Annotated in this window: 420 protein-coding genes, 3 rRNA genes, 4 pseudogenes and 2 riboswitches (2 of these 429 running past the window's edge); of the genes and pseudogenes, 218 read left to right on the forward strand and 209 right to left on the reverse strand. The window is 71.5% G+C overall.

The window, feature by feature from the left end:
- The 5 genes from gmk to ACSHXC_RS31985 all read left to right on the forward strand — a co-directional run.
- A protein-coding gene (gene gmk / locus ACSHXC_RS31965; RefSeq protein ID WP_438294852.1) for a guanylate kinase crosses the window boundary here: on the forward strand, positions 1 to 303 show its 3' portion. Its footprint begins 291 nt before the window's first position; the window shows 303 of its 594 coding nt (coding positions 292-594); the start codon falls outside the window, past its left edge; its stop codon occupies positions 301 to 303.
- Between the two features lie 97 nt (positions 304 to 400).
- A complete protein-coding gene (rpoZ, locus tag ACSHXC_RS31970; RefSeq protein ID WP_005319902.1) occupies positions 401 to 673 on the forward strand; it encodes a DNA-directed RNA polymerase subunit omega in 273 nt (90 codons plus the stop codon).
- A gap of 104 nt (positions 674 to 777) precedes the next feature.
- Positions 778 to 2,010 carry a bifunctional phosphopantothenoylcysteine decarboxylase/phosphopantothenate--cysteine ligase CoaBC gene (coaBC, locus tag ACSHXC_RS31975; protein WP_438294853.1) on the forward strand — a complete coding sequence of 411 codons (1,233 nt, stop codon included), beginning with the start codon at positions 778 to 780 and terminating at the stop codon, positions 2,008 to 2,010.
- A gap of 208 nt (positions 2,011 to 2,218) precedes the next feature.
- Complete coding sequence (gene metK / locus ACSHXC_RS31980; protein ID WP_189962238.1) at positions 2,219 to 3,427, forward strand: methionine adenosyltransferase; 1,209 nt, start codon at positions 2,219 to 2,221, stop codon at positions 3,425 to 3,427.
- Between the two features lie 115 nt (positions 3,428 to 3,542).
- On the forward strand, positions 3,543 to 5,690 hold the full coding sequence (locus tag ACSHXC_RS31985; RefSeq protein WP_438294854.1) for a primosomal protein N': 2,148 nt from the start codon (positions 3,543 to 3,545) through the stop codon (positions 5,688 to 5,690).
- A gap of 93 nt (positions 5,691 to 5,783) precedes the next feature.
- Here the strand turns inward: ACSHXC_RS31985 and ACSHXC_RS31990 are convergent, their stop codons facing one another.
- Positions 5,784 to 6,323, reverse strand: coding sequence for a hypothetical protein (locus ACSHXC_RS31990; RefSeq protein WP_386035082.1), 540 nt, complete (start codon positions 6,321 to 6,323; stop codon positions 5,784 to 5,786).
- 347 nt (positions 6,324 to 6,670) lie between these two features.
- Here ACSHXC_RS31990 and fmt point away from each other — a divergent pair, with 347 nt between their 5' ends.
- The 4 genes from fmt (at position 6,671) to ACSHXC_RS32010 (ending at position 11,190) form a co-directional block, all read left to right on the forward strand.
- A complete protein-coding gene (fmt, locus tag ACSHXC_RS31995) occupies positions 6,671 to 7,615 on the forward strand; it encodes a methionyl-tRNA formyltransferase (RefSeq protein WP_438294855.1) in 945 nt (314 codons plus the stop codon).
- 38 nt (positions 7,616 to 7,653) lie between these two features.
- Positions 7,654 to 9,141 (forward strand): RsmB/NOP family class I SAM-dependent RNA methyltransferase, encoded by a 1,488-nt coding sequence (locus ACSHXC_RS32000; RefSeq protein WP_438294856.1) that lies wholly within the window; start codon positions 7,654 to 7,656, stop codon positions 9,139 to 9,141.
- A 223-nt stretch (positions 9,142 to 9,364) separates the two neighbouring features.
- Entirely contained in the window at positions 9,365 to 10,048 is a 684-nt protein-coding gene (gene rpe / locus ACSHXC_RS32005) for a ribulose-phosphate 3-epimerase (protein WP_438294857.1), read from the forward strand.
- 92 nt (positions 10,049 to 10,140) lie between these two features.
- The gene (locus tag ACSHXC_RS32010) at positions 10,141 to 11,190 is read left to right on the forward strand and encodes a sugar-binding transcriptional regulator (RefSeq protein ID WP_438294858.1); all 1,050 of its coding nucleotides are present in this window, start codon (positions 10,141 to 10,143) and stop codon (positions 11,188 to 11,190) included.
- A 35-nt stretch (positions 11,191 to 11,225) separates the two neighbouring features.
- On the opposite strand, the gene ACSHXC_RS32015 is transcribed toward ACSHXC_RS32010, so the two are convergent.
- From ACSHXC_RS32015 to ACSHXC_RS32025, 3 genes are read right to left on the reverse strand one after another with little or no spacing between them, the layout of a single operon-like run.
- Positions 11,226 to 12,314, reverse strand: a complete 1,089-nt coding sequence (locus tag ACSHXC_RS32015) for an amidohydrolase family protein (RefSeq protein WP_438294859.1) — start codon at positions 12,312 to 12,314, stop codon at positions 11,226 to 11,228.
- On the reverse strand, positions 12,315 to 13,664 hold the full coding sequence (locus ACSHXC_RS32020) for a glutamine synthetase family protein (protein WP_438294860.1): 1,350 nt from the start codon (positions 13,662 to 13,664) through the stop codon (positions 12,315 to 12,317).
- 4 nt (positions 13,665 to 13,668) lie between these two features.
- The gene (locus tag ACSHXC_RS32025; RefSeq protein WP_438294861.1) at positions 13,669 to 15,213 is read right to left on the reverse strand and encodes an ATP-dependent DNA ligase; all 1,545 of its coding nucleotides are present in this window, start codon (positions 15,211 to 15,213) and stop codon (positions 13,669 to 13,671) included.
- A 70-nt stretch (positions 15,214 to 15,283) separates the two neighbouring features.
- Here ACSHXC_RS32025 and ACSHXC_RS32030 point away from each other — a divergent pair, with 70 nt between their 5' ends.
- From ACSHXC_RS32030 to ACSHXC_RS32040, 3 genes are all read left to right on the forward strand, one after another.
- Entirely contained in the window at positions 15,284 to 15,745 is a 462-nt protein-coding gene (locus ACSHXC_RS32030; RefSeq protein ID WP_438294862.1) for a ribonuclease domain-containing protein, read from the forward strand.
- Positions 15,742 to 16,080 carry a barstar family protein gene (locus tag ACSHXC_RS32035; RefSeq protein WP_438294863.1) on the forward strand — a complete coding sequence of 113 codons (339 nt, stop codon included), beginning with the start codon at positions 15,742 to 15,744 and terminating at the stop codon, positions 16,078 to 16,080. The genes ACSHXC_RS32030 and ACSHXC_RS32035 overlap by 4 nt, the downstream gene beginning before the upstream one ends.
- A gap of 89 nt (positions 16,081 to 16,169) precedes the next feature.
- Positions 16,170 to 17,651 carry a GuaB1 family IMP dehydrogenase-related protein gene (locus tag ACSHXC_RS32040; RefSeq protein WP_438294864.1) on the forward strand — a complete coding sequence of 494 codons (1,482 nt, stop codon included), beginning with the start codon at positions 16,170 to 16,172 and terminating at the stop codon, positions 17,649 to 17,651.
- On the opposite strand, the gene ACSHXC_RS32045 is transcribed toward ACSHXC_RS32040, so the two are convergent.
- The gene (locus ACSHXC_RS32045) at positions 17,648 to 18,718 is read right to left on the reverse strand and encodes a GDSL-type esterase/lipase family protein (RefSeq protein ID WP_438294865.1); all 1,071 of its coding nucleotides are present in this window, start codon (positions 18,716 to 18,718) and stop codon (positions 17,648 to 17,650) included. The genes ACSHXC_RS32040 and ACSHXC_RS32045 overlap by 4 nt on opposite strands.
- A gap of 362 nt (positions 18,719 to 19,080) precedes the next feature.
- Here ACSHXC_RS32045 and ACSHXC_RS32050 point away from each other — a divergent pair, with 362 nt between their 5' ends.
- Together ACSHXC_RS32050 and ACSHXC_RS32055 are read left to right on the forward strand one after the other, a co-directional pair.
- Positions 19,081 to 20,550 carry an amino acid permease gene (locus tag ACSHXC_RS32050; protein ID WP_438294866.1) on the forward strand — a complete coding sequence of 490 codons (1,470 nt, stop codon included), beginning with the start codon at positions 19,081 to 19,083 and terminating at the stop codon, positions 20,548 to 20,550.
- Positions 20,551 to 20,560: 10 nt separating this feature from the next.
- Entirely contained in the window at positions 20,561 to 21,016 is a 456-nt protein-coding gene (locus tag ACSHXC_RS32055) for an Lrp/AsnC family transcriptional regulator (protein ID WP_053724485.1), read from the forward strand.
- A 37-nt stretch (positions 21,017 to 21,053) separates the two neighbouring features.
- Here ACSHXC_RS32055 and ACSHXC_RS32060 read toward each other — a convergent pair whose 3' ends face one another.
- Entirely contained in the window at positions 21,054 to 21,629 is a 576-nt protein-coding gene (locus ACSHXC_RS32060; protein ID WP_438294867.1) for a hypothetical protein, read from the reverse strand.
- 309 nt (positions 21,630 to 21,938) lie between these two features.
- Between ACSHXC_RS32060 and ACSHXC_RS32065 the strand changes: the two genes are divergently transcribed.
- Together ACSHXC_RS32065 and ACSHXC_RS32070 are read left to right on the forward strand one after the other, a co-directional pair.
- Positions 21,939 to 22,736: a carbon-nitrogen hydrolase family protein gene (locus tag ACSHXC_RS32065; protein WP_438294868.1), complete on the forward strand. Its 798-nt coding sequence runs from the start codon at positions 21,939 to 21,941 to the stop codon at positions 22,734 to 22,736.
- Positions 22,737 to 22,827: 91 nt separating this feature from the next.
- Positions 22,828 to 24,519 (forward strand): flavin monoamine oxidase family protein, encoded by a 1,692-nt coding sequence (locus ACSHXC_RS32070; protein ID WP_438294869.1) that lies wholly within the window; start codon positions 22,828 to 22,830, stop codon positions 24,517 to 24,519.
- 277 nt (positions 24,520 to 24,796) lie between these two features.
- On the opposite strand, the gene ACSHXC_RS32075 is transcribed toward ACSHXC_RS32070, so the two are convergent.
- The 3 genes from ACSHXC_RS32075 to ACSHXC_RS32085 form a co-directional block, all read right to left on the reverse strand.
- The gene (locus ACSHXC_RS32075) at positions 24,797 to 25,726 is read right to left on the reverse strand and encodes an LLM class F420-dependent oxidoreductase (protein WP_438294870.1); all 930 of its coding nucleotides are present in this window, start codon (positions 25,724 to 25,726) and stop codon (positions 24,797 to 24,799) included.
- Positions 25,727 to 25,769: 43 nt separating this feature from the next.
- Positions 25,770 to 26,510, reverse strand: coding sequence for a DUF5995 family protein (locus ACSHXC_RS32080; protein WP_438294871.1), 741 nt, complete (start codon positions 26,508 to 26,510; stop codon positions 25,770 to 25,772).
- Between the two features lie 92 nt (positions 26,511 to 26,602).
- Entirely contained in the window at positions 26,603 to 27,979 is a 1,377-nt protein-coding gene (locus tag ACSHXC_RS32085; protein WP_438294872.1) for a uracil-xanthine permease family protein, read from the reverse strand.
- A 266-nt stretch (positions 27,980 to 28,245) separates the two neighbouring features.
- On the opposite strand from ACSHXC_RS32085, the gene ACSHXC_RS32090 reads away from it, so the two are divergent.
- The gene (locus tag ACSHXC_RS32090; RefSeq protein WP_438294873.1) at positions 28,246 to 29,523 is read left to right on the forward strand and encodes an alginate lyase family protein; all 1,278 of its coding nucleotides are present in this window, start codon (positions 28,246 to 28,248) and stop codon (positions 29,521 to 29,523) included.
- A gap of 19 nt (positions 29,524 to 29,542) precedes the next feature.
- On the opposite strand, the gene ACSHXC_RS32095 is transcribed toward ACSHXC_RS32090, so the two are convergent.
- Complete coding sequence (locus ACSHXC_RS32095) at positions 29,543 to 30,745, reverse strand: MFS transporter (RefSeq protein WP_438294874.1); 1,203 nt, start codon at positions 30,743 to 30,745, stop codon at positions 29,543 to 29,545.
- A gap of 120 nt (positions 30,746 to 30,865) precedes the next feature.
- Here ACSHXC_RS32095 and ACSHXC_RS32100 point away from each other — a divergent pair, with 120 nt between their 5' ends.
- Positions 30,866 to 32,005, forward strand: a complete 1,140-nt coding sequence (locus tag ACSHXC_RS32100) for an ROK family transcriptional regulator (protein ID WP_438294875.1) — start codon at positions 30,866 to 30,868, stop codon at positions 32,003 to 32,005.
- Positions 32,006 to 32,083: 78 nt separating this feature from the next.
- On the opposite strand, the gene ACSHXC_RS32105 is transcribed toward ACSHXC_RS32100, so the two are convergent.
- Complete coding sequence (locus ACSHXC_RS32105; RefSeq protein ID WP_438296939.1) at positions 32,084 to 34,435, reverse strand: chitinase C-terminal domain-containing protein; 2,352 nt, start codon at positions 34,433 to 34,435, stop codon at positions 32,084 to 32,086.
- A gap of 287 nt (positions 34,436 to 34,722) precedes the next feature.
- Positions 34,723 to 34,853, forward strand: a riboswitch (FMN riboswitch).
- A 163-nt stretch (positions 34,854 to 35,016) separates the two neighbouring features.
- Here ACSHXC_RS32105 and ribD point away from each other — a divergent pair.
- The 10 genes from ribD to ACSHXC_RS32155 all read left to right on the forward strand — a co-directional run bounded on the left by ribD (position 35,017) and on the right by ACSHXC_RS32155 (position 43,554).
- Positions 35,017 to 36,105: a bifunctional diaminohydroxyphosphoribosylaminopyrimidine deaminase/5-amino-6-(5-phosphoribosylamino)uracil reductase RibD gene (gene ribD, locus ACSHXC_RS32110; protein ID WP_438294876.1), complete on the forward strand. Its 1,089-nt coding sequence runs from the start codon at positions 35,017 to 35,019 to the stop codon at positions 36,103 to 36,105.
- A gap of 2 nt (positions 36,106 to 36,107) precedes the next feature.
- Positions 36,108 to 36,716 (forward strand): riboflavin synthase, encoded by a 609-nt coding sequence (locus ACSHXC_RS32115; protein WP_438294877.1) that lies wholly within the window; start codon positions 36,108 to 36,110, stop codon positions 36,714 to 36,716.
- 5 nt (positions 36,717 to 36,721) lie between these two features.
- Positions 36,722 to 37,366, forward strand: a complete 645-nt coding sequence (gene pnuC, locus ACSHXC_RS32120; protein ID WP_438296941.1) for a nicotinamide riboside transporter PnuC — start codon at positions 36,722 to 36,724, stop codon at positions 37,364 to 37,366.
- Entirely contained in the window at positions 37,363 to 38,661 is a 1,299-nt protein-coding gene (locus ACSHXC_RS32125; protein WP_438294878.1) for a bifunctional 3,4-dihydroxy-2-butanone-4-phosphate synthase/GTP cyclohydrolase II, read from the forward strand. The genes pnuC and ACSHXC_RS32125 overlap by 4 nt, the downstream gene beginning before the upstream one ends.
- Before the next feature lie 36 nt (positions 38,662 to 38,697).
- Entirely contained in the window at positions 38,698 to 39,183 is a 486-nt protein-coding gene (gene ribH, locus ACSHXC_RS32130) for a 6,7-dimethyl-8-ribityllumazine synthase (protein WP_053724473.1), read from the forward strand.
- Positions 39,184 to 39,217: 34 nt separating this feature from the next.
- The gene (locus ACSHXC_RS32135) at positions 39,218 to 39,499 is read left to right on the forward strand and encodes a phosphoribosyl-ATP diphosphatase (protein WP_100577332.1); all 282 of its coding nucleotides are present in this window, start codon (positions 39,218 to 39,220) and stop codon (positions 39,497 to 39,499) included.
- 47 nt (positions 39,500 to 39,546) lie between these two features.
- On the forward strand, positions 39,547 to 40,395 hold the full coding sequence (hisG, locus tag ACSHXC_RS32140; protein WP_438294879.1) for an ATP phosphoribosyltransferase: 849 nt from the start codon (positions 39,547 to 39,549) through the stop codon (positions 40,393 to 40,395).
- A 67-nt stretch (positions 40,396 to 40,462) separates the two neighbouring features.
- On the forward strand, positions 40,463 to 40,942 hold the full coding sequence (locus tag ACSHXC_RS32145) for a PH domain-containing protein (RefSeq protein WP_438294880.1): 480 nt from the start codon (positions 40,463 to 40,465) through the stop codon (positions 40,940 to 40,942).
- A 183-nt stretch (positions 40,943 to 41,125) separates the two neighbouring features.
- Positions 41,126 to 42,463 (forward strand): hemolysin family protein, encoded by a 1,338-nt coding sequence (locus ACSHXC_RS32150; RefSeq protein ID WP_438294881.1) that lies wholly within the window; start codon positions 41,126 to 41,128, stop codon positions 42,461 to 42,463.
- Entirely contained in the window at positions 42,460 to 43,554 is a 1,095-nt protein-coding gene (locus ACSHXC_RS32155) for a hemolysin family protein (RefSeq protein ID WP_438294882.1), read from the forward strand. Before ACSHXC_RS32150 ends, ACSHXC_RS32155 begins: the two co-directional genes overlap by 4 nt.
- Here the strand turns inward: ACSHXC_RS32155 and ACSHXC_RS32160 are convergent, their stop codons facing one another.
- Both ACSHXC_RS32160 and ACSHXC_RS32165 read right to left on the reverse strand, forming a co-directional pair.
- Positions 43,555 to 45,450: an AAA family ATPase gene (locus tag ACSHXC_RS32160; RefSeq protein WP_438296943.1), complete on the reverse strand. Its 1,896-nt coding sequence runs from the start codon at positions 45,448 to 45,450 to the stop codon at positions 43,555 to 43,557.
- Positions 45,451 to 45,782: 332 nt separating this feature from the next.
- Positions 45,783 to 46,433: a uridine kinase family protein gene (locus tag ACSHXC_RS32165; RefSeq protein WP_438294883.1), complete on the reverse strand. Its 651-nt coding sequence runs from the start codon at positions 46,431 to 46,433 to the stop codon at positions 45,783 to 45,785.
- A gap of 270 nt (positions 46,434 to 46,703) precedes the next feature.
- On the opposite strand from ACSHXC_RS32165, the gene ACSHXC_RS32170 reads away from it, so the two are divergent.
- Together ACSHXC_RS32170 and ACSHXC_RS32175 are read left to right on the forward strand one after the other, a co-directional pair.
- Entirely contained in the window at positions 46,704 to 48,068 is a 1,365-nt protein-coding gene (locus tag ACSHXC_RS32170) for a peptidase C39 family protein (protein WP_438294884.1), read from the forward strand.
- 120 nt (positions 48,069 to 48,188) lie between these two features.
- The gene (locus tag ACSHXC_RS32175; RefSeq protein ID WP_438294885.1) at positions 48,189 to 48,353 is read left to right on the forward strand and encodes an SCO1431 family membrane protein; all 165 of its coding nucleotides are present in this window, start codon (positions 48,189 to 48,191) and stop codon (positions 48,351 to 48,353) included.
- Here the strand turns inward: ACSHXC_RS32175 and ACSHXC_RS32180 are convergent, their stop codons facing one another.
- From ACSHXC_RS32180 to ACSHXC_RS32190, 3 genes are all read right to left on the reverse strand, one after another.
- On the reverse strand, positions 48,354 to 49,229 hold the full coding sequence (locus tag ACSHXC_RS32180; RefSeq protein WP_438294886.1) for a hypothetical protein: 876 nt from the start codon (positions 49,227 to 49,229) through the stop codon (positions 48,354 to 48,356). It abuts the gene before it with no gap.
- Positions 49,226 to 50,131: a DUF6114 domain-containing protein gene (locus ACSHXC_RS32185; protein ID WP_438296945.1), complete on the reverse strand. Its 906-nt coding sequence runs from the start codon at positions 50,129 to 50,131 to the stop codon at positions 49,226 to 49,228. The genes ACSHXC_RS32180 and ACSHXC_RS32185 overlap by 4 nt, the downstream gene beginning before the upstream one ends.
- A gap of 233 nt (positions 50,132 to 50,364) precedes the next feature.
- Positions 50,365 to 50,979: a DUF6230 family protein gene (locus ACSHXC_RS32190; RefSeq protein ID WP_438294887.1), complete on the reverse strand. Its 615-nt coding sequence runs from the start codon at positions 50,977 to 50,979 to the stop codon at positions 50,365 to 50,367.
- Between the two features lie 103 nt (positions 50,980 to 51,082).
- Here ACSHXC_RS32190 and ACSHXC_RS32195 point away from each other — a divergent pair, with 103 nt between their 5' ends.
- Positions 51,083 to 51,709: a TetR/AcrR family transcriptional regulator gene (locus ACSHXC_RS32195; RefSeq protein ID WP_438294888.1), complete on the forward strand. Its 627-nt coding sequence runs from the start codon at positions 51,083 to 51,085 to the stop codon at positions 51,707 to 51,709.
- Between the two features lie 59 nt (positions 51,710 to 51,768).
- Here ACSHXC_RS32195 and ACSHXC_RS32200 read toward each other — a convergent pair whose 3' ends face one another.
- Entirely contained in the window at positions 51,769 to 53,016 is a 1,248-nt protein-coding gene (locus ACSHXC_RS32200) for a glycoside hydrolase family 18 protein (RefSeq protein ID WP_438294889.1), read from the reverse strand.
- A gap of 391 nt (positions 53,017 to 53,407) precedes the next feature.
- On the opposite strand from ACSHXC_RS32200, the gene ACSHXC_RS32205 reads away from it, so the two are divergent.
- The 3 genes from ACSHXC_RS32205 (at position 53,408) to ACSHXC_RS32215 (ending at position 57,031) form a co-directional block, all read left to right on the forward strand.
- Entirely contained in the window at positions 53,408 to 54,580 is a 1,173-nt protein-coding gene (locus tag ACSHXC_RS32205; protein ID WP_438294890.1) for an acyl-CoA dehydrogenase family protein, read from the forward strand.
- A gap of 208 nt (positions 54,581 to 54,788) precedes the next feature.
- The gene (locus tag ACSHXC_RS32210) at positions 54,789 to 55,904 is read left to right on the forward strand and encodes a hypothetical protein (protein WP_438294891.1); all 1,116 of its coding nucleotides are present in this window, start codon (positions 54,789 to 54,791) and stop codon (positions 55,902 to 55,904) included.
- Between the two features lie 26 nt (positions 55,905 to 55,930).
- On the forward strand, positions 55,931 to 57,031 hold the full coding sequence (locus ACSHXC_RS32215) for a phosphotransferase family protein (RefSeq protein ID WP_438294892.1): 1,101 nt from the start codon (positions 55,931 to 55,933) through the stop codon (positions 57,029 to 57,031).
- Between the two features lie 63 nt (positions 57,032 to 57,094).
- Here ACSHXC_RS32215 and ACSHXC_RS32220 read toward each other — a convergent pair whose 3' ends face one another.
- A complete protein-coding gene (locus ACSHXC_RS32220) occupies positions 57,095 to 57,517 on the reverse strand; it encodes a hypothetical protein (RefSeq protein ID WP_438294893.1) in 423 nt (140 codons plus the stop codon).
- 203 nt (positions 57,518 to 57,720) lie between these two features.
- Between ACSHXC_RS32220 and ACSHXC_RS32225 the strand changes: the two genes are divergently transcribed.
- From ACSHXC_RS32225 to fxsA, 4 genes are all read left to right on the forward strand, one after another.
- Positions 57,721 to 58,161 carry an Lrp/AsnC family transcriptional regulator gene (locus tag ACSHXC_RS32225; RefSeq protein ID WP_053724457.1) on the forward strand — a complete coding sequence of 147 codons (441 nt, stop codon included), beginning with the start codon at positions 57,721 to 57,723 and terminating at the stop codon, positions 58,159 to 58,161.
- Positions 58,162 to 58,223: 62 nt separating this feature from the next.
- The gene (locus ACSHXC_RS32230) at positions 58,224 to 59,870 is read left to right on the forward strand and encodes an amidohydrolase (RefSeq protein ID WP_438294894.1); all 1,647 of its coding nucleotides are present in this window, start codon (positions 58,224 to 58,226) and stop codon (positions 59,868 to 59,870) included.
- A 612-nt stretch (positions 59,871 to 60,482) separates the two neighbouring features.
- A complete protein-coding gene (locus ACSHXC_RS32235; RefSeq protein WP_438294895.1) occupies positions 60,483 to 61,250 on the forward strand; it encodes a polyprenol monophosphomannose synthase in 768 nt (255 codons plus the stop codon).
- A gap of 81 nt (positions 61,251 to 61,331) precedes the next feature.
- Positions 61,332 to 61,910 carry an FxsA family membrane protein gene (gene fxsA / locus ACSHXC_RS32240; protein WP_438294896.1) on the forward strand — a complete coding sequence of 193 codons (579 nt, stop codon included), beginning with the start codon at positions 61,332 to 61,334 and terminating at the stop codon, positions 61,908 to 61,910.
- A 96-nt stretch (positions 61,911 to 62,006) separates the two neighbouring features.
- Here fxsA and ACSHXC_RS32245 read toward each other — a convergent pair whose 3' ends face one another.
- The 4 genes from ACSHXC_RS32245 to ACSHXC_RS32260 form a co-directional block, all read right to left on the reverse strand.
- Positions 62,007 to 62,381, reverse strand: coding sequence for an RNA polymerase-binding protein RbpA (locus tag ACSHXC_RS32245; RefSeq protein ID WP_053724453.1), 375 nt, complete (start codon positions 62,379 to 62,381; stop codon positions 62,007 to 62,009).
- 254 nt (positions 62,382 to 62,635) lie between these two features.
- Positions 62,636 to 64,006, reverse strand: a complete 1,371-nt coding sequence (locus tag ACSHXC_RS32250) for an MFS transporter (protein ID WP_438294897.1) — start codon at positions 64,004 to 64,006, stop codon at positions 62,636 to 62,638.
- A gap of 49 nt (positions 64,007 to 64,055) precedes the next feature.
- The gene (locus ACSHXC_RS32255) at positions 64,056 to 64,820 is read right to left on the reverse strand and encodes a glycerophosphodiester phosphodiesterase (RefSeq protein ID WP_438294898.1); all 765 of its coding nucleotides are present in this window, start codon (positions 64,818 to 64,820) and stop codon (positions 64,056 to 64,058) included.
- Positions 64,817 to 65,512 (reverse strand): YczE/YyaS/YitT family protein, encoded by a 696-nt coding sequence (locus ACSHXC_RS32260; RefSeq protein WP_438294899.1) that lies wholly within the window; start codon positions 65,510 to 65,512, stop codon positions 64,817 to 64,819. The genes ACSHXC_RS32255 and ACSHXC_RS32260 overlap by 4 nt, the downstream gene beginning before the upstream one ends.
- A 112-nt stretch (positions 65,513 to 65,624) precedes the next feature.
- Between ACSHXC_RS32260 and ACSHXC_RS32265 the strand changes: the two genes are divergently transcribed.
- Positions 65,625 to 67,127: a PLP-dependent aminotransferase family protein gene (locus ACSHXC_RS32265; protein ID WP_438294900.1), complete on the forward strand. Its 1,503-nt coding sequence runs from the start codon at positions 65,625 to 65,627 to the stop codon at positions 67,125 to 67,127.
- Between the two features lie 7 nt (positions 67,128 to 67,134).
- On the opposite strand, the gene ACSHXC_RS32270 is transcribed toward ACSHXC_RS32265, so the two are convergent.
- On the reverse strand, positions 67,135 to 68,667 hold the full coding sequence (locus ACSHXC_RS32270) for a hypothetical protein (protein ID WP_438294901.1): 1,533 nt from the start codon (positions 68,665 to 68,667) through the stop codon (positions 67,135 to 67,137).
- Between the two features lie 73 nt (positions 68,668 to 68,740).
- Positions 68,741 to 68,935, reverse strand: a complete 195-nt coding sequence (locus ACSHXC_RS32275; RefSeq protein ID WP_189962286.1) for a hypothetical protein — start codon at positions 68,933 to 68,935, stop codon at positions 68,741 to 68,743.
- A 296-nt stretch (positions 68,936 to 69,231) separates the two neighbouring features.
- Here ACSHXC_RS32275 and ACSHXC_RS32280 point away from each other — a divergent pair, with 296 nt between their 5' ends.
- From ACSHXC_RS32280 to ACSHXC_RS32300, 5 genes are all read left to right on the forward strand, one after another.
- Positions 69,232 to 69,624 carry an ankyrin repeat domain-containing protein gene (locus ACSHXC_RS32280; protein WP_189962287.1) on the forward strand — a complete coding sequence of 131 codons (393 nt, stop codon included), beginning with the start codon at positions 69,232 to 69,234 and terminating at the stop codon, positions 69,622 to 69,624.
- Between the two features lie 267 nt (positions 69,625 to 69,891).
- Positions 69,892 to 71,310, forward strand: coding sequence for a HEAT repeat domain-containing protein (locus tag ACSHXC_RS32285; protein ID WP_438294902.1), 1,419 nt, complete (start codon positions 69,892 to 69,894; stop codon positions 71,308 to 71,310).
- 131 nt (positions 71,311 to 71,441) lie between these two features.
- The gene (locus tag ACSHXC_RS32290) at positions 71,442 to 72,557 is read left to right on the forward strand and encodes a glycosyltransferase family 4 protein (RefSeq protein WP_438294903.1); all 1,116 of its coding nucleotides are present in this window, start codon (positions 71,442 to 71,444) and stop codon (positions 72,555 to 72,557) included.
- Entirely contained in the window at positions 72,554 to 73,723 is a 1,170-nt protein-coding gene (locus tag ACSHXC_RS32295) for a glycosyltransferase (RefSeq protein WP_438294904.1), read from the forward strand. The genes ACSHXC_RS32290 and ACSHXC_RS32295 overlap by 4 nt, the downstream gene beginning before the upstream one ends.
- A gap of 38 nt (positions 73,724 to 73,761) precedes the next feature.
- Positions 73,762 to 74,619 carry an SGNH/GDSL hydrolase family protein gene (locus ACSHXC_RS32300; RefSeq protein WP_438296946.1) on the forward strand — a complete coding sequence of 286 codons (858 nt, stop codon included), beginning with the start codon at positions 73,762 to 73,764 and terminating at the stop codon, positions 74,617 to 74,619.
- Here ACSHXC_RS32300 and ACSHXC_RS32305 read toward each other — a convergent pair.
- From ACSHXC_RS32305 to ACSHXC_RS32325, 5 genes are all read right to left on the reverse strand, one after another.
- Positions 74,568 to 75,437 carry a biotin-dependent carboxyltransferase family protein gene (locus tag ACSHXC_RS32305; protein WP_438294905.1) on the reverse strand — a complete coding sequence of 290 codons (870 nt, stop codon included), beginning with the start codon at positions 75,435 to 75,437 and terminating at the stop codon, positions 74,568 to 74,570. The genes ACSHXC_RS32300 and ACSHXC_RS32305 overlap by 52 nt on opposite strands.
- Positions 75,434 to 76,063, reverse strand: a complete 630-nt coding sequence (gene pxpB, locus ACSHXC_RS32310; RefSeq protein WP_438294906.1) for a 5-oxoprolinase subunit PxpB — start codon at positions 76,061 to 76,063, stop codon at positions 75,434 to 75,436. Before pxpB ends, ACSHXC_RS32305 begins: the two co-directional genes overlap by 4 nt.
- A complete protein-coding gene (locus tag ACSHXC_RS32315; protein ID WP_438294907.1) occupies positions 76,060 to 76,833 on the reverse strand; it encodes a LamB/YcsF family protein in 774 nt (257 codons plus the stop codon). The genes pxpB and ACSHXC_RS32315 overlap by 4 nt, the downstream gene beginning before the upstream one ends.
- Before the next feature lie 86 nt (positions 76,834 to 76,919).
- Positions 76,920 to 77,699, reverse strand: coding sequence for a putative hydro-lyase (locus ACSHXC_RS32320; protein WP_438296948.1), 780 nt, complete (start codon positions 77,697 to 77,699; stop codon positions 76,920 to 76,922).
- A gap of 5 nt (positions 77,700 to 77,704) precedes the next feature.
- Complete coding sequence (locus ACSHXC_RS32325; protein ID WP_438294908.1) at positions 77,705 to 78,994, reverse strand: MFS transporter; 1,290 nt, start codon at positions 78,992 to 78,994, stop codon at positions 77,705 to 77,707.
- Positions 78,995 to 79,292: 298 nt separating this feature from the next.
- Here ACSHXC_RS32325 and ACSHXC_RS32330 point away from each other — a divergent pair, with 298 nt between their 5' ends.
- From ACSHXC_RS32330 to ACSHXC_RS32345, 4 genes are all read left to right on the forward strand, one after another.
- On the forward strand, positions 79,293 to 80,000 hold the full coding sequence (locus ACSHXC_RS32330; RefSeq protein WP_438294909.1) for a GntR family transcriptional regulator: 708 nt from the start codon (positions 79,293 to 79,295) through the stop codon (positions 79,998 to 80,000).
- Positions 80,001 to 80,090: 90 nt separating this feature from the next.
- Entirely contained in the window at positions 80,091 to 81,617 is a 1,527-nt protein-coding gene (locus ACSHXC_RS32335) for a hypothetical protein (RefSeq protein ID WP_438294910.1), read from the forward strand.
- Positions 81,618 to 81,894: 277 nt separating this feature from the next.
- Complete coding sequence (locus ACSHXC_RS32340) at positions 81,895 to 82,842, forward strand: hypothetical protein (RefSeq protein WP_438294911.1); 948 nt, start codon at positions 81,895 to 81,897, stop codon at positions 82,840 to 82,842.
- 39 nt (positions 82,843 to 82,881) lie between these two features.
- The gene (locus tag ACSHXC_RS32345) at positions 82,882 to 87,489 is read left to right on the forward strand and encodes a hypothetical protein (RefSeq protein WP_438294912.1); all 4,608 of its coding nucleotides are present in this window, start codon (positions 82,882 to 82,884) and stop codon (positions 87,487 to 87,489) included.
- A gap of 72 nt (positions 87,490 to 87,561) precedes the next feature.
- Here ACSHXC_RS32345 and ACSHXC_RS32350 read toward each other — a convergent pair whose 3' ends face one another.
- Positions 87,562 to 88,035 carry a hypothetical protein gene (locus ACSHXC_RS32350; protein WP_438296949.1) on the reverse strand — a complete coding sequence of 158 codons (474 nt, stop codon included), beginning with the start codon at positions 88,033 to 88,035 and terminating at the stop codon, positions 87,562 to 87,564.
- 269 nt (positions 88,036 to 88,304) lie between these two features.
- On the opposite strand from ACSHXC_RS32350, the gene ACSHXC_RS32355 reads away from it, so the two are divergent.
- From ACSHXC_RS32355 to ACSHXC_RS32370, 4 genes are read left to right on the forward strand one after another with little or no spacing between them, the layout of a single operon-like run.
- Complete coding sequence (locus ACSHXC_RS32355) at positions 88,305 to 91,154, forward strand: nitrate- and nitrite sensing domain-containing protein (RefSeq protein ID WP_438294913.1); 2,850 nt, start codon at positions 88,305 to 88,307, stop codon at positions 91,152 to 91,154.
- Positions 91,151 to 91,594 (forward strand): roadblock/LC7 domain-containing protein, encoded by a 444-nt coding sequence (locus ACSHXC_RS32360; RefSeq protein WP_344376228.1) that lies wholly within the window; start codon positions 91,151 to 91,153, stop codon positions 91,592 to 91,594. The genes ACSHXC_RS32355 and ACSHXC_RS32360 overlap by 4 nt, the downstream gene beginning before the upstream one ends.
- 28 nt (positions 91,595 to 91,622) lie before the next feature.
- On the forward strand, positions 91,623 to 92,060 hold the full coding sequence (locus tag ACSHXC_RS32365; protein WP_438294914.1) for a DUF742 domain-containing protein: 438 nt from the start codon (positions 91,623 to 91,625) through the stop codon (positions 92,058 to 92,060).
- Entirely contained in the window at positions 92,041 to 92,646 is a 606-nt protein-coding gene (locus ACSHXC_RS32370; RefSeq protein WP_053724432.1) for a GTP-binding protein, read from the forward strand. Before ACSHXC_RS32365 ends, ACSHXC_RS32370 begins: the two co-directional genes overlap by 20 nt.
- A gap of 77 nt (positions 92,647 to 92,723) precedes the next feature.
- Here the strand turns inward: ACSHXC_RS32370 and glpK are convergent, their stop codons facing one another.
- The 6 genes from glpK to ACSHXC_RS32400 form a co-directional block, all read right to left on the reverse strand.
- The gene (gene glpK, locus ACSHXC_RS32375; protein WP_438294915.1) at positions 92,724 to 94,235 is read right to left on the reverse strand and encodes a glycerol kinase GlpK; all 1,512 of its coding nucleotides are present in this window, start codon (positions 94,233 to 94,235) and stop codon (positions 92,724 to 92,726) included.
- Between the two features lie 28 nt (positions 94,236 to 94,263).
- Entirely contained in the window at positions 94,264 to 94,989 is a 726-nt protein-coding gene (locus tag ACSHXC_RS32380) for an MIP/aquaporin family protein (protein ID WP_438294916.1), read from the reverse strand.
- A gap of 346 nt (positions 94,990 to 95,335) precedes the next feature.
- Positions 95,336 to 96,526 (reverse strand): lipid-transfer protein, encoded by a 1,191-nt coding sequence (locus tag ACSHXC_RS32385; RefSeq protein ID WP_438294917.1) that lies wholly within the window; start codon positions 96,524 to 96,526, stop codon positions 95,336 to 95,338.
- The gene (locus ACSHXC_RS32390; protein ID WP_438296951.1) at positions 96,523 to 96,951 is read right to left on the reverse strand and encodes a Zn-ribbon domain-containing OB-fold protein; all 429 of its coding nucleotides are present in this window, start codon (positions 96,949 to 96,951) and stop codon (positions 96,523 to 96,525) included. The genes ACSHXC_RS32385 and ACSHXC_RS32390 overlap by 4 nt, the downstream gene beginning before the upstream one ends.
- Before the next feature lie 118 nt (positions 96,952 to 97,069).
- Positions 97,070 to 97,447 (reverse strand): Mpo1-like protein, encoded by a 378-nt coding sequence (locus ACSHXC_RS32395; protein ID WP_438294918.1) that lies wholly within the window; start codon positions 97,445 to 97,447, stop codon positions 97,070 to 97,072.
- Between the two features lie 177 nt (positions 97,448 to 97,624).
- Positions 97,625 to 98,413 (reverse strand): M15 family metallopeptidase, encoded by a 789-nt coding sequence (locus ACSHXC_RS32400; RefSeq protein ID WP_438296953.1) that lies wholly within the window; start codon positions 98,411 to 98,413, stop codon positions 97,625 to 97,627.
- Between the two features lie 165 nt (positions 98,414 to 98,578).
- Here ACSHXC_RS32400 and ACSHXC_RS32405 point away from each other — a divergent pair, with 165 nt between their 5' ends.
- The gene (locus tag ACSHXC_RS32405; RefSeq protein WP_438294919.1) at positions 98,579 to 99,121 is read left to right on the forward strand and encodes an NUDIX domain-containing protein; all 543 of its coding nucleotides are present in this window, start codon (positions 98,579 to 98,581) and stop codon (positions 99,119 to 99,121) included.
- Positions 99,122 to 99,206: 85 nt separating this feature from the next.
- On the opposite strand, the gene ACSHXC_RS32410 is transcribed toward ACSHXC_RS32405, so the two are convergent.
- Entirely contained in the window at positions 99,207 to 101,561 is a 2,355-nt protein-coding gene (locus ACSHXC_RS32410) for a glycoside hydrolase family 31 protein (protein ID WP_438294920.1), read from the reverse strand.
- Positions 101,562 to 101,779: 218 nt separating this feature from the next.
- Between ACSHXC_RS32410 and ACSHXC_RS32415 the strand changes: the two genes are divergently transcribed.
- Entirely contained in the window at positions 101,780 to 103,768 is a 1,989-nt protein-coding gene (locus tag ACSHXC_RS32415; RefSeq protein WP_438294921.1) for an acetoacetate--CoA ligase, read from the forward strand.
- On the opposite strand, the gene ACSHXC_RS32420 is transcribed toward ACSHXC_RS32415, so the two are convergent.
- Positions 103,769 to 105,088, reverse strand: a complete 1,320-nt coding sequence (locus ACSHXC_RS32420; protein ID WP_438294922.1) for an aminotransferase class I/II-fold pyridoxal phosphate-dependent enzyme — start codon at positions 105,086 to 105,088, stop codon at positions 103,769 to 103,771. It abuts the gene before it with no gap.
- 45 nt (positions 105,089 to 105,133) lie between these two features.
- Between ACSHXC_RS32420 and ACSHXC_RS32425 the strand changes: the two genes are divergently transcribed.
- A complete protein-coding gene (locus ACSHXC_RS32425) occupies positions 105,134 to 106,408 on the forward strand; it encodes an MFS transporter (protein ID WP_438294923.1) in 1,275 nt (424 codons plus the stop codon).
- Between the two features lie 24 nt (positions 106,409 to 106,432).
- Entirely contained in the window at positions 106,433 to 107,317 is an 885-nt protein-coding gene (locus ACSHXC_RS32430) for a hypothetical protein (RefSeq protein ID WP_438294924.1), read from the forward strand.
- A gap of 114 nt (positions 107,318 to 107,431) precedes the next feature.
- Here ACSHXC_RS32430 and ptsP read toward each other — a convergent pair whose 3' ends face one another.
- On the reverse strand, positions 107,432 to 109,102 hold the full coding sequence (ptsP, locus tag ACSHXC_RS32435; RefSeq protein ID WP_438294925.1) for a phosphoenolpyruvate--protein phosphotransferase: 1,671 nt from the start codon (positions 109,100 to 109,102) through the stop codon (positions 107,432 to 107,434).
- Positions 109,103 to 109,183: 81 nt separating this feature from the next.
- A complete protein-coding gene (locus ACSHXC_RS32440) occupies positions 109,184 to 109,633 on the reverse strand; it encodes a PTS sugar transporter subunit IIA (RefSeq protein WP_438294926.1) in 450 nt (149 codons plus the stop codon).
- 682 nt (positions 109,634 to 110,315) lie between these two features.
- On the opposite strand from ACSHXC_RS32440, the gene ACSHXC_RS32445 reads away from it, so the two are divergent.
- From ACSHXC_RS32445 to ACSHXC_RS32505, 13 genes are all read left to right on the forward strand, one after another.
- Positions 110,316 to 111,841: ribosomal RNA gene (locus tag ACSHXC_RS32445) — 16S ribosomal RNA — on the forward strand.
- Between the two features lie 288 nt (positions 111,842 to 112,129).
- Positions 112,130 to 115,252, forward strand: a 23S ribosomal RNA gene (locus tag ACSHXC_RS32450).
- 92 nt (positions 115,253 to 115,344) lie between these two features.
- Positions 115,345 to 115,461 (forward strand): 5S ribosomal RNA (gene rrf, locus ACSHXC_RS32455).
- Together the 16S, 23S and 5S rRNA genes form the textbook arrangement of a ribosomal RNA operon.
- Positions 115,462 to 115,654: 193 nt before the next feature.
- Entirely contained in the window at positions 115,655 to 116,263 is a 609-nt protein-coding gene (locus tag ACSHXC_RS32460) for a CDP-alcohol phosphatidyltransferase family protein (RefSeq protein WP_189960694.1), read from the forward strand.
- Between the two features lie 115 nt (positions 116,264 to 116,378).
- Complete coding sequence (locus tag ACSHXC_RS32465; protein ID WP_399489928.1) at positions 116,379 to 118,874, forward strand: sugar phosphate nucleotidyltransferase; 2,496 nt, start codon at positions 116,379 to 116,381, stop codon at positions 118,872 to 118,874.
- 88 nt (positions 118,875 to 118,962) lie between these two features.
- Positions 118,963 to 119,895, forward strand: coding sequence for a DUF881 domain-containing protein (locus tag ACSHXC_RS32470; RefSeq protein WP_438294927.1), 933 nt, complete (start codon positions 118,963 to 118,965; stop codon positions 119,893 to 119,895).
- On the forward strand, positions 119,892 to 120,224 hold the full coding sequence (locus tag ACSHXC_RS32475; protein ID WP_031069011.1) for a small basic family protein: 333 nt from the start codon (positions 119,892 to 119,894) through the stop codon (positions 120,222 to 120,224). Before ACSHXC_RS32470 ends, ACSHXC_RS32475 begins: the two co-directional genes overlap by 4 nt.
- Before the next feature lie 5 nt (positions 120,225 to 120,229).
- Entirely contained in the window at positions 120,230 to 121,039 is an 810-nt protein-coding gene (locus ACSHXC_RS32480) for a DUF881 domain-containing protein (protein WP_438294928.1), read from the forward strand.
- Between the two features lie 82 nt (positions 121,040 to 121,121).
- On the forward strand, positions 121,122 to 122,066 hold the full coding sequence (locus ACSHXC_RS32485) for an FHA domain-containing protein (RefSeq protein WP_438296954.1): 945 nt from the start codon (positions 121,122 to 121,124) through the stop codon (positions 122,064 to 122,066).
- Between the two features lie 20 nt (positions 122,067 to 122,086).
- Positions 122,087 to 122,830 carry a transcriptional regulator FtsR gene (gene ftsR / locus ACSHXC_RS32490; protein ID WP_438294929.1) on the forward strand — a complete coding sequence of 248 codons (744 nt, stop codon included), beginning with the start codon at positions 122,087 to 122,089 and terminating at the stop codon, positions 122,828 to 122,830.
- A gap of 53 nt (positions 122,831 to 122,883) precedes the next feature.
- Positions 122,884 to 123,357 carry a bifunctional nuclease family protein gene (locus tag ACSHXC_RS32495; protein WP_006123076.1) on the forward strand — a complete coding sequence of 158 codons (474 nt, stop codon included), beginning with the start codon at positions 122,884 to 122,886 and terminating at the stop codon, positions 123,355 to 123,357.
- A 225-nt stretch (positions 123,358 to 123,582) separates the two neighbouring features.
- Positions 123,583 to 124,170 carry a MerR family transcriptional regulator gene (locus ACSHXC_RS32500; RefSeq protein ID WP_438296956.1) on the forward strand — a complete coding sequence of 196 codons (588 nt, stop codon included), beginning with the start codon at positions 123,583 to 123,585 and terminating at the stop codon, positions 124,168 to 124,170.
- Positions 124,171 to 124,227: 57 nt separating this feature from the next.
- Complete coding sequence (locus ACSHXC_RS32505; RefSeq protein WP_438294930.1) at positions 124,228 to 125,715, forward strand: DNA polymerase IV; 1,488 nt, start codon at positions 124,228 to 124,230, stop codon at positions 125,713 to 125,715.
- On the opposite strand, the gene ACSHXC_RS32510 is transcribed toward ACSHXC_RS32505, so the two are convergent.
- Complete coding sequence (locus tag ACSHXC_RS32510) at positions 125,691 to 126,068, reverse strand: PRC-barrel domain-containing protein (RefSeq protein WP_438294931.1); 378 nt, start codon at positions 126,066 to 126,068, stop codon at positions 125,691 to 125,693. The two genes, ACSHXC_RS32505 and ACSHXC_RS32510, sit on opposite strands and share 25 nt — an antisense overlap.
- A gap of 136 nt (positions 126,069 to 126,204) precedes the next feature.
- Positions 126,205 to 126,311: riboswitch (glycine riboswitch) on the forward strand.
- 194 nt (positions 126,312 to 126,505) lie between these two features.
- On the opposite strand from ACSHXC_RS32510, the gene gcvP reads away from it, so the two are divergent.
- Positions 126,506 to 129,391 (forward strand): aminomethyl-transferring glycine dehydrogenase, encoded by a 2,886-nt coding sequence (gcvP, locus tag ACSHXC_RS32515; protein ID WP_438294932.1) that lies wholly within the window; start codon positions 126,506 to 126,508, stop codon positions 129,389 to 129,391.
- Positions 129,392 to 129,508: 117 nt separating this feature from the next.
- On the opposite strand, the gene ACSHXC_RS32520 is transcribed toward gcvP, so the two are convergent.
- A complete protein-coding gene (locus ACSHXC_RS32520; protein ID WP_053729707.1) occupies positions 129,509 to 129,715 on the reverse strand; it encodes a DUF5999 family protein in 207 nt (68 codons plus the stop codon).
- Positions 129,716 to 130,048: 333 nt separating this feature from the next.
- Positions 130,049 to 130,636, reverse strand: a complete 588-nt coding sequence (locus ACSHXC_RS32525; RefSeq protein WP_386001917.1) for a hypothetical protein — start codon at positions 130,634 to 130,636, stop codon at positions 130,049 to 130,051.
- Between the two features lie 488 nt (positions 130,637 to 131,124).
- On the opposite strand from ACSHXC_RS32525, the gene ACSHXC_RS32530 reads away from it, so the two are divergent.
- On the forward strand, positions 131,125 to 132,639 hold the full coding sequence (locus tag ACSHXC_RS32530) for a glutamate--cysteine ligase (RefSeq protein ID WP_438294933.1): 1,515 nt from the start codon (positions 131,125 to 131,127) through the stop codon (positions 132,637 to 132,639).
- On the opposite strand, the gene ACSHXC_RS32535 is transcribed toward ACSHXC_RS32530, so the two are convergent.
- A complete protein-coding gene (locus ACSHXC_RS32535) occupies positions 132,636 to 134,420 on the reverse strand; it encodes a VWA domain-containing protein (protein WP_438294934.1) in 1,785 nt (594 codons plus the stop codon). The genes ACSHXC_RS32530 and ACSHXC_RS32535 overlap by 4 nt on opposite strands.
- A 186-nt stretch (positions 134,421 to 134,606) precedes the next feature.
- Between ACSHXC_RS32535 and ACSHXC_RS32540 the strand changes: the two genes are divergently transcribed.
- Positions 134,607 to 135,389 (forward strand): CPBP family intramembrane glutamic endopeptidase, encoded by a 783-nt coding sequence (locus ACSHXC_RS32540; protein WP_438294935.1) that lies wholly within the window; start codon positions 134,607 to 134,609, stop codon positions 135,387 to 135,389.
- A 110-nt stretch (positions 135,390 to 135,499) separates the two neighbouring features.
- Here the strand turns inward: ACSHXC_RS32540 and ACSHXC_RS32545 are convergent, their stop codons facing one another.
- On the reverse strand, positions 135,500 to 136,315 hold the full coding sequence (locus tag ACSHXC_RS32545; protein WP_438294936.1) for a PhzF family phenazine biosynthesis protein: 816 nt from the start codon (positions 136,313 to 136,315) through the stop codon (positions 135,500 to 135,502).
- Between the two features lie 161 nt (positions 136,316 to 136,476).
- Here ACSHXC_RS32545 and ACSHXC_RS32550 point away from each other — a divergent pair, with 161 nt between their 5' ends.
- Positions 136,477 to 137,082, forward strand: coding sequence for a PadR family transcriptional regulator (locus ACSHXC_RS32550; protein ID WP_438294937.1), 606 nt, complete (start codon positions 136,477 to 136,479; stop codon positions 137,080 to 137,082).
- A 192-nt stretch (positions 137,083 to 137,274) separates the two neighbouring features.
- Positions 137,275 to 137,562, forward strand: a complete 288-nt coding sequence (locus ACSHXC_RS32555) for a hypothetical protein (RefSeq protein ID WP_438294938.1) — start codon at positions 137,275 to 137,277, stop codon at positions 137,560 to 137,562.
- A 136-nt stretch (positions 137,563 to 137,698) separates the two neighbouring features.
- Here ACSHXC_RS32555 and ACSHXC_RS32560 read toward each other — a convergent pair whose 3' ends face one another.
- Both ACSHXC_RS32560 and ACSHXC_RS32565 read right to left on the reverse strand, forming a co-directional pair.
- A complete protein-coding gene (locus tag ACSHXC_RS32560) occupies positions 137,699 to 138,127 on the reverse strand; it encodes a type II toxin-antitoxin system Rv0910 family toxin (protein WP_438294939.1) in 429 nt (142 codons plus the stop codon).
- Positions 138,128 to 138,273: 146 nt separating this feature from the next.
- Entirely contained in the window at positions 138,274 to 138,465 is a 192-nt protein-coding gene (locus tag ACSHXC_RS32565) for a hypothetical protein (protein WP_438294940.1), read from the reverse strand.
- Between the two features lie 246 nt (positions 138,466 to 138,711).
- Between ACSHXC_RS32565 and ACSHXC_RS32570 the strand changes: the two genes are divergently transcribed.
- The 3 genes from ACSHXC_RS32570 to ACSHXC_RS32580 all read left to right on the forward strand — a co-directional run bounded on the left by ACSHXC_RS32570 (position 138,712) and on the right by ACSHXC_RS32580 (position 141,494).
- Positions 138,712 to 139,257, forward strand: a complete 546-nt coding sequence (locus tag ACSHXC_RS32570) for a Clp protease N-terminal domain-containing protein (RefSeq protein WP_438294941.1) — start codon at positions 138,712 to 138,714, stop codon at positions 139,255 to 139,257.
- Positions 139,258 to 139,369: 112 nt separating this feature from the next.
- A complete protein-coding gene (locus tag ACSHXC_RS32575; RefSeq protein WP_438294942.1) occupies positions 139,370 to 140,353 on the forward strand; it encodes an EamA family transporter in 984 nt (327 codons plus the stop codon).
- 190 nt (positions 140,354 to 140,543) lie between these two features.
- Entirely contained in the window at positions 140,544 to 141,494 is a 951-nt protein-coding gene (locus ACSHXC_RS32580) for a DMT family transporter (protein ID WP_438296958.1), read from the forward strand.
- A gap of 40 nt (positions 141,495 to 141,534) precedes the next feature.
- Here ACSHXC_RS32580 and ACSHXC_RS32585 read toward each other — a convergent pair whose 3' ends face one another.
- Together ACSHXC_RS32585 and ACSHXC_RS32590 are read right to left on the reverse strand one after the other, a co-directional pair.
- Positions 141,535 to 142,173 carry an FMN-binding negative transcriptional regulator gene (locus ACSHXC_RS32585; protein WP_438294943.1) on the reverse strand — a complete coding sequence of 213 codons (639 nt, stop codon included), beginning with the start codon at positions 142,171 to 142,173 and terminating at the stop codon, positions 141,535 to 141,537.
- 10 nt (positions 142,174 to 142,183) lie between these two features.
- A complete protein-coding gene (locus tag ACSHXC_RS32590; RefSeq protein ID WP_438294944.1) occupies positions 142,184 to 142,855 on the reverse strand; it encodes a pyridoxamine 5'-phosphate oxidase family protein in 672 nt (223 codons plus the stop codon).
- Positions 142,856 to 142,890: 35 nt separating this feature from the next.
- On the opposite strand from ACSHXC_RS32590, the gene ACSHXC_RS32595 reads away from it, so the two are divergent.
- On the forward strand, positions 142,891 to 144,231 hold the full coding sequence (locus tag ACSHXC_RS32595; protein WP_438294945.1) for an aminotransferase class I/II-fold pyridoxal phosphate-dependent enzyme: 1,341 nt from the start codon (positions 142,891 to 142,893) through the stop codon (positions 144,229 to 144,231).
- Here ACSHXC_RS32595 and ACSHXC_RS32600 read toward each other — a convergent pair.
- Positions 144,225 to 145,181, reverse strand: a complete 957-nt coding sequence (locus tag ACSHXC_RS32600; RefSeq protein WP_438294946.1) for a DMT family transporter — start codon at positions 145,179 to 145,181, stop codon at positions 144,225 to 144,227. The genes ACSHXC_RS32595 and ACSHXC_RS32600 overlap by 7 nt on opposite strands.
- Before the next feature lie 74 nt (positions 145,182 to 145,255).
- Between ACSHXC_RS32600 and ACSHXC_RS32605 the strand changes: the two genes are divergently transcribed.
- Complete coding sequence (locus ACSHXC_RS32605) at positions 145,256 to 146,158, forward strand: LysR family transcriptional regulator (protein ID WP_438294947.1); 903 nt, start codon at positions 145,256 to 145,258, stop codon at positions 146,156 to 146,158.
- A 3-nt stretch (positions 146,159 to 146,161) separates the two neighbouring features.
- Here ACSHXC_RS32605 and ACSHXC_RS32610 read toward each other — a convergent pair whose 3' ends face one another.
- Entirely contained in the window at positions 146,162 to 146,638 is a 477-nt protein-coding gene (locus tag ACSHXC_RS32610; protein ID WP_438294948.1) for a pyridoxamine 5'-phosphate oxidase family protein, read from the reverse strand.
- 103 nt (positions 146,639 to 146,741) lie between these two features.
- Between ACSHXC_RS32610 and ACSHXC_RS32615 the strand changes: the two genes are divergently transcribed.
- Positions 146,742 to 147,392, forward strand: a complete 651-nt coding sequence (locus ACSHXC_RS32615; RefSeq protein ID WP_438294949.1) for an isochorismatase family protein — start codon at positions 146,742 to 146,744, stop codon at positions 147,390 to 147,392.
- Here ACSHXC_RS32615 and ACSHXC_RS32620 read toward each other — a convergent pair.
- Entirely contained in the window at positions 147,379 to 147,825 is a 447-nt protein-coding gene (locus ACSHXC_RS32620; RefSeq protein WP_438294950.1) for a Rieske (2Fe-2S) protein, read from the reverse strand. The two genes, ACSHXC_RS32615 and ACSHXC_RS32620, sit on opposite strands and share 14 nt — an antisense overlap.
- A 204-nt stretch (positions 147,826 to 148,029) precedes the next feature.
- Between ACSHXC_RS32620 and ACSHXC_RS32625 the strand changes: the two genes are divergently transcribed.
- The 7 genes from ACSHXC_RS32625 (at position 148,030) to ACSHXC_RS32655 (ending at position 154,289) form a co-directional block, all read left to right on the forward strand.
- Entirely contained in the window at positions 148,030 to 148,911 is an 882-nt protein-coding gene (locus tag ACSHXC_RS32625) for a HipA family kinase (RefSeq protein ID WP_438294951.1), read from the forward strand.
- Complete coding sequence (locus ACSHXC_RS32630; protein ID WP_053724272.1) at positions 148,908 to 149,291, forward strand: DUF3037 domain-containing protein; 384 nt, start codon at positions 148,908 to 148,910, stop codon at positions 149,289 to 149,291. Before ACSHXC_RS32625 ends, ACSHXC_RS32630 begins: the two co-directional genes overlap by 4 nt.
- A 148-nt stretch (positions 149,292 to 149,439) precedes the next feature.
- Positions 149,440 to 150,201, forward strand: a complete 762-nt coding sequence (gene fabG / locus ACSHXC_RS32635; protein ID WP_438294952.1) for a 3-oxoacyl-ACP reductase FabG — start codon at positions 149,440 to 149,442, stop codon at positions 150,199 to 150,201.
- A 17-nt stretch (positions 150,202 to 150,218) separates the two neighbouring features.
- Complete coding sequence (locus ACSHXC_RS32640) at positions 150,219 to 150,980, forward strand: SDR family oxidoreductase (protein ID WP_189960665.1); 762 nt, start codon at positions 150,219 to 150,221, stop codon at positions 150,978 to 150,980.
- Positions 150,981 to 151,141: 161 nt separating this feature from the next.
- Entirely contained in the window at positions 151,142 to 152,695 is a 1,554-nt protein-coding gene (locus ACSHXC_RS32645) for an ABC transporter substrate-binding protein (protein WP_438296960.1), read from the forward strand.
- A 94-nt stretch (positions 152,696 to 152,789) separates the two neighbouring features.
- The gene (gene ung / locus ACSHXC_RS32650; protein ID WP_438294953.1) at positions 152,790 to 153,473 is read left to right on the forward strand and encodes a uracil-DNA glycosylase; all 684 of its coding nucleotides are present in this window, start codon (positions 152,790 to 152,792) and stop codon (positions 153,471 to 153,473) included.
- Positions 153,474 to 153,815: 342 nt separating this feature from the next.
- Positions 153,816 to 154,289 carry a hypothetical protein gene (locus tag ACSHXC_RS32655; protein WP_438294954.1) on the forward strand — a complete coding sequence of 158 codons (474 nt, stop codon included), beginning with the start codon at positions 153,816 to 153,818 and terminating at the stop codon, positions 154,287 to 154,289.
- A gap of 33 nt (positions 154,290 to 154,322) precedes the next feature.
- On the opposite strand, the gene ACSHXC_RS32660 is transcribed toward ACSHXC_RS32655, so the two are convergent.
- The 3 genes from ACSHXC_RS32660 to ACSHXC_RS32670 all read right to left on the reverse strand — a co-directional run bounded on the left by ACSHXC_RS32660 (position 154,323) and on the right by ACSHXC_RS32670 (position 156,055).
- The gene (locus ACSHXC_RS32660; protein WP_438294955.1) at positions 154,323 to 154,778 is read right to left on the reverse strand and encodes a hypothetical protein; all 456 of its coding nucleotides are present in this window, start codon (positions 154,776 to 154,778) and stop codon (positions 154,323 to 154,325) included.
- Between the two features lie 96 nt (positions 154,779 to 154,874).
- Complete coding sequence (locus tag ACSHXC_RS32665) at positions 154,875 to 155,411, reverse strand: DinB family protein (protein ID WP_438294956.1); 537 nt, start codon at positions 155,409 to 155,411, stop codon at positions 154,875 to 154,877.
- Between the two features lie 41 nt (positions 155,412 to 155,452).
- Positions 155,453 to 156,055: a TetR/AcrR family transcriptional regulator gene (locus ACSHXC_RS32670; protein ID WP_438294957.1), complete on the reverse strand. Its 603-nt coding sequence runs from the start codon at positions 156,053 to 156,055 to the stop codon at positions 155,453 to 155,455.
- 77 nt (positions 156,056 to 156,132) lie between these two features.
- On the opposite strand from ACSHXC_RS32670, the gene ACSHXC_RS32675 reads away from it, so the two are divergent.
- Complete coding sequence (locus ACSHXC_RS32675) at positions 156,133 to 157,371, forward strand: FAD-dependent monooxygenase (RefSeq protein WP_438294958.1); 1,239 nt, start codon at positions 156,133 to 156,135, stop codon at positions 157,369 to 157,371.
- Positions 157,368 to 158,273, forward strand: a complete 906-nt coding sequence (locus ACSHXC_RS32680; RefSeq protein ID WP_438294959.1) for a Gfo/Idh/MocA family protein — start codon at positions 157,368 to 157,370, stop codon at positions 158,271 to 158,273. Before ACSHXC_RS32675 ends, ACSHXC_RS32680 begins: the two co-directional genes overlap by 4 nt.
- On the opposite strand, the gene lnt (ACSHXC_RS32685) is transcribed toward ACSHXC_RS32680, so the two are convergent.
- Positions 158,197 to 159,768, reverse strand: coding sequence for an apolipoprotein N-acyltransferase (lnt, locus tag ACSHXC_RS32685; protein ID WP_438294960.1), 1,572 nt, complete (start codon positions 159,766 to 159,768; stop codon positions 158,197 to 158,199). The genes ACSHXC_RS32680 and lnt (ACSHXC_RS32685) overlap by 77 nt on opposite strands.
- Positions 159,769 to 159,878: 110 nt before the next feature.
- A complete protein-coding gene (locus tag ACSHXC_RS32690; RefSeq protein ID WP_438294961.1) occupies positions 159,879 to 160,358 on the reverse strand; it encodes a nuclear transport factor 2 family protein in 480 nt (159 codons plus the stop codon).
- Between the two features lie 83 nt (positions 160,359 to 160,441).
- On the opposite strand from ACSHXC_RS32690, the gene ACSHXC_RS32695 reads away from it, so the two are divergent.
- Positions 160,442 to 161,227: a crotonase/enoyl-CoA hydratase family protein gene (locus ACSHXC_RS32695; protein ID WP_438294962.1), complete on the forward strand. Its 786-nt coding sequence runs from the start codon at positions 160,442 to 160,444 to the stop codon at positions 161,225 to 161,227.
- A 6-nt stretch (positions 161,228 to 161,233) separates the two neighbouring features.
- Here ACSHXC_RS32695 and ACSHXC_RS32700 read toward each other — a convergent pair whose 3' ends face one another.
- The 3 genes from ACSHXC_RS32700 to ACSHXC_RS32710 form a co-directional block, all read right to left on the reverse strand.
- Positions 161,234 to 162,028 (reverse strand): GNAT family N-acetyltransferase, encoded by a 795-nt coding sequence (locus ACSHXC_RS32700; protein WP_438294963.1) that lies wholly within the window; start codon positions 162,026 to 162,028, stop codon positions 161,234 to 161,236.
- A 97-nt stretch (positions 162,029 to 162,125) separates the two neighbouring features.
- Positions 162,126 to 162,278: a hypothetical protein gene (locus ACSHXC_RS32705; protein ID WP_438294964.1), complete on the reverse strand. Its 153-nt coding sequence runs from the start codon at positions 162,276 to 162,278 to the stop codon at positions 162,126 to 162,128.
- A gap of 117 nt (positions 162,279 to 162,395) precedes the next feature.
- Positions 162,396 to 162,572: a hypothetical protein gene (locus ACSHXC_RS32710; protein ID WP_189960651.1), complete on the reverse strand. Its 177-nt coding sequence runs from the start codon at positions 162,570 to 162,572 to the stop codon at positions 162,396 to 162,398.
- A gap of 209 nt (positions 162,573 to 162,781) precedes the next feature.
- Between ACSHXC_RS32710 and ACSHXC_RS32715 the strand changes: the two genes are divergently transcribed.
- Complete coding sequence (locus tag ACSHXC_RS32715) at positions 162,782 to 163,159, forward strand: hypothetical protein (protein WP_438294965.1); 378 nt, start codon at positions 162,782 to 162,784, stop codon at positions 163,157 to 163,159.
- A 30-nt stretch (positions 163,160 to 163,189) separates the two neighbouring features.
- Here ACSHXC_RS32715 and ACSHXC_RS32720 read toward each other — a convergent pair whose 3' ends face one another.
- Both ACSHXC_RS32720 and ACSHXC_RS32725 read right to left on the reverse strand, forming a co-directional pair.
- Positions 163,190 to 164,062, reverse strand: a complete 873-nt coding sequence (locus ACSHXC_RS32720; protein ID WP_438294966.1) for an undecaprenyl-diphosphate phosphatase — start codon at positions 164,060 to 164,062, stop codon at positions 163,190 to 163,192.
- 404 nt (positions 164,063 to 164,466) lie between these two features.
- Positions 164,467 to 165,171 carry a TVP38/TMEM64 family protein gene (locus tag ACSHXC_RS32725; RefSeq protein WP_438294967.1) on the reverse strand — a complete coding sequence of 235 codons (705 nt, stop codon included), beginning with the start codon at positions 165,169 to 165,171 and terminating at the stop codon, positions 164,467 to 164,469.
- Between the two features lie 108 nt (positions 165,172 to 165,279).
- Between ACSHXC_RS32725 and ACSHXC_RS32730 the strand changes: the two genes are divergently transcribed.
- The 4 genes from ACSHXC_RS32730 (at position 165,280) to ACSHXC_RS32745 (ending at position 169,312) form a co-directional block, all read left to right on the forward strand.
- Positions 165,280 to 165,975 (forward strand): DNA alkylation repair protein, encoded by a 696-nt coding sequence (locus ACSHXC_RS32730; RefSeq protein WP_438294968.1) that lies wholly within the window; start codon positions 165,280 to 165,282, stop codon positions 165,973 to 165,975.
- A gap of 291 nt (positions 165,976 to 166,266) precedes the next feature.
- On the forward strand, positions 166,267 to 167,436 hold the full coding sequence (gene tuf, locus ACSHXC_RS32735) for an elongation factor Tu (RefSeq protein WP_438294969.1): 1,170 nt from the start codon (positions 166,267 to 166,269) through the stop codon (positions 167,434 to 167,436).
- Between the two features lie 67 nt (positions 167,437 to 167,503).
- The gene (locus tag ACSHXC_RS32740) at positions 167,504 to 168,343 is read left to right on the forward strand and encodes a patatin-like phospholipase family protein (RefSeq protein WP_438294970.1); all 840 of its coding nucleotides are present in this window, start codon (positions 167,504 to 167,506) and stop codon (positions 168,341 to 168,343) included.
- Between the two features lie 93 nt (positions 168,344 to 168,436).
- Positions 168,437 to 169,312 carry a spermidine synthase gene (locus ACSHXC_RS32745; RefSeq protein WP_438294971.1) on the forward strand — a complete coding sequence of 292 codons (876 nt, stop codon included), beginning with the start codon at positions 168,437 to 168,439 and terminating at the stop codon, positions 169,310 to 169,312.
- Here ACSHXC_RS32745 and ACSHXC_RS32750 read toward each other — a convergent pair.
- Entirely contained in the window at positions 169,274 to 170,572 is a 1,299-nt protein-coding gene (locus ACSHXC_RS32750) for an MFS transporter (protein WP_438294972.1), read from the reverse strand. The genes ACSHXC_RS32745 and ACSHXC_RS32750 overlap by 39 nt on opposite strands.
- A 105-nt stretch (positions 170,573 to 170,677) precedes the next feature.
- Positions 170,678 to 171,721, reverse strand: a complete 1,044-nt coding sequence (locus ACSHXC_RS32755) for a hypothetical protein (protein WP_438294973.1) — start codon at positions 171,719 to 171,721, stop codon at positions 170,678 to 170,680.
- Positions 171,722 to 171,829: 108 nt separating this feature from the next.
- On the opposite strand from ACSHXC_RS32755, the gene ACSHXC_RS32760 reads away from it, so the two are divergent.
- The 3 genes from ACSHXC_RS32760 to ACSHXC_RS32770 all read left to right on the forward strand — a co-directional run bounded on the left by ACSHXC_RS32760 (position 171,830) and on the right by ACSHXC_RS32770 (position 175,738).
- A complete protein-coding gene (locus ACSHXC_RS32760; RefSeq protein ID WP_399490222.1) occupies positions 171,830 to 172,267 on the forward strand; it encodes a DUF4442 domain-containing protein in 438 nt (145 codons plus the stop codon).
- Between the two features lie 258 nt (positions 172,268 to 172,525).
- Positions 172,526 to 175,006 carry a beta-glucosidase gene (locus tag ACSHXC_RS32765; RefSeq protein ID WP_438294974.1) on the forward strand — a complete coding sequence of 827 codons (2,481 nt, stop codon included), beginning with the start codon at positions 172,526 to 172,528 and terminating at the stop codon, positions 175,004 to 175,006.
- A gap of 75 nt (positions 175,007 to 175,081) precedes the next feature.
- Positions 175,082 to 175,738: a DedA family protein gene (locus tag ACSHXC_RS32770; RefSeq protein ID WP_438296961.1), complete on the forward strand. Its 657-nt coding sequence runs from the start codon at positions 175,082 to 175,084 to the stop codon at positions 175,736 to 175,738.
- A gap of 90 nt (positions 175,739 to 175,828) precedes the next feature.
- Here the strand turns inward: ACSHXC_RS32770 and ACSHXC_RS32775 are convergent, their stop codons facing one another.
- Positions 175,829 to 176,272, reverse strand: coding sequence for an SRPBCC family protein (locus ACSHXC_RS32775; RefSeq protein ID WP_438294975.1), 444 nt, complete (start codon positions 176,270 to 176,272; stop codon positions 175,829 to 175,831).
- A gap of 105 nt (positions 176,273 to 176,377) precedes the next feature.
- Here ACSHXC_RS32775 and ACSHXC_RS32780 point away from each other — a divergent pair, with 105 nt between their 5' ends.
- Positions 176,378 to 176,908: a gamma carbonic anhydrase family protein gene (locus ACSHXC_RS32780; protein WP_438294976.1), complete on the forward strand. Its 531-nt coding sequence runs from the start codon at positions 176,378 to 176,380 to the stop codon at positions 176,906 to 176,908.
- A gap of 70 nt (positions 176,909 to 176,978) precedes the next feature.
- Entirely contained in the window at positions 176,979 to 177,722 is a 744-nt protein-coding gene (locus ACSHXC_RS32785; protein ID WP_438294977.1) for an acyltransferase, read from the forward strand.
- On the opposite strand, the gene ACSHXC_RS32790 is transcribed toward ACSHXC_RS32785, so the two are convergent.
- Positions 177,723 to 178,589, reverse strand: a complete 867-nt coding sequence (locus tag ACSHXC_RS32790; RefSeq protein WP_438294978.1) for an EamA family transporter — start codon at positions 178,587 to 178,589, stop codon at positions 177,723 to 177,725.
- A 131-nt stretch (positions 178,590 to 178,720) separates the two neighbouring features.
- Between ACSHXC_RS32790 and ACSHXC_RS32795 the strand changes: the two genes are divergently transcribed.
- The gene (locus tag ACSHXC_RS32795; protein WP_438296963.1) at positions 178,721 to 179,293 is read left to right on the forward strand and encodes a helix-turn-helix domain-containing protein; all 573 of its coding nucleotides are present in this window, start codon (positions 178,721 to 178,723) and stop codon (positions 179,291 to 179,293) included.
- 484 nt (positions 179,294 to 179,777) lie between these two features.
- Here ACSHXC_RS32795 and ACSHXC_RS32800 read toward each other — a convergent pair whose 3' ends face one another.
- A complete protein-coding gene (locus tag ACSHXC_RS32800) occupies positions 179,778 to 179,990 on the reverse strand; it encodes a hypothetical protein (protein WP_438294979.1) in 213 nt (70 codons plus the stop codon).
- A gap of 27 nt (positions 179,991 to 180,017) precedes the next feature.
- Between ACSHXC_RS32800 and ACSHXC_RS32805 the strand changes: the two genes are divergently transcribed.
- From ACSHXC_RS32805 to fxsT, 3 genes are all read left to right on the forward strand, one after another.
- On the forward strand, positions 180,018 to 182,414 hold the full coding sequence (locus ACSHXC_RS32805) for an FxsB family cyclophane-forming radical SAM/SPASM peptide maturase (RefSeq protein WP_438294980.1): 2,397 nt from the start codon (positions 180,018 to 180,020) through the stop codon (positions 182,412 to 182,414).
- A gap of 194 nt (positions 182,415 to 182,608) precedes the next feature.
- Complete coding sequence (locus ACSHXC_RS32810) at positions 182,609 to 183,955, forward strand: TIR-like protein FxsC (protein WP_438294981.1); 1,347 nt, start codon at positions 182,609 to 182,611, stop codon at positions 183,953 to 183,955.
- Complete coding sequence (gene fxsT / locus ACSHXC_RS32815; RefSeq protein ID WP_438294982.1) at positions 183,948 to 187,922, forward strand: FxSxx-COOH system tetratricopeptide repeat protein; 3,975 nt, start codon at positions 183,948 to 183,950, stop codon at positions 187,920 to 187,922. The genes ACSHXC_RS32810 and fxsT overlap by 8 nt, the downstream gene beginning before the upstream one ends.
- A 52-nt stretch (positions 187,923 to 187,974) precedes the next feature.
- Here fxsT and ACSHXC_RS32820 read toward each other — a convergent pair whose 3' ends face one another.
- From ACSHXC_RS32820 to ACSHXC_RS32835, 4 genes are all read right to left on the reverse strand, one after another.
- Complete coding sequence (locus ACSHXC_RS32820) at positions 187,975 to 188,838, reverse strand: alpha/beta fold hydrolase (RefSeq protein WP_438294983.1); 864 nt, start codon at positions 188,836 to 188,838, stop codon at positions 187,975 to 187,977.
- A gap of 101 nt (positions 188,839 to 188,939) precedes the next feature.
- Positions 188,940 to 189,347, reverse strand: coding sequence for a CoA-binding protein (locus tag ACSHXC_RS32825; protein ID WP_438294984.1), 408 nt, complete (start codon positions 189,345 to 189,347; stop codon positions 188,940 to 188,942).
- Between the two features lie 58 nt (positions 189,348 to 189,405).
- Positions 189,406 to 190,365 carry a phytoene/squalene synthase family protein gene (locus tag ACSHXC_RS32830; RefSeq protein WP_438294985.1) on the reverse strand — a complete coding sequence of 320 codons (960 nt, stop codon included), beginning with the start codon at positions 190,363 to 190,365 and terminating at the stop codon, positions 189,406 to 189,408.
- Positions 190,366 to 190,430: 65 nt separating this feature from the next.
- On the reverse strand, positions 190,431 to 192,848 hold the full coding sequence (locus ACSHXC_RS32835) for a polysaccharide lyase 8 family protein (RefSeq protein ID WP_438294986.1): 2,418 nt from the start codon (positions 192,846 to 192,848) through the stop codon (positions 190,431 to 190,433).
- Between the two features lie 604 nt (positions 192,849 to 193,452).
- On the opposite strand from ACSHXC_RS32835, the gene fusA reads away from it, so the two are divergent.
- The 4 genes from fusA to ACSHXC_RS32855 all read left to right on the forward strand — a co-directional run bounded on the left by fusA (position 193,453) and on the right by ACSHXC_RS32855 (position 200,485).
- Positions 193,453 to 195,519: an elongation factor G gene (gene fusA / locus ACSHXC_RS32840; protein ID WP_438294987.1), complete on the forward strand. Its 2,067-nt coding sequence runs from the start codon at positions 193,453 to 193,455 to the stop codon at positions 195,517 to 195,519.
- 59 nt (positions 195,520 to 195,578) lie between these two features.
- Positions 195,579 to 196,205, forward strand: a complete 627-nt coding sequence (locus ACSHXC_RS32845) for a YigZ family protein (RefSeq protein ID WP_438294988.1) — start codon at positions 195,579 to 195,581, stop codon at positions 196,203 to 196,205.
- Between the two features lie 99 nt (positions 196,206 to 196,304).
- The gene (locus ACSHXC_RS32850; protein WP_438294989.1) at positions 196,305 to 197,459 is read left to right on the forward strand and encodes an exonuclease SbcCD subunit D; all 1,155 of its coding nucleotides are present in this window, start codon (positions 196,305 to 196,307) and stop codon (positions 197,457 to 197,459) included.
- Complete coding sequence (locus ACSHXC_RS32855) at positions 197,456 to 200,485, forward strand: AAA family ATPase (RefSeq protein WP_438294990.1); 3,030 nt, start codon at positions 197,456 to 197,458, stop codon at positions 200,483 to 200,485. The genes ACSHXC_RS32850 and ACSHXC_RS32855 overlap by 4 nt, the downstream gene beginning before the upstream one ends.
- A gap of 176 nt (positions 200,486 to 200,661) precedes the next feature.
- Here the strand turns inward: ACSHXC_RS32855 and ACSHXC_RS32860 are convergent, their stop codons facing one another.
- Positions 200,662 to 201,108 carry an Lrp/AsnC family transcriptional regulator gene (locus ACSHXC_RS32860; RefSeq protein ID WP_189960599.1) on the reverse strand — a complete coding sequence of 149 codons (447 nt, stop codon included), beginning with the start codon at positions 201,106 to 201,108 and terminating at the stop codon, positions 200,662 to 200,664.
- A gap of 95 nt (positions 201,109 to 201,203) precedes the next feature.
- On the opposite strand from ACSHXC_RS32860, the gene ACSHXC_RS32865 reads away from it, so the two are divergent.
- Positions 201,204 to 201,689, forward strand: coding sequence for a rhodanese-like domain-containing protein (locus tag ACSHXC_RS32865; RefSeq protein WP_438294991.1), 486 nt, complete (start codon positions 201,204 to 201,206; stop codon positions 201,687 to 201,689).
- Positions 201,690 to 201,747: 58 nt separating this feature from the next.
- On the opposite strand, the gene ACSHXC_RS32870 is transcribed toward ACSHXC_RS32865, so the two are convergent.
- From ACSHXC_RS32870 to ACSHXC_RS32880, 3 genes are all read right to left on the reverse strand, one after another.
- Positions 201,748 to 203,424, reverse strand: coding sequence for a DUF885 domain-containing protein (locus ACSHXC_RS32870; RefSeq protein ID WP_438294992.1), 1,677 nt, complete (start codon positions 203,422 to 203,424; stop codon positions 201,748 to 201,750).
- A gap of 82 nt (positions 203,425 to 203,506) precedes the next feature.
- Complete coding sequence (locus ACSHXC_RS32875) at positions 203,507 to 204,919, reverse strand: GNAT family N-acetyltransferase (RefSeq protein ID WP_438294993.1); 1,413 nt, start codon at positions 204,917 to 204,919, stop codon at positions 203,507 to 203,509.
- A gap of 153 nt (positions 204,920 to 205,072) precedes the next feature.
- The gene (locus tag ACSHXC_RS32880) at positions 205,073 to 206,629 is read right to left on the reverse strand and encodes an alkaline phosphatase D family protein (protein WP_438294994.1); all 1,557 of its coding nucleotides are present in this window, start codon (positions 206,627 to 206,629) and stop codon (positions 205,073 to 205,075) included.
- Between the two features lie 200 nt (positions 206,630 to 206,829).
- Here ACSHXC_RS32880 and ACSHXC_RS32885 point away from each other — a divergent pair, with 200 nt between their 5' ends.
- Positions 206,830 to 207,228 (forward strand): VOC family protein, encoded by a 399-nt coding sequence (locus ACSHXC_RS32885; RefSeq protein WP_438294995.1) that lies wholly within the window; start codon positions 206,830 to 206,832, stop codon positions 207,226 to 207,228.
- A gap of 50 nt (positions 207,229 to 207,278) precedes the next feature.
- On the opposite strand, the gene ACSHXC_RS32890 is transcribed toward ACSHXC_RS32885, so the two are convergent.
- Positions 207,279 to 208,151 carry an alpha/beta fold hydrolase gene (locus ACSHXC_RS32890; RefSeq protein WP_438294996.1) on the reverse strand — a complete coding sequence of 291 codons (873 nt, stop codon included), beginning with the start codon at positions 208,149 to 208,151 and terminating at the stop codon, positions 207,279 to 207,281.
- Between the two features lie 343 nt (positions 208,152 to 208,494).
- On the opposite strand from ACSHXC_RS32890, the gene ACSHXC_RS32895 reads away from it, so the two are divergent.
- A complete protein-coding gene (locus ACSHXC_RS32895) occupies positions 208,495 to 209,259 on the forward strand; it encodes a GntR family transcriptional regulator (RefSeq protein WP_438294997.1) in 765 nt (254 codons plus the stop codon).
- A gap of 58 nt (positions 209,260 to 209,317) precedes the next feature.
- On the opposite strand, the gene ACSHXC_RS32900 is transcribed toward ACSHXC_RS32895, so the two are convergent.
- From ACSHXC_RS32900 to ACSHXC_RS32910, 3 genes are all read right to left on the reverse strand, one after another.
- Positions 209,318 to 210,475, reverse strand: coding sequence for an ROK family transcriptional regulator (locus ACSHXC_RS32900; RefSeq protein WP_438294998.1), 1,158 nt, complete (start codon positions 210,473 to 210,475; stop codon positions 209,318 to 209,320).
- Between the two features lie 88 nt (positions 210,476 to 210,563).
- Positions 210,564 to 211,214 carry a response regulator gene (locus ACSHXC_RS32905; protein WP_438294999.1) on the reverse strand — a complete coding sequence of 217 codons (651 nt, stop codon included), beginning with the start codon at positions 211,212 to 211,214 and terminating at the stop codon, positions 210,564 to 210,566.
- 166 nt (positions 211,215 to 211,380) lie between these two features.
- The gene (locus ACSHXC_RS32910) at positions 211,381 to 212,553 is read right to left on the reverse strand and encodes a sensor histidine kinase (protein ID WP_438295000.1); all 1,173 of its coding nucleotides are present in this window, start codon (positions 212,551 to 212,553) and stop codon (positions 211,381 to 211,383) included.
- Positions 212,554 to 212,660: 107 nt separating this feature from the next.
- Between ACSHXC_RS32910 and ACSHXC_RS32915 the strand changes: the two genes are divergently transcribed.
- The 3 genes from ACSHXC_RS32915 (at position 212,661) to ACSHXC_RS32925 (ending at position 214,844) form a co-directional block, all read left to right on the forward strand.
- On the forward strand, positions 212,661 to 213,593 hold the full coding sequence (locus ACSHXC_RS32915; RefSeq protein ID WP_438295001.1) for an ABC transporter ATP-binding protein: 933 nt from the start codon (positions 212,661 to 212,663) through the stop codon (positions 213,591 to 213,593).
- Positions 213,594 to 213,596: 3 nt separating this feature from the next.
- A complete protein-coding gene (locus ACSHXC_RS32920; protein ID WP_438295002.1) occupies positions 213,597 to 214,343 on the forward strand; it encodes an ABC transporter permease in 747 nt (248 codons plus the stop codon).
- A 66-nt stretch (positions 214,344 to 214,409) separates the two neighbouring features.
- Entirely contained in the window at positions 214,410 to 214,844 is a 435-nt protein-coding gene (locus tag ACSHXC_RS32925; protein WP_438295003.1) for a hypothetical protein, read from the forward strand.
- Between the two features lie 112 nt (positions 214,845 to 214,956).
- Here ACSHXC_RS32925 and mug read toward each other — a convergent pair whose 3' ends face one another.
- From mug to def (ACSHXC_RS32940), 3 genes are all read right to left on the reverse strand, one after another.
- Positions 214,957 to 215,502 carry a G/U mismatch-specific DNA glycosylase gene (mug, locus tag ACSHXC_RS32930; protein WP_438296964.1) on the reverse strand — a complete coding sequence of 182 codons (546 nt, stop codon included), beginning with the start codon at positions 215,500 to 215,502 and terminating at the stop codon, positions 214,957 to 214,959.
- Positions 215,503 to 215,515: 13 nt separating this feature from the next.
- Positions 215,516 to 216,958: an adenylosuccinate lyase gene (gene purB / locus ACSHXC_RS32935; protein ID WP_438295004.1), complete on the reverse strand. Its 1,443-nt coding sequence runs from the start codon at positions 216,956 to 216,958 to the stop codon at positions 215,516 to 215,518.
- A gap of 173 nt (positions 216,959 to 217,131) precedes the next feature.
- Positions 217,132 to 217,779, reverse strand: coding sequence for a peptide deformylase (def, locus tag ACSHXC_RS32940; RefSeq protein ID WP_438295005.1), 648 nt, complete (start codon positions 217,777 to 217,779; stop codon positions 217,132 to 217,134).
- A gap of 165 nt (positions 217,780 to 217,944) precedes the next feature.
- Here def (ACSHXC_RS32940) and ACSHXC_RS32945 point away from each other — a divergent pair, with 165 nt between their 5' ends.
- Complete coding sequence (locus ACSHXC_RS32945) at positions 217,945 to 218,667, forward strand: GNAT family N-acetyltransferase (protein WP_438295006.1); 723 nt, start codon at positions 217,945 to 217,947, stop codon at positions 218,665 to 218,667.
- A 90-nt stretch (positions 218,668 to 218,757) separates the two neighbouring features.
- Here the strand turns inward: ACSHXC_RS32945 and ACSHXC_RS32950 are convergent, their stop codons facing one another.
- Positions 218,758 to 219,594, reverse strand: a complete 837-nt coding sequence (locus ACSHXC_RS32950; RefSeq protein WP_438295007.1) for an SGNH/GDSL hydrolase family protein — start codon at positions 219,592 to 219,594, stop codon at positions 218,758 to 218,760.
- Between the two features lie 180 nt (positions 219,595 to 219,774).
- Here ACSHXC_RS32950 and ACSHXC_RS32955 point away from each other — a divergent pair, with 180 nt between their 5' ends.
- Positions 219,775 to 220,029: a holin gene (locus ACSHXC_RS32955; RefSeq protein WP_438295008.1), complete on the forward strand. Its 255-nt coding sequence runs from the start codon at positions 219,775 to 219,777 to the stop codon at positions 220,027 to 220,029.
- 4 nt (positions 220,030 to 220,033) lie between these two features.
- Here ACSHXC_RS32955 and ACSHXC_RS32960 read toward each other — a convergent pair whose 3' ends face one another.
- The 11 genes from ACSHXC_RS32960 to bioB form a co-directional block, all read right to left on the reverse strand.
- The gene (locus ACSHXC_RS32960) at positions 220,034 to 221,059 is read right to left on the reverse strand and encodes a hemolysin family protein (RefSeq protein WP_438295009.1); all 1,026 of its coding nucleotides are present in this window, start codon (positions 221,057 to 221,059) and stop codon (positions 220,034 to 220,036) included.
- The gene (locus ACSHXC_RS32965; protein WP_438295010.1) at positions 221,056 to 222,390 is read right to left on the reverse strand and encodes a hemolysin family protein; all 1,335 of its coding nucleotides are present in this window, start codon (positions 222,388 to 222,390) and stop codon (positions 221,056 to 221,058) included. The genes ACSHXC_RS32960 and ACSHXC_RS32965 overlap by 4 nt, the downstream gene beginning before the upstream one ends.
- A gap of 213 nt (positions 222,391 to 222,603) precedes the next feature.
- Positions 222,604 to 222,981 (reverse strand): GNAT family N-acetyltransferase, encoded by a 378-nt coding sequence (locus tag ACSHXC_RS32970; RefSeq protein ID WP_438295011.1) that lies wholly within the window; start codon positions 222,979 to 222,981, stop codon positions 222,604 to 222,606.
- Positions 222,982 to 223,059: 78 nt separating this feature from the next.
- Positions 223,060 to 223,944, reverse strand: coding sequence for an LLM class F420-dependent oxidoreductase (locus ACSHXC_RS32975; protein ID WP_438295012.1), 885 nt, complete (start codon positions 223,942 to 223,944; stop codon positions 223,060 to 223,062).
- 24 nt (positions 223,945 to 223,968) lie between these two features.
- Positions 223,969 to 226,536: an ABC transporter permease gene (locus ACSHXC_RS32980; RefSeq protein ID WP_438295013.1), complete on the reverse strand. Its 2,568-nt coding sequence runs from the start codon at positions 226,534 to 226,536 to the stop codon at positions 223,969 to 223,971.
- 6 nt (positions 226,537 to 226,542) lie between these two features.
- A complete protein-coding gene (locus ACSHXC_RS32985; protein WP_438295014.1) occupies positions 226,543 to 227,358 on the reverse strand; it encodes an ABC transporter ATP-binding protein in 816 nt (271 codons plus the stop codon).
- Between the two features lie 149 nt (positions 227,359 to 227,507).
- Positions 227,508 to 228,188: a class I SAM-dependent methyltransferase gene (locus ACSHXC_RS32990; RefSeq protein WP_438295015.1), complete on the reverse strand. Its 681-nt coding sequence runs from the start codon at positions 228,186 to 228,188 to the stop codon at positions 227,508 to 227,510.
- A gap of 89 nt (positions 228,189 to 228,277) precedes the next feature.
- The gene (locus tag ACSHXC_RS32995) at positions 228,278 to 228,640 is read right to left on the reverse strand and encodes a VOC family protein (protein ID WP_438295016.1); all 363 of its coding nucleotides are present in this window, start codon (positions 228,638 to 228,640) and stop codon (positions 228,278 to 228,280) included.
- Positions 228,640 to 229,332, reverse strand: a complete 693-nt coding sequence (bioD, locus tag ACSHXC_RS33000) for a dethiobiotin synthase (protein WP_438295017.1) — start codon at positions 229,330 to 229,332, stop codon at positions 228,640 to 228,642. The genes ACSHXC_RS32995 and bioD overlap by 1 nt, the downstream gene beginning before the upstream one ends.
- A gap of 1 nt (position 229,333) precedes the next feature.
- Positions 229,334 to 230,623 carry an adenosylmethionine--8-amino-7-oxononanoate transaminase gene (locus tag ACSHXC_RS33005; RefSeq protein WP_438295018.1) on the reverse strand — a complete coding sequence of 430 codons (1,290 nt, stop codon included), beginning with the start codon at positions 230,621 to 230,623 and terminating at the stop codon, positions 229,334 to 229,336.
- A complete protein-coding gene (bioB, locus tag ACSHXC_RS33010; RefSeq protein WP_438295019.1) occupies positions 230,616 to 231,827 on the reverse strand; it encodes a biotin synthase BioB in 1,212 nt (403 codons plus the stop codon). The genes ACSHXC_RS33005 and bioB overlap by 8 nt, the downstream gene beginning before the upstream one ends.
- Positions 231,828 to 231,972: 145 nt before the next feature.
- Here bioB and ACSHXC_RS33015 point away from each other — a divergent pair, with 145 nt between their 5' ends.
- On the forward strand, positions 231,973 to 233,115 hold the full coding sequence (locus tag ACSHXC_RS33015; protein WP_438295020.1) for an 8-amino-7-oxononanoate synthase: 1,143 nt from the start codon (positions 231,973 to 231,975) through the stop codon (positions 233,113 to 233,115).
- Positions 233,116 to 233,122: 7 nt separating this feature from the next.
- Here the strand turns inward: ACSHXC_RS33015 and ACSHXC_RS33020 are convergent, their stop codons facing one another.
- Both ACSHXC_RS33020 and ACSHXC_RS33025 read right to left on the reverse strand, forming a co-directional pair.
- Positions 233,123 to 233,344 (reverse strand): DUF397 domain-containing protein, encoded by a 222-nt coding sequence (locus ACSHXC_RS33020; protein ID WP_438295021.1) that lies wholly within the window; start codon positions 233,342 to 233,344, stop codon positions 233,123 to 233,125.
- Between the two features lie 23 nt (positions 233,345 to 233,367).
- The gene (locus ACSHXC_RS33025) at positions 233,368 to 234,231 is read right to left on the reverse strand and encodes a helix-turn-helix domain-containing protein (RefSeq protein ID WP_438295022.1); all 864 of its coding nucleotides are present in this window, start codon (positions 234,229 to 234,231) and stop codon (positions 233,368 to 233,370) included.
- A 235-nt stretch (positions 234,232 to 234,466) separates the two neighbouring features.
- Here ACSHXC_RS33025 and ACSHXC_RS33030 point away from each other — a divergent pair, with 235 nt between their 5' ends.
- Positions 234,467 to 234,901, forward strand: coding sequence for an ATP-binding protein (locus ACSHXC_RS33030; RefSeq protein WP_386008069.1), 435 nt, complete (start codon positions 234,467 to 234,469; stop codon positions 234,899 to 234,901).
- Positions 234,902 to 234,973: 72 nt separating this feature from the next.
- On the opposite strand, the gene ACSHXC_RS33035 is transcribed toward ACSHXC_RS33030, so the two are convergent.
- The 3 genes from ACSHXC_RS33035 to ACSHXC_RS33045 form a co-directional block, all read right to left on the reverse strand.
- Positions 234,974 to 235,447, reverse strand: coding sequence for a C40 family peptidase (locus ACSHXC_RS33035; protein WP_438295023.1), 474 nt, complete (start codon positions 235,445 to 235,447; stop codon positions 234,974 to 234,976).
- A 524-nt stretch (positions 235,448 to 235,971) separates the two neighbouring features.
- Entirely contained in the window at positions 235,972 to 236,280 is a 309-nt protein-coding gene (locus tag ACSHXC_RS33040; protein WP_438295024.1) for a hypothetical protein, read from the reverse strand.
- A gap of 6 nt (positions 236,281 to 236,286) precedes the next feature.
- A complete protein-coding gene (locus ACSHXC_RS33045) occupies positions 236,287 to 236,916 on the reverse strand; it encodes an ATP-dependent Clp protease proteolytic subunit (RefSeq protein ID WP_438295025.1) in 630 nt (209 codons plus the stop codon).
- Between the two features lie 251 nt (positions 236,917 to 237,167).
- On the opposite strand from ACSHXC_RS33045, the gene ACSHXC_RS33050 reads away from it, so the two are divergent.
- The 9 genes from ACSHXC_RS33050 to ACSHXC_RS33090 all read left to right on the forward strand — a co-directional run bounded on the left by ACSHXC_RS33050 (position 237,168) and on the right by ACSHXC_RS33090 (position 244,986).
- Complete coding sequence (locus ACSHXC_RS33050) at positions 237,168 to 237,863, forward strand: lysophospholipid acyltransferase family protein (protein ID WP_438295026.1); 696 nt, start codon at positions 237,168 to 237,170, stop codon at positions 237,861 to 237,863.
- A gap of 149 nt (positions 237,864 to 238,012) precedes the next feature.
- The gene (locus ACSHXC_RS33055; protein ID WP_438295027.1) at positions 238,013 to 238,300 is read left to right on the forward strand and encodes a type II toxin-antitoxin system Phd/YefM family antitoxin; all 288 of its coding nucleotides are present in this window, start codon (positions 238,013 to 238,015) and stop codon (positions 238,298 to 238,300) included.
- Positions 238,301 to 238,599: 299 nt separating this feature from the next.
- Positions 238,600 to 238,902 (forward strand): urease subunit gamma, encoded by a 303-nt coding sequence (locus ACSHXC_RS33060; protein WP_438295028.1) that lies wholly within the window; start codon positions 238,600 to 238,602, stop codon positions 238,900 to 238,902.
- A 15-nt stretch (positions 238,903 to 238,917) separates the two neighbouring features.
- Complete coding sequence (locus ACSHXC_RS33065; RefSeq protein ID WP_438295029.1) at positions 238,918 to 239,229, forward strand: urease subunit beta; 312 nt, start codon at positions 238,918 to 238,920, stop codon at positions 239,227 to 239,229.
- Positions 239,222 to 240,943 (forward strand): urease subunit alpha, encoded by a 1,722-nt coding sequence (locus tag ACSHXC_RS33070; protein WP_438295030.1) that lies wholly within the window; start codon positions 239,222 to 239,224, stop codon positions 240,941 to 240,943. The genes ACSHXC_RS33065 and ACSHXC_RS33070 overlap by 8 nt, the downstream gene beginning before the upstream one ends.
- 14 nt (positions 240,944 to 240,957) lie before the next feature.
- Positions 240,958 to 241,632 (forward strand): urease accessory protein UreF, encoded by a 675-nt coding sequence (locus tag ACSHXC_RS33075; RefSeq protein WP_438295031.1) that lies wholly within the window; start codon positions 240,958 to 240,960, stop codon positions 241,630 to 241,632.
- 191 nt (positions 241,633 to 241,823) lie between these two features.
- Positions 241,824 to 242,501 (forward strand): urease accessory protein UreG, encoded by a 678-nt coding sequence (gene ureG, locus ACSHXC_RS33080; RefSeq protein ID WP_438295032.1) that lies wholly within the window; start codon positions 241,824 to 241,826, stop codon positions 242,499 to 242,501.
- Positions 242,489 to 243,256, forward strand: coding sequence for an urease accessory protein UreD (locus tag ACSHXC_RS33085; protein WP_438295033.1), 768 nt, complete (start codon positions 242,489 to 242,491; stop codon positions 243,254 to 243,256). Before ureG ends, ACSHXC_RS33085 begins: the two co-directional genes overlap by 13 nt.
- A gap of 206 nt (positions 243,257 to 243,462) precedes the next feature.
- A complete protein-coding gene (locus tag ACSHXC_RS33090) occupies positions 243,463 to 244,986 on the forward strand; it encodes an alpha/beta hydrolase (protein ID WP_438296966.1) in 1,524 nt (507 codons plus the stop codon).
- 90 nt (positions 244,987 to 245,076) lie between these two features.
- Here the strand turns inward: ACSHXC_RS33090 and ACSHXC_RS33095 are convergent, their stop codons facing one another.
- Both ACSHXC_RS33095 and ACSHXC_RS33100 read right to left on the reverse strand, forming a co-directional pair.
- Positions 245,077 to 246,114, reverse strand: a complete 1,038-nt coding sequence (locus ACSHXC_RS33095; RefSeq protein WP_438295034.1) for an NAD-dependent epimerase/dehydratase family protein — start codon at positions 246,112 to 246,114, stop codon at positions 245,077 to 245,079.
- Positions 246,115 to 246,207: 93 nt separating this feature from the next.
- The gene (locus ACSHXC_RS33100) at positions 246,208 to 246,909 is read right to left on the reverse strand and encodes a lysophospholipid acyltransferase family protein (RefSeq protein WP_438296968.1); all 702 of its coding nucleotides are present in this window, start codon (positions 246,907 to 246,909) and stop codon (positions 246,208 to 246,210) included.
- A gap of 168 nt (positions 246,910 to 247,077) precedes the next feature.
- Between ACSHXC_RS33100 and ACSHXC_RS33105 the strand changes: the two are divergent.
- Positions 247,078 to 247,861, forward strand: a pseudogene (locus ACSHXC_RS33105) (polysaccharide lyase family 8 super-sandwich domain-containing protein); the annotation flags it as partial.
- Between the two features lie 239 nt (positions 247,862 to 248,100).
- Here ACSHXC_RS33105 and ACSHXC_RS33110 read toward each other — a convergent pair.
- From ACSHXC_RS33110 to ACSHXC_RS33130, 5 genes are all read right to left on the reverse strand, one after another.
- Entirely contained in the window at positions 248,101 to 248,262 is a 162-nt protein-coding gene (locus ACSHXC_RS33110; RefSeq protein ID WP_199826864.1) for a hypothetical protein, read from the reverse strand.
- Between the two features lie 63 nt (positions 248,263 to 248,325).
- A complete protein-coding gene (locus tag ACSHXC_RS33115; RefSeq protein WP_438295035.1) occupies positions 248,326 to 249,282 on the reverse strand; it encodes a cytochrome c oxidase assembly protein in 957 nt (318 codons plus the stop codon).
- A 125-nt stretch (positions 249,283 to 249,407) separates the two neighbouring features.
- A complete protein-coding gene (locus ACSHXC_RS33120) occupies positions 249,408 to 250,433 on the reverse strand; it encodes a 6-phosphofructokinase (RefSeq protein ID WP_438295036.1) in 1,026 nt (341 codons plus the stop codon).
- Positions 250,434 to 250,623: 190 nt separating this feature from the next.
- Positions 250,624 to 251,352 carry a type 1 glutamine amidotransferase gene (locus ACSHXC_RS33125; protein WP_189960543.1) on the reverse strand — a complete coding sequence of 243 codons (729 nt, stop codon included), beginning with the start codon at positions 251,350 to 251,352 and terminating at the stop codon, positions 250,624 to 250,626.
- Positions 251,353 to 251,377: 25 nt separating this feature from the next.
- On the reverse strand, positions 251,378 to 252,625 hold the full coding sequence (locus ACSHXC_RS33130) for a MurT ligase domain-containing protein (protein WP_438295037.1): 1,248 nt from the start codon (positions 252,623 to 252,625) through the stop codon (positions 251,378 to 251,380).
- A gap of 117 nt (positions 252,626 to 252,742) precedes the next feature.
- Between ACSHXC_RS33130 and def (ACSHXC_RS33135) the strand changes: the two genes are divergently transcribed.
- Positions 252,743 to 253,330 carry a peptide deformylase gene (gene def / locus ACSHXC_RS33135; RefSeq protein ID WP_438295038.1) on the forward strand — a complete coding sequence of 196 codons (588 nt, stop codon included), beginning with the start codon at positions 252,743 to 252,745 and terminating at the stop codon, positions 253,328 to 253,330.
- Positions 253,331 to 253,535: 205 nt separating this feature from the next.
- Here the strand turns inward: def (ACSHXC_RS33135) and ACSHXC_RS33140 are convergent, their stop codons facing one another.
- Complete coding sequence (locus tag ACSHXC_RS33140) at positions 253,536 to 254,189, reverse strand: TetR family transcriptional regulator (protein WP_438295039.1); 654 nt, start codon at positions 254,187 to 254,189, stop codon at positions 253,536 to 253,538.
- Between the two features lie 176 nt (positions 254,190 to 254,365).
- Here ACSHXC_RS33140 and ACSHXC_RS33145 point away from each other — a divergent pair, with 176 nt between their 5' ends.
- The gene (locus tag ACSHXC_RS33145; protein WP_438295040.1) at positions 254,366 to 255,595 is read left to right on the forward strand and encodes an acyl-CoA dehydrogenase family protein; all 1,230 of its coding nucleotides are present in this window, start codon (positions 254,366 to 254,368) and stop codon (positions 255,593 to 255,595) included.
- Here the strand turns inward: ACSHXC_RS33145 and ACSHXC_RS33150 are convergent.
- Positions 255,592 to 256,344 carry a TetR/AcrR family transcriptional regulator gene (locus ACSHXC_RS33150; RefSeq protein ID WP_438295041.1) on the reverse strand — a complete coding sequence of 251 codons (753 nt, stop codon included), beginning with the start codon at positions 256,342 to 256,344 and terminating at the stop codon, positions 255,592 to 255,594. The two genes, ACSHXC_RS33145 and ACSHXC_RS33150, sit on opposite strands and share 4 nt — an antisense overlap.
- 119 nt (positions 256,345 to 256,463) lie before the next feature.
- Between ACSHXC_RS33150 and ACSHXC_RS33155 the strand changes: the two genes are divergently transcribed.
- Positions 256,464 to 256,691: a hypothetical protein gene (locus ACSHXC_RS33155; protein ID WP_438295042.1), complete on the forward strand. Its 228-nt coding sequence runs from the start codon at positions 256,464 to 256,466 to the stop codon at positions 256,689 to 256,691.
- Positions 256,692 to 256,758: 67 nt separating this feature from the next.
- On the opposite strand, the gene ACSHXC_RS33160 is transcribed toward ACSHXC_RS33155, so the two are convergent.
- Genes ACSHXC_RS33160 through ACSHXC_RS33170 form a run of 3 tightly spaced genes read right to left on the reverse strand, consistent with a single transcriptional unit; the run spans position 256,759 to position 260,766 of the window.
- On the reverse strand, positions 256,759 to 257,247 hold the full coding sequence (locus ACSHXC_RS33160; protein WP_438295043.1) for a glutathione peroxidase: 489 nt from the start codon (positions 257,245 to 257,247) through the stop codon (positions 256,759 to 256,761).
- Between the two features lie 31 nt (positions 257,248 to 257,278).
- A complete protein-coding gene (locus ACSHXC_RS33165) occupies positions 257,279 to 258,160 on the reverse strand; it encodes an acyl-CoA thioesterase (RefSeq protein WP_438295044.1) in 882 nt (293 codons plus the stop codon).
- Between the two features lie 32 nt (positions 258,161 to 258,192).
- Positions 258,193 to 260,766: a DEAD/DEAH box helicase gene (locus ACSHXC_RS33170; RefSeq protein WP_438295045.1), complete on the reverse strand. Its 2,574-nt coding sequence runs from the start codon at positions 260,764 to 260,766 to the stop codon at positions 258,193 to 258,195.
- Between the two features lie 84 nt (positions 260,767 to 260,850).
- Here ACSHXC_RS33170 and ACSHXC_RS33175 point away from each other — a divergent pair, with 84 nt between their 5' ends.
- On the forward strand, positions 260,851 to 261,642 hold the full coding sequence (locus tag ACSHXC_RS33175) for a metal-dependent hydrolase (RefSeq protein WP_438295046.1): 792 nt from the start codon (positions 260,851 to 260,853) through the stop codon (positions 261,640 to 261,642).
- Between the two features lie 560 nt (positions 261,643 to 262,202).
- Here ACSHXC_RS33175 and ACSHXC_RS33180 read toward each other — a convergent pair.
- Both ACSHXC_RS33180 and ACSHXC_RS33185 read right to left on the reverse strand, forming a co-directional pair.
- Positions 262,203 to 263,984, reverse strand: coding sequence for an ABC transporter ATP-binding protein (locus ACSHXC_RS33180; RefSeq protein WP_438295047.1), 1,782 nt, complete (start codon positions 263,982 to 263,984; stop codon positions 262,203 to 262,205).
- Positions 263,981 to 265,807, reverse strand: a complete 1,827-nt coding sequence (locus ACSHXC_RS33185) for an ABC transporter transmembrane domain-containing protein (RefSeq protein ID WP_438295048.1) — start codon at positions 265,805 to 265,807, stop codon at positions 263,981 to 263,983. The genes ACSHXC_RS33180 and ACSHXC_RS33185 overlap by 4 nt, the downstream gene beginning before the upstream one ends.
- Before the next feature lie 161 nt (positions 265,808 to 265,968).
- Here ACSHXC_RS33185 and ACSHXC_RS33190 point away from each other — a divergent pair, with 161 nt between their 5' ends.
- Entirely contained in the window at positions 265,969 to 267,576 is a 1,608-nt protein-coding gene (locus ACSHXC_RS33190; protein ID WP_438295049.1) for a peptide-N4-asparagine amidase, read from the forward strand.
- Between the two features lie 43 nt (positions 267,577 to 267,619).
- On the opposite strand, the gene ACSHXC_RS33195 is transcribed toward ACSHXC_RS33190, so the two are convergent.
- The 3 genes from ACSHXC_RS33195 to ACSHXC_RS33205 all read right to left on the reverse strand — a co-directional run bounded on the left by ACSHXC_RS33195 (position 267,620) and on the right by ACSHXC_RS33205 (position 272,794).
- The gene (locus tag ACSHXC_RS33195; protein ID WP_438295050.1) at positions 267,620 to 269,008 is read right to left on the reverse strand and encodes a Gfo/Idh/MocA family protein; all 1,389 of its coding nucleotides are present in this window, start codon (positions 269,006 to 269,008) and stop codon (positions 267,620 to 267,622) included.
- Positions 269,009 to 269,364: 356 nt separating this feature from the next.
- Complete coding sequence (locus ACSHXC_RS33200) at positions 269,365 to 272,313, reverse strand: FAD-binding and (Fe-S)-binding domain-containing protein (protein ID WP_438295051.1); 2,949 nt, start codon at positions 272,311 to 272,313, stop codon at positions 269,365 to 269,367.
- Between the two features lie 22 nt (positions 272,314 to 272,335).
- Positions 272,336 to 272,794, reverse strand: a complete 459-nt coding sequence (locus ACSHXC_RS33205; RefSeq protein ID WP_438295052.1) for a MarR family winged helix-turn-helix transcriptional regulator — start codon at positions 272,792 to 272,794, stop codon at positions 272,336 to 272,338.
- A gap of 117 nt (positions 272,795 to 272,911) precedes the next feature.
- Here ACSHXC_RS33205 and ACSHXC_RS33210 point away from each other — a divergent pair, with 117 nt between their 5' ends.
- The gene (locus tag ACSHXC_RS33210; RefSeq protein WP_438295053.1) at positions 272,912 to 274,723 is read left to right on the forward strand and encodes an ABC transporter ATP-binding protein; all 1,812 of its coding nucleotides are present in this window, start codon (positions 272,912 to 272,914) and stop codon (positions 274,721 to 274,723) included.
- Between the two features lie 75 nt (positions 274,724 to 274,798).
- Here the strand turns inward: ACSHXC_RS33210 and ACSHXC_RS33215 are convergent, their stop codons facing one another.
- A complete protein-coding gene (locus tag ACSHXC_RS33215; protein WP_438295054.1) occupies positions 274,799 to 274,951 on the reverse strand; it encodes a hypothetical protein in 153 nt (50 codons plus the stop codon).
- Positions 274,952 to 275,113: 162 nt separating this feature from the next.
- On the opposite strand from ACSHXC_RS33215, the gene mltG reads away from it, so the two are divergent.
- On the forward strand, positions 275,114 to 275,944 hold the full coding sequence (gene mltG / locus ACSHXC_RS33220) for an endolytic transglycosylase MltG (RefSeq protein ID WP_438295055.1): 831 nt from the start codon (positions 275,114 to 275,116) through the stop codon (positions 275,942 to 275,944).
- A gap of 27 nt (positions 275,945 to 275,971) precedes the next feature.
- Here mltG and ACSHXC_RS33225 read toward each other — a convergent pair whose 3' ends face one another.
- From ACSHXC_RS33225 to ACSHXC_RS33245, 5 genes are read right to left on the reverse strand one after another with little or no spacing between them, the layout of a single operon-like run.
- Positions 275,972 to 277,057, reverse strand: a complete 1,086-nt coding sequence (locus ACSHXC_RS33225; protein ID WP_438295056.1) for an NAD(P)-binding domain-containing protein — start codon at positions 277,055 to 277,057, stop codon at positions 275,972 to 275,974.
- A gap of 48 nt (positions 277,058 to 277,105) precedes the next feature.
- Positions 277,106 to 278,314, reverse strand: a complete 1,209-nt coding sequence (locus ACSHXC_RS33230) for an LLM class flavin-dependent oxidoreductase (RefSeq protein ID WP_438295057.1) — start codon at positions 278,312 to 278,314, stop codon at positions 277,106 to 277,108.
- The gene (locus tag ACSHXC_RS33235) at positions 278,314 to 279,339 is read right to left on the reverse strand and encodes an ABC transporter substrate-binding protein (protein ID WP_438295058.1); all 1,026 of its coding nucleotides are present in this window, start codon (positions 279,337 to 279,339) and stop codon (positions 278,314 to 278,316) included. The genes ACSHXC_RS33230 and ACSHXC_RS33235 overlap by 1 nt, the downstream gene beginning before the upstream one ends.
- A 37-nt stretch (positions 279,340 to 279,376) precedes the next feature.
- Entirely contained in the window at positions 279,377 to 280,129 is a 753-nt protein-coding gene (locus ACSHXC_RS33240) for an ABC transporter ATP-binding protein (RefSeq protein ID WP_438295059.1), read from the reverse strand.
- A complete protein-coding gene (locus ACSHXC_RS33245; RefSeq protein ID WP_438295060.1) occupies positions 280,102 to 280,986 on the reverse strand; it encodes an ABC transporter permease in 885 nt (294 codons plus the stop codon). The genes ACSHXC_RS33240 and ACSHXC_RS33245 overlap by 28 nt, the downstream gene beginning before the upstream one ends.
- 519 nt (positions 280,987 to 281,505) lie before the next feature.
- Here ACSHXC_RS33245 and ACSHXC_RS33250 point away from each other — a divergent pair.
- The 5 genes from ACSHXC_RS33250 (at position 281,506) to ACSHXC_RS33270 (ending at position 285,348) form a co-directional block, all read left to right on the forward strand.
- Positions 281,506 to 281,928 carry a secondary thiamine-phosphate synthase enzyme YjbQ gene (locus ACSHXC_RS33250; protein WP_438295061.1) on the forward strand — a complete coding sequence of 141 codons (423 nt, stop codon included), beginning with the start codon at positions 281,506 to 281,508 and terminating at the stop codon, positions 281,926 to 281,928.
- A 157-nt stretch (positions 281,929 to 282,085) separates the two neighbouring features.
- Positions 282,086 to 282,661, forward strand: coding sequence for a hypothetical protein (locus ACSHXC_RS33255; RefSeq protein ID WP_438295062.1), 576 nt, complete (start codon positions 282,086 to 282,088; stop codon positions 282,659 to 282,661).
- Positions 282,658 to 283,872 carry an MAB_1171c family putative transporter gene (locus tag ACSHXC_RS33260; RefSeq protein ID WP_438295063.1) on the forward strand — a complete coding sequence of 405 codons (1,215 nt, stop codon included), beginning with the start codon at positions 282,658 to 282,660 and terminating at the stop codon, positions 283,870 to 283,872. The genes ACSHXC_RS33255 and ACSHXC_RS33260 overlap by 4 nt, the downstream gene beginning before the upstream one ends.
- Positions 283,869 to 284,822 carry a DNA-binding protein gene (locus ACSHXC_RS33265; protein ID WP_438295064.1) on the forward strand — a complete coding sequence of 318 codons (954 nt, stop codon included), beginning with the start codon at positions 283,869 to 283,871 and terminating at the stop codon, positions 284,820 to 284,822. The genes ACSHXC_RS33260 and ACSHXC_RS33265 overlap by 4 nt, the downstream gene beginning before the upstream one ends.
- Before the next feature lie 52 nt (positions 284,823 to 284,874).
- Positions 284,875 to 285,348, forward strand: coding sequence for a DUF3574 domain-containing protein (locus ACSHXC_RS33270; RefSeq protein WP_438295065.1), 474 nt, complete (start codon positions 284,875 to 284,877; stop codon positions 285,346 to 285,348).
- A gap of 33 nt (positions 285,349 to 285,381) precedes the next feature.
- Here the strand turns inward: ACSHXC_RS33270 and ACSHXC_RS33275 are convergent, their stop codons facing one another.
- From ACSHXC_RS33275 to ACSHXC_RS33305, 7 genes are all read right to left on the reverse strand, one after another.
- Positions 285,382 to 285,936: a phospholipase domain-containing protein gene (locus ACSHXC_RS33275; protein ID WP_438295066.1), complete on the reverse strand. Its 555-nt coding sequence runs from the start codon at positions 285,934 to 285,936 to the stop codon at positions 285,382 to 285,384.
- A 102-nt stretch (positions 285,937 to 286,038) separates the two neighbouring features.
- On the reverse strand, positions 286,039 to 286,617 hold the full coding sequence (gene pspAB, locus ACSHXC_RS33280) for a PspA-associated protein PspAB (protein WP_438295067.1): 579 nt from the start codon (positions 286,615 to 286,617) through the stop codon (positions 286,039 to 286,041).
- Between the two features lie 37 nt (positions 286,618 to 286,654).
- Positions 286,655 to 287,560, reverse strand: a complete 906-nt coding sequence (gene htpX, locus ACSHXC_RS33285) for a zinc metalloprotease HtpX (RefSeq protein WP_438295068.1) — start codon at positions 287,558 to 287,560, stop codon at positions 286,655 to 286,657.
- A gap of 161 nt (positions 287,561 to 287,721) precedes the next feature.
- The gene (locus ACSHXC_RS33290) at positions 287,722 to 290,562 is read right to left on the reverse strand and encodes an NHLP bacteriocin export ABC transporter permease/ATPase subunit (RefSeq protein WP_438295069.1); all 2,841 of its coding nucleotides are present in this window, start codon (positions 290,560 to 290,562) and stop codon (positions 287,722 to 287,724) included.
- A 1-nt stretch (position 290,563) separates the two neighbouring features.
- Complete coding sequence (locus ACSHXC_RS33295; RefSeq protein ID WP_438295070.1) at positions 290,564 to 292,843, reverse strand: NHLP family bacteriocin export ABC transporter peptidase/permease/ATPase subunit; 2,280 nt, start codon at positions 292,841 to 292,843, stop codon at positions 290,564 to 290,566.
- Entirely contained in the window at positions 292,840 to 293,646 is an 807-nt protein-coding gene (locus tag ACSHXC_RS33300) for an HlyD family efflux transporter periplasmic adaptor subunit (protein WP_438295071.1), read from the reverse strand. Before ACSHXC_RS33300 ends, ACSHXC_RS33295 begins: the two co-directional genes overlap by 4 nt.
- An 84-nt stretch (positions 293,647 to 293,730) precedes the next feature.
- A complete protein-coding gene (locus ACSHXC_RS33305) occupies positions 293,731 to 293,958 on the reverse strand; it encodes a type A2 lantipeptide (RefSeq protein WP_438295072.1) in 228 nt (75 codons plus the stop codon).
- A gap of 807 nt (positions 293,959 to 294,765) precedes the next feature.
- Between ACSHXC_RS33305 and ACSHXC_RS33310 the strand changes: the two genes are divergently transcribed.
- Entirely contained in the window at positions 294,766 to 295,131 is a 366-nt protein-coding gene (locus ACSHXC_RS33310; RefSeq protein ID WP_438295073.1) for a luciferase domain-containing protein, read from the forward strand.
- Positions 295,132 to 295,666: 535 nt separating this feature from the next.
- Here the strand turns inward: ACSHXC_RS33310 and ACSHXC_RS33315 are convergent.
- The 3 genes from ACSHXC_RS33315 to ACSHXC_RS33325 form a co-directional block, all read right to left on the reverse strand.
- On the reverse strand, positions 295,667 to 296,719 hold the full coding sequence (locus ACSHXC_RS33315; RefSeq protein WP_438295074.1) for a chitinase: 1,053 nt from the start codon (positions 296,717 to 296,719) through the stop codon (positions 295,667 to 295,669).
- 219 nt (positions 296,720 to 296,938) lie between these two features.
- Complete coding sequence (locus ACSHXC_RS33320; RefSeq protein WP_438295075.1) at positions 296,939 to 297,625, reverse strand: HAD family hydrolase; 687 nt, start codon at positions 297,623 to 297,625, stop codon at positions 296,939 to 296,941.
- 104 nt (positions 297,626 to 297,729) lie between these two features.
- On the reverse strand, positions 297,730 to 298,206 hold the full coding sequence (locus tag ACSHXC_RS33325) for an Lrp/AsnC family transcriptional regulator (RefSeq protein WP_053728505.1): 477 nt from the start codon (positions 298,204 to 298,206) through the stop codon (positions 297,730 to 297,732).
- A 229-nt stretch (positions 298,207 to 298,435) separates the two neighbouring features.
- On the opposite strand from ACSHXC_RS33325, the gene ACSHXC_RS33330 reads away from it, so the two are divergent.
- Entirely contained in the window at positions 298,436 to 299,941 is a 1,506-nt protein-coding gene (locus ACSHXC_RS33330; RefSeq protein ID WP_438296970.1) for an FUSC family protein, read from the forward strand.
- Between the two features lie 147 nt (positions 299,942 to 300,088).
- Positions 300,089 to 301,132 (forward strand): lactonase family protein, encoded by a 1,044-nt coding sequence (locus ACSHXC_RS33335; RefSeq protein WP_438295076.1) that lies wholly within the window; start codon positions 300,089 to 300,091, stop codon positions 301,130 to 301,132.
- Between the two features lie 68 nt (positions 301,133 to 301,200).
- On the opposite strand, the gene ACSHXC_RS33340 is transcribed toward ACSHXC_RS33335, so the two are convergent.
- The 5 genes from ACSHXC_RS33340 to ACSHXC_RS33360 form a co-directional block, all read right to left on the reverse strand.
- Entirely contained in the window at positions 301,201 to 302,130 is a 930-nt protein-coding gene (locus ACSHXC_RS33340; protein ID WP_344373560.1) for a sirohydrochlorin chelatase, read from the reverse strand.
- Between the two features lie 145 nt (positions 302,131 to 302,275).
- Positions 302,276 to 303,259: an N-acetylglucosamine kinase gene (locus ACSHXC_RS33345; protein ID WP_438295077.1), complete on the reverse strand. Its 984-nt coding sequence runs from the start codon at positions 303,257 to 303,259 to the stop codon at positions 302,276 to 302,278.
- Entirely contained in the window at positions 303,256 to 303,933 is a 678-nt protein-coding gene (locus ACSHXC_RS33350) for a uracil-DNA glycosylase (RefSeq protein ID WP_438295078.1), read from the reverse strand. Before ACSHXC_RS33350 ends, ACSHXC_RS33345 begins: the two co-directional genes overlap by 4 nt.
- A 52-nt stretch (positions 303,934 to 303,985) precedes the next feature.
- Positions 303,986 to 305,074 (reverse strand): WD40/YVTN/BNR-like repeat-containing protein, encoded by a 1,089-nt coding sequence (locus tag ACSHXC_RS33355; protein ID WP_438295079.1) that lies wholly within the window; start codon positions 305,072 to 305,074, stop codon positions 303,986 to 303,988.
- An 89-nt stretch (positions 305,075 to 305,163) separates the two neighbouring features.
- The gene (locus ACSHXC_RS33360) at positions 305,164 to 305,772 is read right to left on the reverse strand and encodes a TetR/AcrR family transcriptional regulator (protein ID WP_438295080.1); all 609 of its coding nucleotides are present in this window, start codon (positions 305,770 to 305,772) and stop codon (positions 305,164 to 305,166) included.
- Positions 305,773 to 305,910: 138 nt separating this feature from the next.
- On the opposite strand from ACSHXC_RS33360, the gene ACSHXC_RS33365 reads away from it, so the two are divergent.
- Complete coding sequence (locus tag ACSHXC_RS33365) at positions 305,911 to 306,735, forward strand: class II aldolase/adducin family protein (protein WP_438295081.1); 825 nt, start codon at positions 305,911 to 305,913, stop codon at positions 306,733 to 306,735.
- A 147-nt stretch (positions 306,736 to 306,882) separates the two neighbouring features.
- Here ACSHXC_RS33365 and ACSHXC_RS33370 read toward each other — a convergent pair whose 3' ends face one another.
- Entirely contained in the window at positions 306,883 to 307,974 is a 1,092-nt protein-coding gene (locus tag ACSHXC_RS33370; protein ID WP_438295082.1) for an NADH:flavin oxidoreductase/NADH oxidase, read from the reverse strand.
- A gap of 116 nt (positions 307,975 to 308,090) precedes the next feature.
- Between ACSHXC_RS33370 and ACSHXC_RS33375 the strand changes: the two genes are divergently transcribed.
- A complete protein-coding gene (locus tag ACSHXC_RS33375; protein WP_438295083.1) occupies positions 308,091 to 308,444 on the forward strand; it encodes an ArsR/SmtB family transcription factor in 354 nt (117 codons plus the stop codon).
- Positions 308,445 to 308,481: 37 nt separating this feature from the next.
- Here the strand turns inward: ACSHXC_RS33375 and ACSHXC_RS33380 are convergent, their stop codons facing one another.
- From ACSHXC_RS33380 to ACSHXC_RS33410, 7 genes are all read right to left on the reverse strand, one after another.
- Positions 308,482 to 309,828: an FAD-dependent oxidoreductase gene (locus ACSHXC_RS33380; RefSeq protein ID WP_438295084.1), complete on the reverse strand. Its 1,347-nt coding sequence runs from the start codon at positions 309,826 to 309,828 to the stop codon at positions 308,482 to 308,484.
- Positions 309,829 to 309,923: 95 nt separating this feature from the next.
- A complete protein-coding gene (locus ACSHXC_RS33385) occupies positions 309,924 to 310,526 on the reverse strand; it encodes a TetR/AcrR family transcriptional regulator (protein WP_438295085.1) in 603 nt (200 codons plus the stop codon).
- A gap of 177 nt (positions 310,527 to 310,703) precedes the next feature.
- Entirely contained in the window at positions 310,704 to 311,408 is a 705-nt protein-coding gene (locus ACSHXC_RS33390) for an HAD family hydrolase (RefSeq protein ID WP_438295086.1), read from the reverse strand.
- A 19-nt stretch (positions 311,409 to 311,427) separates the two neighbouring features.
- Positions 311,428 to 312,099 carry a phosphatase PAP2 family protein gene (locus ACSHXC_RS33395; protein ID WP_438295087.1) on the reverse strand — a complete coding sequence of 224 codons (672 nt, stop codon included), beginning with the start codon at positions 312,097 to 312,099 and terminating at the stop codon, positions 311,428 to 311,430.
- 34 nt (positions 312,100 to 312,133) lie between these two features.
- The gene (locus tag ACSHXC_RS33400; RefSeq protein WP_438295088.1) at positions 312,134 to 313,069 is read right to left on the reverse strand and encodes a M56 family metallopeptidase; all 936 of its coding nucleotides are present in this window, start codon (positions 313,067 to 313,069) and stop codon (positions 312,134 to 312,136) included.
- Between the two features lie 121 nt (positions 313,070 to 313,190).
- A complete protein-coding gene (locus ACSHXC_RS33405; protein WP_438295089.1) occupies positions 313,191 to 313,754 on the reverse strand; it encodes a DUF5134 domain-containing protein in 564 nt (187 codons plus the stop codon).
- 154 nt (positions 313,755 to 313,908) lie between these two features.
- Positions 313,909 to 314,295: a VOC family protein gene (locus tag ACSHXC_RS33410; RefSeq protein ID WP_438295090.1), complete on the reverse strand. Its 387-nt coding sequence runs from the start codon at positions 314,293 to 314,295 to the stop codon at positions 313,909 to 313,911.
- 72 nt (positions 314,296 to 314,367) lie between these two features.
- Between ACSHXC_RS33410 and ACSHXC_RS33415 the strand changes: the two genes are divergently transcribed.
- Positions 314,368 to 314,916: a GNAT family N-acetyltransferase gene (locus ACSHXC_RS33415; RefSeq protein ID WP_438295091.1), complete on the forward strand. Its 549-nt coding sequence runs from the start codon at positions 314,368 to 314,370 to the stop codon at positions 314,914 to 314,916.
- Positions 314,917 to 314,919: 3 nt separating this feature from the next.
- Here ACSHXC_RS33415 and ACSHXC_RS33420 read toward each other — a convergent pair whose 3' ends face one another.
- Both ACSHXC_RS33420 and ACSHXC_RS33425 read right to left on the reverse strand, forming a co-directional pair.
- Positions 314,920 to 315,603 (reverse strand): glycerophosphodiester phosphodiesterase, encoded by a 684-nt coding sequence (locus ACSHXC_RS33420; protein WP_438295092.1) that lies wholly within the window; start codon positions 315,601 to 315,603, stop codon positions 314,920 to 314,922.
- A gap of 71 nt (positions 315,604 to 315,674) precedes the next feature.
- On the reverse strand, positions 315,675 to 315,800 hold the full coding sequence (locus ACSHXC_RS33425; protein WP_438295093.1) for a hypothetical protein: 126 nt from the start codon (positions 315,798 to 315,800) through the stop codon (positions 315,675 to 315,677).
- A 364-nt stretch (positions 315,801 to 316,164) separates the two neighbouring features.
- Here ACSHXC_RS33425 and ACSHXC_RS33430 point away from each other — a divergent pair, with 364 nt between their 5' ends.
- The 5 genes from ACSHXC_RS33430 (at position 316,165) to ACSHXC_RS33450 (ending at position 320,794) form a co-directional block, all read left to right on the forward strand.
- On the forward strand, positions 316,165 to 317,565 hold the full coding sequence (locus tag ACSHXC_RS33430; protein ID WP_438295094.1) for a DUF6421 family protein: 1,401 nt from the start codon (positions 316,165 to 316,167) through the stop codon (positions 317,563 to 317,565).
- Positions 317,566 to 317,591: 26 nt separating this feature from the next.
- Positions 317,592 to 318,338 carry an SDR family NAD(P)-dependent oxidoreductase gene (locus ACSHXC_RS33435; protein WP_438295095.1) on the forward strand — a complete coding sequence of 249 codons (747 nt, stop codon included), beginning with the start codon at positions 317,592 to 317,594 and terminating at the stop codon, positions 318,336 to 318,338.
- Positions 318,335 to 319,396: a threonine aldolase family protein gene (locus ACSHXC_RS33440; protein WP_438295096.1), complete on the forward strand. Its 1,062-nt coding sequence runs from the start codon at positions 318,335 to 318,337 to the stop codon at positions 319,394 to 319,396. The genes ACSHXC_RS33435 and ACSHXC_RS33440 overlap by 4 nt, the downstream gene beginning before the upstream one ends.
- A gap of 80 nt (positions 319,397 to 319,476) precedes the next feature.
- A complete protein-coding gene (locus tag ACSHXC_RS33445) occupies positions 319,477 to 320,076 on the forward strand; it encodes a transglutaminase-like domain-containing protein (protein WP_438295097.1) in 600 nt (199 codons plus the stop codon).
- Positions 320,077 to 320,089: 13 nt separating this feature from the next.
- Positions 320,090 to 320,794, forward strand: a complete 705-nt coding sequence (locus ACSHXC_RS33450) for a B3/B4 domain-containing protein (RefSeq protein ID WP_438295098.1) — start codon at positions 320,090 to 320,092, stop codon at positions 320,792 to 320,794.
- Positions 320,795 to 320,798: 4 nt separating this feature from the next.
- Here the strand turns inward: ACSHXC_RS33450 and ACSHXC_RS33455 are convergent, their stop codons facing one another.
- Positions 320,799 to 321,530: a lysophospholipid acyltransferase family protein gene (locus ACSHXC_RS33455; RefSeq protein WP_399488314.1), complete on the reverse strand. Its 732-nt coding sequence runs from the start codon at positions 321,528 to 321,530 to the stop codon at positions 320,799 to 320,801.
- Between the two features lie 226 nt (positions 321,531 to 321,756).
- Here ACSHXC_RS33455 and ACSHXC_RS33460 point away from each other — a divergent pair, with 226 nt between their 5' ends.
- The 6 genes from ACSHXC_RS33460 (at position 321,757) to ACSHXC_RS33485 (ending at position 328,156) form a co-directional block, all read left to right on the forward strand.
- Entirely contained in the window at positions 321,757 to 322,116 is a 360-nt protein-coding gene (locus ACSHXC_RS33460; RefSeq protein WP_438295099.1) for a TlpA family protein disulfide reductase, read from the forward strand.
- A 222-nt stretch (positions 322,117 to 322,338) separates the two neighbouring features.
- Positions 322,339 to 322,848 carry a flavin reductase family protein gene (locus ACSHXC_RS33465; RefSeq protein ID WP_438295100.1) on the forward strand — a complete coding sequence of 170 codons (510 nt, stop codon included), beginning with the start codon at positions 322,339 to 322,341 and terminating at the stop codon, positions 322,846 to 322,848.
- A gap of 199 nt (positions 322,849 to 323,047) precedes the next feature.
- Positions 323,048 to 323,833, forward strand: a complete 786-nt coding sequence (locus ACSHXC_RS33470) for an electron transfer flavoprotein subunit beta/FixA family protein (RefSeq protein WP_399488320.1) — start codon at positions 323,048 to 323,050, stop codon at positions 323,831 to 323,833.
- A 103-nt stretch (positions 323,834 to 323,936) separates the two neighbouring features.
- Positions 323,937 to 324,899: an electron transfer flavoprotein subunit alpha/FixB family protein gene (locus tag ACSHXC_RS33475; RefSeq protein WP_438295101.1), complete on the forward strand. Its 963-nt coding sequence runs from the start codon at positions 323,937 to 323,939 to the stop codon at positions 324,897 to 324,899.
- A 162-nt stretch (positions 324,900 to 325,061) separates the two neighbouring features.
- Positions 325,062 to 326,360, forward strand: a complete 1,299-nt coding sequence (locus tag ACSHXC_RS33480; protein ID WP_438295102.1) for a DUF6986 family protein — start codon at positions 325,062 to 325,064, stop codon at positions 326,358 to 326,360.
- Between the two features lie 89 nt (positions 326,361 to 326,449).
- Positions 326,450 to 328,156 carry a serine/threonine-protein kinase gene (locus ACSHXC_RS33485; RefSeq protein ID WP_438295103.1) on the forward strand — a complete coding sequence of 569 codons (1,707 nt, stop codon included), beginning with the start codon at positions 326,450 to 326,452 and terminating at the stop codon, positions 328,154 to 328,156.
- A gap of 65 nt (positions 328,157 to 328,221) precedes the next feature.
- Here the strand turns inward: ACSHXC_RS33485 and ACSHXC_RS33490 are convergent, their stop codons facing one another.
- Positions 328,222 to 329,259: a LacI family DNA-binding transcriptional regulator gene (locus tag ACSHXC_RS33490; RefSeq protein WP_438296971.1), complete on the reverse strand. Its 1,038-nt coding sequence runs from the start codon at positions 329,257 to 329,259 to the stop codon at positions 328,222 to 328,224.
- Between the two features lie 159 nt (positions 329,260 to 329,418).
- Between ACSHXC_RS33490 and ACSHXC_RS33495 the strand changes: the two genes are divergently transcribed.
- The 8 genes from ACSHXC_RS33495 to ACSHXC_RS33530 all read left to right on the forward strand — a co-directional run bounded on the left by ACSHXC_RS33495 (position 329,419) and on the right by ACSHXC_RS33530 (position 336,562).
- Complete coding sequence (locus ACSHXC_RS33495) at positions 329,419 to 330,372, forward strand: ROK family protein (RefSeq protein ID WP_438295104.1); 954 nt, start codon at positions 329,419 to 329,421, stop codon at positions 330,370 to 330,372.
- A gap of 293 nt (positions 330,373 to 330,665) precedes the next feature.
- Entirely contained in the window at positions 330,666 to 331,961 is a 1,296-nt protein-coding gene (locus ACSHXC_RS33500) for an ABC transporter substrate-binding protein (protein ID WP_438295105.1), read from the forward strand.
- 69 nt (positions 331,962 to 332,030) lie between these two features.
- Positions 332,031 to 332,945, forward strand: coding sequence for a carbohydrate ABC transporter permease (locus tag ACSHXC_RS33505; RefSeq protein ID WP_438295106.1), 915 nt, complete (start codon positions 332,031 to 332,033; stop codon positions 332,943 to 332,945).
- Positions 332,942 to 333,865 (forward strand): carbohydrate ABC transporter permease, encoded by a 924-nt coding sequence (locus ACSHXC_RS33510; RefSeq protein ID WP_438295107.1) that lies wholly within the window; start codon positions 332,942 to 332,944, stop codon positions 333,863 to 333,865. Before ACSHXC_RS33505 ends, ACSHXC_RS33510 begins: the two co-directional genes overlap by 4 nt.
- 7 nt (positions 333,866 to 333,872) lie before the next feature.
- Positions 333,873 to 334,076: a hypothetical protein gene (locus tag ACSHXC_RS33515; RefSeq protein ID WP_438295108.1), complete on the forward strand. Its 204-nt coding sequence runs from the start codon at positions 333,873 to 333,875 to the stop codon at positions 334,074 to 334,076.
- Positions 334,073 to 334,345 carry a hypothetical protein gene (locus ACSHXC_RS33520; RefSeq protein WP_344373602.1) on the forward strand — a complete coding sequence of 91 codons (273 nt, stop codon included), beginning with the start codon at positions 334,073 to 334,075 and terminating at the stop codon, positions 334,343 to 334,345. Before ACSHXC_RS33515 ends, ACSHXC_RS33520 begins: the two co-directional genes overlap by 4 nt.
- A 79-nt stretch (positions 334,346 to 334,424) precedes the next feature.
- Positions 334,425 to 335,630 (forward strand): T4 RnlA family RNA ligase, encoded by a 1,206-nt coding sequence (locus ACSHXC_RS33525; protein ID WP_438295109.1) that lies wholly within the window; start codon positions 334,425 to 334,427, stop codon positions 335,628 to 335,630.
- Between the two features lie 8 nt (positions 335,631 to 335,638).
- On the forward strand, positions 335,639 to 336,562 hold the full coding sequence (locus tag ACSHXC_RS33530; RefSeq protein WP_438295110.1) for an AAA family ATPase: 924 nt from the start codon (positions 335,639 to 335,641) through the stop codon (positions 336,560 to 336,562).
- Between the two features lie 12 nt (positions 336,563 to 336,574).
- On the opposite strand, the gene ACSHXC_RS33535 is transcribed toward ACSHXC_RS33530, so the two are convergent.
- Positions 336,575 to 337,291, reverse strand: a complete 717-nt coding sequence (locus ACSHXC_RS33535; protein WP_438295111.1) for a 2OG-Fe(II) oxygenase — start codon at positions 337,289 to 337,291, stop codon at positions 336,575 to 336,577.
- Positions 337,292 to 337,416: 125 nt separating this feature from the next.
- Positions 337,417 to 337,593, reverse strand: coding sequence for a hypothetical protein (locus ACSHXC_RS33540; RefSeq protein WP_199827044.1), 177 nt, complete (start codon positions 337,591 to 337,593; stop codon positions 337,417 to 337,419).
- Positions 337,594 to 337,837: 244 nt separating this feature from the next.
- Here ACSHXC_RS33540 and ACSHXC_RS33545 point away from each other — a divergent pair, with 244 nt between their 5' ends.
- Positions 337,838 to 338,878, forward strand: coding sequence for an NUDIX hydrolase (locus ACSHXC_RS33545; RefSeq protein WP_438295112.1), 1,041 nt, complete (start codon positions 337,838 to 337,840; stop codon positions 338,876 to 338,878).
- Here the strand turns inward: ACSHXC_RS33545 and ACSHXC_RS33550 are convergent.
- Positions 338,837 to 339,175, reverse strand: a pseudogene (locus ACSHXC_RS33550) (MBL fold metallo-hydrolase); the annotation flags it as partial. The gene ACSHXC_RS33545 and the pseudogene ACSHXC_RS33550 overlap by 42 nt on opposite strands.
- Before the next feature lie 46 nt (positions 339,176 to 339,221).
- Entirely contained in the window at positions 339,222 to 340,586 is a 1,365-nt protein-coding gene (locus ACSHXC_RS33555) for a dipeptidase (RefSeq protein WP_438295113.1), read from the reverse strand.
- Positions 340,587 to 340,763: 177 nt separating this feature from the next.
- On the opposite strand from ACSHXC_RS33555, the gene ACSHXC_RS33560 reads away from it, so the two are divergent.
- Positions 340,764 to 342,029: a geranylgeranyl reductase family protein gene (locus ACSHXC_RS33560; RefSeq protein WP_438295114.1), complete on the forward strand. Its 1,266-nt coding sequence runs from the start codon at positions 340,764 to 340,766 to the stop codon at positions 342,027 to 342,029.
- A 40-nt stretch (positions 342,030 to 342,069) separates the two neighbouring features.
- Here the strand turns inward: ACSHXC_RS33560 and ACSHXC_RS33565 are convergent, their stop codons facing one another.
- On the reverse strand, positions 342,070 to 342,804 hold the full coding sequence (locus tag ACSHXC_RS33565; protein ID WP_438296973.1) for a TNT domain-containing protein: 735 nt from the start codon (positions 342,802 to 342,804) through the stop codon (positions 342,070 to 342,072).
- A gap of 352 nt (positions 342,805 to 343,156) precedes the next feature.
- Here ACSHXC_RS33565 and ACSHXC_RS33570 point away from each other — a divergent pair, with 352 nt between their 5' ends.
- The 4 genes from ACSHXC_RS33570 to ACSHXC_RS33585 are packed head-to-tail and all read left to right on the forward strand — an operon-like array spanning position 343,157 to position 347,736.
- Positions 343,157 to 344,500, forward strand: coding sequence for an ABC transporter substrate-binding protein (locus tag ACSHXC_RS33570; protein ID WP_438295115.1), 1,344 nt, complete (start codon positions 343,157 to 343,159; stop codon positions 344,498 to 344,500).
- A gap of 31 nt (positions 344,501 to 344,531) precedes the next feature.
- A complete protein-coding gene (locus ACSHXC_RS33575) occupies positions 344,532 to 345,530 on the forward strand; it encodes a carbohydrate ABC transporter permease (RefSeq protein WP_438295116.1) in 999 nt (332 codons plus the stop codon).
- Positions 345,527 to 346,414, forward strand: a complete 888-nt coding sequence (locus tag ACSHXC_RS33580) for a carbohydrate ABC transporter permease (protein ID WP_438295117.1) — start codon at positions 345,527 to 345,529, stop codon at positions 346,412 to 346,414. The genes ACSHXC_RS33575 and ACSHXC_RS33580 overlap by 4 nt, the downstream gene beginning before the upstream one ends.
- An 11-nt stretch (positions 346,415 to 346,425) precedes the next feature.
- Complete coding sequence (locus tag ACSHXC_RS33585; RefSeq protein WP_438295118.1) at positions 346,426 to 347,736, forward strand: alpha-glucosidase/alpha-galactosidase; 1,311 nt, start codon at positions 346,426 to 346,428, stop codon at positions 347,734 to 347,736.
- A 76-nt stretch (positions 347,737 to 347,812) separates the two neighbouring features.
- Here the strand turns inward: ACSHXC_RS33585 and ACSHXC_RS33590 are convergent, their stop codons facing one another.
- On the reverse strand, positions 347,813 to 348,268 hold the full coding sequence (locus tag ACSHXC_RS33590) for a nitroreductase family deazaflavin-dependent oxidoreductase (RefSeq protein ID WP_438295119.1): 456 nt from the start codon (positions 348,266 to 348,268) through the stop codon (positions 347,813 to 347,815).
- Between the two features lie 203 nt (positions 348,269 to 348,471).
- Here ACSHXC_RS33590 and ACSHXC_RS33595 point away from each other — a divergent pair, with 203 nt between their 5' ends.
- The 3 genes from ACSHXC_RS33595 (at position 348,472) to ACSHXC_RS33605 (ending at position 351,215) form a co-directional block, all read left to right on the forward strand.
- A complete protein-coding gene (locus tag ACSHXC_RS33595) occupies positions 348,472 to 349,170 on the forward strand; it encodes a TetR/AcrR family transcriptional regulator (RefSeq protein WP_438295120.1) in 699 nt (232 codons plus the stop codon).
- Positions 349,171 to 349,290: 120 nt separating this feature from the next.
- On the forward strand, positions 349,291 to 350,553 hold the full coding sequence (locus tag ACSHXC_RS33600; RefSeq protein WP_438295121.1) for a sensor histidine kinase: 1,263 nt from the start codon (positions 349,291 to 349,293) through the stop codon (positions 350,551 to 350,553).
- Positions 350,550 to 351,215 carry a response regulator gene (locus ACSHXC_RS33605; protein ID WP_438295122.1) on the forward strand — a complete coding sequence of 222 codons (666 nt, stop codon included), beginning with the start codon at positions 350,550 to 350,552 and terminating at the stop codon, positions 351,213 to 351,215. The genes ACSHXC_RS33600 and ACSHXC_RS33605 overlap by 4 nt, the downstream gene beginning before the upstream one ends.
- Here ACSHXC_RS33605 and ACSHXC_RS33610 read toward each other — a convergent pair.
- A complete protein-coding gene (locus tag ACSHXC_RS33610) occupies positions 351,176 to 351,463 on the reverse strand; it encodes a DUF6332 family protein (RefSeq protein ID WP_438295123.1) in 288 nt (95 codons plus the stop codon). The genes ACSHXC_RS33605 and ACSHXC_RS33610 overlap by 40 nt on opposite strands.
- A 160-nt stretch (positions 351,464 to 351,623) precedes the next feature.
- Here ACSHXC_RS33610 and ACSHXC_RS33615 point away from each other — a divergent pair, with 160 nt between their 5' ends.
- Positions 351,624 to 352,028 (forward strand): MarR family winged helix-turn-helix transcriptional regulator, encoded by a 405-nt coding sequence (locus ACSHXC_RS33615; RefSeq protein WP_438295124.1) that lies wholly within the window; start codon positions 351,624 to 351,626, stop codon positions 352,026 to 352,028.
- A 57-nt stretch (positions 352,029 to 352,085) separates the two neighbouring features.
- Here the strand turns inward: ACSHXC_RS33615 and ACSHXC_RS33620 are convergent, their stop codons facing one another.
- Positions 352,086 to 353,300 (reverse strand): MFS transporter, encoded by a 1,215-nt coding sequence (locus ACSHXC_RS33620; protein ID WP_438295125.1) that lies wholly within the window; start codon positions 353,298 to 353,300, stop codon positions 352,086 to 352,088.
- Positions 353,301 to 353,832: 532 nt separating this feature from the next.
- On the opposite strand from ACSHXC_RS33620, the gene ACSHXC_RS33625 reads away from it, so the two are divergent.
- Positions 353,833 to 355,053 (forward strand): ROK family protein, encoded by a 1,221-nt coding sequence (locus ACSHXC_RS33625; protein WP_438295126.1) that lies wholly within the window; start codon positions 353,833 to 353,835, stop codon positions 355,051 to 355,053.
- On the opposite strand, the gene ACSHXC_RS33630 is transcribed toward ACSHXC_RS33625, so the two are convergent.
- The 4 genes from ACSHXC_RS33630 to ACSHXC_RS33645 are packed head-to-tail and all read right to left on the reverse strand — an operon-like array spanning position 355,041 to position 357,531.
- Positions 355,041 to 355,925, reverse strand: a complete 885-nt coding sequence (locus ACSHXC_RS33630; protein ID WP_438295127.1) for a phosphotriesterase family protein — start codon at positions 355,923 to 355,925, stop codon at positions 355,041 to 355,043. The genes ACSHXC_RS33625 and ACSHXC_RS33630 overlap by 13 nt on opposite strands.
- Positions 355,919 to 356,488 (reverse strand): DUF4865 family protein, encoded by a 570-nt coding sequence (locus ACSHXC_RS33635; RefSeq protein WP_438295128.1) that lies wholly within the window; start codon positions 356,486 to 356,488, stop codon positions 355,919 to 355,921. The genes ACSHXC_RS33630 and ACSHXC_RS33635 overlap by 7 nt, the downstream gene beginning before the upstream one ends.
- Before the next feature lie 10 nt (positions 356,489 to 356,498).
- The gene (locus ACSHXC_RS33640; protein ID WP_438295129.1) at positions 356,499 to 356,912 is read right to left on the reverse strand and encodes a (R)-mandelonitrile lyase; all 414 of its coding nucleotides are present in this window, start codon (positions 356,910 to 356,912) and stop codon (positions 356,499 to 356,501) included.
- Positions 356,913 to 356,946: 34 nt separating this feature from the next.
- The gene (locus ACSHXC_RS33645) at positions 356,947 to 357,531 is read right to left on the reverse strand and encodes a TetR/AcrR family transcriptional regulator (protein WP_438295130.1); all 585 of its coding nucleotides are present in this window, start codon (positions 357,529 to 357,531) and stop codon (positions 356,947 to 356,949) included.
- Positions 357,532 to 357,683: 152 nt separating this feature from the next.
- Here ACSHXC_RS33645 and ACSHXC_RS33650 point away from each other — a divergent pair, with 152 nt between their 5' ends.
- Together ACSHXC_RS33650 and ACSHXC_RS33655 are read left to right on the forward strand one after the other, a co-directional pair.
- A complete protein-coding gene (locus tag ACSHXC_RS33650; protein WP_438296975.1) occupies positions 357,684 to 357,971 on the forward strand; it encodes an SHOCT domain-containing protein in 288 nt (95 codons plus the stop codon).
- Positions 357,968 to 358,234, forward strand: a complete 267-nt coding sequence (locus ACSHXC_RS33655; RefSeq protein WP_438295131.1) for a hypothetical protein — start codon at positions 357,968 to 357,970, stop codon at positions 358,232 to 358,234. Before ACSHXC_RS33650 ends, ACSHXC_RS33655 begins: the two co-directional genes overlap by 4 nt.
- Before the next feature lie 126 nt (positions 358,235 to 358,360).
- Here ACSHXC_RS33655 and ACSHXC_RS33660 read toward each other — a convergent pair whose 3' ends face one another.
- Positions 358,361 to 358,879 carry an ATP-binding protein gene (locus ACSHXC_RS33660; protein WP_438295132.1) on the reverse strand — a complete coding sequence of 173 codons (519 nt, stop codon included), beginning with the start codon at positions 358,877 to 358,879 and terminating at the stop codon, positions 358,361 to 358,363.
- Positions 358,880 to 359,027: 148 nt separating this feature from the next.
- Positions 359,028 to 359,357, reverse strand: a complete 330-nt coding sequence (locus ACSHXC_RS33665; RefSeq protein ID WP_438295133.1) for a hypothetical protein — start codon at positions 359,355 to 359,357, stop codon at positions 359,028 to 359,030.
- Between the two features lie 218 nt (positions 359,358 to 359,575).
- Between ACSHXC_RS33665 and ACSHXC_RS33670 the strand changes: the two genes are divergently transcribed.
- The 3 genes from ACSHXC_RS33670 to ACSHXC_RS33680 all read left to right on the forward strand — a co-directional run bounded on the left by ACSHXC_RS33670 (position 359,576) and on the right by ACSHXC_RS33680 (position 363,408).
- A complete protein-coding gene (locus ACSHXC_RS33670; protein WP_438295134.1) occupies positions 359,576 to 360,676 on the forward strand; it encodes a PLP-dependent cysteine synthase family protein in 1,101 nt (366 codons plus the stop codon).
- 61 nt (positions 360,677 to 360,737) lie between these two features.
- On the forward strand, positions 360,738 to 361,643 hold the full coding sequence (locus ACSHXC_RS33675; RefSeq protein WP_438295135.1) for a universal stress protein: 906 nt from the start codon (positions 360,738 to 360,740) through the stop codon (positions 361,641 to 361,643).
- Positions 361,644 to 361,794: 151 nt separating this feature from the next.
- Entirely contained in the window at positions 361,795 to 363,408 is a 1,614-nt protein-coding gene (locus tag ACSHXC_RS33680; RefSeq protein WP_438295136.1) for an FAD-dependent monooxygenase, read from the forward strand.
- Positions 363,409 to 363,432: 24 nt separating this feature from the next.
- On the opposite strand, the gene ACSHXC_RS33685 is transcribed toward ACSHXC_RS33680, so the two are convergent.
- On the reverse strand, positions 363,433 to 363,915 hold the full coding sequence (locus ACSHXC_RS33685; protein WP_438295137.1) for an SRPBCC family protein: 483 nt from the start codon (positions 363,913 to 363,915) through the stop codon (positions 363,433 to 363,435).
- Between the two features lie 109 nt (positions 363,916 to 364,024).
- Positions 364,025 to 364,885 carry a DeoR/GlpR family DNA-binding transcription regulator gene (locus tag ACSHXC_RS33690; RefSeq protein ID WP_438295138.1) on the reverse strand — a complete coding sequence of 287 codons (861 nt, stop codon included), beginning with the start codon at positions 364,883 to 364,885 and terminating at the stop codon, positions 364,025 to 364,027.
- Positions 364,886 to 365,020: 135 nt separating this feature from the next.
- Between ACSHXC_RS33690 and ACSHXC_RS33695 the strand changes: the two genes are divergently transcribed.
- Complete coding sequence (locus ACSHXC_RS33695; RefSeq protein ID WP_438295139.1) at positions 365,021 to 367,402, forward strand: hypothetical protein; 2,382 nt, start codon at positions 365,021 to 365,023, stop codon at positions 367,400 to 367,402.
- On the opposite strand, the gene ACSHXC_RS33700 is transcribed toward ACSHXC_RS33695, so the two are convergent.
- The 4 genes from ACSHXC_RS33700 to ACSHXC_RS33715 all read right to left on the reverse strand — a co-directional run bounded on the left by ACSHXC_RS33700 (position 367,372) and on the right by ACSHXC_RS33715 (position 371,975).
- Positions 367,372 to 369,774, reverse strand: a complete 2,403-nt coding sequence (locus ACSHXC_RS33700; protein WP_438295140.1) for a right-handed parallel beta-helix repeat-containing protein — start codon at positions 369,772 to 369,774, stop codon at positions 367,372 to 367,374. The genes ACSHXC_RS33695 and ACSHXC_RS33700 overlap by 31 nt on opposite strands.
- Before the next feature lie 113 nt (positions 369,775 to 369,887).
- The gene (locus tag ACSHXC_RS33705) at positions 369,888 to 370,493 is read right to left on the reverse strand and encodes an Rv1733c family protein (protein WP_438295141.1); all 606 of its coding nucleotides are present in this window, start codon (positions 370,491 to 370,493) and stop codon (positions 369,888 to 369,890) included.
- A 138-nt stretch (positions 370,494 to 370,631) separates the two neighbouring features.
- On the reverse strand, positions 370,632 to 371,465 hold the full coding sequence (locus ACSHXC_RS33710) for an MOSC domain-containing protein (protein WP_438295142.1): 834 nt from the start codon (positions 371,463 to 371,465) through the stop codon (positions 370,632 to 370,634).
- A 57-nt stretch (positions 371,466 to 371,522) separates the two neighbouring features.
- Positions 371,523 to 371,975 (reverse strand): DUF6643 family protein, encoded by a 453-nt coding sequence (locus ACSHXC_RS33715; RefSeq protein ID WP_438295143.1) that lies wholly within the window; start codon positions 371,973 to 371,975, stop codon positions 371,523 to 371,525.
- Positions 371,976 to 372,591: 616 nt separating this feature from the next.
- Here ACSHXC_RS33715 and ACSHXC_RS33720 point away from each other — a divergent pair.
- Positions 372,592 to 372,891: a winged helix-turn-helix transcriptional regulator gene (locus ACSHXC_RS33720; RefSeq protein WP_438296976.1), complete on the forward strand. Its 300-nt coding sequence runs from the start codon at positions 372,592 to 372,594 to the stop codon at positions 372,889 to 372,891.
- A 137-nt stretch (positions 372,892 to 373,028) separates the two neighbouring features.
- Here ACSHXC_RS33720 and ACSHXC_RS33725 read toward each other — a convergent pair whose 3' ends face one another.
- Positions 373,029 to 373,616 carry a hypothetical protein gene (locus ACSHXC_RS33725; RefSeq protein ID WP_438295144.1) on the reverse strand — a complete coding sequence of 196 codons (588 nt, stop codon included), beginning with the start codon at positions 373,614 to 373,616 and terminating at the stop codon, positions 373,029 to 373,031.
- Between the two features lie 34 nt (positions 373,617 to 373,650).
- Positions 373,651 to 375,192, reverse strand: a pseudogene (locus tag ACSHXC_RS33730) (MFS transporter); the annotation flags it as partial.
- A gap of 182 nt (positions 375,193 to 375,374) precedes the next feature.
- Between ACSHXC_RS33730 and ACSHXC_RS33735 the strand changes: the two are divergent.
- On the forward strand, positions 375,375 to 376,709 hold the full coding sequence (locus ACSHXC_RS33735) for a TerD family protein (RefSeq protein WP_438295145.1): 1,335 nt from the start codon (positions 375,375 to 375,377) through the stop codon (positions 376,707 to 376,709).
- Positions 376,710 to 376,716: 7 nt separating this feature from the next.
- On the opposite strand, the gene ACSHXC_RS33740 is transcribed toward ACSHXC_RS33735, so the two are convergent.
- Entirely contained in the window at positions 376,717 to 377,892 is a 1,176-nt protein-coding gene (locus ACSHXC_RS33740; RefSeq protein WP_438295146.1) for a glycosyltransferase, read from the reverse strand.
- A gap of 81 nt (positions 377,893 to 377,973) precedes the next feature.
- Between ACSHXC_RS33740 and ACSHXC_RS33745 the strand changes: the two genes are divergently transcribed.
- The 6 genes from ACSHXC_RS33745 (at position 377,974) to ACSHXC_RS33770 (ending at position 384,462) form a co-directional block, all read left to right on the forward strand.
- Positions 377,974 to 378,756 (forward strand): glutamate racemase, encoded by a 783-nt coding sequence (locus ACSHXC_RS33745; RefSeq protein ID WP_438295147.1) that lies wholly within the window; start codon positions 377,974 to 377,976, stop codon positions 378,754 to 378,756.
- A 46-nt stretch (positions 378,757 to 378,802) separates the two neighbouring features.
- Positions 378,803 to 379,390 carry a hypothetical protein gene (locus ACSHXC_RS33750; RefSeq protein WP_438295148.1) on the forward strand — a complete coding sequence of 196 codons (588 nt, stop codon included), beginning with the start codon at positions 378,803 to 378,805 and terminating at the stop codon, positions 379,388 to 379,390.
- A 65-nt stretch (positions 379,391 to 379,455) separates the two neighbouring features.
- A complete protein-coding gene (lnt, locus tag ACSHXC_RS33755) occupies positions 379,456 to 381,072 on the forward strand; it encodes an apolipoprotein N-acyltransferase (RefSeq protein WP_438295149.1) in 1,617 nt (538 codons plus the stop codon).
- A gap of 34 nt (positions 381,073 to 381,106) precedes the next feature.
- A complete protein-coding gene (locus tag ACSHXC_RS33760; RefSeq protein WP_189960432.1) occupies positions 381,107 to 381,589 on the forward strand; it encodes an NUDIX hydrolase in 483 nt (160 codons plus the stop codon).
- Positions 381,590 to 381,644: 55 nt separating this feature from the next.
- Positions 381,645 to 382,448: a 3-hydroxybutyrate dehydrogenase gene (locus ACSHXC_RS33765; RefSeq protein ID WP_438295150.1), complete on the forward strand. Its 804-nt coding sequence runs from the start codon at positions 381,645 to 381,647 to the stop codon at positions 382,446 to 382,448.
- Positions 382,449 to 382,545: 97 nt separating this feature from the next.
- Complete coding sequence (locus ACSHXC_RS33770; RefSeq protein ID WP_438295151.1) at positions 382,546 to 384,462, forward strand: helix-turn-helix domain-containing protein; 1,917 nt, start codon at positions 382,546 to 382,548, stop codon at positions 384,460 to 384,462.
- A gap of 48 nt (positions 384,463 to 384,510) precedes the next feature.
- Here ACSHXC_RS33770 and ACSHXC_RS33775 read toward each other — a convergent pair whose 3' ends face one another.
- Positions 384,511 to 385,893: an MFS transporter gene (locus ACSHXC_RS33775; RefSeq protein WP_438295152.1), complete on the reverse strand. Its 1,383-nt coding sequence runs from the start codon at positions 385,891 to 385,893 to the stop codon at positions 384,511 to 384,513.
- Positions 385,894 to 386,174: 281 nt separating this feature from the next.
- On the opposite strand from ACSHXC_RS33775, the gene ACSHXC_RS33780 reads away from it, so the two are divergent.
- Both ACSHXC_RS33780 and ACSHXC_RS33785 read left to right on the forward strand, forming a co-directional pair.
- Positions 386,175 to 386,270: an alpha/beta hydrolase gene (locus ACSHXC_RS33780; RefSeq protein ID WP_438295153.1), complete on the forward strand. Its 96-nt coding sequence runs from the start codon at positions 386,175 to 386,177 to the stop codon at positions 386,268 to 386,270.
- A gap of 12 nt (positions 386,271 to 386,282) precedes the next feature.
- The gene (locus ACSHXC_RS33785) at positions 386,283 to 386,738 is read left to right on the forward strand and encodes an RBBP9/YdeN family alpha/beta hydrolase (protein WP_438295154.1); all 456 of its coding nucleotides are present in this window, start codon (positions 386,283 to 386,285) and stop codon (positions 386,736 to 386,738) included.
- A gap of 71 nt (positions 386,739 to 386,809) precedes the next feature.
- Here ACSHXC_RS33785 and ACSHXC_RS33790 read toward each other — a convergent pair whose 3' ends face one another.
- On the reverse strand, positions 386,810 to 387,736 hold the full coding sequence (locus ACSHXC_RS33790; protein WP_438295155.1) for an SDR family oxidoreductase: 927 nt from the start codon (positions 387,734 to 387,736) through the stop codon (positions 386,810 to 386,812).
- 123 nt (positions 387,737 to 387,859) lie between these two features.
- Here ACSHXC_RS33790 and ACSHXC_RS33795 point away from each other — a divergent pair, with 123 nt between their 5' ends.
- Together ACSHXC_RS33795 and ACSHXC_RS33800 are read left to right on the forward strand one after the other, a co-directional pair.
- Positions 387,860 to 388,426, forward strand: a complete 567-nt coding sequence (locus ACSHXC_RS33795) for a TetR family transcriptional regulator (protein WP_438295156.1) — start codon at positions 387,860 to 387,862, stop codon at positions 388,424 to 388,426.
- Positions 388,427 to 388,595: 169 nt separating this feature from the next.
- Positions 388,596 to 389,393 (forward strand): hypothetical protein, encoded by a 798-nt coding sequence (locus tag ACSHXC_RS33800; RefSeq protein WP_438295157.1) that lies wholly within the window; start codon positions 388,596 to 388,598, stop codon positions 389,391 to 389,393.
- Positions 389,394 to 389,532: 139 nt separating this feature from the next.
- Here the strand turns inward: ACSHXC_RS33800 and ACSHXC_RS33805 are convergent, their stop codons facing one another.
- The 4 genes from ACSHXC_RS33805 to ACSHXC_RS33820 form a co-directional block, all read right to left on the reverse strand.
- The gene (locus ACSHXC_RS33805) at positions 389,533 to 389,943 is read right to left on the reverse strand and encodes a VOC family protein (RefSeq protein WP_438295158.1); all 411 of its coding nucleotides are present in this window, start codon (positions 389,941 to 389,943) and stop codon (positions 389,533 to 389,535) included.
- 10 nt (positions 389,944 to 389,953) lie between these two features.
- The gene (locus tag ACSHXC_RS33810; protein ID WP_438295159.1) at positions 389,954 to 390,403 is read right to left on the reverse strand and encodes a helix-turn-helix transcriptional regulator; all 450 of its coding nucleotides are present in this window, start codon (positions 390,401 to 390,403) and stop codon (positions 389,954 to 389,956) included.
- 157 nt (positions 390,404 to 390,560) lie between these two features.
- Positions 390,561 to 391,715 carry a mechanosensitive ion channel family protein gene (locus ACSHXC_RS33815; protein ID WP_438295160.1) on the reverse strand — a complete coding sequence of 385 codons (1,155 nt, stop codon included), beginning with the start codon at positions 391,713 to 391,715 and terminating at the stop codon, positions 390,561 to 390,563.
- A 316-nt stretch (positions 391,716 to 392,031) separates the two neighbouring features.
- Positions 392,032 to 392,592 (reverse strand): hypothetical protein, encoded by a 561-nt coding sequence (locus ACSHXC_RS33820; protein WP_438295161.1) that lies wholly within the window; start codon positions 392,590 to 392,592, stop codon positions 392,032 to 392,034.
- A 425-nt stretch (positions 392,593 to 393,017) separates the two neighbouring features.
- Between ACSHXC_RS33820 and ACSHXC_RS33825 the strand changes: the two genes are divergently transcribed.
- Complete coding sequence (locus tag ACSHXC_RS33825; protein WP_438295162.1) at positions 393,018 to 393,224, forward strand: cold shock domain-containing protein; 207 nt, start codon at positions 393,018 to 393,020, stop codon at positions 393,222 to 393,224.
- A gap of 128 nt (positions 393,225 to 393,352) precedes the next feature.
- Complete coding sequence (locus ACSHXC_RS33830; RefSeq protein ID WP_438295163.1) at positions 393,353 to 395,575, forward strand: NADP-dependent isocitrate dehydrogenase; 2,223 nt, start codon at positions 393,353 to 393,355, stop codon at positions 395,573 to 395,575.
- 87 nt (positions 395,576 to 395,662) lie between these two features.
- Here ACSHXC_RS33830 and ACSHXC_RS33835 read toward each other — a convergent pair whose 3' ends face one another.
- Entirely contained in the window at positions 395,663 to 396,289 is a 627-nt protein-coding gene (locus tag ACSHXC_RS33835; RefSeq protein WP_438295164.1) for a TetR/AcrR family transcriptional regulator, read from the reverse strand.
- 77 nt (positions 396,290 to 396,366) lie between these two features.
- Between ACSHXC_RS33835 and ACSHXC_RS33840 the strand changes: the two genes are divergently transcribed.
- Positions 396,367 to 396,594, forward strand: coding sequence for a hypothetical protein (locus ACSHXC_RS33840; protein WP_438295165.1), 228 nt, complete (start codon positions 396,367 to 396,369; stop codon positions 396,592 to 396,594).
- Complete coding sequence (locus tag ACSHXC_RS33845; protein WP_438295166.1) at positions 396,591 to 396,740, forward strand: hypothetical protein; 150 nt, start codon at positions 396,591 to 396,593, stop codon at positions 396,738 to 396,740. The genes ACSHXC_RS33840 and ACSHXC_RS33845 overlap by 4 nt, the downstream gene beginning before the upstream one ends.
- 66 nt (positions 396,741 to 396,806) lie before the next feature.
- Here the strand turns inward: ACSHXC_RS33845 and ACSHXC_RS33850 are convergent, their stop codons facing one another.
- Positions 396,807 to 397,745, reverse strand: a complete 939-nt coding sequence (locus ACSHXC_RS33850) for a DUF4436 family protein (RefSeq protein ID WP_438295167.1) — start codon at positions 397,743 to 397,745, stop codon at positions 396,807 to 396,809.
- Positions 397,746 to 397,824: 79 nt separating this feature from the next.
- Positions 397,825 to 398,895 (reverse strand): esterase-like activity of phytase family protein, encoded by a 1,071-nt coding sequence (locus ACSHXC_RS33855; RefSeq protein ID WP_438295168.1) that lies wholly within the window; start codon positions 398,893 to 398,895, stop codon positions 397,825 to 397,827.
- Between the two features lie 317 nt (positions 398,896 to 399,212).
- On the opposite strand from ACSHXC_RS33855, the gene ACSHXC_RS33860 reads away from it, so the two are divergent.
- Positions 399,213 to 400,463 carry a cytochrome P450 gene (locus ACSHXC_RS33860; RefSeq protein WP_438296978.1) on the forward strand — a complete coding sequence of 417 codons (1,251 nt, stop codon included), beginning with the start codon at positions 399,213 to 399,215 and terminating at the stop codon, positions 400,461 to 400,463.
- A gap of 40 nt (positions 400,464 to 400,503) precedes the next feature.
- On the opposite strand, the gene ACSHXC_RS33865 is transcribed toward ACSHXC_RS33860, so the two are convergent.
- Positions 400,504 to 401,958 carry a hydrolase gene (locus ACSHXC_RS33865; protein WP_438296980.1) on the reverse strand — a complete coding sequence of 485 codons (1,455 nt, stop codon included), beginning with the start codon at positions 401,956 to 401,958 and terminating at the stop codon, positions 400,504 to 400,506.
- Positions 401,959 to 402,211: 253 nt separating this feature from the next.
- Here ACSHXC_RS33865 and ACSHXC_RS33870 point away from each other — a divergent pair, with 253 nt between their 5' ends.
- The gene (locus ACSHXC_RS33870; RefSeq protein ID WP_438295169.1) at positions 402,212 to 403,201 is read left to right on the forward strand and encodes an alpha/beta fold hydrolase; all 990 of its coding nucleotides are present in this window, start codon (positions 402,212 to 402,214) and stop codon (positions 403,199 to 403,201) included.
- 127 nt (positions 403,202 to 403,328) lie between these two features.
- Here the strand turns inward: ACSHXC_RS33870 and ACSHXC_RS33875 are convergent, their stop codons facing one another.
- The gene (locus ACSHXC_RS33875; protein ID WP_438295170.1) at positions 403,329 to 404,807 is read right to left on the reverse strand and encodes a peptidoglycan D,D-transpeptidase FtsI family protein; all 1,479 of its coding nucleotides are present in this window, start codon (positions 404,805 to 404,807) and stop codon (positions 403,329 to 403,331) included.
- Positions 404,808 to 405,133: 326 nt separating this feature from the next.
- On the opposite strand from ACSHXC_RS33875, the gene ACSHXC_RS33880 reads away from it, so the two are divergent.
- From ACSHXC_RS33880 to ACSHXC_RS33890, 3 genes are read left to right on the forward strand one after another with little or no spacing between them, the layout of a single operon-like run.
- Positions 405,134 to 405,928, forward strand: a complete 795-nt coding sequence (locus tag ACSHXC_RS33880) for a GNAT family N-acetyltransferase (protein WP_438295171.1) — start codon at positions 405,134 to 405,136, stop codon at positions 405,926 to 405,928.
- Positions 405,925 to 406,722, forward strand: a complete 798-nt coding sequence (locus ACSHXC_RS33885) for a lysophospholipid acyltransferase family protein (protein ID WP_438295172.1) — start codon at positions 405,925 to 405,927, stop codon at positions 406,720 to 406,722. The genes ACSHXC_RS33880 and ACSHXC_RS33885 overlap by 4 nt, the downstream gene beginning before the upstream one ends.
- Positions 406,723 to 406,753: 31 nt before the next feature.
- Positions 406,754 to 407,461: a class I SAM-dependent DNA methyltransferase gene (locus tag ACSHXC_RS33890; RefSeq protein ID WP_438295173.1), complete on the forward strand. Its 708-nt coding sequence runs from the start codon at positions 406,754 to 406,756 to the stop codon at positions 407,459 to 407,461.
- Positions 407,462 to 407,526: 65 nt separating this feature from the next.
- Here ACSHXC_RS33890 and ACSHXC_RS33895 read toward each other — a convergent pair whose 3' ends face one another.
- The 5 genes from ACSHXC_RS33895 to ACSHXC_RS33915 form a co-directional block, all read right to left on the reverse strand.
- Positions 407,527 to 409,650 carry an NPCBM/NEW2 domain-containing protein gene (locus ACSHXC_RS33895; RefSeq protein WP_438295174.1) on the reverse strand — a complete coding sequence of 708 codons (2,124 nt, stop codon included), beginning with the start codon at positions 409,648 to 409,650 and terminating at the stop codon, positions 407,527 to 407,529.
- A 1,071-nt stretch (positions 409,651 to 410,721) separates the two neighbouring features.
- Positions 410,722 to 411,990 (reverse strand): SufS family cysteine desulfurase, encoded by a 1,269-nt coding sequence (locus tag ACSHXC_RS33900; RefSeq protein WP_438295175.1) that lies wholly within the window; start codon positions 411,988 to 411,990, stop codon positions 410,722 to 410,724.
- On the reverse strand, positions 411,977 to 413,347 hold the full coding sequence (locus tag ACSHXC_RS33905) for a family 2B encapsulin nanocompartment shell protein (protein WP_438296982.1): 1,371 nt from the start codon (positions 413,345 to 413,347) through the stop codon (positions 411,977 to 411,979). Before ACSHXC_RS33905 ends, ACSHXC_RS33900 begins: the two co-directional genes overlap by 14 nt.
- Positions 413,348 to 413,645: 298 nt before the next feature.
- On the reverse strand, positions 413,646 to 414,959 hold the full coding sequence (locus ACSHXC_RS33910) for an ROK family protein (RefSeq protein ID WP_438295176.1): 1,314 nt from the start codon (positions 414,957 to 414,959) through the stop codon (positions 413,646 to 413,648).
- Between the two features lie 110 nt (positions 414,960 to 415,069).
- Positions 415,070 to 415,588, reverse strand: coding sequence for an NUDIX domain-containing protein (locus ACSHXC_RS33915; protein ID WP_438295177.1), 519 nt, complete (start codon positions 415,586 to 415,588; stop codon positions 415,070 to 415,072).
- 45 nt (positions 415,589 to 415,633) lie between these two features.
- Between ACSHXC_RS33915 and ACSHXC_RS33920 the strand changes: the two genes are divergently transcribed.
- Entirely contained in the window at positions 415,634 to 416,395 is a 762-nt protein-coding gene (locus ACSHXC_RS33920) for an MFS transporter (protein ID WP_438295178.1), read from the forward strand.
- Positions 416,396 to 416,430: 35 nt separating this feature from the next.
- Here the strand turns inward: ACSHXC_RS33920 and ACSHXC_RS33925 are convergent, their stop codons facing one another.
- Together ACSHXC_RS33925 and ACSHXC_RS33930 are read right to left on the reverse strand one after the other, a co-directional pair.
- On the reverse strand, positions 416,431 to 417,207 hold the full coding sequence (locus tag ACSHXC_RS33925) for a GNAT family N-acetyltransferase (protein WP_438295179.1): 777 nt from the start codon (positions 417,205 to 417,207) through the stop codon (positions 416,431 to 416,433).
- Between the two features lie 115 nt (positions 417,208 to 417,322).
- Entirely contained in the window at positions 417,323 to 417,850 is a 528-nt protein-coding gene (locus ACSHXC_RS33930; RefSeq protein WP_438295180.1) for a universal stress protein, read from the reverse strand.
- 310 nt (positions 417,851 to 418,160) lie between these two features.
- On the opposite strand from ACSHXC_RS33930, the gene ACSHXC_RS33935 reads away from it, so the two are divergent.
- Positions 418,161 to 418,538: an SAV_915 family protein gene (locus ACSHXC_RS33935; protein ID WP_438295181.1), complete on the forward strand. Its 378-nt coding sequence runs from the start codon at positions 418,161 to 418,163 to the stop codon at positions 418,536 to 418,538.
- Between the two features lie 17 nt (positions 418,539 to 418,555).
- A complete protein-coding gene (lysA, locus tag ACSHXC_RS33940; RefSeq protein ID WP_438295182.1) occupies positions 418,556 to 419,890 on the forward strand; it encodes a diaminopimelate decarboxylase in 1,335 nt (444 codons plus the stop codon).
- Positions 419,891 to 419,897: 7 nt separating this feature from the next.
- On the opposite strand, the gene ACSHXC_RS33945 is transcribed toward lysA, so the two are convergent.
- The 3 genes from ACSHXC_RS33945 to ACSHXC_RS33955 all read right to left on the reverse strand — a co-directional run bounded on the left by ACSHXC_RS33945 (position 419,898) and on the right by ACSHXC_RS33955 (position 424,339).
- Positions 419,898 to 421,799, reverse strand: a complete 1,902-nt coding sequence (locus ACSHXC_RS33945; protein ID WP_438296984.1) for an NAD-binding protein — start codon at positions 421,797 to 421,799, stop codon at positions 419,898 to 419,900.
- 81 nt (positions 421,800 to 421,880) lie between these two features.
- The gene (locus ACSHXC_RS33950) at positions 421,881 to 423,206 is read right to left on the reverse strand and encodes a uracil-xanthine permease family protein (RefSeq protein WP_438295183.1); all 1,326 of its coding nucleotides are present in this window, start codon (positions 423,204 to 423,206) and stop codon (positions 421,881 to 421,883) included.
- Positions 423,203 to 424,339, reverse strand: a complete 1,137-nt coding sequence (locus tag ACSHXC_RS33955) for an aryl-sulfate sulfotransferase (RefSeq protein ID WP_438295184.1) — start codon at positions 424,337 to 424,339, stop codon at positions 423,203 to 423,205. The genes ACSHXC_RS33950 and ACSHXC_RS33955 overlap by 4 nt, the downstream gene beginning before the upstream one ends.
- A 135-nt stretch (positions 424,340 to 424,474) precedes the next feature.
- Here ACSHXC_RS33955 and ACSHXC_RS33960 point away from each other — a divergent pair, with 135 nt between their 5' ends.
- Positions 424,475 to 425,044 (forward strand): helix-turn-helix domain-containing protein, encoded by a 570-nt coding sequence (locus tag ACSHXC_RS33960; RefSeq protein ID WP_438295185.1) that lies wholly within the window; start codon positions 424,475 to 424,477, stop codon positions 425,042 to 425,044.
- 7 nt (positions 425,045 to 425,051) lie between these two features.
- Here ACSHXC_RS33960 and ACSHXC_RS33965 read toward each other — a convergent pair whose 3' ends face one another.
- The 10 genes from ACSHXC_RS33965 to ACSHXC_RS34010 form a co-directional block, all read right to left on the reverse strand.
- Positions 425,052 to 425,486 carry a MarR family winged helix-turn-helix transcriptional regulator gene (locus tag ACSHXC_RS33965; protein WP_438295186.1) on the reverse strand — a complete coding sequence of 145 codons (435 nt, stop codon included), beginning with the start codon at positions 425,484 to 425,486 and terminating at the stop codon, positions 425,052 to 425,054.
- Positions 425,487 to 425,574: 88 nt separating this feature from the next.
- Entirely contained in the window at positions 425,575 to 426,135 is a 561-nt protein-coding gene (locus tag ACSHXC_RS33970; RefSeq protein WP_438295187.1) for a PadR family transcriptional regulator, read from the reverse strand.
- Positions 426,136 to 426,164: 29 nt separating this feature from the next.
- Positions 426,165 to 428,186, reverse strand: coding sequence for an NADPH-dependent 2,4-dienoyl-CoA reductase (locus ACSHXC_RS33975; protein WP_438295188.1), 2,022 nt, complete (start codon positions 428,184 to 428,186; stop codon positions 426,165 to 426,167).
- Positions 428,187 to 428,276: 90 nt separating this feature from the next.
- Complete coding sequence (locus ACSHXC_RS33980) at positions 428,277 to 429,068, reverse strand: PIG-L deacetylase family protein (RefSeq protein ID WP_438295189.1); 792 nt, start codon at positions 429,066 to 429,068, stop codon at positions 428,277 to 428,279.
- Positions 429,069 to 429,188: 120 nt separating this feature from the next.
- Entirely contained in the window at positions 429,189 to 429,602 is a 414-nt protein-coding gene (locus ACSHXC_RS33985) for a PTS-dependent dihydroxyacetone kinase phosphotransferase subunit DhaM (protein WP_438295190.1), read from the reverse strand.
- Positions 429,599 to 430,195, reverse strand: a complete 597-nt coding sequence (dhaL, locus tag ACSHXC_RS33990; RefSeq protein WP_438295191.1) for a dihydroxyacetone kinase subunit DhaL — start codon at positions 430,193 to 430,195, stop codon at positions 429,599 to 429,601. The genes ACSHXC_RS33985 and dhaL overlap by 4 nt, the downstream gene beginning before the upstream one ends.
- A gap of 22 nt (positions 430,196 to 430,217) precedes the next feature.
- Complete coding sequence (dhaK, locus tag ACSHXC_RS33995) at positions 430,218 to 431,210, reverse strand: dihydroxyacetone kinase subunit DhaK (protein WP_438296986.1); 993 nt, start codon at positions 431,208 to 431,210, stop codon at positions 430,218 to 430,220.
- A 95-nt stretch (positions 431,211 to 431,305) separates the two neighbouring features.
- Positions 431,306 to 432,184 (reverse strand): glycerophosphodiester phosphodiesterase, encoded by an 879-nt coding sequence (locus ACSHXC_RS34000; protein ID WP_438295192.1) that lies wholly within the window; start codon positions 432,182 to 432,184, stop codon positions 431,306 to 431,308.
- 324 nt (positions 432,185 to 432,508) lie between these two features.
- Positions 432,509 to 433,831, reverse strand: coding sequence for a threonine--tRNA ligase (gene thrS, locus ACSHXC_RS34005; protein ID WP_438296988.1), 1,323 nt, complete (start codon positions 433,829 to 433,831; stop codon positions 432,509 to 432,511).
- Positions 433,832 to 433,968: 137 nt separating this feature from the next.
- A complete protein-coding gene (locus tag ACSHXC_RS34010; RefSeq protein ID WP_438295193.1) occupies positions 433,969 to 434,349 on the reverse strand; it encodes a hypothetical protein in 381 nt (126 codons plus the stop codon).
- A 176-nt stretch (positions 434,350 to 434,525) separates the two neighbouring features.
- Here ACSHXC_RS34010 and ACSHXC_RS34015 point away from each other — a divergent pair, with 176 nt between their 5' ends.
- The gene (locus ACSHXC_RS34015; RefSeq protein WP_438295194.1) at positions 434,526 to 435,068 is read left to right on the forward strand and encodes a SixA phosphatase family protein; all 543 of its coding nucleotides are present in this window, start codon (positions 434,526 to 434,528) and stop codon (positions 435,066 to 435,068) included.
- 18 nt (positions 435,069 to 435,086) lie between these two features.
- Here the strand turns inward: ACSHXC_RS34015 and ACSHXC_RS34020 are convergent, their stop codons facing one another.
- Positions 435,087 to 435,335: a type B 50S ribosomal protein L31 gene (locus tag ACSHXC_RS34020; protein WP_399488500.1), complete on the reverse strand. Its 249-nt coding sequence runs from the start codon at positions 435,333 to 435,335 to the stop codon at positions 435,087 to 435,089.
- 30 nt (positions 435,336 to 435,365) lie between these two features.
- Complete coding sequence (locus tag ACSHXC_RS34025; protein WP_438295195.1) at positions 435,366 to 435,872, reverse strand: DUF5709 domain-containing protein; 507 nt, start codon at positions 435,870 to 435,872, stop codon at positions 435,366 to 435,368.
- Between the two features lie 183 nt (positions 435,873 to 436,055).
- Here ACSHXC_RS34025 and ACSHXC_RS34030 point away from each other — a divergent pair, with 183 nt between their 5' ends.
- Positions 436,056 to 437,012: a TIGR01777 family oxidoreductase gene (locus tag ACSHXC_RS34030; protein WP_438295196.1), complete on the forward strand. Its 957-nt coding sequence runs from the start codon at positions 436,056 to 436,058 to the stop codon at positions 437,010 to 437,012.
- Here ACSHXC_RS34030 and ACSHXC_RS34035 read toward each other — a convergent pair.
- Entirely contained in the window at positions 437,009 to 437,956 is a 948-nt protein-coding gene (locus tag ACSHXC_RS34035; RefSeq protein ID WP_438295197.1) for a tellurite resistance/C4-dicarboxylate transporter family protein, read from the reverse strand. The two genes, ACSHXC_RS34030 and ACSHXC_RS34035, sit on opposite strands and share 4 nt — an antisense overlap.
- Before the next feature lie 260 nt (positions 437,957 to 438,216).
- Between ACSHXC_RS34035 and ACSHXC_RS34040 the strand changes: the two genes are divergently transcribed.
- The 3 genes from ACSHXC_RS34040 to ACSHXC_RS34050 all read left to right on the forward strand — a co-directional run bounded on the left by ACSHXC_RS34040 (position 438,217) and on the right by ACSHXC_RS34050 (position 441,546).
- A complete protein-coding gene (locus ACSHXC_RS34040) occupies positions 438,217 to 439,236 on the forward strand; it encodes a hypothetical protein (RefSeq protein ID WP_438296989.1) in 1,020 nt (339 codons plus the stop codon).
- 144 nt (positions 439,237 to 439,380) lie between these two features.
- Entirely contained in the window at positions 439,381 to 439,758 is a 378-nt protein-coding gene (locus ACSHXC_RS34045; RefSeq protein WP_438295198.1) for a DUF488 domain-containing protein, read from the forward strand.
- Positions 439,759 to 439,998: 240 nt separating this feature from the next.
- Complete coding sequence (locus ACSHXC_RS34050; RefSeq protein ID WP_438296991.1) at positions 439,999 to 441,546, forward strand: bifunctional phosphatase PAP2/diacylglycerol kinase family protein; 1,548 nt, start codon at positions 439,999 to 440,001, stop codon at positions 441,544 to 441,546.
- On the opposite strand, the pseudogene ACSHXC_RS34055 reads toward ACSHXC_RS34050, so the two are convergent.
- Positions 441,453 to 442,116: pseudogene (locus ACSHXC_RS34055) on the reverse strand (hypothetical protein); the annotation flags it as partial. The gene ACSHXC_RS34050 and the pseudogene ACSHXC_RS34055 overlap by 94 nt on opposite strands.
- 50 nt (positions 442,117 to 442,166) lie before the next feature.
- Between ACSHXC_RS34055 and ACSHXC_RS34060 the strand changes: the two are divergent.
- The 4 genes from ACSHXC_RS34060 (at position 442,167) to rho (ending at position 446,944) form a co-directional block, all read left to right on the forward strand.
- A complete protein-coding gene (locus ACSHXC_RS34060; RefSeq protein WP_438295199.1) occupies positions 442,167 to 442,913 on the forward strand; it encodes an AraC family transcriptional regulator in 747 nt (248 codons plus the stop codon).
- Positions 442,914 to 442,942: 29 nt separating this feature from the next.
- Positions 442,943 to 443,815, forward strand: coding sequence for a carboxymuconolactone decarboxylase family protein (locus tag ACSHXC_RS34065; RefSeq protein WP_438295200.1), 873 nt, complete (start codon positions 442,943 to 442,945; stop codon positions 443,813 to 443,815).
- 220 nt (positions 443,816 to 444,035) lie between these two features.
- Entirely contained in the window at positions 444,036 to 445,412 is a 1,377-nt protein-coding gene (locus tag ACSHXC_RS34070) for a DUF2252 domain-containing protein (protein ID WP_438295201.1), read from the forward strand.
- Between the two features lie 404 nt (positions 445,413 to 445,816).
- Positions 445,817 to 446,944: a transcription termination factor Rho gene (gene rho, locus ACSHXC_RS34075; RefSeq protein WP_438295202.1), complete on the forward strand. Its 1,128-nt coding sequence runs from the start codon at positions 445,817 to 445,819 to the stop codon at positions 446,942 to 446,944.
- Between the two features lie 145 nt (positions 446,945 to 447,089).
- On the opposite strand, the gene ACSHXC_RS34080 is transcribed toward rho, so the two are convergent.
- Positions 447,090 to 447,287 (reverse strand): hypothetical protein, encoded by a 198-nt coding sequence (locus ACSHXC_RS34080; RefSeq protein WP_438295203.1) that lies wholly within the window; start codon positions 447,285 to 447,287, stop codon positions 447,090 to 447,092.
- Between the two features lie 112 nt (positions 447,288 to 447,399).
- Entirely contained in the window at positions 447,400 to 447,819 is a 420-nt protein-coding gene (locus tag ACSHXC_RS34085) for a CBS domain-containing protein (protein WP_438295204.1), read from the reverse strand.
- Positions 447,820 to 448,022: 203 nt separating this feature from the next.
- Here ACSHXC_RS34085 and ACSHXC_RS34090 point away from each other — a divergent pair, with 203 nt between their 5' ends.
- The gene (locus ACSHXC_RS34090) at positions 448,023 to 449,213 is read left to right on the forward strand and encodes an acyl-CoA dehydrogenase family protein (RefSeq protein WP_438295205.1); all 1,191 of its coding nucleotides are present in this window, start codon (positions 448,023 to 448,025) and stop codon (positions 449,211 to 449,213) included.
- Between the two features lie 90 nt (positions 449,214 to 449,303).
- On the forward strand, positions 449,304 to 450,123 hold the 5' portion of the coding sequence (locus ACSHXC_RS34095) for an oxygenase MpaB family protein (protein WP_438295206.1). Its footprint extends 71 nt past the window's final position; the window shows 820 of its 891 coding nt (coding positions 1-820); it begins with the start codon at positions 449,304 to 449,306; the stop codon falls past the right edge of the window.

Below are 450,123 nucleotides of genomic sequence, written 5' to 3' on the forward strand. Positions count from 1 at the left end.
ACGGCCGTGCTCGAACACCTCGAAGCGGGCGAGCCCGTCCTCCTGGAGATCGACCTCCAGGGCGCCCGGCTCGTACGCGAGTCGATGCCCGAGGCGCAGCTCGTCTTCCTCGCGCCGCCGAGCTGGGACGAGCTGGTCCGCCGGCTCACCGGCCGGGGCACCGAGGCGCCCGAGGTCATCGAGCGCCGCCTGGCCGCCGCGAAGGTCGAACTGGCCGCCGAGGCCGAGTTCGACACCACACTGGTCAACACCTCGGTCGAGGACGTGGCCCGTGAGCTGCTAGCCTTGATGCGAGTTGTTTGATCGAGTCGTATGACGTCATTTACCCGGAACTTTCCGGGTGCCGGCGTCGGCTCATTCGATTCAGCTCACATCTTCGATCCCCATCGGAAGGCAGAGAGTGTCCTCTTCCATTACCGCGCCCGAGGGCATCATCAACCCTCCGATTGATGAGCTCCTCGAGGCCACCGACTCGAAGTACAGCCTGGTGATCTACGCGGCCAAGCGTGCCCGCCAGATCAACGCGTACTACTCGCAGCTCGGTGAGGGTCTGCTCGAGTACGTCGGCCCGCTGGTGGACACCCACGTCCACGAGAAGCCGCTCTCGATCGCGCTGCGCGAGATCAACGCTGGTCTGCTGACCTCCGAGGCCATCGAGGGCCCCGCCCAGTAGGCGACAGAACGTTCCACCACAGGCCCGGCAGCGCGACTGCCGGGCCTGTGGTGTGTCATGGGTACGTACACGCATCAGGCGCGCGGGGAGAGGCGAGTTTTCCGATGGCCAAGCCGAAGGTCGTTCTGGGGGTCAGCGGCGGCATCGCCGCCTACAAGGCGTGCGAGCTGCTGCGCCGGCTGACCGAGTCGGGGCACGACGTACGGGTGGTGCCGACCGCGTCGGCGCTGCACTTCGTCGGGGCCGCCACCTGGTCGGCGCTCTCTGGCCACCCCGTCCCGACCGAGGTCTGGTCCGACGTCCACGAGGTGCCCCACGTCCGCATCGGGCAGGGCGCCGACCTCGTGATCGTGGCCCCGGCCACCGCCGACATGCTGGCCAAGGCCGCCCACGGCCTCGCCGACGACCTGCTGACCAACACCCTGCTCACCGCGCGCTGCCCGGTCGTCTTCGCGCCCGCGATGCACACCGAGATGTGGGAGCACCCCGCGACGCAGGAGAACGTGGCGACGCTGCGCCGCCGGGGCGCGGTCGTCGTCGAGCCCGCCGTCGGCCGGCTCACCGGCGTCGACACGGGCAAGGGGCGGCTGCCCGACCCGGACGAGCTGTTCGAGGTGTGCCGCCGAGTGCTCGCGCGGGGGAGTGCCGAGCGGGATCTGGCCGGGCGGCACGTGGTGATCAGCGCCGGTGGCACGCGCGAGCCGCTCGACCCCGTGCGCTATCTGGGCAACCGTTCCTCGGGCAAGCAGGGGTACGCCCTCGCGCGGACCGCCGTCGCGAGGGGGGCCAGGGTCACCCTGATCGAGGCCAACACCGGGCTGGCGGACCCTGCGGGCGCCGACGTGGTCCGCGTCGGCACCGCCGTACAGCTGCGGGAAGCCGTCCTTAAGGCGGCCGGGGACGCCGACGCCGTGGTCATGGCGGCCGCGGTGGCCGACTTCCGGCCCGATTCATACGCCGCCGGGAAGATCAAGAAGAAGGACGGCGAGGAGCCGGCGCCGCTCACGCTGGTCCGCAATCCGGACATCCTGGCCGAGATCTCCGCCGACCGGGCCCGGCCCGGGCAGCTGGTCGTCGGCTTCGCCGCCGAGACGGACGACGTGCTGGCCAACGGCCGCCTCAAGCTCCGGCGCAAGGGGTGCGACCTGCTCGTCGTCAACGAGGTCGGCGAGCGCAAGACGTTCGGCTCCGAGGAGAACGAGGCCGTGGTCCTCGGCGCCGACGGCTCCGAGACGCCGGTCCCGTACGGCCCGAAGGAAGCCCTCGCCGACACCGTGTGGGATCTGGTGGGCCGGCGTTTCGGACAAACAGGCGCCGTGTCCGCCGACCGCCCGTAGCCCTCCCGAGCCCGCGCGTACGGTCGTCGACGGCCCGAAACGGACGTTCGTACGACCAGATCCGGAGATCTCCGAACTCCACAGATCGAGACACGTGGTCCAACGAGCAGAACCGACCGATAAACTGGTCTCGGAACCGCAGCCGGGCGCAGCTCCCGGCGCGACCGACCATGATCAGCCAGCAGCCGCTGCAACCCCAGGGAGCGTTGTGTCCCGTCGTCTCTTCACCTCGGAGTCTGTGACCGAGGGTCACCCCGACAAGATCGCTGACCAGATCAGCGACACGATCCTCGACGCGCTTCTGCGCGAGGACCCGACCTCCCGCGTCGCCGTGGAGACCCTCATCACCACGGGCCTGGTGCACGTGGCCGGAGAGGTCACGACCAAGGCGTACGCACCGATCGCCCAGCTGGTCCGCGACAAGATCCTGGAGATCGGCTACGACTCGTCGAAGAAGGGCTTCGACGGCGCCTCCTGCGGCGTCTCGGTGTCCATCGGCGCGCAGTCCCCGGACATCGCGCAGGGTGTCGACACCGCCTACGAGAAGCGTGTCGAGGGCGACGAGGACGAGCTCGACAAGCAGGGCGCCGGTGACCAGGGCCTGATGTTCGGCTACGCCACCGACGAGACGCCCGAGCTGATGCCGCTGCCGATCCACATCGCGCACCGTCTCTCGCGCCGCCTGACCGAGGTCCGCAAGAACGGGACCATCCCGTACCTGCGCCCCGACGGCAAGACCCAGGTCACCATCGAGTACGACGGCGACAAGGCCGTCCGCCTCGACACGGTCGTCGTCTCCACGCAGCACGCGAGCGACATCGACCTGGAGTCGCTGCTCGCCCCCGACATCCGTGAGTTCGTCGTCGAGCACGTCCTGAAGCAGCTCGTCGAGGACGGCATCAAGCTGGACACCGACGCCTACCGCCTCCTGGTGAACCCGACCGGCCGCTTCGAGATCGGCGGCCCGATGGGCGACGCGGGTCTGACCGGCCGCAAGATCATCATCGACACGTACGGCGGCATGGCCCGCCACGGCGGCGGCGCCTTCTCCGGCAAGGACCCGTCCAAGGTCGACCGCTCGGCCGCCTACGCCATGCGCTGGGTCGCCAAGAACGTCGTGGCCGCCGGCCTTGCCGCGCGCTGCGAGGTCCAGGTCGCGTACGCGATCGGCAAGGCCGAGCCGGTGGGCCTGTTCGTCGAGACGTTCGGCACCAACACCGTCGACAACGAGAAGATCGAGACCGCGATCACCCAGGTCTTCGACCTGCGCCCGGCCGCGATCATCCGCGACCTCGACCTGCTCCGCCCGATCTACGCCCAGACCGCGGCGTACGGCCACTTCGGCCGCGAGCTCCCCGACTTCACGTGGGAGCGCACGGACCGCGTGGACGCCCTGCGCAAGGCCGCGGGCCTGTAGTCGGCACGGCGTTTCCCACGAGGGCCCCGGACCGGGTTCGGTTCGGGGCCCTCGTGTCTGCACGGGGGCTGTCCGGCGGCCGCCGTTGTCAGTCCGGTCTGGTAGGAATTTGGCTGTGAGCAGCGAGAACGAACGGCAGGGTGGGGGCGCCGAGGGTGCGGGGCCGGAGCAGCTTGCGCTCATACGGGAGACGGTGCGCAAGGCCAAGGTGCCCAAGGCCAAGCCGCGGACGTGGCGGGGGGCGGCGCTCGCCAAGGAGCTGCCGGTCGCCCGGGTCGTGGTGAACAAGGGGGTGCTGCATCTTGATCAGTACTTTGACTACGCCGTGCCCGAAGAGCTCGATGCCGATGCGCAGCCCGGGGTGCGGGTGCGGGTGCGGTTCGGGGCCGGGACGCGCAATGTGCGGGACGGGCGCCGGGAGGGCGGCGGTCTGATCGACGGGTTCCTCGTCGAGCGGCGTGCCGAGTCGGACTACTCGGGACCGCTGGCCGCGCTCGCCGGTGTCGTCTCGCCGGAGCGGGTGCTCAGCGCCGACACGCTGGCGCTCGCCCGGGCCGTCGCCGACCGGTACGCGGGCAGCCTCGCCGATGTGCTGCAGCTCGCCGTCCCGCCCCGCAACGGCAGGGCCGAGGCCAAGCCGTCGCCCGAGCCGCCCCCGCCACCGGCCGAGCCGGAGCCCGGGACGTGGGGGCGGTATCCGCAAGGGCCCGCGTTCCTCAGGGCGTTGGCCGGCGGCGGCGCGCCCCGCGCGGTGTGGACGGCGCTGCCCGGGCCGCACTGGGCACAGGAGATCGCCCGGGCCGTCGGGGCGACGCTCGCCTCGGGGCGCGGCGCCCTCGTCGTCGTGCCGGACGGGCGCAGCGCGGGCCGGGTCGACGCGGCGCTGACCGCGCTGCTCGGCGAGGGCCGGCACGCACTGCTCACCGCCGAGTCGGGCCCCGAGCGGCGCTACCGGCAGTGGCTCGCGGTACGACGCGGCGCGGTGCGAGCCGTGGTCGGCACCCGCGCGGCGATGTTCGCGCCCGTCGAGCGCCTGGGCCTTGTCGTGGTGTGGGAGGACGGGGACTCCAGCCACAGCGACGACAACGCCCCGTTCCCGCATGTCCGCGAGGTGCTCGAACTGCGGGCCGCACACGACAAGTGCGGCTTCCTGCTCGGGAGTACGAGCTGCACGGTCGAGGCCGCCCAGCTGGTGCAGAGCGGCTGGGCCGCGCCCCTGGTCGCCGACCGCGCCGTGGTGCGGGCCGCGGCCCCGCTCGTACGCACCGTCGGCGACGGAGAGCTGGCGCGCGACGAGGCCGCGCGGGCGGCCCGGCTGCCGAGCCTGGCCTGGCAGGCCGTGCGGGAGGGGCTGAAGACCGGCCCCGTCCTCGTGCAGGTCCCGAGGAGGGGGTACGCCCCTCGGCTCGCCTGCGCGCGCTGCCGTACGCCCGCCCGGTGCGGACGGTGCGCCGGCCCGCTGGAGGCGCCGGACGAGCGGGAGTTGAGGTGCACGTGGTGCGGCACGGCCGAGTCCGACTGGCGCTGCGCCGAGTGCGGAGCGAACCGGCTGCGGGCCCAGATCGTGGGCGCGAGGCGGACCGCCGAGGAGCTCGGCCGGGCCTTCCCTGCGGTGCCCGTACGCACCTCGGGGCGCGACCACGTCCTGGACAGCGTGCCCGGCCGGCCCTCGCTCGTGGTGTCCACACCGGGCGCCGAGCCCGTCGCCGAGGGCGGCTACGCGGCCGCGCTGCTCCTCGACGGCTGGGCGATGCTCAGCCGGCCCGACCTCCGGGCGGGCGAGGAGGCGCTGCGCCGCTGGATCTCGGCGGCCTCGCTGGTGCGCGGTCAGAGCGAGGGCGGCACCGTGGTCGTGGTGGCCGAGCCCACACTGCGGCCCGTGCAGGCGCTGGTCCGCTGGGACCCGGTCGGGTACGCCGTGCGGGAACTGGCCGAGCGGGCCGAGCTCGGCTTCCCCCCGGTCTCCCGGATGGCCGAGGCCATCGGGCGGCCCGAGGCGGTCGAGGCCTTCCTCATGGCGGCCCAACTGCCGCCCGACGCCCAGGTGTTGGGGCCTGTCCCACTGCCGGTCGCCGATCCCGGGCAGCCGCGCCGGCCCGGTGATCCGCCGGTGGGGGAGCGGTGGGAGCGGGCCCTGGTGCGGGTCCCGCCGGGCAGCGGCGCGGCCCTGGCCGCCGCCCTCAAGACCGCTCAGGCCGCGCGGCTGGCCCGCGGTGGCGGCGACCCGGTGCGCATCAGGATCGACCCGCCGGACATCGGCTGACGCCCGCACCCGGGTACGCCTCCCTGCCCGGGGCCACATGGGTGTGCCCCCGCGAAATGTACGGACGCGAGGGCACGGAGGGGCGGAAGCGGCTCAGCCGTTGCGGGGGCCGGGGAAGGCGCTGGTGCGGACCTCCTCGCGCAGGGACTGGCTGCTCGCCGTCGGCTGCGGCGGCATCGAACGGGCGGCGGGCACCGCGGGCATGGGCGGCAGCGGAGGCAGCGTGCGGGTCGGCGCCGCCTCGACCGGACGCTCGGTGTCGACCTGGCCCGCGGTCTGGGCGGTCGCCCGGCGGGACCCGTAACGGCGGTGCACCGCCTGCTTGGTGACGCCGAGCGCCGAGCCCACCGCGTCCCAGGAGAAACCGAGGGAGCGGTCGAAGTCCACGGCCGCGGTCACCAGCGTCTCGACGCTGTCCCGCAGCTCCTGGGCGAGCCGTACGGTCGGGGCCGGGGCGCGTCCGTACACGACGAAGCCCGTGGAAGGGCCGGAGCGGCGCGGGCGGTAGACGTTGCCCAGCTGCGCGGTGAGGGTGCGCAGTGCGTCCACCTGCCGGCGGACCCGCTCGATGTCCCGCACCAACAGGTGCAGGCTGGCCCGCGCTTGGGCGTCGTGGGTTGCGTGGTCGGCCATGAGCAAGCCTCTCGAACCGGCGATGAAAGGGATGAGGAAAGCGATCGTGAAGACAATGCTGGTCATGCGTTCTGCTGTTGCTGTGTTGACGTGCTGGCAGTGCTGAAAAGGCGCGGGCCGCAGAAGCGGCCCGGTTCGGTCAATCTCTCTTGACCAACGCGCTACCCGCTGTTGTGGTCACGCTGCGGGGGCGTATGGGCATATGCACAGGGCGCACAAGTCCCCGTACGCCCCTGCCGTACCGCCTGGACGGGCGGGGCGCGCAGTGGCGGACACCTGGGCGTACGCCCCCCGCCCGAGGGCCCATAGACTGAGACGCTGCTCTCGACAAAGCGAGGTAACCCCCAGTGAAGCTCGTCTTCGCAGGCACCCCCGAGGTCGCCGTCCCCGCCCTGGACGCCCTGATCGCATCCGGCCGGCACGAGGTCGCCGCGGTCGTCACCCGGCCCGACGCACCCGCCGGGCGCGGCCGCCGTCTGGTGGCGAGCCCGGTCGCCGAGCGCGCCGAGGAGGCCGGCATCGAGGTCCTGAAGCCCGTGAAGCCGCGGGACGAGCAGTTCCTGGCCCGGCTGCGGGAGATCGCGCCGGACTGCTGCCCGGTCGTCGCGTACGGCGCGCTCCTTCCCAAGGTCGCGCTCGACATCCCGGCGCACGGCTGGGTCAACCTGCACTTCTCGCTGCTGCCCGCCTGGCGCGGGGCCGCGCCCGTCCAGCACGCCGTCATGGCGGGCGACGAGATCACCGGCGCCGCCACCTTCCTGATCGAGGAGGGGCTCGACTCGGGCCCGGTGTACGGCACGGTCACCGAGGAGGTCCGGCCCACGGACACCAGCGGCGACCTGCTCACCCGGCTCGCGTTCGCGGGCTCCGGGCTGCTCGCCGCGACCATGGACGGCATCGAGGACGGCTCCCTGAAGGCCGTTCCGCAGCCGCTCGACGGCATCTCGCTCGCCCCGAAGATCACCGTCGAGATGGCGCACGTCGACTGGGCGGCCCCGGCGCTGCGCGTCGACCGCGTGGTACGCGGCTGCACACCCGCGCCCGGCGCCTGGACCGTGTTCCGCGGCGAGCGCCTCAAGCTGATCCAGGCGGCCCTCGTCACCGACCGCACCGACCTCGCGCCCGGCGAGCCCTCCGTCGCCAAGAACAACGTGTACGTCGGCACCGGCTCGCACGCCGTGGAGCTGCTCTGGGTCCAGCCCCAGGGCAAGAAGCCGATGCGCGGCGCGGACTGGGCCCGCGGGGTCCGCATCGCCCCGGGTGAGCGCCTGGGGGCGGCGGACGTACGCTGAGAGGGTTCGCCCCATCTGATCAGCGGAGCACCTTCCACGTGAACGATTCGCCACGTCGCAGCCCGAACTCCAACGCGAGCAAGGGCGGCAGCCCGAACCCCAACGGGGGCAAGGCCGGCAAGCCGTACCGCCGTCCCAAGAAGGACCCGGTCCGCATCCTCGCCTTCGAGGCCCTGCGGGCCGTCGACGAGCGCGACGCCTACGCCAACCTCGTCCTGCCCCCGCTGCTCCGCAAGGCGCGCGAGGGCGGGAACTTCGACGCCCGCGACGCGGCGCTGGCCACCGAGCTCGTCTACGGGACGCTGCGCCGCCAGGGCACGTACGACGCGATCATCGCGGCCTGCATCGACCGGCCGCTGCGCGAGGTCGACCCGCCGGTGCTCGACGTGCTCGCGCTCGGCGCGCACCAGCTGCTCGGCACCCGGATCCCCACCCACGCCGCGGTTTCCGCGAGCGTGGAGCTGGCGCGCGTCGTGCTGGGCGACGGGCGGGCCAAGTTCGTCAACGCCGTCCTGCGGAAGATCTCGGCGGACGACCTCGACGGCTGGCTGGAGAAGGTCGCGCCCTCCTATGAGGACGACGCCGAGGACCACCTCGCGGTCGTCCACTCGCATCCGCGCTGGGTCGTCTCCGCGCTCTGGGACTCCCTCGGCGGTGGCCGGGCCGGCATCGAGGACCTCCTGGAGGCCGACAACGAGCGGCCCGAGGTGACCCTGGTCGCCCGCCCCGGCCGCTCCACCACCGACGAACTCCTCGACGCGCTCGGCGAGGAGGGCGGCCTGCCCGGCCGCTGGTCGCCGTACGCGGTGCGGATGGCCGAGGGCGGCGAGCCCGGCGCCCTCGACGCCGTACGGGAGGGCCGGGCCGGTGTCCAGGACGAGGGCAGCCAGCTCGTGGCCGCCGCTCTCGCCAACGCCCCCTTGGAGGGCCGGGACGAGCGCTGGCTGGACGGCTGCGCGGGCCCCGGCGGCAAGGCCGCCCTGCTCGCCGCCCTGGCCGCCGGGCGCGGCGCCGCGCTGCTCGCCTCCGAGAAGCAGCCGCACCGCGCCCGCCTGGTCGAGCGCGCGCTGGCCGGCAACCCGGGCCCGTACCAGGTCATCGCGGCCGACGGCACACGCCCGCCGTGGCTGCCCGGGTCCTTCGACCGCGTCCTGGTCGACGTGCCCTGCTCCGGGCTCGGTGCCCTGCGCCGCCGTCCGGAGGCCCGCTGGCGCCGCCGCCCCGAGGACCTGGAAGGCTTCGCTCCGCTCCAGCGCGGGCTGCTGCGCGAGGCCCTGTCGGCGGTCCGGGTCGGCGGTGTCGTCGGGTACGCCACCTGCTCACCGCACCTGGCCGAGACCCGGATCGTCGTCGAGGACGTCCTCAAGGGCCGCGGCGGCGCCGAGCCCGTCGAGGCCGAGTGGATCGACGTACGCCCGCTGATGCCCGGCGTCGCGGGCCTGGGCGACGGACCCGACGTACAGCTGTGGCCGCACCTGCACGGCACGGACGCGATGTACCTCGCGCTCCTGAGGCGCACCGCCTGACCGGACGGGCTCGGATGCGTCCGGGCCCGAACTCGACGCCCCCGTACGGGAGTTGAGCGGATCCCGTTTGCGACGAAAGGGCTCCGGCAGCGTGCCCGGGCAGCCAAAGGACCACGTCCCGCGGCCTTCCGGATCCGCAGGATCGCCCGGTCCGTACGGATCCGGACAGGCTTCGACCGGCACCGTGGCAGGCAAGTTGCCCAGGGCATGGCAGGCTTGGGGCATGGCTCAGATCAACCCCAGCATCCTTTCCGCGGACTTCGCCAGGCTGGCCGACGAGGCAGAGGCCGTCCAAGGCGCCGACTGGCTGCATGTCGATGTGATGGACAACCACTTCGTGCCCAACCTCACGCTGGGGGTGCCCGTCGTGGAATCCCTCAGCCGGGCGACCAAGACGCCGCTGGACTGCCATCTGATGATCGAGGACCCGGACCGCTGGGCCCCGCAGTACGTGGAGGCGGGGGCCGGCTCGGTCACCTTCCACGTGGAGGCGGCGGCGGCTCCGGTCCGGCTTGCCCGGGAGATCCGCGCCAAGGGCGCCCGCGCCTCGATGGCGCTGAAGCCCGCGACGCCGATCGAGCCGTACGAGGACCTGCTTCCCGAGCTCGACATGCTGCTGATCATGACGGTGGAGCCGGGCTTCGGCGGCCAGTCCTTCCTCGACATCATGCTGCCGAAGATCCGCCGGACCCGTGAGCTGATCAGCAAACACGGACTTGAACTCTGGCTCCAGATCGACGGCGGCGTCTCGGCCTCCACGATCGAGCGCTGCGCCGAGGCCGGAGCGGACGTCTTCGTCGCCGGTTCGGCCGTCTACGGGGCCCACGACCCGGCCGAAGCGGTGCGCACCCTGCGCTCCCTGGCTGAACAGGCGACGGCGCTTGCCCCCTGGGCATGCGCACACTGAGCCGCCACTGAGTGAACGGAACCCTTCGGGGCTGATCAAGGACCGTTGGATCTGACAGGATGAACAGCGAGTCCGGTGCGTGAACAGCAGTTGTGAACAGCAGTGAGGAGATCGCGGTGTCTGCAATGTCGGCGGGTCGGTCAGCCCTGCGGATGGGACCCGCGGAGCTGGTGCAGGCGGCGGCCATGGCCCGCCGCTTCTACCTGGAGGGCAAGTCCAAGATCCAGATCGCCGAGGAGTTCGGCGTGAGCCGCTTCAAGGTGGCTCGGGTCCTGGAGACCGCCCTGGAGCGGGATCTCGTACGGATCGAGATCCGTGTCCCCGCCGAACTGGACGCGGAGCGCTCCGATGCCCTGCGCGCCCGGTACGGACTGCGGCACGCGGTCGTCGTCGAGTCGCCGGCCGACGGCGAGGAGACCTCGCCCGACCCGGAGAACCTCGGCGAGACGGCCGCCGACCTGCTCGGCGAGCTCGTCAGCGAGGGTGACGTCCTGGGCCTTGCCTGGGGCCGCTCCACCATCCACATGGCCGCCGCCCTCGACCGGCTGCCGCCCTGCACGGTCGTCCAGCTGACCGGCGTGTACGACGCGGGCACCGCCGAGCGCGGCTCCGTCGAGGCCGTCCGCCGGGCCGCCCAGGTCTCCGGCGGCGAGGCCCACCCCATCTACGCCCCGATGCTGCTGCCCGACCCGGCCACCGCCGCCGCGCTGCGCAACCAGACCGGGATCGCCCGCGCCTTCGAGTACTTCGACAAGGTGACGGTCGCCGCGGTGTCCATCGGCTCGTGGGAGCCGGGCATTTCCACGGTCCACGACATGCTGACCGACGAGGAGCGGGCGCACTACGCCTCGCTCGGCGTCGCCGCCGAGATGTCCGCGCACCTCTTCGACGCGGAGGGCCGCCGGGTCGGCCGCGACCTGGGGGAGCGCTGCATCACCGTCGAGGCGGACCGGCTGCGCCGCATCCCGGAGGTCGTCGCGATCGCCGGGGGCCAGCGCAAGGCCGCGGCGATCGACGCGGTGCTCCGCTCGGGCCTGGTGACCAGCCTGGTCACGGACACGGCCGCGGCCGACTTCCTCCTCAACGAGACCGGGCCCAAGCCGCGGCCCGCGCTCGACCGCGCGGACCCGGACGGAATCTGAGGTACCGGGGGCCTGCGCCCCCGGTACCGCACGTCTCACGTGCCGTAGACCCGCTCGGCGTTGCCCGCCGACACCAGCGCCGCCACCCGCTCCGCGTCCGCGGCCGACCACGCCCCGGACCCGGTCCAGCCGTTCAGGAGCCGGTCCAGGGCCTCCCGGTAGAGCCGCGCCCCCACGACGTACAGCTCCGCGAGCCCGTACGCGTCGGTCGAGAACAGCAGCTTGCCGAACGGGGCCAGTTCGAGGAACTCGGCGAGCACCGCCTGGGCCCGCGCCCCGGTGTGCGTGAGCGAGAGGCCCACGTCCGCGTACACATGCGGGTACACCTGCGCCAGATAGGCCGCGTTCCGGTGGTACGGGTAGCCGTGCAGCAGGATCACCCGGCAGCCCGTCGGGCGCACCGCGCGGATGAAGTCGGTGAGCAGCAGCGGATCGCAGCGGTGCAGCCTGAGGTCGGGATCGCCGAACCCGGTGTGCAGCTGGAGCGGAAGTCCCGTCCCGGCCGCCGACCACAGCAGATGGCGCAGCAGTACGGGCGAGGTGATCCGGCCGGCCCCGGCGGCCAGCCAGCCCGCGGTGGCCGCGCGGAGCTCGGCCGGGCCCGGCGGCTCGGGGGAGAGGTCGAGGCCGTAGCGGTATCCGGCCACCGATTTGAAGCCCGCCGCGGTGCGGGCCGCGGCGCCGATCGCATCGGCGAGGGCCGTCAGGAACTTGTCCGGATCTCTCGCCTCCTCGGCGACGCGCTCCGCGAGAAGTTCCAGGCGTACGATCTCGCGCGCCGTGGCCCCGCTCGCCTCGGCCAGCTCGGCCGGGCTCGTCAGGTCGCCGGGCAGCCCCGTGTCGACCAGGAACGTAGTGATGCCGCTGGCGCTCAGGAGCAACCGGTTTGCCTCCTGGGCGCCCAGTTCGCGGCGGCGGGCCAGATAGCGCTCCGGCGGGCAGTGCGCGTCGAGGCCGAGCAGCGGCGGGCACCAGCGGCGCACCGCGAAGCCGAGCTGGGTGTCGAAGAAGCTGGTGCCGCTTGCGGCCGGGGCGTCGGACTCGGTCAGGAACGCCTCGAAGGCGGCGTCGTCGGGGTCGGAGCGCAGCACGCCGTGACAGTGGTGGTCGACGAGCGGCAGCACTCAGTACCTCCCGCGCGTGGCCTCGGCGATCTCCTGCGGGCTGCGGCCGTCGAAGAGCTTCGTCTCGGCCTGGCGCACCGAGACGATCGCCTCGAAGAGCCGGTCGCCGAGCGCCTCGCGCAGCACCGCCGACTCCGTGAAGTGGCTCAGCGCCTCGGGCAGCGAGGCGGGCAGCCGCTGGGAACCTTCGGCGTTGACGGGGTCGCCCGACACCGGCTCGGGCAGGCGCAGGCCCGCGTCGAGCCCGGCGAGCCCGGCCGCGATCAGCGAGCCCGTCACGAGGTACGGGTTGGCGGCCGGGTCGAACGACTTGACCTCGGCGTTCGCCGCCCCCTCGGCGCCGGGCGGCCCCGCGACGAACCGCAGCGCCGCCTCCCGGTTCTCCGGGCCCCAGCACTGGAAGGCCCCGGCCCAGCGGGACGGCGCGAGGCGCAGATAGCTCGCCGGGGTCGGGGCGCCGATGGCGAGCAGCGCGGGCAGCGCGTCGAGGATCCCGGCGAGGAAGGCCTCGCTGGTCGACGTCATCTGGCAGGGGCCGTCGCCGCCCCGGCACAGGTTGCGGCCGTCCTGCCAGAGGCTCAGGTGGACATGACCTCCGTTGCCGACGCCCTCGGGGTCGACGACCGGCCCGAACCACGGGGTCAGGCCGTGCTGGAGCGACACCGCCCGGATCGTCTCGCGGACCAGCACCGCGAGATCCGCGGCCCCCACGGGGTCCGCCGGGGCGACCGACACCTCGAACTGGCCCGGCGTGTACTCCGGGTGGATCTGGAGCACCTCGACGCCCTGCGCCTCCAGCGCGCCGACCACATCACCCACGTACGCCGAACGCTCGACGACCCGCGCCATCCCGTACGCCGGGCCCGCCAGCGGCGGGTCGACGATCCACTCCGTCTCGAAGCCCATCCGCAGCTCGATGCCGCGCTCGGCGGCCCGCTCGGTCATCCGGCGCGCGAACTGCCGCTGACAGGCGTCGTACGGCTGCCCCGACTGCTCGAAGCGGTCGATCGGCGCCCACGCCCAGCCGGGCTGGGCGGCGAGCACGGTGAGCCGGTCGAGATCGGGGATCAGGCGGAGGTCGCCGTCGGGGCCGCCGATGTGGAGGCTGCTGGTGACCGAGTCGTCCACCAGGTACACGTCGAAGACCGGCGACATGCCCACCCCGTGGGCCGCGACCTGGGCGAGCCGCGTGGTCGGCACGACCTTGACGCGGGTGAGGCCCGCGACGTCCACCCAGGTCAGCGCCACCGTCCGCACCCCCTCGGCGGTCAGCCTGGCGGCCGCGAGCCCCGCCTCCTGCGCCCGCCGTTGTGCCTGCTCCCGCTGTGCCGTGCTGTGACCCTGCTCCACCGGTTCAATCCCTCCCGCCGCGCAGTCCGATGACCGTCGCGACCGTGTCCGCATCCGAGGCCCTCTTGTCCTCGCGATAGCGCACTACCCGTGCGAACCGCAGTGTCACCCCTTCCGGGTACCGCGATGATCTCTGTACGCCGTCGAAGGCCACCTCGACGACGAGTTCCGGCCGCACCCGCACACCCCAGGGCTCCTCGGCCACCGTCAACTCCCGCAGGCGCTCGGTCTGCCAGGCGAGCAGCGCGTCGGTGAGCCCCTTGAACGTCTTGCCCAGCATCGCGAACGTGCCGTCCTCGCGGCGCGCCCCGAGGTGCAGGTTGGACAGCGTGCCAGTGCGCCGGCCGTGCCCCCATTCGGCCGCGAGGACCACCAGGTCCAGCGTGTGCACGGGCTTGACCTTCAGCCACGAGGCGCCGCGCCGGCCCGCCGCGTACGCCGAGTCGAGCGCCTTGAGCACCACGCCCTCGTGTCCGCGCTCCAACGTCGCGGCCTCGAACTCCTCGGCGCCGCGCCGCAGTCGGGGATCGGCCGGATCCGACACCACGAACCGCCGTACGCGCCGAGGCTCGGGCGCGATGCGGGCGAGCTCGGCATGCCGCTCGTGCACGGGCAGGTCGAGCAGATCCCGGCCGTCCACCGACAACAGGTCGAAGAAGACGGGGGAGAGCGGCAGCCGGTCCTGGGCGCCCTCGACATCGAGCCGGGAGCCGACGCGTCCGGCGATGTCCTGGAACGAACGGGGCCGCCCGTCGGGACCGAGGGCGATCACCTCGCCGTCGAGTACGGCCTGTCGTGCCGTCAACTCCCTTGCGGCAGCGACCACTTCGGGCAATCGCTCGGTGATCTCGTCAAGGGTGCGGGTGAAGACCCGTACCGCGTCCCCGTCCTTGTGGACCTGGGCGCGGATGCCGTCGAGCTTCTCCTCGACCGCGCACGGGCCGAGCCGGTCGAGCGCCTCGGCGACGTCCTTCGCGCTCTGCGCGAGCATCGGCAGGACGGGGCGGCCCACGTCGAGCCGGAAGGCGGCGAGCGCGGCCGGGCCCTCGGCGAGCAGCGCCCGGGCCACCGTGCCGAGCGAGCCGCCCAGCATGACCGCGCGCCGCACGTCCGCCGCGGGTGCGCCGGCCGCCGCCGCGAGCCCCTCGACGGCCGCCGCGTCCAGCGCGCCCTGCCGCACCTCGCCGGTGATCAGCGCGAACAGGAAGCGCTGCTCCTCCTCGGTGGCCGCCCCCATGAGCTCCCCGGCCAGCCGTTTGCGCTCCCCCTGGGCGCCCTTCCCGGCGACGGCCGAGATCGCGTCCAGCCGCTCGTCGACCTCGCGCACGGTGAGCCGGGCCGAAGCGGCGGGCGGCGGCCGGTCCTTGAGGGTGTTCCACCCGAGTCCGGTACGCCGCTGGGGCAGCCGCCCGGCAAGATACGTGACGACCAACGGCGCCTCGTCCGGCTCGGTGGCCGAGAACAGCCGGGCAAGGAGCGCGGACTTCTCCGAGCGCGAGGAGGTGGCGGCGATCTCGGCCGAGGTTCTGGCCACGTCGGCGAGCAGCATGGATCCATCGTGACCGGGGACTTCTGGGTACGCATTCGCTCGTACCGCCATTGGATGGGAGCATCAGAGCATGATCAACAGGTTTGCCCGGATCGCCCTCGCCTCGGTCCTCGCGTGCCTCGCCGTGCTGCTCGTCGGCTGCGGAGGCAAGGACAGCGCGAAACCGGCGGGAGCGGGGCCGTCCGTCTCGTCCTCCAAGTCCGGCTCCGCCCCCAAGCCCTCCACGGCCGCCTCGACACCCGCCTGGGCCAAGGGCATGGCCACGGTCCCGGCGGACCGGCTGCCGCCCGAGGCGCGCCAGACCCTCAAGCTCATCGACAGCGGCGGCCCGTTCCCGTACAGCAAGGACGGCGTGGTGTTCGGCAACTTCGAGAAGCTGCTGCCGCAGCAGAAACGCGGCTACTACCACGAGTACACGGTGCAGAACCCGAAGTCCCGGGACCGCGGCGCATGGCGCATCGTCACCGGGCAGGGCAAGGAGTTCTACTGGACCGACGACCACTACAAGAGCTTCAAGGCGGTGCTGCGATGACGGCCGACCCGTTCAGCGGCCTGCTCGCCGGCGCCCGCGCCGAGGGCTGGTCCACGGTGCTGCTCGACCTGACCGGCGTCACCGGAAAGCCCGCCCTGATGGACCGCTTCGCCCGCGCCCTGGACCTTCCCGACTGGTTCGGCCGCAACTGGGACGCGCTGGCCGACTCCCTGGGCGACCTCCCCGCGGGCGGGCGGGGCCTGCTCCTGGTCGTCACCGGCTGGCAGGCATACGCCGAGGCACGCCCCGAGGAGTGGGCCGTCGCCCGGGAAATCCTGGACTCGGCCACGGGTCCGGAGCTCTGCGCGGTGCTGGCGCTCGGAGGATCGCACTAGGCCCGACGTCCCAGCCCTGGACGATCGGCCCGGGCGGCGCAATCGTACGAACATGGGACAATGAACTACGTGCTTTTCCCCTGGCTGAAATGCCTGGGGCCACCTCGAACGACTGGGATGTTCAGCACGTGCGTTTCCTCAACGACATCAAGCCGCCGTACGACCTGACGTACGACGATGTTTTCATGGTGCCGAGCCGCTCCGCGGTGGGCTCCCGCCAGGGCGTCGACCTGGCCTCCCCCGACGGCACGGGCACCACCATCCCGCTCGTCGTCGCCAACATGACCGCGATCGCCGGCCGCCGCATGGCCGAGACCGTGGCCCGCCGTGGCGGCATCGTCGTGATTCCCCAGGACATTCCGATCGAGGTCGTCACCGACGTCATCTCGTGGGTCAAGACGCGTCACCACGTGCTCGACACCCCGATCGTCCTGGCCCCGACCCAGACCGTCGCCGACGCGCTGGCCCTGCTGCCCAAGCGGGCCCACAACGCGGGCGTCGTCGTCGACGCCGACCAGAAGCCGGTCGGTGTCGTCACCGACGCCGACCTGACGGGCGTCGACCGCTTCACCCAGCTGTCCGAGGTCATGTCCAAGGACCTGCTGCTCCTCGACGCGGACATCGACCCGCGCGAGGCCTTCAACAAGCTCGACGGTGCCAACCGCCGCTACGCCCCCGCCGTGGACAAGGACGGCCGCCTCGCCGGCATCCTGACCCGCAAGGGCGCCCTGCGCGCGACCCTCTACACCCCGGCCACCGACGCCAACGGCAAGCTGCGCATCGCCGCCGCCGTCGGCATCAACGGCGACGTGGCCGGCAAGGCCAAGCAGCTCCTGGACGCCGGCGCGGACACCATCGTGGTGGACACCGCGCACGGCCACCAGGAGTCGATGATCGCCGCGATCAAGGCCGTGCGCGGCCTCGACCCGCAGGTCCCGATCGTCGCGGGCAACATCGTCGCCGCCGAGGGCGTGCGCGACCTCATCGAGGCCGGCGCCGACATCATCAAGGTCGGTGTGGGCCCCGGCGCCATGTGCACCACCCGCATGATGACGGGCGTCGGCCGGCCGCAGTTCTCCGCGGTCCTGGAGTGCGCCGCCGAGGCCAAGAAGTTCGGCAAGCACGTGTGGGCCGACGGCGGAGTGCGCCACCCGCGCGACGTCGCCATGGCGCTCGCCGCCGGTGCCTCCAACGTCATGATCGGCTCCTGGTTCGCCGGTACGTACGAGTCCCCGGGCGACCTCCACACCTCCGCCGAAGGTCACCTCTACAAGGAGTCCTTCGGCATGGCCTCCGCCCGCGCCGTCAGGAACCGTACGAGCGACGAGTCCGCCTACGACCGGGCCCGCAAGGCCCTGTTCGAGGAGGGCATCTCCACCTCGCGCATGTTCCTCGACCCGGCCCGCCCGGGCGTCGAGGACCTGATCGACTCGATCATCGCGGGCGTCCGCTCCTCCTGCACGTATGCGGGTGCGTCCTCGCTCGCCGAGTTCGAGGAGAAGGCGGTTGTCGGCATCCAGTCCGCGGCCGGCTACGCCGAGGGGAAGCCGCTGCACGCGAGCTGGAGCTAGTCGCTCGACCCCGGTACGTCCCGGAGCCCCCGCGATTCCGTTCGCGGGGGCTCCGGCACGTGCGGGGCCAGTGCCTTCGCCACCGCCGAGCCGAGGAGCGCATGCCCCTCGTCGTTCGGGTGCAGGCCGTCGGCGAGGTGGTCCGGGGTCAACAGGGCCTGTCCGGACAGTAGTTGGAGGGTGCGGTCGCCCTTCGCGATGAGATGGCGCGTCGCGGTCTCCATGGCCTCCCGCAGCTCCGCCAGCGTCGCGCCCAGGGCGTTCGGGGTCTCTTCCGCTTCCGGGCGCAGGAGCGGGGAGACCAGGAGCAGCGGGGTTTTCGGGTGGCCCCGGCGCACCAGGCGCAGGAACGCCAGAGTTGTCTCGTGCATCAGTGTGGCCGAAAAAGGTATGCGCGACCAGCAGTTGGTGCCGAAGGCGAGCGTGATCACGTCGGCCGGGAGCCGCGCCAGCTGCTCGGCGGTGGGGAGTTCGCCGCGCGCCGCGCCCGCGTAGCCGAGGTTCACCGTGTCCAGGCCGAGCGCGCGGCCCACGACGGCCGGCCAGGCGTGCGCGGGCCGGGTCGACCACCAGCCCTCCGTGATGGAATCCCCGTGCACGAGCCAGCGCGGCCCACGCGGCGCGGGCGTGATCGTGCCGCCGATCGCGCGCACGCCCAGCACCACCGGGGAGCAGCTCTCGGGGGGATGGAGCGTGAACAGGCCGTCGGGGCACGGGAGTTGGATCGAGACGACTCCCTCCTCGGCCGGGGCGGCGGCGGTCTCGTGGACCAGGTGATCGCCCTCCCAGAGCGCGAAGGTGTGGGCGAGCCCGGCCAGCGCGTCGTCCGGCTCCGGCACCCGCGCGCGGTAGCGGATCTCCACCACCGAGGCGCCCCGCGCCGTGAACTCGACCCGCATCCCGATGGGCAGCGCGGCCCGCTCGCCGGTGTCCCACGGCAGCCGCATCGCGTCGTCGGGGTCCGCGCGCACCGGCCGCCCATCGGCGTCCAGCCAGGCCACCCCGCGCAGAAAAGGGCCCGGATCAAGCCAGTGCATGGCCCCCTCGCGCGGCACGTCCAGCTCCATGGGGCGCGACCCTGCAACAGGCCTGACGAAGTGTCAAGGCAGGCCCGTGACCAGAACCACTGGACAGGGCCGTGAACAGGGCCCTGAGCAGGGCTTGCGCACGGATCGAACGTTGATGTGCAACAAACACCCATCCGTCGCTCTTGCGCGCAATGATCAACCGCCGATGCGCAAGGTTGCTGCATTACGACCGGGAAGCGGAAACCCATAAGGTTCTCGCCGTACGTGGAGTGGCGGGGATCGCCTGCTCGGCGGAACCGGCCACGGGAAGGCTCCATGCTGCCCGAAATATCCCCCTGTGCGGGAAGGCCGGACCGTCGCGGTCGCCCGCCGCCAATTGGCAGCGATAAGGAGCCACCTCAGTGTTGGATCACGGCGCAGCGCCACCTTCGACCGATGCCCCCGCCGCCGGGGGCCCGCGCCCCGGTCGCGGTCTGATGCGGCGCAAGCCGGTGGAAACGCTGGTCGCGGAGGGGGGTCAGGGTGAGGGTGGCTCGCTGAAGCGGACGCTCGGCATGTGGCAGCTGACCATGATCAGCATCGGTGCGACGCTCGGCACCGGCATTTTCGTGGTACTCGGAGAGGCCGTCCCCAAGGCTGGACCCGCCGTCACCGTCTCCTTCGTGCTCGCCGGTCTCACGGCGCTCTTCTCCGCCCTGTCCTACGCGGAACTCGCGGGCTCCATCCCGGTCGCGGGCTCTTCGTATTCGTACGCTTACGCAACGCTCGGTGAACTCATCGCCTGGATCTGCGGCTGGTGCCTGATCCTGGAGTACGGCGTCTCGGTGGCGGCGGTCGCCGTCGGCTGGGGGCAGTACCTCAATGAATTCCTGGACGGCACGATCGGCGTCACCATCCCCGACGCGCTGTCCGCGCCGCCCGGCGACGGCGGGATATTCAACCTGCCCGCGCTGATCGTCGTGGTCCTCGCGATGGGCCTGCTGCTCGGCGGCGCCCGCGAGTCGGCCCGCATCAACACCATCATGGTCGGCGTGAAGATCGCCGCCCTGGTGCTGTTCTGCGTGATCGGCTTCATGGGCTTCAAGTCGGGCAACTACTCGAACTTCATGCCGATGGGCACGGCCGGTGTGAGCGGGGCCGCCTCGACGCTGTTCTTCTCGTACATCGGCTTCGACGCGGCCTCCACGGCCGGTGAAGAGGCCAAGAACCCCAAGCGTGACCTGCCCCGCGCGATCATGCTCTCGCTGGTCATCGTCACCGCGCTCTATGTGCTCGTCGCCTTCGTCGCCGTCGGCGCCCGCCCCTGGAAGCAGTTCGAGGGCTCGGAAGCGGCGCTCGCCGGGATCATGAAGGACGTCACCGGTCACTCCTTCTGGGCCACGCTGCTCGCGGCCTGCGCCGTGATCGCCATCGCCAGCGTCGTCCTGACCGTGCTCTACGGCCAGACCCGCATCCTCTTCGCGATGTCCCGCGACGGCCTCGTCCCCAAGGTGTTCGCCAAGGTCAGCCCGCGCAGCGGAACCCCGGTCGCCAACACCGTCGCTGTGTCGCTGTTCTGCGGCGTGCTCGCCGCGGCCGTGCCGCTCGGCAACCTCGCCGACGCCACCAGCATCGGCACGCTCTTCGCCTTCGCACTGGTCAACGTGGCCGTCGTCATCCTGCGCCGGACCCGCCCCGACATGCCGCGCACCTTCCGCGTGCCGCTCGGCTGGGTCGTCCCGATCCTCGGCTTCGGCACCTGCGGCTACCTGATGTGGAACCTGCCCGGAGTCACCTGGGAGTACTTCGGATACTGGATGGCCGCCGGTCTCGTGATCTACTTCGGATACGGCTACCGCCGTTCCAGGCTGGCCACCGCCTCACAGAAGTGATCCACCCGCAGTGCGACTGAATGACCTCGATGAACGCATCGTCCACGCGCTCGCCGAAGACGCCCGGCGCTCCTACGCCGACATCGGCTCCCTGATCGGCCTGTCCGCGCCCGCCGTCAAGCGGCGCGTGGACCGGCTGCGGGCCGAGGGCGCCATCACCGGGTTCACCGTCCGCGTGGACCCGGCGGCCCTCGGCTGGGAGACCGAGGGGTTCATCGAGATCTACTGCCGTCGCAACACCTCGCCCGACGCGATCAAGCGCGGGCTTGAGCGGTACCCCGAGGTCGCGTCCGCCTCCACCGTCACCGGTGAGGCGGACGCGATCGTCCAGGTCTTCGCCTCCGACATGCGGCACTTCGAGCGGGTCCTTGAGCGGATCGCGGGCGAGCCGTATGTGGAGCGGACCAAGTCGGTGCTGGTGCTTTCGCCGCTGTTGCGGCGGTACACGTCGGGCTCGCCCGCGTAGCCCTTCGGGAGGGGCCGGCGCAGCGCACCGGAACCGTCTAGCCCTTGGGCTGCTCGTACACCGGCTGCCACGGCAGCACCTTGAAGTCGCCGGTCCCTTCCTTGACCTTCTCGAAGGGCGCCGAGCTCATGCACTTCGGCAGCTGCTGCGTCTCCGCATCCTTGCCTATCCAGCTGTAGCCGAGCCGGTCGTGCTTGCCCAGGTCATTCACGGTGACGCCGACCCGCTTGCCCTTGAACGGGGTGTCCGAGTCGGTCACGACACCGGTGACCACCGCGACCTTCCCGCCCGTCACCAGGCAGTCCACCTTCGCCTTCGCCCAGCCGGACGTCCCGTTGGGGAAGACGTGCTTGAACGTGAACGTGCCGTACGCCGCCTCCGGGTCCATGTTGTCCTTGGCCGCAAGGTGGGCGTCGAAGCTGAACGTGATGTCGTCCCCGGCCGGCCGGTACAGCTTCGCGGTGCCGGTCAGCGCCGCGGCCTCTCTGGGCGTGTGGCCGTCGGCTCCGTTCCCGGCGGCCGTCGCGCCTCCGGTGACCACGGCTGCGATGAGGAGGGCCACGCCCAGGGCGAGGACACGGGTGCGGGTGGGGGCGAACGCGGTGCGGGGCATGGCAGGACCTTCCGTACGGTCGTGAGATGCGGGCGGCCCGGTCGTTCCGGGCAATGACCAGCCTTCCGCGCCCGGCGGCCCGGCACATCGCACCAGGGAGTGGACCGTTTCCCCCGCGCGGGGGAGGCGCACCTGGGACCTGAGGCGTAAGGGCGGCGTCAACGCGGCGCAACGAATCGCCGGGGATTGGCGATCATGCGCAATGAATCATGCGGCTGCACGCAACGGTGGCGCCTTGTCCGGGCCGAACGGCGGAACGTACCGTCTATTGACCCCACCCCGCACTTCCGCCCCTGCCGAGGACTGCCCATGTCGCCGCTGCGCACCGCCCTGCTCCAGAGCTCCGGCCGTCTCTCGGACGTCGCCGCGAATCTGAAGACGCTGGACGAGGCGGCCGGGCGGGCGGCGGAGACCGGCGCCGGGCTGATCGTCTGCCCCGAGCTCTTCCTCACCGGATACGCCATCGGCGACGACGTGGCGGCGCTCGCCGAGGCGGCCGACGGCCCCTCCGCGCAGGCCGTCGCCGACATCGCGGTACGCCACGGCCTGGCCGTCGTCTACGGCTACCCCGAGCGCGACGGCGACACCGTCTACAACGCGGCCCAGCTCATCGGCCCCGACGGCAGCCGCCTCGCGAACTACCGCAAGACCCACCTCTTCGGCTGCTTCGAGCAGGAGGCGTTCACGCCGGGCGACAAGGCGGTCGTCCAGGCCGAGCTGAACGGCCTCCGCATCGGCATGATGATCTGCTACGACGTGGAGTTCCCGGAGAACGTACGGGCGCACGCCCTGGCCGGCACCGACCTGCTCCTGGTGCCCACCGCGCAGATGCACCCCTTCCAGTTCGTCGCCGAGTCCGTCGTCCCGGTCCGCGCCTTCGAGAACCAGATGTACGTCGCGTACGTCAACCGGACCGGTCCGGAGGGCGAGTTCGAGTTCGTCGGGCTGAGCTGTCTGGCCGGGCCCGACGGCACCGCGCGGGCCCGCGCCGGGCGGGGCACCGAACTGGTCGTCGGCGACGTCGACCCCGAGTTCCTGGCCGCCTCGCGCGCGAACAACCCGTATCTGCGCGACCGCCGCCCCGGCCTCTACGCCTCCCTCGTCTGAGCCCCCCACCCCCTGAGCCCAGGGTCCCCGAGCCCCGGGCCGTGGGGCCCTGCCCCCTCAACTTCCGTACTGTGCAAGGAGTCCGTACCCCATGACGTCCACGGTGCCCACCGCCGTCCAGCACATCGACGAGCAGCCGCCCGTCACGATGTTCGGGCCGGACTTCCCCTACGCGTACGACGACTTCCTCGCGCACCCGGCCGGGCTCGGCCAGATACCCGCGACCGAGCACGGCGCCGAGGTCGCGGTCATCGGCGGCGGCCTCTCCGGCATCGTCGCCGCGTACGAGCTGATGAAGATGGGCCTCAAGCCCGTCGTGTACGAGGCCGACCAGATCGGCGGCCGGCTGCGCACCGTCGGCTTCCCGGGCTGCGACCCGGAGCTCACCGCCGAGATGGGCGCCATGCGGTTCCCCCCGTGCTCCACCGCGCTCCAGCACTACATCGACCTGGTGGGCCTGGAGACCAAGCCCTTCCCCAACCCGCTCGCGCCGGACACCCCCTCGACGGTCGTCGACCTCAAGGGCGAGTCCCACTACGCGACGTCCGTCGACGAGCTGCCGCCCGTGTACCGCGAGGTCATGGACGCGTGGAACGCCTGTCTCGAAGAAGGCGCCGACTTCTCCGACATGAACCAGGCGATCCGCGAGCGCGACATCCCGCGCATCCGCGAGATCTGGGCGAAGCTCGTCGACAAGCTCGACAACCAGACCTTCTACGGCTTCCTCTGCGAGTCGGAGGCCTTCAAGTCCTTCCGGCACCGCGAGATCTTCGGCCAGGTCGGCTTCGGCACCGGCGGCTGGGACACCGACTTCCCGAACTCCATCCTGGAGATCCTGCGGGTCGTCTACACCGAGGCCGACGACCACCACCGCGGCATCGTCGGCGGCTCCCAGCAGCTGCCGCTGCGCCTGTGGGAGCGCGAGCCGGAGAAGCTCGTGCACTGGGCGCCGGGCACCTCCCTCTCCTCGCTGCACGACGGCACGCCCAAGCCCGCCGTGACCCGCCTGCACCGCACCGCGGGCAACCGCATCACGGTGACGGACGCGGACGGCGACATCCGCACCTACCGTGCGGCGATCTTCACCGCCCAGTCCTGGATGCTGCTCTCCAAGATCGCCTGCGACGACTCGCTCTTCCCGATCGACCACTGGACGGCGATCGAGCGCACCCACTACATGGAGTCCTCCAAGCTGTTCGTGCCGGTCGACCGGCCGTTCTGGCTCGACAAGGACGAGGAGACCGGCCGGGACGTCATGTCGATGACGCTCACCGACCGCATGACGCGCGGCACCTACCTGCTCGACAACGGGCCGGACAAGCCCGCCGTCATCTGCCTCTCCTACACCTGGTGCGACGACAGCCTGAAGTGGCTGCCGCTGTCGGCGAGCGAGCGCATGGAGGTCATGCTCAAGTCGCTCGGCGAGATCTACCCGAAGGTCGACATCCGGGGCCACATCATCGGCAATCCGGTGACGGTCTCCTGGGAGAACGAGCCGTACTTCATGGGCGCGTTCAAGGCGAACCTGCCCGGGCACTACCGCTACCAGCGCAGGCTGTTCACCCACTTCATGCAGGACGCGCTGCCCGAGGACAAGCGGGGGATCTTCCTCGCGGGGGACGACATCTCCTGGACGGCGGGGTGGGCCGAGGGCGCGGTGCAGACCGCGCTGAACGCGGTGTGGGGTGTCATGCACCACTTCGGTGGTACGACCGATGCGGGTAACCCCGGGCCGGGGGATGTTTACGACTCGATCGCTCCGGTCGAGCTTCCCGAGGACTAGCCCCCTCGGGGCTGGGGCACCCGGTGGCTCTGCCTCCGGGCCCCGTCGCGCCTTAGGGGCGCTCGTCCTCAAACTGCCCCAAGGCCTTGAGGGCCAGGGGCACACCCACGACGGTCGTTCGGGTGCGGGCACGGCCGTGGCTGGTCGCGCAGTTCCCCGCGCCCCTGGCAGGGCTGATGCAAGCACCCCTGGGAACAAGCGAGTTGGGGCTGAACCCCTGCGGGCTGCAATCCCCCGCCGGCGACCGTCGGGTTGTGCGGCAGCCCCCTCCGCAGGTCTACAGACCCGCCGCCCGGGCCACCCCGTACACCTCCGCCGCCACGTCCTTCAGCTCCTCCGCGTCCCGGGCGGAGCCCTGGAGGTCCAGGAGGAACTCGCCTATGCCGTCCACCGCGTGGGCCGCGACGTCCTCGACGATCTGGGCCGCGCTGCCGGTGAACGGAGGCCTGTCCGCGCCCTCGAACGGCTTGGCCGAATAGCGGGTGTTGACCCGCACGCACACCTCGATCGGCCGTTCACGGCCGCGCTCCTCGGCCAGGTTCTTCAGCCTCGTCCACTCCTCGGTGAGCTGGGCGGCGCCCTGGGCCGCGGGCAGCCAGCCGTCCGCGCGGTCCACCAGGCGGCGCGCCGACCTCGGGCTCATCGCCGGGAGGTAGACCGGGATCGGGCGGGCCGGCTTGGGGCCGACGACCGAGGGGGCGATCGTCGTCAGCTCGCCCTGGTACGCGACCGGATCGGGGCCCCACACCGCCGCGCACACGTCCAGCAGCTCGTCGAGGACCTTGCCGCGCTTCTCGAAGGGCGCCACGCCCGCCGCCGCGTACTCGTCGTGCGACCAGCCCGTGCCGAGCCCGGCGACCACCCTGCCACCGCTCGCCGCGTCCAACGAGGCGAGCGAGCGCGCCAGTTGGAACGGGATGTGCAGCGGGGCGATCAGGACGCTGGTGCCGAGCCGGGCGCGCTCGGTCGCGGCCGCCGCCAGCGTGAGGGTGACCAGCGGGTCGGCGACCGAGCGGTAGATGTCGGGCCAGGGCAGGCCCTCGACGCCGTACAGCCCCTGTGTCGCGGGCTCGGGGAACAACACCCGCTCGAAGACCCAGAGGCTCTCGAAACCGATCTCCTCGGCCGCCCGCGCCACCGCGGGCACATCGCGGCCGATGTCGTACTGCCTCATCTGCGGAAGGCCGAGTCCGAGCCGGATTGCCATGGAGCGCTCCTCAGTCGGGAAGGGAAAGGCCGGGAACCGAACGTCAGTCGTGAACCGAAAGCGGTGTCAGCAGACATCGGGTCACCAGACCCACGCCCGCGTCCAACCGATCTGTGAACTCCTGGGCCAGGGCCGGAAGTTCCCGCAACTGCCACAGGACTTTCGCCGCGGACCAGGAGGCGTCCCGCGCCCGCTCCAGACTCCACGACGCAAGGAGGTGGGTCATCGGATCGGCCACCTCGAACAGGTCGGGGCCCGGCATGAGCTCCTCGCGGATCCGCTCCTCAAGGAGCGTCAGCGTGTCGCCGACCCGGTCGAAGTCCCGCTCCAGGAGGGCGGGTTCGCAGTCGAGCGAGCGGCAGCAGTCCACCACGGCGAGCGTCAGGTCGTGCCCGATGTGCGCGTTGATCCCGGCCAGCGCGAACTGCAGCGGCCGCACGCCCGGATGGCGCCGGTACTGGAACAGCGGACGCCAGCAGTCCGGTGGGAGCCGGCCCGCCGAAGCCGCCTCCACGGCCGCGAGATAGCGCCCGGCGAAGAGCACGTCGAGCGTGGCCGCGGCCGCCGGGTCGGCGAAGCCGCCGTGTGCGATGAGCCGGGAGATCTCCTCGGTCACCGTCAGGTAGACGCGGTTGAAGACCGCGATGCCGTCCCGGGCCGGCAGATCGGCCCGCAGGGCGCGCATCCGCCGGACCACGGGATCCAGCGACGCGGCGAACCGGTGGGTGCGCGCGAGGTGTCCGGTCTGCGTCGATCCCGTCTGCGTCCATACGGTCTGCGTCATGGGGGCAGCGTCCCAGCCCGCCCCCGCGCCGAGCACCGCCGTAAGGGGGCTTGACCGGAACGGATGAACCGGGACACTCCCGGGGCTGCGGGCTACGCGTCCTTCTCGTACGACGACGTGCCCGAATCCAGCAGCGGCTCCTGCTCCTTGAGGTGGGCCGGGGCCAGCGCGCGCAGTACGTGGTAGCCGGTGATGACCACGACCGTGCCGAGTGCGATGCCGCTGAGCTGGAAGTTCTCGGTGAACTTCAGGGTGACGTTGCCGATGCCGATGATGATGCCCGCGGCGGCCGGCACCAGGTTCAGCGGGTTGCGCAGATCGACCTTCGCGTTGATCCAGATCTGCGCGCCGAGCAGGCCGATCATGCCGTACAGGATGACGGTGATGCCGCCGAGCACGCCGCCCGGGATCGCCGCGACGACCGCGCCGAACTTGGGGCACACGCCGAAGAGCAGCGCGAATCCGGCGGCGGCCCAGTAGGCGGCGGTCGAATAGACGCGGGTGGCGGCCATGACGCCGATGTTCTCGGAGTACGTGGTGTTCGGCGGGCCGCCCACGGCGGTCGACAGCATGGAGGCGGCGCCGTCGGCGGCGATCGCGGTGCCCAGCTTGTCGTCGAGGTCGGCGCCGGTCATCTCGCCGACGGCCTTGACGTGGCCCGCGTTCTCGGCGATAAGGGCGATGACGACGGGCAGCGCCACGAGGATCGCCGACCATTCGAAGCTCGGCGCGTGGAAGCCCGGCAGCCCGATCCAGTCGGCCTTGCCCACGCCCGAGAGGTCAAGGCGCCAGTGGTCCACGGCCTCCGTGCCGCCGTGCACCGAGTGGATCTTCCCGAAGACGCGGTCGAGCAGCCAGGACACGCCGTACCCGAAGATCAGCCCGAGGAAGATCGCGATCCGGGACCAGAAGCCGCGCAGGCAGACCACGGCCAGACCGGTGAACAGCATCACCATCAGTGCCGTCCACTGGTCCTGGGGCCAGTACGTGGAGGCGGTGACCGGCGCCAGGTTGAAGCCGATCAGCATGACGACGGCGCCCGTGACGACTGGCGGCATCGCGGCGTGGATGATCCGCGCGCCGAACCGCTGCACCGCGAGGCCCGCGAAGAACAGCACCACTCCCACGACGAAGACCGCGCCGGTCACAGTGGCGCTGGTGCCTCCGGTGGCCCGGATCGCGGCGGCGACGCCGACGAAGGAGAGCGAGCAGCCGAGGTAGCTGGGCACCCGGCCCTTGGTCGCGAGCAGGAAGATGACCGTCGCGATGCCGGACATCATGATCGCGAGGTTGGGGTCGAGACCCATGAGTACGGGTGCGACGAACGAGGCGCCGAACATCGCGACCACGTGCTGCGCGCCGAGGCCGATCGTGCGCGGCCAGGAGAGCCGTTCGTCGGGGCGTACGACGGCTCCTGGAGCGGGGGTCCGCCCGTCGCCGTGCAGGGTCCAGCGCACGCCGAGGCGCATGGGTCGCTCCAGTTCGTCCGAAGGGGTCGGTGACTCGAAAAGTCTCGAAAAGATCAGGCCAAATATTAATGCCGGATCAAGGGCCCCATCGCCAGGGCGGCAGGGCCGAAGGTCCCATCCGTGAATCCGGGTCCGGGGCATTGTCAGCCGGAGCACTGGGCTCTACGCTCACACGGTCTTGTTCGTGAATGTGATTCAGATACATGACCATATCTAGTAAGTCTGCCCGCCATTCGCCCTGACATCCGACTCGATGGGAGTGCTCGATGAGCGGAAGACCCCGCCGTGGGCTCGTCGCCGTGCTGTCCCTCGCGGTGACGTTGGCCTCCGCGCTCATACCCGCTGCCTCGTACGCCGCTCCGGCCGCCGTCAAGGCGCCCCGCACCGTGGTCCTGGACGGGAAGCGGCTCCAGGACACCAAGCGGCGGCTCGATCAAGGCGACACCCAACTGCGCGACGCCGTAGGGAAGTTGACGGCCATCGCCGACGGCTGGCTCACCCAAGGACCCTGGACCGTCGTCGACAAGCCGAAGCCGGCCCCGGGCGGCGACCCGCACGACTACCTCAGCCAGGCTCCCTACTGGTGGCCCTCCCAGCCGAAGACCGCCGACAACCCGTGGGGCTGCCCGTACGTCCAAAAGGACGGTCAGCGCAATCCCGAGGTCGACTCCGGCACCGACCGGCCCGACCTCGGCAAGGTCTTCAACTCGGTCACCAGCCTCAGCCTGGCCTGGTACTACACCGGCAAGACGCAGTACGCCGAGCACGCCTCCGGCATCCTGCGCACCTGGTTCCTCGACCCGGCGACACGGATGAACCCGAACCTGAACCACGGGCAGTTCATCCCCTGCAAGTACGACGGCCGGGCGATCGGCATCATCGACTTCTCGCAGCAGTACTCCAGCGTTCTCGACGCGGTCGCCATCCTCGACACCGGGGCACCCGGCTGGAAGGCGAGCGATCACGCCTCAATGCTCGACTGGAACAAGAAGTTCCTGGACTGGGAGGTGAATTCGGCGTTCGGCAAGGAGGAGTCGGCGGCCCAGAACAACCACGGCACCTTCCAGGACCTCCAGATCGCCGCCCTCGCCCTCGCCACCGGAAACAAGGACCTGGCCCGACGGACCGTCCTCGGCGCCGGGAAGCGGCGGATCGACCCGCAGATCGCGGCCGACGGCAGCCAGCCCCAGGAGCTGGCCAGGACCCGGAGCTGGCACTACTCGACCTTCGACCTCGTCGCCCACACCCGGCTTGCCGCCATCGGCAAGCAGGTCGGCGTCGACCTGTGGGCGTATCGAGGACCGCAGGGGCAGAGCCTGTTCAAGGGCGTGCGCTATCTGCTGCCCGCCGCCGCCGGGGCCGCCGCCTGGCCGCATCCGGAGCTGGAGTTCCACCGGTACGCGGCGAGCGACGTCGTCCGTGCGGCCGCCGATGCCGGGGACAAGGACGCGAAGGCGGCCGTGCCGAAGCTTCAGGCGCCGCCCGGCGGCGACCTGTGGGCCCTGCGCCCCGCCCCCGAACAGCTCGACTCCATCGCAGGCTGATCCCACGCGTGGCGCCGCTTCAGGGCTGACGGACCGGCGCCGCACCCGCCACCTCGCCGGGCCGGGCGCCCGTCCGCAGGACCCGCGCCCCCGCCACCAGGCCGAACGCGAGCACGGTCACCAGGCCGAACGACACCACAAGGGAGGTCAGATCGGCGATCCCGCCGATCGCGGACGGAGCGACCAGACCCGAGGTGTAGGTGATGGTCGCGACGCCCGCTATGGCCTGGCTGGGGTTGGGCCCACTGCGGGCCGCCGCCGCGAACGCGAGCGGAACCACGACCGCCACGCCCAGGCCCATCAGGCCGAACCCGGCCATCGCCACCGCCGGGCCCGGCGCGACCACCACGAGCAGGCCGCCCGCAGTGGCGAGGATGCCTCCGCCGCGCACCGTACGCACGGCTCCGAAGCGGTCCACGCCCCTGTCGCCCGCGAGCCGGGCCGCGGCCATGGCCAGGGTGAACGCCGTGGTGCAGGCCGCGGCCGTGCCTGCCGATGCGTCCAGTACGTCCCGCAGATAGACCGCCGACCAGTCGAGGCTCGCGCCCTCGGCGACCACCGCGCAGAACCCCACCACGCCGATGGCCAGCGCCGATCTGGGCGGCAGCGCGAACCGGGGCGGCGGAGCCTCCTCGGGGGTGCTGCGCAGATCGAGCACGCCCTGGCAGGCGGCCAGGCCGAGCAGGGTCAGCGCGGCGGCGGCCACCGTGTGGTGCAGCCGCGCGTCGGCCCCGAGGTGCGCGGCCAGCGTCCCGGCCGCCGAGCCGATCAGCGCGCCCACACTCCACATGCCGTGCAGCGAGGACATGATCGAGCGGCCGAGCCGGTTCTCGGTCTCGACTCCCAGCGCGTTCATCGCCACGTCCGCCATGCCAGCGCTCGCTCCGTACGCGAAGAGGGCCGCGCACAGCGTGTAGACGTTCGGCGCGAGCGCGGGCAGCGCCAGAGCCAGCGTCCACAGCGCGAGCAGCCCGCGCAGCGCGTTGCGGGCCCCGAACCGGTGGGTGATCGCGCCGGACAGCGGCATCAGCAGGGACGATCCGATCGCCGGGAAGGCGAGGGCGAGGCCGAGCCGGCCCGCGGAGAGACCGGCGTGCTCCTGGATCCAAGGGACCCGGGTGGCGAAGTTGCCCGTCACCGCGCCGTGCACACAGAACACCGCGGCGATCGCGATCCGTGCTCGCCTCAACTGCCGTTGATCCAGAGCCAGTTCGGCTTCCATCGAACCGGGTTCCCCTCCCTCATGGGCGGCTTCCCCGCCGCGCGGTAAACTATCAGGAACCCTGCCTGATAAATGGAATGGGCGGCAACCGACTTTCGGTGATCTGGAAGGATTTCCGGCATGCCCGCATCCCCGAGCACCGCCCGGGCCATCAACGACCGGCTCGCCCTGCGCCTCCTGCAGGACGAGGGCCCGTTGACGGCAGGTCAGCTCAAGAACCTCACCGGACTCTCCCGGCCCACCGTCGCCGACCTCGTCGAACGCCTCCAGAGCTCCGGCCTGGTCCACGTCGTGGGGGAGTCGGGCGCCGAGCGGCGCGGCCCCAACGCGCGCCTGTACGCGATCGTCGCCGACCGGGCCCACCTCGCGGCCCTGGACGTCCGCACGCACAGCGTGTCCCTGGTCGTCGCCGATCTGCTGGGGGCGACGCTGGCCGAGGCGACCCTGCCGATCGAGCCCGACGCCGGGACGGGACCAGCCGTCGAACAGGCCGTGGCCCTCCTGGAACGCACCGCCAAGGAGGCCGGTGCCGAGCGGCTGCACAGCGTCGGGATCGGCGCCCCCGGCCTCATCGACCCGGCGAGCGGCGAGCTGCGCGACAGCAGCGGGCTGCCCGCCTGGCACCGCGAACTCGTCCGCGTGCTGGCCGGGCGCCTGCCCGCCGCCGTGCTCGTTGAGAACGAGACCAACCTGGCCGCCGTGGCCGAGCAGCGGCTCGGCGCGGCCCGCGGGCAGGACACCTTCGTGCTGCTGTGGCTCGGGCAGGGCATCGGTGCGGCCGTGGTTCTGGACGGGAAGCTGCGCAGGGGCGCCTCGGGCGGCGCGGGCGAGATCGGGTTCATGCCGGTGCCCGGCACCGGCGGCCTGCCGTCCGCGACCGGCTGCGACGGCGGCTTCCACGAGCTGGTGCACGCGGGCGCGGTGGCCCGCCTCGCCGCCGCGCACGGGCGGCCCGGCAGCGCGGAAGAGGCCGTACGGGATGCCGACGGGCCCTTCCTGGACGCGCTGGCCGAGCGGCTCGCGATCGGGGCGGCGGGCGTGGTCGCGGTCCTCGACCCCGGCCTGATCGTTCTGGGCGGCGAACTGGGTTACGCGGGCGGGCAGTTGCTCGCCGGCCGCGTCCAGCGCGCCCTTGCCGCCCTGACCCCCCTCGCCACCGAGGTGAGACCGAGCGAGCTCGGCGACGGCGCGGTCCTGAGCGGCGCCCTGCTCACCGCGCGGGATGCCGCCCAGGACGACCTCTTCGCACCGAAAGCATGATGGCGCTTCAGGTTTGGGAGCCCGACGGCGGCCAAGGGCCGGGAGACCGCCGCCGGGCGTATGGGGCGGGAAGCCGGATCAGCAGGCGCCGAGGTCCTGCCAGACTCCCCAGTCACCGGTAGTACCCGGTTCCTCGCCCTTCGTCCACCACTTGGACTTCCAGGTGTGCGACTTGTACGAGACGGTCGTGCCGCCGCCGTACTCCGAACCCGCCGACCAGAGCTGCGCGGCGCACGTGCCGCCCGAAGGCGTGGGCGACGGCGAGGGGCTTGCCGAGCCCGAAGGCGTCGGGGAGGGCGAGGAGGTGCCCGGGTCGCTCACCACAGCACCCCGGGTGTGGTCGCCGGCCAGCGCGTAGGTCTTGCCACCGAAGGTCACCGTCCAGTTCGAGGGGGTGGAAACCGGCAGGTAGTAGACGAAGTCGAGGGTGACCGAGGCGCCCGGAGCCAGTGACTGCCAGCCCGGCATCTTCAGCGAGACGCGGTTGTAGTCGCCCTTCAATCCACCGATGTTGTTCGCCGCCGTGTGGTCGCTGCGCACGATCGTCGTGCCGAAGCCGGACTGGTCCTTGGCGTTGGCCGGGGCCGAAGTGCCGTAGTCGAACTGGAACTCCGTGCCGCCGGGCAGCGTCGCCGTGGTGTTGTTGGTGATCGTCACCTTGGGGCTGATCGGGTAGTTGGAGTCGCCGAGCGGGAACTGCCCGAAGTCCACGCCGATGTTCAGGGCCTGGCTCGGCAGGTCGATGGCGGAGCGCTTGTTGCCGTACGGGGCGGCCGACTTGAACTTGTCGTACATCGCGCCGGTCAGGGTCGAGCCCTGCTCGTACTGGCCCTTGGCCGCGTTCCACCGGTAGTCGCCGGCCAGCTCCCAGACCATGGTGCCGCCGATGCCCTTGTCGACGACGTAGTCGGCCTTGGTGTTGACGGACTGTTCGTCCTCGGTGGACAGGAAGACCTTCTTCCGGTCGTTCCAGAGCCAGGGCGCCACCAGCGTCGCGTCGTACTGGCGGACGTAGCTGCCGGTCAGCTTGGTGTCGGCGGGCAGGCCGTACTTGCTGACGTAGTCGCCGACGATGCCCTTCTCCAGGTTCTTGGCGTGCCACATCGGGTTGGAACCGGCGGGCGCCTCCTTGCCGCCCGCGTCCAGGTCGTGCCAGAGGTTGTCGATGCCGACCGCGCCGTCACCGCAGGCGGTGAGCCCCGAACCGGCTGGGCAATTCGTCGAAGGTGCCTTCCCCCAAAGACCGTTGGTGCCGCCCTGCACATTCTGGAATCCGCGGGTGTAGTACGGCAGGCCCATATTGATGCGCCCGGCCGGCATGGAACCGCGGAAATAGTGATAGGCCCAGTCGGCGTTCAGATAGCCGACTCCGCCGTACTGAGAGGTGGAATAGACGCCGGCGGCCGCGAGTTCCGCGTCCTTTCCGTCGTCGAAGAGCGAGGCGTTCGGGCCGACGTACTGGTTCCAGGCGCCGTGCAAGTCGTACGACATGATGTTGACGTAGTCCAGGTACTGCTGGACCTGGAAGGTCTCCATACCGCGCAGCAGATAGCCGGACGAGGGTGCGGCCACCGACAGCAGGTAGTGCTTTCCATCGGCCGCCCCCGCGCGGTCGAGCTTCTCGCGCAGCGACTTCATCAGGGCCGCATAGCCCTTGACGAGACCGGCCCGGCGGGCATTGGAGATCGTCAGGTCGAGCGGGTTGCCCGCGTCCTTCATCGTCGTCGGGTATTCGTAGTCGATGTCGACGCCGTTGAAGCCGTACTTCTTGATGAAGGCCACCGCAGAGTCGGCGAACGTGTCGACGCCCGCCTGGTTGACGGAGCCGTCCGCGTTGGTGGCCATGGAATAGAAGCCGCCTGAGCCGACGCGCTTGCCGTCGTCACCGAAATAGCCGCCGGTCTCGGCCCAGCCGCCCACGGAGACAAGGGTCTTCACATCGGGGTGCTGCTTCTTGAATTTGTTGAGCAGATTGAAATGGCCCTTGTAGGGGAGCGAGGGGTCCATTTCGGCGCCCGTGACGCCGGGCCAGGTCATTCCGGTCGCGGCGTTCTTCTCGCTGTCCGTGCCGACGGAGATCTTGTTGTCGGAACCGACGTGCGCGAAGGCGTAGTTGATGTGGGTGACCTTGTCCCACGGGATGTCGGAGGCGAGGTAGGCGGGCGTCCCGTCCTGGCCGGTGCGCCAGCCCGTGAAGTAGCCGATCACGCGGCGCTGGTGGTCGGAGCCCATCTTCTCGCGGCCGTCGGTGTCGTACACCGAGCAGTACGGGACGTCGACGCCCGGGGTCTTGTAGAGGCCGTCGGGGCGACAGGCCTCGTTGTCTGTGGCGGCCTGCGAGACGCCGGTGGACAGCGAGCCGAACAGCAGCCCGGCGACCGCGGTGGCGGTCGTGAGCAGCGCAGCCCGTCTGCGGGTGGGGGAGAGCATGAGCAGTTCCTCCTGGGAGGTCGGGCGGAACACAACGAACATGGCGGTGGTCGTGCACGGCCCCGGCGTGCGCACACCGGCGGGCCTCTCCTCGGAGGTGACGCAGAGATTAAAAGGACTAGACCAGTGCGTCAATAGGTATGGACCAAAGGGGATGCTGAGCCGCTGGGGTGCCGCCGGGCCCGCGCTGGAGGGCCGCTCGAATCCGGCCATCCTGTGAGCCAGGCCACATCCCCTCGCTCGCATGGCCTTCGATCAGGCGTGGCACACTGGCCCTGTACCAGCAGCAGCGCACTCCGGGGTCGGTGTAATTCCGAACCGGCGGTTATAGTCCGCGACCCGTCCGCATCCAGCGGCCGGTTGACCAGGTGAAATTCCTGGACCGACGGTGAAAGTCCGGATGGGAGGCAGTGCGCGGCGGGCGGACCGTTCCACGGTCGCGCCGGCCGTCTGTTACCGGTCGCCGTCCAGGGCACCGGTCTCTTTCGGCCGTGGCGTGAGCTGTGCGCGATGGTCTTTCCCCGCTTTCTGTCGTCATCGACAGACCCCGGAGTCCGTGCCCGAAGAGGCAGGAGGACCCGGTGGCCACCGCAGCCGACGCAGACGCCATGCGCCGAGCCATTGAGCTCGCCGCGCGCGGACTCGGCTCCACCAGCCCCAACCCGGTCGTCGGGTGCGTCATCACCGACGCCTCCGGCGCGGTCGTCGGCGAGGGCTTCCACCAGCGGGCCGGCGGCCCGCACGCCGAGGTCCACGCCCTCGAAGCCGCAGGTGAGCGTGCCCGTGGCGGCACCGCGTACGTCAGCCTCGAACCGTGCAACCACACCGGCCGCACCGGCCCCTGCGCCCAGGCGCTCATCACGGCCGGCGTCACCCGCGTCTTCTACGCGGTCGGCGATCCAAACCCCCAGGCCACCGGCGGCGCCGACACCCTGCGCGCGGCCGGCGTCCACGCCGAGCAAGGCCTTCTCGCGGACGAGGCCGAGGCGGTCAACACCGCCTGGCTCACCTCCGTACGGCTCGGCCGCCCGCACGTCACCTGGAAGTACGCGGCGACCCTCGACGGGCGGACCGCCGCCGATGACGGCACCAGCCGCTGGATCACCTCCGCCGCGTCCCGCGCCGACGTCCACCGCCTGCGCGCCGAGTCCGACGCCGTGGTCGTGGGCTCCGGCACCGCCCGCACCGACGACCCGCACCTCGCGGTACGAGGCATCGACGGGACAACTCAGCCCCTGCGTGTGGCAGTCGACACCAACGCCACCGCCGTCAAGCCCGGCGCCCGCATCCTCGACGACGCCGCGCCCACCCTGATCGCGGTGGCCGAGGACGCCGACGCGGCCCATCTGCCCGGGGCGGCGGTCCTGCGGCTGCCGCGCACCGCCACCGGTCTGGACATCCCGGCGCTGCTCGCCGCCCTCCACGCGCGCGGCGTGCGCTCCGTACTCCTCGAAGGCGGCCCCACGCTGGCCGGGGCCTTCGTCGCCGCGGGCGCCGTCGACAGGGTCGTCGGCTACCTCGCACCCGCCCTGCTCGGCGCCGGGCCCACCGCGCTCGCCGGTGCAGGAATCTCCACCATCGCCGAGGCGTTGCGGCTCGACATCACCGAGACCGTGCGCATCGGCCCCGATCTGCGCATCACTGCCACCCCTCTCGCCAAGGAGCGCTGAACGTGTTCACCGGAATCGTCGAAGAGCTGGGCGAAGTCACCGCCATCGAGAACCTCGGTGACGCCTCCCGCTTCCGTCTGCGCGGCCCCGTTGTCACCGAGGGCGCCGGACACGGCGACTCGATCGCCGTCAACGGCGTGTGTCTGACGGTCGTGGAGTTCGGCGACGGCGAGTTCACCGCCGACGTGATGGACGAGACGCTGAAGCGGTCCAGCCTCGGCGCCCTGGAAGTCGGCTCCCGGGTCAACCTGGAGCGGCCCATGGCCGTCGGCGGCCGCCTCGGCGGGCACATCGTCCAGGGCCACGTCGACGGCACCGGCACGGTGCTTTCGCGCACCCCCTCCGAGAACTGGGAGATCGTCAAGATCGCCCTTCCCGGTGACCTCTCCAGGTACGTCGTCGAGAAGGGCTCCATCACCGTGGACGGCGTCAGCCTCACGGTCGTCGAGGCCGCCGCCGACTACTTCACCATCAGCCTCATCCCGACCACCCTCGCGCTGACCACGCTCGGCATCAAGCAGCCCGGCGACCCGGTCAACCTGGAGGTCGACGTCATCGCCAAGTACGTCGAGCGGCTGCTCGGCGCGAGCCACGGGGGGAACGACAAGTGAGCGCAGTGAACTGGCTGAACGGCGAGGCCTTCACGGTCCTCGGTCAGCACATCAGGTGGTCCGACATGATCGGCAACACGATCGGTCTGACAGCCCTCGCGCTCGGCTGGCGCCGGTCCATATGGACCTGGCCCGCCCAGTTCGTGTCGGGCCTCATCCTGTTCGTCGCCTTCGCCGCCGGGCACCTCTCCGGCAGCGCCGGCAAGCAGGTCGTGGTGATGGTCGTGGCCGCCGGCGGCTGGCTCGCCTGGAGCCGGGGCCGCCGGCAGGCCCAGGACGGCTCCATCGCCGTACGGTTCGCCACCTGGCGCGAGCGGGCCTACCTGCTCGGCGGCGCCGCCCTCGGCACGGTCGCCGTCGCGGCCCTCTTCACCGCCTACCCGGCCCTGTCGTGGGACCCGTGGCCCGACGCCTATGTATTCGTCGGCACCATCGTCGCGATGTTCGCCCAGGCCCGGGGCATGGTCGAGTTCTGGTTCGCCTGGCTGCTGGTCGACGTCGTCGGCGTCCCCCTCAACTTCGCCAACGGATACGCCTTCTCCGGCTTCGTCTACGTCATTTACGGCGCGCTCGTCCTGTGGGGCATGCGCGACTGGTGGCTGCGCTCCCGCACGAGCGTCGAGCCCGTCCTGGAAGGAGCGACGGCATGACCACGCACGCACCCACCTGGTACACCACCGACAACCGCGAGGACCTCTCCCTCGACCCCGTCGAGCAGGCCATCCGCGACATCGCGGCCGGCAGGCCCGTGGTCGTCGTCGACGACGAGGACCGCGAGAACGAGGGCGACCTCGTCGTCGCCGCCGAGAAGGCCACCCCGGAGATCGTCGCGTTCATGATGAGCGAGTGCCGCGGCCTGATCTGCGCGCCCATGGAGGGCGAGGACCTCGACCGGCTCGACCTGCCGCAAATGGTCGACCACAACACCGAGTCGATGAAGACCGCCTTCACCGTCTCCGTCGACGCGACCGCCGCCCACGGCGTGAGCACCGGCATCTCCGCCGCCGACCGCGCCACCACGCTGCGCCTGCTCGCCGACGGCCGCTCCGCCTCCGGCGACTTCGTCCGCCCCGGCCACATCTTCCCGCTGCGCGCCAAGCCCGGCGGTGTGCTGGTGCGCAACGGTCACACCGAGGCCGCGGTCGACCTCGCCCGGCTCGCCGGGCTCGCCCCGGCCGGCGCCATCGTCGAGATCGCGGGCGAGGACGGCGTCATGCTGCGCCTGCCGGAGCTCATCCCGTTCGCCCGCAAGCACGGCCTGACGATCATCTCCATCGAGGACCTGATCGCCTACCGGCGCTCCGCCGAGCCGACCGTGCGCCGCGAGGCCGAGGTTCAACTGCCCACCGCTGCCGGGGAGTTCACGGCCTACGGCTACCGCTCCACCGTCGACGGCGTCGAGCACGTGGCCCTGGTCCACGGCGACATCGGCGACGGCGAGGACGTCCTGGTCCGGGTCCACTCCGAGTGCCTGACCGGCGACATCTTCTCCTCGCTGCGCTGCGACTGCGGCCCCCAGCTCCAGGCCTCCATGGAACGCATCACCGAGGCCGGCCGCGGCGTGGTGGTCTACCTGCGCGGCCACGAGGGCCGAGGCATCGGCCTGCTCTCCAAGCTGCGCGCGTACGAACTCCAGGAGCGCGGCCGCGACACGCTCGACGCCAACCTTGAGCTCGGCCTGCCCGCCGACGCCCGCGACTACGCGGCCGGCGCCCAGATCCTCGCCGACCTCGGCGTCCACAGCCTGCGGCTCATGACCAACAACCCCGACAAGATCACCGCGCTGGTACGGCACGGTCTGAAGGTGTCGGGGCGCGAGCCCATGCCCGTCCAGGCGGGCGAGCACAACCTGAGCTACCTGCGCACCAAGCGGGACCGCATGGGGCACGACCTTCCCTGGCTGGACGCGGCATCGACGCCGATGTCCGCCTGCGGCAACCAGTAAGCCAGTAAGCACACCGGAAACACCTGAGGAGAGCACGTGAGTGGCAAGGGCGCACCCGAACTGTCCGTACGCAACTGCGGAGACCTCCGTGTCGCCGTGGTCGCGGCACAGTGGCACGAGAAGGTGATGGACGGACTCGTCGACGGCGCCCTGCGCGCCCTGCACGAACTCGGCATCGACGAGCCGACGCTGCTGCGCGTCCCCGGCAGCTTCGAACTGCCCGTCGTGGCGAAGGTCCTCGCGGGCCGCGGCTACGATGCCGTCGTCGCACTCGGCGTCGTCATCAGGGGCGGTACCCCGCACTTCGAGTACGTGTGCCAGGGTGTCACCAACGGCCTCACCCAGGTCAGTGTCGACACCGGCGTACCCATCGGGTTCGGCGTGCTGACCTGCGACACCGAGGAGCAGGCCCTGGACCGGGCCGGCCTCGAAGGGTCGAACGAGGACAAGGGTCATGAAGCGGTCACCGCCGCCGTGGCCACCGCCGCCACGCTGCGCACGGTCAGCGAACCCTGGCGCTGAGCGACGGGGCCCACCCCTTACTCTAAGAAGCATCATGGCGAACAAACCCTCTAAGAGTTTCGAAGAGCTTTTCACCGAGCTCCAGCTCAAGGCAGCCAATGGCGACCCCTCCACCTCCCGCACCGCGGAGCTGGTGGACAAGGGCGTGCATGCCATCGGCAAGAAGGTCGTCGAGGAGGCCGCCGAAGTCTGGATGGCCGCCGAGTACGAGGGCAAGGAAGCCGCCGCCGAGGAGATCTCGCAGCTGCTGTACCACGTCCAGGTGATGATGGTCGCGCGCGGGATCTCCCTCGACGACGTCTACGCCCACCTCTGAGCACGCCCGCATTCCACACCACCCCGCACAAGAAGGAAGCTGACCTCATGCTGCGCATCGCCGTTCCCAACAAGGGTTCACTGTCCGGACCTGCGTCGGCGATGCTCCATGAGGCCGGCTACCAGATGCGCAAGGAGTCGAAGGAGCTCGTCCTCGTCGACCCCGTCAACGAGGTCGAGTTCTTCTACCTGCGCCCCAAGGACATCGCGATCTACGTGTCCGCGGGCAAGCTCGACATCGGCATCACCGGCCAGGACCTCCTGGTCGACTCGGGCGCCAACGCCGAGGCGATCCTGCCGCTCGGCTTCGCCCGCTCCACCTTCCGCTACGCCACCAAGCCCGGCACCGCGAAGGACATCGCCGACTTCGGCGGCATGACGATCGCCACCTCCTACGAGGGCATCGTCGCCAAGCACCTCGCGGACAACGGAGTCGACGCCTCCGTCGTCCACCTGGACGGCGCCGTCGAGACCGCCATCGAGCTGGGCGTCGCCCAGGTCATCGCGGACGTCGTCGAGACCGGCACCTCGCTGCGCAACGCGGGCCTCGAAGTCATCGGCGAACCGATCATGAAGTCCGAGGCGGTCGTCATCCGCCGCACCGGCGCCGCCCCCGACGACCCGAAGGTGCAGCAGTTCCTGCGCCGCCTCCAGGGCGTCCTGGTGGCCCGCAGCTACGTGATGATGGACTACGACTGCCGCGCCGAGCACCTGGAGCGGGCCGTGGCCCTCACCCCGGGCCTGGAGTCGCCGACGATCTCCCCGCTGCACAACGAGGGCTGGGTCGCCGTCCGCTCGATGGTCCCCGCCAAGGACTCCCAGCGGGTCATGGACGACCTGTACGAGCTGGGCGCCCGCGCGATCCTCACCACGGCCATCCACGCCTGCCGCCTCTGACCGGCCGGCCGAGAACCGCGCCAAGAAGACAGCGCCACAGAAGACAGCGACGAAAGCGAACGACACCGTGTCCGCCCCCGCGCCCCAGCCTCCCGCCCTGCCGGTCACCTTCAGGCCGACCCGCACCCGGGCCGTCCTGCTGACCAGCGCGGCCGCCATGTTCGTCGCCATGACGGTGATGTCGCTGCTCCTGGAGACCCTGAGCGGGGGCGAGCGGGGCAGCTTCATCCTGATGGCCGCACTGTTCGCCGGGGTGCTCGTGCTGCTCAGCCGGCCCAAGGTCGTCGCCGACGACACGGGCGTCACGGTCGTCAACCTCACCGCGAGGCGCCGCCTCGCCTGGGCGGAGATCCTCCGGGTGAACCTCCGCCCCGGCGACCCCTGGGTCTTCCTCGACCTCAGCGACGGCACCAGCCTGCCCGCGCTCGGCATCCAGCCCGGGATCGGGAAGGCACGGGCCATCCGCGACGCCAAGGCGCTGCGCGCGCTCGCCGAAACCCACGGCACGGGCGCCGATTCACCCGGCACGGCTAGCGACAACGGCTGAGCCCCCTGCCCCACCTGGCAGCATCTTGATTACCCTGATGTCGGCGGCGCCGAGCGCGCCCCGCCCCGCACACGGGCCAGCACCATCGGCCGCGGGGCACCAGCGACCCGAGGAGTGACTCCCTCCAGCAATGGACGGATCGTCCGGTAGTACCTGCGCCGCCCCCTCCCAGGAGGCGGCGGCATGACCATCACGCTTGTGCTGCTCTTCGCGGCATTCCTTCTGATCCTCGCCAACGGCTTCTTCGTGGCGGCCGAGTTCGGTCTGGTCACCGTCGACCGGCCGGACGCCGAGCGTGCCGCCGCCGACGGTGACCGCAGAGCCCGCACCGTGGTGCGAGCCCTGCGCGAGCTGTCCTTCCAGCTCTCCGGCACCCAGCTCGGCATCACCATCACCTCGCTCGTCGTGGGCATGCTCGCCGAGCCCGCGCTCGCCGACCTGCTCGACGGGCCGATCGGCGCCACCGGCCTTCCGGCGGGCGCCGTCTCCGGCATCAGCGTCGTCCTCGGCATGCTGCTCGCCGCCGCCGTGCAAATGGTGATCGGCGAGCTCGTACCGAAGAACTGGGCGGTCTCCAAGCCGCTCCAGGTGGCCCGCTTCGTGGCCGGGCCGCAGGACCGCTTCTCGCGGCTCTTCCGCCCGGTCATCGCCCTGCTCAACACCGTCGCCAACCGCCTGGTGCGGGCGCTCGGCGTGGAGCCCGCCGACGAGCTGGCCTCCGCCCGCACCCCCGGCGAACTGGTCTCCCTGGTCAAGCACTCGGCGCGGGCCGGAGCCCTGGAACAGGACACCGCCGACCTCTTCGTACGGACCCTCTCGCTCGGCCACCTGACGGCCGAGAACGTGATGACCCCGCGCGTCAAGGTCAGCGCCCTGCAGACCACCGCCACCGCCGCCGACGTCCTCAACCTCACCCGTGCCACGGGCCTGTCCCGCTTCCCGGTCTACCGGGAGCGGATCGACGAGGTCGTCGGCATGGTCCACCTCAAGGACGCGCTCGCCGTGCGGCCGCCCGAGCGGCTGCGCACCGCGGTCGGCCTGATCGCCGTGCCGCCGCTGCTCGTCCCGGAGACGCTGCCCGTGCAGCAGCTCCTGGAGCGGCTGCGCAGCGAACAGCCGATAGCCGTCGTCGTCGACGAGTATGGGGGCACGGCCGGCGTGGTCACCCTTGAGGACATCATCGAGGAGCTCGTCGGCGAGGTCCGCGACGAGCACGACGGCGCGGACGCCGCCCGGCCCGAACTCGCCGTGGTGGCGGGCGAGGACGGCCGGCCCGCCTGGGAGGCCGACGGCAGCTGCCGCGTCCTCTCACTCGGCCGGATAGGCCTGGACGCGCCCGAGGGCCCGTACGAGACCGTCGCGGGCCTGGTCGCCGATCTGCTCGGCCGGATCCCGGTGCCGGGCGACCGGGTCGAGGTGCCCGGCTGGCGGATCCAGGTCCGCCAGGTCGAGCGGTACCGCGCCGAGCGGGTCCGCTTCGTGCGGGCGGCCGACGCACCCGTGGCGGAGGCGTCCCGATGAGCCTGCTTCAACTTCTGTTCGCACTGCTGCTCGTGCTCGCCAACGGCTTCTTCGTCGGCGCCGAGTTCGCGCTCGTCTCCGTACGCCGCAGCCAGATCGAACCGCTGGCCGCCGCCTCCGCGCGGGCCCGCCAGGTGCTGCACGGCCTGGAGAACCTGCCGCAGATGATGGCCGCGGCCCAATTCGGCATCACGGTCTGCTCGTTGACCCTCGGCGCGGTCGCCGAGCCGACCGTGGCGCGGCTCCTGGAGCCCGTCTTCCACGTGGCCCGGATCCCCGCGGGCCTGGTCCACCCGCTCGGCTATGTCATAGCGCTCGCCCTGGTGGTCTCGCTCCACCTCGTCATCGGCGAGATGGTCCCGAAGAACCTGGCGATGGCGGCGCCGGAGAAGACCGCGCTCTGGTTCAGCCCGGGCCTGGTCGCCTTCGCCCGGGTCTGCAAGCCGGTGACGATCGCGCTCGGCGCCTGCGCGCGGCTCGTCCTGAAACTGTTCCGGGTCGAGCCGAAGGACGAGGTGGAGGCCGTCTTCACCAGCGTCCAGCTCGGCCGCCTCGTCGAGGACTCCGGCCAGGCCGGGCTCCTGGAACCCGAGGCCCAGGAACGCCTGGAGGACGCCCTGGAACTGGGCAGCCGCCCCGTGACGGACGTCCTGCTCGACCGGGCTTCCCTGGTCACGGTCGGCTGCTCGGTGACACCGAGGGAGCTGGAGGAGCTGACGGTACGCACCGGATACTCCCGCTTCCCGGTGTGCGCGGAGGGCGGCGCCTTCATGGGCTTCCTGCACGTCAAGGACGTACTCGACGTGGAGGACAGGGAACGCGCGGTGCCGCAGCAGCTGTGGCGGCCGCTCGCCATCCTGCGGGCCGAACTGCCCCTGGACGACGCCCTCACCGTGATGCGCCGCGCGGCAACCCACCTCGCCCAGGTCGCCGACGGCTCCGGCCGGGTGCTCGGCCTGGTCGCCATGGAGGACGTCCTCGAAAAGCTGGTGGGCGAGGTCCGCGACCCCGCCCACCGCGAGGAGCCCACCCCGCTGGCCCGCCTGGCCGAGCCCCGCGGCGAACAGGCCCAGCAGGCGCTGGCCGGATAGTCAGAGAGGATCCTGCGGGTCGCGGCGAGTGGGGCCGCGACCCGACAGGACCTCCCCGTACGCCTGCATCAGATCGGGCAGGCGCAGGGTGGACAGGTCGTCCCGGGTCGGCGTCGTCGGGTACATCGACAGCCTCAAGTCCCGGTAGGCGCAGCTCTTTTCGTACAGGGTGCGCAGGAAGCGGCCGTTGCCGAGCTCGTCGATCCAGCTCTGGTCGACGACGTGCCCGCTGATCGAGCGCAGCTCCTCAAGGGCCTCCTCGTCCCACGCGTCCCCGTTCTCCCCGGCGAGCACCTCGCCGATCGAGGTGAGTTCGAGGGGGCGGTAGGAGGGGAAGTCGACGCGGGTGGTGAAGCGGGAGGACAGGCCCGGGTTGGTGGCGAGCAGCCGGTCCATGCCCTCGGGGTAGCCGGCGAGGATCACCACGAGGTGGTCGCGGTTGTCCTCGGCGCGTTTGAGCAGCACCTGGAGCGCCTCGTCGCCGTATGCGTCGCCCTTGCTGTAGCCCGAGTTGGAGAGCGAGTACGCCTCGTCCACGAAGAGCACGCCGCCCAGGGCCGAGTCGATCAGCTCGTTGGCCTTGACGGCGGTCTGGCCGAGGAACTCGCCCACCAGGTCCGCTCGTTGGGCCTCCACGAGGTGGTCGCCGCCGAGCAGTCCGAGCGCGTAGAAGACCCGGCCCAGGATGCGCGCTACGGTGGTCTTGCCGGTGCCGCTGGGGCCGGAGAAGACAAAGTGACGTTTCGGCGGCTGGACCGGCAGCCCCTGACTGGTCCTGAGCCGCGCCATGTTGAGCTGTGCGGACAGCGCCTTGACCTGACGCTTGACCGGTTCGAGCCCCACCATCCGCTCCAGCTCGGCGAGTGCCTCGGCCAGCAGCACCGGATCGGTGGGCCCGGCCGGGAACTGCGGGGGGCCGGGCCGTGCCGGAATACCGGGCTTGTGCCGTGCGCCGTCGCGCGCGGCCTCCGGCGGACCGGACAGGGGCGCCTGCGGCTCGCCGCCGAGCCGGAGCTCGCGGCCCTCGGGCTGATCCATGCCGAGGGCGGCCTCGGCCTCCGCCTCGACGGTGTCGCCGAAGCCGGACAGGGCGACCGCGGCCAGGTCAGGGGGTTCCTCCGAGCCGCCGAACCCGTCGTTCTCGGTGATCGCGGTGAGCCGCGCCGAGGTGTCCATGAACGCCGGGTCGACGCGGTGAACCGCCCGGTACAGGGGGAGGGCCGCGGCGGAGCGCCCGGTGCCCTCGTGGGCGCGGGCCAGCCAGTAGCGCAGCTCCTTGCGCTGGGGCTGCTCGCTGCGACAGCGCATCAGCGCGGCCGAGAGCAGCGGCTCGGCCTGGCCGAACATCTCCAGACGGACCCGGGCCATCCCGCCGAACAGGCCGGCTTCGATCCCGAGCAGCGGATCGTCGACCAACGGCTCGGTGTGGCGGACCAGTTGCTCCCAGTCCTTGACGAGATAGGCGCGGCAGGCGTGCAGGAAACGCACCTGTGGATCGGTGTCGACGGGTGGGAGACCGGCCAACGCCCGGTCCAGCTCCGGGACATGGCGCCCGTCCAGCCAGTGCGAGGCATGGGCGAGCAGCAGGTCGCGCGGGCTCTCCAGGACGGGCTGGACCCACCAGCCAAGCCAGTACCAGGAGTTGAGGGTGCGTCGGTGGCCCGCCCGCTGTTCGCCGAAGCGTTCGCGGTGCCGGTACATGCGGAGCAGCGCGGTCGTCGTGTCCACGCGCAGCGCGTGCAGCCCGAGCCAGCCGTCCGCCATCGAGGGATCGAGCCGCACTGCCGTGCGGAACTCCTCCTCGGCCTGCGGGTATGCGCCCATGGTGTACGCATCCACACCGCGCAGCCAGGCGAGATCGGCCGGGGCGTGTGCGCCCGTAGTGCCGAAGTCCATCACGTCCCCCACCACCGTGCCCCGTGCTGAACCGCCCATTCACACAACGGAATTGACGGGAGTTGACCGCACCGAGTGCATCGTACCTGCGGGAAGGCCCACTGCCGAAGGGGGCGTGGGGGAACATCGGTGGTGACGCAGGGTGAGTGAAATGCCCTGCGTGACGGCCCGGTCGAGGGGCAAGAGGCAGAACGAAGCCCCCGATCACGGGGGAACAACCGGGGGCTTCGCGTCCGCGGCGGCTTCGGAAAGCCGCACATTGAGAACGTAAGACCTGTATGGCCCCTGGGTCAAGCGGAGTTGAGGCACTCGGTGGGCTGTTTTGCGACTGTTCAGTCCGGTGGGGTGAGGTCGTCACGGTGGGTGAGGAATCGATCCGTGCGGGGTGCCGAATCGGGCCCCGGGAGCCACTCGTACCCCTCCTGCACCTGGCGTACCAGAGTGTCGGCGAAGGGCCTCGACGGGTCTTCGGCGAAATGGCACATCTCCGCCGCCGTCCAGTCGTCCCAGAAAGCGGAGAGTCCAATTCCGTCGCGGCGCCGGCCCCGCCCCCAGGAGGCCTCGGCGTCCAGTTCCATCCAAATGAGCAGGGCGAGCGAGGGCCGCAGCGCCCGGCGTCCCGCCCCGACGCCCTCGATCAGCACCACGGGTGCGGGCTCCAGGGCGCGCGCAGCCCCGAAACGCCGCAGATGCCAGTCGTACGGGTCGTACGCCGCGGCCTCGCCTCGTGCGAACGGATCGAGCACCTGGCGGCGGAACCGGTCCGTCCAGCCGAAGAACTCCTCGTGCGTGGCCAGATCGTCCAGGTGCAGCACCGGCGCCCCGCCCAGCGCCTGGGCGAGGCGGTCCGCGAACGTGGACTTTCCGGAGCCCGCGTGCCCGTCCACCCCGACCAGCCGCACCGGTCCGCAGGACGGAGGCAACCCCCTTACCTGGGTGGCCAGTTGGGTCACGGCGGTGCCGGGGTGCGGCGTGCTGTGCATGCGTCCTGCCTGGTGGTGCGGGGGCGGCGGTCGATGTCCCCGGGGCGGGGGTTCCGACCGTACCCGGTGCCCGGGAGAGGCGCCCGGCGCCGGGGCCCTCATGGCCGGTTCCCAGAGGCCCCGGCTCCCGCCCAGGTCACGCCAGTGGTGGAGACCAATATTGGCGGCGGGGCGCGTGCCGAATCACTGGCCGAAGGGCATCGGACCCGAGATAGTGGGCCCGCTGTCGTGCACTCGCCGCCCCATCCGTGACCGACCGGGGGTCCCACCATGACCAGCCCAACCTCGCGCAGAACCGTCCTCGCCGCGGCCGTCGCCGTCGCGGCCGGTGCCGTCGTGAGCTCCTCGTCGGGGCCCGCGGCCGCGTCCGGCGGCGCGGCCCGACCGAAGCAGGGCAAGCCGCTCGTGGACAACCAGGCCTGGACCTCGCACGCCGAGTGGCGCTCGGGCGCCGGCAGGGGCGTACGCGTCCGGGACGGCCGCCGCCCCGGCATCGTCATCGACCGGCCCGCCGGAACCACCTCCTACACCGACCCGCACACCAACAGGACCGCCACCTGGGAGTACGCGAGCTGGACCTCCCCGGCCCACCGTTCCACCGTCCCCGCCACCGAGGCCGTCGCCCACTGGAACGCGCACACCCCGGCCGGCACCTGGCTCCAGGTCGAACTGCTCGGCACCTACACGGACGGGTCCGCCACACCCGCGTACGTCATGGGCCGCTGGACGGCGGGCGACGGTGACACCGACATCCGGCGCACCTCCTTGGACGGCCAGAGCGACGGCAAGAGCTCGATCTCGACGGACACCTTCGCCATCGACGCCCCGGCCACCGGCCTTCGCCTCGCCTCCTACCGGCTGCGGGTCACCCTCTACCGCCTCCCGGGCAGCCGGCTCACGCCGACCGTGTGGCGGCTCGGCGCGATGGCCTCCGACATCCCGGACCGGTTCACGGTCGACGCATCGGCCCCCGGCTTCGCGGGCGAGCTGGCGGTGCCGAGCTACTCGCAGGAGATCCACAAGGGCCAGTACCCGCAGTACGACAACGGAGGCGAGGCCTGGTGCAGCCCCACCTCCTCGCAGATGATCATCGAGCACTGGGGACGGAAGCCGAACCCGGCCGACCTCGCCTGGGTCGACCCGTCCTACACCGACCCGCAGGTCTGCCAGGCGGCCCGCCAGACGTACGACTACCAGTACGCGGGCTGCGGCAACTGGCCCTTCAACGCCGCGTACGCCGCCACGTACCGGGACATGAGCTCCGTCGTGACCCGGCTGCGGTCGCTGAACGACGTCGAGACGCTGGTCCGCGCGGGCATCCCGGCCATAACGTCCCAGTCCTTCCTGGCCGCCGAGCTGACCGGCGCGGGGTACGGCACCGCGGGGCACCTGATGACGGTGACCGGCTTCACCGCCGGCGGCGACGTGATCGCCCACGACCCGGCGGCGCCCGATGACGCGGCCGTGCGCCGCGTCTACAAGCGGCGGGAATTCGAGAACGTGTGGCTGCGGACCAAGCGGTACAACGCGAGCGGGAAAGTGGTCTCCGGCACAGGAGGCGTCTGCTATCTCTACTGGCCCGCGTACCCGACGGCCAGCCAGCGCAAGGCGCTCGCGGCCGTCGGCATCCGCTGAGCGGGCCGTCGGCACCCCGGGGCAGTGACGAACGTCTCTACCCCGGGGGGCCCGTCCGATGGCACCGTGGAACGGTCACCGGGGGGGACCGTGCACCGCCACACGACCGAGTGAGTTCCCATGACCCTGCCTGCCACGACCGTCGACGACCCCCGAGCCCTGGCCGAGCTGCGCGCCCGCACGGGCGGCCCCAAGGACGTGGGCCCGAAGATCCTGGAACATGTCCTCGGCTGGACCCTGGTGGTGGTCATCGCGATGCTGGTGACGCAGACGGGCCTGATGTAGCTAATACGTGAGCTCCAGGTCGGCTCTCCAGTGCCGCTCAGGGACGCCGACCAGCCCGTAAAGCAGCCGCACCGGCGACCTCCGGGACAGCAGCACGACCCCCGCCAGCACGGCGAACACGGGGAGCCCAACCGCCCACCCCGTCAGCCGCACCAGCCCGCTCGCGGCAACCGCGCCCAGGAACGGCAGCCCATACACCCCGGCCGCCGCAATGGCCACCGCCAGGACTCGCGGCACCCCGCGGTCCTCGTCCGCCCCCGGCAGCTCCCAGCCCTCCATCAGCCAGCCGATCTCCGTGATCAGCATCGTCCCGATGACGGCGGCCCCGAGGACGAGCAGCGCGAGGAACGTCCCCGACGTCAGGAAGTGCAGCAGATTGTTGATCACGCTGTCCTTGGGCCAGTCCCGCAGCGCCCCGCGGCTCGTCGTGAGCAGCCGCCGGTAGCCGGTCCCGTCCCACCCATGGACCAGCACCGCGAACAGCAGGAAGTGCGCGCCCACGCTCTGCAGATACGCCCAGTAGCCCGCCCCCACCAGCACGAGCGCCTGCGCCACGAGGAACCCGAGCAGGGTTGCCACGACGGTGCCGCCCGCGTAGAAGAGCACGAACCCGGCCCAGATCCCGTGGTGGTCACCGGCCACCTGCATGGTCGCCCACGACGGGTTCTGCCACATCATGAAGAGACCGGTGGGCACCAGGAGTACGGCCGCGAACAGCACGGTCAGCAGAAGGTAGGGGTTGGCGGCGCGGCTGCGGGTGCGTGCCCCCTCGTCGTGCACCGAGCGCTGCCACCACTGGAGCTGGCGGGCCGCCGAGACCGCGAAGGTTGCCCCGGTTCCGTACGCCCAGAAGAGCGCGGCCTGGATCTGGATCACGATGCCCCCAGCGTCAGTCCGTTCGCGACGATGGAATCCGAGGTGACGAGGGCCTGTTCGGCCGTCACATCGGTCATGAAGACGAACGGCGGGACGATCGGCGGCACCGGCAGGGTGTTGGGGTCGAAGGTGATGCAGAGCAGCCCTTCGAGGCAGCCGCTGAACTTGGTGAGATAGAGCGTCACATGACCGCTGAGGTCCAACGAGCGTGCCCCCAGGGCGAGTTCGTCGTGGCCGTCGCGCGTGTTCAGGCGGTAGTCGGTGAGCGATGCCGAGTTCATCTTCAGGACCATGGCCTTGAGCGGGCCGTGCGCGGTGGGCACGGTCGTCACCCCGGCGAGCAGGAAGCCGTTGGGGGAGAAGCGGGTCGTGGTGACGGTCGGCGGCACGGCGGGGGCGGTGACGGAGCCGGGCTGCGGTGCCTGCTCGACGTGCTGTCCCCCGAGTGTGAGGAGGAGGGCGAGCGGCAGGGCCGCGGCGAGCGTGCGCTGGGTGCGGACGTTCGGCACCCGCGTCGCCTCCTCCTTCGGCGTCCAGCCGAACCCCATCGCGCTGCCCGTGATGCCGAGCGCCATCCCGACCAGGAACCCGCCGAGGTTGGTGGCCGCGAAGGAAAGCACCGACAGGATCAGGGCGTTGATCGACACGTAGTGCCGGGTGTGCGGCAGGAACCAGAGGAAGAGCCCGGCCGCGACGAGGGCGAGTCCGATGCCGATCGCGGCGATCCCGCCGAGCCCGAGGCTGACCAGGATCGTCAGCGGCGACAGCGGCACCACGAGCAGTTCGAGCCCGCCGAGGACGAGGAAGAGCCCCGCCCAGAACGGCCGCGTCCGCCGCCAGCCCCGCAATACCCGTCGGGCCTCGGGCAGTGGCAGGCGTTCGTCGAGGGCGGGGAACCGCAGCCGGCCCTCGTCCGGCTCGCCCCAGGAGGCGCGCCGCGGTTCGCCGGTACGGGGCCCCGTCCCCTCACTGGCGCGGGGCCCCGCACCCTGGCCGGTCCGCGCGCCGGGACCGGACCCGGCGCGCGGACCGACGTCGTCGCCCGGCCGAGGAGCTCGCGGATCACCCTGCACCCGGACCGGCGGGCGGGGCGTCGTGGCACCGTCGAGGGGGAGCCTGAGCAGCCCGAGCCGTCTCAGAAGCACTTCTTGCCGCCGATGCTCACATCGACCTTCATCCCCTTCAGCCGGAAGTTGCCGCCGGTCGCCGACCAGGCATGCGACTTCACGCCATTCACCTCGATGTTCCCGGCCTGGAGCCCGAACTTGCCCGGCTCGCCCTGAACTCCCTTGACCGCGTCCAGAGTCGAGGCGTCCCGGCCGATCTGGGCCGTGCCGAACCGGGCGTCGCCGATCAGGTCCTCGCCGTCGATGACCAGATTGCTGGCCGTCACCTCGCCCGCGTCGCCGCCCGCCGTCAGCTTGAACACGACGGTGCCGACGGGCGTGCTGACCTCGGCCGACTGGCAGATGTCGCTGAGCTCGGCGTCGCCGATGCCGAGCAGCGCCACGGGGTGGCCCTTGCCGTCGACGGACTTGTCGGTCTGTACGTACGAGGAGAGCCCGGAACTGGTCAGCTTCCCCGACGCGACCTGGAAACTGGTCCCGGAGACCGCGAACGACGCGGCCAGCGCGCCCTCGGCCATCACATTGGCCATGATCCCCACCGCGACGACCGCCGGCAGGGCGACGACCGCGGTCTTCTTCCAGGCGGTTCTGCCTTCGGCCAACGGCCGCTTGACTGCGCTCACTTGATCCTCCCGTACGACACGTCGTCCAGCGGTGCAGGGGGAGTGCGAATGCAGGTCTGCCATACTGCGGGCATCCTGTGGCAGTTGGAGACTAGGGCCGAATTTGAATAATAGTCAACAGGGCGGTACGACCGAGAGATCCCAGGTCCGCCGTTCCGAACTCATCGCAACGGGCCGGAAGTTGTTCGCCGACACCTCGTACGACGCGCTGTCGATGGACGACATCGCCAAGCACGCCGGGGTCGCCAAGGGCCTGATCTACTACTACTTCAAGTCCAAACGGGGCTACTACCTGGCCATCGTCGAGGACTCCGTCGCGGATCTGGTGTCCCGCGCCGGGAGCGACACCGAGCTGCCCCGCGCCGAACGCGTCCACCGCACCATCGACGGCTACCTCCTGTACGCCCAGCACCACCAGGCCGCGTACCGGACGATCGTCACCGGCGGCGTCGGCTTCGACACCCAGGTGCAGGCCATCCGGGACGCGGTGCGCGAGGAGCTGATCGCCACCATCGCCGAGGGCGCCTACGGCACCCGGGAGATACCGGTGCTCGCCCGGCTCGCTCTGGTCGGCTGGCTGGGCAGCGTGGAGAGCGTCACGCTCGACTGGCTCGCCGCCGTGGATCCGCCCCGCGACACCGTGCGCGAGCTCCTGGTGCGGATGCTGCGGCGCACCCTGGACACCATCGAGGAGTTCGAGCCGTCCTGCCCCTCTCCGGAGCCGGCCTAGACACGCCGAAGGGGCGGGCGGCTCGCGGCCACCCGCCCCTTCAAGCTCCAACTCCCGGGCTAGCCAATCGACTTGATGAGCTCACCGTTGCTGGTGTCCCCGCTCAGCTCCCAGAAGAAGGTGCCGCCGAGTCCCTGGTTGTTCTTGTAGGCCGTCTTCCCGGCGATGGTGGACGGGGTGTCGTAGCTCCACCAGTTGTTGCCGCAGTACGCGTACGCCGTCCCCGCGACCGTCCCGTTGGCGGGGCACTTCGTCTTCAGCACCTTGTAGTCCTCGATGCCCTGCTCGTACGTTCCGGCCGCGGGCCCGGTCGCCGTGCCGCCCGGCTCCTTGTGCGTCACGCCCGTCCAGCCGCGCCCGTAGAACCCGATGCCGAGCAGCAGCTTGCCGGCGGGGATGCCGAGGCCTTTCAGCTTCTGGATGGCCGCATCCGTGTTGAAGCCCTGCGTGGGGATCCCGCTGTACGAGGTCAGCGGGGAGTGCGGGGCGGTCGGGCCTTGCGCCGCCCAGGCGCCGAAGAAGTCGTACGTCATCGGGTTGTACCAGTCGACGTATTGGGCCGCCCCTGCGTAGTCGGTGGCGTCCATCTTGCCGCCCGCCGAGGCGTCGGCGGTGATCGCGGCGGTCACCAGGCGGGAGGTGCCGAACTTCGAACGCAGCGCCGCCAGCACGTTCTTGAAGGCCTCGCGTCCGCTGGTGTCGCAGGACAGACCGCAGGCGTTGGGGTACTCCCAGTCGATGTCGATGCCGTCGAAGAGGTCCGCCCAGCGCGGGTCCTTGACCAGGCCGTAGCACGAATCGGCGAACGCGGCGGGGTTCTTCGCGGCCTCGCCGAACCCGCCCGACCAGGTCCAGCCGCCGAACGACCAGAGGACCTTGAGCCCGGGGTGCTGCTTCTTGAGCTCGCGCAGCTGGTTGAAACTGCCCGCGACCGGCTGGTCCCAGGTGTCGGCGGTGCCGTCCACGCTGGAGGCGGCGTCGTACGTCTTCTGGTAGTCGGCATAGGCGTCGCCGATGGCGCACTTGCCGCCCGTCACGTTGCCGAACGCGTAGTTGATGTGGGTCAGTTTGGCGGCCGAGCCGGATGTCTCGATGTTCTTGACGTGGTAGTTGCGCTGGTAGACGCCCCAGTCGGTGAAGTACCCGACGACCTTGGAACCGGCGGCTGTCCGGGGTGCCTGGGGCGCCTTTTCGGGGGAGGCGGTGGCGCTGCCCGCGCCGGCGAGCAGGGTGACGCCGAGCGCGGCGGTACACGCGGCGGCGATCAGGGCCTTGAACCTGGGACGAGGGGGACGGGGTCCGAGCATCGTGATCTCCTCGTGGGGAGGGGAGAGTGGGGGCCGTGCACGACTGCCGTGACGCGTTGTTTTGACATGGACGCACTAAGGCGGTGAACGGAACGCTAGAAGGACTAGACCAGTGCGGTCAATGGTTCGGACCAATTCCGGAGTGCTCAATTCCAGGGCGGCGCCCGGTGCGGAGCCCGCGCGGAGCCGGCTCGGAGCACGGGTAAATCGTGATCTTGGAGCCAGTGACGGGACGCGTCCGATCGGGCATACTCACAGCGCCACGGCCGCCCGCCTGCTACTTCCGTGACCCGGAAGGGAAGGTATCGGCCGGAGAGCAGAGTCACCGGCGGCGCCGCCACACCCTGCGCGTGCGTCCGCCGAAGCGCCCGACAGGGAGGAGAGCGCCGCCATGCCCGACCGTGCCCCACAGCCGGTGGAACGACAGCTGCCCACCGAAGAGGCCCGGGACCTTGTCGCCCTTGTGCGCGACATCGTCCAGCGGGAGATCGCGCCTCGGGCCGCCGAGCAGGAGGACGCCGGGCGCTTCCCGCGCGAGATCTTCACCCTGCTCTCCGAATCCGGCCTCCTCGGCCTCCCGTACGACTCCGAGTTCGGCGGGGGCGACCAGCCCTACGAGGTCTACCTCCAAGTGCTCGAAGAGCTCGCCTCGGCCCGCCTCACGGTCGGCCTCGGGGTGAGCGTCCACTCGCTCGCCTGCCATGCGCTCGCGGGCTACGGCACCAAGGAGCAGCAGGCCGAGCACCTGCCCGCGATGCTCGGCGGCGGCCTGCTCGGCGCGTACTGCCTCTCGGAGCCCTCGTCGGGATCGGACGCGGCCTCGCTGCGCACCAAGGCCGTACGGGACGGCTCGGACTGGGTCGTCACCGGCACCAAGGCCTGGATCACCCATGGCGGGATCGCCGACTTCTACACCGTCCTCGCCCGCACCGGTGGCGAAGGCGCCCGCGGCATCACGGCCTTCCTCGTCCCCGGCGACGCCGAGGGGCTGAGTGCGGCGGCCCCCGAGAAGAAGATGGGCATGAAGGGCTCGCCCACCGCCCAGCTCCACTTCGACGGCGTACGTGTCCCCGACGCGCGCCGCATCGGCGAGGAGGGCCAGGGCTTCGCGATCGCGCTGTCCGCGCTCGACTCGGGGCGGCTCGGCATCGCGGCCTGCGCGATCGGCGTCGCCCAAGCCGCCCTCGACGAGGCGCTCGCGTACGCCACCGGGCGCGAGCAGTTCGGCCGGCCCATCGCCGACTTCCAGGGCCTGCGGTTCATGCTGGCCGACATGGCGACCCAGATCGAGGCGGGCCGCGCGCTGTACCTGGCCGCCGCGCGGCTCCGCGACGCGGGGCGCCCCTTCTCCCGCCAGGCCGCGATGGCCAAGCTGTTCTGCACGGACGCGGCGATGAAGGTGACCACGGACGCGGTCCAGGTCCTGGGCGGCTACGGCTACACGGCCGACTTCCCGGTCGAGCGCTTCATGCGCGAGGCGAAGGTCCTGCAGATCGTCGAGGGCACGAACCAGATCCAGCGCATGGTCATCGCCCGCCACCTCGCGGGCCCGGAAACCCGCTGATCCCAGGGGCGCGGATGCCGCTGCGGGCCGGATGCCCGCCCGCGCAGTTCCCCGCGCCCCCAGCAGCACGGGGTCTGGGGCGGAGCCCCTGGGGGTTTGCTCCGCCGGGCGGCACCCGCCCGTGACCCCGGACCACCGCACCCGGGGTATGGCGAGGCAGGCCGGGCTGACGTACCGTCAGCTTCCGCCGATCTCACGGAGGTTGCCGATGGACCGCCCCATCCCCCTCGACGAGTACCCCATCCACCAGGCCCCGCTCTCGATGAAGCACGTCGCGACGGGCGACCGCAACGCCTACGACCGCTGCATCTTCCACGTCTTCGACCACCAGGGCCGCGCCCTGCTCATCGCGGGCCTCGGCGTCTACCCCAACACCGGGGTGATCGACGCCTACGCCACCCTGCGCGTGGGCGACCGACAGCACGCCGTCCGGGCCTCCGACGCGCTCACCGACGACCGTATGAACCTCGGCGTCGGTCCGCTGCGGATCACCGTCGACACCCCGTTGCGCCGCCTCGCACTGCACTGCGCTCCCGATCCGGACGACCCGAATTCACTCTCGTACGACATCGTCTGGAACGCGGACTTCCCAGCGCTGTGGGAACCCCATCATGTGCAGCGCCGGGGTGACCGGCTCACGCTGGAGGGGCGGCGGTTCGTGCAGGCGGGCCACTGCACCGGGCTCATCCGCGTCGGTGGCGAGGAGATACCCGTCACGGCGGGGGAGTGGACCGGGACGCGCGACCGGAGTTGGGGGGTGCGGCCGATCCCCGGCGAGGACGCCGGGCGCGGCGACGAGTACCGGCCCGAGGGCTTCCACTGGCTCTGGGCGCCCGCCCGGTTCGACGACCGGTTCGTCATGGTCGTCGCCCAGGAGGACGCCGACGGCTACCGCACCCTCAACGAGGCCGTGCTCGTGCGCGACGGCCACCCCGACGCCCAACTCGGCTGGCCCCAGGCCGACATCACCTACCGCCCCGGCACCCGCCACCCCGAACGCGCCGTCATCCACCTCACCGACCAGTCCCGCAAACCCCTCGAACTCGGCGTCGAGGTCCTCGCCTCCTCCCCGCTCGCGGTCGGCGCCGGCTACCCGCCCGCCGACGGCTGGCAGCACGGCACCTGGCAGGGCCGCGGCTGGACCGACCGGCAGGTCTACGACCTGTCCGACCCGGCCGCCCACCCCATGGCCGCGTACGGCGTAACCGACCACGCCGCCCGCTTCACCCTCGACGGGCAGACCGGGTACGGCATCTTCGAGCACGGCAGCTTCGGCCGCCACGACCCCAGCGGCTTCGCCGACTACACCTCCGTCGCCCCCTGAGAGCCGCCCGTGAAGGGAGCACCGCCATGGCCACCGCGCCACGCCCCCGCACCTCCACCCGCGACCCCGAGGACCTCGGCCGCCGGCTCACCGCCTGGCTGGACGCCCGGCTGCCCGGCGCTCGCGTCACCGACATCAAGGTGCCGTCCTCCAACGGCATGTCGAGCGAGACCCTCCTCTTCGACATCGAGCACCCCGAAACCCCCGTCCGCGCCTGCGCCCTGCGGCTCGCCGCCGACCCGGCCGCCTACACCGTCTTCCCCGTGTACGACATGGGCCGTCAGCACCGCGTCATGCGGCTGGTCGCCGAGCACACCGACGTGCCCGTACCGCGCGTGCGCTGGCTGGAGCAGGACCCGGCCCCGCTCGGCGCGCCGTTCTTCGTGATGGACCGGGTCGAGGGGCTCGTACCGCCGGACGTCATGCCCTATACGTACGAGGGCAATTGGCTGCACGCTGCCACCGACGCCGAACGTGCCCGCCTCCAGGACGCCACCGTCGGCGTCCTCGCCCGGCTGCACGATCAATTCCCTTACCGGGAAGCCGAGTTCCTGCTGCCCGACCGCTTTCCGAAGGGGTCGGCCCTGCGCCGGCACGTCGCCGCCCAACGGGACTACTACGCATGGGTGGTTGACGGAGTGCCGCGCTCGCCCCTCATAGAGGAGGCCTTCGACTGGCTCGACGCGCACTGGCCGAAGGACGAGGGCCCGTCGGTCCTCAACTGGGGCGACGCCCGCATCGGAAACATCATCTACGACGGTTTCGAACCGGCGGCCGTCATCGACTGGGAATTGGCCGCCTGCGGCCCCCGCGAACTCGACCTCGGCTGGACCGTCTATCTGCACCGCTTCTTCCAGGACCTGACGGTGGGTTTCGGCCAGCCGGGCCTCCCCGGCTTCCTGCGCCGCGACGACATCGAGCGCCGCTACGCCGAACTCACCGGCCACACCCCGCGCGACATGGAGTTCCACACCCTGTACGCGGCGCTGCGGCACGCGGTGGTCATGCTCCGGATCGCCTACCGCCAGCTGCACTTCGGCGAGGTCGAACCGCCCGCCGACCCGGACGCACTGATCATGCACCGGGACAGCCTGGAGGCCATGGTGCGCGGTACGTACTGGAGTTGAGCGGTCGTCGGCCGGACGCCCCCCTGCGGCGTCCGGCCCGTACGGAAGCTCTGGATGCTCGGGTCAGGCGGCGCGGCGCATCCCCGGCACGCGCAGCGGGCGCGAGCCCGGGCCGCCGACGTGCGAGAACGGCTGGGTGCGCCAGTCGAGCCCCTGCGGGAGCGTGAGCAGCAGCGCGGTGTCCTGCTCCTGGACGTCGAGCGACTCGTCCGCCGCCTTCGCGTCCGCGGCCGAGCGCCCGGTCCCGGCACACACCGTCAGGACGAACGGGTTCCACTTGCTCGGGCACAGCGCGTGCTCGGGCAGCTCGTCCTCGTCGGCGAGCAGCGCGATCGGCTGGGCGCAGTCCGGGCAGATCACCCGGTACATCTCGAAGGTGTCGTACGCGTCGAGCGCGTCCTCTTCGTCGACCAGGTCGGTGATATCGGCAGGCTCCGGTTCGGTACGTTCACGTTCCGTACGTCCGGTGCGCTGGGAATTCTGCATTGGGACACTCCCCCTCGGGTGGGCCGGCGTTGCGCCGCGGCCGCGACCAAAGCAAGCACTTCCCGCCAAGTCCCGGCGATAACCGCGCGGCCCCCGGCGAGCCGTCCGCAAACCTGTGGCGTTCGTCACATGCCGCCCGCAGGTGCCAATTCCGGCGGCGTCCGACTGTGCCGGAAGCGACCCGGGGCAATAGGTTGATCGGCATGGAGGAGCTGGACCGTCAGATTGTGGATCTGCTCGTCAAGGACGGGCGGATGAGCTACACCGACCTGGGCAAGGCCACCGGCCTGTCCACCTCGGCGGTGCACCAGCGGGTGCGGCGTCTGGAGCAGCGCGGCGTCATCCGCGGATACGCCGCCGTCGTGGACCCCGAGGCGGTGGGCCTGCCGCTGACCGCGTTCATCTCGGTCAAGCCCTTCGACCCCAGCGCCCCCGACGACATCGCCGAGCGCCTGGCGGGCGTACCCGAGCTGGAGGCCTGCCACAGCGTCGCCGGGGACGAGAACTACATCCTCAAGGTGCGCGTGGCGACCCCGCTGGAGCTGGAGCACCTGCTGACCCGCATCCGCACCCTGGCCGGCGTCTCGACCCGTACGACCGTCGTCCTGTCCACCCCGTACGAGGCGCGGCCGCCGCACATCTAGCCCACCCCCGTTCCGGTCCACCCTGTCAGAGCCACGGCCGCCGCATCTCTAGGCTGTCCTCCATGAGTTCCGCGAGTTCCGCACCCGAAGAGACCGCCCACCGCACCGTCCTGCTGCGCGGCGGCGACGTACACAGCCCCGCCGACCCCTTCGCCACCGCGATGGTCGTCGAACGCGGACACGTCGCCTGGGTCGGCTCGGAGGGTGCCGCGGACGCCTTCGCCAGTGGTGTGGACGAGGTCGTCGACCTCGAAGGCGCCCTGGTCACCCCCGCGTTCACCGACGCGCATGTGCACACCACCGCCACCGGCCTCGCCCTGACCGGCCTCGACCTCTCCTCGGCCCGCACGCTCGCCGAAGCCCTCGATGCCGTACGCGCCCACGCCGCCGCCCGCCCCGATGACAAGGTGCTGCTCGGCAACGGCTGGGACGCCGCCCGCTGGCCCGAGCGACGCCACCCCTCGCGCGCCGAACTCGACGCCGCCACCGGCGGCCGCCCCCTCTACCTGCCCCGCATCGACGTCCATTCGGCCGTCGTCACCACCGCCCTGCTCGACCTGGTCCCCGGCGTGCGCGACCTGGCCGGCTTCCGCGACGGCGAGCCCCTCACCGGCGCCGCCCACCACGCCGTGCGGGCCGCGGCCCACGGCGCCATCACCCCGCGCCAGCGCGCCGAGGCCCAACGCGCGGCACGGCGCGAGGCCGCCTCGCTCGGCATCGGCACCCTCCACGAGTGCGGCGGCCCCGACATCTCCGACGAGGACGACTTCACCTCGCTGCTCGCCCTGGCGCGCGACGAAGCAGGACCGCGAGTCTTCGGCTACTGGGCCGAGCGCGTCGCCGGCGCCAAGGACGCCGATCGCATCCGCGAACTCGGCGCGGTCGGCGCCGCGGGCGACCTCTTCGTGGACGGCTCGCTCGGCTCCCACACCGCCTGCCTGCACGCTCCTTACGCCGACGCCCCGCACACCGGGACCGGCCACCTCGACGCGGCCGACGTCGCCGACCATGTGGCCGCCTGCACCGAGGCCGGACTCCAGGCCGGCTTCCACGCCATCGGCGACGCCGCCGTCACCGCGGTCGTCGAGGGCGTGCGGGCCGCCGCCGAGCGGGTCGGCCTCGCCCGGATCCGCGCCGCCCGGCACCGCGTCGAGCACGCCGAGATGCTCACCCCGGAATCGATCGCGGCCTTCGCCGAGCTCGGCCTCACCGCGTCCGTGCAGCCCGCGTTCGACGCGCTGTGGGGCGGCGAGGAGGGCATGTACGCCGAGCGGCTCGGCGTCGAGCGGGCCCGCACGCTCAACCCGTACGCCGCCCTGCTGAAGGCCGGAGTACCGCTGGCCTTCGGCTCCGACTCCCCGGTGACCCCGCTGGACCCGTGGGGGACCGTGCGCGCGGCTGCCTTCCACCGCACCCCCGAGCACCGCATCTCGGCCCGCGCCGCCTTCACCGCCCACACCCGGGGCGGCTGGAGGGCGCTGGGCCGGGACGACGCGGGCGTCCTGGTGCCGGGCGCTCCGGCCGACTACGCCGTCTGGCGCGCCGAGGAACTCGTGGTCCAGGCCCCGGACGACCGGGTGGCCCGCTGGTCCACCGACCCCCGCTCGGGCACCCCGGGCCTGCCCGACCTCACGCCGGGCACCGCACTGCCGGTCTGTCTGCGCACCGTGGTGTTCGGACAAACGGTATTCGCGCGTCCGAACGAGTGACATAGGGACATTTCGCACCGTTGGCGGACGGCCGTCACGGCATCGCCACGACCTGCGGATCTTCGGCACTGACCTGGTGATTCGCAAAAACGCCGCAGCTCAAACGGCTGTTGACAGAAAGCGGCGGAAGGCCGGTAGGTTCGGCCGAGTCCACCACAGGACGTCCGACCGGTTGGGACCTCCACGCAGTCGTCGAACGCCGCTGGGTCATGGGACGGGGTGCCGCACCGGCACACCGCCACTGGGAGCCAGGTTCAGCGCCCGCGCCTCGGGGGCGAGGGAAGGTTTCAGCCGCGAGGGGGTCCCCCCTGCCCCTGCGGGCCCGGGGGAAGGTGCGACCCGGGTGGGGCCCGGACGCTCAGTAGACAACGGCTCTCGGTCGACCCGCAGCCAGCGGGTCCCAGGTCGGCCCGAAGGGCGCCGGGCCCCCGTACCGAGACGCTCCCTCACAGCACTCCCGGCGTCCCTTCACGGCACCGTGTCCCGACATCCGGCATTCCGGCGGATCCCGCCGCCATCCGGGCGCATCCGACACCACGCACCCTCGCGGTACGGGCTGATCACGACTGCTCGCTATGGTGGACCTCAGCGTACGGACAATAAGGGGCAGCAGTGAACGACGGCGGTCAGAGGCGGTACGGCCCGCTGGGCAAGGCCTTGGTGATCATTCCGACCTACAACGAGGCGGAGAACATCAAGCCGATCGTCGCCCGCGTCAGAGCGGCGGTCCCCGAGGCCCACATTCTGGTCGCCGACGACAACAGCCCCGATGGCACGGGCAAGTTCGCGGACGAGATCGCGGCCGAGGACGACCAGGTGCACGTGCTGCACCGCAAGGGCAAGGAAGGCCTCGGCGCGGCCTATCTGGCCGGCTTCCGCTGGGGCATCGAGCACGACTACGGCGTCCTCGTCGAAATGGACGCCGACGGCTCCCACCAGCCCGAGGAGCTGCCCCGGCTGCTCACCGCCCTCAAGGGCGCCGACCTGGTGCTGGGCTCCCGCTGGGTGCCCGGCGGGCGGATCGTGAACTGGCCCAAGTACCGCGAGTTCATCTCGCGCGGCGGCTCCACCTACTCCCGGCTGCTCCTCGGCGTCCCGATCCGCGACGTCACCGGCGGCTACCGGGCCTTCCGGCGCGAGACCCTCGAAGGCCTCGGCCTCGACGAGGTCGCCTCGGCCGGTTACTGCTTCCAGGTCGACCTGGCCCGTCGCGCGGTCGGCGCGGGCTTCCACGTGGTCGAGGTGCCCATCACGTTCGTCGAGCGCGAACGCGGCGACTCCAAGATGAGCAACGACATCCTGGTCGAGGCGCTCTGGCGGGTCACCGCCTGGGGCGTCGGCTCCCGCGCCAACAAGCTCCTGGGCCGCAAGTCCTCCTGAGCGGGGCCCGGGGTGTCATGAGCAGGGCGTACTGATCACCTCCTTACGCCGTCCGGATCGGCTCCCAGGCACACTGGGAGCATGACGACCGGCACTCCGCCTCCGACAGTTCCCAAGCGCTCACGCGCCCGCACCTTCGTACCCCTGGGGATCGCCGCCTGGCTGGTCCTGGAGATCTGGCTGCTCACCGTGGTGGTCGGCGCCGTCGGCGGGCTCACGGTTCTGCTGCTGCTCGTCGGCGGCCTGGTGCTCGGTGGTTACGTGATCAAGCGGGCTGGGCGCCGCGCCTTCCGCAACCTGACGGAGACGTTTCAGCAGCAGCAGTCCGGGGTTGCCCCCGCCGCCAAGCCCGGCAACGAGGGCAACGCGCTGACCATGCTCGGCGGGCTGCTCCTGATCATCCCCGGCTTCCTCTCGGACGCCCTTGGGCTGCTCTGCCTGCTTCCGCCGGTACGGAAGTCCGTGGCCCGCTTCGCCGAGCGCTCGCTGGAGAAGCGGGTGCGGGCGGCCGCTCCCGGCAGCTTCGGCGACGCCTTCCAGCAGGCCCGCATCCACTACCCGGACGGCAAGGTCGTGCAGGGCGAGGTCATCCGCGACGACAGCCCGTCCGCGTACTCGCCGCGCGAGGACCGGGGCCAGCGCCCGCCGCTGACTCCCTGAACGACAGCAGGCACCACGGCAAAAGCTGAGGGCCGGTCACACCAGGTGGTGTGACCGGCCCTCAGCTCTTGTGCGCTGTATCGCCGAATTGCGCGATCAGGCGGACTTGCGGCTGTCGCGCGGATGCACGGCAATGTTCATGGTGCCGGAACGCAGGACCTCCAGCCTCTCGGCCAGGACCTCCTCAAGTTCCTCGCGGGTGCGCCGCTCCATGAGCATGTCCCAGTGCGTACGCGCGGGCTTGCCCTTCTTCTCTTCAGGACCGTCGCCGTCCACCAGGAGTGCGGGGGCCCCACAGACCTTGCACTCCCACTCCGGCGGGATCTCCGCCTCCACCGAGAAGGGCATCTCAAAGCGATGTCCCTTCTCGCATGCGTACTCCACGGCCTGGCGCGGGGCCAGATCGATGCCGCGGTCGGTCTCGTAGCTGGTCACCACGAGGCGCGTGCCGCGAAGAGCTCGCTCACTCATGAATCGTGCCTCCCGGGCTTGTCGCCCACAGGACAGGTGTCACTGTCGTCGTCATCCGGTCAACGTCCGGTCGGCGGTAAAGATTCCCGTTCTGGGTCATGCGTCGCCGTCGTGCCGCCCCTTGTTGTACCCACCAGTGACCGGTTTGTCACATCTGACAGCAGATGTCACCCAGCGTCTTCACTACTTGAGCACGCAGTAACGGTCCGCCTGGCAGGCCAAAGGCGTACACTACCGGCCTTTCACTTCAACGTCTAAATCCGCGCCGGAACCGGGTTCCCGGCGGCCGCCACGGCGGCCCGCACCGGGACCCGGGCGAGCAGCACGAAGCCGACCGCGAAGAAGACCACCAGCGAGATGATCGCATCCCGGTAGCTGCCGGTCAGCTGATACGCGAGACCGAACACCAAGGGCCCCAGCCAGCTCAGGCCCCGGTCGCTCATCTCGTAGGCCGAGAAGTATTCGGCCTCCTTGCCGCTCGGCACCATGTGTGAGAAGAGCGACCTCGAAAGCGCCTGACTGCCGCCGAGCACCGTTCCGATCGCCCCCGCCAGCACGAAGAAGAGCACCGGCTGCCGGGCCGGCAGGAAGAAGCCGACACCGAGGATCACCGCCCACACCGCGAGCGAGCCAAGAATCGTCCGCTTCGCGCCGTACGTCTGGGCAAGGCGCCCCATCCCCAGCGCGCCCGCCACCGCCAGGATCTGCACGAGGAGCACGGCCACGATGAGCGTGTCCTGATCCAGGCCGAGCTCCTCGGACCCGTAGATCGAGGCCTGCGAGATCACCGTCTGCACGCCGTCGTTGTAGATCAGGTACGCCGCCAGGAAGGCGAGGGTCAGCGGGCGGGCCCGCATGTCCCGCAGCGTGGAGATCAGCTGCCGCCAGCCCGCGCCGACCTTCCCCTCGGCCGCCGCCACGTTGGCCGCCTTGCGGTCGCGCAGCCGCCTCAGCGGCACCAGCGTGAACGCGCCCCACCAGATCCCGGCCGAGGCCAGACAGATCCGTACCGCGGTCGACTCGGAGACGCCGAAGCTGTCGTGGCCCGAGTACAGGATGAGGTTGAGGACGAGGACGCCCGCGCCCGAGGTGTAACCGAAGGCCCAGCCCCGCGACGAGACCCTGTCGCGCTCCTCGGGGCCCGCGATCTGCGGCAGATAGGCGTTGTAGAGGACCATCGACACCGAGAGCGAGGCGTTCGCGACGACCAGCAGGACCGCGCCCAGGAGATACCGGTGGCCGTCCAGGAAGAACATCCCCGCCGTCGCGACCGCGCCCGTATAGGCGGCGGCCGCCAGGAGCGGCTTCTTGCGGCCGCGGCGGTCGGCCGCGGCGCCCACGATCGGCATCAGGACCACCGCGAGGACCACCGAGGCGGACACCGCGTACGCGAAGACGGAGCCCGCCCGCACCGGGATGCCCAGCGGATGCACGAACCCGTCGGGGTCCGCCGCCGACTTGGCTATCGACGTCAGATACGGGCCCAGGAACACCGTGAGCACGCTCGTCGAATACACCGAGCAGGCGAAGTCGTAGAAGTACCAGCCGCGTTGCTCACGCTTGCGGTCGGCCGTGCTCACCGGCTGTTCCGCCCGGTCCGTGATCTCAGAGATCTCAGCGCTCAACCCGCGCCCCCTTGCTCGTCCCCGTACGCGAGCGGTGGCTGCCGGGAGGTCAGTGCCAGACTCCCCGGTCGGTCAGTACCGTGCGCAGTGTCTCCAGATGATCGGTCATGATGCCATCCACTCCCAGGTCCAGGAGAGCCCTCATCCGATCGGGATCGTTGATGGTCCACACGTGGACCTGCAGGCCAAGCGCGTGCGCGGTCCGTACGAAGCGCCGGTCCACCACCGGGATGCCGCTCTGGCTCTCGGGAACCTGGGCGCTGACGGCGCCGGTGCGCAGCGGCACGGGGATCCCGTACGAGCGAAGCCGCAGTGCGGCGACCCCCCGCACGCCGTACGAGGTGGCCAGGCGCGGGCCCGCGAGCCGGTGCGCCCTCGCGACCCGGGCCTCCGAGAACGAGCCGACGCAGACCCGGTCCCAGGCGTCGGTGCGGCGGATCAGATCGATCAGCGGGACGAGCGCGGACTCGGCCTTGAGGTCGACGTTCCAGCGGGCCTCGGGGAAGGCTTCGAGGAGCTCCTCGAACAGCGGCAGCGGCTCGCGCCCGGCCACCCTGGCCTGCTCGACCTCGGCCCAGGGCAGCTCCGCGATCTTTCCCCGGGCGTCGGTGACCCGGTCCAGCGTCGCGTCGTGGAAGGCGACCAGGCGCCCGTCGGCCGTGGTGTGCACATCGGTCTCGAAGTACCGGTAGCCGGCCTCGGCGGCCCGCTCGAAGGCGGCCGCGGTGTTCTCGATGCCGTCGGCCGCCCCGCCGCGGTGGGCGAACGGGATCGGCGACGGATGGTCCAGATAGGGGTGGCGTACGCGAGTCACCGGGGAAGTATCGCGCGCCGGGGCGTCGGCTCCGCGACGGGCGTGCTGCGCGCGGGTGGCGGGGGCGTGACCTCGGGAGCCCGCTCCGTCTCCTCCCGCGGCGCCGCTTCGGGGATCGCGAAGACGCGGAGGAAGAACTGGGCGAGCGGCCCGATCGCGAGCGCGTACAGGACCGTGCCGATGCCGAGGGAGCCGCCGAGCAGGAACCCGGTCGCGACCACGACCACCTCAAGTGATGTACGGACCAGTCGAATTGAGCGTCCCGTCGCCTTGTGCAGGCCCGTCATCAGGCCGTCGCGCGGGCCCGGCCCGAAGCGGGCCGAGATGTAGAGGCCGGTCGCCACGCCGTTGCAGACGATCGCGGCGGCCGTCAGCGGAACCTGCGCGAGCAGGCCGTGCACCTCGGGGACGACGGCGAGCGTGGCGTCCATGAAGATGCCGATGGCGAAGACATTGGACACGGTGCCGAGCCCCGGCCGCTGCCGGATCGGGATCCACAGGAGCAGCACCGCGGCCCCGACGATGATCGACACGACGCCGATGGAGAGACCGGTGTGCTCGGCGAGCCCCTGGTGCAGCACCCCCCACGGTTCGAGACCGAGCCCGGCGCGCACGAGCAGCCCCGAGCTGACGCCGTACAAGGCGAGGCCGATGTAGAGCTGCAGCAGCCTCCGCGTGAGGTGCGTGGACAAGGTGGTCCCCCCTGGGTGGATCCTGTGTGGTGGTAGTGGACTGACTCATGACACTCTGTGGCGGGGGAATGGACTCCGCCCATGGCCAATTCGAGGAAGGTGGACTGACTTCATGGCTCAGTGGACCTCGGCGATCGGGCCTGCCCAGCTCGCCCGTCAGCTCCAGGCACAGCAGCCCCGTCCGGTCGGCGCGGGACTGCGCAAGCCGCCCGCCTACCGGGCGCTGGCCGACGGGATCCGGCTGCTCGTCCTCGAAGGCCGTGTTCCGGCCGCCGCCCGGCTGCCCGCCGAGCGCGAACTGGCCGTCGCCCTGTCGGTGAGCCGCACCACGGTCGCCGCCGCCTACGAGGCGCTGCGCGGCGAGGGCTTCCTCGAATCCCGGCGCGGCGCGGGCAGCTGGACCGCCGTGCCCGCCGGGCATCCGCTGCCCGGCCGCGGCCTGGAGCCGCTCCCGCCCGAGTCGCTCGGCTCGATGATCGACCTGGGCTGCGCGGCACTGCCGGCTCCCGAGCCCTGGCTGACCCGCGGCGTACAGGGCGCGCTCGAAGAGCTTCCGCCGTACGCGCACACCCACGGCGACTATCCGGCCGGCCTGCCCGCCCTGCGCCAGATGCTCGCCGACCGCTACACCGCGCGCGGCATCCCCACGATGCCCGAGCAGATCATGGTGACGACGGGCGCGATGGGCGCGATGGACGCCATCTGCCATCTGTTCGCCGGACGCGGTGAACGCATCGCCGTCGAATCACCGTCGTACGCCAACATCCTCCAGCTCATGCGCGAGGCGGGCGCGCGGCTCGTGCCGATCGCCATGGCCGAGGGGCTCACCGGCTGGGACCTGCCGCGCTGGCGCCAGGTGCTGCGGGACGCCGCGCCCCGGCTCGCCTACGTCGTCGCCGACTTCCACAACCCCACGGGTGCCCTCGCCGACGAGGACCAGCGCCGCGAGCTCGTGGACGCAGCCCGCTCGGCCGGCACGGTGCTCGTCGTCGACGAGACGATGAGCGAGCTGTGGCTGGACGAGGACCTCGCCATGCCGCGCCCCGTCTGCGCCTTCGACCCGGCCGGGGCCACGGTGCTCACCGTCGGCTCGGCGAGCAAGGCGTTCTGGGCGGGCATGCGCATCGGCTGGGTGCGGGCCGCCCCCGACATCATCCGCTCGCTGGTCGCCGCCCGCGCGTACGCGGATCTGGGCACGCCGGTCCTGGAGCAGCTCGCCGTCAACTGGCTGATGGCGACGGGAGGTTGGGAGCAGGCGGTCGAGCTCCGCCGCACCCAGGCCCGCGACAACCGCGACGCGCTGGTCACGGCGGTGCGCCGCGAACTTCCCGACTGGGAGTTCCACGTGCCGCGCGGCGGCCTCACGCTGTGGGTCCGCACGGGCGGACTGTCGGGATCCCGCCTCGCGGAGGTCGGCGAACGCGTGGGCGTGCGGGTGCCGTCCGGCCCGCGCTTCGGAGTGGACGGAGCCTTCGAGGGCTACGTACGCCTGCCGTTCACGGTGGGCGGCCCGGTCGCCGAGGAGGCCGCGGTACGGCTGGCCGCGGCGGCACGTCTCGTGGAGACGGGCGGAGGGTCGGGGGGTGCGGAGCCGCCCCGGACGTTCGTGGCGTGAGGGAGGCCTACCCCTCCGTCGGAACTGCTTCCACCGCCGCCTCACGGGCCGGAAGGAGGTCCAGGACCGCCTGGCGATGGGCCTCCGTCGTCGCGTCGTCGTACGGGTCCGGGGTGGCCGGGACCTGGAGGCGCAGAACGGGACCCGTGCCCAGGCGGGCGTAGCCGCGGCCCGGCGGGACGTCGGGGGTGGGGGTGGTGTGCGGGGGTACGCCGAGCACCGCCTCGACCTGGCCGAGCGAGGCCGGGCCCAGAACCACCCGGGCCCGGGTGTGGGAGCGTACGGGCTCGGACAGGTCGTCCAGGGTGTCGAACTGTTCGGCGACCACGACCGTCACCCCGGCGGCCCGGCCGTGCCGAAGCGGGATCTGGAGCAGGTGCTGGGGGTCGGTCCGGCCGTCGGCCGCGGCCAGGTCGGCCAGCACGCTGGGCCGGTCGAGCAGGATCCACAGCGGGCGCTTGGTGTCCTCGGGCGCCGGGTGGCCCGCCTGGCGCGCCCGGTTCGCGGCGATCAGCCGGCGCTCCGTCTCGTGCGAGGCCCATTCCAGGGTGGCGAGCGCCCCGGCGAGCCCGCACTCCACGGCGAGGACGCCCGAGCGGCCCGTAAGGCAGGCGTACTCCCCGGTTCCGCTGCCCTCGACGATCAGCAGATCGCCCTGCTGGAGGACCTGGAGCGCGATGGAGCGGAGCAGGGTCGTGGTGCCCGCGCCGGGCCGGCCGACGGCCAGGAGGTGGGGCTCGGCGGAGCGGGGCCCGGTCCGCCAGATCACCGGAGGGGCGTCGTGGCTCTCCTCGCCCGTGGTCACGGGCACCGTCCGTTGCACCGCGTCCGCGTCGGTGAACCCGAGGACGGTCTCGCCCGGCGAGGTCACGAAGCGCTGGGCCGCGATCGTGGTGGGCAGCGCGCCGAGCACGCTCATGACGAGCTGGTTGCCCTCCTCGTCCCAGGCGAAGTGGTACTCGCGGCCGCGTCCCGACTTGGCGTGCAGAAGCTGTTCGATACGGGCGCGCGAGTCGGCCTCGCCGTCGGTGAAGTACGCCGGATAGCGCACCTGGAGCCGGGTGAGCCTGCCGTCGTCGTCGAATGCGAACTCGCTGAAGGCCGTGTCCCACTCGCCCCCGTGGAAGAAGAGCGGGTCCGGGTCCTCCGGGACGGAGAAGTACGGCACGAGCGCCTCGTAGAGGGCTTGGAGGCGGGCGAGTTCGGACTCGTCGGGACCGGTCTTGACGACCGGCCTCTCGCGGCCCTTCCAGCCGGCCGCGCCCATCACCGTGATCAGGGCGAGGAGCGGCCCGTACGGGATGAGCGCGACGACCAGGACGACGGCGGCCGTCAGGAACAGCGCGGGACCACGCCGTTCCTTGGGGGTGGCAGCCCATTTGGCGTGCAGGGCGGCGGCGATCAGCCGCAGGCCGCGGCTGATCGTGATGAGCGGATGGAGAACGTCGGTGGCGCTGTCGGTGGCCGTGCGCGCGATCTCGCGGCTGCGAACGATGGGTGCGCTGCTGCTCAGAATGCGGGGGAGCGGTCGCCGGGCCACATCGTTCTCCTGGAGTTGTGTCCGCGGCGGTGGCCGCGGCCCTGTCTGCCGTCGTACGCAGGACAGCGGGAGATCAGAACTTGATCCCGCCCAGCATGCTGGCCAGGCTCGCGCCCCCGGCAGTGATGCTCGGGGCGATGGCGGTGCCCGCGAGGTAGAAGCCGAAGAGCGCGCACACGAGCGCGTGCGAGGCCTTGAGTCCGTCTTTCTTGAAGAAGAGGAAGCAGATGATTCCGAGCAGCACCACGCCTGAGATGGACAGGATCATTTGGGGATCTCCTGGTCGAGGGGACGGTCACCATGAGTTCTTCCAGGCTCACAGGAAGTATCTATGCGATAAAAGGTGCAAACGGGTGAAATATTGCCAATTTCACTGGAGTGGCGGATATGAAAAGCGGCCCGGGGCGGCACACTGTGCGGCCGCAGGGACGCGAAACCGTCACTCGCGGTGATCTTTGCCGCCGTAGGGCCACGTCATGTCCCCCCTCGGGCAGTACCCTGTCGATTCACTCGTACGGCTCTGTCGCCGTGCGGGTTTGTTCCGTTGCCCCTAAGGAGTTTTCGATGAGCGAGGAACTCGATCCCGAGGTGGTCGAGCTGGCCGCCAAGATCTTCGAGCTGGCCCGTCAGGGTGACGCCGAGGCGCTCGCCGCGTACGTCGACGCCGGGGTGCCCGCAAACCTCACCAACGACCGCGGCGACTCCCTCGTGATGCTGGCCGCCTACCACGGGCACGCCGAGGCCGTGGCCGCCCTGCTGGCCCGCGGTGCCGAGGCCGACCGCGCCAACGACCGCGGCCAGACCCCGCTCGCCGGCGCCGTCTTCAAGGGCGAGGACGCCGTGATCAAGGCCCTCCTGGCCGGCGGAGCCGATCCTTCCGCCGGGACGCCCTCCGCGGTCGACACCGCCAGGATGTTCGGCAAGACGGACCTGCTCGCCCTGTTCGGGGCCAACTGAGCGTCCACCGAGCGTTTACGGGGGATCCACCGAAGAGCCCGCTGAGAGGGGCGCCGTAAATGTGGTCGCGATGGCGAAATGGCTGGGTCATCATGACGTCGAACCCCTACATCGGGGGCAGGGTCCCTACATCGGGGACCGCGACGAAAGGCAGGAAGATGGTCTACACCAAGCAGAAGACGGCGGGCGACCCCTCATGTTGCTGCGCGGCCTAGGGCAAGGCACGAATCCCCGGTTGCGTCGACAGCTTGATGTGAGGCTATTTCCATGTTCGATCCAGTCATAGCGCCGAGCGGCACGCTGCTCGGTCTGCTGCAGCGGGGCCGCGGCGACGGCACCCTGCACGCGCTGGCCGCCCCGCGCGACGAGGCCCTGGCGGCCCTCAACCACTGCGTACTGAGCGACCCCCGCCACGACTGGCAGGTCGAGAACCGCTCGCTGTACTACGCGCGCCTCTTCCTGGATCTCGACGGCGGGCTCGACCAGATCGAGCGCCACCTCTTCGGCGCCGAGGACATCCTCGACACCGAGGACTCCAGGACCGGGCTCGCCCTCGCCGTTCTCGGTCACCTCGCCTCGTACGGCAGGAACGACGCGCTCGCGCTGCTCCGCCGCTACGCCGCGGCCGGCTCCAACTGGGCCTGGGCCCTGGACGAGCTCGCGCTGCGCGACGACGACGCGGGCCTGCGCGGCCTCGCCACGTCCGTGCTCGGCCGCTTCCCCGCCACCGCGGAGGGCGACGCGGAGCTCGCCGCCACCGTGCGTGACGCCTACGAGCCGCGCCCCTGGCGGCTGTGGGCCGAGGATCCGCGCGAGAGCGTGGGCGCCCGGGTGCGGGCCGCCCAGGAGACCGGTTCCTTCGACCGCTGGCAGCGCCAGATGCGGCCGTCCGGACCCCGCCCCGGATGGAGCGTCCAGGCCGTCTTCGACTGGGCCGACGAAGGCCTGGAACGCGGCGCGGTCCTGCACCTTCCCGCGGCCAGGTGCCTCGGCGCCGTCGCCGGGCCCGAGGACCGGGACGCCATCATCGAGGCGGCCCGCTCAGGCACCGACGGAGCCCGCGGCGCCGCCCTGCACTATCTCGCCGAGTCGCGCGACGCCCGCGTGCTCGACCTGATCGAGCCCGCCGTCTCGGCGGGCTCTCGTATCGCTGCCGAAGCCGCCGTCCACGCCTTCGAGCGGATGTGCGGCCCCGAGGCCGTCGACCGGGCCCGCGGCTGGGTCCAGCGCCCCGACGAACTCGGTGCCTCCGCCGCCAGCGTGCTCGCGTCACGCGGCGAGGCCGGCGACGAGAAGCTGGTGCTCGGCGCCCTCCGCGAGACCGTACGTTCCGAAGGCCCCGACGCGCCGCTCCTGCGGGCACTCGTCGACGGGGCGGGACGGCTCGGCATCTGCTGCGCCGCGCCCGTTCTGCGGCACGTCTACCGCGAGACCGCCTCCTCCCAATTGCGCGGCCGCACCGCCCGCGCGCTCGCCGCCACCGATCCGACGTTCGCCACCGGCTTCGCCGTCGAATGCCTGTGGGACTGCGAGGAGACCACCAGAGAAGTGGCCGCCCAGTACGCCGAGCTCGTCGACGCCCGTGTCGCGGAGCGGCTGCGCAGGCTCGCCGCCGACCCGGCCGAGGAGGCCGAGGTGCAGAGCGCCATCCACGACCGGCTCGGCCCGGACCCCACCGCCGTGTGACCCACGGCAACCGGAGGCAGGTCCGTGCGATCCACGCCCCGGCCTCCGGGTGAGACAACGCTCATGGGACGTTCCCCGGGCGGAAAGATCCAAGTCGGCCGGGCCACTTCCGGCGCGGCGACAACACGGGTATGCGTGTCGTCATCGTCACCGAATCCTTCCCGCCCGACGTCAACGGCGTGGCCCACTGCGCCCTGCAGACCGCCCGGCATCTCGCCGCACGCGGTCACCAACCGCTCGTCATAGCCCCGGCCACGGCCACGGGGGAGGGCTCTGACGTGCCGTGCCCCGTCATACGGGTGCCCTCGCTTCCGCTGCCCGGCTATCCGGAGGTCCGCCTCGCGCTGCCCAGCCGCCGGGTCGCCGCCGCGATCGCGGCCCACCGGGCCGACCTCGTCCACCTGGCGAGCCCCTTCGTCCTCGGCGTACGCGGCATGGCCGCCGCGGCCCGCCTGAACGTTCCCGCCGTCGCCGTCTACCAGACCGATCTGGCCGGGTACGCCCGCACTTACATGGGCACCGGCGAAGGCACTGCCTGGCGGCGCCTGCGCGCCGTGCACTCGGCCGCCGACCGCACCCTCGCACCGTCCACCTCGGCCCTGCGCGACCTGGAGGAGCACGGGGTGCGCCGGGTGCGGCTCTGGCCCCGCGGCGTCGACACCGACCGCTTCCGGCCGGAAAGGCGCGACGCCGCCCTGCGCCGCGAACTCGCCCCGCACGGCGAACTGATCGTCGGCTACGTCGGCCGCCTCGCCCCCGAGAAGCAGGTGGAACTCCTCGCGGACGTCTGCGCCCTGGACGGCGTACGCGTCGTCGTCACCGGGGACGGGCCGAGCGCGCCGGCCCTGCGCGCCGCCCTGCCCGGCGCGGTCTTCCTCGGCCGCCGCACAGGGGACGAACTCGCCCGGATCCACGCCTCGTTGGACGTCTTCGCACACACCGGGCCCCACGAGACGTTCTGCCAGACCGTGCAGGAGGCCATGGCGAGCGGAGTGCCGGTGATCGCGCCCGCGGCGGGCGGCCCGCTCGATCTCGTACGCCACGGACGTACGGGCCTCCTGGTGCCGCCGAGGGATGCCGGAGCCGTCCGCGACGCCGTCCTGAAGCTCGCGGAGCCGGGGCTGCGAGGCGCCTACGGGCAGGCCGGGCGGGCCGCCGTGCGCGGCCGCACCTGGGCCGCCGTCGGCGATCTGCTCCTGGACCACTATGCCGAGGTGCTCGGCGCACGCGCGGCGGTGGCGGCATGAGCGGCCTCAGGATCGTGCGGCTCGCCAACTTCGTCACCCCCGCCTCCGGCGGCCTTCGCACCGCGCTGCGCGAGCTCGGCCGGGGCTATCTGGCGGCCGGGCACGAACCCGTGCTCGTCGTGCCGGGCGGTCGGGCACGGGACGAACTCACCGAGCAGGGGCGGGTGATCACCCTGCCGGGCGTCGTGCTGCCGGGCACCGGCGGCTACCGGGTGCTCGCCGACCGGCGCCGGGTCCGCCGGGTCCTCGACGACCTCGCGCCCGACCGCATCGAGGTGTCCGACCGCACCACCCTGCGCTGGACCGGCGAGTGGGCGCGCCGCGCCCGGGTCCCCTCGGTGATGGTCTCGCACGAGACGGCCGACGGGGTCCTGCGCACCTGGGGCCTGCCCGAAGCCGTGGCCGGCGGCGCCGCCGACCGGCTCAACAGGCGTACGGGCTGGGCGTTTTCGCGGATCGTGTGCACCACGGAATGGGCCGAGCGCGAGTTCGTACGGATCGGCGCGCGCAATGTGGTGCGGGCCCCACTCGGTGTCGATCTCGCGCAGTGCAGGCCCGGGCGGCGCTCGACGGTGCTGCGGGCCCGGCACGCGCGCGGCGCCCGGGTGCTGCTCCTGATGTGCTCACGGCTCTCCGTCGAGAAGCGGCCGGGTCTCGCCCTGGACGCGCTCGCGGCGCTGCGGCGCACGGGCGTGCGGGCGGCGCTTGTGGTCGCGGGGGACGGCCCGCTGGCGGGAAGCCTGGAGCGCCGGGCGGCCGCCGAACGGCTGCCGGTCGAGTTCCTCGGGCACGTCGCCGACCGCGAGACGCTGGCCGACCTTCAGGCCGCGGCTGACATCTGCCTGGCGCCGGGCCCGGCGGAAACGTTCGGACTCTCGGCCCTCGAAGCGCTGGCCTGCGGAACCCCGGTCGTGTGCAGCGCGTCGTCCGCACTGCCCGAGGTCATCGGCGACGCGGGGCTCGCGGCCGGGAGCACGGGTGAGGAATTCGCCGCTGCTGTGCGGGAGTTGCTGGCCAGGCCCGAGCGGCGACGCCGGGCGGACGCGCGGGCGCGGGCCGAACTGTTCGGCTGGGACGCCTCGGTGGTGGCCTTTCTCGCCGCGCACGACGCGCCGGTGGCGGTGCGGTCCGGCGCCGTCCTGGCGACACCGGAGGTGATCGTGTGACCGCCATGGCCTTCGCCGGTGCGGCCGTCGAACTGCCCCTGCGGGGGCTCCGGTTCGCGGCACTCGGCGACTCGCTCACCGAAGGCGTCGGAGATCCGGTGTGCGGCGGCTGGCGCGGCTGGGCGGCGCTGCTCGCCGGTCACCAGCCGGGCTGGGAGTTCCGCAATTTCGCCGCCAGCGGAGCGCTCACCCTGGACGTGCTGGAGCAACAGGCGCCGATGGCAGGGGAGTTCGCGCCCCACCTCGCCTCGGTCGTCGTCGGCGTCAACGACACACTGCGCCGCTCCTTCGACATTCACCGCGTCGCGGTACGCCTCGACGCGGTGTACGGCAGCCTTACCGGGCAGGGAGCGGTGCTGCTCACCGCCTGTCTGCCCGACCCGGGCGCCATGCTGGGGCTGCCGGGGCCGCTCGCCCGCCCGCTCGCCAGGAGACAGCGGGCCGTCAACACCGTGGTGCACGCCCTGTCCGCGCGGTACGGAGCGGTCCATCTGCACCTCGCCGAGCCGGCCTGGGTCGAGGACCGCGCCCTGTGGAGCGCGGACCGGCTGCATCCCGGCGAGCGCGGGCACCGGCTGATCGCGGCCCGCTGCCACACGCTGCTCGCCGAGCGCGGCCTGGCACCGGGCGCACCACCCCCGGTCGAACCGGAACAGCCGCCGCCGAGTGCCGCCGCCTCGCTCTTCTGGCTGGCCACCTCGGGCACCGCCTGGCTGGCCCGCCGCTCCACCGACCTGCTGCCCCAGCTGCTCCGCCTGGCCGGCGAGGAACTGCGCCACACGGCGCGGCTCGATCTGCATGCCGCCGGAGCCCTGACGGCCGCCCTGGCGGCCGTTTCGCCGGGTCAGGGCCGGCCCGCCGGTGCGAACCTCAGCGGCGTACCGGGGGTGGCCTGAGCGGCGGCCGCCAGGTCGGGTTCGGGGACGACGCCGATCACCGGGTAGCCGCCGGTCGTCGGATGGTCGGCGAGGAAGACCACCGGCCGTCCGTCCGGCGGCACCTGCACCGCGCCCAACACCATTCCCTCGCTGGGGAGTTCACCCTCCACGGCGCGCCGCAGCGCGGGCCCCTCGGTACGCAGCCCGATGCGATTGCTCGCCGAGGACACCCGGTAGCGTCCGGCGGCGAGAACGGCCGTGGCGTCCGCCGTGAACCAGTCCGCGCGCGGCCCCGGGCGCATGCGCAGCACCAGTTCCTGCGGCACGCCCGGCGCGGGCGCCTCGTCCACGTGCGGGTATGTGCTTCCCGGGCGGCCCAGCGGCAGCACGGCGCCGTCCCTGAGCAGGGCCGGGCCGAGGCCCGACAGGAGGTCGGTGGAGCGGCTGCCGAGCACCGGCTCGACGGTGATGCCGCCGGCGAACGCCAGGTAGGAACGCACCCCGTGCGTCGCCGCGCCCACCTCGACCACGGCCCCCGGCGGCACCCGCACCGGCGCGCCCCACGCCACCGGCCGGCCGTCCAGCGTGACCGCGCAGGGCGCGCCGGTCACCGCCACGGTGACCGCACAACGAGGGCGTACCGCACACCCGTTGAGGGTCGTTTCGAGGACGGCCGCCCCCATGGCATTGCCGACCAGGCGGTTGGCAAGACGGCTCGCGGGCAGATCGAGCGCGCCCGAACGCGGCACCCCGAGGTGTGCGTGGCCGTGCCTCCCCTCGTCCTGTACGGAGGTCAGCGCTCCGGCCCGTACGACGGACAGGGCCCGGTCGGTCATCGCGCCGCCCGGGGCACGAAGCGGACCCGGGTGCCCGGGGTGAGCAGTGCGGCGGGCTCGCGGTGCGGGTCCCACAGGGCGGCGTCCGTACTGCCGATCAGCTGCCAGCCGCCGGGGGAGGGGCGCGGATAGACACCGGTGTACGGACCCGCGAGGGCCACCGAGCCCGCCGGGACCGAGGTACGCGGGGTGTCCCGGCGCGGCACGGCGTACCGCTCGCCGAGCCCGGTGAGGTAGGCGAAGCCGGGCGCGAACCCGCAGAAGGCGACCCGGAACTCGGCCGAGGAGTGGATGTGTACCGCCTCCTGTTCCGAGACCTGCCACAGGGCCGCGACGTCCGCGAGATCGGGGCCGTCGTAGTGCACGGAGATCTCCACCGTCTCCTGGGCGCCCGCCTCCAAAGGAGGGATGCGCCACGTCGTCAACTGGGTGGCCAGCGCCTGGGGATCGGTGATGCCGTCGAGCAGTACCGTGCGGGCCGCGGGCACGATCTCCCGTACCGCAGGGAGCGTTCCGGCGGCGCGGCGGCGCAGCAGCTCGGCGTGCAGCGCGCCGGCCGCCTCGCCGTTCTCCAGCTCGACAAGGAGAGCGTGCTCCCCGACCGGCAGGGGGCGCAGGGTGCTCATGAGAACGCCGCCACCCGGACGCCCGCCGACTCGAGCGCCGCCCGCACCCGGCGGGCCAGGTCCACCGCGCCCGGCGTGTCGCCGTGCAGGCACAGCGAGCCGGCGCCGACCGGCACCGGCTCGCCGGACTCGGCCACGACCGTGCCGTCCAGGGCCATCGCGACCGCTCGCGCGACCACGGCGTCCGGGTCGCTGACGACCGCGCCGTCCCGCCCGCGCGGCACCAGGGTGGCGTGCGCGGTGTAGGCGCGGTCCGCGAACGCCTCGGTGACGACGCCGAGCCCGGCCCGCTCGGCCGCCGCGAGCAGCCGCGAACCGGGCAGCCCGAGGACGGGGAGCGCCCCGCCCGCCAGGAGTACTCCTTCGACGACGGCGGCCGCCTGTTCCTCGTCGCGCACGACGCGGTTGTAGAGCGCGCCGTGCGGCTTGACGTACGAGACCCGGCTGCCCGCGGCGCGCGCGAAGACCTCCAACGCGCCGATCTGGTAAGCGACTTCGGCCGCCAGCTCATGAGGCGGAACGTCCATGGAGCGGCGGCCGAAGCCCGCCAGGTCGCGGTAGGAGACCTGGGCGCCGATGCGTACGCCGCGCTCCGCCGCCTGGGCGCACACCCGCCGCATGATGGCCGGGTCGCCCGCGTGGAAGCCGCAGGCCACATTGGCACTGGTGACGACGGACAGAAGCTGTTCGTCGTCGGTCAGCCGCCAGTGGCCGAAGCCCTCGCCGAGGTCGGCATTGAGGTCGATCGACGTCGTCGCGGACCGGGTCATGGGCGCGGGATCTCCTGTTCACGAGGGTGCGTGGTCCTGTGGTGCAGTCTGCCCCGGGCGGGGCGGGGGCGCTCGGCCAGTGCGGGTCAGGGCGTCCGGTACCGGTCGTCGCGGATGTCGGTGACGAACATCCGGCCCGGCGCGTGGGTGAGCGCGAACGGCGGGCGGGACGCCATCACCGCCGCCTGCGGGGTGACCCCGCAGGCCCAGAACACCGGCACGTCGCCCGGCATGGCGTCCACCGGGTCCCCGAAGTCGGGCCGGGACAGGTCCGCGATGCCGAGCGCCGCCGGATCGCCCGAGTGCACGGGCGCGCCGTGGACCGCGGGCATCGCCCGTGTCACCCGGCAGGCCGTGCCCACCAGGTGGGACGGGATCGGCCGCATCGACACCACCAGCGGGCCGCTGAGCCGCCCCGCGGGCCGACAGGGCCGGTTCGTCACGTACATCGAGACGTTGCGGCCCTGCTCGATGTGGCGCAACGGCACGCCCTCCGCGGCCAGTTGGGATTCAAACGTGAAGCTGCACCCGATGAGGAACGTCACCAGGTCGTCCCGCCAGAAGGCGGCGGCGTCGGCGGGCTCGGCGACGAGCTCGCCGTCCTCCCACACGCGGTAGCGGGGAACTTCCGAGCGCAAGTCGGCATGGAGGGCGAGCCGCGTCCTGAAGGAGCCGGGCTCCGTGACGTCGAGGAGCGGGCAGGGCTGCGGATTGCGCTCGCAGAACCGCCGTACGTCCTCGGCCCAGTCGGCCGGTACGGAGATCAGGTTCGCCTGGGTGTGTCCGGGCGCCCAGCCCGCGGTCGGCACGTCCGTGCCCGAACGGAACAGGGCGCGGGCCTCGCCCGGGGACGTCAAGGGCTCCATGGCGTTCACGTCAGCTCCTGTCCTCGCGTCTCGGGCAGTCCGAGCAGGGCCAGTACGGCGATGGCGTAGCCGACCGCGCCGAACACCAGGGCGCCGCCGACGCCCCAGCTGCCGGCGAGATAGCCGACCAGGGTGGGGAAGAACGCGCCCACGGCCCGGCCGGTGTTGTACGTGAAGCCCTGGCCGGTGCCGCGCACGGCGGTCGGATACAGCTCGCTGAGGAACGAGCCGAAGCCGCTGAAGATCGCCGACATGCAGAAGCCGAGCGGGAAGCCGAGCACCAGGAGGAGGGTGTTGGCCCCGGACGGAAGGTGTGTGTAGGCGAGGATGCACACGGCCGACAGAACCGCGAACAGGGCGATGTTCTTCTTCCGGCCGAGCCGGTCGGTGAGGTATCCGCCGGTCAGATAGCCGATGAAGGCGCCGGAGATCAGGAAGGCCAGATAGCCGCCGGTGCCGACGACCGTGAGGTGCCGGTCGCTCTTGAGGAAGGTGGGCACCCAGGTGGCGAGCGTGTAGTAGCCGCCCTGGACACCGGCCGAGAGCAGCACCGCGAAGAGGGTCGTGCGCAGCAGCGGGCCCCGGAAGATGGCGGCGAAGGTGGGGCCGCCGCTCGTGGTGCGGGCCGTGGCGAGGCGCTGCTCGGTGGCCTGGGGCGCGTCGCTGACGTTGCGGCGTACGTAGACGAGCAGCAGGGCCGGGAGCGCGCCGGTCCAGAACACCACGCGCCAGGCGGTGTCCGCGTCCACGTACCGGAACACCAGCGTGTACACGACGACGGCGAGCGCCCAGCCGGCCGCCCACGCGCTCTGCACCGCCCCCAGGGTCCGCCCGCGGTGCTCGGCCGAGGCGTACTCGGCGACCAGGATCGCGCCGACCGCCCACTCGCCGCCGAAGCCGAGCCCCTGGAGGGCGCGGAACACCAGCAGCGTCTCGTAGTTGGGCGCGAATCCGCAGAGCACCGTGAAGACCGCGTAGGTGCCGACGGTGATCATCAGTGCCCTGACCCGGCCGATCCGGTCCGCGACCACCCCGGCGAACGCGCCGCCGACGGCGGACACCACCAGCGTCACGGTCGTGAGCAGCCCCGTCTGGCCGGTGTCGAGCCCGAAGTACGCCGAGATCGCGACCATGGTGAGCGGGAGCGTGAAGAAGTCGTACGAGTCGAGGGCGTAGCCCCCGAAGGCGCCTGAGAAGGCGCGGCGGCCGGCGGGGCCGAGCGTGCGCAGCCATCCGAACGGGCCGTTGTCGTGTGGGTGTTGACCGTGCTGCGGCTGTGCCTTGGTCGTGCTCAATGTGCACCTCGCAGGAGGGGACGAGAGGGCTGCCGAGACTGTGCGGGGCCGGAGTGGGTCCGGTTCCTGAGGTTCCTCGGGCGCGCGTCCGGGGTGCGGCCGCCCTGGAACGCGGTACCGGTGTGCGGTGCCGGTCGTGCGGTGTCGGTGTGCGGTTTCCTCAACGTAGGGGATTGTTGAACGATCCGACAAGACTCATGCCGAGATGTTCCTGCATCCTCATGCGCTCACGCCCTCACGATGCTTCTACGATGGGCGCACGCGTCGGCGGGAGCGGCCGGCGGGGAGAGAGGGCGCTGTGGCGACAACGGACTCCGGACCCGGCGGGCTTGCCGAGGACCGCGCGCTGCTCGGCCGCACCAGCACGGCGGAGCGGGTCGCGGACATCCTGCGCAGCCGGATCGCGGCAGGCTTCTTCCCTCCGGGGGAGCGCCTCGCGGAGGACGCCATCGGCAAGGCCCTCGGAGTCTCGCGCAACACCCTGCGCGAGGCCTTCCGGCTGCTCACCCACGAACGGCTCCTGGTCCACGAACTCAACCGCGGGGTCTTCGTCCGGGTGCTCGCCGTCGAGGACGTCGCCGACATCTACCGCACCCGGCGCCTCGTCGAATGCGCCGTCGTCCAGGGGCTCGGCGAGCCGCCCTACCGCCTCGACGGGCTCGACGACGCCGTCTCGGGCGGCGAACGCGCGGCCGAGCAGGGCGACTGGCAGGGCGTCTCCACCGCCAACATCCACTTCCACCGCGAACTCGTGGGCCTCGCGGGCAGCGCCCGCACCGACGAGCTGATGCGCGGCGTGCTCGCCGAACTCCGCCTGGCCTTCCACGTGGTGGACGACCCGCGCCGCCTCCACCAGCCCTACCTCGTACGCAACCGGGAGATCCTCGAAGCGCTGCGCGCGGGGGAGCGGGCGCCGGCCGAGCGGCTGCTCGCCGACTACCTCGACGACTCGCGCGCCCAGCTCGTCGAGGCGTACGGGAAACTGGTCGCGGACGCCCCCGCGTAGCTGCTGCGCAACCGCTGTGAGAGGCCCTCAGAGGCGGGCTGATCTGCGCCGTTTCGACCGTTGTCAGTGCGAGGACCTAATCTGTCCACCGTGACTTCGCCTGCCTCGACGGAACCCGTTCCGCCCCAGCTCAGCGCGGCGGCGCGCCCCGCACCGGGCCCGGCCGCCGACGAGGGGCTCGCGCGGCGGCTGCGCGCGCTGGCGTGCACCGCGCCGCTGCACGACCTCGACGTGCGCAAGGCCAACCTCGCGGGCGAGTACTCGGTGTACGCGATGGCCGAGGTGGCCCTCGCCTCCATCGACCTCGTCACGCTGAACATGGACTTCGACACGGGCGCCGACCACGAGCAGATCGTGGCCCGGCTCGTCCCGCGCGTCGCCGCCCAGGCACCGGCCCGGCCCGCCGCCGAGCACGAGCGGGTGGCCCGCTGGGTCCTGGAGAACCTGATCAACGTGGGCAGCGTGGACCGGGGCTTCCGCGCGGTGTACGGCACGTTCGACCCGGACGGGGTGTACGTCCGCCGGGACTACGACTTCAAGCTCCTCGAAGAGGTCCCCGGCTACGGCGGCGCCGTGTACCTGCGCACCACCGACGAGGCCGTCAACGTCCTGGTGGGCGCCCTCGACACCGACGTCACCAGCGCCCAGATCGCGGCCGAGGTCAAGCTGGAGGTCCTGATCAGCCGTGGCCGCCTGGCCGACGCCCAGCTCGCCGCCGAACAGGCCCGCTACCGCACGGTCCAGTACGCCGAGACGCTGCGGCGCACCCTGGAGGCCACGCGGCGCAACGTGCGCGCGGTCGACTGGCTCAACGCGGTGCCGGACATGATCGCCGAGGCCCTCGACCACGTCGCCGACCGCTACCGGCACGAAAACGCGATCCTCACCAACATCCGCAAGGCCCGCGACGAGGCGGAGGACCCCGAGCACAAGCGCCGCGCCGCCGAGCTCGTCGACATCGTCAAGGACTGCATCCGCCGCCACACCCAGCTCCAGTCCCGCCTCCTGGAGGCGGGCCCGCTGTTCCGTGCCGAACAGGACCGCCAGGCCTTCGCCCGCCCGGCCGCGCGCGCCGGCCTCGACCTGTACGGCCAGCTGGTCGCCCCGCTGCTGCCGCTCCCGGTGGCGGACGCGATCCGGGTCACCGACGCCTTCTTCGCGCGCGGGACCGGCCTGCGCACCCCGGTGTCCGTACGGGTCGGCGACCTTGTGGACATACTGCTCACGCCCCCCGTGGAGCGCGAGCACCTCGGCGCGGAGATGCCCGAGCCGGACCTCATCGCCACCCCCGACGACAGCCGGTTCAGCGAGGAGCAGCTCGCCGCCGCCATGGAACTGCTCGACCTGGAGCACGACGCCCCGCGCCGGCTCTCCGGCCTGCTGGCCGAGGCCCGCCGCCTCGACCCCGAACTGCCGTACCTGGTCGCCCTGCTGGCGGTCCACGCCGCGAGCCCCCCGGTGGGCACGGCATACCGCCAGGGCGAGGAGCGGCTGCTGTTCGCGGTGGACGACGGCACGCAGCTGGACGACCCGGAGTTCGGCGGGGCGGACCTGATCGTGGGGACGGCGCTGCTGGACGCGGTGGGGATGGCGGCGGGCCGGACGGAGGCGGCGTGAGCGGTACCGGCCGGTGGTCCTGGGGCTCCGCCCCAGACCCCGCTCCTCAAACGCCGGAGGGGCTGGATTTGAACCCGCGGCGGGGTCGAGGGGCGCAGCCCCCGCGGGGGTCTGGGGGCGGAGCCCCCGGAAAGAACACCCTTCCTCTTCCACTCAACCCCGGAGGCCACGCGGCTGAGCCGCAGAGTGTCACAGCGGGAAGGGGCGGAGTGGGGAGCAAGCCCGCCGCAGGCGACCAGCACCCCGCACCAGACGTACGCACCAAGGAGACACACCCGTGACCGACCACCACCCCGAGCCCGCGTTCGGCGACGACGCCGAGGCCCCGGCGCCCGCCGCACCCGGCACGGGCGGCGAGCCGCGGGCCACCCCCGCCGCACCCGGCACCGGCGGCGAGCCCAGGGTCACCCCCGCCGACGCCGCCGACGCCGCGCGGCTTGTCGCCTTCGGCCTGCAGCCCAAGCTGCTCCCGGCCAGGGACGCCGAGTACGGCGAGCTGCTGCGCAGGTACCGGGAGGACCCCGCGTTCGCCCGCCTCGCGGACGCCGTCGCAGCCGGCCTCGGCCTGGTCGTCCTGGAGGTGTCGCCCCGCGCCGGCATGGCCGTGACGGCCGCCGAGGACTCGGTCTTCGCCGTCCGCATGGGCGACTACGCGCGCCGGGCCGCCGCCCCCGACTCCGCCGACCGCTTCCTGCACGGCCTGGCCCATCTGGCCGTCGCCGCGATGGCGTTCCCCCGGCCCGAGGACCTCGCCGACGACGGCTACATCGGCCGGATCACGGTCAACGGCGTCGACGCCTTCGTGCGGCAGGCCTGCCGCCGCCTGGAGGAGCGGGCCGAGGAGATGGGCGAGAACACCGACCCCGAAAGCGGCGCCCCGGGCCTGGAGGCCGCCTGGCGGATCTACGCGCGGCGCAGTTCCACCGGCGCCACCAAGGACGCGCGCCGGCTCGCCGGTTCGACCACCGGCATCGTCGCCAAGGCCGTCGCCTTCCTCACCGAATCCGGCTTCCTCCAGCGCACCGGCGACGACGCGGGCGGCGCCTACCGCACCACCGCCCGCTACCAGTTGCAGGTCCGCGACATGGCGGGCAGCGCCGCCCTGTCCGAGCTGATCGAACTCGGCGTGGTCGCGGTCACCGACGGCGGCGCCACCCTGCTCCCGCCGACCGACGCCGACGACCTGGACCTGGTGGCCGACGCCGGGCTTCCGTTCCACTCCTGACCTCGCCTCCCACCCCCACCACCACGAGAGTCCGCCGACATGTACGAGTTGTCCCGGGTCCGCCTCTACTCCATCGGGCCTGCCGGTGCGCGCTACGCCGACACCGTGCTTGACCTGCGAGGAGTCGGCGCACCCGTGCCCAACCCGGCCCCCGCGCAGGCCGAGTTCTTCGAGGACGAGCCGGTCGGCCCGCCGCGCCGCCCGGCGCCCGCGGGCGTGCTCTTCCTGGAGAACGGCGGAGGCAAGTCCGTACTGCTCAAGCTGATCTTCTCGGTGATGCTGCCCGGCCACCGCAACACCCTGGGCGGCGCGAGCTCCGGCGTGCTGCGCAAGTTCCTGCTCGCCGACGACTGCGGGCACGTCGCCCTGGAGTGGCAGCACACCCTCACCGGCGAGCTCGTCGTGGTCGGCAAGGTCAGCGAATGGCGCGGCCGCCAGGTCTCCAACGACCCGCGGAAGTTCGCCGAGGCCTGGTACTCGTTCCGGCCGGGCCCCGGGCTCAGCCTGGACTCACTGCCGGTCGCCGAGTCCAGCGCGATGCGGCCGTCCGTGGAAGGCGCCTCGGGCGCCCAGGGCCGCCGCCGCACCATGAAGGGCTTCCGTGACGCCATCACCGAGGCGACCAAGGCGTACCCGCACCTGGAGGTGTACTGGGAGGAGATCCACGACCGCTGGAACGAACACCTCGGCGACCTGGGTCTTGACCCCGAACTCTTCCGCTACCAGCGGGAGATGAACGCCGACGAGGGTGAGGCCGCGGGCCTGTTCGCGGTCAAGAAGGACTCCGACTTCACCGACCTGCTCCTTCGCGCCGTCACCGACACCCGCGACACCGACGGACTCGCCGACCTGGTCAGCGGCTTCGGCAACAAGCTCGGCCGCCGCGCCGAGCTCACCGCCGAACGCGACTTCACCGCGGGCTCGGTGGACCTCCTGAACCGGATCGTCGAAGCCGCCGAGACGCGCGCCCGGGCCCGTGACATCCATGCCGGGGCCGAGCGCCGCACCCGCACCCTCGCCCGCCGGCTCTCCGCCCGCGCCGCCGCCGAGCGCGGCCGTGCCACCGACCTCGCCCAGCAGGTCACCGCCGCCGCCCACCATGTCACCCTCGCCGAGCAGGCGCGCGGCCGCAGCTCCCTGATTGCCGCCGAACTCGCCTACCGGCACGCCTCGTTGGCGCTCGCCGTCGCAGAGAAGGCGGCCGCCGCGCAGCGCCGCGAGCTGGCCGATGCCCGCACCCTGCACTCCGCCTGGCAGGCCGCCGAGGCGGTCCTGCGCCACCGCGCCGCCGCCGACCGCTCGGCCCGCGTCGCCGCCGCCATCCAGGAGGCCGAACGGGACGCGGCCCCCGCCCTCGCCGCCCGCGCCAAGGCCGCCGCCGATCTCGTACGGGCCCTGCACGCGGCCGCCGAGGACGGCGAGCGCGTCGCGGCCGAGGAGGAAGAGCGCTCCGCCGGCCTCCAGGAAGCGGGCGAGGCCGCCCACCGCGATGCCACCGCCGCCGCGACCGAGGCCCAGCGCGCCCGCAGCGAGGCCGGGCACCTGCGCCAGCGCCTGGCGGAGGTCGAGCAGGAGACCGCCGAGGCCGTACGCGCCGGATGGCTCGACGACAGCGCGCCGGACGCCGACCCGGCCCGTGCCGCGCTCGCCGCCAGCGACGCGGAGAAGACCGCGGTGGCCGGCTGGGACGCGGCCCGCGAAGCCGCCCGCGCCGCCGCCGACCGGGCCCGCGAGGCCGCCTCCGTCGAGGCCCGCGCCGAACTGGCCGCGGCCCGCGCCGAGGACGCCGCCCGCGCCGCCGAGAACGCCTACGACGCCGAGCGCCGGGCCGCCGAATCGCTCGCCGCCGAAGAACGCCTGGCCGAACTGCTCAGCCTGCCCGGAGCCACCGGCGGCGTGCCCGAGCCCCGCAGGCACGACGGCGAAGACGCCCAGAGCCCGCTCAGCGCCGAGGAGTTGGACCGCAGCGCGGATGACCTGCGCGCCCTCCTCGACCAGAACATCGCCTCCGCCGAACGCCAGCTCTTCGAGCTGCGCACGGCCGCCGCCGACGACTCGCGCATCCTCGGCGCCCTCGGCGACGGTGGGCTGCTTCCGCCCAGCCCCGACGTGCTCGCCACCGTCGAGTACCTCGGCGAGCACGGCATTCCCGCGCTGCCCGGCTGGCGCTACCTCGCCCAGGCCGTGGCCCCCGCCGACCACGCCGCCGTGCTCGCCGCCCGCCCCGAGCTCGTCGACGGCGTGGTGATCACCGACCCCGCCTCGCACGCCCGGGCCCGCGAGGCGCTCGCCGGCGCCGCCCTGCTGCCGCGCTCCGCGGTGGCCGTGGGCACAACTGCCGCACTGCTCGCACCCGTTCCGACCGCGGACTCGGGCGGCGACAGCGGCATCTTCCTCGTGCCGCCGAACCCGGCCATGCACGACGAGGGCGCCGCCGACGAGGAGCGCCAGACGCTGCGCGCCCGCGCCACCGCCCGCGACGAGGAGATCCGTACGCTGGCCGCCCGGCTCACCGGGGACCGCTCGCTCGCCGCCCGCATCGGATCCTGGCGCGCCGACTGCCCGCCCGGCATGCTCGCCGAGCTCGCCACCGCCGCCCACGGCGCCCGCGAGGCCGCCAAGGAGGCAGCACAGGAACTGACCGAGGCCCGCACCGTACGGGCCGAGGCGGACGAGGCGGCCGCCGACACCGCGCAGGTACGCGACGAACGCCAAGAGGCAGCCCAGCGCGCCCGGCGCGCGGCCGACGCGCTCGCCGGGCTCGCCTACCGGCTGCGCGAGCGGGCCGGCTGGCAGGTCAAGCTCCGCGAACTCGCCGACGACGCGGCCGAGTCGGAGGCCCGCGCCCAGACGTTCCTGGAGCGCGCCAAGGCCGCCGACGAGGACCGCCGTGCCGCCCAGCGCGCCGCCGACGACGCCCACCGCACCTCCCGCGCGCTGCGCGCCGAGCGCGCCGAGATCGCGGGCGCCCCCGAAACCCTGCCGGAGCCCGACTCGAACGCCCCGCGCGCCGCGCTGCCCGCCCTGCGCGAGGCCTACCGCGCCGCGTCCCAGCTGTACGAGAAGGTCGGCGTCGGCGCCGACCTGCGTGCCGAGCAGGCCCGCGCCGAGAGCGACGAAAGCGCCGCCCTCGCCGAGCTCGACCGCCTCACCAACAAGGTGCGCACCCGCGCCGCCACCCTCCTCGAAGGCACCGACGGCGCCGACGGGCCCTCCCGTCAGGCGGCTGCCGCCCGCGCCGAGTCGCTCGTACAGATGCTGGAGACCCGGGCGTCCACGGCGAGCGAGCAGCTCGGCCGGCTGCGCGGCGAGGCCGAACGCCTGGCACCCTCCGACGGCGAGACGCACACCGAGCTCCCCGAGGACCAGGTGCCCGCCGACGCCGAGCAGGCCCAGGCCCTGCTGCGTACCGCGACCACCGAACTCGCCGCGCGGACCGACGAGTTGGACACCTCCCGCGCGGCCCACGCCGAACTGCTCACCGCCCACCGGGCCGCCGAGGACGCGGCAGGCGGCTTCGACGAGACGGCCGCGCTGCTGCGCGACCTGCTGCGGGACAACAGCCAGGGCCCGGACGAGGACAGTGCCCCCGAGCCGTACCCGGGCAGCCTGGAGGAGGCCCGGCAGTCCGCCGCCGAGACACGCCGCTCGCTGCGCGGCTGCTCCGGCGACCTCTCGGCCGCCGACTCGGCGGTCCGCGAGGCGTCCGACATCCTGGTGCGGCACGCCAACGCCACCCGCTACGAGCAGGTCCGCACCCCGGCCCGCCAGCAGATCCGCGAACTGCCCGCCGCCTCCCTGCCCGAGCACGCCGCCGCCTGGGCCGCCGCCTTCGAACCCAGGCTGCGCGTCCTGACCGACGAGCTGGAGCAGCTGGAGCGAAACCGCGACTCCATCGTCGACCGGCTGCGCGGTCTCGTGGAGTCCGCGCTCACCACGCTCCGCTCCGCCCAGCGCCTCTCCCAGCTCCCCGAAGGCCTCGGCGAATGGTCCGGGCAGGAGTTCCTGCGGATCCGCTTCGACGAGCCCGACCAGGCCACCCTCACCGAACGGCTCGGCGAGGTCATCGACGACGCCACCCGTGCCGCCGTCAAGAAGAACTCCGACCTGCGCAGGGACGGCATGTCCCTGCTGCTGCGCGGAGTGCAGGCGGCCCTTGAGCCGCGCGGCATCTCCGTGGAGATCCTCAAGCCGGACGCGGTGCTGCGCGCCGAGCGCGTGCCCGTCGGGCAGATGGGCGACGTGTTCTCCGGCGGCCAGCTGCTCACCGCCGCCATCGCCCTGTACTGCACGATGGCGGCGCTGCGCAGCAACGACCGCGGGCGGGACAAGCACCGGCACGCCGGGACGCTCTTCCTCGACAACCCGATCGGCCGCGCCAACGCGACGTACCTCCTGGAGCTCCAGCGGGCCGTGTCCGACGCGCTCGGCGTCCAGCTCCTCTACACGACCGGCCTGTTCGACACGACCGCGCTCGCAGAGTTCCCCCTGGTGATCCGGCTGCGCAACGACGCGGACCTCAGGGCGGGTCTGAAGTACATCAGCGTCGAGGAGCACCTGCGGCCCGGCCTGCCCCAGCAGGACACCGCGGGCGAGACCGTGCACGGCGAGATCACCGCGACGCGCATGTTCAAGAAGCCAGCCTGACAAGGGAGTTGAGGCGTCCAACGCGGCGCGGCACGGCCCGGTGGCAGCGGCAGTCGGTGGCGGCCGGGCGGCTCAGGCTCGGGACAGCCGCTGTCCCGAGCCGTCCGCGGACCGTATTCGGGCCGCCCGCTCGGCCGTGCGGGCGGCCCGCCGGGCGCGGCGGCGCTCCTTGCGCAGCTTGCGCGCCGTACTGCTGGGCATCGAGACCACGCCGTTGCGCTGGTTCCACACCTGGCGGGTGACCCAGACGTCGAGCACCCCCCAGGTGGCGAGCACCGTGCTCCCGATGCTGCTCAGCACCATCGGGAAAGCGAGCCACGAACCGGCCAGCGCGCACAGGAAGGCGACCATCGCCTGTATCAGGGTCGCCGCGACGATGATGACCGCGCGCACCGCCGCGATGCGGACCGGGTCGGGCAGCCGCGGTCGCACGGCAGGTTCCTCGACCCACAACGGCTGCTGCTCAACGCTCATGCCCTCATTCCTCCCCACCCGCGGACCCCCGATGCCCCGCAGGCACCCCCCGCACCGGACATCCCGTAACAGACCTCCCGCACAGACAGACGAACGGAACTCCCCGAAGATTCCCGGGATTTGCCCGGAACGCAGAATTCCAGCCATCTGCCACAGTGGTCGAAAAGCCGCCATGACGGGTGTCCCCAGCCGTAGGGCGGGTCGTCATCTCCCGGAATACCAGGACAACTCATGATCACTGTTCGTGACGGCGGCCGAAAATCGTCCGGACGTGCCTTCGAGTTGTCTGTGTGTCAGTAGTAGGCTCACGCCGTTTGTTGACGGTTGATCTGGGGGAGGCCATGCGCTTTCGCGGGAAGTCCATCCGCAGGAAGATCGTGGCGTTGCTGCTCGTGCCGCTCATCTCCCTCACCGCGCTGTGGGGGTTCTCCACCTATCTCACCGGCCGGCAGGCCAACGAGCTGATGGACGTGGCGAACATCGTCAAAAAGGTCGGCTACCCCATCGAGGACACGGTCCGTGTCATCCAGCAGGAGCGCCGCCAGACCCTCGTCTACCTCGCCGACGAACGCCCCTCCGACGCCCTCGCCGCGCTGCGCGGCCGCCGCTCGGCCACCGACACCGCGATGGCCCAAATCCGGGCAGCGGCACAGGACTCGGACGTCCGCGGCGACCTCCAGCCCGTCGCCAAGGCCCGCCTCAAGTCCGTGCTCGACGTCTTCGATTCGACGGCCTCGCTGCGCCAGTCCGTCGACCAGGGCAGCGTCGACCGGCAGCAGGCGCTGGAGTTCTACAACCGCCTCATCGACCCCTGCTACAGCTTCCTCATGAATCTCCACGCCCTGGAGAACGTGGAGATGGACAAGCAGGGCCGGGCCCTCGTCGGCATCACCCGGGCCCGCGAGATGCTCTCGCGCGAGGACGCCCTCGTCGCCTCCTCCCTCATCACCCCGAAGACGACGGCCCCCGAACTGCGCCGGATCTCCGACCTGGTGGCCAACCGGCAGCTGCTCTACGACACCAACCTGGAGATCCTGCCCGCCTCCGAACGCGACGTCTTCGAGCAGTACTGGCGCGGGCCCGACACCGAGGCCCTGCGCACCGCCGAGGCCGCCATCGTCGACGCAGGGCCCGCCAAGGACCCCCGGCACATCGACGCCGCCCGCTGGCAGCAGTCCGTCACCCCCGTCCTCGACCACCTCGCCCAGATGGGCACCGAGGCCGGCAACCGCTACCAGGACCGGGTCGAGCCGGTCGCCTTCAACGTACTGATCAAGGCGGGGCTCGCCGGTGTGCTCGGCTTCCTCGCCCTGCTGATCTCGCTGTTCATGTCCGTACGCATCGGCCGCGAGCTGATCCGCGACCTCACCCGCCTCCGCAAGGAGGCGCACGAGGTCTCCGGCGTGCGGCTGCCGAGCGTGATGCGCCGCCTCGCCGCCGGTGAACAGGTCGACGTCGAGACAGAGGCGCCGCGCCTCGACTACGAACGCGACGAGGTCGGCCAGGTCGGCCAGGCCCTCAACACCCTGCAGCGTGCCGCCGTCGAAGCCGCCGTCAAGCAGGCCGACATGCGCCGCGGCGTCTCCGAGGTCTTCGTCAACCTCGCACGTCGCAACCAGGTGCTCCTGCACCGCCAGTTGACGCTCCTGGACACCATGGAGCGGCGCACCGAGGACACCGACGAGCTCGCCGACCTCTTCCGCCTCGACCACCTCACCACCCGCATGCGCCGGCACGCCGAGGGCCTGGTGATCCTTTCCGGCGCGGCCCCCTCCCGCCAGTGGCGCAAGCCCGTCCAGCTCATGGACGTCGTACGGGCCGCGGTCGCCGAGGTCGAGGACTACGAGCGCATCGAGGTGCGCAGGCTGCCCCGGCTCGGCGTCGGCGGCCCGGCCGTCGCCGACCTCACCCATCTCATCGCCGAACTCCTGGAGAACGCCACGGTGTTCTCGCCCCCGCACACCGCCGTCCAGGTGCACGGTGAGCGGGTCGCCAACGGCTTCACCCTGGAGATCCACGACCGCGGCCTCGGCATGGCCCCGGAGATGCTGCTCGACGCCAACCTGCGGCTCGCCGAGACCCCCGAGTTCGAGCTCTCCGACACCGACCGGCTCGGCCTGTTCGTGGTCAGCCGGCTCGCCCAGCGCCAGAACGTACGCGTCTCCCTCCAGCCCTCTCCGTACGGAGGCACCACCGCGGTCGTGTTCATCCCGGCGACCCTGCTCACCGACGCGCCCGACACCGAGGGCACCGGCTTCCGGCTCGACCGCAAGGCCGCCAAGGGCGACGGCAAGAGCGCGGACGCCCCGCGCCGCGCGCTCTCCCCGCTGCCCGTCGGGATCCCCGGCCAGTCGGTCCTGGACGGCCCGGTCGAACTGGAGCCCCCGCTCGACCCGTTGGGCCTGGAGGCGCCCTCCGTGCTCGAAGCGCCCGCGGGGCTCGACGAGATCGAGGCGTCCCGCGGCGGACTGCTGCGCTCCGCCCGTCGTGCCCCCGATCCGGCCGACGACCGCCAGCAGCACCAGCAGGCCGCCGACGAGGGCGAGGCGCAGGGCCCCGTGCCGCTGCCGCGCCGTCACCGGGTGCCGACCCTGGTCAGTGACAACGGCCGCCGCGTGGACGGCCCCGGGCGCGGCCACCCGGCCTCCGAGCCGGAACCGGCCCCCGAGGGGGGCCGCGCGTCCGGCAACCGGCTGCCCGAGCGCCGTACGCCCCAGCCGCCGCGCTCCTCGACTCCCCAGGTCCCGCAGCGCCTTCGGCCCGCGCCGCGGCCGTCAGGGCTGACGCCCGTGAAGCCCGCGGGCCTCTCCGAGCCGCCCGCGTCGGGGCCCGCCAACCCGGCCGACCTGCCGGGCGCGCCCAGCTCCGCACCGTCCTGGGGCAGCCTCCCCGCAGCGCAGCAGCCCGAGGACGAGACGCCGCTCGGCGAACTGCCCCGCCGGGTCCGCCAGGCCAGCCTGGCACCGCAGCTCAAGGACGCGCCCGACGGCCGGCACCCCGCGCCCGAGCCCGACTACGGGCCCGAGCCGGAGCGCGACGCCGACGAGGTGCGCGACCGCATGGCCGCACTGCAGCGCGGCTGGCAGCGCGGCCGCCGCCAGAACGCCGCATCGGACACCGCGGAGGGACCGTCCGCACCCGCCCGAGGCGACACCGCACGACGAACCACACCGGAGGGGGACGGTCGATGACCGCGCCACAGGACTCAGCCGCAGCACGCAACGCAGGGAGCGGTTCCGGCGAACTCAACTGGCTTCTCGACGAGCTGGTCGACCGCGTCGGCTCCATCCGCAAGGCCCTGGTGCTCTCCAGCGACGGCCTCGCCACCGGAACCTCGCGCGACCTGACCCGCGAGGACGGCGAGCACCTGGCCGCCGTGGCCTCCGGCTTCCACAGCCTCGCCAAGGGCGTCGGCCGGCACTTCGAGGCGGGCAAGGTCCGCCAGACCGTCGTCGAACTCGACGACGCCTTCCTCTTCGTGACGGCCGCCGGCGACGGCAGCTGTCTGGCCGTCCTGTCCGACGCCGACTCCGACGTCGGCCAGGTCGCGTACGAGATGACACTGATGGTCAAGCGGGTCGGCGCCCATCTGACCACCGCACCACGGACCGGCCTGCACACCGGAGGGTGAGTGGGGAACGTCATGAGCGGGGGACGCGATGAGTGACGCAGATCAACGGGCCCAGGAGCAGTCGCAGAGCCACGCGGCGGCCCCCGGGCGGCCGCACCACTGGTTCGACGCCGACGCGGGGCCGGTGGTGCGTCCGTACGCCATGACGCGCGGCCGCACCACCAGCGCCGGCCAGCACCGTCTCGACCTGATCGCCGTGGTCGTCCCGGAACCCGCGGCCGACGACCCGGGCCGCGACCAGACGCTCTCACCGGAGCACGTGGAGATCGTCGAACGATGCGGCGACTCCCCGCAGTCGATCGCCGAACTCGCGGCCGGACTCGACCTTCCCGTCGGGGTGGTCCGGGTCCTGGTCGGCGATCTCGTCGCCGACGCCCTGGTGCACGTAACCCGACCCGTTCCGCCGGCCGAGCTGCCGGACGAGTCCCTTCTCCGCGAGGTGATCAATGGCCTTCGGGCGCTCTAGCCGCAGGAAGCGGCACGTCGATCCGGTGACGCTCAAGATCCTCGTCGCCGGCGGCTTCGGCGTCGGCAAGACCACCCTGGTCGGCGCGGTGAGCGAGATCCGGCCACTGCGCACCGAGGAACGCCTCAGTGAGGCGGGCCGCCCGGTCGACGACCTCGCCGGCGTGGAGGGCAAGAGCACCACCACGGTGGCCATGGACTTCGGGCGCATCACGCTCCGCGAGGACCTGGTGCTCTACCTCTTCGGCACCCCGGGCCAGGACCGGTTCTGGTTCCTGTGGGACGAGCTGGCGCAGGGCGCGCTCGGCGCGGTCGTCCTCGCCGACACCCGACGCCTGGAGGACTGCTTCGCCGGCATCGACTACTTCGAACGGCGCGGCATCCCGTTCACCGTCGCCGTCAACTGCTTCGACGACGCGGCCCGCTACCCCGTCGACACGGTGCGCGCGGCCCTCGATCTCGACCCCGAGGTGCCCCTCCTGATGTGCGACGCGCGGGTCCGTGAGTCGGTCAAGGAGATCCTGGTCGGCGTGGTCGAGCACGCCATGGCGATGTCGGCGAAGTCCCGCCAGCCCGCCACCACTTGAGCCCGCCGCGCCTTTGAAGCGCGCAGCGCGGCCCGTACCCCCACCGACCGGGGTACGGGCCGCGCGTTCGTGGGGGCCTACCGGCCGCCCTCCTCGTGCCAGCCGAGGCTGCGCTCCACCGCCTTGCGCCAGTTGGCGTACTCGCGCTCGCGGACCGGGCCCTCCATACGCGGAGACCATTCCACATCGCGCTGCCAGTGCGCCTTGAGTTCGTCGAGGTCCGACCACACACCGGTGGCAAGACCGGCCGCGTACGCAGCCCCCAGACACGTCGTCTCGGACACCTTGGGGCGGATCACCGGGACCCCGAGCACATCCGCCTGATGCTGCATCAGGAGGTTGTTGGCGGTCATGCCGCCGTCCACCTTGAGCGTGGTGATCTGCACTCCCGAGTCCTGGTACATGGCGTCGACGACCTCGCGGGTCTGCCAACTCGTCGCCTCCAGGACGGCGCGTGCGAGGTGCGCCTTCGTGACGTACCGGGTCAACCCCGTGATGACGCCCCGCGCATCGGAGCGCCAGTAGGGCGCGAAGAGCCCGGAGAAGGCGGGCACGATGTAGGCCCCGCCGTTGTCGTCGACGCTCGCCGCGAGCGTTTCGATCTCGTCGGCGCTGCGGATGATGCCGAGCTGGTCGCGGAACCACTGGACCAGGGCTCCGGTGATCGCGATCGAGCCCTCCAGGCAGTAGACGGGCGCCTGCTCACCGATCTTGTAGCCGACGGTGGTGATCAGCCCGCTCTTCGAGGGGACCGGCCGGGTTCCGGTGTTGAGGAGCAGGAAGCTCCCCGTCCCGTACGTGTTCTTCGCGGTCCCCGTGTCGTAGCAGGCCTGTCCGAAAATCGCCGCTTGCTGGTCGCCGAGCGCAGAGGCGACGGGAACGCCCGCCACTTGGCCGACGGCGGTGCCGTAAACCTCCGCCGAGGACCGGATCTCCGGGAGCATCGCGCGGGGCACGTTCATCGCGGCGAGGATCTCGGGGTCCCATTGCAGGGTCTCCAGGTTCATCAGCATCGTGCGCGAGGCGTTGGTGACATCCGTGACGTGGACTCCGCCCGACGTGCCGCCGGTGAGGTTCCAGATCAGCCAGGAGTCGATGGTGCCGAACGCGATCTCGCCGCGTTCGGCGCGCGTCCGCAGCCCCGGGACGTTGTCGAGCAGCCAGGCCGCCTTGGGCCCCGAGAAGTAGCTCGCAAGGGGCAGCCCGGTGGCCTCGCGGAACCGGTCCTGCCCGTCGGTGGCGCCCAGTTCGTGGCAGAGCGCGGAGGTCCGGGTGTCCTGCCAGACGATCGCGTTGTGCACGGGCTTGCCGGTCGCCCGGTCCCAAAGGACCGTCGTCTCGCGCTGGTTGGTGATGCCGAGCGCGCTGAGCTGCTCGGCGCGCAGCCCGGCCCTGGCGAGCGCGCCCGCCACCACGGCCTGCACCTTGGACCAGATCTCGGTGGCGTCGTGCTCCACCCAGCCGGGCTTGGGGAAGATCTGCCGGTGCTCGCGCTGGTCGACGGCGACGATCGCCCCGTCCTGGTTGAAGATGATGCAGCGGCTGGAGGTGGTCCCCTGGTCGATCGCGGCGACGAACCTGTCCGTCATGGCTACCCCTAGTTCTGAAGGCTGCGGGTCAGAAGGCTGCGTGGTGGATGAGGCCGCCCAGCGCCCCGCCGATCAGCGGCCCGACCACCGGGATCCAGGCGTAACTCCAGTCGGAGGTCCCCTTGTTGGGGATCGGCAGCAGGGCGTGGACGATGCGCGGGCCGAGGTCGCGTGCCGGGTTGATGGCGTACCCCGTGGGGCCACCGAGCGAGAGGCCGATGCCGACCACGAGCAGCGCCACCACAAGCACCGTGACGCCGGACTCGCCGAGCCCCTTGGTGTTGCCGAAGGAGAGCACCGGCAGCACGAGCCCGATGGTCGCGATGATCTCGGTCATCAGATTGGCGACGGGGTTCCTGATCTCGGGAATCGTGGAGAAGATGCCGAGCGTCGGCAGCGCGTCGTCCTTGTCGGCGTTGGCCTGGAACTGCGCGAAGTAGGCGAGATAGGCGAGTACGGCGCCGAGCAGCGCGCCCGTCATCTCGCCGCAGAGATAGATCCACACCTTGTCCCAGCTGCCGGTGTCGATCGCGATGCCGATGGTGACGGCGGGGTTCAGCTGACCGCCCGAGAGCGGTCCGGCCGTGTACGCCCCGGCGAGCACGCCGAAGCCCCAGCCGAAGGAGATGACGACCCAGCCGGCCGCCCTGGCCTTGGAATGCTTGAGGGTGACGGCGGCACACACCCCGGCCCCGAACAGGATCAGGATCGACGTGCCGAGCACTTCACCGACGAATATGTCCCCGTTGCTCATCGCGGCTCCTAGGCCCTCGCCCGGGGTGTGCCCCGGTCTCCGTGCACGGTGCGCGTCTCCCCTGGCGGCAAGGCCGGCCGAGGAGCGAACCCGGACGCCGGCCGGCGTCGCGTCGAGCGTGCCCCTTCGGCAGAATCATCCGTGGCGGCGGCGCCGGACAGCCGCGCGCCTGCTGCGCGGCCGGGAGCCGGAATACGGCGGTGCCGAGAGACAACGGGAAGTTTTCACCGGCCGTGATGGACCGTCAAGGTCGCCGACAGCATGGGCTGTTGGCATACGGAGCGAAGAATACGGGAGGGTACGTTCCGGATGCCCGATACGTATCCAGGTGATCGGGCATGTCGGTTCAGCGCACCGCCACCACCGAGGAGCCGTGTCCGAAAAGGCCCTGGTTCGCGGTGATTCCGACCCGGGCTCCAGCGACCTGCCGGGCTCCCGCCGTGCCCCTCAGCTGCCAGGTGAGCTCGCATACCTGGGCGATGGCCTGGGCGGGCACGGCCTCCCCGAACGACGCCAATCCGCCACTCGCATTGACCGGGATCCGCCCCCCGAGCGCGGTCGCCCCGTCGCGCACGAGCTTGGCCCCCTCGCCGACGTCGCACAGCCCGAGGTCCTCGTACCACTCCAGCTCAAGCGCGGTGGACAGGTCGTACACCTCGGCCAGCGACAGCTCCTCGGGCCCGATGCCCGCCTCCTCGTACGCGGCCCGTGCGATGGACGCCCGGAACGAGCGCGGGGAGGGCTCGACCGCGGCCGCCGAGTCGGTCGCGATGTCGGGCAGATCGAGCACTGCCCTGGGGTAGGTGGGAGTGACCGTGGAGACCGCGCGGATGCGGACCGGGTCGGGGGCGCCGTGCCGACGGGCGAAGTCCATGCTGGTCAGGACCAGCGCCGCGGCGCCGTCCGAGGTGGCGCAGATGTCGAGCAGCCGCAGCGGGTCCGCGACGACGGCCGAGGCGGCGACCTCCTCGGCGGTGACGGCCTTGCGGTAGCGGGCGTTCGGATTGAGCGCGCCCGCCGCCGCGTTCTTCACCTTGACCTGCGCGAAGTCCTCCGCGGTGTCGCCGTGCAGCGCCATGCGGCGGCGGGCGTACAGCCCGAAGTAGGCCGGGTTGGTCGCACCGAGCACCCGGAACCGCAGCCAGTCCGGGTCGTCGTGGCGGTCGCCCCCGGCCGGCGCGAAGAACCCCTTCGGCGCGGCATCGGCCCCCACCACCAGCACCGCGTCCGCCATCCCGGCCAGGATCTGCGCCCGGGCCGTGTCGATCGCCTGCGCACCGGAGGCGCAGGCCGCATACACGCTGGTCACGCGCGCGCCCTGCCAGCCGAGCGCCTGCGCGAAGGTCGCCCCCGCCACGTAGCCGGGGTAGCCGCCGCGCACGGTGTCCGCGCCGACCACGGAGCGCACGTCCGTCCAGTCGATCCCGGCATCGGCGAGCGCGGCCCGGGCCGCGACCGTCCCGTACTCGACGAAACTCCGTCCCCACTTGCCCCACGGATGCATGCCCGCACCCAGGACCGCGATGTCGCCGCTCATTCCGCCACCTCCACGGGCCGCCAGTGCCAGGTCGTCCAGGTGGTCCCCGCATCCTCGTTGAGGACGCCGGGCACCACCTCGACCTCCATCCCGACCGCCAGATCGGCGGTGCTCACCCCGGGTGCGGCCTGGCCGAGCACGACCATGCGCTCGGCCGCCAGCTCGACGGCGACCAGGACATAGGGCTCCCACTCCACATATGGGTCGGACACATACGGTGCGGGCGGCCGGTAGCGGCCGTCGGTGTACGACCACACATGACCCCGCTGGGAGAGTGGTACCTCTTCCAGCTCGCCGCCCTCGCAGCCGGGGTTGTGGCAGAAGGAGTCCTCGCGCGGGAAGAAGACGGAGGAGCAGGCGGCGCACCGGGTGCCGAGCAGCCGGAAGTCCGGCCCCTCCGCGTCCGTGAACCAGCCCGCGACCACAGGCGTGCGCGTGCGTGCGTCTGTCAAGTCCCCTCCCGGCACTCACTTCTGACGGAACGTCAGAAGTGTGCCACGGGCAACCGGAGTTGGGGAGGGGCGGTCGGGGCCGGGTCCTGGCTCAGCGGTTCTCAGCCAGCCACTTGGCGGCGATCTCCCCGAGCTCGCGGTCGCGCCCGGCCAGCATCATCGAGATCATCTGCCGGTCCCCGCGCAGCGACCACCCGGGGTGCCCGAAGGTCGCCGGGTTGTTCCTCTCGATGAACCAGTGCGCGGGCCAGGCCGTCCCGTACCCGATGAGCGGCAGAGCGAGCGCGTACCGCTTCCGCCCGCGCGCGAGCCCGTAGGCGCTGATCGCGAGCCCCGTGAGGGTGCCCGCCAGATGTACCCAGCGGGTGGCGGCCCTGGAGTGCATCGCCACGTAGTAGGGCCAGAACTCCTCGTACGAATCGAACGTGGGCTTCGTCGCGTCGAACGCGGGCTTCGTCGTGTTCGTCATGCGGCAGAACCTAATCGCTCATCGGAGAACCGGATACGGCTCCTTGGCGTCCGAGAAGACAGAGCGGGCGCCCGGGACCCACGGGGGTGGCCCCGGACGCCCGCTCGGCTCTCAAACGGAACCAGGTGCCACAGGCATCCAACCTGGCCGTGACGAGGCGACCGGCCGAACCGGAATTCAGTGCCCGGCCACGGACCGCCATGCCACGGGGAAGTCGAAGTAGGTGTCGGGGAAGGTCTCCGGCCGGTAGGTGAAGTGCCACCACTCCTCGGGCAGATTGACGAAGCCCTGCGCCTCAAGGGTGCTCTTCAAGAACTGCCGATTCGCCCGCTGTGCGCCCTGGATGCGCGGGTCGTCGGTGTGCGCCAGGGTGTCGAAGCAGTCGAAACCGGTCCCCATGTCGACGGAGTTGTCGGGGAAGCGATCATTCTTCGGCGCGTAGCAGGGCACGAGCGGCTGTCCCGGGTGGTACGGCCGGGTGGGCAGAGCGGGCAGCTTCACGATGGTGAGATCCATCGTGCTGCCCCGGCTGTGCCCGGACTTCTCGGCGATGTACCCGTCCGCGAACAGCCTCGACTTGTCGACACGCGGATAGAACTCCGCCTTCATCCGCTCGTCGTCCAGGTCCTTCGCCCAGCGTACGAAGTGGTCGACGGCCCGCTGCGGCCGGTAGCAGTCGTACACCTTCAGGGAGTAGCCCTGCCGCAGCAGCTTCAGCTGCGCCCGGTGCAGCGCCTCGGCGGCCGGCCGGGTCAGGATGCACAGCGGCTGCCGGTAACCGTCGATCGGCTCGCCCACGAAGTCGTGCGGGGTGATGTAGCGCATCTCCTGAATGATCGAGGGATCGATGGAACGCAGCGCCACGAACACCGCGGGCGCCTTCGGCTCCGGCGCCGCCTGTGCGGTGGGGGAGAGGGCGGTGACGGTGAGCAGCGCGGCAGCCCCGGTGGCGAGCCCCCGCAGCATCCGCAACGCCTGCGACGGCCTTCGCCGGGAGGTCCGGGAGGCGGTGTCCTGTCGTTCGGTACGTCGTGTCATGTGCACACCCTCTATCAGGTCAACTGGCGGGTGGGGAAGGCTGGTTGGTTCGGTGCTGTCGGTTTAAGAACGGGCGTCGACTAGAGTCCGCGGGTGACCGCGACCCCGAACCAGCCCCTCAGCGACTCCCACTGCGCCGCGTGCGGAGCACCGTACGCCGCCGTGGACGGCGCCTGGCCCCGCGACTGCACGGCCTGCGGCACGGTCGCCTACCGCAATCCGCTCCCCGTCGCGATCGCGCTCCTGCCGGTTGTCGACGCGCGCGGCACCGGCCTCGTCGTCATCACCCGCACCATCGAGCCGCAGCTGGGCGGCCTGGCCCTGCCCGGCGGCTTCATCGACCTCGGCGAAACCTGGCAGGACGCCGTCGTACGCGAGCTCAAGGAGGAGACCGGCATCGAGGCCCCGGTCGGCGAGGTGCGCCTCGCCGACGCCCTGAGCTCACCCGAACACCTGCTCCTGTTCGGCCTGTTGCCCTCCCGCCCGGCCGAGGTCCTGCCGCCCCCGCAGCCCACCGACGAGACCGAGGGCTGGGAACTGCTGCGTGAACCGGCCGAGTTGACGTTTCCGCTGCACACGCAGGCGGTACGGAAGTGGTTCGCGGGGGAGTACCGCCAGGCGATCCGCGGGAAGTGACGGCGTTCGACCGCGGACCGTCTGTGGCTGGTCGCGCACTTCCCCGTGCCTCTTCGGGGCGCTGGGCACCACCTGTGCGGGCGGCTCAGCGCACCGTCCCCCGCACCCGCACCGGGTACCCGAGCTCGCCGCCCGCCCCGCCGTCGGCCCGCTCCACCACCACCCGGCCATTGGCGACCCGGGCCGAGAAGCGCTCGACCTTCGCGGGCTCCCAGCCGTCCCCCGCGTCCCGCACCACCATGCCGCCCCCGGCACGTCCGGCTGCCGGCGCCCATACCTCAAGCTCCAGGCCGCCCCCGTCGCCCCGCACCGGGATCACCGAACCGGCCCGGGCGAGGACCGGGATCCGGGACAGGGGAGCGCTGAGGAGCACCGTGCCCGGGCCGTCGTGGGCCTCGCCGGTCGTCGTGTCGTACCAGCGCCCGCGCGGCAGCCGCACCGCCCGCCGGTCGGCGCCGGGCTCCAGGACCGGGGCCACGAGCAGCGCATCGCCGAGCAGGAAGGAGTCCTCGCAGTCCCGCAACGCCCGGTCGCCCGGCACGCCCCACCACACCGGGCGCACATACGGCGCCCCGGTCAGCCGCGCCAGGTGGGCCAGCGTCACGAAGTACGGGTGCAGCCGCTGCCGTTCGGCCAGCGCCGCCCGCGCGCTCTCCAGGATCTTCGGGCCGAACTCCCAGGGCTCCCGCCGCCCCGCCCACTTCGCCGCGTGCGTACGGAACAGGGGCAGCCAGGCGCCGAGCTGGAACCAGCGCAGATACAGCTCGGGCGAGGGGCTGCCGGTGAAGCCGCCCACGTCGGGTCCCGAGTACGGCACGCCGCACAGGCCGAGGCCGAGCACCAGGGACAGCGAGGCACGCAGCCCGGGCCAGCCGGTCGCCACATCGCCGGACCAGGTGCCGCCGTAGCGCTGCATCCCGGCCCAGCCCGAGCGCGAGAAGAGGAACGGCCGCTCGTCGGGACGCAGCCGGCGCAGCCCCTCGTACCCGGCGCGGGCCATGGTGAGGCCGTACACATTGTGGGCCTCGCGGTGATCGCCGCCCCGGCCGTCCAGGTCGTGCCGCGCGGACCTGGGCAGCGTCGGATCCCCGAACGGCGCGAAGGCCACCGGCTCGTTCATGTCGTGCCACACCCCGGCGAAACCCTGGTCGAGCCGCTCCTGGTAGAGCCCGCCCCACCAGGAGCGCGCCCTGGGGTCGGTGAAGTCCGGATAGGCGCACTCCCCGGGCCACACCTCGCCGTGCACCTCGTGGCCGTGGGCGTCCTGGACGAAGGCCCCGGCGGCGAGGCCGCTCTCGTACACCGGATTTCCTCGTTCCGCCTTGACCGCCGGGTCGACGATCGAGACCAGCCGCACCCCCTCCTCCGCCAGGTCCTTGGCGAGGCGGGGCACATCCGGGAAGGCGTCGCGGTCGACCGTGAAGACCTGGTGGGCGTCGTAGTGGTCGATGTCCAGGTGCAGCGCGGACAGCGGCAGGCCGCGCTCGGTGTACCCGCCGACGATGCGCCGCACCTCGCCCTCGCTGCCGAACCCCCAGCGCGCGTGCTGGGGGCCGAGCGCCCACGACGGCGGCAGCGCGGGCGCGCCCGTCAGCGCCGTCCAGCCCTGGAGCACCCGGGCCGGGGTGCCCGCCACCACCCAGCAGCGCAGCGGTCCTCCCTCCATGCGCAGCTCGCTCGCGCCCGGCCGGTCGTGCCCGGACCCCGCGCCCTCCTCGCCCTCGCGCAGCACCACCCGCCCGTCCCACGTGCTGTCGTAGAACGCGAGGTGGGTCCCCGCGTCCGCCACGACCAGCTGCACGGGCATCGTGATGTACAGCGGATCGTCACCCGGGCCGAACCCGCCCCCGGGATCGGTGTTCCACAGCCGGTACGCACCGTCCCGCAGCCGGGGCCCGTGCGCCCGCCCGCCCAGGCCGAAGAACCGTGCGTCGGCGGCCACTTCGGACCGCTGCAGCCAGCGGGCAGGTCCGCCGCCGACCGGCTCCCACCAGCGCGGCGGCAGCTCGCGCCGCAGCACGACGCCGCCCGGTGTGCTCACCTCCACCGCGCCGTGCCGGGAGATGACCATGGTCAGCCGCTCGGACACGACCCGCCAGCCGCCGTCCTTGTCCGGTTCGAGGACCGCCCGCGGATCCGGCTCGGGCGCCCGGCCGCTCAGGGCGTACGACGGCTCCGGCCCCGCCCCGTCCCAGCCCCAGAACACCGCGCCGCCCACCGCGACCCGCACCTCCAGCTCGGAACGCGCGAACCGCACCAGACCGCCGCCGGCCCGCGGCTCGGCCACGATCACCGCCCCCGGCACCCGGGCCCGCTCCGGTCCGCGCGCGGGCAGGTCCCGCGCGTCCGCCCGGCGCCGGCGCAGAGCCGAGCGCACCGTCCGCAGCCCCCGCACCGAGCCGACCGCCTTCACCGAGCGCACCAGGTCATCGCCGTTCATGCAGCTCACCCTGCCACCCGGACGGCCCCGCGTGCGGTTCGTTCAACTGCCGTTCACCCGTGGTGGCGCCACATGCCCGGGCATCCGACTATGGGTGGGGGACCCTGGTGCGGAAGACGATCACATGGCATCGTCCCTGTCAGCCGCCTCACGCGCACACCCCTTCGCGTGTGCGCGGGAAACACGCACATCACGCGTTACAGCCCGGGAGCCGACCCATGACCTCAGCAGCGAACCCCGCTCCGCAGCCCGCGCCCCTGTGGCAGCCGGACTCCGACCGCATCGCCGCCGCGCGGATCACCCGCTTCCAGGTCTGGGCGGCCGAGCGCTACGGGGCACCGGCCGAGGGCGGGTACCCGGCTCTCCACCGCTGGTCGGTCGCCGAACTCGACACCTTCTGGCAAGCCGTCGCCGCATGGTTCGACATCCGCTTCTCCTCCCCGTACACAGCTGTCCTTGCTGATCGAACGATGCCCGGCGCGCAGTGGTTCCCGGGGGCCACCCTGAACTACGCGGAACACGCGCTGCGCACCGCCGAGGACCCCGCGCGGGCAGACGACCCGGCCCTGCTGCACGTCGACGAGACCCACTCACCGGTCGAGACCAGCTGGTCCGCACTCAGGGCCCAAGTCGGCTCGCTCGCCGCCCAGTTGCGGGCCCTCGGCGTACGCCCCGGCGACCGGGTCAGCGGTTATCTTCCCAACGTCCCGCAGGCGGTCACCGCGCTGCTCGCCTCGGCCGCCGTCGGCGCCGTCTGGACCTCGTGCGCCCCCGACTTCGGCGCCCGCAGCGTCCTCGACCGCTTCCAGCAGGTCGAGCCGGTCGTCCTGTTCACCGTCGACGGGTACCGCTACGGAGGCAAGGAGCACGACCGCACGGACGTCGTCGCGGAACTGCGCCGCGAACTGCCCACCCTGCGCGCCGTCGTGCACATCCCGCTGCTCGGCACACCCGCCCCCGAAGGCACCCTCGAATGGTCCGCGCTCACCTCGGACGAGGTGGAGCCCGTCTTCGAGCAAGTGCCCTTCGACCACCCCCTGTGGGTGCTCTACTCCTCCGGTACGACGGGCCTGCCCAAGGCGATCGTGCAGTCCCAGGGCGGCATCCTCCTGGAGCACTTCAAGCAGCTCGGACTGCACTGCGACCTCGGCCCCGAGGACCGTTTCTTCTGGTACACCTCCACCGGCTGGATGATGTGGAACTTCCTCGTCTCCGGCCTGCTCACCGGCACCACCGTCGTCCTGTACGACGGCAGCCCCGGCTACCCCGACACGGGCGCCCAGTGGGGCGTGGCCGAGCGCACCGGCGCCACCCTGTTCGGCACGTCGGCCGCCTACGTCATGGCCTGCCGCAAGGCCGAGGTGCATCCGAGCCGCGACTTCGACCTGTCCCGCGTCAAGGGCGTCGCGACCACCGGTTCGCCGCTGCCGCCCGACGGGTTCCGCTGGCTCCACGACGAGGTGCGCGAGGACCTGTGGATCGCCTCGGTCAGCGGCGGCACCGACGTCTGCTCCTGCTTCGCGGGAGCGGTCCCCACGCTGCCCGTGCACATCGGCGAACTCCAGGCCCCCTGCCTCGGGACCGACCTCCAAGCCTGGGACGCGCAGGGCCGGCCCGTCATCGGCGAGGTCGGCGAACTCGTCGTCACCAACCCGATGCCGTCGATGCCGATCCGCTTCTGGAACGACCCCGACGGCAGCCGCTACCGCGACAGCTACTTCGACATGTTCCCGGGCGTATGGCGCCACGGCGACTGGATCACCCTCACCGACCACGGCTCGGTGATCATCCACGGCCGCTCCGACTCGACCCTCAACCGTCAAGGCGTGCGCATGGGTTCGGCCGACATCTATGAAGTCGTCGAGCGCCTCCCGGAGATCCGCGAGTCCCTCGTCATCGGCCTCGAAGAGCCGGACGGCGGCTATTGGATGCCCCTGTTCGTGCACCTCGCCGAGGGCGCGGTCCTGGACGAGGCACTCCGCACGAAGATCAAGCAGGCGATCCGGGAGCAGCTCTCGCCCCGCCATGTCCCCGACGAGATCATCGAGGCGCCGGGCGTCCCGCACACCCTCACGGGCAAGCGCATCGAGGTCCCCGTGAAGCGCCTCCTCCAAGGCACGGCGCTCGACAAGGCTGTCAACCCCGGCTCGGTCGACAATCTCGACCTGTTGCGCTTCTACGAGGACATCGCCCGCAAGCGCGGCTGATCAACCCCCGTAGGTGGCCTCGGACTCGCCGAGAACATCGGCGAAGTCCGAGGCCAGCCGCACCGCGTCCGCGCCGTCCAGGCCGGCCACGGTGATGCGTACGCCGGGAGCCGAGCCCATACGGAAGCGCGCCCCGGCCGCCACCCACCAGCCGCGTGTACGCAACCCGTTGACGACGGCCGACTCGTCGCGCACCGGCACCCACACATTCATTCCGCTCGCCCCGTGCCCCGGAATTCCGCGCTGGGCCAGCTCCTTGACGAATGCCGTACGCCGCTCCCCATAGGTGGCCTCCGCCCGCGTCACCAATAGCTGAGCCGACGGATCGTCCAGCAAGGTCAGCACGGCCGCCTGCAGCAGATGACTCACCCATCCGGAAGTGAGCAGCAGCCGCCCGTCGTGCCGCGCCAGCGTCACCGGATCGCATGCGGCGGCCGCCCACCGCAGGTCCGTGCCCAGGTATTTGGTCACGGTCCGCACCTGCGCCCACCGCGAAAGCCCGCCCTCCGTAAGAGAGTTGAGTTCCGCACCCGCGATCTCGGCGGCATGGTCGTTCTCGATCACCAGCACCTCGGGCGCCTGCCGCAGCACCTCGACCAGCTCGTCGCGCCGCGCCTCGGAGAAGCAGCCCCCGTACGGATTCTGTGCCCGCGGGCTGCACACGACGGCCCGCGCCCCGCCGCGCAGCGCCTCCCGCAGGTCCTTGGGCCGCATGCCCTCGTCGTCCACGGCGACCGCGATCGTCCGCAGCCCCATGGCGTGGAGCAGGTCGAGCAGATGGTGGTACCCGGGATCCTCCATGGCCACAGCGTCCCCGGGCCGCAACTCCGTGGTCAGCAGCCGCGCGATGCAGTCGAGCGCCCCATGGGCGAACGTCACGCACTCGGACGGCACCCCGTCACCCTCGAACCATGCGCGCACCCGCTCCTCCAACTGCGGCAGCCGTGGCGTGGACCGGTGCGAGCGGGGCCCCGTCGACGGCGCGACGAGCCCCGGCAGATCCGGCAGGAAGGCCGAGTCAGGATGCCCGCCCGCCAAGTCCCGCAGCCCTTCGGGGACTTTGGGCGGCCTACGGGAAGCGACGGCCGGCTCTGGGGCCACCACGGTTCCGCCGCGCCCACGGGTCACGACCACACCGCGCCCGCGCAGCTCCTTGTAGGCGGTGGCGACCGTGCCGGGACTTACCGCCAGCTCATCGGCCAGCCTGCGCACCGGAGGGAGCGCGTCACCGGGGCCCAGGCCCCCGTCGGCGACTGCGCGCTCGACGGACGCGGCAATCCCCTTGGCTGTCGTACCAGAGATCGAATATTGTGCTGCCACGTAAGAGATTCTGTACCAATACATAATGTACGTCAAGGGGGAGCAATGAGCTGGAGCCGCCGACGCGCAGCGCTGTGGGAACGCATCCCAGGAGGCCTCGACGGCCGCCGGATGCTGTCGGTCGCCTTCGTCGACAGGACCGGAAGCGGCCTCTGGGAAGCCGTCTCCGTTCTCTACTTCACTTACGTGGCCGGGCTCTCGCTCGCCCAGATCGGCACCCTGGTCGCCGCGTCCGGAGCCGTCGGAATCGCAGGGGCGCCCATCGGCGGCCGCATTGCCGACCGGCTGCCACTGACCCGCGTCCTCGTCGGCCTCCAGTCGCTGCGTGCCGTCGCCGCGTTCGCGCTCCTGACCACCGACAACTTCGTACTGCTGCTCGTGATCGCCTCCGTAGGAAGCTTCGGCGACCGCTCGGCCAACGTCCTGACCAAGCTGTACGCGGCTCGGATCGCGGGCTCCGACCGCGTCCGCTACCAGGCCGTCAGCCGGACCGTCGCCAACGCGGGCTGGGCCGTCGGCGGCCTCGCCGCCGCAGGCGCCCTCGCCATCGGCTCGGTCTCCGCCTACGAATGGCTCCTCGCGGGCAACGCCCTCTCGTTCGTCGGCTCCGCCCTCATCACAGCGCTCTGCGCCGAACCCCAGGCGCCCTCGCGCACGGTCGCCAAGTCCGGCGGCCCGGCGGCGAGGCCGAGCCCGACCAACCCCTGGCGCGACCGCCGCTACCTGGCCTTCGTGGCCAGTGAAACGGTCCTCTTCCTGGACGACGCGGTCTTCAAGGTCGGCCTCCCGCTCTGGACCGTGCACGCCACCGACGCCCCGCACGGACTGGTCCCGCTGCTCATGGTGCTCAACAACGTGATGGTGGTCGGCCTCCAGGTGCCTCTCGCGCGATTCGGCGCCACCACGGCGGCGGCCCGGCGGCTCCTGTTCCCGCTCTCCGTGATCTTCGCGCTCTCGGGCGTGGCCATCGCGGCCTCCGCGGTACACGGCGCCGCACTCGCGACCGCCTTCCTTCTGATCGCGACGGCCGCCTTCACGCTGGCCGAGATCATCCACGCGACGATCTCCTGGGAACTCTCGATCGCCCTCGCGCCCGACGAGGCACAGGGCGCCTACCTCGGGGTGCACGGCCTGGCCCAGTCCGTCCAGCGCAGCGTCGGCCCCCTCGCCGTCACCGCGGCCATCGCGACCGGACCGGTCGGCTGGATCACCTTCGGCACCGTCATCGCGGGAACCTGCCTGGTCCAGCACCGTCTCGCCCGGCCGCGCCTCGGGCGGACGCCGCTGTCAGTGCCGTCGGTTACGGTGAGTGAGCATTGATCAACACCGTGCTCAGGGGGAAACATGGCGCACGCCAATCACATCCGGGCCATCCGGCGCACACTCCGCCGTGAAATGCCGAGCACCGTCGGCCTGATCGCCGACGCGCACGACTTCGCGGCCATGACGAGATACCGATCCTTCGCCTTCGACGACCACACGGCCTACCTCCGCCAGGTCGAAGGCCTGCTTCGCGCACTCGCCGCCCAGGGCGCGCACACCACGGTCGCGCTCTTCGACCCGGACGAGTTCACCGAGTTCTGTACGTCGGAGGGCCTCGACCCGGACACGGCGGACAGCCGCACCCGCTTCACGGCCGAACTGGCGGCGGGCGGCGCCTGCGTGGCGTACGCGGGCCAGCCCATCGACAGCCTGGTTCCGCAACTCATCAACAAGGCCGTCCGCAAAGCGACTTGGGAGTACGCGACGCTGCTCCTGGCCGAGGCGGGGGAGTGCGCCGAATGCGGCCAGGACATCGGGCGCGCGGCATTCGACCGCGCCTCGCACCTCGTCCTGAGCCTGCTGGAAGCGGCCGGCCCGGGCACCCACCACCTGGTGTGCAGCATCCCCGCCCAGGCGGAACAGCTCATCGCCGTCCTCCACGCCGAGCGGGAGGGCTTCGACCCGGTACGGATCGACGAGACGGACGCGGCCGAGTTCGTGACCGTCCTCGCGGCGGGCATCGCCCTGCACAGCGCCGGAGGGCTGGTACTCCGTACGACTGAATCGGGCACCCCCGACCGACTGCACGGCTGGCGCCTGCACCAGGGCCGGCTCGACCCGCTGACCGCGGGCGAGGTCTTCAGCGCCTACTGCACCGACGCGGCGACCGGCGACCCCCTCGCCCCGGAACCCGACGTCGAATACCGCGCCGGATTCCCCGTCGACCAGCCCGACAGCCACCACTGAAGCAACGACGAGAACGACACAGGGGAGGCACGGAAAAGGGGCTCCCCGCCGCACCGCGACGGGAAGCCCCTCTCACACGGGTCTCACGACCACACCGGTCTCACGACCATCCGGTCACTCGCCGGACAGCACCGCCTGAGCGGCCTTGCGCGCATCGTCGGCGGTGTCCGCGGCACGAGCCGCAGACGCCGCCCGCTCGCACTGGGCAAGCGTGTACTTCGCCAGCGTCGCCCGCACATAAGGAATGGACGCCGCACCCATCGACAGGCTGGTCACACCAAGACCCGTCAGGACACAGGCCAGCAGCGGATCGGAGGCAGCCTCGCCACACACACCACAGCTCTTGCCCTCAGCCTTGGCGGCCTCGGCGGACAGCGAGATCAGGTCGAGCAGCGCGGGCTGCCACGGGTCCTGAAGCCGGGACACCGCGCCCACCTGGCGGTCGGCGGCGAAGGCGTACTGCGCAAGGTCGTTGGTGCCGAGCGAAAGGAACTCGACCTCCTGCAGGATCGAGCGGGCCCGGAGCGCGGCGGAGGGAATCTCCACCATCGCGCCGAACTTCGCCTGCAGCCCGGCCTCCCGGCACGCGTCGGCAAACGCCTTGGCGTCGATACGGTCGGCCACCATCGGCGCCATGACCTCGAGGTACACGGGCAGACCCTCGGCGGCCTTGGCCAGCGCGGTCAGCTGCGTACGCAGCACCTCGGGGTGGTCGAGCAGCGAGCGCAGACCACGCACACCGAGCGCCGGGTTGGGCTCGTCGGCCGGGGTCAGGAAGTCGAGCGGCTTGTCGGCGCCCGCGTCCAGAACCCGCACCACGACGCGCCCCTCGGGGAACGCCTCAAGCACCTTGCGGTACGCCTCGACCTGCTTCTCCTCGGACGGCGCCTTGGCGGAGTCGTCGAGGAAGAGGAACTCGGTACGGAACAGACCGACGCCCTCGGCGCCCGCCTCCACCGCGGCCGGTACATCGGCGGGACCGCCGACGTTCGCGAGCAGCGGCACCTTGTGGCCGTCCGAGGTGGCACCCGGACCGGACGAGGCGGACAGCGCGGCCTTGCGCTCGGCGGCGGCCCGCTCCAGCTCGGCCTGCTTCTCCTCGCTCGGGTCGACGAAAATCTCGCCCGTGCTGCCGTCCACGGCGACCAGCGTGCCTTCGGCCAGCTCACCGGCGCCGGGCAGGGCCACGATCGCCGGAACACCGAGCGCCCGCGCCAGGATGGCGCTGTGGCTGGTGGGCCCGCCCTCCTCGGTCACGAACCCGAGCACAAGGGCCGGGTCGAGCAGCGCGGTGTCGGCGGGCGCGAGGTCCCGCGCGATGAGCACGTACGGCTCGTCGCTGTCCGGCACACCCGGCATCGGCACGCCGAGCAGGCGCGCCACGATCCGGTTCCGTACGTCGTCGAGGTCGGCGACGCGTCCCGCCATGTACTCGCCGGCACCCGCGAGCAGCTCGCGGTAGTGCGAGAACGCGTCGTACACCGCGCGTTCGGCGGTGCTGCCGACGACGATGCGCCGGTCGACATCGGCCATCAGCTCCGGGTCCTGGGCGATCATCGCCTGGGCCTCGAGCACGGCCTGCGCCTCACCGCCGGCCAGATTGCCACGCGCCATCAGGTCGGCCGCCACAGCTTCCACGGCCTGGCGAGCGCGCCCCTGTTCGCGCTCGTGCTCCGATGCCGGGATCTGCTTGGCAGGCGGCTCGAGAACCGCCGTGCCCATGTGCCGAACCTCGCCGATCGCCACACCGTGGCTCACGCCGACGCCTCGCAGCGTTGTCTCCATCTCACCCGTCTCCGATAGTCGCGGCGGTCAGCGCCGCCGCCGTTGTTGTCCGTCCGGCGCGCCGTCGCAGCGGCGCGGGCGTCACTGCCAGCCGAACAGCGTGTCGCCGGCCTTCACGTCACCGCTGTCGACTACACCGGAGAGGGAGTCAGTGGTGGCCTCGAGAGCCACGATGGGACAAATGGCGGACTTGCCCGCGGCCTCGACGGCGGCCGGGTCCCAGCGCACGACCTCCTGGCCGCGCGTCACGGTGTCGCCCTTGTTGACGAGGAGCTCGAAGCCCTCGCCGTTGAGCTGAACGGTGTCGATTCCGAGGTGCGTCAGCACACCGTGGCCTTCGGCGTCGACGACGACGAAGGCGTGCGGGTGCAGGGACACAACGACGCCATCCACGGGCGCCACGGCCGCCGACGGCTCACGTACGGGATCAATAGCGGTGCCGGGGCCCACCATCGCGCCGGAGAAGACGGGGTCGGGCACTGCAGCGAGCCCGATGGCCTTTCCAGCAAGTGGGGACGTCACGCTAGTCATGGGGAGCCTCCCAGGGGCGGAGCTTCTAGTGTCGCCGTCACTACCTGTCCTGGACGGCGTACTGTTCAGAAGGGTAAGTCATAAGAAGTCCTAGTTCCGCACGACAGGTGCCGGTTGGCGGACCTAGGTGCACACCGGAAACGATTTGCCTCAACTCCCGGTGGCCTGTACTGTCGTACTCCTGCCTGACCCCATCACAACTCTGTGATTCGGCGGTCGGCGGCGCCTACCAAGTCACGATCCTAACCCGGATTTCCGACTCTGCATGCTTGCGGAGACGGTGGTCAGGAAGACGAAAAAGACTTGCTAGAGTCTGAATCGCCGGAAAGCCGATAAGGCCGGAAAGCGAAATCCCCGCTCCAGCGGGTGGCAGAAACGGGAAATCGGATCTGCTAAGCTGGGAACACGAAATGCCGAAGGGAAGCGCCCGGAGGAAAGCCTGAGAGGGTGAGTACGAAGGAAGCGTCCGTTCCTTGAGAACTCAACAGCGTGCCAAAAGTCAACGCCAGATTGACAACCCCGTATCCGCTCCGGCGGATCGAGGTTCCTTTGAAAAGTCCATCCGTCCCCTTTTGGGGTGTGGGTGGCGACAAACACAGCGAGGACGCTGTGGACGGGCCGCCTTATTCCGGTGGTTCCGTCCCGCTCTTACGTGATGTGTGCACCCGATGACGGGTAAACATTCATGGAGAGTTTGATCCTGGCTCAGGACGAACGCTGGCGGCGTGCTTAACACATGCAAGTCGAACGATGAAGCCCTTCGGGGTGGATTAGTGGCGAACGGGTGAGTAACACGTGGGCAATCTGCCCTTCACTCTGGGACAAGCCCTGGAAACGGGGTCTAATACCGGATAACACCTTCCACCGCATGGTGGGGGGTTGAAAGCTCCGGCGGTGAAGGATGAGCCCGCGGCCTATCAGCTTGTTGGTGGGGTGATGGCCTACCAAGGCGACGACGGGTAGCCGGCCTGAGAGGGCGACCGGCCACACTGGGACTGAGACACGGCCCAGACTCCTACGGGAGGCAGCAGTGGGGAATATTGCACAATGGGCGAAAGCCTGATGCAGCGACGCCGCGTGAGGGATGACGGCCTTCGGGTTGTAAACCTCTTTCAGCAGGGAAGAAGCGCAAGTGACGGTACCTGCAGAAGAAGCGCCGGCTAACTACGTGCCAGCAGCCGCGGTAATACGTAGGGCGCAAGCGTTGTCCGGAATTATTGGGCGTAAAGAGCTCGTAGGCGGCCAGTCGCGTCGGATGTGAAAGCCCGGGGCTTAACCCCGGGTCTGCATTCGATACGGGCTGGCTAGAGTGTGGTAGGGGAGATCGGAATTCCTGGTGTAGCGGTGAAATGCGCAGATATCAGGAGGAACACCGGTGGCGAAGGCGGATCTCTGGGCCATTACTGACGCTGAGGAGCGAAAGCGTGGGGAGCGAACAGGATTAGATACCCTGGTAGTCCACGCCGTAAACGTTGGGAACTAGGTGTTGGCGACATTCCACGTCGTCGGTGCCGCAGCTAACGCATTAAGTTCCCCGCCTGGGGAGTACGGCCGCAAGGCTAAAACTCAAAGGAATTGACGGGGGCCCGCACAAGCAGCGGAGCATGTGGCTTAATTCGACGCAACGCGAAGAACCTTACCAAGGCTTGACATATACCGGAAAACATCAGAGATGGTGTCCCCCTTGTGGTCGGTATACAGGTGGTGCATGGCTGTCGTCAGCTCGTGTCGTGAGATGTTGGGTTAAGTCCCGCAACGAGCGCAACCCTTGTTCTGTGTTGCCAGCATGCCCTTCGGGGTGATGGGGACTCACAGGAGACTGCCGGGGTCAACTCGGAGGAAGGTGGGGACGACGTCAAGTCATCATGCCCCTTATGTCTTGGGCTGCACACGTGCTACAATGGCCGGTACAAAGAGCTGCGATGCCGTGAGGCGGAGCGAATCTCAAAAAGCCGGTCTCAGTTCGGATTGGGGTCTGCAACTCGACCCCATGAAGTCGGAGTTGCTAGTAATCGCAGATCAGCATTGCTGCGGTGAATACGTTCCCGGGCCTTGTACACACCGCCCGTCACGTCACGAAAGTCGGTAACACCCGAAGCCGGTGGCCCAACCCCTTGTGGGAGGGAGCTGTCGAAGGTGGGACTGGCGATTGGGACGAAGTCGTAACAAGGTAGCCGTACCGGAAGGTGCGGCTGGATCACCTCCTTTCTAAGGAGCACAGCACCGTCTGCAGGCAAGTGTCCTGCACGGTCAGCTCATGGGTGGAACGTTGACTATTCGGCGCTCTCGGCCGGTTCGGGCCGCAAGTACTGCTCTTCGGAGCGTGGAACGCGGGTCGGGTACGGACGGGAGGGCCGGGCACGCTGTTGGGTGTCTGAAGGTGCGGCCGTGAAGGTTGTGTCTTCGGTTGCCGGCCCCAGTGCACTCCACTGCAAGGTGGGGGTGATGGGTGGCTGGTCGTTGTTTGAGAACTGCACAGTGGACGCGAGCATCTGTGGCCAAGTTTTTAAGGGCGCACGGTGGATGCCTTGGCACCAGGAACCGATGAAGGACGTGGGAGGCCACGATAGTCCCCGGGGAGCCGTCAACCAGGCTTTGATCCGGGGGTTTCCGAATGGGGAAACCCGGCAGTCGTCATGGGCTGTCACCCGTACCTGAACACATAGGGTATGTGGAGGGAACGAGGGGAAGTGAAACATCTCAGTACCCTCAGGAAGAGAAAACAACCGTGATTCCGGGAGTAGTGGCGAGCGAAACCGGATGAGGCCAAACCGTATGCGTGTGATACCCGGCAGGGGTTGCGCATGCGGGGTTGTGGGATCTCTCTTCTGTCGTCTGCCGGCGACAGGGCGAGTCAGAAACCGTATGGATAGGCGAAGGACATGCGAAAGGTCCGGCGTAGAGGGTAAGACCCCCGTAGCTGAAATTCATGCGGCTCGTTTGAGAGACACCCAAGTAGCACGGGGCCCGAGAAATCCCGTGTGAATCTGGCGGGACCACCCGCTAAGCCTAAATATTCCCTGGTGACCGATAGCGGATAGTACCGTGAGGGAATGGTGAAAAGTACCGCGGGAGCGGAGTGAAATAGTACCTGAAACCGTGTGCCTACAAGCCGTGGGAGCGTCGCGTTGAGTACTTGTACTCAACGTCGTGACTGCGTGCCTTTTGAAGAATGAGCCTGCGAGTTAGCGGTGTGTAGCGAGGTTAACCCGTGTGGGGAAGCCGTAGCGAAAGCGAGTCCGAACAGGGCGTTTGAGTTGCACGCTCTAGACCCGAAGCGGAGTGATCTAGCCATGGGCAGGTTGAAGCGGCTGTAAGAGGTCGTGGAGGACCGAACCCACCAGGGTTGAAAACCTGGGGGATGACCTGTGGTTAGGGGTGAAAGGCCAATCAAACTCCGTGATAGCTGGTTCTCCCCGAAATGCATTTAGGTGCAGCGTCGTGTGTTTCTTGCCGGAGGTAGAGCACTGGATAGGCGATGGGCCCTACCGGGTTACTGACCTTAGCCAAACTCCGAATGCCGGTAAGTGAGAGCGCGGCAGTGAGACTGTGGGGGATAAGCTCCATGGTCGAGAGGGAAACAGCCCAGAGCATCGACTAAGGCCCCTAAGCGTACGCTAAGTGGGAAAGGATGTGGAGTCGCAGAGACAACCAGGAGGTTGGCTTAGAAGCAGCCACCCTTGAAAGAGTGCGTAATAGCTCACTGGTCAAGTGATTCCGCGCCGACAATGTAGCGGGGCTCAAGCGTACCGCCGAAGTCGTGTCAATCCAGCAATAGGGCCAACGCCTGTTGGGTTGGGTAGGGGAGCGTCGTGTGCCGGGTGAAGCTGCAGCGGAAGCTAGTGGTGGACGGTTCACGAGTGAGAATGCAGGCATGAGTAGCGATACACACGTGAGAAACGTGTGCGCCGATTGACTAAGGGTTCCTGGGTCAAGCTGATCTGCCCAGGGTAAGTCGGGACCTAAGGCGAGGCCGACAGGCGTAGTCGATGGACAACCGGTTGATATTCCGGTACCCGCTTTGAAACGCCCAGTATCGAGCCCATTAATGCTAAGGCCGTGAAGCCGTTCCGGACCCTTCGGGGAATGGAAAGTGGTGGAGCCGTCGACCCAAGGTGGTAGTAGGTAAGCGATGGGGTGACGCAGGAAGGTAGTCCAGCCCGGGCGGTGGTTGTCCCGGGGTAAGGGTGTAGGCCGTGCGGTAGGCAAATCCGTCGCACGTTGAGGCTGAGACCTGATGCCGAGCCGATTGTGGTGAAGTGGATGATCCTATGCTGTCGAGAAAAGCCTCTAGCGAGTTTCATGGCGGCCCGTACCCTAAACCGACTCAGGTGGTCAGGTAGAGAATACCGAGGCGTTCGGGTGAACTATGGTTAAGGAACTCGGCAAAATGCCCCCGTAACTTCGGGAGAAGGGGGGCCACAACTGGTGATGAGTCTTGCACTCTGAGCTGGGGGTGGCCGCAGAGACCAGCGAGAAGCGACTGTTTACTAAAAACACAGGTCCGTGCGAAGCCGTAAGGCGATGTATACGGACTGACGCCTGCCCGGTGCTGGAACGTTAAGGGGACCGGTTAGTCACATTTCGGTGTGGCGAAGCTGAGAACTTAAGCGCCAGTAAACGGCGGTGGTAACTATAACCATCCTAAGGTAGCGAAATTCCTTGTCGGGTAAGTTCCGACCTGCACGAATGGCGTAACGACTTCTCGACTGTCTCAACCATAGGCCCGGTGAAATTGCACTACGAGTAAAGATGCTCGTTTCGCGCAGCAGGACGGAAAGACCCCGGGACCTTTACTACAGTTTGATATTGGTGTTCGGTTCGGCTTGTGTAGGATAGGTGGGAGACTGTGAAGCCTTGACGCCAGTCATGGTGGAGTCGTCGTTGAAATACCACTCTGGTCGTGCTGGATGTCTAACCTCGGTCCGTGATCCGGATCAGGGACAGTGTCTGATGGGTAGTTTAACTGGGGCGGTTGCCTCCTAAAGAGTAACGGAGGCGCCCAAAGGTTCCCTCAGCCTGGTTGGCAATCAGGTGTTGAGTGTAAGTGCACAAGGGAGCTTGACTGTGAGACCGACGGGTCGAGCAGGGACGAAAGTCGGGACTAGTGATCCGGCGGTGGCTTGTGGAAGCGCCGTCGCTCAACGGATAAAAGGTACCCCGGGGATAACAGGCTGATCTTCCCCAAGAGTCCATATCGACGGGATGGTTTGGCACCTCGATGTCGGCTCGTCGCATCCTGGGGCTGGAGTCGGTCCCAAGGGTTGGGCTGTTCGCCCATTAAAGCGGTACGCGAGCTGGGTTTAGAACGTCGTGAGACAGTTCGGTCCCTATCCGCTGCGCGCGCAGGAATATTGAGAAGGGCTGTCCCTAGTACGAGAGGACCGGGACGGACGAACCTCTGGTGTGCCAGTTGTCCTGCCAAGGGCATGGCTGGTTGGCTACGTTCGGAAAGGATAACCGCTGAAAGCATCTAAGCGGGAAGCCTGCTTCGAGATGAGTGTTCCCACCCACTTGATGGGGTAAGGCTCCCAGTAGACGACTGGGTTGATAGGCCAGATGTGGAAGCCCGGTAACGGGTGGAGCTGACTGGTACTAATAGGCCGAGGGCTTGTCCTCAGTTGCTCGCGTCCACTGTGTTTGTTCTGAAGCAATGAACAGCCGTGAGAACCCCTGGTTTCGGTGGGTTCCGGTGTTCAACTTCATAGTGTTTCGGTGGTCATAGCGTTAGGGAAACACCCGGTTACATTCCGAACCCGGAAGCTAAGCCTTTCAGCGCCGATGGTACTGCAGGGGGGACCCTGTGGGAGAGTAGGACGCCGCCGAACAAATTGTGGGGAAAGCCCCGCACCAGGTCCGTATACACGGATCACGGTGCGGGGCTTTCTCGCGTTTCAGGGGCATTTGAGGTCGGCGTTTGCGGTCCTGAGAGCCCGTGCCCGTACCCCTGTGCATCCGTCAGCCTGGCTGACGGTAGGGTCAGGGGGCATCGTTGGCACATTTCCCACAGGAGGCCCCCGGGTGGAGGTCCAGGAGACTCGCGTTCAGACGGACCGGGTGCTCACCATCCCCAACATTCTCAGCATGGCGCGCCTCGTCGGCGTACCGCTCTTCCTGTGGCTGATTCTCCGCCCCGTCTTTGGCGGGCCGAACAGCGATGGCTGGGCCCTGCTGGTCTTGGCGCTGAGCGGTGTCAGCGACTACTTGGACGGGAAGCTGGCTCGGCGGTGGAACCAGATCAGCAATCTGGGGCGACTGCTCGACCCGGCCGCCGACCGGTTGTACATCCTTTCCACGCTGGTGGGCCTCACCTGGCGGGAGATCCTGCCGATTTGGTTGACCGCTGCCCTTGTGGCTCGTGAGTTGATGCTTCTGGTGATGGTGGGAATCCTTCGCCGGCACGGCTATCCGCCGCCCCAGGTGAACTTCTTGGGTAAGGCCGCGACGTTCAACTTGATGTACGCCTTCCCGCTGCTCCTGCTCAGTGACGGAAGCGGATGGCTTGCCTCCCTTGCGGCGATTTTCGGATGGGCGTTCGCAGGATGGGGTACAACTCTCTATTGGTGGGCAGGAATCCTGTATGTGGTTCAGGTCCGCCGGTTGGTGAAGGCGGACGTAGCGGCCGATTGAGCTCGGCGACCAGCGGGCCCCGGCGGCGAGTCGGCAGCCGTGTGTGACGCCAGAGGCCTGCCCGTTCGGGCGAAGTCGGCCAAACCGTCGTCTCTTCGAGGAGGACGTTTCCGACATGAAGGCCGTCGTGATGGCTGGTGGCGAGGGCACACGCCTTCGCCCCATGACCTCGAGCATGCCCAAGCCGCTCCTGCCGGTAGTGAACCGGCCGATCATGGAGCATGTGCTGCGGCTGCTCAAGCGGCATGGGCTCAATGAGACTGTCGTGACCGTACAGTTCCTGGCGTCTCTCGTCAGGAACTATTTCGGTGACGGGGAAGAGCTCGGAATGGAGCTCACCTATGCCAACGAGGAGAAGCCTCTCGGTACTGCGGGCAGCGTCAAGAATGCCGAGGCAGCCCTCAAGGACGATGCCTTCCTGGTCATCTCGGGTGATGCCCTCACCGATTTCGACCTGACCGACCTCATCAATTTCCACAAGGAGAAGGGCGCACTCGTCACGGTGTGCCTGACCCGTGTGCCCAATCCCCTCGAATTCGGCATCACCATTGTCGACGAAGAGGGCAAGGTCGAGCGCTTTCTGGAGAAGCCGACGTGGGGGCAGGTTTTCTCCGACACCGTGAATACGGGCATCTACGTGATGGAGCCCGAGGTATTCGACTACGTCGAGGCCGACAAGTCCGTCGACTGGTCCGGTGATGTCTTCCCGCAGCTCATGAAGGAAGGCAAGCCGATCTACGGCTATGTCGCCGAGGGTTACTGGGAGGATGTCGGCACGCACGAGAGCTACGTCAAGGCGCAGGCCGACGTACTCGAAGGCAAGGTCGACGTGGAGATCGACGGCTTCGAGATCTCCCCGGGGGTGTGGGTCGCGGAAGGCGCGGAAGTGCATCCCGACGCCGTGCTTCGCGGACCTCTTTACGTCGGCGACTACGCGAAGGTGGAAGCGGATGTGGAGATCCGCGAGCACACCGTCGTGGGATCGAACGTGGTCGTCAAGAGCGGCGCATTCCTGCACAAGGCCGTCGTCCACGACAACGTCTACATTGGTCAGCACAGCAATCTGCGTGGCTGCGTGATCGGCAAGAACACCGACATCATGCGGGCCGCCCGGATCGAGGACGGCGCCGTCATCGGGGACGAATGCCTTGTCGGCGAGGAATCGATTGTCCAGGGGAATGTCAGGGTCTACCCCTTCAAGACCATCGAGGCCGGCGCTTTCGTCAACACCTCGGTGATCTGGGAGTCGCGGGGCCAGGCCCACCTCTTCGGGGCCCGGGGTGTTTCCGGGATCCTCAATGTCGAGATCACGCCGGAGCTGGCCGTACGCCTCGCGGGTGCGTACGCGACCACGCTCAAGAAGGGGTCGACCGTCACCACGGCGCGTGACCACTCCCGCGGTGCGCGGGCGCTGAAGCGGGCCGTCATCTCGGCGCTGCAGGCCAGTGCCATAGACGTACGGGATCTGGAGAACGTGCCGCTGCCGGTCGCGCGGCAGCAGACCGCGCGGGGCAGCGCCGGCGGGATCATGATCCGTACGTCGCCTGGTGTGCCGGATTCCGTCGACATCATGTTCTTCGACGAGCGGGGCGCCGACCTCTCGCAGGCCGGGCAGCGCAAGCTCGACCGGGTCTACGCACGCCAGGAGTACCGGCGGGCCTTCCCGGGGGAGATCGGCGATCTGCAGTTCCCCTCCAGCGTCTTCGACTCGTACACCGGGTCGCTGCTGCGCACGGCCGACACCACCGGCATCGCGGAGGCCGGGCTCAAGGTTGTCGTGGACGCGTCCAACGGGAGCGCCGGCCTGGTGCTGCCAAGCCTGCTCGGTCGGCTCAAGGTGGACTCGCTGACCATCAATCCGGGTCTGGACGAGTCCCGGCCCACCGAGTCCGCGGAGAGCCGGCGAGCCGGGCTCGTGAGGCTCGGAGAGATCGTCGCGTCGGCGCGAGCCGCGTTCGGGGTGCGGTTCGACCCGGTCGGCGAGCGGCTCTCGCTGGTCGACGAGCGCGGCCGGATCGTCGAGGACGACCGGGCGCTCCTTGTGATGCTGGACCTGGTCGCCGCCGAGCGGCGCAGCGGCCGGGTGGCCCTGCCGGTCACGACGACCAGAATCGCCGAACAGGTCGCGGCATACCACGGCACTCAGGTGGAGTGGACGACCACTTCGCCGGACGATCTGACGAGGGTGGGCCGCGAGGAGTCCACGATCTTCGGCGGCGACGGGCGCGGCGGGTTCATCGTGCCCGAGTTCAGCAGCGTCTTCGACGGTGCTGCCGCGTTCGTGCGGCTCATCGGGCTGGTCGCGCGCACCCAGCTCACGCTGAGCCAGATCGACGCGCGGATACCGCAGGCGCATGTGCTGAAGCGGGACATCCCGACGCCGTGGGCCGTCAAGGGCATGGTGATGCGGCGGGTCGTGGAGGCCGCAGGGGGCCGGTTCGTGGATACGACGGACGGTGTACGGGTCGTGGAGGCCGACGGCCGCTGGGTGATGGTGCTGCCCGATCCGGCCGAGGCCGTCACCCATCTGTGGGCCGAGGGGCCGGACGACGTGTCGGCGCAGGCGCTGCTCGACGAATGGGCCGCGGTGGTCGACAGCGCAGGTCACTGACGTCGTAAGGGTGTGCCGGGCCGGGCTTGGACGTGCGGCCCGGCACACCGGTGGGGCCATTCGGTGGTAGCGGTGCCGACGTGCGACGATGTGCGGCATGCCGCAGCAGCCCCCCGTTCGGAGCACGCCGTCTCCGCCTCCGCGTCCCGACGCGTCGATGTCGCTGCTGACCAATGTCACGGACCACGCGCTGGACGACGGCTATGCGGAGGCCACCGCGCGCCGCAAGGCCGAGGGCGAGGCCGGCATGCCGCGGACGCTCAAGGCCAAGCTCGGTCTCGCGGCCGGTCTGGTGCTCGCCGCCCTGGTGGTGACGGTCGGGGCCGCACAAGCTCGCATCACCGCTCCCGTGGTCGCCAAGGAGCGCCAGGAGCTGATCAACCGGGTCGAGTCGGAGACCAAGGCCGCGGACAAGCTGCAGAGCGATGTCGACGGGCTGCGGACCGAGGTCGGGGACCAGCAGCGCAAGGCACTTGAGAAGCACGGCGGCGACCAGGGCGAACTCGTGGCGCTGCTGTCCGGAGCCACCGAGGTGCACGGCCCGGGCGTGAAACTGGTCGTGGACGACGCCAAGGACACTGCCCAGGGCGACGGCAGCCGGCCGCGCGAGAGCACGACGTTCGCGGACACCGGCCGGGTGCGGGACCGCGACATGCAGCGCGTGGTCAACGGGCTGTGGCAGTCGGGCGCGGAGGCCATCGCCATCAACGGGCAGCGCCTGACATCGTTTTCGGCGATCCGGGCCGCGGGCGACGCCATACTGGTCGACAACAGGCCACTGGTGCCGCCGTACACGGTGCTCGCGGTGGGGGACGGCAAGAAGCTGAGTACCGACTTCCAGGACAGTGCGGACGGTCAGTACCTACATGTGCTGCAGCAGAACTACGGGATCAGGGCCAGCATTTCGGCCGAGGGCGACGTGCGTCTCCCGGCGGCGCCGAGCCTGACCGTACGCACAGCAAAGCCAATGGCCACGGGCGCCGGCAAGGGCGCGGCCGACACAGGGAAGGGCACATCGTGATCGCCGTACTTGGCCTCGTCGTGGGAGTCGTGGTCGGACTTTTCGTCCGGCCCGAGGTGCCTGCGGTGGTCGAGCCGTATCTGCCGATCGCCGTGGTGGCGGCACTCGACGCGGTCTTCGGCGGGCTTCGCGCCATGCTCGACGGCATCTTTGTCGACAAGGTCTTCGTCGTCTCCTTCCTGTCGAACGTGGTGGTCGCGGCGCTGATCGTCTTCCTCGGCGACAAGTTGGGCGTCGGCGCGCAGCTGTCGACCGGCGTGGTCGTGGTGCTCGGCATCCGGATCTTCTCCAACGCGGCCGCCATCCGCCGGCACGTCTTCAGGGCCTGAGGCCGATGAGTGACGTGAAGAACACCGATCAGGGTGACGGCGACGAGGAGCGGCCCGTCGAGACCCCGGACGAACCGGGCGAGGCCAAAGCCCAGATGACGGGGCGCCAACGGCTCGCCGCGGGCCTGTGGCCGCCGCGAGTCAGCAGGGCGCAGCTCATCGTGGCGCTGCTGCTGTTCGTCCTCGGTCTCGGTCTCGCCATCCAGGTCCGCTCGAACAGCGACAACAGCGCGCTGCGCGGCGCTCGCCAGGAGGATCTGGTGCGCATCCTGGATGAACTCGACTCGCGTACGAAGCGTCTTGAGGATGAGAAGCAGCGTCTGGAGGGCCAGCGCACCGAGCTGGAGACCAGCTCGAACCAGGCGGAGGAGGCGCGCAAGCAGACCGTGGAGAAGGAGCAGCAGCTCGGCATCCTGGCCGGCACGGTCGCGGCGCAGGGTCCCGGCATCACGTTGACGATCAGCGACCCGAAGGGCGCTGTCGAGTCCGACAAGGTACTTGACACGGTGCAGGAGCTGCGCGCAGCAGGGGCGGAGGCGATTCAGATCAACGACGTCCGTGTGGTGGCCAATACGTACTTCTCGGACGAGACCGGCGGCATCGGTGTCGACGGCAAGAAGGTCGCCCCGCCGTACGTCTTCAAGGTGATCGGCAAGCCGCAGGATCTGGAGCCGGCGCTGAACATCCCCGGTGGAGTCGTGCAGACTCTGGAGAAGGAGCAGGCCACCGCCACAGTGGCCCGCTCGGAGAAGATCGTTGTGAACGCCTTGCGAGCCGCGAAGCGGCCTGACTACGCTCAGTCGTCCTCGCACTGATGAGAGTGGGCGTGAGACCTGCCGCACAAGGGCAGGAGGTTGCGGGGGGTCGCCGCTCCGTAACAGTGGTGCGTGGTGGAAACTGTTTGGCGGATACGGACGTTGTGAGAATGTCCGGGTCGGCAGGTGTGTTGATTCTGGGTTCGTCCTGCCCCACGGGCGGGTCTATTTCGGTCAAGGGGAATCGCCCGTGAAGTTGTTTGCGAAGTTGTTCGGCAAGAGCGCACGCCAGGACAGCGGCAGCGCCGCCAGGCACCGTGCTCAGCGCCCCGGAGGGGCGGAGGAGCAGGGCGGCGAGCGTCCGCTGTTCCGCGATGAGGTGGCTGGTTCCGGTGGTGACATTCCGGGCGCGTCGTCTGTTGACCCTGCGGGTGCAGGGCGCATAGGTTTCGGGGAACCGTCAACCTCAAGTACGGGTGGAGGGTTTGACTCCGACCCGTACGCCACCAGTGCCCACGCGGTGCCGCCGCGGCAGGAGGATCCGTCGATGTCGGGCATGCCTGTTTGTACGAGGTGCGGGCACAGCAATGCCGCTGCCAGCCGCTTCTGCTCCAACTGCGGTGCCCCGCTGCGGCCGGGTGTCGTTCCGGAGCGTGCCTCCGAGACCACTTCGACCATCTCTATCTCCGGCCTCGAGGCGTACGACTCCGAGGTGACGGGCCAGACGCAGCTGCCGTCGCTCTCTCCGGAGGCACAGGCCGCGGTCGACGCCCTGCCGCAGGGCTCGGCGCTCCTGGTGGTGCGCCGCGGGCCGAACTCGGGAAGCCGCTTCCTCCTGGACGGCGAGCTGACCACGGCGGGCCGTCACCCGCAGAGCGACATCTTCCTGGACGACGTGACTGTCTCGCGCCGCCACGTGGAGTTCCGGCGTGGTCCCGACGGGCGTTTCACCGTCTCCGACGTCGGCAGCCTCAACGGCACGTACGTGAACCGTGAGCGGATCGACTCCGTCGACCTGGCCAATGGCGACGAGGTCCAGATCGGGAAGTACCGGCTGGTCTTCTACGCGAGCCAGCGCGCTCTCTGAGCCGCGGCCGGGGAAAGTTCATGCTGCAGACACCGACGGGCGGTGCCGGATCCGGCACCGCCGCCGCGGGCGGCCGGCTGATGAGTATCGGCGGGGTGCTCAACCAGCTGCGCGACGAATTTCCCGAAGTGACGATCTCGAAGATCCGGTTCCTCGAGTCCGAGGGCCTGGTGGAACCGCGGCGTACGCCGTCGGGGTACCGCAAATTCAGTGACAGGGACGTCGAGCGCCTCGCTCAGGTGCTGCGCATGCAGCGGGACCACTATCTGCCGCTCAAGGTCATCCGCGAGCACCTGGACGCGCTCAGCCGGGGCGAGCGGCCCTCCGTGCCGGCTCCTGGAGGTCCCCGCGAGCTGCTCGACGGCTTCGGCGAGCCGGGGGCGGACCGGCCCACAGCAGCCCGCGTGGGCCGCGCGGAGCTGATAGCCGCCGCCGAGGTGACCGAGGCGGAGCTGGCCGAATGGGAGTCGTACGGCCTGGTCACGCCCGGGCCCGAGGGCGGATTCGACGCGGAGTCGGTGAATGTGGCGCGACTTGTGGCGGATCTGGGGCGATTCGGCCTGGAACCGCGCCACCTGCGCGCCATGAAGGCCGCCGCCGACCGGGAGGCCGGCTTGGTCGAGCAGGTCGTGGCACCGCTTCGGCTGCACCGCAATCCGCAGACCAGGGCCCATGCGGAGGCCACCACGAAGGAGCTCGCGGCGCTGTCCGTGCGGCTCCACGCGGCACTGGTGCAGACCGCCCTGGGTGTCCGGCTTCACTGATCTTGTAGGTGCCCGACTACCCAAACCTGCCGAGCACGTCCTAGGGTTGCTGTGTGAACGAGCTCGACGTCGTGGGTGTCCGGGTGGAAATGCCCTCCAACCAACCGATCGTGCTCCTGCGTGAAGTGGGAGGCGATAGGTACCTCCCCATCTGGATCGGTCCAGGGGAGGCGACCGCGATCGCCTTCGCCCAGCAGGGGATGGCACCGGCGCGGCCGCTGACGCACGATCTTTTCAAGGACGTGCTCGAGGCCGTGGGCCAGGAGCTGACCGAAGTCCGCATCACGGACCTGCGCGAAGGCGTCTTCTACGCGGAGCTGGTCTTTGCCAGTGGTGTGGAGGTGAGCGCCCGGCCGTCCGACGCCATAGCGCTGGCCCTGCGCACCGGAACGCCGATCTACGGCAGTGACGGGGTCCTCGACGACGCGGGAATCGCCATCCCGGACGAGCAGGAGGACGAAGTCGAGAAGTTCCGCGAGTTCCTCGACCAGATCTCGCCCGAGGACTTCGGCACCAACAGCCAGTGAGCACCGGATACGAGTGATCCGGGGGCCGTCCCAGGGGGGGCCGTGCGCGGCGCGTACGCCGGGGGAGTTTCGGCGCATTCGAGTAGCCTTTCCCGCGAGAGAGACACGGGAAACCACTCTCAGGGTGATTATCACTCGGCGTGCCGAGTGTGGCGATCGTTGACGCACCCCGAGTGACTGCCTACCGTCGAGTGGGCAGGTCAAGGACGGAGGGTCGGCGTGAGAATGAGCGGCGACGGTACGGCAGGGGGCGCTCCCGGACGAACTCCGGGGGAGAGCGGGCCGTACCCGCTTCACAGCAGTGCGGCCGACCCGAGTACCGAAACGATCGGATACCGGGGGCCGACCGCGTGCGCGGCGGCGGGGATCACCTACCGACAGCTCGACTACTGGGCCCGTACCGGCCTGGTCGAGCCCAGTGTCCGTCCGGCCTACGGATCCGGCACCCAGCGTCTCTACAGCTTCCGGGACGTAGTCGTCCTGAAGATCGTCAAGCGCTTCCTCGACACCGGTGTCGCGCTCCAGAACATCCGCGCCGCGGTCCAGCACCTGCGTGAGCGCGGCTTCCGCGACCTGGAGCGGATGACGCTGATGAGCGACGGGGCCACGGTGTACGAGTGCTCGTCCCCGGACGAGGTCGTGAACCTGCTCCAGGGCGGCCAGGGCGTCTTCGGGATCGCCGTGGGCGTGGTGTGGCGGGACGTCGAGGCGGCCCTCTCGCAACTGCACGGCGAGCGCGTCGACACCGGCGAGACCCTGGTCGGGCACAACCCGGCCGACGAGCTGGCCAGGCGCCGCAACCGCGCGGTCTGACCCGCCCGGCGGCCGTGCCGGGGCCGATTGTCAGTGGCGTACGGCAGCATCGGTTACGTGAGAGCCGCGCCGACCATCCTGCATCTGGACATGGATGCCTTCTTCGCCGCCGCAGAGCAGGCGTCGAAGCCCAGCCTGCGTGGAAAACCGGTCATCGTGGGCGGCCTCGGCCCGCGCGGGGTGGTCTCGACGGCGTCGTACGAGGCCAGGCGCTTCGGGGTGCGCTCGGCGATGCCGATGGCGCAGGCCCGGCGGCTCTGTCCGAACGCGGCCTATCTGGTGCCGCGCTTCCAGCTGTACCGCACGGTCAGCGAGCAGGTGATGGAGCTGCTCCGCCGACTGTCGCCGCTGGTCGAGCCGCTGAGCCTGGACGAGGCCTTCGTGGACCTGGAAGCCGGCGGGGTGGCCTTCGGGTCGGTCGCCGCGCGGGAGGCCGGTGAGCGGCTGCGCAGGGACATCAGGGCGGTCACGGGGCTGAGCGGGTCGGTCGGGCTCGCCGGATCCAAGATGCTGGCCAAGATCGCCTCCGAGCAGGCGAAGCCGGACGGGCTCCGGCTCATAGAACCCGGCACCGAGCGGGGGCTGCTCGCCCCGATGCCGGTGCGCACCCTGCCGGGCGTGGGCCCGGCCACCGGGGAGCATCTGCGGCGGGCCGGGATGACCACTGTGGCCGACCTCGCCGAGGCGGGGGAGGACGAGCTCGTACGGCTGCTGGGGAAGTCGCACGGGGCGTCGCTGTACCGGATGGCGGCCGGGCACGACGACCGGCCCGTGGTGGCCGAGCGGGACACCAAGTCGGTGTCGGTGGAGGACACCTTCGACGTGGACCTGCACGACCGGGTGCGGATCATGACCGAGGTCGGCCGGCTCGCCGACCGGTGTGTGCAGCGGCTGCGGGCGTCCGGGCACTCGGGCCGCACCATCGTGCTCAAGGTCCGCCGTTACGACTTCTCGACGCTGACGCGTTCCGAGACGCTGCGCGGGCCCACGGACGACCCGGGGGTGGTGCGGGAGGCCGCCGGGCGGCTGCTCGACTCCGTGGACACCACGGGCGGAGTGCGGCTGCTCGGCGTGGGCGTCAGCGGGCTCGCCGATTTCACGCAGGAGGACCTGTTTGCGCAGGCGGCGGAGGAGCGGGCCGCGGAGGAACGGGGCGAGGAGGAGCCCGAGGGCGAGGAGGCCCCGGTGGCCGCCGCGGAGGCTGAGCCGGTCGAGGATCCGGCTCAGCGGCGGTGGCTGGCCGGGCACGACGTGACGCACGCCGAGTACGGGCCGGGATGGGTGCAGGGCAGCGGCGTCGGGCGGGTCACCGTGCGCTTCGAGACGCCGACGTCGCTGGTGCCGGGGCGGGTGCGGACCTTCAGGGTGGACGATCCCGGCCTGGAGCCGTCGGAGCCGCTGCCCCTGGTCGAGACACCGGAGCCACTGCCTCCGGTCGAGGAGACCGAGACCGAGACAGGGACGGGGATGGGGACGGGCGGGAAGGCCGAGACGGAGGCCGGGGCTGGGACCCCGGCCGGTCAGGCGTCTCCGTTGGCAAGGTAGCCGAAGTCGCGGTCGGGGGGCGGCGGGCCGGGGGCGGGGGCCGCGATGTCCAGACCGTAGTGGTGGTAGAGCTGGATCTCCTGTTCCGGGGAGAGATGGCGGCCCACGCCGAAGTCGGGGGCGTCCTTGATGAGGGCGCGCTCGTACGGTACGTGCAGCGCCTCGTCGACCAGGGTGCTCGGTTCGAGCGGGACGAAGGCATCCCGGCTGAACAGGCCGGTCCGCACCGCCGCCCACTCCGGTACGCCGGTCGCGTCGTCGAGGTAGACCTCGTCCACCGTTCCGAGCTTGCGTCCACTGCGGTCGTACGCCTTGCGGCCGATCAGGCTGCGCGGATCGATATCGGTCTGCACGGTCCCTCCAACTGGTCGCAACCGGTCACAACTGCTCCATAAGCACTACGAAAGTGCACATCGTGGGTGTTGGCCACTTGAGCAGTTGAACAAAGATTCGGGCTCGGACCTCGCTGGTAGGCTGGCAAACGGCTGCTGACCCCGTGCGGGAGAGCCCTCCGAAGTGCTCATTGAGTTCTCGGCGGGCGCCGAAGGAGCAACTCCTCCCCGGAATCTCTCAGGCCCACGGACCGCACGGACGAGGTCACTCTGGAAAGCAGGACGGGGGATGCGCGGGCTCTTCGGCCCGGGCGGAACCTTTCCTCACCGACGGTGAAAACCGGGTCGCCCCCATGCGCCCCGGTGAAGCTCTCAGGTTGAGATGACAGAGGGGGAGGCCGTCCGGGTACCCGCGCCGTGGTGCCCCTCGCAGGTCGTGCGACCAGGAGGCCTCCGTAATGACCGCCAACCGCATTCCGCTCAGCCAGCTGGAGCGTGGCATCCCGTTCGAGCAGCGCCACATCGGGCCCGATGCCGAGGCTCAGGCGAAGATGCTTGCGCAGGTCGGCTACGGCTCGCTCGACGAGCTGACCGCCGCCGCCGTTCCCGATGTCATCAAGAGCGCCGGGGCGCTGGGGCTGCCCGAGGCGCGGACCGAGGCCGAGGTGCTCGCCGAGCTGCGTCAGCTCGCGGACCGCAACCAGGTGCTCGCCCCGATGATCGGCCTCGGCTACTACGGCACCTTCACGCCGCCGGTGATCCTGCGCAACGTCATGGAGAACCCGGCCTGGTACACGGCGTACACGCCCTACCAGCCGGAGATCTCGCAGGGCCGCCTGGAGGCGCTGCTCAACTTCCAGACCATGGTCGCCGAGCTGACCGGCCTGCCGACCTCGGGCGCCTCGCTGCTCGACGAGGGCACCGCCGCAGCCGAGGCGCTCGCCCTTTCGCGGCGTGTGGGCAAGGTCAAGGGCGGGGTCTTCCTCGTCGACGCCGACACCCTGCCCCAGACCGTCGCCGTGATCCGGACACGCGCCGAGCCGACCGGTGTCGAGGTCGTCGTCGCCGACCTGAGCGAGGGCATCCCGGCCGAGGTCGCCGAGCGCGGTGTCTTCGGCGTGCTGCTCCAGTACCCGGGCGCCTCCGGCCAGGTCCGCGACCTGAAGCCGGTCATCGACGCGGCCCACGAGCTCGGCGCGATCGTCACCGTCGCCGCCGACCTCCTCGCCCTCACCCTGCTCGCCTCGCCCGGCTCGCTCGGCGCGGACATCGCCGTCGGCACCACCCAGCGCTTCGGGGTCCCGATGGGCTTCGGCGGCCCGCACGCCGGGTTCATGGCCGTCCAGGAGAAGTTCGCCCGCTCCCTGCCCGGCCGGCTCGTCGGTGTCTCCGTCGACGCCGACGGCAACAAGGCGTACCGCCTGGCCCTGCAGACCCGCGAGCAGCACATCCGCCGCGAGAAGGCCACCAGCAACATCTGCACCGCCCAGGTGCTGCTCGCCGTCATGGCCGGGATGTACGCCGTCTACCACGGTCCGGACGGGCTGAAGCAGATCGCGCAGCGCACCCACCGCTACGCCGTCGTGCTCGCCGAGGGCCTGAAGGCCGCCGGTGTCGACGTCGCCCACGGCTCCTACTTCGACACCCTGACGGTGCGCGTTCCGGGCAAGGCCGCAGCGGCCGTCGCCGCCGCCCGCGAGGGCGGGGTCAACCTGCACCTGGTCGACGCGGACACCGTCACCATCGCCTGCGACGAGACCACCACCCGGGCCCAACTGGCCGCCGTCTGGGCCGCGTTCGGGGCCGACGCCGATGTCGAGGCGCTGGATGCCGCGGCCGCCGACACCCTGCCGACCGCCCTGCTGCGCACCGATGACTTCCTGACTCACCCGGTCTTCCACCAGCACCGCTCCGAGACGGCGATGCTGCGCTACCTGCGCAAGCTCGCCGACCGCGACTACGCGCTCGACCGCGGCATGATCCCGCTCGGCTCCTGCACCATGAAGCTGAACGCGACCACCGAGATGGAGCCGGTGACCTGGCCCGAGTTCGGCCAGATGCACCCCTTCGCGCCGGTCGAGCAGGCCGCCGGCTACCTCACGCTCATCCGTGAGCTGGAGGAGCGGCTCGCCGAAGTCACCGGGTACGACGCGGTGTCCATCCAGCCCAACGCCGGTTCGCAGGGCGAGCTCGCGGGTCTGCTGGCGGTCCGCGCCTACCACCGCGCCAACGGCGACACCCAGCGCACCATCTGCCTCATCCCGTCCTCCGCGCACGGCACCAACGCGGCCAGCGCCGTGATGGCCGGCATGAAGGTCGTCGTCGTCAAGACCGCCGACGACGGCGAGGTCGACGCCGACGACCTGCGCGCCAAGATCGAGCAGTACCGCGACGAGCTCTCGGTCCTGATGATCACCTACCCGTCCACGCACGGCGTGTTCGAGGAGCACGTCGCCGACATCTGCGGCCTGGTCCACGAGGCCGGCGGCCAGGTGTACGTCGACGGCGCCAACCTCAACGCCCTGGTCGGGCTCGCCAAGCCGGGCAAGTTCGGCGGCGACGTCTCGCACCTCAACCTGCACAAGACGTTCTGCATCCCGCACGGCGGCGGCGGCCCCGGCGTCGGCCCGGTCGGTGTGCGGGCGCACCTCGCGCCGTACCTGCCGAACCACCCGCTGCAGCCGACCGCCGGTCCGGAGACGGGCGTCGGCCCGATCTCGGCGGCCCCGTGGGGCTCGGCCGGCATCCTGCCGATCTCGTGGGCGTACGTACGTCTCATGGGCGGCGAGGGCCTCAAGCGCGCGACCCAGGTCGCCGTGCTCGCCGCCAACTACATCGCCAAGCGCCTGGAGCCGCACTACCCGGTGCTCTACACGGGCCCCAACGGACTCGTCGCGCACGAGTGCATCGTGGACCTGCGGCCGCTGTCCAAGGCGACCGGCGTCAGCGTCGACGACATCGCCAAGCGCCTGATCGACTACGGCTTCCACGCGCCGACCATGTCGTTCCCGGTGGCCGGCACGCTGATGATCGAGCCCACCGAGTCCGAGTACCTGGCCGAGATCGACCGGTTCTGCGACACGATGATCGCGATCCGCGGCGAGATCGAGAAGGTCGCCTCCGGCGCCTGGCCGGCCGACGACAACCCGCTCGCCAACGCCCCGCACACCGCGGCCGCGCTCGGCGGCGAGTGGAACCACGCCTACAGCCGTGAGGACGCCGTCTTCCCGGCCGGTGTGTCGGCCGCCGACAAGTACTGGCCGCCGGTCCGCCGCATCGACGGAGCCTTCGGCGACCGCAACCTGGTCTGCTCCTGCCCGCCGCTGGACGAGTACGACAACTGACCCGACACATGCGTAAGGGCCGGTTCGGGGGTGTTCCCCGGGCCGGCCCTTGTGTTTCCGTACGGGACGAGTCCGCTGGGGATGCGTCCGTACGAGAGCTGTCCGTACGAGGCCGCGCTAGGCGGCGGTCGCCACCTGCTCGGCCGTGAGCGACCGGTGCGGGGCGATGATCTGCCCGTCCGGCAGCAGCTCACCGGTGTCCTCGAAGAGCAGGACACCGTTGCACAGCAGGCTCCAGCCCTGCTCCGGGTGGTGTGCCACGGGCTTCGCGGCTTCCCGGTCGGCGGAGAAGGCTGTCGGGCAGGCTGGCTGGTGCTGGCACATGGATGCGTTCTTTCGCTGCGTCGTGGTGAGTGTGCTGCGGCTCGATGCTTGGTTGTTCATGGCCGCCCCCCGTAGTAAGTCGGTCGGTCCGATCCCAGTGTTGCCCCACGGGCGTCAATCCGCAGGGATTTCGCGGCAGCGCTTCCTACTGCTTAATGACGTGTCACCCGCACGGACGGTTCAGCTCAACTGGCTTGTCTTTTCGGGTGGTTCGCAGTGGCCCGCCCGGACTAGCCCGTATGGCGGAGACGGCGCGTACGCAGCATAGACACACCGGTGCCCCGCGGCCACACCGGTCGCGGGGCACTTTTTCGCGCGTCGCCGAAGGCGAGGTCAGACGGGCTGGCCGAGCAGCGGTGCGGGGGCCAGACGCAGGGTCAGGACCGGCAGCAGTTCGCTGACCCGCAGCGGGCGGTGGGCGCAGATGCCGGGCGGGGCCGGTGCGAGCGGCACCAGCAGATCGTGCGGTGCGGGCGTGCCCGAGGCACCGTCGGCGGTGGTGGCGCCGTGCAGCCACAGCGTGAGCATGTACAGCTCGGGGACCGAGAGCAGCCGGGGCTGGTAGTGCGTGGTGAGCAGTTCGGCCTGGCGCAGGGCGCGCGCGGTCGAGGCGATGTAGGGGCCCTCGAAGAAGTGCGAGAAGGCCCAGCCGTCCGGAGTGAGCCGGGTGTCCGCGGCGGCGACCGGGCGGTCCGGGTCGCTGATGAGGAAACGCCAGCCGGCCAGGCGGGTGCGCGGGGTCCGGCCGCCCGGGGTGATTCCGTCCAGGACGTGGAGCGGGAGCGGAAGTTCGGGGGTGAGCGGACCTGAGGCGGAGCGGAGGGCCGGCGTGCGGGCCTCGCGGACGGCGGTGGGGGAACCGAGTGCCGCGAGGACGCTGCGCAGGGCGGGCGCGGGAGCCGGGGGGACATGCAGCGGCATGGTGGGTCGCCTCTCACTTCGGAGACACGGTGATGCGTGGGCGGTGCGGACGGCGCTGTCTGCGGTGCGGGGTCAGAGGGGGGCCGACGATGGATGGCCGGGGGCGCCAACTCTCTGCCTCATTTGCAGAGTTTATACGACACGTGTTCACGCAGTGTTTCGGCTAGCTGTCGTCGGTATTGCCCGCAAGTCGGTATCAGGTCCTTCTGTGCGGGCGATTTATCCGAGGAAGTGTCCTGTGTCCGGACCCCACCTGGAAAGGTGCCCCGCCGGGGGTCGGCCGAATCTCGTCGGTGTTTTTTACCATTGTCGCGACGGCGGTAACTGCCCGTTGCAGTATGCCCGCCGAATGTGCCGGATGGGTAGCTTGTGAGGCTACTCTTCCGGCGCTGCCCGCGCAGGCGTTATGGATCAGTAAGGCTGGGCATTATCGACCGTGACGCGAGCGGCCGGTGTCGCTGGCTGCCCATTCGAGGAGGGACCCTTCGATGGGGGAGAAGGTCGTGGCAGGCGGATTCGACCTGTCCGATCGGCACCGCTACCGGGACAAGCTACAGCAGTGCCTGGAGGGGCTCGGGAGGCTCCTGGCCCAGAAGCGGTTCGACCGCCCCAGGAACATGATGGGGCTGGAGCTGGAGCTGAATCTCGCGGGTCGCGACGGTATGCCGCGCATGATGAATGCCGAGGTGCTCGAACGCATCGCGAGCAGGGATTTCCAGACCGAACTCGGAATGTTCAACCTGGAAGTGAACATAGCCCCGCACCGGCTCGGCGGCCGCGTATTCGATCAGCTCGCCGAGGAGTTGAGGACCGGGCTCGGGTATGCCGATCGCAAAGCCGCCGAGGTCGACGCCGACATCATCATGATCGGAATTCTGCCGACCCTGACCCAGGACGATCTCGTGCCCGGGAATCTTTCCGCCGTCGACCGCTACGCCCTGCTCAACGATCAAATAGTGGCGGCCCGCGGAGAGGATTTCACCCTCGACATCCAGGGGGTGGAACGGCTCGTGTGCACCTCCGCGTCGATCACCCCCGAAGCGGCCTGCACCTCCGTGCAGCTGCATCTCCAGGTGACGCCCGCACGGTTCGCCGCGGTGTGGAACGCGGCGCAGGTGGTCGCGGCCGTGCAGATCGTGCTTGGTGCCAACGCGCCCTTCCTGTTCGGCCGGGAGCTGTGGCGCGAGTCGCGGCCGCCGCTCTTCGAGCAGGCCACCGACACCAGACCGGCCGAGCTGCGCGCCCAAGGGGTGCGCCCGCGCACCTGGTTCGGGGAGCGCTGGGTGACGTCCGCGTACGAACTCTTCGAGGAGAACCTGCGCTTCTTCCCGCCGCTGCTGCCCATCTGCGACGAGGAGGAGCCGCTGCGCGTCATCGCGGACGGCGGCGTGCCGCGCCTCAAGGAACTGGTGCTGCACAACGGCACGATCTACCGCTGGAACCGGCCGGTCTACGGGATCGCCGACGGCGTGCCGCACCTCAGGGTGGAGAACCGGGTGCTCCCGGCCGGGCCCACCGTCACCGACGTCCTTGCCAACGCGGCCTTCTACTACGGTCTGGTGCGGGCGCTCGCGGAGGAGTCCCGCCCGGTGTGGACGCGACTGCCCTTCGAGTCGGCCGCCGCCAATTTCGACACGGCGTGCCGGTACGGCATCGACGCCGAGCTGCTCTGGCCGACGCCCCGGCGCGGCGGCGGTCTGGCCCGGGTGCCCGCGGTCAAGCTCGTACGCGATGAGCTGCTGCCCCTGGCGGCGGCCGGCCTCGACGCGTGGGGGGTCGAGCCGGCCGACCGGGACCACTATCTCGGCATCGTCGAGGAGCGGTGCCGGCGCCGCGTGAACGGGGCGTCCTGGCAGGTCGACACCTATCACCGGGCGCTGGCCGCCGGGCTGGGCCGGGACGCGGCCCTCGCGGCGACCACCCGGCGCTACCGGGAGCTGATGCTCGGGGGTGAGCCGGTGCACACCTGGCCGACCGGCTTTCCCGGCCGGTCGACGGGCTAACCGCGGTGCTGGGCCTGGCTCAGGGCCGTGATCGCCTGGAGGATCACGGCCTGGATGTCGGCCGGGTCGTTCACCTGGTATCCGGCGCCGCCGGTCGCCTTCGCGATCTGCTGCACCTCGTCCTTGTCGGCGTCCGGGCCGACCGCGATGGCGATCAGCGGCACCGGCTTCGAGGGGTCGGTGAGCTTCTGCAACTGTGTGACGAGGTCGGCCCGCGAGATGCTGCCCGGGTCCTCGTTGGCGCCGTCGGTCAGCAGCACCACCGCGTTGAACTTGCCGCTCGCGTACGTGGAAGTCGCCTCCTTGTACGCGGCCAGCGTCGTGTCGAAGAGCCCCGTCGCGCCGCCCGGCACCGGCTGCAGCGCGGCGAACGCCGCCGACAGGCTGTCGCGCTGGGTGCGGCCGCCGGCCGTCGGGTCGCCGAGCCGGGCGGTCGGCACCAGGCGGCGGTAGTCGCGTGAGCCGTCGAGGTGCGTGGAGAAGTCCCACAGCCCGATCTCGTCCTCGGGCGTGAACTGCGCAAGCGCCTGGAGCAGCGAGGCCTTGGTGACGTCCATGCGCGAGCGCCCGCCCGAGTCGGGCACCGTGGCCGACATCGAGCCCGAGGCGTCCACCACCGTCGTCAGCCGTGCGCTCTGCACGGTGATCGTCCACATGCCGAGCGTCTCCTGCAGCTCCTGGGCCGACGGCGGGTCGGCGGTGGCGCTCGCGTACGGCTGGGGCGAACTGCCTCCGGCGGCCGAGGCGACCGGGCCGGCGGCGGGCCGGCCCGGTGTACGAAAGCCCTGCCCGGCAAGGGCCCGGACGGACTCGGGGTCGCCGAGGAGCGTCAGGAAACGCATCGCGGCCCGGCTCTCATCGGTGCTCATGCCCGCCTCGCGGACCATCGTGTACGGATAGTCGAGCTGCGCGGCGCCGTCCTTGGGGTAGAAGAGCCGCAGCCCCTGCCCCGCGCCGCGCGAGGCGTTGTACGCGAAGGCCGCCTGCTCCGACAGGACCACCGCCTGGTTGCGGCGCGCATTGCCCGTCTCGGCCGCCGAGTTGTCGCGGGCGAGGGTGTCCGCCAGCTCGCCGTCGCTGTCGGAGACCCGCTGCGAGAGCAGCTTGGCGAGGGCCGCGGTCCGGGTGCTGCCCTCAGGCCCCCGACTCGCCGCCGACCTGCCGATACAGCTCAGTGCGAGCAGCCCGGCGGCGCTGTGTACCGGATCGGCCGAGCCGAGGCGCACCTTGCCGTCCAGGGCGGCCGCATCGGCCAACTCGGCCCAGGTGTACGTCCTTTGAGGCCAGCCGAGCGACTTGGCGGCCTCGGGCACCGCGGCGAAGGCGACGGGCGAGTCGGCGACATGGCCCGCGGTGACGACGGAGGCCGACCCGCTGGCGTCCTTCGCCCGGTCCACCCACAGCGCGGCGTCGGGAATCCACACCGAGAAGTCGGGTTTGGCACCTGAGGTGAACGAAGCCGCGACCTTGTAGGAGTCCTGGGCGGTCACCCGGACGTCCATGCACGAGCCGTCCGAAGTGATCTTCTCCTTGCGGGCCCGGTCCGCGACGGCCTTCACGGCGGGCGCGACATCGGGCGAGGCGACCAGATCCAGCCGCACGGCGGATGCCGTGCACGAGTGGCCGAAGGTGAGCAGCCCGCGCTGTACGGCGATGGCCGTGCCCCCGGCCACGGCCAGGACGAGAGCGGTGGCGAGGGCGACCGTGCGCCGCCGCGCGGAGCTCCTGCCCTCCCCGGTGCTCCCGGTCGCGGCGTCGTCGGGCAAGCTGTGACGTCCCATGGCGGTGGTGCCCCTCCTTGAATCCTGAACAAGGAAAAAAGGGAGACCGCACCATCGCAATGGCGCCAGTCCCCCGGCCTGTCGCGCGCGATCTTCGTAATTTCTTTCGAGACCCTAGCGGGGCGGCGGTGGGGATGGAACGGGATTCGTCAACTGGAGGCAGGTGTGCAGGTGGAGGCCGAGCGCGTGGCTGATTCTCTTCCCGAAGAGGGGACTTCACCGCGGATCCTGCGGTCCGAGACCGTGCTCGTACTCGCGCTTTCGCTCGGCGCGAGCGGGGTGTCGGCGCTGATCAGCTTCATCGGCTCGCTCACCAAGCCGGGCGGCCTCAAGCACCAGGCGGCCAATCTCAACACCTCCTACGCTCCCGGGCGGCCGTGGCTCGATCTCGCCTGGCAGCTCTTCGGCATCGCGACGGCGCTCGTGCCGGTCGCGCTCGTCGCGCACCTGCTCCTTCGCGAGCGGACCGGTGGCCTGCGGGTGATCGGCTTCGACCGGACGCGGCCCTGGTCCGACCTCGGCCGGGGCGTACTGATCGCCGCCGGGATCGGCAGCGCGGGGCTCGCCTTCTATCTGGTGGCGCGGGCGGCGGGCGGCAACCTGACCGTCGTCCCCGAGTCGCTGCCCGACGTGTGGTGGAAGTACCCGGTGCTCGTTCTGTCGGCGCTGCAGAACTCCGTGCTCGAAGAAGTGATCGTCGTCGGGTATCTGCTGCGCAGGCTGGGCCAGTTGGGGTGGACACCGCTGGCGGCCCTTGTCGCGAGCTCCGTCCTGCGCGGCTCCTACCACCTCTACCAGGGCATCGGCGGCTTCATCGGCAACATGGTGATGGGCGTGGTCTTCGTCCTGCTCTACCGGCGCTGGCAGCGCGTCGGGCCGCTGGTGGTGGCGCATTCGCTGCTCGACATCGGCGCCTTCGTCGGGTACGCGCTGCTCGCGGGGAAGGTGAGCTGGCTGCCGACGATGTGAGCGGCCGGGAGTGTGGGTGGTAAGGGGCGTACGTCTATTGCGTACGCCCCTTACGTCGTTTGAAGCGTGTCGTTGGGGCATGCGCCCAGGGCGCGTCTTGAGGCGTGTCCCTAGGGTGCGGTCAGCAGCTCGCCGTCAATGACCGTCACCGCGCGGCCGGTGAGCAGGGTGCGTTCGCCGCGCACCTCCGTACGGACGAGGCCGGAGCGGGCCGAGGCCTGGAGGCCGGTCAGCTCGGCCCGGCCCAGGCGCGCCGACCAGAACGGGGCGAGCGCGGTGTGGGCGCTGCCCGTCACCGGGTCCTCGTCGATGCCGACGTTGGGGAAGAAGCAGCGCGAGACGTAGTCGTACCCGGCGGCGGGATCCGCGGCCGCGGCCGTCGCGATGATGCCGCGCCGGGAGTGCCGCCCCAGCGCGCGGGCGTCGGGCGCCAGGGCGCGTACGGCCGCCTCGTCGGGCAGCTCCACCAGGAGGTCGCCGATGTCGGCCGAGGTGTCGTGGACCGAGACGACCGGGGCGCCGAGCGCCTCGGCGAGGCCGTCCGGGACGGCCTCCTCCTTGAGGGGCGAGGTCGGGAAGTCCAGGGTGATCGTGCCGTCCTCGGCGGCGGTCGCCCTGAGGATGCCGCAGCGCGCGGCGAACCGCACCGTCCCGGACGCGGCGCCCGTGGAGTGCAGGACGTGCGCGGTGGCCAGCGTGGCGTGGCCGCACATGTCGACCTCGGTGGCCGGGGTGAACCAGCGCAGCGCCCAGTCCGCGTCCCCGCCCGGCGGCAGCGGGTGTGCGAAGGCGGTCTCGGCGTGGTTGACCTCGCGGGCCACGTCCTGGAGCCAGCCGTCCGCCGGGAAGGCGTCGAGCAGCAGGACGCCGGCGGGGTTGCCGGCGAAGGGGCGGTCGGTGAAGGCGTCGACGATTCGAATGCGCATGGCGGCACCGTACGGGACGGGAAAACCCGCAGGCCAAGGCCAATTCGCGGTGGCTGGACCGCTTCCGGGGGCGGCCCTTGCTCGGACGGGGGTTGCCAAGCGACTGTCACCGATATATCGTTGACGCATCGCGACAGATCAACGATGGAAGGAAGCGAACCATGCGTTCACATGGATACGGACAGCAAGGACCCGGCCATCGCGGTCGGGGCGACTTCGAGGGGCGGCGTTCCGCCTTCGGGTCCTTCGGCCCCGGCTTCGGCGGGGGACCGTGGGGCGGACCGTTCGGTCCCGGTGGCCGTGGCGGCCGGGGCGGTCCGCGGGGCAGGGCGCGGCGCGGCGATGTCCGCGCGTCGATCCTGGCCCTCCTGAAGGACCGGCCGATGCACGGCTACGAGATGATCCAGGAGATCGGCGAGCGCAGTGGCGGGGCCTGGAAGCCCAGCCCGGGCTCGGTCTACCCCACCCTCCAGCTCTTGGAGGACGAGGGGCTGATCACCAGCGAGAGCGAGGGCGGCAAGAAGCTGTTCACGCTCACCGACGCCGGGCGCACGGAGGCCGAATCGGGAGCCGAGGCTCCCTGGGAGGACGCCGGCCGCGGAGTCGACTGGGAGGCCATGCACGAGATCCGGCAGGCCGGCTTCGGTCTGATGGAGGCGTTCGGCCAGGTCTGGAAGACCGGCTCCGCCGACCAGCGCCAGAAGGCCCTCGCCGTCATCAACGACGCCCGTAAGAAGCTCTATCTGATCCTTGCCGACGAGGACTGAACCTCGCGCAGGGCAAAGCCCAACGCCCCCTCGGTGAATTCGAGGGGGCGTTGCGGCATGTGGTCGGCCGACGAGGCTGCGAGCGGATCACGCGATGCTGTCGTCCGGGCTTTCCGGTCGACGGCATCGCGTTGAGCCGTCGCCCCCGACAGCCATGGGTGACACTTTCACAGTTTGGCCGTTATGTCGGGTATGAACATTCGAAGCTCTGTCCAAGTCCTCGGTGCCCTTGCCGCGGTCGCGCTGCTCGCGATGTCCGCCGCCTCCGCGCAGGCCGACCCCGGACCCGAGTACAGCAAGGTCCTCCGGGTAGGGGGCGTCTGGGACGCCGACTCCGGCCGCTGCGTCGAGGGCCCCCGGTACCTGACGAAGGAAGAGGCGGCGGAATTGGGCCGGGAGATGGCCTACGTCGCCTACACCTCGGCCGACATTCCCAATACCCCGGGGGAGAACGGGTGCCGGTTGGGCAGTTCCGAGTGACGCCGGTGGCCGGTGGATCCGAGAGGTCGTTGCGGCACCTGGGTGCCTGATCGGATCGCAAGTAGCTTGAGCAGGCGCTCGGCCGGGGTGTCCCGGCCGGGCGTTCTGCGTGGTCGGCCGCGGCGCATTCGCCCGCTCAGACGCACAGCCCCCCGAGCTTGCGCAGTGACTCGTTCAGGGCGGCCGTCGCCGAGTCCTTGAGTTTGCCTGCCATGAGCGAGACCGCGGCGCCCGTGAACTCGCCGTCGATGCGGACCGTGGTGGCCGCGCCGTCGGGGATGACCGTGTAGCGGTTGGCGACGTTCACGCCCATCGGGCCCTTGCCCCGGATGCCGAACACCCGGCCGGCCTCGAACTCGTCCACCGTCCATGCCACTTCGGCGGGGAAGCCCATGAGCTTCATGTTCTCCGCGTAGGTCGCGCCCAGCTCCAGCTTCCCGGGGCCGCCCGCGGGGAAGCTGGTGTGCGTGGCGTTCCACTCGCCGTACGAGGAGAAGTCGGTGAGCTGTGCCCAGACCTTCTCGGCCGGAGCCTCGATACGTGCCTCCGCGCTGACCTCGGCCATGCGACCACTCCTTTGTGGGACTGTGACGGGGACGTGCGCGGAACGTAGCCGGAGGCGGGCGAACATTCAATGCTGATGAACCGTCAGATTTCGTCGCGGCCCCGATGCCCTGTGCCGGGAAGCCGCCGTGGGCCCCGCCCCTCCGCTCAGATCTTCAGGGTCTCAAGGGCCCAGATCCGCGCGGAGTCGAACAGGTCCGAGGCGCGTGGGCGCGCGGACTCGTCATGGCAGTGGAACGCGGCCCAGAACAGATCGCCCGGCAGCGCCTCGCGCGGCGCGTACACCCGGTACACGTACTGCAGACCGTCCTGGGCCAGGAGGGCGACCATCCAGCACATCGGCGCTCCCTCGGCGGGTGGTGGGGACGGCTGTGTCATGCGGGAGGGACGAGTCGGGACGGCGGTGCGGTTGCGCCGGGGGCGCGGGGCAGGACGCCATGCGCCGTGGGGTTGCCCTCGTGGGGGAGATTTCCGAGATCTCATCCGTAAGGAGGAGAACCCGGTCATCCGTACCCAACTTTCGCGGGAGAGCGAATGCTCCTCCTCGGGGATGTTCTTCGCGCCATCGGCTGATGAGGTTGAGGGGTGCACAGTCCTACCTCAGGGGCCCCTCACCAGGTCTCGTCCCCCGCAGACATCGAGGCCCGACTCACCGCGGAGCTGGCCTCGGTGGTCGCGGGCGCCCGCAGGCGTGCGCTGCGCGACGGGGACCGGCAGCTGGACACCGCGCATCTGCTGCACTCCCTGATGGAGAGCGACCCCGAGGTGCGGGCCGCGTTCGAGGACGGGCCGCAGGTGGCGCGCGTGCTCGGGTACCTGGTGCAGCGCAGCATCGGGTACGGGCTCCGCTGGCAGGGATCTGTCGAGGACTCGGGGGCGGTGCCGCTGATGACGCAGCCCGGCTGGTCGCCCAGCGCCCTGACGGCGCTGGAGTACGCGCTGCGCCGGGCCGCCGCGCGCGGCGGTGACCGGGTCACCGGACGGGACCTGCTGGCCGCGCTCGCCGCCGACCCGGAGTGCCGGGCGGTCCAGGTGTTCCAGCACGCGGGAGTGGACGCGGCCGCGCTGACCGAGAGCCTGGGAGAGCCGTCGCTGCCGGGCCGGCTCGGCGAGGCCACCCAGCAGGCCTGAACGCCTCCGGAACCGGGCCGAGCCGAGGCCTTGCGCGCGGCCGGAATTCGCTCCCCGTCTCGACAGGTGTCACGCGGATGACGGTCATGACCCGGGCTGCCATGATGTGCCGATGCACGCGTCTCGGGGAAGAAGCGTCGGCCTGGGACTCGCCCTGGTGTCGGCCTTCGCGTTCGGTGGTTCAGGTGTGGCGGCCAAGCCGCTCATCGAGGCGGGCCTCGACCCGCTGCACGTGGTGTGGCTGCGGGTGACCGGGGCCGCGCTCGTCATGCTCCCGGTGGCCTGGCGCCACCGCCGCCTGGTGCTGCGCAAACCCGCGCTGCTCGCCGGGTTCGGACTCCTTGCCGTCGCCGGTGTCCAGGCCTGCTACTTCGCCTCCATATCGCGCATACCCGTCGGTGTAGCCCTCCTCGTCGAATACCTGGCGCCCGCGCTCGTCCTCGGCTGGGTCCGGTTCGTGCAGCGCAGGCCGGTGAGCCGCGGGGCCGCGCTCGGTGTGGTGCTCGCCGTCGGCGGGCTCGCCTGTGTCGTCGAGGTCTGGTCCGGGCTGAGCTTCGACGCGGTCGGACTGCTCCTCGCGCTCGGCGCGGCCTGCTGCCAGGTCGGCTACTTCGTCCTGTCCGACCAGGGCGGCGAGGGCGACGACGCGGCCGACCCGCTCGGCGTCATCGCCTACGGGCTGCTCATCGGCGCGCTCGTACTGACCGTCGTGGCGCGGCCCTGGGACATGAAGTGGTCGGTGCTCGGCGGCAGCGCCGCCATGAACGGCTCCCAGGTGCCCGCCGTGCTGCTCCTTTGCTGGATCGTGCTGATCGCGACCGTCGTCGCGTACGTCACCGGGGTCATCTCGGTGCGCAAGCTCTCGCCGCAGGTGGCCGGAGTGGTCGCCTGCCTGGAGGCCGTGCTCGCGACCCTCTTCGCCTGGGTCCTGCTCGGCGAACACCTCTCGGCGCCGCAGATCATCGGCGGCGCGGTGGTCCTGACCGGCGCGTTCATCGCCCAGTCCGCCGCCCCCAGAGCGGCTTCGGGGCCGGTCGCCTCGGGCGGTCCCGCGCCCGCCGAAGGGGAGTTGTCGGCCGGGCACTCCGCCGCCTAAGGTGACGATCATGCATTCGACCGTACTGCCGCCTCCCGCCGCGTAACGCGGGCGGCCGCACTCCTGACGAAGACCCGGCTCGGGCAGTCCCCGAGCGGCTCGTCGCTGCCCGCGTACTCCACGCCAGCGTCCAGCCAGCTGTCTTCCTCTTCGGAGTACGTACGTGTCGAACTCTTCAACGGGCCTTGCCATGGGCCCCTCCGCCACCCTGCCCGTCGGGCGCGGTCTGCTCTACCTCGCCTTCGCCGGAGTCGCCTGGGGCACCGCGGGCGGCGCCGCGGCCCTGGTCTTCGGAGCCAGTGACCTCGGGCCGCTCGCCCTGTCCTTCTGGCGCTGCACGGGCGGACTGGTCCTGCTGCTCGGTGCGATGGCCCTGCGCCGCCGCCCCGCGGCCAAGGCTGCTGAACCGCGCGGCCGCAGGCTGCTGCGCATCCTCGGCAACGGCATCGGCCTGATGGTCTTCCAGAGCGCCTACTTCGCGGCCGTAGAGGCCACCGGACTCGCGGTCGCGACCGTGGTGACCCTCGGCGCGGGACCCGTCCTGATCGCGCTCGGCGCCCGCGTCGCCCTGGGCGAGCGGATCGGCTGGGCCGGCACCGCTGCCGTGGCCGGGGCGCTCGCCGGACTAGCGGTCCTGTGGATCGGCAACGGCGGCGGCACGGTCCGGCCCGCCGGGGTCGTCCTCGCCCTGGTGTCGGCCGCCGGGTACGCGGCCATCACCCTGCTGACCAGGTGGCTCGGCCGCGACGGCGGCGCCGCCGACCCGTCGGCCACCACGGCCTGGGCCTTCGGTGTCGCGGCGCTGTGCCTGCTTCCGTTCGCGGGCGCGGAGGGTCTGCTTCCGCACACCGTGGAGCCGATGCGCGTGGTGTTCCTGCTCCTTTACGTGGCGGCCGTGCCCACCGCGCTCGCGTACGCGCTCTACTTCGCAGGGGCGGCGGTCGTCCGGGCCGCGACCGTGTCCGTGATCATGCTGCTTGAGCCGGTCAGCGCGGCCGTGATCGCGGTGTCGGTGCTCGGCGAACGCATCACCGCGGCCACCGCGGCGGGCACCACGCTGCTGCTTCTCGCCGTGATCGGGCTCGCGGCGGCCGAGACGAGGCAGGCGGCCAGGTCCCGCCGCGAGCCGGTGGTGCTGTAGCGAGCGGTGGGCCCCCGCCGGACGGGGGCTCACCCACAGGTCAGCGGCGCCGCTCGTGATGCTCGTACGCGGCGGGGTCGCGCGGCCCCCCGCGCTCCCGCAGCGCGGCGGCCGTGCGGTCCTTCACGTACTCCGGCTTGTGGCTGCCGTACTTGAACTTGGCCCGTACGTCCAGGACTTCGAGCCGGATGCCACGCAGCCCGGACAGGAGACGGCCGTACGGGATCTCGCCCGCGGCCGCCGCGGCCGAGCCGCCCTCCGGCTGGAAGTGCGCCAGCTGACGGTTCAGCAGGTCCGCCTTGTCGGCCGGGTCGTCGACCAGGTGGGCCGTGCAGCGCAACTGGACGGCCGCGTAGAAGCTGGTCGGCACGCCGTGCTCCGGCGGCACGTCCTCGGCGGCCGTCCACGGGCCGGGCGCGAAGACGTGGTCGTCGGCGACGCTCAGCAGCACGTGCGGATCGGCTTCGAGCGCGGGCCACAGCGGGTTCGGGCGGGCCAGATGCAGCAGCACCTGGCCGTGCGGCCCGCCGCGCCCCGGCTCGTACAGGAAGTGCGTGGGCTGGAGCGAAGGGGGCTCGCCCGGAAGCCCGTTGACGGCGAGCTGGCCGAAGTCGTGGGCGGCGAGCCAGCGTTGCCACTCGCCGTCGTCCTTCGGCGCGTCCCAGGGGTGGATCAGCATGCGAGCCGCCTCAGAGCGCGGTGAGGTAGCCGGGCACGGGCAGCGCCGGGTCCAGGCCGTCCGCCGGGACGGGGACCCCGTAGCCCCGGGTGAGCGGGAGGACGCCGGACCAGTGGGGGAGCGCGAGGTCCTCGGGGTCGTCGTTCGGGCCGCCGGTGCGGAGCTTCGCCGAGACCTCGTTCAGGTCGAGGCTGATCACCGCGGTCGCGGCCAGCTCCTTCGCGTTGGCCGGGCGCGAGTCGAGGGAGCGGCCCGGGACGGCGTGGTCCACCAGCGCGTCGAGCGCGGCGCGCTTCTCCTCGGGGTCGGTGACCTGATGGGCGAGGCCGTGCACCACCACCGAGCGGTAGTTGATCGAGTGGTGGAAGGCGGACTTGGCCAGGACCAGGCCGTCGACGTGGGTCACGGTCAGGCACACCGGAAGCCCGGGATCGGCCTGGCCGGCCGCGCGCAGCGGGCGCGAACCGGTCGAGCCGTGTATGTAGAGCCGCTCGCCCACCCGGGCGAAGAGCGTCGGCAGCACCACGGGCGCGCCGTCGCGGACGAAGCCCAGGTGACAGACGTACGCCTCGTCGAGGAGGCCGTGCACCAGCTCGCGGTCGTACGAGGCCCGCTCGCGATAGCGGGTCGGTACGGTGCGGTCGGTCGCCTGATAGGCGGCTGCGGTCGCGGTGTCCGACATTGCGTTCTCCATTGCACTAGTGCATAATCTGTTTTGTGCTAGGAGAATATCGGATCGAAGGGCGCCGCGCATCGGAGATTGCCGAGAGCGTGGAGCGCGCGGTGGGTGCCGGAGGGCTCGAACCGGGTCAACTGCTGCCCCCGCTCAGGGAGTTGGCGACCGAGCTCGGCGTGAATCCCAACACCGTCGCGGCCGCCTACCGGCTGCTGCGCGACCGCGGAGTGATCGAGACCGCGGGCCGTCGCGGCAGCCGCGTGCGCCCGAGGCCCGCCAGCACGGCTCGCGACCTCATCCGTGTGGACGTGCCCGAAGGCGTGCGCAACATCGCCGACGGCAACCCGGACGCGACGCTGCTCCCGCCGCTCGGCGAGGCACTGGCCGCCGCCGCCCGCAGCAATGCCGAACGGCCCGGGCGGTACATGTACGGGCAGGAGCCCGTGGACGAGGAGCTCGCGCGCCTCGCCCGCGCGGGGTTCGACGAAGGGGGCGTGCCGGACGGGCCGGTCGGCGTGCTCTCGGGTTCTCTCGACGCCATCGAGCGGGTGCTCACCTCCCACTTGCGCCCCGGCGACGCGGTGGCGATCGAGGACCCCGGCTGGGGCGCGCTGCTCGACCTCGTACCGGCGCTCGGGCTGCGGCCCGAACCCATGGCGCTCGACGACGAGGGCCCGCTGCCCGAAGGGCTCGAACGCGCCCTGGCCGCGGGCGCCAAGGCCGTCGTGATCACCTGCCGGGCGCAGAACCCGACGGGCGCGGCCGTGAGCGCGGCCCGCGCCCGGGCCCTGCGCAAGGTGCTCGCCGGGCACCCCGGGGTGCTGCTCATCGAGGACGACCACGGCCACGGCATGGTCGACCTGCCGCTGCACCCGGTCGCCCCGGTCACCGAGCACTGGGCTTTCGTACGGTCCGTGGCCAAGGCGTACGGGCCGGATCTGCGGCTCGCCGTGCTGACCGGGGACGCCGTCACCCTCGACCGGGTGCGCGGGCGCCAGCGGCTCGGGCCCGGCTGGGTCAGCCGACTGCTCCAGCGGGCCGTCGTCGAGCTGTGGACGTCGGGCGCCGTCGACCCGGCGAAGGTCGCGCGCGCGTACCGCGAACGGCGCGAGGGCCTGCTGTGGGCGCTGCGTGAGCGGGGCGTCGAGGCCCACGGACGCAGCGGCTTCGTGGTGTGGGTGCCGGTGCCCGACGAGACGGGCGCGGTGTCCCGGCTGCTGCACGCGGGCTGGGCGGTGGCGCCCGGCGCCCGCTTCCGGATGGCCTCGCCGCCCGGCGTGCGGCTCACCGTGTCGAGCCTGGCCCTGGACGATATCGGGCCGCTCGCGGACGCGATTGCCTCCGCGATCGGCCCGGGCCCCGGGACGCGCTACGCCTACTGAGCCTTCGGCTTGGCGCGGGCGCGGCTCTGGGTGAGGGCCGCGCCCGCGAGGACGACGGCCGCGCCGACCGGCGTGTTCCAGCTGAGGCTCTCACCGAGGACCGCGACACCGGCGGCCGTGGCGATCACCGGGATGAAGTAGGTGACCATCTGCGCGGTCGTCGAGCCCACCTCGTTGACGAGCCCGTACTGGACGAGCACCGCGAGGCCCGTGCCGAGTGCGCCGAGCGCCGCGACCGCGAGCAGCGGGACGAGTGGGAAGGAGCTCGGGAATCCGGCGAACAGCGGGGTGACCAGGGCCAGTTGGAGGGTGGCGATGCCGAGCTGCGAGCCGATCAGGGACAGGTTGGAATGGCCGCTGCCCGCCAGCGTGCGCCGGACGTAGATCCAGCCGATCGGGTAGCAGAGCGAGGCGAGCAGCGCCATCGCGGTGCCTGTGACGTCCAGGCCGTGGAAGCCCTGCCAGGCGCCGAGCACCGTGAGCACCCCGAGGAAGCCGAGCCCGAGCCCCGCGACGCGGCGGCGGGTCGGCCGGTCCTCGGAGAGCGCCACCATGGACAGCGCCATGCCCCACAGCGGCGAGGTCGCGTTGCAGATGCCGGCCAGCGTCGAGGGGATCGTCAGTTCCGAGTACGCGAAGAGCGAGAACGGCGCGGCGTTGAGGAGCAGCGCCGCCACCGTGAGGTGCAGCCAGGTGCGGCGCCCGCGCGGCAGCCGCTCGCGCTTGACGGCCATCGCCACGGCGAGCACCAGCGTGCCGAAGAGCAGCCGCCCGAAGGTGACCTGGAACGGCGCGTAGCCGTCCGTGCCGACCTTGATCAGCAGAAAGCTGAAGCCCCAGATCAGCGAGAGCGCCGCGAACCGGATGCGCCAGTCCAGGGCGGGGCGGCGCGGGACGGTCGTCGAGGTCGGTGTGGAGGAGGTGGCCCGGGACGGGGCGGTGGTGCTCATGACGACCACAATGCGGCCCAGAACTACGTAGCACAAGCGAGAAAACAAGCAGGTGATCGGTTAGCATCGCTTACATGTTGAATCTGGAGCGCCTGCGCACCCTCGACGCGGTGGCCCGGCACGGCTCGGTGGGCGGCGCGGCCGACACCCTGCACGTGACCACCTCCGCCGTCTCCCAGCAGCTCGCCAAGCTGGAGCGGGAGGCCGGCCAGCCGCTGCTCGCCAAGAACGGGCGCGGCGTGCGGCTCACCGACGCCGGCCGGCTGCTCGCCGAGCACGCCTCGCGCATCCTGTCCCAGGTCCAGGTCGCCCAGGCCGAGTTGGAGGCCCAGCGCGGCCGGGTCGTCGGCGAGCTCAGGATCGCCGGCTTCGCCACCGCCGCCCGGGGGCTCTTCCCTGCCGCGCTCGCCTCGCTGCGCGCCGAGCACCCGCAGCTCGCCGTCCGCTCCGACGAGCTGGAGGCCGACGAGTCGGTGCAGGGCGTGCTGCTCGGCGACCTCGACCTCGCGCTCGTACTCGACTGGTACAACAAGCCGCTGCCGCTGCCCGACGGGCTCGCCAAGCGGGCCGTCCTCGACGACCTCGCGGACGTCGCCCTGTCCGCAGGCCATCCGCTGGCCGGCCGCGAGGTGGTGGACCTGGAGGAGTTCGCCGACGACGAGTGGATCACCTGGCCCGAGGGCGAGTTCTGCAACGAGTGGCTGATGTTCACCCTGCGAGGCAAGGGCATCGAGCCGAAAATCGCCCACGTGGCCCGCGAGCACGCCACCCAACTCGCCCTGGTGGAAGCCGGGTTGGGGGTCAGCATCGCCCCGCGCCTCGGCCGTGGCCCGATCCCCGGCGGAGTGCGGGTGGTCCCGGTGCGCGACGCGATGAGCCGCCATGTGTACGCGGTGTGGCGCGCCGACGCCGACCGCAGGCCCTCGATCCGGGCGGCGGTCGACGCGCTGGTGGCGGCGGGGGAGCGGCCGGCCTGAGGGCTACCGCGCGAAGTCGCCGCCCAGCTTGCGGAAGTCCCACGACACCACCGTGTCCGGCGTCAGCCGCAGCCACGCGTGCCGCCCGTCGTGGACCATCTCCTCCAGGCCGAAGTTCTTCGCCGCGAACAGCCTCTCCACATCGGCGAGTTCAGGACACGGCTCGCCGGTGCGCGGGGCTTCGCCGACGGGGACGACGCTGCCGCTGAGCTCCACCCCGCGCAGTTCCCCGTACTCCGTGCCGTCGTCCACCACCACCGCGACGCGCGGGTCCTTGCCGAGCTGGGTCCAGCGGCGGCTGCGGGTGATCGAGTACAGCCAGAGCGAGCCGCCGTACCAGACGTACCAGAGCGGGGCGACATGCGGCCTTCCGCCGGCCGAGACGGTGGCGACCCGGCAGGTGCGCTGCTCGCCGAGGAAGGCGTCGCGCTCCTCGTCGGTCATCATGATCCGGCGGCCCCGGCGCTGTGTGACGGTCATCTGCGCCATCCCTTTCACGAGTGCGTGCAGGAATTCTGACGGTACGTCAGAAATCATGGCGCGCTCTTCCCTCGTCACGCAATGGCGGTTAGCCTCCCGCGCCATGGCGACGAAGGAACTCCTCGCGGAACAGCTCGACCCGTCCTCCACGGTCCTGATGACCGTGGAGTGCCAGCAGGGCGTGGTCGGCGCGGACAGCGCGCTGCCCGAACTCGCCAAGGAGGCACGGGAGTCGGGGGCGCTGCACAACGTGGCCCGCTTGGTGGCGGGCGCGCACGAGGCGGGCGTCCAGGTGCTGCACGCGGTCGCGGAGCGCCGCCCCGACGGGCGCGGCGCCAACCGCAACGCGCGCCTGTTCCGGGCCGCCGAACGGCTTCCCGTGCAGCAGTACTCGGGTTCGCGGGCGGTGCGGATCGCCGAGCCGATCGAGGTGGCCGACGAGGACATCGTCGTACGCCGCCTGCACGGCCTCTCGCCGGTGGCCGGCACGGACGTGGACCCGCTCCTGCGCAACCTCGGCTGCCGCACCCTGATCGTCACCGGCGTCTCGGCGAACGTGGCGATCCCCAACGCGGTCTTCGACGCGGTCAACCTCGGCTACACGGCGGTGGTCGCGGCCGACGCGATCGCGGGGGTGCCGGCCGACTACACCCCCGCGATGATCCGCAACACCCTCGCCCTGGTCGCCACGGTGGCCACCACCGACGACATCCTGGGCTGCCTCAAGGTGACCCGCCGCGTCACGCGAGCCTGATCGCATCCCCCTGGACGGAGATCGCGGCGGCGGGCAGCGGGGACGGCGCGGGGCCGCCCTTGACGCTGCCGTCCGCGACATCGAACTTGCTGCCGTGGCAAGGGCAGTTGATGGTCCCGCCCGACACCGACGACACGGCGCAGCCCTGATGCGTGCACTTCGCCGAGAACGCCTTGAACTGGCCGGCGGTGGGCTGGGTGACCACGACGCCCTGCGCGGCGAAGATCTTCCCGCCGCCCTGCGGAATGTCCGACGTCTTGCCGAGCACGCCCCCGGCATCCTTGCCGCCGCCGTCCCCGGCGGGCTTCGCCTCGTCCGAGCCGCCGCCCCCGCACGCGGTGAGCGCGGCGGCGAGCCCGGCCGCGCCGACGCACGCGATGACGGTGCGGCGCGCCGGAACCTGCACGGCTGCGGACTGCGATTCGGTGCTCATGCTGACTGTCCTCTCGATGTACGACGCGTAGCTGCGTGAGGGTGTACGGGAGTGGCGCGCGGGGCGTTCAGCGATCCGGCCACTTCTCGGGAAACGGGCGGGCCGGGCCGGGAGGAACGCAGGGAGGAGGGCGGGAGGAACGCAGGGAGGAGGGCGGGAGGAAAAGGGATCGAGCGCCCGATTGCCGCGAAGTAGCCTGTGCCCATGCTCACTGAAGTCACAGCGACCCGGTACGTCACGCCGTTGCGTGAGGGCGGATCGCTTCCGGGCATCGTCGAGGCCGACGATCTCGGAACGTATGTCATGAAGTTCACCGGGGCCGGCCAGGGCCGCAAGACGCTCGTCGCGGAGGTCATCTGCGGGGAGCTCGGCCGGCGGCTCGGGCTGCGCGTCCCGGAACTGGTCACCATCCAGCTCGACCCGGTCATCGGCCTGTCCGAGCCCGACCAGGAGGTGCAGGAGCTGCTCAAGGCGAGCGGCGGCCTCAACCTCGGGATGGACTACCTGCCGGGCTCGCTCGGGTTCGACCCGCTCGCCTACCAGGTGGACGCGGCGGAGGCGGGGAAGGTCGTCTGGTTCGACGCGCTGATCAACAACGTCGACCGGTCGTGGCGCAACCCCAACATGCTGGTGTGGCACGGCGACCTGTGGCTCATCGACCACGGCGCCACGATGATCTGGCACCACAACTGGCCCGGCGCCGCGGCCTCGGCGGCCAAGCCGTACAACGCCTCCGACCACGCGCTCGCCCCGTTCGGCCCCGACATCGCCGCCGCTGCCGCCGAGCTCGCGCCGCTGGTCACCGAAGAGCTCCTGACCGAGGTCGCGGCCCTCGTACCGTGCGAGTGGCTGGTCGACGAGCCCGGGTTCGACACCACCGACGCGTTGCGCCGCGCCTATGTCGAGCCGCTGCTCGCCCGCGCCGCCGACATTCACGAGCGGATCACGTTCGACACGCCGGTGAAGACAAAGGCGCCGCAGCCTCCCGGCTGGCTGACCGACCACATCAAGCCGTGGCCGCACCAAGCCAAGAACACCAAGAACACCAAGAACGCCGAGAGCAGCAAGAAGGACGACGACCGTTGAGCAAGCGCGATGTCTTCGAGTACGCGCTGCTGCGCGTGGTGCCACGCGTCGAGCGCGGTGAATGTTTCAACGCGGGCGTGCTGGTCTACTGCCGCGCCCACTCCTTCGTCGCGGCGCGCACCCATCTGGACGAGGCGAAGCTGAAGGCGCTCGACCCGGCCGCGGACGTGGTGGGCGTACGGGCCGCGCTGCGTGCAGTCGAGGGGGTCTGCGGCGGCGGCGAGGGTGCCGGGCAGGCGGCGGGCGACGACGCGGGCCGGCGCTTCCGCTGGCTGATCGCGCCGCGCTCCACGGTCGTCCAGCCGGGACCGGTGCACACCGGCCTGACCGCGGATCCGGCGGCCGAGGCCGAGCGGCTGCTCGACCTCCTGGTGCGCTGAATTCCGCCCCGGCAGGGGTGTGACATGCGCCGGGGGATCCGTGGCCCGTTGACACCGGGTGCCAGGGCTTCTAGCGTCTCGTCTGCTGAAGCTACTAAGCGGTTGCTCAGTGACTGAGGGCCGCGGATCCCAGGGCGAGGAGAACAGCATGTCCACCACCGAGCAGCGTGTCGCCATCGTGACCGGGGCGGCGCGGGGCATTGGCGCCGCGACCGCCGTCCGGCTTGCGGCCGAGGGCCGGGCCGTCGCCGTACTCGACCTCGACGAGGCGGCCTGCAAGGACACCGTCGACAAGATCACCGCGGCGGGCGGCCGGGCGATCGCTGTCGGCTGCGACGTGTCGGACGGCGCCCAGGTGGAAGCGGCCGTCGAGCGAGTGGCGGCCGAGCTCGGCGCGCCGACCATCCTCGTCAACAACGCGGGCGTGCTGCGCGACAACCTCCTCTTCAAGATGAGCGAGTCGGACTGGGACACCGTGATGAACGTGCACCTCAAGGGCGCGTTCCTGATGGCCAAGGCCTGTCAGAAGCACATGGTGGACGCCAAGTGGGGCCGCATCGTCTCACTCTCCTCGTCCTCCGCGCTCGGCAACCGCGGCCAGGCCAACTACTCCGCCGTCAAGGCCGGTCTGCAGGGCTTCACCAAGACCCTCGCCAAGGAGCTCGGCAAGTTCGGCATCACCGCCAACGCGGTCGCCCCCGGCTTCATCGTCACCGAGATGACCGCGCAGACCGCCGCCCGGGTCGGCATGGGCTTCGAGGAGTTCCAGGCCGCGGCCGCCACCCAGATCCCCGTCCAGCGGGTCGGCTTCCCCGAGGACATCGCCAACGCCATTGCCTTCTTCTCGGGCGATGCCGCAGGGTTCGTCTCCGGCCAGGTCATGTACGTGGCCGGCGGACCGCTCAACTAGGGCCAGGGGCAAGGGACATGACTGAACTTCCTGAACTGTCGGGCAAGGTGGCCCTGGTCACCGGAGCGAGCCGCGGCATCGGCTACGGCATCGCCGAGGCGCTCGTCGCCCGCGGCGACCGCGTGTGCATCACCGGACGCGGTGAGGACGCCCTCAAGGAGGCCGTCGAAAAGCTCGGCTCCGACCGGGTCGTCGCGGTCGCGGGCAAGGCCGCCGACGAGGCCCACCAGGCCGCCGTCGTCGAGCGCACCATGGAGGCCTTCGGCCGGGTCGACTTCCTGGTCAACAACGCCGGCACGAACCCGGTGTTCGGCCCGATCGCCGAGCTCGACCTGAACGTCGCGCGCAAGGTGTACGAGACGAACGTGATCTCCGCGCTCGGCTTCGCCCAGCAGACCTGGAAGGCCTGGCAGAAGGACAACGGCGGCGCGATCGTCAACATCGCCTCCATCGCCGGCGTCTCCGCCTCGCCCTTCATCGGCGCGTACGGCATGAGCAAGGCGGCCATGGTCAACCTGACCCTCCAGTTGGCGCACGAGTTCGCGCCGGTGGTCCGGGTCAACGCGATCGCCCCGGCCGTGATCAAGACCAAGTTCGCCCAGGCGCTCTACGAGGGCCGCGAGGCGGAGGCCGCCGCGGCCTACCCGCTCGGCCGGCTCGGCGTGCCCGCCGACATCGGCGGGGCGGCGGCCTTCCTCACCTCCGAGCAGTCGGACTGGGTCACCGGACAGACGCTGGTCGTCGACGGCGGGCTGTTCCTGAACGCCGGAGTCCACTGACGCGAAAGGTCCGCGAACACTGAGCGGATTTGCTCCTGAATATTCCAAAGTGCCCTGCTGAGACGGTCGGTCGACTCGGCGGGGCACTGCGGTATGGTCTGCCGACCCATGGCCGATCGAGGAGCGTGCACGTGTTCAAACGGACCATCTGCCGGCGCACCATGGCGGCCCTTGCGTCCATATCCCTGCTCGGCGGCTGCGGACTGCTCTCGGGGGGCGGTTCGCAGGCGCAGCAGGAGATAACTGTGGGTACGACGAGCGAACCGAGCACGCTCGACCCGGCCGCGTCCTGGGACGGATCGTGGGAGTTGTACCGGAATGTCTTCCAGACGCTGGTGGCCTTCCCGACCGGCAGCAGCGCCCCGCAGCCCGATGCCGCGCAGTCCTGCGAGTTCCAGGACAAATCGAGCCGCACGTTCACCTGCACATTGCGCAAGGGAATGACCTTCTCCGACGGAGCCACGCTCGACGCGAACGCCGTCAAGTACTCCATCGACCGGATCGTGAAGATCAACGTGAAGGCGGGGCCGAAGGGGCTGCTCAGCAGCCTGGACCACGTCAGCGTCGACAACGACCTGACCGTCACCTTCCACCTCAACAAGCCCGACGCGACCTTCCCCTACGTGCTCGGCGCGCCCGCGATGTCGATCGTGGACCCCAAGGCGTACCCGGCCGACAGGCTCCGCGACGACGGCGGGCTCACCGGTTCGGGCCCGTACACGCTCGACTCGTACAAGGCGGGCGACCGCGCCGTCCTGAAGAAGAACGACAGCTACCAGGGCTTCGCGCAGCCCAAGAACGACGGCGTCACCATCCGCTACTTCCGCGACTCCAAGACCATGGTGGACGCCCTCAAGAACAAGCAGATCGACGTCACCTACCGCGGCATCACCGCCGACGAGGTCGAGGACGTACGCAACGAGAAGGCCGCGGGCAAGCCGCTCGAACTCGTCGAGAACACCGGCAGCGAGATCCGCTTCCTGGTGTTCAACCCCAAGGACCCCGAGGCCGCGAACCCGGCGGTGCGCCGCGCGGTCGCCCAGCTCGTCGACCGCGACGCCCTGGTCGCCAAGGTCTACAAGGGCACCGCCGAGCCGCTGTACTCGATGGTCCCGACCGGCGTGAACGGGCACACCACCAGCTTCTTCGACACCTTCGGCTCGCCCAGCGTCGACAAGGCGAAGCAGATCCTGCGCAAGGCCGGCATCACCGGCCCGGTCCCGCTCACCTTCTGGTACACCACCGACCGCTACGGCTCCTCCATGGCGGCGGAGTTCCAGGAACTCAAGCGGCAGCTCGACGCCTCGGGTCTCTTCAGGATCACGCTCGACAGCCGCCCCTGGAAGACGTACACCGAGGGCTTCCAGGCCGGCGAGTTCCCCGTCTTCGGACGCGGCTGGTTCCCCGACTTCCCCGACCCGGACAACTTCATCGCGCCGTTCGTCGGCAAGGAGAACGCGGTCGGCACGCCGTACGAGCCGCGTGAGATCACCACGCAGCTGATCCCGCAGTCCCGCGAGATCTCCGACCGGGGCGCCGCGAGCAAGCAGTTCGAGCGCGCCCAGGACATCCTCGTCGACGACGTCCGGCTGCTGCCCCTGTGGCAGGGCAAGCTCTACATCGCGGCGAGCGACGACATCGCGGGCGGCGAGCGCGCCATGGACCCGCAGACCGTCATGCAGATGTGGGAGCTGCACCGCAAGACCAGCTGGTAGGGGCGGGCACGGACGGCGTTGTCAGTGGCTCCCGGTAGGTTCGGAAATCCGCACTGAAGGTGCGGTAACCGAATGCCCCACGGAGGTTGTTGACGTGACCGATATCGCCATGCTGCCCGAGTCCTGGCAGGGCGTCCTCGGCGAGGAGCTCCAGAAGCCGTACTTCAAGGAGCTCACCGCGTTCGTCGAGGAGGAGCGGGCGAAGGGCCCCGTCTTCCCGCCCCGCGACGAGGTCTTCGCGGCCCTCGACGCGACGCCGTACGACAAGGTGAAGGTCCTGGTCCTCGGCCAGGACCCGTACCACGGCGAGGGCCAGGGGCACGGCCTGTGCTTCTCGGTGCGGCCCGGCGTCAGGACGCCGCCGTCGCTGCGCAACATCTACAAGGAGATGCGCGACGAGCTCGGCCTGGACATCCCCGACAACGGCTATCTGATGCCGTGGGCCGAGCAGGGCGTGCTTCTGCTCAACGCGGTGCTCACCGTGCGCTCCGGCGAGGCCAACTCGCACAAGGGCAAGGGCTGGGAGAAGTTCACCGACGCGGTGATCCGCGCGGTCGCCTCGCGGCCCGACCCGGCGGTCTTCGTGCTGTGGGGCAACTACGCGCAGAAGAAGCTCCCGCTGATCGACGAGGAGCGCCACGTCGTGGTCAAGGGCGCGCACCCCTCGCCGCTCTCGGCCAAGAAGTTCTTCGGCTCGCACCCGTTCACGCAGATCAACGAGGCGGTCGCGGCCCAGGGCCACGCTCCGATCGACTGGCGCGTGCCGAACCTGGGCTGAAGGGGGGGGCGGCCGAGGGGGATCGTCGGCCGGGCGTGGTGACGGCGTCCGGCTGACAGGCCCGGGCCCCCGCCCGAGCCTGAGGCCCATTGTCAGTGGCGGCGGCTAGGGTCTGTCCGGCGGATCTGGTCGCCCACGATGCGGCTCAGCTCTTCGTCGCCGGTGAGCGGGGGCCTGGTGTGTCCAGCTGCAAGGCGGAGGAGAGCAGCGATGCGGAGCATCGGCAACCGACGACAACGCCGCAGATGGGCGTGCCAGGGCCGCGCGCCCCAGACGAGATCCGCTGGGCAGGGCCTAGCGTCGAAGGCGATCGGCTTTTCGTGACGACGGGTGGAGACAGCGGTGACGGACATGCAGGAAGCCCCGGGGGACATCGTGATGACCCGGATCGGGCAAGCGATGATGCTGCTGCACGGAGGGGACCGCGAGGAGGCCCGCAACCGCTTCGGAGCCCTCTGGGCGGAGCTCGGCGAGGACGGCGACGCGCTGCACCGCTGCACCCTGGCCCACTACATGGCGGACGCCCAGGACGACGCGGGGGACGAACTGGCCTGGGATCTGAGGGCGTTGGCGGCCGCCGACGGCCTGAGCCAGGAGCGTCTCACCGCGCACCACGCCTCGCTCGCGGTGCGGGCCTTCTACCCCTCGCTCCACCTCAACCTCGCCGCCGACTATGTGAAGCTGCACCGCCCGGATGAGGCCCGGCTCCACCTCGACCGGGCCCACGCCTGCCTGGACGCGCTGTCCGACGACGCGTACGGCAACGGCATCCGTGAGGCGCTGCGGCGGCTCGAGAGACAGCTGGACGCCGTGTGACGGGCCGCCGGTTCCGCGCCGGATGACGGTTCGTCAATTGCCGTACGCCTCACGGCAGATGCGGGCCTCCGGGCTGTCCGGTTGCCAGCCGCCGTACCCCTGGCCGAGCGCGCAGATGCCGCCCGACGCGGGAGGTGCGGGAGCCGGCCGGGGGTGCCGCTTCCTGGGGGCGGCGGGGTGGTGCCTGGGCTGCTCGGCCCGGGCGTGGTGGTGATGGCGGGGCACGTCCGGCTGCTCCGCCCTCGGCGGCGGGGGCGCCGAAGGGGAGGGGGCGTCCGGGGGCATGACCGAGTCCAGGGTCTCGCGGGCCGGGGCCTGGACGATCCGCGGCTGCGAGGGACCCCCGCCCTGCTGCCGGGCGGGCGGGGCGGCGGGTGGCTGGGTGGGTGCGGTCCGGGCGTCGACGGAGACACAGCCCGAGACGCATCCGCAGACGGTGAGGGCCGCCACGGCCGTCATGAGCTTCAGCGCGTTCCTGGTTCGGTGCATCTGGCAACTCTGCTGGCTGTGGCGGGAGTCGGGCGATAGTACGGGCCTATAAATGGCCCGCACGAGTGACCCGGCCGCCTCCGTGTTTCCCCGGGCTCAGTCGCCCGTCGAGCCGTCGACCGCCTCGCGGATCAGGTCGGCGTGGCCGTTGTGGCGGGCGTACTCCTCGATCATGTGGGTGTAGATCCAGCGGAGGTTGAAGTGCCGGCCGCCCCGGGCGGTGCCGACGCTGAGATCGTCCAGGTCGTGCTTCGCCGCATGCGAGCGGGCGATCGCGACCTCGCGCTGCCACGTGGCCAGGGCGTCCGCGTACGTGTCGTCGGGGCCGAAGTGGAAGTCGCTGTCCGGGTCCTCCTCGGTCATGTACACCATGGAGTCGGGCTCGCCGCCGAACACCGTGGTGAACCACCAGCGTTCGACCTCGGTCAGATGGCGCAGCAGGCCGAGCAGGGTGAGCGTCGAGCTCGGCACGGCGGCCTGCTTGAGCTGCTCGTCGGTGAGCCCGGAACACTTCCAGACCAGCGTCTCGCGGTGGTACTCCAGCCAGCCGTCGAGCATGGCCCGCTCGGTGGCATCCAGTGCGGGCTCGTTGCGCTCGGCCGTCTCGGCCGGCGGTACTTCGGAGGTCGTCATGGCGCCCATCCTCACCGACCTCCTCGCCCCACGGCCAACGGTTATCGGAGCGGCGGTCCGGCCAGCATCCCGCGGAGCAGCTCGGCGAAGCCGCGCCGGATCTCCGGCTCGGACGGCACCTCGGCATGGTAGGAACCGGCGGCGCAGGAGAACATCAGACCCTCGCTGAACGAGATCAGGGAGAGCGCGTGGCGTTCGGGTGCGCTCGATCCCGCAGCCTTCATCAGCGCCACCAGAGGTGCCCTGAACTGCCGCCCGGCCGCGTCGTAGTACGCGCGCAGCTCCGGACGCCGGGTCGCCTCCAGGGCCAACTCGTAGCGGGAGACGAGGAGTTCGCGGTGCCCGGTGAGGTAGCGGTGCAGAGACAGGGCCAGCGCGCCGGCCAGCTCGTCGAGATCGCTCCCGGGCGCCGGCATCTCGGCCGGGACGAGCACCTTGGCCTCCCGTTCGGCCTGCCGCCTGACCGCTGCTTCGAGCAGTGCCTGACGGGTCCTGGCCTGGTTGGAGGTCGAGCCCTGCGGCAGCCCCGCCCGCTCGTCGACGGCCCGGTGCGTCAGCCCGCGCATGCCGCGCTCGGTGAGCAGGGCGAGCGCGGCGTCGGCGATGAGTTCGGCACGGGAGGTGTCCGGGGTGCGTGCGGCCATGGGGCCAAATCTATCCCGTGCACTACGGCTGTAGTAACGTGGACTTCTTACTACAGGTGTAGTCAACAGGGGGCGTCATGGACGTGTACAGCGGCAGCGGGGCACCTCGCGCGGTGGTCGTCGGCGGCGGAATCGGCGGTCTCACCGCCGCCGTGGCCCTGATCCGGCGCGGCTGGCGGGTCACCGTTCTGGAGCGGGCGGCGGAGCTGAAGCCGGCCGGCGCGGGCATCGCGCTCGCTCCCAACGCCCAGCGGGCCCTCGACGTCATCGGCCTGGGCGACGGCATCCGGGCGCTCGCCGCCTGGCAGGGGGAGGGCGGGCTGCGCACACCGGGCGGCCGGTGGCTCTCGCGCACCGACCCACAGGCCGCGGCCGAGGCCTTCGGCGGCCCGATGGTCCTGCTGCACCGGGCGACCCTGATCGACGCCCTCTCGGCTGCGCTCCCCGAAGGGGCCGTGCGCACCGGCGAGTCGGCGGAACTGGTCGACCGCGGGGCGGCCGACCGCCCTGCGGTGGTCCGCACCGCCGAGGGGGACATCGAGGCGGACCTGGTCGTCGGCGCCGACGGCATCCATTCCGCTCTGCGCAAAGCCCTGTTCCCCGCCCACCCCGGCACCGCCTACTCCGGATTCACCACCTGGCGCGTCGTGGTGCCCGACCCCGGCCGGCCCTTCGCGCCGCACGAGACCTGGGGGCCCGGCCGCCTCTGGGGCACCCAGCCCCTCAAGGACGGCCGCCTCTACGCGTACGCGGCGGCGAGGACCCTGCAGGGCGGGCGCGCCGCCGACGGTGAACTGGCCGAATTGCGGCGGCTGTTCGGCACTTGGCACGACCCGATCCCGGCCGTCCTGGACGCGGCCGAGGGCGGACCGGTGCTGCGCAACGACGTCCACTGGATCTCTGCGGCGCTGCCCGCCTACCACCGCGGCCGGGTCGCCCTCGTCGGCGACGCCGCCCACGCCATGGCGCCGACGCTCGGCCAGGGCGGCAACCAGGCCATCGAGGACGCCATCGTGCTCGCCCACCACGCGGACCCGCACGGCGACCTCGCCACGGGCCTCGCCCGCTACAGCGCCGAGCGGCTGCCCCGCACCATGGGCATCGTCCGCAAAGCGGACCGGACCGCACGGCTCAACATGCTGCGCAACCCGGTCGTCATCGCCCTCCGCAACGCCTTGATCAGCGCGGTCTCCGCGCTCGGCCCCGGCTTCGCGCTCCGCTCCTTCACGGACATCGCCACCTGGCAGCCGCCCCTGCGCACGTATGCTGACCAGGCAAGGAAGCAGGACACCCCTCGGCAGAAGGAGACCCCGTGAAGGTCGCATGCATCGGACTCGGGGACATCGCGCAGAAGGCCTATCTGCCGGTCCTGACCATGCTGCCGGGCACGGAGCTGCATCTGCAGACCCGCACCCCGGCCACCCTCGCCGCAGTGGCCGGCAGCCATCGCATACCGGCCGCGCAGCGCCACACCGACCTCGACTCGCTGCTCGCGCAGGACCTCGACGCCGCGTTCGTGCACGCGCCGACCGCGGTGCATCCCGAGATCGTGGCCCGGCTGCTCGAAGCGGGCGTGCCGACCTACGTCGACAAGCCGCTGGCGTACGAACTCGCCGAGTCCGAGCGGCTCGTGGCGCTCGCCGAGGAGCGCGGCGTCAGCCTCGCCGTCGGCTTCAACCGGCGGCTCGCGCCCGGCTACGCCCAGTGCGCCGACCACCCGCGCGAGCTCATCCTCATGCAGAAGAACCGCGTCGGTCTCCCCGAGGACCCGCGCACCCTGGTGCTCGACGACTTCATCCATGTCGTGGACACGCTGCGCTTCCTGCTGCCGGGACCGATCGAGCACACCGTCGTACGGGCCCGAGTGCGCGAGGGGCTGATGGAGCACGTGGTCCTCCAGCTCTCCGGCGACGGGTTCACCGCGATCGGCACCATGAACCGGATGAACGGGTCCACCGAGGAGATCCTGGAGGTCTCCGGGCAGGACACCAAGCGCCAGGTCCTCAACCTCGCCGAGGTCGTGGACCACAAGGGCCAGCCGACCGTGCGCCGCCGCGGCGACTGGGTGCCCGTCGCCCGCCAGCGCGGCATCGAGCAGTCCGTCCTCGCCTTCCTCGACGCCGTACGGGCGGGCAAGACGCTCAGCGCGCAGGACGCGCTGGCGACGCATGAGCTGTGCGAGAGGGTGGTGCGGGAGGCCCTGGAGCAGGCCTCCTGAGCGCACGCACGCCCTCGGCCGCGCAGAACAGGGCGAGCGCCGCGAGCGCCGAGTACACCGCCCAGTCGCCGAACCGCACATAGGGCGTCGTACCGGTGGCGAGCGGCACGTCGTACACCGCGGAGGTGCTGGCGGACGTGCCGATCCACCGGCCGATCCGCCCGCCGTCGGGGCCGTAGACCGCGCTGATGCCGGTCAGCGTCGCATGGACCATCGGACGGCCCGTCTCGGCGGCGCGCAGCGCGGCCAGCGAGGCGTGCTGGGCCGGCGCCCAGGTGCCCTGGAAGGTCGAGGTCGAGGACTGCGCGATGAGCAACTGGGCGCCCATGCGCACCAGATGACGGCTCATGTCGGGGAACGCGGACTCGAAGCACACCAGCGGCCCCACCCGCACCGCGTCCGGCAGCGTCATCACGACGGGCGTCGTGCCGCGCTGCCGGTCCTCGCCCGCCGCCTTGCCCACCGAGGTCGCCCAGCCGAGCAGCGAACGCGCCGGGATGTACTCGCCGAACGGCACGAGCCGCATCTTGTCGTAGCGCTGCCCGGTCGGGCCCTCCGGCCCGACGACCACCGAGCTCTTGAAGATCCCCGGCTTGTCGGACCTGCGCGCATCCACATTCACCAGGATGTCCGCGTTCAGGTCCTTGGACAGCGCCGCGATCCGCGCGGCCAGATCCGGCCGGGCCGCCAGATCCTGCCCGACGCTGCTCTCGCCCCACACGACGAGGTCCACGTGCTGCCCGGCCAGCGCACGGGTCAGCGCCTCGCTGCGGGCGAACCGGGCGTCGCCGTTCTCGATCACACCGGGCTGCACCACGGCGACCCTGATCTGTCCGTCCCGCTGCATGTGCGGAGCCCACATCCACACGGCCCCCGTGGTGAGGGCGCACACCACAAGGACGGAGACCATGGCGATACGGACATGGGGGAGCGCCACACAGAGCGTGACGGCGGTGTTGACCGCCACCACCAGCAGGCTCACCAGCCACACCCCGCCCACCGACATCAGCCGAAGCGCCGGAGCGACCTCCCACTGGCTCGCGCCGAGCAGCCCCCACGGCCCGCCGAGCCCCTGCCACGACCGGACGAGCTCCACCATCAGCCAGCCCGACGGCACCACCGCGACGGCGGCCAGCGCGCGCGGGACGGAGGGCCTGCCCCCCAGCGACGAGCGCACCAGGACGCCCCACGGCGCCCAGAGCAGCCCGAGCAGAGCGGCCAGGACCACGATGAAGACGTTGAGGCTCGGCAGCAGCCAGTGATGCACCGCGAGCATGAACCCGATGCCGCCGAGCCACCCGTCGAGCGCGGCCCGCCGGACGCTGCCCGCGGAACGGATCAGCAGCAGCCAGGGCACGAGGGCGACGTAGGCGAACCACCACAGCGAAGGCGCCGGGAAGGCCAGCGAGGGCAGCGCCCCGGCGAGCAGCGCGGCCGCGCCGCGCCACCGGGCGCCGCTCGGACGCGGTGTGTGACGGCCGACCGGAATCCGCATGCAGCGCCTCCTTGCCCGCCCCCGTGATCAGTTGGGTTCTCCTGCCAGTGTGCAGGTCAGGGGCCGCCGCGGACAGACGGCCCGGCGCCCGGCGCGTCCGGCCCGCGCGCTCAGCCCCCGGCGAGCGCCCCCGACATCCGCCGCCACTTCTCGTGCACGGTCACCGACCGCAGCCGCCAGCCCGCGTCGGTACGGACCAGCGAGAAGGTGTAGCGCCCACCGGACTCGAAGTCGGGCGCGGGCGGGCTGCCGTCGCCGTTGGCGCCCAAGCACATCGGGTTGAGGTAATCGGCGCGCAGTTCGGCCCGGTCTCCCGGGTAGCCGCCGAGATCCTGCAGGGTCACCAGGCGGTTGGTGATCAGGTGCTGGCGGACCGGGAAGAGCCGCATGGTCTCGGCGAGCCAGCGGGCCACCTCCTCGGCCGGGCCCTCGATGCCGCCCGCCGGACGGTAGTCCGCGCGGCCGTCGGCGGCGAACAGGGCGCGGTAGGCGGTCCAGTCCCCGTCGTCGACGGCCGCGGCATATCCGGTGATGAGTTCGTCGATGGCCAAACGGTCGAGCAGGGTCCCGAGGTCCACGCGCTGCGTCATCGGCTCAGTCTGTGCCAGCGGGCCCGGAACGCCAAGAGCCCTGCACTTGTGGCTGGTTGGCGCCCCGTGCTACCGCTGGCGCCATGACTGATGAGACGGCTCCGGCGGTACGCAGCGAACGGCACGGCCCGGTCACGACGGTGATCCTTTCGCGGCCTGGCGTGCGCAACGCGGTGGACGGCCCGACCGCGAAGGCCCTGGCCGACGCCTTCCACGCCTTCGAGGCCGACGAGCGGGCCGCGGTGGCGGTGCTCTGGGGCGAGGGCGGCACGTTCTGCGCGGGCGCCGACCTCAAGGCGATCGGCACCGAGCGCGGCAACAGGGTCACGGAGGACGGCGACGGCCCGATGGGCCCCACCCGCCTCAGGCTCTCCAAGCCGGTGATCGCGGCCGTCGCCGGGCACGCGGTGGCCGGCGGCCTGGAACTCGCGCTGTGGTGCGATCTGCGCGTGATGGAGCAGGACGCCGTGTTCGGGGTCTTCTGCCGCCGCTGGGGCGTGCCCCTGATCGACGGAGGGACGGTACGGCTGCCGCGGCTCATCGGGGCGGGCCGCGCCATGGACCTCGTCCTCACCGGGCGGCCGGTGGACTCGGCCGAGGCGCACGCCATCGGCCTCGCCGACCGGGTCGTCCCGAGCGGCACCGCCCGCGCCGCGGCGGAACGGCTGGCCGCCGAGATCGCCGCCTTCCCGCAGACGTGCCTGCGCCACGACCGGATGTCGCTGCTCGAACAGGAGGGCCTCGGCGAAGCGGAAGCCCTGCTGGGCGAGGTGCGCCACGGCGCCCACGCGCTAGGGGAGGCGGCCGAGGGGGCGGCCAGGTTCGCGGCGGGGGCCGGCCGGCACGGAGCGTTCGAGGGCCGGGTCTGAGCGCTTCTACGGCTGGCGGATGTACGGCGTCGTCACCGTCAGCGGGGTGAAGCCGAGCCGCTGCAGGATGGGGCGGCTCTGGTCGGAGGCGTCGACCTGGAGATAGCGGTAGCCGCGCTCGGCGGCGATCCGGGTGCGGTAGGCGATCAGGGCACGGTAGATCCCCTTGCCGCGCCACTCGGGCAGGGTGCCGCCGCCCCAGAGGCTGGCGAACTCCGTGCCGGGGTGGAAGTCCATGCGGGCCGCGCTCACCGGCACGTCCCCGGCCATGGCGACGACCGCCTTGACGGACTCGGGGGCCTCGGCGAACTGGGCGAGGAGGCGCGCGCGGAACCGGGCGCCGTCGTTGCCGAAGGCCCGCTCGTGGACGTACGTCATGAGGTCCACCCCGGCCGCGTCGGTCACAGGGCGCAGGGTGATGCCGTCGGCGGGTTCGACGTCGAGGGGGAGGTCCGCGACCCGGGCGACCATGACGGTCTCCTCGGGCTCGGCCTCGAATCCGGCCGCGAGCAGGCGTCGGCCGAGGTCGGCGGGGCAGTCATGGGCGTACAGCTTCCACTCGCACTCGTTGCCGAGCGAGGCGAAGTGGCGGGCCTGTGCCGCGATCTCCGCGTCCGCGTTCGCCGCGGTCAGGTCCGACCAGAGGATGCCGTTCCACACATGGCCGGGACCCACCTGCCGTACGACATCGCCGGTCCGCTCGATGATCGCGCCGGGGCCGTCGGGGAGGGCCTTCTCGCGCATCTGCCGGTCGAAAACCGCGAGCAACTCGTCATCGGTGCCGAAAGTACTGGTGTCCATCCGGCCACTCCAACACCGTGAGAAGGGCCGGAGCAACTGGAAATCGGGCGACTCGGGCCCGCCGACGCGACGACGCTCCCGCCGCGACCGGGGCGCTTCAGCCCACCGCCGCGGCCCACTCGGCGAGCAGCCGCTCGTACTCCTCCGCGGGCCAGTGCTCGTCCGCGCCGTCGACGAGCGCACGGATGGCGTCGTTGGCGGCATCCGCGTCGGTCGGCGCGGGGCCGGGCCGCTCGGGGGAGGTAGACATGCGACCAGGCTACGGGCCCGGTCGGACAACCGCCCCCGGCAAATGCGCCGAACCTCAGGTGGGAGCGGTGCGGGGTGGTCAAGATCACAGGGTCCGGGACGTTTGGCTCGCCCGAAGTCAGGCCGCCTGGGCAGCGTCTCCGCGTACGGCCGCGGCCCACTCGACCAGGAGCCAGTGGTAGCGCTCCTCCTCTTCGGGCGAGAGGCGTCCGTCGGACCGCTCCCACAGCGAGCGGATCTCCGCGTTCACCACGTCGGCAGGGCGAAGGGAGCGGCGGTCGAAAGTCGGGGGCATGGGGGCAACCCTACGGCCATGAGGTGACCCACCGCCACGGAGTGGGAACTCTCAGCCAACATGTGGCAGTCGAGTGAGGTGGGAAGCCCGGAACGAGGCGGTTTCCAGGGGGCGAGATCCGGACACCCGGCCTGCCGGCGGGGCAACTGCCCGGTGCGCTCCGGGCGTTGTCCGGCCCTCGGGCGGACGCCGCCGCCTATCCTCGCGGCATGGAGCAGAGCGAGGTTCTCAAGCGAGTGATCGGCATCCTCACCGAGGCCGGGGACTACCGCCGCCGCATCGAGCAGGACGACGAACGGGGCGCCGGGGACACGGACATCGGCATCGTCACCGCTCTGCTCAACGAGACGATGCCACACATCGAGATCCCGGCCGACGCCACCCCGCAGGAGATGGCCACCCTCGTGGCACGGGAGGTCGGCGGCGCCATCCGCCAGCTCGTGGCCGCGTTCAGCCTCGCGTTCGTGGCCCTCGCCCAGGTCCACGACTCCGGCGAGCAGGACGTAACCTCGGCCGACGTGCTCCAGGACCTGGCACTGCGCGCGGAGGAAATCAAGGGCGGCGGGCCGGGGGAGTCGGCGGACTGAGATCGCCGACTCCGGTACCACTCAAGCGAGTCAGAGTCCGCCGCCCGCGTCCGGGCTGAGGGTGCCGACGGCGATCAGGACGAACAGGGCGATGCCGAGCACGATGCGGTAGACCACGAAGGGCATGAAGCTCTTGTTGGAGATGAAGGCCATGAACCACGCGATGACCGCATAGCCCACGCCGAAGGCGATGACCGCGGCGAAGAGCGTGGGAAGCATTGGGGCCTGACCCGGACCGCCCGCGTCCTTCAGCTCGAAGACCCCCGAGGCAAGCACGGCAGGGATCGCGAGCAGGAAGGAATAACGGGCCGCCGCCTCGCGGGTGTAGCCCATGAGGAGGCCGCCGCTGATGGTGGCGCCGGAGCGCGAGACGCCCGGAATCAGCGCCATGGCCTGGCAGATACCGTAGATCAGGCCGTCCTTGGTGCTGAGTTCGTGCAGCGACTTGCGCTCCTTGGCGGCCCGGTGACGGCCGCCCGACTCGTCGCGGGCCGCGAGCCGGTCGGCGATGCCGAGCACGACACCCATCACGACCAGGGTGGTGGCGATGACCCGCAGATCGCGGAAGGAGGTGTCGATCTGGTGCTTCAGGACGATGCCGAGCACCCCGATCGGGATCGAGCCGACGATCACGAGCCAGCCCATCCGTGCGTCGTGGTCACTGCGCAGGGAGCGGTCGGTGAGCGAGCGGAACCAGGTCGAGACGATCCGCGCGATGTCCGTACGGAAGTAGATGAGGACGGCCGTCTCGGTGCCGATCTGCGTGATCGCCGTGAACGCCGGACCCGGGTCCTGCCAGCCCGCGAAGGCCGCGGTCAGCCGCAGATGCGCGCTGGAGGAGACGGGCAGGAACTCCGTAAGCCCCTGGACGAGCCCGAGTATGAACGATTCGAACCAAGACATGGGTTACTGCGCCATCCAAGAGGGTCGGGGGCCACGGCCGGTCGGCACGACGGGGACCGGCCGGAGCGCCGGTGCGGCACGGCCGTATCGGCGATCTTGCGCGGATCGAGGGGCACGGTAACGGCCGTGGGTTAACGGACGGTTGACGCAGTGAGGCCTGGGGGAAGCGCGGTCGGTACGGCGCAAGGGGCTGCCCACGAGGGGGGGCGGACGCCGGCTCCGCTTCTGAGCGGTCCTGGCGAAGTCCGGCGCGGCATGCGTGCCCCGAAAGGGGCGCGGAGCTGCGACATTGTGCGGCTCCGCGGCGATGGGGGTCCCCCTGTTCGAGCGAAGCCGAGAACTTGGGGGAACGACCAGCCCCCCCACCGGCCCGCGGATGAAGCACTCCCCTTCCTGCGGAGCGCCTACCGCCGCCGCAGCCCGTGCCGCTTGCGCCAGGCCACCGCGGCGGCCGCGGCCCCGCTCAGCACGATGAACGCCATCGCGATCAGGAAGGCGGGCGAGGTCGGCGACGAGGCGCTGCTGCCCGCGACGACGTACGCGAGGGTGTTGGGCACCGAGCCGAGGCCCGTCGCGAGCAGGAACGGCGCCCACCCCATGCGTGAGACCGCCGCGCAGTAGTTGGCACCGGCGAAGGGCACGCCGGGGAACAGCCGGATCACCATCATCGAGCGGAACCCGTGCCGCGACAGCTGGCCGTCCGCCGCCTTCAGCCAGCGCCCGCGCAACAGGGGCCGCAGCGCGTCCTGCCCGAGCACCCGGCCGAGCCCGAACGAGATGCCCGCGCCGAGCACCGTGCCCACCAGCGAGGACGCGAATCCGGCCCAGGTGGTGAAGAGCGCCCCGGCGGCCAGATTGAGGATGGGGCGCGGCACGAACGCTGCCGTGCACAGCCCGTACGCCACCGCGAAAAGGACCACCGCACCGGCCCCGCCCACCTGCGGCGGCCAGCCGTCGGCGAGCAGCCGCTGCGGCTGGAGGACCAGCACCGCGCTTCCGGCGGCCGCGAGTACCACGACGAGCAGCACGAGCCGAGCCCACGGCGAGAGCACTGCTCTCGTACAGCGGGCGGCGAGGCCGGGGGACGGGCGGACGGCGGGCTCCAGCATCCGGGGAGACTAACCGACGCGGACGGTTGCCCGTCGTAAGAGCCGGTGTCCGCACCCCGCCCGGGCCTGCGACGAGCCCCCCCCGCACTCTCCCCGTACCGTGATCCCATGACGCCTCGCGTGCCCCGCAGTCCGCTCGCCGACGACGTACTCGGACGGCTCGTCCGGGTCTATCCCGGGGGCGGGGACACGCACCGGGCCGCCGAGATGGTCGCGTACATGAAGGGCATCGCCCCCTTCCTCGGCATCCGCACCCCTGAGCGGCGCGCGCTGTCGCGCACGGTGCTCGACGGGCTCCCGCGGCCCACCGAGGCGGACTGCGCCGCCGTCGCGCTGCGGTGCTGGGAGCTGGCCGAGCGCGAGTACCACTACTTCGCGGTCGACTACCTGCGGCGCCACGTCCGGGTCTGCTCGTCCGGGTTCCTGCCGGTCGCCCGGCACCTCGTCGCCACCACCTCCTGGTGGGACACCGTCGACCACCTCGCGGTCCATGTCGTCGGCCGGCTCGTCGCCGCGGACGACGAGCTGGCCGCCGTGATGGACGAGTGGATCGACGACGACCTCTGGATCGCCCGCACCGCCCTGCTCCACCAGCTCACCTACAAGGACCGCACCGACCCCGACCGCCTCTTCGACCACTGCCTGCGCCGCGGCACGCACCCGGACTTCTTCATCCGCAAGGCCATCGGCTGGAGCCTGCGCGAGTACGCCAAGACCGATCCGGGCGCGGTCCGCGCCAACGCGTGCGCCGAGCGCGGACGCCTGTCGCCGCTGTCCGTGCGCGAGGCGCTGAAGAACGTGTAGGCGGCGACCGGCGCCCCAACTCCCGCCCGCCGAAAACCATTCGACGTACCGTCGCCCACCAGGGATGATCGGCGACATGTCCAGGCACGCCTTCCCCGCAGCGCCGTCCGCAGTCGCGGACGCGCCGAAGGCTGCCGTCTTCACCGCGGCCGACGCAATCACGGCCGCAGCGCCCCTCGGCGGCGCCCGAAGCTGACCCTTCCCGGATAGTCCGGCGGACCCCGCACGGGGAGGGTCGGCCGGATTCAGGGGTCCCAGCACGCTCAGCGACCACGCGAGGGACATTCAGCCATGCCCAAGACGGCATACGTACGCACCAAGCCCCACCTCAACATCGGCACCATGGGTCACGTCGACCACGGCAAGACGACCCTGACCGCAGCCATCACCAAAGTGCTCGCCGAGCGCGGCAGCGGCACGTTCGTGCCGTTCGACCGGATCGACCGGGCCCCGGAGGAGGCCGCCCGCGGCATCACCATCAACATCGCGCACGTCGAGTACGAGACCGACACCCGCCACTACGCGCACGTCGACATGCCGGGCCACGCCGACTACGTCAAGAACATGGTCACCGGCGCCGCCCAGCTCGACGGGGCGATCCTCGTGGTCTCCGCGCTCGACGGGATCATGCCGCAGACCGCCGAACACGTCCTGCTCGCCCGCCAAGTGGGCGTGAACCACATCGTGGTCGCGCTCAACAAGGCGGACGCGGGGGACGAGGAGCTCACCGACCTGGTCGAGCTGGAGGTCCGCGAGCTGCTCTCCGCGCACGGATACGGAGGAGACTCCGTACCCGTCGTCCGGGTCTCCGGGCTCAAGGCCCTGGAGGGCGAGACGCGTTGGACCGAGGCGATCGGCGCGCTGCTCGACGCCGTGGACACCTATGTGCCCATGCCCGAGCGCTACGTGGACGCACCGTTCCTCCTGCCGGTCGAGAACGTGCTCACCATCACCGGGCGCGGCACCGTCGTCACCGGCGCCGTCGAGCGCGGCACGGTGCGGGTCGGCGACCGGGTCCAGGTCCTGGGCGCGGACGTCGAGTCGGTGGTCACGGGCCTGGAGACGTTCGGCAAGCCCATGGAGTCGGCGCAGGCCGGCGACAACGTCGCGCTGCTCCTGCGCGGGGTGCCACGCGACGCGGTCCGCCGCGGCCACGTGGTCGCCGAGCCCGGCAGCGTCTCGCCGAGCCGGAGGTTCACCGCCCAGGTGTACGTCCTCTCCACGCGCGAGGGCGGTCGCTCCACGCCGATCGCGACGGGCTACCGGCCGCAGTTCTACATCCGCACGGCGGACGTGGTCGGCGACGTCGACCTCGGCGAGCTCGCGGTGGCCCGGCCCGGCGACACGGTAACCATGACCGTCGAGCTCGGCCGGGACACGCCCCTTGAGCCGGGCCTCGGCTTCGCCATCCGCGAGGGCGGCCGCACCGTCGGCGCCGGAACGGTGAGCTCGGTCCTGTGACCAGCGGGCCCGCCTTCCCCAACACCCCGGGGGAGGCGGGCCTTTGGCGTACCGGCACACTGCGATCATGACGGACACTGCACTGGTACTCGGTTCGGGCGGGCTCACCGGAGTGGGCTGGGAGATCGGCATCCTGCACGGACTCGCCGAGGCGGGCGTGGACCTGACCGACGCCGATCTCGTCGTAGGAAGCTCGGCGGGCGCGGTCGTCGGCGTGAACACGAGCGCGCGACGCATAGGCCTCCCCGAGCTCTACGAGCGTCAACTCGCCGACCCCCAGGGGGAGATCGCGGGGCGCCTCGGCGCGGGCAAGATCTTCCGCTATGCGCGGGCCGTGATCGGCTCCCGTACGCCCGAGGACTACGGCGCGAAGATGGGCAGGATGGCGCTTGCCGCGGACACCCCGAGCGAGGCCGACCGGCGTGCGGTCATCGCCGCGCGGCTGCTCACGCACGAGTGGCCCGAGCGGGCGCTGAAGGTCACCGCGGTCGCCGCCGACACCGGCGAGTTGAGGGTCTTCGACAAGGGCAGCGGCGTCCCGCTCGTCGACGCGGTCGCCGCGAGCTGCGCGGTCCCGCTGGTCTGGCCGCCGGTCACCATCGACGGGCGCAAGTGGATCGACGGCGGCCTGCACTCCACGGCCAACACCCACCTCGCGGCCGGCTGCCGCCGCGTCGTGATCATCGCGCCCAGCCCGGCCGGCGGCGGCCCGCTCGATTCCCCCGCGGCCCAGGCCGCGAAGCTGACCGCGGCGGGCGCGAAGGCCGTGCTGATCACCCCGGGCGGCGCGGCCAGGAAGGCCTTCGGGCGCAGCAGCCTCGACCCGGCACGGCGCGCCCCGGCCGCCCGGGCCGGCCTCGCCCAGGCGGCCGCCCACGTCGACGCCGTCAAGGCACTCTGGGCCTGACGCGCACCGCCCGGCGACCCGCACCCGGCCGCCGGGCGCACACCCAGGAGATTCGAACTCCTGACATCCGCCCCGCAAAGGCACAATGGGACCGTGAACGACGACCCGCGCAACGACGGCCCGCGCGCCGAACCGATACCCGTCGTCCGGGAGGTCGACTGGGGCACCGCCAAGCTGCTGCCCGACGTCGACCGGCGGCGCGCCTGGCTGCTGACGGTGAACGGCGCCCCGCAGTCGTACGTGGACCTCGACGACCCCACGTACATCGAGTTCGAGTACGTGCGCCGGCTCGCCCATGTCGTGGACTGCGCGGCCGACGAAGGCGCCCCGCTGGACGTGCTGCACCTCGGCGGCGGGGCGCTCACCCTGCCCCGCTATGTCGCGGCGACCCGGCCCGGCTCGCGGCAGGACGTGGTGGACGCCGACCGCGCGCTCGTCCAACTCGTCCGCGAACACCTGCCACTGCCTCCGGATGCCGGGATCAGCCTGCACGCGGCGGACGCGAGAGCCTGGGCCGGGAGCGCGCCGGCCGCCTCGGCCGACCTGCTCGTCGCGGACGTCTTCGGCGGCTCGCGGGTGCCCGCGCACCTCACCTCGATCGAGTACGCGCGCGTCGCCGAGCGGGTACTCAAGCCCGGCGGCATCTACGCCGCCAACCTCGCGGACGGCGCGCCCTTCGCGTTCCTGCGCTCCCAACTGGCCACGTTCCGGGCGGTGTTCGCGGAGGTCGCGCTGATCGCCGAGCCGTCGGTGCTGCGCGGGCGGCGCTTCGGGAACGCGGTACTGCTCGCCTCGGCCCGCCCCCTCGACGTCGCGGCGCTGGCCCGGCGCACGGCGGGGGACGCCTTCCCGGCCCGGGTCGAGCACGGCGACTCGCTGCGCCGCTTCATCGGGGACGCGCAGCCCGTCGGCGACGCGGACGCGCAGCCCTCACCCGAGCCGCCCGACGGCGCCTTCAGCATCGGCTGACACCCCGGCCCCGCCCGCGGCCACCGGCTCGGTGCGCCGGGTCAGGCGGCGTACGCCGGGCACGCACAGGACCGCCGCGGTGAGCAGCACGATCAGCGCCGAGCAGCCCCACAGCGCGGACGTGCGGCCGACCGCGCTCTGCGCGGGCCCGGCGAGCGCGGTGGCCAGGGGCACCATGGCGATCGAGCCCAGCCAGTCGTAGGCGGAGACGCGCGAGAGCTTCTCCTCCGGGATCTCCTGGTTGAGCGCGGTCATCCACGAGACGCCGAAGACCTCGATCGACACGCCCGTCACGAGCATGACCGCCGCGAGCGCGCCCACCGGCAGCGGCACCGCGAGCGCCGCCGAGGGCAGGGCCAGCGGGAAGACGCACAGGCTGCCCGCGAGCAGCAGCCGGCTCGGCTTCCAGCGCATCATCAGGAGCGCGCCGCAGAACGTACCGAGGCCGAACGCGGCGAGCGCGAGCCCCCACGGGCCCGGCCCGCCGAGCTCGTCGCGGGCCACCAGCGGCCCGTACACCGCCTCGGCCGCCGCGACCACGGCGTTGACGACCGCGAACTGCACCACGATCGACCACAGCCACGGCCGCGACATGAACTCCCGCCAGCCCTCGCGGAGATCGGAGATCATGCCGTCGCCCGCCTCGCGCGGCGGGATGTGGCTCACGTCGAGGAAGGCCCGCAGCGCGCCCGCCACCGCGAAGGCCGCCGCGTCGATCGCGAGCACCCAGCCCGCGCCGAACACGGCGATCAGCGCGCCGCCGAGGGCTGCCCCGCCGATGCCCGCGCCGTGCATCGCCATCCGGTAGAACGCGAAGGCGCGGCCCGCCTCCGCGCCGCTCACGCTGGACATGAGCATGCCCTCGGAGGCGGGGCCGAAGAACGCCTGGCCCACTCCGCCGAGCCCGGTGAGCGCCATCATCTGCCAGAGCTTCGGGTCGCCGGTCAGGACGAGGAGCGCGAAGGCGCCCTGGGAAAGGAAGTTGAGGGTGTTGGCGGCGACCATCACCCGGTGGCGTGGAAGCCGGTCCGCCAGCGCGCCGCCGACCAGCAGGAACAGGACGAGCGGCACGGTGCGGGCCGCCGCGACCAGGCCCACGTCGCCACCGCTGCCGCCGGACTGGAGCACCGCGAACGCCGCCGCGATCAGCGCACCCTGGCTGCCCAGGTTCGTCACGACCGCTGCGGCGGTCAGCAGGGTGTAGTTGCGGCCCGCCCACGAGGGGCGGCGCACAGGCGAAGGGGTGGCGGCGGAAGTCACTCAGGGACTATCGCCGCCGCCACCCCGTGGCGACAAACGGTTTGCGGCCTCGCCCGCGGCACGAGCCCGGTCCCTTTCAGGGCCGGATCGCGTATGCGGTGCGCGTCAGGAACCGGACTCGGTGACCGGCACGAGCCGGATGGTGCTGAGGATCTTCTGGATGGTGTCCTCGTCGACCGCGCCGGGCACGCCGGTGTTGGCGATGAAGCTCCAGGCCGCGAGGTCGCCCTTGGCGGTCTTGAAGCCGAACAGCACGGACTGGCCCTCGGTGGTGCACTTGTCCGTCTTCTTCACGCCGGTCGTCTTGGCCCGGACCACGCTGCCCTGGAGGCCCGACTTGGTCGTGAAGGGGACCGGCTTCTCGGAGGTGATGTGGTTCTTGTCCGGCTGGGTGTAGGCGTAGTACAGCCAGTCGTCGGCCTGCTCGGCCGCCTCGTCGGTCGACTTGGCGCCGTTCGCGCCCTTGGTGCCGATCTGGGCGAGAGCGGTGTTCACATCACGGCCGCTGCCGTTCTTGGCGGTGCACCACTTCGACTTGTAGTACGCGGGGGAGGACATCATCATGCCGCCGAACCCGTTGGGGTCCGCCTTGTCGGACCAGCCCACGCTCATGCCGGGGCTGTCGACCTCCCAGTCCGGCGGCACGTCGAAGGCGTCGCCCTTGGTGGGGTTCACCACGACCTTCCAGCCCGCGATCACCGGCTGGACCTGTGCGCCCGCGCCACGCGGGTTCGGGGCCGGGGAGGACGGCGCCGCCGGCGACGAGGCCGAGGGCGACTGCTTGTCCTTGCCGTCGGCCTTGGTGTCGCTCTTGCCGTCGTCCTTGAGGACCACCACGCCGGTCACGGCGGCGGCCACGACCACGGCGGTGGCCGCGATGATGGCGATGAGGGTGGTCTTCTTCTTGTCGTTGTTCTCCGGCGGCTGCGGCGGCCCGGGCGGGCTGCCCACCGGGTACTGCGGCACCGTCGGCTGCTGGTACGGGTTCGGCGTCTGGTAACCCTGCGGCGGGTACCCCGGCGGCTGCGTGGGCTGCTGCCCCGGCTGCGCATAGGGGTTCGGCTGCTGGTACCCCGGCTGCTGGTACGGGTTCTGATTCGGATCCTGCGGGTTCTGCTCGCCCCCGGGCGGCTGCTGTCCTGGCCACATGGCCAGTAACCATAGAGGTGCACTCCCGCTCCTGCTACGGCCGCCCCCGCCAGGGGATGGTCAATGACGGCTACCCATGGGTAACATCGGCCCATGAGCGCTGATCAGATGTCCGTGGGCGAGATGCTCGCCGCGACCGTTCCCATGGCCCGCACCCTCAACCTGAAGTTCCTGGAGACCACCCCCGAGCGCGCCGTGGTGGAGCTGCCGGACCAGTCCGAGTACCACAACCACGTGGGCGGGCCGCACGCCGGAGCGATGTTCACGCTCGCCGAGTCCGCCAGCGGCGCCATCGTCATCGCCGCGTTCGGCGACCAGATGAACCGTGCCGTGCCGCTCGCCGTCAAGGCCGAGATCGGCTACAAGAAGCTCGCCATGGGCGTCGTCACCGCGACCGCGACGCTGGGCCGCCCGATCGCCGACGTGGTGGCCGAACTCGACGCGGGGCAGCGCCCCGAGTTCCCCGTCGTCATCGAGATCCAGCGCGCGGACGGCGCCGTGACCGGCGAGATGACCGTCGTGTGGACCCTGCGCCCCAACTCCTGATCACTCGGTAGCGCAGGCTACGGAACCCGAAGGCGTCCCGGCTCCGGCCGGGGCGCCTTTTCCATGTCCTGACGGCTGCCCCGTTCGCCCTCATTGACTCTTCCACCGGACGGTCCTACGTTTCCCGGCGCCTCGTGGCGCCTGACGGGTTGTCAACTCGGTCGTGACGCATAGTGCGTTCACAGGTCGAACGCCGGCCCGCCGCCTGCTGTGCCGCGGTCCACCACGTCGTGCCCGCACACAAAGGAGTGACGGTCCATGTCCGACACCGTTTCCCGAAGGTCAGCACTGCGTCTGCTCGGCGGCGCCGTCACGGTCGCGGCAGCCGCGGCCGGCACCCTCGCCGCCCCCGCCCGCGCGCTCCCCGCAACCCCGGCCTCCCGCCGGGTGGAAGCGCTGATCGCCCGCCTCACCCCGGACGAGAAGGTCGGCCTCCTGCACGGCGCCGACGACCCCGGCAAACTGGGTCAGGCCGGCTACGTCCCCGGTGTGCCCCGGCTCGCGATCCCCCCGCTCAGGCTCGCCGACGGACCGGCCGGCGTCCGCGTCACCGCGCACGCGACCGCACTGCCGGCCCCGGTCATGCTCGCCTCCGCCTTCGATCCCGCGCTCGCCCGTGAGTACGGCGAGGTCATCGGCCGCGAGGGCCGCGCGCTTGGCCAGGACGTCCTCCTGTCGCCCATGGTCAACCTGATCAGGACCCCGTACGCCGGACGCAACTACGAGACCTTCTCCGAGGACCCGCTGCTCGGCGCGGATCTGGTCGCCGAGGAGATCCGCGGCATCCAGAGCCAGGGCCTCATCGCCACCGTCAAGCACTTCGCCCTGAACAACCAGGAGAAGGACCGCATGTCCATCGACGTGCGGATCGCCGAACAGCCCCTGCGAGAACTCGAACTCCGCGGCTTCGAAGCGGCCGTCGCCGCCGGAGCGGGCGCCGTGATGGGCGCGTACAACAAGGTCAACGGGACCTTCGCCTGCGAGAACAAGCCAATTCTCGGCGACATCCTGCGCGACGGCTGGGGCTTCGACGGCTGGGTCATGACCGACTGGTTCGCCGCCCACAGCACGGTCGCCGCCCTCACCGCCGGGCTCGACATGGAGATGCCGAGCGGCAACTTCTTCGCCGACGCACTGAAGAAGGCCGTGCTCGACGGCAGTGTCTCCGAGGCGCTCGTCGAGCGCTCCGTGCGCCGCATCCTGTCCGTCATGGACCGGTTCGGGCTGCTCGACGGGAGCGCTCCCGCCCGGCCCGGCCGCGACCCGCGGGCCGGTGCGCGCACCGCGCTCAAGGTCGCCAAGGCCGGCGCCACCCTGCTCCACAACCGCCACGCCACCCTCCCCCTCACCGGCCGCACCGCCCGCGGCATCGCCGTGATCGGGCCCACCGGAACCATCCCGTTCGTCAGCGGCGGCGGCAGCGCCCACGTCGTGCCCGACCACGCGCAGAGCCCCCTCGACGCCCTCAGAGCTCGGGCCGGAGAAGGCGCCCACATCGACTACGCCCTCGGCGAGGACCTCTTCGGCAAGCCCCTCCCCGGCACCTCCGAGGGCGCCGACTTCGAGGGCCAGGGCGTCGCCCCGGGCGCCACCTGGACGTACGACGGAACGCTCACCGTGGCCGAAGCCGACGAGTGGACCTTCTACGTCCACTACTCCGGCGACCGCCCCAAGGTGCTCCTCGACGGCACCGAACTCTTCCCGCCCGCGCCCGGCCTCGGTGAGCTCTTCACCGGCGGACTCGTCGGCGCCGCACCCGACGGGCTCACCGTCCGCCGCAGCACCCTGAACCTCACCGCCGGGACGCACCGGCTCACCATCACCGCCAAGGGCCGAGACAAGGGCCAGCTCTTCCGGCTCCGCCGCACCACCGGAGCCACCCGCGCAGCCGACGTGGCCGAAGCGGTGCGCGCCGCCCGCGCGGCCGAGAGCGTCGTCCTTTTCGCGTACGAGGACGCCACCGAGGGCGCCGACCGCACCTCCCTCGCGCTGCCCGGCCACCAGGGCGAGCTGATCGAAGCGGTCGCCGCCGCCAACTCCCGCACCACCGTGGTGCTCAACACCTCGTCGTGCACCACCATGCCCTGGCTGGACCGCGTCGGCGCCGTACTGCAGATGTACTACCCGGGCCAGGAAGGCGCCGAGGCCACCGCGGCCGTCCTGTTCGGGGACTGCGACCCGGGCGGCCGGCTCACCCAGACCTTCCCCGTCTCCGACGACCGGCACCCGATGGCCGGGAACCCGCGCCGCTATCCCGGCGTGGACGGCACCGAGGAGTACTCCGAGGGCATCCACCTCGGCTACCGCTGGTACGACGCCGAGGGAGTGGAGCCGCTCTTCCCCTTCGGGCACGGCCTCTCGTACACCACCTTCGAGTACGCGGACCTGAGCGTGCGGCCCGACGGCGACGGGCTCGCGGTCGGCTTCACCGTCCGCAACACCGGCCGCCGCACCGGCACCACGGTCGCCCAGGTCTACCTCGGCCCCTCGCCCGACCTCCGCCTCGACCAGGCGCGCCGCGCCCTGGCCGGCTACCGCCGCCTGGAACTGGAGCCCGCAGGAGAGCAGCGGGTGACCGTACGGATCTCCGCCCGCTCGCTGTCCTCGTGGGACCCGGAGCGGCACGGCTGGGTGCTCGGCACCGGAACGCGCGAGGTGAGCGTGGGCGTCTCGGCGCGCGAACAGCGGCTCGTCGGCCATGGCCTGGTCCGATCGCGCGCAGCGGCCGGCCGGCCTTGACCGGGTAGGCTTCCCGGCGTGCGCCAGGGGGGCGCACGCCGGGCTCCGGTCCGGAGCGAGCGGGAGGAAGCGGCGTTGCACATCCAGGAGTGGCTGGAGAACATCCCCGCCGTCAGCGTCTATCTTCTGGTGGCGCTGGTCATCGGGGTCGAAAGCCTCGGGATCCCGCTGCCCGGCGAGATCGTCCTGGTCAGCTCGGCACTGCTCGCCTCCCAACAGGGACACATCAACCCGGTCGTGCTGGGTGCCTGCGCCACGGCGGGTGCGGTGATCGGCGACTCGATCGGCTACGCCATCGGCCGCAAGGGCGGCCGGCCGCTGCTCGCCTGGCTCGGCCGCAAGTTCCCCAAGCACTTCAGCGAGGGCCATGTCGCCATGGCGGAACGGTCCTTCCAGAAGTGGGGCATGTGGGCCGTCTTCTTCGGCCGCTTCATCGCCCTGCTCCGCATCTTCGCGGGCCCGCTCGCGGGCGTACTGCACATGCCGTACTGGAAGTTCCTCATCGCCAACGTGCTCGGTGGGATCTGCTGGGCGGGCGGTACGACGGCCGTCATCTACTACCTCGGCATCGTCGCCGAGTCCTGGCTGAAGAACTTCTCGTACCTGGGGCTTGTCGCCGCGCTGCTCATCGGCGTCGTGTCGATGCTGGTGGTCAAGAACCGGGCGAAGAAGTCGATGGCAGAGGCCGAGGCGGAGCAGTCCGCGGCGGAGAACGTTCCGGCCGCGGACTGAGCTCCCGCGGGTTGTCGGTCGGGTGCGGGCCGCCTCTGGGTGGTCGCGCCCACGCACCCTTCGGGGTTCGGCAGCGCCCAGTCGCGGCTCTCAGGGGGTGCGGTCTCGCAGCAGGGCCTTCACGGCCCTGCCGAACACCGCCCGCCCAGCCCTCTCCGCCAACCCGTCCAACGCGCGCGGGAGTCCGCGTACCCGTAGGTCCTCCCGCCAGATCACGTACGACCCCGGCGCTGCCTCACCCACCTCGATCTCGGCCCAGCCCGTGACGGCGCGGCCGCGCTTCTCCAGGCGGCACACACCCGGGCCGGCCCCGGACGGCGGCTGCCAGCGGGTGATCTCCATCGGGTCGTCGAAGCCCAGGGGGCCGAGGCCGGTGCGGGCCACGAAGAGCGTGCCGGTGCCGGTCGGTGGCGGGGTCCGCACGATGATCCGGGTCAGCGGGACGCTGTCGCCGTGCCGTTCCCAGTCGGTGAGCCGCCGCCACGCCTCGGCGGGCGTGAGATGCGTGCGGCGGTCGATCCGGAAGAGTGCCATCGCGCGATCGTAAGCGGCCCCCCGATCGCGCAGGCCCAGGCGCGGTCGCTTAGCGTGACACCCGGCGCGATGGAATCCGTACAGGGTCCGTACAAGGAGTGGCGCATGGCAGAGCAGGCGTTGGTCGTGGCAGTGGGCGGAAAGACGCCCGAGATCGCCCCGACCGCATTCACCGCACCCACCTCCGTGGTGCTCGGCGAGGTCACCCTCGGGGCGGGCGCGAGCGTCTGGTACCACGCGGTCCTGCGGGCCGACTGCGGGCCGATCGTGATCGGCGCCGAGAGCAACATCCAGGACAACTGCACCGTGCACGTGGACCCGGGCTTCCCTGTCACCGTCGGCGAGCGGGTCACCGTCGGGCACAACGCGGTGCTGCACGGCTGCACCGTCGAGGACGACGTGCTGGTCGGCATGGGTGCCACCGTCCTCAACGGGGCCCGGATCGGCGCCGGTTCGCTGATCGCGGCGCACGCCCTGGTGCCGCAGGGCATGGTCGTGCCGCCCGGCTCCCTGGTCGCGGGCGTGCCCGCCAAGGTGCGTCGCGAGCTGACCGAGGAGGAGCGCGAGGGGATCAAGGTCAACGCCCTGATGTACCTGGGCCTGGCCGAGGACCACCGCAAGGCGCACGGCGACTGAGCCCGCGCTGAGCGGAAGATCACAGGCGTCGGCCCTGATCGGCTGGGTCGGCGATGAGTACCGTGTGCGGGTGCCCAAGAACAGAAACACGTTCTCATCGCTGACCGCCTGGCGGCGCAGGCTCGCCTCCCGCGCGGTCCACGGCGGTTGGGGCCTGATCAAGGAGGCCGGCGCGGTCACCGCCGAACACCCGGGGAAGCTGCGCTTCCGCCGGATCGGCGCCGGAACCCGCCTCGCCTTCCCGCAGGGCACCGTGTTCGGCGAGCCCTGGATCGAACTGGGCGACCACTGCATCATCGCCGAACAGGTCACCCTGACCGCCGGGATGATGCCCGGCCTCGACCTCGGCGCCGATCCGATACTGACCCTGGGCAACGGGGTCGTGCTCGGCCGGGGCAGCCATGTCATCGCCGATACGACGGTCACCATCGGCTCGGACACGTACTGCGGCCCGTACGTCTACATCACCTCGACCAATCACAGCTACGACGATCCGCACCAGCCCGTGGGCAAGCAGTGGCCGCGCATGGAGCCGGTGGAGATCGGCCCCGGCTGCTGGCTCGGCACGGGCGCCGTGGTGCTGCCCGGCGCCCGGCTCGGCCGCAACGTGGTCGTGGCGGCGGGCGCGGTCGTGCGCGGTGAAGTGCCCGACCACGCGGTGGTGGCCGGGGCGCCCGCGAGGATCGTCCGCACCTGGGACGAGGAGCACGGCTGGCAGCCGCCGCTGCGCACGCCCGCACCGGTGCCCATCCCGGAGGGCGTCACCCCTCAACAGCTGCTCGCCATCGCGGAGTTGACCTCCGAAGAGGCCTGATCAGCCGGTCGCGAGCAGTACGGTGCCGACCAGGGCCAGACCCGCGCCGGCCGCCTGCACCACGCGCAGCCGCTCCTTGAGGACCCCGCGCGCCGCGAGCGCGGTCACCACGGGGTAGAGCGAGGCGAGCACGGCCGCCACGGTGACGGGGCCCTGCTGTGCGGCGATCGAGTACGTCCCGTTGGCGGCCACGTCGGCCAGGCCCACGAAGGCCAGCGCGGGCAGCGAGAGCCGGACCAGGCGAAGGCCGCCGCCCTCGGGCAGGGCGCGGGCGCCGCGCCGTACCGAGACGTACAGGGCGCTGCCGCCCACGGCGACATTGGTGACGCGCTGCACGAAGAGCGCGAGGAAGAGCCCGGTCACGGTCGTGGACGCCTCGGAGATCAGCGCCATCACGGCGCCGAAGCCGAAGGCCGCGAGCAGCGTGAGCAGGATGGCCTGGCGGCGCACCGCGGCGCCGCGGAACTCCGGGCCGCCCGCGAGCAGGATGCCCACCACGGCCACCGCGATGCCGGCGAACTGAAGAATGCCGGGGCGTTCGCCGAGCACGAGCCCGACGCCGACCGGCACCGCCACGCCCAGCGAGCCGAGGGGCGAGACGACGCCCATGGGGCCGAGCGCGAGGGCCTTGTAGAAGCTGAGCATGGCGACCGGGCCGACGGCTCCCGCCGCGACCGCGAACCAGAGCTGTGGGCCGGCCTCGTGCCAGCCGCCGGTCGCGACGACGACCGCTCCGAGAACGACCACGGCCACCGACTGTGAGGCGACCACGACGGTCAGTGCGGGTATGCGCCGGGTGAGCAGCCCGCCGCCGAAGTCGGCCAGGCCCCACAGGAGGCTGGTGGCCAGGGCGAACAGTGCTGTCATCGGGGGCCTCGCAGTACAGTGCAGTGACACAGGGGATTCAGTGGGGTGTACTCCACCGTAGTGCAGCATATTGAACCCTGTCATCAAAAATATTGGACGGCCTCTCTGGGGCCCACCTCATGGACGGAAACGTGTCGGACCTCGAACTGCTGACCCAGTCACTGGCCCGCAACGTCAAGCGCTGGCGCACCGAGCGCGGCTTCACGCTGGACGCGCTCGCGACCCGCGCCGGGGTCAGCCGCGGCATGCTCATCCAGATCGAGCAGGCCCGGACGAATCCCAGCGTGGGCACCGTGGTGAAGATCGGTGACGCGCTCGGCGTGAGCATCACCACCCTGCTCGACTACGAGGGCGGGCCCAAGGTCCGCGTCGTCCCGCCCGAACAGATCGTCCGGCTCTGGTCAACGGAGCGGGGCAGCTACAGCGCGCTGCTCGCCGGGACCGAGGCGCCCGGCCCGCTGGAGATGTGGGAGTGGCATCTGATGCCGGGGGATGCCAGCGCGTCGGACCCGCATCCGGCCGGCACGATCGAGCTGCTGCATGTGACGCAAGGCACGCTGAACCTCGTGGTGGACGGCGTCGACTACCCCGTCCCGGTCGGCCATTCGGCATCGTTCGAGGCCAACGCGCCGCACACATACGGGAATCGGGGTGCCGAGCCCGTCGTGATGACGATGGCGATCTCGGTTCCCTTTGATCGTTGAGCCGCTCAACCCTCTTGCTGGTACGGCCGGTTGGCTTCATGGCCGTACGCTTGTAAGAGCTGCGGATGGGGGAGAACCGAGCCCGAACGTGAGCCGGTGCGTGCTCCCCGGGTGCGTGCCGTGATCGGTTCTGGACGATTTTGGCCTTGTATCTGGTGTTCAGGGCCGAGTCGGGTGGAGGCTGACTATCGTCACTCTCGCGACTGAGGGGGCGACGAAAGCGGAGTTCATCTCGGACGAAACCACTCGTGCGGGTGGTTTTGGCGCCAACGCCGAACCTGGGCACGGGCCAACGCAGTTGTGGTGTCCCGGGGAGGCGGCAGTGGTCGGACCAGTCGCTCGTGGCGCATGAGCGCACATGGGCACGGCGTGCGGCCGAATTGCACGACCTGCGAAAAGCCCATGCAATGTTCTATGAGCCGTGTTCTGCGCAGTGATCCAGAAAGACCTTGCTGCGCCAACGGCGCTACGATCCGAAAGGCGCTCACGTGGAAGCTCTCGTCTCGGCGGCCGAACGGCCCGGCCCCGCCCCCCACAGGCCGGCCAGCAGGCGGCTGCCGCTGGTGAAGCGGGCAGCGGCGCAGAGCGCCGGGAAGGCCCCGGCGAGCCTGACCAGGGTGATGACAGCAGGCGGGAGTTCCGGCGTTCCCGGTACGTCCGCCTTCCAGTCGGCGCTCTGACGGGCGGAACGACTCACCCCATGGACCGGCCGATTCAGCCTGCCTTGTCCCAGTTTGTGCTGAAGATGCACAGCCGCTGCGATCTGGCATGCGATCACTGTTACGTCTATGAACACGCGGACACGAGCTGGCGCGGGCGGCCCCGGGCCGTCTCCGAGGAGATCCTGGCGCAAGTGGCGGACCGGATCGCCGAGCACGCCAGGCGTCACCAACTCCCCACGGTCCACGTCGTTCTGCACGGCGGCGAGCCCCTGCTCGCCGGACCCGACCGGATCCGGCGCGCCGCCGAGGAACTCCAGCGGGCGCTGCACTCGGTGAGCGCGCTCGATCTGCGCATGCACACCAACGGTGTGCTCCTCGACGAGAAGTTCTGCCAGCTCTTCCTCGAACTCGGCATCAAGGTCGGGGTATCCCTCGACGGCGACAAGGTCTCCAACGACCGCCACCGCCGCTATGCCGACGGCCGCAGCAGCCACGCCAAGGTCATCCGCGCTGTGGAGCTGCTCAACCGCCCGCGCTACCGGCGCCTGTTCGCCGGGCTGCTCTGCACCATCGACGTCGAGAACGACCCGGTCGCCGTCTACGAGGCCCTCGTCGCGCTCTCGCCGCCCCGCATCGACTTCCTTCTCCCGCACGCCACGTGGGACACCCCGCCGCCCCGCCCCGGCGGCGCGGCCACGCCCTACGCGGACTGGCTCGACGCGATCTACCGGCGCTGGGACGCGGCGGGCCGGCCCGTTCCGGTCCGCATCTTCGACTCCGTCCTTCGCACCCTGCGCGGCGGGAGCAGCCTCACGGAATCGCTCGGGCTAGCCCCGGCCGACCTCGTCGTGATCGAGACCGACGGCACCTTCGAGCAGGCCGACAGCCTCAAGACGTCGTACGACGGGGCCCCGGCCACCGGCATGGACGTCTTCACGCACTCGCTCGACGACGTGCTCCGGCACCCCGGCATGCTGGCCCGCCAGCAGGGCATCGAGCAGCTCTGCGCGCAGTGCCGGAGCTGCCCCGTCGTCCAGTCCTGCGGGGGCGGCCTCTATGCCCACCGCTATCGCACCGGCAGCGACTTCGACAACCCTTCCGTGTTCTGCCCCGACCTGCTGGCACTGGTCACCACCATCCGAGACCGGGAGGCGGCCGTGCCCGCACCAACACCCACCCCCGTCGAACTGCCCCTGGAACAGGGCGACTTCGACGCCCTGGCCGCGGGCTTCGGCGGCGCGGACACCGTCACCCGCCTCGCGGCGGCCCAGCTGGAGATCAACCAGGAGCTCCTCGCCGCCGTCAGCGAACACATCGCCCTCTCCGACCGTGAAGGCGCCAGGGCCTGGGAGCTCCTGACAGACCTGGACGCCGAGGCGCCCGCCGAACTCGACGGCGTCCTCGCCCACCCCTACACCCGGCCGTGGGCCCTGAGCGTGCTCGAAGGCAAGGCGGCGCCCGCGGGCGGCCTCGCGGAGATCGCGGCCGCCACGGTGCTGCGGGCCCGGCTCGGCCACAGCGTCACCGTGCCGCTGCGCGGCGGCGCCCTGCGGCTTCCCGGGCTCGGCACGGTACGGCTCGACGGCGGGGCCGAGGACGCCGTAGTGACCGCGGGCGCCGACGGGTTCACCGTGCGGGCCGGCTCCCGGCGGCTCGACATCGGCTGGCACGAAGGCCTGGACGGGCCGACCCCGCGCTGGCACCCCGTACGCCTCTTCGAGGGCGAGGGCTGGAGCGTGGCCATCGAGGACACCGACCCGCTGCGGGACTGCCACAAGTGGCCCGTCTCCGGGCGGCTCGCGGCCGACGAGGCCAAGCTGTGGGCCGAGGACCTGACCGGCGCCTGGTCCCTGATCCGGCGCGAACTGCCCGCCTACGCCGACGGCGTGGCCGCGGGACTGCGCCTGATCACCCCGCTGCACGCACAGGAGCGCAGCAACGTCAGCGCAGCCTGCAAGGAGGCCTGGGGCGCGATCGGGGCCGCCAGGCCCGCCTCGCCCGACCAGCTCGCCCTGCTGATCGTCCACGAGTTCCAGCACGTGAAGCTCGCCGCGGTCCTGGACGCCGTCGACCTGTACGACACGGCCGACCGGAACCTGTACTACGCCCCCTGGCGCGACGATCCGCGGCCGATCGGCGGGCTGCTCCAGGGAACGTACGCCCATATCGCGGTGACCGACTTCTGGCGGGTGCGCCGGCGGACCGCGGAGGGGACCTCCGAACGCGGCGCGGCCGAGGCGCAGTTCGCCCGTTGGCGGCAGCAGACGGCGGAGGCCGTCGAGGAGCTGCTCGGCTCGGGAACCCTCACCGACCTGGGACAACGCTTCGTCGCCAGCATGGGCCACACGGTGCGCGGCTGGCTGGACGAACCCGTCTCGGGGGCGGCTCTCACCGCCGCGGTCGGCTCCGCGAAGCGCCATCGGGCCGAGTGGAAGGCCCGCGTCGAAGCCCCGCACTGAGTGAATTCCCCCTCGAATTGAGCGAATTCTCCCGCTAATTGATTGATCCACTCGCTGAGCTGCGCATGATTTCGGTCATGATCTGATCGGAACCCCGCGAGTGGATCAACCATTGGGTTTGTTCGTTCTGTTCCGCCGGAGAATCCTCCGTTCCTACACTGAGGACCCATCCACTTGGACCGGGGGAGACAGTGGTGCACGTATCAGTGGGGGCCGGGGGAGACGAGCAGAAGCCGTACTTCTTCCTCAGCTACGCGCACACGCCGAAGAGCGACCCCAAGGAGCGGAACCCCAACCTCTGGGTGGAGCGGTTCTTCCGGGACCTCTGTGCCCATGTGATGCAGCTGACGTCCCTGCCGGCCGGCAGCGCCGGCTTCATGGACCAGCAGATGCAGCCCGGCGAGGGATGGCAGGAACGGCTCTCGGAGGCTTTGGCGTTCTGCAAGGTGTTCGTGCCGCTCTATTCGCCGCGCTATTTCCTCAGCGAACAGTGCGGCCGGGAGTGGTTCGCCTTCTCCAGCCGGGCCGCCGCCCAGACCCGTAACAGCCACAACAACAGCAACCCCGTCACCGGGATCGTGCCCGCGCTGTGGGTGCCGGTGCCGACCAGGCAGCTGCCGCAGCCCGCCGAGCGGCTCCAGTTCAATCACGCCACCTTCGGCGACGAGTACGCCGACGAGGGCTTCTACGGGCTCATCAAGCTCAACTACCTGCGCGACCAGTACGAACGCGCCGTCTATCAGCTCGCCAAACGCATCGTGAGCGTGGCCCAGCAGATCCGTCTCGAACCGGGCGACCCCCACCAGGACTACGCGAAGGTGCCGGCCGCCTTCGGTCCGGCCGGCGAGCCCGCCCGTGAACTGGAGGTCTCCGTCCTGGCCTGCTCGCGCGCCACCCTCCCGACCGGACGCAGCCCGGACTGCTACGGATCCGAGGCCCTCGACTGGAACCCGTACCATCCGGCCTCCTCCAGGCCGCTCGCCGACCACACCGTCGACGTCGTACGCGGCCTGGACTACACCGTGCACCTCAGCGACTTCGAGGCCGAGCCCCAGCGGCTCCTCGACTCCGACCCGCCCACCGGGCCAGGTCTGCTGCTGCTCGACCGCTGGGCCCTGGACGCCCGGCGCCGCCGCGACCTGATGACCCAGCTGTGTGCCACGCCCCGGCCGTGGATCAGCGTCATGGTCCCCGGGAACGAGGCCGACCCCCAGACCGGCGCGCGTGACGAGGAGTTGGCGCGGCAGACCGACGCCGCGCTCGCCACCCGCGTCGACGAGAGCGACGGACACCGCACACCGAGCGCCGGACTGCCCACACTGGAAGCCTTCAGCAAGGCGATCCCGGGGGCCGTGAAGGCGGCGGTCAGACACTACGAGGCCAACGCGCCGACCTATCCACCGCCCGGAAGCGGTGGGCCGATGCCCCGGGTGCTTCCACGCGGCATCGGCTACGGCGTCAGTGGCCCCGGTGGCCGCGGTCAGAGCACGGACCAGGACAAGAACAACGGTGATAAGGCGGAGGGCTCATCAGATGACTGAGAACCGCAACGGGACCGTCGTCACGTTCTATTCGTACAAGGGCGGCACCGGAAGGACCATGGCGCTGGCCAACTGCGCATGGATCCTGGCGGCCAACGGATACCGGGTACTGGCGGTCGACTGGGACCTGGAGGCGCCGGGCCTGCACCGGTTCTTCCACCCCTTCCTCGACCTCGCCGACCTGGAGGCGACCCCGGGCCTGATCAACCTGATCACCGACTACCAGGACGAGGCCCGTCGCCCCGCCGACCGCGACCCCGACTGGCACCGCGACTACGCCCGGGTCCGCCCCCACGCCACCTCCCTGAACTGGAACTTCCCGCAGGGCGGCAGCCTGGACTTCCTCTCGGCCGGGCGGCGCAACCGCGACTACCCGTCCATCGTGGGCAAGATGGACTGGGACGACTTCCACGAGCGGTTCGGCGGCGGCCAGTTCTTCGACGCCATGCGCGACGATATGCAGCGCCACTACGACTACACCCTGATCGACAGCCGTACGGGCCTCAGCGACATCGCCGACATCTGCACCGTCCAGATGCCCGAAGTCCTCGTCGTCTGCTTCACGTTGAGCGACCAGAGCATCGACGGCGCCTCGGCGGTGGCCCGCGACATCGAGGAGCGCTACCACGAGCGGGGCATCCGCATCCTGCCCGTCCCGATGCGCATCGACGACGGCGAGAAGGAGAAGGCGGACGCCGGACGGGCCCTCGCCCGCGAGAGCTTCCCCGGCTTTCCCAGCGGCCTCAGCACCGAGGAACTCGGCAACTACTGGGGCACGGTGGAAGTTCCCTACCGCCCCTTCTACGCCTACGAAGAGATCCTGGCCACCTTCGGCGACGCGCCCAACGTCAGCAGCTCCATGCTCAGCGCCTGCGAACGGCTGACCTCCGTCCTCACCGGGGGCGTGGTGAACGCGCTGCCGCCCATCGACGAGGCCGACCGGCTCACCCATGTCGCCGCCTACACCCGGCGCAGGCCCATGCCGCCGTCCAATGTGGTCCTCACCTATGTTGCCGAGGATCAGATGTGGGCGGACTGGCTGGTGCACGTGCTGACGATCGGTGGCTTCCAGGTCGTGCCGATCGATGTGCGCACGCCCCAAGCGGCCGCGGTGGAAGCCGAGTTCACCTCCGGTGTCGGATACCGCGTCATCCCCGTGGTCTCGCAGGCCTACCTCAACACCGAGCGCGCCCGCAGCTTCTGGGAGACCGGCGCCGGGCTCGACGCCGCCGGCGGGCGGCGCCAGATACTGCCGGTGCGCGTCGGTGACGTGCGGCTCAGCCCGCCGCTCAGCAGCCGCGGCCTCATCGACCTCGTACGCCTCGACGAGAACGACGCGGGGGCCGCCGTGCTGCACGCGCTCGACCGGGCCGAGGCGGTCACCGCGCTGACGGCCGGGCCTGCCGGTCCCCGCTATCCGGGCAGCGTGCCCAAGATCTGGAACGTACGGCCCCGGCACGCCTGGTTCACCGGCCGCACCTCCGTCCTGGAGAAGCTGCGCGACCAGCTGCGCGGCGACAGCCGTTCCGCCCAGCGCTTCCCGCAGGTCCTGTACGGGCTCGGCGGCGTCGGCAAGACACAGGTGGCCCGTGAGTACGCGCACCGGTTCCGCGCCGACTACGACCTGGTGTGGTGGATCGAGGCCGAACAGCCCGACCGGGTGGTGTCCTCGCTGGCCGAGCTGGCCGCCGAGATGGACCTCAGGGCCGGTGACGTCGTGGCCGAGGCGGCCAGTGCGGCCATGCAGGCGCTGCGGCGGGGCGCGCCCTACTCCCGCTGGCTGCTGATCTTCGACAACGTCGAGGACCTGGACCGGGCGCTGAAGCTCCTCCCGGAGGAGACCGAGCCGATCTCCGGCGAGACGTACGGCCACATCCTCGCCACCTGCCGCAACAAGCCCGCCTCGACGCAGGTGGAGGCCATCGAGGTGGAGGTCTTCACCCGCGCCGAGAGCGTCGAGCACCTGTGCCGCCGGGTCACCAAACTCCCCGCCGCCGACGCCGAACGCGTCGCCGACGCGGTGGGCGACCTGCCGCTCGCGGTCGAGGTCGCGGCCGCCTGGCTCGCCGAGACCGCGACGCCGGTCGACGCCTATGTGGAACAGCTCAAGGAGCAGAGCACCAAGGTCCTCTCGCTCGGCAAGCCCGAGGACTACTCGGAGCAGATCGGCGCGACCTGGAACATCTCGATCAGCCGGCTGCGCGACGAATCCAAGGCCGCGGTACGCCTGTTGGAGCTCTGCTCGTTCTTCTCCGCCGAGCCCATCTCGATGAGGCTGATCGGCAGCGACTCGATGTTCGAGTCCCTTCTGCCGTACGACCCCGATCTGCGCGAGCGGTACATGCTGGGCAAGGTCATCCAGACCCTGAACCGGTTCGCGCTCGCCAAGGTCGACCCGGCGGACAGCAGCATCCAGGTGCACCGGCTCGTCCAGGCCGCGGTGCGGGCCGGCCTCACCGATGAGCAGGTGGACACCGCCAAGCACGAGGTCCACCGCATCCTCGCCGAAGCCCGCCCGGTCGAGGGCGTCGACCGCGACAACCCCGTCAACGACCCGAAGAGCTGGCCCAGTTTCGAGCTGATCTGGCCGCACCTGAGCGCCTCCGGTATCGCCGACTGCGACGAGGAGAAGGTCCGCCAGCTCATGGTCGACCGCATCCGCTATCTGCTCAAGCGCGGTGAGCTGGAGAGCGCCCGGGTGCTCGGCACCCAGCTCAACAAGGTCTGGACGCGCGAGCTCGGCGAGAACGACCTCCAGACCCTCAACATCCGCTTCGAGCTCGCCAACGCGCTGCGCGCCCAGGGCAAGTACCAGGAGGCCCGGGCGATGGACGAGGACACCCTCGCCCGCCAGATCAGCGTCCTGCACAAGGACCACCCGAACGACGACCACCCCAGCATCCTCATCACCACCGGCAGCCTTGCCGCCGACCTGCGCGCGCTCGGCAGGTTCGACGAAGCCCTCACCCGCGACCTCAGGATCTACCACGGGCTGCGGCAGATCTTCGGCGAGAACCACCCGCGCACCCTGATCGCCGCCAACAACCTCGCCATCGACTACCGGCTCAGCGGCGACAGCGAGGCGGCCCGCAGGCTGGACGAGGAGACGGTCGAGCGGCGCAGCGCTTTACTGGGCGACGACCATCCCTTCACCCTCACCACCAAGGGCCACCTCGCGCGTGACCTGCGCGAGAGCGGCGACTACGGAGCCTCGGTGCAGCTGCTGCGGGAAGTGGTGGCGGCGTTCGAGCGGGTCCTCAACGCCGATGTGCCCGAGGCGCTGCGCACCGCCAAGAGCCTCGCGGTGTCCCTGCGCAAGGCGGGCCACCCGCACGAGGCGAAACGCCTGACCGAGGAAACGTACAACCGCTACCGCGGCCGGTACGGGACCAAGGCGCCGGACGCGCTGGCCTGCTGCCTCAACCTGGCCGCCGACTTCTCGGCGACCGGCGACAAGCAGGCCGCCCTCGACCTCGCCGTCCAGGCTCTTGAGGGATACCAGAGCACGCTGGGCGAGGAGCACCCCTTCACCCTGGCCTGCCGCAACAACGTCTACATCTACCAGCGCGGGCTCGGCGCGGCCGAGGAGGCGGTGCGGGGCGGCGAGGACGTACGAGCGGCCCTTGAGGAAGTCCTGGGCGCACGCCATCCGTTCACGCTCTGCGCGGCGATCAACCTGGCCAACGCGTACGGCGACATGGGCCGCCCCGACCTCGCCGAACGCTGGGAACGGACCGCGCTCAAGGGCCTGTTGGAGCGGTTCGGACCCACCCATCCCGATGTGCTCGCCTGTCGCTCCAACCTGGCGATCACCCTGCGTTCGGCCGGCCGTGAGGAGGAGGCTCAGCGGCTGCGGGCCTCCATCCTGGAACCGGCCGCGAAGCAGCTGGGCGTGGACCACCCGATCGCCGAGGCGGCCCGCGCCTGGCGCCGGATCAACCGGGACCTGGAGCCGCAGCCGGTGTGAGCGGTACGGGGAGTGCGCGGGCCCGCGCACTCCCCGGTTCATGCCCGCATGCTCACCGGGTGGCCCAGCTCAGCACGCGGGTGAGCGCCCGCAGCGCGCCGAAGTGTGCCGCTCCGCGCTCGACGATCATCTGCGCGCCGGGAATCCGTTCGGCCAGCCAGCGCGTGTGCTGCACGGGTGCGAACACGTCCTGCTCGCCGTGCCACAGCAGGACCGGCGCGTGGATGTCCTCCAGGCGGAAGTCCCAGCCGGTGCTGAACGCCATCACGTCGTCCACCCAGCCGTCGGCCGAACTCCGCAGCCCCTCCTCGAAGTTGCGCTCCAGCATCACCCGGATGCCCGCGTCGGCGACGATGCCCCGGTCGGGCTTGGGCAGCCCGTGCCGCATGTCGTTGACCGAACGGCGCGGATCGGCCCTGATCGTGATCGACCGCATCTCCAGGGACGTCGTCAACTGCCCTTTCCCGGCGGCCGCGTTGATGTATTCGCGCACATTGGACTCGGTCATCCCCTCGAACCAGTCGAGCCCCTGCGCATCGCGCGGCGCGAGCCCCACCAAGGCCGCGGCCCGTGCCGTACGGTCGGGGAGCAGCGCCGCACAGGCCAGTGCGTGCGGGGCACCGCCCGATCGTCCTACGACGGCGAACTCGCCGATGTCCAGCGCGTCGGCGATCGCCTCCACATCGGCCGCCGCATGCGCGACCCGGCGCCCCGGCAGCCGGTCGGAATCGCCGTAGCCCGGCCGGTCGAACGTGATGAGGCGGACGCCGAGGCGGTAGAGCACCGCACTGCGAGGCGCCGGGCCGAGCCGGCTCCCCGGGGTGCCGTGCAACAGGAACACCGGCCTGCCCCGCGGGTTCCCGTAGTTCTCGACCGCCAAGTCGCGCCCGTCCCTGGTACGAATCAGCTCCCCCAACTGGTGCCTCCCCGTAGGTCTGGTAGGCGACAGTATGAGCGTGTGCCATTCAGTGGTACATACCCGCACTCGTCGAATGCGCGGCCGGATTTCCGCCCCGCTCAGCCGAGCCGGGGGATCTCGATCGCCGGGCACCGGTCCATGACCATGTCGAGCCCGGCGGCACGGGTGCGGTCGTACGCGTCCCCGTCGACGACCCCGAGCTGGAACCAGACGGCCTTGGCGCCGATGGCCACGGCCTGATCGGCGACGCCCCCGGCGAGCTCGCTGTTGACGAACACGTCGACGACGTCGACCGGGAACGGAATGGCGTCGAGCGAGGCGTACCCCTGCTCGCCGTGCACGGTCTCGGCCTTGGGGTGCACGGGCACGATCCGCTTGCCGTAGCGCTGGAGGACGTCCGCGACTCCGTACGCGGCCCGGCGCTGGTTGCTGGAAAGACCGACGACGGCCCAGGTGTCGCCGGTGGCGGTGAGGATCTTGCGAATGGTGTCCTGCTCGGCCTGCACGGGGCGCTCCTGGCTGTGGTGGTGATGTGTCCACTCACAACGCGGTGGGGCGGCGGGCTCATTCCATCGTGGCATTGTCCGCGAGCGCGGCATCAGCACTCCGGTGAGCCCGCCACCCCCGCCGCGCCGCCCCGTACTCGCGCAGCAGGACCCGCGCGACCCCCGGCAGCGACGGTCGGGCCGGAGTCTTGAGGAGGGCGGGGCCCTTGTGGGTGGCTGAGGTGATGGTGAGGGCGTCCAGGGCCAGCAGGGCGCGTACCAAAGGGCGTGCAGTGGGGGCGGCGAGTGTGGTCAAGGGGTGGCTTGCGGTCAGGGTGGTGCGGGTTTGGCCGAGCACGTAAGCGATCAGCTGCCGGGTGCCGTGCAGATCCCTGGCCTGCTCCAGGTCCTCGCGGGTGACTCCGAACCGGTCGAGCGTTTCGCGCGGGATCGTGAGCCGGCCGTCCGCGAGGTCCTCCGCCAGGTCGTTGACGAAGTCGAGGCGCTGGCCCGCGTCGATGTACGTACGGCACGCCGCCCGGAACTCCGTCGCGTCCCCTTCGGGCGCGAGCAGGCAGGCGACCAGCATGAACGCGGGCAGCGAGTACGCGTCGATGTAGGCCTGGTGGTCGGCCTCCGTGGCGAATCCCGCGAAGTCGAGGTCGGCGCGGGCGGTGCTCAGATGCTGCTCGACGTGGCCGGGCAGGTGGGGGTGGGCCGCGATGGTGTGGAGCAGGGGGCGGATCACAGGGTGTGCGCTCTCGCCGCGGACGAGGGCTTCGCGCACTTGTCGCTCCCAGTCCGCGTAGGCCTCGGCCCGGCCATCGACCGGCCCGCTGTCGAGGAGGTTGTCGCCGTGGTGCATGAAGGCCGTGGTGGCGACCACGTGCGGGAACAATGGCGCGGGCAGCAGCAGCCGGGCGGCCAGGTAGGCGCTGCGCTTGAAGCGGGCGGCCAGCTCGCGCTGGCGCGTGTAGTCGTCACGCAGCCCGGGCTCGCAGATGCCCGCGGCGTCGAGTGCTCTGCTCCACGCGCTCATCGATGACCTCTCCCGGGATGCGGATGCGGGTCCCAGTGGATCACGGCGGGGCGACCGGGTGCCCGTCAGCCCGTCATGAAGGTGTGCGTCGTCCCGAACGACCCGGCGACCTTGACGTCCACCACCAGGCGCGGACGGGTGGCGACCACCGTGACGGACGGGTCGGCGTGCAGGACGCGGCGGGCCGGGCCGTCGATGGTGACGCGTACGGTGTCCTGGGTCTGGGTGGGGTCCGAGAGGGTGAAGGTCCACCCGTGTGCGGTGCGGCCCCACATCATCGCCGCGGGACCGGAGACACGGACCGGCTCGACGGCCCCGGCGGCGAAGAACGTCGCCGCCGTCAACTGCCCGTCCAGGCATGCCGATTGCACCAGCGCCGTGTTGGCGAGGACGTTCCAGCGCCCGCACGCCCGGCGGGTCCGGTCCGCCGAGGCGCCCGGCAGCACCGCGTACGCGTAGCTCGCGCCGGCCGGGTGAGGTCCGTGGTCCAGGACGATTTTCTGGTAGCGGCGGGTGCAAGGGGTGGGCGTGCCATGGGTGTTGGCGCCGGTGTCGATGCCGAGCCAGCTGCCGGTGCGGTCCTCGCGCAGCAGCGTGACCGGCTGTCGGCCGGGCCCGTCGAGCAGGACGTATCCCGCCGTGCCCGCCAGATGCAGCCAGCGCGCCCCGGTCACGGCCCGGATCGTGCCGAGCGGCGAGGTGTCGGGCCTGCCGTCGACGAGGAGCCGGGCGGCGCCCCGCTCGCCCAGGTTCCGGTTCTCGATGGCCGTCCGCACCGGGGCGCCCGAGGCGTCGGTGATCGCGGCGCCGAGACAGATCACCGCGTCCGGGGTGAAGAACCACGACTTCCGGGCGGACAGGGTGCCGTCCTGAGAGACGAAGTCGAGGCCGTGCGCGCCGTGTTGGGCGTCGAAGCGCACCCCGCTCGCGTACGACGTGGTGGTGCGCGGAGGGTCGGCGAGGAGCGGGGGCGGGGGTGCGTCCCGCTCGGTGGTGCCGGGCAGCAGGGTGGCGTCCACGGTCGGCCAGTACGCGTCGCTGTAATGGCCCTGCTGCCCGGGCAGGAAGGTGTAGAGGACGCCGTCGCCGGTGTACCAGCCATGCAGGTTCATGCCGTTGACGGATTCGTACCGGCAGATCCGCTTCGACCCGACACCGAGGGAGGCCGACCAGCCGCGCGTGCTGTGGACCATGCGGTCCATCTGCGGGAACACCCGATGCGCGTACGGCGCAGCGGATCCGGGTCGCGGCGCGGGGAGCTGTTCGGCGAACTCCACCTCGGGCACCCCGACGGGCTGCAGCCCGCCCGAGAACCGCACCAGGTCCGCGACGTCGAGGTACGGTGCCCACGCGCCCTCGGCGATCCACCGCGCGGCGAGGCCGGCGAGCCGGGACCCGGCGGGCTCGGCGGCGGTCCTGGCGAGCAGTACCACGGCGGCGATGAACTGGTGCCCCGCGTCGTGCCCGGTCTCGCCCTGCCGGGACAGCATCCGGCCCCGGACCGGCTCCATCATCGACCCGGCGAACAGGAACGGCGCGTACACATCCGAGACCGCCTGCTCGAACATCTCTCTTACGGAGAGGGGGAGTTGGGAGGCCGTCCCTGCGGTGACATACGTCAGTGCGGCGATCGCGCTCAGCAGCACCAGGCCGTAGTGGCCCGGGTAGGGCACCACCTCGTGCTGGATGAAGGAGCCGTCGGTGCGGTAGCCGTCGCCCTCGGTGGACCGGCGGGTGAGGTCCGCTGCCCCCTGCCCCGCGACGTCGGTCACCGCCGCGAGGCCTGCGGCCACCCGGCCGGCGTCGCCCGACAGTGCTCCGGAGACTACGGTGATCAGCGCCTTGTCCGCCCGGTTGGCGCCGGTCTCCACCAACCTGGCCGTCGCGGTACGCCGGTTGGGGTCGGCGACGAAGCGCAGCACGGGGCGCAGGACCCGTTCCCGGTCGGCGGCGGGCAGTCGGTCCCCGAGCGCCACGACGGTCTGGAGCAGCCAGTAGGGCACGCCTATCTCGTACGAGTACCAGTTGCCGACCTCGGCCGTGTGCTCGTTGTACTGCGTGCGGTAGAGCGTGTCGAGCGCTGTCACGATGCGCTCGGGCAGCTCCGGGCGGGCGGAGAGGGCGGAGCCCGGCGTCGCCCAGTCCACCGCGATCGTCCGCAGGCGGTAGTACATGGTGGGGAAGTAGGTGCTGCCGGGGCCTGTCGGCAGATCCGCCCAGAGCTGCTCGCGGGTCACATCCATGGCCGAGTCGTAGCGGAGCGCCACTTCGTCCAGGGCGGCTACGGCCCGGTCGCGCTTCGGTGACACCCGGCCCGTGCCGACCTGGAGCACGCGGTACGCGGCCACGATCCGCGCGTGGTCCGGGGCGTCCGACGCGCCCCCGGGCGCGGCCGTCGCGGGCTCGCCGAGCCGGAAGGAGACCGCGGCGGTCGTAGCGGCGGTTGCTCCGAGACGCAGCACGTCTCTGCGATCCAGCGACATCGCTCGTCCTCACGTCAGGGTGCGCGGGCGGTGGGGGAGGGGCACGATCTCGTTAGCTTGTTTAGCTACATGAACGTCGCTCAAGTACGGGAACTCTGCGAGCGGCTCAAGGTAGTCCGGGGGCGCATGGGAGTCAACGCCCTCGCGTTCGCCGCTCGTTGGGCCGGGCCGGGCGCCGGTCCCCCAACCCGCACCCGGCGCCTGCGTCGCGAAAAACCCGGTGCCGTCTCCCCGGGTCCCTCCCTACACTCGCTCTGCGTGCCGCCGCCGAGGCGCCGCGCTCTGCTGTTGAGCAGACGAGTGCACACGAGTGCGCGAGCGAACGAGCGAAGAGAAGGGGAGCCGGGTCATGCGTACGTACCGCACCGCGGCCTTTGTTCCCCCGTCCCGGTACGACGTGATTTTGGTGTCTCGCATCGCTCGGTGACGGCTGCGCGGCCTTCACCGGATTTTTGTGACGTAACGTCAGACCCCTTTGCCCTCAGTGCTGTTGTGCCGTGTCCTCACGGCTGTACCGACCGGGGTCGTCGTCCTGAATCGCGCTGCCAGCTTGCCCAGTCTGTCCCTGGGCTCCTCAGCGAAAGCACTCGAAAGGCCTCAGGCCATGCGCACCAACACGCGACCTCCCGCCGCGACGTCCCTCTCCGCCGTCCGCAACCTCGGCATCCTCGCCCACGTCGACGCGGGCAAGACCACCGTCACCGAACGGATCCTGTTCGCGACCGGTGCCGTCCACAAGCGGGGCGAGGTGCACGACGGGACGACCGTCACCGACTTCGACGCGCAGGAGCGCGACCGCGGCATCACCATCTTCGCGGCGGCCGTGAGCTGCCGATGGGACGGGCATCGCATCAACCTCATCGACACCCCGGGCCACGTCGACTTCGCGGACGAGGTCGAGCGGTCCCTGCGGGTGCTCGACGGGGCCGTCGCGGTGTTCGACGCCGTCGCCGGAGTCGAGCCGCAGAGCGAGTCGGTCTGGCGGCAGGCCGACCGGCACGGTGTGCCGCGCATCGCCTTCGTGAACAAGCTGGACCGGGCGGGCGCCGACCTCGACAAGGCGGTCGCCTCGATCCGGCAGCGGCTCGGCGCCGTACCCCTGGTCGTCCAGCTGCCCATCGGGCGCGAGGACGGGTTCACCGGCGTCGTCGACCTGGTGCGGATGCGCGCACTGCGGTGGCACGACGACACCTGCGCGAGCGGGCCCGTCGACGGGGCACTGCTCGACGAGGCGACACGAAGGCGCCGCCTCCTTGAGGAGACGGTGGCGGAACTCCATCCGGACGCGTTGGAGGAGTTCTGCGCGGCTTCGGCGCTGACCGAGCAGACCCTGGTCCGCGTGCTGCGCGAGCTGACCCTGAGCGGGGACGCCGTGGTGGTGCTGTGCGGCTCGGCCTACCGCAACCGCGGGATCGAGCCCCTGCTGGACGCGGTGCTCGCGTACCTGCCCTCGCCCGCCGACATGCCGCCCGTACGCGGCACCGTCGACGGCGTCGAGCAGGAGCGGGCGCCCGATCCGGCGGAGCCGTTCGCGGCGCTGGCCTTCAAGGTGGCGGCCACCGCGCGCGGGCGCCTGACCTATCTGCGGGTCTACTCGGGCACCCTGCTCAAGGGCGACTCCGTACGCGACGCGGCGACCGGCCGCGTCGAACGCGTCGGCCGGATCCTGCGCGTCCAGGCCGACCGGCACGAGGACAGGGAGGAAGCGATGGCGGGTGACATCGTCGCCGTGGTGGGTCTCAAGTCGGCCCGGCCCGGCGCGACGCTGTGCGCGCCGGACGCGCCCGTGCTCCTGGAGCCGCCCTCGGTGGCCGAACCGGTGGTGTCGGTCGCGGTCGAGGCCAGGCGCAGCACCGACACCGGCCGGCTCGCCGCGGCGCTGGCGCGCCTCGCCGAGGAGGACCCGTCGCTGGTCGTGCGGTCCGACGCGGAGACCGGCCAGACCGTCCTGTCCGGCATGGGCGAGCTGCATCTGGAGGTCGCGGTGGAGAAGATCCGTCGCGACCAGGGAGTGGAGGTCACGGTCGGCCGGCCCCAGGTCTCGTACCGCGAAACCGTCGTGCGGGGCGTGACCGGTCTCGTGTACCGGCATGCCAAACAGGACGGCGGGGCCGGGCAGTTCGCGCAGGTCGTCCTCGATGTGGAGCCCATGGAAGGGGTGGGATTCGAGTTCCGGTCGACGGTGGTCGGCGGCCGGGTGCCGCAGGAGTACGCGCGCGCCGTGGAGGCGGGCTGCCGCGACGCCCTCGCCGAGGGTCCGCTCGGCGGCCACCCGGTCACGGGCCTGCGGGTCACGCTCACCGACGGGGCGACCCACTCCAAGGACTCCTCGGAGATGGCGTTCCGCACGGCCGGTCGCTTCGCTCTGCGCGAGGCGCTGCGGGCGAGCGTGATGGGGCTCCTCGAACCGGTCGTCGAGGTCACGGTGACCGTTCCCGAGGACGGTGTCGGAGGCGTCCTGGGTGACCTCGCGGCGCGCCGCGGCCAGGTGTCGGCGTCCACCGCCGGGAACGGTTCCGCGGTGATCACGGCGGCGGTCCCGCTGGCCGAGTTCTTCGGGTACGCCTCCCGGCTGCGCGGCCGGACCCAGGGCCGGGGCACCTTCACGACCCGGCCCGCGGCGCTCGCGCCGGTACCGGCCGCGGTCGCCGACGCGCTCCTGACCCGGTAGCCGCCGTTGCCTGTTCCGCCCCGGTCGGCCGGGGCGGAACAGGCGCATAGGGTGGGCGGATGCAGGAGCAGTACCGCACCATCGCCCGAGAAGGCGTGCACGAGAGCGAGATCAACAGGTCGCGCTTCATCTGCGCGCTCGCGCCCGCCGCGACCGAACAGGAAGCGCAGACGTTCGTCGCCCGCATCCGCAAGGAGCACCCGACGGCCACCCACAACTGCTTCGCGTACGTCATCGGAGCCGACGCCTCCGTACAGAAGGCCAGCGACGACGGCGAACCCGGCGGGACCGCCGGAGTGCCGATGCTCCAGATGCTGACCCGGCGCGAGGTGCGGTACGTCGTTGCCGTGGTCACCCGTTACTACGGCGGGGTCAAGCTCGGCGCGGGCGGTCTGATCAGGGCGTACGGCGGTGTCGTAGGCGAAGCCCTGGACGCGCTCGGCACGATCGTGCGCCAGCGGTTCCGCCTCGCCAGCGTCACCGTCGACCACCAGCGCGCCGGCAAGCTGGAGAACGACCTCAGGGCGACCGGCCGCGCGGTGCGCGAGGTGCGGTACGCGGAGGCCGTGACCATCGAGATCGGGCTCCCCGAGGCCGACGTCGAGGGCTTCCGCGCCTGGCTCGCCGACGCCACCGCCGGCACCGCCACGCTGGAGCTGGGCGGGGAGGCGTACGGGGATGCGTGAGACCGGCGGCAGCCGGAGGGGAGAGCTGAGGCGGGCGGAACGGCCGGATGTCCCGGTTACCGCCCGTGTTGTCAGACCCCACCGTTACCCTCGGGGATCATGAGATTCCTGCACACCTCGGACTGGCACCTGGGCCGGTCCTTCCACCGGGTCGACCTGCTCGACGCCCAGGCGGCGTTCGTCGACCACGTGGTGGCGACGGTACGTGACCGAGGTGTGGACGCGGTGCTCGTGGCGGGGGACGTGTACGACAGGGCGGTGCCGCCGCTCGCCGCCGTCGACCTCTTCGACCGGGCCCTGCACAGCCTCGCCGACCTCGGCGTGCCCACCGTGATGATCTCCGGCAACCACGACTCGGCGCGCAGGCTCGGCGTCGGGGCCGGCCTCATCGAGCGGGCCGGGATCCATCTGCGGACCGACCCGGCGGGCTGCGGCACACCGGTCATGATCGGCGACGTGGCCTGCTACGGCCTGCCCTACCTGGAGCCTGCCCTGGTCAGGGACGAACTGGCGGCGCCGAAGGCCGGGCACGAGGCGGTGCTCGCCGCGGCCATGGAGCGCGTACGGGCCGACCTCGCGACCCGCCCCGAGGGCACCCGCTCCATCGTGCTCGCGCACGCCTTCGTGACCGGGGGCGAGCCGAGCGACAGCGAGCGCGACATCACCGTAGGAGGAGTCGCCGCCGTGCCCGCCGGGGTCTTCGACGGCGTCGACTATGTGGCCCTCGGCCACCTCCACGGCAGCCAGGCGATCACCGATCGGGTCCGCTACTCGGGCTCGCCGCTCGCCTACTCCTTCTCGGAGGCCGCCCACCGCAAGTCCATGTGGCTGGTGGACCTCGCCGCCGACGGAACGATCACGGCCGAACGCATCGACTGCCCGGTGCCCCGCCCCCTCGCCCGCATCCGGGGGCACCTCGACGAACTCCTCGAAGACCCGGCGCTGACCCGCCACGAACAGGCATGGGTGGAGGCCACGTTGACCGACGCGCAGCGCCCCGCCGACGCCATGGCCAGGATCAGCACGCGCTTCCCGCACACCTTGAGCCTCGCCTTCGACCCCGAGCGGGCCGACGGCGACCCGCACGCCTCGTACGCGCAGCGCCTCAGCGGCCGCAGCGACCAGCAGATCGCGGAGGACTTCGTGGCGCATGTACGCGGCGGCAGCGGCCCGGACGACCGGGAACGCACCGTGCTGCAAGGGGCGTTCGACGCCGTGCGCGTGGACGACGGCGTGCGCGAGGTGGCCCGGTGAGGCTGCACCGCATGCGTGTCACGGCCTTCGGCCCCTTCGCGCGCAGCCAGGAGGTCGACTTCGACGCGCTGTCCGCCGCGGGACTGTTCCTGCTGCACGGACCGACCGGCGCGGGCAAGACCTCGGTGCTCGACGCGGTCTGCTTCGCCCTGTACGGAGCGGTTCCCGGCGCCCGCCAGAGCCCCGGCACCCCCCTGCGCAGCGACCACGCCGCGCCGGACGTCTTCACCGAGGTACTGCTCGAACTGACCGTGGGCGGACGGCGGTTGGAGATCACCCGGCGCCCGCAGCAGGAACGGCCCAAGAAGAAGGGCATCGGCTTCACCACCGAGAAGGCGCAGACCTGGCTGCGGGAGTACGACCCGGCCGACCGCGTCTGGCAGGCGCTGAGCCGCTCGCACCAGGAGATCGGCGAGGAGCTCGGCCGGCTCATCGGGATGAGCCGGGAGCAGTTCTGCCAGGTCGTGCTGTTGCCGCAGGGGGAGTTCGCCAAATTCCTGAGGTCGGACGCGGAAGCGCGCGGACGACTCCTCGGCAGGCTCTTCGACACCCGCCGGTTCGCCGCCGTGGAGGACCGCCTCGCCGAGCTGCGCAAGACGGCTGAGCGTCAAGTCAAGGACGGCGACGACCAGTTGCTCGCCATCGCACAGCGGATGGCGCAGGCCGCGGGCGACAGCGCGGACGCACGCGCATGGCCGCTGCCCGACGCCCGGCCCGGGGATCCCGGCCTGGCCTCGGCCGTCCTGCAATGGGCGGCCGTCGCGCGCGGCGGGGCGCACGAACGCCTCGACATCGCTTCGGCCGCCGTGACCGCCGCCGAAAGCAGGCAGGCCGCCGCCCGCCGCGTCGCCGAAGAGGCCCGGCAGCTGGCCGCCCTCCAGGAGCGGTACGCCGAAGCGGCCCGCAGAGCCGAGGAGCTGGCGGCCCGCCAACCCGAACAGGACGCGCTGCGGGCCCGCCTGGACACGGCCCGCAAGGCGGAGCTGGTCTCGCCCGCCCTCGAATGGTGGGAGCAGGCCCAGCGCGCACACCGCACGGCCACCGCCGAACGGGACCGCTCCCGCGCCCGGCTGCACCCGGAACTCGCCGACGCCGGAGCCGATCAACTCGCCGCCCTGGAGCGGAGGATGCGCCAGGATCTCGGCGCCCTGGAGTCCGCCCGCCGGGCCGAGCGCCGCAGTGCGGAGATCGACGAAGAGCGCAGCCGCCTCGACCGGCAGGCCCGCGCCGACGAGGACGTCCTCACCGACACCGCGGCATGGCTCGCGGGCTGGGAGGCCGCCCGGCTCGGCCACCAGAAGCGGATCGACGCCGCCCACGAAGCCGCGACCCGTGCTGAACAGCTCGCCGGCCAGCTCGAACCGGCGCGGCGGCGGCTCGCGGCCGCCCGCGAACGCGATGCGCTGCAGGTTCGCCTGGCCGAGGCCGACCGGACTCACACCGCCACCCGCGAGGCCGCCAACGCCGCCCATGAGCACTGGCTCGCGCTGCGCGAGGAGCGGCTGCGCGGCATCGCGGCGGAGCTGGCGGCGCGGCTGCGCGCGGGGGAGCCGTGCGCGGTGTGCGGCTCGGCCGACCACCCCGCGCCAGCCCGCCCCGGCACCGGCCAGATCGACCGCGGGACCGAGGACGCCGCGCAGCAGGCATACCGGGATGCCGACCGGGCTCGCGCGGAAGCAGAGGCCGCCCTGTCCTTGGTGCGGGAGGAGCTCGCCGGTGCGCGGGCCGAGGCGGGCGCGGCGGGCGTGGCCGAACTGGCCGATGCGGCAGGGGAGTTGCACCGTGCACACGGTGCGGCGCGGGGCGCGGCGGCCGGGTTGCACGAGGCTCGGCTGGCGCTGGCCTCGGCGGAGGGGGAGTACGAGCGGCGCCTGACCGTCCAGCGCACGGCCCAGCAGAACATGGCCGCCCGGACCGCGAGCCGCGAGGCCCTGGATCGCGAACAGGCCGCCCTGGAGCGTGAGTTGAGCGAGGTACGGGCTGGTGCGGCCAGTGTCGCCGAACAGGCCGGGCTGCTCGAACACCGGACGGCCATCCTCGCCGAGGCCGTGGAGGCGGTGCGCGCCGTCGAGGACAGCGCCGAGCGGCTCAAGGAGGCCGACGGCCGGCTCTCGGAGGCGGCGTTCCGGGCCGGGTTCGACACCCCGGCCGCGGCATCGGCCGCCCTGATCGACGAGCGGGGCCAGCGCGACATCCAGCACCGGCTCGACGATTGGCAGCACCAGCGGGCGACGGTCACCGCGCGCCTCGCGGAGCCGGAGACGGCCGCGGCCGGTCTTGCCGAGCCGGCCCGCACCGAGCAGGCGGAGGCCGAGTCCGCGGCGGCCGAACGGACCCTGCGGGACGCGGCGTCGGCCCTCTCGGCGGCCCGGGCCCGCTGTGCGGAACTGCACGAGCTGAGCGGCCGGGCCACCGAGGAGACCCGCAGGATCGGCCCGCTGCGCGAGGAGTACGAGCGGGTGGCCCGCCTCGCCGGACTCACCGCGGGCACCTCCGCCGACAACGAGCGCAAGATGCGCCTGGAGTCGTACGTGCTGGCCGCCCGCCTCGAACAGGTCGCGGCAGCGGCGACGGCCCGGCTCCAGCGGATGTCGGGCGGGCGGTACACGCTGGTCCACTCCGACGCGAGGGGCGGCAGGGGGCGCTCGGGGCTCGGGCTGCACGTGGTCGATGCCTGGACGGGCCGCGAGCGCGACACCGCGACGCTGTCGGGCGGCGAGACGTTCTTCGCCTCCCTCGCGCTGGCCCTCGGCCTGGCCGACGTCGTCACCGACGAGGCGGGTGGGGCGGGTCTCGACACGCTGTTCATCGACGAGGGGTTCGGCAGCCTCGACGACCAGACGCTGGACGAGGTGCTGGACGTCCTGGACTCGCTGCGGGAGCGGGACCGCAGCGTGGGCATCGTGAGCCACGTGGGCGACCTGCGGCGCCGCATCCCGGCGCAGCTGGAGGTGGTGAAGGACCGCGCGGGGTCGTCGGTCCGGCTGAGGGGGGTGGCCGCCGGGGCTCCGCCCCGGACCCCGTAGTCCACCCCACCGGCTCCGCCGCGTGGCCTCCGGCATCCTGCCAGGGGCACGGGGAACTGCGCGACCAGCCACGCACCGTCCGCGGCCGACATACTCCGCCGGAGGCTTTCGGGAAGGGGCGGGGTGGGGCTTCCCGGGGTCTGGGGCGGAGCCCCAGCGCGCACCCGGCCCCCAGCTCAGCGGCCGATCGCCCGCCGCGGGAGCGGGGACGAATACACCACGCTCGTCGTCACCGACCCCAACGCCCCGATCTTCCCCGAGATCTCCTCCAGGTGGCTCATCGACCGCGCCCCCACCTTGATCACAAAGCAGTCGTCCCCCGTCACATGGTGCGCCTCCATGATCTCCGGCGTCGCGTCCACCAGATCGTGGAACGGCTTGTAATGGCCGTTCGGATAGCGAAGCCGCACAAAGGCGAGGATCGGCCGGCCGAGGCGTTCCTGGTCGACGACGGCCGTGTAGCCCGCGATCACCCCGGCCTCTTCGAGGCGACGTACCCGCTCGGTGACGGCGCTCGCCGACATGGAGACGGTCCGGGCCAGCTCGGCGAACGTGGCCCGGCCTTCCTGCTGGAGGGCTTCCAGAATGCGCCAGTCGGTGGCGTCCGGGGAATACGCGGTCATGCCGCACAGACAACCGTGAAATCCTCGGCGGATCAAGAGATGTTCCGGGGATCGGACCTTCCCGGAGTTGATCATCGGGCCATAGATTTTCAGCCATGACGACACAGCTCACCGCCCCCGCCAACCCCGTCCTGCGCGTGGCCCCGGCCGCCCCCGCCGACGCCGCCGCCTACTTCCGCGCCAGTCTGGTCTTCCACGCCGACGTCTCCGACGTGGCCTCCGGACTCGCCGTCGAGGGCGACCCCGGATTCGTGGTCCTGGACTCCCGCTCCACCGCGTCCTGGGACCAGGGTCACGTGCCCGGCGCCGTCCACCTGCCGACCGCGCTGATCGCCGAGCAGGCCGAGCAGCTCCTGGACAAGTCCGTGCCGGTCGTCACGTACTGCTGGGGCCCGGGCTGCAACGGTGCCGCCCGCGCGGCCCTCGCGCTCGCCGAACTCGGCTTCCAGGTCAAGGAGATGCTCGGCGGATTCGAGTACTGGGTCCGCGAGGGCTTCGAGTTCGAGACGTGGGAGGGCCGCGAGAGGCGTGCCGCCGACCCGCTGACCGCGCCGGTCGACTCCGAGGACTGCGGTTGCTGAACCCGGAGGGCAGCGAGGGGGCGGGGCGGCCCGGTCACCGGAGCGCCCCGCCGGTGCCTCAGAGCTTGGACAGCTCGTCGACCAGGTCGTCGAGACCGAGCGAGCCCTGGGAGAGGGCCGCCATGTGCCAGGCCTTCGGGTCGAAGGCGTCGCCGTGCCGGGCCCGGGCGTTCTCGCGGCCGAGCAGCCAGGCGCGCTCGCCCAGCTTGTAGCCGATCGCCTGCCCCGGCATCGACAGATAGCGGATCAGCTCGCTCTGGACGAAGTCCGCCGGACGGCTGCTGTGGCTGCTGAAGAACTCGTGTGCCAGCTCCGGCGTCCAGCGCTCACCCGGGTGGAACGGCGAGTCCGCGGGAATCTCCAGCTCCAGGTGCATGCCGATGTCGATGATCACCCGGCAGGCGCGCATCATCTGCGCGTCCAGGTAGCCGAGCCGCCGCTCGGGGTCGGTGAGGAAGCCCAGCTCGTCCATCAGGCGCTCCGCGTACAGCGCCCAGCCCTCGGCGTTGGCGCTGACGTGGCCGACGGTGGCCTGGTAGCGGGAGAGCTGGTCGGCGACGTGCACCCACTGCGCGATCTGCAGATGGTGGCCCGGCACGCCCTCGTGGTACCAGGTCGACACCAGGTCGTACACCGGGAAGCGGGTCTCACCCATGGTGGGCAGCCAGGTGCGGCCGGGCCGCGAGAAGTCCTCGGAGGGGCCCGTGTAGTAGGGGGCCGCGGCGCCGCCGGGCGGTGCGATGCGGGACTCCACCTTCCGTACCCGCTCGGCGAGTTCGAAGTGGGTGCCGTCCAGTGCTTCGATGGCCTCGTCCATCAGGGACTGCAGCCAGTCGCGGACCTCGTCGACGCCCTCGATGTGCGCGCCGTGCTCGTCGAGGTGCGCCAGCGCCTCCCAAGGGCCGGCGCCAGGGAGGATCTTGGCGGCCTCGGTCTGCATCTCGCCGAGCAGCCGGTGGTACTCGGACCAGCCGTACGCGTACGCCTCGTCCAGGTCGAGGGCGGTGCCGTTGTAGTACTGCGACCAGCGCTGGTACCGCTCGCGGCCCACCGTGTCGGCGGATCCCTCGATGGCCGGCGCGTACACGTCGCGCAGCCAGTCGCGCAGCGCGGCCAGGGCGGCGGACGCCCCGCCCGCCGCCGCGTCGAGCTCGGCGCGCAGCGACTCGGGGCCCGGGGCCGCGAATCCCTCGAAGAAGCCGGTCTTCACCCACTCGCCGAGCTGGCCGATGACGGTGTCGGTGGCGCGCGGGCCACCGAACAGCTTGCGTTCCAGGCCGAGTTCGAGCGAGGCGCGGTAGCCCTCGATGGCGGCGGGCACCGCGCGAAGCCGGGAGGCCACCGCCCGCCAGTCCTCCTCGGTCTCGGTCGGCGTCATGGTGAACGCCATCCGGACACTGTGGGCCGGCGAGTGCAGATTGCTGACCGCGCGCAGGCCCTCGTCCGCTTCGTGGACGGCGAGTTCGGAGGTCAGCCGCTCCCGCAGCAGCCGGCCGCAGCGGCGCTCGGCGTCGCTGTCGGCGCCAGGCTGCCGCTCGGCCTCGTCGAGGCGGGCGAGCGTGGTGCGCGCCAGGTCGGCCACGGCCGACTGTCCTGCGGGGGAGAAGTCGGGCAGGAGGGCGTGGCTCGCCCTGACGCCCAGATAGCTCCCGGTGATCGGGTCGAGTTCGATGAGTGCGTCGACATAGGCGTCGGCGACCTGGCGGGGCAGCGCGCTGCTGGAAGTGACTGACATGCGGACATCCTCTCCAAGTGAGGGCTCCGCGTCACCACCAATCCTGCCGGAACGCCTGACCGGGTCGCCGGAACCGGACTGCTCAGCGCTGTTCGAAGCCCCCGAGACGGCCGACGGAGCTCATCGGGGCCGTCTTGTCGAGGCGGGCGGTGACCACCAGGGTGCCCTCCTCGACCTGGTAGTCCAGGGGCAGCCCGAGCCCCCGCATGGCCGCGACCATGCCGGTGTTGGACGCCTGGGTGACGGCGTACACGCTGTCGCAGCGGGCCTCCATGGCGAGGTCGGCCAGGCGGCGCAGCAGTTCGGAGCCGATGCCGCGGCGCTGCCAGGAGTCCTCGACGAGCACGGCCACCTCGGTTTCGTCGCCGTCCCACAGGAGGTGGCCGAGCGCGACCAGGCGTCCGGAGGCGGTCTGCACGGCGAGGGTGCGGCCGTAGCGCGGGCTGAGGAGGTGTCCGAGGTAGCGGTCGGCGTCGGCGACGGGGCCGTGGTAGCGCAGGCCGAGGGTGCGGTCCGAGCACCGCTCGTGCATGGCCTTGGCGGCCTCGATGTCGCTCTGGTCGGCGCGCCGTACGGTGATCTCGTTGCCCTCGGGCAGAGTCAGGACGTCCTCGCTGCGCGGCACGCGCGGGCCGAGCCGGGCATCCAGCTCCACGAGCGCCCGCGCGCGGGCGAACTCGGTGGGGGTGAAGGGGAGATGGGGCCGCTCGATGGTGATCGCCCCGCCGTTCGGGTCGCGCAGCCGCATGGTCGTCGACTCCAGTACGCCCTCGACCGGGGCCGTCTCACCGGTGGGGCGGCCGGTCAGGGAGACCGCGGGCAGAGAGTGGATGGTGCAGCGGCCGAGCAACTGGCGCAGCGCGAGCGGGAGTTCGGCCGCGTCGAGTGCGGTGCGGGTGGCCAGGCCGAGGACGCGGGTCGGGGCGTCCACGAGGTCGTGGGCGTCGGCCCGCTCGGTCCAGGTGTCGTGGCCGCCCGCCGCGGAGACCGCCCGGGCCAGTTCGGCGGCCGACAGCTCGGCAGGCGTACGCAGCAGGAACTCGTCCACCGTGCCGTCCGCGAGCGGATGCGTCTGGAGCGTGAGGATGTCCACGCGGTGCCCGGCGAGCGCGGTGCACAGCGTGGCGAGGCTGCCGGGCTCGTCCCGTACGGTCGTCCGCATCCGCCAGAGCGCCGTCCCGCGGGGCGCGCTGCCGCTCCCCGCGTCGCCCTCGGTCGCCGGGCCGTCGGTATCGCCCGTATCGCCGGTATCCGGGAGCGGCGGCGCATGGCTGTGGCGGCGTGCCCACCAGGTGTGGAACGCCGCCGTGGCGATCAGTGCCACGGCCGAGGCGATCAGCAGGAACGGTCCGTCGGGGCCGTGCGCGACCAGGTTCGCGAGTCCGTCGGCGACGGCCACGGCCGTGAACAGCGCGGCGAGTTCGACGAGGTCCCGCCGCCAGTGGTGACGGCGGCGGGCCTGCTTGTTGGACAGCTGTCCTTGCATATCAGTCATGGCATCACTGTGACTCAGTGCTGTTGCGTGATCACGAACGCTTTGTGACTGACAGGTTAAGTGTGCTTCTGATGCTCTTTTGGCTGTTTTCTACCGGGCGTGGCCTGGAGTGTTCGCCTCCGCGACCCGGCCTGCCCGTCACCGGCTCTCGGATCACTGACCTACGAGCCCGGGCCGCAGCACCTGGGTGAAGAATACCGAACCGCCCTGCGCCCGCAGCCGTACGGTCAGCTCGCCGGAGCCGCCGTCGATCTCGACCTCGCCGAAGTTCGGCGGGGCCTCCATGGGGGAGGCGTTGGCCTTGGTGGGGGCCTGCACGAAGACCTGCTGGGGGCCGAACGTGCCGTCCACCTTGTCCGGCGGGAAGCCGCCCGCGGCGAGCGGCCCGGACACGAACTCCCAGAACGGGGCGAAGTCCTTGAACGCCGCGCGCGACGGGTCGTAGTGCTCGGCGGCGGTGTAGTGCACGTCCGCGGTGAGCCACAGCGTGCCGGTGATCCGCTGGTGCTTGATGAACCGCAGCAGCTCGGCGATCTGCAGCTCGCGCCCGAGCGGCGCGCCGGGGTCGCCCTGGGAAACGGCCTCGAAGTCGGTCGCGCCGTCCACGACGACGAGGCTGAGCGGCATGTCCGCGGCGATGACCTTCCACACCGCGCGCGATCTCGCCAACTCCCGCTTCAGCCATTGGAGTTGCTCCGCGCCGAGGATGCCGACCCGGTCGTCGGGCTGCCGGCCGGGCGAGTTGGCGTCGCGGTACGTCCGCATGTCGAGCACGAACACATCGAGGAGCGGTCCGTGCCGCAGCACGCGCTGTACCCGTCCCGCGCGGTCGCCGGCCCCCAGCGTCGAGATCGGGAAGTACTCGCTGAACGCCCGCCGCGAACGGGCCGCGAGCACGTCGAGGTTCTTCTCCGTGTAGCGCGCGTCGTCCAGAATCTGGCCCGGGTACCAGTTGTTCCGAACCTCATGGTCGTCCCACTGCACGATGGACGGCACCTGGGCGTTGAACGCGCGGACGTTCTCGTCGAGCAGGTTGTAGCGGAAGTTGCCCCGGTATTCGGCGAGGGTCTCGGCGACCTTGGACTTCTCCTCGGTGGTGATGTTGCGCCAGACCCGGCCGTCGGGCAGCGTCACGCTCGGCAGGATCACGTTGTCGGCGTAGATGTTGTCGCCGCTGCACAGGAAGAAGTCCGGGTCCAGGCGTCGCATTTCGTCGTACACGCGGTATCCGCCGATGTCCGGGTTGATGCCCCAGCCCTGCCCCGCGATGTCCCCGGACCACAGGAACCGCACGTCGTCGCGCCGGCTGCCGGGCGCGGTGCGGAAGGTGCCGCAGACCGGCTGCCCCGTGCGCCGCGGGTCGTCGGGGTCGGCCAGGGTGACCCGGTAGTGGATCTGCTCGCCGGCCGGAAGCCCGCGCAGCGACGTCGTACCGGTGAAGTCCGTACCCGGCCCGAGCAGCGGCCCCTGCCATCTGCGGGCGCGCCGGAAGGACTCCGTCGCGGACGTCTCCACGACCATCCGGGCCGGGCGGTCGGAGCGCGCCCAGATGAGCCCGGACGAGGCGGTGATGTCACCGGCCTGCACACCCCAGGAGGCGCTCGGCCGGCCGGAGCGGGCGAACGCGGGCGCCGCGGCGAGCCCGGTCGGCAGGGCGAGACCCGCCGACGCGGCGAGCGAACCCTTCAGTACGGTACGGCGGTTGGGCATGGGTGTCGCCTCCTGGGGAGGTTGGTCGCTGGGCCCTGCCATGCCTACTGCCCGGCTGCGGCGCGGGCGCGAACTCCGGGTGAACAACCGGCCTAGGGCCCGGGGACCGGGACCAAGGAACGATCGACCCGGCGATCTTCGTTGACTAGGTTGCGAGTACGGGACGCCGACGGGGCGGACCAGGGAAAGAGGAGGACCGGATGCCCATCGGCGGCCGTTCACACATCCGTATCGCCAGGCCGTCCCTCGACCTTGCGGCGGCCGAGCGCTTCTGGGTCGGGGGTCTTGGCCTGAAGGTCGTCTACCGAGCCGAGGCGGACGGGCACGACCTCCTGATGCTCGGCCGGCCGGACGCCGACTGGCACTTGGAACTGGTCCGCGAGGCGGGCCGCCCGGTCGAGCCCCGGCCCACCGAGGAGGATCTCCTCGTCATCTACCTCGACGAGGAGGTCCCCGCGGAACTCGTCGACCGTCTGGTGGAGTACGGCGGCATACGCGTCCAGTCGCCGAACCCGTACTGGAACGAATGGGGCGTGACCATCGCCGACCCGGACGGGTACCGGCTCGTGCTCTGCAAGCGCGGCTGGTCCAACGCCTGACCGCCCAGCCCCGGAGGGCGACTTCGTCGAGGCCTGAACCCGACCTGGAATCAGGCGAGTTGGGCCGCCGGTCGGGACGGAACCTCGCCGACCGGGCGGCTGCCGTCCAGGATGACCCGGGTGACCAGGGCCGGGTCGTCGTTCATGGGGACGTGGCCGCAGCCGGGCAGCCGCACGAGCCGGGCGCCCGGGATGGTGTGCTTGGCGCGGACGCCCTGGCGGCGCAGGAGCAGCCGGTCCCCGCTGCCCCAGGCGACGGTCACGGGCACCCCGGGCACGTCGTCGGTGAACAGGACGTCCTGCCCGGCGGCCAGGGTCTGCTCGAAGCCGGGCGCGGCGCGCAGCGCCAGCGTCTCGGCGACGACGGCTTCCGGCGAACGGCGGCCGGGCCGGGCATAAATGGTGCTGGTCAGTGCGGTGCGCCCGGCGGCGGTGCGGGACATCCGCTCGATGACCGGGACCGGCAGCGCCTTCGCCACCAGCCGCATCGTCCGCAGCATATTGAACGCGTACTGCCGCTCGGACGGCGTCCAGAAGCCCGCCGGGGAGAGCGCCGTCACGGACCGTACGAGCTTCTCGCGCCCCAGCTCCAGGGCGAGCAGGCCGCCCAGGGAATTCCCCGCGACGTGCGGCCGCTCGATGCCGAGGGCCTCGCACAGCGCGCCGAGGATCGGGACGACGGTGGAGAGGTCGTAGGCGGCGCCCTCCGGCAGCGCGGGCGAGGCGCCGAAGCCCGGCAGGTCGATCGCGATCACGTCGCGGTCGGCGGCGAGCAGATCGAAGACCGGATCCCAGGCCTGCAAGTGATGGCCGATCCCGTGGAGCAGCAGAAGCGGCTCGCCCTTGCCCTCGCGCCGGTAGGTGACCGAGGTGGAGCGGCTCCCCAGGGGAGTGTCGATCGTGAACGAGATCTCTGCGGTCATGGGGGCTGCTCCCTGTTCTGGGATCCACGCTTAGACGTCCTGTCAGCAACAACTACCGCTCGGTAGCTTGGAGTTCAAGAGGCATATCGGACATCTCGGTGGCCCGGTGACTTTTCCCGGAGCCCGGCCGATGCCTCGGGGACCCTTGCGCAGGGGGGCATCACCGGGACGCGAACGTCGTGTGAACGCTCTGCGGCAACCCTCGTGCGCGCTCCGTAACGGAACGAGGATTGGTCTTGACCAAGGGGGTGGGCCGCCCTATGGTCGCAGAGTTAGTGCAGGAACCTTTAATAAACAAGGGCACGGAAAGCCGCCGCGGACACGGCGATTGCGGAGGATCAGGGTGGGGACCACGCAGCTGGAATCGGTGCCGGAGCCGAAGTACTGGCACCTCAGGACGGTACTCAGCGAGGCGCTCGACTCGGACTTCGCGGTGGGTGAGATCCTGCCCAACGAGCGTGATCTCGCGGCCCGGTTCGGCGTCGCGCGCGCCACGCTCCGCCAGGCACTGGAACAGCTCGAACTGGAAGGCCGGCTCCAGCGCCGCCGCGGCGTCGGCACCACCGTCGCCCCGCCGCGCACGGCCGTCTCGGTCGCCACCGCCCAGCACGACTGGCCCGGTGCGCCCGGCGACGCCTGGCAGACCGCGGACGCCACGGCCGCCGTGCCGCCCGCCGCGGTCGCCCGCCTCTTCGACACCGCCGCCGGCGAGGAGATGCACACCGTCCGCCGGACCCGGGTCGCCCACGGGCAGGCCGTCGCCGCCGAGCTCCTCTATGTTCCGGTCGACTCGGTACCCGAGCTCTCCGCGATCGACGTGCCCTCGGGGCCGGCCCGCGGCCGCGCCGTCCTGCGCGAACTGCAGCGCCTGGAACTCGAAGGCCAGGACCGCGCCGTCGAACTCGGCTCGGCACGCGCCGACGACGCCAAGGAACTCGACCGGCTGCCCGGCGCCCCCGTCCTCGTCGTGACCACCCGGTACTTCGCCGGAGGCCGCACCGCTGCCGTCTCCGTCGCCACCTACCGAGCGGACACCTGCCGCCTCACGTTCGGCGACTCGGTCGACGTGGAGATCAACCACCCCGACCAGCAGCGCCAGGCCTCCTGACCCCGGTCCGGCGCTCGATGCGAGGTGCCTCGGGACGGTCACCCGGACCTGGGGCGCCTCAGCGCCGCGCCGTCACCGTTCCTTCGACGGCGAACAGCTCTTCCTCCACGTGGTCGAGGGCGAGCCGCAGCGCGCCGGTCGCCACCACTGCCTCGCCCAGCATCGAGAGCACCACCCGGGGCGGCCGCAGACAGTAACGCGCCAACTCTCTGCGCAGCGGCTCCAGTACGCCGTCGATGCCGGCCGCCCAGCCGCCCACGACGACCAGCTCCGGATCGAGGGCGAGCACCAGCGCGGCCACATCGTGCACCAGCCGCCGAAGGAACCGCTCCACCGCGGCCTGGGCCCGCGCATCGCCCTGCCGGGCCAGCGCGAACACATCGGCGACGGCCTGTTCGTCCAGCGGGTGCAGCGGCTCGTCCGTCGTCGAGAGCAGTTTCTCGGGGGTGACATCGCGGCCGAGCAGATGCAGCGCGCCGATCTCGCCCGCCGCGCCGCCGAAGCCCCGGTGCAGCCGGCCGCCGATCAGCGAACCCGCCCCCGGACTCAGGCCGGCCATGACGAAGACGATGTCGTCGGAGTCGGCCGCCGCACCCTTCCAGTGCTCGGCGACGGCCGCGGCGTTGGCGTCGTTCTCGACCAGTACGGGACAGCGGAAGGAACGCCGCAGCCGCTCGCCCAGCGGCAGGCCCGTCCACCCGGGCAGCGCGGTGCCGAGCCGCACGGTGCCGTCGGCCTCGACGATGCCCGGGCTGCCGACGCCGACCGCACGCAGCGAACTGCGCGCCACACCGGCCCGGCGCAGCACATCGGCGACGGTCATCCGGACCCGTTCGAGGCGCTCGTCGGCCGAGGCGGTCTCGGGCACCTCGCGGGAACCCGCGCCGAAGATCCGGCCGTCCAGACCGGAGAGGAGAGCGGCCACCCGGTGCGGGCCGATCTCTATGCCGAGCAGATGCCCCGCCTCGGCCCGGAACCGGAACCGCCGCGCGGGCCGGCCCTGACGCCGCGCCTCGCCCTCCTCGGGGGCCGACTCGACGACGAGCCCGGCCTCCATCAGGCCGTCGACCACGCCCTCGACCGTCGGCCGGGACAGACCCGTGATCCGGGTCAGATCGGTCAGCGTGGGAGATTCCGCACCCCTGAGGGCGTGCAGCACCACCGCGGAATTGATCCTCCGCAGCAGAGAGGGGTCCCCGCCGGTCAGCCGCCCCAACGTGTGTCCTCCCAGCTCGTGCGCGTGTCTGCCGGATCGTACTCGCTGGTCAGGTGTACGGCGAGCGGCGGCCGGTAACGGAGGCGCATCAGCTCGGGGCCACGAAACCGGACTCGTACGCGGCGATGACCGCCTGCGTGCGGTCCCGGGCTCCCAACTTCGCCAGCACCGCGCTGACATGCGTTTTCACGGTCTCCGTGCCGACGACGAGCTTGGCGGCGATCTCCGCGTTGGAAAGTCCGCGCGCCATGAGACGCAGCACCGCGGCCTCCCGGTCGGTGAGCGCCGCCTCGGCGAGCGCCGTGCGCGCCGCGCCGTTGCCGTACTCGGCGGCGAGCGCGCGCACCGCCGCCGGGAACAGCAGCGAGTCGCCCTCCGCCACGAGCCGGATCGCGTTGACGATCTCGGCGGGGCGGGCCCGCTTCAGCAGGAAGCCGTCGGCTCCGGCCCGCAGAGCCTCGTACACGTACTCATCGTTCTCGAAGGTCGTCACGACCAGGATCTTCGGCGGGTCCTCGACCGTGCGCAGCACCGCCCGGGTCGCCTCTATGCCGTCCAGGAGCGGCATCCGCACATCCATCGCGACCACGTCCGGCCGCAGCTGCCGCACCAACGGGATCACGGCCGCGCCGTCGGCAGCCTCGCCCACCACCTCGATGTCGGGCTGTGCTTCGAGCACGGCCCGCAGACCCGCGCGGACCAGGGGTTCGTCGTCGACCAGAAGTACGGTTACCGGCATCCGGCCAGCCTAGCCGCAGGCCAGAGGGGGCCTGGGGGCCTGTGGACAACGCCGGATCAGCTGCCGGGCCATCGGCGCCGGGCGCAGGGCCGCACCTCCGGCCCTGTCCCAGACCAAGCCGTACCTCCAGCCCGGTGTCAGACCAAGCCATGCCTCCGGCCCGGTGTCAGATCAAGGTGTCCAGCGGCAGCCGCACCCGCACCCGCCACTCGCCTTCATGCGCCCCCGACTCCGCCTCCCCTCCGAGCAGCGCGGCCCGCTCCCGCATCCCGCGCAGGCCGCTGCCTCCCTTTCCGCCGGGCGCCGCCCCCGTCAGCGGGTTGGTCACATCCATCTCAAGTCGCCTGCCCAGCACGGCCATGCGGATCCGCACGGGTACGGGACCCGAGTGCCGCAGCACATTGGTGAGTGCCTCCTGCAGGATGCGGTACCCCTCCCTCGACACCGGACCGGGCACCTGCTCCAGCGGGCCGGAGAACTCCGCGTCGACCGCGGCGCCCGAGCCACGGGCCGAATCTATGAGCCGGTCGGCCTCCAGGAGCGTGGGGCGCTGACTGGCCGGCAGGCCCGTCTCGCGCAGGACGAGCAGCACCCGCTCCAGGTCCTCCAGGGCGGCCCGGCCGGTCTCCTCGATCGCCGCCAGCGCCCGGTCGGTGAAGGCGGGATCCCCGGCCGCGCGGGCCGCGCCCGCCTGTACCACGGCGACGGTCAGCGCATGGCCGATGGAGTCGTGGATCTCGCGGGCTATGCGGTTGCGCTCCAGGAGCAGCTCGGTCCGCTCTTCGAGCGCGGTGAGTCGCTCCGTGGCCGAGGGCCCGAGCAGCTTGCGGGCGATGAAGGTGATCAGGTTCCCGGCCAGCACCAGACAGGCCAGCATGACTATGAGCGGCACCAGCGCGAGCGGCACGAGCCAGCCGTGGGGCGGCAGCCAGGGCGCCATCCCTCCGAAGACCAACGGCGGCCCGCCGAACCCCCGCGCGACCAGGTCCACGGACAGCGCCGGAAGCCAGACGGTGCCCGCGATCGTCACGCCGGACAGCATCAGCCGCGCCTCCAGCCAGAGCACCGTCCGCCAGCGGTCGCGCCACGTGGCCGACGGCGCGGCCGCGATGGAGGCGTCGGGCCTGCCGCGCTCGCCAGGAGTGAGCAGGAGCTGCGCCTGAATGCCCTCTTCGAGACGCACCGCCGGTATCAGCCCGAGCGGCACGACGAGCAGCCCGAGGACCCACACCCGGTGGTCGATGAAGAGCCAGATCGCCACGAACGCGGTCGGGATCAGCAGATGCAGCCAGCGTGTGTAGGTGCCCGGGCGGGCCAGCGGGCGAAGTGAGCGGTGCATTCGCCCATCGTCCCAGCGCGGTGATCGATCCGGCTCCCCCGTGCGGGGGAGAAGCTCCCCACTGCCGGGGGAGGCGGCTGACCTGCGTGGACGGCGACGCTTGGGGCATGACAAGGATCGACGTCCAAGAGCTCCGCAAGGAGTACGGCACCACGCGAGCCGTGGACCGGCTCACCTTCGCGGTCGAGCCCGGCCGGGTGACCGGCTTCCTCGGCCCCAACGGCGCGGGCAAGTCCACCACCCTGCGCATCCTGCTCGGCCTCGACCGGCCGACGTCCGGCACCGCACTGATCGGCGGCCGCCGGTACGCGGACCTGACGGAGCCGTTGCGCGCGGTCGGCGCCCTGCTCGACGCGCAGGCCGCGCACGGCTCCCGCACGGCCCGCAGCCATCTGCTGGCCCTCGCGGCGAGCAACCGCATACCGGTGAGGCGCGTGGCCGAGGTCCTTGAGGAAGCCGGGCTCGCGGGGGTCGCGGGCCGCCGGATCAAGACGTTCTCGCTCGGGATGCGGCAGCGGCTCGGGATCGCGGCCGCCCTCCTCGGTGACCCGGCTGTGGTGATCCTGGACGAGCCGTCCAACGGCCTGGACCCCGAAGGGATCATCTGGACAAGGGAGCTGATGCGCGGCCTCGCACGGGAGGGGAGGACGGTGCTCGTCTCCAGCCACCTGATGAACGAGACCGCCTCGTTCGCCGACCACCTGGTCGTCCTCGGCCGTGGCCGGCTCCTCGCCGACACCCCGATGCAGGACTTCATCGACTCCCGGATCCGGCCCAGGGTCCGGCTGCGCACCACCGAAGGCGCCCGGCTGCGGACTCTCCTGCTGGGCAAGGGCTTCGACCCGGTCCAGGGAGAGGGCGGAGTCTGGACGGTGGAGGGCGCACGCGTCGACGAGATCGGCCCGATCGCAGCACACGAGGGCATCCCCATTCTCGAACTCGCCAATGAAGAAGGCACGTTGGAGGAGGCGTACCTCGATCTGACCGCCGACCAGGCGGAGTACGCATCCTCTCGCGCCCCGCAGACCCAGGAGGCCTAGGCCATGTCGTTCCCCGCGGTACTCCACACCGAGTGGATCAAGGTCCGTTCGCTGCGCTCCCTGATGGGTTCCCTGCTGACCGTCCCCGTGGCGACGGCGGGCCTCTCCCTCCTCATCTGCGCCGCGCTCGGCCGCCCGCAGCCCGGCAGCACGGACTTCGACCCGGTGCTGTTCTCCTACTACGGCCTGAATTTCGGGCAGTTGGCAGCGGTCATTTTCAGCGTCATAGCCATGGCGGGTGAATACAAGAACGCGGGGATCCGGATATCCCTGGCGGCCGTGCCCAACAGGACGCTGTTCTACGGCGCCAAGCTGGCGGTGATCGGCGGATGCGTCCTCGCGGTCGGCCTGGTGGCCAGCCTGATCAGCTTCCTCGGCGGCCAGGCGCTGATGGACCGGGGCTTCGGCATAGGCATCGCGGATCCGGGCGCGCTGCGCGCGGTCGTCGGCTGCGCCCTCTATCTGGCCCTGGTCAGCCTGCTCTCGGCAGGGGTCGCCGCCCTGCTGCGCAGTGTCACCGGCGCGCTGAGCGTGCTCGTGCCGCTGTTCCTGATCCTCCCGTTCGTGGTGGGAGACGTGTCGCAGGGCGGCGGCGCGGCCGACTTCCTGCCGGACCGGGCGGGCCGGCAGATCCTGCTCCAGGCCCCGGCGGGGACGCTCGGGCCGTGGAGCGGGATGGCCGTCCTGGCGGCCTGGACGGCGCTCGCGACAGCCGTCGGCTGGTGGGCGCTGCGGCGCCGCGACGCCTGACCGGATGGCAGCCGTCCAGCGGCTGACGGCACGCCAATTGTCAGTGCCGGGCGGTTTACTGACGACATGACCACCGCTCTGTATCTCCAGCACATCGACCGGCTGCGCTCCCGGGCATTCCCCGCGGAGCGCAGCCGAAGCGGCGCGGAAGTGAGCGGCCCGGGATACCACTCCGCATGCCTGAGCGCCGACGAGGAGGAATGGGAGGACCTGACGGACCGACTGGAAAAACGCGCCCAATGCGTCGCCGACCACGACGCCCTGGTGGCCGAGCTCACCCGACGCTGGGAGGAACCGCAGTGGATAAGCCTATGGAGTGCCCAGGCCCGGCTGGTCGCGGGCGAGGCGATACCGGAGCCCTGGGCGGAGTTCGCCATCGGCTTCGACTTCCTGAACCTGTGGCGGATCGAGGGCAGATGGATAGCCGTGGGCCTCGACCTGGAGGCGGAGGGCCCGGGCTGGGACCTGAGCGTGACGGTGACGGAGGTGGACCCGCCCTAGCGAGCAGGGTGCCAGCCTCTTTGCCGGGAGGCGCACCCCGAAGGGGGCGCGGGGAACTGCGTGACCAGCCGCGGACGGCCCGCACCCGAAGTGCCGTACCGCAGTGAGGGGCCTAGCCGAGGCTCCCCGCCGCAGCCACACGCAACTTCCCGTACTCCTCGGCCATCGTCTGAGCAGTCCAGTGCGCGTTCAGCCCGCTGGGATTGGGCAGTGCCCACACCCGGGTCGTGCCGATCGTGTGCTCCTGCGGGCCGATCCTGGCCCGGCGGTCACCGAAAGCCGTGCGGTACGCGGTGACGCCCACAACCGCCAGCCAGTCGGGCCGGAGCCGATCGACCTTCGCCGCCAGCAGGCGTCCGCCCTCGCGGAACTCCTCGGCGTCGAGTTCGTCGGCCCGAGCCGTGGCCCGGGCCACCACATTGGTGATGCCGAGACCGTACGAGAGGAGCTCGCCCTGCTCGGAGGGCTTCAACTGCCTGGGGGTGAAGCCGGACAGGTGCAGTACCGGCCAGAAGCGGTTGCCCGGGCGGGCGAAGTGGTGGCCGGTGGCGCCCGACATCAGGCTCGGGTTGATGCCGCAGAACAGCACGGACAGACCGCCCGCGATCACGTCGGGGATGACGGTGTCGCGGGCGGCCTGGAGTTCCTCGGGGCTCAGCACGGGTGCGGGATCAGAGGATCGAGCCCGGGGCGTAACCGGCGGCCGAGGGGTGCTGCTTGACGATCTCCTCGATGCGGGAGACCACGGCGGTGACCTGGTCGCCGGCCGCACCGGTGAAGGACAGCTTGTCGGCCATCAGGTCGTCGAGCTGGGCGCGGTCGAGCGGCATGCGCTCGTCGGCGGCCAGCTTGTCGAGGAGTTCGTTGCGCTCGGCACCCTGCTCGCGCATCGCGAGGGCGGAGGCGACGGCGTGCTCCTTGATGACCTCGTGCGCGGCCTCGCGGCCCACCCCGGCGCGGACGGCGGCCATGAGGACCTTCGTCGTGGCCAGGAAGGGCAGGTAGCGGTCCAGCTCGCGGGCGACGACGGCGGGGAACGCGCCGAACTCGTCGAGCACCGTCAGGAAGGTTTCGAGCAGACCGTCGAAGGCGAAGAACGCGTCGGGCAGCGCGACCCGGCGGACCACCGAGCAGGAGACGTCGCCCTCGTTCCACTGGTCGCCCGCCAGCTCGCCCGTCATCGAGGCGTAGCCGCGCAGGATGACCATCAGGCCGTTCACGCGCTCGCAGGAGCGGGTGTTCATCTTGTGCGGCATCGCGGACGAGCCGACCTGGCCGGGCTTGAAGCCCTCGGTGACCAGCTCGTGCCCGGCCATCAGGCGGATCGTCTTGGCGACCGAGGACGGCGCGGCGGCCAGCTGCACCAGCGCCGTCACCACGTCGTAGTCGAGGGAGCGCGGGTAGACCTGGCCGACCGAGGTGAAGGCGTGGGCGAAGCCGAGGTGGCTCGCGATGCGCTGCTCCAGGTCGGCCAGCTTCGAGGCGTCTCCGCCGAGCAGGTCGAGCATGTCCTGAGCGGTGCCGACCGGGCCCTTGATGCCGCGCAGCGGGTAGCGGGCGAGGAGGTCTTCCAGGCGGCCGTACGCCACGAGCAGCTCGTCGGCCGCGGTCGCGAAACGCTTGCCCAGCGTCGTGGCCTGCGCGGCCACGTTGTGCGAGCGCCCGGCCATGACCAGCTCGGCGTACTCGCCGGACAGCCTGCCGAGGCGCGCGAGGACCGCCACCGTGCGGTCCCGCATCAGTTCGAGGGAGAGCCGGATCTGGAGCTGCTCGACGTTCTCGGTGAGGTCGCGCGAGGTCATGCCCTTGTGGACCTGCTCGTGGCCGGCCAGCGCGTTGAACTCCTCGATGCGGGCCTTCACATCGTGCCGGGTGACCTTCTCGCGCTCGGCGATGGAGGCGAGGTCGACCTGGTCGATGACGCGCTCGTAGTCGGCGAGTGCGGCCTCGGGCACCTCGATCCCCAGGTCCTTCTGGGCACGCAGCACAGCGAGCCACAGCTGGCGCTCCAGCTTGACCTTCTGCTCGGGGGACCAGAGGACGGCGAGCTCCGCGGAGGCGTAGCGGCCGGCCAGAACGTTCGGGATGCGAGGCTTCGCAGACACAGCAGTCACGTGTCCAGAGTCTACTGGCGATTTCTGCAGGCCAGCGCCCCACCCCGGTTTGTGCCTTGCTACGAAGCGCTCCGCGGGAAGGGGGAGTGCTTCATCCGCGGGCCGGTGGGGGCTGGTCGCTCCCCCAAGTTCTGCTCTCGGCTTCGCTCGGTCGGCTCGCGTGACGGCCGCTCTCACCGGTCCGAGACGTCGCCGAGCTCGAACCCGAGGGCCTCGGCCGCGGCGGCCGGGGTGGGCTGGGCCCAGCGGTCGGCCATCGCCTCCCGCGAGGACAGCGAGCGCAGCTCCGCGCGGTCCAGGTACAGCGTGCCGTCGAGATGGTCGGTCTCGTGCTGGACGATGCGGGCGGGCCAGCCGGTGAACACCTCGTCCACCGTGCGGCCCTGCTCGTCGAGCGCACGCAGCCGTACGTTCGCGTGCCGGGCCACGACCGCGCCCCAGCCCGGCACGCTCAGGCAGCCCTCGAAGAATGCGGCCCGGCCGGGCCCGACGGGCTCGTACGACGGATTGACCAGGACCCGGAACGGCTGCGGGATGCGGCCACGGGCCTGCCTGATCTCCTCGGAGACCTCCGCCGCGTCCTCGATGACCGCGAGCCGCAGCGGCAGGCCCACCTGAGGTGCCGCGAGGCCGACGCCCGGGGCCGCGAGCATCGTCTCGCGCATCGCCTCGATCAGCCGGGCGAGGCGCTTGCGGTCCAGGCGGTCGTCCACCGGTTCGGCGGGCCGGCGCAGCACGGGGTCGCCGGCGGCGACGATCGGCAAGGGGCCGGAGCCGGCGAGCAGTTGGTCGACGAGGTCGATGAGCGCGGGGGACGACATGCCCCCAGCATGCCAAGAACGATCACTCGACGCGTACCCGGGATCATGTCCGCCTTGTGAACAATCCGGCCGTCCGGGAATGCGTGACCGGAATCGGATCTTTCCCATAAGGGCGCACCCGACGTCGCCCCATGCCGAGATCCCGACATTCCGAGCGAGGAGATCATGCCCGACGCGTCCGTCCGCACCGAGACCCCGGCGCACCCGCTGGACAACCCCGCGTACGCCTCGCTGACCGGGCCGCACGCGCGGTTCGCCGAGGCCCGCGGCAGGGTGCTGCGCTACGAGACCGACGTATCGCCCTGGCTGGGGCTGCCCGAGGACCCGGACGCCGACGACTGGGCGGACCTGGCCGCGCTCGCCGGGCCCGGCGCGGAAGTGGCGCTCCCGGGGGTGCGGGTCGCGCTGCCCGAGGGCTGGGAGATCACCTTCGACCTGGAGGGCGTCCAGCTCGTCGACGAGACGGTGGACGCCCGCCCCGACGAGGAGGCGGTACGGCTCGGAGCGGACGACGTGCCCGAGATGCTCGCCCTCGTGGAGCGCACCCGGCCCGGGCCGTTCCTGCCCCGCACCGTGGAGCTCGGCACCTACCTCGGCATCCGCCGCGAGGGCCGGCTGATCGCGATGGCCGGGGAGCGGCTGCACCCGCCGGGCTGGACCGAGATCAGCGCGGTGTGCACCGACGACGCGTTCCGTGGCCAGGGCCTCGGCTCCCGCCTGGTCCGCGCGGTCGCGTTCGGCATCAGGGAGCGCGGCGAAACCCCGTTCCTGCACACCGCGGCCACCAACACCACCGCCATCAGGCTGTACGAGTCGCTGGGCTTCCGGCTCCGCCGTACCACCCGGTTCCTCGCGGCCCGGGTGCCGGAGCCGAGCACGGCAGGGTGACGGGCCGACGGGTCTTCGCGCTCCCGGTGGCGCCAGGCATGAGCCGCCGAACCCACAACTCCGGTCCTGGGAAGCCCAGTTGATGATGGGTCAGTCCTCGACCCGGACCCACCCCGACACCGGCCCCGCAGCAGCCGCGTTCCCCGGCGTGACCCAGAACGCCTGCCCCCGCGCGGCGTCGAAGTGGGCGCCGCTGCGGCCGTCGCCGGAGGAGCGGCCGGTGACGCGGCGCCCGATCCAGGGCACCAGGTGCCGGCGGGCGAAGCTCAGGTCGGCCGTCCGGCTCGCGACCCAGCCGGGGCGGATGGCGGGCGGCAGGGGCGAGCGCCAGTCGTCCCCGGCCTCCAGGCCCAGCGTCTGCCAGACCGCCTCGGCCACCCTGCGGTGCCCGTCCTCCGTCAGATGCAGCCGGTCCACGTCCCACAGCCGCTGATCGCCGAGCACCGGCGCGCCGTACAGGTCGACGACCAACGCGCCGTGCCGCTCGGCCAGTTCGTCGACGTACGAGAAAAGCTCTTCCATGCGTGGGCGGAAGCGGTCGAGGACCGGGCCGTTGCGGCCCGGGCTGCGCATCAGGACGAGGTGCTTGCAGGCGGGGGCGAGCTGTTCGACCGCCTCCGTGAGGAGTCCGCGCACCCGGCCCATGTCGCACTTGGGGCGCAGGGTGTCGTTGAGGCCGCCGACCAGGGTGATGACGTCCGGGCGCAGCGCGGCCGCCGCGGCCACCTGCTCCTCGACGATCTGCCCGATGAGCTTGCCGCGCACGGCCAGGTTCGCGTACCGGAAGCCGGGTGTGCGGGCCGCGAGGCGGGTGGCGAGCACGTCGGCCCAGCCGCGGTAGGAGCCGTCGGGAAGCCGGTCGGACATGCCCTCCGTGAAGGAGTCCCCGATCGCGGCAAAGCTGGTGTATGAGGCATTCATCTCCATGGCGGAGCGATCGTACCGCGCGGTAGCCATGGCGGCCCGGGGGCACCGAATCCCTCGTGGGGACCGTGATCACAAGGAGGCCGACCAGGCCCTTTCGGCGGAGCCCGTTCCGCGGTATGCCAGGAGCACATCAACTTTTTGGAACCCGGCCGGAACCGGCCGTCGAGAGAGCGAGCGTCGATGTTGTTCACCGCGGCCTTCTGGAAGGCCACCGCCGAGCGTGCCATCCGCACCTTCGCCCAGGCGCTCGCCGCCGTCCTGACGGCCGGCGCGACCAACCTCCTCGACGTCCACTGGACCGCGGCCTTCGCGACCGCGGGCATGGCAGCGGTGCTCGCCGTCCTGATGGCGGTCGGCTCCTCGCAGCTGGGGCAGCCGGGCCCGGGCCTCACCGAGACCACGAACCCGACCCCTGCCGCCAAGCCCGTTCAGTGACCGGCTAGGCCGCGGCCGCAGGCGGGCCCACGAGCTCCCGCAGCACGTCCTCCATCGTGACCAGGCCCGCCAGCTTGCCCTCCTCGCCGAGGACCGCCGCCAGGTGCGTACGGCTGCGCCGCATCGCGGTCAGCACGTCGTCGAGGGGGGTCGCGGCGCGCACCCGGGCGATCGGGCGCAGCGCCGCGACGGGGAAGGCCACCTCGCGCGGCGCCGCGTCCAGGGCGTCCTTGACGTGCAGATAGCCCAGGATGCGGCTCTCCTCGTCGACGACCGGGAAGCGCGAGAAGCCGGAGCTCGCGGCGAGCCGCTCCAGCTCCTCCGGGGTGGTGCCCACCGCGGCCCGTACCACCTTGTCCAGCGGCACGACCACGTCCCGAACGGGCCGTCGTCCCAGCTCAAGGGCGTCGTGCAGGCGCTCGGCCGCCCGGTCGTCGAGGAGCCCGGCATCGCCCGCGTCGGTCACCAGGCGGGCCAGTTCGTCGTCCGAGAAGGTCGACGTGACATGGCCCTTGACGTCCACCCTGAGCAGTTTCAGGACGGTGTTGGCGAAGGCGTTGATCGCGAAGATCGCCGGGCGCAGCGCCCGCGCCAGCGTCACCAGCGGCGGGCCGAGCAGCAGCGCGGTGCGCGCGGGCTCGGCCAGCGCGATGTTCTTCGGCACCATCTCGCCGAGCAGCATGTGCAGATACGTGGCGACCGCGAGGGCGAGCACGAACGACACCGGGTGGATCAGCCCGTCCGGCACGCCCACCGCGTCGAAGACCGGCTCGACCAGGTGCGCGATGGCCGGTTCGGCGACCACACCGAGCACCAGGGTGCACAGCGTGATGCCGAGCTGCGCCGCGGCCATCAGGGCCGAGACGTGTTCCAGGCCCCAGATGACGCTGCGGGCGCGGCGGTTGCCGTTTTCGGCGAGCGGTTCGATCTGGCTGCGGCGCACCGAGATCAGGGCGAACTCGGCGCCGACGAAGAAGGCGTTGACGACCAGGGTCGCCAGCCCGATCAGAATCTGGATCGCGATGATCATCGGCCGGCCTCCTCGTCGTCCTCGGGGTTGAGGGGTGCGTGCAGCAGGACGCGGGCCGCGCGCCGGCCGGACGCGTCGACGACGTCCATGCGCCAGCCGGCCAGGTCCACACGGTCGCCGACCGTCGGAATCCGGCCGAGTTCGGTCGCCACCAGACCGGCGAGGGTCTCGTACGGTCCGTCCGGCACACGCAGGCCGATGGCGGCGAGCTGGTCGTCGCGGGCGGCGCCGTCGGCGGAGTACAGGGTGCGGCCGTCGGCGTCCTGCCCGGCGGGGGCGAGGTCGGGGGTCTCGTGCGGATCGTGCTCGTCGCGGACCTCGCCGACGACCTCCTCCACGATGTCCTCCAGGGTGACGACGCCCGCGGTGCCGCCGTACTCGTCGATGACGACGGCCATGGTGCGCTTGCCGTACAGCTGGTCGAGGAGCCGGTCCACGGTGAGCGTCTCGGGGACGAGCAGCGGCTCGCGCAGCAACGACGTCACCGGGTACAGGCGCCTGCGTTCGGCCGGCACCGCGAGGACGTCCTTGATGTGCGCGATGCCCACGACCGAGTCGAGGCTGCCCCGGTACACGGGGAAGCGGGACAGGCCCGTGGCGCGGGTCGCGTTCGCGACGTCCTCTGCGGTGGCCTGGATGTCGAGCGCGGTGACCTGCACGCGGGGCGTCATCACGTTCTCCGCGTTGAGCTCGGCGAGGCTGAGGGTCCGCACGAACAGTTCGGCGGTGTCCGCCTCCAGGGCGCCCTCCTTGGCCGAGTGCCGGGCGAGGGCGACCAGCTCCTGCGGGCTGCGCGCGGAGGCCAGCTCCTCGGCGGGCTCCAGGCCGAAGCGGCGCACCAGGTGGTTGGCCGTGGTGTTGAGGTGGCTGATCAGGGGGCGGAAGGCCGCGCTGAACGCGCGCTGCGGGGCCGAGACGACCTTCGCGACGGCGAGCGGCGAGGAGATCGCCCAGTTCTTGGGGACCAGCTCGCCGACGACCATCAGGAACACGGTGGAGAGCACCATGCCGAGCACCAGGGCCACCGAGCTCGCGGTCGTCGTGGACAGGCCGAGCGCTTCGAGCGGGCCGGTCAGGAGCTTGGCGATCGACGGCTTGGCGATCATGCCGATGACGAGGCCTGTCACGGTGATGCCGAGCTGGGCGCCGGACAGCTGGAAGGTGAGGCTCCGGACGGCCTTCAGCGCGCTGGAGGCACCTCGTTCGCCGCGCTCGACGGCCCGCTCCAGATCGCTGCGCTCGGCGGTGGTGAGGGAGAACTCGGCCGCGACGAAGACCGCGCAGACCAGCGAGAGCAGTACGGCCGCCAGAAGGAGGAGCACTTCGGTCATCGGGTCACCTCCGTCCCATGATCGGCCAGGCGGAGGCGGTGCGCGCGGTGTCGCGCGGCGGTGCTGGTACTGGGAGGCTCGCCCATGGGCGGACGCTCACACCTTTCAGTCGAGGGGTAGAGGTCCCCCCATGGTAAAGCACTGGCAAAGAGAAGCGGGCCCGGCCGGTCAGCCCAGCGGCTTCACCCAGCGGCGCCACTGCTCCTCGGGCCGTTAGCCCGCGGCTTGCCAGGCGTGCTGGGCGAGCTCGTTGCGGACGAGCACCATGGCGTCCGCGCGACGCCCGCCGAGCGCGACGAACCGGTCCTCGGCCGCGGCGAGCAGCGCCCCGCCGATGCCCTTGCGGCGGTGGTCCGGGTGGACGGCGAGGCGGTAGAGATGGCAGCGCCAGCCGTCGAAGCCCGCGATCACCGTGCCGACGAGATCGCCGCCGGACTCCGCCAGGATCAGCGTCTCGGGGTCACGGGCGACGAGGCGTTCGACGCCCTCGCGGTCGTCGCTGATGCTGGTGCCCTCGGCGGCCGTCTTCCAGAAGGCAAGGACCGCGTCCAGGTCCTCGGGCCCGGCGGCCCGGATGCGCAATTCGTTCATGGTGTTCATCCCACCACCGGGCCGTGATCCGTGGCGAACCGTTTTGCCATACGGATGCCGATCGACGCGGGTGCCCGCTCACTCGCCGCGCAGCTCCTCGATCACCGCCCCGAACTCCTCCATGTACGAGTCGAGGACCGTGAGGTAGGAGAAGCCGTAGCGCTCCCGCTGGGCGCGCAGCTGGTCGGCCATCTGCCGCACCGTGCCGATGAGCAGCATCGGCAGGTCGAGCATCTCGCCCTCGGTCAGATAGGGAAGGCGGTGCAGAGCTTCGCGCACCGAGGCCCGCCGGTCCCGGGTCACGGACACCCACTGGATCAGCAGGTTGAGCTCGGCCGGAGTCTCGCGCCCGGCGGCCAGCCTCCGGTAGGTGGCGACCCGCTCCGCCAGGTCGTCGGCGTTCATGACGGTGAGCGTCCCGTCGACGGGCGAGGTCCGCGCCCCGGTGAACGCGGCGATGTCCGCGTGCTCGGCGGTCAGCCGCAGCATCCGGTCGCCCTTGGCGCCGATGAGCAGCGGAGGCCGGGGCCGCTGCACGAGCTGCGCCGCGTGAGCCTCGTCGCCCAGCAGGCGCTCCAACTCCCTTACCGTACGGGCGAGATGGTCGACCCGGCCGCCCGGCGTGCGCCAGGCGACCCCGGCCCGCTCGTGCTCCTCCCGTACGTATCCGGTGCCGAGCCCGACCTCCAGGCGGCCGTCGGTCAGCGCGTCCACCGTGGCGATCTCGCGGGCGAGGAGCGCCGGCGTCCAGAACGCGGCGTTGAGCACGAAGGGCCCGACCCGGGGCCGCTCGGTGGCGTACGCGGCGGCCACCACGGAGGGGAACGGCGCGGGCATGCCGAGGTGGTCGGCCACCTGGATCACGTCGTAGCCCAGTTCCTCGGCCCGGCGGCAGCGCTTGCGCCACTCCCCGCCCACCGCCGGGGTCACCATGTTCACAGCGAAACGGAACGGACGGGTCATCAACTCTCCTCCATCTTCGGGGAGTTACTCGTGTGCGATGGCGGCGAGCACATTCATCCGCGAGGCCCGCAGCGCGGGCAGCAGCGCCGCCACCAGACCGACGACCGCCGAGCCCACCGCGACCGCGACGATCGTCGACCACGGCACCGCGAACGCGGTGAGGCCCTGGAGTGCGAGCACCCGCTGCACCGCCACCCCCCACACCATGCCCAGGGCGAGCCCGAGCAGTGCGCCGAAGACGGCGATCACGACGGATTCCAGCCGGATCATCCGCCTCAGCTGCACCCGCGAGAGCCCGATCGCCCGCAGCAGCCCGATCTCCCTGGTCCGCTCGACCACGGACAGGGCAAGGGTGTTGACCACGCCGAGCACCGCGATCACGATGGCCAGGCCGAGCAGCGCGTACACCAGGTAGAGCAGCACCGCGATCTGGTCGTGCACCAGCTTCTTGTAGTCGCTCTGGTCCCGTACCTGGACCTGGGGATACGAGTTCAGTGTGGTCTTCAGTGCGGCGCGCAGCTGGTCGGCGGGTGTGCCGCTCGCCGCGTTCACATACACGGCGGCGTCCTGGCCGCCGGGCACATACCGCTCCAGCGTGGGCAGGCCCATGAAGAAGGCGCCCTCGGTCCCGAATCCGCCGCTTCCCTGGTTCATGTCGGTCAGTGCCGCCACGGTCAGGCGTGCCTGCTGCCCGGAGGAGAACAGCACGGGCAGCGAGTCGCCGATCCGCACGTCGTGGTCCTGGGCGTACGTCTTGTCCATCGCGAGGCCGTCGGCGGCGAGCGCCTGCGCGGTGCCGCCGCTCGCGTACGTCAGATGGGCCACGTCGTCGAGCCGCTGGTCGTAGCCGGACGCCGTCGTGTCGGTCTTCTTGCCGTCCGGCAGGGTGACCCGCACGGGTGCGAACCGCTGGCGCACCACCGTGCCCACGCCCCGCGTCGCCCGGATCCGCTCGGTGATCTCCTGCGGGAACGGCTGGAAGTTGGCGTTCTGGACGACGAAGTCCGCGCCGAGGACCCGGTCGATCTGCTGGTCGAAGGACTTGGACATCGAGGTGCTGGCGACCGAGAGCCCGGTGACCAGGGCAATGCCGACCATGAGGGCGGAGGCGGTCGCTCCGGTACGCCGCGGGTTGCGCAGGGCGTTGCGCTGGCTCATCCGGCCCACCGGGCCGAACACCTTGGGGAACGCCCCGCCGAGCACCCGGATCACCGGCCGCACCAGAAGCGGACCCGCGACGACGGTCGCGATCAGAGTGAGCACGAGCCCAAGTCCCAGCAGGGACGAGGCGGTTGATGCCTTGGTGCTGGCCGCGCAGCCCGCCAGAGCCGCCGCTCCGGCCGCGCCGAGCAGCGCGCCCACCACGGCCCGTACCCGCAACGGCCGCCCGGCGCCCGCCACTTCGGCATCGACGAGTGCGGCCATGGGGGAGACCTTGGCCGCCCGGCGAGCAGGCAGATAGGCGGCGACGAACGTCACGCCGACACCCACCGCGTAAGCGGCCACCGGGGTAGGCCAGTTGAACACCATCTCGGCGGCGCTCAGGTTCATCCCGAACAGACTCATCAGGGCGATGAGCCCGACGGCGAGCCCGACGCCCGCGGCGAGACCGAGCGTCGATCCGACCAGGCCGAGAAGGAGCGCCTCCAGGAGCACCGAGCGGCGCACCTGCCCGCGGTCCGCACCCAGTGCCCGCAACAGGCCCAGTTCCCTGGTGCGCTGGGCGATCAGCATCGAGAACGTGTTGACGATCAGGAAGATCCCGACGAGCACCGCGATGCCCGCGAAGCCCAGCATCAGATACTTGATGACATCGAGGAACCCGCCGAGCCGCGCGGCGTCGGACGTCGCCTGCTCGGCCGCCGTCTTCAGCTCGTACCGTCCGCCGAGCCGGTCCGCGATGCGCTGCTTCAGTACGTCGTCACTGACGCCCGGGGCCGCGTCGACCGAGATGCCGGTCGCCGCGTCCGCGTTGCCGAGCAGCCGGGTCTGGGCGGTCGGGGTGTCCAGGAAGACCAGCGCCGCGCCCGGGTTGGTGGTGGTGAACGTGGCGATCCCGACCACGCCCACCTTGAACGAACCGGGCCCGGCCAGCACCGTCAGGGTGTCGCCGATCCGCACCTTCTTCTTGTCCGCGGTGTCCTTGTCGAGCAGCGCCTCGTGGGGCCCGCTCGGTTCATGACCACTCGTCAGCTTCACCGGACTGCGCTTGGTGACATACCAGTTGGTGGCGATCGTGGGCCCGCCGGTGGTCGGCCCCACGGCCTTGTCATGGGCATCGACGATGGTGATGTTGGAGACGGCCGCGTCGATGCGGGCCGCCGCGACGCCGTCGACGTGGGCGAGCTGGGCGGCGAGTGCGGCCGGCACGGTGGGTGTCTCGCCGGACGGCAGCGCGGTGTCGATCTGCTTCTTCGGGGAGACGGTCACATCGGCCGACGTCGAGGCGAAGAGCCGGTCGAAGGTGCGCGCCACGGTGTCCGAGAAGATCAGCGAACCGGCCACGAAGGCCACCGAGAGCACCACCGCGAGAGCGGACAGGAGGAGCCGTCCCTTGTGCGCGAGGAAACCGCGCAGGGTCGCCTTCAGCACGGCCGGTCAGCTCTTCCGCAGCACGTCGTCGGGGGCGCCCGGGTTCGGCCGGGCGCCCGAGAAGAGCCGCATCCGCTCCAGGACGGCCTCCGCGGTGGGCCGCTCCATCCGGTCCACGATCCGGCCGTCGCCCAGGAAGAGGACCAGATCGGCGTGGCCTGCGGCGCCCGGGTCGTGGGTCACCATCACCACGGTCTGCTCCAGGCTGTCCACCGCCTCCCGCAGGAACGCCAGGACCTCCGCGCCGGCCCGCGAGTCCAGGTTGCCGGTCGGCTCGTCCGTGAAGATCAGCTCAGGCCGGGACGCGAGGGCCCGCGCACACGCGACCCGTTGCTGCTGGCCCCCCGACAACTGCGCCGGACGGTGCCCCAGCCGGTCGCGCAGGCCCAGCGTGTCGATGACCCGGTCCACCCAGGCCCTGTCCGGGGTACGGCCCGCGATGTCCATCGGCAGCGTGATGTTCTCGGCGGCCGTGAGCGTGGGCAGCAGGTTGAACGACTGGAACATGAAGCCGATCCGGTCCCGCCTGAGCCGGGTCAGCTCCCGCTCCCTGAGCCCGGTGATCTCGGTGTCCCCGAGCCACACCTGCCCCGCCGACACGGTGTCGAGCCCGGCCAGACAGTGCATCAGCGTCGACTTCCCCGAGCCCGAAGGACCCATCACCGCGGTGAAGGCGCCCCACATGATGTCCACGTCGACCGAGTCCAGGGCGAGCACCGTGGTCTCGCCGCTGCCGTACGCCTTGGTGAGTCCGCGCGCCCGCGCGGCGACCGGCGCCGCGGGCTCCGTGCCGTACGCGTGTGCCGTTGCAGGTGTGGACAAGGCCGCCTCCCCGATTGTGGCGTCATGGCCGCTCCAACTCCCGTACCGCATAAGAGAGTAGAGGCCGGGGCCGAGCCGTCGCCATCCGTCGAGGGGCCCGGTGTGGGGAGGCGGATGTAAGGGCCACGCGCCACGCCGGATGCGGGTCCCTATTCGTCCGGGCCGAGTGCGGGGCGCCGCGCCACCCCGAGCACACACGGCGAGGACGGCGATGCGACGCCCTTGGCGGGCACCCGCAGATGGCGGTAGCCGACGATCTCGAAGCCCGCCGCCTCGATTGCGCCCAGCGGATCGCGCGCCGTGTGGCAGCCGCCGAACAGCAGCGGCCACACCGTGCGGTCCAGGGCGCGCTGCACCGTCGCGAGCACCCGGCCGTCCGCCCGGCCGTGCTCGAAGAACCGCAGCTCGCCGCCCGGGCGCAGCACCCGGCGGATCTCACCGAGCGCCCTGGAGAGGTCCCGCACCGAACAGAGCACCAGCGAGGCGACCGCCGCGTCGAAGGCCTCGCTCTTCACCGGAAGGGCCTCCGCCGCACCCGGCACCACGTCCACCGGAACCTCCGCCCGGAGCGCCGCTCGGACCGCCAACTGCCGTAGCGTGCGCTCCGGTTCGATGGCCACCACCTCGGACACGGCCGCCGGATAGTGCGCGAAGTTGAGCCCGTTGCCGGCGCCGATCTCGATGACGCGCCCCGAGAGCCCGCCGAGCAGTTCGCGGCGGTGCTCGGTGATCCCGGCTCTCACGTCGATCGCCTCGCTGTAGCGCGCGTAGAAGCGGGCGAACACGGGGTGGTGCACGGCATCCGGGGCGATCTTGGTGCGCTGCGCCATGTCGGACCTCCTGAGCCTGCGGGCAGCCGTCCGGTGACCGGCATCCTGCGGGCAGCCGGTTACCGCCATTGTCCCCGCGCCGCGCCCGCTCACCCGTTCGCGGACTCCACGAAGCAGAACTCGTTGCCCTCGGGGTCGCGCATCACCTGGAAGGTCCCCTGGGCGTCGGTCACCGTCGCACCCACGGGATGCGCCCCGCGCCGCACGGCCGCCGCCCGCGCGCGGCGCACGTCCTCGACCGCGAGGTCCAGGTGCAGCCGGTTCTTGCCCGCCTTCTCCTCGGGTACGCGCTGGAAGGCGAGCCTGGGCGCGCCCGGCGGATCGACGTGCGCCCACGAGGAGTCCCGCACCACCGGACGCCCGCCGAGCAGCCCGGCCCAGAAGCGGGCGAGCCGCCCCGGGTCGGCGCAGTCCACGACGAGCTGCCCGAGGCGGGCCCGTAACACAGCCATCAGATACTCCAAACGCCGCCGAGCGCCGGGGCGAGCCAACCGGCCGCTCGGGTACGGAAGTCGGCGGGCGCCAGCCGTCCGGCGCCCTCGGGCACGGTGCCGAGCAAGGGTGCCCCGGCCGCCTCGGGAAGGTCCGCGAGATTGCATCGCGAGGCCAGATCCGGCTCGGCCGGCCAGCTGCCCACGACGACCCCGGCGCATTCGAGATCCCGGGTCCGCAGGGCCTCGGCGGTCAGGGCCGTCGAGTTCAGTGTGCCCAGTCCGGCGGGCGTCACCACCAGGACGGGGGCACCGAGCAGCCGGGCCGCGTCCGCGAGCGTGCCGCCCTCGTCGTCGAAGCGGACCAGGAGCCCGCCCGCGCCCTCGACCAGGACGAGATCGTGCTCGGTGGCCAGTTTCGCCGCGGCCTCGGCCACCTCCTCGGGACCCACCGGCGTCATCCCGGCCCGGCGGGCCGAGGTGTTCGGAGCCAACGGCTCGGGGAACCGGGCCAGTTCGACCCCGGTCACCGCCTCGCCGGCAAGGCGCCGCACCTCGAAGACGTCACCGGGCTCGCCCGGCGCGACCCCCGTCTGGGCGGGTTTGAGCACGGCCACCGAACGGCCGGCGGCGAGCGCCACGGCGGCGACGGCCGCCGTGGTGATCGTCTTGCCGATCTCGGTGCCCGTACCGCTCACGACCAGAATCGCCATCTCAGCCCTCCCGCGCCGCCGCGCACACCGCACGGCAGATGCGCGCCAGATCGTCGTCGCCCGTCACATAGGGCGGCATCGTGTAGATCAGATCCCGGAACGGCCGCAGCCACACGCCCTCGCGCACGGCCGCCGCGGTCGCGGCCTGCATGTCCACGTCGTGGTCCAGCTGGACGACGCCGATGGCGCCGAGCACCCGGACGTCCCGTACGCCCTCGATCGAGCGGGCCGCGGCGAGCCCGTCGAGCAGGCCCGTCTCGATGCGTTTGATCTCGCCCTGCCAGTCCTGGCCGAGCAGCAGGTCGATCGAGGCGAGCGCCACCGAGGCGGCGAGCGGATTGCCCATGAACGTCGGGCCGTGGGCGAGCACCGGGACCTCGCCCGAGGAGATGCCCTCGGCGACCCGGCTCGTGCAGAGCGTCGCCGCCATCGACAGATAGCCGCCGGTCAGCGCCTTGCCGACGCACATGACGTCGGGCGAGAGCGCCGCGTGGCCGGCCGCGAACAGCGCGCCGGTTCGGCCGAAGCCGGAGGCGATCTCGTCGAAGACGAGCAGCACACCGTGCGCGTCGCAGGCCTCGCGCAGCACCCGCAGATATTCGGGCGAGTGGAAGCGCATGCCGCCCGCGCCCTGCACCACCGGCTCCACGATCACCGCGGCCAGCTCGTCGGCGTGCCGCGCGATCGCCTCGCGCAGCTCACCGGCGTACGACTCCTCGAACTCCGCGGGCGGAGCGCCGACGAAGATCTGGCGGGGCAGCGCGCCCTGCCACAGCTCGTGCATCCCGCCCTCGGGGTCGCACACCGACATCGGCTGCCAGGTGTCGCCGTGGTAGCCGCCGCGCCAGGTGAGCAGGCGCTGCTTGCGCGGCTGCCCGACCGAGCGCCAGTACTGCAGGCACATCTTCACGGCGACCTCGACCGCGACCGAACCCGAGTCGCTGAGGAAGACGTGCTGGAGCGGCTCGGGGGTGATCTCGACGAGCCGGGTGGCGAGTCGGACGGCGGGCTCGTGGGTGAGCCCGCCGAACATGACATGGCTCATCCGGTCGAGCTGGCCGCGTGCCGCCTCGTTGAGCACCGGGTGGTTGTAGCCGTGCACGGCCGACCACCACGACGACATCCCGTCGATCAACTCGCGCTGCCCGTGAGCCGGTTCGGCCAGACGCAGCCGTACGCCCGACGCCGACTCGACGAGGAGCGGCTCCTGCCGGCCCGGCATCGGGCCGTACGGATGCCAGACGTGCCGGCGGTCCAGATCGAGCAGATCGGTGGGGGAGTACTCAGGCATTGGGCGCGAGATCCGTCCCCGCGCCGCGGCGGCGCACGGCCACCAGATCGGTGCGCGCCTGGTCCGCGGGCGCCTGCTCGGGAACGGCGTGGCCACCGCAGGGCCCGCAGCCGCCGCCCTCGTGGGAGCCGCAGCCGCTCTCCTCGTGCGAACCGCATGCGCTCGCGCCCGAACCGCAGCCGGCCGCGGCGACCGCGTCCGCGCGGTGCTCGGGGAGGGTCGTGGTGCCCGCGCCCTCCACCTCGAACCCGGCGTCCGCGATCATGTCGAGGTCGGCCTGCCCGGCCTGGCCCTCGCTGGTGAGGTAGTCGCCGAGGAAGATCGAGTTGACCAGGTGCAGCGCGAGCGGCTGCATCGAGCGCAGATGCACCTCACGGCCGCCGGCGAGCCGCACCTCGACGTCCGGGCACACGAACCGGGTCATGGCCAGGATCCGCAGGCAGCGCTGCGGGGTGAGGTTCCACTCCTTGCCGAGGGGGGTGCCCTCGAACGGGATGAGGAAGTTGACCGGCACCGAGTCCGGGTCGAGGTCGCGCAGCGCGAAGACCACGTCGACCAGGTCCTCGTCGGACTCGCCCATGCCCGCGATCAGACCGGAGCAGGCCGAAAGCCCCGCGTCGTGCGCCTTGGTCACGGTGTCCACGCGGTCCTGATAGGTGTGCGTGGTCGTAATGTCCCCGTACGTCCCCTCGGACGTGTTCAGGTTGTGGTTGTACGCGTCGGCCCCGGCGGCGCGCAGCCGCTCGGCCTGGCCGTCCGAGAGGAGACCGAGGCAGGCGCACACCTCGACGCCCTCGTTCTGCTCCTTGATCGTCTCGATCGTCTCGGAGACCCGGGCGATGTCGCGGTCCGTGGGGCCGCGGCCGCTGGCCACCAGGCAGACCCGCTTCGCGCCGCCCGCGACGCCCGCGGCCGCGGCCTTGGACGCCTCGTCGGGCTTGAGCCACGTGTACTTCAGGATGTCGGCCTTGGAGCCGAGCCGCTGGGAGCAGTACGAACAGTCCTCGGGGCACAGGCCCGACTTCAGGTTGACCAGATAGTTCAGCTTCACCCGGCGTCCGAACCACTGGCGGCGCACCTTGCCGGCCGCGGCCACCACATCGAGCAGTTCGTCGTCGGAGGTCGCCAGTACGGCGAGTGCCTCTTCGCGGGTCGGCAGTTCGCGCCGCAACCCCTTGTCCACCAGCGTGTTCAGCAGGTCCATGGCGCCGATCTTCGCGCACGGCACCGCCTGCGGCCAAGGTAGGGATCCCACAACACGGCCCGTTTGAGGTGTGTGTATCGCCACACCCTGACCTGGCATGGCACCGGCTAGGGTCTGTCGGCAGCCTACAAAAAGGGACTCCACCATGCCGCGAGCGCCGTTCGACTGGATCGACGGAGAATCGGAGCGCCGCGAGCGCGCCGGTCTGGTCCGCACCCTGCGGCCCCGCGCCGCCGACCAGGACCTCCTGGACCTGGCGAGCAACGACTACCTGGGGCTCACCCGGCATCCCGCGGTCACGGCCGGCGCCGCCGAGGCCGCCCACCGCTGGGGCGCCGGCGCCACCGGCTCCCGCCTGGTCACCGGGACCACCGCGCTGCACACGGAACTGGAGCGCGAGCTCGCCGCGTTCTGCGGCTTCGAGTCGGCCCTGGTCTTCTCCTCCGGGTACGCGGCGAACCTCGCGGCGCTCACCGCGCTCGGCCCGCACGGCTCCCTGATCGTCTCCGACGCGGGCAACCACGCCTCGATCGTCGACGGCTGCCGGCTCGCCCGCGCCCGTACCGAGGTCGTTCCGCATGCCGAACCGGAGGCCGTCCGCAAGGCCCTGGACGCGCACGGCGGGCCCGGGCTCGTCGTGTCCGACTCGGTGTTCTCGGTGGACGGCGATGCCGCGCCGCTCGCCCAACTCGCCGTTTCCTGCCGGGAGTTCGGGGCCGCCCTGGTCGTGGACGACGCGCACGGGCTCGGGGTGCTCGGCGAGGGCGGGCGCGGCGCGCTGCACGCGGCCGGGCTCGCGGGCGCGGACGACGTGGTCGCCACGGTGACCCTGTCCAAGTCGCTCGGCAGCCAGGGCGGCGCGGTCCTCGGCCCGGCCCGGGTCATCCGCCATCTGGTGAATGCGGCCCGCACCTTCATCTTCGACACCGGGCTGGCCCCGGCATCGGTCGGCGGGGCGCTCGCGGCGCTGCGACTGCTGGGTACGCAACCGGAGTTGGCCGGCCGGGCCCGCGCCGTCGCCGCCGAACTGCACGGCCGGCTCACCGCCGCCGGACACCTGGCGGTACGGCCCGACGCCGCGGTCGTCTCCGTGCGGGCGCCCTCGCCGGAGGCCGCGGTGGCCTGGGCCGCCGACTGCCGTGAAGCCGGGCTCGTGGTCGGCTGCTTCCGGCCGCCGTCGGTGCCGGACGGCATCTCGCGGATCCGGCTGACCGCACGGGCGGACCTGACGGAGCGACAGATCGACAGGGCGGTGGGCGCGATCCTGAAGACCGCGCCCACCGCCTGACGGGCTGTCAAGTCAGCTCTGACAGGTACGAGATGAAGGGTTTCCAGGCTCGGGCGCCGAAGAGCAGCGCGGGCCCGTCGATCCGCTGGGAGTCGCGCACGGCAAGCAGTTCGCCATTGAGCCGGGCCGTCTCGACGCAGTTGTTCATGCCCACGCTGCGGCTGCTGCGCCGCCACGTGGCACTCGTGAGGGAAGTGCTGGAAGGAACGTGCGCAGGGCGTGCGGACATCTTGCCTCCCCACTCGCGACGAACTAGCCCGGTCCTTCCCGGGCTGTCCGGGCGATGAGATCCAACGAGTCCTCGGAGGAAAGCGCGAGTGCCTGAACGGTCAGGAACGCGGCACTGTACGCCTCAAGGTCTTCTCTCCGTTCGAGGTAGAGGCTACTCGTCAAATGGTCGATAACAACCACATCCAGATCCGAAATGGCCGGAAATGAAAAGATAATGAAAGGGCCCGTGAGGCCGACATAGCCGCCGTAATGGAAAGGGATGACCTGTAACCGCACGTGCGGCAGTGCGGCGAGCTCCAGCAAATGCCGTAACTGCTCCCGCATGGCCGCCGGGCCGCCCACTGTGCGGCGCAATACCGCCTCGTCGAGCACCGCGCTGAGCACCAGTGGCGGATCGCCGCGCAGCACCTCCTGGCGGGCGATTCGCACCTCCACGAGGGAATCCACCTTGTCCGGCGGCAGCCCGCCGAGCGCGGCCCGCGTGACTGCCCGCGCATACGCCGGCGTCTGCAAAAGGCCCGGCACCACCGACGTCTCCAAGGTGCGCGCCGTGCGTGCCTGCGACTCCAGACTGATGAAGTCGCGGTACTGCGTCGGCAGCAGACCCCGGTACGCATGCGCCCAGTCCACCCGGGCGCCGCCCGCCGAATCGGCCAACGCTTCCAAAAGCGCGCGAAGTTGGGGGTCGCGCACCCCGTATGCTTCGAGCAGCCGGGCCACGTCCGCGGGCTTCACGCCACTGCGGCCGGTTTCGATCCGGCTCACCTTCGACTGGTGCCAGCCGACAAGACCGGCCGCTTCCCCGCTCGTGAGCCCCGTTCGGTCGCGCAGCTTGCGCAACTCCTCGCCGAGCTTGCGTCTGCGCACCGCCGGTCCGTGCCCCATGGCCGCCTCCTTCGTCTCCGGCGATGGGTAAGTGTGAGCCCAAATACGGTCTACCGTCGTAGAGTTCACTGCTTTGAGCGACAGATATATGCATATCTTGGTGGATCGCACCCGAGCCCGGCACGATGAGTGGCACTCTGGCGCGAAGCACAATCCGAGGCCGATGTCGTCTTCGCGAGCGCTCAACCGCTACGAGTCCTCAAGCCGGCCCGGGTGGGAAAGGGACAGCGTCGCCATGGCAGACCACCTCGAAGCAACCGTCACCCTGCCGAGCGATCCCGCCTCGGTCTCCGCGGCACGGCGGTATGTCGCCGGGGTCCTCACCGATTGGGGTCTGCCTTCCGACGCCGAGGCCGCCGACACGGTCCGTCTCATCGTCTCCGAGCTCGCCACCAACGCCGTGCAGCACACCTTCGGCCAGTCGCCCACCTTCACCGTGGACGTCCAGCTGGAGCGCGAGGAGGAGCTGCGGATCGGGGTCACCGACAGCCACCCGCGCTGGCCGAAACGATTGCCCGCCGCCGTTCAGCAGGACAACGGCCGGGGCATGGTGATCATCCGCTGGCTCGCGGCCGAGTGCGGCGGCCGCCTCTCGGTCGCACCCACCGCGGACGGCGGCAAGACGGTCTGGATCGCCCTGCCGTGGACGGCGCCGGTCCAGAGCGGCTAGGGACGCGCCGAGGGCGTACGAGGGCGCCCCGGTACGCGGGACACGCACCGGGACGCCCGGTCTGACGGAGTGTCAGCCCACTCGCCCGTACCAGACGCTGCGGCTCCAGATCCGCTCCAGGCGGACCACCGTGCCGGCCTTGGGGGAGTGCCAGATCTTGCCGTCCCCGGCGTAGATCCCCACGTGGTACACATGGCCTCCCGAGTGGAAGAACACCAGGTCCCCGGCCTTGCGGGCGGAGACGGAGACGTGCCGGGCGTGGTTGTACTGCTGCTCGGCGGTGCGCGGCAGTTTGTGGCCCGCCTGCTTGAACGAGTACAGCGTGAGCCCCGAGCAGTCGAACCGGTGCGGGCCCGTGGCGCCGAACTGGTAGGGCGAACCCTTCTTCGACGCGGCCACGTGGAGCGCCTTGGTGGCCACGGCGGCGGCGTTGGCCTCGTGCGTGGCGCCCGGCACCAGCGTCGTCGCGCCCATCACGGCGAGGGTGAGGGCACAGACGGCGCCGAGGCGGACCGCCAGGGACGAGACGTGTGTATGCGCGGTCATGCGCAACCCTTCGTCAAACCGCCTGCGAAGGATGACCTGTCGGGTTCGGGCTGGCGAAGACGCCCGGCCGCGCAAGCGGCTTCACCCCGAGGGACGGCCGGGGTCCGGCCCTCCCGAAGTACTCGGGTCCTCCACTCCTGCCGGTCCACTCCTGTCGACCAGTCGTCCGGAGCGGCGGCAGGACTCGGCGTCCGCCCGGACCGCCCCGCCGCGGTGGCGGGGGCTTGTCGTCCCTGGGATCTTCACGCACCGACTGTCATATTTTCGGACCGAAACGGCTTTGTGTGAGGGTGCTCACGGCTGTCCCGTTCGGGTGGACAGGGGCCGTTCGGCGTTCCTCCGAATGGGGCTGACGAGCCTTGTACCAGCACCGGAAGGATCGATTCAGCAGATTGTCCACAGCCATAAGCAGCTCATAAGGGCCGACGAAAGTAGCCGCCGGTGGGCCGAACGGGGGTAGCCCGTCTGGTGCGTTTCATCGGCCCCGTGAGCGCGTCGGGTATCCCTCGCGGTGCCGGGTGCACTCAAGTCGTCGTCTGCGGGGGCACCACGAGCCGCCCCGCGCGGCGCTCGCCGTCCAGGACCCGCAGCGCCCGCGTCAGGGTCCGGGCGTGTACATGGACCTCCCCGCGCTGGTGCATCAGCGTCAGGGCCTCCTTCAGCGCGGCCGCCCGGCCGACCAGCGCCTGGGCGGCCCTGAGGGCGGCGTACGTGTCATGGCCGTGCGCCGGATTGATCCGGCCGAGCAGATCGACCACCGCGAGATAGGAGTCGATGAACTCGCCCTCGGCGCGCGTCAGCGCGGGCAGCGGCGGGAGTTCCGGTGGCAGCACGGCGGTTCACCTCCCGCGCAGCGACGTCTTGCGGCTTTCGAGCACGTGGTCGGCGAGCCCGTACGCCACCGCGCCCGCCGCGTCGAAGACCACGTCCCGCTCGATGTCGGCGGCCACCTGCTCGGCGCTCTTCCCGGTGTGCTGGGCGAGCAGCTCGGTCAGCAGCGCGCGGCCGCGCAGGATCTCGGCCGCCTGGATCTCCAGATCGGACGGCTGCCCCTGCACCGGCTCCTCGATGGCCGGCTGCTGGAGGAGCACCCGGGCGCCGGGCTGCACCAGGCGCTTGCCGGGCGTGCCGGCCGCGAGCAGCACAGCGGCCACCGAGCTCACCTGGCCCAGGCAGAACGTCTGCACATCGCAGGTGACGAACTGCATCGTGTCGTGGATCGCGGCCATCGCGGTGAGCGAGCCGCCGGGGGAGTTGATGTAGAGCGAGATGTCCCGGTCCGGATCGGCGTGTTCCAGGTGCATGAACTGGGCCATCACATCGTTGGCCGAAGCGTCGTCGACCGGGGTGCCGAGAAAGACGATCCGCTCCTCGAACAGCTTGGAGTACGGATCGAGCGTGCGGATGCCGGAGGTGGTGCGCTCCTGGAATTCGGGCAGCACGTAGCGGGCGGCAGGGCGGTGGTTCATGACATACCTCTCCTCGACCGGAGGCTTCGAAGGCCTCTGTAAAAAATGTACAGGACGTACAGGGTGTGAGTAGGGCACAGTCTGGAAATCTCGGAGAAGTGGCAGGTCAGAGGGAGGTTCGCTGTCGGCGAGCGGGCGGTTCTGGCCGCCGAGGGGTGCGGGCCTTGGCTCAATAGGCCCTCTCCCGGCGATCTCCGCGGGTCACTAGCGTGCGTCGGCGCGGGGGTCACCTGGGGAGAGGGCTCACTGAAGTGTTCTATTTCGCATTCCGTCTCGTGGTGCTGGTGCCGCTGCTGCGGTGGCTGTTCCGCCCGTGTGTCGAAGGGGCCGGGCGGGTACCCGAGGCAGGTGCGGTGATCCTCGCGGGGAATCACCAGTCGTTCACCGACCAGTTCCTCCTTGGCGTCACGCTCAGGCGTCGGCTCACGTTTCTCGCCAAGCAGGAGTACTTCACCGCTCCGGGCCTGAAGGGGCGGGCGACCGCGGCATTCTTCCGCGCCCTCGGCCAGATCCCGGTCGACCGCTCCGGCAAGGACGCGGCACAGTCGGCGCTCGACACCGCGCTCCAAGTCCTGGACGGCGGAGGGGTGTTGGGGGTCTTCCCCGAGGGGACGCGGTCCCATGACGGGCGTCTGTACAAGGGCAAGGTCGGGGTCGCGGCGATGGCGTTGCGGTCCGGCGCCCCGGTCGTCCCGGTCGCGATGATCGGCACGTTCGAGGCGCAGCCGAAGGGCCGCCGGCTGCCCCGGCGCGTGCCGATCACCCTCCGCTTCGGCGAGCCGCTGGACTTCTCGCGCTACGCCGGGATGGAGGACGAGCGCCTGGTGCTGCGGGCCGTGACGGACGAGATCATGTACGCGGTGCAGAAGCTGTCCGAGCAGGAGTACGTGGACGTGTACGCGGCCGAGGCCAGGACGGCGTGGGAAGCGGGCGCCGCGGCCGCCTGATCCGTCGCCCGTCGTCCGACGGCGCCCCGGCCGGTACGCACCGTCCGGCCGGGGCCTTGCGGAGCTGGCTCTTCGCACCCTTCTGACCTGCGCGACTGCCGTTTCCCACGGATCCGACGGCGCGGGTTGGCGGAGTCTAAGCTGGGTGCATGGCCTACGAGATTCCGGTGACGCAAGCCCGCGCAGAGCTCGCGGAGCTGATCAACCGCGTTGTGTACGGCGGTGAGCGGGTCGTGGTGACGCGCCACGGGAAGCCGCTCGTCGCCCTGGTCTCCGCCGCCGACCTGGCGAAACTGGAGGCCGAGCCGGAGCCGCAGCAGGAGGAGCAGGTGACGAGGACGTTCTCGCTCGGAAGCCCCCTGCCGACGTCCGCCCCCGCGGAGCCCCGGCGCTTCGGGATCGCCGCGGAACACCGGGGTCCGCACATCGGTGACTGACGGGTGAGCACGCGAGCCACGGTGAGAGTGCCCTATACACGGACCTGCCCTGCCGCGGCGCCCCTTCGATGATCATGTGTTCTTAAAGCCCCAGTTAACGTGCCGGAAAAACTTGCGCTCTAACGTGCAATGCCTGGCCAAGGGGCCCGGAGATGGCGCTCAACAGGATGTTGAAGTCGGATACGGTTCCGCTGCGTTCGGGCGGAAAGCACCTGTCCGGTCGGTCTCCGCCCTCGACGCCAGCTGGGTCCGTCCATGGCTGTCCGTGGACGGAAGGGCACGACTGTGAGGTGGGAAGCGTGCAACTGACGCCGCACGAGCAGGAACGGCTGCTCATCCATGTGGCCGCGGATGTGGCCGAGAGGCGCAGAGCCCGCGGGGTGAAGCTGAACCATCCCGAGTCCGTCGCGCTCATCACCTCGCACATCCTCGAAGGCGCCCGCGACGGCCGCACTGTCGCCGAACTCATGGCGTCCGGGCGGAAGTTGCTCTCCCGGGACGAGGTCATGCCGGGTATCCCGGAGATGATCCACGACGTCCAGGTCGAGGCGACCTTCCCCGACGGCACCAAGCTCGTCACCGTCCACGAACCGATCGCCTGACGGGGGAGCGCCGCCGTGATTCCCGGAGAGATCCTCTTCGCCGAGGACCCCATCGTGCTGAACGAGGGCCGCGAGGTCGTGCGGATGACCGTCCTCAACGCCGCCGACCGGCCCGTCCAGGTCGGCTCCCACTACCACTTCGCCGAGGCCAACCCCGGCCTCGACTTCGACCGTACGGTTGCCCGGGGCAAGCGACTCAACATCGCCGCGGGCACCGCCGTCCGCTTCGAACCCGGTATTCCCGTCGACGTAGAACTCGTCCCCCTGGCCGGCCGGCGCACCGTGCCGGGTCTGCGCGGCGAGACCGGAGGTTCCCTCGATGACTGACCTCGACCGTGCCGTCTACGCCGACCTGTTCGGCCCCACCGCCGGCGACCGCATCCGGCTCGCCGACACCGATCTCCTGGTCGAGATCGAGGAGGACCGCTCGGGCGGGCCCGGGCGCTCGGGCGACGAGGCCGTGTTCGGCGGCGGCAAGGTGATCCGCGAGTCCATGGGGCAGGCGCGGACCACGCGAGCCGAAGGCGCGCCCGACACCGTTGTCACCGGGGTCGTGATCATCGACCACTGGGGCATCGTGAAAGCCGACATCGGCATCCGCGACGGGCGGATCACCGGCATCGGCAAGGCCGGCAACCCGGACACCATGGACGGCGTCCACCCCGACCTCGTCATCGGCCCCGAGACCGAGATCATCGCGGGCAACGGGAAGATCCTCACCGCGGGAGCCGTCGACACCCACGTCCACTTCATCTCGCCCACCCTCATCGACCAGGCGCTCTCCTCGGGCATCACCACACTGGTCGGCGGCGGCACGGGACCCGCCGAGGGAACCAAAGCCACCACCATCACGCCGGGCCCCTGGCATCTGGCCCGCATGTTCGCCGCCCTGGAGAACGCGCCCGTCAACATCGGGCTGCTCGGCAAGGGCAACACCATGTCGCGCGAGGCCATGCACTCCCAGCTGCGCGGCGGGGCCCTCGGATTCAAGATCCACGAGGACTGGGGCGCCACCCCCGCCGTCATCGACGCCTGCCTGAGCGTCTGCGACGAGACCGGGGCCCAACTCGCCATCCACACCGACACGTTGAACGAGGCGGGCTTCGTAGGCGACACCCTGGCCGCCATCGCGGGCCGCTCGATCCACGCGTACCACACCGAAGGAGCGGGCGGTGGGCACGCGCCCGACATCATCACCGTTGTCTCTCAGCCCAACGTGCTGCCCAGCTCCACCAACCCGACCCGGCCGCACACCGTCAACACCATCGAGGAACACCTCGACATGCTGATGGTCTGTCACCACCTCAACCCGTCGGTGCCCGAGGACCTGGCGTTCGCCGAGTCCCGTATCCGCCCCTCGACGATCGCGGCCGAGGACTTCCTGCACGACCTCGGCGCCATCTCGATCATCTCCTCGGACTCCCAGGCGATGGGCCGCATAGGCGAAGTCGTGCTGCGTACGTGGCAGACGGCGCACGTCATGAAGGTGCGGCGGGGCGCGCTGGCCGGGGACGGGCGGGCCGACAACCACCGGGTGCGGCGCTATGTCGCCAAGTACACGATCAACCCGGCCGTCGCCCAGGGCCTCGACCACGAGATCGGATCGGTCGAGAGCGGCAAGCTCGCCGACCTGGTGCTGTGGGAGCCCGCATTCTTCGGGGTCAAGCCGCAGCTCGTCATCAAGGGCGGCCAGATCGCATACGCGCAGATGGGCGACGCGAACGCGTCGATCCCCACCCCGCAGCCGATCCTGCCGCGCCCCATGTTCGGCGCGTACGGCAAGGCGCCCGCCGCGAACTCCCTCAACTTCGTGTCCCGGGCCGCGCTGGAGGACGACCTTCCCGAGCGGCTCGGCCTGGACAAGCGGTTCGTGGCCATCAAGAACACCCGCCGGGTGGGCAAGGCGGACATGCGCGAGAACGACGCGCTGCCGGATGTCAGGGTCGACCCGGACACGTTCACGGTGACCATCGACGGTGATGTGGTGGACCCTGCCCCGGCTGTCGAACTGCCCATGGCTCAGCGGTACTTCCTCTTCTGACGGGTTGTCATCTCATGAGCCGTGCAGCCCTGCTCGTCCTCGCCGACGGCCGTTTCCCCGCCGGTGGCCACGCCCACTCCGGCGGCGCCGAACCGGCCGTCAAGGCGGGACGCATCCGTAACGCCGCCGACCTCGCGGAATTCTGCCGGGGGAGGCTGCACACCGCGGGCCTCACCTCCGCCGCGCTCGCCGCGGCGGCGGCCACGGGTCTCGACCCGCTCGCCCTGGACGAGGCCGCCGACGCCCGCACCCCGTCCCCCGCCCTGCGGGCCACCGCCCGCAAACTGGGCCGCCAGATGATGCGGGCGGCCCGGGCGACCTGGCCGTCCGCCGAACTCGACGCGCTGGCGGCCGCTCGGCCGCGCGGCGCCCACCAGCCGATCGTGCTCGGCCTCGCTGCCCGGGCGGCGGGTCTCGGCCCCGAGGACGCGGCGCACTGCGTGGCGTACGAGGTGGTCAGCGGGCCTGCCACGGCCGTTGTACGGCTGCTGAGCCTCGACCCGTTCGATGCGACGGCCGTCCTTGCCCGGCTCGCGCCGGAGCTTGACGCCGTGGCTCGGCGAGCCGCTCTCGCCGCGACGGAGGCGGTGGTGGACGGGCTCGACGCGCTGCCCGCCGTCTCCGCTCCGCTGCTGGACATCATGGCCGAGGCGCATGCGGCTTGGCCGGTGCGGCTGTTCGCGTCGTAGGGAGGTGCGGCCTCGCTGCCCGGGGGCTCCGCCCCCAGACCCCCGATCGCGCCGTGAGGGCGCTCGTCCTCAATCTCCCCCAAGGCCTTAAGGGCCAGGGGGGACCCCCATGACGGGCTGAGGGGGTTGAGCCCGCCCCCACTCGTCCGAACCCCGAACATCTCCCAGCACACCACCCTTGGAGCCCCCCCATGCACCTCAACCACGCCCACGAAGGCCCCGCTGCCATCAGCGCCGACGCCCATCGGCCCGACGGGACCCGGCGGGCCCTGCGCGTCGGGCTCGGCGGGCCCGTCGGGTCCGGGAAGACCGCTACCGTGGCCGCGCTCTGCCGGGCGCTGCGCGACCAGCTCTCCATCGCCGTCGTCACCAACGACATCTACACCCGCGAGGACGCCGCCTTCCTGCTGCGCAACGCCGTGCTGCCGCCCGAGCGGATCCAGGCCGTCGAGACCGGGGCTTGCCCGCACACCGCCATCCGCGACGACATCTCCGCCAACCTCGAAGCCGTCGAGGACCTGGAGGACGCGGTCGGGCCGCTCGATCTGATCCTCGTCGAGTCCGGCGGCGACAACCTCACCGCCACCTTCTCCAAGGGGCTCGTCGACGCCCAGATCTTCGTCATCGATGTGGCGGGCGGGGACGACATTCCGCGCAAGGGCGGGCCGGGGGTCACCACCGCCGACCTGCTCGTGGTCAACAAGACCGATCTCGCGCCCCATGTCGGGTCCGACCTCGGGCGCATGGCTCGCGACGCCAAGGAGCAGCGGGCCGAACTCCCCGTTGTCTTCCAGTCGTTGAGGTCCGACGAGGGTGTCGACCAGGTCGCCGACTGGGTGCGGGAGCAGCTCGCGGCATGGGCGGCCTGACCCTCGGCGCGCCGGGTCTGCGCGCTGTCGCCCGTATGGTCGCGACCCCCGAAGGGCTGCCCGTCCTGGAAGGGGAGGGGCCGCTGGCACTGCGCCGTACCCGGGCGCGCGGCCCGTACCACCGGGTCACCGTCGTGGGCGCGATGAGCGCCCCGCTCGGCGGCGACCGGATCGCCGTCGAGGCGGAGGTGCGCGAAGGGGCGCGGCTCGACGTCGATTCGGCCGCGGCCACCATCGCGCTGCCCGGCCGCGACGGCGAGCGGGCGCACTACGACGTGCGCCTCACCGTCGGCGAGGGCGCGGAACTGCGCTGGCTCCCCGAGCAGCTGATCTCGGCGCACGGCAGCGACCTCGCGATGCGCACCCGAATCCACCTGGCGCCCGGCGCCCGCCTCGTGTTCCGCGAGGAACAGGTGCTCGGCCGTCACGGCGAGGCCCCCGGCACCCTCGCCACCCGGCTCACCGTGCACCGCGCGGGCCACCCGCTCCTCGACCAGGAGCTGGCGTACGGGCCGGGCGCGCCCGGTGGCTGGGACGGGGGAGCGGTGCTCGGCGGGCACCGGGCGGCAGGCCAACTGCTCGTTGTGGCACCGGAGTTCGCCGACCGGCCCGCCGAGTCCAGGATGCTCGGCGAGAGCGCCGTGCTCACCCCGCTAGCAGGGCCCGGCTTCCTCGTCACGGCAGTGGCCCCGGACGCCCGGCTGCTGCGCCGCACCCTCGACGACGTACTGCACACGCACCTCGCGACACGCTGACCGCTCAGCGGAACACCACGCACCGGCTATCGGTTCGGTAAAAAAACACCTGTACGGCCTGTGCACAGTGGGCTCACAGACGAAAGGATCCCCCAACAGGCCCAAATGGCGCGCTGAGACTGACAGCGCACTTCAGCAGGGGGAGGTACCACTTGAGACGCACCGCAGTGCTCGGCTCGGCCGGCACACTGATCGCGGGCACGCTGATGGTGGGCGCGATAGCGGCTCCGGTCGCCAACGCCGACAACCGCGACCACGGCTGGTCCGAGGCGCGCGGCGTGCAGGTCGCCGCCGACAGGGCGGCCAAGCAGGGCATTAAATGGACGGACTGCCCGGCCGACTGGGCGATCGCCAAGCCCATCCAGTGCGGCTATGTGAGCGTGCCGCTCGACTACGCGCGGCCCAACGGCAAGCAGATCAAGCTCGCCGTCGACCGCATCGGCAACACCGGCACCAAGGCCGAGCGCCAGGGTGCCCTCATCTACAACCCGGGCGGCCCCGGCGGCTCCGGCATGCGATTCCCCACCCGGGTGACCGCCAAGAACCCGCTGTGGACCAACACCTCGAAGGCGTACGACTTCGTGGGCTTCGACCCGCGCGGCGTGGGCCACTCGACGCCGATCTCCTGCATGGACCCGCAGGAGTACGTCAAGTCGCCGAAGGCCGACCCGGTGCCGAGCAGCGAGGCCGACAAGCGCGCCCAGCGCAAGCTCGCCGCCGAGTACGCGGACGGCTGTGCGGAGCGCAGCGGCTGGATGCTGCCGTACATGACCACCCCGAACACCGCCCGCGACCTGGACGTCATCCGCGCCGCGCTCGGTGAGAAGAAGCTCAACTACCTGGGCGTCTCCTACGGCACCTACCTGGGCGCGGTCTACGGCACGCTGTTCCCCTCGCACGTCCGCCGCATGATCGTGGACAGCGTGGTCAACCCGGACCAGGACAACATCTGGTACCAGGCCAACCTGGAGCAGGACGTCGCCTTCCAGGCCCGCTGGGACGAATGGGAGGACTGGGTCGCCAAGTACGACGCCAAGTTCCACCTCGGCACCACCCGGGCCCAGGTCCAGGCCCACTGGCTGAAGCTGCGCGCCGACGCCAAGAAGAGCCCGCTCGACGGCAAGGTCGGCCCGGCCGAGCTGCTCGGGTACTTCCAGAAGGCCCCGTACTACGACTCCTACTGGGTGCCGGTCGCCAAGGCGCTCAGCGCCTACGCGGCGGGTGACATCAAGCCGGTCGTTGCGGCCTCCGCTCCCGACATGTCGGACATCGCGGGCAACATCGCCTCCGAGAACGGCAACGCGGTCTACACCGCCGTCGAGTGCGCGGACGCCAAGTGGCCCACCAGCTGGCGCAAGTGGGACCGCGACAACACCAAGCTGAACAAGGACTACCCGTTCCTGACCTGGTCGAATGCCTGGATGAACCTGCCGTGTGCCACCTGGCCCACCAAGCAGCAGAATCCGATCGAGGTCAAGACGGGCCAGGGCCTCCCGCAGGTCCTGATCGTGCAGTCCACCAATGACGCCGCCACCCCGTTCCAGGGCGCCGTCGAACTGCACAAGGCCTTCAAGGGCTCGCGTCTCATCATCGAGAAGGGCGCCGGTTCACACGGCGTGACCGGTCTCGTCAACCCGTGCATCAACTCGCGCGTGGACGACTACCTGCTCACCGGCAAGACCGACAAGGCGGACTACACCTGCACCCCGCACGCAACTCCCGTGCCGTAGGCGTTCGTTGAGCAGAGGGGGGCGGCACGGAGATTCTCCGGCCGCCCCCTTCTTTCGGCGTGCGTGAGTCTTTCGGTGGGTGCGAGTTCGTCACCCGCGCCCGGCCAGCCAGGCGTCCTCGGCCGCGTAGTCGAACAGGCCCACAGCCGCGTAGTTCCTGGCCATCTTCGGGAACGCCTCGCTCCACTCCCGGCCCTTCAGCCGCCCGGCCAGCCACTCCACCGTGGCGGGCAGCGACTCCGCGTACCCGGTCACCGGCCGGTAGCCCAGCTCCCGCTCGGCCGCACCCATGTCGTACACGATCGGATGCGGGGTGCTCCACGGCGTGATGCCGACCGTGCCCTGCGGCGCGGGGCCGTCCACCAGGACGAGCTCGCTGCTCACGCCGAGGATCTCGTCGACGGCCGCGCTGATCTCGGCGACCGTCGGGGCCTCGCCGTCCGCCGCGTTCAGCACCCGGTCGCCGGGCCTGCTCGCGGCAAGCCGGATCAGCTCCGCGATGTTCGAGACGTGCGCCGGATGGAACCGGCTCTCCCCGTTGTACGCGAGCACCCGCACCGGCCGCCCGTCCAACGCCCGCTTCACGAAGTGCAGTTCACGCGGGGTCTGGCAGTAGGGACCGTGGATCGCCCCCGCGCGCAGCAGCGTCGAGGGGAGCGCGGAGTTGAGCAGCTCCTGCTCCAGGGCCACCTTTCGGGTGCTGTACGTCGCCTCGCCGGGCGCCACGGTGGCAAGCGACTCCGGGATCGGCACCGGGTAGCACGGCGACCCGTCGGGCTCGCCCTGGGTGTCGAAACTGCGGCCCTTGCCGTCCTCGTACACCGCGCCGCTGGAGATCACCACCGCGGACCCGATCCGGTCGCCGAGACCGGCCAGCTGCCGCGCGTGATCCTGTCCGTACGCGACCATGTCGACCAGGACGTCGACACCGCCCCCGAGTGCGGAGGCGAGAGCCGCGTCGTCCTCGCGGTCGAGCCGCACCCGCTGTACGTTGCCGGGCCAGCCGGCGTCCCCGCCGCCTCCGCGTGACGCGGCCCGCACCTCCCAGCCGTCCTCGGCGAGCGCGCGCACGGCGGCCCGCCCGATCTGTCCGGTAGCTCCGACGACGAACGCGGTTCCCTTTGCCATGGCCCGGACGCTACGCCCGCGCCGATCAAGGCGGCCAGAGCGTTTCGCCCTGCGCGGATCCGCCCACGGCCGAGCGATCGCGGGAACTCCCGCTCAGCTGATGATGCCCCGGAACCTGCGCGACTCCTCCGCCTTCACATCGGCCGCGTACCGGTCCACGTACTCCTGGCCCGACAACGCCATGACCTTGTACATGATCTCGTCGGTGACCGCCCGCAGGATGGCCTTCTCGCCCTCCATCCCCTCGTACCGCGAGAAGTCCAGCGGCTCGCCGAAGCGGATCGAAACTCGCTTGATCTTCGGTAGAACCTGGCCGGGCGGCTGGATCTCGAACGTGCCCACCATCGCGCACGGGATCACCGGCACTCCGCCCCGGATGGCCATGACCGCGACGCCGACCTTGCCCTTGTACAGCTTGCCGTCGTGCGAGCGGGTGCCCTCCGGGTAGATGCCGAGCAACTCGTCCTTGGCGAGCACCGCGAGCCCCTCCCGGATCGCGGCCTGGCCCGCCTCCTTGCCGGACCGGTCCACCGGGATCTGCCCGATGGCCCGGAAGAACGCGGCGGTCAGCCGGCCCTTGATGCCGGGCCCGGTGAAGTACTCCTGCTTGGCGAGGAAGGTGATGCGCCGCTTCAGCATCACCGGCATCAGGAAATGGTCGGAGAAGGAGAGGTGGTTCCCCGCGACGATCGCCGCGCCCTCCTCGGGAATGTGCTCAAGACCCTCCAGCCGCGGCCGGAACAGCAGTCTCAACAGGGGCCCCAGGACTGCGTATTTGAGGATGTAGTAGAGCACCCGCAAGCTCCTCACCATGCAGAAGGGTGGCCAGTGTAGGGGGAGGGCCGGGCCGCTGTAACCACTGTCGACCGGCCCGGCGGCGGATCGATCAATCGATCATTCGTGGCCGTGTACGCCGACCCCGATCCGGATACCGACCAGGAGTCGTTCGGCTACTCGGCCAGGATGAACGACAGCTGCACCCGACTGCGCGCCGTGGCCGAGGCGTACAGCCAACCCGGCACCGGACCCACCGGCGACAGCGCCCTCGCCGATGCGGCGGGCGGCGACCGGGGTGCGTCGAGACCGGACGTGAACTGGGTGGGCGGCGCCACCGACGGCCGGCGGGCCGCGATCGGCCCGTACCTCAAGGGGCTGGGCAGCACCCTGCTCGCGAAGAAGTCCTGGTTCTGCCTCGACGACGCCATCGTGTGCCTGGACGCGGGCATCTCGTGCAAGGACGGCACCGTGGTCGAGTCGACCGTCGACAACCGCAACCCGGGGCCGAGCGGAGGCGCCGCCCTCACCGTCGACGGCACCGTGCAGCCGCTCGCCCACCCCTGGTCCGCGACTCTGACCGGCGTCTCCTGGGCCCACCTCGCGGGCCACGGCGGCTCTGTCTTCCCCGGGCGACCTGCGGGCCAGGCGCGAGGAGCGTACCGGCCGCTGGAGCGACATCAACAAGGGCAGCTCGACGACGCCGATCGCCGCCGCTACCTCACCCTGTGGCGACCACGGCACGAACCCGGCCGGCGCCGGATACGCCTACGTACTGCTGCCGGGTGCGTCCGCCGACCGCACCGCAGCCCGCGCCGCCGACACCGGCCGGCTGGGCGTGCGCGTGAACACCGACAACCAGCAGGGCGTCCACGTGCTCTCGCTCGGCTTCACCGGGGTCACCTTCTGGTTCGGCGGGACCGTCGGCGCGCTCACCGCCAGTGCGCCGTGCGCGGGGATGATCAGTGAGCGGAGTGACGGCACCGCGGTGATCTGCGTCAGCGACCCCATGCGGATGCAGACCTCGCTGACCCTGACCTGGCGACGGGCCGTGGCCTCGGTGGCCTCCCGCCCTGCCACCGTCACCGGCGCCACAACGGGCTCGTCCCTGCCCCTCGCGCCTTCGGCGACCTCAGCGACACCGGGGGAGCCGCCCAGAAGACCACAGTCGGGCTGGGCTGACCGCGCGGGGTTCTGGCACGAGCGCTCAGCTCAGGTGCTGCGCGACGTCGCGGCCGTCCCGATCGCGGTGAGCCCGAGCACCACCCAGCCGAACCACAGCCAGCCGCTGCTGCCGAGCGCCACCGTGTACGCCGTGATCACCACCAGCATCACGAGGGTGAGCACCATCATCGACTTCGTCGAACGGGGCATAGCATCCCCTTCCTCCCGGCGGGCGCCGTGAAGACCATGGTCTCCCCGGGAGGGGTCGCCGCGCTACTGCCCGCGCGTGTTCAGCGAGGCGAGATAGGCGTTGTAGGCCTGAAGTTCCCTGTCGCCGTTGCGCTCGGCGGCCCGGTCCGTGCGGCGTGCGTGGCGCTTCTCGGTGGCGTACCACTGGAAGACGAGCGCGATCAGGACGAGCACCGAGGGGATCTCGCTGAACGCCCAGGCGATGCCGCCGCCCGCCTGCTGATCGGTCAGCGCGTCGATCCCGAGCGAGGCCGGCGGGTTCTTGTACGTGCCGATCATGGGCTCGCTGGCCATCATCAGGGCGATGCCGAAGAAGGCGTGGAAGGGCATCCCGGCGAAGAGCTCCAGCATCCGCATCACATAGCCGGGCCGGTGCGGGCCCGGGTCCACGCCCATGATCGGCCAGAAGAAGACCAGGCCGACCGCGAGGAAGTGGACCATCATCGCGATGTGCCCCGTCTTGGACTCCATCAGGAAGTCGAAGAGCGGCGTGAAATAGAGCCCGTACAGGCTCGCGATGAACAGCGGGATGGTGAACGCCGGGTGCGTGATGATCTTCATGTACCGGCTGTGCAGCAGCATCAGGAGCAGCTCGCGCGGGCCCTTGCGGCCGCGCGGGGCAACAGGCAGCGCACGCAGCGCGAGCGTGACCGGGGCGCCGAGCAGCAGCAGGATGGGCGACAGCATGCTGATCACCATGTGCTGCACCATGTGCACGCTGAACATGACCATGCCGTAGTCGTTGAGCTTGGTGCACATGACGAGCCCGATGGTCAGGACGCCCACGGTCCAGAAGATCATCCGGCTGACCGGCCAGCTGTCACCGCGCCGCTTGAGCCGGACCACACCCCACGCGTACAGGCCGAGCCCGAGCAGGCAGCCGATGAGGAAGAAGGGGTCCGCCGACCATTCGAGCCCCCGTGCCAGCGTGAACGGCGGCAGGTCCATGTTCATGTCCATGCCGTGCCCGCTGTGATCCATCCGCTGACTCCTGATTCGTACCGGTTGTCCCGCACCAGACTAGAACCGCCCCCGGCCGGTGATGCGGCCGGGGGCGGTTCATTGCGTACAAAACAATCCGGAGGCGACCGGAAGTCCGAGAACGACTAGAGGACGCACTCCGCTTCGGCGTACCGCTCGGCCGGGACGGTCTTCAGGGTGGCCGTCGCCTCGGCGAGGGGGACCATCACGATGTCGGTGCCGCGCAGTGCGGTCAGCATCCCGAACTCGCCGCGGTGGGCGGCCTCGACCGCGTGCCAGCCGAAGCGGGTGGCGAGCACCCTGTCGTACGCGGTGGGCGTGCCGCCGCGCTGGACGTGGCCGAGGATGACCGGCCGGGCCTCCTTGCCCAGGCGCTGCTCCAGCTCGATGGAGAGCTGGCGGGCCACGCCCGCGAAGCGCTCGTGGCCGTAGACGTCGGTGCCGCCCACGTCGAACTGCATCGAGCCCTCGCGCGGCTTCGCGCCCTCGGCGACGACGACGATCGCGAACTTCTTGCCCGCCGAGAAGCGCCGGCCGACCAGCTCGGTCAGCTCGTCGATGTCGAAGGGGCGCTCGGGCACGACGATGGCGTGCGCACCGGCGGCCATGCCCGAGTGCAGCGCGATCCAGCCGGTGTGGCGGCCCATGACCTCGACGATCAGCACGCGCTGGTGCGATTCGGCGGTGGTCTTCAGACGGTCGAGGGCCTCGGTCGCCACGCCCACGGCGGTGTCGAAGCCGAAGGTGACATCGGTGGAGGCGATGTCGTTGTCGATGGTCTTGGGCACGCCGACGATCGGCAGACCCGCCTCGGAGAGCAGGGTCGCGGCCTTGAGGGTGCCCTCGCCGCCGATCGGGATGATCGCGTCGAGGCCGAGCTCGGCGACATGTCCCTTGGCGCGCTCGACGCCGTCGCGCAGATGCGCCGGCTGCACGCGGGAGGAGCCGAGAATGGTGCCGCCACGGGCGAGGATGCCGCCGACCGCGTCGAGGTCGAGCTTGCGGTAGTCGGCTTCGAGCAGGCCCTTCCAGCCGTCGTGGAAGCCGATGACCTCGTCGCCGTGGTCGACCACCGCGCGGTGCACGACGGATCGGATGACGGCGTTCAGGCCGGGGCAGTCGCCGCCGGAGGTGAGCACACCAATTCGCATTGCCCGGAGAACCTTTGCAACGTGGGCCGACGACCGGACCACGTCGTCCGGTTGGATCCCCGTCACCCTACCGGCGCAGGGTGACGGGGGCCGAATCGGAGGTCCGACTGATGGACGTGGTACGAACGTACGAACCGCCCAGCAGTCGGACCGAGTTGCCCGAGGTGTCCGCTCTTGCCTGTTTGGCGCGTTACGCGGGCTGGGTCGCCGACGCGATGCGCTCGGCACGCAGCGCCTCGTACCAGCGGTCGTCGGTCGGCGGCAGCGCGTTCACGTCGAGCGCCAGCTTCAGGAGCATGTCCGCGATCTGCGGATTGCGCGCGAGGACCGGGCCGTGCATGTACGTACCGAAGACGGTGTCGTTGTACGCGCCCTCGGTGCCGTCGCCCGTGCCGTTGCCCTTGCCCAGGCGGACCCGGGCGAACGGGCGGGCGGTCGGCCCGAGGTGGGTGACGCCCTGGTGGTTCTCGAAGCCGGTGAGCTGAGGCAGCCCGAGCCGCTCGTCGATGTCGCCGAGGACGTCGCCGACGCAGCGCTCGCCCTCGCCGCGCGTCGAGATCACGTCGAGCAGGCCGAGGCCCGGCTCGCGCTCGCCGAGGTCGTTGATGAACTCGTGGCCCAGGATCTGGTACCCGGCGCAGACCGAGAAGATGATCGCGCCGTTGGAGGCGGCGCGGCTCAACCCGGTGTCGCGGCGCAGCCGCTCGGCGGCGAGCCGCTGCGGCCGGTCCTCGCCGCCGCCGATGAGGTAGATGTCACCGGAGGTCGGGATCGGCTGGTCGCTGCGGACGTCGAGCCGGTGCACTTCCAGGCCGCGCTGGCGCGCCCGGCGCTCCACGACCAGGGCGTTGCCCTGGTCGCCGTAGGTGCTCAGCAGGTCGGGGTAGACCCACACGAGGCGCAGGCTGTTGTCTGCCATGTCGCTTGCTTGCTCCTTGCTGGGGTCAGTTGCCGACGACGCGGCGGACGTCCTGGAACGCGGTGTAGTTGGCGATGAGCTCGATCCGCCCGGGCGGCGCCAACTGGGTGCACTCCTCCAGGCTTTCGCAGACCCGGAAGTCCAGGTTCGCGACCTCAAGGCGCACCGCCAGGTCCAGCTTGCGGTCGCCGATCACGAAGATCGGGTGGCCGGCGAGCCGGGTGTAGTCGACGTCCCACAGCCAGGAGGTGTCCGTGCCGTCAGCGCCGCGGGCGTTGACGGACAGGATGACCGGCGTGGGCGGCGGGTCGATGAGGGAAAACGTTTCGAGCCAGCCCGCCGGGTTCTTCGCGAGCAGCAGCCGCAGCTCACGCCCCTGGAAGTTGACCACGTCGTATCGTCCCGCCACCGCCTGCACCTGGTACATGCGCTCCAGGGCGACCTGCGGCGGCACCCCGAACACGGCGGCGACCGCGGCGGAGGTCGCGGCGTTCGCCTTGTTGGCGCGGCCGGGCAGCTGGAGGTGGATCGGCCAGGCCGAGCCGTGCGGGTCCAGTACGTAGTCGCCGTTGAGCACCCAACTGGGCGCCGGGCGGCGGAAACCGCACTCGCCGCAGAACCAGTCGTCGCCGGGCCGCTGCATCACACCGCCGCAGGCGGGGCACGACCAGGCGTCGTCCTTCCACTCCTGACCGGCCGCCACCCACACCACATTGGGCGAGGAGGACGCCGCCCACACGACCAGCGGGTCGTCCGCGTTGGCGATCACCACGGCCTTGGAGCCGGACAGGCCCTCGCGCCACTTCTCGGCGAGCATGCGGGTCTCCGCGGCGCGGTCCAGCTGGTCGCGCGAGAGGTTGAGCAGCGCGATCGCCTTGGGCGTCACATCGCGCGCGACACCCGCCAGATACTTCTCGTCGACCTCGATCACGCCGTACTTGGCGTCCGAACCGCCCGCCAGCGCCGACGTGATGCCGGCCGGCATGTTGGCGCCGAGCGCGTTCGACACCACCGGGCCGCTGGCCCGCAGTGCCTCGGCGATCAGCCGGGTCGTGGTCGTCTTGCCGTTCGTCGCCGACACCAGGACGACGTCCAGATGAGTGGCGAGCCGCCCGAGCAGATCGGGGTCGAGCTTGAGCGCGACGCGCCCGCCGATCACCGATCCACTGCCCCGGCCCGCCGCGCGCGACACCGCCGCGGCGGCCTTGCCCGCGGTCACCGCCAGCTTGGCTCGCGGTGACAGGGGCCCGGCACCTCCAACGTGTCCTGACATCGTCCTTGATCCTCCTTGCGCCTGGGTCGGGTGTCAGCCTATCGAGATCCGGTCGGCGGCCCGAACCGCGCCACCATCCGGAATGGCCTCCACCCCTCGGAACGTACTCTTGCGCCCATGCGCCACCGCCCCATTCCCGGCAGTTCCGGCTCCGTACGAGAGATGAGTCTCCTCGGCGACCGGTTCCTCCACGCCCCCTGCGAACCCGTCACGGACTTCGGTCCCGAGCTGCACCGGCTCGTCGAGGACATGTTCGCCACGATGTACGCGGCCGACGGCGTCGGCCTGGCGGCGAACCAGATCGGCGTCGCCCGGCGGGTGTTCGTGTACGACTGCCCCGACGACGAGGACGTGCGGCATCTGGGGTACGTCGTCAACCCCCGCCTCGTGGAGGCCGACGGCATCGAGGTGCGCGGCGCCGAGGGCTGCCTCTCCCTGCCGGGTCTTGAGGCGCCGACCTCGCGCTTCGACCGCGCGGTGGTGGAGGGCGTCGACCTCTCCGGCGCGCCGGTCCGCATCGAAGGCACCGGGTTCTTCGCGAGGTGCCTGCAGCACGAGTGCGACCACTTGGAGGGGGCGGTGTACGCGGACCGGGTCACGGGGTGGCGTAGGTCCCTGCTGCGGCGGGCGATCCGCAAGGCGCCGTGGGGCGCACGGGCGGACTGGCCCCACCCCGCCCCTTCCCTAAACCCTCCGGGGGTGTGATGCCCGGCTGCGGACCGTGCGTGGCTGGTCGCTCCCCCAAGTTCTCGGCTTCTCCCCCCTGGCCCTTAAGGCCTTGGGGGAGTTCGAGGACGAGCGCCCTTCAGGCGCGAACGGGGTCTGGGGCGGAGCCCCAGGGGTCTTCCACCCCCGGAGGCCACGCGGCGGAGCCGCACAATGTCACAGCGGGAAGGGGCGGGGTGGGGGATCAGAAGCCCGGCCCGCCCACCCTGTCGCCGGCGGCAGCCAGCCGGCCCCACAGGAGGTCCGCCAGGGCCTGGACCAACTCCGCGCGGGAGCACGGGCGTTCGCCCAGCCACCAGTCGCCCGCCGCATGCATCATGCCGACGATCCCGTGCCCCCACACCCGCGCGAGCACCTCACTGCCCGGCCCGAGATCGATCCGCTCGGCGATCACCACACCGAGATCCTCGCCCATGCGGCGAAGCAGCGGCGCGGAGTGCCGGCCCACGTCGAAGCCCTGCTCGGACTCCGGCGCCGGGGTGTCCTCGGCGGGGTGCATCAGGAACCGGTACACCTGAGGCCGCGCCTCGATGGCCGTCAGATAGGTCTCCAGGGTCGCCTCGACCCGTTCACGCCGCTCGGCCGGCGCGTCGAGCGCGGCCCGCAGCGCGGAGAGCAGGGCGTCGGTGTGGCGCTTGGCGAGCGCCCGGTAGAGCCCTCCCTTGTCGCCGAAGTGCCGGTAGAGGATGGGCTTGGTGATGCCCGCCTCCGCCGCGATCGCGTTCATGGAGGCCTTCGGGCCGTCCCGGAGCACCACCCGGTCCGCCGCCTCCAGCAGTTCGCGCCGCCGGCGCTCCGCCGCCGTTCGCTGCTGTTCGGCCTGATGTGTGGTCTCCATGGGTTCTTCTCCCCGCCCGTACTGCATGCTCCGTGGGTTCCATCTTTCGGAAGCCTTGCGCAACGTAACACCCCGCCCGGCGGCGGCGCTGGGCGGCCGGTCGTCGGTTGACAGGGGCTACCCGTCGGTAACAGACTTCGGTTACCGCAAGTAACGCATGGAGTGGTGGAGGGGACATGGCCGAGTTCACGATGGATCTCAGCGACGACCAGAAGCAGGTCCGTGACTGGCTGCACGGGTTCGCCAAGGATGTGATCCGTCCCGCGGCCGCCGAGTGGGACGAGCGCGAGGAGACCCCCTGGCCGGTGATCCAGGAGGCGGCCAAGGTCGGAATCTACTCCCTCGACTTCTATGCGCAGCAGTTCTTCGACCCGAGCGGCCTCGGCATCCCGGTCGCCATGGAGGAGCTGTTCTGGGGCGATGCGGGCATAGCGCTCTCCATCGTCGGCACGGGCCTGGCCGCTGTCGGCGTCCTCGCCAACGGCACCGAGGAGCAGATCGGCACCTGGATCCCGCAGATGTACGGCGACGTGACCGACGTCAAGGTCGCCGCCTTCTGCTCCTCCGAGCCGGACGCGGGCTCCGACGTCGCCTCGATGCGCACCCGGGCCGTGTACGACGCGGCCAAGGACGAGTGGGTCCTGAACGGCACCAAGACCTGGGCGACCAACGGCGGCATCGCCAATGTCCACGTCGTCGTCGCGGTCGTCGACGCCGAGCTCGGCTCCAAGGGCCACGCCTCCTTCATCGTGCCGCCCGACACCCCGGGTCTGACGCAGGGTCAGAAGTTCAAGAAGCACGGCATCCGCGCCTCGCACACCGCCGAGGTGGTGCTGGAGGACGTGCGCGTGCCGGGCCACTGCCTGCTCGGCGGCAAGGAGAAGCTCGACGAGCGGCTCGCGCGGGCCCGCGAGAAGGCCAAGGCTGGTGGCGGGGAGCGTGTGAAGAACGCCGCGATGGCCACCTTCGAGGCCTCCCGCCCGGCCGTCGGCGCGATGGCGGTCGGCACCGCACGGGCCGCGTACGACTACGCGCTCGAATACGCCAAGACCCGTGAGCAGTTCGGCCGCCCGATCATCGACAACCAGGGCATCGCCTTCCAGCTCGCCGACATGCGCACCCAGATCGACGCGGCCCGCCTGCTGGTGTGGCGCGCGTCCTGGATGGCGACGACGGGCAAGAAGTTCGAGTCGGCCGAGGGCTCGATGTCCAAGCTGTACGCCAGCGAGACGGCCAAGAAGGTCACCGCCCAGGCGATCCAGATCCTCGGCGGCAACGGCTTCACCCGCGAGTACCCGGTGGAGCGCATGCACCGGGACGCGGCCATCTACACCATTTTTGAAGGTACGAGCGAGATCCAGCGGCTCGTCATCGCCCGCACCCTCTCCGGCATGCCGATCCGCTAGCGGTCGGCGCGCGGCTCGAAGATCCGGTCGAGGTGATAGCCCAGGGTGGCCGTCACCTCGGCCGCGCCGCGTCGGCCGTGCAGCATGTCCCCGCCGAGCCCCACGGCACCCGACACCAGTAGATCGGCCTCGTGGCGCGCGTCGAGCCCGGGCCGGCACGCGCCGCTCTCCTGTGCCTGCCCGATGATCCACGCGACCAGATCCTCCAGTGGATGCTCGGCGCTCAGGAACACCGCCGCGAGCGCGGGATCGGTGAGGCTGCGGGAGTAGTACGCGGAGAGGACGCGCAGCCCGAAGCGCCGCTCCTCGTCGAGCGGCAGGAACTCCTCAAGAGTCGCGTTGAGCAGCGCGCGCGGATCGCCCGGGTCGTAGTCGATGCGCTCGCGGGCCCGCCGTTCGTTGTCCGAATGCAGCAACTTCAGTGCGCCGACGAGGAGTTGGTGCTTGTTGCCGAAGTGGTGCTGGACCGAGCGCAGCGAGACGCCCGCCTCGGCCGCGATCTCCCGCATGCTCGCCTCGTGCAGCCCCCGCCCGGCCGCGATGCGCCACACCGCCCCGGCGATCTCCCGCCGCCGCCCCTCCAGCTCTGCGGGCTCCTGAGGCTCGGGCTCGGGCAGCGGCGGCCGCTTGCGGGCGCGGTACGCCCGGGCCTGACAGCTCCGCGAGCAGTAGCGGGCCGGACGCCCGCGTCCCGCCGGCCCGAGACCCGTACCGCACACCTCGCAGCAGGCTTCCTTTTCGTCACGCACATTACTGACTATAGGCGAGGAAATGGTGTGACGTAACGCGTCTCTGGCCAGGAATTACGCGCATCGGCGCTGGTACGTTCGTATCAATGACCGGGTGAGTTCGGAGCGGGAGAGTTCGCATGAAGTACGACGTGTTGCAGATCGTGGGGGCGGCGCTGATGGTCGTCTTCGCGCAGGGTGCCATCCGCATCCTGGTGGACCACGACAACAGCGGATTCCTCGGATGGGTGCCGGGCGGCTTCCCGGCCCAGCTGCTCGCCCACCTGGCCCTGGTCGCGATCGGCGTCCTGGTCGGCGGGCACGCCCACGCCCGGGCGAAGGCGCTGGGTCGGCGGGAGCGCGGCTGACCCCGGACACGCGAAAGGCGCTCCGCCCTTGAAAAAGGGGGGAGCGCCCTGGGCGCCAACTGCCGGGTCAGGCAGGGAGGTTGGCCTCGATCAGGGCGACGACCTCGGGTGCGTCCGGCTCCGTGCGGGGGCGGATCCGGGCGGCCACCTCGCCCTGCGGGGAGAGCAGGAACTTCTCGAAGTTCCACTGGATGTCGCCGGCCTCGCCGTCGGCGTCCGCGGTCTTCGTCAGCTCCGCGTACAGCGGGTGCCGGCCCTCGCCGTTCACGTCGGTCTTCTCCAGGAGCGGGAAGGTCACGCCGTACGTCGCCGAGCAGAACGTGCCGATCTCCTCGGCGGTGCCGGGCTCCTGGCCGCCGAACTGGTTGCACGGCACGCCGAGCACGGTCAGGCCGCGGTCGCCGTACTCCTTCTGGAGGCGCTCAAGGCCCGCGTACTGCGGGGTCAGACCGCACTTGGACGCCACGTTCACCAGGAGCACGGCGCGGCCCTCGTAGTCGGCGAGGGAAGTCGGCTCGCCGGTCAGGGTGCGCAGCGGGATGTCGTACAGGCTCATCGGTAACTCCTTCTGGAAAAAGGTGAGTTGATCAGTCGGCGGTGGGAGTGAGGGGGCGGAACAGGCCCTCCTGGACCACCGACACCAGCAGTTCGCCCGCACGGTTGTAGATCCGGCCGCGGGCCAGGCCCCGGCCGCCCGTCGAGACCGGGGACTCCTGGTCGTACAGGAACCACTCGTCGGCGCGGAACGGGCGGTGGAACCACATCGCGTGGTCGAGCGAGGCCATGTCGAAGCCGCGCGGCCCCCACAGCGGCTCGACCGGGATGCGCACCGCGTCCAGAAGCGTCATGTCGCTCGCGTACGTCAGCGCGCAGGTGTGCACCAGCGGGTCGTCACCCAGCGGGCCGACCGCCCGCATCCAGACCGCGCTGCGCGGATCCGCGCCCTTGATCTCCTCGGCTGTCCAGCGCAGCCGGTCCACGTACCGGATGTCGAACGGCTGGCGGCGAGCCATCCGCTCCAGCGCCTCGGGAAGGGCCCCCAGGTGCTCGCGGATCTCCTCGGCGACCGTGGGCAGCGACTCCGGCTCGGGGAAATCGAGGCGCGGCGGGAGCTGGTGCTCGATGCTGCCGTGCTCGGGGCGGTGGAAGGACGCGGTGAGGTTGAAGATCGTGCGGCCCTGCTGGACGGCCGTGACCCGCCGGGTGGTGAAGGAGCGCCCGTCGCGCACCCGCTCCACCTGGTAGACGATCGGCACGCCGGGGCGGCCCGGACGCAGGAAGTACGCGTGCAGCGAGTGCACCGGGCGCTCGCCGTCCGTCGTGCGCCCGGCCGCGACCAGGGCCTGGCCCGCGACCTGCCCGCCGAAGACCCGCTGGAGGGACTCCTCGGGGCTGCGGCCACGGAAGATGTCGACCTCGATCCGCTCCAGGTCGAGCAGATCGACGAGTCTCTCCGCCGGATTGGTCATGTCGTCGCAGTCCTCTCGAAGAAGCGGCGCGGTCAGAGCTCGCCGACGTCGGTGACGCGCACCACCGCGCGGCCCTCTTCGTCGGAAGCCGCCAGATCGACCTCCGCGCTGATGCCCCAGCCATGGTCGCCGTTCGGGTCGGCGAACGTCTGGCGGACGCGCCACAGCCCGTGCGCCGTGTCCTCCTCGATCGCGAGCAGCTTGGGCCCACGCGCGTCGGGACCCGTGCCGAGGTCGTCGTACTCGTCCCAGTACTTGTCCATCGCCTCGCCCCACGCGTCCGCGTCCCAGCCGGACTCCGCGTCCAGCTCGCCCAGCGCGTCGACGTTGTCCAGGGCGGCCAGCTCGACCCGGCGGAACATGGCGTTGCGTACGAGCACGCGGAAGGCGCGGGCGTTGGCCGTGACCGGCTTGACCTCGTCGGCCTTCTCCTGGGCCTCCTCGGCGGTCTGGATCTCCGGGTTGGCGAGCTGCTCCCACTCGTCCAGGAGCGAGGAGTCCACCTGGCGCACCATCTCGCCGAGCCAGGCGATCAGGTCCTCCAGATCCTCGGTCTTGAGGTCGTCCGGGATGGTGTGGTCGAGCGCCTTGTACGCGCTCGCCAGATAGCGCAGCACGATGCCCTCGGTGCGCGCCAGCTCGTACCAGGAGGTGAACTCCGTGAAGGTGAGCGCCCGTTCGTACATGTCACGGATGACGGACTTCGGCGAGACCGGGTGGTCGCCGACCCACGGGTGCGACTTCTTGTAGACGTTGTACGCGTGCCACAGAAGCTCTTCCAGCGGCTTCGGGTACGAGATGTCCTGGAGCCGCTCCATGCGCTCCTCGTACTCGACGCCGTCCGCCTTCATCTGCCCGACGGCCTCGCCGCGCGCCTTGTTCTGCATCGCGGCGAGGATCTGCCGCGGGTCGTCCAGGGTCGACTCGACGACCGAGACCATGTCGAGCGCGTACGACGGCGACTCCGGGTCCAGGAGGTCGAAGGCGGCGAGTGCGAACGTCGACAGGGGCTGGTTCAGCGCGAAGTCCTGCTGGAGGTCGACGGTGAGCCGGATCGTGCGGCCCTCGGCGTCGGGGGTGTCGAGCTGCTCCACCACGCCGCCGTCGAGCAGCGAGCGGTAGATCGCGATGGCCCGGCGGATGTGCCGCAGCTGCGCCTTGCGCGGCTCGTGGTTGTCCTCCAGGAGGTGCCGCATCGCCTCGAAGGCGTTGCCCGGCCGGGCGATCACGGAGAGCAGCATGATGTTGGTGACCCGGAAGCGGGAGGTCAGCGGCTCGGGATCGGAGCCGATCAGCTTCTCGAAGGTGGTGTCCGACCAGGCCACGAAGCCCTCGGGGGCCTTCTTGCGGACCACCTTGCGGCGCTTCTTCGGGTCGTCGCCGGCCTTGGCGAGCGCCTTCTCGTTCTCGATGACGTGCTCGGGCGCCTGGGCCACCACGAACCCGGCGGTGTCGAACCCTGCCCGCCCGGCGCGGCCCGCGATCTGGTGGAACTCACGGGCGCGCAGGGTGCGTACGCGGTTGCCGTCGTACTTGGTGAGCGCGGTGAACAGGACCGTGCGGATCGGCACGTTGACGCCCACACCGAGGGTGTCCGTGCCGCAGATGACCTTCAACAGGCCCGCCTGCGCGAGCTTCTCGACCAGGCGGCGGTACTTGGGCAGCATGCCCGCGTGGTGCACACCGATGCCGTGCCGGACGTAACGGGACAGGTTCTGGCCGAACTTGGTGGTGAAGCGGAAGTTGCCGATCAGGTCGGCGATCTTGTCCTTCTCCTCGCGCGTACACATGTTGATCGACATGAGCGACTGCGCCCGCTCGACCGCCTGCGCCTGCGTGAAGTGCACGATGTACACCGGCGACTGCCGGGTTTCGAGCAGCTCGGTCAGCGTCTCGGTGATGGGCGTCGTCACGTACTCGTACGAGAGCGGCACGGGCCGGGTCGCCGAGCGGACCACTGCTGTCTCGCGGCCGGTGCGGCGGGTGAGGTCCTTCTCGAACATCGTGACGTCGCCGAGGGTGGCCGACATCAGGACGAACTGCGCCTGGGGGAGTTCCAGGATCGGGATCTGCCAGGCCCAGCCGCGGTCGGCCTCGGCGTAGAAGTGGAACTCGTCCATCACGACCTGGCCGATGTCGGCGTGCTTGCCGTCGCGCAGCGCGATCGAGGCGAGCACCTCGGCGGTGCAGCAGATGACGGGCGCGTCCGCGTTCACGGAGGCGTCGCCGGTCAGCATGCCGACGTTCTCGGTGCCGAAGAGCTTGCACAGGTCGAAGAACTTCTCCGAGACCAGCGCCTTGATCGGCGCGGTGTAGAAGGTGACCTCGTCCCGGGCGAGCGCCGCGAAGTGCGCACCCGCCGCCACCAGGCTCTTTCCGGAGCCGGTCGGGGTGGAAAGGATCACGTTGGCCCCGGACACGACCTCGATCAGCGCCTCCTCCTGGGCCGGGTACAGGTTGATGCCCCGATCCTCGGCCCAGGCGGAAAAGGCCTCGAAAAGGGCATCGGGGTCGGCACTCGGCGGCAGCTGATCGATAAGGGTCACGACCCCATCTTGCCTGGCGCGGGGCCGGAAGCGGGAACCGGCCGTCGGCATGAAGATCATCGCAGGTAGGCTGCCAGCTCGGCCCGTCCCCGGACGGGCCGTCAACTGACGCACGGAACAAGAGGAATGGGGCGGGGTACGGCCATGATGGGACCAGCTCACTCACTGTCGGGGGCCGCGGCCTGGCTCGGGGTGGGCGCGGCAGCGGCCGCCGCCGGACACGCCATGCCGTGGCCGGTGCTCGTCGTGGGCGCCCTGATCACGGCGGGTGCGGCCCTCGCACCCGACCTCGACCACAAGTCGGCGACCATCTCGCGCGCCTTCGGGCCGGTGTCGCGCGGCCTCTGCGGCATCGTCGACGAGCTGTCGCACGCCGTCTACAAGGCGACCCGCGGCCCTGGCGACCCGCGCCGCAACGGCGGCCACCGCACCCTGACCCACACCTGGCTGTGGGCCGTCCTGATAGGGGCGGGCGCCTCCGCGGCGGCGGTGTTCGGCGGGCGCTGGGCGGTCCTCGCGATCCTCTTCGTGCACCTCGTCCTCGCGGTGGAAGGCCTGCTGTGGCGGGCCGCCCGGGTCTCCAGCGACGTGCTGGTGTGGGCGCTCGGGGCGACCAGTGCGTGGATCCTGGCCGACGTCCTCGACCAGCCGGGCAACGGCTCGGACTGGCTGTTCAGCGGCCCCGGCCAGGAGTACCTGTGGCTGGGTCTGCCGATCGTGCTAGGCGCCCTCGTGCACGACATCGGCGACGCCCTGACGGTCTCGGGCTGCCCGATCCTGTGGCCGATCCCGTTGGGCCGCAAGCGCTGGCACCCCATCGGCCCGCCGAAGGGCATGCGCTTCCGGGCCGGCAGCTGGGTGGAGCTGAAGGTTTTGATGCCGGCATTCATGGTGCTGGGCGGGATAGGGGCGGCGGGCGCGCTGAACTTCATTTGACGGCCTTGCTCCGCCTCCGGCGAGGTTCGCCCCTCCCCGCCCCTTCCCGCTGTGACACTCTGCGGCTCCGCCGCGTGGCCGCCGGGGGTGGGGAAAGGGGAAGCCGGTTTCCTGGGGCTCCGCCCCAGACCCCGTATCGCGCCTGAAGGGCGCTCGTCCTCTAACTCCCCCAAGGCCTTAAGGGCCAGGGGGGACCCCCATGACAGGCTGAAATGCCCGGTGCGGGCCAGCACCAACGCTGCCAGGGGCGCGGGGAACTGCGCGCCCGGCCACGGACGGTCTGCGCTCAACGATGAACCGGGGCCTGGGGTCGCCGAGCGTTAGGCCCGGGGGCCTGTAGTGCTGCTTGGGGGCGCGGGGAACTGCGCGATCAGCCACAGACAATCTGCACCCAACAATGAACCGGGGCCCGGAGGCGCCGAGGGTTAGGCGCGGGGGCGTGCGGTGCTGCTTAGGGGCGCGGGGAACTGCGCGATAAGGCACACGCTCGCCCGCACTCAACGACAAACCGGGGCCAGGGGCCCAGCACCGGAGTGCTGGGCCCCCGTCGCCCCGCAGGGTCATCCGTGCCAGGACCGCCACAGCGCCGCGTACGCGCCGTCCGCCGCGACCAGCTCGTCGTGGCTGCCCAGCTCGCTGATCCGGCCGCGCTCGACCACCGCGATGACGTCCGCGTCGTGCGCGGTGTGCAGCCGGTGGGCGATCGCCACCACCGTGCGGCCGTCCAGGACGCGGGCCAGCGAGCGTTCCAGGTGGCGGGCCGCCCGCGGGTCCAGGAGCGAGGTCGCCTCGTCCAGGACCAGCGTGTGCGGGTCCGCAAGGACCAGCCGGGCCAGTGCGATCTGCTGGGCCTGCGCCGGAGTGAGCGACAGGCCGCCCGAGCCGACCTCCGTACCGAGGCCGTCGTCGAGCGCCCGCGCCCAGCCGTCCGCGTCGACCGCCCCGAGCGCCGCCCACAGCTCGGCGTCGTCGGCGCCCGTGCGGGCGAGCAGCAGGTTGTCCCGCAGCGAGCCCACGAACACGTGGTGCTCCTGGTTGACCAGCGCGACATGCTCGCGCACCCGCTCGGCCGGCATCCGCGACAGCTCGGCCTCGCCAAGGGTGACGCGGCCCTCGCGCGGCGAGTAGATCCCGGCCAGCAGCCGGCCGAGCGTCGACTTGCCCGCTCCGGACGGCCCGACCAGGGCGACCCGCGTGCCCGGGGCCACCGACAGCGATACCTCGTGCAGCACGTCCACACCCTCGCGGTAGCCGAAGCGGACCTCGTCCGCCTCGACGTGCCGCCCGTCGGGGCGCACCCCGGCGTCACCCGCGTCGGGCTCGATGTCCCGCACGCCGACCAGGCGCCCGATCGACACCTGGGCCACCTGGAGCTCGTCGTACCAGCGCAGGATGAGCCCGACCGGCTCGACCAGCATCTGGGCGAGCAGCGCGCCCGTGGTGAGCTGGCCCACCGTGATCCAGTCCTTGAGGACGAACACCCCGCCGATCGTCAGTACCGACACCATGATCGTCATGTGACTGACGCTGACTACGGGGAAGAGCACCGAGCGCAGCCACAGCGTGTACCGCTCCCAGGCCGTCCACTCCTTGACCCGCTGGTCCGAGAGCGCGATCCGGCGGGCGCCGAGGCGGTGCGCCTCGACCGTGCGGCCCGCGTCGACCGTCTCGGTCAGCGCGGAGGCGACCGCCGCGTAGCCGGCGGCCTCCGAGCGGTAGGCCGCGGGCGCCCGCCGGAAGTACCAGCGGCAGCCCACGACCAGGACCGGCAGCGCGATCAGCACCGCGAGGGCCAGCGGCGGGGCCGTGATCCCGAGCGCGCCGAGCAGCAGCGCCGCCCACACCACGCCGATCGCCAGCTGCGGCACGGCCTCACGCATCGCGTTGGCCAGCCGGTCGATGTCCGTGGTGATCCGGGACAACAGGTCGCCCGTACCGGCCCGTTCGAGGACGCTCGGCGGCAGCCCGACCGACCGCACCAGGAAGTCCTCGCGCAGATCGGCCAGCATCTCCTCGCCGAGCATCCCGCCGCGCAGCCGCACCATCCGCACGAACACCGTCTGGATGATCAGCGCGGCCGCGAACAGGGCTGCCACGCGGCCGAGGTGAAGGTCGCGGGATCCCTTCGACAGGTCCTCCACGACACCGCCGAGCAGGTACGGGCCGACCATCGACGCGATCACGGCGACGGCGTTGACCCCGATCAGGACCGAGAACGCCCTGCGGTGGCGCCGCATGAGTTCCTTGACGTACGAACGCACCGTCGCCGGGGTGCCCACCGGCAGGGTGGTGGCCGACTGCGGGGCCGCCGGGTCGTACTCCGGTGCTGCCACGCCGATCATGCCGACTCCTCCACTTTCTCCATCGCCCGTGACGTCGCCTGCGACATCGTCTTCGACTCTTCCTCGTCCGTCTCGCGGGTGACGACCGCGCGGTAGCGGGCGTCGGTGTGCACCAGTTCGCGGTGCACACCCACCGACGCGACCTCGCCGTCGTGCACGAACACGATCCGCTCGGCCAGGTCGAGCAGCAGCGGTGACGACGTGAACACGACCGTCGTACGCCCCGCACGCAGTCGCTTGATGCCGTCCGCGACCCGCGCCTCGGTGTGCGAGTCGACCGCCGAGGTCGGCTCGTCGAGCACCAGGACCTCGGGGTCGGCCACCAACGACCGTGCCAGGGCGAGGCGTTGACGCTGCCCGCCCGAGAGCGACCGGCCGCGCTCGGTGATCCGGGTGCCCATCGGGTCCTGCCCGTCGTCGACCGACGCCTGTGCGAGCGCCTCCAGTACGTCACCGCACTGCGCCGCCGCCAGCGCGTCCGCCGCCTCGACCTGCCCGGACGAGGGCACGTCGAGCAGCTCGCGCAGCGTGCCCGAGAGCAGCACCGGGTCCTTGTCCTGGACCAGGACGACGGTGCGGGCGTCGTCCAGCGCGAGCCCGTCGAGCGCGACCCCGCCGAGCAGCACCGACGGCAGCTCGTCCGGCTCCGCGGCATGTCCGCCGAGCCGGTCCGCGAGCCGTCCGGCCGCGTCCGGGTCGCCGCACACCACGGCCGTGAACCGGCCCTCGGGTGCCAGCAGCCCGGTCGCCGGGTCGTACAGGTCACCGGACGGCAGAGCCCGCTCCGGCCCGGACGGCACCCCCGTGTCCGTCCCCGCCGGGTCGGTGACCCGCTGGATCGCGAGCACCCGCGCCGCCCGCTTCGCGGAGGGCCGCGAGAACGAGTACGCCATCGCGATCTCCTCGAAGTGCTGCAACGGGTACAGCATCAGCGTCACCGCGCTGTACACGGTGACCAGTTCACCCACCGCGATCCGTCCGTCGAGCGCCAGATGCGCGCCGTACAGGACGACGGTGATGAGCAGCAGGCCGGGCAGGAGCACCTGGACCGCCGAGATCAGCGACCACATGCGGGCGCTGCGCACCGCGGCTCGGCGGACCTCCTGCGAAGCCTCGCGGTAGCGGCCGAGGAACAGTTCCTCGCCGCCGATGCCGCGCAGCACGCGCAGCCCGGCGACCGTGTCGGACGCCAACTCCGTTGCCCGGCCCGCCTTTTCGCGCTGGATGTCCGCACGCCTGGTGGCGCGTGGCAGCAGCGGCAGGACGGCCAGGGCCAGTACGGGCACGCCGATCGCGACGACGATGCCGAGCGCGGGCTGGTAGATCAGCAGCCCGACGCAGATGATCACGAGTGCGGCGGCGGCCGCCGCGAAGCGCGAAAGCGCCTCCACGAACCATCCGATCTTCTCGACGTCACCCGTCGACACCGCCACCACTTCGCCCGCCGCGACCCGGCGCGTGAGCACCGAGCCGAGCTCGGCGGTCTTGCGCGCGAGCAGCTGCTGCACCCGGGCGGCCGCGGTGATCCAGTTGGTCACCGCGGTGCGGTGCAGCATCATCTCGCCTACCGCGATGGCCACGCCGAGCAGCACATTGAGCGCCGCGGCCAGCGCGAGCCGGTTGCCCGAGCGGTCGACGGCCGCCTGTACGGCGAGGCCGACGGTCAGCGGCAGTCCGGCGATGCCGCACTGGTGCAGCAGTCCCCAGGCGAGGGACTTGAGCTGGCCGCCGATCTGATTGCGGCCCAGCCAGTAGAGGAAGCGGGGACCCGAGCGGACGTCCGGTTCGCCTGGATCCGTAAAGGGAAGATCGCGAATCTGCATGACGTCCCGGGATTCCTTGCATCGAGTGGCTGGAGCCGTGCAAGGTTCGCCCTTTCCACTTGCGCATTTCAATCGATTTTTCCGCGTTGGGGCCCAGAACCCGCCATGGTCCGCCCCTCGGGTCTGGCGTCCCGGCCGCGCTCGCGCTTCACTCCTGACCCATGAGACGACGAAGGATCATGTCCATGCTCGGCGGCCTCACCCTGGCCGCCGGTCTGGTGCTCGGCGCGGGCCCGGCCGCCGCTGCCGACACCCCGCCCGCCGAGTTCGGCACCGACTGGCACGACCCGCTGACCGCGGCGCCGCCGGTGGCCACCCCCCACACCAAGTCCTGCCAAGTCGCCCTGGCACAAGCCCAGTTCCGCGACTACACGCCCTACAAGGGGAGTTACGCGCCTCCCAAGGGCTGCGGCGACCGCTGGAGCAAGGTGGTGCTGCGCCTCGACGGCAAGGTCAAGGGGCGCCAGTACGACCGCCTCGGCTATCTCCACGTCGGCGGCGTGGAAGTGCTGCGCACCTCGACGCCGGAGCCCTCGGTGGACGGCATCGCCTGGAACGTCGAGAAGGACGTCACGCGCTACAGCGACACCTTCCGTGCCGCGCAGCCCGTCGAGATGCTGATCGGCAACACCGTCGACGACACCTACACCGGCGTCATCGACGTCGAGGTGACGCTCACCTTCTACGCCGCCGAGGGCCGCACCGCGCCCGCCGCGACCCCCGACAAGGTGCTCCCGCTGGACACCCCGCAGGTCACCACCCCGCGCAACGCCGAACGCGTCGTCGCCGAGGTGTACGCGACCGGCTCGGGCGGCGGCTGCGAGGAGTTCTGGTACCTCGCGGTCCCCGACCCCGCCGCCTACTCCTGCAAGGCGCAGGCCGGCCCGAACCGGGAGGTGCAGGTCAGGGTCGACGGCCAACTCGCCGGAATAGCCGCCCCGTTCCCCACCGTATGGACGGGCGGCTGGTCCAACCCCTTCCTCTGGTACGTCGTCCCGGCGCCCCGCGCCTTCGACGTGAAGCCCGTCGAGTACGACCTGACGCCGTACGCGGCGCTGCTCAACGACGGCCGCCCGCACCAGGTCGAGGTGTCGGTCGCCGGGGTCCCCGCAGGGCAGTCGGGCTGGTCCACGCCCAGGAACCTGCTCGTCTGGCAGGACAAGGGCAGCAAGGTCGTGACGGGCGCGCTGACCCGGCACGACGAGACGACACCGGTCAACTCGACCACATACAAGCCGGGTTCGCCGGAACTGCGCCTCGACGCGAGCAGCAGCCACCGGCTCACCACGGCCGGCTACCTCAACACCTCGCACGGCCGCGTCACCACGACGGTGGCCCGATCGGTGTCGGCCGACTCGGTGCACCGCTGGACCGAGGGCGAGAACACCGATGCCCTGAAGGGGAGTTGGCACGACGACGAGAGCGTGACGACGGACGGCCGGGGCCCCGCCGTGACCGCCCGGAACAACCGGACCTACACGATGGACGGCACGACGACCATCGCCGCGGACAACCGGCTGCGCACCGTCATCACCCTCGGCGACCGCGCGGACGCCCTCACCCTGCGCGGCGCGCGCCCCACTGCCTTCTCGCACCTCGACGACACCTATCAGGGTGACGCGTCCTGGACGATGAACGTGCCGCGCGAGCAGCGCCATGCGGTCGGCACCTCCGCCGAGCGCTACCGCCTGTACGGCTCGGACGGCTGCTACGACCGCAGCCTGAAGACGGCCCAGGGCGCCCTGACCGAGGACGTCCGGCACTGCTGAACCGTCGCTGCCCCCGGCCCGCGCAGGCCGGGGGCACCCCGTCTCACACCTCGGCAGGCTTCTCGGAGTCCATCCCGGGGCGGGACTTCTTCCACTCGCCGCGCGTGAAGTCGGGAATCTGCTGCGGCATGCCGCGCTGCTTGATCGACAGATTGCTCAGCGGGACCGGCGAGGTCCACGTCGCCGCGTCGTACACGTCGAAGTCGGGCACGAGCCCCAGGCGCATGCACTGCATGAGGCGGAACACCAGCATGTAGTCCATCCCGCCGTGCCCGCCCGGCGGATTGGCGTGCTCCTTCCACAGCCAGTGGTCCCACTCGGCGTACTTCGAGAAGTCGCCCCACTCGTCGTTCTTGTGGTCCGGCTCGATGTAGATCCGCTCGGGGTAGTCCTCGAAGAGCCCCTTGGTGCCGCCGAGGCTGTTGATCCGGCTGTACGGATGCGGCGTCGACACGTCGTGCTCCAGGCGGATCACCCGGCCCTTGGCGGTCTGCACGAGGCTGATCGTGCGATCGCTCTCGATGTATGTCTCCTTCCAACTCGGGTCTCCCGCAGGCATGTTGGCGGCCCTGTACTGGGCCAGGCCGAGCGAGGGCGAGCCGACGCTGACGATGCTGACCGCGCGGTCGCCCCGGTTGAGGTCCATGTAGTTGGCGACCGGGCCGAAGCCGTGGTTGGGGTAGAGGTCGCCGCGCAGCCGGGTGTGCCAGAGCCTGCGCCACGGGCCCTCGTAGTACGCGGGGTCGAACATCAGGCCCCGCAGATCGTGGTTGTACGCGCCCGCGCCGTGCAGCAGATCCCCGAACTTCCCCGCGTGCGCCATGCGCAGCACCCGCATCTCGTTGCGGCCGTAACAGCAGTTCTCCAGCTGCATGCAGTGCCTACGGGTGCGCTCGGAGAGGTTCACCAGGTCCCACAGCTGGTCCAGCTGGAGCGCGACGGGACACTCCACGCCGACGTGAACCCCGTTCAGGAGCGCCGACTTGGCGATCTCGAAGTGCGAGTCCCAAGGGGTTGCGACATGCGCGAAGTCGATGTCGCCTCGCTGGAGCAGCTGCTCGTAGTCGTGGTCGCCGTGCACGTACACGGCCGGCGCGGGCTGCCCGGCGGCCGTGACCTTGGCAGCGGCCCGCTCGGCCTTCGCCTTCACCGGATCGCACAACGCCACCACCTTGACACCGGGCACGGCGAGGTAGAGGTCGATCATCGCCCCGCCCCGATTGCCGAGCCCGATCAGCGCGACCCGCACGGCCGAACGCCGCTGGAAGGGCACCCCGATCATGGTCCCGCCCTGGCGCCGGGGTTCCTGCGCGTAAACCTCCTCCGCTCCTGCGGGCGCAGCCCCGAAAGCGAGCCCGGCGCTGGCTGCTCCCGCAGACCACAGAACAGCCCGCCGACTGAGATCGTGCTGCTCCGGTACCGCGTCGTTCATCGAACCTCCAGGTGATCGACGAGACTTGCATGGGCAGCCATTTGTGCGCCCTTTACCGAACTCAGGTAAGGACTTTGAAGGGTGGGACAGGCGGTGCGCAAGAGCGCGGGGTGCGCGTGTCGCCACCGGTGCGTGTGCAGGGAACTGGGTTCAGATGGGCGCGGGGGGCCCTACAAGGGGCGCGGGGAACTGCGCGACCAGCCACGCACGGTCCGCAGTGAAAGGCCTACACGCAGACGTACCTCCGCCTGAGGCGCCGGGGGGCCTGCTTAGGGGCGCGAGGCTCTGACATCGTGCGGCTCCGCCGCGTGGGCGCGCTCAGCCAGAGACGACCCGCAGTCGAAGCCCCGCCGCGCCTAGCGACGCCGAAGGCACTCCGGCCCCGGCCGAGTCGCCCGCTCAAGCTCCAGAATCACGGAGTAATACCGCCGCCCCGTACCCCGCTCCAGCCCCACCTCACACATCCGGTTGGCCGACAGATGCGCCTCGTAGGGGCGTGAGCGAACCTCCGCCGCCTCCCGGGCCGTGGCCGAAGCCGTCAGCTCCGGATGCAGCATCCCCCGGTCCCCCGCAAACCCGCAGCACCCCGCATCGTCCGGCACCACGACCTCCTCCGCACAGGCCGAGGCGACGGCCCTCAATGACGCCTCGTCGCCCAAGTGCCGCATGGAGCACGTCGGATGCAGGACGGCAGACCGCGCCGTGCGCAGAATCGTGAGGCGCGGAAGCAGCTCCTCCGCGGCCCACACCACGGAGTCGACCACCTTCAGCTCGCCGTGCAACTCCCGGTTGTCGTCGGTGAGATACGGCACCACCTCGTGCGCGATGCCGAGCGTGCACGACGACGCGTCGACGACCAGGGGGAGCCGGCCCCCGGCGGTCCAGCCCCACGCGGCCTCGACGATGCGGTTGGCCATGACCGCGTTGCCCTCGACGTACCCCTTGGAGTGCCAGATCGTGGCGCAGCAGGTGCCCGCGATGTCGTCCGGGATCCACACCGGCCGCCCGGCGCGCTCGGACACGGCCACCAGGGCCTGGGGGAGCGAGGGCCCGCGGAAGCCCTCGGGTTCGCCGAAGAGGCGGTTGACGCAGGCCGGGTAGTACACGGCCGAGGCGCCGACCCGCTCGGTGCGGGGGAGCGAGGCAGGGGCCGCGCCCGGGATCTGGGGCAGCCACTTTGGTACGAGATCGGGGCGTACGGCCCGGCGGGCGAGGCCGGTCGCCCGCTCCAGAAGCCGGTCGCCGACCTTGTCCGCCGCCGCGACGCCAAGCCGCGCGGAGGCCTCTACCACCTTGAAATGGCGGGCGGCGAACGCCGCGACCCGCTCCTCGCGCGGGCTGTGCCGCCGGTGCCGGAACTCCTTCATCAGGGCGCCGGTGTCGATGCCGACCGGACAGTCGAGGGCGCAGGTGGAGTCGCCTGCACAGGTGTCGACGGCGTCATAGCCGTACGAGTCGAGCAGCCCGGCCGCTACCGGCGAGCCGTCCGGCTGGCGCGTCAACTCCCTTCGCAGCACGATCCGTTGACGCGGTGTGGTGGTCAGGTCGCGGCTGGGGCAGGTCGGCTCGCAGAAGCCGCACTCGATGCACGGATCGGCGATCAGCTCCACCTTCGGGATGGTCTTGAGCCCCCGAAGGTGCGCCTGAGGGTCGCGGTCGAGCACGATGCGCGGCGCCAGCACCCCGTCGGGATCGATGACTTGCTTGGTGCGCCACATCAGCTCGGTCGCCTTCGGCCCCCACTCCAGCTCCAGGAACGGCGCGATGTTGCGGCCCGTGGCGTGCTCGGCCTTGAGCGACCCGTCGAAGCGCTCCACCGTGAGGCGGCAGAACTCGTCCATGAACGCCGCGTACCGCTCGACGTCGGACGGCTTCGACGCGTCGAAGGCGAGCAGGAAGTGCAGGTTCCCGTGCGCGGCATGACCGGCGACGGCCGCGTCGAAACCGTGCCGGGCCTGGAGTTCGAGCAGCGCCGCACAGGCCCCGGAGAGGCTGGACGGCGGTACCGCGAAGTCCTCCGTGATCAGCGTCGTACCGGAGGGGCGGGAGCCGCCGACCGCGGTCACGAATGCCTTGCGGGCCTTCCAGTACCCGGCGATCGTGCGCGCGTCCCGGGTGAGTTCGTTGGTCACCGAGGCGACGGGCGCGACGAGTTCGAGTCCGGCCATCGCCTCGGTGGCCGCCCGCTCGTACGCCTCCTGGGCCGCCTCGTGGGGTGCCCGGAACTCCACGAGGAGCGCGGTGGTGTCCTTGGGCAGCCCGGCCCAGTCGGCGGGTACGCCCTTGACGCTGACGGAGGCCCGCAGCGTATTGCCGTCCATCAGCTCCACGGCGACCGCGCCCGCCTCGTTGAACAGCGGCACGGCCGCCGCCGCGGCGGGCAGCGAGGGGAAGAAGAGCAGCGCCGTGGACACCAGGCGGTCCAGCGGCAGCGTGTCGAAGACGACCTCCGAGATGAAGCCGAAGGTGCCCTCGGAGCCGACCATGAGCCCGCGCAGGATCTCGACCGGCGTCGACCCGTCGAGGAACGCGTCCAGGCGGTACCCGTTGGTGTTCTTGATCTCGTACTTGGCGCGGATCCGGGCGGTCAGCTCCGGGTCCGCCTCGATCTCCCTCTTGAGCGCCAACAGGCCTTCGCAGAGCCGGGGTTCGGCATGCGCGAGGTCCTCGTCGGCCGCCGGATCGCCGGTGTCGACGACCGTGCCGCTGGGCAGCACGAAGGTGAGCGAGGAGACCGTGCGGTAGGAGTTGCGGGTGGTGCCCGCCGTCATGCCCGAGGCGTTGTTGGCGACGACCCCGCCGACCGTGCAGGCGATCGCACTCGCCGGATCGGGCCCGAGCATGCGGCCGTGCCGGGCGAGCGCGGCATTGGCGCGGACGACGGTGGTCCCCGGAAGGATCCGCGCCCGCCGCCCGTCGTCGAGCACCTCGATCCCCACCCAGTGCCGGCGCACGTCGACCAGGATGTCCTCGCCCTGCGCCTGCCCGTTCAGGCTGGTGCCCGCCGCCCGGAAGACGACTTCGCGGCCCCTGCCGTGCGCGTACGACAGGACCGCGGAGACGTCGTCGATGTCCTCGGCGACGACGACGGCCTGCGGGACGAAGCGGTACGGGCTGGCGTCCGAGGCGTACCGTACGAGGTCGGAGACCTTCCAGCACACTTTTTCCGCCCCGAGCAGCGCGATCAGCTCCGAGCGCAGCGGCTCCGGGGTGCCGCCCGCCAGGCGGTCGGGGACCCGGTCGGGCGACGGCTCGCGGCGTCCTCGCGGGCGGAGGCTTCGCGGATCTGGCTCAAGGAGTGGCATGGCCACGGCCTCCTCGGGTCCGTCAGCAGCGGCGCTCCGGGGATCCGTCCACCAGAGCCGTCAGGAGTCCGCCGAGCACCTCGCGCTGGTCGGCGGTCAATGGAGCCAGGATCTCCTCTGCGGCGCCCCGGCGCGCGCTGCGCAGGGCGCGCAGCGTAGCGCGGCCCGTGTCCGTGAGCTCGATGCGGATCACCCGGCGGTTGGTCGGATCCGGCACCCGGCGCACGTTCCCGCTCTCCTCCAGCGCGTCGACCAGCGTGGTCACGGCGCGCGGGACCACTTCGAGGCGCGCGGCCAGATCGGCCATGCGCGGCGGCTCGTTCCAGTGCGCGACCGTGCGCAGCAGCCGGGACTGCGCGGGCGTGATGCCGACCGGCTCCAGGTGCTGCTTCTGGATCCGGTGCAGTCGGCGGGTCAGCCGCAGCAACTGCTCGGCCAGCAGGCCGTCGGCGTCGGGGGCCCGGGAAATGTGTGGCTGCATACGGGAACAATAACAGGACCCCGTTCATTGTGAGTATAGGTAACAATGAGCTATGCTCCCGAAGTCATCGCCGTTCCGCCTTCGGGCGGACGCCCTCACACCCTGTCGAAGGAGCCCATGCGCCCCGAACAATCCACCTGGACACCCCCGCCCCGCGGCACCGGGCCGCAAGAGCCGGCCCAGGTCCGCCGCATCCTCGGCCTGTTCCGCCCCTACCGCGGCAGGCTCGCGATCGTCGGGCTGCTCGTCGCCGCGTCCTCGCTCGTCTCGGTCGCCTCGCCGTTCCTGCTGCGCGAGATCCTCGACGTCGCCATCCCGCAGAACCGCACGGGCCTGCTGAGCCTGCTCGCCCTCGGCATGATCGCCACCGCCGTCGTGAACAGCGTGTTCGGCGTGCTGCAGACGCTCATCAGCACCACCGTCGGCCAGCGCGTCATGCACGACCTGCGCACGGCGGTCTACGCCCAGCTCCAGCGGATGCCGCTCGCCTTCTTCACCCGGACCCGCACCGGCGAGGTGCAGTCCCGCATCGCCAACGACATCGGCGGCATGCAGGCGACCGTCACCTCCACCGCGACCTCGCTGGTCTCCAACCTGACGGCCGTCGTCGCCTCCGTCGTCGCGATGCTGGCGCTCGACTGGCGCCTGACCATCGTGTCGCTGCTCCTGCTGCCGGTGTTCGTGTGGATCAGCCGCAGGGTCGGCCGCGAACGCAAGAAGATCACCACCCAGCGTCAGAAGCAGATGGCCGCCATGGCCGCCGAGGTCACCGAATCGCTGTCGGTGAGCGGCATCCTGCTCGGCCGCACCATGGGCCGGGCCGACTCGCTGACCAAGTCCTTCGCCGCCGAGTCCGAGCGCCTCGTCGACCTCGAAGTCCGCTCCAACATGGCCGGCCGCTGGCGCATGTCCACCATCGGCATCGTCATGGCCGCCATGCCCGCCGTCATCTACTGGGCGGCCGGCATAGCCCTGGAGACCGGTGGCCCCACCGTCTCCATCGGCACCCTCGTCGCCTTCGTCTCGCTCCAGCAGGGCCTGTTCCGGCCCGCCGTGAGCCTGCTGTCCACGGGCGTCCAGATGCAGACCTCGCTCGCCCTCTTCCAGCGGATCTTCGAATACCTCGACCTGCCGGTGGACATCACCGAGCCCGACGAGCCGGTACGCCTGACCAAGGCGCGCGGCGCCGTCCGCTTCGAAGGCGTCGACTTCCACTACGACGACAAGCAGGAGCGGCCCACCCTCTCCGGCATCGACCTGACCGTGCCCGCGGGCGGCAGCCTCGCCGTGGTCGGCCCCACCGGCTCCGGCAAATCCACGCTCAGCTACCTGGTGCCGCGCCTGTACGACGTGACCGGCGGACGCGTCACCCTCGACGGCGTCGACGTGCGTGAGCTGGACTTCGACAGCCTGGCCCGCTCGGTCGGCGTCGTCTCCCAGGAGACGTACCTCTTCCACGCCTCGGTCGCCGAGAACCTCCGCTTCGCCAAGCCGGAAGCCACCGATGAGGAACTGCAGGAGGCCGCCCGCGCCGCCCAGATCCACGACCACATCGCCTCGCTGCCCGACGGCTACGACACCCTGGTCGGCGAGCGAGGCTACCGGTTCTCCGGCGGTGAGAAACAGCGCCTGGCCATCGCCCGTACGATCCTGCGCGACCCGCCCGTCCTCATCCTCGACGAGGCGACCAGCGCACTCGACACCCGTACCGAACATGCCGTCCAGCAGGCCATCGACGCGCTCTCCGCGGGTCGCACCACCATCACCATCGCCCACCGTCTGTCCACCGTGCGCGACGCGGACCAGATCGTCGTCCTCGACGGCGGCCTGATAGCCGAGCGCGGCACCCATGAGGAACTGCTCGGCCAGGACGGCAGATACGCGGCCCTGGTCCGCAGGGACGCCGAGCTGGCCCAGGTCACAGGCTGAGCCCCGGTGTCCCCGCACACGGCGGCGCCGCCGCTCCCGTGGGACGGGGAGCGACGGCGCCGGGCGTGACGATCGTCAGACGAGCCAGCCGATGAAGTGGAGGACGCCGGCGAGCAGGCCAGTAATGAGGTTCATGGTGGTGCTTTCTCCTGGTGCGGTGGGCATCGGGCAGATGCCGTTGTGGGACTGCGCAATGCCGGTCTGCAGCCCGTCGCTTGCGCCCCTCAAGCATCCGTCGCCACAAGGGAGTTGAGCAACGAATGCCGTGACGATCACGCATACCGGCGAACAACCGATCCCCTGTTCGTGTGTTCCCCAGGGCTGGGCGCGTTGCGTGTCGACTACCGGCGAATGTCTGATTTGCCTTATATCTGGGGGTAGCGTGCCGCCATGAGTGAGACCTCGTACCGTCGACGGGCCGGGCTGTCCCGGCGTGGCCGACTGTTCCTCCTGCTGGCGCTCGCGCTGCTCGTGGTGAACGCCGTGGTGCTCTTCCTGCTGCTGCGGGAGACCGACGCCCCGGTCCGGACGCTGGTCGTGCCGGAGGGATGGCGGGCGAGCCAGGTGTACGCGGCCGTCGACAAGCGCCTCGATCTGCCGCCCGGCACCACGAAAGCGGCCGCCGCCAAGGCGCACCTCAGGCTTCCGGCCGAGGCCAAGGGGAACCCCGAGGGCTATCTGTACCCGGCGACGTACCCGATCGCGGACGACACGACCCCGGGCGGACTGCTCGCCTACATGGTCGAGACCGCCAACAAGCAGTTCGGGCAGGATCGGACCGCCGTGGGCGCCCGGCACGGCAGGCTGACGGCGTATCAGATGGTGACCATCGCCGGAATTGTGCAGGCCGAGGCCGAAACCCCGGCCGACATGGGCAAGGTCTCGCGCGTCATCCGCAACCGCCTGGCCCTCGGCATGCCGCTCCAGATGGACTCGACGCTGAACTACGCGCTCAACCGCTCGACGCTGACCACCACCGCGGACGAGGCCAGGACCGACAGCCCGTACAACACCTACCGGCACAAGGGCCTGCCGCCGACGCCCATCGGAAACCCGGGCCGACACGCGATGAGCGCCGCCCTGAACCCGACCCCGGGCAACTGGCTCTACTTCGTGACGGTGGCCCCCGGCGACACCCGCTTCACCGACAGCTATGCCCAACAGGAGCTGAACGTGAGGGAGTTCAACGAAAACCAGAAGAAGGCAGCAAAGGCCGGCTGAGCCGGTCGGCGCCCCCCGGCGAGCCGGCTACACCCCGACCGGATTCCGTTCGAGCAGCCGCTTGATCTCGCGCACCGCCGCTCGCCCGGCCCGGTTCGCGCCGATCGTCGACGCTGAGGGCCCGTATCCGACCAGGTGGACACGCTCGTCCCGGGCCGCCCTGGTCCCCTCGATGCGGATGCCGCCGCCCGGCTCGCGCAGCCGCAGCGGGGCGAGATGGTCGACGACCGGACGGAAACCGGTCGCCCAGAGGATGACGTCGGCCTCGAAGGTCCGCCCGTCGTTCCAGGCCACCCCGTGCTCGGTGATCCGGTCGAACATCGGCAGCCGGTCCAGGACACCTTTGGCCCGCGCCGCCCGGACGGCGTCGTTCAGCGGCAGCCCCGTCACCGAGACCACGCTCCTCGGCGGCAGCCCGAGCCGCACCCGCTCCTCGACCATCGCCACGGCCTCGCGCCCGGCCTCCTCGTCGAACGGGCCCTCGCGGAACACCGGCGGCCGGCGCGTCACCCACGTCGTGTCCGCCGCGACCTCGGCGATCTCCATCAGATGCTGGGTGCCCGAGGCCCCGCCGCCGACCACGACGACCCGCTGCCCCGCGAAAGCGTCGGGCCCCGGATAGTTCGCGGTGTGCAACTGCCGCCCCCGGAACATCTCCTGCCCCGGATAGCGCGGCCAGAACGGCCGGTCCCAGGTCCCGGTGGCATTGATCAGCGAACGCGCCGCATAGCCGCCCTCCGAGGAGGTCTCGACGAGCAGCCGCCCGCCTTCGCCCTCCCGTACGGCGCTGACATCGACGGGCCGGTGCACCCGCAGATCGAAGGCGTCCTCGTACGCGCCGAAGTACCCGCCGATGACCTCCGAGGAGGGGCGGTCCGCGGCGGCCCCCGTCAGCTCCATGCCGGGCAGCGCGTGCATGCCGTGCACCTTGGCGTAGGTGAGCGAGGGCCAGCGGAACTGCCAGGCGCCGCCCGGTCGCGGCGCGTGGTCGAGCACCACGAAGTCGCGGTCGGGCTCCAGGCCCGCCCGCCGCAGGTGGTAGGCGCCGGACAGACCCGCCTGCCCGGCGCCTATGACCACCACGTCCACGTCTCGCACCCCGAAGTCGTTCACGGTTCTACCAACCGTGCGGGGTGCGGGGATCTTCCCGGGACGGCCCGCTCAGCGCCCGCCGCCCACCAGGAGCGGCGCCCCGCCCGGCGCGGAGGCCGGGCGCCCGTTCGCTGCGGGCACCCCGAGCAGCGGCGAGGCCGGGATCCTCGGCAGCAGACCGCGCGCGGCGAGCTCGGGCGTCACGCCCTCGCCGAACCAGTACGCCTCCTCCAGATGCGGGTAGCCGGAGAGCACGAAGTGCTCGATGCCGAGGTCGTGGTACTCCTCGATGCGGTCGGCCACCTCCGCATGGCTGCCGACCAGCGCGGTGCCCGCGCCGCCCCGCACCAGACCCACGCCCGCCCACAGATTCGGCGAGATCTCAAGGTCGGCCCGTGAGCCGCCGTGCAGGGCGAGCATCCGCTGCTGGCCCACCGACTCGCTCTTCCCGAGTGCCTGTTGGGCCGCCGCGATCGTCTCGGCGTCGAGGTCGCCGAGCAGCCGGTCGGCCGTCGCCCACGCCTCGCGAGACGAATCCCGCGAGATGGTGTGCAGCCGGATGCCGAACCGGACGCTGCGCCCCCGCTCCTCCGCGAGCCCCCGGATCCAGTCGATCTTCTGCTTCACCTGCGTGGGCGGCTCGCCCCAGGTCAGATACACGTCCGCGTGATCGGCGGCCACCGGTCCGGCCGCCGCCGACGAGCCGCCGAAGAAGATCTCCGGCAGCGGGTCCGGCGGCAGCGCGGTCAGCCCGCCCTCCACCTGGTAGTGCTCGCCGTCGAAGTCGTACGGCTGCCCGCGCCAGACACCCCGTACGACCGAAAGGAACTCCGAGGTCCGCGCATAGCGCCGGTCGTGGTCCAGATGGTCGCCGAAGCGGCGCTGCTCGGTCGAGTCGCCGCCGGTCACCACGTTGAGCAGCAGCCGGCCGCGCGTGATGCGCTGATAGGTGGCCGCCATCTGCGCGGCGAGGACGGGGGAGATGACGCCGGGCCGGAAGGCGACCAGGAACTTCAGCCGCTCGGTGTGCTGGGCGAGCGCGGCCGTCGTCAGCCAGGCGTCCTCGCACCAGGTCCCCGTCGGCGTCAGGACCGCCTCGAACCCCAACTGCTCGGCCGCTTTGGCGATTTGGGCCAGATACTCGATGTCGGGCGCGCGCACCCCGGTGACCGGAGTGATCCGCGAGCGTTTGATGCCGCCGTCGGTGTAGGCGTGCCGGTCGACCAGGGTCCGGCCGTCACCGCCGGTGGGCAGGAACCAGTGCAGATGGACGGTCATCAGGAGGAGGCCTTTCCGCACGAGCGGGGCGCGGTGGTGGAGGCGGGCAGGGAGCCGTTGAAGCGGGTGTCGACGTAGTCCTTGAAGGAGAACCGGCGCGGGATCAGCCTCAGATCGGCGAAGGTGTCGGCGATCTGCTGTTCCGAGGCGATCGCGGCATCGTCCACGGCCACCGCGACGCGCGTGCCGTTGCTGCGCTTCACCGAGTCGAGCGCCACGGAGTAGGGGAGCCCGGTCTCCTTCGACCAGACCTTGGCCCAGGCCTCGGGGTGCTTGAACACCCAGTCCTGGGCGCGGTTGAGGCGCTGGACGTAGTCCCCGATGGCCTTCGCCTTCGCGGGGTCGCCCAGCGCGGCGGGCGCCGCGACCTGGAACCCGAGGCCGTTGACGACCCCCTCGCCGGTCGCGAGCACACGCCCCTTCTTCGAGCCGAGGACCTGCGAGGTGTACGGGTCCCACACCGCCCAGGCGTCGACCTTGCCGCGGTTGAACGCGGCTAGGGCGTCGGCGGGCTGGAGGTAGCTGAGCTCGACGTCGCCGATGCCGAGCCCGGCCTTCTTCAGCGTGGCCAGCAACTGGTAGTGGGCGGAACTGCCCTGGGCCACGGCGATCGACTTGCCCCTGAGGTCGGAGGGCTGTTTCAGCGGGGAGTCCTCGGGCACGAGGATCGCCTCGCCGGCGGACGAGCCGTGGCTGGCCGCCACCACCTTGATCTTCGAGTCGGCACCCGCGGCGAACACCGGCGGCGTGTTGCCGACCGCGCCGATGTCGACGGCCTTGGCGTTGACCGCTTCGAGCAGGGGCGGGCCCGAGGTGAACGTGGACCACTTGATCTTGTAGTCGAGGTGGTCGAGCTCACCGGCCGCCTTCAGGATGGCCTCGGAACCGCCTTTCTGGTCACCGACGTTGAGCGTGACCGCGCCGGAGCCGGAGTTCGTCTTGGTGTCGGCGGCCGAGTTCCCGCCGCAGGCGGCGACGAGCAGGGTGAGCGGCAGGAGCAGGACGGGCAGGGTGTGGCGTCGCATGAGTACGTGCTTCCTTCACAGGGGGGCAGCGGGGGGTTCAGAGGGAGGGGGCGGCGGGCTGCTCCACGCCCAGTTCGGTGAGGAGCCGGGACCGCAGCCCGTCGAATCCGGGCGCGCCGACCGCGCGGGGCCGGTCGAGACCGACAGATGCGTCATGGGCGATGACGCCGTCCCGCATGACGAGCACGCGGTCGGCCAGCAGCAGCGCCTCGTCCACGTCGTGCGTGACGAGCAGCACCGCGCAGCCGCGCCGCTGCCACAGCTCGGCGACCAACTGCTGTGCCTTGATCCGGGTCAGCGCGTCCAGCGCGCCGAACGGTTCGTCGAGCAGCAGCAGATCGGGCTCCCGCACCAGCGCGCGGGCGAGCGAGGCTCGCTGGGCCTCGCCGCCGGACAGCGTCTTGGGCCAGGCTCCGGACCGGTGCCCGAGCCCCACCTCCTCCAACGCGCTGTCCGCGACGGCCCGTTGGGGCTTGCCGGGAAGCCCGAGGAGTACGTTGCGCCACACCCGCTTCCATGGCATCAGCCGAGGCGCCTGGAAGGCGACGGCTCGCCGCTTGGGCACGAGCACCGTGCCCTCGATCTCCCGGTCGAGCCCGGCCAGTACCCGCAGCAGCGTCGACTTGCCGCAGCCGCTGCGTCCGAGCAGTGCGGTGAACTCGCCTTCCCGCAGGGTGAGTTCGAGCCCGTCGATGACGGCCCGCCCGTCGAAGGACCGGGTCAGCCCCTCGACCCGTACGGCATCGGCGGTGGCTGTGGTGGTCACTGGCCCGTGAAGGTCGGTCGCCATTGGAGCAGCAGCCTTTCGAGAGTGCGGACGACGGCGTCGGCGAGCAGGCCGAGGAAGGCGTACACGACCAGGCAGACGACGATGACGTCGGTGCGGAAGAACTCGCGGGCCTGGTTCATCAGGAAGCCGATCCCGGCGTCCGCGTTGATCGACTCGCCGAACACCAGGGCCAGCCAGGCGGTGGCGAGCGAGTAGCGAAGCCCGGTCATCGCGCCGGGCAGGGCGCCCGGCAGCACCACATGGCGCACCAGACCCCAGCGTCCGAGGCCCAATGCCTGCCCCGCTTCGAAGAGTTGGGCGTCCACGCCGCGGATCCCGGCGTACACGTTGAGATACAGATGGAAGGCCACGCCGAGCGCGATGAGAGCCACCTTCGGTGCCTCGCCGATGCCGAGCCAGATGATGAACAGCGGGATCAGGCCCACCCAGGGCACGGTGCGCAGCATCTGCACGGTGGCGTCGATCAGGTCCTCGCCGAGCCGGGAGAGCCCGGAGAGCAGGGCCAGCGCGATTCCGGCCGCGCCGCCGATGAGCAGGCCGACGGCCACTCGCTGGAGCGAGATGGCCATCGCCGACGGCAGTGTTCCGTCCCTGATCAAGTCGGCCCCGGCGCGGGCGACGGTGCCGGGCGAAGCGAGGGTGTCGGGGCTCAACACCCCAGTGGCGCTGAGGACTTGCCACAGAACGAGGAGCGTCAGTGGCCCTACGGCCCGGCGCAGCCAGCGCGGCACGGAGCGCAGTCGGCCGCCCCGGGAAGCGGCGGGAACGACCGGTTCGAGGGCGGGACCGGACGGTGGGGCCAGGGCGGCCCCACCGGATGTGGCCGAAATAGCCGGCGGAGCATGGTCGACGGTCAAGGGGACTCCATGGTGGGGAGACGGCGCAGTGGGTGGGCCTCGGGCAGCGGCGGCTGCCACCACGGCGCGGACCTGCGCGGACGCAGGATTCCGACGGGTGGTGGTACGGGGCGCGACCGTCCGGCCGCACGCGTCGGCGGGCGACGGCGAGGCTCGGAAAGGTCCGGCAAGGCTCCGGAAAAGTGGAAGGCGTACGACGTCACCGGTCGCGACAGGCCGGGGAAGAAAGCGATTCAGCAGCCGTGACCGGCGGAAAGAAACGTCAGCACCGGCCGAGAGGGTGCCCGTCGCCTGAAAGGACGTCAGCAGCCGCGACAACAGGCGGCGGACGCCACCCGCAGCAGGTCGATGTGACCGCGCGTGGTGAGCAGGGCTGTACGCAACATGGCGTGAACGTAGCGACCCGTTCCGGACGGGGTCAACGGTGTCTCGCTCCTCGGACGCGCGATCTTGCCCGTTGGGCACGGCCCCGGTGCGCCGCCCGCGCGTACCCGGCGCCTGGGCGGGAAGATGGGGAGCATGTCCGACGCCTTCACCACCCGCATCCTGAACATCACGACCGGCTCCCGCGAGACGGTCACCGATCTGACCCAGGACTGCGAGGAGTTCCTGACGCGGAGCGCGGCAGGCCGCGACGGCCTGCTGAATGTCTTCGTCCCGCACGCCACGGCCGGCGTGGCCGTCCTGGAGACCGGCGCGGGCAGCGACGACGACCTCCTCGCCGCGCTGCACACGCTGCTCCCCGCCGACGACCGCTGGCAGCACCGGCACGGCAGCCCCGGCCACGGCCGCGACCACGTCCTGCCCGCGCTTGTGCCGCCGCATGCCACGCTGCCGGTGATCGGCGGGCGGCTGGCGCTCGGCACCTGGCAGTCGGTGTGCCTGGTGGACACGAACAAGGACAATCCGAACCGGCAGGTGCGGCTGAGTTTTCTCGGCTGAGTCGGTGAAAGGCACTTCAACAGTAGGTGAGTTGAGGGGTGTGGCATCATGGCCGCGTTGTCTGCCCGGGGATTCGGCAGCCTGAATCCCCGGCACCGCTGAAATCGGCATTGCAACGGCCTGCATCTCCAGCGTGGAAGGCGTGGAAGGCTAAAGGATGAAGGTGTCTGGCTCTGCGTTACCGTCGCCGGAGGACCGTCGGCTCAGGCGCCGTCTCAAAAAGGTTCGTCAAACCTGTGAGGCGCTGCTCGCGGACTGGGGCATGGAGCACGGCTGCGGCATCGACGAACTGCACCGCTATCTCAGCACACAGAATCAGCGGCCCATCCATCTCATTCCGATGCCCTTCCCGGAACGTCATCTCTTCGGCCTGTGGCTGAAACTCGACGACTTCGACATCATCGCTTACGAGAAGGCTGCCTCCCCGTCACACAAAGAGCACATCATTGCCCATGAACTGTCTCATATCGCCTTCGAGCACCGAGGTTCCGTGGAATTCGACCACAGTGATACGAGTCAGTTGTTCACCGATGTCGAACCGGCGGTGGTCCAGAGCATGTTGATGCGTTCCCGCTACAGCGACGACGAGGAGCAGGAGGCCGAGACGATGGCCTCGCTGATCCTGGCCCGCGCCACCAAGAGGTGGCTGGAACCCGCCTGGGGCGTGCCGGAGGAGGCCGCGGAGATCGTCGCGCGCATCGAGAACGGCGTCGGCAATCCGGACCAGTCATGAATACCGTCAACCTGGTCCTCACCTGGGTCTGTTCACTCGGCGGCCTCGCCGCCTTCGCATACCGGCTGCCGGATCTGCTGCGCAGAAAGCACGATGTCGCCCTGTGGGCGCTGTGCGTCTACTTCCTGTGTTCCGGGATCAGTTTCCTGGTCGACCTGGACGCGCTGCGGGTGCACATCTCCGACTTGTTCGGCCTGCCCAACATCACCTCGCTGATTGTCCAGGTGGCCGTCGTCGTCCTCACCGCGGCTCAGCAGGTCGTCCTCGTGTACTGGTCCTCACCGCCCGAAGAGGCCCGGCACCGGGCCACGCGCCGGGTCGTGTTCTTCGGCGCCGCGCTGTGTGCCCTGGTGGTGGCCTCGCTCGCGGTCAGCCCGGTCGCCAGCGCGAAAACGGCGACGTCGACGATCCTTCTCAGTATTCAGGACGGCCGCTACGCGCTGTACATGTCGTTCTATCTCGTCATCTGCGGCATCGGGCAATTCGAGACGGTCCGGCTCTCGCTGCGATTCACCAAGATGGCCAACCGGCAATGGCTCAAAGTCGGTATGCGCACCGTGACCGTCGGCGCGAGCCTGATCCTGGTCTACTGCGTCACCCGCAGCATTCAGATCGCCGGCACCAGGCTGCACTTCGACGCCTCGGCCCTCGACCCCATCCAGTGGTCGTGCGGCACCATCGGCGCCCTGCTCCAGATCACCGGCTGGACCATTCCGTCCTGGGGCATCCACCTCACCCGCGCCGCGGGCTGGCTGCGCAGCTACCGCTCGTACCTGAGGCTGCGGCCGCTGTGGTGGGCGCTGTACCAGGCCTCGCCGGACATCGCGCTCGACCCGCCCAGGTCCTGGGCCCGCGACCTGGTCCCGCCGCGCGATCCGCACTACAGCCTCTACCGGCGCGTCATCGAGATACGCGACGGACAGCTGATGCTGCGCACCTCGCTCTCACTGGCCGACTTCTCCCGGGTCGCCCGTTCCCTCGGCCTCCCCGAAGACCCCACCTCGCCGCTCGGCGAGGCGCTCCAGGTGCGGGCCGTCCTGAACCGCCCGGCCGAGGAACGGGACGAGCAGGCCGACGCCGCCGACATTCCCGCCAGGCCGCCGTACGACGACTTCCGCGACGAGGTGGAGTGGCTGACCCAGGTCGCGTCCTCGTTCACCGCCCTCACCCAGGGCCGGGCCGTGCGCGCGGCCGACAGAATCCCCTCATGACACAGGCGGGCCCACCACGATGCGGCGGAATCGGCCGTGAGCACCTGACTCCCTTCGCGCTGCGGGCAGTTGAGCGCCTCGTGGCCCTCGACGCCGAGCACGGCGCGACGGCCGCGGTGCCCGCCGTGCGCGAGCTCCTGCACGGCGTCCCGGAGCTGTCGGCCGACCCCGTCGCCCTGCGCGACGAGGACAGCGACCTGCTCGCCGCCCTCGCCGAACTCTGCGAAGTGATCGGCTGGATCCTCTTCGACGCGGGCCTGAACCGCACGGCCCACCGCATGAACGTCCGCGCCCTGGCACTCGCGGAACTCTGCGGCGACCGCGGGATCGCCCGCCTGGTGCTGCTCAACGACAGCATGCTGCACGCCCGCGCCGGACGCCCGAGGGCCGCCCTGGAGTCCGCCGCCCGCGTGTCCGGACCCCGCCCGCTGCCGACCCTGGTCGGCACGCTCGTGCTGGTCCGCCGGGCGCACGCGACCGCCATGCTGGGCGGCCACCGGGACGCCGACGAGCTCATCTCGCGCGCCCGGAGCCGGTTCCTGGACGGCGCCTCGGCCCAGGACCCGCCCTGGGCCTGGTGGATCGACCAGGCCGAACTCACCGGCCACCACGGCTGGGTGCTCGCCAGGCTGCAGGACTGGGACCGCGCCATCCCGCTGCTGCACGAGGCCGCCACCGCCCCCGGCCCCTCCTACCGCCACCTCTTCACCGCCGAACTCCTCGCCGCCCTCGCCGGCGCCGGTGCCTGGCGCGACGCCGAGGACCTCGTCGCGGACCTCGCTCCGCGCGCCGCGGGCATCGGCTCCGTACGGACGACCGAGACCCTCGCCCGCACCGCCGCCCGCTTGCGCGGCTGCCCGGCGGCGCCCGTGAACCTGCGGGACGCGGCGGCCTTCCTGCTCGCGTCCGTCGCCTCGCACTCCGACGGCCAGGACTGTCCTTCCCGATAGGACCACCTGGCACCGCCAGGAAAGCACCCCACTTCACACAGACAGGGACAACATGCTCCAGATCCGGGTGTCCACGCCCGCGGCCGCCGCATTCGTGGCGGTCGTTCTCCTCTTCGCCACCGGAGGACCGGTGTCCGAAGTCGCCTACGGCACGGCCGCCACCGCGTCGGCACAAACGCAGACGGCCGCCTCCGGCAGCCCGTATCTGGCGACCCATCTCTACTTCGGCACAGGCCGCCACAACGGAGAACCACCCATAACCGACGACCAGTTCATGAAGTTCGTCGCCGACGTGATCACCCCTCGCTTCCCGTCCGGGCTGACCATCCAGCAGGGCCGAGGCCAGTGGCGCGACAGGACCGGCTCCATCAACCGCGAGATCAGTTACGAGCTGACCGTGCTCTATCCGTCCCGAGAGGCCCGCACGCACAACCTCGACATCGAGCACATCCGCAACCTGTACTGCTCGATGTACGGCCTGGAGTCGGTGGGCCGCGCCGATGTGAAGGCCCAGGCCGACTTCTGAGCCGGACCGGACCCGCTGCCCGGCGCGCGGTGCTCACAGTCTGAGCCGCCGTACGACGAAGAGCATCGCGCCGAGCAGCACCAGAACCGTCCCCACGACCAGCGAGTCGAGATCGGTGACGCCGGCGATCGCGAGCCGGCGCCCGCCCGCGGCGCCGTCGCGGGGCGCGACGGTGACGGGCCGGGCGCCGGCCGCCCGGTCCGCGCCGGTCGCGGGTGGCGGGGGCGGCGAAGGCGCCGGCGACGGGGAAGCCGTCGCGCAGTTCAGTACGCCGCTCACCTCCTGGCGGAAGCCGCCCGGGCCGAGCACGGTGAAGCGGTAGCTCTGGCGGTCGGCGACCGGAACCAGAATGGTCCGCGACCGGCCCGGATCCACGGTGGCCGAGACGCCGGCCAGGCGGAAGGTGAACGGCGCGTCACCCCCGTTGCTCGCCGTGACGTCCACGCCGCCCCTGGCGCAGTCGTCCACCGCGGCGACGGACGGCGCGGGCCCCTGCGCGGGCAGCGCCGCCGTGGTGCCCGCGACCGCGCTCACGGTCGCGAGCAGCACGGCCCAGCGGGCCGCACCGCACTTCGTTGCGTGCCTCACGAAAGGCCCTTCGGGCTGAGAGCAAGGACGTCCCTCCATACGGAAACGGCCGGCCCGACGTTCAACAGGCGCCAGCAGAAGGCCCGTTGAGGCACCCATGCCTCACAGACCCGGCGCGCCCCACACCGGGAACCAGCGGGACAGATCGCTCTCGATGTGCAGGTCGTCCGCGACGACCGCTCTGATCCGCAGCTCCAGCGCGTTGTCCCGCTTCTCCCCGGGCAGCGGCGCGAAGGGGTAGAAGGAGCCCCGCTTGTAGAGGTACACCAACGCGAGTGTCCGGCCCTCCGCGTTGCCGAACCCGACCAGGGAGCACAGGAGTTGAGGGCCGAAGCCCGATCCTTCGAGCGCGGTGTTCACGGCGTGCAGATCGCCGACGAGCGAGGCCAGGTCGTCGGGGCCCCGGCGGGAGAGGAGCCACGAGTAGCCGTAGGAGTCGCGGCTGAACTCGATCGAGGACGGATCCCGTTCGGTGTCCGCGTTCAGCAGATCCGTCATGTCCTGCCGGATCCGGGCGAACGCCGGGCCCTCCACCGTCGTGAAGCACACCGAGCCCCGCCCGGTCGGCGTGAACTCGGCGGCCGCCTGGAGAGTGACGGCCGCCGACGGCAGGCCGAACAGCCGGTCCAGGTCCGGGGCCGCCGGCCGGGTGCGGCCGAGCAGGATGTCCAGGAAGCCCATGCGCTCCGTCCTCGGTCAGGGGTGACAGGTGCCCCGGTCAGGCCGGACGGCCCAGCTCCGCGGAGATCTTCGCCAGTCCGTCGAGACGCTGCTCAAGGGTCGGGTGGGTGTTGAAGAGGCGGGAGAGGCTGTCGCCCTTGCCGAAGGCCGGGATGAAGTAGAACGCGTTGAACGCGCTCGCCGTCCGCAGGTCCTTGCTGGGGATGCGGGCGATGTCCCCGTCGAGCTTGGTCAGCGCCGATGCGAGGGCCGAGGGGCGCCCGGTGAGCAGCGCCCCGGCTCGGTCGGCGGCCAGTTCCCGGTAGCGGGACAGCGCCCGGATGAGGAGGAAGCTGATCGAGTACACCGCCGCCGAGACCGCCATCACGCCCAGCAGTACGACCATGGTGTTCTGGTCGCGCCGCCCGCGGCCCCCGTACATCTGGGAGTAGAAGGCGAAGCGGACGATGAGCCCCGCGATCACGCCCAGGAACGAGGCGACGGTGATCACCGCGACATCGCGGTGCGCGACGTGCGACAGCTCGTGGGCCAGGACGCCCTCCAGCTCGTCGGGCTCCAGGCGGCGCATCAGCCCGGTCGTGACACAGAGCACCGCGTGATCGGCGTTGCGGCCGGTGGCGAACGCGTTGGGCAGGTCGGTGTCGGAGACCGCGACCTGAGGCCTCGGCATGTCCGCGGTCGCGCAGAGCCGGTCCACGATGCCGTGCAGCTGCGGCTGTTCCTCGCGGGTCACGACGCGGCCGTGCATCGCGTACAGGGCGATCCGGTCGGAGAACCAGTACTGCGACACGAGGACGGCCGCCGCCACCACGACGACCACAAGGGTCGACTTCAGCAGGACCAGGAGGGCCCCGACGAACGCCACGTACAGCAGGCCGAGCAGAAACAGGGTGACCAGCATGCGGGCGGTCAGCTGCCGGTCGGGCTCGAAGCGACTGTGCACGGCCGTCACACCCTCCCCGGAGCGGTACGGCCCGTCCGGGTGCGAGCCCGCGCGGCCGGGGCCGGGGGCCGGAGGAGGGGCGGCACATTCCTCTTGATCATGGCGTTCTCCAGGACCGGTGAAGTGGTGCTCACTCTCCACCATGCCACCGCGCCGGGCGTTCAGCGCAGCTGCCGCCGGACCAGTTCGTGCAGGCGTCCGTGGGGGTCGGCGAGGAGCTCGGCGGGCGGGCCCTGCTGCACGATCCGGCCCTGCGACATGACGATCACGCGGTCGGCGTCGAGCACCGTCGAGAGCCGGTGGGCGATCACGACACGGGTGGCCCGAAGGCTCCGGGTGCTCTCGATGACGATGCGCTGGGTCTCGTTGTCCAGCGCGCTGGTGGCCTCGTCGAAGAAGAGGACGCGGGGGCGCCGGACAAGGGCCTGGGCGATCATGAGCCGCTGGCGCTGGCCGCCCGAGATGGCACCGCCGCCGGAGATCATGGTGTGCAGCCCCATCGGCATCCGCTTGATGTCCTCGGCGAGGCCCGCCATCGCGGCCGCCTCCCACGCCTCCTCCTGCGTGAACACCTCCGCCCCGCAGATGCAGTCCAGGATCGATCCGGTGAGCGGCTGGGCGTTCTGCAGCACGACCCCGCACTGGCGGCGCACGGCCGCCCGGTCGAGGGCCGCCAGATCCTGGCCGTCGTACAGCACGCTGCCCGACACCGGGTCGTCGAAGCCGATGAGCAGCCGCAGCAGCGTCGACTTGCCGCAGCCGCTCGGGCCGACGACCGCCACGAACTCACCCGGCGCCACCCTCAGGGACACGTCGTCCAGGACCAGCGGCCCGTCGTCGGTGTAGCGGAAGGACAGGCCCCGCGCCTCGATCTCGCCGGACAGCGCGCCGGGCTGGGTGCTGGCCCCGCGCACCTCGGGCGCCGCGTCGAGCACCGGCTTGATCTGCTCGAACATGGGCAGCACGGCGGCCGCCGAGATGAACGCGCCGGTGAGCTGCGTGACCGCGGTGAGCAGCATCGTCACGGCGGTGTTGAAGGTCAGGAACGCGCTGGCCGAGAGGGAGCCGCGGGCGGGTCCCGCGAGCAGCACGAACAGGAGCAGTGAACACAGCGGCAGATAGACGGCGTTGAGGACCGTCGTCAGGTTCTTGATCCGGCCCGCCCGCTTCTGCAGCTCCCGACTGCGCGCGAACTCGCCCGCCCACGCCCCGTACGCGAAGCTCTCCGCCGCGGCGACCCGCAGCTTGGGAAGCCCGCGCAGGGTCTGGAACGCCTGGTTGTTGAGCTTGTTGCCGAGCTCGACCAGACGGCGCTGCCAGCGCAGCTCCCACATGCCCATGGTGAGGAACACCGCGGCGATGACGATCAGCATCGCGATCGCCACCAGCGCGAGCGGCACGCTGAAGCACAGCAGCAGCACCAGGTTCATCGCCCCGACGGTGCCGGCCTGTACGGCGACCGGGCCGATGCCCGACAGGACCCGCCGGATCGCGCTGACCCCCATCGCCGCACTCGCCAGCTCACCGGTGGAGCGCTCGGCGAAGAACTTCGTCGGCAGCCTCAACAGCCGGTCCCACACGGCGGGTTGCAGGGTGCTCTCGATCCGCCCCTCCATGCGCAGGATGGTGAGGTTCTGGAGCAGCATGAACGCGGCCGACACGACGCCGGAGACGATCACGGCGAGCGACACCTGCACGATGAGGCTGCTCTCGGCACGCGGCACATAGACGCCGAGCACCTGCCCGGTCGCGATCGGTACAAGGGCGCCGAGCGCCACCGTCACCAGACCGGCCAGCAGCAGATTGCGTACGTCGGCGCGGGTGCCGCGCAGGCTGAACCGCAGCAGCTCCCACTTGCCGGGCGCCTTCTCCGGCAGCGGCCGGTAGAACATGACGGCCCGCTGCTCGAACTCCTCCGCGTTGTCGGCGTCGACCCGGGTGCGCCGGCCGGACACCGGGTGCACCGCCTCGTAGCCGCCGCGCCGCCACAGCAGGGCGACCGCGGTGCCGCTGGTGCGGTGGCCGACCAGCGGGCCGGAGTCCTCGCGCCACCAGCGCCCGTCGAGCCGCACCGGCCGGGTGCGGATCCGGGAGGCGACCGCCACCTGCTCGACCGCGTCGATCCGGTCGCTGACCGCGCCGCCGAGCGCCGGGTCCGCGAGCGTGATCCCGGCCGCGCCCGCGACGAGGCGGCACGCCGCGTACGTGGCGTCATCGCTCGAACCCGCTGTGCGCGACGGTGCCTTGCGGGTGCGTCCGATCGAGGTGAGCAGCGCCCGGTCGGCCTCCTCGCGGACGGCCTCGCCCGCCTTGATGCCGGCCGCGGTGCGGTCCTCGTGGGCGCGCTCCAGGCGCTCGATCCAGCGGTCGAGGGCGGAGAGCAGCCGGTACTGCCGGTTGACCATGCCCTGCCACAGGGCGCCGTCGACCAGCAGGTCACCGGCCGCCTCCGCGCTGAACGCCGCCCCGTACTGCACGCTGCCCGGCGACACCGGAAGCCACAGGATGTCGTCGTCGGCCACCGCTTCGTCCAGAGCGGTCCGGCCGTCCAACGGGGCCTCGAACAGGACGCGTTGACCCCGACCGGCTCCGAGCGAGAAGGCGTGCTCCAGGAGGCTGAGCGCCGTGTCCCCGGTGTCGTACTGGCTGAGGTGCTGCCCCTCGTACCCGCCGGCGTCCGGGTACCGGTACAGCTCGCGCAGCGGGATGCGGCGCAGCACGCACTCCCGCAGCGGGCGGCCGACCAGGGTGTGCTGCGGGCCCTCGACCGGGCCGAGGAGCAGGGTGCCCGGTTCGAGCCGGCCGAGGAAGTGCCAGTGGCCCTGGGCCACCGCGTCGACCGCGAACAGGTCCAGGGCGCCACTCACCACGAGCCACAGGACCTGCGGCCCGTCGAGGGAGAAGCTGCGCAGACCGGCGCAGTCGATGTGCTGCCCGAGCCCGCCGAGCGCGCCGACGACAGGGTCGGCGCCGGGCTCGGCGAGGGGGTGTACGGAGGTCACCTCAGTGCTCCCTGACCAGCTCGGCGTACGGTCCCGCGGCGGCGACCAGATCCTCGTGCCGGCCGCGCTCCACGACGGTCCCGTGGTCGAGCACCACGATCTCGTCGCTGTCGCGGACCGTGCTGAGGCGGTGGGCGATGACGACGCAGGCGCAGCCGCGGCGGCGCAGATTGTCGATGATGACGTGCTCGGTCTCGGCGTCCAGAGCGCTGGTGACCTCGTCCAGGACGAGGATGCTCGGCCGCCGCACCAGCGCCCGCGCGATCTCCAGACGCTGGCGCTGACCGCCGGAGAAGTTGCGCCCGTCCTGCTCGACGCGGCTGTGGATGCCGCCCGCCCGGCGCGCGACGACCTCGTACAGGGCCGCGTCCTTGAGGGCCGCCACGACGGCGTCGTCCGGGATCGAGGGGTCCCACAGCGCGACGTTGTCGCGGACGGTGCCCTCGAAGAGGAAGACGTCCTGGTCGACGAAGGACACGGAGGCGGCCAGCGCCCCGCGCGGGATGTCCTCCAGACGCTGCCCGTCGATACGGATCGTGCCCTCCCAGGGCGCGTAAAGGCCCGAAATCAGCCGGGACACCGTGGACTTGCCGCTTCCGGAGCCGCCCACGAGGGCCACCTGCTGCCCCGGGCCGACGGCCAGCGAGAACCCGGTGAGCAGGGGCTTGTCGAGCGGGCTGTAGCCGAAGGTGATGTCTTCGAGCGTCACATGGCCCTTGAGGCGGCGCGTGTTCGCGGCCGGCTCGGGGCGGGTGTGCAGCGCGTCGACGGGGAAGTTCTCGACGTCCTTGAGCCGGGCCACGTCGGCCGCGAAGTCCTGGATGCGGCCCGCTACGCCGTTGAGCCGGGTGACCGGTGCGGTGAAGCGGGTCACCAGGGCCTGGAACGCGACGAGCAGACCGATCGAGATGTGTCCCTCCACCGCCCGCAGCCCGCCGATCCACAGGATCAGCGCACTGTTGAGGGTGGCGAGCAAGGGGGCGACGACACCGAGCCAGGCGCTGGGCACACCCAGGCGCTGCTGCTCCTCCAGCGTCGTTGCGTGCTGGCCCGCCCAACGCCGGAAGTACCCGTTCTCGCCGCCCGTGGCCTTCATCGTCTCGATCAGCTGGAGCCCGGTGTACGAGGTGTTGGTGAGCCGCGCGCTGTCGGCGCGCAGCTTCTGCGTGCGCGTTGCCCGAAGGCGTACGACGATGCGCATCGCCACCACGTTGAGCAGTGCGATGCCCACCCCGATGACGGTCAGCTGCGGATCGTAGGTCCACAGCAGAAAGGCGTAGAGCAGCACGACGACGCCGTCCACGGCCGCCGCGGTCAGATCGCGCGCCAGCGTCTCGGCGACCGCGTCGTTGGACTGGAGCCGCTGCACGAGGTCGGCGGGGCTGCGCTGCGCGAAGAACGTGACCGGGAGCCGCAGCAGATGCCGGAAGAAGCGGGCACTGCTGAGCGTGGAGGAGATGATGCGCCCGCGCAGCAGATTCGCCTGCTGGAGCCAGGTCAGCACCACGGTGAGCGCCACCATGGTGCCCATCGCCGCGAACAGGACGCCCAGCAGCGATGTTTGACGGCCTATCAGAAACAGATCGATATACGTACGGCTCAGGGCGGGCAGCGTCGCGCCGACCGCCACGAGCAGCAGGCTGGCGAGCAGCGAGGCCAGCATGGTGCCCGTGGTGCCGCGAAGCCGCGCGGGCAGCGCGCCCATGACGCCGGGCCTGCGGCCGCCGCGCCGGAAGTCGGGGCCGGGTTCCAGGACGAGGACGACACCGGTGAAGCTGGTGTCGAAGTCCTCCGTCGGTACGAACCGGCGTCCCTTGTCCGGGTCGTTGATGTGCACGCCCCGCCGGCCCAGGCGCCGCCCCATGCCGTCGTACACGACGTAGTGGTTGAACTCCCAGAACAGGACGGCGGGCCCCTGCACTTCGGCGAGCGCGGCCGGCTCCATCTGCATGCCCTTGGCCGTGAGCCCGTAACTGCGGGCCGCCTTCAGGACGTTGCTGGCCCGCGAGCCGTCGCGCGAGACGCCGCACGCGATGCGCAGCTCCTCCAGCGGAACGTGGCGGCCGTGGTGGGCGAGCACCATGGCGAGGGAGGCGGCACCGCACTCCAGGGCCTCCATCTGGAGGACGGTGGGGCTGCGCACGGTCTTCGTCCGCCCGGCCCTGGGCGCCTGCCGACCGCGTGAACGGCGGCTAGCCCCCGGGGAGTTGGAGGAGCGTCGGCGTCCGTGGCCGGTGGGCGGGAGCTGCGGGGCGGTGGGGGATGTGTGGGGTGCGGTCACGGGAGCAGCCAATCGATGGGACGCCGGTCGGCCAGGTGGACGGTGCCGGTGGCCAGGGTCATGGAGTCGACGGCGAACGGCGGGCCCCCGGCCGACGACCAGCGGTAGCCGGACTTCGTGCCGGGCGCGGCATCGAGCAACACCTGAACCCCGACGGGCCTGCCGTGCTGCGAGAACTGCTCGGCGAGCTGGGCGTCGCCGAGGAACGCGGCGATCTGCTGCTGTGTCTGCGGCGCCCTGCCGACCGCGGCCACCCGGCCGCGCAGCACCCCGTACTGTTCGGCGGGCACGGACTGCACGGTGAGGTCGACCAAGGCGCCTTCGGGCACGCTCGCCACGCTGTCGCCGGGCAGGTACAGCATCACCATCAACGGGTCGTCGGCGCCGCCGGTCCGCTCCACGCTCGCCACGTTCGCGCCGGTGGCGACGACCGAGCCGATGGTGGCGGAGAGGCTGGTGAGGCGTCCCGCGGCGATCGCGCGGACGGTCCGGTCGCCTTGCGCGGTACGCACCTTGAGGAGCGGTGCGTCGGCCGCGAGGGCCTGGCCCTCCTTGGCGAACACACCGGTGATCTGGCCCGCGACCGGGCTCTGCAGGACATAGCTGCCCTGCGCGTGGGTGAGGATGCCGGGGGCGTCGATCGTGGAGGAAACGGAACCCGTCACGGCCCAGAAACAGGCTGCGGCCATGACCACCACAGTGACAAAAAGGACGAGCCTGCCCTGCGGGCGCGCAAAACGCACCGGCAGGTCGAGTTCCTCCGGTGACTGCAGTTTGGAAAGGGCCTGTTGGCGAAACTGCAAGAAACTCTTTCCTTAACCGTGAACCATCCGCAAATTATCCGCAAAGCCCCGGAACCGAGGAGGTTCCGGGGCTCACGCGCGATCTCAGAGACCGGCGACGAGGCCCTGGGCCAGGCCGGTGACGGGGGCGGTGTTCACGCCGGTGACCGAGCCGACGAGGCCCGTGACGGAGCCGACGATGCCGGAGACCGGGAGGACCGAGTCGGCGGTGCCGGTCACGTTGCCGAGCGCGGTGCCGACGAGGCCGCCGGACACGTTGTCGAGGTCGGCGTCGGAGATCTCAAGGGTCTCAACCTGGGGAGCGTTGTTCATGGTGGGTACTGCCTTTCATGGGGACATTTCCTATCGGGAACTCCTTGCCGGGGCTCCCGCAGTGGCCAGGATCAAAACACGCCGACAGCTTTCACAGCCAATCGCCGTGGGACCGATCAGGGGTTGGTGACCACGGTGAATTGCGGTCACGTGCAGGTGTGTTCATGATTTGGGGTCAGATTCTTCACGAGCTTCACGAGATGAATTCCTGGCGCCCTGTGTTCACTTTTCTCAAGTGGGACACTCCCGCCCCAAAGCCGCTGTCGCCGGTCCGGACCCGAGGCCGGTCCGTGACCTCGGTGACGGGGTTGCGCATTGGATGTGCAGGTTTTCGGAAGGCATCCCTCCGTTTGCCTCTGGGGTACGTGGCCGGCGCCGGACGCCTCTGTGCTTCGTGATCCATAGGGGGATGGTTCGGGACATCTGCCTTCCAGGTGGGCGAGTTGGGGTGGGCCGGCCGCGACTGTGCAGCCGCAGGGCAAGTCCGCCAGGATCAGTCGGCCCCGCTGGGGGCGGCACGGGAGACGTGGCGCGGTGCTCACCCGCCAGAACTGGTCACCTGGCCAGGAGGTGAAGTGGGGGTGAACACCGCAGAGCATCCGCTCGGGCCGCAGCTCGCCCGGCGTGGACCGGCCACGAAACTCATCAACGGGTGGCTGGGGGTGGTCCTCCGGGTGAAGTGTGCGCGAGGATGGCGTTATGACCGCGGCTCATCGCGCCATGGACCAGTTGCAATCATGGCCGAACCTGGTAAGTGGCCCACCCCGGTGCGCAGTTGGGGAGGCACTTTTCACGGCGGAATACGAAGTGGTGCATTTCCATTCCGGATTCGCGGCCGACCTGCATCTCACCCACACGGCGATCGAGCGACTGCGTCCCGAGCTGCGGCACAGCACGGCGATCCGGCTGAAGCCGGGGTCGGCGTGGGTGACCATCCTGCTCGACTGCGACTCGGATGTGGACCTGCTGCTCACGCTGGTCAGCGTCGCCCTCAAGGCCCACACCGACAGCCCGCCGAACCCCCTTCCCTCCCCGTGCACGTGGTACCGCCCCGCGGTTCCGCTCCAGCGGGTAGGGGAGCAGACCGTCCTGGAGCTCCCGGCCGCGGGCATGTTCCCTGCCGCGCGGCGGGCGGTGGGGCGATTCTTGCCGCATGGGCCCCGGGCGGTCTGAGGGCTGCGGTGGCGTAGTTCCCCGCGCCCCCAGACCTCCCTTCGGCCCCGGACCGTGCGTGGCTGCTCGCTTCCCTGGCAGGGCCCGGGGCTGAACCCCGTTCAGTTGAACGCTCGTTGGCGGGGCCTTCGGCGTGGAGCTGCTCGAACTCGTCGCCGAGGAGCGGGCGGTGACCTTCCGCCCCCTCGACGAGCACGGTCACCTCGACCTCGGCCACATCCTCGCCCAGGCCGGGCCCACGACCCGCATCTACTGCTGCGGGCCCGAGCCGCTCCTGGTCGCCGTCGAGGAGAAGTGCGCCGAACTCGGCCTGCGCGACCGCCTGCACGTCGAGCGGTTCTCCGCCGTCGAGGTCGCGGCCCCGCAGGGTGGCGAGCTCGGCTTCGAGGTGGAGTGCCGCCGCTCGGGCCGCACCATCCATTCGTCTGGTGCTCGACATCTGATCCGCGAGCGCGCCCATGAGCCCCGCCCGACGGACGCCGGGCGGGGCTCATGGGCTGAGTGCACGGGCTCGGCACCGGCCGTCATCGGGCCGTCAACGACCCTGCATCGCCTTGATGTTGTCGCCGAACGTCCAGTTCTTCGAACCGTCCCAGTTGATGGACCACGTCATCAGGCCCTTGAGCGCACCGCCGTAGGTGTTCCACGCCTGGGACACCTGACTCGTCGTCATATAGCCGCCACCCGCGCCGGGTTGAGCGGGCAGACCCGGCACCTGCTTGTCGTACGGGACTTTGATCGTGGTGCCCTGGACGACGAGGCCCTTGTCGAGACAGCTGGTCTGCGCGGTGAACCCGGCGACCGTGCCCGCCTCGTACGAATCACCGGAGCAGCCGTACATGCTGCCGTTGTAGTACTGCATGTTGAGCCACCACAGCCGGCCGTTGTCCGCGTACTTCTTCACGATGGGCAGGTACGCGCCCCAGATCGAGCCGTACGTCACGCTGCCCCCGGTGACGTACGCCGTCTCCGGAGCCATCGTCAGGCCGAAGTTCGGCGGCATCTGGGCGAGCACGCCGTCGATGATGCGGATGAGGTTGGCCTGCGAGGCCGACAGGGTGCTGATGTCTCCGCTGCCCACCAGGCCGGTCTCGATGTCGATGTCGATGCCGTCGAAGTTGTACTGCTTGAGGAGGGGCACGATGGTCGCCACGAACCGGTCGGCCACGGCGCTCGAACTGAGGTCGATACCGGCCGCAGCCCCGCCGATGGACATGAGGACCGTCTGGCCGGACGCCTTCGCCTGACACATTTCGGCGGGCGTCGGCACCTTGACCGTGGAGTCCATGCCGTCCTCCCACAGCACGGTGCCGTCCGAACGGATCACGGGGAAGGCCGCGTTGATGACGTTGTAGCCATGGCCGCCGATGCGGGAATCGGTCACCGGGATCCAGCCCAGCGGTGGATGAACGCCGTTGGCGGCGCCGTCCCAGTTCTCCCAGTACCCCTGGAGCACCTTGCCCGAGGGTCTCGACTTGACCGCGCAGGTGTCGGCCCGAGTCGCGCTCGGCGCCGCGGCCACCGGGGCCTGCGCGGCGAGAGCCAGCACCAGGCCTGCTCCCAGCAGACGTAACGTACGACCGATCATGCTGTGCTCCTTGCCTCCGGGAGCGGCCGCGTGGGGGCCCGGCGGCTCCCGGACCGTGGGGGGACCTGAGGAGGTGCGAGGGGGTGGCGCCCCACACCGTAGATTGGTCCAGACCTGCCGTCAATCGTGTCGGAGATTCCGGATCCTCGACCTGATGGCCCATCGGACGTATTGATCTGCTTGGCCGTCAAATCCCTTGTGCACGGCGGGAGTTGGAGATCAGGATCCCGTGGCCATCCAGTCGTACGCCCGCTCCGCGCCGAACTCCCGCTGGCCGCCGGGGAAGAGCAGTCCCGCCGTCGCGAACGCCGGGTCGTCGGCGCTCTGTGGCAGGTAGGGGACGGCGATGCAGCGCATCCCGGCGGCATGCGCGGCCGCCGCTCCGGGCGGGGCGTCCTCCAGGACCACGCAGTCGGCGGGTGCGGCACCGAGGCGTCGGGCGGCCTCCAGGAAGACGTCCGGCTCGGGCTTGCCGTGCTCGACCTCCTCGGCCGACACCACGAGCTCCATGAAGGAATCGAGGCCGGTGCCCGCGAGGACCGCGTCGATCGCCGAACGCGAGGAACCCGAGGCCACCGCCATCCGTACGCCCTCCGCGTGCAGCCGCTCCACGAACTTGCGCATCTCGGGGAAGACCTCGGTGCAGGCGCGGGCCAGCTCCAGATAGGCCGCGTTCTTCGCCGCCAGCATCTCCTCGACCGGCCCGGTCAGCGCGTGCTGCCGCTCCAGGATCTCCAGGGTCTCGCGGGTTCCGATGCCGATGAAGCGGGCGTGCTGCTCCCAGGTGAAATCGGGGAGGCCGTAGCGCGCGAGCACCTGGCGCGCGGCTTCGTAGTAGTTCGGCTCGCTGTCCACGAGTGTGCCGTCGAGATCGAAGATGACCGAAGTGGCGCGTGATGTGCTCATGTGTCCCAGCATGCCAAGGAGCGGAGGCGTTCCGCCTCGGTCACTCGGCGGAGGCCTTCGACGTGACTCACGGGGAGCGCCTCGCCGGGAGCGCCTCACCCCGCTCACTTCGCGGAGGCGCGTCCCACCGACTCGACCAGCGGGAGCAGCCGGTGCGCCACCCGCTCGCGCAGCGCCACTTCCGTACGCGTGCGGACGACGCCCGGGAGCTGGATGAGGCGCTGGATGACGTCTTCGAGGTGGGCGTTGTCGCGGGCCGCGACCCGGGTCAGGAGATCGCCTCCGCCGGTGATCGAGAACGCCTCGATGATCTCGGGCACCGCGGCGAGCGCGTCGCCGACCTCGTCGAGGTGGCCCTGGGTCACCTCGATGTGGACGAAGGCGAGCACCGGGTGGCCGAGGGCCGCGGGGGAGAGCGCGGGGCCGGTGCCGGTGATCACGCCGTCCCGCTCCATCCGGTCGAGCCGGGCCTGGAGCGTGCCGCGGGCGACGCCGAGGATGCGCGCGTACTCACGGATGCTGGTGCGCGGCTGCTCGATGAGCAACCGCAGGATCCGGGTGTCGAGTGTGTCCACCGTCATGTCCCGTTGGCTCCCTTCTGGTCCTATCGGCAGGGCTTTGACTGTACCAATGGCGCAGTGATATTGAGCTCGGTTGAGCCAGTGTCACTCCGGATGTTTTCCTCTGGAGGTAGATGGCGCCGCGCAGCGCGCGGGAACGGTGACGACGCCGGTCCTGGCCCAGCGGCGCCTTTGTCATGCCTGAAGCGAATGTGCACGTAAAGGGGGCGCGGCGACCGTCGTGAAGAGGATGTTTGTGGCTCCGGACCCGGGGCTTTTGCGACTGCGTGTCTCGCTGCGGGCAGTTCTCGGCGTGAGCCTGTCGGTCACCGCGGCGGAACTCTGCGGGCTCTCCCTGCCCGCGTCCATCACCGCGGGCCTCGCCTCGCTGCTCGCGCTGTTCACGGTCGGCGATGCCACGGTCCGCTCCCAGGCGGTCACCACCGCGCTGCTCCCCGCCGTCGGATTCCCGGTGCTCGCCCTGGCGGCCGCGCTGCACGGCACCCCGCTGCTGCGCGACGCCTGCTGGCTCGCGGTGATCTTCGCCGGGGTGTACGCGCGGCGCTGGGGCCCGCGCGGACAGGCGCTCGGGATCTTCGCCTTCATGATGTTCTTCACGACCCAGTTCCTGCACGCGGTTCCCTCTCAACTGCCCGAACTCTACGGGGCAGTTGCACTCGCGATCGCGGCCTCGGCGGGGGTCAGGTTCGGGCTGTGGTGCATCGAGCGGCGCACCATCCCGCCCGCGGCGCCGGCCCCGCTCACCGGGCGCGGACTCGCCCACCCCACCACCCGCCAGGCCTTCCAGGCGACGGTGGCCTGCGGGATCGCGCTCGGCGTGGGCCAGGTGCTCTCCGAGGCCCGCTGGTACTGGGCCGTCGGCGCCGCCTGGTGGATCTTCGTGAACACCGCGTCACGCGGCGAGACCCTGGTACGCGGCTTCCGCCGGGTCCTCGGCACGGTCACCGGCATCGTCGCCGGGCTGCTCATCGCGATCCCGCTGGACGGGGCGCCGGCCCCGACCGCGGCGCTGGTCGCGGTGTGCGTCTTCGGCATCTTCTACACGGCCGCGCCCAGCTACAGCTGGATGATGTTCTTCGTCACCGTCATGGCGGGGCTGCTCTACGGACTGCTCGGCGTCCTGCATCCCGGGCTGCTCGTGCTGCGCGTCCAGGAGACGGCGGTGGGCGCGCTCGGCGCGGTCGTCGGCGTCGCCCTGGTGCTGCCGGTCAGTACGCACGCCGCCACCGACGCGTGGATCCAGCGGGCCCTGCACTGCGTACGCCGCTGCACCGCGGCGGCCGCGCACCGGCTCGCCGGGGACGAGAGCGCCGACCCCGCGTCCCGCGCCGCCGAACTGGAACTCCTGCTCGGCCGCGTACGCCACTCTCTGGGCCCGCTGGTCCACCCGCTCAGCCCGTTCCGTGCCCGCAGGGCCCGCGCCCACCAGGTCCTCGTCCTGCTCGACGACTGCGCCCGCGAGGTGCGGGGCCTGGCCGCGGTGGCCGCCGACCCGGCCGCCTCGCACGACGCCCGCCTCACCGCGGCGTGCCAGCGCGTGGAGGCGGCGGTGGCGACCCTGGTCTCCCCGTCGCCGGACCCGTCCCCGTGGACCGCCCTCACCGCGCTGCCGGCCCCCCACCACCACCCCGGCGCGGAGGCCGCTCTCACCCACCTGCACGGCCTGGAGCGAGCGCTGGGGGAGCTGGCCGCACCGCTGAGGTCCTCGCCCCGGGCGGCCTTGGCTGTGGCCTGAGCGGAGGCGGGCCTCGTCTTTTCCTCGGCCCCGGCACGGAGATCCCGTTCTTCGCGGGCTGAGCGCACCCCCAGCTGGTCTAGACCCCCTGCTACGGTCGCCGGAGCACGCGGTGTGCGGGTCGGTCACGGCGAGAGGGGCTGCAGGGTGGGCACGGACAGGGTCGCGCGGGCATTCATCGGGTCGTTCACCACGGCGGGCGGGCGCGGGGTGACCGCCGTCGCCGTGGACGAGGAGACCGGGGCGCTCACCCCGCTCGGGTCCTCGGACGCCCTCGTCAATCCTTCGTTCCTGGTTCCGGCTGAGGGCGGGGCCGTCCTGTATGCCGTCGGGGAGAACGCGGACGGGACGGCTGCCGCCTTCGACGTCAGTGGAGACGTTCCGCGGCTGCTCGGTGAGCCCGTGCCCGTACGCGGCGCCGGGCCCACCCATCTCGCCCTCGCCGCCGGGCACCTCGTCACCGCCAACTACCAATCCGGCAGCGTCACCGCGCTCCCGGTCCGCCCCGACGGCAGCCTGGGCCCGGCCGCATCCGTTCTCGCGCACCACGGCTCCGGCCCGCACCCCGACCGCCAGCGAGAGCCGCACGCCCACCAGGTGCTGGCCGACCCGAGCGGCCGCTGGGTCGTCAGCGTGGACCTCGGCACCGACTCCGTACGCGTCTGTGCGCTCGACCCCGAGACCGGCGCCCTGCGCCTGCACTCCGAGACCGCCCTGCGGCCCGGCACCGGCCCCCGCCACCTCGCCTTCCACCCCGCAGGCCGCCACGCGTACGTCCTCAACGAGCTCACGCCGACGCTCACCGTGTGCCGCTGGGACGTGGAGCGCGGCACCCTCGAACCCCTCCACGAGGAGCCCGTCGTCGAGGACGGGGTGACTACGACTACCTACCCCTCGGAGGTTGTCGTCGCGCTCGACGGGCGCCACGCATGGGCGGCCAACCGCGGGCACGACTCGATCGCCGTTCTCGCCCTTGACGCAACGGGCGAGAAGGCCCGCCTCGTCACCACCGTGGACTGCGGCGGGCAGTGGCCGCGCGATCTCACCCTGGACCCGTCCGGACGCCGTCTGTACGCCGCCAACGAGCGCTCCGGCGACGTGACCTGGTTCGACGTCGACCCGGCCACCGGCATCCCCGCCCGGGCCGGCTCCATCGAGGCGCCCGCCGCCTCGTGTGTCGTCTTCCGCTGACCGGGTAACGCGGCGGGGCCCGCACCGGTTGTCCGGTGCGGGCCCCGCCCTTCGCGTTGTGCGGACGGTCAGTGGACCGGCGATCCCTGCGGCTGCGGGGTGATGCCCAGCGCGGCCGCGTACTGCGACAGGACCAGCTTGCCGATCGCCGGGTAGGCACCGAGCGCCTCGGCGATCGCGCACTCGGCCTCCTTGGCGGCCGCGTCGAGCAGCCCCTCGGCCACCTCCGGGCCGATCAGGTACGGGGCGACGGCGAGCTGCACCGAACCCGAGCCGCGCAGCTGTGCGGCCATCGCCGCGATCGCGCCCTCCTGGTCGAGGGCGGCGGCCATCACCGGAACGGCGAGGCGCGCGGCGAGCAGCATGCCGGTGATCCCGGCGGCCTGCACAGCCTCCTCGCCGCCCACCGTCGCCAGGATGATCCCGTCGGCGGCGGTCGCGACCGTGAAGAGCCGGGCGCGGTCGGCGCGGGCCAGACCGGCCTCGGAGAGCCGCACGTGCAGGCCCTCGGCGAGCAGCGGGTGCGGGCCGAGCACATCGGTCAGCTCGGCGGCGGCGCGGCTGTCCATGATCGCCTGACGTATCCGGCGGATCAGGGCGCTGTCGGGGCCCGCGAGCAGCGGGACGACCACGGCGGCCGGGCCCTCGGGCTCGGCGACCTCGCGGCCCGCGGCACGCGCCTGCTCGACGCGCGCGCTGCGCTCGGCGGCGGTGTGGGCGAGAACGGCGTCGAGCGTGGGGTACTCGGCGGATTCGGCTTCGGTGCTGTCCAGGTAGCCGATGCGGGCGTGCAGGCCGGGCAGCTCGGAGCGGGCGATGCTGATGACCTCGTCGGCGAGGCTGCGCACAGCCGGGCCGGGAACGCCGGGAACGGCGAGAACGAGCGCGGGCGCGCCCTCCGGAGCAACCACCGGTTCCGGGCGGCGGTGCCGGCCGGACTGGCGGGGTCGCGGCATTCGTACGGGCAGGCCGGATGCTGGCCCAGTGGGGGTGCTCATGGCGTCGCATGCTACTGGTTTTGCGTGGGCGGCTGTTCGGGGAGGGGACAGCTGAGCGGTATCTGTCCCGTTTTTCCCGGAGAGTGACATAAAGATCAACTATCCTGATCTGTCTCGGCACTCAGCCACTCGCACCCACGCGCCGTCACTCGGTCGCAACCCACAACATGCGCGGGTCCCGCGGCAGTCGCAGCTCCCCGCACGCGAGGCCCGCCGCGATGAGCAGTGAGCCGGCGAGCGGATCCCCGGCCGCCTCGACCGTTCTCGCATACGGCAGTTGGCGGTGGAACTCCTCCCTCAGCGGTACGAGAAGGGGCTCGCCCAGTTTGAACAGGCCGCCGGTGAGCGCCACTTGGGGCTCCTCGCCGGTGCCCGCCGGGCAGACCGCGGCGGCCGCCTCGACGATGTGCCGGGCCGCCTCCCGCAGAATGCCCGCGGCCACCGGGTCAGCCCCGGCGCAGCCCGCCACCTCGGGTGCGAACGAGGCGAGCACCGCGGGCCGGTCGCTCCGTGGATACAGCAGCCCCGGCAGCTCGCCGGGCGCACCGAACACCGCCGTGAGGCGGTCGAGCAGCGCCGCCGAACCGCCCCGCCGCCCGTCGTGGGCGCGCAGCGCCGCCTCCAGGCCGGCCCGGCCGATCCAGGCGCCGCTGCCGCAGTCGCCGACCAGATGCCCCCAGCCGTCGGCCCGCCGCCACCCTGTGAGATCCGTGCCGAGCGCGATCATCCCGGTCCCCGCGGCGACCACCGCCCCGGCCCGCCGGCCGAGCGCGCCCGCGTACGCGGTGACCGCGTCGGCGGCCAGGGCGAGCGTGCGCACGCCGAGCGAACGGGCCAGGGCGCCGGGCAGCTCGGCCCGCAGCTCCTCCCCGAGCGTGACCATCCCGGCCGCGCCGATCGCCACCGCCGCGATCCTGCCCGCGCCGGTGCGTACCATCAACTCCTCGACAGCCGGGAGCAGTTGACCGATGAGGTGCCCGGCGTCGATCCCGCCGGGACCGGTCCGTACCGGCTCCCTGGAGGTGATGACCTCGGCCGGGGAGCCCGGCTCGGTGCGGCGCAGCGCGAACCGGACGCCGGATCCCCCCGAGTCGACCCCGAGCACCCAGGGCGCGCCGCCGTCCGTCACGGCAGGCGCCAGTCGATGGGCTGGGCGCCCTGCCGCTGGAGAAGTTCGTTCGTACGGCTGAAGGGCCGCGAGCCGAAGAAGCCGCGGTCCGCCGACATGGGGGAGGGGTGTGCGGACTCGATCGCCGGGAGGTCGCCGAGCAGCGGACGCAGATTGCGGGCGTCCCGGCCCCACAGCACCGACACCAGCGGGGTGCCGCGCGCGACCAGCGCCCGGATGGCCTGTTCGGTGACCTCCTCCCAGCCCTTGCCCCGGTGGGCGGCGGGCTTGCGGGGTGCTGTCGTGAGCGCCCTGTTGAGCAGCAGCACCCCCTGCCGCGTCCAGGGCGTCAGGTCGCCGTTGGACGGCCTCGGCGCGCCCAGGTCGGAGTTCAGCTCGCGGAAGATGTTCTCCAGACTGCCCGGCAGCGGCCGCACTTCGGGTGCCACCGAGAACGACAGGCCCACCGCGTGCCCCGGCGTCGGATAAGGGTCCTGGCCGACGATCAGCACCCGCACCTCGTGGAACGGCTGCTGAAATGCCCGCAGCACATTCGGTCCTGACGGCAGATAAGTCCTCCCTGCCGCGATCTCCTCCCGGAGGAAGTCGCCCATCGCGGCGACCCTTCCGGCCACGGGTTCCAGTGCGTCCGCCCAGCCGGGCTCGACGATCTCTTTCAACGGTCGTGCTGCCACGGCGGTCACTCTACTGGCGCAGCACCCGCCGCACTCCCGCCCCCGTCCAACCTCAATCGATCACCGCCGCCCGTACGCACAGCACGTCCGGCAGGTGCGAGGCGAGCAGGCTCCAGCTGTCGCCGTCGTCGGCGCTCGCGTACACCTCGCCGTTGCGGTTGCCGAAGTACACCCCGGCCGGGTCGGCGTCGTCCGTGCACAGCGCGTCGCGCAGCACCGTGCCGTAGTGGGCGTCCTGCGGCAGGCCCTCCGAGAGCGGCTCCCAGTTCTTGCCCGCGTCCTCGGTGCGGAAGACCCGGCACTTGTTGTCCGCCGGGACCCGGTCGGAGTCGGCCGTGATCGGGAAGACGTAGGCGGTGCCGGAGCGGCGCGGGTGGGTGGCGGCGGCGAAGCCGAAGGTGGAGGGCAGGCCCGCGCCGATGTCCGTCCACTGCTCACCGGCGTTGTCGCTGCGGTAGACGCCCCAGTGGTTCTGCAGATAGAGGCGGTCCGGGTCGGCCGGGTCCTGGGCGATCTTGTGGACGCACTGGCCGAACTCCGGGTTCGGGTCCGGCAGGAACACTGCCGAGACGCCCTTGTTCGCGGGGGCCCAGCTCTCCCCGCCGTCCTGGGTGCGGAACACTCCCGCCGTGGACACGGCGACGGTGAGCGCCCGGGTGTCGCGCGGGTCCGTGACGATGGTGTGCAGTCCCTCGCCCCCGCCGCCCGGCACCCACCGCGAGCGCGTCGGATGCTCCCACAGGGGCCGTACGAGCTCGAAGCTCTCGCCGCCGTCCTCCGAGCGGAACAGCGCGGCCGGCTCCGTCCCCGCGTACACCACACCCGGCGCCTCCGGCCCCGCCGGGCGCAGCTGCCACACCCGCTCCAGCGAAGCACCCGTGAACTCCGGGAATTTCACCGCCGGTTGCTTCGGCTCCGTCCAGGTGTGGCCCAGGTCGTCGGAGTGGAACACCGACGGTCCCCAGTGCGCGCTGTCCCCGCCGACCAGGAGCCGGGGCGACGGCTCGTACCGGGTGTCGACGGCGACGGAGTACACCGCCTGGGCGTTGAAGTGCGGCCCCTCGAAGTCCCAGGTCCCGCCGCGCCTGCGGCCGACGAAGAGCCCCTTGCGCGTACCCACCGTGAGCAATACCTCGGTCATGCCCGTCCCTCCAAAACGCCGTTGTTCCGGATAGTGGCCAGTGTGCACCCGGCCACTGACAACGGCCTCCAAGACGGGAAAGAAGCAGCTCAGACGGGTTCCGTCACCGCTTCCACGAGGCACGGCAGAAATTGCTCGGCAAGGGCGCCCGGCGCCAGGACATCCGGCTCCACGTAACTCTGACCGAGCGCCCCCTCACGCAGCGCGACCACGGCCCGAACGAGTTCCGCCAGATCCCCGCGCGGCCGGAGCCCGGCCCTCGCAAGCAGGGCGCCGAGCAGTGCCGCCGCTTCCTCGCGCAGCCGCGCGTCGTGATCGGCGAGCCGGGCGGCCGCCTCCGGATTGCGGATCGCGTACAGGGTGAACTCGGTGGTCACCAGGAACCAGGTGCGCTCATCCGGCTCGACGTGCGAGAGCAGCGCGGCGATCCGCGTCACCGACAGATCGCGGTCGTCCGTCTCGTCGGCCAGCCTGGTGATCCGCTCCAGCTCGCGCGCCGCGTGCGCGTCGAAGAGGGCGAAGAACAGCTCCTCCTTGGAGGAGAAGTTCGAGTAGAAGGCGCCCCGGGTGTAGCCCGCACGACGGCAGACGTCCTCGATCCTGGCCGCCCCGAAGCCGGACTCGGCGAACACCTCCAGCGCGGCGTCGAGCAGCCGGGCCAGCGTCTGCGGCCGCCGCTTCGTCGTTCCCTTGGGCACTCGTCACTCCCGGACCCTTGACAGCGCGTACGCACTCGGAAAGCATCCGAACGCGTATCGGATACGTGAATGTATCCGATACGGGCTCCCCGGCAACTCCCTTCAGCCCACCCGCAACTCCCTCCAGGAGGAACGCACATGAGTGACGAAGGCGCGGCTCCGGCCTCCGCCGAGGTGATCGTGGGCGCGGCGGGCCCCATGCCCGAAGGGGCCACCATTCCCATGCCGCCCGTCTTCGAGGACGTCGAGGAGGAGCGCTGCTACCGCAAGGAGCAACTCGCAGCCGGATTCCGGCTGTTCGGCCGCTTCGGCTTCTCCGAGGGTGTCGCCGGGCACATCACCGTCCGCGACCCGGAGCACCCCGACCGGTTCTGGGTGAACCCGTTCGGCATGAGCTTCGGCCGGATCAAGGCGTCCGACCTGATCCTCGTCGATCACGAGGGCAACCTCGTGCGCGGCACCCGCCCGGTGAACCGCGCCGCGTTCGTCATCCACGCCGCCGTCCACCAGGCCCGCCCCGACGCGATCGCCGCCGCACACTCGCACTCCCTGCACGGCAAGGCGTTCTCCTCCCTCGGCATCCCGCTCGACCCCATCACCCAGGACGCCTGCGCCTTCTTCGAGGACCACGGCCTCTACAGCGACTACCGGGGCGTCGTCAGCGACGCCGAGGAGGGCAAGCGGATCGCGGCGGCGCTCGGCGCGTACAAGGCGGTGATCCTCCAGAACCACGGGCTGCTCACCGTCGGCCACTCCGTCGCCGAGGCGGTGTGGTGGTTCATCACCATGGAGCGCTCCTGCCAGGCCCAGCTCCTCGCCATGGCCGCCGGCGCCCCCAGGCACATCGACCGCGACACCGCCCTGCACACCCGCGGCCAGCTCGGCGGCCACTTCGCGGGCTGGTTCCAGGCCCAGCCGCTCTACGAGCAGATCGCAGACTCCGAACCGGATCACGTCAACTAGCCCGCTGTCCAGGGGATTTAGGGCCGGACGCGGACACGCCGCGGGGTGCCTGTCGCATCGCGTTCCACGGCGACAGCGCGACGAAGGGTCCGTTCACCGGAGTGAGTGAGACCTTTCAAATCCCTTGAAATATAGGGCAGTCGAGTGTCAGACCGAGCGCTGGTACTGGTCCGGCACGTGCATATAGCCGCCCAGTTCGCGGGCCGCCTGGCGGGCCCAGGACGGGTTGCGCAGGAGCTCGCGGCCCAGCAGGATCGCGTCCGCCTCGCCGTTCGCGAGGATCTTCTCGGCCTGCTGAGGCTCGGTGATCAGGCCGACGGCCGCGACCGCGAGCGGGCTCTCGTTGTGCACGCGCTCGGCGAACGGCACCTGGTAGCCGGGCCCGGTCGGGATGCGTACGCCCGAGGCGTTGCCGCCGGTCGACACGTCCAGGAGGTCCACGCCGTGCTCCCTCAGCAGCGTGGCCAGGCGCACGGTCTCGTCGGCGCTCCAGCCGCCCTCCTCCAGCCAGTCGGTGGCGGAGATGCGGAAGAAGAGCGGCAGCTCCTCGGGCCACACCGCCCGTACGGCGTCGGTGACTTCGAGGGCGAAGCGGGTGCGGTTCTCGAACGAGCCGCCGTACCCGTCGGTGCGCTTGTTGGAGTGCGGGGAGAGGAACTGGCCGATCAGGTAGCCGTGCGCACCGTGGATCTCCACGACCTTGAACCCGGCGTCGAGGGCCCGGCGGGCCGCGTCGGCGAACTGGCCGACGACGTCATGGATTTGACCGGCCGTCAGCTCGGTGGGAACGGCGTGGCGCTCGTCCCAGGCCACCGGGCTCGGGCCGACGGGCTGCCAGCCCTCCTCGCTGTCCGGGCTCAGCGGCGCGCCGCCCAGCCAGGGGCGGTCCGTGGAGGCCTTGCGGCCGGCGTGCCCGATCTGGATGCCGGGGACGGTGCCCTGGCTCTCCAGGAAGGCGGTGATCCGGCGCAGCGCCTCGACCTGGATGTCGTTCCAGATGCCGAGGTCCGCGGGCGAGATCCGGCCCTCGGGGCTGACGGCCGTGGCCTCGACCAGGATCAAGCCGGTGCCGCCGGCGGCGCGGGCCGCGTAGTGGGCGAAGTGCCAGTCGTGGGCCACGCCCGCGTTCGGCCCGAAGACCTCGGCCGAGTACTGGCACATGGGCGCCATCCAGACCCGGTTCGGGACGGTCACGGACCGCAGGGTGTAGGGCTCGAAGAGGGCACTCGCAGCAGACACGGCAGACTCCAGTCGACATGGCCCGGGGTGCCGGTGAGGCGCCGGGAACGCTTCGTACGATAGCTCTCGTAGTACGTGATATGTCAAACTATGATGAGTCTCGTACAATGGCGTCCGTGACCACCCCGACGAACACCCGTGAACTCGCCCACCCGGCGCGCGACGAGATCCGTCTGGAGTGCGTCCTGCACGCGCTGTCCGACCCGATGCGGATGCGGGTGGTCCGGGTACTCGCCGCGACCGGGGACGAGCTCTCCTGCTCGCACTTCGTGCTGCCCGTCACCAAGTCGACGACCACCCACCACTTCCGCGTACTGCGCGAGGCCGGCGTGATCGAGCAGGTCTACCGGGGCACCGCCAAGATGAACGGCCTGCGCCGCGCCGACCTCGACGCCCTCTTCCCCGGCCTGCTCGACAGCATCCTGGACGCGGCGGGACGCGAGGCCGAGCGGCTCGGCGACGCCGCCTGAGCAGCCCCGGAGGCGTCTTCTCCGTTCCGGCGCGGTCTCAGCCCCTGCCCAGCGCCGCCGTCAGCAGCCCGTCCCAGTCGGGGATCTTCACCGAGCGGCGCCCGAGCGACTCGCCGAGCTCGGCCTCGGCCCGTTCGATCGCCAGCCAGCCCTGCCAGGTCACCGGGCGAAGGCCCAACTCCCGCAGCGCATCGAGGGGTTCGGCCGCCACCGGGCGCTCGGCGAGGCGCGGGGCGTCCTGGAGGAGCGAGGCCACCGTCTCCTTCGCGCACGGGCGGTTGGTGCCGATCACGCCTGTCGGGCCGCGCTTGATCCAGCCCGCCACGTACTCGCCCGGCGACGTAGTCCCCTCGCGCAGCACCCGGCCCGCCGCGTGCGGCACCGTCCCCGTCGCCGGGTCGAACGGCAGCCCCTGCGGCGGCACCCCGCGGTAGCCGACTGCCCGCAGCACCAGCTGCGCCTCGATGTCCTCGTACGTGCCGGTGCCGAGCACCCCGCCCGAGCCGTCCGGCGCCGTCCGCTCGAAGCGCACCGCGCCCACCCTGCCGTCCCGCTCCAGAAGCTCCACGGGCCGCAGATAGAACCGCAGATGAAGGTGGCGGACTCCGGGTCGCTGCCCGGACCCGACCCAGCCGCGCAGCACCTCCACATTGCGCCGGACCGCCCCCGGCAGCGCGGACGGATCGACGAATTCCGGGTCCCGGGCCAGCTCGGATGCGTCCACCGTCACATCCGCGCCCGGCAGCGCGCCGAGCTCCCGCAGCTCCTTGGTGGTGAAGCGGGCCTGCGAGGGGCCGCGCCGGGCCGCCATGTGGACCTCGCGCACCCGGCTGACGGCGAGCGCGCCGAGCGCGGACTGCGGCACATCGGTCGGCCGCAGCTCGTCCGCGCCGCGCGCCAGCATGCGCGCGACGTCCACCGCCACATTGCCCGCGCCGATCACCACGGCCGAACGGGCGCCCAGGACAAAGGCGCCCGGGTCGCTGTCGGGGTGCGCGCTGTACCAGGACACGAACTCGGTCGCGGAGAAACTGCCCGGCAGGTCCTCGCCCGGAATCCCCAGGTGCCGGTCGGACTTGGCGCCGACGCAGTACACCACCGCGTGGTAGAGCCGCAGCAGCAGCTCCGGCGGGACGCCGCCCGGACCCACCTCGACATGCCCCAGAAAACGGATCCGACTGTCCTCCAGGACCGTACGGAGATTGTTCTGCAGCGACTTGATCTTCTCGTGGTCCGGGGCGACCCCGTAGCGGACCAGGCCGTACGGGCACGGCAGCCGGTCCAGGACGTCCACATGGACCTCCCCGGCCGCGCTCTGCTCCACCAGGCTCTGGGCGGTGTAGACCCCGCTCGGCCCGGATCCGACGACGGCGATGCGCAGCATGGCGGGTGCTCCTTGGGAGAAAGAACCGCAGAAGACCGCAGAGGACCTTCAGGATGGCACCGCCGTGCGCATGGCGGATAGACATCCGCCGCCGGTCAGGGGGTCTGTCCGGGCGGCACCCCCAGCTCCCAGTCGAGCCCGTACCGCTGGAACAGCTCGGCCCGCAGCGTGACCGCGTCCATCGGGGCGCCCGGCATCAGCGCGGCGAAGACGGCGCCCATCAGGTTGGCGCGCAGCAGCGGGTAGTCGGAGTCCACGTCCCTTGAGCCGTACCGCCCGACGGTGTCCCGCAGGAGGGCCGCCAGGCGCTGTTGTTCGGGGCACTGCACGAAGCCCGTGGCCTGCAGGATCCCCGCCATGTGCGCCCGCATGAGGACCGGCTGCGTATGGGTGAGCCCGAGGATCGCGTCGATGGCGCGGGCAAGCCGCTCACGCCCGTCGGCGCTCTGCGGCTCGCGCTCCAGGCCCGCCTCAAGCGTCAGATGCATGAGGCGGTGCACCGCCGACTGGACCAGCTGGCGCTTGCCCGGGAAGTAGTACGACACCAGGCCGCGGGCCGAACCGGCCCGGTCCGCGATGTCGCCGAGGGTCGTCGACTCATAGCCACGTTCCGCCACCAGCTCCACAGTGGCTTGCAGCAGCCGCTCGCGAGAACGTCTGCGCAATTCTTCATTGACCGATGCGCTGCGCGGGGACATGCTGTAACTCCTGCGTTGACTGGCTTGGAGCCAATATACTCAGGCTGTCGCGAGGAGGTACCCCTTCACCGGGGCCTGACCTGCGGCGTCGGCTGCTCGTTCGGGGTGACGCGGGGGATCACCCCGAACGGGTGGCCCCCTTGCCCCGGGCCCTTTCCCGTCACTCCTGCCGGCTACTCAGCGGCCTTCCCCGGCGAGCGCGAGCACCGGGAGCAGCGCCTCCGGGCGCTCGTCCACCGGCAGATGGTCGACGAAGTGCACCGCGCAGCCGAGCGCCGCGGCGCCGCCGTCAGCCCGCCGGTCGTCGCCCACCATCAGGACCTCGCCCGGCTCCTGCCCGAGCGCCTCGCAGGCCGCCCTGAACAGCCGCTCGTCCGGCTTCTGCACCTCGTGCTCGAAGGACAGGACGTACGCGTCCACGAAGTCGTCCAGGCCGTGCGCGCGGAAGACCGGCCGCAGATCCCACCCGATGTTGCTGACCACGCCGATCTTGATGCCGCGCTGCCGCAGCCCGCCGAGGACCTGCTTCGTATCGGGGTACGGGCGCCAGGCGTCCGGGGTCTTGTGGCGGTCGTAGAGCAGGTCGTACAGGCGCGGATCGGGCAGCTCCACCTGCCGCGCGAGACCGGTGTACGTCTCCCGGTGGAGTTCGACGCTCCGGTCGCGTACGGCCCACAGGTCGGCCAGATGGTCGGGCAGCCGCAGCGGGTTGGCGCCGCCGGGCAGCGCGCCGGCCTCCTCCAACTCCCTTGCGCAGCGGGCGAATTCGGCGTCCGGCAGAGTCGTGCCGGAGGCGTCGAGGACAGCGGAGAGCCAGTCGTGGACCGGCTCGACGCGGAAGAGGGTGCCGGAGAAATCGAAGAGAACGCCCTTGATCGTCATGCCCGCGATCCTCGCGTGCTCATCCCCGCCGGTTCAAGGCCCACCGCTGGTGGGCCGCCGCGCTCAGCGTGACGATCGCCACTCCCGTCAGCCAGCCGCCCGCCACGTCCGAGAACCAGTGCACCCCCAGGAACAGCCGGGTGAACCCCACGCCGAGTGCCGAGACCGCTCCGATCACCAGCACGGCCGTACGGGTCCGGCGCCCGGCGCCGTGCAGCGCGAGCAGCCACCCGAGCAGTCCGAAGGCGACCGTCACGCTCAGCGCGTGGCCGGAGGGGAACGCGGCATACCCGGCGGAGTCCACCGGGTCGGGCCACCGCGGCCGGTCCCGGTCCACGGCCGCCTTCAGCCCCTGCTGCACGGCCGTACCGAGGCCGCTCGTCGCCGCGACCCACACCGGAAGCAGCCGCTCGCCGCGCCACAGCAGGACCCCGACAACCACCGCGAGCAGGGCCCGCATGGTCCAGGGGTCCCACACCCAGTCGCTCAGGACCCGGTTGACGTGAGTGAGCCCCGGGTCGGCCACGGCCCGGCGGTGCAGCCCGTCGGCGACCGCCCGGTCCAGTGCCATCAGCGGGCCCCACTCGGCCACCACCAGAACCAGCAGGACTCCGGCGAGCAGGGCACAGACGAGGCCGGCGCGGAGCGGCGTGGCCGGGCGCGGGCGGGCCTCGGCGGGAGCGAGCGGCATGCGGAAGATCCAAGCCGATCCGGCCCGGCTATGGCTAGCCCAAGGCGTGCAGGCCCGGTACGAGGGCCACGACGAGCGGCACCGCCGGTACGAGTGCGGCGTACGCGGTCAGCCGCAGGCGGTGGCTCGCGGGGAGCCTCGGGGCCGCCGACAGGAGCCGGTGCACGCGCTGGGGGAGCTGGCCGTCCGGGGCGGGGCAGGGGCCGAACACCCCGCGGTGCTCGTTGAGTTCGACCAGCGCGAGCGCGATCGTGAGGCGGCCGAAGCGGCGGGACGCCACGTCGTCGGCGGCCAGTTCCACCAGGCGGTGCATCTCGTCGCGGAACGCGGCGAACACCGGCACCTGCGGGAACCCCCGGGCGAGCGCTCCCGAACAGTGCAGCAGCCAGTCGTGCCGGGCCCGCGCGTGCCCGAGCTCATGGGCGAGCACCGCATCGAGCTGACGGCCCTTCAGGCGCTGAAGTGCCGCGGTGGTGATGACCAGTTGGGGCATCTGGCCCGGCAGCCACCAGGCGTCCGGCCGGGCCGCCTCCAGGACCACCAGACGCTCGCCCGTGGGCTCCTCGCCGGGCAGCAGCGGCGAGCGGAGCCGCAGCTCCGCCCGGCGACGGCGACGGCGCGCCCAGCTGTCCCTGACCTCCCGGGTGAGCATCGCGCCGGTCCAGGCGCCGCCGAGGAAGAGCACCACCGCGAGCGCCGCCGACCAGGGACCGTACGGTCCGAGCGCGTACGCCTCGACGACGGCGCGGGGCGCGGACGCGAAGACCTGGCCGCGCACGGTCTGCCAGGCGGACGCGGCACTGAAGACCATCGCGAGCCCGAAGCAGAGCAGGACCGCCGCCACCACGCACTGCCACACCCACAGCGCCACCACGGGCTCGCGCTCGGCCCAGTCGGCGCGGGCGAGAAGTCGCGGAGCGGCGACGGCGGACACCAGGCCGAGCAGCAGCAGCGCGAGGGAGACCGTCATGGTCTCAGCCTATGAGCGGGGCCGCCGTCATAGGTATGGCCGCGGGCGCCAAGTGACGCACGCCACGATGGGGCCGTCTTCCGGGGAGCCTCGACGCCGCGACGTCGCCCTGGCCGGCGCCTCAGACCGTCACCAGCATCGCGAACATGGCGATGCCCATCGACAGGCGGCAGGCCAGCGCCAGTTCGGGCCGCGCGCTCCAGGAGACGGCCGCCACGGGCCTGCCCCCGCCGGCCGTGGGCAGCAGCCGCACCCCCGTCGACAGGACATAGCCCGCGAAGTACAGCAGCAGCGCCCCGGTCAGCAGCGGAACCCCGCCCGCCGCATGCCCCTCGTGCCCGGCGTGCGCCCCGCCCCCGGGGCCCGGCGTCATCGCGAGCGCCATGTAGACCATCGCCAGCGAGCCCACCGCATGGTGCAGATGGTGTGCCCCGCCCCGCGCCAGCCACAGCGCCCGCAGCGCGGCGCCGCCGAAGATCACCGCGTACCCCGTCAGCACCCACGGCGGCGGCGACAGGAACGCGGCCGGCACGGCCATCGCGGCCATCCCGAACCCCATCACCGCCTCGCCGCCCGCCGCCTTGCGGGCAAATGCGGAGCCGCTGCGCATCCGCAGCAGACAGTACGAGCCCGTCGCCGCGCACAGCGCGACGAGCAGCCAGCCGGGCAGCACCGGACCGTGCACGGCGTACCTCCCCGCTCGATGGATCGCCCTGCCGACAGGTCGATGCCCGGCCGCGGGGCCGCATACGCGGGCGCAGGGACACACAAGGGGAGCGCGCGGGAGATCTTCGCCGGTCAGGACCGGTCGGAAGAGGCTCGCAGGATCCAGCGGGGCGTCAGGGGCGGAAGCGCAGCGGGTGGTCGGCCGGGACCTCCACGACCGCGATGCGGACCCCGTCCGGGTCCTCGATCCACATCTCGATCAGTCCCCACGGCTCGCGCACCGGAGGCCGCACGACCGTCACCCCGCGCCCCGCGAGTTCCTCGTGCGCCTGCGCCGCATCCGCCACCTGGAGCCACAGCTGGAGGCCCGGCGCCGGCGGGTGCTCGGCGCGGCCGGACACCTCCAGGAAGCCGCCGCCCAGGAAGTACACCGTGCCGCGCTCCGGCCCCGTACCGAACTCGCGGTAGACGGCGAGCCCCAGCTGCTCGCCGTAGAAGGCACGGGAACGCTCGGGGTCGGTGGGGCGCAGAAGGGTCCGGCTGCTCAGTACGTGCACCATGACTGGGACCCTAGTGGCCGGGTTACGCTCGGGAGGCCGCCGCAGCGCAATCGACGAGCAGGGAGACGCACGATGGACACCGCAAGGCGTGTCGCCGGAGAGCTGAGCTACCGGGATGCCACCGAAGCCGACGTCGAGGCGCTGGTGCCGCTCATCGAGTCGGCCTACCGCGGCGACTCCAGCCGGGCCGGCTGGACCACCGAGGCCGACATCCTGCAGGGCCAGCGCACCGACCCCGAAGGCGTCCGCGCGGTCATCACGAGTCCCGGCAGCAAGCTGCTCACCGTGGAGCGGGACGGGGTGCTGATCGCCTGCTGCCAGCTCGAACACCGCGGTGACGTCGCCTACTTCGGTATGTTCGCGGTCTCTCCCGCGCTCCAGGGCGCGGGCCTCGGCAAGCAGATCATCGCCGAGGCGGAGCGCACCGTCCGCGCCGAGTGGGGCGCGAGCGAGATGCACATGACCGTGATCTCGGTACGGGAGGAGCTCATCGCCTTCTACGAGCGGCGCGGCTACCGCCGTACGGGAAGGATGACGCCCTTCCCGTACGGCGACGAGCGCTTCGGCGTGCCGCAGCGCGACGACCTCGAATTCGAGCTGCTCGTCAAGAAGTTGGGCTGAGCGCTACGCGGTGAAGCGGCCGGTGCGGCGGATCTCCGGGTAGTCGGTCGTCGCGCCGTCCAGCTGAAGCGCACGTACGAGGCGCAGATGGTCCTGGGTGTTGACGGTCCAGCCGATCACCTTGAGCCCGGCCGCATGGGCCTGCTCGACCGTCTCCAGGGTGAGCCGGTGGATGCTCAGCACCAGGGTCTTCGCGCCGACGGCCCGGGCTCGGTCGATGAGGTCGGGGCCCCAGCTGTCGTCGACGAGCCCGGTACGCACCCCGGGCACGAGGGAGGCGATCTCGGCGAGCGCCTCGTCGTGGAACGACAGGACCTCCACCCGGCTCACCAGATCGCGCCGCTGGATCACCTCGGCGAGCGCGCGGGCCGCGGCGACGTCCTTGATCTCTGCCTGGACCGGGGTCTTCACCGCGTCGAGCACTTCCTCGAACACGGGGATGCGTTCGCCCTGGCCCGCGTCCAGCTCCCGCAGCTCGGCCAGGGTCATCTCGGCGATGGGGCCCTTTCCGTCCGTGGTGCGGTCGACCTCGGCGTCGTGCATGACGACGAGGGCGCCGTCCTTGCTGAGGTGCAGATCGAGTTCGATGACGTCCATGCCCGCGCGTTCTGCGTGGACGAAGGAACGCAGGGTGTTCTCCGGCTCGACACCCATGACCCCGCGATGACCGATGGTGAGGAACGTCAAGACAGGCCTCGCTTCCGTCGACGGCGGTATTGGCGCGTGCGGCAGTCCCGTGCGCACGCGGCAGCCGCAGCCTAACGGCCCGCCACCGCAACGGACCCCGCCTCGCGCGGGGCATCGGCGTCCTGCGACCGGGTTGACGCGATCCCGAGGATGAGGCCGGTGATGACGGCTGCGACAAGCACTGCGCGGGTACTCACGGGGGCGGCTCCGGGGTGAGGGTGACGGGCGGAAGGTTTCCGTCCTACCTGTGCGCACCCCGCGCGGGCCAACCCGTGTCACCCGCCCGTGGGCGATTCCTCCCGCCCTTGACGCGACTCCCGCCGGCGTCTCGTCCGGGGCCGGGCCGGCCGTCGTGACTGTCCGGTTCTCCACCCTGCGGCGGTGCCGGCCGGGTCGCGATCACGGCAGCACCGCAGCCATAGCCGTGCCATTGCGTTAACACGGGAAGAAGAGCGGTGTGACAGGGGGATGGCAGGATAATTTATTGGGATACCTCTTGAGCGGGGGAAGCGAACGCGGATACGGTGTCTTAACGCGAGGTTCTCCTGTGGAGGAAGTGACATGACGGAAATTCTTGTGCAGGACCCGGCCGTGGGGGGCGCAGTATCCGACCGGCGGGTGGTCGACCACCCCGCATGGACCGCGCTCAAGAATGCCGTCGAGGAGATCCGGCCCTGGCAGTCCAAGGACGGCTCCATCGACTTCGACGCCGAGGGCGCCCCGCTCCGCGCCGTCGTCGAGGCCACCCTCGACCAGGTCATAGCCGCGGTCGAGCAGCTCTCCCCGTTCCTGCCGCACGACGAGGCCTACCACCGCGCCCTCGTCGCCGACCTGCGCAAGTGGGCCGACAGCGCCTTCGACGTGCCGGACTTCCTGGACTCGCTGCTGCAGTTCCACCCGGCCGCCGACCGCGCCGACGGACTGCAGCGCCTGGTCGTCTTCCCCATGTACACGCAGAACGGCAACCCCGACCGCAATCTCGAAGCGGTCGTGCTGCGCATGGTGTGGCCCGATTGGCTCGCCGAGCTGGAAGCCGCGCGCTACGACAACCCGCTGTTCTGCGGCATCACCTTCGAGGACTTCACCTCGGGCTACGACACCCACTCGGCGGTCCTCTTCCCCGAGACCATCGCCGTGCGCGAGGCCCCCGAGCGCTTCACCTGGGGCGGCATCTTCTGTGACCGCGAGGCGGCCCGCTTCCGTGCCGTGACCGAGGCCTCCGTGCGCATCCTCGGGCTCGAACTCCCCGAGGACATCCGGGAGATGGTGGCCGACCAGGAGCGCTGCGAGCAGGCCTTCGTGCTCTGGGACATGGTCCACGACCGCACCCACAGCCATGGCGACCTGCCGTTCGACCCCTTCATGATCAAGCAGCGCCAGCCGTTCTGGATGTACGGCCTCGAAGAGCTGCGCTGCGACCTCACCGCCTTCAAGGAGGCAGTGAAGCTGGATGCCGAGGGCAACCGGCACGGTCGCGATGTCCAGTACGCCGTGCTCTTCGACCGGATGTTCCGCTTCCCGGTCTCCGGCGACCGCGTCCGCAACTACGACGGGCTCGGCGGCCAGCTCCTCTTCGCCTACCTGCACAAGCACGACGTGGTGCGCTGGACCGACAACAAGCTGCACATCGACTGGGACCGCGCCCCGCAGGTCACCAACCAGCTGTGCGCCGAGATCGAGAAGCTCTACCGCGACGGCATCGACCGGCCGAAGCTGGTGCACTGGTTCGCCGCGTACGAGCTGGTCTCCACCTACCTCGCCCCGCACCCGGGATCGCGCTGGGCCAAGGGTCCCGACGCCCTGGATCTGTCCCAGCCGCCGCGCAAGCTCGTCGACGACGTGCTTCCGGACGAGTTTCCGCTCAGCATGTTCTATGAGGCGCTCTCCAAGAAGCTGAAGGACGTGATCGCCTCCACCAAGGGGATCACCGCCGCTTCCGCCTCGACCGGGGCTGCCGCGTGAGCTCTCGTACGGAAGGGGCGAGGAAAATGAACAACGGACCTCTCAACGGTGCAGTCGTCGCCGTGGCCGGAGCCGCGGGCCCGGCCGGCCGGGCCGCGCTGCTGCGGCTCGCCGAGGCGGGCGCGGTCGTCGTCGGCTCCGACCAGGACGCGGCGCGCCTGGCCGAAGCAGTGGACGCGGCGCGGTACGCCCACGGCGGGGCCACCGTCACCGGGGACACCGTCGACCTCCTCGACCTCCAGGCCACCCGGGACTGGGCCGACCGCATCCAGAAGGACTTCGGGCGGATCGACGGCATGGTCCACCTCGTCGGCGGCTGGCGCGGCAGCACCTCCTTCCCGGAGACCGACCTGGCCGACTGGGACTTCCTGGAGAAGCTCCTCATCAAGACCGTCCAGCACACCTCGCTGGCTTTCCACGACGCGCTGCTGCGCAGCGACCGGGGCCGTTTCGTCCTGGTCAGCCAGTCCGGTGCGCACAAGCCCACCGCGAACAACGCCGCGTACAACGCGGGCAAGGCCGCCGCCGAAGCCTGGACGCTGGCGCTCGGCGATGCCTTCCGCAAGGCAGGGGGCGAGGACGGGCCGAGCGCCGCTGCTGCGATCCTGGTGATCAAGGCACTGGTGCACGACGCGATGCGCGCCGAGCGACCCAATGCGAAGTTCGCGGGCTTCACCGACGTCAAGGAACTGGCCGACGCCATCGCCGGAGTCTGGGACCGGCCCGCCCAGGAAGTGAACGGACAGCGCCTGTGGCTGACCCCCAAGCCGTGAGGACCGACGCGCGACAGCACCACGACCCGGCGGTGCGCGGCTTCGCCAGCGACAACTACGCCGGCGCGCACCCCGAGGTCCTCGCGGCCCTCGCGCTCGCCAACGGCGGTCACCAGATCGCGTACGGCGAGGACGACTACACCGACCACCTCCAGCGCGTCATGCACAGCCACTTCGGCGCGGGCGCCGAGGCCTTCCCGGTCTTCAACGGGACCGGGGCCAACGTCACCGCGCTCCAGGCGCTGACCGACCGCTGGGGCGCGGTGGTGTGCGCCGAGACCGCCCACATCAACGTCGACGAGGGCGGCGCTCCCGAGCGCATGGCCGGGCTCAAGCTGCTCACCGTGGCGACGCCCGACGGCAAGCTGACGCCCGAGCTCATCGACCGGCAGGCCTGGGGCTGGGAGGACGAGCACCGGGCGATGCCGCAGGTCGTCTCGATCACCCAGAACACCGAGCTGGGCACGGTCTACACGCCCGACGAGATCAGGGCGATCTGCGAGCACGCCCACGAGCGCGGCATGAAGGTCCACCTCGACGGGGCCCGCATATCCAACGCGGCCGCCTCGCTGAACGTGCCCATGCGTACGTTCACCAACGCGGTCGGGGTCGACGTCCTGTCGTTCGGCGGTACCAAGAACGGGATGCTGTTCGGCGAGGCGATCGTCGTCCTCACCCCGGACGCCGTCCAGCAGATGAAGCACATCCGCAAGATGTCCATGCAGCTGGCCTCCAAGATGCGCTTCGTCTCGGTGCAGTTGGAGGCGCTGCTCGCCAAGGACCTGTGGCTGCGCAACGCCCGGCACGCCAACGCGATGGCTCAGCGCCTCGCGGAGGGCGTGCGCCAGGTCCACGGCGTGGAGATCCTCCACGAGGTGCAGGCCAACGCCGTCTTCGCGCGTCTGCCGCACGACGTGAGCGAGCGCCTCCAGAAGCGCTACCGCTTCTACTTCTGGGACGAGAACGCCGGCGACGTCCGCTGGATGTGCTCCTTCGACACCACCGAGGACGATGTCGACGGCTTCCTGGCGGCGCTGAAGGAAGAGATGGCCCGCTAACCGACACACATCTGAGTACCTATGCGGTCGGCCGTAAAGTCATTGACTTACGGCCGGCCGCATTCGTACGCTCGCGCGTCATGGAACTCATCCAGCGCAATCCTCAACTCGCCGCCTACCTCGTTGCGGATGACGTCGTCGACCATCGGCACCCCTTGGTCCGTGAGACGGCCGCCCGGCTCGCATCCGGTACCACCGATGCATACTCATACGCCAAAGCCGCCTATGAGTTCGTCCGGGACGAGATCCCGCACTCCCAGGACTCCGGCGACCTGCGGGTGACCTGGCGGGCCTCCGACGTCCTGGCGGAGCGCACCGGCATCTGCTGCGCCAAGTCGCACGCCCTGGCCGCACTGCTGCGCGCCGAAGCGATCCCGGCCGCCCTCTGCTACCAGCGGCTCGCCGACGACGACGGCTCCAACCCCTTCGTGCACGGCCTGGTCGCCGTCCGGCTGCCCGGCCGGAAGACGTGGGCGCGGATCGACGCGCGCGGCAACAAGCCGGGGGTCGACGCCCAGTTCTCGCTCGACGAGGAACGCCTCGCGTGGAAGGCCCGGCCGGAGTTTAATGAAGTGGACTATCCAGTGCTTTACGATGTACCCCATGCGGCGGTCATCAAGGCGCTCAAAGCCGCGCCCGACCGGCCGTCGCTGTGGCCGATCTATCCGACCGAACTGTGAGGCACCACCGATCATGACGCTCGAACTCACCGTGTCCGACGATGTCGCGGCCATCGCGCCCGGCTTCACCCACGTCGCCGTCGAGGCGTCCGGACTCGTCAACGCGCCCAGCGACGAGGCGAGTTCGGCGCTGCTCGACGACGCCGCGCGCCGGCTCGCCGAGCGCCTTGCGGGCCGGGCCCCGCACGAGGACCCGCACATGGCGGCCTGGCGCGCCGCCTACACCGCCTTCGGCTCCAAGCCGAACCGCACCCGCAACTCGGCCGAGGCGCTCGCCAAGCGGGCCCTGGCCGACGGTGGCCTTCCGCGCATCAACCGGCTCGTCGACGTGTACAACGCGATCAGCGTCGCCCACCTCGTCCCGGTCGGCGGCGAGGACACCGATCACATCAAGGGGTCGATGCGTCTGGTGCGGGCCACCGGCGAGGAGCCGTTCCACACGGTCGCGGGCGGCGAGGCGGCCGTCGAGCACCCGGACGCGGGCGAAGTGGTGTGGCGCGACGACGAGGGCGTCACCTGCCGCCGCTGGAACTGGCGTCAGGGGCTGCGGACCAGGCTCACCGAGGAGTCGGTGAACGCGCTCTTCCTGCTTGAGGGCATGGCGCCGCACTGCGACCTGGTCCCGGCCGGCGCCGAACTGGCCGAACTCCTGGAGAAGTTCAGCCCCGGGGCGCGGATCACCGTCCACCCCCCGGTCGCCGTATCCGGACAGAAGTGACGATTCAGCCCGCGGCCTCGGCGGCCTTCACCTGCTCGGGCGTCGGCGCCGTACCGCCCAGGTGCGCCGGCACCCACCAGGTGTCGCTCGCGTCCTTCGGGCGTACCGGATAGGCACGCTGGGCGGCTTCGAGCAGCTCCTGGCAGCGCTCGCGCAGCCGCCGCGTGATGGCGCCCGCGAACTGGTCGGCGGGCGCCTCCACGGGCTCGCCGACACGGATCGTGACGGGGATGTGGCTGCGCTTGAAGTTGCGCGGCCGCCCCTTGGTCCACACCCGCTGGGTGCCCCACAGTGCCATCGGGATCAGCGGAACCCCGGCCTCCTGGGCGAGCCGTGCCGCACCCGACTTGAAGCTCTTCAGCGTGAAGGACTGCGAGATCGTCGCCTCCGGGAACACACCGATCACCTCACCGGAACGCAGCGAAGCCAGGGCGTGCTGGTAGGCGTCCTCGCCCTGCTTGCGGTCCACCGGGATGTGCTTCATGCCGCGCATCAGCGGCCCGGAGATCTTGTGCCGGAACACCGACTCCTTGGCCATGAAGCGCACGAGCCGCTTCTGCGGCAGCGCCGCGAGCCCCGTGAAGATGAAGTCGAGATAGCTGATGTGATTGCTGACGAGCACCGCCCCGCCCGTGCGCGGGATGTTCTCCGAACCCTGGGTGTCGATCTTCAGGTCGAGCGCCTTGAACATCGTGCGTGCGGCGCCGATGACCGGCCGATAGACGAGTTCTGCCATCTGAGGGGAGACCCTTCGTGTGCCCGGGGAGGGTGCTCCCGGAGAAATAAGTTACGCAGCCGTAGGTTTTAGGCTTTGGGCAGATGGTGCCCGATGCGCGCCGAGCTGGCCAGTCCTGGCGCTGTGCGCAGGGGAGATTCTCGTCACGTCTTCGCAGGTCGGGGCCCGGGGAATCATTGCGGACCGATACGCGCTGCAACCGTACGACAGGGCAGGTAGTGGTGGCGTGAAGACGTGGGCGGGGGCGGTTGTGGGAGGCGGAGTGGTGGACGACGGCGGGCGCAGGCTCGGCGAGGCCGAGCTGGGGCACGGGCTCGGGCGGCGGGCGACGCTGGTGCAGTTCTCCAGCGCCTTCTGCCAGCCCTGCCGGGCGACCCGGCGCACTCTGGCCGAGGTGGCCGCGATGGTGGACGGTGTGGCGCACGTGGAGATCGACGCCGAGGAGCGGCTCGCTCTCGTACGGGACCTGGAGATCGCGCGCACCCCGACCGTGCTCGTGCTCGACGCGGCGGGCCGCATCGTGCGCCGGGCGGCCGGACAGCCGCGCCGCGCCGACGTCATCGCGGCGCTCGGGCAGGCGGTGTGAGGTGCACGGCTTCCTTCCTGCCCAGGCCCGCAGTGAGGGATCTCCCATATCCCGGCAGGCACTTGACTGCGACCGCGCCGAATCGTCAGTCTGACGATGTGCCGACAGACCTCCTTCTCTACGGACGCGCCCATGTGGACCTCGCCCGCAACGCGAGTGCGCGCTGTCCGGGCTGCTGAACATCCGCAGCCCTCGTCGCACCCACTGCAGAAGGACAATTCCATGACGGCCTCGCCCGAGCTCGGTACCGCTCAGACCGCCTCTCCCGAACTGTTCAAGTCGGTCTTCCGCCAGCACGCCGCGGGCGTCGCGGTGATCACCGCCCAGCGTGGCGGCCGGCCCGTCGGCTTCACCGCCACCTCGCTCAACTCCGTTGCCGCGGAGCCCCCGTTGATCTCGTTCGGGATCGGCACCGGGTCCTCCAGCTGGCCCGTCGTCGCCGAGGCGGACCACATCGGCGTGCACATACTCGGCGAGCATCAGCAGGACCTGGCGGCCACCTTCGCCCGCAGCGGCGCCGACCGGTTCGGCCCGGCCACCGACTGGCGCACCGGCCCCGAGGGCGTGCCCGTCCTCGACGGCGTCCTTGCCTGGCTGGTGTGCAAGGTGGTGGCCCGCATTCCGGCCGGGGACCACCGCATCGTGCTCGGCCAGGCGGTCGCCGGCGACCCCGCGGGCGGCGGCCGCCCGCTGCTCTACCACCAGGGCCGCTTCAACGCGCTGCGCGACTGAAAGTTCCTCACCGGTTCGATTACTCAGCGTTGGCAAGGTCACAGTTCAAAGCGCTTGCTTACTGGGAACAAGCTGGGTGTACTGGCGAGTAATATTTCGTTCGGAGCGCCGGTCGCCCCGACCGGAAACCGCCCCATCAGGCGCCTATGCTGCGTGCAACAAGGCAGCCCAGAAATGACGATGCAGTAGGAGAGCCGGCGTGAGCTTGAGGATCGTTGTCTGTGTGAAGTACGTGCCCGACGCCACCGGCGACCGGCACTTCGCCGATGACCTGACCGTCGACCGCGACGACGTCGACGGCCTCCTTTCGGAGCTCGACGAGTACGCGGTCGAGCAGGCACTGCAGATCGCCGACGAGGCGGACGACGCGGAGATCACCGTGCTGACCGTCGGCCCCGAGGACGCCAAGGACGCGCTGCGCAAGGCGCTTTCGATGGGCGCCGACAAGGCCGTCCACGTCGAGGACGACGACCTGCACGGCACCGATGTGATCGGCACCTCGCTGGTCCTCGCCAAGGCCGTCGAGAAGACCGGCTACGACCTGGTCATCTGCGGCATGGCGTCGACCGACGGCACCATGGGTGTCCTGCCGGCGCTGCTCGCGGAGCGCCTCGGCGTCCCGCAGGTCACGCTGCTCTCCGAGGTCTCCGTCGAGGACGGCACGGTCAAGGGCCGTCGCGACGGCGACACCGCTTCCGAGCAGCTCGAAGCGTCGCTGCCGGCCGTCGTGTCGGTGACGGACCAGTCGGGCGAGGCCCGCTACCCGTCCTTCAAGGGCATCATGGCCGCCAAGAAGAAGCCGGTGGAGTCCCTGGACCTGGGTGACCTGGACATCGACGCCGACGAGGTCGGCCTCGAAGGCTCCTGGACCGCGGTCGACTCCGCGGCCGAGCGTCCGGCCCGCACGGCCGGCACGATCGTCAAGGACGAGGGTGAGGGCGGCAAGCAGCTCGCCGCCTTCCTTGCGGAGCAGAAGTTCATCTAAGTGCCCCGCCGGTCCGGGAACTTTCCGGGCCGCACCGCGCTTAAGGCTCGCCGAGCCCTCAACTGCCCGTCTTTTCTTCGCACTTGCAGGAGATTGAAGTCCCATGGCTGAAGTTCTGGTCTACGTCGACCACGTGGACGGTGCCGTCCGCAAGCCCACCCTCGAACTGCTGACGCTGGCCCGCCGCATCGGCGAGCCCGTCGCCGTCGCCCTCGGCGCGGGCGCCGGGAACACCGCCGCCGCGCTCGCCGAGCACGGCGCGGTCAAGGTCCTCACCGCGGATGCCCCCGAGTTCGCCGAGTACCTCGTCGTACCGAAGGTGGACGCCCTCCAGGCCGCGTACGACGCCGTTTCCCCGGCCGCCGTGCTCGTCCCGTCCTCCGCCGAGGGCAAGGAGATCGCGGCCCGCCTCGCGGTCCGCATCGGCTCCGGCATCATCACCGACGCCGTCGACCTGGAGGCCGGTGACGAGGGTCCGGTGGCCACGCAGTCCGCGTTCGCCGCCTCCTTCACCACCAAGTCCCGCGTCTCCAAGGGCACCCCGGTCATCACGGTCAAGCCGAACTCGGCCGCCGTGGAGGCCGCCCCGGCCGCGGGCGCCGTCGAGGCCCTGTCGGTCACCTTCTCCGCGCTGGCCACCGGCACCAAGGTCACCTCGCGCACCCCGCGCGAGTCGACCGGCCGCCCCGAGCTGACCGAGGCCGCGATCGTGGTCTCCGGCGGCCGCGGCGTCAACGGCGCCGAGAACTTCGGGATCATCGAGGCCCTCGCCGACTCGCTCGGCGCGGCCGTCGGCGCCTCGCGCGCCGCGGTGGACGCGGGCTGGTACCCGCACTCCAACCAGGTCGGCCAGACCGGCAAGTCCGTCTCGCCGCAGCTCTACATCGCCAACGGCATCTCCGGCGCCATCCAGCACCGGGCCGGCATGCAGACCTCGAAGACCATCGTGGCCGTCAACAAGGACGCCGAGGCCCCGATCTTCGACCTGGTCGACTACGGCGTGGTCGGCGACCTGTTCCAGGTCGTCCCGCAGCTGACCGAAGAGGTCAACTCCCGCAAGGGCTGACCTGCGGGTTCTTCCGGTCCCGGGGCCGCGTGGTGATCTTCACCGCGCGGCCCCGGGCCGTTTCGGACAACCATTGACGCAGGAGAGGCTGCCTATTAACTTCGCTATACGGATTGTTGATTCCGTGAAGCGGAAAAGTTTCGACCGTGTGGAGGGTGCAGGATGGGTCAGCAGGAGCAGGTGGCAACGAGCCTCGCCGGCGTCGTCAGCGAGGAGATCAGTGCCTCCCTCGTGGCGGTGGACGAGGAGCTCGCCCGCCGTTACCCGGGCGACCCCGGCACCCGCCAGCCCGTGCACACCGTCTACGTACCCGGTGACGTCTTCGACGCGGGCACCATCCGCGCTTGGGGCGACCAGGCGCTGGCCGCCCTCGACGAGCACGCCCCCGACGCCGCGTCCTTCGCCAAGGTGCTCGGCATCGCCGACGAGCTCGCGGCCCCGGTGTACGACCGGGTGCGCGCCAAGCTGACCCGCGAGCCCATCGAAGACCTCCGCGTCGACTTCGAGGACGGCTACGGCCCGCGCCCCGACGCCGAGGAGGACGCCGACGCCGCGCGCGCCGCCCGCCTCATCGCCGAGGCTTTCCGGAACGGCACCGCGGCCCCGTACATGGGCATCCGCATGAAGTGCATGGAAGCCGCAGTGCGCGACCGCGGCATCCGCACCACCGACGTCTTCCTCACCACCCTCATGCAGCACGGCGGCCTGCCCGACGGCCTCGTACTCACCCTGCCGAAGGTGACCTACCCCGAGCAGGTCACCGCCTTCGTACGGCTGCTCAGCGCCTTCGAGAAGGCGCACGGCCTGCCCGAGGGCCGGCTCGGCTTCGAGATCCAGATCGAGACCAGCCAGTCCATCCTGGCCGCCGACGGCACCGCCGCCGTGGCCAAGATGATCGACGCCGCCCAGGGCCGCGCCACCGGACTGCACTACGGCACGTTCGACTACAGCGCCTGCGTCGGCGTCTCCGCCGCCTACCAGGCCAGCGACCACCCCGCCGCCGACCACGCCAAGGCCGTCATGCAGGTCGCCGCCGCGGGCACCGGCGTACGCGTCTCGGACGGCTCGACCAATGTGCTGCCCGTCGGCTCGACCGAGCACGTCCACGAGGCCTGGCGCCTGCACTACGGCCTCACCCGCCGCGCCCTGGCCCGCGCCTACTACCAGGGCTGGGACATGCACCCCGGCCACATGCCGACCCGTTACGCGGCCGTGTACGCCTTCTACCGCGAGGGCCTGGAGCAGGCCGCCGGACGCCTCGCCGCGTACGTCGCCAAGACCGAGGGCGACGTCATGGACGAGCCGGCCACCGCCAAGGCGCTCAGCGGCTACCTGCTGCGCGGCCTGGACTGCGGCGCCCTCGACAACGCCGAGGTGGCCCGCCTGACCGGCCTGACCCGCGCCGACCTCGACGCGTTCGCCTCGCCCCGCCGCGGCACCCTCACCGTCACCGCCCCGTAGCCCGACCGGGACCGGACGGGCCCTGGAACTGTCACCGCTGCCCCGTACTCTGTACGCGACCACAATCGCCACAGAGGGACGGGGCAGCGGTGTCTACGGGGGAGAGCCAACTACTGGCGGGCCGGTACCGGGTCGTCGAGCGGCTCGGCCGCGGCGGCATGGGCGTCGTGTGGCGTGCCCACGACGAGGTGCTCGCCCGCGAGGTCGCCGTCAAGGAACTGCGTACGTTCAGCGACGCCTCCGCGCCCGAACTGGGCGATCTGTGCCTGCGCATGCAGCGCGAGGCGCGAGCGGCGGCGCGGGTGCGCCACCCCTCGGTCGTCGCCGTCCACGACGTCACCGAGCACGAGGGCCGCCCCGTCATCGTCATGGAGCTGGTCGACGGCCCCTCGCTCGACGACGTCCTGGGCGAACGCGGAGTCCTGGAGCCCGCCGAGGCCGCCGCCATCGGCGCCCAGGTCCTCGAAGCTCTGGCCGCGGCCCACCGGGCGGGTGTGCTGCACCGCGACGTGAAGCCCGGCAACGTGCTGCTCGACGCCTCGGGCCGGGTGGTCCTCACCGACTTCGGCATCGCCGCCATGGACGACCCGGGCGACGGCTCCCGAACTCCCCTGACTCGCAGCGGCGAACTGGTCGGCTCCCTGGACTACCTGGCGCCCGAGCGGGCCCAGGGCCAGGAGCCCGGCCCCGCGTCCGACGTCTGGGCGCTCGGTGCAACGCTGTACGCCGCCGTCGAGGGCGCGGCCCCCTTCCGCCGCACCTCCACCTGGTCGACCCTGAACGCGATCGTGGTCGAGCCGCTGCCCGAGGCCCGCCGAGCCGGGCCGCTCGGGCCGGTGCTGCAGCGCCTCATGGACAAGGACCCGGCGCGGCGGCCCGACGCCCGGACCGCGGCCCGGCTGCTCGCGGAGGTCGCGGCTGCCGCGGGCTCGGGGGAGACCGGGCCGACTGCGGTGCATACCTCCCAGCCGGCTGCCTCGCCGCCGCGCTCGGCGACCGTACGTGACGTGCTGCCGCACCGGCCGGAGGGATTCGGGCCGGTCACGCCCGTGCCGGAGCAGCCCCAGGGGTTCGGGCCAGTCGTCACCCGCGTTCCGGAACCCGCCCCGGAGCCGCGGCCCTCCGTCGGGCGGAGCCGGGGCAAGGTCCTGGTCGCGGCCGGGGCGGCCGCCGTGCTGCTCGTCGGCGGCGGGGTCGCGTACGCGCTCCTCGATCACGGGGACGCGACCGGCGGTCAGCAGGCCGTGGGGGCGGCGAACAGCGCGACGCCGGGAACGGGCACGGCGGACGACCGGCTCGGCTCCGCGGGCCTGAACACATCCAGTCCCTCCGCGGGAGCCACGCCCAACTCACCCTCGTCCGCGCCGAGTTCGAGCCCGAAGCCGTCCGCCAAGGGCGACGCCGGGAAGAGCGGCGACGCGAAGGGCGACGCGAGCAAGGCGCCCGACCCGAAGAAGCCCACCCCGAGCGCCCCCGGCACGGGCAGCACCTCGGGCGGCGCCGCGCCCCCGGCAGGCAGCTGTCAGCCGATCACCGGCGGCAAGTTCAACTGCCAGGTGTGGCGCACCGCGAAGTCCATCCGGCCCGACGGCGGCGCGGCGGGCGTGCTCAACGCGGGCACCAACTACTTCTACTGCCAGACGAACCTGGGCCGGCGCGAGACGTACGGGAAGTGGACCAACACCTGGTGGGCCAGGACCGACGACGACAGCGGTAACACCAATGTCTACGTCAGCGTCGTCTACCTCAAGGGCGGCGACAACGACCAGCCGGTGCCGGGCCTGAAGACCTGCTGAACCGACCCGGCCGGGGCCGGGCTTCAAGACCTGCCGACGCTCAGCGGGATGTGCCGGTCCGCCGGCTACGCGTCCACGGGCGGCGGGATCTCGCCCGAGCCGCGCTGGATCAGGACGGTGGGCAGTTCGACGCGGGTGGGCGTCTCGTCGGCGCCGTCGAGCCGCCGGAAGAGCAGCTCCGCCGCCGTACGGCCGAGGGTGGCGGCGTCCTGCGAGATGACCGTGATGCCGAGCAGGTCGGCCAGTTCGATGTCGTCGAAGCCGACCAGAGCCACCGGGCGCTCGCGGCCCGCCAGGACGCGTACCGCCGTGACCGTCACCCGGTTGTTGCCCGCGAACAGCGCGGTGACCGCGTCCGGGCCCGCCAGCATCGACTCGGCGGCCGCGCGTACGCGCTCGGGGGAGGTCGAGCCAAGCGACACCCACGATTCGTCGACCGGCAGATCCGCGTCCGCCATCGCCGCGTGGTAGCCGCGCAGTCGCTCGGTGGCCGTGTGGATGCGGGGCTGGTCGCCGATGAAGCCGATCCGCCGGTGACCCTGAGCGATGAGGTGGGCCACGCCCGCGCGGGCGCCGCCGAAGCTGTCGGACAGGACCACATCGGCGTCGATCCGACCGGCCGGGCGGTCCACGAACACCGTCGCCACGCCCGCCTTTATCTCCGGTTCGAGATAGCGGTGGTCGGACCCGGCGGGGATCACGATGAGCCCGTCGACCCGGCGGGCGCAGAACGCGAGGACCAACTCCTGCTCGCGGTCCGCGTCCTCGGCGCTGGAGCCGTTGATGAGCAGCGCCCCGTGCTCCCGCGCGACCTCCTCCACGGCCCGGCTGAGCGGCCCGTAGAACGGGTCCGCGAGGTCTTCGAGGACCAGGCCGATCGAGGCGGTACGGCCCTTGCGCAGCACCCGCGCACTGTCGTTGCGGCGAAAGCCCAGCGCCTCGATGGCCTCCTGCACCCGGCGCTCGGTGTCCGGGGTCACCCCGGGCTCGCCGTTGACCACCCGGGACACCGTCTTGAGGCCGACACCGGCACGCGCGGCGACATCCTTCATCGTCGGACGGTTGCCGTAGCGGGGCTCGTGGTGGCGGGCATTCTCGGCCACAGTGCACAGTCCTGTCGTCGTCGGGAGCCGTCCGGCGCGGTCGAGTGCCATAACGGTGTGTGTGGCGTCGAGCATAGGCCCTGGACAACGTTGTCACATGCATGGAGACTCTCATCTTGACCTGCCGTTACCCGCCCCTCACCAGGAGATCCGACCTCGATGCACACCGACCTCGTGGCCGCGCTCGACATCGGCGGCACCAAGATCGCCGGAGCCCTGGTGGACGCCGACGGCCGGCTGCTCGTCCGCGCCCAGCGGCCGACTCCCGCCCATGAGGACGGCGACACGGTGATGCGGGCGGCCGAGGCGGTCCTCGCCGAGCTGGCCGGATCCCCGCTGTGGGAGCGTACGAGCGCGGTCGGCATCGGCAGCGCCGGGCCCGTGGACGCGTCGGCGGGCACGGTCAGCCCCGTCAACATCCCCGGATGGCGCGGCTTTCCGCTGGTCGAGCGGGTGCGCGCGGCCACCGGCGGCCTCGACGTCGAGCTCGTCGGCGACGGCGTCGCGATGACCGCCGCCGAACACTGGCTCGGCGCGGCCCGCGGCCACGACAACGCGCTGTGCATGGTCGTGTCGACCGGCGTCGGCGGCGGGCTCGTTCTCGGAGGCAAACTGCACCCCGGCCCCACCGGCAACGCGGGCCACATCGGCCACATCAGCGTCGACCTCGACGGCGACGCCTGCCCGTGCGGGGCGCGCGGCTGCGTGGAACGGATCGCCAGCGGCCCCAACATCGCGCGCCGAGCCCTGGAGAACGGCTGGCGCCCCGGCCCCGACGGCGACACCTCGGCCGCCGCCGTCGCCGCGGCCGCACGGTGCGGCGACCCGGTCGCCGTCGCCTCCTTCGAGCGTGCGGCCCAGGCCCTGGCGGCGGGCATCGCCGCGACAGCGACGCTGGTCGAGATCGAGATCGCGGTGATAGGCGGGGGAGTGGCCGGCGCGGGAGATGTCCTCTTCACCCCGCTGCGCCGGGCCCTGCGCGACTACGCCACGCTCTCCTTCGTCCAGCGCCTCACCGTCGCGCCCGCGCTGATGGGCACGGACGCGGGTCTGGTGGGGGCAGCGGCGGCCGCTTCCGCGCGATGGTCGGACACGGCGGCGTTGCTGAAGTGACTGCTCCGACGTTTCTGCCGGCGGAGCCAAAAAGGGGCAAGGTGGGACGACTTCACGCTCCCGTCAACCGGTCGGCAGCGGCGAGCGTTTCCGGTAGGGCTTGTTGAAGTCTGTTGGGTGAGAAGCGGTAACGGTTGCTCGGCTTTGCGTCAAAACCCTTGACGACGCCCTGACTTGGGGGTGTGATCCAAGCCTCGCGTTGGGTTGTGTTGGGTTGCACCCCGGAGGAGGGGGACATGGCGCAGTCATCGTTCAACGGTCCTGTTAGGCCCAAAAGCGTGGCAGGACATCGGATGTCCCGGCGGAGTCTTCTGCGTGGTGCGGCGATCGGAGCCGGGGCGGTCGCGCTGCCCTCGCTGCTCGCGGCGTGCGGCAGCGGGCCCGGCGGGGACACCAAGACGATCCGGATGGGCTCGAATTCCTCGGACGCCGTCCCCAAGAAGGCATTCGCCGACGCGTTCGCGGCGTACGAGAAGCAGTCCAAGGAAGGCCGCAAGATCAAGGTCAACACCGTTGACCACAACACCTTCCAGGAGAACATCAACCGCTATCTGCAGGGCAAGCCGGACGACGTCTTCATGTGGTTCGCGGGCTACCGCATGCAGTTCTTCGCACAGAAGGGCCTGCTGTACGACATCAGTGACCTCTGGTCGGGCTTCCAGGGCTTCTCCGACGCGCTCAAGGCGCAGTCGACCGGCGCGGACGGCAAGCAGTACTTCGTGCCGTACTACTACTACCCGTGGGCGGTCTTCCACCGCGCGAGCGTCTTCAAGCAGCACGGGTACACGGCGCCCAAGACCTTCGACCAGTACGTCGAGCTGGCCCGGCAGATGCAGAAGGACAAGCTCGATCCGATCGCGTTCTGCGACAAGGACGGCTGGCCCGCCATGGGCACGTTCGACTATCTCAATATGCGCACCAACGGTTACGACTTCCACAAGTCGCTGATGGCTGGCAAGGAGGCGTGGACCGACAAGCGCGTCAAGGACGTCTTCGACAGCTGGCGCCGCATCCTTCCGTACTGCCAGCAGGGCGCCAACGGGCGCACCTGGCAGGAGGCCGCGCAGAGCCTCCAGAAGAAGCAGTCGGGCATGGCGGTGTTCGGACTGCCGCACGTGGGCCAGCAGTTCCCGAAGGAGGACCAGGGCGACATCGCGTTCTTCCCGTTCCCCGAGATCAACCCGCAGTACGGCCAGGACGCGGTCGAGGCCCCCATCGACGGCTTCCTGCTCGCCAAGAACGCCAAGGAGCTGAAGAACAAGCAGTCCATGGAGAGCGCCAAGGACCTGCTCAAGTGGCTCGCCACCCCCCAGGCGGAGGACGTCTACCTCGCGGGCGACCCGAACAACATCGCCGTCAACTCCGGGGCGGACACCGCGAAGTACAGCCCCCTGCAGAAGAAGGCGGTCGAGCTGGTTTCCGGGGCCAAGCAGATCTCGCAGTTCCTGGACCGCGACACCCGTCCCGACTTCGCCTCCACGGTGATGATCCCGGCCATCCAGAAGTTCATCGGCAACCCGAAGGACGTCGACGGCCTCGTCAACGACATCGAGCGGCAGAAGAAGTCCATCTTCGCCACCGAGGGCTGAGAGCCCGGGCCCGAGAGCCCAGCGCTCCTCCAACTGACCGACATTTGCTTCGACTTGGAGTACTCAGCCGTGGCGCTCATCACCGCGCGGCGCGGAGGACGGCGGGGCCCCGGGCGGTTCACCGCCCGCGACCTCGTCGTCCTCGGCGTGCTGCTTGGCCTGCCCGTCCTGCTCGACATCGCCATCGTGTGGGGCCCGACCCTCGCCTCCGTCGTCCTGTCCTTCACCAGCTGGGACGGCATCGGCGACATCAAGTGGGTCGGCACGCGGAACTACACCGACCTGTTCACCAACTACCCGCCGTTCTGGCCGGCGGTCCGGCACAACCTGATGTGGCTGGGCGTACTCGGCTTCGTGGCAACGCCGTTCGGGCTGCTGCTCGCCGTGCTCATCGACAGGGGCGTGCGGTTCAGCCGCTTCTACCAGTCGACGCTGTACATGCCGGTCGTCCTCTCGCTGGCCGTCGTCGGGTTCATCGCCCAACTGGTCTTCTCCCGCGACCAGGGAGCGCTCAACGCCGTGCTCGGCAACAGGAGCGACCCGACCGACTGGCTCGGCGACCCGAACCTGAACATCTGGATGATCCTGCTGGCCGCGGCCTGGCGGCACACCGGCTACGTGATGATCCTCTACCTGGCGGGGCTGAAAGCCGTCGACCCCTCGCTCAAGGAGGCCGCGGCCATCGACGGCGCCGACGAGCGCCAGATCTTCTTCCGGGTCGTCTTCCCGACGCTCCGCCCGGTCAACGTCATCGTCGGCGTCATCACGGTCATCGAGTCGCTGCGCGCCTTCGACATCGTGTACGCCGTCAACCACGGGCGCAACGGCCTCGAAGTGCTCTCGGTGCTCGTCACCGACAACATCATCGGCGAGGCCAGCCGCATCGGCTTCGGCTCGGCGATCGCCGTGGTGCTGCTGACCGTCTCCCTCGGGTTCGTCATCACGTACCTGGTCCAGGAGATCCGAGGGGAGAAGAACCGATGACCACGCACACCGCGCCCGCGCCCCAGACTGCCGCCCCGGCGACGGCCCCCGCCGCCCGCCGGCGCCGGGTACGCCCGAGCCGCCTGGGGGTGCACGCGTTCCTGATGGCGGTCTCGCTCGCCTTCCTCGCACCGCTGCTGCTCGCCGTGTACGCGTCGCTGCGCCCGTACGAGGAGACCTCGCGCGACGGATACTTCTCGCTCCCCAAGCACCTCTCCTTCGCCTACTACAAGCAGGCGTTCACCGACTCGGGCATGACGAAGTACTTCGTCAACACCCTGATCATCGCGGTGCCGGGCGTGATCCTCGTCCTGTTCTTCGCCGCGTTCGTGGCCTTCGCCGTCTCACGCCTCAAACTCCGCGGCGGCATCGTCCTGTTGATGCTGTTCACGGCGGGCAACCTGCTGCCCCAGCAGGTGATCGTCACGCCCCTGTACGTCGTGTTCAACCGCATCCCGCTGCCGTACTGGATGTCCGACTCGATGACCCTGTTCGACTCGTACTGGGCCGTCATCGCCGTCCAGGTCGGCTTCCAGATCGGGTTCTGCGTCTTCGTGCTCGCGAATTTCATGCGCACCCTGCCGCAGGAGATCCTGGAGGCGGCGATCGTCGACGGCGCGGGGGTGTGGACGCAGTACTGGCGCATCACCCTGCCCCTGTGCCGCCCGGCTCTCGCGGCGCTGGCAACGCTCCAATTCACCTGGATGTACAACGACTTCCTGTGGGCCCTGGTCTTCATGTCCGACGGCGACAAACTCCCCATCACCTCGGCGCTGAACAACCTGAGGGGCCAATTCTTCACGGACTACAACCTGCTGGCGGCGGGCTCGGTGATCGTCGCGCTCCCGACCCTGATCGTGTTCCTGCTGCTGCAACGCCACTTCATCGCGGGGCTGACGTTGGGATCCAGCAAGGGATAGAGCCCAGTTGACGGTTCGTCAGGGTGGCGGCCCGGCCGGGAAGCCGGTCGGGCTCGTCGTCCCCACGACCGGCCGTCCAGGCCGGCTCAAGCAGCAATCCAGCGCCCCTCAAGGCGTACGCCAGAAGGTCTGCGGCCTCAAGCAGATACGCGCCTGCTACCGCCCGGCCGTCGCACGGGCCGTCGCAGCCCGGCCCTGGAGTCCGCCATGACCGTCGAACTGCACGTCGCCACCGCTCTCCTGCACGACATCGACTCGGCGCGCAACCCGCTGCCCGGCCGTGAGGTCGCCCGGCGGACGAGTCCCGTGAACCCCACCGTCACCATCCTCGATCTGGAGACGGCCGACGCGCCCGAGGGGGCCGCGCTCATGGACCCCATTTTCCAGCGCACCGGGTTCCACGACATACGCATCACCGAGATCCGCTGGTACGACCGGGACGGCTACTTCATCGCGCCCAGCATCCCGCTCGCGGCCTGAGCGCTGATCGAAATTCCCTCGCCCCGCCGGTCGGGATCGGTCAAGCTGCAGGTGACAGCACCCTTCCCTGGAGCAAGCAGTGATCGACCTCGACCGTCTTGTCCCGCCCGCAGGCCTCGCCGCCGCCATCGACGCCGGCCATGTCGTCCGCAAGGTGCACCCCGAACTGCCGCTCTCCATCTACTCGTACACGAGGGCGTGCCAGTACGCGCAGGCGTGGGACGAGGTGACCACGCGCTGCCGCGGGCTCGTGGTCGACGACCTGAGCGGGACGGTCGTCGCGCACTGCCTGCCCAAGTTCTTCAACGTCGGCGAGCACACCCACGGCCGCCCCTACGCGCCGCCGCTGCCCGACGAGCCGTTCGAGGTGTACGACAAGGTCGACGGCTCGCTCGGCATCGCCTTCCACTACGAGGGCCGCTGGCGGGTCGCCTCCCGGGGCTCGTTCACCTCGGAACAGGCCGCCTGGGCGACCGCCTGGCTGCAGGGGCGGGACACGACGGCGCTGCGGCCCGGCGTCACCTACCTCGCGGAGATCCTCTACCCCGAGAACCGGATCGTCGTCGACTATGGCAGCCGCCGCGACCTCGTGCTCCTCGCCGCGTACGACGCGACGGGCGAGGAGATCGGTCTTTCCCGGGCCGCCGAGGACTGGGCGCCGGTCGGCTCGGTGGCGCGCACGTGGCCCGCGATGCCGCTCGCCGAACTTCTCGCGCGCGCCGAGTCCAACGTCCACGCCGACGGCCGCGAGGCCACCGGCACGGACGCCGAGGGCTATGTCCTGCGGTACGCCTCAGGCCTCCGGGTCAAGGCCAAGATCAGCGAGTACGTGCGGCTGCACAAGGTGCTCACCGGCATCACCGAGCGGGACATCTGGCGCTTCCTCGGCATCCGCCGGTTCGCCGGCGAGGACCCCAAGCGGGTCGCCCAGGCGCTGGGCTGCGCGCCCGGCGAGATCGCGGAACTCACCGCGGACGGCGCCGACCCGCTGGAAGCTATGCTTCAGCAGGTCCCCGACGAGTTCGACACCTGGGTGCAGAGTGTGGCGGCGCGCCTGGACGGGCAGGCCGCCGAACTGGCCCGTCTCGCCGCCGAGCACTTCGGCGAGATCGCCCGACTCGGCCAGGACCGGGGCGCGTTCGCCCGCGCCGCCCAGCAGATCCAGGACCGCACCGTACGCGTGGCCGTGTTCCAGCTGCTCGACGGCCGCGGCATCGACCTCATGATCTGGCGGTCCGTCAAGCCGACGGCCGCCGACCCGTTCACGAACGACGAAGAAAGCTGAACTGTTCCATGCCCACCGTGCACGTCATGACCGGACTGCCCGCCTCTGGCAAGACCACCGCCGCCCGCAAGCTCGTGGCGGACTCCGACGGCCAGTGCCGCCGCGTCAACCTCGACGACCTGCGCGGCATGTTCGACAACGCGGGCGAAGGGCGGGAGCGGTCGTACACCGCCGAGCAGAGCGTCCTCGCGGTCCAGGACGCCGCCGTGCGCGAGACGATCGCCGCCGGATTCGACGTCGTGGTCGACAACACGCATCTGACCCCGAACATCCCCAAGCGCCTCAAGGCCGCCGTTGCGGGCCGGGCCCGGTTCGTCGTGCACGACTTCACGGACGTGCCCGTCGAGGAGTGCCTGCGCCGCGACGCGGCCCGCGCCAACCCCGTCGGCGAGGACATCATCCGCCTGCTCGCCGACAAGCACGCCAAGGCCGTCCGCAACGGGTGGCGGCTCACCGACGCCTGGATGAACGACACCGTCGTCCTCGCCGAGGTCGAGCCGTACACCCCGGACGAGACCCTGCCCAGCGCGGTGATGTGCGACATCGACGGCACGCTCGCGATCAACCTCAACCGCAACCCGTACGACTTCGCACGCTGCGAGCAGGACGGCCTCAACGGGTCCGTCCGCGACGCGCTGACCGGCTTCCGGCAGGCACACGGGGACAGGATCGTGCTGCTCTCGGGCCGGGGCGAGGAGTTCCGGCCGCAGACCGAGGCCTGGCTCGCCGCGCACGACGTGCCGTACGACGAGCTGTGGATGCGGCCGGCCGGCGACGGGCGGCGCGACGACCTGGTGAAGGCCGAGCTGTTCGACGCGCATGTCCGTCACCGGTTCAACGTTCGTGTGAGCCTCGACGACCGCGACCGGGTCGTTGCCGTCTGGCGGCGCATGGGCCTGCCCACCTGGCAGGTCAACTACGGTGACTTCTGAGGGAGTTCGCCCTCAGGCCGCATCGTGGAAGACGAGGCCGAGGGTGCGGCGGTGGCCGGTGCGTACGGTGCTGACGCCGTGCCGCACCGGCGCCGCCGACCAGCCGCGCCGGGAGGCCACCGGCCGGTCCCGGGTGGTGAAGACCAGCCCGTGGCCCTGCGGAATCAGGGTCGCGGTGCCCCGCGACTGGGCCCGCGGCCGCTGCTCCACGAGCAGGAACTCGCCTCCGGTGTAGTCGGTGCCGGGCGCGTCCAGGCCGACGACGACCTGGAGCGGGAAGACCGCCTCGCCGAACACGTCGCGGTGCAGGGCGTTCCAGTTACCGGGTCCGTACCGCAGCAGGATCTGCGCGCATCTGGCCTGCCCGGCCTCGTGGCACCGGGCCAGCCACTCCTCAAGGGTGTCCGGCCACGGTGCGGGCCGGCCAAGCCGCTCGGCCCAGTCGCGGGCGATGGGCAGAAGGAGTGGGTAGAAGGCCGCGCGCAGTTCACGCACCACATCCGGCAGCGGCTCGGCGAAGTAGTGGTACTGCCCGGATCCGAAGCGGTAGCGCGCCATGTCGACCGTCGCCCGGAACCGGTCGGCCCGGTCGTACGCGTCGGCCAGTGACCGGCACTGGGCCGCGGTGAGGAGCCGGTGGGTCGGCGCGCAGCCGTACTCGTCGAGTTCCTCGACGATCTTCGGCCAGTCGCCCGCGCTCACGCGGTCGGCCGTGCGGGTGGTTGACATGGGGACCCTCCGGTGTGCGGGGCACAGGGTTCGTGCCCGGACGGTGCAACACATCAAGGGTCACGCCGTTCGCCCGCGCCGACCGGCGGAATTCGGACGTGGCGCTGAGGGCGGGCGCCGCGGCGTCAGCCGACCGGTTCCGGCACCGGGCGGGTGACGACGACCAGGAAGGCGTCGCTCTCCAGGTCCATCACGACCTCGGCCGCGAGCCCTTCGTTCCTGCGGTCGCGTGCGAACTCCTCGGCCGGCCAGTGGCCGCGCGGGCCGCCCGCGGGAAAACGTTCCAGTACCGTACGACGCATTTCGTCGCACCCCCTTGTCGTCTCTTCTGGCACCCGCACAACGACGTCTCGGCCGTCGGCGTTACGGCCCCCCGTGGCCGGTGCTCGTACACCAAGACGCCGCACAGGGCCCGAAGGTCGCGCCCCGCAGGCAACGGCCCGGCCACAGTTGGGTACGCGATCAAGGACGGCCACAGCCGGGGCGCGGGTTTCCGTGGCAGGGTGTTGCGGGCAGTCCACTGGGGGCTACCGAAGAGGGGGAACCGTGATCGTCTGGGTCAACGGTGCGTTCGGCGCGGGCAAGACCAGCACCGCGCGCGAGCTGATCGACCTGATCCCGAACAGCACGTTCTACGACCCCGAGGTGATCGGCGGGGCACTGCGGCACCTGCTGCCGCAGAAGATGCTCGACCAGGTGACCGACTACCAGGACCTGCCGATCTGGCGGCGTCTGGTGGTGGACGGCGCGGCCGCGCTGCACGCCGAGGTCGGCGGTGTGCTCGTGGTGCCGATGACCCTGCTGAGGCAGGAGTACCGGGACGAGATCTTCGGTGGGCTCGCGGCCCGCCGCATCCCTGTACGCCATGTGGTCCTCACTCAGGAGGAAACGATCCTGCGGGCGCGTATCGCGGCCCGGGTGGAGTTCCCCGACGACCCCGAGGCCGACGAGCAGCGCGTGCGCAAATGGGCGTACGAGCACATCGAGCCCTTCCGGCGGGCGCTCGGCTGGATCGCCGCCGACGCGTACACCGTCGACAACAGCGCGCTCACCCCGCGCGAGAGCGCCGAGCGAATAGCCGACGCGGTCCGCTCCGGAGCGGCCCGCGTGTGCGAGATCGTGCAGACCCCCGAGCCCACCGCCGAGACGCTCGCCGCCGGGGTGCTGCTCTTCGACGACCAGGACCGGGTGCTCCTGGTCGACCCCACCTACAAGCCCGGCTGGGAGTTTCCCGGTGGTGTCGTCGAGCGCGGCGAGGCCCCGGCCAGGGCCGGCGTCCGCGAGGTCGAGGAGGAACTCGGCGTCCACCTCGACCGCGTACCGAGGCTGTTGGTGGTCGACTGGGAACCGCCCAGGCCCCCCGGGTTCGGCGGCCTGCGGATGCTCTTCGACGGCGGCCGGCTCGACAGCGCGCGGGCCGGGCAGGTGCTGCTGCCCGGCGCCGAACTGCGCGGCTGGCGCTTCGTCAGCGAGCAGGAGGCCGCGCAGCTGCTGCCGCCCGCCCGCTTCGAGCGGCTGCGCTGGGCGCTGCGGGCGAGGGAACGGTCAACCGTGCTCAACCTGGAGGCCGGAGTCCCGGTCGGCTGAGGCCTGCATGACCGCCGCCGCGTTCTCGGCCAGCGGGTCGCCGTGCCCGAAACAGACGGTGTCCGCGCCGAGACCGGCAAGTCGGCGGAACGAGGCGAGCGCCCGCTCCCGGTCGGTGTTGAACACGCCCACCATCACCCGGCCGACCCCGGCCACACTGTCGCCCGTGAACAGCACGCCGTGGCGCGGCAGATGGACCGACATCGAGCCGTCGGTGTGACCGGGGGAGTGGACGACGACCGCGCCGTCGCCGAAGCCCAGCGCCTCCCCGTCGCCCACCTCGCGATCCACCCGGGTACGCTCTGGGCGATGTCCGCCGAGCGCGAACCTCAAAGGGAAAGGCTCAACTCCGCTTGGATTCCGCGTAGTTGACCAGGAAGTGCGCTTCCGCGACCGACAGGCGCTCCAGCTCCTCGGGCGACACGCTCTCGTTCACCGCGTGGATCTGTGCCTCCGGCTCGCTGAGGCCGATCAGCAGGATCTCGGCCTGCGGGTACAGCGCCGCCAGGGTGTTGCACAGCGGGATCGAGCCGCCCATGCCCGAGGACTGCATCTCCTCGCCCGGGTAGGCCACCGCCATCGCCTCGGCCATCGAGGTGTAGGCCGGGCTGTTGATGTCCGCGCGGAACGGCTGGCCCTGGCCGACCTGCTCGAAGCTGACCCGGGCGTTCCACGGGACGTGCTTCTCGATGTGCGCGTAGAGGAGCTTGGTCGCCTCGGCCGCGTCCTGGCCGGGCGGCACCCGCAGGCTGATCTGGGCGCGGGCGCTCGCCGGGATCGACGGCGTGGCGCCGGCCACCGGGTGGCAGTCGATGCCGATGACCGTGACGGCCGGGCGGGCCCAGATGCGGTCGGCGACCGTGCCGGTGCCGGGCAGCGACACCCCGTCGAGGACCTTGGCGTCCTGGCGGAACTCCGCCTCCGGGTACTGCAGCCCGTCCCACTCGGAGTCCGCGGCCAGGCCCTCGACGACCGTCTGGCCGTGCTCGTCCCGCAGCGAGTCCAGTACGCGGATGAGCGCGGCCAGCGCGTCCGGGGCGGCGCCGCCGAACTGACCCGAGTGCAGATTGCCCTCAAGGGTGTCGATCTGGACGCGGATCATGGTCATGCCGCGCAGCGTCGCCGTCACCGTGGGCAGGCCGACCCGGAAGTTGCCGGTGTCGCCGATGACGATCGCGTCGGCGACGAGCAGCTCGGGGTGCGCCTCGGCGTACTGCTCAAGGCCGCCGGTGCCCTGCTCCTCCGAACCCTCCACGATCACCTTGACGGAGACGGGCACGCCGCCGTTCGCCTTCAGGGCCCGCAGCGCGAGCAGGTGCATGATGAACCCGCCCTTGCAGTCCGCGGCGCCGCGCCCGTACCAGCGGCCGTCGCGCTCGGTCAGCTCGAACGGGGGCGTCACCCACGCGGACTCGTCCAGCTTGGGCTGCACGTCGTAGTGCGCGTAGAGCAGCACCGTCGGCGCGCCCGCCGGGCCGGGCAGCAGCCCGTACACCGACTGCGAACCGTCCGGGGTGTCGAGCAGGGCGACGTCCTGGAAGCCCTCGGTGCGCAGCGCGTCGGCCACCCAGTTCGCGGCGGCCTCGCACTCGCTCTTCGGCGCCACCGCCTCGTCCGCCACCGATTGGAACGCGACCAGCTCCGTGAGCTCCGTCTTGGCGCGGGGCATCAGCGACGCGACGGTCTCGGCGATCGGATGGGCGGTCATGGGCACGCTCCTCGTGGGTGCGACGTTGTATGTACAGATACGCAGGTGCACGTGTGTGTACAGCGAAGGTATGGCCGATCCTCCCACAACGGGCCAGGACGGGAGGGCGGGGCTACTGCCCCGTAGGATGCGGTCGTCAGCAGGGGCCACTGGTCGGACGGGGAGCAAAGGCACATCGTGAGCAGCGAGAACGCAGACGCCGGGACGGACGGACCGCTGGAGGAGCAGCAGGGCGAGACCGCCGCCGAAGCGGTGACCGGACCGGGTGCGGGGCCCGTCTGGGATGTCGTCGTGGTCGGCGCCGGCCCCGCGGGAGCCTCGGCCGCGTACGCGGCGGCGGCCGCCGGGCGCAAGGTGCTGCTCCTGGAGAAGGCCGAGCTGCCCCGCTACAAGACGTGCGGCGGCGGCATCATCGGCCCCTCGCGCGACGCCCTGCCGCCCGGATTCGAGCTGCCGCTCCAGGACCGGGTGCACGCGGTCACCTTCTCCCTCAACGGGAAGCTGACGCGCACCCGACGCTCCAAGAAGATGCTGTTCGGCCTGATCAACCGGCCGGAGTTCGACGCGGGCCTGGTAGCCATCGCCGAGAAGGAGGGCGCCGTGATCCGTACCGGCGTCACCGTCTCCAAGGTCGAGCAGCACGGCTCGGCCGTCCCCGACCGGCGCACCGTCGCCGTGGTCCTCTCCGACGGGGAGACCGTGCTGGCCCGCGCCGTCGTCGGCGCCGACGGCAGCGCCAGCCGCATAGGGGCCCACGTCGGCGTGAAGACCGAGCAGGTCGACCTCGGCCTCGAAGCCGAGATCCCGGTGCCGCCGAGCGTCGCCGAGGACTGGGCCGGGCGGGTGCTCATCGACTGGGGGCCGATGCCCGGCAGTTACGGCTGGGTCTTCCCCAAGGGCGACACCCTGACCGTCGGCGTGATCTCGACGCGCGGCGAAGGCGCCGCCACCAAGCGCTATCTGGAGGACTTCATCGCCCGGCTCGGCCTCGCGGGCTTCGAACCGGCCGTCTCCTCCGGGCACTTGACGCGCTGCCGCAGCGACGACTCGCCGCTGTCCCGCGGCCGCGTCCTGGTCTGCGGTGACGCGGCGGGCCTCCTTGAGCCGTGGACGCGGGAGGGCATCTCCTTCGCGCTCCGCTCGGGCCGCCTCGCCGGCGAGTGGGCGGTGCGCATCGCCGAGTCGCAGGATGCCGTCGACGCGCGCCGCCAGGCGCTGAACTACGCGTTCGCCATCAAGGCCGGGCTCGGCGTCGAGATGGGGGTCGGCCGCCGGATGCTCAGCCTCTTCGAGAAGCGCCCGCTGCTGCTGCACGCCGCGATCACCGGATTCCGGCCCGCGTGGAAGGCCTTCGCCGACATCACCCGCGGCGCCACCACCCTGGCCGGTCTGGTGCGCACGCACCCGATGGCCCGGCGGGCCCTGGACGCCGTCGACCGCTGACCGGCACGGGCCGGGGCCGTCCGCCCCGGCCCGGTCGGCCTCAGCGAATGCCCGCGAGCGCGCTCGCCGCGGCCGCCGGGTTGGTCTCGGCCTTCAGATAGCCGTGGGCGAGCAGCCACTTGACGTTGAGCGACTGGCCCTGGCCCGGGTCGAGCAGCGCCGGGTCCAGCTTGACCTGCCGGCCACCACCGGGCTGGTCGAACCAGGGCGCGATCCGGCCCTGCCACACGGTGAACGACTTCACGACCTCGTAGGCGTGATAGGCACACGGGTAGGCGGCCTCGCGGGTGATCAGGCTCTGCGGGGGCAGCGCCCGCTCGCTGTAGCGGGCCCCCGCCGGGGCGAGGAAGGAGCCGTACTCGGAGCCGAACCGGTCCAGGTCCTCGCCGACGCGCAGCGCGACCGCGTGCTTGTCCGGGGTGCCGTCGGGGCGGTTGGCGAACCCGTCGTTCGGCGGATACTTCCAGGACCCGGCGGTCGTGTCCCAGAACGTGGCCAGGAACGTCTGCGGGGTGAGGTGCCCGGTGCGGTGGTAGCCGAGGACCAGCGGCCCCACCGGCCCGTTCCAGGGGCGGGGCAGGTACTGCGGGCCGAGCCGTTCGTCGCCCTGGTACGTGCCGGAGCACGCGGCCGGATGCTGGGCCGTGAGGGCCGGCGCCGCACCGCCGTCCGTGGCCGCCTGCGCGGTACCGGTGCCTATCAGCGCGGTGGCGGCGAGGGCCGCGAACGCCGTACCGACGAGAACGCGCAGTCTGCGCAGGGGTTTCACCGAGATCCTCCTCAGAGATGATGAGTCATCACATCTACTGGGAAGGAAGTGACTTGTGGGTCCCCGGTCGCAAGTTCGGCCGAATAGAGGCCGGTCGGGGGCCGGATCGGGACCGTTGCGCACGGCCCCGGCGACCCCATCCGGCGGAGCACCCCAACGACACGGCTCCGGGCTCTTGACGCCTGGCGGCAGAAGGCGCTTTCATCCAGCCAGTGGCCCGGACCGTGGCTTGGTCCGGCACCGCGAGAGGTGCGCCCAGCCGACAAGGCCCCGACCGGGGTCCTGGGACCGGCCCGAGTCGCCAGGATCCGACCCCGGGTCCGAGGCGGGGACGTACCCGCGAGGGATGGAGCGGATCATGCCCGCCGGCCCGGATCACTCCACCGCCCCTTCGTCCCACAGAGCGCCGGACCGCCGCGCGCTGCTGCGGGCCGGAGCGGGCTGCGCGGTGGCTGCCGTCGCCGCACCGGCCCTCGCGGCCTGCGGCTCCGCCGAGGGCGTCGCCGCGGACGGCACCGTGACGGTCGAGCTCTGGCACGGCCAGACCGACACCTCGAAGAAGGCGATCGAGGCCCTGGTGGCCGAGTTCAACCGCACCCACGCCAAGATCCATGTCGATACGGGTGGCGGGGCGACTTCGGACGTGATGCTCCAGAAGGTGACGGCCGCCCTTGCCTCGGGCTCCTACCCGGACATCGCCTACGTCTTCGGCTCGGACATCGCGAGCATCGCCCGCAGCCCCCGCGTCGTCGACCTCACCACGGCCATGCGCGGTGGGCCCGTGCCCTGGACCGACTACTGGCCCTCGCTGCGGGACGCGGTGACCGTCAACGGCAAGGTGCGCGCCGCGCCCTCCCTCGTCGACTCCATGGCGGTCGTCTGCAACAAGACCCTGTTCAGGCGGGCGGGCCTTCCGCTGCCCCAACCCGGCTGGAAATGGGACGACTTCATCGACACCGCCCACAAACTCACCGACGCCTCCAAAGGCGTCTTCGGCACCGGCTGGCCCGGCGTCGGCGACGAGGACACCACCTGGCGGCTGTGGCCGATGGTGTGGGACCTCGGCGGGGAGATCATCGGGCCGGGCGGCAAGAGCATCGGCTTCGCCGACCAGGGCCGCCGCGCCCTGGAGACCATCGCCTCGCTCGTCTCGGGCAAGAGCGTCTACATAGACCCCAAGCCGGGCAGCGCCCAGATGTACCAGGTCTTCCTGTCCGGACGCATGGGCATGGTGATGGGTGGCCCCTGGACGCTGGCGGACATCATCACCGCGAAGGTCGACTACACGGTGGTGCCGCTGCCCTCCTTCAGCGGCCGGCCGGTCACCATCTCGGGCCCCGACACCTGGACCGTCTTCGACAACGGCTCCGCACGCTCGAAGGCCGCCGTCGAATTCGTCCAGTGGCTCATCGCGCCCGAGCAGGACGTCAAGTGGGACATGGGAGGGGGAAGCCTGCCGCTCAGCGCGGAGAGCGCACGCCTGCCCACGTGGGCCGAGCACTCCGCGAAGACCGTGGGGCTCCCGGTGTTCACCAAGGCCCTGGAGTCGGCGCGAGTGCGGCCCGTGCACCCGGCGTATCCGCAGATCTCGCAGGCGTTCGGCGAGGCCGTCGTCGCGATCCTGCTGGGGCGTTCCTCCCCGGACAAGGCCATGCGCCAGTGCGTCGAGAAGGCCGACGCCGCCCTGCTGATCCCGCGCTGAAGCCGACCCCGTGACCAGAAGGGTCTGAGAGATGAGAAGTACTGGGCCGCGGACTCCCCGCCCGCTCACGCTCGACCCGACCCCGGCCGCCCGCGCCGCCAGGCGCCGCCGGGCGCGCGGCGAGACCGCCACCGCCTGGGCCTTCATCAGCCCGGCCGTCCTGGTGATCCTCGGACTCAGCGTCGTACCGCTGCTGTGGTCGCTGCTGCTCTCGTTCCGCGCGGACGACCTGGTCACGCCGGGCCGCTGGGTCGGGCTCGACAACTACCACGCCCTCAGCAAGGACCCGGCGTTCCGCACCGCCGTGAAGAACACCCTGATCTACGCGGGCGTCTACGTACCGCTGAGCCTGGCCGGCGGGCTCGCGCTCGCCCTCGCGCTGAACCGGCGCATCCGGCTCGTCGGGCTGTACCGCACGCTGGTCTTCATCCCGTTCGTGATCTCCGCCACCGCCCAGGGCGTGCTGTTCTCGTTCATCTTCGACCCCGAGTTCGGCGTTGCCAACGCCCTCCTGCACCACATCGGCGTCTCCCCGCAGGGCTTCCTCTCCGACCCCGGCCAGGCGCTCTACGTCCTGCTGCTCATCTCGCTGTGGAGCGGCATCGGCTTCTGCGTCATCGTCTACCTCGCCGCCCTCCAGGACGTGCCCGCCGAACTCGTCGAATCGGCGCGCCTCGACGGGGCGAACCGGGCGCAGGTGCTGCGCCACGTCACCCTGCCCTCGCTCACCCCGGTCACGGTGTTCCTGGTCCTGTGGCAGTTCATCATCGCCCTCCAGGTCTTCGACCTCGTGTACGTCACCACCAAGGGCGGCCCCCTCGGCGCCACCACCGTCATCGTCTACTTCGTCTGGGAGCAGGCCTTCCAGAACTTCACCGCCGGATACGGCGCCGCGGCCGCCTACGTCCTCGCGATCGGCCTGGTCGCGGCGGCCATCGTGCTGCGCCTGTACCGGCGCCACCGGGAACGTACGGGAGCAACTCCCGTACGGGGAGCGGGCGTTGCTCAACCGGAAGGAGCGGGCCGATGACCGCGCCCACGATGGCCCAGGGGGCGGCCGCCTCCGTCAGCGCCCCCGCCAGCCGCGCCACACGGCGCCGCCGGCTGCCGTTCAGCCCCTGGCACCTGCTCCTCGCGCCGCTCTCGATCGGCTTCGCGCTGCCGCTGGTGTGGCTGATCCTCAGCTCCGTGATGAGCGACGCGGAGATCAACCGGTTCCCGCCCGCGCTGTGGCCGCACGGCATTCACCTCGGCGGGTACCGCTACGTCCTCGGCAACGCGATGTTCCCGCGCTGGTTCCTCAACTCGTGCATCGTCGCGTCGGTGGCCGTCACCTCGAACCTCGTGCTCGGGGCGCTCGGCGGCTACGCCTTCGCGCGGATGCGGTTCGCCGGGTCGCGGCTGCTGCTCGGGCTGATGCTCGCGACGATGGCCGTGCCGTTCCAGCTGACCATGATCCCGACGTTCCTGGTGATGAAGTGGCTCGGGCTCATCGACACGCTCGGCGCGCTGATCGTGCCCTCCCTGGTCACACCGTTCGCGGTGTTCCTGTTCCGGCAGTTCTTCCTGTCCCTGCCCAGGGAACTGGAGGAGGCGGCCTGGATCGACGGCTGCTCGCGACTGCGGGTGCTCGTCTCGATCGTGGCACCGCTGGCCCGCCCGGCGCTGGCCACGGTGGCGGTGCTCACCTTCCTGGCCACCTGGAACGACCTCTCCTGGCCGCTCATCGCCATCAACCACGACGCGCACTACACCCTGCAACTGGGCCTCACCACCTTCCAGGGCCAGCACCACACCAAGTGGTCCGCGGTCATGGCGGGCAACGTGGTCACGGTCCTTCCGGTCCTCCTCGCGTTCCTGTTCGCGCAGAAGACCTTCATCCAGTCGCTGACGTCGAGCGGGCTGAAGGGGTGAGGGAGCGCGCCATGACCGAGACCAGGATCGCCTTCATCGGCGCGGGCAGCGTGGAATTCACCCAGGGCCTGCTCGCCGACCTGTTCGCCTTCCCCGAGTTCGCCCGTGCCCGCATCGCGCTCCACGACATCGACCCCGAACGCCTCGCCACCAGCGAGGCGGCGGCCCACCACATCGCGGCCGAGCTCGGCGCGGCGCCGCTCGTCAGCGCCCACCCGGAGCGGCGCGCGGCGCTCGACGGCGCCGACTTCGTCATCAACACCGTCCAGATCGGCATGAACCAAGCCACCCGCACGGACTTCGACATCCCGGCCCGCTACGGGCTGCGCCAGACCATCGGCGACACCCTCGGCATCGGCGGCATCTTCCGCGCCCTGCGCACCTTCCCGCTGCTGCGTTCGCTCGCCGCCGACATGGCCGAACTCTGCCCGCACGCCCACCTGCTGAACTACACCAACCCGATGGCCATGAACCTGCTCTATCTGCACCGGGTGGCCCCCGCGCTGCGGGCGGTGGGCCTGTGCCACTCCGTGTACTGGACGATGCACGACCTGTCCGAGCTGACAGGCACACCCTTCGAGGAGGTCTCCTACCTCGCCGCCGGGGTCAACCACCAGTCCTGGGTGCTGCGTTTCGAACGCGCCGGCCAGGATCTGTATCCGCTCCTCGACGAGGCCATCACCAAGAACCCCGAACTGCTTCGCCGGGTACGGGTCGACATGTACCGCAGACTCGGCCACTACCCGACCGAAACCAGCGAGCACTCCTCGGAGTACGTGCCCTGGTATCTGCACCACGACGCGGAGATCGACCGGCTGCGTCTGCCGGTCGGCGTCTACCTCGACATCGTCGAGGGCAACCTCGCCACCTACGCCCGCACCCGCGACGCGCTGGCCTCGGGGCGGCCGCTGCCGGTGGAGGGGACCATGGAGTACGCCCCGCAGATCATCCACAGCATCGTCACCGGCACACCGCGCACCGTCTACGGCAACGTCCCCAACCACGGCCTGATCGACAACCTGCCCGCCGACTCGGTCGTCGAAGTCCCGTGCCTGGTCGACGCGTTGGGGGTGCAGCCCACCAGGATCGGCGCTCTGCCGCCGCAGTGCGCGGCGCTCAACCGCGCCTATATCTCGGTGAACGACCTGGTGGTGCGGGCCGCCGTGCTGGGTGAGCCGCGCCATATCCGGCATGCCGCGATGAGTGATCCGGCGACCGCCGCGACGTTGCCCGTCGAGCGGATCTGGGACCTGTGCGACGACCTCGTACGGGCCCACGAGCCCCTGCTGCAACCGGAGTTGAGGGTCTTGCTCGGGCATTGAGTGCCGGGCGGTGAGTTCCGGGCGCCGGGTTCCGGACGCGAGGGCCTGGGGGAGGGGCCGGGAGGAAAGGGCGGGATCACTGGGTCATGGTGATGCGGAAGACGGGGTGGTCGGGGGCGATCCGGCGGAGCTCCTCGTCGCTGGAGTCGGGGCCGACGCCGTTGAAGAAGACGCCGACCTCGGCCTTCCAGCGCTTGAGGTAGGCGCGCAGGAGGGCGGGCTTGTCGTCGTCGGAGACCTCGACCGCGGTGAACGCCTCGGCCTTCTTGCCGAGGTGCAGCTCGCCGCCGCCGGCCGCCCGCATGTTGTGCGTCCACTGGACGTGCCCGCGCGGAGCCACCAGGTACTGCCCGCCCTCGTAGGTCATCAGGTTGACCGGGGTGCGCCGCCACTCGCCGCTCTTGCGGCCGCGGACGGCGAGGACCCGGGAGCCCCAGACGCTGAGCCCGCGCCGGGTCAGCCAGGCGACGGACCGGTTGAGGACGTTGACCGTGAACCAGCCGGGCTTCTTGACGTGTGCGGATGCGGACATGGTGTGTCTCCCCTGGGGGTGAGTGGGCGGGCGGTTCGCCGGCGAGCGGATCGTGGGCGAGAGCGGTGCTCTCGTTCGTGAGCAGTGTGCACCGAAGCGGAGCTCCAAAGCAAGAGCGGTGCTCTCATAAATGTGCGGCGATCCGATTCCAGTGCGGCAGTCGCGTTCTTGGCCACTGCTCTCGTGGCTGGCAGACTGGGGTCATGAGCACCGTCCAGGGAGCCCGCGCACGGGCACGTATCGAAGTCACCGCGGCCATCAAGGACGAGGCCAGAAAGCAGCTGGCCGAGGAAGGCGCGACGAAGCTCTCGCTCCGTGCCGTCGCCCGCGAGCTCGGCATGGTCTCCTCGGCCCTCTACCGGTACTTCCCCAGCCGAGACGACCTGCTGACCGCCCTGATCATCGACGCCTACGACGCCGTCGGCGAAGCAGCGGAGCACGCCCTCGCCAAGCAGCGCAAGGCCGCATCGCCCGCCGCCCGCTGGACCGCCGTCTGCCGGGCCGTGCGCGCCTGGGCCCTGGCCCACCCCCACGAGTTCACCCTGATCTACGGGTCGTCCGTCCCCGGCTACACGGCCCCCCAGGAGACCGTCGGCCCCGCAGCCCGCGTCGGGCTCGTCCTCGTCTCCATCGCCCGCGATGCCCACCAGGGCAAGGGCATCGCCCCGCCGCCGCTCGCCGCGCCGCTGCGCGCCGAGGCCGAGCGGATGGCCGCCGACTTCGCCCCCGACCTGCCTCCGGCGGTGGCTGTCGCCCTGGTCGCGGCCTGGGCGCAGCTCTTCGGCCTCATCCTGTTCGAGGTGTTCGGCCAGTTCCAGCGGGTCGTCGAGGACCGTGAGCCGTTCTTCACGCACGCCGCCGAGCAGCTGGCTCGTTCGGTGGGTCTGGTGCTGCCCGGATAGCCCGGCACTCCCTGCGCGGCCCGCATACTCGGCGCGCAGCCCGGTACTCCCTGCGGAGTACGTGTGATCACCTCGCACGGCTGACGCCCCGGCCGCCGGGGCCGGTCTAGCGTGGCCGGTATGGAAGAGCAGCAGTCACCGCGCGCCGCCGGCCGCGGCGGTCCGCCCTGGCGTCAGGAGGGGCCGCCGCCCTTCGTGCGGCGCTGGGTGCAGGGGCCCGACGACGAGGACCGGCCCGGTCCCCGGCTGCCGTGGCTGTCGACGGCCGCGCTCACCGTGTTCGTCCTGGTCGGCTCCCACTTCGCCGAGCACTCCCGGGCGGGTCGGGCCCCGCTCGACACCTTCGCCCATGTGCTCCTCGTCGCCGGTTGCGCGGTGCTCCTGATCCGCCGGCGCCACCCCGTCCTCGCGGTCTTCGCCGCCTCGGTGGCCGCCATGGTCTACCTCGGTGCCGGATATCCCTACGGCCCGGTCTTCCTGCCCGTCATGGTCGGCTGCTTCGCCGCGGTCATCGCCGGATACCGCCGTCAGGCCTGGGGCGCGATCGCCATGCTCTGGCTGGGGCACCTGCTCGTCGCGCACTGGCTCTACCGCTGGCTGCCGCCGGCGGGCGACTCCGCCGCGCCCTGGGGGCAGGAAGTGGGCGTGGCCGCCTGGGCGGTGGCGATCGTCGCGGTCGCCGAGCTCGTGCGCGTACGAAGGGAGCAGTGGGCCAGGGAGCGCGCCGGGCGGGCCGCGGCGGCGAAACGGCGGGCCGACGAGGAGCGGCTGCGGATCGCCCGTGAACTGCACGACGTGCTCGCCCACAGCATCTCCGTCATCAACGTCCAGGCAGGCGTCGGCCTGGCCCTGCTCGACTCCGACCCCGAGCAGGCCCGCACCGCGCTGACCACCATCAAGTCCGCGAGCAAGGAGGCGCTCGGCGAGGTGCGCCAGGTCCTGGAGACGCTGCGCGCGCCGGGCGAGGCGCCACGCTCCCCGGCCCCCGGCCTGGACCGGCTCCCCGAACTCGTCGAGCAGGCCGCGAGCGCCGGACTCACCGTCGAGACCACGACCACCGGCAAGCCCGAGGCCCTTCCGCCCGGCACCGATCTGGCAGCCTTCCGCATCGTGCAGGAGGCTCTCACCAACGTCGTACGCCACTCCGCCGCGCGCATCGCGCGGGTGGCGGTCGGCTACGAACCCGGCGCCCTGGTGCTGTGCGTCGACGACGACGGACCGCCGTCCGGCGGGGACGCCGGCGGCAGTGGCAACGGCTTGATCGGCATGCGGGAGCGGGCCGCCGCGCTCGGTGGCACCATCGACGCGGGGCCGGTCCCGTCCGGAGGCTTCCGCGTGACCGCCCGGCTGCCGCTGGCCGCCCACCCGAAGGAGACCCCTTGATCCGCGTACTGCTCGCCGACGACCAGCTCCTGGTGCGCGCCGGGTTCCGGGCGCTGCTCGGTGCCCAGGCCGACATCGAGGTGGTGGGGGAGGCCGCCGACGGAGAGGAGGCGCTGGGCCTGGTGTGCCAACTGCGGCCGGACATCGTCCTGATGGACATCCGGATGCCCCGGCTCGACGGCCTCGCCACCACCCGCCGGATCACGTCCGACCCGGATCTGGCCGCCGTGAAGGTGGTCATGCTCACCACCTTCGAGCTCGACGAGTACGTCTTCGAGGCGATCCGCGCCGGTGCCTCCGGCTTCCTGGTGAAGGACACCGAGCCGGAGGAACTGCTGCGCGCGGTCCGGGCCGTGGTCGACGGCGACGCGCTGCTCTCGCCCGGGGTGACCCGGCGGCTGATCGCCGAGTTCGCCGCGCGCTCCAAGGAGCCGGCCGTCGCCGACACCCTGGCCGAACTCACCGAGCGTGAGCGGGAGGTGATGGCTCTGGTCGGCATCGGGCTGTCCAACGAGGAGATCGCCCGCCGCCTCGTCGTCAGCCCGCTGACCGCGAAGACCCATGTCAGCCGGGCGATGGTGAAGCTCGGCGCCCGTGACCGGGCCCAACTGGTCGTTCTGGCCTACGAGTCGGGTCTGGTGCGCCCCGGCTGGCTGGGCTGACGCGGGCCACGGCCGGCCCCGTACGGAAAGCGCCACAGGACGTGCACGGTCCGCCAGACGAAGACGACGAGGGCGCAGCCACCGCCGATCAGCAGCAGCACCCGCCGCAGGGCGTGCGGGAGTTCGAGGGCGTAGCCGGAGCCGCCGATCGCGCCGAACACCACGCCGGCCGCGAACAGGGCACTGACCAGCGCGTATCCGATCTCGATCGTGATGGCGTCCCGCTCGGCCCCACTCCGTGTCCCCATGCGCGAAGTCTCACAGCAGGGGCGGCCGGTGGGCAACCATCACCCACCGGCCGCCCCTCCCCCCGGTGCTTGCGTGGCCGAGATTACCTGTGCGCGCATTGAATGCGAGTGCATTTAATGCCGATGCAACAAAAGTGCCCGGCTCTGCTACCGTGCCGACATGGCAGCTGAGAAGACCGAGCGCCTGCTCGTGGCGGAATGGCGGGAGCTCCTCGCGCTTCACGCGCGCACCACGTGCGAACTGGACCGTGAGCTCCATGCGTACGGGCTCGGCGCGAGCGACTTCGAGGTCCTGGACGTCCTGGCCGAGGGGCGCGAGGAGGAGCCGCGCTGCGCGTTCCGCGTGCAGGAGCTGGCTTCGCGCATTCACCTCAGCCAGAGCGCGCTGTCCCGCCTGGTCGGCCGCCTGGAGAAGGACGGCCTGGTCACGCGGGGGATGTGCAGCGAGGACCGGCGCGGGGTGAGTGTGGCGATCACCGAGTCCGGCCGGTCCCGCCACGCCGAGGTGCTGCCGCTCCAGCGCGCGGTGCTCGCCCGGATGCTGGGGGGCCGGGCCGCACGGTAGGTCTTGGACCGCCGTGACGTGAACTGCCTTGCCGGGATGGCGAGTTGAGGCTTCGGCTCAGGCCTGCGACGCCGTCGCGTGCCGTGCGGTGTAGCCGATCAGTGCGGCGCCCGCGGCCAGGACCGCGACCGTGGTCAGGGCGACCGGCAGCGACGACCACTCGGCGAGCAGCCCGATCGCGGGCGGCCCGAGCAGCATGCCGCCGTAGCCGAGCGTGGAGGCCGCGGCCACCCCGCCGGGCCCGGCGAGCGCTCCCGCCCTCGCGACGGCGACCGGGAAGATGTTGGCGAGGCCCAGGCCCATCACGGCGAAGCCGGCAAGGGCGAGCCATACCGTCGAAGCGAGCGCGCCCAGCAGCATTCCGGCACTGGCCGTGAGCCCGCCCGCGACCAGCGTGCGGGTCTGGCCGAGCCGTTCGAGCAGCGCGGTGCCCGAGAGTCGGCCGGCCGTCATGGCCAGGGCGAACAGCGAGTAGCCCACGGCCGCGACGCCGGGTGCGGCGGACAGGTCCTGCTCCAGGTGCAGCGCGCCCCAGTCCGCCATCGCGCCCTCGCCGTAGGCCGTGCAGAGCGCGATCACGCCGAAGAGCAGCACCAGGCGCCGGGCCCGTCCGTCGAGCCGGCGCCCCTGGGTGTGGGGCGTGCTCGCGTGCACCGGCGCCGGATGGCGAAGCAGCACCCGCCCGGCCGGCGCGGTCACCACGAGGCCGCCCCCGGTCAGGGCCAGCAGGTGCGCGGTGGGGGAGAGGGTGGATGCGACCAGCGCGCCGACGCCCGCGCCGACCATTCCGCCGAGGCTGAACGCAGCGTGGAAACTCGGCATCACCGGGCGGCGCAGCGCCGCGACCAGGTCCACGGCCGCGCTGTTCATCGCCACGTTGATGCCGCCGTACGCCGCTCCGAACACCAGCAGCACCAGGCCGAGCGCGAGTGCGGAGTGGGTCTGTGGCGGCAGCGCGATGGCCAGCGCCATCAGAGCGCCGCAGACGACGGTCACCGGATGGCTGCCGAACCGGCGGCACAGCCGGCCGGTCAGCACCATCGTCACCACCGCCCCGGCCGAGACGCCGAGCAGGGCGAGCCCCAGCTCGCCCGCGGAGGCCCCGGTCTGCTGCTTGATCGCGGGAATGCGGACCACCCAGCCGGCGAAGAGGAAGCCGTCGAGGGCGAAGAACACGGTCAGGGCGGTGCGGAGGCGGGACAGGGAGGGTGCGGCGGTGTGTTCACCAGGTCCCCCCGGAGCGGCCGTCCGGACTTTGTTTAGTAGCGGCACAAACTCAGGATAGGGGTGGTGGGGCGGGTGCATCAACCGGTTGGGGGCGGCGCGTTCCCCTTCGGGGGTGGGGGGGGGCTTCGACTGCGGGCCGTGTGTGGCTGATCGCCAGTTCCCCGCGCCCCTAGAGGGGGTGCGGTTCGGGCATCCCAGGGCGCGACCCGGACCCGCCGCCCCTTGGTCTGCGGACCGTAGGTGGTGCTCGCGCAGTTCCCCGCGCCCCTGGCAGGGTTGGTGCTGGCCCGCACCGGGGCATTTCAGCCTGTCATGCGGGTCCCCCCTGGCCCTTAAGGCCTTGGGGGAGTTTGAGGACGAGCGCCCTTGAGGCGCGAACGGGGTCTGGGGCGGAGCCCCAGGAGACCCGGCTTCCCCTTTTCAACCCCCGGAGGGTTTCGGGGAGGGGCAGGGTGGGGCCATCCCCGGGGTCTGGGGCGGAGTCCCACGGGTGGCCGCCCGGCCGCGGCGCCGGGCCCATCGCCCGGCCAACTGCCGGAAGAACCGGTTCCGTCGGGATCATGGGAGACTCGCCCCCATGAACGGCAAGGCGACGACCACCCGGACCAGGCTGGAGAGGGGCCGCAGCGCGCTCGGACCCGCGCTGGAGCTGGTGCATACCGGCCGCGCGCCGACCCGCGCCGTGCTCACCGCCGAGCTGGGCGTCACCCGTGCCACCGCCGGCGCGGTCGCCGCCGAGCTCGAAGCCCTCGGCCTGATCCAGGTCGACTCCCGGCCCGCCGCGGCCGGCTCCCAGGGCCGCCCCTCGCACCGGCTCGCCGTCAGCAACACCGGGCCCGTCGCGCTCGCCGCGCAGGTGCACGCCGACGGCTACCGGGCCGCGCTCGTCGGCCTCGGCGGCGAGATCGTCGCCACCGACCCCGGCTGTGTGATCGTCTCGGCGGATCCGGCCCAGGTGCTCGGTGAGGTCGTCGACGCGGGCGCGGCCCTCCTCAAGGGCACCGGTCGCCGCTGCGTGGGAGCGGGCCTCGCGGTCCCCTCGGCCGTCGCCGAACCGGAGGGCACCGCGCTCAACCCGCTGCACCTGGCCTGGCCCGCCGGCTCCCCGGTGCGCGAGATCTTCGCCGAACGGGTCCGGGCGGCCGGCATCACGGGCCCCGCTTTCACCGGCAACGACGTCAACCTCGCCGCGCTCGCCGAGCACCGGCACGGCGCGGGCCGCGGCGCTCAGCACCTGCTCTGCGTCGCCACCGGCCATCGCGGCGTCGGCGGCGCCCTCGTCCTCGACGGACGTCTGCACAGCGGGAGTTCGGGCCTGGCCCTGGAGGTCGGCCACCTCACCGTCAACCCGGACGGCCGCCCCTGCTACTGCGGCAGCCGCGGCTGCCTCGACGTCGAGGCCGACCCGCTCGCCTTCCTCACGGCGGCGGGCCGCACGCCCGGGCCCGAGGTGTCGCTCCTCGAACAGTCACGGGCCCTGCTGCGCCACGAGTACGCGGACGTAACGATCCGGCACGCCGCCGAGGAGCTCATCGACCGGCTCGGCCTCGGCCTCGCCGGACTCGTCAACATCCTCAACCCCGACCGGATCATCCTCGGCGGCCTGCACAAGGCGCTCCTGGAGGCGGACCCGGACCGGCTGCGGGCCGTCGTGGCCGACCGCAGCCTGTGGGGCCAGAGCGGCGGCGTCCCGATCCTCGCCTGCTCCCTCGACCACAACAGCCTGGTCGGCGCGGCCGAGCTGGCCTGGCAGCCGGTGCTCGACGACCCGCTCGGCGCGCTCACTCACCAGGCGTAGACCCGCGCCGGATTGGCGACGAGGATCTCCTCCAACAGCCCCTTTCCCAGGGCGAGTTCGAGCCTGGGACGCACCCGGCGCAGCAGATACGGCATGCCCGGGGTGTCCGGGGTCACGGTGTCCCCGCCCAGCAGCAGCCGGTCGGCGAACCCCGCGTCCGCGAGCGCCCGCAGCGCGTCCGGCATCCTCCAGTCGGTGGCGTGGTTGGCCCGCGAAGGCCCGTCGAAGGCGAGGTTGGCCCCCGCTTCGGCGGCCAGGCGGTGCACGGCGAAATCGGGTGAGCGGTTGAGGTGCCCGAGGATCACCGACTCGGGTGGCACCTCCGACTCCCCGCACAGCAGGTCGAGTACGTCGAGCACGCCCGTGCCCAGCTCCAGGTGGACGGCGATCGGCGCGCCCGTGCGGTGGTGCGCCTCGGCGGCCGCCCGCATGGTGAGTGCCGCGTGCTCGTCGAGCCCGTGGAAGCCGCCCGCCACCTTGATCAGGCCCGCCCGGACCCCGGTGTCACCGATGCCCTCGGTCAGCTCGCCCACGAAGAGCTCGGCCAGCCGGTCACGTACCGAATCGAGCAACTCACCGGAATAGTGGGCGGCTTGGTGCAGTCCGGTGGCGGCGACGATGTGCACCCCCGACTCTCTTGACAGCGCGGGCAGTTCGGCGATGCGGCGCCCCATGCCGTACGGCGTCCACTGCACCACCGTGCCGCCGCCGAGCGCGCCGAACGCGGCGAGCCGGGCCGCCGCGTCCCCGACGTCGTCCAGCTCCTGGCCCGGCAACCGCGGGCTGCGGATGAAGAGATGGTCGTGCGAGTCGACGACGCCGAGCCGGTCGGCCGGCACCTCGCCGAGCACCGTGTGCACCGCGCTCACCACTGCCGCCCCGATCGCAGCCCCGTGCGCCCGGGCTCCGACAGATGAAGCACCTGGAACCGGTCGCCTTCGGCCGGGGGGTCGGGCTGCTCCCAGAGGGTGAACCGCACCAGCTCCCAGCGGCTCGGATCGATGGCTGCAGCGCTCGCCACCACCCCGGGCTCCAGCGTCCGAGCGACCTCGTTCGCCACGAACCGCGCCGGTTCGACGCCTTCCGGTACGGGCACGCGCAGGCGGGTCGCCGTGATCGGCACCGCCCCGGACGCGGGCCCCTCCGCGTACGACAGACCCGTCCAGTGCCGTACCTCCGGACGCCCGAAGTCGTCGACGATCCCCTGGAATCCGGGACCCCACAGGAAGGAGTTCATGCCCTCGGGAGTGGCCCAAAGGTAGAACGGGGCATAGGAGTTGACCGGCGATCCGGCGCCGCGCTCGCGCATCAGATAGGCCTTGAGGCCGAGCCCGGGGAAGCCGTCCAGGAGGTGGCCCCGGGTGGCGACGCGCTTGCGGATGATCTCCATGTCGTAGTCGGCGGGCAGCGTGATCTCGTACTGCATGGCGTGCATCGCGTACTCCTCAGGAAGCGGGGCCGGTCACAGCCGGGTACGTGTCGGCTCCGACGTGGCGGTCCCACTCGACGGTCGTGCCGTCGACGGCCGCCTCGACGACCGCGAGATGCGTCATGAACGTGCGAGGCCCGGCGCCGTGCCAGTGCCACTCGTCCGGCTCGATCCAGACCGTGTCGCCCGCCCGGATAGGCTCGATCTCACCGCCCCGGCGCTGCACCAGACCCGTGCCTTCGGTCACGTGCAGGACCTGACCGTGCGGGTGGCGGTGCCACGCGGTGCGGGCGCCAGGAGCGAAGTGGACGCTGAACATCCTTATCGGGGACGGGGGTTGGGGCACCGCGATCTCGTCGAGCCAGACCGTGCCGGTGAAGTTCTCGGCCGGTCCGGGCCGGGTGTCGGGGCGCTGACGGGTGATGTGCACGTACGACCGTTCCTTCGCTGGGGGTTGGCGGCAGTCACTGGGTTCTGCCGGCAGGGGCGAGCAGTGAGAGCAGTCCGCGTACGCCCGCGTCGAAGGCGTCGGTCGAGCCGGAGGCGCGGGCCAGGACGTAGCCTCCCTGGACGGTGGCCACCACGGCCGCGGCGATCTCCCGCGGCACCAGGGGAGCGCTGAACTCGCCCTGGTCCAGGCCCTCTTGGACGATTCCCGCGAGCCGTCCGCGCAGCCAGTCGAGCGTCTCGTCGACCGGCGCGCGCAGCTCGGCGCTGGCGATGATCTCGGGGTCCATCGTGAGCCGCCCGACCGGGCAGCCGCGCAGCACATCGCGCTCGCGCAGCAGATACGCCGAGATCCGCTCGTACGCCGTGCCGCCGCCCCCGAACGTGGCCTCGGCGGCACGGCGCATCTCCTCGGCGGTACGCCGGATCGCGGCGAGGGCCAGATCGGGCTTGCCCGCGAAGTGGTGGTACATGCTGCCCTGCCCCGCGCCCGCCTGCTGCTGGATGGCCTTGGGGCTGGTGCCTACGTAACCCCGCTCCCACAACAGCTCGCGGGTGGCTTCGATCAGACGCTCCGGAGTGCTCATGAAGCCACTGTACATACCAGTAGGTACAGAATCCAGAGCAGTCGACGGAACCCGATCTACTCCCCATGGGGTACGCCGACTGCCGCTGGCCGTACGACGACTCGGACCCCCTGCGGCGGGAGGCTCGAAGCACCGAGAAAACCACCCCACCGAGGGAGCTGACCGAGATGAACACGCTGGCCTACGCAGGACCCGGACCCTGGATCTTCTTCGTCCCGCTGGTCTGGGCAGCCGTGATCTTCACCGTCGTCACGGTGCTGCGCCGCACCGGCCGGTGGGGCCGCCGCGGACCGTGGCGCCCGCCCCTGGACGACCGCTCGCCCATCGCCGTCCTCGGCCGCCGTTTCGCGGCCGGCGAGATCGACGAGGAGGAGTACTGGCGCCGGATCTCCGTCCTGGAGGAGCACTTCGGACGGACGAACCTGACCCCTGGGGGCAAGGACGGTGCGGCATGAGCACCGCCGTCCGCACCGTCGACGCCGTGAAGGTGTACGGCGCCGGCGACACCGACCTGAGCGCGCTCGACGACCGGATGCCCGATCCCGCCGCGGAGCGCGTGCTCGACCGGATGCGTTTGCTCTCGCAGAGCGAGGACGGCGTCAACTCCCTTGGGGGGAACGGGACTTGGACGCATCGCTGCGCCTCAGTGGCTGGGTGCTCGTCAAGGCGTCCGACTCGGCCGGCACCAGCGCCTTCGCGCTGCCGCCTCTCCAGTTGACGGTGGTCGCCCTCGTCGGCCTGCTGGCCGGGGCGGTGGCGGGCTTGCGGCCCGCGCGCCGCGCGGCGCGACTCGACGTACTCCGTGCGATCGCGACCGAATGGCGCCCGACGGCGTTCCGCCCGGTCAGCCCGCGATGGGCGACCGGGCGGCGGTCCGTCCGCGCACCGCGCGCGAGGGCCGCGTTTCCGTGAAAGGAGTGCCGGACGTCGCCGCGTACAGCGGGTACGGCGGCAGGGCCACGGCGGGGGAGGGCGCGGCGAGCGTGAACCACACGGCCTTGCCGGACTCGCCTTCCGGGCGTACCCCCCAGCTGTCGCTGACCGCCGCTATCAGGGCGAGACCGCGGCCGTTGGTGGCGAGCGCGTCGGCGTCCCGCAGGGCGGGCAGCGTCGGATCGTGGTCATGGACGGAGATGGTCAGCCGGTCGAGCAGCAGCTCGATCTGCACGGTGCACATCTTGTCCGGCTCGGCATGCCGGTGGACATTGGTGAGCAACTCGGTGACTCCGAGCGCCGCCTCGTCTATCAACGGGTCCAGATGCCAGTAGCGCAACTGCGCCGATACGATTCTGCGGACCTGTCCGATCCGCGACGGCAGGGCTTGGAGCTCCACCGTGCACTGCCTGCTTGGCTGGCTGATCACGGTTGCGACTCCCCGAATGAGGTCCGGAAGTTGCTGTCTGGTCCGGCGGCCTGCCCAGATCGTCACCGCCGGTAAACCCTCGGTGATGTGACACCAGCGTGGCCCAGGGGTTCGCACTGCGCAACTCCGTCCCCGGGCCCCACGCGTTTCAGCCGTGCGCGCCGTGCGTCGTCTGCCGTATGGCCTGCAGGAATCGCTGGGTCAGATCGGGGCCGCGCGAACGGCCCGGCTCCTCGCCCATCGTCAAGCGGTAACGGGTGCCGTTCAGCCGCGCCACCGTGCGGTCCTCCTTGGCCAGCCAGGGCAGCCGGGGGCGCGCCGCGCTGACCGAATCGACGGGCGCGCTGTCGATCTCCCGCCCGTTGCTGGTGAGCAGGGCGAGCCGGCCGTCCTTGATCAGCACCTGGCCCGCTCGCGTCAGCGAACGGGTCCACCGCTCGATCCGTACGCCCTTCGCACTGAACTCGGGTTCCGCCATGACCGTCCGGCCCCCTTCGCATCGTTCCTGGTGGGCAGTCTGCACAACGACGAGCCTACGCACCAGGGCGCGCGGAGGATCGGGTCCGGGCCAGTGCCGTCCAGCGGCCACCAGGCGCCCCACAAGCCACTCCTATGGATCCTCAAAGGGGACGTTTGTGCAGGTGAGAGGGGTATTGTCAAGCGTGGGGGCGGCACACAGACACGACGAGGAGTGGCATGGAAACCATCAATGTGGACCGCAGCGATCCGGAGTACCGCGCCTGGCTGAAGGAGGCCGTGCGCAAGGTCCAGGCCGATGCCAACCGCTCCGCCGACACCCATCTCCTGCGCTTTCCCCTTCCCGAGGCCTGGGGCATCGATCTCTACCTCAAGGACGAGTCGACGCACCCCACCGGCAGTCTCAAGCACCGCCTCGCCCGCTCGCTGTTCCTGTACGGCCTGTGCAATGGCTGGATCCGGCCGGGCAAGCCCGTCATCGAGGCGTCCAGCGGCTCCACCGCCGTCTCCGAGGCATATTTCGCCAAGCTGATCGGCGTCCCGTTCATCGCCGTGATGCCCCGCACCACCAGCCCGGAGAAGTGCCGCCTGATCGAATTCCACGGCGGCCAGTGTCACTTCGTCGACGACTCGATGAAGATGTACGAGGAGTCCGCGCTGCTCGCCGCCGAGACCGGCGGCCACTACATGGACCAGTTCACCTACGCGGAGCGGGCCACCGACTGGCGCGGCAACAACAACATCGCCGAATCGATCTACCAGCAGCTCAAGTTGGAGCGCTACCCCGAGCCCGCCTGGATCGTCGCCACGGCCGGCACCGGCGGCACCTCGGCCACCATCGCGCGCTATGTGCACTACATGCAGCACGACACGATGATCTGCGTCCCCGACCCGGAGAACTCCTGCTTCTTCGACGGCTGGACCCAGGGCGACCCGCTCGCCTCCAGCGACTGCGGCTCGCGCATCGAGGGCATCGGCCGGCCCCGTATGGAGCCGAGCTTCGTGCCCGGCGCCATCGACCGGATGATGAAGGTCCCGGACGCGGCGAGCGTCGCGGCCGTACGCGCCCTGGAGAAGGCGATCGGCCGCAAGGCGGGCGGCTCCACCGGCACCGGGCTGTGGAGCGCGCTGCGGATCGTCGCGGAGATGGTCGCCGAGGGCCGCACCGGCAGCATCGTCACCCTGCTCTGCGACCCGGGCGACCGCTACCTCGACAAGTACTACTCGGACAGCTGGCTCGCCGAGCAGGGCCTCGACATCACCCCGTACGCCGAGACGCTCGACAGCTTCCTGGAGACCGGGGTCTGGCCGGCCCGCTGAGCTGTCCGGAACGGGACCTTCTGCCCGTGCGGGCCCCCGCGCCGCGTGCCAGGGTGACGACATGGACACGCGCCCGGTAGTTGTCGCCGTAGACGGATCCGATCACAGTCTGCGAGCCCTGGAATGGGCCATTCCGACCGCCCGCAGACTGGCCGCCGACCTCGTCATCGCGCATGTCCTGCCCGACGCCACACAGCTCTGGGCGGCCCGCCGGTCCACCCTCGGCCCGGGCCCGGCACTGAACGACCCGGTCACCGACCGGGTGCGCGCCGCGCTCTCGGGCCGCGACGGACTGCCCTCGGTGCGGTTCGACTCGCTGGAGGGCGAAGTGGCGGACGCACTGCACGCCTTGGGCGCCGAGGCCCGGATGCTGGTGATGGGCTCGCGCGGCCGCGGTGGCTTCGCCAGCCTGCTGCTCGGCTCCAACAGCCTGGCCGTCGCCACCCGGGCGCCCTGCCCCGTGGTGGTCGTGCCGCCGCTGGCCCGCACGGGCGAGGACGAGCGGACGACGGGCCGGGTCGTGCTCGGGCTCAACCTCGGCGACACCGTGGACGAAGTGATCGACTTCGCCTTCGTCGAGGCCCGGGCGCGGAACGTGCTGCTCCAGGTGCTCTACGCCTACCCGGCGCCGCCCCCGGCCGCCCTGATGGTCGCGGGCGAGTTCCCGCCGGGGAGGCTGGACGCAGATCAGTACGAACCGGCCGAGCGGGACGTGAAGCGCGACCAGGCCGAGCGGCTGCGCCCCTTCGAGGAGCGCTTCCCCGACGTCGAGGTGGACGCCGTGATCGCGCCCGCCGACGCGGCGGGCCACCTCGTCGACGCCTCGGCCTCCGCCGCGCTGATCGTGGTCGGCCGCCACCGCCGCCGCCTGAAGCCGGGCTCCCTCCTGATGGGCTCCGTGGCTCATGCGGTGCTGCACCACGCGGAGTGCCCGGTGGCGGTGGTGCCGGCGCGCGAGGGGAACTGAGCGGGGCTCTGTTTCGGTCCCCCCAACTGCCGCCCGCCGACGCCGCGTTGAGCCCGCCGCAGCGTTGACCCGCAGTTTGCCCCCGACGGTAACTTTGCTGTCTACGGTGGGAAAGATCCACTGAACGGCACGGGGAACACGGGGAGCTGTCATGCCATCTGTACTGATCGTCGGCGGGGGACTGGTGGGCCTGACCGCTGCCCTGTGCCTGGAGTGCCACGGGGTCGACTACGTCCTCGTGGAGCGCAACACCGAGCCGACGGTGCTGCCCCGCTCACGCGGTATGCACACCCGCGCCGTGGAGATCTTCCGGCAGATCGGCGTCGAGGAAGCCGTACAGGCCGCGAGCGCGTCCGCCCTCAAAATGGGCAGGTTCGGCGGCGCGCGACGGGGGCGGAGCATCGCCGGCTCCGAGGCGCTCGACCTGCGCCACGTCTTCGCCACCGGCGCCATGGTCGGCGCCGACGAAAGCCCCTCCGCCTTCTGCTTCTGCCCCCAGGTACTCCTCGAACCGGTCCTGCGCGAACTGGCCGAACAGCGCGGCGGCGACATCCGCTTCGGCACCGAGCTGACCGCGTTCACCCAGGACGACGACCGCGTCACGGCCACCGTCACGGACCGGGCCACCGGCCACACCAGCACCGTGTACGCCGACTACCTCCTGGCGGCCGACGGCGCGGGCAGCCCGATCCGCACCACCCTCGGCATCACCAGCACCACCCGCCCCGCCACCCACCACTACCTCAACCTCTACTTCCGCGCCGACCTCACCGAGCTGGTGCGCGACCGCACCTTCAGCCAGTGCGAGATCACCGGTCCCGAGGTGTCGGGCCTGTTCCTGGCCAAGAACAACACCGATGAATGGTCCTTCCACCTCGCCTACGACCCCGAGCGCGAGAGCCCGCGCGACTACCCCGACGAGCGGTGCGTCGCCCTGCTGCGCACCGCCATCGGCGCGGACGACCCCGATCTCCGCGTCGACCTGCTCGCCCGCGCCGCCTGGGACACCGGTACGGCGGTCGCCGACGCCTACCGCGGAGGCCGGGTCTTCCTGGCCGGCGACGCGGCCCACCGGCACGCCCCCTGGGGCGGCTTCGGCGCCAACACGGGCATCGCCGACGTACACAACCTGGCATGGAAGCTGGCCGCCGTCCTGCGCGCACAAGCGCCGGCCGCACTTCTGGACACGTACGAGCCCGAGCGGCGCCCGCGCGGCCTGCTCGTCGCCGAACAGGCCTGGCTGCGCACCGAGTTCCTCGCCCGGTACGGCATCCGCACCCCGCAGAACGGCGAGGCGCTGGACCGCCAGCTGGGCACCGGGGAGATCATGACCCGCTACCGGTATGCGTCCGCCGCCGTCCACGGTGCCCCGGCCGGGGACACGGTCGACCTGCTCGCGGGCCAGACCGGCACCCGCGTCCCGCACCTCTGGCTCGACCGCGACGGCAGCCGCCTGTCCACCCTCGACCTGTGCGGCCCGGGCTTCACGCTGCTCACCGGTGGGGACGCGGAAGCGGACGCGGCCTGGGCCGACGCGGCCAAGACGCTCCCTGTGACGGTGCATCACATACGAAGCGTGGACGCCGACCCGGCGTCGGGAGAAGGGGGCCTGCGCGACGGCGAGGGCGCGTGGACCGGCCTGGTCGGTCTGCCCCCGCAGGGCGCGCTGCTCGTCCGTCCGGACGGATTCGTAGCCGCACGCTCCGACGGGGGGCTCACCCCGGACGTCCTGGACGACATCTGGCGATCCGTCACCGGCCACTGAATCCGGGGCAGTTGATGGAGTTGGTCAGGCCTTCGGTGTGGCCGTCAGCCGACGGTCCAGGTTGCGCATCGCGCTCTTGAAGGACTGGCCGATACCCGGTCGTGCCGCCCGCATCGCCAGGCGGAACAGCGCCGGGCCGTCGCTCGCCATCGTCCACCGCACGGTGGTCCCGGAGCCGGCCGGAGCGAGCCGCCAGTCCTCCAACAGGGCTGCAACGCCGGGGGTGTTGGTCTCGTCGATCCGGTAGGCATAGCGCTCGCCCGGGACCCTCGCCATGATCGTCTCGCGGAAGAACACCCCGCCCCGCAGCCTGATCTCGCGCCCGGCCCCGCCGTCCAGGGGCCGGGCCGCGGCGACGGAGGAGAACCAGGCGGGCGTGTCGGACACCTCCTCGGCGAGCGCGCGGTAGACGGCTGCGGGCTCTGCCGCGAGGTGGGCCGTGAAGGCCGGCCGCACCGGCGCCGACTCGGCGAAGTCGAGTTCCACGGACCTGAGTCGGCGAGCCATGACGCGTACCTCCTGGCGGTCGGGAGGGCGAGAACCCTCGCGGGCGGACCCGCGCCGGATCCGTACGAGCCCGGCGCGGGAAAGCCCGCACACCATAACTGGCGGACCGTCAGATGTCTGCGGGGTCGCCGTTCTCGCCGCCGTTGTCGGGGATTTCCCCCGCCACCACGAGATCCCGCAGGTGCTCGGTCATCTCCTCGCGGGACCGGTCCGACAGGCCCGAGTCCGTCACGAGCGAGTCGACCTGGTCGAGCGAGGCGAACGAACTGAGCCCCACCGTGCCCCACTTGGTGTGGTCCGCGATCACCACGACCCGCCGCGCCGAGTGCACGAACCGGCGATTGGTCTCCGCCTCCGCGAGGTTGGGCGTGGAGAGACCGGCCTCCGTCGAGATGCCGTGCACCCCGATGAACAGCACGTCGAAGTGGAGCGAACGGATCGCCGCGTCGGCTACCGGCCCCACCAGCGTGTCGGAGAGCGTACGCACCCCGCCCGTCAGGACCACGGTCGCGGCCCCCGGGCGCGGCCCGGACCCCGCGGACGAGCGCTGCGCGGCATGGAACACATCGGCGACCTGCACCGAGTTGGTCACCACCGTCAGCTCCGGAACGTCCACCAGCTGCTGTGCGAGCGCGTACGCCGTCGTGCCGCCGGCCAGCGCGATCGCGCTGCCGGGCACGGCCATCCTGGCCGCCTCCCGCGCGATGTCCTGCTTGGCGCTCAGCTCCAGGGTCGACTTCGCCTCGAAGCCCGGCTCGTGCGCCGTGGCCTCCGCGACGGGCACGGCCCCGCCGTGCACCTTCTCGATCACGCCCTGGCGCGCCAGCGCGTCCAGATCCCGGCGGACCGTCATGTCCGAGACGTTGAGTTTCCGGGTGAGCTCGTTGACCCGGACTCCGCCACGCCGTCTGACCTCATCGAGGATCAGCGCACGACGCTGCTCCGCGAGCAGATTCTGGTGGTCGCTCACTGCCGGGCCGGCCCCTTCCACATCGTCGAACACACTCGCCGGGCACATCTGCACCCCCGGCTACGGACACCCCATCCTGTCACGGGGAGATTCCGTGAGAGCACTGCGCCGGGGCACCCGGATCCGAGATCCTGAATGTCCGTGCCATTCGCGCCGCCGATCCTGCCATCACGAGAGCGAGTCGCAGAAGTGTCCCGTGCCACACCCGCCGCCCAGGCCGGTGCCCCAGCAGTCGAGAGCGGCGGGCCCGCCCTCGAACTGCTGGTCCACGGAGTCGGGGGCACCACACCGCAGAAAATGCTCGACGACCCCCGCACCGTGTGCGTCACCGGCGACGACACCGCGGCCATCTACCGCCGCGCCGAGGACACCGATGCCGAAGCGCACCCCGAGCGCTACCGCGACCGCCCCGTGCCCGAGGCGTACGTCTGGTGCAATCTGACCTCCGGCAACAGCGCCCGCGCCCTGTGGCTGCTCCTGCTGCCGTTCATGGTGATCAACCTCGCGCACTGGATGCGGCCGCCCGCCAAGGAGCCGCACTGGGCGATCCGGCTGTACGGGGTCCTGGTGCGGCTCGTCGCGCTCAGCCTCACCGTGCTCCTCGTGGCCGCCGCCTGCGAGGTCGCGCTCGATCTCACCGCCTGGCAGTGCGCGGGCTCGGCCGGCTGCTCGCGCTCCTGGTACTGGCTGGGCTTCACCTCCGTCGCCCACCACGGCTGGTGGTCCCAGCCGGGCCGCCGCCTCGCCCTCGCGGCGCTCGCGCCCGCGGGCCTGACCTTCCTGCTCTGGTACCTCTCCAACCGCACCTGGAGCGCGTACGAATCCCAGCAGCCGCTGAACGCGGAGCCCGCCGACGACCCCGTCGAGGCCGTCAAGCCCGCCTTCAGCAGGCCCGGATTCTGGTACGGCAGGCGCCTGGTGGCCCGGCTGCGCGCCGCTCACACCGCCGCCGGGTTCCTGACCACCGCCGCGGGCGTCACGGCCGCCGCGGCGCGATATGACCGCACCGCCACGAGCGCCGTCTTCGAGACGCTGGGCCTGCTCCTGGAGTCAACCCTCGCTGTGGCAGGGGTAGTTGTGGTGTGGGTGGTGTGCCGCAGGGGACGTACCGAAACACATCTCGACGAGCAGCTCGACCGGGCCGTCACCGCCTGGCTGCCCGTCTCTTCGCTGGCCCTGCTCGCGCTCGCCATGGTGTACGCGGCCTGGGACCGCGCCGACTGGGCCTCCTCCGGCACCCTGCCCGGCGACCGCTCCTTCGGCTTCCTCGCCTTCGCCCAGGGCGTGTTGATCGTCGCCCTGGCTGCCGTGGCCTGGCACCTGCGACGCCGGGCCCCCGGGGAACGCACCGCCCTGTGGGGACTCGGCGGCCCCGCCGTCGCCATGCTCGCCTGCGCGCTCGGCGGCGTGATGACGGGCGGTGTGGCCCAGCGCGTCGCCGACTGGGTGGACCACGGCGCCCTCCACCGGGCGTCCTTCAACGGGCCGCCCGCGCTGCTGACGTGGCAGTCCTCGGTGATCCCCGCCCTGCTGGCCCTGCTGGTCCCCGTCGTGCTGTTCTTCGCCGTACGCACCTGGTGCACCGCCCGCGCCGACGCCCCGCGCGTCATGGCCGACTACCCCACCGAGCAGCCCGACACCGCCCGCACCCGCCAGATCTCCAGAGCGCGCGCGATGGCCGGGCTCACCGACCACGCCCCCGTCTTCCTCGGCATCGTGTCCGGCGCGTCCCTGCTGCTCGGCGCCGCGGCCCTGGTCGGCGCGTGGTGGACCGGCGAAGTACCGGAGCAGGCGGCCGACAGCGCGGCCACGCCCATCGCCTTCGCCGCCGACGCCGCCCAGTCGCTCGGCTCCTGGTGCACCGGCTTCGGCTTCCTGCTCTTCGTCACCTGGGGCCGGCGCGCCTACAAGGACGCGGCGGCCCGCCGCACCGTCGGCATCCTGTGGGACGTCGGCACCTTCTGGCCGCGCGCCGCACACCCCTTCGCGCCGCCCTGCTACGCCGAGCGGGCCGTGCCCGACCTCGCCTGGCGGATGAACACCTGGACCGAGCGGACCGGCGGCCGCCTCGTGATCTCCGGCCACTCGCAGGGCAGCGTGCTCGCCGCGGCCGCCGTCTGGCAACTGCCTTCCGCCACCCGGCGCCGGGTCGCCCTGCTCACCTACGGCTGCCCCGTCGAGCGGCTCTACGGACGCTGGTTCCCCACCTACTTCGGCCCCGCCCCGCTCCAGGCTCTCCACCAGGAGGTGCACTGCTGGCGGAACCTGTGGCGCGCCACCGACCCCATCGGCGGACCCGTTCTGACCGGCGGCGACGTCGACAAGGGCCCACTGCTCGACCCGCTCGCCTACGGCCGCACCCGCGAACACCCGCTGCCCGCGCCGATACTGGGCCACGCCGACTACCAGGCCGACCCCGCTTTCGGGCGCGAACGGGCGCTGCTCCTGGCCGAGCTGGCGAGCGGCGTGCCGAACCAGCGGGTGGATCAGGGCAGTTCGGGCAGATCGTCCGGGTAGAGCAGGGTCAGGTCGTCGGTGCTGGCCTCGGCCAGCTGGGCGACCCGGCCCGCATGCCGCTCCACCATCGACTCGAACGTCTGGCGCGCGGTGCGCCCGTTGCCGAACGCGGCGCCTCTGGGCAGTGCCGTGAAGTACTTCAGGAGGCACTCCGCCGTGCCGGAACCGAGCCGGTACTCGTGCTCGTCGGCCTGCTGCTCCACGATGCGGAGCAGCTCCTCGGGGGAGTAGTCCGAGAACCTGATGGTCCGTGAGAACCGGGACGCCACACCGGGGTTGACGCTCAGGAAGCGCTCCATCTCGGCCGTGTACCCGGCGACGATGACCACCACCGCGTCGCGGTGGTCCTCCATCAGCTTCACCAGCGTGTCGATGGCCTCACGCCCGAAGTCCCGTCCCGAATCCTCGGGGGACAGGGCGTACGCCTCGTCGATGAACAGCACCCCGCCGCGCGCCCGGTCGAAGGCCTCCTGGGTGCGGATCGCGGTCGACCCGATGTGCTCGCCGACCAGGTCGACGCGCGACACCTCGACGAGATGGCCGCGCTCCAGGACGCCGAGGGAGGCCAGGATCTCCCCGTACAGGCGCGCCACCGTGGTCTTTCCGGTGCCGGGGGAGCCGGTGAAGACCAGATGGCGGCGGACCGAGGCCGCCTTGAGGCCGGCCTGCTGCCGCTTGCGCCCGACCTCGATCATGTCGGTGAGCGCCCGCACCTCACGCTTGACGCTCTCCAGCCCCACCAAGGTGTCCAGCTCGCCGAGTACCGCCCCCGAAGTGCGCGCGGGCTCGGTCACCGGCTCCGCCGCCGGGGGCTCGACGGGGCGCGGGCCCGGGACGGCCGAGAGCAGCCCCATGGTCTGCGTCGCGCTCAGCACCGCGGGCGGCTCGGCCGAGCCCGCCTTGGCGCCGCTCTCGTCGCTGGTGCAGTCCTCGACGACCGCGCCGTCCTCCGAGAACTCATAACCCCCGCGAGCACACCGCTCGGTGCGGCAGCGCGTCAGCGTCGTACGGCAGCCGTCGATGACATGGAAGCCGAAGCCGCCGCTGCTGGTCACCCGGCAGCCGTGGAAGGTGCCCCGGCCCTCGGCGGAGACGTAGAACCCGGCCTCGGCGGGCGAGGTGACCGTGACGCGCTCGATGCGCGGATCGGCGCCCTTGGTGACGATGACGCCGGTCTGCGCGCCGTCGATGGTGCAGCCCGCGAGCGTGCCGCCGCTGCCGTGGTCACGGAACCAGGCTCCGGTCGACGCCTCCCTGATCCGGCAGTCGTCGAGCTGCGCGGTCGCGCCGTCGCTCACCGACACCGCCGTGTTGCGGACCTGGGTGAGGTCACTGTCGACGACATCGGCGCGCGAGCCCCGGTCGAGCACGAAGATCGCGTCCGGTACGTCATGGACGCGGCAGCCCTCCAGGACCGCGGTCGCGCCGTCGCTGACCCACACCGCCGGATAGTCGCCCGTACTGTCGTGGATCTCGCACTGGCCGGCGTCCACCCGCGTGCCCGGGTCCCACACCGACAGGCCGTTGCGCCCGAAGCGGCGGACCTTGGTGCGGGTCAGCGTGAGCACGGAGCGCGAGCGCAGATCGACCGCGTTCTCCGGGATGTCGTGGATGTCGCAGTCGGCGAGCGTGAGCACCGCGTCCGTGTCCAGGGTGATGCCGTCGGCCGAAGTCCGGTGCACCGTGCAGTCGGTGAGGTGGGCCGAGGCGCGCGAGGCGATCTGCACCCCGGCGCCCTTGATCTCGTACACCTCGCAGCCGAGTGCCTCTAGACCGCTGCCCTCGCCGCTGACGGCGAGCCCGGCGCCACTGGAGTGGTGCACCCGGCAGCGTTCGAGGCGGGGGTGCCCGCCGCTGTGCACCGAGACGCCGGACTGCCCGGCCGCGACGACCTCGCACTCCTCGAACACCCCGCCCGCACCGTCGAAGACGCCGATCCCGACGCCGCCCGGGTTGTCCACCGTGCACCGCCGCACCGTGGGCCGTGCCCCGCCGCGGACCTCGATGCCCACCGCGGATCGCGTCACCACCCGCAGGTCGACGAGCTCGGGCGCACCGTCCTCCACGAGCAGCGCGGGCGCCGCCGCGTCCTGGCCCTCCAGATACAGGTCCCGCACGGTCGCCGAGGCGCGCACCGTCAGCGCCACACCGTCGGCCGGCGCGATCCGGACCGAGCCGACCGCACCCTCGGGGCCGCGCAGCGTCACGGAGCGGTGCAGCACCAGGTTCTCCCGGTAGGTGCCCGGGGCGACGGTCAGGACGTCGCCGTCGCCCGCGGCCTCCAGGGCCGCGGCCAGAGAGGCGTACTCACCCGTGCGGCGGCGCCACCTCGACGTGCCCGTGTGCGTCACCTGGACCGTACCCTGAGCCATGGCGCTGCCGTGCCCCCACCTCGTGCATGCGACCTCGCACACACCTCGACCGTGACCTGGTTTGTGCGACTGATGGTCCACCGTAGCGCGCGCGGGGCCGGTGAGTTGACCGGTCAGCTGCCTGCGCCGGTGCGGCCCCAGTCCGGACCGTACCGGGCCCACGCCCGGTCCAGTCGCTCATACCGCCGGCGTATCAGCCGCCATACGATCAACCGGCGTACGCCCTCGACGAGTCCGGCGGCCGCCGCGGCCGCGCAGATCCCAGAGAACACGGCATGTGTGTCGGCCGCGGACAGCGCCATCGGACGGGGCGCCGGGCGCCCGTGGTCGTCGGTCCATATCCGGAAGGTGGCGCCGGGAGCGGGCGCCTTGAGCGGCGAGGCCAGCGTGCCGGTGTGTGAACTGCCGTCGTACGCCGTCCAGTTGGCGACCACCCGGGTGCGGGTGGTGCGGCCCGCCGAACCGTCGGGCTCGGCCACCGGGGTGCGCTGCTCGGCCCGGCGCACCACCACCGCCGAGGTCACATGCCGGTGCCGGCGCTGCTCGGTGACGGCCTGGCGCAGGCTCGTATCCGTGAGGAAACCGCAGAGCGCCCCCACCGCCGGTGCGGCGAACACCACGAGCACCAGGGCCACGAGCGCCAGCCACGCCTCCGCGAAGTCGGTGCGGCGGCGCAGCGGATTGCGCCGCCAGCGCCACACTCCCGTAATGGCTCGCACGGGCCACGCACCCCCTTCCGCTTCGTGCCGCCCCGGCGGGCCGGCCTGCGCGCGGGTGGCACGAACAGGGATCTGATCCACCCGGCTTGTCCAGTCCAACGCGTCTGCTACCCACAGGAGTTCCCGCGTGGCGCAGAGCTATGCGAGCACCTTCAGCGCGTCACCGATGCGGATGATGCCGGTGTCCTCCGGGATCACCAGGACGCCGAACGCCAGCGAGCTGCCGATCCGGCGGTGCCGGGCCAGGGTGCGCAGCGGCTCCTTGCCGCGCTCCGCGGTGGCCTGGTCGGTGGTGGTGATGACACAGCGCCCGCAGGGCTTCGCCACCCGGAAGGTGACCTCGCCGATCGATATCCGTGACCAGGTGTCCTCGGCCCATGCCTCGGTCCCTTCGAGGACCACATTGGGCCGGAACCGGTTCATCGGCAGGGGGCCCTCGGCGGGATGGCCGCCCTGCGCGATCAGCGAGTTGAGGGCGTCGAGCGAGGCGCGCGTGGCGATCAGGAGCGGGTATCCGTCGGCGAAGCTGACCGTCTCGCCGTTCGGCGCGTACTTGGGGTTGATGGTTCTGCGGCGCGCCGGGTCGTCGAGGTGCATGAGCCGCACCTCGGTGCCCAGATAGGCGCTGAACCACGCGTGGGCCTCGTCGGCGGCGGTCACCGCCTTGAACTTGTTGCCGAAGAGCGTGACGCCGACGGCGGCCATCGGCTCCGGCGGCTCGACGACCAGATCGTCGCGCCCCGGCGCGGAAAGCCGCACACCTCCGCCCGGCAGTGTGGCGGCACTGCTCATGGCGAGGCCCGGCCGCTCGCGTTGAGTGACGGCCGTGCCCTCCGCGTCCACCAGCATCCAGCGACGGTCCCCGGCGAGCCCCCATGGCTCGACCGCCGCTTCTGCTGTGTCGTATCCCCCGACCGACTTGACGGGATGAATGTGCATCCCGTGGACAACCGCATCAAGCCCGTTGCTCATAAACACATTCTGCCAGCCGCCTCGGACAAGTGTCCGGGCGGCCGGTCCCGCCCTTGATCAGTACCCGGTGCCCTGATAGGGCCGGTTGTACGGATCCTCGTACGGCGCGGGCGCCGGCCGGGGCGCGGCTGGCCGCATGGCCTCGTACCCGGTGCCCATCGGCCGTTGCGGCATGGCTTGCTGCCCCTGGTAGCCGCGCGGGGCCGAGGTCTGCTGCGGGATGTACGGGGCGGGCGCGTGCTGCAGCGGCGTCGGCTGCGGCATCTGCTGCTGGTACCCGTACGACGAGGCGTAGGAGGGGCTCTGCTGCGAAGGGGCGGCCGGCAGCGCGGGCAGCGCCGACGGAAGCGCCGGCAGGTAACTGCTGCCGGTGTCATAGAGGGAAGGCACTCGGATCGGGGCGATCTGAGGCGTACCCCGTTCTGCGACGAGGGAGTCGTAGATGGGGGTGTCCGGGAAGAACGGCGCGGAGTAGTAACCGCCGCCATAGGTGGAGCGGGGGGAGGTCATGGCACATAAGTTAAGCCCACGATGTGGTCGTTGGGGAGCCCCAATCCTAGGGTCATCCGTTTTACGCTGGTTTTGTCTGCTTGACCTGCCGAAACGTCGTTGACGAGGCTCTGACGGCGAGGGCTAATACGAGGCGTCCTGATTGACGAGAAGTGACGGAACGGCCACGAAGGGCGACGTCTGAACTGTGCTGTCAAGCAGGGACCCTCGACCCTGAGCGCCTTGCGTCACCAGGTGATTGACGACCGGTTAACGCAGGGCGGCCGCCATGACGGCGGCTGGCCTGCGCGCTCCTGCTCCTGAGCTTCGTTCATATCCCCGAGAGATGTGGACGCCAGGTCATGGGGTTGTTTTGACCTCCAACCGATTTCCGCCGGGGCGACCTCCGGAGTGTCGCACTTGGGCGCCATGGGGGGCAACGCGGACCTTCGGCCCGGGGCGTCCCCAACATGACCGGTTCGGCCAATATCCCTTCAAACGGGTGTAGTTAGCATGGGGATATTGGGATGCCGTGCAGAGATGGCAGGGGACGGATAGTGGGAGGAACATGCGGCCGCGCGTGGATGAGATGCTCGACTACTGCACTCTTGAGGTCGCGATGACCATCTGCGGGGGTATGTGGAAGCTCAGTATCATGAAATATCTGTTCGGCGGGACGTTACGTTCTGGTGAATTGAACCGGGTCATGCCGGATATCACTCCGCGGATGCTCACCCGGCAGCTGCGCGATCTGGAGGAGGACGGGCTCGTCCGGTGGACCGTCTACCAGGAGATCCCGCACCGGGTGGAGTACTCGCTGACCGAGATCGGCATGAGCCTGCGTGGCCTGGTGGGCCAGTTGGAGGAGTGGGGCAACTACTACCGCGAGCAGGTCCGCAGCACCGCTCCGGACGTTCCGGACTCCTCGGCGGCGTGATCCCCGCCCGGCCCCGGCGTGGTCACAGTGTCCTCCGGCCTCACGGCCGGGGGAGCCGACCAGCAGCCCGTATGCGGCCGTCTCGCTGAGGGGGCGTACGCCGTTCCGCGAGATGGCCGCTGCCCGGGGCGGCGGTCTCAGGCCGTCGACTCCCGCTCCGCCGGGGCGTGCTGCGGGGTGGCCGGCGCGGCCCCGGGCTTCGCGGGGCGCAGGAGTGCGGCGGCCAGGGCGGCGAGGATCGGCAGGACGGCTGCCACCGTCGCGGTGCTGACCGAGAAGCCCGTATCGAAGGCGTGCTGGGCGCCGCTGCGCAGGGCCTCCCCCGTGCTGCCGGCGAGCCGGCCCGCCAGGTCCATGGCCGCGCTCAACGACCCTGAGGCGGTGCCCGGTTGACTGCCCGTCAGGCCCGATACCGGCTTCAGGCTCGCACCGTACGCGACCGTCGTGACGATGCCCATCGCCGCGACGCCGAGCCCGGCGCCCAGCGAGAAGCCGACCTCCTGGACGGCGCCGGCCTCCGCGGCCCGCTCGGGAGGGGCCGCGCTCATCATCGAGTCCGCGCCCAGCGTCATGACGGTGCCCGCGCCGAGGCCGACCGCGACCGGGGCCGGGACGTTCCCGGCGGCCCCGAACACCGACAGCGCGATCAGGGCGAGGGCGAGCGCCGTCACGCCCGCCGTCACGCCCCACCGGTTGCCGACGGCCCGCCGAAAGGCGCGGGGCAAGGACCCCGCCGGCCGCGCTGGCCACCGCCACCGGCACGAGCGTCAGACCCGCGGTCAACGGCGAGTAGCCGTTGACCAGTTGGAGCTGCTGGGTGAGCAGGAACAGCAGGCCCGTATAGGCGCCGTAGCACAGCAGGATCGAGACGGTGGAGACCGAGAAGCGGCGGTCGGCGAACAGCCTCATGTCAAGGAGGGGGTTCGGGATGCGGCGTTGGCGCAGGGTGAAGGCGACAAGCAGCGCCACGCCCAGGACGCCCACTCCCACGGTGACCGGCGAGACACTGTCGGGCTGGCCGATGTGCTGCAGCGCGTACACGGCTCCCGCCAGGCCGAGGATCGAGATCAGCGCGCTGGGGGCGTCGAAACGGCTCGGAGAGGCGTTGCGCGACTCGGGGACGAGGACCGAGCCGGCCAGCAGCGCGAGTGCCGCGATCGGTACGTTGACGAGGAACACCGAGCCCCAGAAGAACCGCTCCACCAGGGCGCCGCCGAGCACCGGCCCGAGCGCCGCGCCCGTGCTGGAGCCAGCCACCCACAGCCCGTACGCCAGCGACCGCTCGCGGGCGACCGGGAAGACGACCCGGATGACGACCACCGTGCTCGACAGCATCATCGAATAGCCGAGTCCCTGGACGGCCCTGGCCGCGATGAGCTGTCCCGGCGCCGAGGAGAGCGCCGCCACGAGTGAGGCGAGGGCGAAGACGCTCACCCCGGTCATGAGGATCCGTTTGCGCCCGATCCGGTCTCCCAGCGTGGAGCACACCACCAGCGTCGCCGCGACGGTGAGCGCGTAGCCATCCATGATCCACAGCAGTTCGGAGCTGGACGGCAGTAATTCCCGGCCCGCCGTGGGCAGTGCGACGTTGAGGATGGTGAGGTCCATGCCTCCCATGAGCATTCCGGCCGGCAGCACGACAAGGACCGCCCAGCGGCGGGGATCCGACTTTTCTTCTGTCATGAGTTCATCGTGCAGATCGTCCGGAGGGCAGGACAAGTACGGTATTTCTTGTCCCTGGGGACAAATTGTGGACCGCCTCTGACCGGGGTCTCCGGCGAAAATGGAGCAAACTCCGGAGCGGCAATCTCCGGCGGTTCGGGACTGCCGCTGAGGGATTTCCGCGAACTGCGTCTTCCCGGTGCCTCGGAGCGCGCGCAGGGGGACTCGGAGCCCGGCCTCCTGCACCGAGCGGTAGCAGTACGCGGCGCGGGCCACGGTCAGCAATGCGCAGCCCTCCCGTGCGGCCGGCCCGGCGGCGTGACAGGCCGCCAGGACCTCCGGCCCGTCGATGTGCGGCGCGGTGGACGCCGCGTACAGGCGCCCGGCCTCGACCGCCGAGCCCGGATCGTCCGAACCGGTCTCCAGACCGCTGAGTCGGCAGAAGGCGACCAGCTTGTCGCCCAGGAATCCGTGGCGTTCCTCGCATGCCTCGTCCCAGTGGTCGCGCATGCCCGCCGCCACCGCCACGGCGACGACCGGCGAAAGCAGCCGCTGGCTCCCGCCGAGCGCGGCCTCCCGTGCGACCGCGGCACCCGGGCCGTGGCCGGAGACGATCCGGTACAGGGCGAAGGAGTCCATCACCTCGGCCGGCCGCGGAGCCGGCCGGGGCGGTCGACGAGGTGCTCTTCGGGCTGGGGGAGCCCGATACCTGTCAAGGGCAAGGCCATCCGGGGTTACCGGCCGGTGGCCGGGTGAGGTGCCGGGTGGCCGATCGGGCACTAGGTTGACGGTGCAGAAATCTTTCGGTACCGCGGCGAGTGATGGGGGAGAGCATGTCCATGCTTAAAGGAGCCAATGTTCCGGTGCCTGCGCACTCGGTACGCGTCGAACTGGCCTGGCGGTCGGGACCCGGTGTCCCCGACGTGGATGCCTCGGCCCTTCTGCTGGCCGGGGGGCGGGTCCGCTCGGACGCCGACTTCGTCTTCTACAACCAGCCGACCCACTCCTCGGGTGCCGTACGCCACGAAGGCAAGCGGTCCGGTCCCGACGCGGTGACGGACACCCTGGTCATCGACCTCGCGCAAGTCGAACCGGCCGTCGAGCGCATCGTGCTCGCCGCCTCCGCCGACGGCGGAACCTTCGGCCGCGTCCCGGGTCTCGGCATCCGCGTCCTGGACGCGGCCACCGGCGCGGAGCTCGCGCGCTTCGACAGCAAGGACGCCACCGTCGAGACCGCGTTCATCCTCGGCGAGCTATACCGCCGCCAGGGCGCCTGGAAGTTCCGCGCCGTCGGCCAGGGTTACGACAGCGGACTCGAAGGCCTGGCAACGGACTTCGGGATCACCGTCGACAAGCCGCAGCAGCCGCCCGCCGCGTCACCCGTGCAGGCGCCCTTCACCCCGGCGCCGCCTCCCGCGCAGGCCGCATACACCCCGCCCCCGCCGCCCGTGTGGCCCGAGCCGGCTGCTCAGATTCAGGCGCCTCCGACCGCTCCGCCGTTGACGCCTCCGTCACCCGTGCGCCTCTCCAAAGTCACCCTCACGAAGGACGCACCCAGGGTTTCGCTCGCCAAACAGGGCGGCACTTCGGGCGCGATGCGGGTGAACCTCAACTGGCAGAGCCGCAAGCAATTCAGCGGCTGGGGCGCCAAGTTGGGCCGCGCCGCCGCCAACCACTCCGATCTCGACCTCGACCTGTGCGCCCTGTACGAGCTCGCCGACGGCCGCAAGGGCGTCGTCCAGGCCCTGGGCAACGCCTTCGGCGCGCTCCATCAGCCCCCGTACATCCACCTCGACGGCGACGACCGCACCGGCGCCGTCGAATCGGGCGAGAACCTCACCGTCAATCTCGACCAGAAGGACAAGTTCCGCCGCCTGCTGATCTTCGTCACCATCTATGAGGGCGCCCGCAGCTTCGCCGACCTGCACGCCACGGTGACCCTCCAGCCGCAGTTCGGCGCGCCGATCGAGTTCTTCCTCGACGAATGCACCGTCCCCTCCACGGTCTGCGCGCTCGCCCTGATCACCAACAACAACGGCGACCTGGTCGTCCAGCGCGAGGCCCGCTACCTGGTGCCCGCGCGCGGCGTCAGCCCGCAGCGCACCATCGACCAGGCCTACGGCTGGGGCATGAACTGGACGCCCGGCCGCAAGTAGCCCCGCGTCACCGCTGCTCGGGTGCGGCCTCCGGCCGGGCGTAGGTGCGGCCCTTCCAGGCCGCACCCCGCCCCCGGTAGTGCTGCACCGCCGAGTCGACCGTCATCAGCAGGTAGAGCAGCGCCGTGAACGGCAGCGTCGGGGCCAGTGCGAGCGGCTGGCGGTAGTGGCGGAGCATCGGCAGATACGTTCCGGTCATCACCAGCCAGGCAAGACCGCCCGCCCACGCGGCCCCGGCACTCCCGGTCGCCAGGCCCGCGACGAAGGTGACCGGCGGCGCCAGATAGACCAGCGCCAGACCCGCGACGGTGCCGAGCAGCACCAGCGGGTTGTGCCGCAACTGCGCGTACGCACTGCGCGAGACCATGCGCCACAGGTCGGCCAGGCGCGGATAGGGGCGCACACTGTCGACCCGGTCCGCGAGGCCCAGCCAGACCCGTCCGCCGGACCTGCGCACCGCCCGCGCCACGGACACGTCGTCGATCACCGCCTGGCGCACCGCGTCCGGAATCCCGGCCCGGGCCGCGGCCTGAGTACGCAGGAGCACGCAACCACCGGCCGCTGCCGTGGCACGCGGCCTGCGGGCGTTGATCCAGCGGAACGGATACAGCTGGGCGAAGAAGTACACGAACGCCGGGACGATCAGCCGCTCCCAGCCGCTCGCCACCCGCAGCCGGGCCATCTGCGACACCAGGTCGAAGCCGCCGCCGCGGGCCGCGGCGACCAGCTCCCGCAGGCTGTCCGGCGCATGCGCGATGTCGGCGTCGGTGAGCAGCAGGTACTCCGGCTCACGCGCCCGCGCGAGCGCGATGCCGTGGCGCAGCGCCCACAGCTTGCCGGTCCAGCCCGCCTCCGGCTCACCCGGAGACACCACGGACAACGGCAGACCCCCGTGCCGCTCGGCGAGGGAACGGGCGAGCTCGCCGGTTCCGTCCGAGCTCCCGTCGTCCACCAGGAAGATCTCAGCGCGGCCGGGATAGTCCTGCGCGAGCAGCGAGGGAAGGCTCGAAGGCAGCACCTCCGCCTCGTCGCGGGCCGGCACCACCACCGCGACATCCGGCCAATGTTCGAGCGGTACGCGGGGCGGCAGCCGCTGGTCGGTGCGCCAGAAGAAGCCCTGCCCGAGCAGCAGCCAGAGCCAGACGACCAGGGACACCAGGGCGATCCATACAAGGGCGCTCATCCGCCGCAGTCTGCCCCACATCCCGTGCTCCACACGGGACCTCGGCCGTTTCCGCCGGGGCTCGTCGACTATGGTGACCGGGTGAAGATCGCGCTCATGGACTCCGGAATCGGCCTGCTCGCCGCGGCCGCGGCGGTACGCCGGCTACGGCCCGACGCCGAACTCGTGATCTCGAACGACCCGGACGGCATGCCCTGGGGCCCGCGCACGCCCGAAGGCGTCGCCGAGCGCGCCCTCGCCGTGGCCAGGGCCGCCGCGGCCCTGGAGCCGGACGCCCTGATCATCGCCTGCAACACCGCGTCCGTGCACGCCCTGCCCGCGATCCGCGCCGCCCTGGAACCGGAGATCCCGGTGATCGGCACCGTCCCCGCGATCAAGCCCGCCGCGGCCGGCCGCGAGCCCTTCGCGATCTGGGCGACCCCGGCCACCACCGGCAGCCCGTACCAGCGCGGACTGATCCGCGAATTCGCCGACGGCGTCCCCGTTACGGAGGTGCCCTGCCACGGCCTCGCCGAGGCCGTGGAGCACGCCGACGACGCCGCGATCGACCGGGCCGTCGCCGTGGCCGCCGCCCTCACGCCGCCCGAGGTAGGGACCGTCGTCCTGGGCTGCACCCATTACGAGCTGGTCGCCGAACGCATCCGTATGGCCCTGCGCCCCGACGGCGGCCCGCTCACCTTCTTCGGCAGCGCCGAGGCCGTGGCCGCCCAGGGCCTGCGCCGGGCCGGGATCATGCCCGCACCTGAAGCCCCCCAGGTCGGAGGCCTCACCGTGCTGCTCAGCGGCCGCACCGGCACCCTGCCCGACGCCGCCCTCGCCTACCCCGAAGGCCGCCTGCTCCAGGCCGTCAGCCCCGCTCACTGAGCGCTGGGCGGTGCCACGGCAGCGGAACCTGAGTACGCTGCTACACATGAGGGAACCGTCCCCGGAGTACCCCACGCCCCCCGAGTCCCAGCACGGATCCGGTGCCGCCGAGCAGGCGCCAGAGGTCTGGACCGGCCGGGCGACCAACCGCGTCCAGTGGCTGCTCGCGGCAGGCGGCGCGGCCTGCATCGCGCTCGGCGTCGAGCTGGCCGTCGACTCGACCTGGACCTCCGGCATCGCGCCGCTCCTGATGTCCGTGGTCGGCTGCCTGGCGGCCGGGCTCCTCGTGCTCTTCGGGACCCTCGCCTTCGTCCACGTGTCGGTCAAGGTCGACGGGGACTGCCTGGAAGTGCGCTGCGGCCACATCGGGCTGCCGCGTCGCACCATCCCCCTCGACCACGTCGTCACGGCCGACTTCGTGCCCCGCGTCACCCCGCGCCAGTGGGGCGGCTGGGGCTACCGCTGGCGCCCCGAGATCGGCACCGCCGTCGTCGTGCGCCGAGGTGAGGGCGTGGCGCTCAAGCTCGGCGACGGCCGCGTCTTCACCGTCACCGTCGACGACGCCGAAGCGGCGGTACGTGTCATCCGCGACCGGCTGAGGCTGCTCGGCACCACCAAGCCCGCCGAGGCCTGACCTTCCGCCCGGTGCCCTGAGACCGGACTCCCCGGTACACAGCCACCCGCCGTAGACTCCGCCGGGTGAGCACCACCGAAACCCCCACAACCGAGCCGGAACAGCTCGGACCGCAGCCTGCCGCACCCTCGCGGCTGCGGGGACTGCTGAACCGTCTCGCCCGGCCCGCCGTGGCCGCGCTGGCTGGGGTGCTCCTGTACCTGAGCTTCCCGCCGAGGCCCCTGTGGTGGCTGGCGCTGCCCGCGTTCGCCGTCCTCGGCTGGCTCCTGCGCGGCCGCAGCTGGAAGGCGGGCCTCGGCCTCGGCTACCTCTTCGGCCTCGGCTTCCTGCTCCCGCTCCTCGTGTGGACCGGTGTGGAGGTAGGCCCCGGGCCCTGGCTGGGGCTCGCCGCGATCGAGGCGCTGTTCATCGGGGCGGCCGGAGCGGGTATGGCGGTGGTCTCCAGGCTTCCGCTGTGGCCTGTGTGGTCCGCCACCATGTGGGTCGCCGCCGAGGCGGCCCGCGCCCGCGCACCCTTCGGCGGCTTCCCCTGGGGCAAGGTCGCCTTCGGACAGGCCGACGGGACCTTCCTGCCCCTCGCCGCCCTGGGCGGCACACCCGTACTCGGCTTCGCCGTGGTGCTGTGCGGGTTCGGCCTGTACGCATGCGTACGGCAAGCGCTGCGGCTCCGGAACACCGGCAGCGTCCGCAAGGGAGCGGCGGCCGCCGCACTGCTCACGGTCGTCGTGCCGGTCGCGGCGTCCTACGGCGCCCGTGGCCTGGTCAGCGACTCGGCGGAGGACGGCACCGCGACCGTCGCCGTGATCCAGGGCAACGTGCCCCGCCTCGGCCTCGACTTCAACTCCCAGCGCCGGGCCGTGCTCGACTACCACGTACGCGAGACCCTGCGGCTCGCCGACCGGGTCAAGGCCGGCAAGGAGCCACAGCCCGACTTCGTGCTGTGGCCGGAGAACTCCTCCGACGTCGACCCCTTCGTGGACGACGAGGCCCGCGCCGTCATCGACCAGGCCGCCAAGGCCATAGGCGCACCCATCTCGGTCGGCGCGGTCGTCGGCGGCTACGGCGCGAAGCTCTACAACGAGCAGGTCCAGTGGGATCCCAAGCGGGGCCCCGTCGCGACGTACGACAAGCGGCAGATCCAGCCCTTCGGCGAGTACATCCCGCTGCGCGGACTCATCAACACCTTCACCCCCGGCTACACCTCCATGGTCCGCGAGGACTTCAACCGCGGCACCAAGCCGGGCCTGTTCACCATGGCCGGCACCAAGGTCGGCATCGCCACCTGTTACGAGGCCGCCTTCGACTGGGCGGTGCGCGACACCGTCACCGCGGGCGCCCAGCTGATCTCCGTGCCGAGCAACAACGCCACCTTCGACCGCAGCGAGATGACCTACCAGCAGCTTGCCATGTCCCGGGTGCGGGCGGTCGAGCACAGCAGGACCGTCACGGTTCCGGTCACCAGCGGGGTCAGCGCCGTGATCATGCCCGACGGCAAGGTCGTCCAGAAGACCGCCATGTTCACCCCTGCCTCACTGGTCGCCAAGGTGCCGCTGCGCTCCTCGCAGACGCCCGCGACCAAGCTGGGCACGCTGCCCGAGTGGGCGCTCGTCGCGGCCGCCGCCGCGGGCCTGGCCTGGGCGATCACCCGGTCCGTGCGGGGGCGCCGCGGCACCGAGAGCTGACTGGCCAGATCCGGACGGCCGTTAGGGTCGGGGCATGGCAACTCCTGACTTCATTCAAGACATCCGGGCCCTCGCCGGGCACCAGCTGCTCCTGCTGCCGGGAGTGAGCGCGATCGTCTTCGACGACGAGGGCCGGGTCCTGCTCGGCCGCCGGGCGGACAACGGCAAGTGGTCGACGATCGGCGGCATCCCGGAGCCGGGGGAGGAGCCCGCCCACACTGCCGTGCGCGAGGTGTACGAGGAGACCGGCGTACGGTGCGTCGCCGAGCGGGTGGTGCTCGTGGAGGCCGGGAAGAGCACCATCACCTACCCCAACGGCGACCAGTGCCAGTTCATGGACATCACCTTCCGCTGCCGGGCCACCGGCGGAGAGGCCCGCGTCAACGACGAGGAGTCCCTCGAAGTGGGCTGGTTCGCCATGGACGCACTCCCGAAGCTCAGCGAGTTCGCTCTGTTCCGCATCAAGCAGGCGCAGTCGGACAGCCCCACATGGTTCCAACCCAGCACTGGGCTCTGAAGTATGTGTGCTGACCACATGGGTGGGTGAGTGCGGCCTGCCTAGGGTCGAGACCATGACCGCGCCCCTCGTCCCCGCGCCCCTCCCGCACTCCGTCACCGTCGACCTGGGCGGACGTACCGCGCTCGTCACCGGCGCCGCCGGCGGCATCGGCCGGGCCTGCGCCCTGCGGCTCGCCGCGGCCGGGGCCAAGGTCAGGGCGGTTGACCGGGACGCGGCAGGCCTCGAAGGACTCACCGCTCAGGGAGCCGGACTCGGCGGCACCGTGGAACCCGTCGTCCTCGACCTGACCGACCTCGACGCCGCCGAACAGGCCGCCGCCGGAACCGACATCCTGGTGAACAACGCCGGGCTCCAACTGGTGCGCCCCATCGAGGAGTTTCCGCCCGAGGTCTTCCACACCGTCCTCACCGTGATGCTGGAAGCCCCGTTCCGGCTGATCCGGGGCGCGCTGCCACACATGTACGGGCAGGGATGGGGCCGCATCGTCAACCTGTCGTCGGTGCACGGCCTGCGGGCCTCCGCCTACAAGTCGGCCTATGTGTCCGCCAAACATGGCCTCGAAGGCCTCTCCAAGACCGCAGCCCTGGAAGGCGCTCCACACGGGGTCACCTCCAACTGCGTCAACCCCGGATATGTGCGTACGCCCCTGGTGGAGCAGCAGATCGCCGACCAGGCTGCGGCACACGGCATCTCCGAGGAACATGTGCTCACCGAGGTGCTCCTCAAGGACGCGGCACTCAAGCGGCTCGTCGAACCGCACGAGGTCGCCGAAGCGGTCGCCTATCTCTGCACTCCGCAGGCTTCCTTCATCACCGGTACCTCACTCGCCCTGGACGGCGGCTGGACCGCGCACTGAGCGCGGGCGCCTGCCCGTTCTCCTGCTTGTTCTGCACCCCTCAAGAGTTGTCCACAGGCCTGGCGAGGCCGCCCGTCCGGCAGGTATCCCTGTGACCATGTCCCACGATCAAGCGCATCCCAACGACCACCCCGAAGCCCCCTACCTGGCACTCCTCGCCCGGGGCGCGCCCGCCGAGGCGTACGACCGTCCGGCGCTCCTCGCCCGGGCCGACGGCGCGCCACCCGAGGCGCTCGCCGGCCTGGACGCCGCGAAACAACTCGCCCTGCGCGTACGGGCCGACCTCGAAGGGCGCAGACGCCGCGAGGCCGAGCTGTCCGCCCTGTTCGAGACCGCCCACGACCTCGCCGGTCTGCGCGACCTGGACGCCGTACTGCGCGCCATCGTGCAGCGGGCCCGCTCGCTGCTGGGCACGGAGGTCGCCTACCTCAGCCTCAACGACCCCACGGCGGGCGACACTTACATGCGGGTCACCGAAGGCTCTGTGGCAGCCCGCTTCCAGCAGCTTCGCCTCGGCATGGGCGAGGGGCTCGGCGGGCTCGTCGCGCAGACCGCCCGCCCCTACGTCACCTCCAGCTACTTCGACGACGAACGCTTCCAGCACACCAGCACCATCGACACCGGAGTACGCGACGAGGGGCTCGTCGCCATCCTCGGGGTGCCGCTGATGCTCGGCAGCACCGTCATCGGGGTGCTCTTCGCGGCCGACCGGCACCCGCGGGTCTTCGCACGCGAGGAGATCGCCCTGCTCGGTTCCTTCGCCGCGCACGCCGCCGTGGCCATCGACACCGCCAACCTGCTGGCCGAAACCCGGTCCGCGCTCGCCGAATTGGAGAAGGCCAACGAGACCATCCGGGACCACAGCGCGGTCCTCGAACGGGCATCGGAGGTCCACGACCGGCTCACCGAACTGGTGCTGTGCGGCGGCGGAGTCCACGACGTGGCCGACGCGGTGTCCGAAGTACTCGACGGTACGGTCGAGTTCGCCGACGCCGACTCGGCACCCACCGCGGTCCTGCGCCTCAGCGGCACCGACGGCCACGCGATCCGCCACGGCGAGGACTGGCTCGCCGGAGTCTCGGCAGGAGGCGAACTTTTGGGCGCGCTGGTCCTGCACGGCCAGCCGGGCCTCGTCCCCGTCGACCGGCGCACCCTGGAGCGGGCCGCCCTGGTCACCTCGCTCCTGCTGCTCGCCCGGCGCTCGGCAGGCGAGGCCGAACAGCGTGTACGGGGCGAGCTGTTGGACGACCTCCTGGACGCGCCGGGCCGAGACCCCCGGCTGCTGCGCGAACGCGCCGCACGGCTGCGGGCCGACCTCGACGCCCCGCACGTGGTGCTCGCCGCCCGCATCGACGGCCTCGACCCGGGCACCGCCGCCCGCCGCGCCGCGGACCGCCGGCGCATCGGCTCCGCCGCCGCATATCTGGCCGCGACCCGGCACGGCCTGGCCTCGACCCGCGACGGCGGTACGGTGCTGCTCCTTCCGCTGGGCCCGGGAGACACCCCGGCCGAGGTCGCCCGGCAGACGGCGAAACAGCTGAGCACCGCGCTCCACGAGCCCGTCACGGTCGGCGCGTCCGCCGCCGTCGCGGCCCCCGCCGTGACACCCGCCGCGGTCGCCACCGCGTACGCCGAGGCTCGCCGCTGCCTGGAGGCGCTGCGGCTGCTCGGCCGCTCCGGTGAAGGGGCCGCGGCCCAGGACCTCGGATTCCTGGGGCTGCTGCTCGCGGACACCCGGGACATCGGCGGGTTCGTCGACCGGACGATCGGCGAGGTCGTGGCGTACGACAGGAAACGCAGAAGCGACCTGGTCCGAACCCTCGACGCGTACTTCGCGAACGGCATGAGCCCGGCCCGCACCAAGGAGCATCTGCACGTCCATGTGAACACGGTGGCCCAGCGTCTCGATCGGATCGGCCGTCTCCTGGGCCCCGACTGGCAGACGCCCGCCCGCGCCCTGGAAATCCAACTGGCCCTGCGCCTCCATGTGGCGGCGCCGGCCATAACGCCGTGAAGGGTGGGGCGGCACCACACTGCCACCCCACCCAACTCCCGCCCACCCTCAGGCAGTTCGGGCATCCGCTCCACGTGTGGAGGTGGCGGGAACACTCTGTGCGGCGTTGTCCATGCGCTCCAGATCCCGCTCCCGGGTCTCCTGCGCACACCCGACGGCGACCGCGGTGAGCAGCACGGCCGCGATGACGTACAGGGCGATCGGCGTCGACGTACCGTAGTCGGAGAGCAGGGCCGTCGCGATCAACGGTGCGGGCGCACCGGCCGCCACGGAGGAGAACTGCGCGCCGATCGACGCCCCCGAATAACGCATCCGGGTCGCGAACATCTCCGAGAAGAACGCCGCCTGCGGCGCGTACATCGCCCCGTGGAAGACGAGGCCGACGGTGACGGCGAGGATCAGGTTTCCGAAGCTGCCGGTGTCGATCAGCGCGAAGAACGGGAACATCCAGGCGCCGACACCGAGGGCCCCGATCAGATACACCGGCCTGCGCCCGATCCGGTCCGAAAGGGCGCCCCACGCCGGGATCACCACGAAGTGCACGGCGGAGGCGATGAGTACGGAGTTGAGCGCGGTCTGCTTGGCCATCCCGGCCGAGGTGGTCGCGTACACCAGGATGAAAGCGGTGATCACGTAGTAGCTGATGTTCTCCGCCATCCGGGCCCCCATGGCGACCAGGACGTCGCGCCAGTGGTCCCGCAGCACTGCGACGAGCGGCAGCCTTTCGGTGACGCTGTCCGCCTTGCGGGCCTCGGCCTGGGCCAACGCGGCCTTGAACACCGGCGATTCATCGACCGACAGCCGGATCCACAGGCCGACGAGGACGAGCACACCGGACAGCAGGAACGGTATGCGCCAGCCCCATGCCGTGAACGCGTCGTCGCTCAGCAGCGCGGTGAGTGACGAGAGCACCCCGGCGGCCAGCAACTGCCCGGCGGGGGCGCCGGTTTGGGGCCACGAGGACCAGAACCCGCGCCGCCGGGCGTCCCCGTGCTCCGACACGAGCAGCACGGCCCCGCCCCACTCACCCCCCAGCGCGAACCCCTGCACCAGCCGCAACGCCGTCAGCAGCACGGGAGCGGTGGCCCCCACCGTGGCGTGGGTGGGCAGAAGGCCGATCCCGAAGGTTGCCCCGCCCATCATGAGCAGGCTCACCACGAGCAGCTTCTTACGGCCCAGCCGGTCCCCGAAGTGCCCGAACACGAGCGCCCCGAGCGGCCGCGCCGCGAACCCCACGGCGTACGTGAGGAAGGACAGCAGCGTGCCGACGAGCGGCGCGGACTCCGGGAAGAACAGCTTGTTGAACACGAGCGCGGCGGCCGACCCGTACAGGAAGAAGTCGTACCACTCGATGGTGGTGCCGATGAGGCTGGCGGCGACGATGCGCTTGAGGTTGGTGGCGGGCGGGGGAGCGGTTGCAGAGGCGGCCATGGATACCACTTCCGGGCGGTGGGCGGGGACGATACGTGTTGCCACACCGTAGGAATGCGCTGGTCAGCCGGATATGTGGTGGGGCACCACACTTCGGTGGGCCGAGTGTGCGGTCGGGCTCTACGACACCGGGCCACGGGCCTCGGGTCGCGGCGTTGGCGCCCCATCCCTCGGCAGCGATTTGGGTGGATGGCTGCGCAGGACGAGGGCTGAGCTCGGCTGCCCCCGCTGGACCATCGAGAATTACCGCAGGACAAGCCCGCCAGGTGCGGGGGCCACGAATGGAAGGACGGTGGGCGGTGGTCGCGTACGTCGTCATCCCCGGGATCGGCGGTTCGGACGAGCGGCACTGGCAGAGCCGGTGGGAGAAGCGGTGAGGGGACTCGGCGGTGCGGATCGCGCCGGCCTCATGGAGCCGGCCGGAGCTCCCCGACTGGGTCGCCGCGGTCCAGACCGCCTACGAGATCGCCTCGCGGCGCGAGCGCCAGGTGGCGTTGGTCGCCCACAGTCTGGGCTGCTGGGCGGCCGCGCAGTGGCTGGCCCGGGCGCGGCCCGACGGGGTGGTGGCGTTCCTGGCCGCCCCTCCGGACCTCCGAGGAGCAGCCTTCCCACGCCAGGCCGCACCCACTTTTCTGGACCTGTCCGCCCGCCCCTTGCCATGCCCGAGCGTGCTGGTGGCCAGCGACGACGATCCGTATTGCGAACCGAAGACGGCCACCTCGCTCGCGCGTGACTGGCAGGCGCAGCACCATCCGATGGAAAACTGCGGCCACATCAACGCGGACAGCGGTCTCGGCGATTGGCCGACCGGCCTGGAACTCCTTCGCAGGCTGGTCGACCACTGAGACGGCCGAACTGAAGGTGCGCCACAGCCCTGCGCCGCGCGAGGTGCAGGGCATGTCCGCGCCAGGTTGGATCAGGCGGCCGGCTCGCGGAAGTAGTGCCCCTTCTCCAGATCTTCCATCAGCCGCGGCTGAGTGGGCTCCCACCCCAGCAGCTCGCGGGTCAGTGTGCTGGAGGCCGGGAAGTCGGCTGCGAGGAAGTCCGCGAGCCAGGTGAAGTGTCCGGGCGCGTCCTCCGGGGAGATGGACACCACCGGCAAGTTGAGGTGACGGCCTATGACCTCGGCGATGTCGCGGATCGGTACGCCCTCGTCCGCCACGCTGTGCAGCGCCGACCCCGCGGGGGCCTTTTCCAGGGCGAGGCGGAACAGGTGCGCGGAGTCGAGGCGGTGGACGGCGGGCCAGCGGTTGGCGCCGTCGCCTATGTAGGCGGAGACCCCCTTCGCACGGGCTGTACCTACCAGCGTTGCCAGGAAGCCCGGGTCTCCTTCGCCGTGGTTGATCGGCAGCCGCACGATGGAGGACCGGATACCTCGGGAAGCCAGGGAGAGCGCCAACTCGCCGGTGGCCGACCGCGTGTCCGGACCGCCCTCGGCGGCCACCAACGGATCGGCGACGTGCCGGTCCTCCTCGGTCGCCACCCGGCCGAGTGCCCTCGGCGTGCCGGAGGCGACGACGAACGGCCGACCGGACCCCGCCAGCGCCCCGCCGAGCACCTCGACGGCACGCCGATCCGCGTCGGCGGCGCCCCGGAAGTCGCCCGAGAAGGCGATGTCGTGCTTGAACGCGAGGTGGATCACGCCGTCCGACGCGGCGGCCGCCTCGTGCAGGCCGTCGAGATCGTCAAGCGTGCCGCGACGGACCTCGGCGCCGGCCTTGGCGAGGGCGGCGGCCGAAGCGTCCGAGCGGGCGAGGCCGACCACCTGGTGGCCCGCGCCGATGAGTTCGGACGTGATAGGGGAGCCGATCCAGCCGGACGCACCTGTAACGAAAACACGCATGAGAAAACCTCCAGGTAAACCGACCGCCCGTGCCGAGGGGTGCCCCCGGCGCGAGCCATGTCAGTGACTGTCATCAAACCGTACACCTGATGTCTGTCACTGTCATCACGTAAGATCGTGGGCATGGGTCGATGGGAACCGAACGCGCGCGGCAGGCTGGAACAGGCCGCACTGGAGCTCTATGGCGAGCGCGGGTTCGAGCAGGCCACGGTGGCGGAGATCGCCAAGAGGGCGGGGCTCACGGAGCGGACGTTCTTCCGGCACTTCGCCGACAAGCGCGAGGTGCTGTTCCCGGGCGCGAGCCCGCTGGAGGAGCTGTTTGCCAAGCACCTCGCCGACGCCCCCGAGTCCGCGGCGCCGATCGACGCGATGGCGGCGGCCCTCGACGCCATCACCGTGATGTTCGCGGACCGCCGGGAGATCGCCCAGCAGCGGCAGGCCGTCATCGCCGCCAATGCGGAGCTCCAGGAACGCGAGTTGGTCAAACTCGCGTCGTTGTCCGCGGCACTCGCCGACACGTTGCGCCGACGTGGAGTCGGGGAGCCGGCCGCGAGTCTGACCGCCGAGGCGGGCGTCGCCGTCTTCAAGGTCGCGTTCGGTCGCTGGATCAGCGAATCCAACGAGCGAGACCTCGGGCACCTCATACGTGAGTCCCTCGACGAGCTCAAAGCGGTGACCGCGGCCAAGTGACCCCGTGGCGGTCGGCCCCCTGGCGGTTGGCTTCACGGCGGTCGGTCCCATGGTGGTTGGTCCGACGGCTTCCGGGTGAACGGCGGGCGGGCTGATCTCAGCGGCCACAGACCCGGAGCGATCGGAACCGTCATCCATGAGGGGCGCCCACAGATCTGCCATCGGCACCGTGTCCCACAGCAGCGCGCTCCAACTGGCCGACACCCGGCGGGCGTTGAGGCACTACCGGGCCGGGGTCTGGCGATGCGTAGAGGGCGGGACCGGATCAGTGGTCTTCGCGGTGGTGCTCGCCGCCGCCGTACGCCACCCTCCGGGTGTGCTCGTCAGCATCCTCGTCGCGCTGGGCGTGGCCGTGTTCGCGATCGGCATCGGGGCACTTTCCGTCGCCGGACGGATGCGGCGGGCGCTGGCGTCGGCGCCCTGGACGGCGTACCGCGCGGTCGTGGTGCCCCGGTCCCGGCAGACGATCGCCGTGATCCTGCGCCGATCCTGGGCGCGAGGAACTGCGTCCGCTGGCCGCGGTCGTGACCCGTATGCGCCACGATGCCGTCGGACCCGGGCCCGACGGCGTGCTGTGGTGCTGCGGTGTCCCTGGCTCGCCCGGGGTGTCGACGCGGCCCGGCAGTGGGGGACTGGTGTGGACGACGCCCATACGCACCGCCCGCCTGCGGGACAGGCTGGCCGGGGCCGCCATGGCCGAGGGCGTACTGACGGAGCCGGCCCCTGCTCCGGCTCCGACGGCGGACCCTGGGGCACCCCCGGCCCGGCCGGGGTGACGGATCGGTCTGTTCCGGGGGTGGTGGCGGCCGGTGCGGCGCTGTTCGCATTCGGGGCGTACGCGCAGACGTCCTCCCGGGGCGCCCCGCTCGTCGATCTGACCGTGCTGTCCGAGCGTCCCGACGGCAGCTGCACCGTCAGCTGGACGGATCCCCTGGACTTCGGCCTCCGCACCGGCCCGTTCCACTGAGGCCGGAACCGGGACCCGTGCCTCAAGTCCCGTGAAACAGACGGCAGTTCCGGCCAGAACGGCTTCGAGGTCGGTCGGGTCGCCGCCCGCGGACTGCGGAAGGGGCGGCCGCCCTATGGAGCCCGCCGACCAAGCCGCCTCAGGCCTTGGACTCCTGCTGGATCTTGACCAGGTTGCCGGAGGGGTCGCGGAAGCCGCAGTCGCGCGGGCCCCACGGCTGGTCGATGGGCTCCTGGAGCACCTCGGCGCCCGAGGCCCGTACCTTCTCGAAGGTCGTGTCGAGATCGTCCGTCCTGAAGACCCACATCGGCAGGACCCCCTTGGTGAGCAGCTCCTGCATGGCATCGCCGTCGGCCTGGGAACGGCCGGCGTGCGGCTCCGAAAGGACGATCTCGAGCCCCGGCTGGGTCGGGCTGCCGAGGGTGACCCAGCGGAATCCGCCGGACGCGACGTCGTTGCGCACTTCGAGGCCGAGTGCGTCGCGGTAGAAGCCGAGCGACTCGTCCACGTCGTTGACGGTGATGTGGCAGTACTGGAGTGCGATGGTCATGCCGTCAACGTTAGGCGGCGGCGTTGTCGCCCGCTTCTCGAATCCTGCTCGGTGCGCTCGGAGGATTTCTGGTCGGCCGGGTGCGCACCTTCGCCACGCACGCGGGCATCGCCGCGACCGCGTCGTGCCCCCGGCCGCGGTATGCGCTCGGCGTCTCGCCGACCACCTCGGTGAACCGAGAGCTGAACGAACCCAGCGACGTACAGCCGACCGCCATGCACGCGTCCGTCACACTCATGCCCTCACGCAACAGCGCCATCGCCCGCTCGATCCGGCGGGTCATGAGATAGCTGTACGGGGTCTCGCCGTAGGCGGCCCGGAACTGCCGCGAGAAGTGTGCCGGCGACATGAGCGCGTGCTGGGCCATGGTCGGCACGTCGAGGGGCTTGGCGTACTCGCGGTCGATGAGATCCCGTGCTCGGCGCAGGTGCACGAGGTTGGCGAGCTCTTCCGGCGTCATGACATCGACGCTACCACCGGGCACTGACAGGGCGGCTGACCCGCAGGGACGTGTGCCGCCCAGCGCATGTGCGCGGCACACGCACACCCCCACAGGCCGTCCTCACGCACACCCCCACAAGCCGTCCTCAGGTGGTGCGCGGCGCCGCGATCAACGCTCAGCGCTGCGGGTCCGACAGCGCCGAGGGAGGAGCCTCGCGCTGATGCGGGAACGCGGATCCAGATCCGGACGCCGACGCCGACGCCGACGCCGACCCGGACACCGGCACGGAAGCGGACTCGGACAGGTCCTGCTGGAGGGAGACGGTCCGGGTCGGGGCGGGGATCGAGATGCCCTCCGCCCGGTACCGCCGGTGCAGCCGCTTGATGAACTCGTGCTTGATCCGGTACTGGTCGCTGAACTCGCCCACTCCCAGGATGACCGTGAAGTTGATCCTGGAGTCGGCGAACGTATGGAAGCGGACCGCGGCCTCGTGACCGGGCAGCGCACCCGTGATGTCCGCCATCACGCCGTCCACGACCTCCAGGGTGACCCGCTCGACGTGCTCCAAGTCGCTGTCGTAGCCGACCCCCACCTGCACCAGGACCGTCAACTCCTGTTCCGGGCGCGCGTAGTTGGTCATGTTCGTGCGGGCGAGGCGGCCATTGGGGATGATCACGAGGTTGTTCGACAGGTTGCGCACCACCGTGTTGCGCCAGTTGATGTCGACGACATAGCCCTCCTCGCCGCTGCTGAGCCGGATGTAGTCACCGGGCTGCACCGTCTTCGACGCCAGGATGTGCACTCCCGCGAAGAGGTTGGCGAGGGTGTCCTGGAGAGCCAGGGCGACCGCGAGGCCGCCCACTCCGAGGGCAGTGAGCAGCGGCGCTATGGAGACGCCCACGGTTTCGAGGGCGACCAGGACGCCCATCGCGACGACCACGACCCGTGTGATGTTGACGAAGATCGTGGCCGAGCCGGCCACCCCGGTCCGGGACTGCGCCAGGGACTGGACGAGCCCCGCGACGACCCGGGCCGCTGTGAGGGTGATGACGAGGATGAGCAGGGCGGTCAGCGAGTGGTTGACGATGCCCGCGACCCGTGTGGTGAGGGGCAGCGCCGAGGCCGCCACCGCCGTGCCCGCGACCGTGGCCGCCCAGGGTGCGATGGTGCGCAGCGCGTCGACGATGATGTCGTCCCCGGTCCACTGCGTTCTTCGGGCCTGCTTGCCCAGCCATCTCAGCAGTACGCGCAGGAGCAGCCCGGCCGCTATGCCCGCGGCCATCGCTATGGACGCCACCACCCAGTCGTGCAGCACGAGGCCCCGGTTCAACGGACACACTCCGGGCGGCAAGGGGCCGGGAGTTGAGCGAGGGGCGCCGTCGATCGCCGTATGTGATGTGTCGTCACTTTGTCACCTTGTCGCCTGTCAGACCGTGCTGCCTGGAGCCTCGTTCGGGCGGTACGCACACGGAACGGGCTGCCATCCTGCCCCATGGGCAGAGCGTCCTCGCAGGTGGGCCGGTGTCGGGCCGCCTCGGCCGGGGGATTGCCCGGGTTGCGCGACGTAACCGGTATGCAGGCTTGGGCACTTCGGGCTGACGGGACGTCATCACATCGGGTGCCGCCGACGTCGGAGGCTGTCGCGCCTAGCGGAGACCGGAGAGCTTGAAGACCGTGCGGGCCGTCTCGCGGTCGACCCGGGCGGCCATCTGGCGCAGGGCCATCTCGCCGCAGCGAAGGACGTCCTGGTCGAGGCTGGTGCGGGCGTCCCGGTCGAGGACGTGCCACATGGGGGGATTGGCGACGAGCACCTTCGGGTCGAGCTCGGCCCGGTGGCCTTCGGTGTCCCGCAGCACCAGACGCTGGGCGACGCCGTCGGACCAGCGCACCGACACCAGGCGGTCGGTGCGGACCTCGGCCCGCCGCAGCAGCCCCCGTGAGACCAGGCGGCCCGGCCCGACCGACACCCGGGCGGGCCACAGCACGACGAACAGCAGGGCGGCGAGAACGGCCCACAGCACGGCGCGCACGACGCCGAGGGTGCCGGCTCCGGCGTCGATGGCCAGGAGCAGGCCGAGCAGCACTCCCGCGCAGCCCACCGCCGAGCGGGCCTCGCCGGCCCACGTGGTGTCGTACACCACTGCTTCGGCTCCGCGCTGGGGTGCGGTGCCGCGTCCCGCCACATTGCGGGTGGTCTGTCGTCCCATGGGGCAGGACGCTATGGGTCCGCACCACATAGGGCGCCACACCTTGACGGACCGCTGATGTGCCGCCCGCCGGAATTGACGCGGGCCTTACGCCGGGCCGCCGCACGAAGCCGGAGCAGGCGCTTTTCCGGACGTCCGGACGGCGGCATCCTGGAGGTATCAAACGCCGTGAACGACGGTATACCTACCGGTAAGAAACTTGTCCGCTTCGGCGGGCGTCGGGCTGTGGCCGGGCGCCATGGACGAGCGTGGACAGTTCTCTTTCCAGGACGGCAGGAGCCCCTCGCGGGCAGGGCCTGTCCCGGCGCGGGAGGCCGCGTCCCGTCCTCATCCCTGTGAACCCGAATCCTTTGTGCGAACCCAGCCGGTTCCCCCTTTCGCGACCCCTCGGGGGCCGTGGAAGCGATCACCCGAGGAGTGAGGCAATGAGCGAGAGGTGCGAGGGAATCGTCCAGTACTTCGACCGTGAGAAGGGCTACGGATTCGTCGTGCCGATGGGGCGGCGCGACGCCATCTATGTGCGGCGGGAGGACATCGAGGGGGAGACCCGGACGCTCTCCGAGGGCCAGCAGGTCTCCTTCGTCATAGAGCTGGGCCGGGGCCGCTTCGAGGCGCGTGCCGTACGGCCGTGAACCGAGAGCCCCCGCTGTCCGCCGCACCCTGCTGACCCGGGGCTCGGGCCGGGCCCCCGTCGTGACCCGGGGCGATCACGAGATATCTTGATGTCGAGCAATGTTGCAGACGTGGAGCGGAGCACCCGGTGACTGACTCGACCATCATCTACACCCACACTGACGAGGCGCCGGCCCTGGCGACGCATTCGTTCCTGCCCGTGATCCAGGCGTACGCCTCGACCGCCGGTGTCACTGTGGAGACCCGTGACATCTCCCTCGCGGGGCGCATCATCGCGAGCTTCCCCGAGTTCCTTGAGGAGAGTCAGCGGATCGACGACGCCCTCGCCGAGCTCGGCGAGCTGGCGAAGACGCCCGGCGCGAACATCATCAAGCTGCCGAACGTGTCGGCCTCCATCCCGCAGCTCAAGGCCGCCGTCGCCGAGCTGCAGGGCCAGGGCTACGCGCTGCCGGACTACCCGGACGACCCGCAGAGCGACCAGGACAAGGACGTCCGCGCGCGCTACGACAAGATCAAGGGCAGCGCCGTCAACCCGGTCCTGCGCGAGGGCAACTCCGACCGCCGCGCCCCCGCGTCGGTCAAGAACTACGCCAAGGCCCACCCGCACCGCATGGGCAAGTGGACCTCCGACTCGAAGACGAACGTCGCCACCATGGGCGGAGACGACTTCCGGTCCACCGAGAAGTCCGCGGTCGTCGCCGAGGCCGGCTCGCTGCGCATCGAGCTCGCCGCCGCGGACGGCACCACCACCGTGCTGCGCGAGTCCGTACCTGTCCTCGCGGGCGAGGTCGTCGACGCCTCCGTGATGCGCGTGGCCCAGCTGCGCGAGTTCCTCGCCGCGCAGATCGCCCGCGCCAAGGCCGAGGGCGTGCTGTTCTCGGTGCACCTCAAGGCCACGATGATGAAGGTCTCCGACCCGATCGTCTTCGGCCACGTGGTGCGCGCCTTCTTCCCGAAGACGTTCGACAAGTACGGTGACGTGCTCGCCGCCGCCGGTCTGTCCCCGAACGACGGCCTCGGCGCCATCCTCAAGGGCCTCGACGGCGTGCCGCACATCGGCGCCGAGATCAAGGCGGCCTTCGAGGCCGAGCTCACCGAGGGCCCGGCCCTCGCGATGGTCGACTCGGACCGCGGCATCACCAACCTGCACGTACCGTCCGACGTCATCGTCGACGCCTCGATGCCGGCCATGATCCGTACCTCCGGCCACATGTGGGGCCCGGACGGTGCCGAGGCCGACACCCTCGCGGTGCTGCCGGACAGCAGCTACTCCGGCGTGTACCAGGTCGTCATCGACGACTGCCGCGCGCACGGCGCCTTCGACCCGGCCACGATGGGCTCCGTGCCCAACGTCGGCCTGATGGCGCAGAAGGCCGAGGAGTACGGCAGTCACGACAAGACCTTCGAGATCCCGGCCGCGGGCACCGTCCGCCTCGTGGACGCCGCGGGCAACGTGGTCCTGGAGCAGGAGGTCGCCGAGGGCGACATCTTCCGCGCCTGCCAGACCAAGGACCTGCCCATCCAGGACTGGGTCAAGCTCGCCGTCACCCGCGCCCGCGCCACCGGCGACCCGGCCGTGTTCTGGCTCGACGAGGGCCGCGCGCACGACGCCGTCCTCATCGAGAAGGTCCGCACCTACCTCGCCGAGCACGACACCGAGGGCCTGCGGATCGAGATCATGTCGCCGGTCGAGGCGACCGCGTTCTCCCTGGAGCGCATCCGCCGCGGCGAGAACACCATCTCGGTCACCGGCAACGTGCTGCGCGACTACCTGACCGACCTGTTCCCGATCCTGGAGCTGGGCACCAGCGCCAAGATGCTCTCGGTGGTCCCGCTGATGAACGGCGGCGGCCTCTTCGAGACGGGCGCCGGCGGCTCGGCCCCCAAGCACGTCCAGCAGTTGGTCAAGGAGAACTACCTGCGCTGGGACAGCCTGGGCGAGTTCCTCGCGCTCGCGGTCAGCTTCGAGCACCTCGCGACGACCACGGGCAACGCGCGCGCCCAGATCCTCGCCGACACCCTCGACCGCGCCACCGGCACCTTCCTCAACGAGGACAAGTCGCCGAGCCGCAAGCTGGGCGGCATCGACAACCGCGGCAGCCACTTCTACCTCGCTCTGTACTGGGCGCAGGAGCTGGCCAAGCAGACCGAGGACGCGCAGCTCGCGGGGGCGTTCGTGGCCCTGGCCAAGACGCTGACCGAGCAGGAGTCGACCATCGTCGACGAGCTCATCGCGGTGCAGGGCTCGCCGGTCGACATCGGCGGCTACTACCAGCCGGACGCCGCCAAGGCCTCCGCGGTCATGCGCCCGTCGGCCACCCTGAACCAGGCCATCGCGAGCCTGTCCTGACCCAACTCCCCTGCGGGGGACGCCAGTTGAGCACACCGCCGCCCCGGCCGGATCCCTTCCGGCCGGGGCGGTCGTGTTGTGCGGCCCTCACGCGCCGGGTGGGCGCAGGCTCTCCAGGTGGGCGTGCAGCACGCTCGCGGAGGTCTCGGGCGCGAGCACGTCCGGGTGCAGGGCCGCGCCCAGGCCGAGCCCGTCGACGAGCGCGGCGAGCCGCTCGGTTTCCTGATCGAGGTCGAGCCCGGGGCGCACGGCCCCCGATTCGTCGAGGCGTACCAGGACCCGGCGGACCAGGCTCCGGGCGCCGACCGCCGCTTCCTGGGCGAGGCCGTCGAGCGCCGGGTTGGTGCGGGCGGCGGTGACGAAGTCGATGAAGACGGTGACCTCCGCGCGGCGGCGCTCGTCCAGCGGGAGCAGTTCGCACAGCAGGTCGGCGGCGAGCCTGCGCTGCTCGGCCGCCGCGTGCTCGGCGAGGGTGCCGATCTCCTCCACCCGGCGCAGCAGCCGGCCGCCGACCCGCTCCAGCATCGAGCGCATCGCGAACTCCATCAGCTCCTGCTGACTGGCGAAGTAGTGCCGCAGGGAGCCGATGTTGAGTCCGGCCTCGTCCGCGACGACGCGCAGCGAGGCCCGCTGCAGCCCTTCGCGTACGACCACTCGGAAAAGGGCGTCGACGACCTCGCGGCGGCGGGCTTCGGGATCCACGTACTTGGGCATGGCCTCTTTTTATCACGCTCGTGATAAATTGGCTTCTATCACAAGCGTGATACAACGTGTCCGACCGGAGGTCCCCCATGGAGACGTATCTCAACCTCATGCTCATCAGGTTCGCGCTGATCGCGGGCGCGGTCGTGGTGCTGGCCCTGTTGGCGTTCGCCGGGGCGCTCGTGCTCAAGCGCCGCGGCCGTCTCGGCGAGGCCCGGCGCCTTGCCGAGCCCGCGGCGCGGGCGGCCCTGCGCGCGGCCGCCCGGCGCCTTGAGGGCGGATCCGGCTCCGCCCGGCGCCCGGGCGGCCGGCGGTGAACGCCTTCGCGGCCGGCTCCGACGGCCTGGCTCACCATCTGCTCATGGACTTCGCCATCAAGGGCGTGATCGTGGTCGTCGCGGTGGTCATTCTGGTGCTCGGCATGGTGCTGATCTGGCGCCGGGCCGGACGCCGTCGGGAATGACGCGGCGTCAGGAATCCGGGATCCGGCGCCCAACTGTGCGGAATCATCTGCCAGTCGAAGGCGGGCTCAGTGCCCGCCCCCGTCTCCCGCATCCCCCGCCCCATGGCTGTCCGTGTGGTGGTCCGGGTGGACCTCCGGGGCCTCCTCGGTTCTGCGGTGGGTTTCGGAGATGATGCCGGTCACCGCTACCGCCACCAGGCAGGCGGAGATGATGGCCTCGGCCCACAGGAACGCCGCGTAGTCGAGCAGGCAGCCGACCGGAGGGCTGCCCGGGGCCGCGTTGCGGAAGCCGGCCAGAGCGAACAGGGTGGCCGCCATCCAGGCCATCGCCGGCCATACGAGCCCCCGGTGCTGGTCGATGATCACCCAGCTGGCGCCGAGCACCGCGAGGGCGAGCCCCCACATGATGAACATCATGAACCAGGCCCAGATGAAGGTGGCCCGCGAGCGGCCGACCCGGATCTCGAACGACGCGAACCCGTGGTCCTGGCTGCGGCTGACGATCGTCGGCTTGAAGAACGCGTCGACGTCGCGCAGCGAGACGGCGACCGGCACCTCCTTGCCCGCCGCCTCGGCGGCGAAGCCGATGGAGGTCGAGTACCGGTCGAAGGGGTAGTCCGAGACGGAACCGCCGTCCAGGCTCACCTTCACGTCCTGGTACGAGACCTGCCGGCCGGCCTTGAAGTCGAGGCTGCCCCGGATCAGTGACGACGTCTCCACCCTCAGGTCGACCGCCGGGGTGTACGGATCGCCCTGCTCGCGCAACGTGCCCTCGGGGAGCACCAGGACCCGCAGTGTCAGCTCCCGGGCGACCGGGTCGACCTTCTGGATGCTGGTGTCGACGTGCACGCCGTTGGCCGCCCGCTGGTCGCCCAGCGTGTGCTCCTGCTGGCGCACATCACGCTCGTTGAAGTACAGCAACACCCCCACGACGGCGGCCAGCAGGATCACGAGGAGCGAAATGAGGTGACGTACGAAATATTTGCCCGGTCTAAAACGTGCCATAGGCGAATGAATACACCCCAGGGCGCGGTGGTCCGGGGGACGCGGGGCCGGGCGCGTTCACCCGGCCCCGCCCGAGCGATCACACGTGGCGCGGCAGCCGGACCGTCAGCGAGTAGAGGCGGGTGATCTGCGCCGGGTTCTCGTTGTCGTCGCTGACCAGGAGCAGCCGCAGCCGGCCGTCCCAGGTGCGGCCGGTGACGGCCAGGCCCTCGATGTTGTCGAGCAGCGGGTTGGGCTGCGGCTGCTTGGCCGTCGCGCCGAGCGAGGGGCAGGCGGCGAGGTCGGCGAGCAGCGTCTTGCGCATGACCTTGGCCTTGCCCGGCAGGTTCTCGACCCTGCTCACCTCGCTCGCGCCGCGCGGGTCGGCGAGGAAGAGGCGTACCGAATTGCCGACGCCCGCGGTGAAGCCGCGCTCCAGCACGAGCAGCCGGCCGTCACCCGTGGCGGTGATCTCGGACACGCCCGCGTTCGGCTCGACGGGGTAGGCGTACTGCCCGGCGAGCCCGAACTCGCCCTTCGCGCCGCCCCGGTGCCAGGTCTGGAACCGTACGAGCGAATGGCCGGCCGCGTCCTTGCCGTCACCTGACAGAGGGGCCTCCATGGAGGCGATCAGGGTGTGGCCGCCGGGCTGCAGGGCGAGGCCCTCGAACGTCGCGTTGGTGACGGCGCGTCCGGCAGGGGCGACCCGCAGCGCGTCGGGGACGGGCAGGCGGCCGAGGAGCTTGCCGTCGCGGTCGTAGTGGCGTACGGACGGCTCGACCTCGGAGGTGATCAGACGGGTGCCGTCGCGCTCGACGACCACAGCCTCCGAGTCGAGCTGCCTGCCCTGTTCGTCGGCGAGCGGCACGACCCGGACGGGAGCGGCCACCGGGCCCCTGCCCACCTTCAGGTTGAACAGCTGCGAACGGTCGGACAGCGCCGCGACGGTGCCGTCGGTGTCCACGGCCAGACCGGACAGATTGCCGACGACCGTGCCCTGAAACAGCGTTTTGTCCAGGCCGTCGTAGAAGCCGTCGATGGCCGTGGACGCGGAGCAGGCGTGCGGAGCGCGCGCGGGCGCCCTTTCTGCGGCGGTCGCATCGGTGACGGCCACGGATGCGGCGACGGCCAGCGAAGCGGTCGCGGCGGTGACGGCGGTGCGCAGACGCACGGGGTTCCTCCCAAGTCGGATGCGGCGGTACCGACACCGTAGGTCGGCTTGTGTGACGGGCGAGTTGAGTTCCGCCATCCTGCGCGGGAACGCCGGACTGCCGGTCGACTCAGGGACCGGAACGGACATTCCGCCCTCGCACGCTCACCGGGGGAGGGCCGGTCACGGCCGCAAACTGCTCGTGAGCTGCGCCCCTGGCGGATCGGGAGGGCCGCCGGGCCACTTATCCTGAGCCACTCAGCCCGTACCCGGTGTCCTGGCCGCACAACTTGTCCTTGGAGTCCGCCTTGAGGGTAAATCTCCGTTCCCGAGTCACCATGTGGCTCGGGCGCACCTACCTTGCCAGGATCCAGAAACGCGGTATCGGCCCGGGCGCGATCTCGCTGCTGCCCGACGCGCTGCTCATGCCGCTGCGCCGGGACGGACTCGACCCGGTGCCCGAGCTCACCGCACGGCAGGCCGAGGAGCCGGTCAGCAAGGTCCCGCTGCCCTTCGGAATGGACGCCTGGGTCGTCACCGGCCACGACGCCGTCAAGGCCGTGCTCGGCTCCACCGACGGGTTCAGCAACGACTTCACCCACCTCGCGGGCAACGCGGGCGTCGTCGAGGAGCAGCACCCCGGCGGGCTCGGGTTCAGCGATCCGCCGGTGCACACCCGGCTGCGCCGCATCCTGACGCCCGAGTTCACCATGCGACGCCTGCGCCGGCTGACCCCGCGCATCGACGCCCTCGTCGAGGAGCGGCTCGACGCGATGGAGGCCGCGGACGGGCCCGTCGACCTGGTGGAGGCGTTCGCGCTGCCCATCCCCTCGCTGACCATCTGCGAACTGCTCGGCGTGCCCTACGAGGACCGGAACGACTTCCAGCAGCTCGCCATGGAGCGCTTCGACCTGTTCGGCGGGGCCACCGCCCCGTTCGGCGCGATGTCCGCCTCCATGTCCTACTTCCGGGACGTCGTCAAGAAGCAGCGCGAGAACCCGGGCGACGGCCTCCTCGGCATGATCGTCAAGGAGCACGGCGACAGCGTCGGCGACGACGAACTCGCGGGCCTCGCAGACGGCGTGCTCACCGGTGGATTCGAGACCACCGCGAGCATGCTGGCGCTCGGCTCCCTCGTACTGCTCCAGGACCCGGACGCGTTCGCGCGAATAGCGCACGACGAGGCGGCGGCCGCGACCTTCGTCGAGGAGGCGCTGCGCTACCTCACCGTCGTCCAGCTGGCCTTCCCGCGCTTCGCCCGCGAGGACGTCGAGATCGCGGGCGTGCTCATCCCCAAGGGCGACATGGTCCTCTGCTCACTCAGCGGCGCCAACCGCGACCCCGCGTTCACCCAGGACGGCGGCCGCTTCGACGCCCACCGCAAGGCGAGCGGCCATCTCGCCTTCGGCTACGGCATCCACCGCTGCATCGGCGCGGAACTGGCCCGCATGGAACTGCGCGCCGCCTTCCCCGCCCTGGTCCGCCGCTTCCCCGAGATGCGCCTGGCCGTACCGGCGGAGGAACTCGCCTTCCGCAAGCTGTCGATCGTGTACGGGGTCGAGTCGCTGCCGGTACGGCTGCGGGGCTGACGGCGCGCGCCCGGGCCGGAGCCCGGGCGGCGCGACCGGTTCAGCCGACCGTGAGCGCGGTGTCGTCGATCACGAACGACGTCTGGAGCTTGGAGCCCTCGGTGGCGGTGAACCTGAGGGTCACCGTCTGCCCCGCGTAGGCCCCGAGGTCGAAGGTGCGCAGGGCGTAGCCGCTGGCCGCGTTCACGTTGGAGTACGTGGCGAGGGTGCCCAGAACCGTCCCGCTGCCGTTCAGCACCTGCACCTTGAGGGTGTCGTACGCCGTGCTCGACGTCTCGGCCGTGTCGATGTGCAGCTGGAAGGCGAGCGAGGCCGCGCAGCCCGCCGGGATCGTCACCGTCTGGGCCAGGGTGTCGGTGTGCGCGCTGCCCTTGCCGCCGAGCCAGGCCTTGTAAGCGCCGGTGCGGGCGGGCTCGCCGCTGCTGGTGTTGATGACGCCGCTGGTGGCCGTCCAGCCCGAACTCCCGGATTCGAAGCCGGGGTTGGCGAACAGCTGGGCCGCGGTGCACGGCGTGGGGTCGCCGCCGCTGCCGGCCGCGCCCGAGAGCCATTCGGTGGCGTTCAGCGCGAGCGCGGCATCGGTGCCCGCCGGGTCGTTCCAGCCGTCGTACAGGGTGTTGCCCGGCTGGCCGGTGCCGTCGTCGATGGGCGAGCTGTCGCCCCAGAACGCGACCCGGCCGCTGCCGAAGGTGCTGGTGGCGAAGAAGGCGCCGGTGTTGCCGGAGGAGCCGGTGCGGTAGACCAGGCCCTTGGCGGCCGGGTTGTCGGACGGCTTGAGGGTGACGGTGGTGCCGTTGCGGATGATGCTGCCGGTCACCTTTCCGAAAGAGCCGTTCAGGACCGGGTCGGCCGAGTCGCTGATGGCGCGCGGATTGTCGGTGCCGATGTTGAGCGAGTCCACGGAGAAGCCGAACGGATCCGTGCTGTCCACGCTGTTGTCGGACATCAGGTCGTTGATGACCTCCACCGCGTCCGCGCCGTCGTTGTTGCGGTCGGAGCCGGTGTGGTCGGATATGAGAAACAGGCCGCCGCCGTTCTTCACAAACTGCATCACCGCGGTCTTCTCCGCCGCGCTGAGCAGCACGTTCGGCTCCGGCATCACGAACGTGTCGAAGTTCTTCAGATCCGTCGCCGACGACGTGCCGTACGTGATCGTGCCGCCCGAAGGCAGCGTCTTCAGGGCATAGTTGCCGGTCTTCTGGAGCGCCACGCCCCACGAGGACAGCGCGCCCGTCCAGTCGTCCTCGGCCTGGGGGGAGGCGTTCTCGCCGAGCGGGTCCGGCTGGCTGGTGCTGATGATCCAGTCGGCGTTGCCGGCCGTCTCCGCCTTGGAGTTGTCGAACAGCACCCGGTGCTGGGTGGCGGCCACAGCCGTGTGGGTGGGCGGGGTGGCCGCCTGGGCGACGGCGCCACCTGCGACGACCAGCGCACCGAGCGCGGTCAGCACACCGGCGGTCTTACGTCGGGCGGGAGCGGAACTTCTGGCTCCGAGCATCCTGCGTACCTCCATGAGGGGTGGGGGCGAGGTGGTGGGGACACCAAGTCTGCGCGCGTAGAACGGCGTTGTGCGGACGCCCGTACGGCGCGCGGTTGAACCGTACATGGCAGAAAGGTGCGAGGGCAGGGCTTGTCCGTGGCGAAATCTGCTGGTAATCGAGCATGTGACTCTGGTTCTACGCTCGTTCCCGGGAATGCGGCCGCGCAGCGCGTGCGTTGACGCGGTGCGGGCGCGATCGGGGAGGTTGTCGATGGCTACTGGCACAAGGCTGCGCCCGGTGGGCGACCAGGACGTGCGACTGCGCCACCGCGTGGTCCACGGGTACCGCCGGGCGTACCGCACCGCGGGGGAAGGGCCGCCCGTCGTGCTGATCCACGGCATCGGCGACTCCTCGGCCACCTGGGCCGAGCTGATCCCCGGCCTCGCCCGCCGCTACACCGTCCTCGCCCCCGACCTGCTCGGCCACGGCGCCTCCGACAAACCACGCGCCGACTACTCGGTGGCCGCCTACGCCAACGGCGTCCGCGATCTGCTCGGCGTCCTCGGCATCGAGCGGGCCACCCTCGTCGGGCACTCACTCGGCGGCGGGGTTGCCATGCAATTCGCCTATCAATACCCGGAGTTGACCGAACGGCTCGTCCTGGTCGGGGCCGGGGGAGTGGGCCGCGAGGTCAACCCGGTGCTGCGCGCAGCGGCCCTGCCCGGCGCCGAGCTGGTGCTCGCGCTGCTCTCCCGGCCCGCGATGCGCCGGCCGGCCCGGCTCGTCATCGAGCTGATGCGGCTGCTCGACAGCGACCTCGGCCAGGACGCCCCGGACCTCCTCGGCCTGGTGGACGCGCTGCCCGACGCCCGCTCCCGCAGCGTCTTCGTCCGCACCCTGCGCTCGGTCGTCGACTGGCGCGGCCAGGTCGTCACCATGCTGGACCGCTGCTATCTGACCCAGGGCATGCCCACGATGCTGATCTGGGGCTCGCGCGACGGCGTCGTCCCGGAAGCGCACGCCCACCGAGCGCACGCGGCCATGCCGGGCAGCCGGCTCGAAATCTTCGAAGGGGCCGGGCACTTCCCCTTCCACGCCGACCCGGCCCGCTTCCTGGCCCTGGTCGAGGACTTCATCGAAACGACTCCGGGGGCGGAGTGGAGCGCGGAGCGCTGGGGCGAGCTGTTGCGGGGCGGGCGGTTCGGCACGCCGGTGGCCGAGGTCGACTCTGCGTACGAGGTGGTTGTGGAGCGGGGTTGAGCACCCCCCGAGGTGCGGTTTCTTCGGCTGCGGGCCGGCCGCGGCTGGTCGCGCAGTTCCCGGCACCCCTCAGAGCGCTGCTATGGAACGCGTTGATGCCGCGCCGGCACTCTCATGGACCCAGGGGTTACTTCTTCAGCACCGCCTCCATCACCGCCTTCGCGATCGGGGCGCCCAGCTTGCCGCCCGCGATGTCGGAGCGCTGGATGTCCATGTCCGACGGGTCGACGAACACGGCCACGGCCACCGGCGAGGTGCCGTCGCTCTGCTTGGCGTACGAGACGAACCAGGCGTACGGGCGCTGCTCGCGCACATCGGCGCCGTGCTGGGCGGTACCGGTCTTGCCGCCGACGGTGACGCCCTCCATCTTCACCTTCTTCGCCGTGCCCTCGCTCGCGGTGAACTCCATCATCTCCTGCACCTTCTTCGCAGTGCCCTCGGAGACGGCCTGGTCGAGCACCTCGGGCTTGGCCTTCTCCAGGGTGGCGAGGTCGGGGCCGCGCAGTTCGTCGACCATGTACGGCTTCATGACCTTGCCGTTGTTGGCGATGCCCGCGGTCACCATCGCCATCTGGAGCGGGGTGCTGGTCAGGCTGCCCTGGCCCATGCCGGTCAGCGCGGTCTGCGGCTTGTCCAGCTTGTCGGGGTAGCCGCTCTTCGCGGTACGGACCGGAACGAACTGCTCCTGGTTGAAGCCGAACTTCTCCGCCGTCTCGCGCATCTTGTCCTTGCCGGTCTTCAGCGCGGTGTCCAGGAACACGTTGTTGCAGGACCACTGCATGCCGGTCTTCAGGGAGACCTTGTCGCACAGCGAGTTGTCCACGTCGTTGCCGACCTGGGTGGAGCTGAGCGGCAGGGTGTAAGGGGCCGGAGCGTCCGGCATGGGGGCGTTGATGTCCGTCACGACACCGTGCTCGATGGCGGCGGCCGCGGTGAGGATCTTGAAGGTCGAGCCGGGCGGGTACACCTCGCGGATCGCCCGGTTGTTGAGCGGCTTGCTCTTGTCGGCGTCGAGCTTCTTGAACTCCTCGCCCTCCTTCGACGAGATCCCGGCGAAGACCGAGGGATCGTACGAAGGCGTGCTCACCATCGCGAGGATCTTGCCGGAGCGCGGGTCGAGGGCGACCACCGCGCCCTTCGCCTTGAGGTCCGTCAGCCCCTTGTACGCGGCCTTCTGCGCGGTCGGGTCGATGGTGGTGATCACATCGCCGCCGCGCGGGGTCTCCCCGGTGAACAGGGACTTGGCCCGGTCGAAGAACAGGCGGTCGTCCTTGCCGTTCATCACCTTCGCGTGCACGCCCTCCAGGAAGGTCGCACCCTGCGCCTGGGAGAGATAGCCGGTGACCGGCGCGTACATCGGGCCGTCCTTGTAGGTCCGCTTGTACTTGAAGTCGGAACCCGGGGTCTGAACCGACCCCGTGATCGGCTGCCCGCCGACGACGATGTCGCCGCGCGGCTGCGAGAACGCGTCGATCTGCACCCGCCGGTTGTGCGAGTCGTTGGCCAGGGTGTCGCTCTTCACGAACTGGACCCACGTCGCGCGGATGAGCAGGGCGAGCACCATCACCCCGCAGAAGACGGCTATGTGCCGCAGCGGCTTGTTCATCACGCTCCCAGAGACGTACCGAATGTGGTTGAACCGGACATGTAGTGATCAGCAGAACAGGTACGGCACCTCGGTGTCCAAGAGCGTTGAGTGCGTCCAGGTCATAGTGATCCGGCTATCGGTGCAGGTCACGAGCGTATGACGGGGGATTCTCGGCGGTATGGCTGTTACGGAAGGGTCATAGAACGGTCATCGTGCGCACCGGGGCGGGCCGGATCACGGGCGTCTTCGAGCCGGGCAATGCCCGACGCCGCGTTGCGTGCAATTCACCCGGAGCACATATGGCGATCCCATACTCACTGCGCGGAAGCCCATGCGGACACCACATGAGGGATTCGACTGTGCACCACGTCGCGGAGAACGCCACACCCATGCTCTCGATATCCACCGCACCCACTGCCACCGGTTCCTACGTCACTTCCATCGCGGACTCCGAGGAGCAGATCCGGGCCGCCCAGCGGCTGCGGTACCGCGTCTTCGGCGAGGAGATGGGCGCCACCCTCACCACCCCGCTGCCCGGCCACGACATCGACGCCTTCGACGCGTACGCCGACCACCTGATCGTCACCGGCACCTCGACCGGCGAAGTGGTCGGGACCTACCGGCTGCTGCCTCCCGGGCGGACCCGACGCTCTTACAGCGAGGGCGAGTTCGACCTCGGGGCGCTCGATGCGCTGCGTCCCTCGATGGTCGAGGCGGGGCGCTCCTGTGTGCACCCGGACCACCGTTCCGGCGCCGTCATCAACCTGATGTGGTCGGCGCTCGCCCGCTACGTGCTGCTTTCGGGCCACCGCTATCTGGCGGGCTGCGCGTCCGTGCCGCTGGCCGACGGGGGCGCTGCCGCCTCCAGCGCCTGGCTGCTCGGCAACGCCAAGCACTCCTCGCCGCCCGAGCTGCGGGTGCACCCCCACCGCCCCTGGCTGCCCGCAGGGCCGGCGGAAGGCCGCCCCAGCCATGCCGATCTGCCGCCGCTCCTGCGCGGCTACTTCCGGCTCGGCGCCTGGATGTGTGGGGCGCCCACATTCGACCCCGAGTTCAATGTGGCCGACTTCTTCGTGCTGCTCGACATGGACCGGCTCAGCGACCGCTATCGCCGCTATTTCCTGGGGGACACGCGATGAACCCCTGGTCGGTGGAGGGGCCCTGCACCCCCGACTGTGTGGGCGAGACGGCGCCGCGGGTGCCGCTGACCGAGACGGCCCGCCGGTACGCGGCGCTCACCCACACCCTGATCCGCACCGTGGCGATGGGGGAGCGGCTCGCCGACCCCCACACCCTGCGCACCCAGGCCCGCGCCGTCCTCGACGCCCTGGGCGTACGGCTCGAATCCGGGCCGCCCCCGCGCGAGCACACCGGGGGCGCGCTGCTCGTCGCCAACCACATCTCCTGGCTCGATGTCGTGGCACTCCTCGCCGTCGAGCCGGTCACCGTCCTCGCCAAACGGGAAGTGGGCCAGTGGCCGGTGGTCGGCACGCTCGCCCGCCGGATCGGCACCCACTTCATCGACCGGGGAGCGGTACGTGAACTCCCGCACACTGTCGACGAGTTGGCGGCCACCCTGCGATCGGGCCGGTCCGCGCTCGTCTTCCCGCAGGCGACGACCTGGTGCACCGTGTCGGGCGGCCGGTTCCGGCGGGCCGCGTTCCAGGCGGCCGTCGACGCGGGCGCGCCGGTGCGGCCGATGACCGTCGACTACTTCCAGGACGGCGCGCCCAGCACCGCCGCGGCCTTCCTCGGTGGCGACGACTTCACGACCTCCCTGCGCCGGGTCGCCGCCGCCCGCGGCCTGAGCGTGCGGGTCACCGCGCACCCGGAGCTGCGCGGCACCGACCGCCGAACCCTGGCCGCCGAGGCCCGCGCGGCGGTCTGCGGCACTCGTCCACCCGCCCACACCGAGTCGTACGTACCCGCTTGAAAGGCCCCGGGGCCCTCTAAGCTGGGCAGCCATGTTCGCACCCCAGGGCCCCACCGTCCGTGAGCTCGCCGTCCAGGCGCTGTCGTCCGTCGAGCACGGCTACGACCTCCTTGCCCCGAAGTTCGACCTCACCCCGTTCCGCACGCCCGAGGTGATCCTCGCCTCCGTAGCAGGCGTACTCGACGGCCTCGGCCCCTTCGGCCGGGGCCTCGACCTGTGCTGCGGCACCGGCGCGGGCCTCGACGTGCTCGGCAAGGTGTGCCGGGACGGGGTCACCGGAGTCGACATCAGCGCCGGGATGCTGGCGGTCGCCGCCCGCGCGCACCCGGAGGCCACCTTGCTGCGGGCCGACGTGCGGGCGCTGCCACTGACTGACGGGTTCGATCTGGCCGTCAGCTTCGGGGCGTTCGGGCACTTCCTGCCCAAGGAGCGGCCGGACCTGTTCGCCGAGGCGTACGCCGCGCTGCGCCCGGGCGGACGGTTCGCGTTCCCGGTGATGGCCCCGTTCCGGCCCGGCACCCCGGGCCACCTCGCCCTGCTCGGCTTCGACACGGCGATGCGGGTGCGCAACGCGCTGTGGCGCCCCCCGTTCGTCATGTACTACCGCGGGTTCCGCCTCTCGGACGTACGGCAGGAACTCGCGGCCGTCGGCTTCGGTGTCGAGCTGTACGCCCTGGAGGAGCTGGGCCGCCGCCGGGACGGCAGCCCCCGCGCCCGGCTCGTGGTGGCCACGAAGTAGGGGAAGGAGCCTCGCCCGCACGGACGAGGCCCCTCCGTCTTCCGGATGGCAAGCCTCAACTGCCTTCAGATACAGGTGAGTTGAGGTGCGGCCCAGTCCGCGTGATCGTAGTCGACCCCGTCGCCGGCGTCCGTCACGACCAGCTTCAGCTCGTATCCGCCGGTCACGTCCGCGCTGATCGCCTTCGCCGTGTCCGCGCCGGTGACCTTGCCGCTGTCGGCGGCGAGCGTCCCGTCCCGGTACACCTGGAAGTCGACCGAGCCCTTCGCGCCCACCTCGTCGTCCACGCCGACGCTCGCCTTGAACGCGGTACAGGTGCCGCCGAGGTAGTACGTCACCGTGGACGCCGCGTGGGTGCCGAGGCCCTTGGCGTACGTGGTGCCGCCAATCGTCAGCGTCCTGCCGTCGCCCGCGGCCTGTTCGCCGTTGCTGCGATCGCGTTCGACCGGGCCCCAGCCGCCGGCCGCCGAGGTCCAGGCCAGGTCGCTGAGCGCGTGGGCGCCCGCCGACGGCCCCCGGCCGCAGGCCAGTTGGGGGTTCGCCCAGTCGGCGTGGTCGTAGGTGATGCCGTCGCCGCCGTCGGTGACCACGAGCCGCAGCTTGGCGGCGCCGCCGAGATCCGCCGTCAGGTGCTTGGGCGGGTCGCTCGCGGTGCGCACGCCGCTGTCGACGACGAGCGTGTTGTCGCGGTAGATCCGGAAGGCGACCGAACCGCCCGCCGTGGACTCGTCGTCCACGCCGACGTCGACCCCCAGCGAGCGGCAGCCGCCGCCCAGGTAGTACGTGATGTCGGACGCGGCGTGCGTGCCGAGGCCCTTGGGGTAGGCAGTGCCGTTGATGGTGAGGGTTCTGCCGTCGCCCGCGGCCTGTTCGCCGTTGCTGCGGTCGCGCTCGACCGGGCCCCAGCCGTTCACGGCCGACGTCCAGGGCAGGTCGCTGAGCTGGTTGAGCCCGGTCGGCGGCGGCACCGGGGTGCCCGGCGTCACCCGGTACATCACCGTGCCGTGCGCGGGCACCGACGCGCTGATGGAGCCGGTGGTGCTCCTCGCCTGCTTGGACCACAGGTCCTTGAGTGCGTACGAGGACGCGCCGCCGATGCCGATCGCGTCGACCGTCGTGGAGACGGTCCGGGCCGACGCGTTCTCGTTGGTCAGAGTGACCGAACGGCCGCCGTCCGCAAGGGGTTTGGACATCACGACCAGGCCGCCGGAGCTCGACACCACCGTGCCCTGCTTGCCGAGCGGGTCCTGGTCGACCGCGATGACGTCGGTGTTCTTGAGGATGGCGAGGGTGGCCGCGCTCGGGTTGCGCAGATCGCTGCCTATGAGCAGCGGCGCCGCCATCTGCGACCACAGGCTGAAGTGCGTGCGGTATTCGGTGTCCGTCATGCCGCCGTTGCCGACCTCCAGCATGTCCGGGTCGTTCCAGCCGCCGGGACCGGCATAGGGGGCGAGCGGCTGGTTCTGGTGGGCGATGCCGATCATGCTCGACCAGGAGTCGCTGATGTCGCCCGTGGTGCGCCAGGAGTTGCCGGTGCCGGACGCCCAGTTCCAGGGCTGGTTGGAGCCCCACTCGCAGATGCTGTAGAGGATGGGCCGGCCGGTGGCCTTGAGCGCGTCGCCCATCGCCTTGTAACGCTGCTTGGCGTCGGCGCCGGTGTTGTTGCAGTTGTCGTACTTGAGGTAGTCGACGCCCCACGACGCCCACAGGTCGGCATCCTGCTGCTCGTGGCCAAGCCCGCCGGGGAAGCCCTGGGTGTCGCAGGTCTTGGTGCCCGCGCTGGAGTAGAGCCCGAACTTGAGGCCCTTGGCGTGCACATAGTCCGCGACCGCCTTGATGCCGTGCGGGAAGCGCACCGGGTCGGGGACGAGGTTGCCGGAGGCGTCCCGGTTGGGCAGCGCCCAGCAGTCGTCGATGTTGACATAGGTGTAGCCGACGTCTTTCAGGCCCTGCGCGACGAAGGCGTCCGCGATGCCTTCGACCATCGACTCGTTGAACTCGGCACGGCAGTGCGTGGAGTTCCAGTTGTTGAACCCCATCTGCGGGGTACGTGCCAGACCGTTGTCCACGGCCGCGGCCGGTGGTGCGGCCGTGACCTCCACGGCGACCGTCACACCGCCCGCGACGAGGGCGAGGGCGCCCAGCGTGGCGGTCAGGCATTGTCTGAAGTTGTGCAGTTCGGTAGTCAAGTGCGGCTCCGGTGAGGGTAATTGGCGCACAAACGAACGGCGTCGAACGAAAGCAACCACATCTCAGCGGTCGGACAAGTGCATGTCAAGAGAAGGGGAGAGGGAGTCGCGAAAGGGTCCCCCGCGCTCGGCGGGTCCCGCGCGGGCGCGCGGGCGGGTTGGTAGGAACACGGGGCGAAGACGTCGGGACGCGGCCGTGGCGGGGACCGTCGGGGCAGATGGTCGTAGCCTCTCCGGGGCGCGGGTGCGCCGGGGGACGGCGGAATCGTCAGGACATGCGGTCGCAGCCGGGCCGCTGGCGAGGAGAGAGTGTGAAGCGCACAGGCCTGGTGGCCGCCCTGGTGGCCCTCGCGGCGGCCGCCGTCGTCCTCGCGCTCGCCGTCGGCGCCTGGTGGTGGCTCGCCGCAGGACCGCTGCTCGCGGTGGCCGCGAGCGGGGTGTCATGTCGCGGCAGCCCCACCGCCGCGGGTGGGCGGTGGGGCTCCGTCGCGACCGGCGGGTGGCTCATTCCCCCACCCCGCCCCTTCCCGAAACCCGCCGGGGGTTGTGAAGGGGGAAGCCAGGTTTCCTGGGGCTCCGCCCCAGACCCCATATCGCGCCTCAAGGGCGCTCGTCCTCAAACGCCGGACAGGCTGAAATGCCTCGGTGCTGACCAGGGTCGATGCCGCTAAGGGGCGCGGGAACCGCGCGACCAGCCACGCACGGTCCGCAGGCCGAAGGGGCGTTGGAGGTTCGGGCCGGCCCGTCAGGGGATCGTGGTCAGCAGTTCGGTACGTGATCCTCCGCTTCGATGCGTGAGGTCACCGTGCCCCACACCGGCCCGTCGCCGTGACGGTGGGCCGGGGTCGCGGCGGCGGTGACCGCCATGGCGACGCTGCCCGCGCAAAGGCCGCAGGTGAGCAGGCCCCGGCCCTGGCTCGACGGGTGCGTCCCGTGTGCATGAGCGACTCCCTTCGTCGTCCCCTCCATCACACACCCGGTCCACGCGGGATGCGACCCGAGCGGCCGCCCCTCAAGGTCCATGGCCCCGTACCACTGGGGTACGGGGCCATGGGATGCGCGCCGGGAGCGTCAGGCCGATTCCTGGAGGCTCAGCAGTGACGTCACCAGCTCGTCCACCTCCTCCGGGGTGTTGTACAGCGCGAAGGACGCGCGGGCCGCCGACTCCAGGCCGTAGTGGGCGAGCGATGGCTGCGCGCAGTGGTGGCCGGCCCGGATCGCGATGCCGTCGCGGTCCAGCCAGGAGGCGATCGCCGCCGGGTCGTGACCCGCCATCGTGAACGTGAGTACCGCGATCCGGCCGGGCGCCGACCCCAGGATCTCCAGACCCGGCACCATCCCCATCGCCTGCTGCGCGTACGCCGTGAGCCCGTCCTCGTACGCCGCCACGGCGGCCCGGTCGAAGGACGTGAACCAGTTCAGCGCGGCGAGCAGCCCGACCACCCCCGCGATGTTGCCGGTGCCGGCCTCCATGAGGTGCGGGGCCGGGGCGAAGGTGGTGTGCTCGAAGGACACCGAGTCGATCATGTTGCCGCCGCCCTGCCAGGGCCGCAGGCCCGCGAGGACCTCCGGCTTGACGTAGAGCGCGCCGATGCCTGTCGGGGCGTACAGCTTGTGCCCCGAGAAGGCGTAGAAGTCGGCGTCCAGGTCCGTCACGTCGACGGGCAGGTGGGCCACTGCCTGCGCGCCGTCGACCAGCACCTTCGCCCCGTAGCGGTGCGCGAGCGCGGTCATCTCGCGCACCGGCGGAACCGTGCCGAGGACGTTCGAGGCCTGGCTGATCGCGACGAGCTGGGTGCGCGAGGAGAGCAGGTCGGCGTAGGCGTTCTGGTCGATCTGCCCGTCCGGGAGGAGCGGGACCGGGACGACCCGTGCCCGGGTCTCCTTGGCGATCAACTGCCAAGGGACGATGTCCGAATGGTGCTCCAGGACCGGTACGAGGATGTCGTCGCCGGGGCCCAGGTTCGCCCGTCCCCAGCTCTGCGCGACCAGGTTGATCGCCTCCGTCGTGCCCCGTACGAACACGATGGAGTCGGGGGACGGCGCTCCCAGGAAGTCCGCGACGGCCGCCCGGCCCGCCTCGTACATCTCGGTGGCCTCGCGGGCCATGGTGTGTGCGCCCCGGTGGATGTTGGAGTTCGACGCGCTGTAGTAGCCGGCGAGGGCCTCGATGACCTGGCGGGGTTTCTGGGTGGTGGCCGCGTTGTCGAGCCAGACCAGCGGGTGCCCGTTGACCGTGCGGTGCAGGATCGGGAAGTCCTTGCGCGCCGACTCCGGTGTGAAGGCGCCGGGTCGGCGGCCCGGCAGAGCGGTCCGTTCCGTGACGTCAGGAGTAGTCATGGTAGTTGGACACCTCGACGTTCTGCAGCACGGCGATCGCGTCCTCCACCAGGACGGCCGTGTTGAAGTACGCGGTCATCAGATACGAGGTGATGCCCTTCTGGTCGACGCCCATGTTCCGCATGGACAGGCCGGGTTCGATCTCGTCGGGCACCCCGGCCGGGCGCAGTCCGACCACGCCCTGTTCGGCCTCGCCCGTGCGCATGAGCAGGATCTCCGTGGTGCCCACGCTGCCGCCGCCGGAGAACCTCATCTTGTCGGAGGGCAGCAGCGGCACCCCGCGCCAGGTGATCAGCGGGCTGCCGAACCGGGTGTCGGTCACCGGCGGCACACCCCGCCGGGTGCACTCGCGGCCGAACGCGGCTATCGCCTTCGGGTGTGCGACGAAGAACCCCGGCTGCTTCCACACCTTGGTGAGCAGCTCGTCGAGGTCGTCGGGGGTCGGCGAACCGGTCCGGGCCTGCACGCGCTGACCCGCGGATACGTTGTTGAGGAGGCCGAACTCGGGGTGGTTGAGCAGGGCCGCCTCCTGCCGCTCGCGCAGCGCCTGCACCGTCAGGTTGGACTGGGCGCGGGTCTGGTCGATCGGCCCGTTGTAGAGGTCCGCGACCCGGGTGTGGACGCGCAACACTGTCTGGGCCAGCGTCATGTGGTACTCGCGCGGCGCGTCCTCGTAGTCGACGTACGTGCCGGGCAGATCGATCTCGCCGACGTGCCCGGAGCTGAGGTCGATGGGTGCCTCCGAGCCCGGCTTGACGCCCTCGCCGGAGGTGAACGCGTCCATCGCGGTGCGCAACTGCTCGCTGCGGTCGGCGAGTTGGGTCAGCGTGGCGCGGTCGGCGCACAGTGCGGTGCCGGGGGTGAGCGCCTTGACGCGGTACGGCATCGGCTCGCCGCGGGTCCACGCGTCGAGGTCGAAGAACTGGCCGTCGCCCGCCACTTCGAGCAGCGCGTCCTCGCCGTACCGGCCGGTGACGCGCTTCTCGGCGCGGCCCTGCACCAGGATCCACAGGCGGTCGGCCGGGTCGCCCTCCTGCATGAGGACCTGGCCCGCGTCGAACGTCACCGGCGTGAAGGCGCCCGCGAGTTCGCCGAGCAGCGCGTCCTCGCAGGCGGATAAGTAGGGCAGCTCGCGCAGGTCGCCCGGGATGACGCGCGGGGTGCCGTCCTCGTCGTACGTGCTGATCCGGTCGTCGCCCAGGACGAACGAGCGGCGGCGGTTGACCCGGTAGACGCCGGATTCGACATCCACCCAGGGCAGGGCGCGCAGCAGATAGCGCGGGGTGATCCCGCGCATTTGCGGAACGGTCTTGGTGGCGGTGGCGAGTTGGCGCGCCGTGTCCGGGCTGAGACTCATCCGCTGGTTATTCACGGGAACGTTCACCGGTACCTCCTCGATGGGGCTGGACGAGGACCGATCGTCTTCCTGGAATTCCGGCGCCACAAGGGGCATGTGCCAACGGCAGGCCGGAAATGGCGGTGCACGGACCGCGAAAGGCCGCACCGGCGCAGGTCGGGGCGGGTTCGGCTCACCGCATAAGAGACTCAATTCAAACTGGTCGTACCTGCTATTAGATCCTGAAAGCCCTGCTTATGGGAATGCTGAATCCGGTCGAATTCCGGGGCCCGCGGCGTGAATTCACCGGAGATAACGATCAGCGGGCCGCGCGCTCCTCCACCGAGGTGCGCCAGCCCGCTCTTTCGGTGGGTGTCTCCGGTTCAGCGGCGGGGGCGCGGTGACCGCCGCGGGCGAAGAATCCGGCGAGCGGCAGGGTGGCCGCGCCCACCGTGACGGCGTCCGGGCCGAGCCGCCCGAGCTCGATGGTGACGCGCTCGGCCGGATGGCGCAGGGCGTAGGCGGTGGCATGGCGGCGCACCGACTCCAGGATGTGGGGGCCGAGTTGGAGCCCTGCCCAGCCGCCGATGAGGATGCGCTCCGGGTTGTAGAGGTTGATCAGGTCGGACAGGCCCGCGCCCAGATACTCGGCGGTCTCCTCAAGGACCGCGAGAGCGGCCGGGCTGGCGGTGACGGACTCGTCCTCGGGATGCGCGGCCGCGAGCAGCGCCGTCAAGGCCGTCTCCTCGGCGGTGCCGGGCGGCAGTTCGGCTCCTGCCTCGCGCCAGCGCTCGATCAGCGCCTCGGCCCCCGCGTACGCCTCCAGGCAGCCGAGCGCCCCGCACCGGCAGCGCCGGCCGCGGACATGCACGGTGGTGTGCCCCCACTCGGCGGCGCTGCTGTGCGCACCCCCGTAGATCGCGCCGCCCGTCACGATGCAGGCGCCGACGCCGGAGCCGAACAGGACGATCGCCGCGTCGGACGCGCCCCGGCCGCCGCCGAACCACATCTCGGCCTGCCCGAGCGTCTTCGCGCCGTTCTCGATGAAATACCGTGTGCTGGGCGGCAGTTGGAGGGAGTCGCGCAGCAGGGACTCCAGCGGCACCGCGTCCCAGCCGATCGTCTGACCGTGTACCACGGCCCCGTCGGGGGAGGTTCGGTCGACGATGCCCGGCACGCCGACGCCCACGCCGAGCAGCCGCTCCGGATCGAGCCCGCTCTCGCCCAGCACGGCGGCCACGCCTTCGCGGATGCGGCCGACGATGTGCCCGACGTCGTAACCGCCCGCGTCCAACGCCAGTTCCACCTGGGCGAGTTCACGCAGTACGAGGTCGAACAGCTCGACCCTGACCCGGGTCTCACCTACATCCACGCCGATGAGATGGCCGCTGGCCGGGGCGACCCGCAGCAGGGTGCGCGGCCTTCCGCCGTCGGAGTCCACCACTCCGGCGTCCTCCAGGAGGCCGTCGGCCACGAGCTCGGCGACGACATTGCTGATGGAACCCGAGCTCAGCCCGGTGGCGGGGCCGAGCGCCTGGCGGCTCGTCGGGCCGTCGAAGTACAGCCGTCGCAGTACCGCGCCGCGGTTGTCCCGGCGCAGGTCGCGGACGGTCCTTCTGCTCGGTGTGGCCATGTGGCTCCCTCCCTGCGTGCAACATACCGGCGCGGGAGCCTGTGGCGCGTCCTCGCCCCCGTGTCTTAACTCATGACCTGAATTAAGTCGTGAGGTCAATGCCGGTGAGCTCAGCGCGGCCAACTGTCGTTCTGCTGGGGCTGGTTGACGGGGGATGGAGGTTCGCCGCCCGCGTGCGCGACGAGGCGTTCGAGGAAGGCTTGCTGGCCCTGGACGAGCAGGGCGGCCGCGGCGTCGGGGGACAGCCAGGCGAAGCGGTCCATCTCGGGGAACTCGCGCACCGTGCCCGACCCCCGCGGCCACTCCATGGTGAACGTGCCCGGCACCGCGTCGGCCGGATCCAGGTCCGCCTCGACCGCCCACACCGTCACGGTCTTGCCGCCGCGTTGGACGATCTCGCCCAGCGGTACGAGCGGGCCCTCGGGCGGCGGCAGCCCGAGCTCCTCCTCGAACTCGCGCCGGGCCGCGGCCTCCGGGGCCTCCCCGGCGTCGTACTCGCCCTTGGGGACCGACCAGGCGCCCGCGTCCCGCCCGGCGAAGAACGGCCCGCCCATGTGCCCCACGAGTACCTCCAGGCCGTCCTCCACCCTGCGGTACAGGAGGAGCCCGGCGCTGCGTTTTCCGCCCATGCCGCCAGTCTGCGGGTCCGCCGCGCGCGGCGCCACGGGACGGCGGTGCTGGTGTGCCTCGGGTTGATATGTCCCGCCGCACCGACCCCGGTCTGCCTCGGCCTCGCCGCGGTGTTCCTCCTCGCGTTCCTGCGCGGCGAGGCGACCTCGTCCGCGGTCCTCGTCGAGCCCGTCCTGCGCCGCACCCGCTCGCTGCGCACCGGGGCCGCGGCGACGGCGCTGTACATGGCGAGCGTGGGCTCGGAGTTCTACCTCCTGACCCTGCTCCTCCAGTCCCTGAAGGGGTACACCCCGCTGGAGGCGGGCCTCGCCTTCCTGCCGCTGGCCGTCCTGGTCGCCGCGGGCAGCACGGCCGCCGGCCGGGCCGTGCGCCGCGCCGGCCCGGCGGCCGTCCTCGTCGCCGGATTCGCCCTGGCGGCCGCCGGACTGCTCTGGCTCTCACTCGCCCTGACCGGCGACTCGTACGCCGCCGACCTGCTGCCCGGTCTGCTCCTGAGCGGATTCGGCCACGGCGCCATCTACACCTCGATGTTCATCATCGGCACCCACGAGGTGCCCGCCGCCCACCAGGGCACGGCCGGCGCCCTGTTGACCACGTCCCAGTATCTGTCGGGCGCGGTCACCGTCGCCGTCCTGACCCTCACCCTCGGACCGGCCCCGGACCACGGAAGGTTCCGGACCGCCTTCCTGCTCACCACGGCGGCCGCGGCGGCGGGCGGGGTGCTGGCCGCCTGGCGGAGGCCTGCCCCGCAGCCCGCAGGCGGCACGGCGAAGTGCGCGAGCAACCACGTACGGTCCGCGGGCTGACGGGCGCAGCCCGTGGGGGCCGCCGGCAAGAAAACTCAGGCCGGCACGCGGGCGCCCCGTAGGACCGCTGCCCCCGTCGCGTAGTGGACGTACTCGCGCACCAGCCGGAACCCGGCCGTCCAGGCCAGCAGCCGGCTCGCCCGGTTGTAGCGGGAGCAGGTCCAGCTCGCGGTGCGGCCGCGCGCCGCGATGTCGCGGCTCAGCGCGACCACGCAGCCGAGAGCGAGCTGCCGGCGGCGCTGGTCCGGGGCGGTGACCACCGCGATGTCCTCGTACGTACCGCCCCGGAAGTAGGTGCAGGCGACGGCCAGCAGGCTGTTCTGGTGGAAGGCGCCCCAGGCGTGTCCGGAACGGCTGAGTCCCGACGGGCCGCCCCAACTGGCGTGGATCCAGGCCGAGTCGGGGGCGAGCCGCACGAGCGCGGGCGCGTCGGCCGAGGTCAACTGACGGATCGTCACACCGCGCGGCGGGCGCGGGGCTGTGGCCTGCTCCCGCTGCACGTACACCATGCGCTCCCACGGCACGACGCGGTCGAAGGAGGCGCCGAGGACCGGCAGGAAGCGGCCGGGCGCCTCGATGTAGCGGTGCGCGAGCGGCGCGAGGCCCGCCGGATCGAGCGCCCCCGGATCGCCGCGCAGCAGTACATGGCCCGCGCAGTCGAGGGCGATCGTGCGCGGCTGTACCGCGCGGTCGGCCCACCCGTGTCCGTTCCCGGTGGTCAGTACGTGCTCGGCCAGGGCCGCGGGGCCCGGCTCGGCGGCGCACAACCAGCGGGTGTGGGCGGTGAGTTGGTGCGGACGGAGTTCGATCACGACGGGCTCCCTTCGGAGGCGCGGGTCAGGCCTGGTGGCCGGCGAGGAGTGGGGCGGTCTTGTTCCGGCGTCACGAGGAGGCGACCGTCCACGACGGCCTTCCGGGGAGCGCCGTTCACTCCGCCAACTCCCTGGTGTCCAGCGGCCGTCGCCAAGCGACGAGCCGGTGCACGGCCGCCAGTTCGTGCTCCAAGGGGGACGGCGGCACGGCGAGGACCGGGCACGTGGCATGGGCGAGGCAGTATCGGGCCACCGACGGGCGCAGCGCACGGCGGAGCACGCCGCGGGTGCCGGTGCCCAGGACCAGGAGGTGCTCGGGCTGCTGCGCCGCCTCCACCAGAACGGCGCCCGGCGTGCCCCGCACGACCATCGCTTCGAGCGGCACCGGTGGGCCGGCCGGGCCGAAGGCCGTGTCGAGGGCCTGGACGAGCTGTTGGCCCGCCATCTCGCGGCACTCGGCGAGCAGCCCCGGGTCGGGGGACCCGCGGTGGCCGAGCTCGCCGCCGGGAGGCGCCCAGGCGAGGACCGCCACCAGCGTGCCCCCGCCGAGCTCGGCCTCCCGCGCCGCGCGGTGCAGCGCCGTCAGACTGCCCAGCGAGCCGCTGACCCCGGCCACCACCCGTCGCCCACCGGCCCTGTCCATGACGTCCACCTCGTACTCGTATCGCCTTCCGCTCCTCTGCGGAGCATCCGTCGAGCAAAGCTCCTGGACGCCCCGATCGCAGGGCGCGTTGGCGCTTTCCTGACGAGCGCGCGGAAGAACCTGACGGGCTCATGACGCCGGGGCCGGCGCCGTGTCAGCATCCCGTCAGTACAAGGCCCCTGCCCGTCAGCATCGCGTCATGGCGCGGGCCGGCCGGGGCCCGCGGGCGTAGCGTCGCCGATGTGCCCCGGCCCGCCTCCCCGTGCCGGGGCCGCACCGACCACCGCGAGGATCCTCCAGGAGGAATCCCATGGCAAAGACCGACTGCGGCGACGACCCGGAGCCCTGCGAACGCACCCCGGCCGGGCCGCTCTTCGTGCCCGTCCGGCCGGGGCCCGCAGGGTGTGCGGCCCGGATGTTCCGCACCCCGCTCGGCGACCGCACCGCCGTCGGATTCACCACCCGGGACCGGCTGGCCGCCACGCTCGGCCCCGACCAGGCCTGGATCAGGCTTGCCGAGCCCGCGCTGCGGGCGCTCGCCGCACCGCTCGGAGTCACCACCGTCACCGTGGATCCCCAGCTCTCCGCACCCGCCGTCACCCGCACCACCCGGTCCTGGAGGGTCCGCGACGTGAGCGTGACCGGAGCCGCCGTCGTCGCCGACGCGCTCGCCCTGTGGATCGGCTGAGAAGGAGTACGCAGCCCATGACCATCATGAACATGCCGACCGGCCTGACGCCCGCGGACGACCTGTCGGTGTGGCCCGCCTCGACCGCCCGGGTCGGCCACGGCGGCCTCGCGGTGGGCGCCGTCCCGCTCACCGAGATCGCCGAACGCTTCGGCACCCCCGCCTATGTTCTCGACGAGGGCGAGGTGCGCGAGCGCTGCCGTACCTATCGCAGCGCGTTCCCCGAGGCCGAAGTCCTCTACGCGGCCAAGGCGTTCCTGTGCCGGGCCATGGCCCACTGGGTCGACGAGGAAGGGCTCGGCCTCGACGTGTGCTCGGCCGGCGAGCTCGAACTCGCCGTCACCGCCGGGTTCCCGGCCGAACGGATCGTGCTGCACGGCAATGCCAAGTCCCCGCACGACATCGAGGCCGCGCTGCGCCTCGGCGTCGGACGCATCGTCATCGACAGCCCGTCCGAGATCGCCCGGCTCGCCGCGGCCGTCGGGCCGCACGGCCACCAGAAGGTGATGGTCCGGGTGGTGCCCGGGATCAGCGCGGGCGGCCACGACAAGATCCGTACCGGTACGGACGACCAGAAGTTCGGTCTCTCCCTCACCGACGGCCACGCCCAGCACGCCATCGCCCGCATCCTCGGCCAGCCCCAGCTCGAACTGACCGGTCTGCACTGCCACTTGGGCTCGCAGATCACCACCGTCAAGCCCTATCTGTCGGCGGTGCGCCGCATGGTCGGCCTGATGGCCCGGCTCCGGGACGTCCACGGGATCGTGCTGCCCGAGCTCGACATGGGCGGCGGACACGGCGTCGCCTACCGGCCCGGCGAGGACGGGCTCGACATCACGACGCTGGCCCGCCGGATGCGCGCCGAGCTGGCCGAGAGCTGCGCGGCGGCCGGGCTCACCGTGCCCCGGCTGCTCGTCGAACCGGGCCGCGCGGTCGTCGGCCCCGCGGGCGTCGCCCTCTACCGCGTGCTCGCCGTCAAACGCACCGGCGACAACCTCTTCGTCGCCGTTGACGGAGGCATGAGCGACAACCCGCGGCCCGCCCTGTACGGAGTGCGCTACGCGCCCCGGCTGATCGGACGGGCCGCAACCGCCAAGACCTGCAAGGCGACCGTCGTCGGCCGGCACTGCGAGGCGGGCGACGTCCTCGCCTCCGCGGTGGACCTGCCCGGCGACATCCACCCCGGCGACCTGCTCGCCGTGCCGGTGGCGGGCGCCTACCAGCTGTCCATGGCGTCCGGCTACAACATGGTGGGCCGCCCGCCGGTGGTCGCCGTCGCCGACGGGCACGCCCGGCTCCTGATGCGCCGCGAGTCCCTGGAGGACTTCCGCAGCCGCGACGTCGGGCTGTGAGCCGCCCTCACGGGGCCACGCGCGAGGAGGGGCGGCGGCCGAGGAGTTCGGCCAGGCCCCGCCGGGTCGCCGCGAGCACGATCCGGTCCTCGGGCCGCAGTACGTAGCCGGGCGGCAGCTGCCACACCAGGTCGCCCGGGGCGCCCCCGCCCCGGCGGCGGGCGGCGCCCAGGTCGGGGACGCGGTCGGCGGGCGAGGACGTGTCGAGCGCGAGCACCCGCCAGGCGCCCTCGCGGAACGCCTCCTCGACGGTACGGCCCTCCAACTGAGGGTGGCCCGCCACGTCGACGGCCGCGAAGAGCAGCACCTTGCGCTCGACCGGTATGGCGCCAAGGATCTGACGGCCCATCATGGCACCGGCGAAGGCGGGCGCCGCCAGGTGCGAGACGCTGCGGCTGCGGGTCATGGCCTGCGGGTGGGCGGCGCGCAGCGTGCGGTAGACGGCGGTCGCGAAGTCGTCGTCGTACAGCCGCATCACGACGCGGAGGTCGGGCTTCACCGAGCGGGCGTACAGGGCAGCTTCGAGGTTGGTGGTGTCCGAACTGGTCAGCGCGAGCAGGGCGTGCGCCCGGTGGATGCGGGCCGACTCCAGGATGCCCTCCTGGGTGACGTCGCCGATGACGGTGGGCACCCTCAGGCGCCGGGCGAGCGCGATGCCGCGGGCCTGAGGGTCGGACTCCACGCACACCACGGGGATGTCGAGCTCGCGAAGCCGGACCAGGACCCGGGCGCCGATCTTTCCCATGCCGAGCAGCACCACGTGCCCGGACAGGCCACGCGACGGGCGGGGCAGCGCGGAGGCGCTGCGGAAGGTGCCGAGTCCTTCCAGGACGGCGGCGATCAGGACCGGCAGCAACAGCAACCCGGTCAGACCCGAGAGGAGTTGGAGGATCTGGCGGCCCACGGGCTGGTCGATCGCCGGGTCGTCAATGGCGAAGATGTCGAGCAGGGTCAGATAGGCGGCGTGCAGCGGATCGTCGCCGGTGGTGAGCCAGGTCGCGATGGCAAGCGCGACCACGGAGGCGACGATTCCGGCGAGCGACCAGCGCAGCCTGCGCGAGAACAGCCGGCCCAGCGGCGCGCCGAGATCGGTGAGGCGGCCCGGGGGCTGTGCGGGGCCGGTGTAGGTGACGGTCTCCAGGACGACCCGGCCGCGCCGGTCGGCCTCGTCCATCGACCGTTCGTCGGGCAGCAGCCGGGGCCCTTCCGAGCCACTGCGGTCCGAACCCTCCGCGCCCGCCGGGTCGTTGGTGGTCGACGAGAGCAGGGCCAGCGTGCACAGGCCGGGGTCGGTGACCTCGCCGCGGCGCGGCGGCGGGCGCTGTCCGGCCCGCAGCAGCACCCCGTCGGCGCGCACGACCTTGGTGGTGCCCGCGAGGGCGGTGGCGGCGAGTGCGGGCGCCGCGGTGTCGGCGTCGGACAGCACGGTGGTGGAGGCCTCGGACGCGGCCGCGCCGGGATCCGGGGCGGCGAGAGCCGCGGCCTGGTCGAGCAACTCCTGGAGGTACTGGCCGAGTTTGCGGTTGTAGAGGCGGATGACGAGCCGGACGCGCGGGTTCAGACGCCGGGCGATCAGGGCGGCCCGGATGTTCGTCTCGTCGTCGCCGTGCACCAGCGCGAGCGCCTCGGCCCCCTCGATGCCGGCTTCGAGAAGCGCCCCGTCGTTCGGCTCGACCGCCTCGACGAGCCGGGAGTCGCCCGCCCGGTCGGAGCCGGGCACGGGGGTGCGGAGCATCGCGGACGACATGCGGCCGAACAGCGCCGATGCCCTGGTACGGCCGCCGGTGGGGAGCCGGGTCGAGCGGGTCCCGTTGTCCGGCGGCACGAGGAGGACCACGCGCTCCCCGTACACCTCGCGCAGTTCACCGGCGAGCCGGTGGGCGAGCGCGTCGTCCCCGCTGACGACCATGTGTCCGACGGGCGGCCCCGCCCAAGGCTGCGACGGCAGCGGCTGCTGAGGAAGTGAAGGCACACCCCAGACCTTGCCCCATCAGGTGGCGCCGCGTCGACGGGCAGCCGGGCGTGGCGCCCGAACGTCCCCGTGGGCGGCGGACGTTGTGAACAAGGCGTGCAGAAGGACGGCGGCGAGCGTTCCGGCGACAACCCCGCTGCCGGCGACCGTGCGGACCCAGCCCGGGAATCCGTCGTAGAGCCCGGGGACGAGCAGGGGCAGCAGGCCTGCCGCGAGTGCGAGCGCGGCCACCAGGGAGTTCGAGCGCTCGCCGAGTTCCGCGCGGGCCAGCATCTCGACGCCCATGACGGCGATGACCGCGTACACGACGAGGGCCGAGCCGCCGACGACCGCGGCCGGCAGCCCCGCCACGAGACGCGAGAGGGGGGAGAGCAGCCCGGCCAGGACCAGCAGGCCGCCCGCGCCTGCCGTGACGTACCGGCTGCGCACCCCGGTGAGGCGGCCGATCCCGATGTTCTCGGCGCTGGTCACCATCAGTGACGTACCGAAGAGGCCGCCGACGAGCGAGACCAGGGCGTCGGCGCGGGCCACCCTCGGCACGTCGCGGCCCGGGTCGGGCACGCGCCCCGCGGTCTCGCTGCTCAGCACGCTCTGGCCGGTGATCTCAGCCAGCGTGGTGAGGCCGAACACGAGCAGCGGAAGGGCCGCCACCGGGTCGAACTCCGGTGTGCCATAGGGGAAGAGACCGGGCAGCGAGAAGCCGGAGCCCGCGGCCGGGGCGACCGCGCCGAGCCCCGTCGTCACCGCGACGAGCGTGCCCACCGCCATGCCGATGAGGACGGCCGTACGCCGCCACACCCCACGCAGCACGAGATGGGCCAGGACCGTCGCCGCCACGGTGGCTGCGGCCAGGGCGACCGCCCGCGGCGGCGCCGTGCCGCCGGGGCCCGTGACGAGCTGGGCGGCGACCCGGATCATGGAGATCCCGATCAGGAGCACGGTCACGCCCATCACCAGCGGCGGGAAGAGCCGCACCACGCGGGCGTACAGCGGCAGCACGGCGAGGAGCAGCGCCGCCGCGAGCAGCACCGAGCCGCTCGCCACCGCGGGGCCGTGATCGCGGGCGATCTGGAGGAACAGCGCGGCCGCTGCTCCGCCGGGCAGCATCACGAACGGCAGCCGGGCCCCGAAGGACCGGACGCCGAGCGACTGGAGCAGCGACCCGGCGCCGCACAGGACCAGGACCGCACTGAGCAGTGAGGCGGTCCGCTCGGGCGGCAGACGCAGGGCCGCCGCCGTAAGGAAGACGGTGGAGACGGGGGCCGCGACCATGGCGAGCACATGCTGCACGGCGAGCGGGGCGAGGCGTCCCAGCGGGACGCGCTCGTCGACGGGCGACGTCATGGGCGCGCCCCCAGCCAGGGCAGCTCCTCAGCCGCGTAGCGGTAGGCGCGGAACACCGCGTTCGGCTCGGCCGGGAAGAGCCGCCGCACCTCGGACTCCTCATAGCCGCCGAACTGCGGAACGATGAACTCCCAGCACACATAGCCCTGTTGGGTGACTTCGAAGAGGCGGCCCGCAGGGGAGTCGGTGACGAGTGTGTTGCCGTTGGGAAGCCGCTGTGCCGAACCCATGAACGGCGCGAAGAACGATTCGCGGGCCGGGTCGTGGTACTCCCACACGACGTTGCCGCCGGGGCGCCCGATCTCGATGACGCGCGAGTACGGCACGTCGTGGCCCGGCCGGAAGGCGCCGTTGTCGAAGACGAGGACGTTGCCGTCGGCCAGTTCGGTGGGATGGTGCTGCTGGGAGACCGTGCCCGGGTCGGTGCGCCACAGGATCTCGCCGGTGTCCCGGCCGATGACGACCACCGCGGACACACTGCGCAGACTGGCCAGGATGTTCCCGTCGGCGAGCGGGGCGACGCTGTTGATGAGCGGCCAGTGCTCGCGCGCGTAGTCGGGGTGCAGGGCGTACTCGGCGCGGTCGAGGTGGTCGGCGGCCCGCCAGGACCACAGCTCGCTGCCGTCGGGCGCGACCTCCCTGATGGTGTCGGCCCACACCGTTCCTCCGGCGGCCTCGGAACCGGCCACCCCGCCGAGGACCCCGGCCGCCTCGGCGCCGCGCAGCGGTTCGAGCCCGGTGTAGAGGATCCGGCCGTCGTCGAGGTGGTGGGCGTCGTGGTGCTGGAGGGGATCGCGGTGCTCGCGCACGACCGTGCCGTCCGGCGTGGCTTCCAGCATCACGCCGCCCCGGTACTTGTGCCACATCGGGAACAGCGCGTCCTGGCCCGGCAGTACGCCGTTGTAGGCGAGGTTCCCGTTGCCGAGGATCCGGGCGTGCCGCCCCGGCCGGTAGGGGAGGTGCCAGGTGTGGACGGCCTCGCCGCGCAGGTCCACCAGATACACCTCGCCGCCCCCGGTGAGCGGCGCGTACAGCGTGAATCCCGGGCAGGCCGCCTCCGGGTCGAGCGCGATGAGACCGGTGCCGCGCCGGCGGCGCTGGTTCTGGTCGACGACGGTCGGACGAGCGGTCACGACGACACTCCTTCAAAGTTTCTTTGATGTCCTCAAACAGCTTCGAAGGTAGAGGTGTGGTGTGTCGGCGATGTGACGGGCGTACGAAACCGTCCCGCGCGGTGCGTAAGGTGATCCCCACGGAGGGCGGAGCGGATGAACGACACAGGTGGGACGGGTGCGGGGCCACGCCTGGGCGGCGCGGTGCGCCGTCGGCGCCGGGCACTGGACCTCACGCTCGCGGCCGTCGCGGAACGCAGCGGCCTGTCCGTGCCGTTCCTCAGCCAGATCGAGAACGAACGGGCCCGCCCCAGCATGCGCTCCCTGCAGCGCATGGCGGACGCCCTGAACACGACAGCCGTGGCACTGCTCGCCGCTGCCGACGCGACGGACCGCACGGTCGACGTCGTACGCGCCGGCGACGACGCGGGCCTCTCACCCGATGCCGGGGTGCGCCCGCTGGTGCGGGGCCGCCATCAGATGCACGCCCTGGAGTTCACCGGCGAGCGGGCGGCGGACCGTGAGTTCCTGCACCACAACGACGAGTTGATGTATGTCGCGGACGGCGCGGCCGAGGTCGAGGCGGAGGGGCGCGGCTACACCCTGGAGAAGGGCGACACGCTCTATCTCACCGGCGGGGTGCGCCACCGCTGGCGCGCGACGCTGCCCGGCACCCGGGTCCTCGTCGTCGCCGTCTCCGACCACATCGAGGGGGCGCGAGGCTGAGGTACCGTCAACTCCGGCTTTCGGCCAGGCTGTTGTAGCGCAGCAGGTACTCCGCGAACCGGTCCAGGTCCTGCGGTGCCCAGTCGGCGAGCCGGTCGTGGAAGGCCTGGCGGCGCAGCTCGGCCGCCTCCGCGAGCTTGGCGGTGCCCGCCGGGGTCAGCTGGAGCACCTGGATGCGGTGGTCGTCGGGGTCGCTGATGCGCTCGACGAAGCCGAGCTTTTCGAGCCCCGCGATCTGGCGGCTGATCGTCGACTTGTCGAGCATGTAGTAGGCGGCCAGATCGGTCGCCCGGCAGCCCTGCTGGTCCTCCAGATGGGAGAGCAGGGTGAATGAGACGAGCGAGAGCTCCGGGTGCATCCGGGCGGCGGCGGCCCGGGCGCGCCGGGCGAACGCGGTCAGCTCACGCTGGATGGTGATGACCGACTGGTCTCGGCTGAGCACGACTGATCCCCTTTCGTCTCCACGGGTCGGTTGTAGAATACAACGCCCCGATGGGTGCGGGGAACGACGCCGCGCCGGATGTGTCGCCTCACTTCCCGGGCCGCCCCTCGCCCGGGGGCTCCTCGCCCAGGGTGTCGAGCGCCTCGGTCAGCCAGCCGATCCAGAACGTCTCCAGCTCGATGCCGCCGCGCAGCACCAGATGCCGCAGCCGGTCCTGCTCGCTGTCCCGCTCCGGCGGGAAGTCCTTCGCCTCGATCCCGTGATACGTCGTCAACTGGGCGTGGTGCAGGGCGAGATGGCGCTCCAGCTCGGCCCGCAGGCCGCCCGTGCCGATCACCGCCGCCGCCCGCATCCGCAGCAGCAGCGGGTCCCGCATCGGCTTCGGGTCCTGGCCGGCCGCCGCCCACTGGGCGAGCTCGGCCCGGCCCGCGGGCAGCACCTCGTACTCCTTCTTCTGCCCGCGGGCCGGGGCGGCGGACGGCAGCGCGCGGATGAACCCGGACTGCTCCAGCTTTCCCAGCTCGCGATAGATCTGCTGATGCGTGGCCGACCAGAAGTAGCCGATCGACTTGTCGAAGCGGCGGGTCAGCTCAAGCCCCGATGAGGGCTTTTCGAGCAGTGCGGTCAGGATCGCGTGCGGGAGAGACATGACCGCATCCTAGGTTCGGCCCGCTCGCCTCAGAGCGTCGCGGCCAGCCGGGTGCCCTGGTCGATGGCGCGTTTGGCGTCCAGCTCGGCGGCCACGTCGGCGCCGCCGATCAGGTGCACCGTCGCCCCGGCCGCGCCGAGCTCCTCGTACAGGCCGCGCCGCGACTCCTGGCCCGCGCACAGCACGACCGTGTCGACGGGCAGCACGGTGGACTCGCCGTCCACGGTGATGTGCAGGCCCTCGTCGTCGATCCGGTCGTAGCGCACGCCCGGGACCATCGTCACGCCGCGGTGCTTGAGCTCGGTGCGGTGGATCCAGCCCGTCGTCTTGCCGAGCCCCGCGCCGACCTTCGTCGTCTTGCGCTGGAGCAGGTGCACCTGGCGCGGCGGCTTGGGGCGCTCGGCCTTGCGCAGCCCGCCGCGCTCGCCGTAGGTGGTGTCGACGCCCCACTGCCGGAAGTACGTCTCGGCGTCCAGGCTCGCCGCGTCGCCTGAGTCGGTGAGGAACTCGGCGACGTCGAAGCCGATGCCGCCCGCGCCGACGACCGCGACCCGCTCGCCGACCGGCGCCCCGTCGCGCAGCACGTCGAGGTAGGTGACGACGCTCGGGTGGTCCGAGCCCGGGATCTCGGGGGTGCGCGGGGTGACACCGGTCGCGATCACGATCTCGTCGTACGAGCCGTCGCCCAGGTCCCCTGCGCTGACCTCGGTGTTCAACTTGACGTCCACGCCGTGCAGTTCGAGCTGCTTACGGAAGTAGCGGAGGGTCTCGTCGAACTCCTCCTTGCCGGGTACGCGCTTGGCGATGTTCAGCTGGCCGCCGATCCGGTCGGAGGCGTCGAAGAGGGTGACGGCGTGCCCGCGCCCGGCCGCCGCGACGGCGAAGGCGAGCCCGGCCGGGCCCGCGCCGACCACGGCGAGGCGCTTGCGCAGCTTGGTGGGGGACAGGACCAGCTCGGTCTCGTGGCAGGCGCGCGGGTTGACCAGGCAGGAGGTGATCTTCCCGCTGAAGGTGTGGTCCAGGCAGGCCTGGTTGCAGCCGATGCACGTGTTGATGGTCTCGGCGCGGCCCGCGCTCGCCTTGGCGACGAACTCCGGGTCGGCGAGGAAGGGCCGCGCCATCGACACCATGTCCGCCCGCCCCTCGGCGAGCAACTGCTCGGCGACTTCGGGGGTGTTGATGCGGTTGCTGGTGATCAGCGGGATCGACACCGACCCCATGAGCTTCTTCGTCACCCACGTGTACGCGCCCCGGGGCACCGAGGTGGCGATCGTCGGGATGCGTGCCTCGTGCCAGCCGATGCCGGTGTTGATGATCGTCGCCCCGGCCGCCTCGATGGCCCGCGCGAGGGTGATGACCTCCTCCAGCGTCGAGCCGCCGGGCACCAGGTCCAGCATGGAGAGGCGGTAGATGAGGATGAAGTCGGCGCCCAGGCGCTCGCGCGTGCGGCGCACGATCTCGACCGGGAAGCGCATCCGGTTCTCGTACGAGCCGCCCCAGCGGTCGGTGCGCCGGTTGGTCGCTCCGGCGACGAACTCGTTGATGAGGTAGCCCTCGGAGCCCATGATCTCGACGCCGTCGTACCCGGCCGACTTCGCGAGCTCGGCGGCCCGCACGAAGTCCTCGACGGTCTGCTCGACCTGGTCGTCGCTCAGCTCATGCGGCACGAACGGGCTGATCGGCGCCTGGAGCGCGCTCGGCGCGACCAGGTCCTGGTGGTAGGCGTACCGGCCGAAGTGCAGGATCTGCATCGCGATCCGGCCGCCCTCGCGGTGCACCGCGTCGGTGACGGTCCGGTGCTGGGCGGCCTCGGCCTCGTTGGTCAGCTTCGCGCCGCCCGGGTAGGGCCGGCCCGCGTCGTTGGGCGCGATGCCGCCGGTGACCATGAGGCCGACCCCGCCGCGGGCCCGCTCGGCGTAGAACGCGGCCATCCGCTCGAAGCCGTTCTCGGCCTCTTCGAGCCCGATGTGCATCGAGCCCATCAGCACCCGGTTGGGCAGGGTGGTGAACCCGAGGTCGAGGGGGCTCAGCAGATGGGGGTACGCGGTCATGGGGGCGCCTCCGGGTGGGGTGTCGTCGCCTCCAGTTGTAGACCAGCGAACCCGGGTTATGCAACAAGTTGCATAACACTGAGGTGGCGCTCACACCCAGGGCGGCGGCCCCTCGGGGGCCAGCCGGTGCACGTCGAAAAGCACGGCGGCCTCCACACCCAGGGCCGGGCCCGCCGCGCACGCGATCCAGGTCAGGAAGGGGCGCGGGTCGAAGGCGGCCGCATCCGCGCCGAGCCCCTTGGTGTACTCGGCGTGCGCCGCGAGGGAGGCGATGCCGCGCTCCAGCGGGTTGCCGGTCACCTCCACCCCGTGCGTGGGCCGCTCCGCGCCCGCGAACGCGACGAAACGCACCCCGGACCACGGTTGGAGTCCCTCATCGGCCAGTTCCGGGAAGACCCACCGGTTCCCGGCGTCCCGCGCCGCGTCCAGCGCCGCGAGCCCGACCGCCCGGTGGTCGGCCTGGTTGACCAGCCCGCCGACCATCCGGACCGTGTACGCGCCCGAAACGATCACGTCCGGCCGGAACCGGCGGATGGCCCGCGTGATGTCGCGCCGCAGCGCGATCCCGTACTCCACCACCCCGTCCCGGTGGTCGAGGAACTCCACATCGCTGACCCCGACCTCGCGCGCCCCGGCCCGCTCCTCGGCCTCGCGCAGCGGCGCGGCCCGGTCCGGATGCATCCCGTCGATCCCCGCCTCCCCGCGCGTCGCCAGGACGTAGCCGACCTGTTTGCCCTGCGCGGTCCAGCGGGCGACCGCGGACGCGGTGCCGTACTCGATGTCGTCCGGATGCGCCGCGACGGCCAGCGCACGGGCCCAGTCCTCCGGCAGCGGGGCAAGCGGCGGCCCGCCGGTGCCGCCCAAGTCGTTGAAGGCACTCATGCCCTCATGATGGCTCCGGGCGGAGGTGTGCGACAGCCGGACGACGTGCCCGGTCCGGCCCGGGCGAGCCGGTCGTCCGGTGTGGTGGAGGGGGACGTCCGGCCCGCCGCACCCCGCCCCTCACACCTTCCGGTAGCCGTACGCCTCCGCGGCCGCCGCCTCCACCGCGTCCAGGTTCGCTCCCGCCGACGCGCTGACCACCGCGGCCACCGCGCCCTCCACGAAAGGGGCGTCCAACAGTCTTGTCCCGGAAGGGAGTTCGTCGCCCTCGGCCAGCAGGGCCTTGACCGTGAGGACCGCGCTGCCCAGGTCCACCAGGACGGCCACGCCGGCGCCGCGGTCCACGGACCCGGCCGCGCGCACGATGAGTTCCTCGCTGGTGCCCAGGCCCCCGTCGGGCAGGCCGCCCGCAGGCGCGACGGGGGCGGTGGGGCCGCCGCCCGCGAGGCCCTCGGCCAGTTCGGCGACGGACGCCGCGACCGCCGCGCTGTGCGAGACGAGCACCACCCCGACCAGCGGGTCAGGCCCGCTCACGCGGCGGCCTCCGCCAGCGCGCCGATCAGCAGTGCCGACGACGTGGCCCCCGGATCCTGATGCCCCACCGACCGCTCCCCGAGATAGCTGGCCCGTCCCTTGCGGGCCCGCAGCGGTACGGTCGCGAGCGCCCCGGCGTCGGCCGCCTCGGCCGCCGCCGCGAAGGACTCGCCGAGCGCCTCGACCGCGGGCAGCAGCGCGTCCAGCATCGTCTTGTCCCCGGCCGCGGCCCCGCCCAGCTGTGCGACCGCCGCGACCCCGGCGCCGAGCGCCCCGGCCAACTGCTCCCTGGTGACCTCTGCGGCATCCCCGAGCGACTTGCCGGTGCGGCGAAGGAGCGTTCCGTACAGCGGGCCCGAAGCGCCTCCGACCGTGGAGATCAACTGCCGCCCGGCGAGGGCGAGTACGGCCCCCGGAGTGCCGGGCGCCTCCTTGTCGAGCAGCGCCGTCACGGCGGTGAAGCCGCGCTGCAGGTTCGTCCCGTGGTCGGCGTCGCCGATCGCCGAGTCGAGATCGGTCAGCCGGGGCGCCTCCCGGTCCACCGCGGCGGCGGTGGCGGTCATCCAGCGGTGCATGAACGCGGCGTCGAGCACAGGCACTCCTTCGGGCATCGGCTCAGCAACCCCACCGCAGTGCGGCCGTGTCGACCGGGGCGTCCCACAACCGCAGCAGCTCCTCGTCGACCTGACAGAGCGTCACCGAGCAGCCCGCCATGTTGAGCGAGGTCACATAGTTCCCCACGAGCGTACGGGCCACCGGCACGCCCCGCTCGGCGAGCACCCGGTGCACCTCGGCGTTGAATCCGTACAGTTCGAGCAGGGGAGTGGCGCCCATCCCGTTGACGAGGAGCAGTACGGGGCTCGACGGCCGCAGGTCCTCCAGGACGACGTCCACGGCGTAGTCCGCGATCTCCCGCGACGTCATCATCGCCCGCCTCTCGCGCCCCGGCTCGCCGTGAATGCCGACGCCCAACTCCAGCTCGCCCGCCGGGAGTTCGAAGGTCGGGCTGCCCTTGGCGGGAGTGGAGCAGGCGGTCAGGGCCACCCCGAAACTGCGCGAGCTCCCATTCACCCGCCGGGCGATCGCCTCGACCCGTTCCAAGTTCTGGCCCTCCGCGGCGGCCGCCCCGGCGATCTTCTCGACGAACAGCGTCGCGCCGGTGCCGCGCCGCCCCGCCGTGTAGAGGCTGTCGGTCACCGCGACGTCGTCGTCCACGAGGACCTTGGCGACCGTCACCCCCTCGTCCTCGGCGAGCTCGGCCGCCATGTCGAAGTTGAGTACGTCGCCGGTGTAGTTCTTGACGACGAACAGCACCCCGGCGCCGCCGTCCACGGCCGCCGCGGCCCGCACCATCTGATCCGGCACCGGCGAGGTGAACACCTCCCCGGGGCACGCGGCGGACAGCATCCCCGGCCCCACGAATCCCGCGTGCAACGGCTCGTGCCCGGACCCGCCGCCCGAGACGAGGCCAACCTGCCCGGCCACGGGCGCGTCACGCCGCAGCACCACCCGGTTCTCGACGTCGACCGTGAGCGCGGGATGCGCGGCGGCGATGCCGCGCAGCGCATCCGCCACGACGGTCTCGGGCACGTTGATGAGCATGTTCACCATGACCTCCAGGGCGAGGCGTGCGGAGTGTGACGGCCTCCAGTATCACGCGCCGCCCGCCGGTCACGGGAAAGGACGTGCCATCGGACCGGCTGTTACGCGAGCTGTCGCGCCGTGCTCTCGATGAGGTCCGGGCGGTCGGTGATGATGCCGTCGACCCCCATCTTCATCAGCCGGGTGGCGGCGGGCGCGTTGTCGACCGTCCAGGTGTTGATGCGCATCGGCCTCCGGTGCGCCCCCTTCATGCAGTGCACGGCATTGACGTACGCCGAAGTCACCGTGTGCTGCTCGGCGTTGATCTCGTCGGTGAACGTGGCGTACTGCTTGAGCTCGGAGACCGGCGGATTGCCCAGGAAGCCGGTGTGGACCTCCGGGCGCAGCCGGTGCGTGGTCCGCAGCGCGGGGACGCTGAAGCTCTGCACGACCAGGCGCCCGGAGAGGTGACGCAGGTCGAGCCAGTCGGCCCGGTCCAGGACCTCCAGGGTCTGCCGCTCGATGCCCGGGTACAGCTCGGGCTGCTTCAGTTCGAGCAGGAGGCCCTGGCCGGTGTCGTCGAGCAGGTCCAGATACTCCTCCAGGGTGGGGATGCGTTCGCCCCGGAAGTCAGGGCCGAACCAACTGCCCGCGTCGAGCTGCTTGATCTCGGCGAGCGAGAACGAACTCACCGACCAGGGCGCCCGGTCGGGGTAGCGCTGCTCGACGTCGGTGGTGCGGGCCAGCGTCGTGTCGTGGATGACGACGAGCGCGCCGTCGCGGGTGCGCTGGACGTCGTTCTCCACCCAGTGGACGCCGAGGTCGGCGGCCTGCTGTACGGAGCTGAGGGTGTTCTCCGGGGCGTAGGCCGAAGCCCCCCGGTGCCCGAAGACGATGACGCGCCCTGCACGGCCGGCCGACGCGGCTTGGACGGGCAGGGCGAGGGCGAGGACCCCGCAGAGCGCGCTGACGACGGTGAACACAGCGGTGCGGTGCTGCATGTGCGCATTCCTCACGACGGCTCGGATCACTGTCCGCCGAGGGTGCCAGCCCGCCGCCCTCCGCGGCCCCGTTGCCATGAGGAGGTGACCAAGAAACGGGGAGGCGTTCCCCGGTGCGGGTGGCTTCCGTTCGACCAGGAGGCCCAAGTGCGAGCACCTGACCGGGCTGCCGCCGAACGATCCGGCTGACCCCGCCGCTCCACGAGGCCCACTTCAACCGCGCCGACCTGCTGCGCGAACTCGGCCGGCAGGCGCACCTCGCCGCGTACGGCCCGGACGGAACCTCCCCGTACGCCATGGAGATCCAGTTGCGCACCGCCGACCCTAGTTGACGGACAACTCGCCTTCCTCATCCCAGAGTTGGAGGTCCCGCGCTGCCACGAGGGCGCCGACGCGTCGCAGAAGGTCCGCGGCCGGAAGGGCGTCCGGGCGGCGGCCGTCGCGCAGCCGCAGGGCGACCTCGCCGGACGCGGCCTCCCGGGCGCCGATCACCGCCTGGTACGGGACGAGCCGCGCGGCCCTGATCCGGGCGCCGAGAGAGCCCTGCTCCGGTCCGGCGAGCTCGGCTCGCAGGCCTTCGGCGACGGCCCGCTCCACGAGCTCGGCCGCCCGGCCCATCTCGGCGTCGGAAACCGGCACGACCACCAGCTGGACGGGCGCCAGCCAGGCCGGGAAGGCGCTGCCGTGAAGCTCGATGAGATGGGCGACGGCACGTTCCATGCTGCCGATGATGCTGCGGTGGACCATCACAGGCCGGTGCTTGGCGCCGTCCGGCCCGATGTAGTGCAGATCGAACCGCTCGGGCTGGTGGAAGTCGACCTGCACGGTCGACAGGGTGGCCTCGCGGCCCGCCACGTCGGCGATCTGCACATCGATCTTCGGGCCGTAGAACGCGGCCTCGCCCTCGACGGCCTCGTACGGCACACCACTGGCGTCGAGCACCTCGGTCAGCAGGGCGGCGGCCCGCTCCCACATGCCGGCGTCCGCCACATACTTGCCGCCCGCGCCGGGCAGCGAGAGGCGGTAGCGGGCCGGGCGGATGCCCAGCGCCGCGTACGCGCGGCCGATCAGGTCGAGCGCGGCCCGCGCCTCCTCGGCGGCCTGCTCCAGGGTGCAGAAGATGTGCGCGTCGTTCAGGTGGATCGCCCGCACCCGGGTCAGACCGCCGAGCACACCGGAGAGCTCCGAGCGGTACATGCCGCCAAACTCGGCCATGCGCAGCGGGAGTTCGCGGTAGCTGTGGGCGCGTGAGCGGTAGATCAGGGCGTGGTGGGGGCACAGGCTCGGGCGCAGCACGACCTGCTCCGCGCCCAGGTCCATCGGCGGGAACATGTCCTCGCTGTAGTGCGACCAGTGCCCGGAAATCTCGTACAGCTCGCGCTTGCCGAGCACCGGCGAGTACACGTGCCGGTATCCGGCCCGCCGCTCGGTCTCGCGGATGTACTCCTCCAAGGCGTGCCGCACGGCCGCGCCGTCCGGCAGCCAGTACGGCAGTCCGGCCCCCATCAGCGGGTCGGTGTCGAACAGATCGAGCTCGCGGCCGAGTTTGCGGTGGTCGTGCACGGGGGGCTCCTCGCGGTCTTCATGGGACGAGTGACCGCACGGAAAACCCCGGGGCCACTCGCCCCGGGGCTTCTTGACGTACACAGCTGTCAGCGCGCCGGGACACTCTCCGGCGTCGTCGTCCACTGCACAGCCGCACGCTTCTTCATGCCGGTGAAGCTAACAGCCCCGGCGAGGCGCGCGCCTCCCTTTTTTGCGATGCCGCTGCTTTTGCGATGCCGCTACGGCAGCGGGATGGACACCCCGTTCCGGCGGCCCGTCACGGAGTCCACCATGTACAGGTGCAGCAGACCGTGTTCGTAGGGGTTGTACGGCTCGTAGCGCTGGAAGGAGAAGTTGCCGTTCGCGTCCGTGGTGTCCTGGCTCCACTGGCGGGTCCTCGGTGCCTTCTCCCAGCCCTCCACATAGGTGCGTACGACGGCGTGGGGCGTCCAGGTGGTGCCGTCGATGTAGTACGTGCTGCCCGTCTGCCATCGCGTCGTGCGTACGTGGGGGCTCGGCTCGGCCGGCTGACGGTAGGCCGTGGCCGACGGCTGGGCGGCGGCCGTCGGCGCGGCGAGCGCGGTCAGAAGCATCAGCGAGGCGAGCAGAAGTCTTTTCACGGAGGGTTCCTCCTGTGCGGAACGGGTCGACAGGGCAGCTCGCGCCGCGAACAGGGCTTCCGGCGCACGTCGTGGATCTTCCGGCACCCGGGTCGGGCGGGGGAAGGCGCGACACGGCGGCGCACGGTGGTGAACAGAGATCCGGACCCGCACGACGACCGCTACGGAGGCATCCGATGACGACCCGCCCCGAATTCGCCCCGCTGCGCCGCCTGATCGTGCTGCGGCACGCCAAGTCGGCCTGGCCCGACGGCGTCGCCGACCACGAGCGGCCGCTCGCGGCCCGCGGCCGCCGGGACGCGCCGGCCGCCGGGCTGCTCCTGTCCGACATGGACTGCCTGCCCGACCTCGTCCTGTGCTCGACCGCCCTCCGCGCCCGCCAGACCTGCGAGCTGGCCGTCGCCCAGTGGGGCAGCCCGCCACCCGTACGGTACGAGCCGGGGCTGTACGCGGCCGATGTGCCCGGGCTGCTCGGCGTCGTGCGTCAAGTCCCGGACGGAGTGGGCGAGTTGCTCGTGATCGGGCACAACCCAGGCCTTGAGGATCTGGTCCTGACCTTGGCGGGGGAGGGCCGGGGCGACGCCCTCGACCGGCTCGGGGCGAAGTTCCCCACGTCGGCCGTCGCCGTCCTCGCCTGGCACGGCCACACCTGGCGGGACCTGGAGCAGGGCGCGGCCGTCCTCACCGACGTGGCCGTCCCGCGCGGCAGGAAGCCCTGACCCACCGGCCCGGCCGGGTCACTCCTTGCCCTCGTAACGGCGCTCGAAGCGGGCGATCCGCCCCTCCGTGTCCACCGTCCGGGCCTTGCCGGTGTAGAAGGGGTGGCTCTCCGCGGAGATCTCCACGTCGATGACCGGGTAGGTGTTGCCGTCGTCCCAGTCGATCGTCTCCTCGCTCGACGCGGTCGACCGGGTCAGGAAGGCGAACCCGGCGGCTTTGTCACGGAAGACCACCGGCTGGTACGAAGGCTGCTTGTCACGCTGCATGGGGGGCTCCGGGGTCTCGGTCGGCGGGTTTCAGTCGCCCTGTTCGATGCGGGCGGGGGCCTCGAAGCCTTCGAGGTCGTCGAGATCGTCCTCGTCGACGATGTGCATGGCCGCCTCTTCGGCGGAGGAGGCCGCGCCGTCGATGCCCACGTCGGTGGCGAGCATGCGGGTCTCGTCGTCCGGGTGCGCTCCCTCGTCGGGGGCCACGAGCCGTCCGGCGCGGGCGCCGCCGACCTCGATGTCGCGCGGCTCGCCGTCGGTGTCCCAGGTGTCGCCCATGCCGTCGGTGTCGGACACCTCGGGTACCTCGTCGGCCAGGCGCCTCTCCAGGCTCTCGCCGTGCAGCCGCTCGGCCGCCGTCACCCCGTCGCGCTCCACGGCCCAGGGCCGTTCCGGTGGCGAGTAGCCCACGTCGAGGGGATCGGCGGGGCCGTCGTCGAGGAGCGTGTCCTCGGCGCTCAGGATGCCCTCGTCGTCCTGTACCTCGGAGCCGTCGGGCTGATAGACGTCGTCCCCCCACGCCTCGCTGTCGACCACGGCTACCTCCTGGGTTGCGACCAGTGGCTCGCACGCCGCTCGGTCCGATCCGGCAGCCGCCTCCAGTCTCGGCCTGCCCGGCTCCTACCCACCACCGCACGCAAGCCACCCGGGTGACCACAAGGCCGGTTTGAACGCGTTCAATTCGGTGCGCTAGGGTCGCGCCCATATCGAGGGGGCGCAATGAAGATAGTGATTCCCGGCGGAACCGGGCAGGTCGGAGCCATCCTGGACCGGGCGCTGACCGCCGCGGGCCACGACGTCGTCATCCTGACCCGGCGGCCGCGCCGCGAGCGTGAGGTGGGCTGGGACGGCGAGAAGCCCGGCGCGTGGGCCGAGGTCGTCGACGGCAGCGACGTGGTGATCAACCTGGCGGGCCGCAGCGTGAGCTGCCGCTACACCGAGGCAAACCTGCGGGCCATGATGGAATCGCGTGTGCGCTCCGCCCAGGTCGTGGGCGAGGCGATCGGCGCCGCCGCGCGGCCCCCGAAGGTATGGCTCCAGATGAGTACCGCGACCGTGTACGCCCACCGCTTCGACGCGGCCAACGACGAGGCGACCGGGATCGTGGGCGGCACCGAGCCGGACGTACCCGACTACTGGGGGTTCAGCGTCGAGATCGCCAAGGCGTGGGAGGCGGCCCAGGAAGAGGCCCGGACGCCGGACACCCGCAAGGTCGCCCTGCGCTCCGCGATGGTGATGAGCCCCGACCGCGAGGGCGTCTTCGACGTGCTCCTGAAGATGACCAGGCTCGGCCTCGGCGGGCCGGTCGCGGGCGGCAGGCAGTACGTGTCCTGGATCCACGACCAGGACTTCGTGCGGGCGGTCGAGTTCCTCGTCGCACGCGACGACTTCACCGGCCCCGTGAACCTGGCCGCCCCCGCCCCGCTCCCGCAGCGGGCCTTCATGCGCGCCCTGCGCGGCGCCTGGGGCGTCCCGGTGGGGCTGCCCGCCACGAAGTGGATGGCCGAGCTCGGTGCGTTCGCGCTCCGCTCGGATACGGAGTTGCTGCTGAAAAGCCGGCGGGTGGTGCCGGGGCGCCTCCTGGAGGCGGGGTTCACCTTTGAGCATGCGCAGTGGGCGGGGGCGGCCTCGGATTTGGTGCGGCGGGTACGAAGCGAGCGCCGGGGCTCCAACTAGCTTGTCCCGCCCGGCACTCGGTCGAGCTTCTTCGCGAATCCCGCCAGGACCAGCACCCACGCCGCAAAGGCGATCCACAGCAGCGCCACGCCCAGCGTGTGCAGCCAGGCGATCCCCGTGGTGGCCGAGACGGACAGCGAGGCGACCGCCGTCATGCCGAGGGGGAACACCGTGGACCAGCGGCGGATGTCGTAGCGAGGCCGCGGCCACCGCGCCTCGGCGAGCAGCAGTACGGCGCATGCGGCGAGATTGAGGCCGAGCAGGACGAGGGCGCTCGTCCGCAGGGCCGTGTGCGCGGTGCCGGTCCACAGCGGGGACGCGGACAGTTTCGATGCGGCGAGCGCCGAGATCGCGAGGGCGCCGCCGCCGATCCACTGGTCGCCGGCCCCGTCCCGTATCTGCCGGAAGTCGAACCGGACCAGCGCACAGGCGTAGAGGAAAAGGCCGAGCCCGAGCGCGACCAGCGCGGCCCATCTCAGCCAGTCGCCCTCGCCCGCGAGCGACAGCGTCGCGGCAAGGACCGCCAAGCCCTGGGTCGCCACACACACCAGGAAGGCCACCCCCGGCATCCGCCGTTGCCAGTGGCGTACGACCGCGATCAGGAGCCCCGGCCAGATCACCGCACCCAGCGCCAGCAGGGCCGCGGCCGGGCCCTGCCAGCCCAGCGCCGAGAGGCGGGTGCCGAGCACCGTGGTGGCGGCGACGGCGGTGAGCGCGGGCGGTGTGTCCGCCTCGCTCGCCCAGCGGGGCCGGTTGCCGAGCAGCCGCGAGACGAAGTCGCACGCGAGCAGCAGCCACAGCAGCGCGGCGACGACGAGTCCCACCCGGGAGAGCGCCTCGTGGCCGGTCAGGTGCAGCCCGATCGAGATGATCGCCGTGGCCATGACGGCCGCGCCGGCCGCCGGAGGCAGCTCGGCCCACCATGGGTCGACCTGGCGTTTCATGGCCCCATCTCAGCGCGGCCGGGCCCCGGTCGCGACCGGGGTGGCTTCCCCGAGGAAATGCTTGTAGAGTACAACTCATTGGAGTTGTAAAAGCCAACCATCGGGTTCGCGGCCAGTCCGGCCGTGGGCCCGATCAGAAGGGTCCTGTCATGTCCGGAGGCCACAAGGCTGGACGGGTCGCCGCGCCGGGCGACGTGCGTACCGCGTCGTCGAACCCCGCACTGCGGCACGTCCTCACGCATCTGATCACCCCGCTGCTGATGTGCCTCGGCATGGGACTCGCCTACCTGGGGGCGTTCGCCACCCCCGAGCCGCACCACCTGCCGGTCGCGGTCGTCGGGGCGGGCCCCGAGGCAAAGGTGTTCGCGCAGACGGTGAAGGACAAGGCGGGCGACAAGCTCGACGTCCGCACCGTCGCCGACCGGGCCACCGCCGTCGACCAGCTGAGGCACCGGGACATCACCGGCGCCTACGTCCTGAACGCGAAGGCTCCCGAGCTGATCGTCGCCTCGGCCGGCTCCGACATGAGCGCCACCGCCGTCACGAAGGTCTTCACCCCGGTGGCGAGCGCCCAAGGAGTGCCCCTCAAGGTCACCGACGTCGTACCGCCGGTCTCCGACGACCCGACAGGATCGGGCATCTTCTTCCTGCTCATCGCCGTGAGCATCGGCTCGTACGCCTCCGTCGCGGCGCTCGGCGCGGCCGGAGCCGGGCTCTCGCTGAAGGTGCGGGCGGCGCTGGTGACCGGGGTCTCCTTCGTGGTCTCGGTGATCGGCGCGGCCTTCGCGGGACCGCTGTTCCACCTGGTCGACCACGGCCTGTGGGGCGTGTGGGCGATGTCCTGGCTGTACTCGGCGGGCATCCTCTTCCTCGGCGCCGGGCTCCACACCTTCCTCAAGCGCTGGACCACGCTCGCCGTGATGGTGCTCTTCGTGATGCTCAACTTCACCAGCTCCGGCGGTCTGTTCCGGCCCGAGCTGCAGAACGGCTTCTTCGGCAGTCTGCACGCGTTCTGGAACGGCGCGGGGCTCGTCGAGGGCATCCGCAACCTGGTCTACTTCGGCGGCCACGGCCTCGACCGCAATGTGTGGGTGCTCGCCGCCTGGCTGGTCCTCGGCCTCGCCGTGATGGCGGTCGCGGGGCTGGCCGAACGCCGCCGGGCCCGGGCCGCTGCCTCGCCGGTCACCGCAGAAGTGGCGCCGTCCGGCGCAGTGACAGCGGCCCTTGCCGAAGAGGCCGACGAGGCCGAAGAGGAAGTCGAGGAGGCCGTCGGCGTCTGACGCCGCGCACCTCGGCATCGGACACAGGTTCTCAGGGCGGCCCGGGCGATCGGGCCGCCCTTTGCGTCGGTCGCGAAATCGGTGGGCTGTTGACAGGGTTGGGCTGTTGACAGCATGGGGCAGGCGACACCTATGGAGGCATCCATGCCGGGAAAGCGCACGATGCGGGTCCGCCGGGTCTACGACCCGCCCGAGGGCGACGACGGCGTACGCGTCCTGGTGGACCGGCTGTGGCCCAGGGGCCTGTCCAAGGAACGCGCGGCCGTCGACGAGTGGCCCAAGGAGCTCACCCCCTCGACGGAACTGCGCCGCTGGTACCACGAGGACCGCACGCGCCATGCCGAGTTCCAGGAGCGGTACGAGGCCGAACTGGCCGAGCCCGAACCGGCCCAGGCGCTCGACCGGCTGCGCGGCCTCGCCAAGAGTGACACCGTCACCCTGGTCACCGCCGTGAAGGACATCGACCACAGCCATGTGCCGACGCTGGTGGCGGCCCTGGAGCGGGGCCGCCCGTCCGGGTGAGTCCGGCGGGCGGCCCGGTGCCATCCGGGCTAGGGTCGGTCCGGCGGATCTGGTCGCCTGCGATGCGGCTCAGCTCTTCCGTCCTGGTGAGCGGGGGCCTGGTGCGTCCAGCTGCAAGGCGGAGGAGGGCGGCGACGCGGAGCGTCGGCAACCGACGACAACGCCGCAGATGGGCGTGCCAGGCCCCCGCGTCCCAGACAAGATCCGCCGGACCGACCCTAGGCAGGGGGCATGTCACCGATGTCCCGGATGGGTGCGATCGACCGCCGCTGGTTCGAGCGGGTGGCCACCGCGAAGCTGGCCGGCGCCGAGCAGGTGCTGCCCGCGCTCAGCCATGCCGCCAACCACGGGCGGCTGTGGTTCGCCGCGGCAGCCGCGCTCTCGGTGGCCGGCGGTCCCATGGCCCGCCGGGCCGCCCGGCGAGGGATCGGCGCCCTGGCGCTGGCCTCGCTCACCACCAACACCGTCGCCAAGTACGCGACCCGGCGCCGGCGCCCGGTCATCGACACCGTGCCGCTGGTGCGGCGCCTCGCGAAGCTGCCGCGCAGCACCTCGTTCCCCTCCGGGCACTCCGCGTCGGCCGCCGCCTTCGCCACCGGCGTGGCCCTGGAATCCACCCGGTACGGGGCGCTGCTCGCCCCCGTCGCCGCGGCCGTGGCGTTCTCCCGCGTCTACGTCGGCGTCCACTACCCCGGCGACGTACTGGCCGGCTGCGCGCTCGGCATGGCCGCGGCCGCCGTCACCTGCTACTGGTGGCCGCCCCGGCCGCAGCCCGTACACCCCCTGCACACCCGCGCCGCGGCGCCCGCGCTGCACCAGGGGCAGGGTCTCGTCGTGGTCGTCAACGGCGGCTCCGGCAAAGGCGTCCCGGGCCGCCTGCCCGCGCCGGAACACCTGCGCCTGCTGCTGCCCGAGGCCGAGATCGTCGAACGTGGGCCCGGCGACGACCTGGGCGCACTCCTCGACGAAGCCGTCGCCCGGGCGGGCGAGCTCTCCGGAGTGCTCGGCGTGTGCGGCGGCGACGGCACCGTGAACGCGGCCTGCGAACGTGCCGCCCGAGCCGGGCTCGCCCTCGCGGTGTTCCCCGGCGGCACCCTCAACCACTTCGCGCTCGACGCGGGCGTCGCCGCCTTCGAGGACACCGTGTACGCCGTCGAACACGGCGAGGCGATCCGCGTCGACCTGGCCCGGGCGCGCGACGACGCGGGCGGGGACGTCGCCGCCTTCCTCAACACGTTCAGCATCGGCCTCTACCCCGACCTGGTCCGCATGCGTGAAGCCATGGAGGACCGGATCGGCAAGTGGCCGGCCGCCGCCATCGCCCTCGTCCGGGTGCTGCGCACCGCCACCCCCGTACGCCTGCGCATCGACGGCCGCCCGCGGGCGCTCTGGCTGCTGTTCGCGGGCAACGGCCACTACCAGCCCGACGGGCTCGCCCCCTCGCACCGGCCCCGCCTCGACGAGGGCCTCATCGACCTGCGCACCGTCGACGCCGAGGTGCCGCTCGCCCGCACCCGCCTCGCCGTCTCCGCTCTCGCGGGCGCCCTGCGCCGCTCGCACGTCTACCGCGCCGAACGCGTACGGTCGGTGCGGCTCACCGGCCTCGACGAGGTCAACACCCTCGCGTACGACGGCGAGACCGCGGCCGCGCCGGACGCCCTGCTCCTCGACAAAGCGGACCGGGCGCTCGTCGTCTACAGCCCCGCCGAACCCCAGGACGAGATCGCCCAGCGGGCCCGCACCGCGACGGCCGCCATCGCCGCCGCGGGGGCGAAGTCGGTGTCTTGATTCCGCTCAACTGCCTTGCCGTGCAAGGGAGTTCGTGGAATCCGGTGTTGGATCCTCCGGCCCCGGCAGGTGCGGGTGAGGAGCCAGGCCAGGGCGGGGAAGGCGATCAGCGGGGCGAGCGCGGTCCCCGGCGAGGTCGCGTCCGCCGCGGCCCCGATCAGCGGGCCGGCCACCCGCCCACACTCACCGTCAGGCCGAGCGTGACCCCGCCCGCCGTGCCGATCCGGGTCGGCAGATAGTCCTGACCCAGCGTCGCCTGCCAGGAGAACGGCATATACAGCGCGGCCGAGGTCAGCGCGACGAACACGTAGAACGCCGGGCCGGGTACGAACACGACCCCGGCGCGGCGGGCACCGCGGCCGCGTACGACCCGTTCACCACCCGCACCCGGTCCCAGCGCGCCGCGAGCCTGCCACTCGCGACCGTGCCGATCGCGCCACCGGCGTACAGCACGAACAGGGCGGCGGAGCCCGCGAGTTGATCGCCGCTCACGCGCTGGCGGGCGTACAGGGCGCCGAAGGCGCTCAGGCCCACGAAGACCAGGGAGCGGCAGATCACGGCCAGGCACAGCTTCGGAACGAGACCCCCACCCTGTCCCGCTTCCGATAAATTGCCAAGCGATGCCGAAGATCCGCCACACGCCCGTCGCCCCCACCCGTGCCCAGCAGATGGCCCCGGGGGACAGCATCGACGCGCACCGGCACGACGACCACCAGATCGTCTACGCCGGCCACGGAGTCCTCGCCGTCACGACCGAGGCCGGGACGTGGGTGGCCCCCGCCACGCGCGCGATCTGGGTGCCGGCCGGGACCGTGCACTCCCACCGGGCGCACGGCAGGCTCGAACTGCACCTCATGGGCATCGCCGCCCACGAGAACCCGCTGGGCCTGGACGCCCCCACCGTGCTGATGGTCGGCCCGCTCCTTCGCGAGCTGCTTCTGGCCCACACCCGCTCGCCCGACGACGAAAGCCCCGAGGGCAAGCGGCTGCGGGCCGTGCTGCTCGACCAGCTGCGCGCCTCGCCGCAGGAGCCCGTCCATCTGCCCGCGCCCGGCGACCCCCGCCTGGTCGCGGTGTGCGCGCTGCTCGAAGCCGACCCCGCCGAGCGGCGCGGGCTCGCCGAACTCGGCGCCGAAGTGGGCGCGAGCGAGCGCACCCTCACCCGGTTGTTCCGCGCGGACCTCGGCATGACGTTCCCGCAGTGGCGCACCCAGCTCCGCCTCTACCGCGCCCTGCAACTCCTCGCCGAGGACACCCCGGTGACCGTCGTGGCCCACCGCTGCGGCTGGTCCTCCACCAGCGCGTTCATCGATGTGTTCCGCCGCGCCTTCGGCCACACACCGGGTGCGCACAGCCGCTTGCGTTAGAGCGTGCTCCAACTCGTAGCGTCTTGCACATGAACAGCGCAGAGAACGCCAAGAACGCCGTTGACGCCCGGACCGCCCAGGCCATCGAGACCGCCGGGGAGCGGTACGAGCGCGGGCTCGCCGTGCTGCGGATCGTCGGCGGCCAGGAGAACCCGGCCGTTCTGGACAGCCTGGCCGACATCGCCCCCGCCCTCGGCCACATGACCGTCGCCTTCGGATACGGCGACGTCCTGTCCCGCCCCGGACTCACCCTGCGCCAGCGGCAGATCGCCACCGTCGGCGCGCTGGCCGCCATGGGCAACGCGGCTCCCCAGCTTCGCTTCCACATCGACGGCGCGCTCAACGTCGGAGTGAGCCCGGCCGAGATCGTGGAGATCCTGATCCACACCGCCGTGTACGCGGGCTTCCCCGCCGCGCTCAACGGCATCGGCGCCGCCCGCGAGGTCTTCGAGGCCCGTCCCGACGCCGCCGCCACCCCCGTCGACACCGAGCCGCTGCCGGGCGACCGGTACGAGCGCGGGCTCGCCAAGCTGACCGAGGTCGACGGGCACGCCGGCGACCAGGTCGTCGCCTCGCTGCGGGACATCGCGCCCGATCTGGCGCGCTACATCATCGAGTTCGCCTTCGGGGACATCTACTCCCGCTCCGCGCTCGACCTGAAGTCGCGCGAACTGGCCACCATCGCCATGTGCACCGCCCTCGGCACGGCCGCGCCCCAGCTGCGCGTCCACATCCACGGCTTCCTCAACGTGGGCGGCACCCGCGAGGAGGTCGTCGAGGTCATCACGCAGATGGCCGGGTACGCGGGCTTCCCCGCGGCGATCAACGGCATCACGGCGGCGCGGGAGGTGTTCCAGGAGCGGGGTGCCTCCGGCGGTGAGGCGACGGGGCAGGCCGGCTGAGCACTCTGCAACAGCGCGGGTTGCGGAACTGCGGACCTTCGACCACGGGTCGTCGGGGGCTGGTCGCGCAGTTCCCCGCGCCCCTTGGGGCGCCGCAGGGTGGCCGACGCAGCAGGTGCCGTGGTCGCCCACCCTGGATACGCTCGGATTGCGAGCAGAAGGCGTAGGCCACGTTCCCGACCACCGCCCGCCCCGGACCGAATGCCGGAGGGTGTGACCCATGACGAGCCCGAGCCCGAGTCCCGCCGCGCGGCCCCCGATGAGCCCCGAGGAGCGGGCGCGGCACGGACGAGCCGCCCGTAAGCGGCTCTCCCGCTCCGCGCACGGCCGGTGGATCCCGGGCGCCGACCGGCCCGACCCCCTCGCGGTGCTGGGGGAGCAGGACCGGACGCGGGTGCCCGAACTGGTGCCGATCCGGTACGGGCGGATGGCCGAGAGCCCGTTCCGCTTCCTGCGCGGGTCGCCCGCAGTGATGGCCGCCGACCTCGCCGCGCAGGAGGACACCGGCCTGACCGTCCAACTCTGCGGCGACGCCCACCTGTTGAACTTCGGCGTGTTCGCCTCCCCGGAGCGTGCCCTCCTGTTCGACGTCAACGACTTCGACGAGACGTGCCCCGGCCCCTTCGAATGGGACGTCAAGCGCCTCGCCGCCAGCGTCGCCGTCGCCGCTCGCGAGAACGGGCTCCCGGACGCCGACGTCCGTGTCTCGGCGCTGGCCGCGGCGGAGGCGTACCGCCGTGGCATACGCAGGCTCGCCGCCCGGGGCGAGCTGGACGTCTGGTACGAGCACATCGACACCCGGGACATCGTGCGCCTGGTCCGCCGCACCGGCAACCACAAGGCGGCCGAGGCGGGCCTGGCCGAGGCGCGCGGGCGCACCGGCCTGCGGGCGCTCGCCAAACTCACCGAGATCCGCGACGGCCGGCGCCGCATCATCGAGGACCCGCCGCTGCTCGACCCGGTCGCCGTCCCCGATCTGGTGGCCCTGCGCAAGATCTTCAGCGACTACCGTTCGTCGCTCGCCGAGGAGCGGCGCATCCTGCTGGACCGGTACCGGTTCGTGGACGCGGCCCGCAAGGTCGTCGGGGTGGGCAGTGTGGGCACCCGCTGCTACGTCGTGCTCCTGGAGGGCCGGGACGCGGCCGACCCGCTGTTCCTGCAGATCAAGGAGGCCGAGCGGTCGGTACTCGAACCGCATCTGCCCGGCGCGGCCCACGCCCACCACGGGCACCGGGTGGTCGCCGGACAGCGCCTGATGCAGGCCGCCGGTGACATCTTCCTCGGCTGGATGACCGGGCCGCAGGGGCGGCACTTCTACTGGCGCCAGCTCCGTGACACGAAGGGCTCCGTCGACCTCGACGGGATGCCCGCGCACCTTCTGGGCGCGTACGCGGGCCTGTGCGGGACGGCCCTGGCGCGGGCCCACGCGCGGTCCGGCGACCGCATCGCGATCGCCGCCTACCTCGGCGGTTCCGACGCCTTCGAGCGGGCCGTCGCCACGTTCGCGGTGCGCTACGCCGAGCAGAACGCCGCCGATCACGCCGCCCTGGTGGCGGCCGTCGCCGACGGCACGATCGAGGCCGTCACCGGCGTCTGACGCCGACCGGGCTCAGGGGGGGGAGCCGCCGGGTCCCCGTGCCGCCGTGCTGCCGACCCGGTCGAGCCGCCGACCCCGCCGAGCCACGCGGCCTTCGGGCGTGAACCACGGCTGGAAGATCCCATCAAGCGATCAACTACCCGTCCCTGCACGGGAGTTCACCGCCCGCGGCCCTCGGCGGAGCCGCCGCGAACGGCCTCCCCGTCCCGGCCGTCGGGCGCAGCCCGAACCCGTCGGCATCGGGGAGTGCTACTCTGCCATCAGCACGTGTGTACGCCCCTTCTTCGCGGCGTCCGTGCTTGTTTCCTCCCGGTGCCGCCTCCGGCGCGGCGCCCGCTGTTCCCCTCCCGGCCGTCATACGGCCCGGACTTCTCCTGCGCCCCGTCGCGCGAAGGGACCCTCCTGTGCTCAGTACGCTCGAACACCCCACAGCCATCCACCACGACCACCCCATCGAAGCCCCGCTCGCCGGCGTCCTCGACCTCGCCGGCGGGCACGGCCGAATCCGGACCGCCGGGTACGCCCCGGCTCCGGGCGACGTGAAAGTCCCGCCCGCCCTCATCCGCCAACTCGCCCTGCGGGGCGGTGACTTCATCGAATGCGAGGGGCCGACGCCCGAGCGCGTCGTACGGGTCAACGGCCGGCCCGTCGAGGCGCTGCGCCACCGGCCGCACTTCGCCGATCTCACCCCCCTGCACCCGCGTGAGCGGCTGCGCCTGGAAACCCGGGCCGACCGGCTCGCCGGCCGCGTCGTCGACCTCGTAGCACCCGTCGGCAAGGGGCAGCGCGGCCTGATCGTCGCCCCGCCGAAGACCGGAAAGACCGTTCTGCTCAAGGAGTTGGCCCAGGCGGTCGCCCACAACCACCCCGAGTGCCACCTCATGGTGGTCCTGGTCGACGAACGGCCCGAAGAGGTCACTGACATGCGGCGCTCGGTCCACGGCGAGGTGCTCGCCTCCACCTTCGACCGGCCGCCGAAGGAGCACATCGCGCTCGCCGAACTCGCCATCGAGCGCGCCAAGCGCCTGGTCGAGCAGGGCCGCGACGTCGTCGTACTCCTCGACTCGCTCACCCGGCTGTGCCGCGCCCACAACAACGCGGCCGGACCCGGCGGACGTACCCTCAGCGGCGGAGTCGACGCCGCCGCGCTGCACGGCCCCAAGCGGCTGTTCGGTGCCGCGCGGCTCACCGAGGAGGCCGGCTCCCTCACGATCCTCGCGACCGCCCTCGTGGAGACCGGATCGCGAGGCGACGACTACTTCTTCGAGGAGCTCAAGTCCACCGGCAACATGGAGCTGCGGCTCGCCCGACCCCTCGCCGACAAGCGGCTCTTCCCGGCCGTCGACGTCACGCCCTCCGGTACGCGGCGCGAGGAACTCCTCCTGAATCCGGGGGAGTTGAGCGCCGTACGCGGTCTGCGCCGGGCGCTGCACCATCAGGACGCACACGGCGCGCTCGAAGCGCTGCTCGACAAACTCCGGCAGACCCCCGACAACGCCGCCTTCCTGCGGCAGGTCCGGCTCACCGCCTGAAGCGCCCCGGACGGCGGGCGGGAACTCCACCGGCGACGCCATGGCGACGAGCCCGCGCTGTGGAGACGAGCTCGGCCGGATCCGCCCGGGCACGCTTCATCGCCCGGCGACGCGCCCCGCGAGGCCGTCGCTCACCGGGCGGGTTTCAGGGAAGCATCTTGTCGAGGGCGGCGGGACCCTCCGCGGCCAGCTTGCGCTCGGCCCAGGCCAGATTCTGCGGGGTAACGTCCCGCCCGGACGCGAGTACGAGGTCCTCGGCGGTGACCTCGCCCCCGGATCCCGTGTGCAGCAGGGCATCGGGGGTCACGCGCTCGTGCGGGCCGGAATCGGACTGATCGTTCATGCCGCCTCCTACGTCTCTCCGGTAATGCACCATTCTCGCCCCCGCCTACCCGGACCGCATCCGGCCCACACGGCCCCGTACGCACCACGGCGCGGCAGCCCTCGCAGTCGGCTCAGGGAGCCGCGTAGACCCGGCCCGCGTACGACGAGAACGCCTCCGCGGTGAGCTTCCGGGCCAGGTCCGCCTCGGTGATCATGCCGACCGGCGTGCCGTCCTCGACCACCACGATCCGGCGGATCCGCGCCTCGCCCATCGCCTTGACCGCCAGAGCGGCGTCCGCGCCGGCGTCCACGGTGTGTACGCCGCCCTCGGCGAGGTCGCCGGCGGTCACCTTCGAGGCGTCCTTGCCCGCCGCCAGCGCCTTCACGACGATGTCCCGGTCGGTCACGATGCCGGCCAGCTCGCCGTCGCTGCCCTTGACCGCCAGCGCGCCGATCTTGTGGTCGCGCATCAACTGGGCGGCCCGGTCGAGGGTCTCGGACGCGGGGACGCAGCGTACGTCCGCGGTCATCAGGTCACGGGCAGTGGTCACTGGGGCCTCCGGTGAAGGGGTGCGGGAATCGACGGACACGCCTCGGCCATGCTCACCGGGAAACGCGGGCCCGGGCGACTGCTCGGCGCCGATCGGGTGTCGTACACCCGGTGTCCAGCGGGCGGCGCGTACGAGAGGGTTCCAGATTCTTGGAACACGTTCTACTGTGTGCGCCGCCGTACCGCGACCGTCCTGGAGGGGCCGTGCACCTCGAATACACGCCTGAGCAGCAGCAGTTGCGCACCGAGCTGCGGACCTACTTCGCCGACCTGGTGCCGGACAACGTCTACGCCCGGTACGCCGACCCGGCCGCGCAGAAGCGCTTCTACCGCGAGACCGTGCGGCGGCTCGGCGGGGACGGCTGGCTGGGGGTGGGCTGGCCCAAGGAGTACGGCGGGCGCGGGCTGAGCCCGATGGAGCAGTTCATCTTCTTCGACGAGGCCGCCCAGGCAGGGGTCCCGCTGCCGCTGATGGCGCTGAACACCGTAGGCCCGACGATCATGCAGTTCGGCACGGACGAGCAGAAGGCGTACTTCCTGCCGAAGATCCTCTCCGGCGAGATCGACTTCGCGATCGGCTACAGCGAGCCGGACGCGGGGACGGACCTCGCGGCGCTGAAGACGCGGGCGGTGCGCGAGGGCGACGCGACCACCGGCACCTACACAGTGAACGGGCAGAAGATCTGGACGACCAACGGGGACACAGCCGACTGGGTGTGGCTGGCCGTCCGCACCGACCCGGACGCCCCCGCGCACAAGGGCATCACCATGCTCCTGGTCCCGACCACCGACCCCGGCTACAGCTGCACCCTGATCAACACGCTCGCCTCGCACGACACCACGGCCAGCTACTACGAGAACATCCGGGTCCCCGTGTCGCGCCGGGTCGGCGAGGAGAACAAGGGCTGGCGACTGATCACCAACCAGCTGAACCACGAGCGGGTCACCCTGGCCGCCCACGGCACGATGGCGATCCGCGCCCTGCACGACGTCCAGCGCTGGGCGGCCGACACGAAACTCGCCGACGGCCGCCGTGTCGTCGACCTCGGCTGGGTCCGCAAGAACCTGGCCCGCACACACGCCCGCCTGGACGCGATGAAGCTGCTCAACTGGCAGATGGTCAACGCCGTCCAGGAAGGCACCCTCACCCCCCAGGACGCCTCCGCCGTGAAGGTGTACGGCTCGGAGGCCCGCCGGGACGCGTACGCCTCCTTGATGGAGATCGTGGCAGCGGCCGCCCCCATGAAGGAGGGCTCGGCGGGAACGGTCCTCCACGGCGAACTGGAACGCGGCTACCGCTCCGCGGTGATCTTCACGTTCGGGGGCGGAAACAACGAGATCCAGCGGGAGATCATCGCTTGGATCGGGCTGGGAATGCCTCGGGTGCGGCGGTAGCGTGCCCGTATCCCCTCGCCGAAGTACCAACTAACCTTCAGGTGTCACAGGCACGCCCGGCGCAGAGCGCACTCCCACCGGAGGTGGCGGATGGCGGACGCCGATGTGGGCTACTTCGGCCCCGAATCGGTCACCTGGCAGCTGCACAGCGATCCCATGATGTGGATCGCGGGGGTGCGGGCGCTCTACCTCCAGGCGCTGCACCCGCGCGCCGTGCGGGGGGTCATGCAGAACTCCGACTTCCGCAAGGACGCCTGGGGGCGGCTGATGCGTACCGCCAACTTCGTCGGGACGCTCTCGTACGGCACGAAGGAGGCGGCCGAGCAGGCCGGCGCCCGGGTCCGGCATATCCACGCCCTGCTCAAGGCGGACGACCCCGTGACGGGGGAACGGTTCGGGATCGACGACCCCGAGCTTCTTCTGTGGGTGCACTGTGCTGAGATCGACAGCTATCTCAGTGTCGGCCGGCGCTCGGGGTTCTGGCTGAGTGACGCCCAGGCCGACCGGTACGTCGGCGAACACCGGGTGGACGCCCGCCTGGTGGGGCTCGACCCGGCCGGCGTGCCCGGCACCGTCGCCGAGCTCGCCGCCTATTTCGACTCCGTACGGCCAAAGCTCGCGGTCACCGCCGACGCGCGGGACGTCGACGACTTTCTGCGCCGGCCGCCCACCCGCCCCCTCCTGATCCCGGCGCGTGAGCTCCTCTGGCGGCGCGTGGCCAGCCTCGCCTACGCCTCCCTGCCCCCGTACGCCCATGAGCTCTACGGGCGGCCCGCCCCTGCTGAGCGCACCGTGGACCGTCGGCTGACCTTCACCGGAACGGTGTTGCGCAGCATCCCGGCGACCGTGCGCTGGCAGCTTCCGCCCCGGCACATCCTGAAGGCGGTGGCCCGGCTCGGCCCCGGGTCCC

The organism is Streptomyces sp. HUAS TT7, from assembly GCF_051550175.1.
Classification (GTDB): Bacteria; Actinomycetota; Actinomycetes; order Streptomycetales; family Streptomycetaceae; genus Streptomyces.

Coding starts and splice junctions, on each gene's coding strand:
- coaBC (WP_438294853.1), top strand. CDS start 778: ATGGCCAAGCCGAAGGTCGTTCTGGGGGTCAGCGGCGGCATCGCCGCC.
- ACSHXC_RS31990 (WP_386035082.1), bottom strand. CDS start 6,323: ATGGCCGACCACGCAACCCACGACGCCCAAGCGCGGGCCAGCCTGCAC.
- rpe (WP_438294857.1), top strand. CDS start 9,365: ATGGCTCAGATCAACCCCAGCATCCTTTCCGCGGACTTCGCCAGGCTG.
- ACSHXC_RS32025 (WP_438294861.1), bottom strand. CDS start 15,213: ATGCTGCTCGCCGACGTGGCCAGAACCTCGGCCGAGATCGCCGCCACC.
- ACSHXC_RS32030 (WP_438294862.1), top strand. CDS start 15,284: ATGATCAACAGGTTTGCCCGGATCGCCCTCGCCTCGGTCCTCGCGTGC.
- ACSHXC_RS32035 (WP_438294863.1), top strand. CDS start 15,742: ATGACGGCCGACCCGTTCAGCGGCCTGCTCGCCGGCGCCCGCGCCGAG.
- ACSHXC_RS32040 (WP_438294864.1), top strand. CDS start 16,170: ATGCCTGGGGCCACCTCGAACGACTGGGATGTTCAGCACGTGCGTTTC.
- ACSHXC_RS32045 (WP_438294865.1), bottom strand. CDS start 18,718: ATGGAGCTGGACGTGCCGCGCGAGGGGGCCATGCACTGGCTTGATCCG.
- ACSHXC_RS32060 (WP_438294867.1), bottom strand. CDS start 21,629: ATGCCCCGCACCGCGTTCGCCCCCACCCGCACCCGTGTCCTCGCCCTG.
- ACSHXC_RS32065 (WP_438294868.1), top strand. CDS start 21,939: ATGTCGCCGCTGCGCACCGCCCTGCTCCAGAGCTCCGGCCGTCTCTCG.
- ACSHXC_RS32070 (WP_438294869.1), top strand. CDS start 22,828: ATGACGTCCACGGTGCCCACCGCCGTCCAGCACATCGACGAGCAGCCG.
- ACSHXC_RS32075 (WP_438294870.1), bottom strand. CDS start 25,726: ATGGCAATCCGGCTCGGACTCGGCCTTCCGCAGATGAGGCAGTACGAC.
- ACSHXC_RS32080 (WP_438294871.1), bottom strand. CDS start 26,510: ATGACGCAGACCGTATGGACGCAGACGGGATCGACGCAGACCGGACAC.
- ACSHXC_RS32085 (WP_438294872.1), bottom strand. CDS start 27,979: ATGCGCCTCGGCGTGCGCTGGACCCTGCACGGCGACGGGCGGACCCCC.
- ACSHXC_RS32090 (WP_438294873.1), top strand. CDS start 28,246: ATGAGCGGAAGACCCCGCCGTGGGCTCGTCGCCGTGCTGTCCCTCGCG.
- ACSHXC_RS32095 (WP_438294874.1), bottom strand. CDS start 30,745: ATGGAAGCCGAACTGGCTCTGGATCAACGGCAGTTGAGGCGAGCACGG.
- ACSHXC_RS32100 (WP_438294875.1), top strand. CDS start 30,866: ATGCCCGCATCCCCGAGCACCGCCCGGGCCATCAACGACCGGCTCGCC.
- ACSHXC_RS32105 (WP_438296939.1), bottom strand. CDS start 34,435: ATGCTCTCCCCCACCCGCAGACGGGCTGCGCTGCTCACGACCGCCACC.
- ACSHXC_RS32125 (WP_438294878.1), top strand. CDS start 37,363: ATGACCACGCACGCACCCACCTGGTACACCACCGACAACCGCGAGGAC.
- ACSHXC_RS32135 (WP_100577332.1), top strand. CDS start 39,218: ATGGCGAACAAACCCTCTAAGAGTTTCGAAGAGCTTTTCACCGAGCTC.
- hisG (WP_438294879.1), top strand. CDS start 39,547: ATGCTGCGCATCGCCGTTCCCAACAAGGGTTCACTGTCCGGACCTGCG.
- ACSHXC_RS32150 (WP_438294881.1), top strand. CDS start 41,126: ATGACCATCACGCTTGTGCTGCTCTTCGCGGCATTCCTTCTGATCCTC.
- ACSHXC_RS32155 (WP_438294882.1), top strand. CDS start 42,460: ATGAGCCTGCTTCAACTTCTGTTCGCACTGCTGCTCGTGCTCGCCAAC.
- ACSHXC_RS32160 (WP_438296943.1), bottom strand. CDS start 45,450: ATGGACTTCGGCACTACGGGCGCACACGCCCCGGCCGATCTCGCCTGG.
- ACSHXC_RS32165 (WP_438294883.1), bottom strand. CDS start 46,433: ATGCACAGCACGCCGCACCCCGGCACCGCCGTGACCCAACTGGCCACC.
- ACSHXC_RS32170 (WP_438294884.1), top strand. CDS start 46,704: ATGACCAGCCCAACCTCGCGCAGAACCGTCCTCGCCGCGGCCGTCGCC.
- ACSHXC_RS32175 (WP_438294885.1), top strand. CDS start 48,189: ATGACCCTGCCTGCCACGACCGTCGACGACCCCCGAGCCCTGGCCGAG.
- ACSHXC_RS32200 (WP_438294889.1), bottom strand. CDS start 53,016: ATGCTCGGACCCCGTCCCCCTCGTCCCAGGTTCAAGGCCCTGATCGCC.
- ACSHXC_RS32205 (WP_438294890.1), top strand. CDS start 53,408: ATGCCCGACCGTGCCCCACAGCCGGTGGAACGACAGCTGCCCACCGAA.
- ACSHXC_RS32210 (WP_438294891.1), top strand. CDS start 54,789: ATGGACCGCCCCATCCCCCTCGACGAGTACCCCATCCACCAGGCCCCG.
- ACSHXC_RS32215 (WP_438294892.1), top strand. CDS start 55,931: ATGGCCACCGCGCCACGCCCCCGCACCTCCACCCGCGACCCCGAGGAC.
- ACSHXC_RS32220 (WP_438294893.1), bottom strand. CDS start 57,517: ATGCAGAATTCCCAGCGCACCGGACGTACGGAACGTGAACGTACCGAA.
- ACSHXC_RS32225 (WP_053724457.1), top strand. CDS start 57,721: ATGGAGGAGCTGGACCGTCAGATTGTGGATCTGCTCGTCAAGGACGGG.
- ACSHXC_RS32230 (WP_438294894.1), top strand. CDS start 58,224: ATGAGTTCCGCGAGTTCCGCACCCGAAGAGACCGCCCACCGCACCGTC.
- fxsA (WP_438294896.1), top strand. CDS start 61,332: ATGACGACCGGCACTCCGCCTCCGACAGTTCCCAAGCGCTCACGCGCC.
- ACSHXC_RS32245 (WP_053724453.1), bottom strand. CDS start 62,381: ATGAGTGAGCGAGCTCTTCGCGGCACGCGCCTCGTGGTGACCAGCTAC.
- ACSHXC_RS32265 (WP_438294900.1), top strand. CDS start 65,625: ATGGCTCAGTGGACCTCGGCGATCGGGCCTGCCCAGCTCGCCCGTCAG.
- ACSHXC_RS32275 (WP_189962286.1), bottom strand. CDS start 68,935: ATGATCCTGTCCATCTCAGGCGTGGTGCTGCTCGGAATCATCTGCTTC.
- ACSHXC_RS32280 (WP_189962287.1), top strand. CDS start 69,232: ATGAGCGAGGAACTCGATCCCGAGGTGGTCGAGCTGGCCGCCAAGATC.
- ACSHXC_RS32285 (WP_438294902.1), top strand. CDS start 69,892: ATGTTCGATCCAGTCATAGCGCCGAGCGGCACGCTGCTCGGTCTGCTG.
- ACSHXC_RS32290 (WP_438294903.1), top strand. CDS start 71,442: ATGCGTGTCGTCATCGTCACCGAATCCTTCCCGCCCGACGTCAACGGC.
- ACSHXC_RS32295 (WP_438294904.1), top strand. CDS start 72,554: ATGAGCGGCCTCAGGATCGTGCGGCTCGCCAACTTCGTCACCCCCGCC.
- ACSHXC_RS32305 (WP_438294905.1), bottom strand. CDS start 75,437: ATGACCGACCGGGCCCTGTCCGTCGTACGGGCCGGAGCGCTGACCTCC.
- pxpB (WP_438294906.1), bottom strand. CDS start 76,063: ATGAGCACCCTGCGCCCCCTGCCGGTCGGGGAGCACGCTCTCCTTGTC.
- ACSHXC_RS32315 (WP_438294907.1), bottom strand. CDS start 76,833: ATGACCCGGTCCGCGACGACGTCGATCGACCTCAATGCCGACCTCGGC.
- ACSHXC_RS32320 (WP_438296948.1), bottom strand. CDS start 77,699: ATGGAGCCCTTGACGTCCCCGGGCGAGGCCCGCGCCCTGTTCCGTTCG.
- ACSHXC_RS32345 (WP_438294912.1), top strand. CDS start 82,882: ATGTACGAGTTGTCCCGGGTCCGCCTCTACTCCATCGGGCCTGCCGGT.
- ACSHXC_RS32355 (WP_438294913.1), top strand. CDS start 88,305: ATGCGCTTTCGCGGGAAGTCCATCCGCAGGAAGATCGTGGCGTTGCTG.
- ACSHXC_RS32360 (WP_344376228.1), top strand. CDS start 91,151: ATGACCGCGCCACAGGACTCAGCCGCAGCACGCAACGCAGGGAGCGGT.
- ACSHXC_RS32365 (WP_438294914.1), top strand. CDS start 91,623: ATGAGTGACGCAGATCAACGGGCCCAGGAGCAGTCGCAGAGCCACGCG.
- ACSHXC_RS32370 (WP_053724432.1), top strand. CDS start 92,041: ATGGCCTTCGGGCGCTCTAGCCGCAGGAAGCGGCACGTCGATCCGGTG.
- glpK (WP_438294915.1), bottom strand. CDS start 94,235: ATGACGGACAGGTTCGTCGCCGCGATCGACCAGGGGACCACCTCCAGC.
- ACSHXC_RS32380 (WP_438294916.1), bottom strand. CDS start 94,989: ATGAGCAACGGGGACATATTCGTCGGTGAAGTGCTCGGCACGTCGATC.
- ACSHXC_RS32385 (WP_438294917.1), bottom strand. CDS start 96,526: ATGAGCGGCGACATCGCGGTCCTGGGTGCGGGCATGCATCCGTGGGGC.
- ACSHXC_RS32395 (WP_438294918.1), bottom strand. CDS start 97,447: ATGACGAACACGACGAAGCCCGCGTTCGACGCGACGAAGCCCACGTTC.
- ACSHXC_RS32400 (WP_438296953.1), bottom strand. CDS start 98,413: ATGCTGCGGGGGCTCGCCACCGGGGCTGCCGCGCTGCTCACCGTCACC.
- ACSHXC_RS32410 (WP_438294920.1), bottom strand. CDS start 101,561: ATGAACGGCGATGACCTGGTGCGCTCGGTGAAGGCGGTCGGCTCGGTG.
- ACSHXC_RS32415 (WP_438294921.1), top strand. CDS start 101,780: ATGACCTCAGCAGCGAACCCCGCTCCGCAGCCCGCGCCCCTGTGGCAG.
- ACSHXC_RS32425 (WP_438294923.1), top strand. CDS start 105,134: ATGAGCTGGAGCCGCCGACGCGCAGCGCTGTGGGAACGCATCCCAGGA.
- ACSHXC_RS32430 (WP_438294924.1), top strand. CDS start 106,433: ATGGCGCACGCCAATCACATCCGGGCCATCCGGCGCACACTCCGCCGT.
- ptsP (WP_438294925.1), bottom strand. CDS start 109,102: ATGGAGACAACGCTGCGAGGCGTCGGCGTGAGCCACGGTGTGGCGATC.
- ACSHXC_RS32440 (WP_438294926.1), bottom strand. CDS start 109,633: ATGACTAGCGTGACGTCCCCACTTGCTGGAAAGGCCATCGGGCTCGCT.
- ACSHXC_RS32465 (WP_399489928.1), top strand. CDS start 116,379: ATGAAGGCCGTCGTGATGGCTGGTGGCGAGGGCACACGCCTTCGCCCC.
- ACSHXC_RS32470 (WP_438294927.1), top strand. CDS start 118,963: ATGTGCGGCATGCCGCAGCAGCCCCCCGTTCGGAGCACGCCGTCTCCG.
- ACSHXC_RS32480 (WP_438294928.1), top strand. CDS start 120,230: ATGAGTGACGTGAAGAACACCGATCAGGGTGACGGCGACGAGGAGCGG.
- ftsR (WP_438294929.1), top strand. CDS start 122,087: ATGCTGCAGACACCGACGGGCGGTGCCGGATCCGGCACCGCCGCCGCG.
- ACSHXC_RS32500 (WP_438296956.1), top strand. CDS start 123,583: ATGAGCGGCGACGGTACGGCAGGGGGCGCTCCCGGACGAACTCCGGGG.
- gcvP (WP_438294932.1), top strand. CDS start 126,506: ATGACCGCCAACCGCATTCCGCTCAGCCAGCTGGAGCGTGGCATCCCG.
- ACSHXC_RS32520 (WP_053729707.1), bottom strand. CDS start 129,715: ATGTGCCAGCACCAGCCAGCCTGCCCGACAGCCTTCTCCGCCGACCGG.
- ACSHXC_RS32525 (WP_386001917.1), bottom strand. CDS start 130,636: ATGCCGCTGCATGTCCCCCCGGCTCCCGCGCCCGCCCTGCGCAGCGTC.
- ACSHXC_RS32530 (WP_438294933.1), top strand. CDS start 131,125: ATGGGGGAGAAGGTCGTGGCAGGCGGATTCGACCTGTCCGATCGGCAC.
- ACSHXC_RS32535 (WP_438294934.1), bottom strand. CDS start 134,420: ATGGGACGTCACAGCTTGCCCGACGACGCCGCGACCGGGAGCACCGGG.
- ACSHXC_RS32545 (WP_438294936.1), bottom strand. CDS start 136,315: ATGCGCATTCGAATCGTCGACGCCTTCACCGACCGCCCCTTCGCCGGC.
- ACSHXC_RS32550 (WP_438294937.1), top strand. CDS start 136,477: ATGCGTTCACATGGATACGGACAGCAAGGACCCGGCCATCGCGGTCGG.
- ACSHXC_RS32555 (WP_438294938.1), top strand. CDS start 137,275: ATGAACATTCGAAGCTCTGTCCAAGTCCTCGGTGCCCTTGCCGCGGTC.
- ACSHXC_RS32560 (WP_438294939.1), bottom strand. CDS start 138,127: ATGGCCGAGGTCAGCGCGGAGGCACGTATCGAGGCTCCGGCCGAGAAG.
- ACSHXC_RS32565 (WP_438294940.1), bottom strand. CDS start 138,465: ATGTGCTGGATGGTCGCCCTCCTGGCCCAGGACGGTCTGCAGTACGTG.
- ACSHXC_RS32575 (WP_438294942.1), top strand. CDS start 139,370: ATGCACGCGTCTCGGGGAAGAAGCGTCGGCCTGGGACTCGCCCTGGTG.
- ACSHXC_RS32580 (WP_438296958.1), top strand. CDS start 140,544: ATGGGCCCCTCCGCCACCCTGCCCGTCGGGCGCGGTCTGCTCTACCTC.
- ACSHXC_RS32585 (WP_438294943.1), bottom strand. CDS start 142,173: ATGCTGATCCACCCCTGGGACGCGCCGAAGGACGACGGCGAGTGGCAA.
- ACSHXC_RS32590 (WP_438294944.1), bottom strand. CDS start 142,855: ATGTCGGACACCGCGACCGCAGCCGCCTATCAGGCGACCGACCGCACC.
- ACSHXC_RS32600 (WP_438294946.1), bottom strand. CDS start 145,181: ATGAGCACCACCGCCCCGTCCCGGGCCACCTCCTCCACACCGACCTCG.
- ACSHXC_RS32605 (WP_438294947.1), top strand. CDS start 145,256: ATGTTGAATCTGGAGCGCCTGCGCACCCTCGACGCGGTGGCCCGGCAC.
- ACSHXC_RS32610 (WP_438294948.1), bottom strand. CDS start 146,638: ATGACCGTCACACAGCGCCGGGGCCGCCGGATCATGATGACCGACGAG.
- ACSHXC_RS32615 (WP_438294949.1), top strand. CDS start 146,742: ATGGCGACGAAGGAACTCCTCGCGGAACAGCTCGACCCGTCCTCCACG.
- ACSHXC_RS32620 (WP_438294950.1), bottom strand. CDS start 147,825: ATGAGCACCGAATCGCAGTCCGCAGCCGTGCAGGTTCCGGCGCGCCGC.
- ACSHXC_RS32625 (WP_438294951.1), top strand. CDS start 148,030: ATGCTCACTGAAGTCACAGCGACCCGGTACGTCACGCCGTTGCGTGAG.
- fabG (WP_438294952.1), top strand. CDS start 149,440: ATGTCCACCACCGAGCAGCGTGTCGCCATCGTGACCGGGGCGGCGCGG.
- ACSHXC_RS32640 (WP_189960665.1), top strand. CDS start 150,219: ATGACTGAACTTCCTGAACTGTCGGGCAAGGTGGCCCTGGTCACCGGA.
- ACSHXC_RS32645 (WP_438296960.1), top strand. CDS start 151,142: ATGGCGGCCCTTGCGTCCATATCCCTGCTCGGCGGCTGCGGACTGCTC.
- ACSHXC_RS32660 (WP_438294955.1), bottom strand. CDS start 154,778: ATGCACCGAACCAGGAACGCGCTGAAGCTCATGACGGCCGTGGCGGCC.
- ACSHXC_RS32665 (WP_438294956.1), bottom strand. CDS start 155,411: ATGACGACCTCCGAAGTACCGCCGGCCGAGACGGCCGAGCGCAACGAG.
- ACSHXC_RS32670 (WP_438294957.1), bottom strand. CDS start 156,055: ATGGCCGCACGCACCCCGGACACCTCCCGTGCCGAACTCATCGCCGAC.
- ACSHXC_RS32675 (WP_438294958.1), top strand. CDS start 156,133: ATGGACGTGTACAGCGGCAGCGGGGCACCTCGCGCGGTGGTCGTCGGC.
- lnt (WP_438294960.1), bottom strand. CDS start 159,768: ATGCGGATTCCGGTCGGCCGTCACACACCGCGTCCGAGCGGCGCCCGG.
- ACSHXC_RS32690 (WP_438294961.1), bottom strand. CDS start 160,358: ATGACGCAGCGCGTGGACCTCGGGACCCTGCTCGACCGTTTGGCCATC.
- ACSHXC_RS32695 (WP_438294962.1), top strand. CDS start 160,442: ATGACTGATGAGACGGCTCCGGCGGTACGCAGCGAACGGCACGGCCCG.
- ACSHXC_RS32700 (WP_438294963.1), bottom strand. CDS start 162,028: ATGGACACCAGTACTTTCGGCACCGATGACGAGTTGCTCGCGGTTTTC.
- ACSHXC_RS32705 (WP_438294964.1), bottom strand. CDS start 162,278: ATGTCTACCTCCCCCGAGCGGCCCGGCCCCGCGCCGACCGACGCGGAT.
- ACSHXC_RS32710 (WP_189960651.1), bottom strand. CDS start 162,572: ATGCCCCCGACTTTCGACCGCCGCTCCCTTCGCCCTGCCGACGTGGTG.
- ACSHXC_RS32715 (WP_438294965.1), top strand. CDS start 162,782: ATGGAGCAGAGCGAGGTTCTCAAGCGAGTGATCGGCATCCTCACCGAG.
- ACSHXC_RS32720 (WP_438294966.1), bottom strand. CDS start 164,062: ATGTCTTGGTTCGAATCGTTCATACTCGGGCTCGTCCAGGGGCTTACG.
- ACSHXC_RS32725 (WP_438294967.1), bottom strand. CDS start 165,171: ATGCTGGAGCCCGCCGTCCGCCCGTCCCCCGGCCTCGCCGCCCGCTGT.
- ACSHXC_RS32730 (WP_438294968.1), top strand. CDS start 165,280: ATGACGCCTCGCGTGCCCCGCAGTCCGCTCGCCGACGACGTACTCGGA.
- tuf (WP_438294969.1), top strand. CDS start 166,267: ATGCCCAAGACGGCATACGTACGCACCAAGCCCCACCTCAACATCGGC.
- ACSHXC_RS32740 (WP_438294970.1), top strand. CDS start 167,504: ATGACGGACACTGCACTGGTACTCGGTTCGGGCGGGCTCACCGGAGTG.
- ACSHXC_RS32755 (WP_438294973.1), bottom strand. CDS start 171,721: ATGTGGCCAGGACAGCAGCCGCCCGGGGGCGAGCAGAACCCGCAGGAT.
- ACSHXC_RS32760 (WP_399490222.1), top strand. CDS start 171,830: ATGTCCGTGGGCGAGATGCTCGCCGCGACCGTTCCCATGGCCCGCACC.
- ACSHXC_RS32765 (WP_438294974.1), top strand. CDS start 172,526: ATGTCCGACACCGTTTCCCGAAGGTCAGCACTGCGTCTGCTCGGCGGC.
- ACSHXC_RS32775 (WP_438294975.1), bottom strand. CDS start 176,272: ATGGCACTCTTCCGGATCGACCGCCGCACGCATCTCACGCCCGCCGAG.
- ACSHXC_RS32780 (WP_438294976.1), top strand. CDS start 176,378: ATGGCAGAGCAGGCGTTGGTCGTGGCAGTGGGCGGAAAGACGCCCGAG.
- ACSHXC_RS32790 (WP_438294978.1), bottom strand. CDS start 178,589: ATGACAGCACTGTTCGCCCTGGCCACCAGCCTCCTGTGGGGCCTGGCC.
- fxsT (WP_438294982.1), top strand. CDS start 183,948: ATGACTGAGAACCGCAACGGGACCGTCGTCACGTTCTATTCGTACAAG.
- ACSHXC_RS32830 (WP_438294985.1), bottom strand. CDS start 190,365: ATGAGCGCGTGGAGCAGAGCACTCGACGCCGCGGGCATCTGCGAGCCC.
- ACSHXC_RS32835 (WP_438294986.1), bottom strand. CDS start 192,848: ATGTCGCTGGATCGCAGAGACGTGCTGCGTCTCGGAGCAACCGCCGCT.
- fusA (WP_438294987.1), top strand. CDS start 193,453: ATGCGCACCAACACGCGACCTCCCGCCGCGACGTCCCTCTCCGCCGTC.
- ACSHXC_RS32845 (WP_438294988.1), top strand. CDS start 195,579: ATGCAGGAGCAGTACCGCACCATCGCCCGAGAAGGCGTGCACGAGAGC.
- ACSHXC_RS32850 (WP_438294989.1), top strand. CDS start 196,305: ATGAGATTCCTGCACACCTCGGACTGGCACCTGGGCCGGTCCTTCCAC.
- ACSHXC_RS32860 (WP_189960599.1), bottom strand. CDS start 201,108: ATGACCGCGTATTCCCCGGACGCCACCGACTGGCGCATTCTGGAAGCC.
- ACSHXC_RS32865 (WP_438294991.1), top strand. CDS start 201,204: ATGACGACACAGCTCACCGCCCCCGCCAACCCCGTCCTGCGCGTGGCC.
- ACSHXC_RS32870 (WP_438294992.1), bottom strand. CDS start 203,424: ATGTCAGTCACTTCCAGCAGCGCGCTGCCCCGCCAGGTCGCCGACGCC.
- ACSHXC_RS32875 (WP_438294993.1), bottom strand. CDS start 204,919: ATGACTGATATGCAAGGACAGCTGTCCAACAAGCAGGCCCGCCGCCGT.
- ACSHXC_RS32880 (WP_438294994.1), bottom strand. CDS start 206,629: ATGCCCAACCGCCGTACCGTACTGAAGGGTTCGCTCGCCGCGTCGGCG.
- ACSHXC_RS32885 (WP_438294995.1), top strand. CDS start 206,830: ATGCCCATCGGCGGCCGTTCACACATCCGTATCGCCAGGCCGTCCCTC.
- ACSHXC_RS32890 (WP_438294996.1), bottom strand. CDS start 208,151: ATGACCGCAGAGATCTCGTTCACGATCGACACTCCCCTGGGGAGCCGC.
- ACSHXC_RS32905 (WP_438294999.1), bottom strand. CDS start 211,214: ATGCCGGTAACCGTACTTCTGGTCGACGACGAACCCCTGGTCCGCGCG.
- ACSHXC_RS32910 (WP_438295000.1), bottom strand. CDS start 212,553: ATGCACCGCTCACTTCGCCCGCTGGCCCGCCCGGGCACCTACACACGC.
- ACSHXC_RS32915 (WP_438295001.1), top strand. CDS start 212,661: ATGACAAGGATCGACGTCCAAGAGCTCCGCAAGGAGTACGGCACCACG.
- ACSHXC_RS32920 (WP_438295002.1), top strand. CDS start 213,597: ATGTCGTTCCCCGCGGTACTCCACACCGAGTGGATCAAGGTCCGTTCG.
- ACSHXC_RS32925 (WP_438295003.1), top strand. CDS start 214,410: ATGACCACCGCTCTGTATCTCCAGCACATCGACCGGCTGCGCTCCCGG.
- def (WP_438295005.1), bottom strand. CDS start 217,779: ATGTCGTCCCCCGCGCTCATCGACCTCGTCGACCAACTGCTCGCCGGC.
- ACSHXC_RS32945 (WP_438295006.1), top strand. CDS start 217,945: ATGCCCGACGCGTCCGTCCGCACCGAGACCCCGGCGCACCCGCTGGAC.
- ACSHXC_RS32950 (WP_438295007.1), bottom strand. CDS start 219,594: ATGGAGATGAATGCCTCATACACCAGCTTTGCCGCGATCGGGGACTCC.
- ACSHXC_RS32955 (WP_438295008.1), top strand. CDS start 219,775: ATGTTGTTCACCGCGGCCTTCTGGAAGGCCACCGCCGAGCGTGCCATC.
- ACSHXC_RS32960 (WP_438295009.1), bottom strand. CDS start 221,059: ATGATCATCGCGATCCAGATTCTGATCGGGCTGGCGACCCTGGTCGTC.
- ACSHXC_RS32965 (WP_438295010.1), bottom strand. CDS start 222,390: ATGACCGAAGTGCTCCTCCTTCTGGCGGCCGTACTGCTCTCGCTGGTC.
- ACSHXC_RS32970 (WP_438295011.1), bottom strand. CDS start 222,981: ATGAACGAATTGCGCATCCGGGCCGCCGGGCCCGAGGACCTGGACGCG.
- ACSHXC_RS32975 (WP_438295012.1), bottom strand. CDS start 223,944: ATGACCCGTCCGTTCCGTTTCGCTGTGAACATGGTGACCCCGGCGGTG.
- ACSHXC_RS32990 (WP_438295015.1), bottom strand. CDS start 228,188: ATGGCGCAGCGCACCAAGATCGCCCCGGATGCCGTGCACCACCCCGTG.
- ACSHXC_RS32995 (WP_438295016.1), bottom strand. CDS start 228,640: ATGGCTGTGTTACGGGCCCGCCTCGGGCAGCTCGTCGTGGACTGCGCC.
- bioD (WP_438295017.1), bottom strand. CDS start 229,332: ATGGCGATTCTGGTCGTGAGCGGTACGGGCACCGAGATCGGCAAGACG.
- ACSHXC_RS33005 (WP_438295018.1), bottom strand. CDS start 230,623: ATGCCTGAGTACTCCCCCACCGATCTGCTCGATCTGGACCGCCGGCAC.
- bioB (WP_438295019.1), bottom strand. CDS start 231,827: ATGGACCTGCTGAACACGCTGGTGGACAAGGGGTTGCGGCGCGAACTG.
- ACSHXC_RS33015 (WP_438295020.1), top strand. CDS start 231,973: ATGCCGCGAGCGCCGTTCGACTGGATCGACGGAGAATCGGAGCGCCGC.
- ACSHXC_RS33020 (WP_438295021.1), bottom strand. CDS start 233,344: ATGTCCGCACGCCCTGCGCACGTTCCTTCCAGCACTTCCCTCACGAGT.
- ACSHXC_RS33025 (WP_438295022.1), bottom strand. CDS start 234,231: ATGGGGCACGGACCGGCGGTGCGCAGACGCAAGCTCGGCGAGGAGTTG.
- ACSHXC_RS33030 (WP_386008069.1), top strand. CDS start 234,467: ATGGCAGACCACCTCGAAGCAACCGTCACCCTGCCGAGCGATCCCGCC.
- ACSHXC_RS33035 (WP_438295023.1), bottom strand. CDS start 235,447: ATGACCGCGCATACACACGTCTCGTCCCTGGCGGTCCGCCTCGGCGCC.
- ACSHXC_RS33045 (WP_438295025.1), bottom strand. CDS start 236,916: ATGAACCACCGCCCTGCCGCCCGCTACGTGCTGCCCGAATTCCAGGAG.
- ACSHXC_RS33055 (WP_438295027.1), top strand. CDS start 238,013: ATGGCCTACGAGATTCCGGTGACGCAAGCCCGCGCAGAGCTCGCGGAG.
- ACSHXC_RS33070 (WP_438295030.1), top strand. CDS start 239,222: ATGACTGACCTCGACCGTGCCGTCTACGCCGACCTGTTCGGCCCCACC.
- ACSHXC_RS33075 (WP_438295031.1), top strand. CDS start 240,958: ATGAGCCGTGCAGCCCTGCTCGTCCTCGCCGACGGCCGTTTCCCCGCC.
- ureG (WP_438295032.1), top strand. CDS start 241,824: ATGCACCTCAACCACGCCCACGAAGGCCCCGCTGCCATCAGCGCCGAC.
- ACSHXC_RS33085 (WP_438295033.1), top strand. CDS start 242,489: ATGGGCGGCCTGACCCTCGGCGCGCCGGGTCTGCGCGCTGTCGCCCGT.
- ACSHXC_RS33090 (WP_438296966.1), top strand. CDS start 243,463: ATGGTGGGCGCGATAGCGGCTCCGGTCGCCAACGCCGACAACCGCGAC.
- ACSHXC_RS33095 (WP_438295034.1), bottom strand. CDS start 246,114: ATGGCAAAGGGAACCGCGTTCGTCGTCGGAGCTACCGGACAGATCGGG.
- ACSHXC_RS33110 (WP_199826864.1), bottom strand. CDS start 248,262: ATGCCCCGTTCGACGAAGTCGATGATGGTGCTCACCCTCGTGATGCTG.
- ACSHXC_RS33115 (WP_438295035.1), bottom strand. CDS start 249,282: ATGGATCACAGCGGGCACGGCATGGACATGAACATGGACCTGCCGCCG.
- ACSHXC_RS33120 (WP_438295036.1), bottom strand. CDS start 250,433: ATGCGAATTGGTGTGCTCACCTCCGGCGGCGACTGCCCCGGCCTGAAC.
- ACSHXC_RS33125 (WP_189960543.1), bottom strand. CDS start 251,352: ATGGCAGACAACAGCCTGCGCCTCGTGTGGGTCTACCCCGACCTGCTG.
- ACSHXC_RS33130 (WP_438295037.1), bottom strand. CDS start 252,625: ATGTCAGGACACGTTGGAGGTGCCGGGCCCCTGTCACCGCGAGCCAAG.
- def (WP_438295038.1), top strand. CDS start 252,743: ATGCGCCACCGCCCCATTCCCGGCAGTTCCGGCTCCGTACGAGAGATG.
- ACSHXC_RS33140 (WP_438295039.1), bottom strand. CDS start 254,189: ATGGAGACCACACATCAGGCCGAACAGCAGCGAACGGCGGCGGAGCGC.
- ACSHXC_RS33145 (WP_438295040.1), top strand. CDS start 254,366: ATGGCCGAGTTCACGATGGATCTCAGCGACGACCAGAAGCAGGTCCGT.
- ACSHXC_RS33155 (WP_438295042.1), top strand. CDS start 256,464: ATGAAGTACGACGTGTTGCAGATCGTGGGGGCGGCGCTGATGGTCGTC.
- ACSHXC_RS33160 (WP_438295043.1), bottom strand. CDS start 257,247: ATGAGCCTGTACGACATCCCGCTGCGCACCCTGACCGGCGAGCCGACT.
- ACSHXC_RS33165 (WP_438295044.1), bottom strand. CDS start 258,160: ATGACCAATCCGGCGGAGAGACTCGTCGATCTGCTCGACCTGGAGCGG.
- ACSHXC_RS33170 (WP_438295045.1), bottom strand. CDS start 260,766: ATGATCTTCATGCCGACGGCCGGTTCCCGCTTCCGGCCCCGCGCCAGG.
- ACSHXC_RS33175 (WP_438295046.1), top strand. CDS start 260,851: ATGATGGGACCAGCTCACTCACTGTCGGGGGCCGCGGCCTGGCTCGGG.
- ACSHXC_RS33180 (WP_438295047.1), bottom strand. CDS start 263,984: ATGATCGGCGTGGCAGCACCGGAGTACGACCCGGCGGCCCCGCAGTCG.
- ACSHXC_RS33185 (WP_438295048.1), bottom strand. CDS start 265,807: ATGCAGATTCGCGATCTTCCCTTTACGGATCCAGGCGAACCGGACGTC.
- ACSHXC_RS33190 (WP_438295049.1), top strand. CDS start 265,969: ATGAGACGACGAAGGATCATGTCCATGCTCGGCGGCCTCACCCTGGCC.
- ACSHXC_RS33195 (WP_438295050.1), bottom strand. CDS start 269,008: ATGAACGACGCGGTACCGGAGCAGCACGATCTCAGTCGGCGGGCTGTT.
- ACSHXC_RS33200 (WP_438295051.1), bottom strand. CDS start 272,313: ATGCCACTCCTTGAGCCAGATCCGCGAAGCCTCCGCCCGCGAGGACGC.
- ACSHXC_RS33205 (WP_438295052.1), bottom strand. CDS start 272,794: ATGCAGCCACACATTTCCCGGGCCCCCGACGCCGACGGCCTGCTGGCC.
- ACSHXC_RS33210 (WP_438295053.1), top strand. CDS start 272,912: ATGCGCCCCGAACAATCCACCTGGACACCCCCGCCCCGCGGCACCGGG.
- mltG (WP_438295055.1), top strand. CDS start 275,114: ATGAGTGAGACCTCGTACCGTCGACGGGCCGGGCTGTCCCGGCGTGGC.
- ACSHXC_RS33230 (WP_438295057.1), bottom strand. CDS start 278,314: ATGACCGTCCATCTGCACTGGTTCCTGCCCACCGGCGGTGACGGCCGG.
- ACSHXC_RS33235 (WP_438295058.1), bottom strand. CDS start 279,339: ATGCGACGCCACACCCTGCCCGTCCTGCTCCTGCCGCTCACCCTGCTC.
- ACSHXC_RS33240 (WP_438295059.1), bottom strand. CDS start 280,129: ATGGCGACCGACCTTCACGGGCCAGTGACCACCACAGCCACCGCCGAT.
- ACSHXC_RS33250 (WP_438295061.1), top strand. CDS start 281,506: ATGTCCGACGCCTTCACCACCCGCATCCTGAACATCACGACCGGCTCC.
- ACSHXC_RS33255 (WP_438295062.1), top strand. CDS start 282,086: ATGAAGGTGTCTGGCTCTGCGTTACCGTCGCCGGAGGACCGTCGGCTC.
- ACSHXC_RS33260 (WP_438295063.1), top strand. CDS start 282,658: ATGAATACCGTCAACCTGGTCCTCACCTGGGTCTGTTCACTCGGCGGC.
- ACSHXC_RS33265 (WP_438295064.1), top strand. CDS start 283,869: ATGACACAGGCGGGCCCACCACGATGCGGCGGAATCGGCCGTGAGCAC.
- ACSHXC_RS33270 (WP_438295065.1), top strand. CDS start 284,875: ATGCTCCAGATCCGGGTGTCCACGCCCGCGGCCGCCGCATTCGTGGCG.
- pspAB (WP_438295067.1), bottom strand. CDS start 286,617: ATGGGCTTCCTGGACATCCTGCTCGGCCGCACCCGGCCGGCGGCCCCG.
- ACSHXC_RS33305 (WP_438295072.1), bottom strand. CDS start 293,958: ATGAACAACGCTCCCCAGGTTGAGACCCTTGAGATCTCCGACGCCGAC.
- ACSHXC_RS33315 (WP_438295074.1), bottom strand. CDS start 296,719: ATGATCGGTCGTACGTTACGTCTGCTGGGAGCAGGCCTGGTGCTGGCT.
- ACSHXC_RS33320 (WP_438295075.1), bottom strand. CDS start 297,625: ATGAGCACATCACGCGCCACTTCGGTCATCTTCGATCTCGACGGCACA.
- ACSHXC_RS33325 (WP_053728505.1), bottom strand. CDS start 298,206: ATGACGGTGGACACACTCGACACCCGGATCCTGCGGTTGCTCATCGAG.
- ACSHXC_RS33330 (WP_438296970.1), top strand. CDS start 298,436: ATGTTTGTGGCTCCGGACCCGGGGCTTTTGCGACTGCGTGTCTCGCTG.
- ACSHXC_RS33340 (WP_344373560.1), bottom strand. CDS start 302,130: ATGAGCACCCCCACTGGGCCAGCATCCGGCCTGCCCGTACGAATGCCG.
- ACSHXC_RS33355 (WP_438295079.1), bottom strand. CDS start 305,074: ATGACCGAGGTATTGCTCACGGTGGGTACGCGCAAGGGGCTCTTCGTC.
- ACSHXC_RS33365 (WP_438295081.1), top strand. CDS start 305,911: ATGAGTGACGAAGGCGCGGCTCCGGCCTCCGCCGAGGTGATCGTGGGC.
- ACSHXC_RS33380 (WP_438295084.1), bottom strand. CDS start 309,828: ATGCTGCGCATCGCCGTCGTCGGATCCGGGCCGAGCGGGGTCTACACC.
- ACSHXC_RS33385 (WP_438295085.1), bottom strand. CDS start 310,526: ATGTCCCCGCGCAGCGCATCGGTCAATGAAGAATTGCGCAGACGTTCT.
- ACSHXC_RS33390 (WP_438295086.1), bottom strand. CDS start 311,408: ATGACGATCAAGGGCGTTCTCTTCGATTTCTCCGGCACCCTCTTCCGC.
- ACSHXC_RS33395 (WP_438295087.1), bottom strand. CDS start 312,099: ATGCCGCTCGCTCCCGCCGAGGCCCGCCCGCGCCCGGCCACGCCGCTC.
- ACSHXC_RS33400 (WP_438295088.1), bottom strand. CDS start 313,069: ATGACGGTCTCCCTCGCGCTGCTGCTGCTCGGCCTGGTGTCCGCCGTC.
- ACSHXC_RS33410 (WP_438295090.1), bottom strand. CDS start 314,295: ATGGTGCACGTACTGAGCAGCCGGACCCTTCTGCGCCCCACCGACCCC.
- ACSHXC_RS33415 (WP_438295091.1), top strand. CDS start 314,368: ATGGACACCGCAAGGCGTGTCGCCGGAGAGCTGAGCTACCGGGATGCC.
- ACSHXC_RS33430 (WP_438295094.1), top strand. CDS start 316,165: ATGACGGAAATTCTTGTGCAGGACCCGGCCGTGGGGGGCGCAGTATCC.
- ACSHXC_RS33435 (WP_438295095.1), top strand. CDS start 317,592: ATGAACAACGGACCTCTCAACGGTGCAGTCGTCGCCGTGGCCGGAGCC.
- ACSHXC_RS33445 (WP_438295097.1), top strand. CDS start 319,477: ATGGAACTCATCCAGCGCAATCCTCAACTCGCCGCCTACCTCGTTGCG.
- ACSHXC_RS33450 (WP_438295098.1), top strand. CDS start 320,090: ATGACGCTCGAACTCACCGTGTCCGACGATGTCGCGGCCATCGCGCCC.
- ACSHXC_RS33455 (WP_399488314.1), bottom strand. CDS start 321,530: ATGGCAGAACTCGTCTATCGGCCGGTCATCGGCGCCGCACGCACGATG.
- ACSHXC_RS33465 (WP_438295100.1), top strand. CDS start 322,339: ATGACGGCCTCGCCCGAGCTCGGTACCGCTCAGACCGCCTCTCCCGAA.
- ACSHXC_RS33475 (WP_438295101.1), top strand. CDS start 323,937: ATGGCTGAAGTTCTGGTCTACGTCGACCACGTGGACGGTGCCGTCCGC.
- ACSHXC_RS33480 (WP_438295102.1), top strand. CDS start 325,062: ATGGGTCAGCAGGAGCAGGTGGCAACGAGCCTCGCCGGCGTCGTCAGC.
- ACSHXC_RS33495 (WP_438295104.1), top strand. CDS start 329,419: ATGCACACCGACCTCGTGGCCGCGCTCGACATCGGCGGCACCAAGATC.
- ACSHXC_RS33500 (WP_438295105.1), top strand. CDS start 330,666: ATGTCCCGGCGGAGTCTTCTGCGTGGTGCGGCGATCGGAGCCGGGGCG.
- ACSHXC_RS33510 (WP_438295107.1), top strand. CDS start 332,942: ATGACCACGCACACCGCGCCCGCGCCCCAGACTGCCGCCCCGGCGACG.
- ACSHXC_RS33520 (WP_344373602.1), top strand. CDS start 334,073: ATGACCGTCGAACTGCACGTCGCCACCGCTCTCCTGCACGACATCGAC.
- ACSHXC_RS33530 (WP_438295110.1), top strand. CDS start 335,639: ATGCCCACCGTGCACGTCATGACCGGACTGCCCGCCTCTGGCAAGACC.
- ACSHXC_RS33535 (WP_438295111.1), bottom strand. CDS start 337,291: ATGTCAACCACCCGCACGGCCGACCGCGTGAGCGCGGGCGACTGGCCG.
- ACSHXC_RS33540 (WP_199827044.1), bottom strand. CDS start 337,593: ATGCGTCGTACGGTACTGGAACGTTTTCCCGCGGGCGGCCCGCGCGGC.
- ACSHXC_RS33555 (WP_438295113.1), bottom strand. CDS start 340,586: ATGACCGCCCATCCGATCGCCGAGACCGTCGCGTCGCTGATGCCCCGC.
- ACSHXC_RS33570 (WP_438295115.1), top strand. CDS start 343,157: ATGCCCGCCGGCCCGGATCACTCCACCGCCCCTTCGTCCCACAGAGCG.
- ACSHXC_RS33575 (WP_438295116.1), top strand. CDS start 344,532: ATGAGAAGTACTGGGCCGCGGACTCCCCGCCCGCTCACGCTCGACCCG.
- ACSHXC_RS33580 (WP_438295117.1), top strand. CDS start 345,527: ATGACCGCGCCCACGATGGCCCAGGGGGCGGCCGCCTCCGTCAGCGCC.
- ACSHXC_RS33585 (WP_438295118.1), top strand. CDS start 346,426: ATGACCGAGACCAGGATCGCCTTCATCGGCGCGGGCAGCGTGGAATTC.
- ACSHXC_RS33590 (WP_438295119.1), bottom strand. CDS start 348,268: ATGTCCGCATCCGCACACGTCAAGAAGCCCGGCTGGTTCACGGTCAAC.
- ACSHXC_RS33595 (WP_438295120.1), top strand. CDS start 348,472: ATGAGCACCGTCCAGGGAGCCCGCGCACGGGCACGTATCGAAGTCACC.
- ACSHXC_RS33600 (WP_438295121.1), top strand. CDS start 349,291: ATGGAAGAGCAGCAGTCACCGCGCGCCGCCGGCCGCGGCGGTCCGCCC.
- ACSHXC_RS33610 (WP_438295123.1), bottom strand. CDS start 351,463: ATGGGGACACGGAGTGGGGCCGAGCGGGACGCCATCACGATCGAGATC.
- ACSHXC_RS33615 (WP_438295124.1), top strand. CDS start 351,624: ATGGCAGCTGAGAAGACCGAGCGCCTGCTCGTGGCGGAATGGCGGGAG.
- ACSHXC_RS33625 (WP_438295126.1), top strand. CDS start 353,833: ATGAACGGCAAGGCGACGACCACCCGGACCAGGCTGGAGAGGGGCCGC.
- ACSHXC_RS33635 (WP_438295128.1), bottom strand. CDS start 356,488: ATGCACGCCATGCAGTACGAGATCACGCTGCCCGCCGACTACGACATG.
- ACSHXC_RS33645 (WP_438295130.1), bottom strand. CDS start 357,531: ATGTACAGTGGCTTCATGAGCACTCCGGAGCGTCTGATCGAAGCCACC.
- ACSHXC_RS33650 (WP_438296975.1), top strand. CDS start 357,684: ATGAACACGCTGGCCTACGCAGGACCCGGACCCTGGATCTTCTTCGTC.
- ACSHXC_RS33655 (WP_438295131.1), top strand. CDS start 357,968: ATGAGCACCGCCGTCCGCACCGTCGACGCCGTGAAGGTGTACGGCGCC.
- ACSHXC_RS33665 (WP_438295133.1), bottom strand. CDS start 359,357: ATGGCGGAACCCGAGTTCAGTGCGAAGGGCGTACGGATCGAGCGGTGG.
- ACSHXC_RS33670 (WP_438295134.1), top strand. CDS start 359,576: ATGGAAACCATCAATGTGGACCGCAGCGATCCGGAGTACCGCGCCTGG.
- ACSHXC_RS33675 (WP_438295135.1), top strand. CDS start 360,738: ATGGACACGCGCCCGGTAGTTGTCGCCGTAGACGGATCCGATCACAGT.
- ACSHXC_RS33680 (WP_438295136.1), top strand. CDS start 361,795: ATGCCATCTGTACTGATCGTCGGCGGGGGACTGGTGGGCCTGACCGCT.
- ACSHXC_RS33685 (WP_438295137.1), bottom strand. CDS start 363,915: ATGGCTCGCCGACTCAGGTCCGTGGAACTCGACTTCGCCGAGTCGGCG.
- ACSHXC_RS33695 (WP_438295139.1), top strand. CDS start 365,021: ATGTCCGTGCCATTCGCGCCGCCGATCCTGCCATCACGAGAGCGAGTC.
- ACSHXC_RS33700 (WP_438295140.1), bottom strand. CDS start 369,774: ATGGCTCAGGGTACGGTCCAGGTGACGCACACGGGCACGTCGAGGTGG.
- ACSHXC_RS33710 (WP_438295142.1), bottom strand. CDS start 371,465: ATGAGCAACGGGCTTGATGCGGTTGTCCACGGGATGCACATTCATCCC.
- ACSHXC_RS33715 (WP_438295143.1), bottom strand. CDS start 371,975: ATGACCTCCCCCCGCTCCACCTATGGCGGCGGTTACTACTCCGCGCCG.
- ACSHXC_RS33720 (WP_438296976.1), top strand. CDS start 372,592: ATGTGGAAGCTCAGTATCATGAAATATCTGTTCGGCGGGACGTTACGT.
- ACSHXC_RS33735 (WP_438295145.1), top strand. CDS start 375,375: ATGGGGGAGAGCATGTCCATGCTTAAAGGAGCCAATGTTCCGGTGCCT.
- ACSHXC_RS33740 (WP_438295146.1), bottom strand. CDS start 377,892: ATGAGCGCCCTTGTATGGATCGCCCTGGTGTCCCTGGTCGTCTGGCTC.
- ACSHXC_RS33750 (WP_438295148.1), top strand. CDS start 378,803: ATGAGGGAACCGTCCCCGGAGTACCCCACGCCCCCCGAGTCCCAGCAC.
- ACSHXC_RS33760 (WP_189960432.1), top strand. CDS start 381,107: ATGGCAACTCCTGACTTCATTCAAGACATCCGGGCCCTCGCCGGGCAC.
- ACSHXC_RS33765 (WP_438295150.1), top strand. CDS start 381,645: ATGACCGCGCCCCTCGTCCCCGCGCCCCTCCCGCACTCCGTCACCGTC.
- ACSHXC_RS33770 (WP_438295151.1), top strand. CDS start 382,546: ATGTCCCACGATCAAGCGCATCCCAACGACCACCCCGAAGCCCCCTAC.
- ACSHXC_RS33775 (WP_438295152.1), bottom strand. CDS start 385,893: ATGGCCGCCTCTGCAACCGCTCCCCCGCCCGCCACCAACCTCAAGCGC.
- ACSHXC_RS33780 (WP_438295153.1), top strand. CDS start 386,175: ATGGAAGGACGGTGGGCGGTGGTCGCGTACGTCGTCATCCCCGGGATC.
- ACSHXC_RS33790 (WP_438295155.1), bottom strand. CDS start 387,736: ATGCGTGTTTTCGTTACAGGTGCGTCCGGCTGGATCGGCTCCCCTATC.
- ACSHXC_RS33795 (WP_438295156.1), top strand. CDS start 387,860: ATGGGTCGATGGGAACCGAACGCGCGCGGCAGGCTGGAACAGGCCGCA.
- ACSHXC_RS33805 (WP_438295158.1), bottom strand. CDS start 389,943: ATGACCATCGCACTCCAGTACTGCCACATCACCGTCAACGACGTGGAC.
- ACSHXC_RS33810 (WP_438295159.1), bottom strand. CDS start 390,403: ATGACGCCGGAAGAGCTCGCCAACCTCGTGCACCTGCGCCGAGCACGG.
- ACSHXC_RS33820 (WP_438295161.1), bottom strand. CDS start 392,592: ATGGGACGACAGACCACCCGCAATGTGGCGGGACGCGGCACCGCACCC.
- ACSHXC_RS33825 (WP_438295162.1), top strand. CDS start 393,018: ATGAGCGAGAGGTGCGAGGGAATCGTCCAGTACTTCGACCGTGAGAAG.
- ACSHXC_RS33835 (WP_438295164.1), bottom strand. CDS start 396,289: ATGCCCAAGTACGTGGATCCCGAAGCCCGCCGCCGCGAGGTCGTCGAC.
- ACSHXC_RS33840 (WP_438295165.1), top strand. CDS start 396,367: ATGGAGACGTATCTCAACCTCATGCTCATCAGGTTCGCGCTGATCGCG.
- ACSHXC_RS33850 (WP_438295167.1), bottom strand. CDS start 397,745: ATGGCACGTTTTAGACCGGGCAAATATTTCGTACGTCACCTCATTTCG.
- ACSHXC_RS33860 (WP_438296978.1), top strand. CDS start 399,213: ATGTGGCTCGGGCGCACCTACCTTGCCAGGATCCAGAAACGCGGTATC.
- ACSHXC_RS33865 (WP_438296980.1), bottom strand. CDS start 401,958: ATGCTCGGAGCCAGAAGTTCCGCTCCCGCCCGACGTAAGACCGCCGGT.
- ACSHXC_RS33870 (WP_438295169.1), top strand. CDS start 402,212: ATGGCTACTGGCACAAGGCTGCGCCCGGTGGGCGACCAGGACGTGCGA.
- ACSHXC_RS33875 (WP_438295170.1), bottom strand. CDS start 404,807: ATGAACAAGCCGCTGCGGCACATAGCCGTCTTCTGCGGGGTGATGGTG.
- ACSHXC_RS33880 (WP_438295171.1), top strand. CDS start 405,134: ATGAGGGATTCGACTGTGCACCACGTCGCGGAGAACGCCACACCCATG.
- ACSHXC_RS33885 (WP_438295172.1), top strand. CDS start 405,925: ATGAACCCCTGGTCGGTGGAGGGGCCCTGCACCCCCGACTGTGTGGGC.
- ACSHXC_RS33890 (WP_438295173.1), top strand. CDS start 406,754: ATGTTCGCACCCCAGGGCCCCACCGTCCGTGAGCTCGCCGTCCAGGCG.
- ACSHXC_RS33900 (WP_438295175.1), bottom strand. CDS start 411,990: ATGACTACTCCTGACGTCACGGAACGGACCGCTCTGCCGGGCCGCCGA.
- ACSHXC_RS33905 (WP_438296982.1), bottom strand. CDS start 413,347: ATGAGTCTCAGCCCGGACACGGCGCGCCAACTCGCCACCGCCACCAAG.
- ACSHXC_RS33910 (WP_438295176.1), bottom strand. CDS start 414,959: ATGGCCACACCGAGCAGAAGGACCGTCCGCGACCTGCGCCGGGACAAC.
- ACSHXC_RS33915 (WP_438295177.1), bottom strand. CDS start 415,588: ATGGGCGGAAAACGCAGCGCCGGGCTCCTCCTGTACCGCAGGGTGGAG.
- ACSHXC_RS33930 (WP_438295180.1), bottom strand. CDS start 417,850: ATGGACAGGGCCGGTGGGCGACGGGTGGTGGCCGGGGTCAGCGGCTCG.
- ACSHXC_RS33935 (WP_438295181.1), top strand. CDS start 418,161: ATGGCAAAGACCGACTGCGGCGACGACCCGGAGCCCTGCGAACGCACC.
- lysA (WP_438295182.1), top strand. CDS start 418,556: ATGACCATCATGAACATGCCGACCGGCCTGACGCCCGCGGACGACCTG.
- ACSHXC_RS33945 (WP_438296984.1), bottom strand. CDS start 421,799: ATGGTCGTCAGCGGGGACGACGCGCTCGCCCACCGGCTCGCCGGTGAA.
- ACSHXC_RS33950 (WP_438295183.1), bottom strand. CDS start 423,206: ATGACGTCGCCCGTCGACGAGCGCGTCCCGCTGGGACGCCTCGCCCCG.
- ACSHXC_RS33960 (WP_438295185.1), top strand. CDS start 424,475: ATGAACGACACAGGTGGGACGGGTGCGGGGCCACGCCTGGGCGGCGCG.
- ACSHXC_RS33970 (WP_438295187.1), bottom strand. CDS start 426,135: ATGTCTCTCCCGCACGCGATCCTGACCGCACTGCTCGAAAAGCCCTCA.
- ACSHXC_RS33975 (WP_438295188.1), bottom strand. CDS start 428,186: ATGACCGCGTACCCCCATCTGCTGAGCCCCCTCGACCTCGGGTTCACC.
- ACSHXC_RS33980 (WP_438295189.1), bottom strand. CDS start 429,068: ATGAGTGCCTTCAACGACTTGGGCGGCACCGGCGGGCCGCCGCTTGCC.
- ACSHXC_RS34000 (WP_438295192.1), bottom strand. CDS start 432,184: ATGCAGCACCGCACCGCTGTGTTCACCGTCGTCAGCGCGCTCTGCGGG.
- ACSHXC_RS34015 (WP_438295194.1), top strand. CDS start 434,526: ATGACGACCCGCCCCGAATTCGCCCCGCTGCGCCGCCTGATCGTGCTG.
- ACSHXC_RS34020 (WP_399488500.1), bottom strand. CDS start 435,335: ATGCAGCGTGACAAGCAGCCTTCGTACCAGCCGGTGGTCTTCCGTGAC.
- ACSHXC_RS34030 (WP_438295196.1), top strand. CDS start 436,056: ATGAAGATAGTGATTCCCGGCGGAACCGGGCAGGTCGGAGCCATCCTG.
- ACSHXC_RS34035 (WP_438295197.1), bottom strand. CDS start 437,956: ATGAAACGCCAGGTCGACCCATGGTGGGCCGAGCTGCCTCCGGCGGCC.
- ACSHXC_RS34040 (WP_438296989.1), top strand. CDS start 438,217: ATGTGCCTCGGCATGGGACTCGCCTACCTGGGGGCGTTCGCCACCCCC.
- ACSHXC_RS34045 (WP_438295198.1), top strand. CDS start 439,381: ATGCCGGGAAAGCGCACGATGCGGGTCCGCCGGGTCTACGACCCGCCC.
- ACSHXC_RS34050 (WP_438296991.1), top strand. CDS start 439,999: ATGTCCCGGATGGGTGCGATCGACCGCCGCTGGTTCGAGCGGGTGGCC.
- ACSHXC_RS34060 (WP_438295199.1), top strand. CDS start 442,167: ATGCCGAAGATCCGCCACACGCCCGTCGCCCCCACCCGTGCCCAGCAG.
- ACSHXC_RS34065 (WP_438295200.1), top strand. CDS start 442,943: ATGAACAGCGCAGAGAACGCCAAGAACGCCGTTGACGCCCGGACCGCC.
- ACSHXC_RS34070 (WP_438295201.1), top strand. CDS start 444,036: ATGACGAGCCCGAGCCCGAGTCCCGCCGCGCGGCCCCCGATGAGCCCC.
- ACSHXC_RS34080 (WP_438295203.1), bottom strand. CDS start 447,287: ATGAACGATCAGTCCGATTCCGGCCCGCACGAGCGCGTGACCCCCGAT.